The organism is Nocardioides convexus (assembly GCF_011090295.1).
Genome location: NZ_JAAMYA010000001.1, coordinates 3,877,081 through 4,317,128, shown reverse-complemented (window position 1 = coordinate 4,317,128; position 440,048 = coordinate 3,877,081). Strand labels below are relative to the sequence as shown.

Annotated in this window: 431 protein-coding genes, 2 tRNA genes, 185 pseudogenes and 1 riboswitch (2 of these 619 only partly in view); of the genes and pseudogenes, 231 read left to right on the top strand and 387 right to left on the bottom strand. The window is 72.4% G+C overall.

What is annotated here, in order from left to right; genetic code table 11:
* The 6 genes and pseudogenes from gatA to ligA form a co-directional block, all read right to left on the bottom strand.
* Window positions 1-1,492: pseudogene (gene gatA / locus G5V59_RS31930) on the bottom strand (Asp-tRNA(Asn)/Glu-tRNA(Gln) amidotransferase subunit GatA) (it extends 33 nt beyond the left edge of the window).
* Between the two features lie 9 nt (window positions 1,493-1,501).
* Window positions 1,502-1,803: pseudogene (gatC, locus tag G5V59_RS31925) on the bottom strand (Asp-tRNA(Asn)/Glu-tRNA(Gln) amidotransferase subunit GatC).
* 10 nt (window positions 1,804-1,813) lie between these two features.
* Window positions 1,814-4,087, bottom strand: a complete 2,274-nt coding sequence (locus tag G5V59_RS31920) for a glycosyltransferase (RefSeq protein ID WP_278259131.1) — start codon at window positions 4,085-4,087, stop codon at window positions 1,814-1,816.
* Window positions 4,088-4,648: 561 nt separating this feature from the next.
* Entirely contained in the window at window positions 4,649-5,176 is a 528-nt protein-coding gene (locus G5V59_RS31915) for a prolyl oligopeptidase family serine peptidase (RefSeq protein WP_278260191.1), read from the bottom strand.
* A pseudogene (locus G5V59_RS31910) lies at window positions 5,088-5,705 on the bottom strand (CocE/NonD family hydrolase); the annotation flags it as partial. The gene G5V59_RS31915 and the pseudogene G5V59_RS31910, both read right to left, overlap by 89 nt.
* Window positions 5,702-7,795: pseudogene (gene ligA / locus G5V59_RS31905) on the bottom strand (NAD-dependent DNA ligase LigA). The pseudogenes G5V59_RS31910 and ligA, both read right to left, overlap by 4 nt.
* 203 nt (window positions 7,796-7,998) lie before the next feature.
* Between ligA and G5V59_RS31900 the strand changes: the two are divergent.
* From G5V59_RS31900 to G5V59_RS31890, 3 genes are read left to right on the top strand one after another with little or no spacing between them, the layout of a single operon-like run.
* Complete coding sequence (locus G5V59_RS31900) at window positions 7,999-8,754, top strand: TetR-like C-terminal domain-containing protein (RefSeq protein ID WP_278259130.1); 756 nt, start codon at window positions 7,999-8,001, stop codon at window positions 8,752-8,754.
* 5 nt (window positions 8,755-8,759) lie between these two features.
* A complete protein-coding gene (locus G5V59_RS31895) occupies window positions 8,760-10,007 on the top strand; it encodes an MDR family MFS transporter (protein WP_278259129.1) in 1,248 nt (415 codons plus the stop codon).
* Complete coding sequence (locus tag G5V59_RS31890; RefSeq protein ID WP_278259128.1) at window positions 9,968-10,204, top strand: hypothetical protein; 237 nt, start codon at window positions 9,968-9,970, stop codon at window positions 10,202-10,204. Before G5V59_RS31895 ends, G5V59_RS31890 begins: the two co-directional genes overlap by 40 nt.
* Before the next feature lie 242 nt (window positions 10,205-10,446).
* Here G5V59_RS31890 and G5V59_RS31885 read toward each other — a convergent pair.
* The 7 genes and pseudogenes from G5V59_RS31885 to G5V59_RS38155 form a co-directional block, all read right to left on the bottom strand.
* A pseudogene (locus G5V59_RS31885) lies at window positions 10,447-10,491 on the bottom strand (hypothetical protein); the annotation flags it as partial.
* An 85-nt stretch (window positions 10,492-10,576) separates the two neighbouring features.
* Window positions 10,577-10,795 (bottom strand): annotated as a pseudogene (locus tag G5V59_RS31880) (DJ-1/PfpI family protein); the annotation flags it as partial.
* A gap of 68 nt (window positions 10,796-10,863) precedes the next feature.
* Window positions 10,864-11,850, bottom strand: a complete 987-nt coding sequence (locus tag G5V59_RS31875; protein ID WP_278259127.1) for a hypothetical protein — start codon at window positions 11,848-11,850, stop codon at window positions 10,864-10,866.
* A 117-nt stretch (window positions 11,851-11,967) separates the two neighbouring features.
* A pseudogene (gene mnmA / locus G5V59_RS38170) lies at window positions 11,968-13,064 on the bottom strand (tRNA 2-thiouridine(34) synthase MnmA).
* Between the two features lie 27 nt (window positions 13,065-13,091).
* Window positions 13,092-13,481: an aminotransferase class V-fold PLP-dependent enzyme gene (locus G5V59_RS38165; protein ID WP_341351079.1), complete on the bottom strand. Its 390-nt coding sequence runs from the start codon at window positions 13,479-13,481 to the stop codon at window positions 13,092-13,094.
* Window positions 13,435-14,124 (bottom strand): aminotransferase class V-fold PLP-dependent enzyme, encoded by a 690-nt coding sequence (locus tag G5V59_RS38160; RefSeq protein ID WP_341351078.1) that lies wholly within the window; start codon window positions 14,122-14,124, stop codon window positions 13,435-13,437. The genes G5V59_RS38165 and G5V59_RS38160 overlap by 47 nt, the downstream gene beginning before the upstream one ends.
* A complete protein-coding gene (locus tag G5V59_RS38155) occupies window positions 14,072-14,269 on the bottom strand; it encodes a hypothetical protein (protein WP_341351077.1) in 198 nt (65 codons plus the stop codon). Before G5V59_RS38155 ends, G5V59_RS38160 begins: the two co-directional genes overlap by 53 nt.
* An 84-nt stretch (window positions 14,270-14,353) precedes the next feature.
* On the opposite strand from G5V59_RS38155, the pseudogene ppk2 reads away from it, so the two are divergent.
* Window positions 14,354-15,247 (top strand): annotated as a pseudogene (ppk2, locus tag G5V59_RS31850) (polyphosphate kinase 2).
* A gap of 86 nt (window positions 15,248-15,333) precedes the next feature.
* On the opposite strand, the pseudogene proB reads toward ppk2, so the two are convergent.
* From proB to G5V59_RS31800, 11 genes and pseudogenes are all read right to left on the bottom strand, one after another.
* Window positions 15,334-16,462: pseudogene (gene proB / locus G5V59_RS31845) on the bottom strand (glutamate 5-kinase).
* A pseudogene (obgE, locus tag G5V59_RS31840) lies at window positions 16,455-18,019 on the bottom strand (GTPase ObgE). The pseudogenes proB and obgE overlap by 8 nt, the downstream one beginning before the upstream one ends.
* Window positions 18,020-18,099: 80 nt before the next feature.
* Window positions 18,100-18,355: pseudogene (rpmA, locus tag G5V59_RS31835) on the bottom strand (50S ribosomal protein L27).
* Between the two features lie 33 nt (window positions 18,356-18,388).
* Window positions 18,389-18,691: a 50S ribosomal protein L21 gene (gene rplU / locus G5V59_RS31830; RefSeq protein ID WP_278260189.1), complete on the bottom strand. Its 303-nt coding sequence runs from the start codon at window positions 18,689-18,691 to the stop codon at window positions 18,389-18,391.
* Window positions 18,692-18,879: 188 nt separating this feature from the next.
* Window positions 18,880-19,782: a ribonuclease E/G gene (locus G5V59_RS31825; RefSeq protein WP_278260188.1), complete on the bottom strand. Its 903-nt coding sequence runs from the start codon at window positions 19,780-19,782 to the stop codon at window positions 18,880-18,882.
* Window positions 19,783-19,897: 115 nt separating this feature from the next.
* Window positions 19,898-20,179: pseudogene (locus tag G5V59_RS31820) on the bottom strand (ribonuclease E/G); the annotation flags it as partial.
* The gene (locus G5V59_RS31815; protein ID WP_278260187.1) at window positions 20,176-20,358 is read right to left on the bottom strand and encodes a ribonuclease E/G; all 183 of its coding nucleotides are present in this window, start codon (window positions 20,356-20,358) and stop codon (window positions 20,176-20,178) included. The gene G5V59_RS31815 and the pseudogene G5V59_RS31820, both read right to left, overlap by 4 nt.
* An 823-nt stretch (window positions 20,359-21,181) precedes the next feature.
* Window positions 21,182-21,820, bottom strand: a complete 639-nt coding sequence (locus G5V59_RS31810; protein WP_278259125.1) for a hypothetical protein — start codon at window positions 21,818-21,820, stop codon at window positions 21,182-21,184.
* Between the two features lie 287 nt (window positions 21,821-22,107).
* Entirely contained in the window at window positions 22,108-22,536 is a 429-nt protein-coding gene (locus G5V59_RS38150) for a DUF2344 domain-containing protein (RefSeq protein ID WP_341351347.1), read from the bottom strand.
* 115 nt (window positions 22,537-22,651) lie between these two features.
* Window positions 22,652-22,828, bottom strand: a pseudogene (locus G5V59_RS38145) (DUF2344 domain-containing protein); the annotation flags it as partial.
* Window positions 22,829-22,844: 16 nt separating this feature from the next.
* On the bottom strand, window positions 22,845-24,167 hold the full coding sequence (locus G5V59_RS31800; RefSeq protein ID WP_278259124.1) for a winged helix DNA-binding domain-containing protein: 1,323 nt from the start codon (window positions 24,165-24,167) through the stop codon (window positions 22,845-22,847).
* On the opposite strand from G5V59_RS31800, the gene G5V59_RS31795 reads away from it, so the two are divergent.
* A complete protein-coding gene (locus G5V59_RS31795; RefSeq protein ID WP_278259123.1) occupies window positions 24,071-25,423 on the top strand; it encodes a DUF4190 domain-containing protein in 1,353 nt (450 codons plus the stop codon). The genes G5V59_RS31800 and G5V59_RS31795 overlap by 97 nt on opposite strands.
* On the opposite strand, the gene G5V59_RS31790 is transcribed toward G5V59_RS31795, so the two are convergent.
* Entirely contained in the window at window positions 25,380-25,778 is a 399-nt protein-coding gene (locus G5V59_RS31790) for a GNAT family N-acetyltransferase (protein ID WP_278259122.1), read from the bottom strand. The two genes, G5V59_RS31795 and G5V59_RS31790, sit on opposite strands and share 44 nt — an antisense overlap.
* Before the next feature lie 506 nt (window positions 25,779-26,284).
* Here G5V59_RS31790 and G5V59_RS31785 point away from each other — a divergent pair.
* Entirely contained in the window at window positions 26,285-28,456 is a 2,172-nt protein-coding gene (locus G5V59_RS31785) for a zinc-dependent metalloprotease family protein (RefSeq protein WP_278259121.1), read from the top strand.
* Here G5V59_RS31785 and G5V59_RS31780 read toward each other — a convergent pair.
* A pseudogene (locus G5V59_RS31780) lies at window positions 28,369-30,328 on the bottom strand (TIGR03960 family B12-binding radical SAM protein). The gene G5V59_RS31785 and the pseudogene G5V59_RS31780 sit on opposite strands and share 88 nt — an antisense overlap.
* A 71-nt stretch (window positions 30,329-30,399) precedes the next feature.
* On the opposite strand from G5V59_RS31780, the gene G5V59_RS31775 reads away from it, so the two are divergent.
* Window positions 30,400-32,682 carry a calcium:proton antiporter gene (locus G5V59_RS31775; protein WP_278259120.1) on the top strand — a complete coding sequence of 761 codons (2,283 nt, stop codon included), beginning with the start codon at window positions 30,400-30,402 and terminating at the stop codon, window positions 32,680-32,682.
* A gap of 22 nt (window positions 32,683-32,704) precedes the next feature.
* A complete protein-coding gene (locus G5V59_RS31770) occupies window positions 32,705-33,250 on the top strand; it encodes a hypothetical protein (RefSeq protein ID WP_278259119.1) in 546 nt (181 codons plus the stop codon).
* Here the strand turns inward: G5V59_RS31770 and G5V59_RS31765 are convergent.
* From G5V59_RS31765 to G5V59_RS31680, 18 genes and pseudogenes are all read right to left on the bottom strand, one after another.
* Window positions 33,240-36,257 (bottom strand): DUF1775 domain-containing protein, encoded by a 3,018-nt coding sequence (locus G5V59_RS31765; RefSeq protein WP_278259118.1) that lies wholly within the window; start codon window positions 36,255-36,257, stop codon window positions 33,240-33,242. The two genes, G5V59_RS31770 and G5V59_RS31765, sit on opposite strands and share 11 nt — an antisense overlap.
* A gap of 25 nt (window positions 36,258-36,282) precedes the next feature.
* Window positions 36,283-36,648, bottom strand: coding sequence for a transporter associated domain-containing protein (locus tag G5V59_RS31760; protein ID WP_278259117.1), 366 nt, complete (start codon window positions 36,646-36,648; stop codon window positions 36,283-36,285).
* Window positions 36,609-36,893, bottom strand: a complete 285-nt coding sequence (locus G5V59_RS31755) for a CBS domain-containing protein (RefSeq protein WP_278259116.1) — start codon at window positions 36,891-36,893, stop codon at window positions 36,609-36,611. Before G5V59_RS31755 ends, G5V59_RS31760 begins: the two co-directional genes overlap by 40 nt.
* Entirely contained in the window at window positions 36,775-37,425 is a 651-nt protein-coding gene (locus tag G5V59_RS31750; RefSeq protein WP_278259115.1) for a CNNM domain-containing protein, read from the bottom strand. Before G5V59_RS31750 ends, G5V59_RS31755 begins: the two co-directional genes overlap by 119 nt.
* Before the next feature lie 26 nt (window positions 37,426-37,451).
* The gene (locus tag G5V59_RS31745) at window positions 37,452-37,577 is read right to left on the bottom strand and encodes a hypothetical protein (RefSeq protein ID WP_278259114.1); all 126 of its coding nucleotides are present in this window, start codon (window positions 37,575-37,577) and stop codon (window positions 37,452-37,454) included.
* Window positions 37,574-38,200, bottom strand: coding sequence for a hypothetical protein (locus G5V59_RS31740; protein ID WP_278259113.1), 627 nt, complete (start codon window positions 38,198-38,200; stop codon window positions 37,574-37,576). The genes G5V59_RS31745 and G5V59_RS31740 overlap by 4 nt, the downstream gene beginning before the upstream one ends.
* A 107-nt stretch (window positions 38,201-38,307) precedes the next feature.
* Window positions 38,308-39,102 (bottom strand): FtsW/RodA/SpoVE family cell cycle protein, encoded by a 795-nt coding sequence (locus G5V59_RS31735; protein ID WP_278259112.1) that lies wholly within the window; start codon window positions 39,100-39,102, stop codon window positions 38,308-38,310.
* Window positions 39,059-39,538 carry an FtsW/RodA/SpoVE family cell cycle protein gene (locus G5V59_RS31730; protein WP_278260186.1) on the bottom strand — a complete coding sequence of 160 codons (480 nt, stop codon included), beginning with the start codon at window positions 39,536-39,538 and terminating at the stop codon, window positions 39,059-39,061. The genes G5V59_RS31735 and G5V59_RS31730 overlap by 44 nt, the downstream gene beginning before the upstream one ends.
* Window positions 39,535-40,017, bottom strand: a complete 483-nt coding sequence (locus tag G5V59_RS31725; RefSeq protein WP_278260185.1) for a penicillin-binding transpeptidase domain-containing protein — start codon at window positions 40,015-40,017, stop codon at window positions 39,535-39,537. Before G5V59_RS31725 ends, G5V59_RS31730 begins: the two co-directional genes overlap by 4 nt.
* A gap of 204 nt (window positions 40,018-40,221) precedes the next feature.
* Window positions 40,222-40,629 carry a penicillin-binding transpeptidase domain-containing protein gene (locus tag G5V59_RS31715; RefSeq protein WP_278260184.1) on the bottom strand — a complete coding sequence of 136 codons (408 nt, stop codon included), beginning with the start codon at window positions 40,627-40,629 and terminating at the stop codon, window positions 40,222-40,224.
* Window positions 40,569-40,988 (bottom strand): hypothetical protein, encoded by a 420-nt coding sequence (locus G5V59_RS38140; protein ID WP_341351346.1) that lies wholly within the window; start codon window positions 40,986-40,988, stop codon window positions 40,569-40,571. The genes G5V59_RS31715 and G5V59_RS38140 overlap by 61 nt, the downstream gene beginning before the upstream one ends.
* Before the next feature lie 152 nt (window positions 40,989-41,140).
* Window positions 41,141-41,251 (bottom strand): annotated as a pseudogene (locus G5V59_RS31710) (hypothetical protein); the annotation flags it as partial.
* Between the two features lie 49 nt (window positions 41,252-41,300).
* Window positions 41,301-41,663, bottom strand: a complete 363-nt coding sequence (locus tag G5V59_RS31705) for a hypothetical protein (RefSeq protein ID WP_278259111.1) — start codon at window positions 41,661-41,663, stop codon at window positions 41,301-41,303.
* A pseudogene (gene mreD / locus G5V59_RS31700) lies at window positions 41,660-42,211 on the bottom strand (rod shape-determining protein MreD); the annotation flags it as partial. The gene G5V59_RS31705 and the pseudogene mreD, both read right to left, overlap by 4 nt.
* A 36-nt stretch (window positions 42,212-42,247) precedes the next feature.
* Complete coding sequence (gene mreC / locus G5V59_RS31695; RefSeq protein WP_278260183.1) at window positions 42,248-43,063, bottom strand: rod shape-determining protein MreC; 816 nt, start codon at window positions 43,061-43,063, stop codon at window positions 42,248-42,250.
* 151 nt (window positions 43,064-43,214) lie between these two features.
* Window positions 43,215-44,217, bottom strand: a pseudogene (locus G5V59_RS31690) (rod shape-determining protein).
* A 243-nt stretch (window positions 44,218-44,460) separates the two neighbouring features.
* A complete protein-coding gene (ndk, locus tag G5V59_RS31685) occupies window positions 44,461-44,871 on the bottom strand; it encodes a nucleoside-diphosphate kinase (RefSeq protein WP_278259110.1) in 411 nt (136 codons plus the stop codon).
* A gap of 45 nt (window positions 44,872-44,916) precedes the next feature.
* The gene (locus G5V59_RS31680) at window positions 44,917-45,573 is read right to left on the bottom strand and encodes a helix-turn-helix domain-containing protein (protein WP_278259109.1); all 657 of its coding nucleotides are present in this window, start codon (window positions 45,571-45,573) and stop codon (window positions 44,917-44,919) included.
* A gap of 520 nt (window positions 45,574-46,093) precedes the next feature.
* On the opposite strand from G5V59_RS31680, the gene G5V59_RS31675 reads away from it, so the two are divergent.
* The 14 genes and pseudogenes from G5V59_RS31675 (at window position 46,094) to G5V59_RS31610 (ending at window position 55,747) form a co-directional block, all read left to right on the top strand.
* Window positions 46,094-46,564, top strand: a complete 471-nt coding sequence (locus G5V59_RS31675; protein WP_341351076.1) for an ABC transporter permease — start codon at window positions 46,094-46,096, stop codon at window positions 46,562-46,564.
* A 99-nt stretch (window positions 46,565-46,663) separates the two neighbouring features.
* Complete coding sequence (locus tag G5V59_RS31670; RefSeq protein ID WP_278259107.1) at window positions 46,664-46,996, top strand: hypothetical protein; 333 nt, start codon at window positions 46,664-46,666, stop codon at window positions 46,994-46,996.
* The gene (locus G5V59_RS31665) at window positions 46,941-47,507 is read left to right on the top strand and encodes an ABC transporter permease (RefSeq protein WP_278259106.1); all 567 of its coding nucleotides are present in this window, start codon (window positions 46,941-46,943) and stop codon (window positions 47,505-47,507) included. The genes G5V59_RS31670 and G5V59_RS31665 overlap by 56 nt, the downstream gene beginning before the upstream one ends.
* A 3-nt stretch (window positions 47,508-47,510) precedes the next feature.
* Window positions 47,511-47,894, top strand: a pseudogene (locus G5V59_RS38135) (MlaD family protein); the annotation flags it as partial.
* 242 nt (window positions 47,895-48,136) lie between these two features.
* Window positions 48,137-48,622 carry an MCE family protein gene (locus G5V59_RS31655; RefSeq protein WP_278259105.1) on the top strand — a complete coding sequence of 162 codons (486 nt, stop codon included), beginning with the start codon at window positions 48,137-48,139 and terminating at the stop codon, window positions 48,620-48,622.
* A 29-nt stretch (window positions 48,623-48,651) separates the two neighbouring features.
* Window positions 48,652-49,353, top strand: a complete 702-nt coding sequence (locus G5V59_RS31650) for an MlaD family protein (RefSeq protein ID WP_278259104.1) — start codon at window positions 48,652-48,654, stop codon at window positions 49,351-49,353.
* Entirely contained in the window at window positions 49,287-49,631 is a 345-nt protein-coding gene (locus tag G5V59_RS31645; protein ID WP_278259103.1) for a hypothetical protein, read from the top strand. The genes G5V59_RS31650 and G5V59_RS31645 overlap by 67 nt, the downstream gene beginning before the upstream one ends.
* A gap of 64 nt (window positions 49,632-49,695) precedes the next feature.
* Window positions 49,696-50,178, top strand: a complete 483-nt coding sequence (locus G5V59_RS31640; protein WP_278260182.1) for an MCE family protein — start codon at window positions 49,696-49,698, stop codon at window positions 50,176-50,178.
* Window positions 50,118-51,803, top strand: a complete 1,686-nt coding sequence (locus G5V59_RS31635; RefSeq protein WP_278259102.1) for an MlaD family protein — start codon at window positions 50,118-50,120, stop codon at window positions 51,801-51,803. The genes G5V59_RS31640 and G5V59_RS31635 overlap by 61 nt, the downstream gene beginning before the upstream one ends.
* Window positions 51,800-52,102 carry a hypothetical protein gene (locus G5V59_RS31630; protein ID WP_278259101.1) on the top strand — a complete coding sequence of 101 codons (303 nt, stop codon included), beginning with the start codon at window positions 51,800-51,802 and terminating at the stop codon, window positions 52,100-52,102. Before G5V59_RS31635 ends, G5V59_RS31630 begins: the two co-directional genes overlap by 4 nt.
* A 54-nt stretch (window positions 52,103-52,156) precedes the next feature.
* On the top strand, window positions 52,157-53,908 hold the full coding sequence (locus G5V59_RS31625) for an MlaD family protein (protein WP_278259100.1): 1,752 nt from the start codon (window positions 52,157-52,159) through the stop codon (window positions 53,906-53,908).
* 22 nt (window positions 53,909-53,930) lie between these two features.
* Window positions 53,931-54,395 (top strand): annotated as a pseudogene (locus G5V59_RS31620) (AMP-binding protein); the annotation flags it as partial.
* 85 nt (window positions 54,396-54,480) lie between these two features.
* Window positions 54,481-54,804 (top strand): annotated as a pseudogene (locus G5V59_RS31615) (AMP-binding protein); the annotation flags it as partial.
* Window positions 54,805-55,033: 229 nt separating this feature from the next.
* Complete coding sequence (locus tag G5V59_RS31610) at window positions 55,034-55,747, top strand: AMP-binding protein (RefSeq protein ID WP_278259099.1); 714 nt, start codon at window positions 55,034-55,036, stop codon at window positions 55,745-55,747.
* Between the two features lie 15 nt (window positions 55,748-55,762).
* Here G5V59_RS31610 and G5V59_RS31605 read toward each other — a convergent pair whose 3' ends face one another.
* The 3 genes and pseudogenes from G5V59_RS31605 to G5V59_RS31595 form a co-directional block, all read right to left on the bottom strand.
* Window positions 55,763-56,374 carry a hypothetical protein gene (locus G5V59_RS31605; protein WP_341351374.1) on the bottom strand — a complete coding sequence of 204 codons (612 nt, stop codon included), beginning with the start codon at window positions 56,372-56,374 and terminating at the stop codon, window positions 55,763-55,765.
* A 3-nt stretch (window positions 56,375-56,377) separates the two neighbouring features.
* A pseudogene (locus tag G5V59_RS31600) lies at window positions 56,378-56,663 on the bottom strand (crosslink repair DNA glycosylase YcaQ family protein); the annotation flags it as partial.
* Window positions 56,660-57,091 carry a crosslink repair DNA glycosylase YcaQ family protein gene (locus G5V59_RS31595; protein ID WP_278259097.1) on the bottom strand — a complete coding sequence of 144 codons (432 nt, stop codon included), beginning with the start codon at window positions 57,089-57,091 and terminating at the stop codon, window positions 56,660-56,662. The pseudogene G5V59_RS31600 and the gene G5V59_RS31595, both read right to left, overlap by 4 nt.
* Before the next feature lie 133 nt (window positions 57,092-57,224).
* Between G5V59_RS31595 and G5V59_RS31590 the strand changes: the two genes are divergently transcribed.
* Window positions 57,225-57,794, top strand: coding sequence for a hypothetical protein (locus G5V59_RS31590; RefSeq protein WP_278259096.1), 570 nt, complete (start codon window positions 57,225-57,227; stop codon window positions 57,792-57,794).
* Between the two features lie 189 nt (window positions 57,795-57,983).
* Here G5V59_RS31590 and G5V59_RS31585 read toward each other — a convergent pair whose 3' ends face one another.
* The 9 genes from G5V59_RS31585 to G5V59_RS31545 all read right to left on the bottom strand — a co-directional run bounded on the left by G5V59_RS31585 (window position 57,984) and on the right by G5V59_RS31545 (window position 63,531).
* Entirely contained in the window at window positions 57,984-58,139 is a 156-nt protein-coding gene (locus G5V59_RS31585; RefSeq protein WP_278260180.1) for a hypothetical protein, read from the bottom strand.
* Window positions 58,140-58,169: 30 nt separating this feature from the next.
* Window positions 58,170-58,685: a response regulator transcription factor gene (locus tag G5V59_RS31580; protein WP_278259095.1), complete on the bottom strand. Its 516-nt coding sequence runs from the start codon at window positions 58,683-58,685 to the stop codon at window positions 58,170-58,172.
* Between the two features lie 153 nt (window positions 58,686-58,838).
* Window positions 58,839-59,246: a sigma 54 modulation/S30EA ribosomal C-terminal domain-containing protein gene (locus G5V59_RS38130; protein WP_341351075.1), complete on the bottom strand. Its 408-nt coding sequence runs from the start codon at window positions 59,244-59,246 to the stop codon at window positions 58,839-58,841.
* Window positions 59,247-60,023: 777 nt separating this feature from the next.
* Window positions 60,024-60,362: a phosphoribosyltransferase family protein gene (locus G5V59_RS31570; RefSeq protein WP_278259094.1), complete on the bottom strand. Its 339-nt coding sequence runs from the start codon at window positions 60,360-60,362 to the stop codon at window positions 60,024-60,026.
* Window positions 60,328-61,359: an LpqB family beta-propeller domain-containing protein gene (locus G5V59_RS31565; RefSeq protein WP_278259093.1), complete on the bottom strand. Its 1,032-nt coding sequence runs from the start codon at window positions 61,357-61,359 to the stop codon at window positions 60,328-60,330. Before G5V59_RS31565 ends, G5V59_RS31570 begins: the two co-directional genes overlap by 35 nt.
* On the bottom strand, window positions 61,278-62,084 hold the full coding sequence (locus G5V59_RS31560) for a hypothetical protein (RefSeq protein WP_278259092.1): 807 nt from the start codon (window positions 62,082-62,084) through the stop codon (window positions 61,278-61,280). Before G5V59_RS31560 ends, G5V59_RS31565 begins: the two co-directional genes overlap by 82 nt.
* A gap of 50 nt (window positions 62,085-62,134) precedes the next feature.
* Complete coding sequence (locus G5V59_RS31555) at window positions 62,135-62,554, bottom strand: hypothetical protein (protein ID WP_278259091.1); 420 nt, start codon at window positions 62,552-62,554, stop codon at window positions 62,135-62,137.
* 5 nt (window positions 62,555-62,559) lie between these two features.
* Window positions 62,560-63,354, bottom strand: a complete 795-nt coding sequence (locus G5V59_RS31550; protein WP_278259090.1) for a HAMP domain-containing sensor histidine kinase — start codon at window positions 63,352-63,354, stop codon at window positions 62,560-62,562.
* Window positions 63,355-63,360: 6 nt separating this feature from the next.
* Window positions 63,361-63,531, bottom strand: a complete 171-nt coding sequence (locus G5V59_RS31545) for a HAMP domain-containing protein (protein ID WP_278260179.1) — start codon at window positions 63,529-63,531, stop codon at window positions 63,361-63,363.
* Window positions 63,532-63,793: 262 nt separating this feature from the next.
* Between G5V59_RS31545 and G5V59_RS31540 the strand changes: the two genes are divergently transcribed.
* Complete coding sequence (locus G5V59_RS31540) at window positions 63,794-64,252, top strand: hypothetical protein (RefSeq protein ID WP_278259089.1); 459 nt, start codon at window positions 63,794-63,796, stop codon at window positions 64,250-64,252.
* Here the strand turns inward: G5V59_RS31540 and mtrA are convergent.
* From mtrA to G5V59_RS31415, 25 genes and pseudogenes are all read right to left on the bottom strand, one after another.
* Window positions 64,231-64,938, bottom strand: a pseudogene (mtrA, locus tag G5V59_RS31535) (MtrAB system response regulator MtrA). The gene G5V59_RS31540 and the pseudogene mtrA overlap by 22 nt on opposite strands.
* A gap of 129 nt (window positions 64,939-65,067) precedes the next feature.
* Window positions 65,068-66,509, bottom strand: a pseudogene (ahcY, locus tag G5V59_RS31530) (adenosylhomocysteinase).
* Window positions 66,510-67,498: 989 nt separating this feature from the next.
* The gene (locus G5V59_RS31525; protein WP_278259088.1) at window positions 67,499-68,035 is read right to left on the bottom strand and encodes a hypothetical protein; all 537 of its coding nucleotides are present in this window, start codon (window positions 68,033-68,035) and stop codon (window positions 67,499-67,501) included.
* Window positions 68,036-68,045: 10 nt separating this feature from the next.
* Entirely contained in the window at window positions 68,046-68,951 is a 906-nt protein-coding gene (locus tag G5V59_RS31520) for an RHS repeat-associated core domain-containing protein (protein WP_278259087.1), read from the bottom strand.
* A gap of 609 nt (window positions 68,952-69,560) precedes the next feature.
* A complete protein-coding gene (locus G5V59_RS31515) occupies window positions 69,561-70,367 on the bottom strand; it encodes an RHS repeat domain-containing protein (protein WP_278259086.1) in 807 nt (268 codons plus the stop codon).
* Complete coding sequence (locus G5V59_RS31510; RefSeq protein ID WP_278259085.1) at window positions 70,331-71,527, bottom strand: hypothetical protein; 1,197 nt, start codon at window positions 71,525-71,527, stop codon at window positions 70,331-70,333. The genes G5V59_RS31515 and G5V59_RS31510 overlap by 37 nt, the downstream gene beginning before the upstream one ends.
* Window positions 71,528-71,907: 380 nt before the next feature.
* Complete coding sequence (locus G5V59_RS31505) at window positions 71,908-72,606, bottom strand: hypothetical protein (RefSeq protein WP_278259084.1); 699 nt, start codon at window positions 72,604-72,606, stop codon at window positions 71,908-71,910.
* Window positions 72,607-72,616: 10 nt separating this feature from the next.
* The gene (locus G5V59_RS31500) at window positions 72,617-73,036 is read right to left on the bottom strand and encodes a hypothetical protein (protein ID WP_278259083.1); all 420 of its coding nucleotides are present in this window, start codon (window positions 73,034-73,036) and stop codon (window positions 72,617-72,619) included.
* Window positions 73,037-73,125: 89 nt separating this feature from the next.
* Window positions 73,126-73,704, bottom strand: a complete 579-nt coding sequence (locus G5V59_RS31495; protein WP_278259082.1) for a hypothetical protein — start codon at window positions 73,702-73,704, stop codon at window positions 73,126-73,128.
* 180 nt (window positions 73,705-73,884) lie between these two features.
* Complete coding sequence (locus tag G5V59_RS31490; RefSeq protein ID WP_278259081.1) at window positions 73,885-74,337, bottom strand: hypothetical protein; 453 nt, start codon at window positions 74,335-74,337, stop codon at window positions 73,885-73,887.
* 267 nt (window positions 74,338-74,604) lie between these two features.
* Window positions 74,605-76,026, bottom strand: coding sequence for a LamG-like jellyroll fold domain-containing protein (locus G5V59_RS31485; RefSeq protein WP_278259080.1), 1,422 nt, complete (start codon window positions 76,024-76,026; stop codon window positions 74,605-74,607).
* A gap of 25 nt (window positions 76,027-76,051) precedes the next feature.
* Window positions 76,052-76,738: a hypothetical protein gene (locus tag G5V59_RS31480; RefSeq protein WP_278259079.1), complete on the bottom strand. Its 687-nt coding sequence runs from the start codon at window positions 76,736-76,738 to the stop codon at window positions 76,052-76,054.
* A gap of 821 nt (window positions 76,739-77,559) precedes the next feature.
* On the bottom strand, window positions 77,560-78,015 hold the full coding sequence (locus G5V59_RS31475) for a DUF808 family protein (protein ID WP_278259078.1): 456 nt from the start codon (window positions 78,013-78,015) through the stop codon (window positions 77,560-77,562).
* A 94-nt stretch (window positions 78,016-78,109) separates the two neighbouring features.
* Window positions 78,110-78,250: pseudogene (locus G5V59_RS31470) on the bottom strand (DUF808 family protein); the annotation flags it as partial.
* 56 nt (window positions 78,251-78,306) lie between these two features.
* Window positions 78,307-78,540 carry a DUF808 family protein gene (locus G5V59_RS31465; RefSeq protein ID WP_278259077.1) on the bottom strand — a complete coding sequence of 78 codons (234 nt, stop codon included), beginning with the start codon at window positions 78,538-78,540 and terminating at the stop codon, window positions 78,307-78,309.
* Between the two features lie 10 nt (window positions 78,541-78,550).
* Entirely contained in the window at window positions 78,551-79,555 is a 1,005-nt protein-coding gene (locus G5V59_RS31460) for a hypothetical protein (protein WP_278259076.1), read from the bottom strand.
* 143 nt (window positions 79,556-79,698) lie between these two features.
* A complete protein-coding gene (locus tag G5V59_RS31455; RefSeq protein WP_278259075.1) occupies window positions 79,699-80,121 on the bottom strand; it encodes an SIS domain-containing protein in 423 nt (140 codons plus the stop codon).
* Window positions 80,085-80,726, bottom strand: a complete 642-nt coding sequence (locus tag G5V59_RS31450; protein ID WP_278259074.1) for a hypothetical protein — start codon at window positions 80,724-80,726, stop codon at window positions 80,085-80,087. Before G5V59_RS31450 ends, G5V59_RS31455 begins: the two co-directional genes overlap by 37 nt.
* A gap of 25 nt (window positions 80,727-80,751) precedes the next feature.
* Window positions 80,752-80,823, bottom strand: a pseudogene (locus G5V59_RS38125) (Trm112 family protein); the annotation flags it as partial.
* Window positions 80,824-80,938: 115 nt separating this feature from the next.
* Window positions 80,939-81,124 (bottom strand): hypothetical protein, encoded by a 186-nt coding sequence (locus G5V59_RS38120; RefSeq protein ID WP_341351074.1) that lies wholly within the window; start codon window positions 81,122-81,124, stop codon window positions 80,939-80,941.
* Window positions 81,125-81,279: 155 nt separating this feature from the next.
* A pseudogene (gene manB, locus G5V59_RS31435) lies at window positions 81,280-81,429 on the bottom strand (phosphomannomutase/phosphoglucomutase); the annotation flags it as partial.
* 23 nt (window positions 81,430-81,452) lie between these two features.
* On the bottom strand, window positions 81,453-81,842 hold the full coding sequence (locus tag G5V59_RS31430; RefSeq protein WP_278260177.1) for a hypothetical protein: 390 nt from the start codon (window positions 81,840-81,842) through the stop codon (window positions 81,453-81,455).
* A 124-nt stretch (window positions 81,843-81,966) separates the two neighbouring features.
* Window positions 81,967-82,023, bottom strand: a pseudogene (locus G5V59_RS31425) (hypothetical protein); the annotation flags it as partial.
* A 63-nt stretch (window positions 82,024-82,086) separates the two neighbouring features.
* Window positions 82,087-82,326 carry a hypothetical protein gene (locus G5V59_RS31420; RefSeq protein WP_278259072.1) on the bottom strand — a complete coding sequence of 80 codons (240 nt, stop codon included), beginning with the start codon at window positions 82,324-82,326 and terminating at the stop codon, window positions 82,087-82,089.
* A gap of 19 nt (window positions 82,327-82,345) precedes the next feature.
* The gene (locus tag G5V59_RS31415; protein WP_278260176.1) at window positions 82,346-82,714 is read right to left on the bottom strand and encodes a DUF3499 domain-containing protein; all 369 of its coding nucleotides are present in this window, start codon (window positions 82,712-82,714) and stop codon (window positions 82,346-82,348) included.
* Window positions 82,715-82,913: 199 nt separating this feature from the next.
* Between G5V59_RS31415 and G5V59_RS31410 the strand changes: the two genes are divergently transcribed.
* On the top strand, window positions 82,914-83,243 hold the full coding sequence (locus G5V59_RS31410) for a hypothetical protein (protein WP_278259071.1): 330 nt from the start codon (window positions 82,914-82,916) through the stop codon (window positions 83,241-83,243).
* Here the strand turns inward: G5V59_RS31410 and G5V59_RS31405 are convergent.
* From G5V59_RS31405 to G5V59_RS31385, 5 genes are all read right to left on the bottom strand, one after another.
* A complete protein-coding gene (locus G5V59_RS31405) occupies window positions 83,222-84,169 on the bottom strand; it encodes a DUF5719 family protein (RefSeq protein WP_278259070.1) in 948 nt (315 codons plus the stop codon). The genes G5V59_RS31410 and G5V59_RS31405 overlap by 22 nt on opposite strands.
* A complete protein-coding gene (locus G5V59_RS31400) occupies window positions 84,166-84,657 on the bottom strand; it encodes a hypothetical protein (protein WP_278259069.1) in 492 nt (163 codons plus the stop codon). Before G5V59_RS31400 ends, G5V59_RS31405 begins: the two co-directional genes overlap by 4 nt.
* Complete coding sequence (locus tag G5V59_RS31395; protein ID WP_278259068.1) at window positions 84,654-86,126, bottom strand: hypothetical protein; 1,473 nt, start codon at window positions 86,124-86,126, stop codon at window positions 84,654-84,656. The genes G5V59_RS31400 and G5V59_RS31395 overlap by 4 nt, the downstream gene beginning before the upstream one ends.
* Entirely contained in the window at window positions 86,093-87,547 is a 1,455-nt protein-coding gene (locus G5V59_RS31390) for a glycosyltransferase (RefSeq protein ID WP_278259067.1), read from the bottom strand. The genes G5V59_RS31395 and G5V59_RS31390 overlap by 34 nt, the downstream gene beginning before the upstream one ends.
* Before the next feature lie 94 nt (window positions 87,548-87,641).
* The gene (locus G5V59_RS31385) at window positions 87,642-87,842 is read right to left on the bottom strand and encodes a WhiB family transcriptional regulator (RefSeq protein ID WP_278260175.1); all 201 of its coding nucleotides are present in this window, start codon (window positions 87,840-87,842) and stop codon (window positions 87,642-87,644) included.
* A gap of 185 nt (window positions 87,843-88,027) precedes the next feature.
* Here G5V59_RS31385 and G5V59_RS31380 point away from each other — a divergent pair, with 185 nt between their 5' ends.
* The 5 genes and pseudogenes from G5V59_RS31380 to G5V59_RS38115 all read left to right on the top strand — a co-directional run.
* Window positions 88,028-88,504 (top strand): 2-phospho-L-lactate transferase CofD family protein, encoded by a 477-nt coding sequence (locus tag G5V59_RS31380; protein WP_278260174.1) that lies wholly within the window; start codon window positions 88,028-88,030, stop codon window positions 88,502-88,504.
* On the top strand, window positions 88,405-89,073 hold the full coding sequence (locus G5V59_RS31375; RefSeq protein ID WP_278260173.1) for a 2-phospho-L-lactate transferase CofD family protein: 669 nt from the start codon (window positions 88,405-88,407) through the stop codon (window positions 89,071-89,073). The genes G5V59_RS31380 and G5V59_RS31375 overlap by 100 nt, the downstream gene beginning before the upstream one ends.
* Window positions 89,073-89,735: a coenzyme F420-0:L-glutamate ligase gene (gene cofE / locus G5V59_RS31370; protein ID WP_278259066.1), complete on the top strand. Its 663-nt coding sequence runs from the start codon at window positions 89,073-89,075 to the stop codon at window positions 89,733-89,735. The genes G5V59_RS31375 and cofE overlap by 1 nt, the downstream gene beginning before the upstream one ends.
* On the top strand, window positions 89,669-90,337 hold the full coding sequence (locus G5V59_RS31365; protein ID WP_278259065.1) for a hypothetical protein: 669 nt from the start codon (window positions 89,669-89,671) through the stop codon (window positions 90,335-90,337). Before cofE ends, G5V59_RS31365 begins: the two co-directional genes overlap by 67 nt.
* Window positions 90,225-90,515, top strand: a pseudogene (locus G5V59_RS38115) (DUF3105 domain-containing protein); the annotation flags it as partial. The gene G5V59_RS31365 and the pseudogene G5V59_RS38115, both read left to right, overlap by 113 nt.
* Before the next feature lie 498 nt (window positions 90,516-91,013).
* Here G5V59_RS38115 and G5V59_RS31355 read toward each other — a convergent pair.
* From G5V59_RS31355 to G5V59_RS31345, 3 genes and pseudogenes are all read right to left on the bottom strand, one after another.
* The gene (locus G5V59_RS31355) at window positions 91,014-91,121 is read right to left on the bottom strand and encodes a hypothetical protein (protein WP_278260172.1); all 108 of its coding nucleotides are present in this window, start codon (window positions 91,119-91,121) and stop codon (window positions 91,014-91,016) included.
* Between the two features lie 343 nt (window positions 91,122-91,464).
* Window positions 91,465-91,815 (bottom strand): annotated as a pseudogene (locus tag G5V59_RS31350) (sugar phosphate nucleotidyltransferase); the annotation flags it as partial.
* Window positions 91,761-92,096 (bottom strand): sugar phosphate nucleotidyltransferase, encoded by a 336-nt coding sequence (locus G5V59_RS31345; protein WP_278259064.1) that lies wholly within the window; start codon window positions 92,094-92,096, stop codon window positions 91,761-91,763. The pseudogene G5V59_RS31350 and the gene G5V59_RS31345, both read right to left, overlap by 55 nt.
* Window positions 92,097-92,240: 144 nt before the next feature.
* Between G5V59_RS31345 and G5V59_RS31340 the strand changes: the two genes are divergently transcribed.
* Complete coding sequence (locus G5V59_RS31340; RefSeq protein WP_278259063.1) at window positions 92,241-92,852, top strand: TIGR03089 family protein; 612 nt, start codon at window positions 92,241-92,243, stop codon at window positions 92,850-92,852.
* On the opposite strand, the gene G5V59_RS31335 is transcribed toward G5V59_RS31340, so the two are convergent.
* The 10 genes and pseudogenes from G5V59_RS31335 to G5V59_RS31290 form a co-directional block, all read right to left on the bottom strand.
* Entirely contained in the window at window positions 92,813-94,147 is a 1,335-nt protein-coding gene (locus G5V59_RS31335) for an N-acetylmuramoyl-L-alanine amidase (RefSeq protein WP_278259062.1), read from the bottom strand. The two genes, G5V59_RS31340 and G5V59_RS31335, sit on opposite strands and share 40 nt — an antisense overlap.
* Complete coding sequence (locus G5V59_RS31330; protein WP_278259061.1) at window positions 94,117-94,983, bottom strand: hypothetical protein; 867 nt, start codon at window positions 94,981-94,983, stop codon at window positions 94,117-94,119. The genes G5V59_RS31335 and G5V59_RS31330 overlap by 31 nt, the downstream gene beginning before the upstream one ends.
* A 993-nt stretch (window positions 94,984-95,976) precedes the next feature.
* Window positions 95,977-96,750: an ABC transporter ATP-binding protein gene (locus G5V59_RS31325; RefSeq protein WP_278260171.1), complete on the bottom strand. Its 774-nt coding sequence runs from the start codon at window positions 96,748-96,750 to the stop codon at window positions 95,977-95,979.
* Window positions 96,750-97,661, bottom strand: coding sequence for an ABC transporter permease (locus G5V59_RS31320; protein ID WP_278259060.1), 912 nt, complete (start codon window positions 97,659-97,661; stop codon window positions 96,750-96,752). Before G5V59_RS31320 ends, G5V59_RS31325 begins: the two co-directional genes overlap by 1 nt.
* A 72-nt stretch (window positions 97,662-97,733) precedes the next feature.
* Entirely contained in the window at window positions 97,734-98,057 is a 324-nt protein-coding gene (locus G5V59_RS31315) for a hypothetical protein (RefSeq protein WP_278259059.1), read from the bottom strand.
* A gap of 88 nt (window positions 98,058-98,145) precedes the next feature.
* Window positions 98,146-98,556 (bottom strand): annotated as a pseudogene (locus tag G5V59_RS31310) (glycosyltransferase); the annotation flags it as partial.
* Window positions 98,557-99,172: 616 nt separating this feature from the next.
* A pseudogene (locus G5V59_RS31305) lies at window positions 99,173-99,400 on the bottom strand (glycosyltransferase family 2 protein); the annotation flags it as partial.
* The gene (locus tag G5V59_RS31300; RefSeq protein ID WP_278259058.1) at window positions 99,322-99,855 is read right to left on the bottom strand and encodes a hypothetical protein; all 534 of its coding nucleotides are present in this window, start codon (window positions 99,853-99,855) and stop codon (window positions 99,322-99,324) included. The pseudogene G5V59_RS31305 and the gene G5V59_RS31300, both read right to left, overlap by 79 nt.
* Window positions 99,852-100,325 (bottom strand): UDP-galactopyranose mutase, encoded by a 474-nt coding sequence (locus G5V59_RS31295; protein WP_278259057.1) that lies wholly within the window; start codon window positions 100,323-100,325, stop codon window positions 99,852-99,854. Before G5V59_RS31295 ends, G5V59_RS31300 begins: the two co-directional genes overlap by 4 nt.
* A gap of 209 nt (window positions 100,326-100,534) precedes the next feature.
* Window positions 100,535-100,873, bottom strand: a pseudogene (locus G5V59_RS31290) (NAD(P)-binding protein); the annotation flags it as partial.
* Between the two features lie 90 nt (window positions 100,874-100,963).
* Here G5V59_RS31290 and G5V59_RS31285 point away from each other — a divergent pair.
* Complete coding sequence (locus G5V59_RS31285; RefSeq protein WP_278259056.1) at window positions 100,964-101,860, top strand: hypothetical protein; 897 nt, start codon at window positions 100,964-100,966, stop codon at window positions 101,858-101,860.
* Here the strand turns inward: G5V59_RS31285 and G5V59_RS31280 are convergent.
* Both G5V59_RS31280 and G5V59_RS31275 read right to left on the bottom strand, forming a co-directional pair.
* Window positions 101,809-103,821, bottom strand: a complete 2,013-nt coding sequence (locus tag G5V59_RS31280) for a glycosyltransferase (protein ID WP_278259055.1) — start codon at window positions 103,819-103,821, stop codon at window positions 101,809-101,811. The genes G5V59_RS31285 and G5V59_RS31280 overlap by 52 nt on opposite strands.
* 10 nt (window positions 103,822-103,831) lie before the next feature.
* Window positions 103,832-104,647 carry a hypothetical protein gene (locus G5V59_RS31275; RefSeq protein ID WP_278259054.1) on the bottom strand — a complete coding sequence of 272 codons (816 nt, stop codon included), beginning with the start codon at window positions 104,645-104,647 and terminating at the stop codon, window positions 103,832-103,834.
* 166 nt (window positions 104,648-104,813) lie between these two features.
* On the opposite strand from G5V59_RS31275, the gene G5V59_RS31270 reads away from it, so the two are divergent.
* Window positions 104,814-105,035: an inositol monophosphatase family protein gene (locus G5V59_RS31270; RefSeq protein WP_278259053.1), complete on the top strand. Its 222-nt coding sequence runs from the start codon at window positions 104,814-104,816 to the stop codon at window positions 105,033-105,035.
* A gap of 16 nt (window positions 105,036-105,051) precedes the next feature.
* Here the strand turns inward: G5V59_RS31270 and G5V59_RS31265 are convergent, their stop codons facing one another.
* The 3 genes and pseudogenes from G5V59_RS31265 to G5V59_RS31255 form a co-directional block, all read right to left on the bottom strand.
* Window positions 105,052-105,561 carry an LCP family protein gene (locus tag G5V59_RS31265; RefSeq protein WP_278260170.1) on the bottom strand — a complete coding sequence of 170 codons (510 nt, stop codon included), beginning with the start codon at window positions 105,559-105,561 and terminating at the stop codon, window positions 105,052-105,054.
* Between the two features lie 67 nt (window positions 105,562-105,628).
* Window positions 105,629-105,865 (bottom strand): annotated as a pseudogene (locus G5V59_RS31260) (LytR family transcriptional regulator); the annotation flags it as partial.
* 614 nt (window positions 105,866-106,479) lie between these two features.
* Window positions 106,480-107,493, bottom strand: coding sequence for a pyridoxal-phosphate dependent enzyme (locus G5V59_RS31255; protein ID WP_278259052.1), 1,014 nt, complete (start codon window positions 107,491-107,493; stop codon window positions 106,480-106,482).
* Window positions 107,494-107,568: 75 nt separating this feature from the next.
* Here G5V59_RS31255 and G5V59_RS31250 point away from each other — a divergent pair, with 75 nt between their 5' ends.
* Window positions 107,569-108,699 carry a LysR substrate-binding domain-containing protein gene (locus tag G5V59_RS31250; RefSeq protein WP_278259051.1) on the top strand — a complete coding sequence of 377 codons (1,131 nt, stop codon included), beginning with the start codon at window positions 107,569-107,571 and terminating at the stop codon, window positions 108,697-108,699.
* A gap of 43 nt (window positions 108,700-108,742) precedes the next feature.
* On the opposite strand, the pseudogene G5V59_RS31245 reads toward G5V59_RS31250, so the two are convergent.
* Window positions 108,743-108,838 (bottom strand): annotated as a pseudogene (locus G5V59_RS31245) (acyl-CoA thioesterase); the annotation flags it as partial.
* A 182-nt stretch (window positions 108,839-109,020) separates the two neighbouring features.
* Entirely contained in the window at window positions 109,021-109,191 is a 171-nt protein-coding gene (locus G5V59_RS31240; protein ID WP_278259050.1) for a hypothetical protein, read from the bottom strand.
* Window positions 109,192-109,209: 18 nt separating this feature from the next.
* Between G5V59_RS31240 and G5V59_RS31235 the strand changes: the two genes are divergently transcribed.
* The 4 genes from G5V59_RS31235 to G5V59_RS31220 all read left to right on the top strand — a co-directional run bounded on the left by G5V59_RS31235 (window position 109,210) and on the right by G5V59_RS31220 (window position 111,063).
* On the top strand, window positions 109,210-109,479 hold the full coding sequence (locus tag G5V59_RS31235) for a hypothetical protein (RefSeq protein ID WP_278259049.1): 270 nt from the start codon (window positions 109,210-109,212) through the stop codon (window positions 109,477-109,479).
* Window positions 109,480-109,487: 8 nt separating this feature from the next.
* Window positions 109,488-110,180: an LCP family protein gene (locus G5V59_RS31230; RefSeq protein WP_278259048.1), complete on the top strand. Its 693-nt coding sequence runs from the start codon at window positions 109,488-109,490 to the stop codon at window positions 110,178-110,180.
* Between the two features lie 171 nt (window positions 110,181-110,351).
* A complete protein-coding gene (locus tag G5V59_RS31225) occupies window positions 110,352-110,765 on the top strand; it encodes an enoyl-CoA hydratase-related protein (protein ID WP_278259047.1) in 414 nt (137 codons plus the stop codon).
* Window positions 110,710-111,063 carry an enoyl-CoA hydratase-related protein gene (locus G5V59_RS31220; RefSeq protein ID WP_278259046.1) on the top strand — a complete coding sequence of 118 codons (354 nt, stop codon included), beginning with the start codon at window positions 110,710-110,712 and terminating at the stop codon, window positions 111,061-111,063. Before G5V59_RS31225 ends, G5V59_RS31220 begins: the two co-directional genes overlap by 56 nt.
* Window positions 111,064-111,323: 260 nt before the next feature.
* On the opposite strand, the gene G5V59_RS31215 is transcribed toward G5V59_RS31220, so the two are convergent.
* The 4 genes and pseudogenes from G5V59_RS31215 to G5V59_RS31200 form a co-directional block, all read right to left on the bottom strand.
* On the bottom strand, window positions 111,324-111,800 hold the full coding sequence (locus tag G5V59_RS31215; RefSeq protein ID WP_278259045.1) for an LPXTG cell wall anchor domain-containing protein: 477 nt from the start codon (window positions 111,798-111,800) through the stop codon (window positions 111,324-111,326).
* Between the two features lie 189 nt (window positions 111,801-111,989).
* Complete coding sequence (locus tag G5V59_RS31210) at window positions 111,990-112,775, bottom strand: class E sortase (protein ID WP_278259044.1); 786 nt, start codon at window positions 112,773-112,775, stop codon at window positions 111,990-111,992.
* A 123-nt stretch (window positions 112,776-112,898) separates the two neighbouring features.
* Entirely contained in the window at window positions 112,899-113,270 is a 372-nt protein-coding gene (locus tag G5V59_RS31205) for an LPXTG cell wall anchor domain-containing protein (RefSeq protein ID WP_278259043.1), read from the bottom strand.
* A 413-nt stretch (window positions 113,271-113,683) separates the two neighbouring features.
* Window positions 113,684-114,841, bottom strand: a pseudogene (locus tag G5V59_RS31200) (acyl-CoA dehydrogenase family protein).
* An 86-nt stretch (window positions 114,842-114,927) separates the two neighbouring features.
* On the opposite strand from G5V59_RS31200, the pseudogene G5V59_RS31195 reads away from it, so the two are divergent.
* Both G5V59_RS31195 and G5V59_RS31190 read left to right on the top strand, forming a co-directional pair.
* Window positions 114,928-115,023: pseudogene (locus tag G5V59_RS31195) on the top strand (TetR family transcriptional regulator); the annotation flags it as partial.
* Between the two features lie 766 nt (window positions 115,024-115,789).
* On the top strand, window positions 115,790-116,059 hold the full coding sequence (locus tag G5V59_RS31190) for a CoA-binding protein (RefSeq protein ID WP_341351345.1): 270 nt from the start codon (window positions 115,790-115,792) through the stop codon (window positions 116,057-116,059).
* Window positions 116,060-116,085: 26 nt separating this feature from the next.
* Here the strand turns inward: G5V59_RS31190 and G5V59_RS31185 are convergent, their stop codons facing one another.
* The 9 genes and pseudogenes from G5V59_RS31185 to G5V59_RS31140 form a co-directional block, all read right to left on the bottom strand.
* Window positions 116,086-117,246 carry an acyltransferase family protein gene (locus tag G5V59_RS31185; protein ID WP_278259042.1) on the bottom strand — a complete coding sequence of 387 codons (1,161 nt, stop codon included), beginning with the start codon at window positions 117,244-117,246 and terminating at the stop codon, window positions 116,086-116,088.
* Window positions 117,247-117,302: 56 nt separating this feature from the next.
* Window positions 117,303-117,791 carry a 5-(carboxyamino)imidazole ribonucleotide mutase gene (gene purE, locus G5V59_RS31180; protein ID WP_278259041.1) on the bottom strand — a complete coding sequence of 163 codons (489 nt, stop codon included), beginning with the start codon at window positions 117,789-117,791 and terminating at the stop codon, window positions 117,303-117,305.
* Window positions 117,792-117,842: 51 nt separating this feature from the next.
* A pseudogene (locus tag G5V59_RS38110) lies at window positions 117,843-118,951 on the bottom strand (5-(carboxyamino)imidazole ribonucleotide synthase).
* 73 nt (window positions 118,952-119,024) lie between these two features.
* Complete coding sequence (locus G5V59_RS31165) at window positions 119,025-119,201, bottom strand: helix-turn-helix domain-containing protein (protein WP_278259040.1); 177 nt, start codon at window positions 119,199-119,201, stop codon at window positions 119,025-119,027.
* Between the two features lie 229 nt (window positions 119,202-119,430).
* Complete coding sequence (locus tag G5V59_RS31160; protein WP_278260168.1) at window positions 119,431-119,829, bottom strand: adenylate/guanylate cyclase domain-containing protein; 399 nt, start codon at window positions 119,827-119,829, stop codon at window positions 119,431-119,433.
* A complete protein-coding gene (locus G5V59_RS31155; RefSeq protein ID WP_278260375.1) occupies window positions 119,796-120,212 on the bottom strand; it encodes a hypothetical protein in 417 nt (138 codons plus the stop codon). The genes G5V59_RS31160 and G5V59_RS31155 overlap by 34 nt, the downstream gene beginning before the upstream one ends.
* A 298-nt stretch (window positions 120,213-120,510) precedes the next feature.
* Window positions 120,511-120,669, bottom strand: a pseudogene (locus G5V59_RS31150) (PH domain-containing protein); the annotation flags it as partial.
* A gap of 269 nt (window positions 120,670-120,938) precedes the next feature.
* Entirely contained in the window at window positions 120,939-121,037 is a 99-nt protein-coding gene (locus G5V59_RS31145) for a hypothetical protein (protein ID WP_278260167.1), read from the bottom strand.
* Between the two features lie 293 nt (window positions 121,038-121,330).
* Window positions 121,331-121,666: pseudogene (locus G5V59_RS31140) on the bottom strand (biotin--[acetyl-CoA-carboxylase] ligase); the annotation flags it as partial.
* A gap of 168 nt (window positions 121,667-121,834) precedes the next feature.
* Here G5V59_RS31140 and G5V59_RS31135 point away from each other — a divergent pair.
* Both G5V59_RS31135 and G5V59_RS31130 read left to right on the top strand, forming a co-directional pair.
* Window positions 121,835-123,446, top strand: a pseudogene (locus G5V59_RS31135) (acyl-CoA carboxylase subunit beta).
* Window positions 123,443-123,682, top strand: coding sequence for an acyl-CoA carboxylase subunit epsilon (locus tag G5V59_RS31130; RefSeq protein WP_278259039.1), 240 nt, complete (start codon window positions 123,443-123,445; stop codon window positions 123,680-123,682). Before G5V59_RS31135 ends, G5V59_RS31130 begins: the two are co-directional and overlap by 4 nt.
* 3 nt (window positions 123,683-123,685) lie before the next feature.
* On the opposite strand, the gene G5V59_RS31125 is transcribed toward G5V59_RS31130, so the two are convergent.
* The 4 genes and pseudogenes from G5V59_RS31125 to G5V59_RS31110 all read right to left on the bottom strand — a co-directional run.
* On the bottom strand, window positions 123,686-124,114 hold the full coding sequence (locus G5V59_RS31125; RefSeq protein WP_278259038.1) for a TA system VapC family ribonuclease toxin: 429 nt from the start codon (window positions 124,112-124,114) through the stop codon (window positions 123,686-123,688).
* Window positions 124,101-124,382 carry a CopG family transcriptional regulator gene (locus G5V59_RS31120; RefSeq protein WP_278259037.1) on the bottom strand — a complete coding sequence of 94 codons (282 nt, stop codon included), beginning with the start codon at window positions 124,380-124,382 and terminating at the stop codon, window positions 124,101-124,103. The genes G5V59_RS31125 and G5V59_RS31120 overlap by 14 nt, the downstream gene beginning before the upstream one ends.
* Before the next feature lie 38 nt (window positions 124,383-124,420).
* The gene (locus G5V59_RS31115; RefSeq protein WP_278259036.1) at window positions 124,421-125,107 is read right to left on the bottom strand and encodes a hypothetical protein; all 687 of its coding nucleotides are present in this window, start codon (window positions 125,105-125,107) and stop codon (window positions 124,421-124,423) included.
* Window positions 125,108-125,399: 292 nt separating this feature from the next.
* Window positions 125,400-125,543 (bottom strand): annotated as a pseudogene (locus G5V59_RS31110) (epoxide hydrolase N-terminal domain-containing protein); the annotation flags it as partial.
* Window positions 125,544-125,597: 54 nt separating this feature from the next.
* Between G5V59_RS31110 and G5V59_RS31105 the strand changes: the two are divergent.
* The 6 genes and pseudogenes from G5V59_RS31105 to G5V59_RS38105 all read left to right on the top strand — a co-directional run.
* A pseudogene (locus G5V59_RS31105) lies at window positions 125,598-126,200 on the top strand (HTH domain-containing protein); the annotation flags it as partial.
* A 91-nt stretch (window positions 126,201-126,291) separates the two neighbouring features.
* Window positions 126,292-126,576 carry a WYL domain-containing protein gene (locus tag G5V59_RS31100; protein WP_341351344.1) on the top strand — a complete coding sequence of 95 codons (285 nt, stop codon included), beginning with the start codon at window positions 126,292-126,294 and terminating at the stop codon, window positions 126,574-126,576.
* 182 nt (window positions 126,577-126,758) lie between these two features.
* A pseudogene (locus G5V59_RS31095) lies at window positions 126,759-127,304 on the top strand (DUF885 family protein); the annotation flags it as partial.
* Between the two features lie 64 nt (window positions 127,305-127,368).
* Window positions 127,369-127,722, top strand: a pseudogene (locus G5V59_RS31090) (DUF885 family protein); the annotation flags it as partial.
* Between the two features lie 61 nt (window positions 127,723-127,783).
* Window positions 127,784-128,260, top strand: coding sequence for a DUF885 domain-containing protein (locus tag G5V59_RS31085; RefSeq protein ID WP_278260165.1), 477 nt, complete (start codon window positions 127,784-127,786; stop codon window positions 128,258-128,260).
* Window positions 128,261-128,610: 350 nt separating this feature from the next.
* Window positions 128,611-129,117 (top strand): annotated as a pseudogene (locus G5V59_RS38105) (crosslink repair DNA glycosylase YcaQ family protein); the annotation flags it as partial.
* A gap of 195 nt (window positions 129,118-129,312) precedes the next feature.
* Here G5V59_RS38105 and G5V59_RS31075 read toward each other — a convergent pair.
* The 5 genes from G5V59_RS31075 to G5V59_RS31055 are packed head-to-tail and all read right to left on the bottom strand — an operon-like array spanning window position 129,313 to window position 131,987.
* Window positions 129,313-129,552, bottom strand: coding sequence for a hypothetical protein (locus G5V59_RS31075; protein ID WP_278259035.1), 240 nt, complete (start codon window positions 129,550-129,552; stop codon window positions 129,313-129,315).
* The gene (locus G5V59_RS31070) at window positions 129,549-129,731 is read right to left on the bottom strand and encodes a hypothetical protein (RefSeq protein ID WP_278259034.1); all 183 of its coding nucleotides are present in this window, start codon (window positions 129,729-129,731) and stop codon (window positions 129,549-129,551) included. Before G5V59_RS31070 ends, G5V59_RS31075 begins: the two co-directional genes overlap by 4 nt.
* Window positions 129,728-130,468 carry a hypothetical protein gene (locus tag G5V59_RS31065; RefSeq protein WP_278259033.1) on the bottom strand — a complete coding sequence of 247 codons (741 nt, stop codon included), beginning with the start codon at window positions 130,466-130,468 and terminating at the stop codon, window positions 129,728-129,730. Before G5V59_RS31065 ends, G5V59_RS31070 begins: the two co-directional genes overlap by 4 nt.
* The gene (locus tag G5V59_RS31060) at window positions 130,426-131,364 is read right to left on the bottom strand and encodes a hypothetical protein (protein ID WP_278259032.1); all 939 of its coding nucleotides are present in this window, start codon (window positions 131,362-131,364) and stop codon (window positions 130,426-130,428) included. The genes G5V59_RS31065 and G5V59_RS31060 overlap by 43 nt, the downstream gene beginning before the upstream one ends.
* Complete coding sequence (locus G5V59_RS31055; RefSeq protein ID WP_278259031.1) at window positions 131,295-131,987, bottom strand: hypothetical protein; 693 nt, start codon at window positions 131,985-131,987, stop codon at window positions 131,295-131,297. The genes G5V59_RS31060 and G5V59_RS31055 overlap by 70 nt, the downstream gene beginning before the upstream one ends.
* Window positions 131,988-132,117: 130 nt before the next feature.
* Between G5V59_RS31055 and G5V59_RS31050 the strand changes: the two genes are divergently transcribed.
* The 3 genes from G5V59_RS31050 to G5V59_RS31040 are packed head-to-tail and all read left to right on the top strand — an operon-like array spanning window position 132,118 to window position 133,392.
* Window positions 132,118-132,783 carry a class I SAM-dependent methyltransferase gene (locus G5V59_RS31050; protein ID WP_278259030.1) on the top strand — a complete coding sequence of 222 codons (666 nt, stop codon included), beginning with the start codon at window positions 132,118-132,120 and terminating at the stop codon, window positions 132,781-132,783.
* Window positions 132,743-133,138 (top strand): glycosyltransferase, encoded by a 396-nt coding sequence (locus G5V59_RS31045; protein ID WP_278259029.1) that lies wholly within the window; start codon window positions 132,743-132,745, stop codon window positions 133,136-133,138. Before G5V59_RS31050 ends, G5V59_RS31045 begins: the two co-directional genes overlap by 41 nt.
* Before the next feature lie 5 nt (window positions 133,139-133,143).
* Window positions 133,144-133,392 (top strand): hypothetical protein, encoded by a 249-nt coding sequence (locus G5V59_RS31040; protein WP_278259028.1) that lies wholly within the window; start codon window positions 133,144-133,146, stop codon window positions 133,390-133,392.
* Window positions 133,393-133,432: 40 nt separating this feature from the next.
* Here the strand turns inward: G5V59_RS31040 and G5V59_RS31035 are convergent, their stop codons facing one another.
* Window positions 133,433-133,855 (bottom strand): GtrA family protein, encoded by a 423-nt coding sequence (locus G5V59_RS31035; protein WP_278259027.1) that lies wholly within the window; start codon window positions 133,853-133,855, stop codon window positions 133,433-133,435.
* Window positions 133,856-134,018: 163 nt separating this feature from the next.
* On the opposite strand from G5V59_RS31035, the gene G5V59_RS31030 reads away from it, so the two are divergent.
* Together G5V59_RS31030 and G5V59_RS31025 are read left to right on the top strand one after the other, a co-directional pair.
* Window positions 134,019-135,242: a nucleoside triphosphate pyrophosphatase gene (locus G5V59_RS31030; protein ID WP_278259026.1), complete on the top strand. Its 1,224-nt coding sequence runs from the start codon at window positions 134,019-134,021 to the stop codon at window positions 135,240-135,242.
* A gap of 145 nt (window positions 135,243-135,387) precedes the next feature.
* On the top strand, window positions 135,388-135,954 hold the full coding sequence (locus tag G5V59_RS31025; RefSeq protein WP_278259025.1) for a hypothetical protein: 567 nt from the start codon (window positions 135,388-135,390) through the stop codon (window positions 135,952-135,954).
* Window positions 135,955-136,076: 122 nt separating this feature from the next.
* On the opposite strand, the gene G5V59_RS31020 is transcribed toward G5V59_RS31025, so the two are convergent.
* The 4 genes and pseudogenes from G5V59_RS31020 to G5V59_RS31005 form a co-directional block, all read right to left on the bottom strand.
* On the bottom strand, window positions 136,077-136,229 hold the full coding sequence (locus tag G5V59_RS31020) for an acyl-CoA dehydrogenase family protein (protein WP_278260164.1): 153 nt from the start codon (window positions 136,227-136,229) through the stop codon (window positions 136,077-136,079).
* A 100-nt stretch (window positions 136,230-136,329) separates the two neighbouring features.
* Window positions 136,330-136,578: pseudogene (locus G5V59_RS31015) on the bottom strand (acyl-CoA dehydrogenase family protein); the annotation flags it as partial.
* A 112-nt stretch (window positions 136,579-136,690) separates the two neighbouring features.
* Window positions 136,691-137,026: pseudogene (locus G5V59_RS31010) on the bottom strand (acyl-CoA dehydrogenase family protein); the annotation flags it as partial.
* Between the two features lie 58 nt (window positions 137,027-137,084).
* Window positions 137,085-137,159: pseudogene (locus tag G5V59_RS31005) on the bottom strand (acyl-CoA dehydrogenase family protein); the annotation flags it as partial.
* A gap of 303 nt (window positions 137,160-137,462) precedes the next feature.
* Here G5V59_RS31005 and G5V59_RS31000 point away from each other — a divergent pair.
* Together G5V59_RS31000 and G5V59_RS30995 are read left to right on the top strand one after the other, a co-directional pair.
* A pseudogene (locus G5V59_RS31000) lies at window positions 137,463-139,245 on the top strand (biotin carboxylase N-terminal domain-containing protein).
* A gap of 28 nt (window positions 139,246-139,273) precedes the next feature.
* Window positions 139,274-140,632, top strand: a complete 1,359-nt coding sequence (locus G5V59_RS30995; RefSeq protein ID WP_278259024.1) for an alpha/beta hydrolase — start codon at window positions 139,274-139,276, stop codon at window positions 140,630-140,632.
* A 108-nt stretch (window positions 140,633-140,740) separates the two neighbouring features.
* Here G5V59_RS30995 and G5V59_RS30990 read toward each other — a convergent pair whose 3' ends face one another.
* Window positions 140,741-141,349 carry a hypothetical protein gene (locus G5V59_RS30990; RefSeq protein ID WP_278259023.1) on the bottom strand — a complete coding sequence of 203 codons (609 nt, stop codon included), beginning with the start codon at window positions 141,347-141,349 and terminating at the stop codon, window positions 140,741-140,743.
* A gap of 248 nt (window positions 141,350-141,597) precedes the next feature.
* Between G5V59_RS30990 and G5V59_RS30985 the strand changes: the two genes are divergently transcribed.
* Genes G5V59_RS30985 through G5V59_RS30975 form a run of 3 tightly spaced genes read left to right on the top strand, consistent with a single transcriptional unit; the run spans window position 141,598 to window position 143,842 of the window.
* Complete coding sequence (locus G5V59_RS30985; protein ID WP_278259022.1) at window positions 141,598-142,296, top strand: PH domain-containing protein; 699 nt, start codon at window positions 141,598-141,600, stop codon at window positions 142,294-142,296.
* A complete protein-coding gene (locus G5V59_RS30980; RefSeq protein WP_278259021.1) occupies window positions 142,278-143,618 on the top strand; it encodes a hypothetical protein in 1,341 nt (446 codons plus the stop codon). Before G5V59_RS30985 ends, G5V59_RS30980 begins: the two co-directional genes overlap by 19 nt.
* The gene (locus tag G5V59_RS30975) at window positions 143,615-143,842 is read left to right on the top strand and encodes a hypothetical protein (RefSeq protein WP_278259020.1); all 228 of its coding nucleotides are present in this window, start codon (window positions 143,615-143,617) and stop codon (window positions 143,840-143,842) included. The genes G5V59_RS30980 and G5V59_RS30975 overlap by 4 nt, the downstream gene beginning before the upstream one ends.
* Here G5V59_RS30975 and G5V59_RS30970 read toward each other — a convergent pair.
* Window positions 143,800-144,294, bottom strand: coding sequence for a TetR-like C-terminal domain-containing protein (locus tag G5V59_RS30970; RefSeq protein WP_278259019.1), 495 nt, complete (start codon window positions 144,292-144,294; stop codon window positions 143,800-143,802). The two genes, G5V59_RS30975 and G5V59_RS30970, sit on opposite strands and share 43 nt — an antisense overlap.
* Window positions 144,295-144,658: 364 nt before the next feature.
* A complete protein-coding gene (locus G5V59_RS30960; RefSeq protein WP_278259018.1) occupies window positions 144,659-144,901 on the bottom strand; it encodes a hypothetical protein in 243 nt (80 codons plus the stop codon).
* Window positions 144,902-145,243: 342 nt separating this feature from the next.
* Between G5V59_RS30960 and G5V59_RS30955 the strand changes: the two genes are divergently transcribed.
* Window positions 145,244-145,510 (top strand): hypothetical protein, encoded by a 267-nt coding sequence (locus G5V59_RS30955; RefSeq protein ID WP_278259017.1) that lies wholly within the window; start codon window positions 145,244-145,246, stop codon window positions 145,508-145,510.
* Window positions 145,511-145,567: 57 nt separating this feature from the next.
* On the opposite strand, the gene G5V59_RS30950 is transcribed toward G5V59_RS30955, so the two are convergent.
* On the bottom strand, window positions 145,568-145,783 hold the full coding sequence (locus tag G5V59_RS30950) for a diiron oxygenase (RefSeq protein WP_278259016.1): 216 nt from the start codon (window positions 145,781-145,783) through the stop codon (window positions 145,568-145,570).
* A gap of 8 nt (window positions 145,784-145,791) precedes the next feature.
* Window positions 145,792-146,493 carry a diiron oxygenase gene (locus G5V59_RS30945; protein ID WP_278259015.1) on the bottom strand — a complete coding sequence of 234 codons (702 nt, stop codon included), beginning with the start codon at window positions 146,491-146,493 and terminating at the stop codon, window positions 145,792-145,794.
* A gap of 64 nt (window positions 146,494-146,557) precedes the next feature.
* Between G5V59_RS30945 and G5V59_RS30940 the strand changes: the two genes are divergently transcribed.
* Together G5V59_RS30940 and G5V59_RS30935 are read left to right on the top strand one after the other, a co-directional pair.
* A complete protein-coding gene (locus tag G5V59_RS30940; RefSeq protein WP_278259014.1) occupies window positions 146,558-146,836 on the top strand; it encodes a helix-turn-helix domain-containing protein in 279 nt (92 codons plus the stop codon).
* The gene (locus tag G5V59_RS30935; protein ID WP_278259013.1) at window positions 146,799-147,497 is read left to right on the top strand and encodes a hypothetical protein; all 699 of its coding nucleotides are present in this window, start codon (window positions 146,799-146,801) and stop codon (window positions 147,495-147,497) included. The genes G5V59_RS30940 and G5V59_RS30935 overlap by 38 nt, the downstream gene beginning before the upstream one ends.
* 36 nt (window positions 147,498-147,533) lie before the next feature.
* Here G5V59_RS30935 and G5V59_RS30930 read toward each other — a convergent pair whose 3' ends face one another.
* Window positions 147,534-148,049 carry an XRE family transcriptional regulator gene (locus G5V59_RS30930; protein WP_278259012.1) on the bottom strand — a complete coding sequence of 172 codons (516 nt, stop codon included), beginning with the start codon at window positions 148,047-148,049 and terminating at the stop codon, window positions 147,534-147,536.
* 147 nt (window positions 148,050-148,196) lie between these two features.
* Here G5V59_RS30930 and G5V59_RS30925 point away from each other — a divergent pair.
* Together G5V59_RS30925 and G5V59_RS30920 are read left to right on the top strand one after the other, a co-directional pair.
* Window positions 148,197-149,045, top strand: a pseudogene (locus tag G5V59_RS30925) (benzoate/H(+) symporter BenE family transporter); the annotation flags it as partial.
* Between the two features lie 67 nt (window positions 149,046-149,112).
* Window positions 149,113-149,190: pseudogene (locus G5V59_RS30920) on the top strand (hypothetical protein); the annotation flags it as partial.
* Here the strand turns inward: G5V59_RS30920 and G5V59_RS30915 are convergent.
* The gene (locus G5V59_RS30915) at window positions 149,186-150,460 is read right to left on the bottom strand and encodes a calcium-binding protein (RefSeq protein ID WP_278259011.1); all 1,275 of its coding nucleotides are present in this window, start codon (window positions 150,458-150,460) and stop codon (window positions 149,186-149,188) included. The pseudogene G5V59_RS30920 and the gene G5V59_RS30915 sit on opposite strands and share 5 nt — an antisense overlap.
* A 12-nt stretch (window positions 150,461-150,472) precedes the next feature.
* Window positions 150,473-151,654 (bottom strand): hypothetical protein, encoded by a 1,182-nt coding sequence (locus G5V59_RS30910; RefSeq protein WP_278259010.1) that lies wholly within the window; start codon window positions 151,652-151,654, stop codon window positions 150,473-150,475.
* Window positions 151,655-151,707: 53 nt separating this feature from the next.
* Here G5V59_RS30910 and G5V59_RS38100 point away from each other — a divergent pair.
* From G5V59_RS38100 to G5V59_RS30900, 6 genes and pseudogenes are all read left to right on the top strand, one after another.
* Window positions 151,708-152,004: pseudogene (locus G5V59_RS38100) on the top strand (class I tRNA ligase family protein); the annotation flags it as partial.
* A 175-nt stretch (window positions 152,005-152,179) separates the two neighbouring features.
* Window positions 152,180-153,079 (top strand): annotated as a pseudogene (locus tag G5V59_RS38095) (class I tRNA ligase family protein); the annotation flags it as partial.
* A 199-nt stretch (window positions 153,080-153,278) separates the two neighbouring features.
* A pseudogene (locus G5V59_RS38090) lies at window positions 153,279-153,893 on the top strand (class I tRNA ligase family protein); the annotation flags it as partial.
* A 70-nt stretch (window positions 153,894-153,963) separates the two neighbouring features.
* A pseudogene (locus G5V59_RS38085) lies at window positions 153,964-154,119 on the top strand (class I tRNA ligase family protein); the annotation flags it as partial.
* Between the two features lie 36 nt (window positions 154,120-154,155).
* Window positions 154,156-154,308: a hypothetical protein gene (locus tag G5V59_RS38080; RefSeq protein ID WP_341351373.1), complete on the top strand. Its 153-nt coding sequence runs from the start codon at window positions 154,156-154,158 to the stop codon at window positions 154,306-154,308.
* Window positions 154,280-154,546, top strand: a complete 267-nt coding sequence (locus G5V59_RS30900; protein WP_278260373.1) for a hypothetical protein — start codon at window positions 154,280-154,282, stop codon at window positions 154,544-154,546. The genes G5V59_RS38080 and G5V59_RS30900 overlap by 29 nt, the downstream gene beginning before the upstream one ends.
* Here the strand turns inward: G5V59_RS30900 and G5V59_RS30895 are convergent.
* From G5V59_RS30895 to G5V59_RS30875, 5 genes and pseudogenes are all read right to left on the bottom strand, one after another.
* Complete coding sequence (locus G5V59_RS30895) at window positions 154,539-155,720, bottom strand: PQQ-dependent sugar dehydrogenase (protein ID WP_278259009.1); 1,182 nt, start codon at window positions 155,718-155,720, stop codon at window positions 154,539-154,541. The two genes, G5V59_RS30900 and G5V59_RS30895, sit on opposite strands and share 8 nt — an antisense overlap.
* A 53-nt stretch (window positions 155,721-155,773) precedes the next feature.
* Window positions 155,774-157,059 (bottom strand): annotated as a pseudogene (gene clpX, locus G5V59_RS30890) (ATP-dependent Clp protease ATP-binding subunit ClpX).
* A 136-nt stretch (window positions 157,060-157,195) separates the two neighbouring features.
* Window positions 157,196-157,804 (bottom strand): annotated as a pseudogene (locus G5V59_RS30885) (ATP-dependent Clp protease proteolytic subunit).
* A gap of 11 nt (window positions 157,805-157,815) precedes the next feature.
* Window positions 157,816-158,384, bottom strand: a pseudogene (locus tag G5V59_RS30880) (ATP-dependent Clp protease proteolytic subunit).
* 168 nt (window positions 158,385-158,552) lie between these two features.
* Window positions 158,553-159,038, bottom strand: a complete 486-nt coding sequence (locus G5V59_RS30875; protein ID WP_278259008.1) for a hypothetical protein — start codon at window positions 159,036-159,038, stop codon at window positions 158,553-158,555.
* Window positions 159,039-159,103: 65 nt separating this feature from the next.
* Here G5V59_RS30875 and G5V59_RS30870 point away from each other — a divergent pair, with 65 nt between their 5' ends.
* Together G5V59_RS30870 and G5V59_RS30865 are read left to right on the top strand one after the other, a co-directional pair.
* Entirely contained in the window at window positions 159,104-160,795 is a 1,692-nt protein-coding gene (locus G5V59_RS30870) for a hypothetical protein (RefSeq protein WP_278259007.1), read from the top strand.
* Window positions 160,792-161,415 carry a hypothetical protein gene (locus G5V59_RS30865; protein ID WP_278259006.1) on the top strand — a complete coding sequence of 208 codons (624 nt, stop codon included), beginning with the start codon at window positions 160,792-160,794 and terminating at the stop codon, window positions 161,413-161,415. The genes G5V59_RS30870 and G5V59_RS30865 overlap by 4 nt, the downstream gene beginning before the upstream one ends.
* A gap of 3 nt (window positions 161,416-161,418) precedes the next feature.
* Here G5V59_RS30865 and G5V59_RS30860 read toward each other — a convergent pair whose 3' ends face one another.
* From G5V59_RS30860 to G5V59_RS30800, 13 genes and pseudogenes are all read right to left on the bottom strand, one after another.
* The gene (locus G5V59_RS30860) at window positions 161,419-162,393 is read right to left on the bottom strand and encodes a hypothetical protein (protein ID WP_278259005.1); all 975 of its coding nucleotides are present in this window, start codon (window positions 162,391-162,393) and stop codon (window positions 161,419-161,421) included.
* The gene (locus tag G5V59_RS30855) at window positions 162,374-162,661 is read right to left on the bottom strand and encodes a hypothetical protein (RefSeq protein WP_278259004.1); all 288 of its coding nucleotides are present in this window, start codon (window positions 162,659-162,661) and stop codon (window positions 162,374-162,376) included. Before G5V59_RS30855 ends, G5V59_RS30860 begins: the two co-directional genes overlap by 20 nt.
* A 255-nt stretch (window positions 162,662-162,916) precedes the next feature.
* A complete protein-coding gene (locus tag G5V59_RS30850; RefSeq protein WP_278259003.1) occupies window positions 162,917-163,090 on the bottom strand; it encodes a hypothetical protein in 174 nt (57 codons plus the stop codon).
* A pseudogene (locus G5V59_RS30845) lies at window positions 163,087-163,428 on the bottom strand (hypothetical protein). Before G5V59_RS30845 ends, G5V59_RS30850 begins: the two are co-directional and overlap by 4 nt.
* Window positions 163,429-163,535: 107 nt before the next feature.
* On the bottom strand, window positions 163,536-164,171 hold the full coding sequence (tig, locus tag G5V59_RS30840) for a trigger factor (protein ID WP_278259002.1): 636 nt from the start codon (window positions 164,169-164,171) through the stop codon (window positions 163,536-163,538).
* A gap of 123 nt (window positions 164,172-164,294) precedes the next feature.
* A tRNA-Pro gene (locus G5V59_RS30835) sits at window positions 164,295-164,367 on the bottom strand.
* A gap of 37 nt (window positions 164,368-164,404) precedes the next feature.
* A tRNA-Gly gene (locus G5V59_RS30830) sits at window positions 164,405-164,476 on the bottom strand.
* Window positions 164,477-164,597: 121 nt separating this feature from the next.
* Window positions 164,598-165,650 carry a PP2C family protein-serine/threonine phosphatase gene (locus tag G5V59_RS30825; RefSeq protein ID WP_278259001.1) on the bottom strand — a complete coding sequence of 351 codons (1,053 nt, stop codon included), beginning with the start codon at window positions 165,648-165,650 and terminating at the stop codon, window positions 164,598-164,600.
* Window positions 165,647-166,483 carry a DNA-formamidopyrimidine glycosylase family protein gene (locus G5V59_RS30820; RefSeq protein WP_278259000.1) on the bottom strand — a complete coding sequence of 279 codons (837 nt, stop codon included), beginning with the start codon at window positions 166,481-166,483 and terminating at the stop codon, window positions 165,647-165,649. Before G5V59_RS30820 ends, G5V59_RS30825 begins: the two co-directional genes overlap by 4 nt.
* On the bottom strand, window positions 166,476-166,997 hold the full coding sequence (locus G5V59_RS30815; RefSeq protein ID WP_278258999.1) for a ribose-5-phosphate isomerase: 522 nt from the start codon (window positions 166,995-166,997) through the stop codon (window positions 166,476-166,478). The genes G5V59_RS30820 and G5V59_RS30815 overlap by 8 nt, the downstream gene beginning before the upstream one ends.
* A 143-nt stretch (window positions 166,998-167,140) precedes the next feature.
* Window positions 167,141-167,296, bottom strand: coding sequence for a hypothetical protein (locus tag G5V59_RS30810; RefSeq protein ID WP_278260163.1), 156 nt, complete (start codon window positions 167,294-167,296; stop codon window positions 167,141-167,143).
* 100 nt (window positions 167,297-167,396) lie between these two features.
* A pseudogene (locus G5V59_RS30805) lies at window positions 167,397-167,972 on the bottom strand (FAD-dependent oxidoreductase); the annotation flags it as partial.
* Window positions 167,902-168,513, bottom strand: coding sequence for an FAD-dependent oxidoreductase (locus G5V59_RS30800; RefSeq protein ID WP_278258998.1), 612 nt, complete (start codon window positions 168,511-168,513; stop codon window positions 167,902-167,904). The gene G5V59_RS30800 and the pseudogene G5V59_RS30805, both read right to left, overlap by 71 nt.
* Before the next feature lie 122 nt (window positions 168,514-168,635).
* On the opposite strand from G5V59_RS30800, the gene G5V59_RS30795 reads away from it, so the two are divergent.
* The gene (locus G5V59_RS30795) at window positions 168,636-168,893 is read left to right on the top strand and encodes a hypothetical protein (RefSeq protein ID WP_278258997.1); all 258 of its coding nucleotides are present in this window, start codon (window positions 168,636-168,638) and stop codon (window positions 168,891-168,893) included.
* A 30-nt stretch (window positions 168,894-168,923) separates the two neighbouring features.
* On the opposite strand, the pseudogene lpdA reads toward G5V59_RS30795, so the two are convergent.
* A pseudogene (lpdA, locus tag G5V59_RS30790) lies at window positions 168,924-170,329 on the bottom strand (dihydrolipoyl dehydrogenase).
* Between the two features lie 127 nt (window positions 170,330-170,456).
* On the opposite strand from lpdA, the gene G5V59_RS30785 reads away from it, so the two are divergent.
* From G5V59_RS30785 to G5V59_RS30770, 5 genes and pseudogenes are all read left to right on the top strand, one after another.
* Window positions 170,457-172,136 (top strand): gamma-glutamylcyclotransferase, encoded by a 1,680-nt coding sequence (locus G5V59_RS30785; protein ID WP_278258996.1) that lies wholly within the window; start codon window positions 170,457-170,459, stop codon window positions 172,134-172,136.
* Window positions 172,137-173,794: 1,658 nt separating this feature from the next.
* Window positions 173,795-174,181, top strand: a pseudogene (locus G5V59_RS38075) (purine-nucleoside phosphorylase); the annotation flags it as partial.
* 103 nt (window positions 174,182-174,284) lie between these two features.
* Entirely contained in the window at window positions 174,285-174,551 is a 267-nt protein-coding gene (locus G5V59_RS38070) for a hypothetical protein (protein WP_341351073.1), read from the top strand.
* 16 nt (window positions 174,552-174,567) lie between these two features.
* Window positions 174,568-175,542 (top strand): DUF2332 domain-containing protein, encoded by a 975-nt coding sequence (locus G5V59_RS30775; protein WP_278258995.1) that lies wholly within the window; start codon window positions 174,568-174,570, stop codon window positions 175,540-175,542.
* A gap of 80 nt (window positions 175,543-175,622) precedes the next feature.
* Window positions 175,623-176,261, top strand: coding sequence for a Uma2 family endonuclease (locus tag G5V59_RS30770; protein ID WP_278258994.1), 639 nt, complete (start codon window positions 175,623-175,625; stop codon window positions 176,259-176,261).
* Here the strand turns inward: G5V59_RS30770 and G5V59_RS30765 are convergent.
* From G5V59_RS30765 to G5V59_RS30755, 3 genes and pseudogenes are all read right to left on the bottom strand, one after another.
* Window positions 176,213-176,872, bottom strand: a complete 660-nt coding sequence (locus G5V59_RS30765; RefSeq protein ID WP_278258993.1) for an ABC transporter permease — start codon at window positions 176,870-176,872, stop codon at window positions 176,213-176,215. The genes G5V59_RS30770 and G5V59_RS30765 overlap by 49 nt on opposite strands.
* Before the next feature lie 688 nt (window positions 176,873-177,560).
* A pseudogene (locus G5V59_RS30760) lies at window positions 177,561-177,662 on the bottom strand (hypothetical protein); the annotation flags it as partial.
* A gap of 97 nt (window positions 177,663-177,759) precedes the next feature.
* Window positions 177,760-178,029 (bottom strand): annotated as a pseudogene (locus G5V59_RS30755) (ATP-binding cassette domain-containing protein); the annotation flags it as partial.
* 265 nt (window positions 178,030-178,294) lie between these two features.
* Here G5V59_RS30755 and G5V59_RS30745 point away from each other — a divergent pair.
* The 14 genes from G5V59_RS30745 (at window position 178,295) to G5V59_RS30680 (ending at window position 189,709) form a co-directional block, all read left to right on the top strand.
* On the top strand, window positions 178,295-178,999 hold the full coding sequence (locus G5V59_RS30745) for a WYL domain-containing protein (RefSeq protein WP_278258992.1): 705 nt from the start codon (window positions 178,295-178,297) through the stop codon (window positions 178,997-178,999).
* A 201-nt stretch (window positions 179,000-179,200) separates the two neighbouring features.
* Window positions 179,201-179,935, top strand: coding sequence for a hypothetical protein (locus tag G5V59_RS30740; RefSeq protein ID WP_278258991.1), 735 nt, complete (start codon window positions 179,201-179,203; stop codon window positions 179,933-179,935).
* Window positions 179,932-181,419 (top strand): iron chelate uptake ABC transporter family permease subunit, encoded by a 1,488-nt coding sequence (locus G5V59_RS30735; protein WP_278258990.1) that lies wholly within the window; start codon window positions 179,932-179,934, stop codon window positions 181,417-181,419. The genes G5V59_RS30740 and G5V59_RS30735 overlap by 4 nt, the downstream gene beginning before the upstream one ends.
* The gene (locus G5V59_RS30730) at window positions 181,416-182,219 is read left to right on the top strand and encodes an ATP-binding cassette domain-containing protein (protein ID WP_278258989.1); all 804 of its coding nucleotides are present in this window, start codon (window positions 181,416-181,418) and stop codon (window positions 182,217-182,219) included. Before G5V59_RS30735 ends, G5V59_RS30730 begins: the two co-directional genes overlap by 4 nt.
* Window positions 182,216-182,716 carry a hypothetical protein gene (locus G5V59_RS30725; protein ID WP_278258988.1) on the top strand — a complete coding sequence of 167 codons (501 nt, stop codon included), beginning with the start codon at window positions 182,216-182,218 and terminating at the stop codon, window positions 182,714-182,716. The genes G5V59_RS30730 and G5V59_RS30725 overlap by 4 nt, the downstream gene beginning before the upstream one ends.
* Window positions 182,713-183,357 (top strand): hypothetical protein, encoded by a 645-nt coding sequence (locus G5V59_RS30720; RefSeq protein ID WP_278258987.1) that lies wholly within the window; start codon window positions 182,713-182,715, stop codon window positions 183,355-183,357. Before G5V59_RS30725 ends, G5V59_RS30720 begins: the two co-directional genes overlap by 4 nt.
* Entirely contained in the window at window positions 183,354-184,625 is a 1,272-nt protein-coding gene (locus tag G5V59_RS30715) for a hypothetical protein (RefSeq protein WP_278258986.1), read from the top strand. The genes G5V59_RS30720 and G5V59_RS30715 overlap by 4 nt, the downstream gene beginning before the upstream one ends.
* A gap of 19 nt (window positions 184,626-184,644) precedes the next feature.
* Window positions 184,645-186,933, top strand: coding sequence for a hypothetical protein (locus G5V59_RS30710; RefSeq protein ID WP_278258985.1), 2,289 nt, complete (start codon window positions 184,645-184,647; stop codon window positions 186,931-186,933).
* A gap of 123 nt (window positions 186,934-187,056) precedes the next feature.
* Window positions 187,057-187,569 carry a TetR/AcrR family transcriptional regulator gene (locus G5V59_RS30705; protein ID WP_278258984.1) on the top strand — a complete coding sequence of 171 codons (513 nt, stop codon included), beginning with the start codon at window positions 187,057-187,059 and terminating at the stop codon, window positions 187,567-187,569.
* Window positions 187,570-187,711: 142 nt separating this feature from the next.
* Entirely contained in the window at window positions 187,712-188,338 is a 627-nt protein-coding gene (locus tag G5V59_RS30700; protein ID WP_341351343.1) for a biliverdin-producing heme oxygenase, read from the top strand.
* A gap of 4 nt (window positions 188,339-188,342) precedes the next feature.
* Window positions 188,343-188,609, top strand: coding sequence for a hypothetical protein (locus tag G5V59_RS30695; RefSeq protein ID WP_278258983.1), 267 nt, complete (start codon window positions 188,343-188,345; stop codon window positions 188,607-188,609).
* Entirely contained in the window at window positions 188,578-188,790 is a 213-nt protein-coding gene (locus G5V59_RS30690) for a nucleotidyltransferase domain-containing protein (RefSeq protein WP_278258982.1), read from the top strand. The genes G5V59_RS30695 and G5V59_RS30690 overlap by 32 nt, the downstream gene beginning before the upstream one ends.
* Complete coding sequence (locus G5V59_RS30685) at window positions 188,787-189,164, top strand: HepT-like ribonuclease domain-containing protein (protein WP_278258981.1); 378 nt, start codon at window positions 188,787-188,789, stop codon at window positions 189,162-189,164. Before G5V59_RS30690 ends, G5V59_RS30685 begins: the two co-directional genes overlap by 4 nt.
* Window positions 189,165-189,241: 77 nt before the next feature.
* Complete coding sequence (locus G5V59_RS30680) at window positions 189,242-189,709, top strand: hypothetical protein (RefSeq protein WP_278258980.1); 468 nt, start codon at window positions 189,242-189,244, stop codon at window positions 189,707-189,709.
* Window positions 189,710-189,760: 51 nt separating this feature from the next.
* On the opposite strand, the gene G5V59_RS30675 is transcribed toward G5V59_RS30680, so the two are convergent.
* A complete protein-coding gene (locus G5V59_RS30675; protein ID WP_278258979.1) occupies window positions 189,761-190,198 on the bottom strand; it encodes a polyketide cyclase in 438 nt (145 codons plus the stop codon).
* Window positions 190,199-190,257: 59 nt separating this feature from the next.
* On the opposite strand from G5V59_RS30675, the gene G5V59_RS30670 reads away from it, so the two are divergent.
* The 8 genes and pseudogenes from G5V59_RS30670 to G5V59_RS30635 form a co-directional block, all read left to right on the top strand.
* Window positions 190,258-190,674, top strand: coding sequence for a MerR family transcriptional regulator (locus G5V59_RS30670; protein WP_278258978.1), 417 nt, complete (start codon window positions 190,258-190,260; stop codon window positions 190,672-190,674).
* A 21-nt stretch (window positions 190,675-190,695) separates the two neighbouring features.
* Complete coding sequence (locus G5V59_RS30665; RefSeq protein WP_278258977.1) at window positions 190,696-190,902, top strand: aldo/keto reductase; 207 nt, start codon at window positions 190,696-190,698, stop codon at window positions 190,900-190,902.
* A pseudogene (locus tag G5V59_RS30660) lies at window positions 190,899-191,045 on the top strand (aldo/keto reductase); the annotation flags it as partial. The gene G5V59_RS30665 and the pseudogene G5V59_RS30660, both read left to right, overlap by 4 nt.
* 79 nt (window positions 191,046-191,124) lie before the next feature.
* A pseudogene (locus G5V59_RS30655) lies at window positions 191,125-191,171 on the top strand (hypothetical protein); the annotation flags it as partial.
* Window positions 191,172-191,254: 83 nt separating this feature from the next.
* Entirely contained in the window at window positions 191,255-191,650 is a 396-nt protein-coding gene (locus tag G5V59_RS30650; RefSeq protein WP_341351342.1) for an aldo/keto reductase, read from the top strand.
* A 258-nt stretch (window positions 191,651-191,908) separates the two neighbouring features.
* A pseudogene (locus G5V59_RS30645) lies at window positions 191,909-192,076 on the top strand (phospho-sugar mutase); the annotation flags it as partial.
* Between the two features lie 76 nt (window positions 192,077-192,152).
* Window positions 192,153-192,932: pseudogene (locus tag G5V59_RS30640) on the top strand (phospho-sugar mutase); the annotation flags it as partial.
* Between the two features lie 142 nt (window positions 192,933-193,074).
* Window positions 193,075-193,185: pseudogene (locus tag G5V59_RS30635) on the top strand (hypothetical protein); the annotation flags it as partial.
* Window positions 193,186-193,251: 66 nt separating this feature from the next.
* Here the strand turns inward: G5V59_RS30635 and G5V59_RS30630 are convergent.
* Window positions 193,252-193,860, bottom strand: coding sequence for an FKBP-type peptidyl-prolyl cis-trans isomerase (locus G5V59_RS30630; protein WP_341351072.1), 609 nt, complete (start codon window positions 193,858-193,860; stop codon window positions 193,252-193,254).
* A gap of 91 nt (window positions 193,861-193,951) precedes the next feature.
* Entirely contained in the window at window positions 193,952-194,527 is a 576-nt protein-coding gene (locus G5V59_RS30625; protein WP_278258976.1) for a hypothetical protein, read from the bottom strand.
* A gap of 18 nt (window positions 194,528-194,545) precedes the next feature.
* Between G5V59_RS30625 and deoC the strand changes: the two are divergent.
* The 6 genes and pseudogenes from deoC to G5V59_RS30590 all read left to right on the top strand — a co-directional run bounded on the left by deoC (window position 194,546) and on the right by G5V59_RS30590 (window position 198,031).
* Window positions 194,546-195,531: pseudogene (gene deoC / locus G5V59_RS38065) on the top strand (deoxyribose-phosphate aldolase).
* Window positions 195,532-195,537: 6 nt separating this feature from the next.
* Window positions 195,538-196,026, top strand: coding sequence for an aldehyde dehydrogenase family protein (locus G5V59_RS30610; RefSeq protein WP_278258973.1), 489 nt, complete (start codon window positions 195,538-195,540; stop codon window positions 196,024-196,026).
* Window positions 196,026-196,726, top strand: a pseudogene (locus G5V59_RS30605) (aldehyde dehydrogenase family protein). Before G5V59_RS30610 ends, G5V59_RS30605 begins: the two are co-directional and overlap by 1 nt.
* A complete protein-coding gene (locus G5V59_RS30600; protein WP_278260160.1) occupies window positions 196,621-196,974 on the top strand; it encodes an aldehyde dehydrogenase family protein in 354 nt (117 codons plus the stop codon). The pseudogene G5V59_RS30605 and the gene G5V59_RS30600 overlap by 106 nt, the downstream one beginning before the upstream one ends.
* A 111-nt stretch (window positions 196,975-197,085) precedes the next feature.
* Window positions 197,086-197,292 (top strand): annotated as a pseudogene (locus G5V59_RS30595) (aldehyde dehydrogenase family protein); the annotation flags it as partial.
* Between the two features lie 64 nt (window positions 197,293-197,356).
* Entirely contained in the window at window positions 197,357-198,031 is a 675-nt protein-coding gene (locus tag G5V59_RS30590) for an aldehyde dehydrogenase family protein (protein ID WP_341351071.1), read from the top strand.
* 69 nt (window positions 198,032-198,100) lie between these two features.
* Here the strand turns inward: G5V59_RS30590 and G5V59_RS30585 are convergent, their stop codons facing one another.
* Together G5V59_RS30585 and G5V59_RS30580 are read right to left on the bottom strand one after the other, a co-directional pair.
* A complete protein-coding gene (locus tag G5V59_RS30585; RefSeq protein WP_278258971.1) occupies window positions 198,101-199,270 on the bottom strand; it encodes a hypothetical protein in 1,170 nt (389 codons plus the stop codon).
* 141 nt (window positions 199,271-199,411) lie between these two features.
* On the bottom strand, window positions 199,412-200,806 hold the full coding sequence (locus G5V59_RS30580) for a protein kinase (RefSeq protein ID WP_278258970.1): 1,395 nt from the start codon (window positions 200,804-200,806) through the stop codon (window positions 199,412-199,414).
* Window positions 200,807-200,885: 79 nt separating this feature from the next.
* Between G5V59_RS30580 and G5V59_RS30575 the strand changes: the two genes are divergently transcribed.
* Window positions 200,886-202,085: an AAA family ATPase gene (locus tag G5V59_RS30575; RefSeq protein WP_278258969.1), complete on the top strand. Its 1,200-nt coding sequence runs from the start codon at window positions 200,886-200,888 to the stop codon at window positions 202,083-202,085.
* Here G5V59_RS30575 and G5V59_RS30570 read toward each other — a convergent pair.
* The 3 pseudogenes from G5V59_RS30570 to G5V59_RS30560 all read right to left on the bottom strand — a co-directional run bounded on the left by G5V59_RS30570 (window position 202,019) and on the right by G5V59_RS30560 (window position 204,833).
* Window positions 202,019-203,094: pseudogene (locus tag G5V59_RS30570) on the bottom strand (adenosine deaminase). The gene G5V59_RS30575 and the pseudogene G5V59_RS30570 sit on opposite strands and share 67 nt — an antisense overlap.
* A gap of 32 nt (window positions 203,095-203,126) precedes the next feature.
* Window positions 203,127-204,426 (bottom strand): annotated as a pseudogene (locus tag G5V59_RS30565) (thymidine phosphorylase).
* Between the two features lie 33 nt (window positions 204,427-204,459).
* A pseudogene (locus tag G5V59_RS30560) lies at window positions 204,460-204,833 on the bottom strand (cytidine deaminase).
* 221 nt (window positions 204,834-205,054) lie between these two features.
* Here G5V59_RS30560 and G5V59_RS30555 point away from each other — a divergent pair.
* From G5V59_RS30555 to G5V59_RS30525, 7 genes and pseudogenes are all read left to right on the top strand, one after another.
* Entirely contained in the window at window positions 205,055-205,264 is a 210-nt protein-coding gene (locus tag G5V59_RS30555; RefSeq protein ID WP_278258968.1) for a hypothetical protein, read from the top strand.
* Window positions 205,237-205,578, top strand: a pseudogene (locus G5V59_RS30550) (BMP family ABC transporter substrate-binding protein); the annotation flags it as partial. The gene G5V59_RS30555 and the pseudogene G5V59_RS30550, both read left to right, overlap by 28 nt.
* A pseudogene (locus G5V59_RS30545) lies at window positions 205,556-205,996 on the top strand (BMP family ABC transporter substrate-binding protein); the annotation flags it as partial. The pseudogenes G5V59_RS30550 and G5V59_RS30545, both read left to right, overlap by 23 nt.
* A 295-nt stretch (window positions 205,997-206,291) precedes the next feature.
* Window positions 206,292-207,815: pseudogene (locus G5V59_RS30540) on the top strand (ABC transporter ATP-binding protein).
* Window positions 207,816-208,055: 240 nt separating this feature from the next.
* Entirely contained in the window at window positions 208,056-209,048 is a 993-nt protein-coding gene (locus tag G5V59_RS30535; RefSeq protein ID WP_278258967.1) for an ABC transporter permease, read from the top strand.
* Between the two features lie 517 nt (window positions 209,049-209,565).
* The gene (locus tag G5V59_RS30530) at window positions 209,566-209,946 is read left to right on the top strand and encodes a hypothetical protein (RefSeq protein ID WP_278258966.1); all 381 of its coding nucleotides are present in this window, start codon (window positions 209,566-209,568) and stop codon (window positions 209,944-209,946) included.
* On the top strand, window positions 209,837-210,337 hold the full coding sequence (locus G5V59_RS30525) for an ABC transporter permease (protein WP_278258965.1): 501 nt from the start codon (window positions 209,837-209,839) through the stop codon (window positions 210,335-210,337). Before G5V59_RS30530 ends, G5V59_RS30525 begins: the two co-directional genes overlap by 110 nt.
* Here G5V59_RS30525 and G5V59_RS30520 read toward each other — a convergent pair.
* The 4 genes and pseudogenes from G5V59_RS30520 to G5V59_RS30505 all read right to left on the bottom strand — a co-directional run bounded on the left by G5V59_RS30520 (window position 210,264) and on the right by G5V59_RS30505 (window position 211,572).
* A complete protein-coding gene (locus G5V59_RS30520) occupies window positions 210,264-210,875 on the bottom strand; it encodes a M20/M25/M40 family metallo-hydrolase (RefSeq protein ID WP_278258964.1) in 612 nt (203 codons plus the stop codon). The genes G5V59_RS30525 and G5V59_RS30520 overlap by 74 nt on opposite strands.
* A gap of 172 nt (window positions 210,876-211,047) precedes the next feature.
* Window positions 211,048-211,137 (bottom strand): annotated as a pseudogene (locus G5V59_RS30515) (hypothetical protein); the annotation flags it as partial.
* Window positions 211,138-211,258: 121 nt separating this feature from the next.
* Window positions 211,259-211,312: pseudogene (locus G5V59_RS30510) on the bottom strand (hypothetical protein); the annotation flags it as partial.
* A complete protein-coding gene (locus tag G5V59_RS30505) occupies window positions 211,300-211,572 on the bottom strand; it encodes a hypothetical protein (RefSeq protein ID WP_278258963.1) in 273 nt (90 codons plus the stop codon). The pseudogene G5V59_RS30510 and the gene G5V59_RS30505, both read right to left, overlap by 13 nt.
* A gap of 195 nt (window positions 211,573-211,767) precedes the next feature.
* On the opposite strand from G5V59_RS30505, the gene G5V59_RS30500 reads away from it, so the two are divergent.
* Both G5V59_RS30500 and G5V59_RS38060 read left to right on the top strand, forming a co-directional pair.
* Window positions 211,768-212,397: an SseB family protein gene (locus G5V59_RS30500; protein WP_278258962.1), complete on the top strand. Its 630-nt coding sequence runs from the start codon at window positions 211,768-211,770 to the stop codon at window positions 212,395-212,397.
* 56 nt (window positions 212,398-212,453) lie between these two features.
* A complete protein-coding gene (locus G5V59_RS38060) occupies window positions 212,454-212,792 on the top strand; it encodes a hypothetical protein (protein ID WP_341351070.1) in 339 nt (112 codons plus the stop codon).
* Here G5V59_RS38060 and G5V59_RS38055 read toward each other — a convergent pair.
* The 8 genes and pseudogenes from G5V59_RS38055 to G5V59_RS30465 all read right to left on the bottom strand — a co-directional run bounded on the left by G5V59_RS38055 (window position 212,768) and on the right by G5V59_RS30465 (window position 217,227).
* On the bottom strand, window positions 212,768-213,034 hold the full coding sequence (locus tag G5V59_RS38055) for a hypothetical protein (RefSeq protein ID WP_341351341.1): 267 nt from the start codon (window positions 213,032-213,034) through the stop codon (window positions 212,768-212,770). The two genes, G5V59_RS38060 and G5V59_RS38055, sit on opposite strands and share 25 nt — an antisense overlap.
* An 88-nt stretch (window positions 213,035-213,122) precedes the next feature.
* A pseudogene (locus tag G5V59_RS38050) lies at window positions 213,123-213,380 on the bottom strand (methylmalonyl Co-A mutase-associated GTPase MeaB); the annotation flags it as partial.
* Window positions 213,380-214,282: pseudogene (locus G5V59_RS30490) on the bottom strand (methylmalonyl-CoA mutase family protein); the annotation flags it as partial. The pseudogenes G5V59_RS38050 and G5V59_RS30490, both read right to left, overlap by 1 nt.
* A gap of 191 nt (window positions 214,283-214,473) precedes the next feature.
* Window positions 214,474-214,785: pseudogene (locus tag G5V59_RS30485) on the bottom strand (methylmalonyl-CoA mutase family protein); the annotation flags it as partial.
* Between the two features lie 118 nt (window positions 214,786-214,903).
* Window positions 214,904-214,963, bottom strand: a pseudogene (locus G5V59_RS30480) (hypothetical protein); the annotation flags it as partial.
* 109 nt (window positions 214,964-215,072) lie between these two features.
* A pseudogene (locus G5V59_RS30475) lies at window positions 215,073-215,441 on the bottom strand (methylmalonyl-CoA mutase family protein); the annotation flags it as partial.
* 424 nt (window positions 215,442-215,865) lie between these two features.
* Window positions 215,866-216,468: pseudogene (locus G5V59_RS30470) on the bottom strand (methylmalonyl-CoA mutase family protein); the annotation flags it as partial.
* 123 nt (window positions 216,469-216,591) lie between these two features.
* Window positions 216,592-217,227: a hypothetical protein gene (locus G5V59_RS30465; RefSeq protein ID WP_278258961.1), complete on the bottom strand. Its 636-nt coding sequence runs from the start codon at window positions 217,225-217,227 to the stop codon at window positions 216,592-216,594.
* 138 nt (window positions 217,228-217,365) lie between these two features.
* Here G5V59_RS30465 and G5V59_RS30460 point away from each other — a divergent pair, with 138 nt between their 5' ends.
* Entirely contained in the window at window positions 217,366-217,791 is a 426-nt protein-coding gene (locus G5V59_RS30460; protein WP_278258960.1) for a hypothetical protein, read from the top strand.
* Window positions 217,792-217,864: 73 nt separating this feature from the next.
* Window positions 217,865-218,947, top strand: coding sequence for a glycosyltransferase (locus G5V59_RS30455; protein ID WP_278258959.1), 1,083 nt, complete (start codon window positions 217,865-217,867; stop codon window positions 218,945-218,947).
* On the opposite strand, the gene G5V59_RS30450 is transcribed toward G5V59_RS30455, so the two are convergent.
* Complete coding sequence (locus G5V59_RS30450; RefSeq protein ID WP_278260158.1) at window positions 218,916-219,059, bottom strand: DUF1345 domain-containing protein; 144 nt, start codon at window positions 219,057-219,059, stop codon at window positions 218,916-218,918. The two genes, G5V59_RS30455 and G5V59_RS30450, sit on opposite strands and share 32 nt — an antisense overlap.
* Before the next feature lie 76 nt (window positions 219,060-219,135).
* Window positions 219,136-219,528: pseudogene (locus G5V59_RS30445) on the bottom strand (DUF1345 domain-containing protein); the annotation flags it as partial.
* Window positions 219,529-219,573: 45 nt separating this feature from the next.
* Here G5V59_RS30445 and G5V59_RS30440 point away from each other — a divergent pair.
* From G5V59_RS30440 to G5V59_RS30425, 4 genes are all read left to right on the top strand, one after another.
* Window positions 219,574-220,152, top strand: coding sequence for a LysR family transcriptional regulator (locus tag G5V59_RS30440; protein ID WP_278258958.1), 579 nt, complete (start codon window positions 219,574-219,576; stop codon window positions 220,150-220,152).
* Window positions 220,153-220,160: 8 nt separating this feature from the next.
* On the top strand, window positions 220,161-220,553 hold the full coding sequence (locus G5V59_RS30435; RefSeq protein ID WP_278258957.1) for a hypothetical protein: 393 nt from the start codon (window positions 220,161-220,163) through the stop codon (window positions 220,551-220,553).
* A gap of 63 nt (window positions 220,554-220,616) precedes the next feature.
* On the top strand, window positions 220,617-221,222 hold the full coding sequence (locus G5V59_RS30430) for an MFS transporter (RefSeq protein ID WP_278258956.1): 606 nt from the start codon (window positions 220,617-220,619) through the stop codon (window positions 221,220-221,222).
* The gene (locus G5V59_RS30425; protein WP_278258955.1) at window positions 221,219-222,091 is read left to right on the top strand and encodes an MFS transporter; all 873 of its coding nucleotides are present in this window, start codon (window positions 221,219-221,221) and stop codon (window positions 222,089-222,091) included. Before G5V59_RS30430 ends, G5V59_RS30425 begins: the two co-directional genes overlap by 4 nt.
* A gap of 144 nt (window positions 222,092-222,235) precedes the next feature.
* Here G5V59_RS30425 and G5V59_RS30420 read toward each other — a convergent pair whose 3' ends face one another.
* From G5V59_RS30420 to G5V59_RS38045, 4 genes are all read right to left on the bottom strand, one after another.
* Complete coding sequence (locus G5V59_RS30420; protein WP_278258954.1) at window positions 222,236-222,541, bottom strand: formate dehydrogenase accessory sulfurtransferase FdhD; 306 nt, start codon at window positions 222,539-222,541, stop codon at window positions 222,236-222,238.
* Window positions 222,531-223,070, bottom strand: coding sequence for a formate dehydrogenase accessory sulfurtransferase FdhD (locus G5V59_RS30415; RefSeq protein WP_278258953.1), 540 nt, complete (start codon window positions 223,068-223,070; stop codon window positions 222,531-222,533). Before G5V59_RS30415 ends, G5V59_RS30420 begins: the two co-directional genes overlap by 11 nt.
* Window positions 223,071-223,178: 108 nt before the next feature.
* Entirely contained in the window at window positions 223,179-223,961 is a 783-nt protein-coding gene (locus tag G5V59_RS30410) for a molybdopterin dinucleotide binding domain-containing protein (protein WP_278258952.1), read from the bottom strand.
* Window positions 223,940-225,004, bottom strand: a complete 1,065-nt coding sequence (locus G5V59_RS38045) for a hypothetical protein (protein ID WP_341351069.1) — start codon at window positions 225,002-225,004, stop codon at window positions 223,940-223,942. Before G5V59_RS38045 ends, G5V59_RS30410 begins: the two co-directional genes overlap by 22 nt.
* Before the next feature lie 624 nt (window positions 225,005-225,628).
* On the opposite strand from G5V59_RS38045, the pseudogene G5V59_RS30395 reads away from it, so the two are divergent.
* The 6 genes and pseudogenes from G5V59_RS30395 to G5V59_RS30370 form a co-directional block, all read left to right on the top strand.
* Window positions 225,629-226,213: pseudogene (locus G5V59_RS30395) on the top strand (Dyp-type peroxidase); the annotation flags it as partial.
* 67 nt (window positions 226,214-226,280) lie between these two features.
* Window positions 226,281-226,601 carry a Dyp-type peroxidase domain-containing protein gene (locus G5V59_RS30390; RefSeq protein ID WP_278260156.1) on the top strand — a complete coding sequence of 107 codons (321 nt, stop codon included), beginning with the start codon at window positions 226,281-226,283 and terminating at the stop codon, window positions 226,599-226,601.
* A 329-nt stretch (window positions 226,602-226,930) separates the two neighbouring features.
* Window positions 226,931-227,185: pseudogene (locus tag G5V59_RS30385) on the top strand (succinate dehydrogenase); the annotation flags it as partial.
* A 353-nt stretch (window positions 227,186-227,538) separates the two neighbouring features.
* Window positions 227,539-229,473, top strand: a pseudogene (locus tag G5V59_RS30380) (fumarate reductase/succinate dehydrogenase flavoprotein subunit); the annotation flags it as partial.
* Window positions 229,474-229,528: 55 nt separating this feature from the next.
* Window positions 229,529-230,222 (top strand): annotated as a pseudogene (locus tag G5V59_RS30375) (succinate dehydrogenase/fumarate reductase iron-sulfur subunit).
* A 307-nt stretch (window positions 230,223-230,529) separates the two neighbouring features.
* Complete coding sequence (locus G5V59_RS30370) at window positions 230,530-231,819, top strand: adenylate/guanylate cyclase domain-containing protein (protein ID WP_278258950.1); 1,290 nt, start codon at window positions 230,530-230,532, stop codon at window positions 231,817-231,819.
* A gap of 4 nt (window positions 231,820-231,823) precedes the next feature.
* Here the strand turns inward: G5V59_RS30370 and G5V59_RS30365 are convergent, their stop codons facing one another.
* The 7 genes and pseudogenes from G5V59_RS30365 to G5V59_RS30335 form a co-directional block, all read right to left on the bottom strand.
* Window positions 231,824-232,435 carry a hypothetical protein gene (locus G5V59_RS30365; protein WP_278258949.1) on the bottom strand — a complete coding sequence of 204 codons (612 nt, stop codon included), beginning with the start codon at window positions 232,433-232,435 and terminating at the stop codon, window positions 231,824-231,826.
* A gap of 47 nt (window positions 232,436-232,482) precedes the next feature.
* Window positions 232,483-232,719: a hypothetical protein gene (locus tag G5V59_RS30360; protein ID WP_278258948.1), complete on the bottom strand. Its 237-nt coding sequence runs from the start codon at window positions 232,717-232,719 to the stop codon at window positions 232,483-232,485.
* Window positions 232,716-233,351: a YhjD/YihY/BrkB family envelope integrity protein gene (locus tag G5V59_RS30355; RefSeq protein WP_278258947.1), complete on the bottom strand. Its 636-nt coding sequence runs from the start codon at window positions 233,349-233,351 to the stop codon at window positions 232,716-232,718. The genes G5V59_RS30360 and G5V59_RS30355 overlap by 4 nt, the downstream gene beginning before the upstream one ends.
* The gene (locus tag G5V59_RS30350; RefSeq protein WP_278258946.1) at window positions 233,279-233,719 is read right to left on the bottom strand and encodes a YhjD/YihY/BrkB family envelope integrity protein; all 441 of its coding nucleotides are present in this window, start codon (window positions 233,717-233,719) and stop codon (window positions 233,279-233,281) included. Before G5V59_RS30350 ends, G5V59_RS30355 begins: the two co-directional genes overlap by 73 nt.
* 157 nt (window positions 233,720-233,876) lie before the next feature.
* The gene (locus G5V59_RS38040) at window positions 233,877-234,113 is read right to left on the bottom strand and encodes a hypothetical protein (RefSeq protein WP_341351068.1); all 237 of its coding nucleotides are present in this window, start codon (window positions 234,111-234,113) and stop codon (window positions 233,877-233,879) included.
* 284 nt (window positions 234,114-234,397) lie between these two features.
* Window positions 234,398-234,712, bottom strand: coding sequence for a hypothetical protein (locus G5V59_RS30340; protein ID WP_278258944.1), 315 nt, complete (start codon window positions 234,710-234,712; stop codon window positions 234,398-234,400).
* Between the two features lie 94 nt (window positions 234,713-234,806).
* Window positions 234,807-235,409 (bottom strand): annotated as a pseudogene (locus G5V59_RS30335) (hypothetical protein); the annotation flags it as partial.
* A gap of 57 nt (window positions 235,410-235,466) precedes the next feature.
* Between G5V59_RS30335 and G5V59_RS30330 the strand changes: the two are divergent.
* Entirely contained in the window at window positions 235,467-236,129 is a 663-nt protein-coding gene (locus G5V59_RS30330) for a DUF4328 domain-containing protein (RefSeq protein WP_278258943.1), read from the top strand.
* Here G5V59_RS30330 and G5V59_RS30325 read toward each other — a convergent pair.
* From G5V59_RS30325 to G5V59_RS30295, 7 genes and pseudogenes are all read right to left on the bottom strand, one after another.
* Window positions 236,126-236,347, bottom strand: coding sequence for a hypothetical protein (locus G5V59_RS30325; RefSeq protein ID WP_278258942.1), 222 nt, complete (start codon window positions 236,345-236,347; stop codon window positions 236,126-236,128). The two genes, G5V59_RS30330 and G5V59_RS30325, sit on opposite strands and share 4 nt — an antisense overlap.
* Window positions 236,347-236,985 (bottom strand): MFS transporter, encoded by a 639-nt coding sequence (locus G5V59_RS30320; RefSeq protein WP_278258941.1) that lies wholly within the window; start codon window positions 236,983-236,985, stop codon window positions 236,347-236,349. Before G5V59_RS30320 ends, G5V59_RS30325 begins: the two co-directional genes overlap by 1 nt.
* A gap of 396 nt (window positions 236,986-237,381) precedes the next feature.
* Entirely contained in the window at window positions 237,382-238,224 is an 843-nt protein-coding gene (locus G5V59_RS30315) for an SDR family oxidoreductase (RefSeq protein ID WP_278258940.1), read from the bottom strand.
* Window positions 238,225-238,240: 16 nt separating this feature from the next.
* Window positions 238,241-238,372 (bottom strand): hypothetical protein, encoded by a 132-nt coding sequence (locus G5V59_RS30310; protein ID WP_278260371.1) that lies wholly within the window; start codon window positions 238,370-238,372, stop codon window positions 238,241-238,243.
* Window positions 238,373-238,375: 3 nt separating this feature from the next.
* Window positions 238,376-238,510: pseudogene (locus G5V59_RS30305) on the bottom strand (cytochrome P450); the annotation flags it as partial.
* A 73-nt stretch (window positions 238,511-238,583) separates the two neighbouring features.
* Window positions 238,584-238,652 (bottom strand): annotated as a pseudogene (locus G5V59_RS30300) (hypothetical protein); the annotation flags it as partial.
* A 112-nt stretch (window positions 238,653-238,764) separates the two neighbouring features.
* A pseudogene (locus G5V59_RS30295) lies at window positions 238,765-239,577 on the bottom strand (cytochrome P450); the annotation flags it as partial.
* 205 nt (window positions 239,578-239,782) lie between these two features.
* Between G5V59_RS30295 and G5V59_RS30290 the strand changes: the two are divergent.
* The 7 genes from G5V59_RS30290 to G5V59_RS30260 all read left to right on the top strand — a co-directional run bounded on the left by G5V59_RS30290 (window position 239,783) and on the right by G5V59_RS30260 (window position 245,796).
* A complete protein-coding gene (locus G5V59_RS30290; RefSeq protein ID WP_278258939.1) occupies window positions 239,783-239,923 on the top strand; it encodes a hypothetical protein in 141 nt (46 codons plus the stop codon).
* Window positions 239,924-240,034: 111 nt separating this feature from the next.
* Window positions 240,035-240,253, top strand: a complete 219-nt coding sequence (locus tag G5V59_RS30285; RefSeq protein ID WP_278258938.1) for a hypothetical protein — start codon at window positions 240,035-240,037, stop codon at window positions 240,251-240,253.
* Between the two features lie 803 nt (window positions 240,254-241,056).
* Window positions 241,057-242,259 carry a hypothetical protein gene (locus G5V59_RS30280; protein WP_278258937.1) on the top strand — a complete coding sequence of 401 codons (1,203 nt, stop codon included), beginning with the start codon at window positions 241,057-241,059 and terminating at the stop codon, window positions 242,257-242,259.
* Between the two features lie 299 nt (window positions 242,260-242,558).
* Window positions 242,559-243,683 (top strand): hypothetical protein, encoded by a 1,125-nt coding sequence (locus tag G5V59_RS30275; protein WP_278258936.1) that lies wholly within the window; start codon window positions 242,559-242,561, stop codon window positions 243,681-243,683.
* Window positions 243,684-243,820: 137 nt separating this feature from the next.
* Window positions 243,821-244,018: a hypothetical protein gene (locus G5V59_RS30270; protein ID WP_278258935.1), complete on the top strand. Its 198-nt coding sequence runs from the start codon at window positions 243,821-243,823 to the stop codon at window positions 244,016-244,018.
* Between the two features lie 1,186 nt (window positions 244,019-245,204).
* Window positions 245,205-245,450 carry a hypothetical protein gene (locus G5V59_RS30265; RefSeq protein ID WP_278258934.1) on the top strand — a complete coding sequence of 82 codons (246 nt, stop codon included), beginning with the start codon at window positions 245,205-245,207 and terminating at the stop codon, window positions 245,448-245,450.
* A gap of 13 nt (window positions 245,451-245,463) precedes the next feature.
* Window positions 245,464-245,796, top strand: coding sequence for a hypothetical protein (locus G5V59_RS30260; protein ID WP_278258933.1), 333 nt, complete (start codon window positions 245,464-245,466; stop codon window positions 245,794-245,796).
* A 267-nt stretch (window positions 245,797-246,063) separates the two neighbouring features.
* Here the strand turns inward: G5V59_RS30260 and G5V59_RS30255 are convergent, their stop codons facing one another.
* Window positions 246,064-246,429 carry a hypothetical protein gene (locus tag G5V59_RS30255; protein ID WP_278258932.1) on the bottom strand — a complete coding sequence of 122 codons (366 nt, stop codon included), beginning with the start codon at window positions 246,427-246,429 and terminating at the stop codon, window positions 246,064-246,066.
* 127 nt (window positions 246,430-246,556) lie between these two features.
* On the opposite strand from G5V59_RS30255, the gene G5V59_RS30250 reads away from it, so the two are divergent.
* From G5V59_RS30250 to G5V59_RS30230, 5 genes are all read left to right on the top strand, one after another.
* The gene (locus tag G5V59_RS30250; protein ID WP_278258931.1) at window positions 246,557-246,751 is read left to right on the top strand and encodes a hypothetical protein; all 195 of its coding nucleotides are present in this window, start codon (window positions 246,557-246,559) and stop codon (window positions 246,749-246,751) included.
* Window positions 246,752-246,854: 103 nt separating this feature from the next.
* Entirely contained in the window at window positions 246,855-247,289 is a 435-nt protein-coding gene (locus G5V59_RS30245) for a hypothetical protein (protein ID WP_278258930.1), read from the top strand.
* Window positions 247,198-247,518 (top strand): hypothetical protein, encoded by a 321-nt coding sequence (locus G5V59_RS30240; RefSeq protein ID WP_278258929.1) that lies wholly within the window; start codon window positions 247,198-247,200, stop codon window positions 247,516-247,518. Before G5V59_RS30245 ends, G5V59_RS30240 begins: the two co-directional genes overlap by 92 nt.
* Window positions 247,494-248,213: a hypothetical protein gene (locus G5V59_RS30235; RefSeq protein WP_278258928.1), complete on the top strand. Its 720-nt coding sequence runs from the start codon at window positions 247,494-247,496 to the stop codon at window positions 248,211-248,213. The genes G5V59_RS30240 and G5V59_RS30235 overlap by 25 nt, the downstream gene beginning before the upstream one ends.
* Before the next feature lie 14 nt (window positions 248,214-248,227).
* A complete protein-coding gene (locus G5V59_RS30230) occupies window positions 248,228-248,668 on the top strand; it encodes a CPCC family cysteine-rich protein (RefSeq protein WP_278258927.1) in 441 nt (146 codons plus the stop codon).
* Between the two features lie 87 nt (window positions 248,669-248,755).
* On the opposite strand, the gene G5V59_RS30225 is transcribed toward G5V59_RS30230, so the two are convergent.
* The 8 genes and pseudogenes from G5V59_RS30225 to G5V59_RS30190 form a co-directional block, all read right to left on the bottom strand.
* The gene (locus G5V59_RS30225; protein ID WP_278258926.1) at window positions 248,756-249,343 is read right to left on the bottom strand and encodes a hypothetical protein; all 588 of its coding nucleotides are present in this window, start codon (window positions 249,341-249,343) and stop codon (window positions 248,756-248,758) included.
* Between the two features lie 113 nt (window positions 249,344-249,456).
* Window positions 249,457-250,074, bottom strand: a complete 618-nt coding sequence (locus G5V59_RS30220; protein ID WP_278258925.1) for an ATP-binding cassette domain-containing protein — start codon at window positions 250,072-250,074, stop codon at window positions 249,457-249,459.
* Window positions 250,011-251,642, bottom strand: a complete 1,632-nt coding sequence (locus tag G5V59_RS30215) for a hypothetical protein (protein ID WP_278258924.1) — start codon at window positions 251,640-251,642, stop codon at window positions 250,011-250,013. Before G5V59_RS30215 ends, G5V59_RS30220 begins: the two co-directional genes overlap by 64 nt.
* Entirely contained in the window at window positions 251,542-252,024 is a 483-nt protein-coding gene (locus tag G5V59_RS30210; protein ID WP_278258923.1) for an ATP-binding cassette domain-containing protein, read from the bottom strand. The genes G5V59_RS30215 and G5V59_RS30210 overlap by 101 nt, the downstream gene beginning before the upstream one ends.
* A gap of 60 nt (window positions 252,025-252,084) precedes the next feature.
* On the bottom strand, window positions 252,085-252,471 hold the full coding sequence (locus G5V59_RS30205) for a hypothetical protein (RefSeq protein WP_278258922.1): 387 nt from the start codon (window positions 252,469-252,471) through the stop codon (window positions 252,085-252,087).
* Window positions 252,468-253,028 carry a hypothetical protein gene (locus G5V59_RS30200; RefSeq protein ID WP_278258921.1) on the bottom strand — a complete coding sequence of 187 codons (561 nt, stop codon included), beginning with the start codon at window positions 253,026-253,028 and terminating at the stop codon, window positions 252,468-252,470. Before G5V59_RS30200 ends, G5V59_RS30205 begins: the two co-directional genes overlap by 4 nt.
* A 651-nt stretch (window positions 253,029-253,679) precedes the next feature.
* Window positions 253,680-254,666, bottom strand: a pseudogene (locus G5V59_RS30195) (NADP-dependent isocitrate dehydrogenase); the annotation flags it as partial.
* Between the two features lie 100 nt (window positions 254,667-254,766).
* Window positions 254,767-255,360: pseudogene (locus G5V59_RS30190) on the bottom strand (NADP-dependent isocitrate dehydrogenase); the annotation flags it as partial.
* A gap of 209 nt (window positions 255,361-255,569) precedes the next feature.
* On the opposite strand from G5V59_RS30190, the gene G5V59_RS30185 reads away from it, so the two are divergent.
* Window positions 255,570-256,562, top strand: coding sequence for an aquaporin (locus G5V59_RS30185; RefSeq protein ID WP_278260155.1), 993 nt, complete (start codon window positions 255,570-255,572; stop codon window positions 256,560-256,562).
* Window positions 256,563-256,625: 63 nt separating this feature from the next.
* On the opposite strand, the gene G5V59_RS30180 is transcribed toward G5V59_RS30185, so the two are convergent.
* Window positions 256,626-257,285, bottom strand: coding sequence for a hypothetical protein (locus G5V59_RS30180; protein ID WP_278258920.1), 660 nt, complete (start codon window positions 257,283-257,285; stop codon window positions 256,626-256,628).
* Between the two features lie 95 nt (window positions 257,286-257,380).
* Between G5V59_RS30180 and G5V59_RS30175 the strand changes: the two are divergent.
* Window positions 257,381-258,370, top strand: a pseudogene (locus tag G5V59_RS30175) (malate dehydrogenase).
* A gap of 152 nt (window positions 258,371-258,522) precedes the next feature.
* Here the strand turns inward: G5V59_RS30175 and G5V59_RS30170 are convergent.
* From G5V59_RS30170 to purN, 5 genes and pseudogenes are all read right to left on the bottom strand, one after another.
* Window positions 258,523-258,744, bottom strand: a pseudogene (locus G5V59_RS30170) (DUF3017 domain-containing protein); the annotation flags it as partial.
* A 104-nt stretch (window positions 258,745-258,848) separates the two neighbouring features.
* A pseudogene (locus G5V59_RS30165) lies at window positions 258,849-259,717 on the bottom strand (bifunctional methylenetetrahydrofolate dehydrogenase/methenyltetrahydrofolate cyclohydrolase).
* Window positions 259,714-260,061 (bottom strand): hypothetical protein, encoded by a 348-nt coding sequence (locus G5V59_RS30160; protein ID WP_278258919.1) that lies wholly within the window; start codon window positions 260,059-260,061, stop codon window positions 259,714-259,716. Before G5V59_RS30160 ends, G5V59_RS30165 begins: the two are co-directional and overlap by 4 nt.
* A 3-nt stretch (window positions 260,062-260,064) precedes the next feature.
* Window positions 260,065-261,651: pseudogene (gene purH, locus G5V59_RS30155) on the bottom strand (bifunctional phosphoribosylaminoimidazolecarboxamide formyltransferase/IMP cyclohydrolase).
* A 125-nt stretch (window positions 261,652-261,776) separates the two neighbouring features.
* Window positions 261,777-262,386, bottom strand: a pseudogene (purN, locus tag G5V59_RS30150) (phosphoribosylglycinamide formyltransferase).
* Between the two features lie 92 nt (window positions 262,387-262,478).
* Here purN and G5V59_RS30145 point away from each other — a divergent pair.
* Complete coding sequence (locus G5V59_RS30145; protein WP_278258918.1) at window positions 262,479-263,495, top strand: acyltransferase; 1,017 nt, start codon at window positions 262,479-262,481, stop codon at window positions 263,493-263,495.
* Here the strand turns inward: G5V59_RS30145 and G5V59_RS30140 are convergent.
* Window positions 263,461-264,243 carry a DUF6350 family protein gene (locus tag G5V59_RS30140; protein WP_278258917.1) on the bottom strand — a complete coding sequence of 261 codons (783 nt, stop codon included), beginning with the start codon at window positions 264,241-264,243 and terminating at the stop codon, window positions 263,461-263,463. The two genes, G5V59_RS30145 and G5V59_RS30140, sit on opposite strands and share 35 nt — an antisense overlap.
* Between G5V59_RS30140 and G5V59_RS30135 the strand changes: the two genes are divergently transcribed.
* The 10 genes from G5V59_RS30135 (at window position 264,203) to G5V59_RS30090 (ending at window position 269,823) form a co-directional block, all read left to right on the top strand.
* The gene (locus G5V59_RS30135; protein ID WP_278258916.1) at window positions 264,203-264,856 is read left to right on the top strand and encodes a hypothetical protein; all 654 of its coding nucleotides are present in this window, start codon (window positions 264,203-264,205) and stop codon (window positions 264,854-264,856) included. The genes G5V59_RS30140 and G5V59_RS30135 overlap by 41 nt on opposite strands.
* A 77-nt stretch (window positions 264,857-264,933) precedes the next feature.
* Window positions 264,934-265,494, top strand: a complete 561-nt coding sequence (locus G5V59_RS30130; RefSeq protein WP_278258915.1) for a hypothetical protein — start codon at window positions 264,934-264,936, stop codon at window positions 265,492-265,494.
* A complete protein-coding gene (locus G5V59_RS30125; protein WP_278258914.1) occupies window positions 265,481-265,780 on the top strand; it encodes a hypothetical protein in 300 nt (99 codons plus the stop codon). The genes G5V59_RS30130 and G5V59_RS30125 overlap by 14 nt, the downstream gene beginning before the upstream one ends.
* Before the next feature lie 257 nt (window positions 265,781-266,037).
* The gene (locus G5V59_RS30120; protein WP_278258913.1) at window positions 266,038-266,865 is read left to right on the top strand and encodes a hypothetical protein; all 828 of its coding nucleotides are present in this window, start codon (window positions 266,038-266,040) and stop codon (window positions 266,863-266,865) included.
* Between the two features lie 323 nt (window positions 266,866-267,188).
* Window positions 267,189-267,524 (top strand): sigma factor-like helix-turn-helix DNA-binding protein, encoded by a 336-nt coding sequence (locus G5V59_RS30115; RefSeq protein ID WP_278258912.1) that lies wholly within the window; start codon window positions 267,189-267,191, stop codon window positions 267,522-267,524.
* Between the two features lie 71 nt (window positions 267,525-267,595).
* Window positions 267,596-268,036 carry a hypothetical protein gene (locus tag G5V59_RS30110; protein ID WP_278258911.1) on the top strand — a complete coding sequence of 147 codons (441 nt, stop codon included), beginning with the start codon at window positions 267,596-267,598 and terminating at the stop codon, window positions 268,034-268,036.
* Window positions 268,037-268,203: 167 nt separating this feature from the next.
* A complete protein-coding gene (locus G5V59_RS30105; RefSeq protein ID WP_278258910.1) occupies window positions 268,204-268,656 on the top strand; it encodes a hypothetical protein in 453 nt (150 codons plus the stop codon).
* Window positions 268,657-268,769: 113 nt separating this feature from the next.
* Window positions 268,770-269,018 (top strand): hypothetical protein, encoded by a 249-nt coding sequence (locus G5V59_RS30100; RefSeq protein ID WP_278258909.1) that lies wholly within the window; start codon window positions 268,770-268,772, stop codon window positions 269,016-269,018.
* 76 nt (window positions 269,019-269,094) lie between these two features.
* Window positions 269,095-269,586 (top strand): hypothetical protein, encoded by a 492-nt coding sequence (locus G5V59_RS30095; protein WP_278258908.1) that lies wholly within the window; start codon window positions 269,095-269,097, stop codon window positions 269,584-269,586.
* 78 nt (window positions 269,587-269,664) lie between these two features.
* Window positions 269,665-269,823: a hypothetical protein gene (locus G5V59_RS30090; protein WP_278258907.1), complete on the top strand. Its 159-nt coding sequence runs from the start codon at window positions 269,665-269,667 to the stop codon at window positions 269,821-269,823.
* Between the two features lie 59 nt (window positions 269,824-269,882).
* Here the strand turns inward: G5V59_RS30090 and sucD are convergent.
* Together sucD and sucC are read right to left on the bottom strand one after the other, a co-directional pair.
* Window positions 269,883-270,781: pseudogene (gene sucD / locus G5V59_RS30085) on the bottom strand (succinate--CoA ligase subunit alpha).
* A pseudogene (gene sucC / locus G5V59_RS30080) lies at window positions 270,778-271,970 on the bottom strand (ADP-forming succinate--CoA ligase subunit beta). The pseudogenes sucD and sucC overlap by 4 nt, the downstream one beginning before the upstream one ends.
* A 322-nt stretch (window positions 271,971-272,292) precedes the next feature.
* Between sucC and G5V59_RS30075 the strand changes: the two are divergent.
* The 3 genes from G5V59_RS30075 to G5V59_RS30065 all read left to right on the top strand — a co-directional run bounded on the left by G5V59_RS30075 (window position 272,293) and on the right by G5V59_RS30065 (window position 274,564).
* Complete coding sequence (locus G5V59_RS30075) at window positions 272,293-273,228, top strand: M23 family metallopeptidase (RefSeq protein ID WP_278258906.1); 936 nt, start codon at window positions 272,293-272,295, stop codon at window positions 273,226-273,228.
* Window positions 273,229-273,394: 166 nt separating this feature from the next.
* Window positions 273,395-274,105 (top strand): hypothetical protein, encoded by a 711-nt coding sequence (locus tag G5V59_RS30070; protein WP_278258905.1) that lies wholly within the window; start codon window positions 273,395-273,397, stop codon window positions 274,103-274,105.
* 210 nt (window positions 274,106-274,315) lie between these two features.
* Window positions 274,316-274,564, top strand: a complete 249-nt coding sequence (locus G5V59_RS30065) for a hypothetical protein (RefSeq protein ID WP_278258904.1) — start codon at window positions 274,316-274,318, stop codon at window positions 274,562-274,564.
* A 39-nt stretch (window positions 274,565-274,603) separates the two neighbouring features.
* On the opposite strand, the pseudogene pcrA reads toward G5V59_RS30065, so the two are convergent.
* The 7 genes and pseudogenes from pcrA to G5V59_RS30035 form a co-directional block, all read right to left on the bottom strand.
* A pseudogene (pcrA, locus tag G5V59_RS30060) lies at window positions 274,604-277,060 on the bottom strand (DNA helicase PcrA).
* A 12-nt stretch (window positions 277,061-277,072) separates the two neighbouring features.
* Window positions 277,073-277,468 (bottom strand): hypothetical protein, encoded by a 396-nt coding sequence (locus tag G5V59_RS30055; RefSeq protein ID WP_278258903.1) that lies wholly within the window; start codon window positions 277,466-277,468, stop codon window positions 277,073-277,075.
* Between the two features lie 21 nt (window positions 277,469-277,489).
* Window positions 277,490-278,386, bottom strand: a complete 897-nt coding sequence (locus G5V59_RS30050) for a hypothetical protein (protein WP_278258902.1) — start codon at window positions 278,384-278,386, stop codon at window positions 277,490-277,492.
* Between the two features lie 28 nt (window positions 278,387-278,414).
* On the bottom strand, window positions 278,415-278,477 hold the full coding sequence (locus G5V59_RS38035) for a hypothetical protein (protein WP_341351340.1): 63 nt from the start codon (window positions 278,475-278,477) through the stop codon (window positions 278,415-278,417).
* A gap of 34 nt (window positions 278,478-278,511) precedes the next feature.
* Window positions 278,512-279,045: pseudogene (locus tag G5V59_RS30045) on the bottom strand (response regulator transcription factor); the annotation flags it as partial.
* Window positions 279,038-279,370 (bottom strand): ATP-binding protein, encoded by a 333-nt coding sequence (locus G5V59_RS38030; RefSeq protein ID WP_341351339.1) that lies wholly within the window; start codon window positions 279,368-279,370, stop codon window positions 279,038-279,040. The gene G5V59_RS38030 and the pseudogene G5V59_RS30045, both read right to left, overlap by 8 nt.
* Window positions 279,371-280,166: 796 nt before the next feature.
* Window positions 280,167-280,334: pseudogene (locus G5V59_RS30035) on the bottom strand (PspC domain-containing protein); the annotation flags it as partial.
* A 201-nt stretch (window positions 280,335-280,535) separates the two neighbouring features.
* On the opposite strand from G5V59_RS30035, the gene G5V59_RS30030 reads away from it, so the two are divergent.
* Both G5V59_RS30030 and G5V59_RS30025 read left to right on the top strand, forming a co-directional pair.
* Window positions 280,536-281,177, top strand: a complete 642-nt coding sequence (locus tag G5V59_RS30030) for a PspC domain-containing protein (RefSeq protein ID WP_278258901.1) — start codon at window positions 280,536-280,538, stop codon at window positions 281,175-281,177.
* A gap of 761 nt (window positions 281,178-281,938) precedes the next feature.
* Window positions 281,939-282,468, top strand: a pseudogene (locus G5V59_RS30025) (YbaK/EbsC family protein).
* A 192-nt stretch (window positions 282,469-282,660) separates the two neighbouring features.
* Here G5V59_RS30025 and npdG read toward each other — a convergent pair.
* Window positions 282,661-283,191 (bottom strand): annotated as a pseudogene (gene npdG / locus G5V59_RS30020) (NADPH-dependent F420 reductase); the annotation flags it as partial.
* A 169-nt stretch (window positions 283,192-283,360) separates the two neighbouring features.
* Between npdG and G5V59_RS30015 the strand changes: the two are divergent.
* The 9 genes and pseudogenes from G5V59_RS30015 to G5V59_RS29975 all read left to right on the top strand — a co-directional run.
* A pseudogene (locus tag G5V59_RS30015) lies at window positions 283,361-283,714 on the top strand (LLM class flavin-dependent oxidoreductase); the annotation flags it as partial.
* Between the two features lie 166 nt (window positions 283,715-283,880).
* Window positions 283,881-284,120 (top strand): annotated as a pseudogene (locus tag G5V59_RS30010) (LLM class F420-dependent oxidoreductase); the annotation flags it as partial.
* A gap of 266 nt (window positions 284,121-284,386) precedes the next feature.
* Window positions 284,387-285,103: an acyl-CoA dehydrogenase family protein gene (locus G5V59_RS30005; RefSeq protein ID WP_278258900.1), complete on the top strand. Its 717-nt coding sequence runs from the start codon at window positions 284,387-284,389 to the stop codon at window positions 285,101-285,103.
* Window positions 285,052-285,666 carry an acyl-CoA dehydrogenase family protein gene (locus G5V59_RS30000; protein ID WP_278258899.1) on the top strand — a complete coding sequence of 205 codons (615 nt, stop codon included), beginning with the start codon at window positions 285,052-285,054 and terminating at the stop codon, window positions 285,664-285,666. The genes G5V59_RS30005 and G5V59_RS30000 overlap by 52 nt, the downstream gene beginning before the upstream one ends.
* Window positions 285,603-286,400, top strand: coding sequence for an MMPL family transporter (locus tag G5V59_RS29995; protein ID WP_278258898.1), 798 nt, complete (start codon window positions 285,603-285,605; stop codon window positions 286,398-286,400). Before G5V59_RS30000 ends, G5V59_RS29995 begins: the two co-directional genes overlap by 64 nt.
* Window positions 286,400-286,501: pseudogene (locus tag G5V59_RS29990) on the top strand (hypothetical protein); the annotation flags it as partial. The gene G5V59_RS29995 and the pseudogene G5V59_RS29990, both read left to right, overlap by 1 nt.
* A 67-nt stretch (window positions 286,502-286,568) precedes the next feature.
* Entirely contained in the window at window positions 286,569-287,627 is a 1,059-nt protein-coding gene (locus G5V59_RS29985) for a hypothetical protein (RefSeq protein WP_278260370.1), read from the top strand.
* Window positions 287,624-287,983 (top strand): hypothetical protein, encoded by a 360-nt coding sequence (locus G5V59_RS29980; RefSeq protein WP_278260369.1) that lies wholly within the window; start codon window positions 287,624-287,626, stop codon window positions 287,981-287,983. Before G5V59_RS29985 ends, G5V59_RS29980 begins: the two co-directional genes overlap by 4 nt.
* A gap of 207 nt (window positions 287,984-288,190) precedes the next feature.
* Window positions 288,191-290,734: pseudogene (locus G5V59_RS29975) on the top strand (bifunctional FO biosynthesis protein CofGH).
* On the opposite strand, the gene G5V59_RS29970 reads toward G5V59_RS29975, so the two are convergent.
* Together G5V59_RS29970 and G5V59_RS29965 are read right to left on the bottom strand one after the other, a co-directional pair.
* Complete coding sequence (locus tag G5V59_RS29970) at window positions 290,710-290,985, bottom strand: DUF4126 domain-containing protein (RefSeq protein WP_278258897.1); 276 nt, start codon at window positions 290,983-290,985, stop codon at window positions 290,710-290,712. The pseudogene G5V59_RS29975 and the gene G5V59_RS29970 sit on opposite strands and share 25 nt — an antisense overlap.
* On the bottom strand, window positions 290,912-291,268 hold the full coding sequence (locus tag G5V59_RS29965) for a DUF4126 domain-containing protein (protein ID WP_278258896.1): 357 nt from the start codon (window positions 291,266-291,268) through the stop codon (window positions 290,912-290,914). Before G5V59_RS29965 ends, G5V59_RS29970 begins: the two co-directional genes overlap by 74 nt.
* Before the next feature lie 195 nt (window positions 291,269-291,463).
* On the opposite strand from G5V59_RS29965, the gene G5V59_RS38025 reads away from it, so the two are divergent.
* On the top strand, window positions 291,464-291,829 hold the full coding sequence (locus tag G5V59_RS38025) for a DUF5709 domain-containing protein (protein ID WP_341351067.1): 366 nt from the start codon (window positions 291,464-291,466) through the stop codon (window positions 291,827-291,829).
* A gap of 67 nt (window positions 291,830-291,896) precedes the next feature.
* Here G5V59_RS38025 and G5V59_RS29955 read toward each other — a convergent pair whose 3' ends face one another.
* From G5V59_RS29955 to G5V59_RS29940, 4 genes are all read right to left on the bottom strand, one after another.
* A complete protein-coding gene (locus G5V59_RS29955; RefSeq protein WP_278258895.1) occupies window positions 291,897-292,133 on the bottom strand; it encodes an endonuclease/exonuclease/phosphatase family protein in 237 nt (78 codons plus the stop codon).
* A 1,099-nt stretch (window positions 292,134-293,232) separates the two neighbouring features.
* The gene (locus G5V59_RS29950; protein ID WP_278260151.1) at window positions 293,233-293,802 is read right to left on the bottom strand and encodes an ABC transporter permease; all 570 of its coding nucleotides are present in this window, start codon (window positions 293,800-293,802) and stop codon (window positions 293,233-293,235) included.
* On the bottom strand, window positions 293,685-295,388 hold the full coding sequence (locus tag G5V59_RS29945; protein ID WP_278258894.1) for an ATP-binding cassette domain-containing protein: 1,704 nt from the start codon (window positions 295,386-295,388) through the stop codon (window positions 293,685-293,687). The genes G5V59_RS29950 and G5V59_RS29945 overlap by 118 nt, the downstream gene beginning before the upstream one ends.
* Before the next feature lie 196 nt (window positions 295,389-295,584).
* On the bottom strand, window positions 295,585-296,781 hold the full coding sequence (locus G5V59_RS29940) for a substrate-binding domain-containing protein (RefSeq protein WP_278258893.1): 1,197 nt from the start codon (window positions 296,779-296,781) through the stop codon (window positions 295,585-295,587).
* Between the two features lie 134 nt (window positions 296,782-296,915).
* Between G5V59_RS29940 and G5V59_RS29935 the strand changes: the two genes are divergently transcribed.
* From G5V59_RS29935 to G5V59_RS38020, 3 genes are all read left to right on the top strand, one after another.
* Window positions 296,916-297,884 carry an ROK family protein gene (locus tag G5V59_RS29935; RefSeq protein WP_278258892.1) on the top strand — a complete coding sequence of 323 codons (969 nt, stop codon included), beginning with the start codon at window positions 296,916-296,918 and terminating at the stop codon, window positions 297,882-297,884.
* Window positions 297,885-297,908: 24 nt separating this feature from the next.
* Complete coding sequence (locus tag G5V59_RS29930) at window positions 297,909-298,091, top strand: hypothetical protein (RefSeq protein ID WP_278258891.1); 183 nt, start codon at window positions 297,909-297,911, stop codon at window positions 298,089-298,091.
* A 138-nt stretch (window positions 298,092-298,229) separates the two neighbouring features.
* Window positions 298,230-298,310 (top strand): GPGG-motif small membrane protein, encoded by an 81-nt coding sequence (locus tag G5V59_RS38020; RefSeq protein WP_341351338.1) that lies wholly within the window; start codon window positions 298,230-298,232, stop codon window positions 298,308-298,310.
* 58 nt (window positions 298,311-298,368) lie between these two features.
* On the opposite strand, the gene G5V59_RS29920 is transcribed toward G5V59_RS38020, so the two are convergent.
* From G5V59_RS29920 to G5V59_RS29865, 12 genes are all read right to left on the bottom strand, one after another.
* Window positions 298,369-298,641, bottom strand: coding sequence for a hypothetical protein (locus tag G5V59_RS29920; protein WP_278258890.1), 273 nt, complete (start codon window positions 298,639-298,641; stop codon window positions 298,369-298,371).
* Window position 298,642: 1 nt separating this feature from the next.
* On the bottom strand, window positions 298,643-298,963 hold the full coding sequence (locus tag G5V59_RS29915) for a hypothetical protein (protein WP_278258889.1): 321 nt from the start codon (window positions 298,961-298,963) through the stop codon (window positions 298,643-298,645).
* A complete protein-coding gene (locus G5V59_RS29910) occupies window positions 298,960-299,481 on the bottom strand; it encodes a hypothetical protein (RefSeq protein WP_278258888.1) in 522 nt (173 codons plus the stop codon). The genes G5V59_RS29915 and G5V59_RS29910 overlap by 4 nt, the downstream gene beginning before the upstream one ends.
* 7 nt (window positions 299,482-299,488) lie before the next feature.
* On the bottom strand, window positions 299,489-300,169 hold the full coding sequence (locus tag G5V59_RS29905) for a DUF1295 domain-containing protein (RefSeq protein ID WP_278258887.1): 681 nt from the start codon (window positions 300,167-300,169) through the stop codon (window positions 299,489-299,491).
* A 226-nt stretch (window positions 300,170-300,395) separates the two neighbouring features.
* Entirely contained in the window at window positions 300,396-300,815 is a 420-nt protein-coding gene (locus G5V59_RS29900) for a hypothetical protein (protein WP_278258886.1), read from the bottom strand.
* Between the two features lie 9 nt (window positions 300,816-300,824).
* Window positions 300,825-301,514, bottom strand: coding sequence for a hypothetical protein (locus tag G5V59_RS29895; RefSeq protein ID WP_278258885.1), 690 nt, complete (start codon window positions 301,512-301,514; stop codon window positions 300,825-300,827).
* Window positions 301,427-302,281, bottom strand: a complete 855-nt coding sequence (locus tag G5V59_RS29890; protein ID WP_278258884.1) for a lamin tail domain-containing protein — start codon at window positions 302,279-302,281, stop codon at window positions 301,427-301,429. Before G5V59_RS29890 ends, G5V59_RS29895 begins: the two co-directional genes overlap by 88 nt.
* Window positions 302,245-302,613 carry a pyridoxamine 5'-phosphate oxidase family protein gene (locus tag G5V59_RS29885; protein WP_278258883.1) on the bottom strand — a complete coding sequence of 123 codons (369 nt, stop codon included), beginning with the start codon at window positions 302,611-302,613 and terminating at the stop codon, window positions 302,245-302,247. Before G5V59_RS29885 ends, G5V59_RS29890 begins: the two co-directional genes overlap by 37 nt.
* Before the next feature lie 3 nt (window positions 302,614-302,616).
* Entirely contained in the window at window positions 302,617-302,841 is a 225-nt protein-coding gene (locus tag G5V59_RS29880) for a hypothetical protein (protein WP_278258882.1), read from the bottom strand.
* Window positions 302,842-302,914: 73 nt separating this feature from the next.
* On the bottom strand, window positions 302,915-303,289 hold the full coding sequence (locus tag G5V59_RS29875) for a hotdog fold thioesterase (protein ID WP_278258881.1): 375 nt from the start codon (window positions 303,287-303,289) through the stop codon (window positions 302,915-302,917).
* Window positions 303,286-303,600, bottom strand: coding sequence for a hypothetical protein (locus tag G5V59_RS29870; RefSeq protein ID WP_278258880.1), 315 nt, complete (start codon window positions 303,598-303,600; stop codon window positions 303,286-303,288). Before G5V59_RS29870 ends, G5V59_RS29875 begins: the two co-directional genes overlap by 4 nt.
* Before the next feature lie 125 nt (window positions 303,601-303,725).
* Window positions 303,726-304,127, bottom strand: coding sequence for an SDR family NAD(P)-dependent oxidoreductase (locus G5V59_RS29865; RefSeq protein WP_278258879.1), 402 nt, complete (start codon window positions 304,125-304,127; stop codon window positions 303,726-303,728).
* A gap of 102 nt (window positions 304,128-304,229) precedes the next feature.
* Here G5V59_RS29865 and G5V59_RS29860 point away from each other — a divergent pair, with 102 nt between their 5' ends.
* Complete coding sequence (locus G5V59_RS29860) at window positions 304,230-304,949, top strand: PaaX domain-containing protein, C- domain protein (RefSeq protein WP_278258878.1); 720 nt, start codon at window positions 304,230-304,232, stop codon at window positions 304,947-304,949.
* A 3-nt stretch (window positions 304,950-304,952) separates the two neighbouring features.
* Here G5V59_RS29860 and guaA read toward each other — a convergent pair.
* The 16 genes and pseudogenes from guaA to G5V59_RS29795 all read right to left on the bottom strand — a co-directional run.
* Window positions 304,953-306,545: pseudogene (guaA, locus tag G5V59_RS29855) on the bottom strand (glutamine-hydrolyzing GMP synthase).
* 1,576 nt (window positions 306,546-308,121) lie between these two features.
* Complete coding sequence (locus G5V59_RS29850; protein WP_278258877.1) at window positions 308,122-309,174, bottom strand: ATP-binding cassette domain-containing protein; 1,053 nt, start codon at window positions 309,172-309,174, stop codon at window positions 308,122-308,124.
* A gap of 1 nt (window position 309,175) precedes the next feature.
* On the bottom strand, window positions 309,176-309,658 hold the full coding sequence (locus G5V59_RS29845) for a hypothetical protein (protein WP_278258876.1): 483 nt from the start codon (window positions 309,656-309,658) through the stop codon (window positions 309,176-309,178).
* Window positions 309,659-309,882: 224 nt separating this feature from the next.
* A complete protein-coding gene (locus G5V59_RS38015; RefSeq protein ID WP_341351337.1) occupies window positions 309,883-310,326 on the bottom strand; it encodes a GMC oxidoreductase in 444 nt (147 codons plus the stop codon).
* Between the two features lie 573 nt (window positions 310,327-310,899).
* Entirely contained in the window at window positions 310,900-311,289 is a 390-nt protein-coding gene (locus G5V59_RS38010; RefSeq protein WP_341351066.1) for a hypothetical protein, read from the bottom strand.
* 304 nt (window positions 311,290-311,593) lie between these two features.
* Window positions 311,594-312,169: pseudogene (locus G5V59_RS38005) on the bottom strand (aldehyde dehydrogenase family protein); the annotation flags it as partial.
* Between the two features lie 115 nt (window positions 312,170-312,284).
* A pseudogene (locus G5V59_RS38000) lies at window positions 312,285-312,347 on the bottom strand (hypothetical protein); the annotation flags it as partial.
* 82 nt (window positions 312,348-312,429) lie between these two features.
* Window positions 312,430-312,897: pseudogene (locus G5V59_RS37995) on the bottom strand (aldehyde dehydrogenase family protein); the annotation flags it as partial.
* On the bottom strand, window positions 312,813-313,043 hold the full coding sequence (locus G5V59_RS37990; RefSeq protein ID WP_341351372.1) for a hypothetical protein: 231 nt from the start codon (window positions 313,041-313,043) through the stop codon (window positions 312,813-312,815). The pseudogene G5V59_RS37995 and the gene G5V59_RS37990, both read right to left, overlap by 85 nt.
* Window positions 313,007-313,303 (bottom strand): annotated as a pseudogene (locus G5V59_RS37985) (aldehyde dehydrogenase family protein); the annotation flags it as partial. The pseudogene G5V59_RS37985 and the gene G5V59_RS37990, both read right to left, overlap by 37 nt.
* A 123-nt stretch (window positions 313,304-313,426) precedes the next feature.
* Window positions 313,427-314,362 carry an aldehyde dehydrogenase family protein gene (locus tag G5V59_RS29830; protein WP_341351065.1) on the bottom strand — a complete coding sequence of 312 codons (936 nt, stop codon included), beginning with the start codon at window positions 314,360-314,362 and terminating at the stop codon, window positions 313,427-313,429.
* Window positions 314,353-315,252 carry a hypothetical protein gene (locus G5V59_RS37980; protein WP_341351064.1) on the bottom strand — a complete coding sequence of 300 codons (900 nt, stop codon included), beginning with the start codon at window positions 315,250-315,252 and terminating at the stop codon, window positions 314,353-314,355. Before G5V59_RS37980 ends, G5V59_RS29830 begins: the two co-directional genes overlap by 10 nt.
* Window positions 315,209-315,628, bottom strand: a complete 420-nt coding sequence (locus tag G5V59_RS29810) for a hypothetical protein (RefSeq protein ID WP_278258875.1) — start codon at window positions 315,626-315,628, stop codon at window positions 315,209-315,211. Before G5V59_RS29810 ends, G5V59_RS37980 begins: the two co-directional genes overlap by 44 nt.
* Before the next feature lie 278 nt (window positions 315,629-315,906).
* Entirely contained in the window at window positions 315,907-316,053 is a 147-nt protein-coding gene (locus tag G5V59_RS29805) for a hypothetical protein (protein ID WP_278258874.1), read from the bottom strand.
* A gap of 78 nt (window positions 316,054-316,131) precedes the next feature.
* Entirely contained in the window at window positions 316,132-316,614 is a 483-nt protein-coding gene (locus G5V59_RS29800; RefSeq protein WP_278260147.1) for a phosphotransferase, read from the bottom strand.
* Between the two features lie 112 nt (window positions 316,615-316,726).
* Window positions 316,727-317,044: pseudogene (locus G5V59_RS29795) on the bottom strand (phosphotransferase family protein); the annotation flags it as partial.
* A gap of 251 nt (window positions 317,045-317,295) precedes the next feature.
* Between G5V59_RS29795 and G5V59_RS29790 the strand changes: the two are divergent.
* Both G5V59_RS29790 and G5V59_RS29785 read left to right on the top strand, forming a co-directional pair.
* Window positions 317,296-317,577 (top strand): helix-turn-helix domain-containing protein, encoded by a 282-nt coding sequence (locus G5V59_RS29790; protein WP_278258873.1) that lies wholly within the window; start codon window positions 317,296-317,298, stop codon window positions 317,575-317,577.
* Between the two features lie 6 nt (window positions 317,578-317,583).
* Window positions 317,584-317,775 carry a hypothetical protein gene (locus G5V59_RS29785; RefSeq protein WP_278258872.1) on the top strand — a complete coding sequence of 64 codons (192 nt, stop codon included), beginning with the start codon at window positions 317,584-317,586 and terminating at the stop codon, window positions 317,773-317,775.
* A gap of 182 nt (window positions 317,776-317,957) precedes the next feature.
* Here the strand turns inward: G5V59_RS29785 and G5V59_RS29780 are convergent, their stop codons facing one another.
* Complete coding sequence (locus G5V59_RS29780; protein ID WP_278260146.1) at window positions 317,958-318,674, bottom strand: carbon-nitrogen hydrolase family protein; 717 nt, start codon at window positions 318,672-318,674, stop codon at window positions 317,958-317,960.
* Window positions 318,675-318,687: 13 nt separating this feature from the next.
* A pseudogene (locus G5V59_RS29775) lies at window positions 318,688-319,796 on the bottom strand (GuaB3 family IMP dehydrogenase-related protein).
* Window positions 319,797-319,901: 105 nt separating this feature from the next.
* Between G5V59_RS29775 and G5V59_RS29770 the strand changes: the two are divergent.
* Complete coding sequence (locus G5V59_RS29770; RefSeq protein ID WP_278258871.1) at window positions 319,902-320,690, top strand: hypothetical protein; 789 nt, start codon at window positions 319,902-319,904, stop codon at window positions 320,688-320,690.
* Between the two features lie 108 nt (window positions 320,691-320,798).
* Here G5V59_RS29770 and G5V59_RS29765 read toward each other — a convergent pair whose 3' ends face one another.
* Window positions 320,799-320,990 carry a hypothetical protein gene (locus G5V59_RS29765; protein WP_278258870.1) on the bottom strand — a complete coding sequence of 64 codons (192 nt, stop codon included), beginning with the start codon at window positions 320,988-320,990 and terminating at the stop codon, window positions 320,799-320,801.
* On the opposite strand from G5V59_RS29765, the gene G5V59_RS29760 reads away from it, so the two are divergent.
* Window positions 320,947-321,747: an LLM class flavin-dependent oxidoreductase gene (locus G5V59_RS29760; protein ID WP_341351336.1), complete on the top strand. Its 801-nt coding sequence runs from the start codon at window positions 320,947-320,949 to the stop codon at window positions 321,745-321,747. The two genes, G5V59_RS29765 and G5V59_RS29760, sit on opposite strands and share 44 nt — an antisense overlap.
* Before the next feature lie 70 nt (window positions 321,748-321,817).
* Here the strand turns inward: G5V59_RS29760 and guaB are convergent.
* Window positions 321,818-323,320, bottom strand: a pseudogene (gene guaB / locus G5V59_RS29755) (IMP dehydrogenase).
* Between the two features lie 16 nt (window positions 323,321-323,336).
* Between guaB and G5V59_RS29750 the strand changes: the two are divergent.
* Window positions 323,337-324,848: a hypothetical protein gene (locus G5V59_RS29750; protein ID WP_278258869.1), complete on the top strand. Its 1,512-nt coding sequence runs from the start codon at window positions 323,337-323,339 to the stop codon at window positions 324,846-324,848.
* Here G5V59_RS29750 and G5V59_RS29745 read toward each other — a convergent pair.
* The 8 genes and pseudogenes from G5V59_RS29745 to groES all read right to left on the bottom strand — a co-directional run bounded on the left by G5V59_RS29745 (window position 324,747) and on the right by groES (window position 330,384).
* On the bottom strand, window positions 324,747-325,514 hold the full coding sequence (locus G5V59_RS29745; protein ID WP_278260144.1) for a cytochrome d ubiquinol oxidase subunit II: 768 nt from the start codon (window positions 325,512-325,514) through the stop codon (window positions 324,747-324,749). The two genes, G5V59_RS29750 and G5V59_RS29745, sit on opposite strands and share 102 nt — an antisense overlap.
* 331 nt (window positions 325,515-325,845) lie before the next feature.
* On the bottom strand, window positions 325,846-326,637 hold the full coding sequence (locus G5V59_RS29740; protein WP_278260143.1) for a cytochrome ubiquinol oxidase subunit I: 792 nt from the start codon (window positions 326,635-326,637) through the stop codon (window positions 325,846-325,848).
* Window positions 326,543-326,944 (bottom strand): annotated as a pseudogene (locus G5V59_RS29735) (cytochrome ubiquinol oxidase subunit I); the annotation flags it as partial. The gene G5V59_RS29740 and the pseudogene G5V59_RS29735, both read right to left, overlap by 95 nt.
* A 91-nt stretch (window positions 326,945-327,035) precedes the next feature.
* A pseudogene (locus G5V59_RS29730) lies at window positions 327,036-327,164 on the bottom strand (cytochrome ubiquinol oxidase subunit I); the annotation flags it as partial.
* Between the two features lie 120 nt (window positions 327,165-327,284).
* Window positions 327,285-327,611 (bottom strand): GNAT family N-acetyltransferase, encoded by a 327-nt coding sequence (locus G5V59_RS29725; RefSeq protein WP_278258868.1) that lies wholly within the window; start codon window positions 327,609-327,611, stop codon window positions 327,285-327,287.
* A complete protein-coding gene (locus tag G5V59_RS29720) occupies window positions 327,608-328,144 on the bottom strand; it encodes a hypothetical protein (RefSeq protein WP_278258867.1) in 537 nt (178 codons plus the stop codon). The genes G5V59_RS29725 and G5V59_RS29720 overlap by 4 nt, the downstream gene beginning before the upstream one ends.
* A 243-nt stretch (window positions 328,145-328,387) precedes the next feature.
* A pseudogene (gene groL / locus G5V59_RS29715) lies at window positions 328,388-330,014 on the bottom strand (chaperonin GroEL).
* Between the two features lie 76 nt (window positions 330,015-330,090).
* A complete protein-coding gene (gene groES / locus G5V59_RS29710; protein WP_278258866.1) occupies window positions 330,091-330,384 on the bottom strand; it encodes a co-chaperone GroES in 294 nt (97 codons plus the stop codon).
* Window positions 330,385-330,593: 209 nt separating this feature from the next.
* Between groES and G5V59_RS29705 the strand changes: the two are divergent.
* The 4 genes and pseudogenes from G5V59_RS29705 to G5V59_RS29690 form a co-directional block, all read left to right on the top strand.
* Window positions 330,594-331,505: pseudogene (locus tag G5V59_RS29705) on the top strand (MMPL family transporter); the annotation flags it as partial.
* Window positions 331,506-331,584: 79 nt separating this feature from the next.
* Window positions 331,585-331,938, top strand: a complete 354-nt coding sequence (locus tag G5V59_RS29700) for a hypothetical protein (protein WP_278258865.1) — start codon at window positions 331,585-331,587, stop codon at window positions 331,936-331,938.
* Complete coding sequence (locus G5V59_RS29695; RefSeq protein WP_341351335.1) at window positions 331,935-332,747, top strand: MMPL family transporter; 813 nt, start codon at window positions 331,935-331,937, stop codon at window positions 332,745-332,747. The genes G5V59_RS29700 and G5V59_RS29695 overlap by 4 nt, the downstream gene beginning before the upstream one ends.
* A gap of 26 nt (window positions 332,748-332,773) precedes the next feature.
* Window positions 332,774-333,949, top strand: coding sequence for a class I SAM-dependent methyltransferase (locus G5V59_RS29690; RefSeq protein ID WP_278258864.1), 1,176 nt, complete (start codon window positions 332,774-332,776; stop codon window positions 333,947-333,949).
* On the opposite strand, the gene G5V59_RS29685 is transcribed toward G5V59_RS29690, so the two are convergent.
* The 4 genes and pseudogenes from G5V59_RS29685 to G5V59_RS29670 form a co-directional block, all read right to left on the bottom strand.
* Window positions 333,946-334,563, bottom strand: coding sequence for an MBL fold metallo-hydrolase (locus G5V59_RS29685; protein WP_278258863.1), 618 nt, complete (start codon window positions 334,561-334,563; stop codon window positions 333,946-333,948). The two genes, G5V59_RS29690 and G5V59_RS29685, sit on opposite strands and share 4 nt — an antisense overlap.
* Entirely contained in the window at window positions 334,463-335,176 is a 714-nt protein-coding gene (locus tag G5V59_RS29680; RefSeq protein WP_278260141.1) for a zinc-binding dehydrogenase, read from the bottom strand. The genes G5V59_RS29685 and G5V59_RS29680 overlap by 101 nt, the downstream gene beginning before the upstream one ends.
* A 214-nt stretch (window positions 335,177-335,390) precedes the next feature.
* Window positions 335,391-335,564, bottom strand: a pseudogene (locus G5V59_RS29675) (alcohol dehydrogenase catalytic domain-containing protein); the annotation flags it as partial.
* 249 nt (window positions 335,565-335,813) lie between these two features.
* Entirely contained in the window at window positions 335,814-336,428 is a 615-nt protein-coding gene (locus tag G5V59_RS29670; protein ID WP_278258862.1) for a hypothetical protein, read from the bottom strand.
* A 145-nt stretch (window positions 336,429-336,573) separates the two neighbouring features.
* Between G5V59_RS29670 and G5V59_RS29665 the strand changes: the two genes are divergently transcribed.
* Window positions 336,574-337,224, top strand: coding sequence for a hypothetical protein (locus G5V59_RS29665; RefSeq protein WP_278258861.1), 651 nt, complete (start codon window positions 336,574-336,576; stop codon window positions 337,222-337,224).
* A 358-nt stretch (window positions 337,225-337,582) separates the two neighbouring features.
* Here G5V59_RS29665 and G5V59_RS29660 read toward each other — a convergent pair whose 3' ends face one another.
* The 19 genes and pseudogenes from G5V59_RS29660 to glmS all read right to left on the bottom strand — a co-directional run bounded on the left by G5V59_RS29660 (window position 337,583) and on the right by glmS (window position 351,655).
* Window positions 337,583-337,969, bottom strand: coding sequence for a hypothetical protein (locus G5V59_RS29660; protein WP_278258860.1), 387 nt, complete (start codon window positions 337,967-337,969; stop codon window positions 337,583-337,585).
* Window positions 337,970-338,353: 384 nt separating this feature from the next.
* Window positions 338,354-339,417, bottom strand: a pseudogene (tsaD, locus tag G5V59_RS29655) (tRNA (adenosine(37)-N6)-threonylcarbamoyltransferase complex transferase subunit TsaD).
* A 126-nt stretch (window positions 339,418-339,543) separates the two neighbouring features.
* Window positions 339,544-339,693 (bottom strand): annotated as a pseudogene (locus G5V59_RS29650) (ribosomal-protein-alanine acetyltransferase); the annotation flags it as partial.
* A 173-nt stretch (window positions 339,694-339,866) separates the two neighbouring features.
* Window positions 339,867-340,391, bottom strand: coding sequence for a tRNA (adenosine(37)-N6)-threonylcarbamoyltransferase complex dimerization subunit type 1 TsaB (gene tsaB, locus G5V59_RS29645; protein ID WP_341351334.1), 525 nt, complete (start codon window positions 340,389-340,391; stop codon window positions 339,867-339,869).
* 145 nt (window positions 340,392-340,536) lie between these two features.
* On the bottom strand, window positions 340,537-340,659 hold the full coding sequence (locus tag G5V59_RS29640) for a hypothetical protein (protein ID WP_278258859.1): 123 nt from the start codon (window positions 340,657-340,659) through the stop codon (window positions 340,537-340,539).
* On the bottom strand, window positions 340,656-341,393 hold the full coding sequence (locus tag G5V59_RS29635; protein WP_278258858.1) for a family 16 glycosylhydrolase: 738 nt from the start codon (window positions 341,391-341,393) through the stop codon (window positions 340,656-340,658). Before G5V59_RS29635 ends, G5V59_RS29640 begins: the two co-directional genes overlap by 4 nt.
* A 126-nt stretch (window positions 341,394-341,519) precedes the next feature.
* Window positions 341,520-342,422: a family 16 glycosylhydrolase gene (locus G5V59_RS29630; RefSeq protein WP_278258857.1), complete on the bottom strand. Its 903-nt coding sequence runs from the start codon at window positions 342,420-342,422 to the stop codon at window positions 341,520-341,522.
* 156 nt (window positions 342,423-342,578) lie between these two features.
* Complete coding sequence (locus tag G5V59_RS29625) at window positions 342,579-343,442, bottom strand: glycoside hydrolase family 16 protein (protein WP_278258856.1); 864 nt, start codon at window positions 343,440-343,442, stop codon at window positions 342,579-342,581.
* Between the two features lie 16 nt (window positions 343,443-343,458).
* Entirely contained in the window at window positions 343,459-344,628 is a 1,170-nt protein-coding gene (locus G5V59_RS29620) for a glycoside hydrolase family 16 protein (RefSeq protein WP_278258855.1), read from the bottom strand.
* Window positions 344,629-344,787: 159 nt separating this feature from the next.
* Window positions 344,788-345,135, bottom strand: a pseudogene (locus G5V59_RS29615) (tRNA (adenosine(37)-N6)-threonylcarbamoyltransferase complex ATPase subunit type 1 TsaE); the annotation flags it as partial.
* A 356-nt stretch (window positions 345,136-345,491) separates the two neighbouring features.
* Window positions 345,492-345,584: pseudogene (locus tag G5V59_RS29610) on the bottom strand (hypothetical protein); the annotation flags it as partial.
* Between the two features lie 207 nt (window positions 345,585-345,791).
* Window positions 345,792-346,373, bottom strand: a complete 582-nt coding sequence (locus G5V59_RS29605) for an alpha/beta hydrolase (protein WP_278260139.1) — start codon at window positions 346,371-346,373, stop codon at window positions 345,792-345,794.
* 501 nt (window positions 346,374-346,874) lie between these two features.
* Window positions 346,875-347,420 (bottom strand): annotated as a pseudogene (locus tag G5V59_RS29600) (alanine racemase C-terminal domain-containing protein); the annotation flags it as partial.
* Window positions 347,421-347,493: 73 nt separating this feature from the next.
* Window positions 347,494-347,649: pseudogene (locus tag G5V59_RS29595) on the bottom strand (alanine racemase); the annotation flags it as partial.
* A 71-nt stretch (window positions 347,650-347,720) separates the two neighbouring features.
* Window positions 347,721-348,035, bottom strand: a pseudogene (locus tag G5V59_RS29590) (alanine racemase); the annotation flags it as partial.
* 16 nt (window positions 348,036-348,051) lie between these two features.
* Window positions 348,052-348,405 carry an NAD(P)H-hydrate dehydratase gene (locus G5V59_RS29585; protein ID WP_278258854.1) on the bottom strand — a complete coding sequence of 118 codons (354 nt, stop codon included), beginning with the start codon at window positions 348,403-348,405 and terminating at the stop codon, window positions 348,052-348,054.
* 79 nt (window positions 348,406-348,484) lie between these two features.
* Window positions 348,485-349,360 (bottom strand): annotated as a pseudogene (locus tag G5V59_RS29580) (bifunctional ADP-dependent NAD(P)H-hydrate dehydratase/NAD(P)H-hydrate epimerase); the annotation flags it as partial.
* A gap of 77 nt (window positions 349,361-349,437) precedes the next feature.
* Window positions 349,438-349,792, bottom strand: a pseudogene (locus tag G5V59_RS29575) (holo-ACP synthase).
* 7 nt (window positions 349,793-349,799) lie between these two features.
* Window positions 349,800-351,655: pseudogene (glmS, locus tag G5V59_RS29570) on the bottom strand (glutamine--fructose-6-phosphate transaminase (isomerizing)).
* Between the two features lie 73 nt (window positions 351,656-351,728).
* Here glmS and G5V59_RS29565 point away from each other — a divergent pair.
* Both G5V59_RS29565 and coaA read left to right on the top strand, forming a co-directional pair.
* Window positions 351,729-351,953 carry a hypothetical protein gene (locus tag G5V59_RS29565; protein WP_278258853.1) on the top strand — a complete coding sequence of 75 codons (225 nt, stop codon included), beginning with the start codon at window positions 351,729-351,731 and terminating at the stop codon, window positions 351,951-351,953.
* 60 nt (window positions 351,954-352,013) lie between these two features.
* Window positions 352,014-352,713: pseudogene (gene coaA, locus G5V59_RS29560) on the top strand (type I pantothenate kinase); the annotation flags it as partial.
* A gap of 2 nt (window positions 352,714-352,715) precedes the next feature.
* On the opposite strand, the pseudogene glmM reads toward coaA, so the two are convergent.
* From glmM to rplM, 3 pseudogenes are all read right to left on the bottom strand, one after another.
* Window positions 352,716-354,069, bottom strand: a pseudogene (glmM, locus tag G5V59_RS29555) (phosphoglucosamine mutase).
* Between the two features lie 91 nt (window positions 354,070-354,160).
* Window positions 354,161-354,663, bottom strand: a pseudogene (gene rpsI, locus G5V59_RS29550) (30S ribosomal protein S9).
* Window positions 354,664-354,684: 21 nt separating this feature from the next.
* Window positions 354,685-355,129: pseudogene (rplM, locus tag G5V59_RS29545) on the bottom strand (50S ribosomal protein L13).
* Window positions 355,130-355,396: 267 nt separating this feature from the next.
* Here rplM and G5V59_RS29540 point away from each other — a divergent pair.
* The 5 genes and pseudogenes from G5V59_RS29540 (at window position 355,397) to G5V59_RS29520 (ending at window position 357,665) form a co-directional block, all read left to right on the top strand.
* Window positions 355,397-355,591, top strand: coding sequence for a hypothetical protein (locus G5V59_RS29540; protein ID WP_278258852.1), 195 nt, complete (start codon window positions 355,397-355,399; stop codon window positions 355,589-355,591).
* Window positions 355,588-355,914, top strand: a pseudogene (locus G5V59_RS29535) (citrate/2-methylcitrate synthase); the annotation flags it as partial. The gene G5V59_RS29540 and the pseudogene G5V59_RS29535, both read left to right, overlap by 4 nt.
* Before the next feature lie 91 nt (window positions 355,915-356,005).
* The gene (locus G5V59_RS29530) at window positions 356,006-356,503 is read left to right on the top strand and encodes a citrate/2-methylcitrate synthase (RefSeq protein WP_278260137.1); all 498 of its coding nucleotides are present in this window, start codon (window positions 356,006-356,008) and stop codon (window positions 356,501-356,503) included.
* The gene (locus G5V59_RS29525) at window positions 356,500-356,691 is read left to right on the top strand and encodes a citrate/2-methylcitrate synthase (RefSeq protein ID WP_278260136.1); all 192 of its coding nucleotides are present in this window, start codon (window positions 356,500-356,502) and stop codon (window positions 356,689-356,691) included. Before G5V59_RS29530 ends, G5V59_RS29525 begins: the two co-directional genes overlap by 4 nt.
* A 17-nt stretch (window positions 356,692-356,708) precedes the next feature.
* Window positions 356,709-357,665 (top strand): FAD-dependent monooxygenase, encoded by a 957-nt coding sequence (locus G5V59_RS29520; protein ID WP_278258851.1) that lies wholly within the window; start codon window positions 356,709-356,711, stop codon window positions 357,663-357,665.
* A gap of 241 nt (window positions 357,666-357,906) precedes the next feature.
* Here the strand turns inward: G5V59_RS29520 and G5V59_RS29515 are convergent, their stop codons facing one another.
* From G5V59_RS29515 to G5V59_RS29475, 9 genes and pseudogenes are all read right to left on the bottom strand, one after another.
* Complete coding sequence (locus G5V59_RS29515; protein ID WP_278260135.1) at window positions 357,907-358,515, bottom strand: M1 family aminopeptidase; 609 nt, start codon at window positions 358,513-358,515, stop codon at window positions 357,907-357,909.
* On the bottom strand, window positions 358,515-358,829 hold the full coding sequence (locus tag G5V59_RS29510; RefSeq protein WP_278260134.1) for a hypothetical protein: 315 nt from the start codon (window positions 358,827-358,829) through the stop codon (window positions 358,515-358,517). The genes G5V59_RS29515 and G5V59_RS29510 overlap by 1 nt, the downstream gene beginning before the upstream one ends.
* A gap of 11 nt (window positions 358,830-358,840) precedes the next feature.
* Complete coding sequence (locus G5V59_RS29505; protein ID WP_278258850.1) at window positions 358,841-359,215, bottom strand: hypothetical protein; 375 nt, start codon at window positions 359,213-359,215, stop codon at window positions 358,841-358,843.
* 4 nt (window positions 359,216-359,219) lie between these two features.
* Window positions 359,220-359,606 carry a hypothetical protein gene (locus G5V59_RS29500; RefSeq protein WP_278258849.1) on the bottom strand — a complete coding sequence of 129 codons (387 nt, stop codon included), beginning with the start codon at window positions 359,604-359,606 and terminating at the stop codon, window positions 359,220-359,222.
* Complete coding sequence (locus G5V59_RS29495; protein WP_278258848.1) at window positions 359,558-360,106, bottom strand: hypothetical protein; 549 nt, start codon at window positions 360,104-360,106, stop codon at window positions 359,558-359,560. Before G5V59_RS29495 ends, G5V59_RS29500 begins: the two co-directional genes overlap by 49 nt.
* Window positions 360,103-360,345, bottom strand: coding sequence for a hypothetical protein (locus G5V59_RS29490; RefSeq protein WP_278258847.1), 243 nt, complete (start codon window positions 360,343-360,345; stop codon window positions 360,103-360,105). Before G5V59_RS29490 ends, G5V59_RS29495 begins: the two co-directional genes overlap by 4 nt.
* The gene (locus G5V59_RS29485) at window positions 360,275-361,714 is read right to left on the bottom strand and encodes a phosphopantetheine-binding protein (RefSeq protein ID WP_278260133.1); all 1,440 of its coding nucleotides are present in this window, start codon (window positions 361,712-361,714) and stop codon (window positions 360,275-360,277) included. Before G5V59_RS29485 ends, G5V59_RS29490 begins: the two co-directional genes overlap by 71 nt.
* A gap of 429 nt (window positions 361,715-362,143) precedes the next feature.
* A pseudogene (locus tag G5V59_RS29480) lies at window positions 362,144-362,245 on the bottom strand (hypothetical protein); the annotation flags it as partial.
* A gap of 299 nt (window positions 362,246-362,544) precedes the next feature.
* Window positions 362,545-363,000: pseudogene (locus G5V59_RS29475) on the bottom strand (AMP-binding protein); the annotation flags it as partial.
* 191 nt (window positions 363,001-363,191) lie between these two features.
* Here G5V59_RS29475 and G5V59_RS29470 point away from each other — a divergent pair.
* Window positions 363,192-364,523, top strand: a complete 1,332-nt coding sequence (locus G5V59_RS29470) for an AMP-binding protein (RefSeq protein ID WP_278258846.1) — start codon at window positions 363,192-363,194, stop codon at window positions 364,521-364,523.
* A gap of 101 nt (window positions 364,524-364,624) precedes the next feature.
* Here the strand turns inward: G5V59_RS29470 and G5V59_RS37975 are convergent, their stop codons facing one another.
* The 7 genes and pseudogenes from G5V59_RS37975 to G5V59_RS29440 form a co-directional block, all read right to left on the bottom strand.
* Complete coding sequence (locus G5V59_RS37975) at window positions 364,625-365,230, bottom strand: ATP-binding cassette domain-containing protein (protein ID WP_341351333.1); 606 nt, start codon at window positions 365,228-365,230, stop codon at window positions 364,625-364,627.
* 104 nt (window positions 365,231-365,334) lie between these two features.
* Window positions 365,335-365,451: pseudogene (locus G5V59_RS37970) on the bottom strand (ABC transporter ATP-binding protein); the annotation flags it as partial.
* Between the two features lie 155 nt (window positions 365,452-365,606).
* On the bottom strand, window positions 365,607-366,008 hold the full coding sequence (locus tag G5V59_RS29460) for a hypothetical protein (RefSeq protein ID WP_278258844.1): 402 nt from the start codon (window positions 366,006-366,008) through the stop codon (window positions 365,607-365,609).
* 17 nt (window positions 366,009-366,025) lie between these two features.
* Window positions 366,026-366,646 carry a hypothetical protein gene (locus G5V59_RS29455; protein WP_278258843.1) on the bottom strand — a complete coding sequence of 207 codons (621 nt, stop codon included), beginning with the start codon at window positions 366,644-366,646 and terminating at the stop codon, window positions 366,026-366,028.
* Between the two features lie 9 nt (window positions 366,647-366,655).
* Window positions 366,656-366,910: an ABC transporter permease subunit gene (locus G5V59_RS29450; protein ID WP_278260132.1), complete on the bottom strand. Its 255-nt coding sequence runs from the start codon at window positions 366,908-366,910 to the stop codon at window positions 366,656-366,658.
* 11 nt (window positions 366,911-366,921) lie between these two features.
* Window positions 366,922-367,293, bottom strand: a complete 372-nt coding sequence (locus G5V59_RS29445; protein ID WP_278258842.1) for an ABC transporter permease subunit — start codon at window positions 367,291-367,293, stop codon at window positions 366,922-366,924.
* Window positions 367,271-367,489: a hypothetical protein gene (locus G5V59_RS29440; RefSeq protein WP_278258841.1), complete on the bottom strand. Its 219-nt coding sequence runs from the start codon at window positions 367,487-367,489 to the stop codon at window positions 367,271-367,273. The genes G5V59_RS29445 and G5V59_RS29440 overlap by 23 nt, the downstream gene beginning before the upstream one ends.
* Before the next feature lie 201 nt (window positions 367,490-367,690).
* Here G5V59_RS29440 and G5V59_RS29435 point away from each other — a divergent pair, with 201 nt between their 5' ends.
* From G5V59_RS29435 to G5V59_RS29425, 3 genes and pseudogenes are all read left to right on the top strand, one after another.
* Window positions 367,691-367,960 carry a hypothetical protein gene (locus G5V59_RS29435; protein ID WP_278258840.1) on the top strand — a complete coding sequence of 90 codons (270 nt, stop codon included), beginning with the start codon at window positions 367,691-367,693 and terminating at the stop codon, window positions 367,958-367,960.
* 162 nt (window positions 367,961-368,122) lie between these two features.
* Complete coding sequence (locus G5V59_RS29430) at window positions 368,123-370,390, top strand: hypothetical protein (protein ID WP_278258839.1); 2,268 nt, start codon at window positions 368,123-368,125, stop codon at window positions 370,388-370,390.
* Window positions 370,378-371,583, top strand: a pseudogene (locus tag G5V59_RS29425) (trypsin-like peptidase domain-containing protein); the annotation flags it as partial. The gene G5V59_RS29430 and the pseudogene G5V59_RS29425, both read left to right, overlap by 13 nt.
* 24 nt (window positions 371,584-371,607) lie before the next feature.
* Here G5V59_RS29425 and G5V59_RS29420 read toward each other — a convergent pair.
* The 4 genes and pseudogenes from G5V59_RS29420 to G5V59_RS37955 all read right to left on the bottom strand — a co-directional run bounded on the left by G5V59_RS29420 (window position 371,608) and on the right by G5V59_RS37955 (window position 373,544).
* Window positions 371,608-371,751 carry a DUF5302 family protein gene (locus tag G5V59_RS29420; protein WP_278260131.1) on the bottom strand — a complete coding sequence of 48 codons (144 nt, stop codon included), beginning with the start codon at window positions 371,749-371,751 and terminating at the stop codon, window positions 371,608-371,610.
* A 105-nt stretch (window positions 371,752-371,856) separates the two neighbouring features.
* On the bottom strand, window positions 371,857-372,129 hold the full coding sequence (locus G5V59_RS37965) for a hypothetical protein (RefSeq protein WP_341351371.1): 273 nt from the start codon (window positions 372,127-372,129) through the stop codon (window positions 371,857-371,859).
* Between the two features lie 615 nt (window positions 372,130-372,744).
* Window positions 372,745-373,049: pseudogene (locus G5V59_RS37960) on the bottom strand (ABC transporter ATP-binding protein); the annotation flags it as partial.
* Between the two features lie 96 nt (window positions 373,050-373,145).
* Window positions 373,146-373,544 (bottom strand): ATP-binding cassette domain-containing protein, encoded by a 399-nt coding sequence (locus G5V59_RS37955; protein ID WP_341351063.1) that lies wholly within the window; start codon window positions 373,542-373,544, stop codon window positions 373,146-373,148.
* 90 nt (window positions 373,545-373,634) lie between these two features.
* Here G5V59_RS37955 and G5V59_RS29410 point away from each other — a divergent pair, with 90 nt between their 5' ends.
* Window positions 373,635-374,621, top strand: a complete 987-nt coding sequence (locus tag G5V59_RS29410) for a maleylpyruvate isomerase N-terminal domain-containing protein (RefSeq protein WP_278258838.1) — start codon at window positions 373,635-373,637, stop codon at window positions 374,619-374,621.
* A gap of 80 nt (window positions 374,622-374,701) precedes the next feature.
* Here G5V59_RS29410 and G5V59_RS29405 read toward each other — a convergent pair whose 3' ends face one another.
* From G5V59_RS29405 to G5V59_RS29390, 4 genes and pseudogenes are all read right to left on the bottom strand, one after another.
* The gene (locus tag G5V59_RS29405; protein ID WP_278258837.1) at window positions 374,702-374,995 is read right to left on the bottom strand and encodes an SIMPL domain-containing protein; all 294 of its coding nucleotides are present in this window, start codon (window positions 374,993-374,995) and stop codon (window positions 374,702-374,704) included.
* Window positions 374,996-375,004: 9 nt separating this feature from the next.
* Window positions 375,005-375,605, bottom strand: a pseudogene (locus G5V59_RS29400) (methyltransferase).
* 129 nt (window positions 375,606-375,734) lie between these two features.
* Window positions 375,735-375,992, bottom strand: a pseudogene (locus tag G5V59_RS29395) (tRNA pseudouridine(38-40) synthase TruA); the annotation flags it as partial.
* A 143-nt stretch (window positions 375,993-376,135) separates the two neighbouring features.
* Window positions 376,136-376,444, bottom strand: coding sequence for a hypothetical protein (locus G5V59_RS29390; RefSeq protein ID WP_278258836.1), 309 nt, complete (start codon window positions 376,442-376,444; stop codon window positions 376,136-376,138).
* A 50-nt stretch (window positions 376,445-376,494) separates the two neighbouring features.
* Between G5V59_RS29390 and G5V59_RS37950 the strand changes: the two are divergent.
* From G5V59_RS37950 to G5V59_RS29380, 4 genes and pseudogenes are all read left to right on the top strand, one after another.
* Window positions 376,495-376,755 (top strand): annotated as a pseudogene (locus tag G5V59_RS37950) (exodeoxyribonuclease VII large subunit); the annotation flags it as partial.
* A pseudogene (locus G5V59_RS37945) lies at window positions 376,686-377,228 on the top strand (exodeoxyribonuclease VII large subunit); the annotation flags it as partial. The pseudogenes G5V59_RS37950 and G5V59_RS37945, both read left to right, overlap by 70 nt.
* Before the next feature lie 188 nt (window positions 377,229-377,416).
* Window positions 377,417-377,728 (top strand): exodeoxyribonuclease VII large subunit, encoded by a 312-nt coding sequence (locus tag G5V59_RS37940; RefSeq protein WP_341351062.1) that lies wholly within the window; start codon window positions 377,417-377,419, stop codon window positions 377,726-377,728.
* A pseudogene (locus G5V59_RS29380) lies at window positions 377,721-377,932 on the top strand (exodeoxyribonuclease VII small subunit). Before G5V59_RS37940 ends, G5V59_RS29380 begins: the two are co-directional and overlap by 8 nt.
* 2 nt (window positions 377,933-377,934) lie before the next feature.
* On the opposite strand, the gene G5V59_RS29375 reads toward G5V59_RS29380, so the two are convergent.
* Window positions 377,935-378,531, bottom strand: coding sequence for a DUF4245 family protein (locus G5V59_RS29375; protein ID WP_278258835.1), 597 nt, complete (start codon window positions 378,529-378,531; stop codon window positions 377,935-377,937).
* A gap of 110 nt (window positions 378,532-378,641) precedes the next feature.
* Between G5V59_RS29375 and G5V59_RS29370 the strand changes: the two are divergent.
* The 4 genes and pseudogenes from G5V59_RS29370 to G5V59_RS37925 all read left to right on the top strand — a co-directional run bounded on the left by G5V59_RS29370 (window position 378,642) and on the right by G5V59_RS37925 (window position 379,846).
* A pseudogene (locus G5V59_RS29370) lies at window positions 378,642-379,054 on the top strand (helix-turn-helix domain-containing protein).
* A pseudogene (locus G5V59_RS37935) lies at window positions 379,014-379,316 on the top strand (hypothetical protein); the annotation flags it as partial. The pseudogenes G5V59_RS29370 and G5V59_RS37935, both read left to right, overlap by 41 nt.
* Window positions 379,198-379,530, top strand: a pseudogene (locus G5V59_RS37930) (substrate-binding domain-containing protein); the annotation flags it as partial. The pseudogenes G5V59_RS37935 and G5V59_RS37930, both read left to right, overlap by 119 nt.
* 109 nt (window positions 379,531-379,639) lie before the next feature.
* Entirely contained in the window at window positions 379,640-379,846 is a 207-nt protein-coding gene (locus G5V59_RS37925) for a substrate-binding domain-containing protein (protein ID WP_341351332.1), read from the top strand.
* Between the two features lie 34 nt (window positions 379,847-379,880).
* Here the strand turns inward: G5V59_RS37925 and G5V59_RS37920 are convergent, their stop codons facing one another.
* A complete protein-coding gene (locus G5V59_RS37920; RefSeq protein WP_341351061.1) occupies window positions 379,881-380,159 on the bottom strand; it encodes a hypothetical protein in 279 nt (92 codons plus the stop codon).
* 62 nt (window positions 380,160-380,221) lie between these two features.
* Here G5V59_RS37920 and G5V59_RS37915 point away from each other — a divergent pair, with 62 nt between their 5' ends.
* The 3 genes and pseudogenes from G5V59_RS37915 (at window position 380,222) to glpX (ending at window position 382,762) form a co-directional block, all read left to right on the top strand.
* The gene (locus tag G5V59_RS37915; protein ID WP_341351060.1) at window positions 380,222-380,629 is read left to right on the top strand and encodes an ABC transporter permease subunit; all 408 of its coding nucleotides are present in this window, start codon (window positions 380,222-380,224) and stop codon (window positions 380,627-380,629) included.
* Window positions 380,626-381,639: an ATP-binding cassette domain-containing protein gene (locus G5V59_RS29355; protein WP_278258834.1), complete on the top strand. Its 1,014-nt coding sequence runs from the start codon at window positions 380,626-380,628 to the stop codon at window positions 381,637-381,639. The genes G5V59_RS37915 and G5V59_RS29355 overlap by 4 nt, the downstream gene beginning before the upstream one ends.
* A 69-nt stretch (window positions 381,640-381,708) precedes the next feature.
* Window positions 381,709-382,762: pseudogene (glpX, locus tag G5V59_RS29350) on the top strand (class II fructose-bisphosphatase).
* 39 nt (window positions 382,763-382,801) lie between these two features.
* Here the strand turns inward: glpX and G5V59_RS29345 are convergent.
* Window positions 382,802-383,656, bottom strand: a complete 855-nt coding sequence (locus G5V59_RS29345) for an alpha/beta hydrolase (protein WP_278258833.1) — start codon at window positions 383,654-383,656, stop codon at window positions 382,802-382,804.
* Window positions 383,657-383,713: 57 nt separating this feature from the next.
* On the opposite strand from G5V59_RS29345, the gene G5V59_RS29340 reads away from it, so the two are divergent.
* Both G5V59_RS29340 and G5V59_RS29335 read left to right on the top strand, forming a co-directional pair.
* A complete protein-coding gene (locus G5V59_RS29340) occupies window positions 383,714-384,658 on the top strand; it encodes an alpha/beta fold hydrolase (RefSeq protein ID WP_278258832.1) in 945 nt (314 codons plus the stop codon).
* A 151-nt stretch (window positions 384,659-384,809) separates the two neighbouring features.
* Entirely contained in the window at window positions 384,810-385,172 is a 363-nt protein-coding gene (locus G5V59_RS29335; RefSeq protein ID WP_278258831.1) for a hypothetical protein, read from the top strand.
* A 3-nt stretch (window positions 385,173-385,175) separates the two neighbouring features.
* Here the strand turns inward: G5V59_RS29335 and ugpC are convergent.
* The 6 genes and pseudogenes from ugpC to G5V59_RS29305 form a co-directional block, all read right to left on the bottom strand.
* A pseudogene (gene ugpC / locus G5V59_RS29330) lies at window positions 385,176-386,384 on the bottom strand (sn-glycerol-3-phosphate ABC transporter ATP-binding protein UgpC).
* A gap of 7 nt (window positions 386,385-386,391) precedes the next feature.
* Entirely contained in the window at window positions 386,392-387,225 is an 834-nt protein-coding gene (locus tag G5V59_RS29325; RefSeq protein WP_278258830.1) for a carbohydrate ABC transporter permease, read from the bottom strand.
* Between the two features lie 67 nt (window positions 387,226-387,292).
* Window positions 387,293-387,823 carry a sugar ABC transporter permease gene (locus G5V59_RS29320; RefSeq protein ID WP_278258829.1) on the bottom strand — a complete coding sequence of 177 codons (531 nt, stop codon included), beginning with the start codon at window positions 387,821-387,823 and terminating at the stop codon, window positions 387,293-387,295.
* A gap of 8 nt (window positions 387,824-387,831) precedes the next feature.
* Window positions 387,832-388,158, bottom strand: coding sequence for a hypothetical protein (locus tag G5V59_RS29315; protein WP_278258828.1), 327 nt, complete (start codon window positions 388,156-388,158; stop codon window positions 387,832-387,834).
* Window positions 388,155-388,400, bottom strand: a complete 246-nt coding sequence (locus G5V59_RS29310; RefSeq protein WP_278258827.1) for a hypothetical protein — start codon at window positions 388,398-388,400, stop codon at window positions 388,155-388,157. Before G5V59_RS29310 ends, G5V59_RS29315 begins: the two co-directional genes overlap by 4 nt.
* Window positions 388,400-389,365: an extracellular solute-binding protein gene (locus G5V59_RS29305; RefSeq protein ID WP_278258826.1), complete on the bottom strand. Its 966-nt coding sequence runs from the start codon at window positions 389,363-389,365 to the stop codon at window positions 388,400-388,402. Before G5V59_RS29305 ends, G5V59_RS29310 begins: the two co-directional genes overlap by 1 nt.
* A 249-nt stretch (window positions 389,366-389,614) precedes the next feature.
* On the opposite strand from G5V59_RS29305, the gene G5V59_RS29300 reads away from it, so the two are divergent.
* Together G5V59_RS29300 and G5V59_RS29295 are read left to right on the top strand one after the other, a co-directional pair.
* Window positions 389,615-390,217, top strand: coding sequence for a hypothetical protein (locus tag G5V59_RS29300; RefSeq protein ID WP_278258825.1), 603 nt, complete (start codon window positions 389,615-389,617; stop codon window positions 390,215-390,217).
* Window positions 390,217-390,822 (top strand): DUF4032 domain-containing protein, encoded by a 606-nt coding sequence (locus G5V59_RS29295; RefSeq protein WP_278258824.1) that lies wholly within the window; start codon window positions 390,217-390,219, stop codon window positions 390,820-390,822. The genes G5V59_RS29300 and G5V59_RS29295 overlap by 1 nt, the downstream gene beginning before the upstream one ends.
* On the opposite strand, the gene G5V59_RS29290 is transcribed toward G5V59_RS29295, so the two are convergent.
* Window positions 390,746-391,831, bottom strand: a complete 1,086-nt coding sequence (locus G5V59_RS29290) for an asparaginase (protein WP_278258823.1) — start codon at window positions 391,829-391,831, stop codon at window positions 390,746-390,748. The genes G5V59_RS29295 and G5V59_RS29290 overlap by 77 nt on opposite strands.
* On the opposite strand from G5V59_RS29290, the gene G5V59_RS29285 reads away from it, so the two are divergent.
* Together G5V59_RS29285 and G5V59_RS29280 are read left to right on the top strand one after the other, a co-directional pair.
* Window positions 391,737-392,054: a hypothetical protein gene (locus G5V59_RS29285; protein ID WP_278260368.1), complete on the top strand. Its 318-nt coding sequence runs from the start codon at window positions 391,737-391,739 to the stop codon at window positions 392,052-392,054. The two genes, G5V59_RS29290 and G5V59_RS29285, sit on opposite strands and share 95 nt — an antisense overlap.
* Complete coding sequence (locus G5V59_RS29280; protein WP_278258822.1) at window positions 392,015-392,488, top strand: YdeI/OmpD-associated family protein; 474 nt, start codon at window positions 392,015-392,017, stop codon at window positions 392,486-392,488. The genes G5V59_RS29285 and G5V59_RS29280 overlap by 40 nt, the downstream gene beginning before the upstream one ends.
* Window positions 392,489-392,576: 88 nt before the next feature.
* On the opposite strand, the gene G5V59_RS29275 is transcribed toward G5V59_RS29280, so the two are convergent.
* The 16 genes and pseudogenes from G5V59_RS29275 to G5V59_RS29205 all read right to left on the bottom strand — a co-directional run bounded on the left by G5V59_RS29275 (window position 392,577) and on the right by G5V59_RS29205 (window position 399,907).
* Entirely contained in the window at window positions 392,577-392,807 is a 231-nt protein-coding gene (locus G5V59_RS29275; RefSeq protein WP_278258821.1) for a hypothetical protein, read from the bottom strand.
* Window positions 392,794-393,993: a phosphomethylpyrimidine synthase ThiC gene (locus G5V59_RS29270; protein ID WP_278258820.1), complete on the bottom strand. Its 1,200-nt coding sequence runs from the start codon at window positions 393,991-393,993 to the stop codon at window positions 392,794-392,796. Before G5V59_RS29270 ends, G5V59_RS29275 begins: the two co-directional genes overlap by 14 nt.
* Window positions 393,994-394,084: 91 nt before the next feature.
* Window positions 394,085-394,198, bottom strand: a pseudogene (locus G5V59_RS29265) (phosphomethylpyrimidine synthase ThiC); the annotation flags it as partial.
* Between the two features lie 106 nt (window positions 394,199-394,304).
* Window positions 394,305-394,355 (bottom strand): annotated as a pseudogene (locus G5V59_RS29260) (hypothetical protein); the annotation flags it as partial.
* Window positions 394,356-394,458: 103 nt separating this feature from the next.
* Window positions 394,459-394,518: pseudogene (locus tag G5V59_RS29255) on the bottom strand (hypothetical protein); the annotation flags it as partial.
* Window positions 394,503-395,423, bottom strand: coding sequence for a bifunctional hydroxymethylpyrimidine kinase/phosphomethylpyrimidine kinase (locus tag G5V59_RS29250; RefSeq protein ID WP_278258819.1), 921 nt, complete (start codon window positions 395,421-395,423; stop codon window positions 394,503-394,505). The gene G5V59_RS29250 and the pseudogene G5V59_RS29255, both read right to left, overlap by 16 nt.
* A gap of 73 nt (window positions 395,424-395,496) precedes the next feature.
* Window positions 395,497-395,622: pseudogene (locus G5V59_RS29245) on the bottom strand (bifunctional hydroxymethylpyrimidine kinase/phosphomethylpyrimidine kinase); the annotation flags it as partial.
* A gap of 52 nt (window positions 395,623-395,674) precedes the next feature.
* Window positions 395,675-396,142: pseudogene (locus G5V59_RS29240) on the bottom strand (thiamine phosphate synthase); the annotation flags it as partial.
* A 29-nt stretch (window positions 396,143-396,171) separates the two neighbouring features.
* Entirely contained in the window at window positions 396,172-396,294 is a 123-nt protein-coding gene (locus G5V59_RS29235; RefSeq protein ID WP_278260129.1) for a hypothetical protein, read from the bottom strand.
* A 118-nt stretch (window positions 396,295-396,412) separates the two neighbouring features.
* A pseudogene (thiG, locus tag G5V59_RS29230) lies at window positions 396,413-396,742 on the bottom strand (thiazole synthase); the annotation flags it as partial.
* On the bottom strand, window positions 396,642-396,941 hold the full coding sequence (locus G5V59_RS29225; RefSeq protein WP_278258818.1) for a hypothetical protein: 300 nt from the start codon (window positions 396,939-396,941) through the stop codon (window positions 396,642-396,644). The gene G5V59_RS29225 and the pseudogene thiG, both read right to left, overlap by 101 nt.
* Window positions 396,938-397,141, bottom strand: a complete 204-nt coding sequence (gene thiS / locus G5V59_RS29220) for a sulfur carrier protein ThiS (RefSeq protein ID WP_278258817.1) — start codon at window positions 397,139-397,141, stop codon at window positions 396,938-396,940. Before thiS ends, G5V59_RS29225 begins: the two co-directional genes overlap by 4 nt.
* Window positions 397,138-398,124, bottom strand: coding sequence for an FAD-dependent oxidoreductase (locus G5V59_RS29215; protein WP_278258816.1), 987 nt, complete (start codon window positions 398,122-398,124; stop codon window positions 397,138-397,140). The genes thiS and G5V59_RS29215 overlap by 4 nt, the downstream gene beginning before the upstream one ends.
* Window positions 398,125-398,135: 11 nt before the next feature.
* Window positions 398,136-398,597: a thiamine phosphate synthase gene (locus G5V59_RS29210; protein WP_278258815.1), complete on the bottom strand. Its 462-nt coding sequence runs from the start codon at window positions 398,595-398,597 to the stop codon at window positions 398,136-398,138.
* A 121-nt stretch (window positions 398,598-398,718) separates the two neighbouring features.
* A riboswitch (TPP riboswitch) is annotated at window positions 398,719-398,830 on the bottom strand.
* The gene (locus G5V59_RS37910; protein ID WP_341351059.1) at window positions 398,796-399,098 is read right to left on the bottom strand and encodes a hypothetical protein; all 303 of its coding nucleotides are present in this window, start codon (window positions 399,096-399,098) and stop codon (window positions 398,796-398,798) included. (Overlaps the previous riboswitch by 35 nt.)
* Entirely contained in the window at window positions 399,089-399,907 is an 819-nt protein-coding gene (locus G5V59_RS29205) for an NAD(P)-binding protein (protein ID WP_341351058.1), read from the bottom strand. Before G5V59_RS29205 ends, G5V59_RS37910 begins: the two co-directional genes overlap by 10 nt.
* Before the next feature lie 279 nt (window positions 399,908-400,186).
* On the opposite strand from G5V59_RS29205, the pseudogene G5V59_RS29200 reads away from it, so the two are divergent.
* From G5V59_RS29200 to G5V59_RS29175, 7 genes and pseudogenes are all read left to right on the top strand, one after another.
* Window positions 400,187-400,693, top strand: a pseudogene (locus G5V59_RS29200) (choice-of-anchor P family protein); the annotation flags it as partial.
* 187 nt (window positions 400,694-400,880) lie between these two features.
* A pseudogene (locus tag G5V59_RS29195) lies at window positions 400,881-401,885 on the top strand (choice-of-anchor P family protein); the annotation flags it as partial.
* A 67-nt stretch (window positions 401,886-401,952) separates the two neighbouring features.
* Entirely contained in the window at window positions 401,953-402,375 is a 423-nt protein-coding gene (locus G5V59_RS29190) for a fumarate hydratase (protein WP_341351331.1), read from the top strand.
* Window positions 402,372-402,449: pseudogene (locus tag G5V59_RS29185) on the top strand (hypothetical protein); the annotation flags it as partial. The gene G5V59_RS29190 and the pseudogene G5V59_RS29185, both read left to right, overlap by 4 nt.
* Before the next feature lie 263 nt (window positions 402,450-402,712).
* Window positions 402,713-403,213 (top strand): FumA C-terminus/TtdB family hydratase beta subunit, encoded by a 501-nt coding sequence (locus tag G5V59_RS29180; protein ID WP_341351330.1) that lies wholly within the window; start codon window positions 402,713-402,715, stop codon window positions 403,211-403,213.
* Window positions 403,214-403,389: 176 nt separating this feature from the next.
* A pseudogene (locus G5V59_RS37905) lies at window positions 403,390-403,446 on the top strand (hypothetical protein); the annotation flags it as partial.
* Window positions 403,447-403,758: 312 nt separating this feature from the next.
* Window positions 403,759-405,116: pseudogene (locus G5V59_RS29175) on the top strand (class II fumarate hydratase).
* Between the two features lie 3 nt (window positions 405,117-405,119).
* Here G5V59_RS29175 and G5V59_RS29170 read toward each other — a convergent pair.
* The 15 genes and pseudogenes from G5V59_RS29170 to G5V59_RS29100 form a co-directional block, all read right to left on the bottom strand.
* Window positions 405,120-405,431: a hypothetical protein gene (locus G5V59_RS29170; RefSeq protein WP_278258814.1), complete on the bottom strand. Its 312-nt coding sequence runs from the start codon at window positions 405,429-405,431 to the stop codon at window positions 405,120-405,122.
* A gap of 586 nt (window positions 405,432-406,017) precedes the next feature.
* On the bottom strand, window positions 406,018-406,581 hold the full coding sequence (locus tag G5V59_RS29165) for a lytic transglycosylase domain-containing protein (protein WP_278258813.1): 564 nt from the start codon (window positions 406,579-406,581) through the stop codon (window positions 406,018-406,020).
* A gap of 337 nt (window positions 406,582-406,918) precedes the next feature.
* Window positions 406,919-408,251 (bottom strand): annotated as a pseudogene (locus G5V59_RS29160) (PhoH family protein).
* 189 nt (window positions 408,252-408,440) lie between these two features.
* Window positions 408,441-408,785: a hypothetical protein gene (locus G5V59_RS29155; protein ID WP_278260126.1), complete on the bottom strand. Its 345-nt coding sequence runs from the start codon at window positions 408,783-408,785 to the stop codon at window positions 408,441-408,443.
* Window positions 408,786-408,798: 13 nt separating this feature from the next.
* Window positions 408,799-408,951, bottom strand: a pseudogene (locus G5V59_RS29150) (tRNA (guanine-N7)-methyltransferase); the annotation flags it as partial.
* Window positions 408,952-409,263: 312 nt separating this feature from the next.
* A pseudogene (tuf, locus tag G5V59_RS29145) lies at window positions 409,264-410,462 on the bottom strand (elongation factor Tu).
* Window positions 410,463-410,532: 70 nt separating this feature from the next.
* A pseudogene (gene fusA, locus G5V59_RS29140) lies at window positions 410,533-412,614 on the bottom strand (elongation factor G).
* Window positions 412,615-412,739: 125 nt separating this feature from the next.
* Window positions 412,740-413,212, bottom strand: a pseudogene (rpsG, locus tag G5V59_RS29135) (30S ribosomal protein S7).
* Window positions 413,213-413,219: 7 nt separating this feature from the next.
* Window positions 413,220-413,588: pseudogene (rpsL, locus tag G5V59_RS29130) on the bottom strand (30S ribosomal protein S12); the annotation flags it as partial.
* 166 nt (window positions 413,589-413,754) lie between these two features.
* A complete protein-coding gene (locus tag G5V59_RS29125) occupies window positions 413,755-414,672 on the bottom strand; it encodes an NCS2 family permease (protein WP_278258810.1) in 918 nt (305 codons plus the stop codon).
* Window positions 414,673-414,790: 118 nt separating this feature from the next.
* Window positions 414,791-415,156, bottom strand: a pseudogene (locus G5V59_RS29120) (solute carrier family 23 protein); the annotation flags it as partial.
* 114 nt (window positions 415,157-415,270) lie between these two features.
* Window positions 415,271-415,780 (bottom strand): MFS transporter, encoded by a 510-nt coding sequence (locus tag G5V59_RS29115; protein WP_278258809.1) that lies wholly within the window; start codon window positions 415,778-415,780, stop codon window positions 415,271-415,273.
* Window positions 415,781-415,804: 24 nt separating this feature from the next.
* Window positions 415,805-416,506: pseudogene (locus tag G5V59_RS29110) on the bottom strand (MFS transporter); the annotation flags it as partial.
* Window positions 416,507-416,548: 42 nt separating this feature from the next.
* A complete protein-coding gene (locus G5V59_RS29105) occupies window positions 416,549-416,671 on the bottom strand; it encodes a hypothetical protein (RefSeq protein ID WP_278260367.1) in 123 nt (40 codons plus the stop codon).
* Between the two features lie 97 nt (window positions 416,672-416,768).
* Window positions 416,769-416,870, bottom strand: a pseudogene (locus G5V59_RS29100) (MarR family transcriptional regulator); the annotation flags it as partial.
* A 210-nt stretch (window positions 416,871-417,080) separates the two neighbouring features.
* On the opposite strand from G5V59_RS29100, the gene G5V59_RS29095 reads away from it, so the two are divergent.
* Window positions 417,081-417,368 (top strand): DUF2530 domain-containing protein, encoded by a 288-nt coding sequence (locus tag G5V59_RS29095; RefSeq protein ID WP_278258808.1) that lies wholly within the window; start codon window positions 417,081-417,083, stop codon window positions 417,366-417,368.
* A gap of 46 nt (window positions 417,369-417,414) precedes the next feature.
* Here the strand turns inward: G5V59_RS29095 and G5V59_RS29090 are convergent, their stop codons facing one another.
* On the bottom strand, window positions 417,415-418,761 hold the full coding sequence (locus tag G5V59_RS29090) for a DUF3027 domain-containing protein (RefSeq protein ID WP_278258807.1): 1,347 nt from the start codon (window positions 418,759-418,761) through the stop codon (window positions 417,415-417,417).
* Here G5V59_RS29090 and G5V59_RS37900 point away from each other — a divergent pair.
* Window positions 418,712-420,034, top strand: a pseudogene (locus G5V59_RS37900) (MFS transporter); the annotation flags it as partial. The gene G5V59_RS29090 and the pseudogene G5V59_RS37900 overlap by 50 nt on opposite strands.
* 203 nt (window positions 420,035-420,237) lie before the next feature.
* Here the strand turns inward: G5V59_RS37900 and G5V59_RS29085 are convergent.
* Window positions 420,238-420,661, bottom strand: a pseudogene (locus tag G5V59_RS29085) (cold-shock protein).
* Between the two features lie 115 nt (window positions 420,662-420,776).
* Here G5V59_RS29085 and G5V59_RS29080 point away from each other — a divergent pair.
* Both G5V59_RS29080 and G5V59_RS29075 read left to right on the top strand, forming a co-directional pair.
* On the top strand, window positions 420,777-421,091 hold the full coding sequence (locus tag G5V59_RS29080) for a GNAT family N-acetyltransferase (protein WP_278258806.1): 315 nt from the start codon (window positions 420,777-420,779) through the stop codon (window positions 421,089-421,091).
* Window positions 421,039-421,260: a hypothetical protein gene (locus G5V59_RS29075; RefSeq protein ID WP_278258805.1), complete on the top strand. Its 222-nt coding sequence runs from the start codon at window positions 421,039-421,041 to the stop codon at window positions 421,258-421,260. The genes G5V59_RS29080 and G5V59_RS29075 overlap by 53 nt, the downstream gene beginning before the upstream one ends.
* 106 nt (window positions 421,261-421,366) lie before the next feature.
* Here the strand turns inward: G5V59_RS29075 and G5V59_RS29070 are convergent, their stop codons facing one another.
* The 5 genes from G5V59_RS29070 to G5V59_RS29050 are packed head-to-tail and all read right to left on the bottom strand — an operon-like array spanning window position 421,367 to window position 424,993.
* Window positions 421,367-422,731, bottom strand: a complete 1,365-nt coding sequence (locus tag G5V59_RS29070) for an RDD family protein (RefSeq protein ID WP_278258804.1) — start codon at window positions 422,729-422,731, stop codon at window positions 421,367-421,369.
* Window positions 422,649-423,341, bottom strand: a complete 693-nt coding sequence (locus G5V59_RS29065) for a hypothetical protein (RefSeq protein ID WP_278258803.1) — start codon at window positions 423,339-423,341, stop codon at window positions 422,649-422,651. Before G5V59_RS29065 ends, G5V59_RS29070 begins: the two co-directional genes overlap by 83 nt.
* Window positions 423,274-424,203: a hypothetical protein gene (locus G5V59_RS29060; protein ID WP_278258802.1), complete on the bottom strand. Its 930-nt coding sequence runs from the start codon at window positions 424,201-424,203 to the stop codon at window positions 423,274-423,276. The genes G5V59_RS29065 and G5V59_RS29060 overlap by 68 nt, the downstream gene beginning before the upstream one ends.
* A complete protein-coding gene (locus G5V59_RS29055; RefSeq protein WP_278258801.1) occupies window positions 424,200-424,535 on the bottom strand; it encodes a hypothetical protein in 336 nt (111 codons plus the stop codon). The genes G5V59_RS29060 and G5V59_RS29055 overlap by 4 nt, the downstream gene beginning before the upstream one ends.
* Window positions 424,532-424,993, bottom strand: a complete 462-nt coding sequence (locus G5V59_RS29050; RefSeq protein ID WP_278258800.1) for a protein phosphatase 2C domain-containing protein — start codon at window positions 424,991-424,993, stop codon at window positions 424,532-424,534. Before G5V59_RS29050 ends, G5V59_RS29055 begins: the two co-directional genes overlap by 4 nt.
* 369 nt (window positions 424,994-425,362) lie before the next feature.
* Between G5V59_RS29050 and G5V59_RS29045 the strand changes: the two genes are divergently transcribed.
* The 5 genes and pseudogenes from G5V59_RS29045 to G5V59_RS29025 all read left to right on the top strand — a co-directional run bounded on the left by G5V59_RS29045 (window position 425,363) and on the right by G5V59_RS29025 (window position 429,172).
* On the top strand, window positions 425,363-425,719 hold the full coding sequence (locus G5V59_RS29045) for a hypothetical protein (RefSeq protein ID WP_278258799.1): 357 nt from the start codon (window positions 425,363-425,365) through the stop codon (window positions 425,717-425,719).
* A 2-nt stretch (window positions 425,720-425,721) separates the two neighbouring features.
* Complete coding sequence (locus G5V59_RS29040) at window positions 425,722-425,979, top strand: hypothetical protein (RefSeq protein WP_278258798.1); 258 nt, start codon at window positions 425,722-425,724, stop codon at window positions 425,977-425,979.
* A 254-nt stretch (window positions 425,980-426,233) separates the two neighbouring features.
* Window positions 426,234-426,776 (top strand): annotated as a pseudogene (locus G5V59_RS29035) (helicase-associated domain-containing protein); the annotation flags it as partial.
* A 115-nt stretch (window positions 426,777-426,891) separates the two neighbouring features.
* A complete protein-coding gene (locus G5V59_RS29030; RefSeq protein ID WP_278258797.1) occupies window positions 426,892-427,500 on the top strand; it encodes a hypothetical protein in 609 nt (202 codons plus the stop codon).
* 9 nt (window positions 427,501-427,509) lie between these two features.
* A pseudogene (locus G5V59_RS29025) lies at window positions 427,510-429,172 on the top strand (DNA repair helicase XPB).
* Window positions 429,173-429,389: 217 nt separating this feature from the next.
* On the opposite strand, the gene G5V59_RS29020 reads toward G5V59_RS29025, so the two are convergent.
* The 5 genes from G5V59_RS29020 to G5V59_RS29000 form a co-directional block, all read right to left on the bottom strand.
* A complete protein-coding gene (locus G5V59_RS29020) occupies window positions 429,390-429,740 on the bottom strand; it encodes a S16 family serine protease (RefSeq protein ID WP_278258796.1) in 351 nt (116 codons plus the stop codon).
* 98 nt (window positions 429,741-429,838) lie between these two features.
* Entirely contained in the window at window positions 429,839-431,137 is a 1,299-nt protein-coding gene (locus G5V59_RS29015; protein WP_278258795.1) for an AAA family ATPase, read from the bottom strand.
* Window positions 431,082-431,297 carry a hypothetical protein gene (locus G5V59_RS29010; RefSeq protein ID WP_278258794.1) on the bottom strand — a complete coding sequence of 72 codons (216 nt, stop codon included), beginning with the start codon at window positions 431,295-431,297 and terminating at the stop codon, window positions 431,082-431,084. Before G5V59_RS29010 ends, G5V59_RS29015 begins: the two co-directional genes overlap by 56 nt.
* A complete protein-coding gene (locus G5V59_RS29005; RefSeq protein WP_278258793.1) occupies window positions 431,294-431,737 on the bottom strand; it encodes a hypothetical protein in 444 nt (147 codons plus the stop codon). The genes G5V59_RS29010 and G5V59_RS29005 overlap by 4 nt, the downstream gene beginning before the upstream one ends.
* 6 nt (window positions 431,738-431,743) lie before the next feature.
* The gene (locus G5V59_RS29000) at window positions 431,744-432,124 is read right to left on the bottom strand and encodes a hypothetical protein (RefSeq protein ID WP_278258792.1); all 381 of its coding nucleotides are present in this window, start codon (window positions 432,122-432,124) and stop codon (window positions 431,744-431,746) included.
* A gap of 34 nt (window positions 432,125-432,158) precedes the next feature.
* Between G5V59_RS29000 and G5V59_RS28995 the strand changes: the two genes are divergently transcribed.
* Window positions 432,159-433,034, top strand: coding sequence for a hypothetical protein (locus G5V59_RS28995; RefSeq protein WP_278258791.1), 876 nt, complete (start codon window positions 432,159-432,161; stop codon window positions 433,032-433,034).
* 110 nt (window positions 433,035-433,144) lie between these two features.
* Here G5V59_RS28995 and G5V59_RS28990 read toward each other — a convergent pair whose 3' ends face one another.
* The 7 genes and pseudogenes from G5V59_RS28990 to G5V59_RS28960 all read right to left on the bottom strand — a co-directional run.
* Complete coding sequence (locus G5V59_RS28990) at window positions 433,145-433,417, bottom strand: DUF2087 domain-containing protein (protein ID WP_278258790.1); 273 nt, start codon at window positions 433,415-433,417, stop codon at window positions 433,145-433,147.
* A complete protein-coding gene (locus tag G5V59_RS28985; protein ID WP_278258789.1) occupies window positions 433,410-434,393 on the bottom strand; it encodes a CoA-transferase in 984 nt (327 codons plus the stop codon). The genes G5V59_RS28990 and G5V59_RS28985 overlap by 8 nt, the downstream gene beginning before the upstream one ends.
* Window positions 434,394-434,502: 109 nt before the next feature.
* Window positions 434,503-434,601: pseudogene (locus tag G5V59_RS28980) on the bottom strand (3-oxoadipate CoA-transferase); the annotation flags it as partial.
* Window positions 434,602-434,812: 211 nt separating this feature from the next.
* Window positions 434,813-435,094: pseudogene (locus G5V59_RS28975) on the bottom strand (3-oxoacid CoA-transferase subunit A); the annotation flags it as partial.
* A gap of 97 nt (window positions 435,095-435,191) precedes the next feature.
* Window positions 435,192-435,383, bottom strand: a pseudogene (locus G5V59_RS28970) (CoA-transferase); the annotation flags it as partial.
* Window positions 435,383-436,045: a thiolase family protein gene (locus G5V59_RS28965; protein WP_278260125.1), complete on the bottom strand. Its 663-nt coding sequence runs from the start codon at window positions 436,043-436,045 to the stop codon at window positions 435,383-435,385. The gene G5V59_RS28965 and the pseudogene G5V59_RS28970, both read right to left, overlap by 1 nt.
* Window positions 436,046-436,247: 202 nt before the next feature.
* Window positions 436,248-436,502: pseudogene (locus tag G5V59_RS28960) on the bottom strand (3-oxoadipyl-CoA thiolase); the annotation flags it as partial.
* Window positions 436,503-436,641: 139 nt separating this feature from the next.
* On the opposite strand from G5V59_RS28960, the pseudogene G5V59_RS28955 reads away from it, so the two are divergent.
* The 3 genes and pseudogenes from G5V59_RS28955 to G5V59_RS28945 form a co-directional block, all read left to right on the top strand.
* Window positions 436,642-436,722, top strand: a pseudogene (locus G5V59_RS28955) (LysR family transcriptional regulator); the annotation flags it as partial.
* Between the two features lie 85 nt (window positions 436,723-436,807).
* Window positions 436,808-437,563, top strand: a complete 756-nt coding sequence (locus tag G5V59_RS28950) for a LysR family substrate-binding domain-containing protein (RefSeq protein ID WP_278258788.1) — start codon at window positions 436,808-436,810, stop codon at window positions 437,561-437,563.
* A gap of 26 nt (window positions 437,564-437,589) precedes the next feature.
* Complete coding sequence (locus G5V59_RS28945; protein WP_278260366.1) at window positions 437,590-438,096, top strand: hypothetical protein; 507 nt, start codon at window positions 437,590-437,592, stop codon at window positions 438,094-438,096.
* Window positions 438,097-438,248: 152 nt separating this feature from the next.
* On the opposite strand, the gene G5V59_RS28940 is transcribed toward G5V59_RS28945, so the two are convergent.
* Both G5V59_RS28940 and G5V59_RS28935 read right to left on the bottom strand, forming a co-directional pair.
* On the bottom strand, window positions 438,249-439,757 hold the full coding sequence (locus tag G5V59_RS28940; RefSeq protein ID WP_278258787.1) for a hypothetical protein: 1,509 nt from the start codon (window positions 439,755-439,757) through the stop codon (window positions 438,249-438,251).
* Window positions 439,754-440,048: the 3' end of a hypothetical protein gene (locus G5V59_RS28935; RefSeq protein WP_278258786.1), read on the bottom strand. Its footprint extends 665 nt past the window's final position; the window shows 295 of its 960 coding nt (coding positions 666-960); the start codon falls outside the window, past its right edge; its stop codon occupies window positions 439,754-439,756. The genes G5V59_RS28940 and G5V59_RS28935 overlap by 4 nt, the downstream gene beginning before the upstream one ends.

Genomic DNA, 440,048 nt, shown 5'->3' with positions numbered 1-440,048 from the left:
AAGGATGGGGCCGCCCCAGCGGGCGGTCAGCGCGGTCTCGACGGCCGCGCCCACCCGGTAGAGCCGGTCGTCTGCGAGCGCCGGAGCCAGCACCTGGAAGCCGACGGGCAGGCCGTCCTCGTCGGCGAGCCCGGCCGGGACCGAGATGCCGGGGACGCCGGCCAGGTTGGCCGGGATGGTGGCCAGGTCCTGCAGGTACATCGCCAGCGGGTCGTCCAGGCTTTGTCGCCCAGCGCGAAGGCCGTGGTCGGCGAGGTCGGCGAGACGAGCACGTCGACCTGCTCGAAGGCCGCGGCGAAGTCGCGGGAGATGAGCGTGCGGACCTTCTGCGCCTGGCCGTAGTAGGCGTCGTAGTAGCCGCTGGACAGGGCGTAGGTGCCGATCATGATCCGGCGCTTGACCTCGTCGCCGAACCCGGCGTCACGGGTGGCCTTCATGACCGCCTCCGCGCTCGGGTCGCCGTCGGGCACGACGCGCAGGCCGTAGCGCATGGCGTCGAACTTCGCGAGGTTCGAGGAGCACTCGGCCGGCAGGATCAGGTAGTAGGTCGCCATCGCGTGCACGAAGGTCGGGCAGGAGATCTCGGTGACCTCCGCGCCCAGGCTCCTTCAGCAGGTCCACGGTCTCGGCGAAGCGGGCCATCACCCCGGGCTGCCAGCCGTCGCCGGCCAGGCTCCTTGATGACGCCGACCTTGAGGCCGGCGAGGTCACCGGTCGCGCCCTGCTGGGCGGCCTGCACGTAGGCGCCGACCGGTACGTCGACCGAGGTCGAGTCGAGCGGGTCGTGCCCGCCGATCAGGCTCGTGCAGCAGCGCCGAGTCGAGGACGGTGCGGGTCACCGGACCGACCTGGTCGAGGCTGTTGGCGAGCGCGACCAGGCCGTAGCGGGAGACCCCGCCGTAGGTCGGCTTGACGCCCACGGTGCCGGTCACCGCGCCGGGCTGGCGGATCGAGCCGCCGGTGTCGGTGCCCAGGGCCAGCGGCGCCTCGAAGGCCGCCACCGCCGCGGCCGAGCCGCCGCCGGACCCGCCGGGGATCCGGGTCTGGTCCCACGGGTTGCGGGTCGGGCCGTAGGCGGAGTGCTCGGTGGAGGAGCCCATCGCGAACTCGTCCATGTTGGTCTTGCCGAGGATCGGCAGGCCGGCGGCCTTGACCTTGCGGACCACCGTGGCGTCGTACGGCGGCACCCAGCCCTGGAGGATCTTGGACCCGCACGTCGTGGGCAGGCCCTCGGTGGCCAGCACGTCCTTGACCGCGATCGGCACGCCGTCGAGCAGGTGCCGGGTCTCACCCGCGGCCCGGCGCGCGTCGGACGCGGCCGCCTGCGCGAGCGCACCCTCGGCGTCGACGTGGAGGAAGGCGTGCACGCCGGACTCGGCGGAGCCGTCGACGGCCGCGATGCGGTCGAGGTGGACCTGGGTCAGGCTCGACCGAGGTCGTCTCCCCGGACGCCAGCGCGTCGGCCAGGCTCGGCGGCGGTCTTGGTGATCAGGCTCGTCGCTCACTGCTCCTCCCCCAGGATCCGCGGCACCCGGAAGCGCTGCTCCTCGGCCTCCGGGGCACCGGCGAGCGCCTGCTCGGCGGTCAGCCCGGGCACCACGACGTCCTCACGGAAGACGTTGGTGAGCGGGATCGGGTGCGAGGTCGGCGGTACGTCGTCGCCGGCCACGCCGCTGATCGAAGCGACCGCCTCGAGGATCACGTTGGTACTGCGGAGCCAGGTGGTCCAGACTCGGCGTCGTCGAGGTCGATCCGGGCGAGGTCGGCCAGGTGGGCCACCTCGTCGCGGGAGATCTGAGCCATGCCGATCATCTTAGGGTTCGGGACACTCCCTAGAATCCGGCGGGTGCACGCCCCTGACTCCTCGCCATCGCGGATCCCGCAGCGCGCGCTGGTCGCGGGCGGCCCCGCCACCCTGCTCGACGACGTCGCCGCCCGGCTCGCCGCGACGCTCGACGTGCCTCTCGTGCCCGCCGACGGGCTCGCCGACCACACCGAGGTGCAGGCCCTCGCCGACTTCGACGGCTGGGTGAGCACCGCCGAGCAGCACGCCGACCGGGCCGCGCTGCTCCCCCGGACCGAGGTGGTCGTGGTGGTCCTGGCCGAGGAGCCCGGCACGCTTCGCAGCCTGGTGCGTCGTACCGTCCGGCGGATCCGGGCCGAGGACGCCACCGTGCCGGACCTGGCCTGGGTGGACCTGGTGGCGGCGACCTACCCGGACGCCGAGGTGGTCCGCCTGGTCGGTGCCGAGGCGATCGAGGCCTGGCTCTCGCGGCTGGTCTGACCTCAAGGGCTCAGGGGCGCCCGCCGCTACGGGTCGGACTGGGCTTGGCGGTGGGCTTGCCCGTGGCCGCCTGGGACGGCTTGGCCGTCGGCCTGCCCGTGGCGGGCGCTGTCGGCGTGGCCCGAGTCGTCGGTGTCGTCCGGACGGTCGGCGTGGACCGCGGGGAGGCGGTCGGGGCCGCCGTGCCCGGCCGGACGGTGGTCGCGGTGGTCGGCCGGGCGGCCGGTGGGCTCGACGGGGCGCCCGCGGCGGCGCTCGCCGTGACCGCGGGAGCCTCCGTCGAGGCCGACGACGGGCCGGTGGTCGCCTGCGTGGTCCCGGTCGTGGGCGTCGCGGGGACCTCGTCGGCGACCCGGTCGCCGGGGCGGGTGACATCCTCGATCGGGTTGCCGATCTCCGGGAGCCGCGGCCCCTGGACCGGCGCGGCGAAGCAGACCAGGGCCACCAGCACCGCGCCGGTCGCGACGAGGACGAGCCCGCCGCGCCGGGCACTGCGCCCGCCCCACGAGGCGACCGCCTCGCGCCGCCGGCGGCGCAGGCTCCTCGGGCAGGTCCGAACGAATCGCGGCGAGGCTGTTGACCGGGGCCGACAGGTAGCCGGCGGCATGCACGAGGAGCAGGACCGCCACCGCGGCCGCCGCGGCCTGTGCGCGAGCCGCCACCGCACCGGCGACGACCAGGCAGACCAGGCCCAGGCCGAGCTCGAACCGGTTGCCACGCAACGCGTCGCGCCAGCCCAGGCTCGCCCTTCACCTTCGGCGTGCGCAGGAAGACTCCCTCGCGCGCCGTCAAGCCCCGGAACGACGCCAGGGCCACGGTCCGGCTCAGCGCCAGCCAGATGCCGAAGGCACCCAGCGACTCGCCCCACCCCGCCCCGCTGGTACGGCGCACCAGGGCCAGCGAGCGCAACGCACCGAGCACCACCAGCACCAGCACGCAGGCGACGAGCAGGCCCGACATGCGGCGAACCACCAGCCCACTGCCGAGCACCAGGTCCGCCGCGCCCACGAGCAGGAAGCCGGTGAACAACACCGATGCCAAGTCGCCGAACCACTGCAGACCACCCACGAAGTAGGCCCAGCGCTGGCCGAGGTCGAGCCGGTTCCCCGTCGTACGAGGGCCGGGAAGCAGGGAGCGCCAGTGCATCCGCAGGATCTGCACCCCGCCGAAGCACCACCGGAAGCGCTGCCGCTTGAGCGCCTCGAAGGTCAGCGGCATCAACCCGCGACCGAACGAGCGGTCGACGTGCAACCCGCGGCCGCCGTCGCGCAGCAGGCGCAGGGAGAGCTCGGCGTCCTCGGTGATGCACCACTCGTCCCAGCCGCCCGCAGCCTCCATCGCAGAGCGCCGGATCAAGCCCATGGTGCCCCCGAAGATGGCACCGTTGCGCTCCGCGCGGGAGCGCTGCGAGACGTCGAAGAAGTAGGCGTAGGAGCGGTAGAGCCGCCGGAAGTAGGGTGCGACGTCCCAGTCCCGGTAGTCCTGCGGGGTCTGCACGAAGGCGACCTCGGGATCTGCGAACAACGGCGCGCAGCGGGCCAGGAAGTCGGGGTCGACCACGTAGTCGGCGTCGACGATGCCGATCACCTCAGCGCGCGGATCGCTGACGCGCAACGCCTCGTTGAGCGCGCCACTCTTGAAACCCGGCCAGTCGGCCAGGTGCAGGAAGCGCACCCGGTCCCGGCCGCGGCACCACGCCTCGACCGGGCCCCACAGGAGCGGGTCGTCGGTGTTGTTGTCGACCACGAGCACCTCGTAGTCGTCGTACTCCAGGCGGAGGAGGGCTTCGAGGGTCGCGATCACCAGGTCCGGCGGCTCGTTGTGGGTCGGCACGTGCAGGGACACGAAGGGCCGGTGACTGCCGGGAACGGCATCGGCGGAGACGTCCGCCGACGACCAGGTACGACGAGCGAGGACGTCCACCAGGCTCCCAGACGTAGCCGGCGCCGATCAGCAGCATGAAGGCCTCGAGCAGCAGCAGGACGATGCTGGCACCCGTCCCGGCGACGCCGAGGTCCGTCGTGGCCGTCCAGTGCACGACGTAGGCCAGGTAGGCGATCGCGACGTCGATCGTGAGCGTCCACGCGACCAGCCCGCGCGTGGCCCAGTGTCCCGCGACCGGCACCCAGAGCAGCACGGTGGCGCCCAGGAGCACCGCGAACACCGTCGCCGTCACGGGCTCGAGACCCACCAGGGCAGCAGAACCGAGGCCGGCGACGGCGACCACGCTCGCCGCCAGTGCTCCCCGGCCCCAGGTCGTGGCGGCTCGCCTCTGACGCGTGCCGCGCACGGTGAACAGACCGATCGTGGCCGGCACCAGCAACGCGACTGACGCGAGCAGGACCCCCTCCAGCACTTCAGAGATCACCGCAGAAGAGTACGCCGGATCAGCCCAGGCTGCCGCCGCAGGAACCGGCCCGTCTCCTCCATCGCAGCGCCGAACTGCGGGCCGAAGGCGTGGCCCTCGCCGGCGTAGGTCCGCAGGGTCACGTCCACGCCCGCCCGCCGCATCAGCCGCACGGTCGTCCGGCTCCAGGCGATCGGGCAGGTGTCGTCGGCGGTGCCGTGCAGCACGAGAACGGGTTCGGTGATGTCGCCGAAGTAGGTCCGGGCGCTGATCCCCGCCCAGAACGCCGGCTCCTTGGCCGGATCGCCGTGCGCGGCCAGGACCGCGCGGGTCGCGACGCCTCGGCTGTCGTCGCTGCGGATGAAGTGCTCGAAGTTCTCGGCGGCGTCGGAGCCTGACCGAGGCGAAGACCACTCCCGCGCGCACCAGACCGGGCTGCGCGGCCAGGGCGTTCTGGACGACGCCGCCGCCCATCGAGCGGCCCACCAGCGCGACCCGCCCGTCGGCGACGGGGCCGTCCCAGGCGCGCAGCGCGAGCACCGCATTGATGACGTCCTCGGTGTAGCCCATCCGCATGTCCAGGCCGCCGCTGCGGTCCGGGCTCGACCCCGCGTGGCCGCGGTAGTCGACGTGCAGGGCGACGTACCCGTGCTCGCCGAACCACGCGCGCTCCCGGGTCATCCCCTGGCCGTTGACGTAGACCGCGGGGTCGATGTAGCCGTGCGCCAGCACCACCGCCGGGAAGGGGCCCTTGCCCTCGGGCACCGCGAGCCGGCCGGACAGGGTGAGCCCACCGCCGCGGTAGGTCACCTCGTACTCCCGGTGCCGGGGGCCGCGCAGCACCTCCTCGCCCAGCCGCAGACCGCGGCCGTCGTAGGTCTTGCGGGCGAGGGCGGGCAGCGACACCGGGTCCGGTACGGCGGACGGATTCGTCGAAATGCTCGTCGAGGGGCTCGGAGACGGGGCGCGGGCGGTGGTCGCGGAGGCGCGCGGCGCGGGCGGGTCCGCCTCCGGCGCACCGCTGCAGCCGCTGACCAGCAGCGCCACGACGACCGCTCCGAGCGCCCGCCTCATGCCGGCCCGTTCTCCAGCAGGGCCTTGAACCCGTCCTCGTCGAGCACCGGGACGCCGAGTCTGCTCGGCCTTGTCGGCCTTGGAGCCGGCGTTCTCCCCGACCACGACGTAGTCGGTCTTCTTCGACACCGAGCCCGCCGCCTTGCCGCCGCGCGACAGGATCGCCTCCTTCGCGGAGTCGCGGGAGAAGTCCTCCAGCGAGCCGGTGACCACCACGGTCAGGCCCTCCAGCGTGCGGGCGATCGAGGTGTCCCGCTCGTCCTCCATCGACACCCCGGCGGCGGTCCACCGGTCCACGATCGCGACGTGCCAGTCGATCTCGAACCACTCGATGACCGCCCGCGCGATGGTCGGCCCGACGCCCTCGGCGGCGGCCAGCCTGCTCCTCGGTCGCCGCCCGGATCGCCGCCATCGAGCCGAACTCCTGCGCCAGCGCGCGTGAGGCGCTCGGGCCGGTGTGCCGGATCGAGAGCGCGACGATCACCCGCCACAGCGGGACGTCCTTGCGGGCGTCGAGGTTTGCGAGCAGGCTTCTCGCCGTTGGCGCTGAGCCTGCGGGCCCTCCTCGCCCTTCTTCGGCGCCCGGGTGAACAGCGGCGCCGAGCGCAGGCTTGTCGGCGTCGAGGTCGAACACGTCGCCCTCGTTGGTGATCGCCCCCGCGTCGAGGAGGGCGACCGCGGCCTCGTAGCCCAGGCCCTCGATGTCGAAGGCGTTGCGGCTCGCGACGAAGAAGACCCGCTCGCGGACCTGGCCGGGGCACTTCTCGTGGTTGGGGCAGCGGCGGTCCTTGTCGCCCTCCTTCTGCTCGACGGTCTCGGTCCCGCACGCGGGGCAGGTCGTCGGGGGCACCCACGGCTCCAGCCCGTCCGGTCGCAGCGGCAGCACCGGCCCGACGATCTCCGGGATCACGTCGCCGGCCTTGCGCAACACGACGGTGTCACCGGGGCGGACGTCCTTGCGCTCGACCTCGTGGAAGTTGTGCAGGGTGGCGTTCTCGACGGTCGAGCCCGCCACCTTGACCGGCTCCATCACGCCGTACGGCGTCACCCGGCCGGTGCGGCCCACGTTGACCGCGATGTCGAGGAGCCGGGTGTTGACCTCCTCGGGCGGGTACTTGTAGGCGATCGCCCAGCGCGGCGCCCGGCTCGTCGAGCCGAGCCGGCGCTGCAGGGCGACGTCGTCGACCTTCACCACCACGCCGTCGATCTCGTAGGGCACGATCGTGTGCCGGTTCTCGCCGGCGTTCGCGATGTAGGCCTCCACCTCGGCCAGGGTCGGCACCACCCGCACCTGCTCGGAGATGGGCAGCCCCCACGCGGCCAGCGCCTCGTAGGCCTGGGACTGCGCGGTCGGCTCGAAGCCCTCGCGCGCCCCGATACCGTGGCACACCATCCCGAGCGCGCGGGTCGCGGTCACCCGCGGGTCCTTCTGGCGCAGCGACCCGGCGGCGGCGTTGCGCGGGTTGGCGAAGGCCGGTTTGCCGGCCTCGGTCATCGCCACGTTGAGCGCCTCGAACGCTTCCGCGGGCAGGAACACCTCGCCGCGCACCTCGACCAGGTCCGGTACGGCGTACTCGTCGGTGGGGGTCAGCCGGTGCGGGATCGCCGCGATCGTCTTGACGTTGGGCGTCACGTCCTCGCCGGTGCGCCCGTCCCCACGGGTCAGCGCGCGGACGAGGCGGCCCTTCTCGTAGAGCAGGTTGATCGCCAGGCCGTCGACCTTGAGACTCGCACAGCAGGGGCGGCTCGCCGACCCCCTCGCGGGCCAGCCGGGAGTACCACGCCGCCAGGCTCCTCGCCCGAGAAGGCGTTGTCCAGGCTCTCCATCCGCTGCAGGTGGTCCACGGCGGTGAAGTCGGTGGACACGGCGCCGCCGACCTTCTGGGTGGGCGAGTCCGGCGTCCGCAGACTCGGGGAACTCCTCCTCCAGGCTCCTCCAGGCGCCGCATCCGGGCGTCGAAGTCGGCGTCGGAGAGGGTCGGCTGGTCGAGCACGTAGTAGCGCCACCGCGCCTCCTCGACCTCGTCGGCGAGGGTCGCGTGCTCGTCCCGGGCCTCGGGGGGTACGACGGGGAGGTCGGCCTGGCTCATGGAGGACATCTTGCCGGTCACCACCGACCGTGCGCTGCCCGGCGCGGCGCGATGTCGGTGGTCACCGGCAGGCTCGTCACAGCGGGTGGGACTGCTGGCCGGGAATGAAGGGCACCGCCCCCCACTTGACAGAACGAAACCGTTCCGTACTATCTATGTGGAACGAAACCGTTCCGTTCCATCCAAGACGTCAGGAGGTGCCCGTGGTCCCCCGCATCAGCCGCCGTGAGGCGCCCGCCCGCCCCCGCATCGAGGGCGACCGCGAGCAGGAGATCTTCGACGCGACCATCGCGGTCCTCGTCGACGTGGGCTACGACCGGCTCACGATGGACGCCGTCGCGGCCAAGGCGAAGGCGTCGAAGGCGACGCTGTACCGCAAGTGGGACGGCAAGGCCGCGCTGGTGATCGACGCGCTCATGTCGCAGAAGTCGCCGGTCGAGGTGCCGCCCGACACCGGCAGCCTGCGCGGCGACCTGCTCGCGATGTTCTGCGGGCACGGTGGCCTGACCGACCGCCACCAGACCGCGCTGCTCGGCAGCGTGGTCACCGCGATCGGCAGGGACCCGGAGTTCGCCGCGGCGTTCCGGGAGCGGTTCATCGCCCCGAAGGTCGCCGTCGGCCGCGAGGTCTACGAGCGGGCCCAGCAGCGCGGCGAGCCTGCGTCCCGACATCGACCTCGACATCCTCACCGCGGCGCTGCCCGGCATCGTGCTGCACCGCGGCTTCCTCCTCGGCGACCCGCCGACCCCCGACCTGATCGCCCGTGTCGTCGACCAGGTCATCCTCCCCGCCGCCACCCGCGGCTGACCCGCACCCCCTCTCCACCACCCGAAGGAAACCGCCATGACCGACGTCGAATCACTCGACCCTGCGGGGACGACCTCGCCCGCAGAGCCCGAGGTGAAGCCCAGCAAGCACGCCGGCCTCGCGCTCGTGCTGATCCTCACCGCCCAGGCTGATGGTGGTGCTCGACTCCACCATCGCCAACATCGCGCTGCCCTACATCGGCACCGACCTGCACATCTCCCAGGCCAACCTGACCTGGATCGTGACGGGCTACGCCCTCGCGTTCGGCGGCCTGCTCCTGCTCGGCGGCCGGCTCGGTGACCTCTACGGCCGCCGCCGCCTGTTCACCATCGGCCTGACGACCTTCGCGATCGCCTCGCTGCTCGGTGGCCTCGCGGCCAACGAGGCCATGCTGCTCGGCTCCCGGGCCCTGCAGGGCGTCGGTGCTGCGATGGCCGCGCCCGCCGCGCTGGCGCTGATCACCACCACCTTCCCGGCCGGCCCGGCGCGCAACCGCGCCATGGCGGCGTACGCCACCATGTCCGGCGTCGGCGCCGCGATCGGCCTGATCCTCGGCGGCTGGCTCACCGGCCTGGACTCCTTCGTGGGCCTCGACGTCGAGGGCTGGCGGATGACCTTCCTCATCAACGTCCCGATCGGCCTGATCGCCGCGGCCGCCGTCCCGCGCGTGCTCGCCGAGTCCGAGTCGCACCCCGGCGAGATGGACGTCCCCGGCGCCATCACCGGCACCCTGGGCCTGCTCGGCATCGTCTTCGGCCTGTCCCGTGCGGGCGAGGAGGCCTACGGCTGGGACCACCCGCAGACCATCGTCGCGCTGGTCGCCGGCCTGATCCTCCTGGTGACCTTCGCGGTCATCGAGTCCCGCGTCGCCCACCCGTTGCTGCCGGTGCGGATCTTCGCCAACCGGACCCGGGCCACCAGACTTCGCGGCCATGATGATCGCCCCCGCGGCGATGTTCGCGATGTTCTACTTCCTGAGCCTGTTCATCCAGCAGATCATGGGCTTCAGCCCGCTCCAGGCCGGCTTCGCGTTCCTGCCGTTCTCGTTCGGCATCGTCATCGGTGCGGGCCTGGCGTCCAACCTGGTCGCCCGGATCGACGCGCGCTTCCTGGCCGGAACCGGCACCCTGCTCGCGGCTACCGCGCTCTTCATGTTCTCGCGGATCCCCGTCGACGAGTCGCCGAAGGCCGTGCTCACGGCCCTGCAGGACGGCGGCGCGGACATCAACTACTGGACCCACCTGTTCCCGTACATCGTCCTGATGGCGATCGGCATGGGCCTGGTCTTCGTCCCGATGACCCTCACCGCGGTGCACCACGTCCGCGCGGGAGGACTCCGGCATCGGCTCCGGCGTGCTCAACACCATGCAGCAGGTCGGCGGCGCACTGGGCCTGGCGACGCTGAGCACGGTCGCGCTGCACTTCACCAACAGCCAGGCCGACAAGATCGCCAAGCCGATGGCCGACGCGATCGTCGCCGGCGGCGGCGACCCCACCGCACCGGTTCCCGGCACCGACCTGACCTTCCTGGAGGGCGCGATCTTCGGATCCAGGCTTTCCCGGAGGGTGCGGTGCACGCCTTCCTGGTGGCCTCGATGCTGATGCTGGCGGCCTCGGCGGTGATCTGGACGTTCCTCAACGTCAAGCACACCGAGCCTGGCCACGGACGCCCCGGAGGGCATCCACGTCGGCTGATCCACCCGAACGACGAGCAGGGCCCGCCGGGGCGATCCTCCGGCGGGCCCTGTCCCGTTCGGGGGGCTCAGCCCGCGAGCAAGCTGCTCGATCGCCTCCACGAAGGCCGGCACGTCGTCCGGCTTGCGGCTGGTGACCAGGTTGCGGTCGACGACGACCTCGGCGTCGACCCAGTCCCCGCCCGCGTTGCGGATGTCGTCCTGCAGGCTGGGCCAGGCTCGTCAACCGGCGGCCCTCGACCAGCCCGGCCGAGACCAGCAGCCAGGGTCCGTGGCAGATGACGGCGAGGGGCTTGTTCGCCGCGGCCACCTTGCGAACCAGGGTCTGCGCCCGCTGGTCGGTGCGCAGGTGGTCGGCGTTCACCGTCCCGCCCGGGACGACGAGCGCGTCGATGGTGTCGACGTCGAGATCGGCGTACGACCCGTCCGCCTCGATCTTCTGGGTGGGGTTCACGTCGCCCTCGGCGGCTTGGATCGGCGAGCCGTCGCGGGAGAGCACGCGCACCTCGGCACCGGCCTCGCGCAGGCGGTCGCGGGGTCCGACGAGTCTCGGGCTCCTCGACGTAGTCACCGGCGATGATGGCGACGACCTTGCCGCTCAGGTCGGGCATGACACAGGCTCCTCGTGGTGGGGGAACCATCCGTTACCCAGCGGCATCGCCGGCAGTCGGTCAGCCCAGCGAGCGCGCGACCGAGCGCACCAGCGCGGTGGTGCGGCGGGCGTCGGCGGACCCGGCGAGACCGCAGGCCGGGGTGATCACGACGTGCTCCCCCACCGTGGCCGGGTCGAGGCCGAGGAGGTCGAGCCAGCGCAGCACCCGCTCCACGACGGTCTTGTCGGTGGGCAGGCTCCCCCGACGTCGGTACGACGCCCATCGCCAGGGTCTCGCCGGCCTCCAGCGCCTCGGCGGCGGCGTCCATGCCCGCCGGTCCCAGCAGGTCCAGGTCGAGCATCACCCCGCGCGCACCGGCCCCGCGCAGCAGGCCGATCGGCACGTCCGGGGCGCAGCAGTGCACCCAGGGCGTGGCGCCGGCGGCGGCAGCGGCGCCGAGCACCGCCTCCAGCGCCTCGCTGGCCTCCGGTGGGTGGATGGTGCGGTGCCGGCCGAAGCCGGAGGCGGTGGGCACCGCGGCGGCGAGCACCGCGGGCAGGGCAGGCTCGTCGACCTGCAGCACCAGGCTCGGTGGCGCCGGGCAGCCGCCGGCGCAGGTCCGCGAGGTGGTCGGTGACCGCGAGGGCGAGCGCCTGGGCAAGGTCGCGGCGGGCGCCGTGGTCGGCCAGCGACTTTGTCGCCGCGCGGCCGCTCGACCGTGGCGGCCAGCGTCCACGGCCCGGTGACCTGCACCTTGAACGGGCCGGCGTAGTCGGCCGCCCGCTCCTCCAGGGCGTCGAGGTCCTGGGCCAGCAGGCTGCGCGCCCGGCGCTGGTCCAGCGGCATCGCGCCGGACGTGCCGGTGAGCCGCCAGCCGGAGGGCTGCAGGTCCGCGTCGAGTCTCGCCGACGAGGCCGAGGGTGCGCCCGGTCATCGCGGCGATCGCGCCGCGCCCCGGCACCTCGGGGAGGTACGGCAGTCCGGAACCGTCGACGGCGAGCTCCCCCCAGCACGACGGCCAGCGCCTCGTCGTACGCCTGCTGGGTGGTGCCGGGGAAGGAGCCGATCCCGGACGCCCTCACGCGGGCACCCGCTCGGCGACGGTGATGGTGGCCGAGCCGACGACGCGCGTGCCGTCGTAGACGACGACGGCCTGGCCGGGCGCGATGCCCTCGGCGCGGTCGATCAGGTCCACCTCGAGGATGCCGTCCCCCACGCGGACCACCGCGCGGTGCTCCGCGCCGTGCGCGCGCACTGCACGGTGACGTCCGGGCCTTCGAGCACGGCACCGGCAGGCAGCGCCGCGCCGCACCAGCGCAGGCGGTCGCCGGTGATCCGCTCGACCGCCAGGCGCTCGCGCGGACCGACGGTGATCGTGCCGCTGACCGGCTCGATGTCGAGCACGAAGCGCGGGCGGCCGTCGGGCGCGGGATGTCCCAAGCGGAGCCCCCGGCGCTGGCCGATCGTGTACGCGTAGGTCCCCTCGTGGTGGCCGAGCACCGTGCCGGTCGCCTCGTCGCGGATCTCACCGCCCTGGTTGGGCGCGCGGTCGCCGAGCTTCTCCCGCAGCCAGCCGGCGTTGTCGCCGTCGGCGACGAAGCAGATGTCGTGGCTGTCCGGCTTGTCGGCCACGAGCAGCCCGCGCGCGGCGGCCTCCTCCCGCACCTGCGGCTTCGGGGTGTCGCCGAGCGGGAAGAGCGAGTGCCGCAGCCTGCTGGTCGTCGAGCACACCGAGCACGTAGGACTGGTCCTTCGCCCCGTCCGCCGCCCGGTGCAGGCTCGACCCCGGCCGGCCCGTGCACCACGGTGGCGTAGTGGCCGGTGGCGACCGCGTCGAAGCCGAGCGCCAGCGCCCGGTCGAGCACGGCCGCGAACTTGATCTTCTCGTTGCAGCGCAGGCACGGGTTGGGCGTCTCGCCCGCGGCGTAGTCTGTCCATGAAGTCCTCGACCACGTCGGCGTGGAAGCGCTCGGAGAGGTCCCAGACGTAGAACGGGATGCCGATCACGTCGGCCGCCCGGCGGGCGTCGTTGGCGTCCTCGATCGTGCAGCAGCCGCGGGCCCCCGAGCGGTAGGACTTCGGGTTGCGCGAGAGCGCCAGGTGGATGCCGGTCACCTCGTGGCCGGCCTCGTGGGCGCGCGCGGCGGCGACGGCGGAGTCCACTCCCCCGGACATGGCGGCGACGACCTTCACGAGGGCACCTCAGGCGCGGGCCGCGCGGGCCCGCTCGACACACGGCGCGATGGCGGCGACGACGGCGTCGACGTCCGCCTCCGTGCTGGTGTGGCCGAGGCTGAAGCGCAGCGAGCTGCGCGCCTCCGCGGCCGAGCGCCCCATCGCGAGCAGCACGTGCGAGGGCTGCGGGACGCCGGCCGAGCAGGCCGATCCCGTCGAGCACTCGATGCCACGGGCGTCGAGCAGCATCAGCAGCGAGTCGCCCTCGCAGCCCGGGAGGCTCAGGTGCACGTTGCCGGGGAGCCGGTCGACGGGGTCGCCGTTGAGGACCACGCCCGGCACCTCGCGTCGTACGCCGGACACCAGGCGATCACGCAGCACGCTGAGCCGCGCGGCCAGGTCGGCCTGCTGCTTCACGGCCAGGCTCGACCGCGGCCGCGAAGCCCGCGATGGCGGGCACGTCCAGCGTGCCGCTGCGCACGTCGCGCTCCTGGCCACCACCGTGCAGCAGCGCGGTCAGGTCCACCTCGCGTCGTACGACGAGCGCTCCGACGCCCTGCGGGCCGCCCACCTTGTGCCCGGAGACCGACAGCGCGTCCACGCCGCTCGCGGCGAAGTCCACCGGCACCGCGCCGATCGCCTGCACGGCGTCGGTGTGCACCGGGATGCCGTGCGCGGCGGCGAGCCGGACGACCTCCTCGATCGGCTGCACGGTCCCGACCTCGTTGTTCGCCCACATCACGGTGATCGCGGCGACGGAGACCGGCTCGGTCTCGATCGCCGCGCGCAGGCCCTCGGGCGAGAGCCTCCCGTGGCGGTCCACCGGCAGCAGGTTGATGCCCGCGCCCTCGTGCTCCTCCAGCCACTCCAGCGGGTCGAGCACGGCGTGGTGCTCCACCGCAGAGGCGAGGATCCGCAGCCGGCGCGGGTCACCCGCGCGGCGCGACCAGTACAGGCCCTTGATCGCCAGGTTGTCGGCCTCGGTGCCGCCGGAGGTGAAGACCACCTCACCGGGCCGGCAGTTGAGCGCCTGGGCCAGCGTCTCGCGGGACTCCTCCACCACCCGGCGCGCGCGCCGGCCGGACGCGTGCAGCGAGCCTGGCGTTGCCCACCGCGCCGAGGTGCGCTGTCATCGCCTCGAGCGCCGCGGGGACCATCGGGGTGGTCGCGGCGTGGTCGAGGTAGACCGTCGGCACAGCGTTCATGGCGTCTCCCAGCGTACGGCGCCGCCGGGCGTCGTACCCAATGCGGCCACCTGCCGTTCACGCCGCTCTCCTAGCGTCCGGCGCATGTTGCAGGACGTGCCTGCGTACATCGACCGGCTCGGTGTCGACGGCCACCGCATCGGCGAGGACCACGACGACGACCCGGTGCTGATCGACCCCTTCGGCAAGGCCGTGGACACCTGGCGGGAGAACTACCCCTACGCCGAGCGGATGCCCCGCGAGGAGTACGACGAGCAGAAGTACCTGCTCCAGGTCGAGCCTGCTGAAGTTCCAGGCCTGGGCGCAGGCCAACGGCTCGCGGCACGTGCTGATCTTCGAGGGTCGCGACGCCGCCGGGAAGGGCGGCACCATCAAGCGCTTCATGGAGCACCTCAACCCCCGCTACGCCCGGGTCGTCGCCCTCACCAAGCCCAGCGACCGCGAGGCCGGGCAGTGGTACTTCCAGCGCTACGTCCAGCACCTGCCCACCGCCGGCGAGATGGCCCTGTTCGACCGCAGCCTGGTACAACCGCGCCGTCGTGGAGCGGGTGATGGGCTTCTGCTCCGAGGCCGAGTACGACACCTTCGTGCGACACGTCCCCTACTTCGAGGAGATGCTCGTCGAGTCCGGGATCACGCTCACCAAGTTCTGGTTCTCGGTCACCCAGGCCGAGCAGCGCACCCGCTTCATCATCCGCCAGGTGGACCCGGTCCGGCAGTGGAAGGCTCTCCCCGATGGACCTGGAGTCGCTGGACAAGTGGGCGGCGTACACCGAGGCGAAGGAGGCGATGATCCGTCGTACCGACACCGAGGTGGTGCCGTGGACGACCATCAAGTCCAACGACAAGAAGCGCGCGCGGATCAACGCGATGCGCCACTTCCTCTCCCGGTTCGAGTACGACGGCAAGGACGCCGGGGTCGTCGGGCAGCCCGACCCGCTGATCGTGCAGCGCGGGATCGACGCCGTCGGCGACTAGCCAGAGGGCTCCTGGGCGCCCGCGCAACTACCGAATTTGTCGTGAAGGGCGCGCCCGAACGACGAATCCGGTCGTTGCGTGGCGCGTCAGGAGCCCTGGAGGACGACGAGCGCGTCGCGGTGGATGACCTCGCGCTCGTAGCCCGCACCCAGGCTCACGCCGGAGGCTCCTTCGAGGAGCGGCCCAGCAGGGCGGGGACCTCGGCGGCGTCGAAGTTCACCAGGCCGCGGCCGACCAGTCCCCCGTCGGGGTCGAGCAGGTCGACCGGGTCGCCCGCCGCGAACTCCCCCTGCACGCCGGTGATCCCGGCAGCCAGGAGCGAGGCCCGGCGCTCGACGACGGCGCGCACGGCGCCCGGGTCGAGGATCAGCGCGCCCTTGCCCTCGGTCGCGTGGCGCAGCCACAGCAGCCGGGTGGGGCGGCGCTTGCCGGTGGTGTGGAACAGGGTGCCGACCGGCTCCCCCGCGAGCGCGGCGCCGGCCCGCTCGGCGGAGGTGAGCACGACCGGGATGCCGGAGCCGGTGGCGATGGCGGCGGCCTCGACCTTGGTGACCATCCCGCCGGTGCCGACTCCGGCGGCTCCGGCCGAGCCGATGGTGACGGCGTCCAGGTCCCCCGGGCCGCGTACGTCGGTGAGGAGCCGCGTCCCGGAGCGGGAGGGCGGGCCGTCGTACAGGCCGTCGACGTCGGAGAGCAGGACCAGCAGGTCGGCATGGACCAGGTGGGCGACGAGGGCCGCCAGCCGGTCGTTGTCGCCGAAGCGGATCTCGGTGGTGGCCACCGTGTCGTTCTCGTTGACGATCGGGATCACGCCGAGCTCGAGCAAACTTGGTGAAGGTCTGGTGGGCGTTGCGGTAGTGCGAGCGCCGGGTGACGTCGTCCAGGGTGAGCAGCACCTGACCGGCGGTCAGCCCGTGCCGGGCCAGGCTCCTCGGTGTAGCGGTGCACCAGCAGACCCTGGCCCACCGACGCCGCGGCCTGCTGCGCGGCGAGCCCGCGCGGCCGCTTCGGCAGCCCGAGCGGGGCCAGGCCGGCGGCGATCGCACCGGAGGAGACCAGCACGACCTCGGCCCCGCGCGCCCGCGCGGCGGCCAGGACGTCGACGAGCGCGCTCACCCGCTCGGGGTCGATGCCGCCGGTCGCCGTCGTCAGCGAGGACGAGCCGACCTTGACCACGATGCGGCGGGCGCCGGTGACGGCCCCCCGCTCACTCACCGGGGTCGTCCTCGGCCCAGTCGTCCTCGTCGGTGGCCGGCCGCACGTCCGGGTCCTCCTCCGAGCCGATCTCGTAGGACTGCGGGCCGTACTCGTCGGGCCGGTCGATCCGGCGGGCCACGTCCGCGCGGGTCTCGGTCTCGCTCCGCTCGCCCATGTGCTCCTGGATGTCGCGGCGGCGTGAGGCGGCCGGACGCTGCTCGTGGAAGCGGTCGTCCTCGCCCCGGCGCGAGAGGTTCTCCGCGCCCGCGTCGATGCCGGGCTTGAAGTCGAAGACCACGGAGTTGTCGGTGGGCCCGATGAGCACGGCGTCACCCTCCTCGGCACCCAGCCTGCAGCAGCCGGGCCTCGACGCCGAGCCGGTTGAGCCGGTCGGCGAGGTAGCCGACGGCCTCGTCGTTGCTGAAGTCGGTCTGGCGCACCCAGCGCTCCGGCTTGGTGCCGCGCACCCGCCAGCCCGCACCCGTGCGCTTGACGGTGAAGCCGTCGTCGTCGACCGCCTTGGGGCGGACCACGATCCGGGCCGGGATCTCCGAGGCCTTCGCGCGCCGGGCCTCGGCGACGATCTCGGCCATCGCGTAGATCAGGCTCGCGGGTGCCCTCGCCGGAGACCGCGGAGATCTCGAAGACCCGCAGGCCGCGCTCGCGCAGACTCGTCGAGGACCAAACCGGCGATGCCGCGGCCGTCGGGGACGTCGACCTTGTTGAGGGCCACCAGCCGCGGCCGGTCCTCCAGGCCGCCGTAGCGGCGCAGACTCGTCCTCGATCACGTCGAGGTCGTCGGCCGGGTTGCGGCCGGGCTCCAGGGTGGCGGTGTCGAGCACGTGCACCAGCGCGGCGCAGCGCTCGATGTGCCGCAGGAAGTCGTGCCCCAGGCCGCGGCCCTCGGCGGCGCCCTCGATCAGGCCGGGGACGTCGGCGACGGTGAAGGTGATGTCGCCCGCGGTGACCACGCCGAGGTTGGGGACCAGGGTGGTGAACGGGTAGTCGGCGATCTTGGGCCGGGCCCGCGAGATCGCCGCGATCAGGCTCGACTTGCCCGCGCTGGGGAAACCGACGAGACCGATGTCGGCGACGACCTTGAGCTCCAGGACGACGTCCAGGCTCGTCACCGGGCTCGCCGAGCAGCGCGAAGCCGGGCGCCTTGCGGCTCTTGGAGGCCAGCGCGGCGTTGCCGAGACCTCCGCGGCCGCCCTGGGCGACCACGATCTCGGTGCCGGGCACCACCAGGTCGGCGATCACCTCGCCGTTGCGCTGCTTGACCACGGTGCCGGCCGGCACGGCGAGGACCAGGTCCGCCCCGTGCGCGCCGTTGCGGCGGTCGCCCGCCCCGTGCCCGCCGTGCTCGGCCTTGCGCTGCGGGCTGTGGTGGTAGTCCAGCAGCGTGGTGACGTCGGGGTCGACGCGCAGGATGATCGAGCCACCGGGACCGCCGTTGCCGCCGTCGGGGCCGCCGAGCGGCTTGAACTTCTCGCGGTGCACCGAGGCCACGCCGTTGCCGCCGCGACCGGCAGCCACGGAGAGGGTCACGCGGTCGACGAAGGTGGGCACGGCCATGGGATCAGTCTTTCAGGAGAAATGGACGAAGGGCGTCCCGAACGGGACGCCCTTCGATGTCAGGTCGGGTGAGCGTCAGCTCACTCGCCCGGGACGATGTTGACGACCTTGCGGCCGCGCTTCTTGCCGAACTCGACGTTGCCCGCGACGAGCGCGAACAGGGTGTCGTCGCCACCGCGACCGACGCCCGAGCCCGGGTGGAAGTGGGTGCCACGCTGGCGGACGATGATCTCGCCGGCGTTGACCAGGCTGGCCGCCGAAGCGCTTCACGCCGAGGCGCTGGGCGTTGGAGTCGCGGCCGTTCTTGGTGGACGCCGCGCCCTTCTTGTGTGCCATGTTTCAGTCCTTCGGAGAGTGCTGAGCCGGGGCTCAGAGCGAGATGTCGGTGACCTTGACCTGGGTGTACTTCTGGCGGTGACCCTGGCGCTTCTTGTAGCCGGTCTTGTTCTTGTACTTCTGGATGACGATCTTCGGGCCCTTGGTGGCGCCGAGGACCTCGACCGTCACCGTCGCCTTGTCCAGGCCGGTGGCGGTGACGGACTCGCCGTCGACGGCCAGCACGACCGGCAGGGTCAGGGTGTCACCGACCGGCGTGGAGACCTTGTCGATCTCGATGACGTCGCCGACAGCGACCTTCTCCTGCTTCGCGCCTGCGCGCACGATCGCGTACACCACCGCGGGCTCCTTACTCGTCAACGTCTGTCCGAAAGTCTCGGCTGCGGCACACACAGCTTGTTCGGTCGGGGGTCCGGCCGGTTTGCCGGGTGCCAGCAGAACGGCGCGCCTCCGCAGCGCACCGACCGTCAATACTACGGGTGGCACCGGAATCCGCCAAAACGCAGGCTCCGGTGCCCGTCCGGCTAGCGCTTGCGGGCGCCACCCTTCTTCTTCACCGGCACGTGCTCGACGTGCGGCTCGGTCTCGCCGTCCGCGCTCTCCTCGGTGGGAGCCTCCGTGGTGGCCGCCTCGTCGGAGGCCTCCTCGGTCGCGGGCGGGGTGGTCCGGGTGCTCGAGCGGCGCCGGGTCTGCTTCACCACGGGGGCGGTGACGACCGGCTCCGGGGTGGGCTCCGCGGCCGTCTGCTCCGGCTCGGGGGCGGGCTCCGGGACGGGCGCGGGGTCCGGAGCAGGCGCGGACACGGGAGTGACCGGGCCGGTGCTCGCCCGGCGCCGGGTCCGGGTGACCACGGTGGTCTTGGCGACCGGCTCCGCCGGGGCCTCCTCGGCCTCGGGCTCCTCGGCCTTCGGCTCCGGCGCCTTGGGCGCCTCGACGGGGGTCTGCTCGGCCTTCGGGTCCTCGACGGGGGTCTGCTCGGCCTTCGGGTCCTCGACCGGGGCCTGCTCGCTCGTCGGCTCCTCGACCGGGGTCTCCTCGACGGGCTCGTCCTCGTGGTGCTTGGCCATCGCGGCGACGTCCTTCGGCGAGGGCACCGGCTTCGGCGCGGCCTCGGCCTGCTCGCCACCCTGGCTCCGGCCCTTGCGGCGGCGGTTGCCGCGGCGGGGCTCGTCGCCGCCGTTCTGCTCGCCGCCGTTGCCGCCGCCGCGCTTGGGCTCGACGGGCAGGTCGTGGACCACGATGCCGCGACCCTGGCAGTGCGAGCAGTTCTCGCTGAACGCCTCCAGCAGGCCGGTGCCGATCCGCTTGCGGGTCATCTGCACCAGGCCCAGCGAGGTCACCTCGGCGACCTGGTGGCGGGTGCGGTCGCGGCCCAGGCACTCGACGAGGCGACGCAGCACCAGGTCGCGGTTGGCCTCCAGGACCATGTCGATGAAGTCGACGACGATGATGCCGCCGATGTCGCGCAGCCGGAGCCTGGCGCACGATCTCCTCGGCCGCCTCGAGGTTGTTCTTGGTGACCGTCTCCTCCAGGTTGCCCCCGGAGCCGGTGAACTTGCCGGTGTTGACGTCGACGACGGTCATCGCCTCGGTGCGGTCGATGACCAGCGAGCCGCCCGAGGGCAGCCAGACCTTGCGGTCGAGGCCCTTGGCGATCTGCTCGTCGATCCGGTACGTCGCGAACAGGTCACCGTCGGAGGGCTCGTGGTGCTCGAGCCGGTCGGCGAGGTCGGGAGCGATCTGGTCGACGTACTCCTTGACCGAGGACCAGGCCTCGTCGCCCTGGACGACGAGCCTTGGCGAAGTCCTCGGTGAACAGGTCACGGACGACCTTGAGGGTCAGGTCGGGCTCGCCGTGCAGCAGGCTGCGGGGCGTTGCCCTTGGCGACCTTGGCCTCGATCGCCTCCCACTTGGCCTTGAGCCGCTCGATGTCGCGGGTGAGCTCGTCCTCCGAGGCGCCCTCGGCCGCGGTGCGGACGATGACGCCGGCCGAGGCGGGCACGGCCTCCTTGAGCAGCGCCTTGAGGCGGGCCCGCTCGGTGTCGGGCAGGCTTTGCGGGAGATGCCGGAGGTGGTGCCGTCGGGCACGTAGACGAGGAAGCGGCCGGCCAGGCTGACCTGGCTGGTGAGGCGGGCGCCCTTGTGGCCGATCGGGTCCTTGCTGACCTGGACCAGGACGGTCTGGCCCGACTGGAGCACCGACTCGATCTTGCGGGGCTGCCCGTCCTTGTGGCCCAGCGCGGACCAGTTGACCTCGCCGGCGTACAGCACGGCGTTGCGGCCCTTGCCGATGTCGATGAAGGCGGCCTCCATCGACGGCAGCACGTTCTGCACGCGGCCGAGGTAGACGTTGCCGATGAGCGAGGTCTGCGACTCGCGGGCGACGTAGTGCTCGACCAGCACCTTGTCCTCGAGGACGGCGATCTGGGTGAGGTCCTTGCGCTGGCGCACGACCATGACCCGCTCGACCGACTCGCGGCGGGCCAGGAACTCGGCCTCGCTCACGATCGGCGCGCGGCGGCGGCCGGCCTCGCGGCCCTCGCGGCGGCGCTGCTTCTTGGCCTCCAGGCGGGTGGAACCGGAGATCGAGGTGATCTCGTCCTCGGACGAGCGCGGCTTGCGGACCCGGGTGACGGTGTTCTCCGGGTCGTCGCCACCGTCGTCGGAGCCCTCGCCGGCACGGCGACGGCGGCGACGGCGGCGCGAGGAGCCTGCTGCCCCCGCCCTGGCCTCCGGACTCACCCGACTCGCCCTCGGCGTCGTCCGACTCCGCCTCGGTGGCAGCGGCCTCGGCGGCCTCGCCCTCGGCGGGCTGCTCGGCGTCCTCACCGGACTCCTCGTTGCCCTGGCCGGCGCCCGAGGGCTTGCGACGACGACGGCCGCCCCGGCGGCGACGGCGACGGGCCGGGCCGTTGGTGCCGTCGGACTCCTCGTCGTCGTCCTCGTCGTCGGACTGCTCGACGTCCTCGGCGGGCTTCTCCGGCTCCTCGGCCGGGGACTGCTCCGCGGCGGGAGCCTCCTCCTCGACCGCCTCTTCCTCGACCGGCTCGGCGGGCTCGACGGCCTCGGCCGGGGTGGGCGCGGGCGCCTGGAAGAGCACGGCGGCCGAGGAGGTGCTCTCCTCGGCGGGCGGCTCCTCGAGCGTCAGCCTGCTCGGAGGCGGCGGCCTTCTTGGCGGTGGTCTTCTTCGCCGCCGTCTTCTTGGCGGTGGTCTTCTTCGCCGCGGTCTTCTTGGCGGCGGCCTTCTTGGCCGGCTTCGCCGGAGCCTCCTCGCCCTCGGGCGCGGCGGCGGCCTTCTTCGCGGCGGTCTTCTTCGCCGCCGTCTTCTTCGCCGCGGCCTTCTTGGCGGGCGCCTTCTTCGCAGCGGCCTTCTTGGCCGGCTTCGCGGGGGGCTCCGGTGGCGTCTCCGGAGCCACGGCGGCCTCGGGAGTCTCGGACGGGGTCTCGATGGGCGCGTCAGTCATGCGCTTCTCCTCCACCCGGCCGCGAGGCGACCGGGGTGTCATCGGCACACGCGGTGCCGTAAGCCTTCGTGGGACGACACCCTCCGCGGAGCGTCACTGGAGCCCGGGCCCTCGCCTGCCGCGGTCGCCGTGTGCGTCGCGTCTAGCGGGTGTCCGACCTCCACCGTGCCGTCCGGTCAGTCTCCTGCCGGGCGGCGAGAACGTCGTCAGATCGTCGGGCGCAGTCCGGTGGGACGCGCCGGGTTGATCTGTGGCGAGTATCGCACACCCGGCTCACCGGGTGGGTATCAGCGCGTCGCCAGCGGGTCGCCGAGGGTCCCCGCCGCGCGGTCCAGGACACCCTGGGCGACCCGGGTCAGCAGCACCGTCGCCGGTACGGCGAGCCCGCCGGCCTCGCGCAGACCGGTGAGCACGTCGTCGGGCCGCACCGCCGGAACCGCGTGCTCGAGCAGCAGGTCCAGGGCACCGTCGCCGGTGACCTCCAGCCGCACGACCGCCGCCCGGCAGTCGAAGGAGCGCAGCCCCTTCTTGGTCATCCGCTCCACCACGACCGAGTCGGTCGCGAGGAAGGCCGCGACCCCCGCCTCGACCTCCTCCCGCGGCGTGTCGCCGAGGGCGATCAGCCAGTGGCTGGCGGTGAGGAGGTCCGAGAGGGATCCGGGGAGGGACTCCGCGGCGTCGACGGTGGCGACGACGTCCAGGCCCTCCGGCAGCACCGCGTCGAGCTCGGCGGCCACGGCGGCGGGGTCGCGGACCTCGGCGAGACCCAGGCTCGACGTACTCCGACTCGCTGGCGGCCCCGGTCGGCGACGCGCCGGCGTAGGAGATCCGGGGATGCGGGTGGAAGCCCGAGGAGTAGGCCATCGGGATCCGGGCCCGGACGACCGCGCGCTCGATGGCGCGGCTGACGTCGCGGTGGCTGGTGAAGCGCAGCCGGCCGCGCTTGGCGTACCGGATCCGCAGCCGCTGGACCGGGGGTGCCTGCTGCTCGGGCTGCTGACGACTCACGGGCCCTGATGCTAGGTCAGGGCAGCCGGGCGCCGCGCATCTGCGGCGAGGCGTACACGTTGGTCACCCGGGTGCCGTCGAGCCACGCCGTCAGCCGCTCCGCCTCCTCCGCGAGGGCCTTCCGGCCCGCGGCCGGGACGTCCTCGCGCAGCACCAGGTGCACCCGCGCCGCGTCGTCCTGCACCCAGCAGCCGACGATCCGCCCGTCCCACCAGGCGGTGTTGCCGGCGTTGCCGTTGCTGTCGAAGAGGTACGGCGCGTCGGTGGCGTCCAGGTAGAAGCCACGCTCCTTCCAGCCCATCACCGTCGGGTCCAGGGTCGGCAGCAGCGCCGCCCAGGGCGCGACCTCCTCGGGCGCCTCGGTGTCACCGGGCAGCACCCAGCCGGTGCCGCCGTCGTCGAGCGCCACCTGCTCGGCGTCGATGTCGGCGAGCGCGCGCCGGACGACGGTCTTGGTGGCGCCGAGCCACCACACGATGTCCGCCTCGGTGCCCGGGCCGAAGGTCGCCAGCCAGCGGGCCACCAGGACGGCGTAGCCCTCGGCCTCGGGCAGCGGCGCGGGCTCCTCGCCCAGCCACCGCGCGGTCGTGGTCCAGGCCGGCTTGTTGAGCCGCCAGTGCCCGGCGTTGGCCGCGCGCACGATCCGCCCCTCGGCTCCCAGGGCGGTCAGCACCCGCGAACCGATGGGGACCTCACCTCCCCACTTGCGCTCCGCTCCCCCGCCGACGCTGATCCGTCCGTCGAGCGCCGGGACCAGGTCGCGGACCTCGCGAGTGGTGCGCGCGGTCCCGTCGGCGAGCACGTCGAGCACCGCCCGCTGGGCGTCCGCGATCCACGCCTCGACCGCAGGGCCGCCCTCGGCGAGCCCGGCGGCGGCGACGTGCTTGGCGAGCCTGGGCCCGCTGCTGGGCCGCCACCCGGCGCGACGCGCTCCCCCACGCGGCGGACAGGAGGTCGCGCGGGAAGACGAAGAGGGTACGGCGCATCGCGAGCTTGCTTGACGATGCTCCGCTCGTCGTACAGGGCCTGGTCGACGTCGGCCACGGTCACGTCCGCGACCCGCGCCGCCAGCGACAGGTGGACGGTCGCCGCCTCCGTGGCGTGCAGCACGGTCATCGCCCGGGTGGCGTCGGTGACGGAGTCGTGGCGTCGTACCAGGCCGTGGCGGGCGGCGAGCCGTTGCCGCCTGACCAGGTCCGATAGCCGACGCACGTGTCCATCCTCGCCCATTAGGGTGACCGCGTGAGCGATCCCTACGGCAACAATCCCTACGGCGGCCAGAACCCTCCGCCGCCCCCGCAGCCCAACCCCTACGGCGCCGGTGGCGGCTACGGCGCACCGCAGGGCGGCTACACCGGCGGGCCCGAGAGCCTGCCCCCGAAGACCGACGGCGTCTCCGTCGCCTCCCTCGTGCTCAGCCTCCTGTGCTGCACGGGCCTGATCGGCCTGATCCTCGGCTTCGTGGGCCTGTCCCGCACCAAGGGCGGCAAGCGCAAGGGCCGTGGCTTCGCGATCGCCGGCATCGTGATCGGCGCGCTCGCCGTGATCGGCGCGGTCGTCGGCGGTGTGTTCCTGACCGTCTTCGTCAAGAGCGTCGTGACGCCCGACAACGCCGAGGCCGGCCAGTGCATCAACATCACCGACGAGGACGACACCCTCTTCCTGCGGGAGAAGGACTGCTCGGAGGAGCACGACGGCGAGGTCGTCTACGTCGGCACGTGGAGGGACGTCACCTCGGCACCCCCGTCGGTCACGACCGACGAGGAGGCCCAGAAGGCCGTCTGCAGCAAGGCTCGTGGGCGCCAAGGCCGCCTCCTTCCCGGCCGACCTGACCTGGACCGTCGCGTTCAACGACGGCGACCAGGACGACCCGCAGCCCGACGACCCCTTCCTGTGCTACGTCGAGAGCGACACCAAGGCTCGACAAGTCCCTGCTCTGACGTCGTGACCCAGGGTCCGCCCGGCCCGCCGAACCCCTACGGCGGCCGCTACGTCCCGTACGGCGCCGCACCACCCCCGACCGACGGGGTGTCCCTGGCGGCGTTGATCTGCTCGTTCACCTGCTGCGCTGCCCCGGTGGGCATCGGGCTCGGCATCGCCGGCCTGGTCCGCACCCGCGAGGGGCAGCGCGGCGGTCGGTGGGCGGCGGTCGTCGGGCTGGTCCTGGGCACCGTGCTGACGCTGATCGGCATCGGGTTCGCCGTCCTGGTCGGGATCTCCTACCAGCGCACGATCTGGGAGGACCAGGCCTCGGTCGGCCAGTGCCTCGACATCGACGTCATCGACGAGGAGGTGAAGGCCGACTGCGACGAGCCGCACGACGGGGAGATCGTCGCGGTCGGCTCGTTCGACGAGCGGCTGCTGACCGCCTACGACGACCTCGACGTCGCCGACTTCTGCGCGCGACTCGACGGCCTCGACCCGGCGTACCGGTCGGCGTTGGACGACGACCGCTACGAGGCGGGGATCTCGCTCGACGCCTTCGAGGAGGACGACCCGGGCGAGGGCGACCGCTTCTTCTGCTACGTCGTAGGCGCCGACGGCGAGAAGCTCACCGGATCGCTCCGCGACGGCGGGACCACCGACCGCGCCTGAACGAGTCCTGGGTCACCGCACCCCGACCCACTGCTCCGCGCCGAAGTCGTCGTACCGCTCCAGGCTCGGTGAACCCGAGCCGCGCCGCGAGCCGCATCGAGCGCTCGTTGGCGCTCTGCGTGGTCGCCAGCACCCGCCCGCCGGGACGGACCAGCGCGAGCCAGTCGAGCACCGCGGCGGCCGCCTCGGCGGCGTACCCCTGCCCCCAGTGGGCGGGCAGGAAGAGGTAACCGAGGTCGAGCGCGTCGGCGTACGGGCGATCCGCGGCGCGCGCGTCGAGGGTCAGCACCCCGATCGTGGTGCCCTCGCGCTCGACGGCGAAGAAGCCCGGACGCTGGCCAGGCGCCTGCGGCACGACCTGTTCCAGGCTCCGCGCGGGGCCGCGCCCCGCCGACGTACCGCCCGACCTCCTCGGAAGCGAACAGACTCGATCACCGCGGCCCGGTCGCCGGCACGGGCGGAGCGAAGAAGCAGGCGGTCGGTGCGGATCGGCGCCGGCGGCCAGACGGTCCCGAGATCGTTCATCCGGCCAACCTGCCAGACCGCTGGGCATCGTGCGCGGCGACGGCGACTTCGGCAAAGCACTGCGCGGCGACGACTGACGAGACAGACTCGTGCGATGCTCCCCGTGCGGCTCGTCGCCGCTGCATCGCTGCCCTTCCTCCTTCTCGGTGCGATCACCGCCGGCACGCCGGCCGGGGCGAGCGCAGCACCCTCACCGCGGTCGGACGACGGGCCCGGCCTGCGCGGGAGGGCGGCAATCGAGCGGCTCGGCGACGAGCCTCCCGCAGATCGCGGCACGCTCCGGGCTGAGCGCGCGCGAGCCTGCGCCGGGTCCTGGCGACCGACGAGACCGCGCACGTGGCGTCGGGCGGCCGGCTCGTGTACGCCGACACCTTCCCGGACGCGTCCACGAGCGCCCGCGCCGCGGGCACGCAGGCCGCCCCCTCGCTCCCCCCGGAAGCGACCTTCACGCTGCACAGCCGGCCGGGCTCGAGGCACACGATCTTCCTCGACTTCGACGGCGCCGAGGTCAGCGACACCTACTGGAACCACGCGTCCGGCATCCCGGACGGTCAGTACGACGGCTTCACCCTCGACGGGGACCTGTCCACCTTCAACAGCGACGAGCACGCCTACGTCCAGGAGACCTGGCGGATCGTCGCCGAGGTCTTCGCGGCGTACGACGTCGACGTCACCACCGAGGACCCCGGCCCGGCGGCGTACGACCGTGGCGGTGTCGCGGACGACACCTACGGCGACCACGTGCTCTTCAGCAACGACCCGGACTCGGGCCCGATCTGCGCGGGCTGCGCCGGGATCGCCGTCTTCGGCGCGTTCGCCGACCCGACCGAGGAGGGCACGAACAGCCTCGAGCCGGTCTGGGTGCGCCGGCAGCCGAACGCCTTCCTCGCGGCAACCGTCACCGCCCACGAGGTCGGTCACACGCTCGGCCTGAACCACGACGGCGTCACCACCGCCACCAGCGCGCAGGAGCGGGAGTACTACTCCGGCCAGGGCGCGTGGAACCCCATCATGGGCTCAGGCCTGCACGGCATCGTCCAGTTCAGCAACGGCGACTATGCCAACGCCACCAACAAGCAGGACGACTTCGCCACCATGGCCGCCACCGGCCTCCCGCTGCTGCCCGACGACGCCGGCAGCACCGCCGCCACCGCGACCAGCCTGGGAGCCCGGACGAGCTCCACCGTCGAGGGCGTCATCACCAGCCGCGACGTCGACTACTACAAGGTCGGCCCGTGCACGGCCGCTCCCTCCGTCGAGGCCCTCGGCAACGGCGACGGCAGCGCCCTCGACCTGCGGGCCGAGGTGCGCAGGGCCGACGACAGCCTCCTCGCCTTCTCCGACCCCGCCTCGGCGGAGGTGATCCCCGGCGGCTTCGCCCACCGGACCGCGACCGGCATGGACGCGCCCAGGATCTCGCCGGCAGGCGGAGCGGGGACCTACTACGTCACGGTCCGCGGCGTCGGCAACGGCAACCCGCTCACCACCGGCTACTCCGCCTACGGCAGTGTCGGCACCTACACCCTGTCGGTCGACGGCTGCGCCGCCTCGAACGGCGCCGCCCCGGACGCCCCCGCCTCGATCGACCTGACCACGAGCAAGGGCAGCGGCACCCTCACCTGGTCGGCCCCGGCGAGCGGCCCGGTTCCCACGGGCTACCGGATCAGCGGGATCGCGGGCGGTCCGGTCGAGGTCGCCGCCGGAACCACCACGCGCGCGATCACCGTCCCCGGCGGGTACGACGTCCACGTGGCCGTCGCCGCGCTGAACGGCTCCGGCGCCGGCGCACCCGCCACCCTGACCCGGCACATCGCGTCCTGGGTGCCGACCACGGCCCCTGCTGTCTCGGTGACCACCAGCGGCCTGAAGGCGACCATCCGGTGGACGCCCGCCGCGAACCCGGGCAACGCCTACCTGAGCCACTGGCTGCTGACCGTCGACGGCCGGCTCCTCCCCCAGACCGGCCCCACCCGCAGCGCCACGGTGACGTTCTCGTCGTACGGCACCCACACGGTCACGCTGGCGCCGGAGATGGAGGCGGAGCCTGCCCGGGACGGCGCCGGCGCGCACGCTCAAGGTCCTGGTCGCCGTTCCGCCCTCGGCGCCGAGGATCGGCACCGCCTCCTCCGGCACCGCCGGAGGCCCGGTCACCGCGACCGCGCGGTGGGCGGCTCCGGTGAGCAGCGGCGGCGCCGCCGTCACGTCGTACCGGGTGGTCGCGGCGCGGATCGTGGGCGGCAAGGTGGTCGGCACGAAGGCTGTCCGGCGCCCTGCCCGCCAGCGCCCGTTCCTACGCCTTCCGGCTGGCCAAGGGCTCCTACCGGTTCCGCGTGGTCGCCGCCAACGTCAAGGGATCCTCGCCGGCCTCGGCGTACTCCCGGACCGTCGTCGCGCGGTAGCGCTCGGCCGGGCCGGGCGGCTCAGACCACCGACAGCGGAAGCGGCTTCTGCCCGGTCGGGCCGACCTGGATCTCGGTGCCCATCTCCGGGCACACGCCGCAGTCGTAGCAGGGCGTCCAGCGGCAGTCCTCGACCTCGACGTCGGACTCCCCGGAGGCCACGGCGAGCGCGTCCTCCCAGTCCGACCACAGCCAGTCCTTGTCGAGACCGGAGTCGAGGTGGTCCCAGGGCAGGACCTCGTCGTACTCCCGGTCGCGGGTGGTGAACCAGTCGACGTCGACGCCGGTGCCGGCGAGGCCACGCTCCGCTGCGCTCATCCAGCGCTCGTAGGAGAAGTGCTCGCTCCAGCCGTCGAAGCGGCCGCCGTCGCGCCAGACCTCCTCGATGACCCGCCCGACGCGGCGGTCACCGCGGGAGAGCAGGCCCTCGACGATGCCGGGCTGGCCGTCGTGGTAGCGGAAGCCGATGGCGCGGCCGAACTTCTTGTCGGCGCGCACCGTGTCCCGCAGCTTGCGCAGGCGCTCGTCGGTCGTCTCGCTGTCGAGCCTGGGCGGCCCACTGGAAGGGGGTGTGCGGCTTGGGCACGAAGCCGCCGATGGAGACCGTGCAGCGGATGTCGTTGCGCCCGGAGACCTCACGGCCGGTCGCGATCACCCGCTTGGCGAGACTCGGCGATCTGCAGCACGTCCTCGTCGGTCTCGGTGGGCAGGCCGCACATGAAGTAGAGCCTTCACCTGCCGCCACCCGTGGGAGTACGCCGTCGCGACGGTCCGGATCAGGTCGTCCTCGGTGACCATCTTGTTGATCACCTTGCGCATCCGCTCGCTGCCGCCCTCGGGCGCGAAGGTCAGCCCCGAGCGACGGCCGTTGCGGGAGAACTCGTTGGCGAGGGTGATGTTGAACGCGTCGACCCGGGTCGAGGGCAGCGAGAGCGAGACGTTCGAGCCCTCGTAGCGGTCGGCGAGACCGGTGGCGACGTCGCCGATCTCGGTGTGGTCGGCCGAGCTCAGCGAGAGCAGCCCGACCTCCTCGAAGCCGGTCTTGCGCACGCCGTTCTCGACCATCGCGCCGATCGTCTCGATCGAGCGCTCGCGCACCGGGCGGGTGATCATCCCGGCCTGGCAGAACCGGCAGCCGCGCGTGCAGCCGCGGAAGATCTCGACCGAGAACCGCTCGTGGACGGTCTCGGCCAGCGGCACCAGCGGGTTGCGCGGGTAGGGCCACTGGTCGAGGTCCATCAGCGTGTGCTTGCGCACGCGGTCCGGCGCCTCCGGGTGGTTCGGTACGACGGCGGCGATGCGCCCCGCCTCGTCGTAGGACACGTCGTAGAAGCGCGGCACGTAGACCGCACCGGACACGGCGAGCCGCCGCAGCAGACTCCAGGCGCCCGCCGGGGCGTCCCTCGCCCTTCCACTCCCGGACCGAACTCGGAGATCTTGAGCACGACCTCCTCGCCGTCGCCGAGGACCGCCGCGTCGACGAAGTCCGCGATCGGCTCGGGGTTGAAGGCGGCGTGACCGCCGGCGATCACGACGGGGTGGCTCTCGTCGCGGTCGACGGCGTGCAGCGGGACGCCCGCGAGGTCGAGCGCGGTGAGCAGGTTGGTGTAGCCGGGCTCGGTGGAGAAGCTCACACCGAACAGGTCGAAGGCGCCGACGGGGCGGTGGCTGTCGACGGTGAACTGCGGGATGTCCTGCTCGCGCAGCAGCTTTCTCCATGTCGGGCCACACGGCGTAGGTGCGCTCGGCGACGATCCAGTCGCGCTCGTTGAGCACCTCGTAGAGGATCTGGACGCCCTGGTTGGGCAGGCCGACCTCGTAGGCGTCGGGGTACATCAGGGCCCAGCGGACCGTCGGTCCGTCGGGGGCGGCGTCCCAGTCCTTGGCGACCATGTTGAGTTTCGCCGCCGACGTACTGGATCGGCTTGGAGACCGACAGCAGGTGCGGCTCCAGCCGGGGGAAGACGGACTCGACGGACATGACCCCGATTCTACGAGCGGTGCCGGGTCCGGGCGGCATCCTCGCAACCGCTCCCCCGTAGGATCAGCCTCATGAGTGCCTCCACCTCGGGACGACTGGGGTGGACGGTGTTCACGCCGCCGATCGCCGCTGTCGTGCTCGCGATCGCCTGGGGATCGCACCCCGGACCGCTCGCCGCGAGCCTGATCGGCGTGGCCCTGATCGGGGCCGTGCTGGCGGGCGTCCACCACGCCGAGGTCGTCGCCCACAAGGTCGGCGAGCCCTTCGGCTCGCTGCTGCTCGCCGTCGCCGTGACGGTGATCGAGGTCGGCCTGATCGTGATGCTGATGGTCTCCGGCAGCGGCGAGACCGCCACCCTGGCGCGGGACACGGTGTTCGCAGCAGTGATGATCACCGTCAACGGCATCGCCGGGATCGCCCTCGCCGTGGGCGCGTTGCGCCACCACCTGGCGAACTTCAACCCCGAGGGCACCGGCTCCGCGCTCGCCACCGTGATCACCCTGGCGGGCCTGACCCTGGTCGTGCCGACCTTCACCACCAGCGAGGCCGGCCCGGTGCTCAGCGGCAGCCAGCTGACCTTCGCCGCGCTCGCCTCGCTCGCGCTCTACGGCTCCTTCGTCTTCACCCAGACCGTGCGCCACCGCGACTTCTTCCTCCCCGGCACGACCTCGGTGCCCGGTGGCTGGACCTCCGAGAGCGACGCCGACGGCGACACCCACGCCGACCCGCCGACGGTGCGCGAGACCTGGATCAGCCTCGGCCTGCTCGTGCTCTCCCTGCTCACGGTGGTGGGCCTGGCGAAGGTGGAGTCGTACTCCATCGAGGACGTCGTCGCCTGGGCCGGCGCCCCGCACGCCGTGGTCGGTGTCGTCATCGCCATGCTCGTCCTGCTGCCCGAGACCATCGCCGCGGTCCGCGCGGCCCTGCTCGACAACGTGCAGATCAGCCTCAACCTGGCCTACGGCTCGGCGATGGCCTCGATCGGCCTCACGATCCCGGCGATCGCGATCGCCTCGATCTGGCTCGAGGGTGACCTCGCGCTGGGGCTGGAGCCACTGCAGACTCGTGCTGCTGGCGCTCTCCGCCGTGGTGAGCGTGCTGACCGTCGTACCGGGACGGGCGAAGCCGCTCAACGGCATCGTGCACCTCATCCTGCTCGCGGCCTTCCTGCTGCTGACGGTCGCGCCGTGAGCCTGCGGCGTCGTACGACGGCCGCGCTGGTCGCCGGAGCCCTGGCGCTGGCGCTCGCGGCCTGCTCGGCGGAGAAGCCGAAGGACGACGACCGGATCGTCCTCACGCCGGCCGCCGACGGCACCCAGGCCACGCGCACCCCCGCCGGCGACGGCACGCAGCCCTCCGTCGCGGGATGGACGATGGGCGCGGTCCGGCTCCCGGCCGCCGACGGGCCCGGCGAGGTGTCCTTCCGGATCACCGACCGGACCGGGAAGCCGCTGCGGGACTACCTCCCCGAGCAGACCAAGCCTCCTGCACCTCTACGTCGTGCGCGACGACCTCGCCCAGTTCCGCCACGTGCACCCCGAGCTCGGCGCCGACGGCACCTGGCGCGGCCGGGTCGACCTCGGCAGCGGCGGCCGCTGGCGGGTGGTGGCGGAGTTCATCCCGAAGACGAGCGACCGGCCGGTGGTGCTGGGCGCGGTGCTCCCCGTCGCGGGCACGCAGACGCCCTCCACGATCGCCGACGCGGCCGAGAGCGCCGACGACGGCGTGGTCCGGGTGCGGCTGCTCGACCAGGGCACGATCGGCCCGAACGGCCGGCTGCGGATCGCCGTCAGCACGCCCGACGGGAGGCCGCTGCAGACTCGGCAGCCTACCTGGGCGCCACCGCCCACCTCACCGGCTTCGCCGTCGGCACCCGCGGCTTCGTGCACGTGCACCCGCTCGGAGCGCCCGAGATCGAGGACGACGCCACCGTGCTCACCTTCCACACCGCATTCACCCGGGCCGGGCAGTACCGCATGTTTGTCCAGGTCCGGGTCGACGGAATGCTCCACCAGGCTCGCCGTGACGACCGACGTCACGCCCGCCGAATGAGGAGACCCATGAACCGCACCTCGACCCGCGCCTCCCTCGCCGCCCTGCTGGCCGCCTCGCTGCTGCTGGCCGGCTGCAACGGCGACGACAAGGGGGACGACGAGCCGACCAAGGCCGCGTCCGAGACCACCACGTCCGCGTCCACCGATGCCTCCCCCTCCGCCTCCTCCGGTACGACGAGCGACGGCTCCGGCCTCGACAAGGCCGACTTCTACGAGAAGATCTCCGCCGCCCAGCAGGACGCGGGCGACTTACCGCGCCAAGGCCACGACCACCGCCGCCGGCAGGCTCGACCGTCATGAACGCCGAGATCAGCCTACCAGGGTGACCAGGTCCTCGGGCACATCCAGAGCGGCGCCGGCAGCGCCCAGCAGGCTGGAGGGCGTGCTCGCCGGTGGCGTGCTCTACCTCAAGGGCTCCGGCCTCGGCGTCCCGGCCGGCAAGTGGCTGAAGTTCGACCCCAAGGACCCTGCCAACGCCAACAGCCCTTTCGCCGGCCTGGTCGGCGCGACCGACCCGAGCGCGGCGCTGCGCGCCCTGGGCGACCCGAAGCAGACTCGACCTGGTCGGCACCGAGGACGTCGACGGCGTGAAGGCCGACCACTACAAGGCCGTGATGAGCACGAAGAGCCTACGCCGAGAACCTCAAGCCTGCCGGCCGAGGTCGCCAAGACGCTGCCCGCCGAGTCGCCTGTCGAGATCTGGGTCGACGAGCAGAACCGCCCGGTCAAGACCACCACGACCTTCACGATCGCGGGCGCCACGTCCACCACGGAGCAGAAGTACTTCGACTACGGCACCAAGGTCTCGGTCACCGTGCCGAAGGACAGCGAGACGGTCACCCCCGCCGACATCGGCCTCAAGGGCTGACGTCGAGGTCCACCGTCGTCACCGGGCTGGTGAACGCGTCCACCCGGACGCTCACCTGCGCCTTCCACCGGCCGGCGGTCGGGAACACCACGTCCGCGACGTAGGTTCCCGCGCCGTCCGGCACCACGGGGATCTCGCCGAGGTCGACGTCGTCGTTGCGCAGCGCGACGGCGGGGGCGTCGTACAGGTCGAGGGGGTCACCTGCGAGGTTCTGCACCTGGACGATCAGCCGCCGCTGCAGGCCCGGGCCGGGATCGAGGACGGCGAGCACCTTGAGGTCGTCGCCGGCCAGGCCGGTCGCGACCCCGGTGTCGGCGGTGGCAGGCGTCGCAGGGGCCTCGCCGCCGGGCGGCTTCTGGGTGAGGAAGCCGGTGACGCCGAGGACGGCCACGAGCAGGGCCGCCTCCGCCACGACGGTACGACGCACCAGGCCGGTCCCCCGGCGGCGGTCGTCGTGGCCGACCCCCTCGGTCACCCGGGGCACCAGCCGGAAGCGGTTCCAGGCGGCGATGGCGACCACGACGAGCACCAGCGCCACCTTGACGAGCAGCAGCCGTCCGTAGGTCTCGCCGAACAGGCGTGACCACGAGCCGACGATCCGCCAGCCCATCAGCACACCGGTCAGGGCGAGCGCCGCGAGCAGGCCACCGGCCAGGGTGGAGAAGCGGGTCAGCAGCAGGGCGCCGTCGCGCGGGCGCCCGGCCACCGCGGGCAGGGTGAGCACCAGACCGACCAGGCCGCCGAGCCAGACCGCGCCGGCGGAGAGGTGCACCGCGTCGGTGACGACGAGCAGCGCGCTCGGCTCGTAGGCGCGGGTGTGGCCCACCAGCGCGGGCGACCAGACCGCGAGCGCGGTGACCAGGTCGACGACGAGCGAGGAGAGCTGCAAGCCGGCGGCCCAGGCCGCGACGGCGAGCCCGGCGGCCTGCAGGGCGAGTACCTGCAGGTCCTGGCCCACCAGCGACGGGTCGAGCGCGTCGAGGTCGAGGATCCCGGAGGCGCCGGTGCCGAGCCTGGTAGGCCCCGGCGAGCGGGACGGCGAGAGCGGCTGCGAGCACCGCCACGAGCGCGGAGGCCCGCAGCACGCGGACCACGCGGCGTCGTACCGGATCGGGGAGGCGGACGCCGCGGCTGGTCCAGGCGAGGAAGATCGCGAGCCCGCCGGCGAGCAGCAGGGCGGCGTAGTCGACGCCGTGGACGATCGCCTGGATGGTCGGTACGGCGCCCGCGTCGGCCGGCTCGAGCTTGGGTGGCTCGACCTTCGGGCTCGGGGCGCCGATGTGGAAGGTGAGCGAGCCGGCGATCGGGTGGCCGTCGGCGGAGACCACCCGCCAGGTGATGACGTAGGTGCCGTTGTCGAGGTCGCCGGGCGACTTGCCCCGGACCTGCGTGCCACTGGCGGAGGCGTCGATGTCGACCTGGTCACCGGAGGCGTCGAAGGCGAGCAGGCCCTTCGGCACCAGGCTGGACCGGCTCGTCGAAGGTGAAGGTGACCTGGCCCGGCGCGCTCGGCACGACCGCGCCCTCGGCCGGGTCGGTGGAGACGAGCGTGGCGTGTGCCGACGCCGGGGACGCCAGCCCGACCACGGCCGCCACGGCGACCAGGAGGGCGGCGAGCAGCGCCGGCACACGCCTCGTCATCGAGGGCCCTCAGGCCTTCTTGCCGGAGCGGGCCAGGGCGAGACCGCCCAGGGCCAGGCCGCCGACACCGGCGACGAGGCCGCCGATGGCGAGGCCCTTGCTGCCGTCGGAGTCGTCGTCGGACTTCGCCTCGGTCTTGTCCGTGGCGGCCTCGCCGTCCTCCTCGGCCGCGGCGCCGTGGTGGCCCCCGGCCTCGGCGGCCGTGACGGTGAACGACGGCGCCGGGTGCTCCAGGCTCCTCCTCGTCCTGGCCGTCGGCGGGCGTCTCGTTCCAGGCGGTCTGGCCCTTCGCGCAGGTCTGGATCACCGGGAAGGTGAGCGTCTCGCCCTCCTTCTCCGGCACCTGCACGGAGAGCGCGAGGGTGTCGCGGTAGCCGTCCTGGAGCGGGGTCCTGGCCGTGTAGACCACCTGGGCGACCCGGTCGGTGATCTCGTTGCCGTGCGCGTCCTTCAACGGGGTGGCGAGCTTCTGGGTGACCTTCGCGACCGTCCAGTTCGGGTTCACCGTCGGGGTGACCTGCGGGATCTCCTCGGGCATCTGGATGGCGATCTTGGTCGTCGGCGAGCCCTCGCAGCCGTGCGGCACGCTGAAGGTCAGCACGGCGTACGAGCCGGCACCGGTGGTGCTGGGCTCGACGTCGACGTGCGCGCTCGCGACGCCCGCGGTGACCGCGACGATGCCGAGCGCGGCGATGCCGGCACCGGCGACGCGGACGGGGGTGGGCAGGGTGGTACGACGGATCTGCATGGAGGCTCTCTTCTCTGCTGGTGGAGTGGGGGCGGGCAGCAGCGACCCACCCGGCGCTCCGGCAGGGAGGCTCAGGCGGTCGCCGGCAGGGCCACCGGCGGCCCGCGCACGGGCGCGAGCGTGATCCGCGGCCGGCCGTGCGGTACGACGCGACGCGCGTGCCCGCGCGTCGGGGTGCGCCGCGGCAGCGGCGCGAGCGCGAGGTCCGACCAGGCGAGCAGCACCTGCGCCGCACGCCGGCGCAGCGCCCACATCACGCCGGTGACCACACCTGCCACTGCGTGCGCGCCGAGCATCGCCGGGCTCAGCCCGAGCAGGCTCCGCACCACCGTGGGTGTGCCCGGAGTGCATCCCCGGCGACAGCGCGACCAGCCAGGCGTGGCCGAGCACCTGCGCCGCGACGAGCAGCGGCAGGACCACCCGGATCCCGGCCCGGCGGCGCAGCACCGGCCGCCCGGCGGCGTACGCGAGGGCGGCGAAGGCCGCCAGCCACAGCGGCTGGGGCACGTCTCCCCCGGCCGCCACGTGGGCCAGCACGAGGGCCGTGACGCTCTCGATGCTGCCGAGGGTCGCCGGCAGCGCCACGCTGGCGCGCGGGGCTCGGCGGACGGTCAGCACGGGCACCATCTTGCCCGAACGCCTCTCATGCCCCGGAAGGGGGCGGGACCGCCTCGACCTCCGTCAGCCGCCGGCCCTCGACCACCACCACGCGCAGCACGGCGCCGTCGAGGGCGACCTCGTCGCCGACCTCCGCGACCCGGCCGAGCCGGGCGAGCACGTAGCCCGCGACAGTCTCGTAGTCGCCGTCGGGCAGCACGATGCCGGTCTCCTCGGCGAAGTCCTCGATCGTCAGGCCGGCGTTGAGGACGACGGCGCCGCTCAGCCCGGACCCGGCCTGGACGGCGCCCGGCTCGACGTCGTGCTCGTCGCGGATGTCGCCGACGATCTCCTCGACCAGGTCCTCCAGGGTCACGATGCCGTCCGTGCCGCCGAACTCGTCGACGACCACGGCCGGTGGACGCCCTCCTCGCGCATCCGCACGATCGTCGGCAGCAGGTGGTTCGTCCCGGGCAGGTGCGGCACCTCGCGTCGTACGTCGGCCACGGTGCGGTCCGTCGCACCGGGCACCAGCAGGTCACGCACGTGCACGAAGCCGATCACGTCGTCGAAGTCGTCGCCGATGACCGGGTAGCGGGAGTACGGCTGCTCCGCGACCCACGCCGCCGCCTCGGCCAGCGGCAGGTCGCCGCGCACGAAGGTCACGTCGGCACGCGGGCGCATGACCTCCTTGAGGTTGCTCCGGGTCGCGGAGAACACGTCGCCCAGGATCCGCCGCTCCTCGTCGGCCAGCCCCTCGTGGCTGGTGACGATGTCCCGCAGGCTCCTCGGTCGAGACCTCCTCCGAGGTCGCGTTCGGGTCCCCGCCCAGCAGCCGGACGACCGCGTCGGTGGACCTCGAGAGCAACCAGATCACCGGCCGCATGAGCGTCGCGAACCGGTCCAGCACCGGACCGGTCGTCATCGCCACGCCCGCAGTCCGCTGGAGCGCGAGCCGCTTGGGCACCAGCTCGCCGAGCACGAGCGAGAGATAGGCGATGAGCAGGGTCATCACGATCAGCGCCGCGGTGTCCGCCGCCTCCGCGCCCAGGCCGAGGTCCACGAGGTACGGCGCCACGTCGGGCGCCAGGGTCGATCCGCCGTACGCCGCCGAGAGGAAGCCCGCCACGGTCACGCCGATCTGCACCGCCGACAGGAAGCGGTTCGGGTCGCGGGCGATGGCCGCCACCCGCTCTCCGCGCCCACCGCGCCGTGCTAGGCTGGTTGACCTGGGTCTCCCGCAGCGAGACCAGCGCCAGGCTCCGTCGCGGCGAAGACTCCGCCCACGAGCACGAAGACCAGCACCAGGCCGAGGTTGAGGAAGGTCTGCGTGTCGATCACGCCCGTCCACCCCCCTGCGCACTCAGCGCGCGCGAGGGTGGACGGATCGGACTTCGGGGGTCATCCATGACCTGAATGGTAGGGATTCGATCAACCCGGTGGGTTCGCGCGCTCCCGGTCGATGGCCGCGACCAGGCTCCGACCGCAGGTCGTCGTGCTGCGGGCCGAGCCCGTGCCGCGCCGGGTCGACACGGTCCTCCCAGTGGTGCAGCGCGGCGGGCCAGCCGACGAGCTCCGGCGGCTCCCAGGTGTAGCGCGGGGTCACGTGGGCGTGCAGGAAGGCGTCGGTGTTGCCCTGGATCTCCAGGTTGATCCGGCGGAAGGCCGGGTCCCGGCGGGCGCAGACGGCGGCGACCGCACGCCCCAGCAGGGCCAGGTCGGCGAGGAAGGCGAGCTGCCCCTCGACCGGCAGGTCGGTCAGGCTGGTCGGCGTGCGGGTCGTCGGTGATCAGCACGCAGTAGCCCGGGAGGTGCTGGACGTCGCCGATCACCGCGAAGCCCGCGTCCAGGCGCCGGAGCACGGTCGGGTTCGTCCCGGCGAGTGCGGAGCCGACCCGGTCGAGCCGGAAGTCGTCCATGCTCACGTCGGCACGAGCACCCGCGTCTGCGGCGCGAGCCGGCACAGGGGCGGGGTTCTTGACGTTTTCTCGCGGTTCTTGACCGTTGCAACGGTCAAGAACCGTAGGAATCCCCGGTTAACCGGGGATTCCTGCAGCCTTCCTCGCCGCCCTCATGCCCGGACCAGCACCCGCTTCTGCGGCGCCAGCCGGGAAGCCGGCGAGGACAGCGTGCGCAGGTGGATGTTCTGCAGCAGGCCCACGGCGAGCATGCCGGCGAACATCGAGGAGCCGCCGTACGACACGAACGGCAGCGGTACGCCGGTGACGGGCATGATGCCCAGGCACATGCCGATGTTCTGGAACGCCTGGAAGCCGAACCAGCAGGCGATCCCGGCCGCCGCCATCCGGCCGAACACGTCGTCGGTGCGGGTCGCGATCACCAGCGCCCGCCACAGGATCACGCCGAGCAGCGCGACGATCACCGCAGCGCCGACCAGGCCGAGCTCCTCGCCGGCGACGGTGAACACGAAGTCGGTGTGCTGCTCGGGCACGAAGCCGGACTGGGTCTGCGAGCCGTGGAAGAGGTGCTGGCCGAACGTCCCGCCGTTGCCGACCGCGATCCGGGCCTGCTCGACGTTGTAGCCGGCGCCCTTGGGGTCGAGGTCGGGGTTGGTGAAGGCGAGGAAGCGGTCGACCTGGTACTCCTTGAGGAAGCCGCTCACCACCGCGAGGACCGCGACGGCGACCCCGCCCGCGGCCAGGCCGCCCAGCCAGCGCCGGTCCGCCCCGGAGGCGGCGATCACGCCGAAGACGGTGGCGGTCAGCACCAGCATCGTGCCGAGGTCGGGCTGGGCGAGGATCAAGGTGGCGGGCACGCCGGCGACGACGAGCATGAGGAGCACGTCCGTCGTACCGACCCGGTCACGCCAGCGGCCCTCGCTGCGCTCGGCGACGACCAGCGCCATGCCGACGACGACGGCGAGCTGCCGGCTCGGAGGGCTGGAAGGACATCCCGCCGATGATCAGCCAGGAGCGGGAGCCGTTGATCGTGGAGCCCATGACGAGCACGAGCAGCAGGCCCACGATCGCGAAGAGATAGGCGATCGGCGCCAGGATCCGCACCCAGCGGTGGTCGGTGAGCACGACGAGCGCCATCAGGCCGAGCCCGATGACCAGGTTGACGGCCTGCTTGACGAGGAAGGCGCGCGAGTCGCCGCCGGTGAGGTCGTCCCGCTCGAGCGTGGCCGACCAGATCAGCACGCAACCGATCAGCGAGAGCAGGACGACGGCGCCGAGCAGGATGCGGTCGATGTCGCCCCACAGCGGGAAGGACACCCGGCGCGAGGAGGTCTTCCGGGTCGGCCGGGACGCGGCCCGCGAGACCTGGATCCGGTTGCTCATCGCTCCTCCTTGCGCGCCGGCGGCAGGATCGAGCCGTCCGCGTCGAAGATCGGCAGCGATGCCGGCGGGGTGACGCCGGGGATCACGGCCTTGTCGTCGCGGACGTCGGCGTCCTTGACGCCGTAGAGCGCCTCCCAGATCTTCCGCACGCCGACGCCGTTGGCGCCCGAGCCGGTGCCGCCCTGGGTCATCATCATCACCACGACGTAGTCCTTGGTGTACGACGCCACCCAGCCGGTCGACTGCTTGCCGTAGACCTCCGCGGAGCCGGTCTTGGCACGGATCTTGACCTTGTCGAGCGGGAAGCCGCCGAGCTTCCACGCCATCGTGCCGCGGGACGCGACGCCCTGCAGGGCGTCGTCGAGGTAGCGCAGCACGAACTTGGGGATCTTGAGGTCGCGCTCCTTCTTCGGCGCGATCTCGCGGATGGTCTTGCCGTCCGGCGAGACGATCGCCTTGCCGACGCGCGGCTGCCACAGCGTGCCGCCGTTGGAGATCGCGGCGTAGGCCCGGGCCAGCCTGCAGCGGGGTGACGATGGTGTCGCCCTGTCCGATCGCGAAGTTCGCGGCGTCGGTGATCTTGTACTTCCAGCCCTCGACGCAGAACTCGCGCGCGAACTTGTAGACGAAGTCCGAGGTCTTCTCGGTCTGCGGCTTGTCGGCGATGCCGCAGTAGTAGGACTTCATCGAGTCGTAGTACGACTTCTTCCACTTGCGGTCGGCGACCCGGCCGGACGCCTCGCCGGGCAGGTCGACGCCGCTGCGCTCGCCGAAGCCGAACTTCTCCGCCTGGGACACGAGCGGGTCCTTGGCGTTGACGTCGTCCGGGTCGGAGCCGTACTTCTGCCACGAGCTTCATGCCGACCTGGAAGAAGAAGGTGTTGCAGGAGACCTCGAGCGCGCGGGCGAAGGCTGATCGGGCCGTACGCCGCCGACTCGTGGTTGTGGAACGCACGGTTGCCGATCTGCACCGCAGAGGAGCAGTTCAGCGTGGTGTCGGGCGAGAACCCGTGGGTCAGCGCGCCGACCGTCATGACCGGCTTCCACGTCGAGCCGGGCGCGAACTGGCCCTGGAAGGCCCGCGAGAGCAGCGGCGTGCCCGCGGCCTCGGAGTAGAGCCGGCTGAGTCTGCTTGTCGGTGATGCCGCCCACCCACACCGAGGGGTCGTACGTCGGCTGGCTGGCCATCGCGATGATCCGGCCGGTCTTGGCCTCCATCACCACCGCGGCGCCGGAGTCCGCCTCGAAGTTGCGCTTGGTCACCGGGTCCAGGGTCGCGCGCTGGGTCTGGATCATCTCGTGGAGCCTGCTCCTCGACGACCTTCTGCACCTTCGCGTCGATCGAGGTGACGAGGGTGTCGCCGGGCTGTGCGTCGAGGTCGGAGACGTCCTGGCGGACCCGGCCCTTGGAGTCGACCGCGACCTGCTGGTAGCCGGGCTGGCCACGCAGGTACTCGTCGTACTCCTTCTCGACACCGGCGCGGCCGACGACCGAGGCACCGTTGACGGAGTCTGTCGCCGTCGTCCTCGGCGTCCTCCAGGCTCCTCCTTGGTGATCGGGCTGAGGTAGCCCAGGACGTGCGCGGCGTTGATGCCGTACGGCGCGGGGTACTGGCGCAGGCTCTGCCGGTCCACCACGACGCCCGGGAAGTCCTCGGGCTGCTCCAGGATCCGCAGCGCGGCGGTCTCCTTGACGTCCTTCGCGACCGGCACCGGCTGGTAGGGCGATCCGTTCCAGCACTGCCCCGCGACCGCGCCGTCGTCACCGCAGAGCAGCAGGTTCGCCTCGATCGCGGAGACCTTCACCCCGATCGCGCGGGCGGTGCGCTGCAGCAGACTCGGCGCGGTCGTCCGCGGACATGCGGCCGATCAGGGTGCGGTCGAGGGAGACCACCCAGGTCAGCCGGTTCGAGACCAACGGACGGCCCATCGCGTCGACGATCAGCCCGCGCTGGGGCTGGACGACGATCTCGCGCACCGACTGCGAGGCGGCCTGGCCCTGGTACTCCTCGCCGGAGACGACCTGCAGGTAGTACAGCCGGGCGCCGAGGGTGGCGAGCAGCGAGAAGACGAGCGTCTGGATGACGATCAGCCGGAGCCGGCTGCGGTGCGAGGCGGCGCTCACGTCTGCGCCCAGACGCCCTGCGGGGCGCGGCCGCGGCCCAGTCGGCGAAACAGCCAGTACGTCGCGGGCACGACCAGCAGCGCCGCGACCGTGTCGAGCACGAGGGCCACGAGGGCGACTTGGAGCAGGCCACCCACCGAGGCGGAGGAGTCACCCAGGAACAGCCCGCTGAGCGCGAAGACCGAGGTGCCGAGGAAGGATCCGCCCGCGGCGGCGGCCAGCACCAGCGAGAGCGGCGGGCGCCGGGCGCCGTCGAGCTCCATCCGCCCCACGTCGGAGGTGTGGTCGTGGGCGAGCCGCCCGACGACGTAGCCGACCACCATCAGGGCCAGCGCCCACCGCCCGGCGACGTGGTCGGCGGGCGGGGCGAGGTCGATGAGCAGGCCGCCGAAGAAGCCGGCGAGGGTGCCGTAGCGGGTGTCCGTGGCGAGCGCAGTGGCGACGACGACCAGCAGCACGACGTCCGGTACGACGCCGAGCCCGCCCACCTTCCAGGCGAAGGGCGGCAGCACGGTCACCTGCACGAGCAGGGCCGCCAGCAGGGCGAGGGAGACGGCGACGAGCCGCCCGGTCGAGCCTGGTCCTCACTGGGGCACGCTCCCGTCGGCCTCGATGCCGGCATGGCTGCTGCCCGAGGGCACCACGACGCCGACCAGGTCGAGCGCGGTGAAGTCGACGGCCGGCTCGATCACCGCGCGGTAGGACGTCTCGCGCAGCGACTCGAAGACCTGGGCGACCTTGCCGATCGGGACGCCGGAGACGTAGGGCGCGCCGCCCTTGCTGCCCCAGGTGACGATCTCCTGGCTGACCTTGGGCACCACGTTGCGGTCGGCGAGCTCCATCTCGAGCCGGTCGTCGGTGCCGAGCGTGCCGTTGCCACGCACGAAGCCGAGCTCCATGTTGTCGCCGATCCGCCCGCCCACGTTGGAGGTGTCGTCGACGATGAGCAGCACGGTCGCGGTGTGGCTGGTGACGGCGGTGATCCGGCCGACGAGGCCCTGCGCGGCGACGACGGTCATGTCCGGGTGCAGCCCGGCGTCGGTGCCCGCGTCGATGGTGACGGTGCTGGAGAAGTTCTGCGCGGGGCCGATCGCGATCACCCGGGCCGGGACCAGGGCGTAGCCGGTGTCGCGGGCCAGCGAGCGCAGCCCCTGGAGCTCGCGGAGCCGGTTGTCGTCGTACCCGGCCTTGTCGGCCTGGGTGCGCAGCTGCGCGTTCTCGGCCTCGAGGTCCTTGACGTGGCTGCGCAGGTTGTCATTGGTCCGGAAGACGCCGGGCAGCCCCGAGACGGGCCGCACGACGGTCGCCACGCCCGCCTGGACGGGGCCGACGACCTCGCCGACGGCGTGCCGCACGGATGCGACGGGTGAGTCCTCGCCACCCGCCTTGTCGACGACCATCAGGGTCGCGCAGGCGAGCAGCAGGGCGACGACGAGCGAGCGCGGCGGCCGGCCGCGGTCGTCGTTCGGGTCGCGCTGCGGCGTCGGGCGGCGGGCGGGACCGCTGCTCGACGTGGAGCGGATCGGGCGGGTGTCGATGGCCATGGCGTCCTCAGAACCGCCGCGGGTTCGTGACCAGGACCTGCTGCAGCGCCTCGAACTCCTCGACGCATCGGCCGGCACCCATCGCGACCGAGACCAGCGGGTCCTCGGCGACGTGCACGGGCATCCCGGTCTCGTGGCGGATCCGCTCGTCGAGGCCGCGCAGCAGCGCTCCCCCACCGGTCAGCACGATGCCGCGGTCCATGATGTCGCCCGCGAGACTCGGGCGGGGTCTGGTCCAGGGTCACCCGGACCGCGTCGACGATCGCGTGCAGCGGCTCCTCCAGCGCGTGCCGGACGTCGGCGCTGGTGACCAGCACCGTGCGGGGCAGGCCGGTGACCATGTCACGGCCGCGGACCTCGCCCTCCGGTTCGCCGGGGCGCGGGAACGCCGAGCCGAGCGTGATCTTGACGTCCTCGGCCGTGCGCTCGCCGAGCATCACGCCGTGCTCCTTCTTCATCCACGCGATGATCGCGGCGTCCAGGTCGTCGCCGGCGGTGCGGATGGACAGCGAGGTGACGATGCCGCCGAGCGAGATCACCGCGACCTCGGTGGTGCCGCCGCCGACGTCGACGATCATGTTGCCCGTGGCCTCGTGGACCGGCAGCCCGGCACCGATGGCCGCGGCCATGGGCTCCTCCACGACGTAGACGCGCCGGGCGCCGGCCTGGTAGCCCGCCTCCTTGACCGCGCGCTGCTCGACCGGCGTGATCGAGCTCGGCACGCAGATCACCATCCGCGGCTTGGCGAAGTAGCGACGGCGGTGCACGCGGGCGATGAAGTGCCGCAGCATCTGCTCGGTCGCCTCGAAGTCGGCGATCACCCCGTCGCGCAGCGGGCGCAGGGCGGTGATGTTGTCGGGCGTGCGGCCCAGCATCTGCTTGGCCTGGTGCCCCACGGCGATGACCTCGCCGGTGCTGTCGTTGAGCGCCACGACACTCGGCTCGTCCAGCAGAACGCCACGACGGCGGACGTAGACGAGGGTGTTGGCGGTGCCGAGATCGACGGCCATGTCCCGGCCGATGATGGAGTTCGCCCTCACGCTTCCTCGCAAGACGTCGCCGGACCCGGCCGACGTCGGCCGAACCCTCGTGCGCGTTCTGGGGAAGCCGCCGTCCGTCCGTGGTGTCGTCCGTGCGCCGGGGGCGACGGCCGGGCGCACGCACCGACCGCCTCCGATTGCGAGGGTAGGCACCGCGGTGCGCGATGCCGGGGAGCCACGCCGGTACGGCGTGGCGCGAGACTCAGCGCTCTGTCAGGCCAGGCCCGGGAACCAGAGCGCGATCTCGCGCTCCGCCGACTCCGGGGAGTCGGAGCCGTGCACCAGGTTCTCCCGGTTCGACAGCGACAGGTCGCCACGGATGGTGCCCGGAGCGGCCTTGCGGCCGTCGGTGGCGCCGTTGAGCGCGCGCACGACCTCGATCGCCTCGTCGCCCTCGAGGACGGCCGCGACGAGCGGGCCGCTGGTCACGAAGTCGCGCAGCGGCGGGTAGAAGTCGCGCTCGACGTGCTCGGCGTAGTGGGCGTCGGCCTGCGCGGCGTCGATGTGGCGCTGCTCCAGGGCGACGATGCTCAGGCCCTTGGCCTCGAAGCGGGCGAGCACGTTGCCGACCAGGCCGCGCCGTACGGCATCGGGCTTGAGGAGGACGAGAGTGCGTTGGGTCACGCCGGTGACCCTAGCGGGCTCAGCCGCGGTCGAGCGAACGGGTGATCACCTTGTTGGCCGAGCGCTGGAAGCCGCGCACGATCGCCTCCAGGGTGAGCCGGCGCAGGGTGCCGATGGTGTTCTCCAGGCTGCGCGGCGTCCTCGCGGGAGTGGGAGGAGTGGCTGCGCTCGCGGCGCCAGGGCTCGACGACCTCGTGGTGCAGGACGGAGGTCAGGCTCCTCGGCGAGGGCCGACATGTGCCGCTCGATGGCCTCGCCGGCCGCGCGCATCCCGGCGAACGGGATGTCGACCTGGAGGAGGCTCGACGGCGACGTCGAAGCCGTGGACCGGGCTGAACCGAGGCTCCGCCGCGCTCGTCGACCACCCGGCGCAGCAGGCCGAACTCCTCGATCAGGGTGACCTCCTCGTCGGTCAGCCTGCGACCGGCGTGCTGGTCGAGCCTGGCGGCGGGTGAGCTCGAGCGGCTCGCCCACCGTCCAGGAGGTCAGCATGGCGCGCTGGACGGCGAGGTCCTCGACGCCGGCGTCGGCGGGCAGCGAGGCGAGGTACTTCTCGATCGCCTGCAGGGTGAATCCGTGGCCCTGCAGCGCGCGGATCATCTCCAGGCGGGCGAGGTGGTTGTCGTCGTACCACGCCATCCGGCCGCGGCGCGCCGGCGGCGGGAGCAGGCCGAGACTGGCGTAGTAGCGAGTGGTCCGCACGGTCAGCCCGGCCGCCGCGGCGAAGCTCGTCGACGGTGCGCAGGGCGCCGCCCTCGTCGGACTCCGGGCCGGGCTCGAACCCTGCTGCTGCGCTCATGACTGTCACAGTACGACTGTCAAACCCTTCTCGCAATGCAGACACGCGACGCCCGATCAGGCGTACCTGAGCGGGTTTCAGGATCTTCAACGAACGGGGTTGACGTAGGTCACACGAGCGGGGACAGTTCGGGTGTGACAGTTCTACTGTCATTCTCAGTGAGCCCTCGACCCGCAGGAGCACCATGTCGGCCACCAGCCCGCCGCGCGCCGTCGTCGCCCTCGGCAAGCCGTTGGCCGAGTTCGCTGGCCCTGCTCCGCTTCACCCGGCGGGTCTTCGGCGCGGTCCTGAGCACGATCACCGGGCGGCGCTTCCCGCTGGCGGAGACCGTGGTCCAGACCTGGTACGCCGTCCGGGTCTGCACGCTCCCGGCGCTCGCCGTCTCGGTCCCCCTTCGGGATCATCCTGGCCCTGCAGGTCGGGGTGCTCGCCCAGGAGGTCGGCGCGGTGGCGTTCACCGGCGCCGGCAACACCCTCGCCGTCGTACGGCAGGCGTCACCGCTGATCACCGCACTGATGCTCAGCGGGGTCGCGGGCTCCGCGATCTGCGCCGACCTCGGCTCGCGCAGGATCCGTGAGGAGATCGACGCGATGGAGGTGATGGGCCTGTCGGTGATGGAGCGGCTCGTCGTCCCGCGGATGTTCGCGATCGTCGCCGTGGCGGTGCTCCTCAACGGCGTGGTCATGTTCTTCACGATCCTCACCACGCTCTCGATCAGCGTGGTCGTCCAGGACCTGCCGCCGGGCAGCCTACCTGGCCTCGGTCACCACGCTCGCGCAGATCTCCGACCTGTGGCTGTCCCTGGCAAAGGCCGCGATCTTCGCGGTGATCTGCGCGATCGTCGCGTCCTACAAGGGGCTCGGCGCCAGCCGCGGCCCGACCGGCGTCGGTGAGGCGGTCACCAGCGCGGTCGTCACCAACTTCGTGCTGCTCTTCGCGGCGAACTTCGTGATCTCCCAGGTCTACAGCACCTTCGCCGGCGGTCCGATCGGATGAGCACCGCACGGGTCGACCCCGTCGAGGTCGTCGACAAGGCCGTCGTCGGCCCGCTGGCCGGCATCGGGCTGCAGGCTCGTCCTGTCGTGGCGCGCGATCCGGGCGCTGCCGGTGGCGCTCACCCGCTACCGCGGCGAGATCGCGCGGGTGCTCGCCGAGGTGACCCTGGGCTCGGGCATCTTCCTGGTCGGCGGCGGAGTCGTCGGCGTCGTCCTGCTGCTCTCGACGCTGACCGGCACCGAGGTCGGCCTGGAGGGCTACCAGGGTCTCGACGTGATCGGCCTGGCGCCGCTGACCGGCTTCATCTCCGGCTACGCCAACACCCGTGAGCTGGCGCCGATGGTCGCGGCGCTCGGATTCGCCGCGCGGATCGGCTGCGGGTTCACCTCCCGGATCGGCGCGATGCGCATCAGCGAGGAGATCGACGCCCTGGAGGCGATGGCGATCCGCCCGGTCCCCTACCTGATCAGCACCCGCCTGGTCGCGGCCTGGATCGTGGTGCTGCCGCTCTACCTGATCGGCCTCGTCGGGACCTACGTCGCCACGGACTTCATGGTGACGACGTTCTACCACCAGTCGGCCGGCACCTACGACCACTACTTCCAGACCTTCGTCGCGCCCGTGGACGTCCTCTACTCCGCCATCAAGGTGGTCGTCCTGACCACCGTGGTGACGCTCATCCACTGCTACCACGGCTTCACCGCCAGCGGCGGGCCCGAGGGCGTCGGCCGCGCGACCGGGCGCGCCATCCGCGCGAGCATCATCTCCCTGACCGTCGTCGACATCCTGCTGACGCTGCTGCTGTGGGGCGCGGACCAGCAGGTGCAGATCTCGGGGTAGCCGGTGAGCGAGTACCTCTTCCCGCACGCGCGCGCCGGCCACGGCACGTTGCGCCTGCGGCTGGCCCTGGCCGGGCTGGCCGGCTTCGCCGCGCTCGGCCTGCTCGCCGGAGTGCTCGCTCTGCAGACCCTCGGCGTCATCAGCGGCGACGTACGGGTCACGGTGCGGCTCGCGACCGTCGGCGACACCCTCGGCATCAACTCCGACGTGAAGTACAACGGTCTCCGGGTCGGTCGCGTCGTCGAGGTCGACCCGGTGGCCCGCAAGGCCGAGACCGGGTGGGACGGTCCGACCGCGATCGTCCTGGTGGCGCCCGAGCACGCCGGCCTCATCCCGGCCGCCGTCCGGGCGCGGGTGCTCCCGGGCACCCTCTTCGGCAACGAGTACGTCGACCTGGTGGCCTCCCCCGCCGGGGGGCACCGCCGGGGCCACCGCCGTCACGACCGCCCGCGCGCACCTGGCCGACGGCGACGTCGTACCGGCCGACACCTCGCGGGCGACGCTGCGGCTGATGGACACCTTCTCCGCGACCCAGCGACTGCTGGCCGCCGTCGACCCCGCGCAGTGGGACCTCGCCCTCTCCCAGGCTCGCCGACTCCCTCGACGGGCGCGGGGCACGCCTTGCGCAGATGGTCCGCGACGGCGACGCCTTCCTCGGGCGGTGGGCCGCCCTCCACCCCCAGGTACGACGGGACCTGGACCTGCTCGCCCAGGACAGCGACCTGGTGGCCGACGTCGAGCCGCCGCTGGTCGCCGCGCTGCGCGACTCGCGCCCGCTGGCCCGCACCCTGGTGGCGCAGCGGCAGGCGACCACCACGCTGCTGCAGGGCGTGTCCCGGCTGCTCGACGGCAAGGACGGCGTGACCACCTTCCTGCGCGCACACGGCGGGGAGACCGCGCGCCTGCTCAACGCGAGCGCGGCGAACCTGGAGGTCTTCGCCCAGCGCTACCCCGCCTTCGCCTCCCTGCTGCGCAAGGTGCCCCAGGCTGCTCCGCAACGGCGCCGCGGCGGTCAAGAACGGCCGGATCCAGATGGAGGGCGTGCTCGCGCCGCAGGCTCCTCGACCCGTACGACGCGAGCGATCCCGCCGACTGCCCGGCCTACCGCGGCCTGAGGGGGCCGTGCCGGTGAGCCGCCGAACCAGTGAGTCTCGCCCGCCACAAGGGCGCGACCCTCGGCGTCGCACTCTTCACGCTGCTCGCCGTGGTCCTGACGGCGATGGTCGCCGGCACCCTGTCGCGCGCACAGCACGGTGACGCGATCACGATCACCGCGGTGTTCCGGGACGCGACCGGGCTGCGGGCCGGGGACGACGTACGGGTCGCGGGGGTGCGGGTCGGCCGGGTGACCGGCACCAGGGTCGGCACCGGCGAGGAGACCGGGCTCGCCGTCGTCACGATGAGCGTCGGCGCGGACCAGGTGCTGCACGACGACGTCACGGCGACCATCGACTACCTCAACCTGATGGGCCAGCGGTACGTCGCCCTGGCCCGGCCCGACGCCGCGGACGACGCGCGGCGCCTGCGCGACGGCGCCCGGATCCCGCTCGCGCGGACCCGGCCGGCGCTGGACCTGACCGCGATGTTCAACGCCTTCAAGCCGGTCTTCGACCTGCTCCAGCCCGGCGACCTCAACCAGGCTCGCGACGAACATCGTGCAGGTCCTGCAGGGCCAGGGCCCCACGATCCAGCACCTGCTGGAGCAGACGGCCGAGTCTCACCTCCGGCATCACCGACCGCGAGGACACCCTCGCCCGGGTCGTCGACAACGTCACCCTCGTGCTGCGCACGACCGATGCGCACCGCACCGAGATCACCGGCCTGGTGCGGGGCCTGGACTCGCTGACCGCCGGCCTCGCGCAGGACCGCGACCGGATCTCGACCAGCCTGGAGGGGATCGCGCGCCTGTCGGCGACAGCCGCCGGCGTGGTCGAGGAGGCGGGCGGTCCGCTGGTCGACGTCGCGAGCCTGAGCCGGCCGTGGATCGCCTACCTCGCCAGCCGCCGCGACCTGCTCGCCCGCACCGGGGCCGCCGTGCCGCAGCGAACTCGAGACCTACCTGCGCACGCTGGGGTACGGCAAGCTACCTCAACGTCTACGTCTGCACCCTCGCCGCGGGGTTGAAGGGTGTGCCGACGACGCTCGACCTCGGCGTCACCGGCGACCGGCACTCGAGGAGGTGCCGCTGATGGCGCGGCTCGGCTGGCCGCTGCGCGTCGTCGCGGCGGCCCTCGTGCTCGGGCTGGTGCTGCTGGGCGTGCGCACCCTGGGCGGTGCGCCGGAGTACCACGTGCGACTGCGCCATGCCGCCGGCCTGAAGCCCGGGGACGACGTACGGGTGGCGGGGTTGAGGGTCGGCAAGGTCGCCACGGTCACGGCCGACCGCGACCAGGTGGACGTCGGCTTCTCCCTCGACAAGGCCCCCGCCGACCTCGGCATCACCGACGACAGCGCAGTGGAGGTGAAGGCTGCTCTCGATCCTCGGCCAGCGCTTCCTCGCGCTCTCGCCCGGCAAGGGGCGGGCGCTCGCCGACGGCGGCACGATCGCCGTCGAGCACGCGGTGGACAAGCTACACGATCGAGCGGTTCTGGCTGGAGTCCACGCCCCAGGTGGAGTCCCTGGACCTGCAGCGCATCCAACGGGCCGTGGACGTGCTCGCGACCGACCTGAAGGTCACCCCGGACGCGCTGCGCGACGCCGTCGACGGCATCGCCGGGGTCTCGGCGATGGTGACCGGGCGCGAGCAGCAGATCGACGACCTCCTCTCCTCGACCCGGGCGGTCACCTCGCTGGTGCTGCGGCAGACCGACGCCCTGGACCGGGTGATGACCAACGGCACCGCGGTGATGCTGATGGTCCAGCAGCGCAAGGAGACGTTGCGCGTGCTGCTGCGCGACGCGCACCGCTTCGTGACCGGCCTGACGACCGTCGTACGACGCAGCGCGCCGCAGGCTCGCCCCGGCACTGCGCGACCTGCAGAGCGTGCTGAAGGTGCTGCAGCAGCACCGCAAGGACCTCGACCGCACGATGACCCTCGCCGGGCCGACGATGCGGGTCTTCACCAACGCCACCGGCGACGGTCCGTGGCTCGGCGTCAACGCGCCCTGGGCGATCGTCCCGGACGACCTGGTCTGCTCGATCACGCCGGAGGACTGCAAGTGAGGCGCCGGACCGTCCTCGCCGCCCTCGGCGGCGTGCTCGTGCTCGCCCTCGCCCTCTCCGGTGCGCGACTCGCGGGCTGGCTGGGCGGCGAGGATCCCGGCGACCTCGTCGTGACCGCCGACTTCGCCGACACCACCGGGGTCTACGTCGGCAACGACGTCACCTACCTCGGCGTACGGATCGGCGAGATCGTGGAGGTCCGGCCGCGCGGCACGACGATGCGGGTCGTCATGCACCTGGCACCCGGCTCCCGCGTCCCCCGCGACGCAGGTGCGGAGATCCTCCAGGGCTCGCTCGTGACGGACCGCTTCATCGAGGCTCGGGCCGGCCTGGGACGGCGGCCCCACGCTCGCCACCGGCGCCCACATCGCCGCCGACCACACCCGCTCCCCCGCGACCGTGGACGAGATCGCGAAGGCCATCGACGACCTCGTGCTGGCGCTCGACTCCGGGCTCGGCAAGGGCAGGGGCGGGGCCGGTCTCGGCGACCTGCTCGCCACCACCGCGAGTGCCTTGAAGGGCAACGGCGCCCACCTGCGCCGGGCGCTGGCCGAGAGCCGCGACGCGCTCGGCGTGGTGAGCTCCAAGGACGCCGACCTGACCGCGGTCTCGAGGAACCTGGTCCGGCTCGTCACCGAGTCTGTCCCGCCGTGACCGCAGCATCCGCGACTTCACCCGCGCCACCGCCGGCACGACCCGGGTCCTCGCCGGCCAGCGCCAGGAGCCTGGTCGCCACCCTCGGCAGCCTCGACCGCCTGACCCGCCTGACCACGGACTTCCTGCGGAGGAACGGCAGTGTGCTGGGCGCCGACCTCGCCGGCCTGGCGGACGTGGTCGACGTCGTACGCGACCACCAGGACTCGCTCAGCGAGGCCTTCGACGTGATGCCGACGATGGCGGAGAACTTCTCCCGCGCCTACGACTGGGACCTCGGCCGGCTGCGCGTGCAGTTCGCGTTCAGCGCCGGCCCGTTCTCCGCGGCCTTCCGCAGCCACACCTGCCTGACCTTCGCCGGCACCCTCGGGCCGGCGGGCAGCAGGCTGTGCGGCCTGCTCTTCACCTCGGACGGCACCGGCGCCCTGGACCCCCTCCTCGACGGCCTGTACGACGGCCTCCCGGGAGGCATCCCGTGACCCGCGTGCGCGGCGCGCTCGCCGCACTGCTGCTGGCCCTCGCCGCGACGACCGCCGGGTGCGGGCTGAGCCTGGAGGACGTGCCGCTGCCGAAGGCTGGTGGACGGCCCGACGTACCCGGTGACGGTGGAGTTCACCGACGCCCTCAACCTGCCCGTGGACGCGCCGGTCAGGCTCGACGGCGCCACGGTCGGCCAGGTGACCTCCGTCGAGGCGGGCGAGTACGTCGCGGAGGTGGAGGCTCGCGCTGTCCACCTCGGTGCGGCTGCGGGCCGGCTCGCGGGCGGAGATCCGGCTGACCTCCCCGATGGGAACGGCGTTCGTGCAGGCTCTTCCCCGGCACCCAGGGCCGGGTGCTCGCGGCCGGCGAGACGCTGCCGGCCAGTGCGACCAGGCTCCGCGCCGGACGTCACCGACCTGCTCTCGTCGCTCTCCACGGTCGTGACCGGCGGCGAACTTCACCGACATCTCCACGATCATCACCCAGGCTCAACACCGCGCTGACCGGCAACGCGGGCGACGTACGACGACTGCTGGCGAGGCTCGACGTCGCCGTGACCGACCTCAACGCGGACCTCCCGCGGGTCGACCGGCTCACCGCGTCCCTGGACCGGCTGACGAAGCGGCTGGCCGGCGACCTGCCGGAGATCACCCGCTCGCTGACGGACCTGACCGCCCTGGTGACCTCCTTCGACGTCCAGCGCGCGGACCTGGTGCTCGCGATGGAGTCGCTGAACCGCTTCGACGCGGTCGCCACCCCGCTGACCGCGGCCGTGCGCCGCGACCTGGTCGCTCAGGCTGAGGGACATGAGGCCGGTGCTCACCACGCTGCTGCGTGGACGGGCCGACATCGACGGCGTGATGAAGGGGCTGATCGCCTTCGCGAGCGGCAGCGACAGGGCCGCACCCGGCGACTTCGCGAACTTCGACCTGACCTTCGTGCTCGACCCCGGTGCCCTGCTCGACACGGGGGGACGATGACCGACGCCGAGCTCCACAGCAGTGCGCGCCGGTGGCGGCGCCGGAGCCACCTCGCCCAGACGCTGATCCTGGTGATCCTCGTCGCCGGCGTCCTGTACGTCGCCGACACGGTCGTCGGCGGTTCGCTCTTCCGCAACCCGTACCACCTCACCGTCGAGCTTCCCCAGGCCGCCGGGCTGCACGAGGGCTCCGTCGTCACCTACCGCGGTCAGCGCATCGGCGAGGTGACCGAGGTCCGGCTCGGTGACTCCCCCGGCGTCGGCGCGGTCGCGGAGCCTGGAGATCGATTCCGACGTCGAGATCCCCACCGACAGCGCGATGGAGGTGCGCAACCTGTCGGCGGTCGGCGAGCAGTACCTCGACGTGCGACCGCGCACCGGCGAGGGTCCCTTCCTCGCCGACGGCGGCCGGGTTCCGGTCGCGGCCACGAGCGTGCCCGTGAGCGTGCCCGAGGTGCTCGCCCACGCCGAGGGCCTGATGGCGCACCTCGACGTCGGCGACATCCGCACCATCGCGACCGAGACGCAGGCGATCTTCGGCGGCGGCGAGGACGACGTGGACCTGCGTGCGCTCGCCATCGAGATGGAGACCGCCTTCGCGCTGCTGCGCCGGCTCGAGCCCGACCTGACCACGCTGGCGCGGCGCGCGGAGCGGCCGCTGGCCACCGCCGCGGAGCTCTCCCCGAGATCCGCCGGATGTCCGCGGACCTGGAGGCCATCGCGCGATCGCTGGCCGCGGCGACACCGTCGGTGCGTCGTACCGTCGTGTCGTCGCTGGACCTGCTGCCCCGGCTCGAGCGCTGGTGGCAGCAGGCCTCGCCCGAGCTGCGGCGGATGCTGCGCTCCGGCGTGCCGCTCACGGAGATGGCGGCGCGGCACCTGCGCGGCCTGCAGCACTGGCTGGACTGGGCGCCGGCGCAGGCCGACGTGATGGCGGGCAGCACGCGCGGTGGCAGCGGCCGCGTGGTGCTGGTGCCGCGGATCCTCAAGAACTGCGTCTACGACCGCTCCGTGCAGCGCGACGTGCAGGACACCACCCGCCGCGCACCGGTCACCGGCGTGCGCTGCACGGACCCGCCGCCCGGCACCCAGGGCCGCGGCTCCACCAACGTCCCCCGGCAATGACCCCCACCCGAGAGGAACCCCGATGAGCAACGACACCCAGGCCGCCACGCTGGCCGTGCGCGCCGAGATCGAGGCGGAGATCGCCGGTCTCACCCTGCCGGTCGCCCTCGCCCGGACCGTGGCCGCGGAGGGCGACCGACCGGCGTACTCCGACAAGGTCGGCATCGACCTGTCCGGTGGCTACGCACCGGGCTGGCGCACGCTGTCCTGGAACGACCTGCGCGAGCAGGCGCTCGACGCCGCCGGCGCACTGCTGGCCGCAGGGGTCGGGGCCGGCGACCGGGTGGCGCTGATGGCCGGCAACCGGATCGAGCACGTCGTCGCCGACCTCGGTGCCGTGCACGCCGCCGCGATCTCGATGTCGGTCTACAACACGCTCTCGCCCGAGCAGGTCGCGTACGTCGCCGGGCACGCCGAGCCCACGGTCGTGGTCCTCGAGACCGCCGACCACCTGGCCCGCTGGGCGAGGGCGCTCGAGGAGAGCACCTCGATCCGCCGGGTCGTCGTGATCGACGCCGAGCCGCCCGCGGACGACGAGCGCTTCGTCACCTGGGAGGCCTTCCTCGCCGCCGGTGCGGCGTGGCGGGCCGAGCACGCCGCAGAGCCTGGAGGCACGCACCGCGGAGGTGAGCGCCGAGGACCCGCTGACGATCCTCTACACCTCCGGAACCACAGGGAACCCCAAGGGCGTCGTCCTGACGCACCACGCGGTGCTCTACGAGTGCGCCTGCTCGCTGCGGGTCGCCGCGCCGACCCAGCACAACGACTTCATCTCCTACCTGCCGTTCGCCCACATCGCCGAGCGCACGCTGGGGATGTACATCCCGCAGGTCAACGGCGCGCACGTCCACCTGGTCGCCGACCCCGCGCTGCTGGTGGGCGCGCTCGGCGAGGTGCACCCGACGCGCTTCTTCGGAGTCCCGCGGGTGTGGGAGAAGATCAAGACCGGCCTCTCCGCCAAGGCTCGCCGCGGAGACCGACCCGGAGCGGAGGGCCCAGGTGGAGGGCGCGCTCGCCACCGGCCTGGAGCACGTCGAGGCGCTGCAGTCCGGCAGCACCGTCTCCCCGAGCCTGGAGGCCCGCTACCAGGCGGCGGACGCCGGCCTGCTGGCCTTCCTGCGTGCGATGCTCGGCCTCGACCGCTGCGAGTGGGCCGCCTCCGCGGCGGCACCGATGCCGCTGGAGGTGGCCCGCTTCTTCGCCGGCCTCGGGATGCGGATCTACGACGTCTACGGCATGACCGAGACCTGTGCCGCCGTCACGGCGTGCGGTCCCGACCAGTTCCGGCTCGGCACGGTCGGCCGGGCGCTGCCCGGCATCGAGATCTCGCTCGCCGAGGACGGCGAGATCCTCGCCCGCGGGCCGGTCGCCTCGCAGGGCTACTACCGGCAGGAGTCCGCGACCGCCGGACTCATCGACGCCGACGGGTGGGTGCACACCGGCGACATCGGCGAGACTCGACGACGACGGCTTCCTCAAGGTGGTCGACCGCAAGAAGGAGATCATCGTGACCTCCTCCGGCAAGAACATCGCGCCCTCCAACATCGAGAACTACCTCAAGGAGAGCCCGGTCGTGGGGCACGCCCCGGTCTTCGGCGAGGGCCGGCCCTACGTCGTCGCCGTGCTCACCCTCGACGCCGAGATCGCGCCCCTGGTGGCCGCCCAGGCTCGGCATCCCCGCCGGGGCCTCGCTCGCCGAGTCTCGCCCAGCACCCGGCCCTGCTCGCCGTCGCGCAGCAGGCCGTGGACGCCGCGAACGCGCGGCTCTCGCGGCCCGAGCAGGTGAAGGCCTGGGAGCCTGCTGCCGGTCGAGTGGAGCGCGGAGTCGGAGGAGCCTGACCCCGACGCTCAGGCTCAAGCGCCGCGTCGTCCACGCCAAGTACGCCGACGTGCTGGAGCGCCTCTACTCCTGACCCGGCCCCGCGTCGTACCTGACCTCTGGGCCTGATCGCCCCCGATCCGCCGCGGATCGTCAGGTACGGCGCACCTCGGCCAGCAGCGCCGGCGCCAGGTCGCCTCGCGGCGCCACCACGATCTCGCCCAGGCCGAGCCAGTCCGCGAGCCGGGTCGGACCGGCGGCCAGGCTCGCCCGCCGTCTCGGCGGGTGCGTGCGGCTCGGCCCAGGCCGACTGCACCAGCAGCCGTCCCGTCGGCCGGTCCGCCTTGAGGTCCACCCGGCCCACGATCCGCTCGCCCAGCAGGAACGGCAGCACGTAGTAGCCGTGCACCCGCTGGGCCGCCGGCACGTAGATCTCGATCCGGTAGAAGAAGTCGAACAGCGCCAGTGCCCGGTCCCGCTCCCACACCACCGGGTCGAACGGGCTCAGCAGCGCGCGCGCTCCCACCCGGCGCGGCAGTCGGGCCCCGGTGTGCAGGTACGCCGGGCGCTTCCACCCCGCCACGCTCACCGGCTCCAGGCTCACCCGCCGCGACCAGCGCGTCGATCGCGGGCCGGGCCTCGCCCACCTTGAGCCGGTAGTAGTCGGCCAGGCACTGCGCACTCGCGACCCCGTGGGAACGGGCGGCACGGCGGACCAGGCTCGACGTGGGCCTCGGCGGCGGGCAGGGCGGGGGCGTCGACGTACCGGGCGGGGAGGACGCGCTCGGGCAGGTCGTAGCGGATCTCGAACTGGCTGTTGCGCCCGGCGATCGCCAGGTCGCCGACCGTGAAGAGGTAGTCGAGGACCCGCCGGGTGCGCGACCAGTTCCACCCCCAGTGGTCCTTGCTGCGTGGCAGGCCGTCGTCGAGTCTCACGCGCGGTGCTGGCACCCCGCTCGGCGATCTCCGCGAGCAGCGCGGCCTCCAGCGCGTCGTCCTCCGCCACGAAGGACCACTTGCCGCGCCGGGCCCGGTAGTGGTCCATGCGGTGCCTCATCACCGGCCACAGGCTCGACCGGCATGTAGGCCTGCACGTGCGCCCAGTACTCCACCACCCGCCGCTGCCGCCCGCTCGACGCCCGGCGGAGCAGGTCGACGTCGTAGGGCCCCATCCGGGAGTACAGCGGCATCAGGTGCGCGCGCTGCAGCACGTTGACGCTGTCGACCTGGAGCACGCCGGTGCGTGCGAGGGTGCGGTCGAAGGTCCGCAGGGTCGGTACGGCGTGTGGCGGGTCGAGGAAGCCCTGCGCGGCCAGTGCGACCCGCCGCGCCTGCGCGCGCGAGAGGGACTGCGTGCTGCTCACGCGGTGAGCCTACGGAGGTCCGCCGACAGCGCCGCCGCGATATCAGTTGCGGTGGTGGGAGATCGCCAACCTGCTGATCGCTCCGCCTACCGTCGGCTCTTCATCGCTCCCGCGCCCGACGAACGGATCCGCCATGTCGCAGCAGCCCTATGACCCGAGTCCGCCGCCGTACGGACCGCCGCCGCCCAAGGGCAAGGGCCCCCTCGTCGCCGGCAGCGCCACGGTGCTCGTGCTCCTCGTCGTCGTGGCGGGACTCGTCATCGTGCTGCTGACCCGCGACGGCGACGACGACCCCGGCCCCGTCGCCGAACCAACGACCCGGACGCCGAGCGAGAAGCCGAGCCCGGACTCGGAGGACCCCACGGACGCGCCGAGCACGGGCTCGGGCGGCTCGGGCGGCTCGGGCGACCTGACGCCGCCGGGGACCACCCTGGCACTCGGCGAGAGCGCGACCGTGCCGGTGACCAACGGCCCGGGTGCCAACGGCGTGGTCAAGGCCGACCGTCACCGACATCCGCCAGGGCACGAGCGAGGACCTGGCGAACGTCAAGATCGACGACTTCGACGCCTCGGAGCACACCCCGTTCTACGTCGAGGTCCAGGTGGAGGTCGTCTCGCAGGACGGCAACGGGCTGGCCTCGTTCACTCCCGGCGCCATGCTCCAGGGCGTCATCGACGGCTCCAGGACGGCGGCGCAGGCTGACGGCGTTCGGCGACTTCCCGGTCTGCGAGGTCGCCTTCTTCGCCAGCGACGTCCAGCCGGGAGCGACGCTGAAGTCCTGCCTGCCCCTGATCGCCGACAAGGGCGACGTCGTCGACCGCGTGGTCTTCGCCTCCTCCGGGGGCGACTACGACCTGGACGAAGGCGAGCCCGTCACCTGGAGGTGACCCTTCAGCCGGGTGGGGCGAAAGGTCGCCCCTGCCGGCCGTCAGTCGAGCTCGACGAGCTTGGCACGCACGGCGTACATGACCGCCTCCATGCGCGAGTGCAGTGCGCAAGCTTCTCCAAGATGTTGCGGACGTGGTTCTTGACGGTGTTCTCGCTGATCGCCAGGCTGGTGCGCCACGTCGCGGTTGCTCAGGCCCTTCGCGACCAGGCGCAGCACCTCGAGTCTCGCGCTCGGTGAGCTTGAGGGCCGGGCCAGCCGCACGCTCCGGCTTCGCCATCGTCTTGAACTCGTCGATCAGGCTTGGCCGCCATCGACGGGCTGATCAGGGACTGGCCGTCGGCGACGACCCGGATGCCCTGGGCGACCTCCTCGATGGAGGAGTCCTTGAGCAGGTAGCCCGAGGCGCCGCTCTTGACCGCCTCGTACAGGTCGGCCTCGTCGTCGGACATCGTCAGCATGATGATCTTGGTGGTCGGCACCGCTTCCTTGATCGCGACGCACGCCTCGATCCCGGACTGCTTGGGCATTCGTACGTCGAGGAGCACCACGTCGGGCACGGCGCCCACGACCAGCGCCACGCCCTCGGCACCGCTGCTCGCCTCACCGACGACGTCGATGCCCTGCTCGATGCCCAGGAGCATGGTCAGGCCGCGCCGGAACGGCTCCTGGTCGTCGACCACGACCACACGGACCGGTTCGCTCACCGGGTTCCCCAGACCCACGGCTCCGGACGGATTCCCACTCGCCACAGCGGCATCATGGCACGTCTGGGCGGCAGGGGTGGGCAGGGACCACTTCCGCCGCGCCCGGCCGGGCGCCCGTCCGGACACCCGACCGGTCCTCGCGCCATCTGCTGGTCACTCTCCTCGGGCGTCCACCTCGAGCGAGATGACACCGTAGTCGTAGCCGCGCCTGCGGTAGACCACCGCCGGTCGCTCGCTCTCCTTGTCGACGTACAGGTAGAAGTCGTGCCCGACGAGCTCCATCTCATACAGGGCCTGGTCGAGGGTCATCGGGCTGGCGGGGTGGGTCTTCTCCCGGACGACGAGCGGACCGTCGCCGGTGACCGTGATCGGGCCGACCTGGCGCTCGATGGCGACGTTGTCCTCCTCGGCCACCGTGTCGGCGTACCCGTCCACGGGGACGTCGGACAGGGCCTTGCCCACCGACACCGGCGTACGACGGCCGCGGTGCACCCGCCGCCGGTCCGCCGCCCGGCGCATCTGGGCCGCCATCTTGTCCAGCGCGAGGTCGAGCGCCGCCATCTTGTCGTCGGCAGCCGCCTCGGCCCGGATGACGGGCCCCTTGGAGTAGGCGGTGAGACTCCACGTGGATGGAGGAGTCGTGCTGACGGGGGTTCGGCTCGCAATCGACCTCGACGTGCACCCGGATGATCCGGTGGTCGTGCTTCTCCAGGCTTCGCGAGCTTCTCGGTGGCGTGCTCTCGGAACCGGTCAGAGATCTCGCAGTGCCTTCCGGTGACCACAACGTCCATCAGTTACCTCCAAGGGATTCGGTGATGGGTTCTCCCGCCGACTCTGGACGGGACGTGTGAACAAACTCGTGGTGACGGGCGCAGGAAACGCAGGCTGCGGCAACGCGTTGCTCGAGGCTTGCCGCCAGGCGGGCCCGGCCATCTCTCCAAGCCAACTGCGGCGCGGCAGCGCGGCGAGAGCCGCGCGCCCAGCGAGCCTTGCTGCCGACCGCCGCGGCGAAGCCGCGCTCGCGCCATAGGAGGAGTCCGCCCGGCCGACCTGGTCTTCGTCCCCACACCCGCCTGCTGAGGCTTCCGCAGCCTTGGTGCCACTACCGGCCTTCTCCCGGGGGCGGACGTGTCTGACGTCCGTTCCGAGGCAGGACTTACGACTAAGCCGCACCGTGATCACCGGCCCGGAGGCCGGCTTACGTGGACCGTTTCGCCTGCGACTGGCATCGGCTAGCCACACCCGGCCGAGCGCGTGCTCCGCCGGTGCGGCGCAACCACGGACCCGGACGGACTCCATGCAGAGACGTTAGTCCGTCGAGATGGCCGACGAAAGGCTTCACCCGAAGTTGGCCGTGGCGACCTTGCGCCGGGTCGCCGCGACGAGCGCCGCGGCCCGCACCGGCAGGCCCGATGCCTCCAGCGCGCGCTGGGCCTCGCGCAGCGTCGCTCCGGTGGTCACGACGTCGTCGCACAGCACCAGGTGGGCACGGGGCACCCGCCGCGCCAGCCGTCGTACGGCGGCCGAGGAGACCGCCATCGACCCGGCGAGGTTCCGCGCCCGCTCCCCGGCGTCGAGGCCGGCCTGGTCGCGGACACCAGGACGCACCCGCAGCAGCCGGGCGACGACGACCGGGACGTCGTCACCGGCGAGCACGTGCGCGGCCGCGCGGGTCATCGCGAGGGTGGGGTCGTGCCCGCGCTGCCGCACCGCCCGCGGTCGCGAGGGCACGGGGACGAGCACGAGGGGCCGGCCGGGTCCGGCCCGGGCCGCGACCACGGAGCCCGCCAGCAGGTCGCCGAGCGGGCGGGCGAGGGTGAGCACCCGGTGCTCCTTGTGGGCGAGCACGAGGGCACGCAGGAGGTCGTCGTAGTCCCCCACGGCGTACGGCGGCACCAGGCCCGCCGGTGTCGGCGAGGGCCACCGCGGCACGGCCACGTCGGGCAGCCGGGCGGCGCAGGACCGGCACAGCGCGCGCCCAGGCCGGCCGCAGCCGACGCAGGCGACGCCGAGGACCAGGTCGCCGAACCCGTCGGCGAGGTCGTGGGAGGCGGCCATGTGCCCACTCCACCAAGCCCGGCGGGCCCCGCCAAGGGCCGTGGCCCGATCTGTGGACGAACCGGGCCGGGAAGTGGCTCAGCCGGCGAAGTCGAGTCTGGGTGAGGGGTGTCGCGCCGGTCGGGTACTCGTGCTGGTCGACCATGTTGACGTACCGGTCGCCGTAGACCGCGAGCATCGCCGAGCCCTCGGCGGGGGCTGCCGCGAGGCCCACGAGGCGGCCGGAGACGATGGTCGAGATGACGTCGACGCCGACCGAGGCGCCGTCGGCGGCGACCACGTCGACCTCGTAGAGCACGCCAGGTGCCGTCGTCGTCAGCAGGCCGACGCGGATCGGCGTGGTCCAGGCGAGGTCGTCGATCTGGGTCCCCTGCGCGGCGCGGACCAGGCCGGGCGCGCGGATCCCGGCGACCCGGCCACGGCCGTTGACGAGGACGCGTGCGCCGCGCACCTCGTCGCCCCCGGCGGTCCGGACCACGCCGACGAGCCGGGTGCCGTCGCGGGACACGATGAGGGAGCGCGCGGCCCGTCCGCTCACCCCGGGGACGACGACCTGCCGCACCTGGTCGCCCTCGACCAGCCAGACCCGCGCACCCCCGCGCCTGCGGTCGAGCACCCACAACCGGCCGGCGAAGTCCCACGACGGGCGGGCATAAGCTGCCGCCGGTGAGCACGGTGCGCGGCGCGGCCGAGGCTCTCGTCGCCGCGGACCGGGGCCAGCCGGACGCGGCTCCCGCCGGCGTCCACCCCGGCCGCCTCGCTCGCGTCGGGTCGCACGGCCACGGCGACCAGACCGGCGTCGGTACGCCCGAACGGGCCGGTCGCGACGCTCAGGTCCCCCGCTGTACCGGAGACGAGCCTGCCCCCGGCTGATGCCGAAGAGCCTGACCGGTGGCCTTGTCGCCCGCGGGGTCGAAGGCCTGGCCCCCGTCCACCGGGAACTGCGAGGCCCCACCCGGGATCGGCAGGTCCTCCCCACCCATCGTCACGCGCAGCGCCTTGATGCTGGGGTCCTGGCGCAGGGTCCACGCGAGCTGGGCCAGCATCGACTCGGACTCCTCGGCGGTCAGCCGCGGCGCGTCGCCCACCAGGTTGATGTCGGCGACCCCGCGGTCGTCGACCGGCACGGACAGCCCCACCGCGAGGCCGCGCGGCACGAACGAGCGCACCACCTGGCGCGCCCGCGGCGGCGGACCCTCGAGCAGCCCGGCCACCAGGCTGGTCGCGAGCCTGGTCGCCCTGCGGCACGAACACCGGCTCCGGGACCAGGATCTGCGCGATCGGGTCGAAGTAGTAGAGCGAGACCTGGCGGTAGCGCTGCTGGAACCAGGTGGCCGGCACGACGAGCGCGTCGATCGGGTCGACGATGCGGTACTCGCCCTTCTCGACCGTCAGCCGGAAGGCTCAGCCTGGAGGTCCGTGCCGGACAGCGCGCCGGTCCAGGCCCCCGCCTCGTCGAGCGCGTCCGCGGCGGTGAGCCGGACCTGGACCGCACCGCCGGACTCGCGGACCGGCTGCACGTCGGTGTACACGATGGTGCGCTGCTCGGGGTTCCAGCCGGCGGCCGCCTCCTCGGTGAGGTACTTCTTCGCCACGTTGATCTGCACCGGCCACGCGGTCATCGCGTCCAGGAAGCCGCCGACGATGTCCGAGCGCGAGGCCCCCTCCCCCGGCGGTCGCGCGTCGATGTCGCTGGCGCGGCGGGTGTCGGCGCCACCGATCACCGGGCTGTCCACGACCGGACCCTTGCTCGGCATCGACACGCAGCCGGCCAGCAGCAGCGCGACGACGGCGAGGACCGCCGGGAGCACTCGTCTCATCGTTCCCCCTCCGGAGCCGGTACGACGGCGCCCAGCGCCGCGTCCGAGGACACCGCGTCCTCGGGGATCAGCGGCAGCGGGCTGTGCCGCAGGCCGACCCCTGCGCGCCGCGGCAGGGTGAGCCGGAACTGCGCGCCCTGCCCGGAGCGCCCCCACGCCTGCAGCCAACCGCCGTGCAGGTGCGCGTCCTCCTGGGCGATCGCCAGCCCGAGGCCGGTGCCGCCGCTGACCCTGGCCCGGGCGGGGTCCGAGCGCCAGAACCGGTTGAACACCATCGCCGCCTCCCCCGGCGCGAGCCCGACGCCGTGGTCGCGCACGGTGATCGCGACCGCCTCCTCGTCGGAGGCGAGCCGGACCAGGACCGCCTCGGTGGGGTCGTCGGCCAGGGCGTGGTCGATCGCGTTGGTGACCAGGTTGCGCAGGATCCGCTCGACGCGGCGGGAGTCCACCTCCGCGCGTACGTCCTGCGCCGGGTGCTCCACCACCACCCGCACGCCGCGCTGGTCGGCCAGCGGCTGGGCGGCCGCGACGACCCGCTCGACGACCTCGCCGAGGTCCACGTCCTCGGGGGCGAGCACGGCGGCGCCCGCGTCGAAGCGGCTGATCTCGAGCAGGTCGACGAGCAGGTTCTCGAACCGGTCCAGGCTCGGCCTGCAGCAGGCTCGGCGGCCCGCGCGGTGGCGGGGTCGAAGTCCTCGCGCGCGTCGTGGAGCACGTACGACGCCATCCGCACCGTCGTCAGCGGGGTGCGTAGGCTCGTGGGAGACGTCGGAGACGAACCGCCGCTGCACCCAGGCTCAGGCTCCTCCAGGCTGGCGGATCTGGCGTTGCAGGCTGGTCGCCATCTGGTTGAAGGAGTACGCCAGGCGAGCGATGTCGTCCTCGCCGGTGACCTGCAGCCGCTCCTGCAGGCGCCCGGCCGCGAGCCGCTCGGCGACCCGGCGGGCGAGCCGGATCGGGGTGACCACCTGCCGGGTGACCAGCCAGGTCAGGCCCGCGACCAGCACGATGAGCAGCCCGGCGGCGGTGAGCAGGGCGTTGGTCACCAGGCCCAGGGTCTCCTGGTCCTCGGTCAGGGGGAAGAGGAAGTAGAGCGTGTAGGTCTTGCCGTCCGAGGGCAGCTTGCACCTGCGAGCCGACGATCAGCCCGGGGACCGATTCCTCCTCGCCGTCGCGCTTGGTGACGATGTCGGTGTAGGTCCAGGCGGCCGTGCGGTTGGCGCCGTCGAAGTGCGCCTCCAGGGACTCCGGGACGCTGACCAGGTCCAGGCCGCCGGTGTACTCGCCGCCGCCCTCGCGCAGCGGGATGTCCTCGCCCTCGGGGCCTGCCAGCACCACGCTGTAGCCGCGGCTGTCGCCGCGCTCGATGATCGGGTCCACCAGGTCGCGCTGCTGGCGGCTGACGTTGACCTCACGGCCCGACGCGGCCTCCAGGCGGTCGGTCGCGTCCGACACCTCGGCGTCCACCTCGCCGAGGACCACGTCCACCCGGTGGTCGAGCAGGCCCTGCCGGGTCTGCTGCAGCAGGATCCAGCCGACGGCACTGACCACCACCGCGGACAGCACCACGGTGCTGACCACCACGCGCGCCTGGATCGACCGGCGCCAGAAGGTCAGCGCTCGTCGTACCGCGGGGGCGACGCGGGTCCACAGGCTCGCGCAGCACGCTACGCCGAGCCGGCCTTGTAGCCGACCCCCGGACGGTCAGCACGATCTCGGGGTGCTCGGGGTCGTGCTCCACCTTGGAGCGCAGCCGCTGCACGTGCACGTTGACCAGGCGCGTGTCCGCCGCGTGGTGGTAGCCCCAGACCTCCTCCAGCAGCACCTGCCGGCTCAGCACCTGGCCGGGCCGGCGCGCCAGGCACAGCAGCAGGTCGAACTCCAGCGGCGTCAGCGAGATCTCCTGGCCGTCGCGGGACACTGAGTGCCCGGCCACGTCGATCTGGAGGTCGCGGATCGCGAGGGTCTCCGGCGGGACCGGCTCGGTGCGTCGTACCCGCGCCCGGATGCGGGCCACCAGGCTCCTTGGGCTTGAACGGCTTGACGACGTAGTCGTCGGCGCCCGACTCCAGACCCACCACCACGTCGACGGTGTCGCCCTTGGCGGTGAGCATGACGATCGGTACGCCGGACTCGGCCCGGATCTCCTTGCACACGTCGATGCCGTCCTTGCCCGGCAGCATCAGGTCGAGCAGGACGAGGTCGGGCCGGTAGTCGCGGAACTCCGCGAGCGCACTGTCGCCGCGCGGGCAGACCCGGCTCTCGAAGCCCTCCTGGCCCAGCACGATGCTCAGCATCTCCGCCAGCGGGGCGTCGTCGTCGACGACGAGCACGCGCCCCCGGGTGGGGTACGGCGCGCCGGCGACGGATGTCATGTCCACCATCTTAGGGGCGCAGACGACGCAGCCCCCGCACCCGAGTGGGTGCGAGGGCTGCGGGAGCGCGGCAGCGTGGCGCCGCCGTGGAGGCGGCGACCAGCGGCGACACGCTCGCGCCGAACAGACTCAGTAGCGGTAGTGGTCCGACTTGTAGGGGCCCTCGACGGGGACGCCCAGGTAGTCGGCCTGCGCCTGGTTGAGACTCGGTCAGGCTCCACGCCGATGGCGTCGAGGTGCAGGCGGGCAACCTCCTCGTCCAGGTGCTTCGGGAGCACGTAGACGCCGATCGGGTACTCCTCGAGCTTGGTGAAGATCTCGATCTGCGCGAGCACCTGGTTGGTGAAGGAGTTCGACATGACGAACGACGGGTGACCGGTCGCGTTGCCGAGGTTGAGCAGGCGGCCTTCGGACAGCACGATGATCTTCTTGCCGTCGGGGAAGATCCACTGGTGGACCTGGGGCTTGATCTCGTCCTTGACGATGCCCGGGATCTTCGCGAGACCGGCCATGTCGATCTCGTTGTCGAAGTGACCGATGTTGCCCACGATGGCCTGGTTCTTCATCCGCTCGAAGTGCTCGACGCGGATGATGTCGAAGTTGCCCGTGGTGGTGATGAAGATGTCGGCGAAGTCGACGACCGACTCCAGGCGCTTGACCTCGTAGCCGTCCATCGCCGCCTGCAGCGCGCAGATCGGGTCGATCTCGGTGATGATGACGCGGGCGCCCTGGCCTCGCAGCGACTCCGCGGAGCCCTTGCCCACGTCGCCGTAGCCGCAGACGACCGCGGTCTTGCCGGCGATCATCACGTCGGTGCCGCGGTTGATGCCGTCGATGAGCGAGTGGCGGCAGCCGTACTTGTTGTCGAACTTCGACTTGGTCACCGAGTCGTTGACGTTGATCGCCGGGAACAGCAGCGAGCCGTCCTTGAACCGGTCGTAGAGGCGGAGCACGCCGGTGGTGGTCTCCTCGGTGACGCCCTTGATGCCGGCACCGATGTTGGTCCAGTACGTCGGGTCGTTGTCGAGCGAGCGCGCGAGGACCCGGAGGACCTCCTTGTACTCCTCGTTGTCGGTGGAGTCCTGGCCCGGGACGGCGCCGGCCTTCTCGAACTCGGTGCCCTTGTGGACGAGCAGCGTGATGTCGCCGCCGTCGTCGAGGATCATGTTCGGGCCGATGGCGTTGCCCTCGGCGTCCTTGAACTGGAAGACCTTCTCGGCCTCGTCCCAGTACTCCGCCAGGGTCTCGCCCTTCCAGGCGAAGACGGGCGTGCCCTGCGGGTCCTCGACGGTGCCCTTGCCGACGACGACCGCGGCGGCGGCGTGGTCCTGGGTCGAGAAGATGTTGCAGGTGGCCCAGCGGACGTCGGCGCCGAGCGCGGTCAGCGTCTCGATCAGCACGCCGGTCTGGATCGTCATGTGCAGCGAGCCGGCGATGCGGGCGCCCTTGAGGGGCTGCGACGCGGCGTACCGACGACGCATCTCCATCAGGCCCGGCATCTCGTGCTCGGCGAGGGTGAGCTCCTTGCGACCGAACTCGGCCAGGCTCAGGTCAGCAACCTTGTAGTCCATGAAAGTGATCCTCGAGTTTCGAGTGTCGTCCGTCCTGCGGCGCATCTGCGCATCGTTGGGATCTCCCGCGCATGACATCGAACACCTTACAAGCGGGGTCCGACGCGCGGGCAATCACGGCGAAAGCCGCCACTTTCGCTCCACAGGCCCTGTTCCGGCGGCAGTTCTCCACAGCCTCGGACCTCGCGCCGGGCCGATCTCGGACTTCGGTGCTGGACTGCCGCCATGGCCTAGGATCCTTCTCAGCAGGACGTCCCACCGTCGGTACCCCTCATGACGACGAGTGTGTTTCGAGCCGCTGTGACCCGCCACCTCGCCGGCGGTAGTTCCTCAGGTCGATCACACCGCGACTTACCTTGAACACCTCAGGGCCTCAGAGATCGGCGGCGACACCGGCCAGACCAGCCGTTACGAGTGCGGTCCCATCACGCCCGGCGTCGACGTCACCGTCCGGCTCACGTTGAGGCTTCGACGCCATCACGGGGGCTTACTCAGGCTGCGAGCATCTCGCCACCCACTCCAAGGCTCAGCAAGGTAGACCTCGCCCTCGTCATGAGCCCTGATCGACGCCCTCGTCACCAAAGCGACATCACGGTCCTCGCCGACGCCGGCGGCTAGTTAGTCAGCGAACGAGTGCCACCACGACTCGTCCCGGCTGGCCGACTCGAATGCGTCGATTGACGCCATCACGTGGGAAACGAAGGGCTCCGGCAGCCGGACTGCGTGGTTGCGGACGTAATGCTCCAAGCCCTCGGGCCAGACATAGACGCCATCGCTCAACTCAAGGTTCCCGTTCGTCTCCAGATCGCAGAGCCTGCACGGCGAATAACCCATGCACGCTCGGACAACGAAGCCGCGGCCGAGGTACTCGGCGACCGAATCTCGCTCGTCGACATCCCAAAAGGGGTCGACGAACGCGGCGGGCGATGGCCAGCGGTCGTCATCCGGCCGCCCAGCGCCCGCCTCTCTACGCCAGTATCCAATAAGCGTCAGTTCGGGTCGAACCATCGCCACTGACCTCCGTACATGTCCAGCGTCTTTCCGCTCCCACTCGCGCCAATGTCAGTCGTCGGGGCCATCACCCGCACCCTGAGCCTATTCGACAAATCCTGAGCAAATGTTCCACTTGGACAACCAGTCTGACACGACAGCAGGCGGATGTTCTGCCCACCCGAACTCGACGCAATCTTGGCCGCCAACTCTTCAGCCGACATCCCGGAAAGGCCGTCGGGTGACCCATGGCCGATGACGTCGTAGTAACCCGCCTCCGGATTGCGCTTAGAGAACCTAAGCATTCTCGTCGTCGCCGCATCCGTCGATCCGAACTTCGCGAATCCACCCATCCTCGGTGCGCGGTTTGCGGCATTTGCTGGCGAGGGGTGGAGTCGCGCGAGCCATCGAACGAGGAGGGGGAGGCTTCGGTCTATTGTGGCGGCGGCCCCCCCGGGGATCGGAATCCCGAGAATGTATCCGCTCTTGTAGGACGCCGACGACTGGTCGGCGCTGACGCCGGCGTCTTGGAGCACGTCGCTCGGCTTATCGACGGGCTGATCCAAACATCCCTGCATGCGACCGGGTTGGGCCGCGTAGGCATAGCAGGGAAGGCTTATGAACCGCCTCCATGATGTCTGAACCGGTGTCGACCGTGCCGTGAAGCGCGCCGACCCCGAAGTTCTTCAAACCTGACCCAACGGCCTTGAGACCATTGATGACGGGGTTATCGCCGCCCTTTGACTTCGATGACCCTCGGCTGGACGTGTCCATGTCGGGGGGCACATCGGGGTATTGCGGCTGTTTTCCGTCGTGCTGGTAGATACCGTGAACGTCGTAGTGGCCAATGCACGGCTCGCCGCCGCAGATGGGGCCAGCGCCGGAGGGGTCGGAGTAAGTGGTGGGGTTATTGTTACCGTAGCTGTAGCCCAGCATCTGTGCTGGGAAGTCGGTCATCAGCAGTGGGTCGACAGAGATGAATCGCCCAATGAGAGGGTCGTAGTCGCGGGCTCCGATGCCAGTGAGGCCGGTGTCCTTGTCGGCGGGCTTGCCGAGGAAGCCGCGCTCGTTTGGCCACGCCGCGGGGGCTAGGCCGCGGTCCTCGCCGTAGGGCATCTGGCGCCGGTAGACCGGCGCCAGCGTGGTGGCGTCGAGGGCGATCTGTGCGGTTCCCTGGCCATCGGCGACCTGGAAGGTGATGTCCGCAGGATCGTCGCCGTGACGTACGGCGAGGATGCCGAGTCCGGTGTCGTAGTTCCTCTTCGCACTGGTTGCGCTGGCCGCCTTGTCGTAGGTGACCTCGGTGTCGCCGGCGTAGAGAACCTTCTGCTTGTCGTTCTCCTTCAGCAGCAGGCTGCCGTCGACGTCGTAGGTGTAAGTGGTGTCGCCGCTGGTGTCGGTGAGACTTGGTGAGGTTGCCCTCGGCGTCCCACTGCAGTGCCTGGTCCGCACCGGTCGGGCCGGGGCGAGCGGTGGTGTTGCCGGCGTCGTCGGGCTGGTACGCCAGCATCGAGGTCGACCCGCCTGCGGTGCGGGCGATGCTGGTGGCGAAGTTGGGGTGGGCCGCGCCCGTGACCGGGTAGGTGTAGGTATCGGTGGTCTCGCCCGCCGGGGTGGTGGTGGTCTGGGTGCTGCGAAGGCCGGTGGCGGTGAAGGCCCAGGCTTGGCGGTACGGCGCCGGGCCGCCCAGCGTTGCCGAGGCCGGTGCCGTGGCGCAGTTGGCGTCGCCCGGGGTCCAAGCGTCGCTGAGACGACGATGGTCGTCGTAACGGAAGCACTGCGTGTCGCCAGTCGCGGTGTCGGAAACCTTGGTCGGGTTGCCAGCAGGGTCGTAGGCTGTAGTGCGGGTCGGCGATGACGGTGTCGGACAGGTTGCTGGTGACGAGCGCACGGGTCAGGCGGTTGGTGCCCTCGTCGTACTCACGCGTCGAGAACAGACTGGTAGACTCGACCCTCGTCCGGCGGTGACCTGCAGGGGCTGGCGCAAGCTGGTTGTAGACAACATTTTGGATGATCCCAACCTGGCCAACGACCTGCTTCAGGAGGCCCAGCGGGGTGTACTCATAGCCGACGGGCTCGGTGCTCAGGATCGTCTTGCCGCTTACCGAAACGCGCGGGAGGTAGTTCGCGGCGGCGGTCTTGTCGACGTTCCAGACTTGCGTGCGCGACAGGCTCGTCGGAAGCCCTTGAAACCGCGTCGAGCCCGCTGCGGCGGTGAGGGCCAGCCTGGAGTCGGTCGGCTGGTAGCCCTCCGTGTAGGAGGACACCCTGGTCTCGATCTTGTCGCCCGCCAGGCCGCCGAGGTAGCGGGTCTGCGTGTAGGGAAGGCCCTTGGCGATGGTGTCGTAGGTCCAGGTCTTGAGCAGGCTTGGTGTCGTCGACGGATCCGCCCTCGTAGAGGGCTGTGGTCCGGTCGAGGTTGTCGTAGATCGTCAGGAGGGTCTTGTCGCGCGCGTCGGTCGTGGTGGCGACCGCGTCGGACTCGGTGTAGGTGGTCGTGCTGGTGCCGGAGTCAGGGTCATGGGCCTCGGTCTTGCGGCCCCGGAGGTCGTAGTCGTAAGTCCAGGTACCGCCGGGTGAGGTGACTTCGCGGAGATTGTCGCGGAGGTCGTACTGGTACGTACTGATCAGGTCGGGGGTGCCATGCTCGACCGACTTCACCTTCCGGCCACGGATGTCGGTCGTGGTCGTGACTGACGGCGCCCCGTCAGGCGGCGTCAGCGTGGTGATGTCCGAGCCGTCATAGGTCGTGGTGGTGGACCACCGCGGGGCGTTGTAGGTGAACAGCGTGCTCTTGGTGGTGCGCCCCATGCCGTCGATGTTGTTCTTCGTCAGCGCGGGGACGGCGCCCTCGGAGAACTGAGCCAACGTGCCGGACGGTGCTCCGGTGGCGTAAACGTCGGCGAAGGTCTGGTACGCCTGGCCGCGGGAGTCGTAGTTGGTGCCGGCAAGGATCCGTTCGCCGCTCGGCGTCGGCACCTGGGTCTGACGAGGCCGCAGCAGGGGAGTCGTAGATCGCGACGGAGTCGATGTAGCCCGAACCGTCGCGGTTCAACGTGCTGGTGCGCACCGATGCTGATGTCTTCGACAGTGTGTAGGCGTACTTGATGTTCGGCGTGGCCGTCCGCGCACGGTTGGTGTCCCACACCGAGACGACGCGGCCGAGAGCGTCGTACGCGGCCTCGGTCGGCCTGTTGTTGGGATCGACGATCTTGGTGGGGACGCCCCACTCGGGAAGCATCGTGGTCGTGGTGACGAAGTTCTTGCCGCCGGCGTCCTGCGTGCTGGTCGTGCTCGCGAGCGTGCCGTCCGTCGACATCGTGTACGCCGTGGTGTCGGTGGAGGTGGAGGTCGAGTCTCTGGGCGCTGGGGCTCGTGGTCGAGGTGGTCCGGCCGTAGGCGTCGTAGGCCGTCGTCATCACCTGCTGGTACACGGGGGCGCCGCCGGAGTAGGCCTTAAGCCGATCGGTCGCGGTGACCAGGCCCCGCGTCGGCGCGACGCCTTGGGCCAGGTTGTCGTAGCGCGTACGGGAATCGGCGAGAACGTCCGACTCCGAAGGAGTCAGCGCGTCGGTGCCGCAGATCCCGCGGCTGCTGACTACACGTGATGGGTAGCCGACGAACCAGGCGCCGGTCGCGGTCTGGGTGTCGGCGTAGTCGGTGGCGGTGCAGGTCTCGTCGCCCGAGACGGCGGTGTCGCCGGAGTCGGAGACACGGGTGACCTGGCCGGTGTTGTCGTCGTAGTCCTGGTCGACGGTCCGCCGGCGCCACTGGCCGTTGGCCAGGATCGAGCGGGACCGCGTCTCGGCGGTGCCGACGAAGGACGCCGCCTTGAGACCACTGCCGGCCGTGACCACCGACCACGGCGTGTAGATCGCACCGGAGAACGGTGTCCCGCCGGCCTTGTCGTAGGTGATGGACTCCCGCGCCCGGCCCGCGTAGGCGCGCTTGTCGGCGATGACGCTGCCGTCGGATGCCTCGACGGTGACCGACCGGGGGGTGCCGGAGGACTGCTTGTCGCCGTCCATGCCACGAAAGTAGGTCGTGGTGGTCTGCGAGCGCTCGCCCCCGTCGCTTGGGTTGCCGATGGTCTGGGTGACCTGGCCGAACCCGCGCCACTGTGACCAGGTGCGGTAGTCGTCCGCGACCAGACTTATTGTCGTCGTAGGCCCACGCGGCACCCCCGCCGTAGGTGTAGTAGGTCTGCACGGCATTGGCGAGGCCGGTGGTGTCGGCCTCGGAAACACTTGTGACGACATACTTGTTGAACCAATCGGTGCGCGGGCTGGTGCTCCCGTCCGGGGTCCACTTCTGCGGGAAGCACCGCTGCGTGTTGCTGTCCGGGGTCGGCAGATTGCTCGCCGAGCACTGCTGATCGCTGTAGTTGACCGTGGTCACCCCACCCGACTCACTCGTGATGGTCCGCAACCGGAAGCGCGGCAGCGACGAGACCCCATCGGACGTGGTGTTGACGCGGTTGGTGAGCCTGGATGCCGTCGAAGGTGATCGGCGGCTCCGTCACGGTGCCGCCGACGAGCCCGGAGTGGGTGATCGACTTCAGCCACAGTGACCCGTCGGAGACATCGCCGGAGTTGAGGAACTCGTGGGCGAAGGTCCAGGAGTCGACGTTGGCGTACGCGCCGGCCTTGCGGATCTTCGTGGTGATGTTGCTCAGCCGGTAGCGGGTGAAGAACGTCGGCGCGAACTTCCCCGTGCAGGTGGCCGTGCTGGCACAGATCTGGTCGTACGGCGTGTCCGGCCACTTGGCCTTGGAGTAGGTGTCACAACCGGTGGCCGCCAGACAGCGCACCGCACCCATGAAGGCGACCTGGAACGGCGCCGCAGCCGTGGACCCGGCCCGCAGGCCGTAGTCGATGCGCGTCAAACGGCCACCGCGGATGTACTCCGTGCCCGGCGAGGCGACCTGGTTCTTGGCGTAGTAGTTGTTCTCGCTCGTGTACCAGTACGACATGGCGTTGCCGCTCGGGTCCACGACGTAGTCGAGGTTCCACCGCCACGCCTGCTTGCAGAACCGGGTCGCATACGTCGTACCTGCGCTGTAGCACGGCTCGCCGGAGTCGTTGCCGTTGACCGGCACCCACCACACCGACTGCGGATCACCCGTCTGGTCCGGGATCGCGGTCCGGCCGAAGTAATACCTCGTGCCGTCGGAGGTGGTGACCTCCCAGTACTCCTTGTCGTTGTCCTGGTTGCCCGCCGCCGTGCTGGTCAGGCGGCGTACCCGCGACCCGTCGTCGGTGCTCAGCCGCCAGGTGCCGTCGGCGCGCTTGATGAGACTCCGCACTCGAACCGTTGAGGACCAGGTGGGCGTTGTCGGTCTTCCAGCACAGGTCGTACTTGCCCGCGACACCGTCGTCCTTGCACGTGGCGTAGCCGCGCTCGATGTAGGCGTCACCGGCGTCCCAGCCCTCGCCGAGATGGGAGGACTGGTTGTTGCTCGCAGCCGTACGGCCGTCGACCGACTGCGAGGAGTAGGACAGGTCGACCGACGGTGCCGGACCGTTGTTCCCCGGCACGACACCGATCGGGTACGACCACCCGAAACCACCCGACGACCCGCCGCCGGTCCACGACGAGTCTCGCCGCCATCGGCGTCGCGCTGAAGTCACCCGTTCCCGACGACGACGCGGCGACAGCGGCCAGCGCCACCACCGTGCTCGTGCTGCGCAGGCTGGGTGGCCGAGGCCGTACCGGTCACGGTCTGCGTCGCCGGGTCCACCTTAGACGCGATCGGCGTCGCCACCTGGCAGGCGGCCAACTTGGGCGTGGTCAGCAAACAACCTGGGTAGGCGAACATCCGCAGCCGGCTGGGCCAGTTCGCGCCGTAGGCATGCCCGAAACCGCTGTAGTCCACCGAGATCCGCTGAGGGGACGTGCCGGACGGCCCAGCCGCCATCGAGGCGATCTCGACCAGCACACCGCGCACGCCGGTGCGGTCTGTCGACGCGCGGTCCAGCACACGGACCCGGCGCGCACTCGACGACGACGCCGTCACGGCGACCGGCCCAAGGGACAGGGAACGCGGACCCGCGCCGCCGACGACCCCGTCAGCGGCGGCGGGCCAGCGCACAGCCTTGTCGGCGAGAGCCGACGCCCGCTGCGCAGCAGCGGCATGCTGAGCGGAGCGGCCCGGCAGCCTTCGCGGCGCAGCGTTCTTCACGTCCTTGGGCCGGTCGCGGTGCACCCTGGGCCGGTCGTTGTCGTCACGCGCTGCGGCCGGATTCGTCAGGAATTATGGTCCCCAGCATCGTCAGTGAGAGAGCGACCATCACGAGCACAGCCACGAATCGACGCATGAGGACTTCCCGAGGATTGTTGGTCATTGGTCCAGTCCCGACTTCCGTGGCGTCACGCTTTGGCGGCTTCAAGGCTTCGTCGCATCGTTATAGGCAGAGGCGAGGTTCCGGTCGGCAGCACCGGCGAAGGCATCGACGCGTTCGATCTCCCCGGCGAAGGGTGCAGCAACGCCGTTGAGCATGCCGCTCCCGACGAGCAGGTCACCCCGCGCAGCCCACGGCGTGGTGAACGCCGCTTGGTGCACAGCCCCGGTCGTCGGATCGGACTCCTGGGTGGATTCCGCTCCGTTGACGAACAACGCGATGCGATCGTTGCGACGGTCGTAGGTAGCCACCAACGTGGTCAACTCACCGACGAGCAGGTCCTCGACCGTGACCTTCGAACGAACCTCGAGCACCGTGGCGCCGCTCGCATCGCTGGTCGTCCGCTGGAAGACCCACCGGCCCTGGTTCTCCCCTGCCTGTTCCAGTGCGAGGGTCCACGACTCACGATTCACACCACGCTGCTGCACGATGACCATCGATTCGGCCTTGGACGGCCTGACATCTACCGCGATGGCGAAGGAGCCCGTCGAGTCCACCACCGGACGGTTGAGCTGACCTGCTGGTCCGCAGCGGCAGGGATCAACAACGCCCGGTTCCACTGGTCCGCGGCAAGCCCGAACCTCGGCGAAGGGAGCCCGCTCGTCGCAAGATCCGCACCGAAGCACGAATCCGCCGCTACCGCGGAGTCATCGGCATCATTCATCGACCACGACGCAGCCTGCGCGGTGATCGGGTGGAACTCCTCACCCGACGTCGGGTCGGCGAGGTTGCGGATCTCGTCTGCGCTGAGGATCGAGTCTGTAGAGGTTGACCTCGTCGATCATGCCCGTGCCGCAGGACGACGGGTTGCCGTCGACGCGACCACAGCCGATCCGCCAGCCGGTCCTGTTGAGCCACGCTGCCGTCGGGTACACCAGCGACTTGGCGAAGCGCCCGTTGATGTAGAGCGACAGCGTCTTCGAAGCCGGGTCGAAGGTCGCAGCGAGATGGGTCCAGACATGGAGAGGCTGCCGTTCCCCAGCCGACCTGCGAGACGGTCGTCGCCGCACGGCGCCCCGCAGTCCAAGCTTGTTCGTGGAGGGCTCGTACCCGAACTCGAACACGTTGCCCGTCGAGTCGGTCGCCGACAGCAGGGTCGTCGTCGTGCCCTGAGCCGGGGTGTCGAGACGGACCCAGGCACCGACCGTGAAAGCGGTCGTCGCCGACACACCGGTGCTAGCGGTCGTCTCCGCGGGCGCTCCCGCCCCACTGGTGAAGCGCAGTCCCTTTCCCACCCGGCCAAGATCAGATGCTGTCGCCGAACCCACGTCGAGCGGCGTGTCCTGCTCTCGCCCGGTGTCGGCACCCGGGTCATCTGAGTCGAAGGACCACTGAACATCCGGACTGCGCGGGTTGACCTTGAAGACGAAGGTCGTCTTGAGGCTCAGGTTGCCCGCACCGTCCGCGGACCACACGCTGAGAGTGTTCATGACTCCCGATGGCGTCACCGAGATCGTCCGTGCCGCTCCTCCTGAGGTCGCGACCGTGACAGCAGCACTGCCGTTCAGGCTCCACCGGTAGGACACCGCGTCGGTGGCGGGGGTACTGACCGCGAACGTCCCCGCTGTCCCGGACTCGCCCATCGCCGTGCAGACGTCCGGATCCTCGGCACTGGCGCACTCCTCGAACGCCGTGGTCGTGACCTTCGGTGGCGGTGGGGCGGTGATGTCGGCCTTGAAGTAGCACCAGGTCGGGCTGTAACCAGACTCCACGTAGTCCGTCACCCCGTCGTAGGTGTAGACCGACCACACCTTCGCTCGGAAGCGGATGACATGGCCGTTCGCGACCGTCCAGGTCAAGGTCGACGTCCCGCCGTTGGCGACATTGGTCGTTCCCGAAGTATCAGGGTAGGTCTTCGACGCCGAGGCGTCGGCGCGAGCGAACACGCCACGCAGCGAAGCCGACGCACCATCAGCGCTGCTGACCCGCACACCCAACGTCACTGTCGTCGACGGGATCAACGTCGGCGCCGAGACGCTCCCGCAGGGGTAGTAGGCGTTCGCGGTCTTCAACGTCACGCCGGTGGGTGTTGCGGGGTAGGCGACGTAGGTGACCTGGATGTTGGCCTCGTTGTCGTCGAACTGCTTCCACGCGATCTTGTCGCCCTCGTCCCGCGCACGGATCATGAACGTGCCGGTCGCAGCGTTCGCGTCAGCGAGAGCCGTTGCGCCCTGTTTGATGTCCCAGCCGACCATGTCCGTGCCGGAGCCGCAGCCGGCCGTGGAGCCTGCTCGAACTTTGCAGGGTGTAGCGCGCGGGTTGGTTGTTCCACGTCGTGCCCGTTCCGATCGAACCGGTCCGGTAGACGTCAGTCGGCCGTGCCTGGCAGGAAGCCTGGTGGATCTGACGCACGTTCATCTCCGCGCCCAAGATCTTCTTCCCACGGATGGCGGCGGTGTCGAACCGGAAGTACGACCGCACCACCTTGAACTGCTCGAAACCCTCATAGCCCGCACCAAGGGAGTGCTCGGTCTGCCAGAACGACTTGCTGGGGAAGTTGTTCCACACTGCGGTCCACCCGTTGCGGCCCCTGTTGAACGGCGGGTCGATCACCACCGGGAACACCACGTCGGGCGCGTCCAACAACTTCGCATCCGGAGTCAGAGTCAAGTCGCCGCCCGATACGGTGGCCCCGACGGCGGTGACACGATCCGCCACGTCCGGGCCGTCGTCGACCGCCGACAACGAGGTCTCTGCCGAGCTTCCTGTCGACGGATCGGCACTTGGGGCACCCGAGGAGTCCCACATCGTCGGCGTAGGGCTCCACAACTGCTGGCGGCCCGAGTCGTCGACGAACGAGAGTCCGCCGTGCTCGGACCGGGCCGTGAGGCCGTCCATCTCGACCGGGATGACCGAGCTTCCGCACTCGCGGGTCCTCGGCAGCCTCGCGCGACTTGACCACCCAGTTGAACGAGAACCCGGTAGCGCTAGCGGTTGTTACCAGGTCGAGGTCCGGCAGGACATCGGCATACACCGCCGTATCCTCATGCAGCGTCGGGGCCGGCAGCGCGAACGGCGCTTGCACCTCGTACGAACCGCTTTCCACGCTCATCCTCGCCAGCGTCGAGCCCGCATCTCCACCACCCGACAGCACGACATCGCCCACGGCGACCTTCGGCTCGAGCATCCCGTCAGCACGCTTGCGCAGACTGAGATCGACGTCCGCCCACGCGTCGCCCTGCTTGACCCGCGCCGTATCCGCGGAGATCGTGGCCTTGAACTGCCCCGAGGGCAGCGCCTCGACCTCGGAGGTCTCCGTCGTCCAGTCCTCCACGACGACCGCGTCACCCGTCCGCGCCGCCTCCGCCAACTCGGCCGAGCCGTCTGACGGCTCCGCCGTGGACGGGGCTGCGGTCAGGGCCGCCGCCACGACCGGTGCCGACTGAGGCGTGAGCACGAGAGCCGACGAGACCAAGGCCGCCAGCGCCCACCGCGTAGCCCATGCGGACGACCGAGTCCCCGAGAAACCCATCCCACTGCCCCTTGCGCGAACCGCAGTGAGTCTGCGGTTGAGTTCAGCAATGTCGATCAGACATCATCTGACACACCGAGAGGCATGCGGCCGAAACCTAACTTCCCGGAAACGCGGCCGTCAAGAGCGATATCGGAACCGGTACGGAGCCGTGGTGGCGACCCCGGGTGTCGGGTCGGACCGGCCCTCAGGTCGCAGTCTCGTCGGCGTCGTACCGCTCGATGGGGTCCTTGTCGCCGGTGAACGGCAGGAGCCGCACGACCAGCACGACCACCGAGCCGACGACCAGGCCGACGACCGCGGAGATGCCGGTGTTGGCCAGCCAGGCGAGCACGCTGCCGAGGAAGCCGTGGACGGCGTGCTTCACGTGGTGCTCCACGTCGTGCACCCAGCCGTACGGCGCGTGCCACCAGCCCGCCTCGTCGAGGTTGGCGAGCAGGATGTGGCCGCCGACCCAGAGCATGGCGACGGTGCCGACGACGGAGATGATCGCGAGCAGGCGGGGCATGGCGGCGACCGGGGCGCGGCCGACCTTCTGCGCGGCGGCGGAGTCGCGCTGGGCGAGCAGGAGGCCCGTGTCGTCCATCTTCACGATGAGCGCGACCACGCCGTAGACCGCGATGGTGATGACGATCGCGACCACGACGAGGATCGCGAGCCGGGCGAGGAAGGCTCTCGTCCTCGACGGAGGCGAGCGAGATCACCATGATCTCGGCGGAGAGGATGAGGTCGGTGCGGATCGCGCCGGCGATCATCGTCTTCTCGGCCTCGGGCCCGACCTCGGCGACCGGGGTCTCGTGGTGCTCGCCACGGGAGAAGAGGTGCCAGACCTTGTGCGCGCCCTCGTAGGCGAGGAAGGTGCCACCCGCCATCAGGATGATGGGCAGCAGGAAGTCCGCGAACTCGCTGAGCAGCAGGGCCGCGGGCAGGATGATCAGCGAACTTGTTGCGGATCGAGCCGATCGCGATCTGCTTGACGATCGGCAGACTCGCGCTCGGCGGCGACACCCTGGACGTACTGCGGGGTGACCGCGGTGTCGTCGATGACCACACCGGCGGCCTTGGTGGTCGCCTTGCCGGCGGCGGCGCCGACGTCGTCGATCGAGGCGGCGGCCATCTTCGCGATGGCAGCGACGTCGTCGAGGAGTCCGAAGAGGCCAGCGCTCATGGCCCGAAGGCTACCGGGCGGCCAGGCTCGGGCTGAGTCTGCGTGCTCCGCCTCCTCGCCCTCGCGTACGACGACCGCCAGGTCCACCGCGGCCCGGACCCGGCGCTCGGCGATGCCGAAGGGGTCGACCACGTGGTTCAGCAGCCGCTGCACCGGAGGCGCCGCCAGGCCCAGAGCCACGACGAGCGCGAAGGCCGTCGCGGCGAGCAGGCCGAGCCCGGGGTGAGCGTCGGCCCACTCCGGGAAGCCGGCGTACTGCAGGCCCTTCACGGCGAAGCCGTGGAACAGGTAGACGGTCATCGTGGCGGCGCCCATCGCGGCGAACCAGCCACCGACGCGCGGGGTGACGGCGAGCCAGGCGTAGGTGCCGGCGAGGCCGACCGCGAGGACCAGCAGCCGGGTCACGATGGCGGTCGAGTCCGTGACGTCCATCAGGCTCGTAGGGGCGCTGGTAGAGGTAGGAGGTGTCGGCCCAGCGATCGATGTTGACGGCGAGGACGGCGATCACGCCGAAGGTGACGACGCCGAGCAACGCCGGGAAGCGGCCGCGCAGCCACTCCAGGCCCTCGGGCGAGGTCTTGAGGCCGAGCACGAAGAACGGCAGGAAGCCGAGGATCCGGGGCAGGTCCATCCAGGCCATCCACTCACCGGTGAGGAATCCGCTCCCGACGGCGATGCCGACGGCGACCAGGAAGGCGCCCGGCAGCGGGCGGAACACCGGGGTCAGCAGGCGCCACACGACCAGCGCGAGGAGGTACCACATCGGGAAGTGCGGATCGAGCCACAGGTCCTGCAGCTGCTCGCCGCCGAACTGCAGGCGGAACCAGGCGAGCGCGCCCTCGAAGAGGACGTACGGCACGAGCAGGGTGCTGACCAGGCTGCCACATCTTGACCGGGCTGTAGCGCCAGCCTGCGCGAGAGGTAGCCCGACAGGAACACGAAGGCCGGCATGTGCCACAGGTAGACGAAGTCGTAGAGGTGTCCCGCGGTCGCGTCGGAGGGCAGCAGTGCCCACGTGTGTCCGAGGACCACGAGGACGATGAGTCCCATCTTCGCGTTGTCGAGCCAGGGGTCGCGGGAAACGGCCATCCCCCGTTGGTACCCCGCCAACCTGAGGAGAGACCCAGAATCCCCCGCGAACGCGGCGTGAGGAGCGTCTCAGTCGGCGACGAGGCCCAGGCGCAGGTACTCCGCGGCGTAGGTGCCGTGCAGCAGCAGCGAGGCGTAGCGGCCCACGTCCTCGGCCGCCTCGCTGGCGACGTGCTCGACGCGCACGTCGTGCCCGCGGGCCGCCTCCTCGAGGCGGAGCCGCTGGTGGTGCACGACGGGGTCGTCGGCACCGTCGTCCAGCAGCACCAGGACCGGGCGCCGCTCCCCCGCGTCGTCGGCGAAGGGGTCGGCGAACACGTTGCGCGGACGGGCCGCCTCGATGACGGGCAGCAGGTGCTCGGCGTCGCCGGCGAGCGCCGTCCGTCCGGAGGTACGACGGATCGACTCCGCCACCCTCCGGGCCGCCCGCGCGGCGAGCACCGAGCCGCCCCAGATCAGCGGGCTGGCGTCGGCCAGGGAGATGGCCAGCATCTTGGCCGGGTTGATCGAGATGTCGCGGTGCGGGGAGCAGGCGATGGCGACGGCGTCCAGCGCCTCCGCGACGGCGTCCGGCTCGGCGCTGGGGCCGAGCCTGGACCTGGTCGAGGAACGAGAGCATGGCGACCGCGGTGGCGAGTCTGGTCGCCGGTGCTGATCGGCAGCAGCGTGGTCCACCGGCCGGTGGCGTGCTCGGCGACGACGGACTCGCGCGGGGTGGCGACGACGAGCTGGCAACCGCGGCGGGCGGCCTCGGCGACCGCGAGCGCGGTGCCGGCGTCCCCACCCTCGGGGGCGAGCACCACGACCAGGTCGAGGCTGCCGGCCCAGCCGGGCAGGGCCGGTGAGGGCCACGCGACGAAGGGCACCGGGCAGAACGGCTCCAGCACCGCGCGCAGCAGCCGGGAGTCGGGGCCGGCGGCGATGACGGCGCGCGGGCGGCTCTCGCCGACGCGGGACACCGCCTCGGCGATCGCGGACGCGGCGGCATCGACCTCGCGTCGTACCCGTGCCCCGGACTCGGCCAGGGTGCGCAGCCGCAGGTCGGCCGACCCGAGGGCCGCCTCGTCGTCCAGACGTGACTCGTCGAACCAGACCATCGCGCGCTCCCTCGTCCCGCCCGGCTCAGGCGGGCTTGCGGGCTTCGTCGACGAGCAGCACCGGGATGCCGTCGCGCACGGGGTAGGCCAGGCCGCAGGCTGCCGCAGACCGAACTCGTCGCCCTCGCCGGCGGGGGTGAGCGTGAGACTCGCCACGGTCGTTCGGGCACACGATGATCGCCAGCAGGCTCCGGCGAGAAGCTCGGGGGCGCTCACTGCTCGCCCCGGATGGTGGCGAGGACCTCGTCGCGGACTCGGGCCATGGTGGGTTCGTCCTTCCCTTCGGCGTTGAGCCGCAGCAGCGGCTCGGTGTTGGAAGCGCGCACGTTGAACGCCCAGTCGGCGTGGCTGACGCTGAGCCCGTCGAGGCTTGTCGATGCTGACGCCCTCGCGCGCACCCCAGCCGGACTCGAGCGCAGCGAGCACGGCGTCCTGGTCGGCGACGGTGCTGTTGATCTCGCCGCTGAGCGGATAGCGCTCGTAGGCCGCCAGCAGGCTCCGAGAGCGGTACGTCGGCCTCGGCCAGCGCCGCCATCGCGTGCAGGGCCGCGAGCATCCCGGAGTCGGCGCGCCAGAAGTCGCGGAAGTAGAAGTGCCCGCTGTGCTCGCCGCCGAAGATCGCGTCGGTCTCGGCCATCCGGGCCTTGATGAAGGAGTGCCCCACCCGGGTGCGGACCGGGGTCCCGCCGAGCTCGGTGACGATCTCGGGGACAGCGCGGGAGGTGATCAGGTTGTAGATGATCGTGGAGCCCGGCTCCTTGGCGAGTCTCGCGGGCCGCGATGAGCGCGGTCAGCGTGGAGGGCGAGACCAGGCTCGCCCCGCTCGTCGACGAGGAAGCAGCGGTCGGCGTCGCCGTCGAAGGCCAGGCCGATGTCCGCCCCCTCGGCCAGGACTCGCTTCTGCAGGTCGACCAGGTTGGCGGGCTCGATCGGGTTGGCCTCGTGGTTCGGGAAGGTGCCGTCCAGACTCGAAGTACATCGGGACCATCTCGACCCGGTCGGCCAGCCGGTCGAAGACGGCGGGCGCGGTGTGCCCGGCCATCCCGTTGCCGGCGTCGACGACGACCTTGATCCTGCGGCCCTCGACCGGCGCGAGCGCCAGCAGGTGCGCGGCATAGGCCTGCAGCACGTCGTGGGAGGTGATCGAGCCGACCCGGCCGGCCGCGGCAGCGGGCGCACCGGAGGCGACCCGGTCGCGGATCTCGGCGAGACCGCTCTCCATGCCGACCGGCTGGGCGTGGGAGCGGCACATCTTGATGCCGTTGTACTGCGCGGGGTTGTGGCTCGCGGTGAACATCGCGCCGGGCAGGCCGAGGTGGCCGGAGGCGAAGTAGAGCCTGGTCGGTGGAGGCGAGACCGATCATCGTGACGTCCGCGCCCGCGCTGGTCGCGCCGTCGGCGAAGGCACCGGCGAGGGTCGGCGAGCCTGGGCCGCATGTCGTAGCCGATGACGAGGGACTCGACGCCGAGCACCTCGACGTACGCCGCGCCGGTGGCCCGGGCGAGGTCCTCGTCGAGTCTGTTCCCCGACGATGCCGCGGACGTCGTAGGCCTTGAAGACCTTGCTCAGGTTGTCCGGTGAGGTCGTGGCGCTGGCCATGACCGGGACACTAGTGCACTCAATCGGTCGTCAACATACGCAGGTGGCCCTTGCGGGCGACCTCGCGGCCGCTCTCGCGCTGCGGCTCGGGCGCCCGCGGCGGGACCGGGCGGGCGGCCTCGCGGACCGCGTCGGCGAGGGCGAGCAGGTCGTCACCGCTGGGCCCGGACTGCTGGGTGCCGAGCGCGAGCCGCACCACCTCCCAGCCCCGGGGCGCGGACAGCCGCTCGCTGTGCTGGTCGCACAGGTCGTAGGCGTGCGGCTCGGCGAAGGTGGCGAGCGGGCCCAGCACGGCCGTGGAGTCGGCGTACACGTAGGTCAAGGTGGCCACCGCGCGGCGGGAGCACGCCGTGCGCGAGCAGGTCCGCAGGCCGTGCGGTGCCGGAATCGCGCTCACGGCGCCGACGGTACCGGTCCGGGCGCCCGGACCTGGATAGGCTCGCTGATCATGACTGCAGACGACGGAGCCGCGGCGGCCCGCCCCCGGCGCGACCGGCGCGGGCGCGGCATGCGCGGGCCGGCGGTGCTCCCGCTGAGCCTGGCCGTCGCTGGACCACCGCCCGCCGCGGCCGCGCGCGCGGCGCGAGGTGTTCGACCGGATCCTGCTCGACGTCGTCACCGAGGTCGACGAGCGGTGGTCGAGCCACCTGGGCCTGGTGGAGTACGCCGTCGAGGACATCCCGCAGGCTGCCCGACGACTGGGACGCGGCGCGGGTGCCGCTGTCCTCCTTGGTCCGGGGCTCGGGCGGCACCCCGACCCGGCTGGTGGTCTTCCGCCGTCCCCTCGAGCACCGCGCCCAGGACCGCGCCGAGCCTGGAGGCGATCATCCTCACCGTCGTGGTGGAGCAGGTCGCCGAGTCTGCTCGGCATCGAGCCCTCCGAGGTCGATCCCCGCTACCCGACCGACGACGACTGAGACGTCGGCGAGAGCGCGCGGCTAGTCGGGCCGGACGGCCGGGATCTCCGCCTGCAGGCTCCGCCGGGCGCAGCCGCAGCGTCGCCAGCCCGCCCTTCCCGCCGGAGGCCGGGACCGACACGACGCCCCGGATCGAGGTGTTGCGGGGCTCGACGGTGACCTCGACCGCCGCGGCGGGAAGGCTTGACGCTCACCGCGCGGTCCGGGCCGATCTCGACCTGCAGGTCGCCGAGCGCCTTCCCCGCGGCGTCGTACGCCGTCACGTGGATGACGCCCGTGCGCTCGGCCCCGCCGAGGACCATCGTCTTCTCCCCCACCGGTACGACGACCGCCCCGGGCCGGCGCAGCGGCGGCACGGGCGCGAGCAGCACCAGGTCGTCGTCGACGAGCGCCTGCACCGAGGAGGCGACCGGCGCGCTGGACTCCAGCGCGATCCCGACCACGCCCTGGGCGGCAGCGCCCCTGAGCAGGCGGGACAGGTCGACGGCGCGGTAGGACTGCGGCGCGACCCTGATGTCGGGGGCGCCGGTCGGGGTGAAGACGGCGTCCTTGGTGACGAAGCGGACGCTCACCCGGGCCTCGTCCTCGCCGGGGTTGGCGAGGTGCAGCGTGGGCTGCGCCGGCTTGGCGGGCAGCCCGAGCAGCAGGCTCGCGGTCGCGGGCTCGGCGTCGGCGGGCAGGAAGTCGGTGGTGACCCGGCCGCGGCCCAGCGGGTCCCAGGTGTTGCGCGCGGTGGCCGTGATCCGGCCGCGCACGACCGTCAGGTGGGCGGCGGTGACCTGGGCGTTGGGGGCGGTCCGGGCGAGGTCGATGCGGCGCACGCCGTTGGGCGGCACCTCGATGCCGCGCAGGGCCGGCGCGTCGACCGGCCCGGTCGCACCCTGGAGGACCAGGTCCACGACCGCGTCGCCGTCGTCGGGGTTCACCAGGCTCGACGGTGGTGGCGTAGCGGGCCGAGGCGCCGACGCCGACGAACCACTCGTCGTACCCGGGCGCGCGGCACTCGGGCAGCGCGAGCCGCCCCTCGCGGCCGGCGGCGATGCCGGGCGCCGCGGCGCCCTTGCCGGAGACGACGGTCGCCGCCTCGCTGCCCGGTACGACGACGCTGCGCCCCGGCGCGACGGTGACCGTCTGCTCGCCGGCGGTGAGACTCGCCGCCCGCGACGCCGGGGACCCGGGCGAGCCGGACCGCACCGTCGGCGCCGCTGAGCCCGGCGGGGCACACGACGGTGGAGGAGGTGAGCGCGGAGGTGGTCGGCGGCTGCGGCCCGGCGAGCGGGTTCTCCTCGCCGCCGATCGTGGCGATGCTGATCGCGACGACGGCCGGGGCGGCGATGGCGAGCGCGACGAGCAGGTCGATCCGGCGCTGCGGGGTGATCGAGGCGCGCCGGCCGCCCTTCGGGGTGTCAGTCATTCCGGCTCCTTCGCAGGGGCGGCAGGGCGAGCACGACGAGCACCGGGATGGCCAGGCCCTGGACGACCAGGGAGCAGCAGCCGCACCCACGAGGAGTGCTCGGGGAGCGGTCCGGGCTGCGGGTCGACCTGCCAGGCCCGGGTGCCGCGGCTGGAGTCGGCCTGGTCCAGGCCGCTGGTCGCGTCGAGGCTGGCGGACACGGTGCCGTCGGCGGGCTCGGCCTGCACGACGTAGAGGATGCCGCGCCGCGACAAACCGGCGACGGCGTCCGGGTCGGGGGCGGTGACGAGGCTGCGGATGGTGGCGGTGACGTCGGCGTCCTCCGGCGTGAGGCCGGCGATCTCGTCCTCGCCGAGGGTGACCCCGTCACCGCGGTGCACCTCGTAGCGCAGTCCGTCGGCGACGCTGCCGCGCAGCACCAGGATGCCGTCCTGGTCGCCGCGCTCGGCGCGCTGCGCCATGTAGACGGGGACATCGGAGGGCGGGTCGCCGCTCAGGTCCTCCCCGCCCCAGCCGGCGAACCACACCAGGCCGACCACGGGGGCGACGAGGCCGGCGATCCCGGCGACGGCGAGCCCGGCCTGGACCCGACGCCGCTGGTCGCCGAGGTGGTGCAGGGCGAGCCCGCCGAGGACGGTCGCGGTGAGCCAGGCGCCCTGGAGCACGAGCAGCACGGCGCCCAGGCCCGGCTGCTGGCCGTGGCCACCGGCGACACCGATCGACGTCATCGCGAGCGGTACGCCGACCACGGCCGTCACGGCGGCCACGATCCAGCACACGACGACCGGGATCCGGGTCGCCCGCGGCACGAGCGAGAGCAGGGCGAGGGCCGGCAGCACGAAGCCGACGGCGGTTGGGGCACCGAGGTCGCCGAAGCGCCCGGCGAGCAGGTCCCAGCCGGAGCTCGCGGCGGTCGGCCAGCGGCCCACGTCGAGCAGCAGCCCGCGACCTGCGCCCTGGACGAGCGCCGGCAGCCACCACGGCACGAGCACCAGGAGCGGCACCACGAGCGCGGCCACCGGCGGGCCCCACACCGAGCGCTCGCGCACCTCGCCGGGCACCAGCCGGACCGCGAAGCCCAGCAGCACCGCGATCAGCACGGCCAGCAGCAGCCAGGCCGGCGGCGCGACGGCGGTCAGCAGCGCGAGCAGCAGCCCGGTGCGCCACCCGGCGCGCCAGCGGTGCGCGGCGTCGGGGTCGGCGAAGCCCAGGGCGGCGTGCGCCATCCACGGCAGCACGGCCGAGGCGACCACGATCCCCCAGCGGCCGCCACCCCACGCGCCCGAGGCGAGCGGGACGAGCGCCCACGTGACCGAGCCCCACAGCAGGAGCCAGCGCGGGGCGCCGTACGGCGTGACGAGGCGGCCGACCACGCGCAGGAAGCGCCACGCGCCCCACAGCGCGACCGGTGCGGACAGCGCCATCAGCAGGCTGATCAGGGTGCCCGGGCCGAACGGCAGGCCGAGCACCGCGAGGGCCGAGGACGTACGGCGGCGCGGGCACCTCGGAGCCGAAGCCGATCGGGTGCCAGGACTCGGTGTGCAGGCGCCACCAGTCGCCGGCCGAGCCGGGCGCGGGCGAGAGCGCGCCGCCGCTGAACCCGCCGTAGACGTCGCGCACGCCGATGAGCAGGGCGATCACCACGAGGGCCGTGACGACGGCGTAGGGGTTGGTGAGGAAGCGGACCACCCAGCCGGTGTCGGCGTAGTCGTCGTCCTCGTCGCGGTGGCGGGCAGCGGGCGGCGCGGTGCCGGCGTCCCGCTCGGCGGCGGCCGCACGGCGCCGCTCGGCGACGTCGGCGGCCTGGTTGGTCGCGGCGGCGACCAGGTCGCCGAGCAGGTCCAGGCCGTGCCGGTAGGGCAGCCACCACGGGGCCAGCAGGCGTCGTACCCGTGCCCGGTCGGGTCCCTGGCTGCCCCGCAGCGCGGCGACCGCGTCCTTGCGGGTCCGGCGTGCGGCGCGCACCCGGCCGGGGTGACGCAGCACCGCGACCAGCGCGGCAGCCTCGTCGAGCGCCTCGCCGACCGCACGCACGCAGAGCAGGCCGACCATCCGCAGCGCGGTGCCGAGCACCAGCCGCACGACGCGGAACGGCAGCGCCGCGCCGCGGGCGTTGGCGAGCAGGGTGAACAGCGCCGCCTGGCGCTCCTGGAAGTGGGTGTGACGACCGGTCAGCGGGGTGCGTCGTACGCCGCGGTGGGCCGCCTCGGCGTGGAAGACCACCGCCTGCGGGACGATCAGGGTGGTCCGGCCGGCGGCCGCGGCCCGCCAGCCCAGGTCCACGTCGTTGCCGAAGATGGGGAGCTCGGGGTCGAGACCGCCCAGGCTCCTCCAGCACGGTACGGCGCACGAGCATCCCCGCGGTGTTGACCGCGAGCACCTCGCGCACCTCGTCGTGCTGGCCCTGGTCGTACTCCCCGCGCTCCAGGCCGGTCTCGCGCCGGCCGGTGCCACTGATCGTGACGCCCAGGCTCGAGAAGACGCCGCAGCGAGGGCCACTCGCGCAGGCTTGGGGCCGAGGATGTCGGCCTCCGGGCGCTGAGCGGCCGCGGCGAGCAGGCTCCTGCAGCGCGGTCGGCGCGGGGTTCGCGTCGTCGTGGAGGATCCAGATCCAGTCCGGGGTGCGCCCGGCCTCGGCGAGGGCGCCCAGGCCGTCGGCGACGGCGTCGGGGAAGCCGGTGCTGCCCGGGACCCGGCGCACGGCGAGCGGCACGTGGCTCTCGAGGGCGTCGCGGATCGACTCCGGACTGCCGTCCTTGCTGCCGGTGTCGACGGCCACCACCGCGTCGAGCGCGGCGGTCTGGGCCTTGATGCCGTCGAGGACGGCCGGCAGCCACGAGGCGCCGTCGTGGCTCACGAGGAGGACGGCGACCCGAACTTCTTGCGACACGAGGTCAGACCCTACGTGGGACGGTCCGAAGGGGGCGAACCGTCAGACGTGGGCCTGACCCCGGTGCCGGGGGTACCTCAGACGGCCCGCTTCTTCAGGCTTTGCGGCGCTCACGCTCCGACAGTCCGCCCCAGATACCGAACCTCTCGTCATTGCCCAACGCAGCCTCGAGGCACTCCAGACGCACCTCGCACGTCAGGCAGACCTTCTTGGCCTCTCGCGTCGATCCCCCCTTCTCCGGGAAGAACGCCTCGGGGTCGGTCTGCGCGCACAGTGCGCGCTCCTGCCACCCCAGGCTCGTCGGTCTCTGCCTCGACCAGGAAGAGTTCTCTCACGATTCCGCCCCTTACAGACTCGACCCCGTGCCCGAACGACACACTTGGAATTACATATGTGTCATACCCCAGGAGTCAAGGCCAGGTCTGCTATACGCGGCCCCGCAGGACGATCGTCCCTGCGTACAGGGCACAGTTGGCTCTCGTGGAATCGAGCACGACGACACCGGATCCGAGCATCCGGGAGATCACGGTCCTGTCCGGCGGCATGGGTGGGGCCAAGTTCCTGCAGGGCCTCCTGCACGGCATCACCGCCGGTTCACTGCCCGGTGTCGCGTCCGACGCGCGGGTGACGGTGATCGCCAACACGTGCGACGACTGGTACGTCCACGGCCTCAAGGTCTGCCCCGACCTCGACACCGTGATGTACACCCTCGGCGACGGCATCGACCTGGAGCGCGGGTGGGGCCGCCGCGAGGAGACCTGGAGCGCCAAGGAGGAGCCTGGCCAGGTACGGCGTGGAGCCGACCTGGTTCGGCCTCGGCGACCGCGACATCGCCACCCACCTGGTGCGCACCCAGGCTGCTCGACGCGGGCTACCCGCTCTCCCAGGTCACCCAGGCGCTGTGCGACCGCTGGCTGCGGCCGGCGTACGGCGACACGCTCACCCTGCTGCCCATGACCGACGACCGCGCGGAGACCCACGTCGCGATCGCCGACGCCGCGGAGCCCAGCGGCCGGCGGGTCGTGCACTTCCAGGAGTACTGGGTCCGGCTGCGCGCCGAGGTGCCCGCCGAGACGGTGGTCTTCGTCGGTCTCGACCAGGCGACGCCCGCGCCGGGCGTGCTGGAGGCGATCTCCGGGGCGGACCTGGTCGTGCTGCCACCGTCGAACCCTGTGGTGTCGGTGGGCACCATCCTCGGCGTGCCCGGGCTGCGCGACGCGGTGCGCGCCACCGACGCCCGCGTCGTCGGCCTCTCCCCCATCGTCGGCTCCTCCCACGTGCGCGGGATGGCCGCGCAGATGCTGACCTCGATCGGGGTGGAGGTGAGCGCGGCCGGCGTCGGGCTCAACTACGGCGCCCGGGCGCAGGGCGGCGTCCTCGACGGCTGGCTGGTCGACACCCGCGACGCCGATCAGGTCTCCCGGCTGCAGGCGGCCGGGATCGCCACCGCCGCCGTCCCGCTCATGATGACCGACCACGACGCGACCGCGGCGATGGCGGCGGCCGCCGTCGACCTGGTCCGCTGATGCCCGGCACGCTCACGGTCCTCGCGCCCGACGGCGTCCCCGAGATCACCGCCGGCACCGACCTGGCCGCCGTGCTGCTGCCGCTGCTCGACCTGACCGACGGCGATGTCCTCGTCGTCACCAGCAAGGTCGTGAGCAAGGCCGAGGGGCGGGTCGTCGCCGGCGAGCGCGACGACTGGATCGAGGCCGAGACGGTCCGCCTGGTCGCCCTGCGTGGGCTCACCCGGATCGTGCGCAACCGGCTCGGGCTGACCATGGCGGCGGCCGGGATCGACGCCTCGAACGTCGCCACCGGGTCCGTCGTGCTGCTGCCGGAGGACCCGGACGCCTCGGCCCGTGCCCTGCGCTGCGCCATCGCCGAGCGCACCGGCGCCAACGTCGCCGTCGTCGTCACCGACACCGCCGGCCGGGCCTGGCGCGAGGGCCAGACCGACATCGCGATCGGGGCCGCCGGGCTGCGGGTGCTGGAGTCCTTCGCGGGCCGCGTCGACGCGCACGGCAACGAGCTCGCCGTCACCGCCCCCGCCGTCGCCGACGAGATCGCCGGTGCCGTCGAGCTTCGCCCAGGGCAAGGCTCGGCGCCCGCCCCTGCGCCGTGGTCCGCGGCCGCGCCGACCTCGTCCTGCCCGCCGGCGAGGACGGGCCCGGCGCCGTCGCGCTGATCCGCGCCGAGGGCGCCGACCTGTTCGGGTACGGCGCCCGCGAGGCCGTCGTCCGCGCCGTCGGCGGTGCACCGGAGGACCGTGCGCCCTTCGGCTCCCCCGTCACCGCCGAGGAGAGCTCGCCGCCGCGCTGCGCCGCGCCGGGCTCGACGCGCACACGGAGGCGGTGGACGACGTACGGTGTGGCTCCGAACGGCGCGCCGCGATCGACATCGTCGCCTTCGCCCACGGCTGGTCCGTGGCCGAAGACGGTGCCGACCTGCGACTTCGCCCACTCAGTACGTAGACTTCCCGCGTTCCGCGCACCCACCAAGACGAGGTACCCGACCCGTGGCCAAGTCCAGCAAGTCCGAGAAGTCGGACCGCCGTCAAGTCATCGACGAGATCCGGCGCAAGCAGAAGAGCGCCGAGAAGCGTCAGGGCAGGGCCATCGTCGGGGTGTGCGTGCTCGTCGCCCTGCTCATCGTGGGCGCCGCGGCGTACAGCCCGGTGAAGACCGCGATCGAGAAGGCGCGCTACTCCGGCAAGGACCTCGCCGACATCGGCGCGCCCGCCAGCGCGTGCGGCAAGATCACGGAGAAGGAGGCCACCGGCAGCGGTGAGCACGTCCCCTCCACCCAGCAGGTGAAGTACGACGACGCGCCGCCGGCCTTCGGCAAGCACTGGAATGAGGCGGGCCTGGCGCCTGCGCCGATCACGGACCGCTACTACACCGCGAGCAGCCGCCCCGAGCTCGAGTCGCTCGTGCACAACCTGGAGCACGGCTACACCATCCTCTGGTACGACGAGACCGCCGCCAAGGACTCCAGCGAGATCGCCGCGATCAAGGCGATGGCCGCCACCCTTGACGCCAACGACACCAACCAGCGGCTCAAGTTCAAGGCCGCCCCGTGGACGAAGGCCGACTCCAAGGAGACCGGCAAGAGCCTTCCCCAAGGGTCAGCACATCGCGTTCACGCACTGGCGCAACGACGCCGCCGCCAGCAAGTCCTACGGCATCTGGCAGTACTGCTCCGAGGCCAGCGGCAAGGCGCTCAAGGACTTCATGCTGAAGTACCCCTTCACCGACGCCCCCGAGCCCTTCGTCTACTGAGTTTGGACTGCGCGAGCGCGTCGTCGCTCCGCTCCGCCGCGCTGCCGCGCGCGGTTGGCTTCCGTAGGTCCTGCCTCCACCTGGCGGCAAGCCGGCCGGCGCTCGGAACCGCGCCTCCCTGCGCCTCCGGTCGCTCGTGCCTCGCTTCCTCCGGCTCCGGGCCGGCGCCGTTCCGAGTTCGCCGGCTACGTGAGGTCGTGGCGACCCTGGTCCTTCAGGGCCGCGACGACGGCCTTGACCTCCTGCGCGCGGGCGCGGGTGGTGACCAGGAGGGCGTCCGGGGTGTCGACCACGACGACGTCGTCGAGGCCGATGACCGCGACCACCCGCCCGGAGCCTGGCACGACGATGCCGCTCGCGCCGCGGACCTGGGCCAGGGTCTCGTCCCCCAGCACGGTGAGCGCCTCCTGCTCGCCGAGCAGGCTCGCGAGGGAGTCGAAGTCGCCGATGTCGTCCCAGCCGAAGGCGCCCGGAACGGTGGCGACCTTGCCGGCGGCGGCCGCGGGCTCGGCGATGGCGTGGTCGATGGCGATCCGCGGCAGCCTCTCCCACAGGCTCCTCGAGACGCTCCGGCGCGGCAGCGATCGCGCGCAGGTTCGCGGCGAACTCCGGGTCCTGCTCGGCGAGCAGGTCGAGCAGGACGGTGGGGCGGACCACGAACATGCCGGCGTTCCAGCGGTAGCTGCCGGTCGCGAGGTACTCCTCGGCGACCGGCACCGACGGCTTCTCCACGAACTCCACCACCCGGCGCACCTCCGGGTGGGCGTCGAGCGGCTCGCCCTGGTGGATGTAGCCGAAGGCGGAGGAGGCGAACGCCGGCTCGATCCCGATCGTCACCAGCCAGCCGTCGCGCGCGGCGGCCACCGCGTCGGCGACCGCGGCACCGAAGCGCTCGGTCTCGGCGATCACGTGGTCGGCGGCGAAGGAGCCCATCACCTCGGCACCGCGCTGCTCGAGCACCGCGGCGGCCGGGCCGATCGCGGCCATGGAGTCGCGCGCCGAGGGCTCGGCGAGGACGGCGTCCTCCGGCAGGCTCGTGCAGGCTGGCGTCGTACCGCCTCGCGGTGGGCGGTGCCCGTGACGACGAGGACCCGGTCGCCGACGTACGGCGCCAGGCGGTCGCAGGTCTGCTGCAGCAGCGTCCGGCCGGAGCCGGTCAGGTCGTGGAGGAACTTCGGGGAGCCGGAGCGGGACAGCGGCCAGAGCCGGGTGCCGGCTCCACCGGCGGGGACCACGGCCCAGAAGCCGGGGATCTCGTCAGCGACCATGGGGCGCACCCTATCTTTGGGACGTGACCACCGGGGTGCAGACCACATTTCCCGACGTCCTCGCCCAGCGGCTGCGCCAGGACCCCGGCCAGCCGCTGGTGACCTTCTACGACCACGCCACCGGAGAGCGGGTCGAGTCTGTCGGTGACGACCTGGGCCAACTGGGTGGCCAAGGCCGGCTCCCTGCTCGTCGACGAGCTCGGCACGGAGCGCGGCGACCGGGTCGGGATCGACCTGCCGCCACACTGGCTGGGCACCGTCTTCCTGGGTGCGGCGTGGAGCGCGGGCCTCGTCGTCGTACCGTCGCCGCAGCCGGGTGCCGACCTGCACGCCGTCGTCTGCGGCCCGGACACGGTCGCGGACTGGGCCGCGCAGGCCGCCGACACCGCGGTGCTGGCCTGCGCGCTGCTGCCACTGGGCGTGCGCTTCGCCGAGCCGCTGCCCGCCGGGGTGCACGACGTCGGCGTGGAGATCTGGTCGCAGCCCGACGCGTTCGTCGCCTACGACCCGCCGGCCGGGGACGACCTCGCCCTCGACCCCGGGCCCTCCCAGGCCACGCTGTGGAGAGAGGCAGCCGCCGGCACGCTGGTCGGCGGCGGCCGCCTCCTCTCGGTCGCGAACCCCGTCACGGAGCCCGCCACCTTCTGCGAGCCGCTCACCCAGGGCGGCTCGCTCGTCCTGGTCGCCCGGGCCGAGCAGGGCCCGCTCGAGGCGGCCTACGCCGCCGAGCGTGCCACTGCCCGCTTCCCCGCCTGAGCGACCAGGACGAGCCTGGACCGGACTAGCCGGCCAGGTCGTAACCGGCCTGGCGGCCGATCAGCCTGTCCCTCCTGGAGCCCGGCCGACGTACCGCGCATCCAGTAGACGTTGTCCGTCGTCGCGTTGCGGCCCAGGAAGTCGGTGTGCCCGTCGCTGTCGACGCTGGACACCCCGAGCAGCCAGTCGAAGCCGGCGACGCTCTGCGGGACCGCCTTGCTCGACGTCCAGCCGCCCGGGCCGTTGCCGTAGTAGACGGTCAGGCTTTGCCTCCGCGGCGGATCATGCTGTCCGGCGCGCCGTCGCCGCCGTCCCAGCGGCCGACGCCGATGTGGGTGCCGGTGGCCACCGCGGAGTACGCCGGGTAGGCTGGTCTTGAAGCCCGCCAGGGACCACCCCGGGTAGATCCGCATGGTGCCGCCCGGCGGCTGGCCCATCATGTCCGGCCACCCGTCACCGGTGACGTCGCCGACCGGCGCCAGCAGGGCGAGCTTTGCCCGCACTGGCCACCAGGTTCCGCGGCGCGGCGAGCCTTGCCGCCACCGAGACCGCGGTAGAGCACCAGCATGTTGTCGCTCGAACGGATGCCGAGGACGTCGACCTTGCCGTCGCGGTCCCAGTCGCCCGCCTTCCAGATCTTCTTCAGGCCCTTGAAGGCTCTGGCCGGTGTCGATCGGGTTGGAGAAGACGTACCTGGTGCCGCTCTGCCGGATCGGGAGCACGATGCCGCGACCGTCGGAGGTGCGTCGCGCGACGATGTCGGGTTGGACGACGCCGACGAAGTTCGACTCCAGGTTGCGCCCGACCCAGGCTGGCCTGCAGCGCCGCGGCTCGCTTGCGGATGTTCGGTATCTGGGCGTAGAGGTACTTGCCCGGACAGGCGGTCTGCCCCGCGTCGCGGTGGCCGTTGATGGCCTGGAAGTTGCGGCTGCCCACGCGCTGCACGGTGCTCGCGGCATTGATGCCGTGGAGCGAGAGCCTTCCACGCGAAGAGCCTGGGCGTAGGCCGTGATCATCGCGCTGCTCGGGGCCGCGACGTCGTAGTTGCCGATGGCCGACATGGCGAAGGAGTACTGGTTGTAGCCCTGGGTGTGCGCGCCGACGACGGGGCGGTCCACGCCGCCGTACCGGCCCTCCCAGATGCGGCCGAACTTGTCGACCAGGAAGTTGTAGCCGATGTCGCTCCAGCCCCGGGTCTTGACGTGGTAGTTGTAGATGCCCCGGATGATGCCGGGCACCTGCGCCGCGGTGTAGTTGTTGGCGTTCACCGTGTGGTGGACGAAGCCGGCGTGCACCTCGTAGTAGGCTCAGCGAGGGCTTGTCCCGGATCCGCTCGTCGGCGCCCCACTGGGCGCGGGAGTAGATCTTCGGCCGCGGCGTGTAGACGCCGGCCTGCAGCGAGAGGTCGCCACCGTCGGTCCCGGGCTGCTCGCTCGGGTCGGTCGCCGGCGTGGCGGGTGTGCTCGGGTCGGCGGCGGGCGTGCTGAGGTCCGTGCTCGGCGGCGTGCTCGCGCCGGTGGCCGAGGGCAGCCGGGCGGTGTCGATCGCCGGCGCCTCCTTGGCCGTGCTGGCCGCGTTGCCCGGGTCGATGACCGCGAGCACTCATGTCGGCCGGTGCGGCGTCCTCGCTGGTCACCTTGACCTGGACCGCGTCGACCTCGCCGACCAGCAGCGCGTCGGTGCCGGGACGGGCCTTCTTGCCCTCCTCGGTGCGCGGGTCGGGGCCGTGCTCGTCGTGGTACTCCGCGTCGGTCCAGCCCGACCAGGTGTCGCCGGTCTTGGTGCGCACCTTGACGTCGATGGCGTCGTCGGCGACCTTCGTGCCCGGCGCCCAGGTGACGCCCACGGTGCCGTACCCCTCGACCGGGACGACGTCGCTGTTGACGACCTCCTCGCCGCTGCCCGCCGTCCACTGCCGGGCAACGCGCAGGGACTTCTCGGCCCTCACCGAGGTCTCCTTGCCGTGCGGCGTCGTGAGCGGGTACTGGTTCACCTCGCCGTCGACGGGCTTGGTCGGCACCTCGATCGGCGCCGCCTGCAGCGCGACCCGGCCGGGGATCACGTTCGCCGGCTCGACAGGGCGCACGTCCATGGTGACCGTGCGCGCGGCCGGGGTCAGCACCGCGACCACGACAGCCAGCGCCAACAGTCTGCTGGCTGAGCGTGATGAACCTCAGCCGATGACCCTTCTCAGGGCGCTCCGGGGTGTACGTCGACATGCTCTGCTCCAGACGTGTGTGCGGGGAAGTTGTCACACGAGTAGCAACTTTCACATGCGTCACACGGCCCTGGGAAGGGATCGTGAGTAACTACAAGGCTGTAATTTCCACTCGACACGCCGAGCACGCACAGATTTCTCGATCGACCGCGAGCGCACCCACCTGAGGCAGGAAATCACCGGCAGCGCGGCTGAGCGCAACCAACGACAGCCGGCAGCGCGCAGCGCTGCCGGCCCGGAGCCGGAGGAAGCGAGGAACGAGCGCCCGCAGGCGCAGGGAGGCACCGCTGCGCGCGCCGGCAGTCTTGCCGCCACACGGACGGAAGCCCTACGAAAGCCAACCGCGAGGCCGGCAGCACGGCTGAGCGCAACCAACGACAGCCGGCAGCGCGCAGCGCTGCCGGCCCGGAGCCGGAGGAAGCGAGGAACGAGCGCCCGCAGGCGCAGGGAGGCACCGCTGCGCGCGCCGGCAGTCTTGCCGCCACACGGACGGAAGCCCTACGAAAGCCAACCGCGAGGCCGGCAGCGCGGCTGAGCGCAACCAACGACAGCCGGCAGCGCGCAGCGCTGCCGGCCCGGAGCCGGAGGAAGCGAGGAACGAGCGCCCGCAGGCGCAGGGAGGCACCGCTGCGCGCGCCGGCAGTCTTGCCGCCACACGGACGGAAGCCCTACGAAAGCCAACCGCGAGGCCGGCAGCACGGCTGAGCGCAACCAACGACAGCCGGCAGCGCGCAGCGCTGCCGGCCCGGAGCCGGAGGAAGCGAGGAACGAGCGCCCGCAGGCGCAGGGAGGCACCGCTGCGCGCGCCGGCAGTCTTGCCGCCACACGGACGGAAGCCCTACGAAAGCCAACCGCGAGCGCGGCAGCGCGGCTGAGCGCAGCGAAGACGCGCTCGCGCCATCCAACTCAGATGTCGTTGCCCATCTCGTCGTCGCTGAGCTCTTGGTCGTCGTCCGGCTTGTCGTACTCGAGGTAGTGGATCGCGGCCTTCGTCTCGCCGTCGAACCCGAGCTTGCCCTTCTCCAGCACGATGGTGCGGCTGCACATCCGCTCGACGGAGGCCGGCGAGTGGCTGACGTAGACGAGGGTGCGTCCGGAGTCGCGGATCTCGAGCATCCGCTTCATGCACTTGCTGCGGAAGGGCTTGTCACCGACGGCGAGCACCTCGTCGGCGAGGAAGATGTCGGACTCGACATGGATCGCGACGGCGAAGCCGAGGCGGGCACGCTGGCCGGAGGAGAAGTGGCCGACGGGGGCCTCGATGGTCCGGCCGAGGTCGGCGAAGTCGACGATGGAGTCGTACTTGCGCTTGAGCTCCTTCTCCCCCATGCCGAGGATGGCGGCGTTGAGGACGAGGTTCTCGGTGCCGCTGAGCTGGGGGTGGAAGCCCGCGCCCGTGGCGATCAGCCCGGCGATCCGGCCCCGGGTGAGCACCTGCCCCTTGTCGGGGCGCATCACGCCGTTGATGAGCTTGAGCAGGGTCGACTTGCCGGAGCCGTTGAGGCCCATCAGGCCGATCGACTCCCCCGCCTCGACCTTGAAGGAGACGTCCTCGAGGGCGTTGAACTTGTCGCTGGTCTTCACCCCGCGCGCCTTGGCGACCGTGACCTCCTTGAAGGTCCGGTGGTAGCGGAGGGTGAACTCCTTGGTGATGTTGTCGACGACGATGGAGGTGGACATCAGAGGCGCTCCGGGATCTTGTTCTCGAGGCGGCTGAACACCCACTGGGAGAAGGCCAGCAGGACCAGGCTGCCCAGGAGGGCGAGGACACCGTGCATGAGCAGGTGGTCGGGCATGACCACCCGGCCGTGGCGGTCGAGCTTGTCGAGGTCGGCCTGGGTGAGGGTGGGGTACCAGAAGGCCCGCTGGAAGATGACCACGGCGTCGGCGAGCGGGTTGAGCAGGTAGTAGTCGGCGAACCGGCCGAAGCGCTCGTGCACGAGGGCGTAGGGATACATCATCGGCACGCCGAAGCGGACGAAGTTCGTCAGCACGTTGACGATGTTGCCGAAGTCGCTGAAGAAGACGTTGGCCGCGCTGAACAGCAGCGCGCCGGAGAGCCCGATCGCGGCGATGATCGCGATCGCGAGCAGCAGGCAGACCACGCTGGTGAGGTCGGGCGAGAAGCCGGTGATCAGGCAGGCGACGAGGAGCACGATGACCTGCGGCACCACGTGGTAGAGCGAGACCAGCATGGTCGCCACCGGGAACATCTCCCGGGGCATCGCCATCTTCTGCACCAGCGCCTTGTTGCGCATGATCGAGCGCGTGCCGGCGTTGAAGGTCTCGTTGAAGAAGTGGACCAGGATCAGCCCGGCGAAGAGGTGGATCGGGAAGTTCGGTGTGTCCTTGTGGGCGCCGAAGAGGAAGCCCATCACGAACCAGTAGATGAAGAACTGGCTCAGCGGGTTGATGTAGGACCAGATCAGCCCGAGGAAGGAGCCCTGGTAGCGGGCACTGATCTCCCGCTGCACCAGCAGGCGCAGCAGGTAGCGCTGCTTGAAGACGGCGATCAGGCCGCTGGGCGGCGACGGCGGGCTGAGCGGCTGCTCCTCCCGCGGCGTCGACGGGTTGGCCAGGGTGTCGGTCACTCGGCACTTCCTTCGGTCCACGGTGCGAAGGTCTTGTCCCAAGCCTCCGGTGAGGTGATCTCCCCGAGGGCATCACGGTACTGCCGGGCCAGCCTGCGGCCACTGCTGGGCGAAGCGGGCGTGCAGGTCGAGGGTGCGCTTGAGCAGCGACCGGTAGAGCTCGGGGTCGCGTCGGTAGAGCGCGGCCGACGTGCCGTCGTTCATCGAGACGATGGCGGAGTCGAAGCCGGCGAGGCGGTACCACTTGGCGTCGATCGCCGGGATGACCGCCTCGGGGTTGGTCCGCGACAGCGCGCGCGGCGCCTTGAGCTGGCGCAGCGGCGCCAGGCCGGCGCTGATGATCTGCGAGCGGCGGCTCGGGACCTGGGTGAGGTCCTTCTTGAGCGGCTTCTCCATCCGCGGGGGCGGCAGGGTGTCGACGTCGGCGACGAGTCTGGGCGTCGCTGAACTCCTTGCGCGTGGCGTTGATCTCCCCGAGCCGGGTGGCGAGCATCTCGTGCAGTGCCTGCGGGCCGCGCAGCACGTCCTCCATCGCCTGCAGCCGCAGACTCGGCGGTGGAGTACTGCATGGCCACCAGGTGCGCGAGACTGGTTGTTGAAGAGGCTCGCGCATCACCCGGCCACCGCGCGGGAAGGTCGAGTGCAGCAGGGCCGCGACCATCCGGTTGCGCAGGTGGAAGTAGGACTGCCAGTCGAGGGCGTCGTTCTTGTCGGTCCACGGCACGTGCCACACCGCCGCACCGGGCAGGGTGACGGTCGGGAAGCCGTGCTCGCGCGCACGCAGGCCGTACTCCGCGTCGTCCCACTTGATGAACAGCGGCAGCGACAGGCCGATCCGCTCGATGACCTCGCGCGGGATGAGGCAGGAGAACCAGCCGTTGAAGTCGACGTCCACCCGCTTGTGCAGCCAGCGCGCGGAGCGGATGTTGCGGGTCGCGAAGTCCCACTGCTGGTAGCCGTCCTCGGGCGTCTTCCACCAGAAGCGCCAGGGGTGCACGATCTCGCCGAAGTTTGTGCAGCCGCGAGCGGGAGTAGAGGCTGAACATGTGCGCGCCGACGATCGTGGGACGCCGGGCGAGGTCGCCGAACACGACCTGGCGGATGATGCCCTCGGGCTCGCAGACGACGTCGTCGTCCATCATCAGGGCGTACGTCGCCGTGCCCTTGCGCAGCGACTCGAGTCTGTCCGCGGGCGTAGCCGCCCGAGCCGCCCAGGTTGCCCTGCTCGATGATCCGCAGACTTCTCCCCCAGCCCGGCCTGCGCGGCGGGGAACGCCTCGGCGTCCGCGACCTTCTGGGTGCCCTGCTCCATCACGAAGACGGTGTCGAGGTAGGGAGCGAGGTCCTCGGACCCGAACTGCACGAGCAAACTCGGAGCAGAACTCCGGGCGGTTCATCGTGGTGATCGCGACGTCGACCGTGCCGTGCTCGGCCCGGTCGGCGGGGACCTCGGCGGTCCACTCGGCCGAGACCACGACCGGCTCCTCGCCGGCCTGGACGTCGTACCAGTACCAGCCGCCGTCGATGAAGGGCCGCAGGGTGAGGTCGAAGACGAAGGTCTGCGTGCCGTCCTCGGTCGAGTGCGCGGACTCGACCCGCTGGCTGTTGCCGTTGGCGAGCGACTTGTTGACGATCACGGTCGCGCCGGCGCCCTCGATCGTCACCGCGAGACGGACCTCGTCGACGATGGTCCAGCGGCGCCAGTAACTGGCCGGGAAGGCATTGAAGTACGACGCCAGGCTGATCCCCTGGCCCGCGTCGACCCGCAGCCGGGTCCGGTCGAGCAGCCTGCTCGGCACGCAGCCTTCTCCCCGCCCGTCGTGCCCTGACGGATCTTGGTGTTGTTGATCTCCTGGGCAGCGCGGGACCCGCCGACGACGTACTTGTCCTCGTCGAGGTCGGGCTCGCTCAGGTCGGCGTAGAGCGCGAAGACCTCGGGGTCGCGGTCGATCGGCAGGATCTGGCGCTGCAGCAGCCGGCGCACCGTGGCGTTGGTCGAGCCTGTCGAGACCGTCATGCGTCCACCCCACCGCTCTTGAGCTCCACACCGTCGGCGAAGTGCGGCTTGAGCCTTGTTGTCGTACATCGACAGCGCCGATGCGATCGCCATGTGCATGTCGAGGTACTTGTAGGTGCCGAGGCGGCCGCCGAAGAGCACCATCGGCTCGCGCTCGGCGAGGTCGCGGTACTTCAACAGGCTTCTCCCGGTCCTCGGCCGTGTTGACCGGGTAGTACGGCTCGTCGGTCTCCTCGGCGAAGCGGCTGTACTCCCGGACGATGACGGTCTTGCCCTCGGGGTAGTTTGCGCTCGGGGTGGAAGTGCTTGAACTCGTGGATCCGGGTGAAGTCGACGTCGGGGTCCGGGTAGTTCATCACCGAGCAGCCCTGGAAGTCGTCGACGTCGAGCACCTCGGGCACCAGGTCGACGGTGCGCCAGGACAGGCGTCCCTCGCTGTTGTGGAAGTACTCGTCGACCGGGCCGGTGTAGACGATCGGGACCTTGCCCTTGAACTGCTCCGCGACCCCGTCGGCGAGGAAGTCGGTGTCCAGGACCACCTCGATGTTCGGGTGGTCGGCCATCTTGGCCAGCCAGGCGGCGTACCCGTCGGTGGGCAGGCCCTCGTACTTGTCGTTGAAGTAGCGGTTGTCGTAGGTGTAGCGCACCGGGAGGCGGCTGATGATGTCGGCCGACAGGCTCCTCGGGCGCGGTCTGCCACTGCTTGGCGGTGTAGTGCGCGATGAAGGCCTCGTAGAGCGGGCGGCCGATGAGCGAGACGCCCTTCTCGACGAAGTTCTCCGGCTCCTTGTCGCCCAGGCTCGGCGGCCTGCTCCTTGATCAGGGCCCGGGCCTCGGCGGGCGAGTACGCCGCGTCGAAGAACTGGTTGATCGTGCCGAGGTTGATCGGCAGCGGGTAGACCTGCTCGTCGTGGGTGGAGTAGACGCGGTGCTGGTAGCCGGTGAAGGAGGTGAACCGGTTGACGTACTCCCAGACCCGCTCGTTGCTCGTGTGGAACAGGTGCGCGCCGTACTTGTGGACCTCGATGCCGGTCTCCGGCTCGGGCTCGCTGTAGGCGTTGCCCCCCAGGTGGGAGCGCCGCTCGATGACGAGCACCCGCAGGCCCAGGTCGACGGCGCAGCGCTCGGCGACGGTGAGGCCGAAGAAGCCCGAGCCGACGACGACGAGATCGGGTTTCGACGAGGTGAGGGTCACGGAGGGTGAGTTTACGGATCAGTAGCCGCGCAGACACATCTGGCACGCGCCGTCGCTTCGGCGAACGTGACGAATATCCTGTTCTGGTGAATGACCACCAGGACGGACGCCGAGGAGCGCCGTCGTTCGCCCTGGCCTGGGTCGCCGGCCTCGGGCTCGCGGCGCTCACGGTCCTCTTCTCCCAGGCTCGAGGACATCCCGATCAAGGACCCGGACAGCCTGATCCCCGGCTACATCCGTTTCCCCGCGATCGTGCTCGGCGCGATCGCCATCGACGTCGTCCCCCGGATCCTGTACGCCGCCGGGCGCCCCGCCAGCGGCTGGGGCTCCCGGCTGCGCACGTCCGCCCGCACGGTGATGCGCGAGCGCTGGCCCGCCTCGCACTGGAAGTTCGCGCTCAACGGCGTCGCGGCCTGGTACCTCTGCTACGCCGCCTTCCGCAACGTCAAGAGCATGGCGCCCTTCGTCCACGAGAAGATCTACGACGCCCAGGCTCGCCGACATCGACCGGTTCCTCTTCGCCGGCCACGACCCGGCGTCCACCCTGCACGCGTGGTTCGGCACCGGCCTCGCGGCGCACTTCTTCTCCTCCGTCTACATCGTGTGGATCGCGCTGGTGCCGGTCTCCATCGCGATCGCGCTGGTGTGGACCCGGCACACCCGCGCCGGCGAGTGGTACGTCACCGCGGTGGCCCTCGACTGGGCGCTCGGCGCCGTGCTCTACGTCGTGCTGCCGACCGTCGGCCCGATCTACTCCGACCGCGGCACCTTCGCGGACCTGCCCGAGACCTACGTCAGCCGGCTCGCCGCCTCGATGTGGGACGACCGGGTCAGCACGATGGCCAGCCACGGCGAGTCCGGCCTGCAGACGATCGCGGCCTTCGCCTCGCTCCACGTCGGCATCATGATGACGATCTGCCTGGTCGTGCAGGCGATCAAGGCTGGCCCGGTGGATCCGGTTCGCCGCGTGGACCTTCTTCGTGCTGACCGTGCTCGCCACCGTCTACCTGGGCTGGCACTTCTTCGTCGACGTCCTCGCCGGCGCCGCGCTGGGTGCCTTCGCGGTCTACCTCGCCGGGGTCGCGACGGGCAACCGGATCGGCTGGCGGGTCCAGGCTGGTCCCGGACCCGGTCAGCGTGCCGGCAGGGCTCGCATCCCCCGGGCATCCCGAAGCGCTCGCCACACGTTCCGCGCCTCTGCCCGACCACCCCGCAGCGGACTGAGCAGGACGACCGCCAACGCGACCAGCCACGGCTTGAGCCGGACCGCGGCGTTCTCGCCGTACCGGAAGTGGACGACGAAGAGGTTGCGGTACATGTAGTAGCCCTTCCACCCGGCCAGGTCGTGCTGCTGGTCGAAGGAGAAGCTGCCGCACGAGCACCGCGTCGCGTACGGCGTGGATGGCGAAGCCCGCCCGGCGGGCGCGGATCGCGTAGTCCACGTCGTCGTAGAAGATGAAGTACGACGGGTCCGGCAGCCCGATCGCGTCCACGACCTCGCGGCGGACCAGGAAGCCCTCGAAGGCAACGTTCTCGACCGCCACCGTCGCCGGCATCTCCGCCCGGGAGGAGTACGCCGAGTCGATGCTCGCCGTCTTCGGCCTGATCGCCAGCGGGTTGCGCAGGTCGAAGCGCAGCGCGGCCTTCTCCACCAGCGCGCCGGTGAGGTCCTCGCGGACCGCGATCAGGCAGGAGCCCTCGGCGCCCAGCAGCCGGGTGAGGCAGTCGGGCGCGGGGACGACGTCGTCGTCCATCAGCCACATGACGTCGTAGCCCTGCTCGTAGGCGGTCTTGAGGCCGAGGTGGAAGCCGCCGGCGCCGCCGAGGTTGTCGCTCGCGTGGATCGCCACGAGGCCGGGCAGGGTGCTGCCCTCGAGCACGTCCCGGGTGTGGTCGGTGCTCGCGTTGTTCACCACCAGCACCGCGTCCGGCGCGCGGTCGAGCGCGGCCAGGCCGGCCAGCATCCGCTCCAGCAGGTCGGCCCGGTTGTAGGTGACCACGACGACGGCGACCTTCTCCGCCGTCCGCTCGGGCGCGCTCATCGCAGGTACCGCCGGTGGCCGGTGAAGTCGCCGCGCAGGCCGGCGACCGCGGCCCGCGCGCTGAGCGGGACCCGCGCCGGTTGCGGCTTGGTGAGCAGGTAGAACCACACGGTCTTGAGCCAGAACAGCAGCACGTGCACCCACCCGCGGTACTCCCGCAGGTTCAGGGTGTTGTTGCGGGCCATGCAGTAGTGCTTGAGGTCGCTCGCCGTGTGGTTGTACGTCGTGCGGCCGAACATCATCGGCGTGCCGAGGTCGTCGGTGGCCGGGTGCAGGAAGTGGGCGTCGACGACCGTGGCGATCCGGGCGCCGGCCCGCTCCGCGCGCCAGAGGTACTCCACGTCGTCGCCCCAGATGAAGAACTCCTCGCGCACCAGGCCGATCCGCTCGACCAGGTCGCGGGTGACCAGCACCCCGTTGAAGGGGATGACCACCCCGTCGATGAGCCCATCCTTCGCGGCGGCCTCGACCGCGGCCATCTCGTGCACGACCGTCGTGCCGCCGGGCAGGCGGATCGGGAAGCACAGCCGTGAGGGGTCCTGCTCGGCGAGCACCGCCGGGCCGCAGAACTCCAGGCCGTCGCGCTCGACGCGCGCCAGCAGCAGACTCCAGGCAGTCGGGATCCGGCAGGCCGTCGTCGTCCATCAGCCACACGAGGTCCGCGCCCTCCTCGACCGCCCAGCCCAGCCCGTCGTGGAAGCCGCCCGCGCCGCCGGTGTTGGCCGGCAGCGTCCGGTGCCGCACCAGCGGGTCGTCGAGGCCGGCCAGCCACTCCCCCGTGCCGTCGGTCGAGGCGTTGTCGACGACCAGGACCCGCTCCAGGCCGGGGGTCTCGCGCAACCGCGGGACGAGGCGCTGCAGCATCGCCAGCCGGTTGAAGGTGACCACGACCGCCTGCACACGCACGGCGGCCACCCTACTGGTCGGTGATCAGGGCGTCGGGGTCCAGGCGCGGCGGCACGGCGGCCAGCGCGGCCTGCACCAGCGCCGTGCGGGCCCGCACCTCGATCGTGCGCCGCACCCGGCCGAGGCCGTCGCCGACGAGGCCCTCGACCGTGGCGGCGATCGTCTTGTCGTCGTACGACGGCCGGGTGCCGGGCTCGACGTCCACGTCGGGCAGCGCGACCAGCACGGGCAGCACCTGGTCGCCGACGGCGTCGAGGACCTGGAAGCGCGCGAAGCGGTCCATCTCGGCCCAGGTGGTCTCGGCGTCGACGCCTTTGCGGCGCCGCTTGCGGTCGGTGGCGAGGACGAGCTTCGCCGCCCCCGTGACCGCGGCCGTCAGGCTCGTGCTCGGTGAAGCGCATGGACCCAGCATGACGGACCGGCGGCCGGCACCACTAACGTGGAGGCCGTGGACACCACCGCCGTGCTGACCCTCCTGCAGGACGTCGCCGCGGAGGTGATCAACCCCCGCTTCCGCGCGCTCTCCGACGAGCAGGTCTCCGAGAAGAGCCCGGGCGACCTGGTCACCGTGGCCGACCACGAGTCGGAGACGCTGATCACCGCGGCGCTGCTGGCGGCGTACCCGGACGCCGTGGTGCTGGGCGAGGAGGCGATGGCCGCCGACGCCGCGCTGCTCGACCGCTTCGCCACCGCCGAGCACGCCTTCACCGTCGACCCGGTCGACGGCACCAAGAACTTCGTCCACGGCTCGCCCGACCACGCCGTCATGGTCGCCGAGGTCGTCGCCGGCGAGGTGACCCGCGGCTGGATCTGGCAGCCCCAGCACGAGCGGTCCTACGTCGCCGAGCGGGGCGCCGGCGCCTGGCTCAACGGCGAGCGGCTGGACGTGACGAGCGGCTCGCCCGCGCCGTACCGCACCGCGCGCCGGCAGTGGGTCGGCCGCGACCTCGGGACGCTGGGCACCCTGGAGTCTGACCTGGGCCTGTTGCGGGGTGGACTACCCGCACCTGATCGGCGGGGACGCCGCGGCACTCGTCTACAGCCGCTCGATGCCGTGGGACCACCTGCCCGGCGCGCTGATCCTCACCGAGGCCGGTGGCGTGATCGGTCGTCACGACGGCGGTCCGCTCGTGCCCCGCAGGCTCGAGGGCGGGATCGTCGCGGCACCCGACCAGGACACCTACGACGCCGTCGTGGCGGCGCTGCCGGTCTGAGGCCCCTCGGCCGGGATCAACACGCGGCGGCGACGTCGTCGGTCTCGTTGGCGACGTACCCGTCGTTGCGGGAGCCGATCGAGCCGCCGGTGACCTTGCCGGGCTTCTTCTTCGCCTGGGTGGGCGCGGGCGCCTTGCCCTCGGCCCGGTCGATCGCGGCCTTGACCATGGCGTGGACCTTGTCGAGGTCTGGGTTGGCGGTGTTGACCTGCGGCGGGACCAGGGAGACCGTCGAGACCTTCTGGTCGCGGGCGCGCATCGCGAGCTGGGCGAAGTCGCCGAGCGCACCTCCCGGCACGTCGGTCTTGATCATCGCGCTGGACGCCTCGGCGATCTCCTGGAAGTTGGTGAGCGCCTGCTTGGGGCTGACCTGGGTGAGCAGCGCGGTCATCACGCACTTCTGGCGGGCCATCCGGGAGTAGTCGTCGCTGCCCTCGCGGGAGCGGGCGAACCACAGCGCCTGGTAGCCGGTGAGCTTTGCGCTTGCCCGGCTCGATGTAGCCGGTGACGTCCTTGCCGAGACCACCGACCGGGATCCGCTGCCGGACGTTGAGGGTGACCCCGCCGAAGGCGTCGACGAGGCGCCGGAAGCCCTTCATGTTGACCATCACCCAGTAGTTGATCTTCAGGTCGGTGATGCCCTCGATCGCCGAGACCGTGGCGTCGATGCCCGGGGTGTCGGAGTCGAAGAGGTCGGTGTGGTCCTCGGCCCAGGTGCTGACCCCGTTGAGGTAGCGGCCCTCGCCGCCGAAGCCCTTCGGGAACTGCTTGTCCATCACCGAGCCGTCGCGGAAGTGGAAGTTCTGCATGTTGCGCGGCAGCCCGATCATCACCGTCTTGCCGGTGGTGGCGTCGATCGAGGCGACCGTCATCGAGTCCGGGCGCAGGCCCCACCGGTCCGCGCCGGAGTCGCCGCCGAGCAGCAGGATGTTGTAGCGGCCGTCGTGGGCCGAGCCGAGCTCGCCGTCGGCGAACATCGTCAGCCAGTCCCGCTGCACGCCGGCGAGGTGCGCGCCGAACAGCAGGGTGCCGGCGACGGAGAAGCACAGCACGCCGTTGACGCCGACCACGGCACGACGGTGCGGCAGGCGCAGGCTGAGCGGCTGACCGATCCGCCAGGCGTCCACGAAGAGCGCGGCCCAGGCGATGGCGCCGGTGATGAGGTAGAGCCGCAGCACCAGCAGGAAGGTCGGGTTGAGCGCGAGGCCCAGCGCGAAGGACTTGTCGAGCAGGAGCCGGGCGCCGAGGAAGGCCAGCACGGCGAGCGTCGCCACCCAGACCCGTACGGCGATGCGGCCGACCCGGCGGTTGCCCGCCACCAGCCTGCGCCGAGCCCGGCACCACCAGGGTGAACGCCATCAGGGTCAACGCCCGGCGGAACCGCACCTGGGCGGCCCGCTGGTCGATGGCGATCCGGTCCGGAGCCTCAGGCACCCGCCCAGTATCACCAGTCACACGCGTCCCACGGCGCGCGACGCGCCGCGTCAGGCGGCCGCGAGCCGCGCGATCTCGTCCGCGGAGGCGTTCGCGCCGGTGCACATGACCGCGACCGGCCCGGCGGACCGCCCCGGCCGGCCCTCGCTCTGGGGGTGAGCAGGCCGGCCAGGGCGGCGGCTCCGGCACCCTCGGCGAGGGTGTGCGCGCGGGTGGCGAGCAGCCGCGCGGCAGCGTCGATGGCGTCGTCGAGCACCAGCACGAAGTCGTCGAGACGCCCGCGCAGGATCCGCTGGGGCAACGGGTAGCCGGTCGTCGTCGCCAGCCCCGAGGCCCGGGTGGCCGCCGGTGCGGTCTCGATGGCGCCGCTGCGCCAGGAGCGCCAGCCCGCGGGCGCCGCGGCCGACTGCACGCCGATCACCTGGCAGTCCGGTGCAAGCACGTCGCGCACCAGGCAGGCCCCGGCCGCGCCGGTGCCGCTGCCGACCGGCACGTAGACCGCCCCGAGCCGGCCTGCCCGAACAGACCGAGGTACGCCGTGGCGTGGCCCAGCACGATCCGCGGGTCGGTGGGGCAGATGAACGACGCACCCGAGTTCGCCGCCAGCGCGCGGGCCGCCTCGCCGGCCTCCCCCAGCGTGGCGCCGCGGACGAGCACGTCCGCACCGAGCGCCGCGACCGCGTCCTGCTTCACCGCGGGGGCGCTCGCCGGCATCACGATCGTGGCGCGCACGCCGGCCAACCGGGCGCCGTACGCGACGGACTGGGCGTGGTTGCCGGTCGAGCAGGTGACCAGGCCGTGACGGCGCTCGTCGTCGGTGAGGGTCGCGGCCAGGTGCACCCCGCCGCGGACCTTGAAGGATCCCGTCGGCAGCACGTGCTCGTGCTTGACGAGCACCGTCGTGCCGACCGCGGCGTCGAGCAGCGGGTGGGACTGCAGCGGGGTCGGCGGCAGGCTCACGGGCCACCAGCGCGGCAGCGCGCACCACGTCGTCGTACGTCGGGTCGGGCACCGTGGAGGACATGGCTCCATCGTCGCGGCCGGAGCACTCATCGGTCCAATAGTTCCTGTCGCGCAGATCAATCGATACGATCGATCAATGATCGACCTGCGCCGCCTCGAGGCCCTCGTCGCGCTGCACCGGACCGGCTCGGTGTCGGCCGCGGCCGCCGTCCTGCACTACGGCCAGCCGACCATCTCCCACCACCTGCGCCGGCTGGAGGCCGAGACCGGCGCCGTGCTGCTGCAGCGGGTCGGCCGCGGGATCCGGCTCACCCCGGAGGGGGTGCTGCTGGCGCGCCGTGGGGAGGAGATCCTCGGCCTGCTCGCACGCGCCGAGGCCGAGCTCCGCCGCCGCCACCAGCCTGCAGGCCGGCCGGGTCCGCCTCGCGGCCTTCCCCTCCGGCGCGGCGACCCTGGTTCCCGACGCGCTCGCACTGCTCGCCACCCGCCACCCGGGCATCGAGTCCGGAGCTCACCGAGGCGGAGCCGCCCGAGGCGCACGAGCCTGCTGCGCGCCGGCACCGTCGACCTCGCGCTCACCTTCGCCTATCCCGATCAGCCCGAGCCCGACCAGATCACCTCGGTGCCCGTGCTCGAGGACCCGCTGCACCTGGTGGTCCGCACGGGCGCCGACGGGCCCTCCCCCGACGATCTCGGCGCCTTCGCCGGGCACGAGTGGATCACCGGCTGCGAGCGCTGCCGCCGTGGTTTGCTGGCGCTGTGCGCGGACGCCGGGTTCACCCCGGCGATCGCCTTCGCCAGCGACGACTACGTCGCGGTCCAGTCGCTCGTGGCCGCCGGGCTCGGCGTGACCGTGCTGCCCGGGCTGGTGCTGCGCGCGCACCGGCACCCGGGCGTCGTCGCGCACCGGTTGGCCGCGCACCGCCGGATCCAGGCTCTCGACGTACGGCGCGCCACCGCGCCCTGCCGCCGTGGACGCGGTCGCCGCGGCGCTCGGCGAGGTGGCCCTCAGGCCAGCCTGACCGCCTCGATCTCCTGCCGCTTGGCGAGCCGGTGCGCCCGGCGGATCTCCGCCTCCCGCATCCGCCGGCGGTCCTCCTCGGTCTCGGCCTCCAGCGCGGGCACCGGCCGGGCCGCGCCCGCGCCGTCGATCGCGACGAAGACGAAGTACGCCGAGCCGACGTGCCGCAGGCTCCGTGGTCGCGTCCCACGGCTGGGTCTCGATCCGCACGCCGATCTCCATCGAGGAGCCTGCCGACCCAGTTGATCTGGCCGAAGGTGCGCACGATGTCGCCCACCCGCACCGGCTCCAGGAAGGCCATCTCGTCCAGCGCGGCCGTCACGGCCGGACCCCCGCTGTGCCGCTGCGCGACGACGCCCGCGGTCGAGTCGGCGAGCTTGATCACCTCACCGCCGTGGATGTTGCCCAAGAGGTTGGCCTGGGCGCGCGAGGTCACCGACGCCAGGCTCGATCCGGGAGTACGACGGCGTGCGTGCCGCAACGATCTCGCTCACCCCCTGACGGTAGCGTCCCTCCCATGGCTGGCAAGGACGGCACCGGGGACGACGGCCCGGACTACGACTGGATCTACGGCTCCGGCTCGGGCACCGGCTCCTCCTCCTCGCGCTCCCCGCGGGGCGACGACCCCGAGCCGACCCGCCGGATCCCGGTGCAGCCGCGCCCCGGCGCGACACCGCCGCGGCGGCCCGACCGGCTCCCGCCGGCGCAGCAGTACGGCGCCACGCCCGAGCCCGCCAACCGGGCCGCACCGTCGTCGTGGGAGCCGCCGCGCTCCAGCCGCTGGCGGCGCCCGCGCACCTACGTGCGCCTGTTCTTCCTGGTCCTGGTGATCTGGCTGGCCTTCCTGGTCGCCGTCCCGCTGTTCACCTGGAGCAAGGTGGACAAGGTGGCCTTCGAGCCCAAGGGCGACCGGCCCGCGGACCAGCCCGGGACGACGTACCTGCTGGTGGGCAGCGACTCGCGCGCCGGCCTCTCCCCGGCCGAGCGCCGGCGCCTGCACACGGGCAACGCGGCCAGGCTCGCTGACCGACACGATGATGCTGCTGCACACCGGCGACGGCCCGACCACGCTCGTCTCGATCCCCCGCGACTCACCGCTGGAGATCCCCGGGCACGGCGTGGGGAAGGTCAACTCGGCGTTCAGCAAGGGGGGCATCCCACTGCTCGTGCAGACCCTGGAGAAGGCCACCGGCGTGCGCATCGACGGCTACGTCGAGATCGGCTTCGGCGGGCTGGTCGGGGTGGTCGACGCGGTCGGCGGCATCGAGATCTGCCCGAAGCGGAACATCCGCGACAAGCCCTCGGGCCTGAACGTGAAGAAGGGTTGCCAGGAGGTGGACGGCGCGACCGCGCTGGCCTACGCCCGGGCCCGCAAGTACAGCCCGATCTCCGACCTGGCCCGCGTGCAGCAGCAGCGCGAGGTGGTCGCCGCGGTCGGCAAGAAGGTGCTCTCGCCCTGGTCGGTGATCAACCCGGTCCGGTACTGGCAGACCAACGCCGCCGTGCCGGACTTCTTCCGCTTCGGCGAGGGCATGGGCCCCTGGGACGCCTCGCAGTGGGCGCTGGCGATGACCGACACCCCGAAGTCGTGCACGGTGCCGCTCGCCGGGGCGGACGCCAGCCTGGGACCGCAAGCGCGCCGGCCAGGCTCTTCGACATCATCGCCGAGGACCGCACCGACGACATCACCGCCAAGGCTCTGCACCGCCACCGGCCTCGCCGGCTGAGACCCCAAGGAAGTCCCGTGTACGACACCCTCACCTGGGAGGTCGACGCCGACGGCGTCGCCCTGCTGACCCTGCACCGACCCGACGCGCTCAACGCCTTCGACCTGACGATGGCCCGCGAGCCTGGAGCAGGTCTTCCTCACCGACGCCCGCGACGACGCGGTCAAGGCCGTGGTCGTCACCGGCTCCGGGCGGGCCTTCTGCGCCGGCATGGACCTCAGCGCCGAGGGCAACGTCTTCGGGCTGGACGAGACGCTGTCGCCGACGCCCGCGGACTTCCGGGCGTCGTACGACGCGGCGCCGTTCGACTCCGGGGTCCGCGACACCGGCGGCAAGGTCACCCTGGCCATCCACGCCCTGCCCAAGCCGGTGATCGCCGCGATCAACGGCCCGGCGGTCGGCATCGGTGCCACGATGACCCTGGCCATGGACATCCGGCTGGCCTCGGAGAAGGCCCGGATCGGCTTCGTCTTCGGGCGCCTGGGCATCGTGCCGGAGGCGTGCTCCAGCCTGGTTCCTGCCGCGGATCGTGGGCATCCAGCAGGCCCTGGAGTGGGTCTACTCCGCCGAGATCCTCACCGCTGAGCAGGCGCTCGCCGGCCGGCTGGTGCGCAGCGTGCACGCGCCCGACGACCTGCTCCCGACGGCCCTGGAGCTGGCTCGCTCCTTCGTCGTGGACCGCTCTCCCGTCGCGCTCGGCCTCGCCAAGCGGATGCTCTACCGCAACGGCGCCGCCGCCGACCCGCTCGAGGCGCACCTGACCGACTCGCTGGCGATGTACTGGACCTCGATCGGCGACGGCAAGGAGGGCGTGGCCGCCTTCCTGGAGAAGCGCGCCCCGCAGTTCACGGGCAAGGCCTCCGAGCTCCCGCCCATCGAGTGACCCCGGCGCTCACAGCGCCATGAACAGGATCTCCTCGCGGCTGTACTCCCGGCCCGGGTGCTCGGCCGCGAGGTGCGCCTGCGCCTTCTCGACCAGGCTCGTCGTCGGTGTCAGCACGCAGCGTGGTGTCGCAGGGGCAGCGCAGTGAGGGCATCAGAACCTCCGGGGTCGTCGGTGACGTCCCCACTCTAGAACCTGTTCCTCATCCGAAAAAGACCACCGGCCGCCCGTGGGCGGCCGGTGGGAGAAACGGGGTGCGCTCAGGCGGGCAGGCCCACCTGGCGACGGCGGCTGTAGCCGACGCCGGCCGCGCCCGCGCCGACCAGACCGGCGCCGAGGACCAGCCACCACACGTCGGGACCACCGGTGTTGGGGAGACCGCCGTTGGCGCCGTCCTCCTGGCCACCGGTCTCGCCGGCCACGCCGACGCGGAACGCGGTGCGCGCGTCGGAGGGCAGGAAGAACGCGCCGTCGTCGGGCGTCAGGGCCGCCGTGGCGAGGTAGCGACCACGCGGCACGACCGGGCCGGTGACGCGCACCGGCTGGTCGACGAAGTGCACGGTCGTGCTGAACAGCGGCGCGGCCACGACGGCGCGCGCAGCGCGGGCGGTGCCGGACGCGGCGGACAGCGAGACCGCGATGTCACCCTCGGGCGGGGTCTTGTAGTTCGCGCTCGCGCTCACCTCGAGCACGACCGGCTTCCCGGGGACCGCGGTGACCACCTTGATGTGGGTCACGGTCGGCAGGCTGCGGCGAGTACGGGTCGGCCTGGGCCGCCGTCGCCGGAGTCACGACCACGGCCACCGAGAGCGCGGCCAGCGCAGCAAGCCTTCCTCAGCACAATTTCCTCCTAGAGCCTCTCCCCATGCAGCGCCCGGCTCGTCAACAGTGACGGGAGAGGTGCCTTGGGACATGACTGTAGTGGGTCACTGCGCTTTCGCGGGAGTCCTCTCCACCAGGTGGCCGAAAACGATCGAGCGGTTGTCGGTGTGGAAGATCTCCGAGCAGGTCAGCAGCGTGAGGATGTGGTCGTTCGGCAGGCCGCCGATCGAGGCCGGCGGCTGGACCCCGCCCTGCTTCGGGTTCACCGGCTTGGGCTCCAGCGGCCAGGTCTGGGTGAACGGGATGACCAGGTCCTCCCCGCCCGTGTCGAGGACGTACTCGTAGGTCGCGGAGCGGGTCAGCACGAAGACCTTGTCACCGGCCCGCAGGCTCGGGAACTCGGCGAACGGCTCCCCGTGGGTCACCCGGTGCCCGGCGAGGGCGTAGTTGCCCGCGGCGCCGGCCTCGGCGGTGTCCTCCATGTGGCCGACCCCCGCCGCGAGCACGTCGGGCGTGGAGCCCTCCAGCACCGGGATCTCGTAGTCCTTGCCGAACCTCGGGATGCGCAGCAGCGCGCTGGCGTTGCCGAAGTCGGTGCGCACGACGTCCTGGCCGTCGGACCAGCCGTCCTGCAGCGCGCTGCGGACCTCGTTCTGCTTGCGCTCGGACTGCCAGTTGGTGCCCCAGAACTGCCAGGCGACCCACGCCAGGATCGCCAGGCCCGCGGCGATCAGGCCGCAGCCGATCCAGAACGAGATGCGGCGCTTCCTCGACGGCGCCTCGGCCGGCGTGCCGCCACCGGGGCGGCGGCGCTTGCGGCGCACCCGCTCCGTCTGCACGGCGCCGTCCTCCGGGCCGTCGTACGACGGGTCGTCGTGGTCCTCGGCCATGGCTGTCCCTCCTCGACCGGCCTCAGGGCGACCGGCAGCCCCCATCCAACGCCATGACGCCCAGCGGCGTCACGCGAACGCGCGGGCCGGCTCGATCAGGCCGATCAGCCTGGATCTGCTGGATCAAGCAGTAGCGCCCAGGCGGCGGCTGCCACCCACGAGGCCGCTGCCGCCGAGAACCAGGGTCAGTCCGGCGAGCAGGATCCACAGGTGCGGGCCACCGGTGTTGGGCAGGCCGCCCGAGCCGTTGCCGTCCTCCTCGCCACCGACGTCGCCGCCGGCGCCGACCCGGAAGGCGGCGGAGTTGCGGCAGCCGACGAGCGCGCCACCGTCGGGCGTGAAGGCCATCGCCACGGCGTAGCGGCCACGAGGCGGCTTCGGGCCGACCACCTCGAGCGGGGTGCCGGCGTAGCGCACGGTCTTGGTCCAGACCACGCCACGGGCGGCGAGCCGGGCAGCCTTGCGGGCCGCGGCGGTGGAGATCGTGAGCTTCACCGACCCGACCTCGGGCGAGTTGCTGTTGGAGGAGACCTCGATCGTGAGCCGGACGCGCTGGCCGACCTCGATCCGCGGCGCGCCGACGTGGCGGACTCGTCGGGATGGGAGGCGAGTAGCTCGTCGTCGGCGTGCGCCGGCGCGACAGGCACGACCAGCAGTCCCGCGAGGAACAGCGCTGTGAGGATGCGGCGCATCAAGGCCCCCAACTCCCGATTTCGGTGAAACAAGGTCCCCGTCCGCCCCCGATGGCGGACCGGATACCCAAGACAACCACGCCGGAGGGGTCCGAGTTACGCAGAACGCGCAAGTTGAGGGGTCGAAAAGTTTTCAGATCCGACGACATTCGTGATCGAGGACACAGCGGCGTCCCCGGACCGTCGCCGCCCGGGCCCGCGCCGGCTCCGGAGGACTCAGATGTCGCTCTGGACCCCCGCCAGCAGGCTGGCGCGCCATCACGATGCGCTGGACCTGGTTGGTGCCCTCGTAGATCTGGGTGATCTTGGCGTCGCGCATCATCCGCTCGACCGGGTAGTCGCGGGTGTAGCCGTAGCCCCCGAGCACCTGGACGGCATTGGTGGTGACCTCCATCGCCACGTCGGAGGCGAAGCACTTGGCAGCGGCGCCGAAGAACGTCAGGTCGCTGTCACCGCGCTCGGAGCGGCCGGCAGCGGCGTAGGTCAGCCTGGCGGGCGGCCTCGACCTTCATGCCCATCTCGGCGAGCAGGAACTGCAGGCCCTGGAAGTCGGCGATGGCCTTGCCGAACTGCTGGCGCTCCTTGGCGTAGCCCAGCGCGTAGTCGAGCGCGCCCTGGGCGACGCCCACGGCCTGGGCGGCGATGGTGATCCGGGTGTGGTCGAGGGTCTTCATGGCGTACTCGAAGCCCTTGCCCTCCTCGCCGATGATCCGGTCGCCGGGGATGCGGACGTTGTCGAAGTAGACCTCGCGGGTGGGCGAGCCCTTGATGCCGAGCTTCTTCTCGGGGGCGCCGAAGGAGACGCCCGCGTCGGACTTCTCCACCACGAAGGCGGAGATGCCCTTGGTCCGGGCGTCGGGGTCGGTGGTGGCCAGGACGGTGTAGAACTCCGACTCCCCCGCGTTGGAGATCCAGCGCTTGGTGCCGTTGAGGATCCAGTCGTCGCCGTCGCGCACGGCGCGGGTCTTCTGGTTCGCGGCGTCGGAGCCGGCATCGGGCTCGGAGAGGCAGTACGAGAAGCCGCCCTCGCCGGCCGCGAGCTTGGTGAGGTACTTCTTCTTGATCTCCTCACCGCCACCGATCATGACGGGCAGGGAGCCGAGCTTTGTTGACCGCAGGGATGAGCGACGCGGAGACGTCGGCCCGGGCGACCTCCTCGATCACGAGGACGGTGGCGAGCGCGTCGGCACCAGCGCCGCCGTACTCCTCGGGCACGTGGGGCGCGTGGAAGTCGGCCGCCACGAGTGCGTCGTGCGCCTCCTGCGGGTAGCGGGCCTCCTCGTCGACGGCCGCGGCGAAGGGCGCGACCTTGGCGTCGCAGATCGCACGGACGGCCTCGCGGATGGCCTGGTGCTCCTCGGAGAGGGCGTACATCGGGTGGTCGCTCACAGCGGGCTCCTTCGGCGTTGGTACTCAGTATCGTAACTATGAGACTCAGTTCCGTCGAGTTAGCCTGAGGCGTGCCCACCACCGCCCGCGACCGCCTCGTCGCCGCCGCCTTCGAGCTCTTCGAGGGCCAGGGGTACGACGCCACCACGGTCGAGGAGATCGCCTCGCGAGCGGGCACCGGCCGGAGCACCTTCTTCCGCCACTTCCGCGGCAAGGAGGACGTCGTGCTCCCCGACCACGACGCCCTGCTGGGCCGCGTCGCGGACCGGCTCGCGACGGCGGGCGCCGGCGGCCGGGAGGTCGCGCTGCGCGAGGCGGCGGGGCTGGTGCTGGCCCACTACCTCGCCGAGGGCGCCACCGCCCGTGCCCGCTACCGGCTGGCGAGCAGCGTCCCGGCGATCCGGGACCGCGAGGTCGCCAGCGTGCAGCGCTACGTGCGGCTGTTCTCCCAGCACATCCACACCTGGCTCGACACCGAGCCGGACGGGCCGCTGCGCGCCGAGCCTGGTGGCGGCCTCGGTGGTCATCGCCCACAACCACGTGCTGCGCCGGTGGCTGCGCGGGGAGACCGACGCGCCGGAGGAGCTCCTGGACCAGGCGCTGGCGCTCGCCCTGCCGCTGCTGCGCGGACCGGGCGGACCGGGCGGACCGGGCAGCGCGGCGCCCACCATCGTGATCACCGGCGGGGGTGCCGACGTCGAGCAGGTGGTGGCCCAGGTGCGCGAGGCACTGGCGAAGGACGCACCGGGGAAGAACGTCGGCCGCCGGAGCCTTGGACCTGCATGACCTCCGCGCCCGCGCACCTGTCCCCCGAGGCGATCGACTTCATGCTCGACGACGCCGAGACCTGGGCCGTCGTCGGCCTGTCGGGCAACCCCGACCGCACGGCGTACCGGATCGCCGAGTCTGCTCCAGCAGCGCGGCAAGCGGATCGTGCCGATCCATCCCGCGGCGCCCACGGTGCTCGGCGAGCAGGGCTACGCCTCCCTGGCCGACGTGCCCTTCCCGATCGACGTGGTCGACGTCTTCCGCCGCTCCGAGGACGCCGGGCAGTTCGCCGACGAGGCGGTCGCGATCGGCGCCAAGGGCGTGTGGTTCCAGGCCGGCGTCGTCGACCAGGCGGCCTTCGAGCGGACCCGTGCGGCCGGCGTGCCGATGGTCATGGACACCTGCCCCGCCATCGAGTGGCGCCGGCGCGGATGAGCCTCAGGCCGCGGGCTTGCGCGGCTTCAGGAACCGGTCGGCGATCTTGAGGAGCCGCTCGCGCGCCGGCAAACTCGACGTAGCGGTGCGCACCCTCGGCGAGGGCAAGTGCGAGCGCGATGACGACCACGACGGCGACGTACCCCCACCGCCCCGGTGCGCTGGTGACGTACTCCTTGCCGAAGGCGCCGAGCAGGCCGCGGTGGGTGATGTAGAGGGCGTACGACGCGGTGCCCAGCATCACCATGGCCCGGACCGAGAGGAACCGGGAGAAGAAGCCGCGGTCGGACGCCAGCGAGATGATCAGCACCGCGAACGGGACCGTCCACAACGTGCCGAAGAAGGCCGCGCCGAGCGGGCCGCTGGTCAGGTCGCGGGTCCCGCACATGACCAGCACGAAGACGATCACCGCGGCCTGGCTCAGGTGCGCGAGCACCCGCGGCATCCGGAACCCGCGGGCCAGCAGGAACGCCAGGCACATGCCGACCACGAACTCCGGCAGCCGGGTCAGCGGGTTGCGGTAGAGCCAGCGGTGGGCCGAGTCCGGGTCCACGGCCGGAAGGTCCGCGTTGCCGTTGATGACGAAGATCGCCCACAGCGTGAGCCTGGACGGCGAAGGCCAGGCCGGCGAGGGCGAGCAGGCCGCGCGCACCGAAGCGTCGTGCCGCCATCGCGACGACCGGGACCAGGAACGGGAAGAGCGCGTAGAGGAAGAGCTCCACGCAGATCGACCAGCCCGGCGCGTTGTACATCTGCGCGCCGACGCTGAGGTCGCCGGACCAGGTCTGCAGGCCCAGGAAGTGCAGCGGGAGGCTGGAGTCCTGCGGGATGCCGCGGAACTCACGCATGCAGATGGCCCAGATCAGCACCACCCAGTACAGGGGCATCACCCGGGCGATGCGGGCCACCCAGAACCGGACCACCTTGCGCCAGCCGCTGCGCGGGCTCAGCGTCGGGTAGTTGTAGGCCAGCACGAAGCCGGACAGCATGAAGAACAGCGGTACGCCGATGAAGCCGCACTGCGCGATCTTGGCCGCCCACTCCGGCGCCGACGGCGGCAGGCCGGTGTGGTGGACGACGACCGCGAGCGCGGCGACCGCCCGCAGACCGGTCAGGGAGAGGATCTCCCCCTTCGGCGGGGCGTGCTCGGTCGTCGTGGGTGCTACGGCAGCGGTGGCGGGCGGCATGCGTCCTCGGTCGTCGCGGTGGGCGTCTCGGGCGGGCGTCAGGCTATCCGATGGGATCAGCCGCCCCGGACGACGGCGCCCTTCGCCTCGGCGGCGGCCTTGAGGTCGGCCTGGAAGGCGGTCATCCGCTCCTGCAGCGTGGGGTCCGTCGCACCCAGCACCCGTACGGCGAGCAGGCCGGCGTTGCGCGCGCCGCCGATCGCGACCGTCGCCACCGGCACCCCGGCCGGCATCTGCACGATCGAGAGCAGCGAGTCCATCCCGTCGAGGTACTTCAACGGCACCGGCACACCGATGACCGGCAGCGGGGTGACCGCCGCCAGCATCCCGGGCAGGTGCGCCGCCCCGCCGGCGCCGGCGATGATCACCGACAGCCCGCGCTCGGCCGCCTCCTTGCCGTAGGCCAGCATCTCCTCCGGCATCCGGTGCGCGGAGACGACGTCGGCCTCGTAGGCGATGCCGAACTCCTCGAGCGCCTCGGCGGCCAGCCTCATCACCGGCCAGTCGGAGTCCGAGCCCATCACGATGCCCACACGCGCAGTCATGGACAGGGAGCCTAGAGCGTGACGTCCCGGGGCTCGCCACCCGGCGCCGGGCTACTCGCTGTGGTTGCCGAGGTCCCCCCGGAACCACGCGGCAGCGTGCCGGGCCCGCTCCAGGCAGTCCTCGAGGTCGTCGCCGAAGGTGTTGACGTGCCCCACCTTGCGGCCCGGGCGCAGGTCCTTGCCGTACAGGTGCACCCGCAGCCGGGGGTCGCGGGCGAGCGCGTGCGGGTAGCCGTCGTAGAGGCGGCCGACGTCGGGGTTGTCGCCGCCGAGGATGTTGACCATCACCGTCCAGCGGGCCCGCGGCTCGGGCGAGCCGAGCGGCAGGTCGAGGGCCGCGCGCAGGTGGTTCTCGAACTGGCTGGTGACCGCGCCGTCCTGGGTCCAGTGGCCGGTGTTGTGCGGGCGCATGGCGAGGCTCGTTGATCAGGATCCCTTCCGCGGTCTCGAACAGGCTCCACGGCGAGGATGCCCGTCACGCCCAGGCTCGCCGGCGATCCGCAGCGCCAGGCTCCTGCGCGGACGTGGCGAGCGCGGGGTCGAGGCCCGGCGCGGGGGCGACCACCTCGCTGCAGACGCCGTCGACCTGCAGCGTCGCCACGACGGGATACGCCGCGGCCTGGCCGCTCGGCGAGCGCGCGACCAGCGCGGAGAGCTCGCGGCGGAAGTCCACCAGGCTCCTCGGCCAGCAGCCGGACCCCCGCCTGCTCGGCGGCGGCCAGCGCCTCGGCCGCGTCCTCGGGTGTGCGGGCGAACCAGACGCCCTTGCCGTCGTACCCGCCCCGGGAGGTCTTGAGCACGCACGGCAGGCCGAACTCCTCGACCTGCGCCGCCGAGGCGACGACGGCCCAGCGCGGCTGCGGGGCGCCGAGGCGGGCCATCGCCTCCCGCATCACGACCTTGTCCTGCGCGTGCACGAGGGCCTCGGGACCGGGGTGCGCGACCACGCCGTCGTCGGCGAGGGCGCGCAGGTGCTCGGTCGGCACGTGCTCGTGGTCGAAGGTGACGACCGAGCAGCCCGCGGTCACCGCGCGCAGGGTGTCCAGGTCGCGGTAGTCCCCCACCTGCTGGTCCGGGATCACCTGCGCCGCGGAGACGCCCTCGGCCTCGGCGAGCAGCCGCAGCGGCACGCCGAGCGCGATCGCGGGCTGGGCCATCATCCGGGCGAGCTGGCCGCCGCCGATGACGGCGATGCGGGGGGAGCGTTCGGTCACGGGCCGAACTCTAAGAGACTCAGGCGGTGCCGGTCAGGTCGGCCTCGGTGGCCTCGAAGCGCAGGCCCTGCCCGCGGATGGTGGTGATCAGCCGCGGCTGGCGCGTGTCGTCGCCGAGCTTGCGGCGTACCCAGCCCAGGTGCACGTCGATCGTCTTCGAGGAGGTCCAGAAGGTCACGCCCCAGACGTCGCGCATCAGGCTCCTCGCGGGTGACCACGGACCCGGCGCGGGCGATCAGCGCGTGGACGAGGTCGAACTCCTTGCGCGACAGCAGGATCTCGCGGTCACCCCGCCACGCGCGTCGGGTCGAGGGATCGACCCGTACGTCCTGCACCTCGATCACGAGGTCAAGGTAAGGACGCCAGCCGCCCGCCCGGGGCGAAATGCCGAGAATTTTGCCTAGCGACGCCTCAGGGGTGGCAGGTCAGGCGCGTCGTACGGCGACCGGCTCGACCACGCCGAAGCCGCGCACCGGGCGCGGCGGCAGCGGGCGGGACTCGATCTGGTCCGCCGGGAGCAGGTCCGCGGTGGCGTGGTCGACGATGATCCGGTTGCGCCGGGCGACCTGGGTCAGCCGCGCGGCGAGGTTCACCGGCGGCCCGAAGACGTCGCCCAGCCGGAGGACGACGCCGCCGCTGGCCAGGCCCACCCGGACGTCGGGCATCCGGGGGTCGCGACCGATCACGTTGATGATCCCCTCGGCGGTGGTGAAGGCGGCGAGCGGGTCGTCGTTCACGTAGAGCACGGCGTCGCCCATGCTCTTGATCAGCCGGCCGCCGTCGCGGGCGATCACGTCGCCGCAGCGGGCCTCGAAGACCTCCACCAGGCTCGCCGATCCGCTCCCGGCTGACCTCGTTGGACAGCGCGGTGAAGCCCACGATGTCGGCGAACCCGACGCTGAGGTCGGTGGTGTGCGGGTCGGAGTCGACCGCCCGGACCGCCTGCATCCGGGCCACGGCGGCGGCCAGGTGGCGACGCCAGGAGTAGACGAGCAGGTCCTCGAAGCGGCCGCCGAAGCGGTCCAGCACCCAGGCGGTGGGGTCCCCGTCCTCGGGGCCACCCTGCTCGACGAAGGCGTCGTCGACGTGGTGGACCAGGCTCGCCGACCTCCCAGTCCGCGAGCCGGGCCATCGACAGGCCCACGCCCCGGGCCACGTTGAGCGCGACGTCGAAGCCGATGACCTTCTCGCCCAGCAGGTCGGCCATCAGCCGCAGCGCCTCGACGTCGGTCTCGGTGTAGGCGCGCGCGTCCCCGCGCTCGGGGAAGCCGAGGGTGCGCCACAGCCGGCGCGCCTTCTCGACCGGCAGTCCGGCCCGCTCGGCGACCTCGTCCGCGGTGAGCCTGCGGGTCCTCCCCGAGGAAGGTCAGGCTCGGGGTCCGGGTCAGACACCTTCGTCGCGGCGCGAGCCGGGGCCCTGGTGCAGGTCGTGCAGCAGGCTCGTTGAGCTGGCGCTGGGTGGCCTCCACGTGGGGGATGTCGTTGAGCCGGACCGTCCCGAAGGTCGAGGCGTCCGCGATGACCAGGCTGCCGCAGCCGAAGGGGCGGTCCATCAGGTTGATCTCGATGGAGACGTCGCTGACCCGGGCCAGCGGGATGTCGTGGCCGCGGCGGGTGATGATGCCGTTGCGGGTGATCAGCCGGCGGTCGGTGAACGCGTGCACCGTCGTCAGCCAGACCAGGAACGGGCGCACGGTGAACCACAGGATCCCGATGAGGGCGAGCACCCACACGATGTAGGTCAGCGTCTGCTGGAACCCGTCGTCGTCGAGCCTTGACCTGGGCGAACACGGCGACGGCGAGGAGCAGGACCAGCACCAGGATCGGCCCGAACAGCGCCTTGGGGTGCTGGCGGGTGCTGATGATCAGGCGCTCACCGGGGTTGAGCAGGCTTCTTGGAGATGGCCACGGCGCGATCATCCCACCTCGGAGGTCAGTCCGTCGCCCGTACGTGCACGACGTCGCCCGCACCGACCCGCTCGGTGCCGTTCGCGGTCTCCACCACCAGGCGCCCGTCGGGGTCCACGTCCACCGCCCGTCCGGACAGCGCGCCGCCGCCCGGCAGGTCCACGCGGACGTCGCGGCCCAGGGTCGCGCAGTGCGAGCGGTACGACGTGGCGAGGCGCGCCGTGCCGAGTCTCGCCGCCGGCCTGCCACAGGTCGTAGCCCTCGCGGATCGCAGCCACCACCTCGAGCAGCACCTGGGTGCGGTCGGGGGCGCCGGGTGCGGAGATCGCCAGGCTGGTGGCCGTCTCGACCGGCAGGCTCCTCGGCGGTCATCGTGACGTTGATCCCGACGCCGATGATCGCGGCCGGGCCCTCCGGGGTGTCCACCCGCTCGACGAGGATGCCGGCGACCTTGCGGTCGCCGTCCAGGAGCACGTCGTTGGGCCACTTCACCCGGGCGTCGTAGCCCAGCGCGGTGAGGGCCTTGGCCACGGTGTGCCCCACGAGCAGCGGCAGCCACGGCCACGACGCCGCGGGCACGCTCGGGCGCAGCACCAGCGAGAAGGTCACCGCCGTGCCGGGCGGGGTCTCCCAGGTCCGGTCGAGGCGGCCGCGGCCGGCGGCCTGGTGGTCGGCCGCGACCACGAGTCCCTCCGCCGCACCGGCCCGAGCGCGCTCGCGAGCGACCTCGTTGGTGGACGGAGCGACCGGCAGCAGGCTCGAGGGCGAGGCCGGGGGTCAGGGCGAAGGCCGCGGTGATCCGTTCCCCGTCGAGGGGTCCACGGTCCGGGTGCTGGGTCGAGCCGAGAGTCACGGGCACTACCCTGGCGCAGCAGGCGCTCCGAGGAAACCCCGGGGTGTCCGGAGAACGAGGAGGCCCCCTTGACCGCCCAGCCGCAGCCGGCAGAGATCGACCTTCACACCACGGCCGGAAAGATCGCCGACCTGGACCGTCGTACCGACGAGGCGGTGCACGCTCCCGCCGCCAAGGCGCAGGAGAAGCAGCACGCGAAGGGACGCAAGACCGCGCGCGAGCGCATCGAGTCTGCTCTTCGACGAGGGCAGCCTTCGTCGAGTCTCGACGAGTTCGCGCGCCACCGCTCCACCGCCTTCGGGCTGGAGAAGAACCGCCCCTACGGCGACGGCGTGATCACCGGCTACGGCACCGTCGAGGGCCGCCAGGTCTGCGTGTTCTCCCAGGACTTCACTGTCTTCGGCGGCTCGCTGGGCGAGGTCTACGGCGAGAAGATCACCAAGGTCATGGACCTGGCGATCAAGACCGGCTCCCCGATCATCGGGATCAACGAGGGCGCCGGCGCCCGGATCCAGGAGGGCGTGGTCTCCCTCGGCCTGTACGGCGAGATCTTCCGCCGCAACGTCCACGCCTCGGGCGTCATCCCGCAGATCAGCCTGATCATGGGCAACTGCGCCGGCGGGCACGTCTACTCCCCCGCCGTCACCGACTTCACCGTGATGGTCGACCAGACCTCGGCGATGTTCATCACCGGCCCCGACGTGATCAAGACCGTCACCGGCGAGGACGTCACGATGGAGGAGCTCGGCGGCGCCCGGGCCCACAACACCAAGTCCGGCAACGCGCACTACATGGCCTCCGACGAGGAGGACGCCATCGAGTACGTCAAGGCGCTGCTGTCGTTCCTGCCGCAGAACAACCTCGACGAGGCCCCGGCCTACGACGAGGAGGCGGACCTGTCGGCGTCCGAGACCGACCTGGCGCTCGACACGCTGATCCCGGACTCGCCGAACCAGCCCTACGACATGCACGACGTCATCGGCGCCGTCGTCGACGAGGGCGACTTCCTCGAGGTCCAGCAGACTCTTCGCCCCGAACATCATCACCGGCTACGGCCGCGTCGAGGGCCGCCCCGTCGGCATCGTGGCCAACCAGCCGATGCAGTTCGCCGGCACCCTCGACATCGACGCCTCGGAGAAGGCCGCGCGCTTCGTGCGCTTCTGCGATGCCTTCAACATCCCGGTGCTGACCTTCGTCGACGTGCCCGGCTTCCTGCCCGGCGTCGACCAGGAGCACCTCGGCATCATCCGCCGCGGCGCGAAAGCCTGATCTACGCCTACGCCGAGGCCACCGTCCCGCTGGTCACGATCATCACCCGCAAGGCCTACGGCGGCGCGTACGACGTGATGGGCTCCAAGCACCTCGGTGCCGACATCAACCTCGCCTGGCCCACGGCGCAGATCGCGGTGATGGGCGCGCAGGGCGCGGCCAACATCGTGCACCGACGGACCCTCGCGGCGGTGGAGGCCGAGGGCGGCGACGTCGAGGCTCGCCGTGCCGAGTCTCATCGACGAGTACGAGACCACGCTGGCGAACCCCTACATCGCCGCCGAGCGCGGGTACGTCGACGGCGTGATCATGCCGTCCGAGACCCGCGCCGAGGTCGTCAAGGCGCTGCGCCTCCTGCGCACCAAGCGCGAGTCGCTGCCCCCGAAGAAGCACGGGAACATCCCGCTGTGAGCGAGCAGAGCACGGCGCCGGAGCAGGCTCCCCTGCTCCGCATCGTCACGCCCGCGACCACCCCGGAGGAGGTCGCCGCGATCGTCGCGGTGCTCTCCGCCCTGGGCGGTGGGGAGGCCGCGCCCGAGCCACCGCGCTCGGAGTGGGCCTCGCCGGAGCGCGCGGTGCGCTCCTCCCCCGGCCGCGGCCTGCACGCCGGCCGGGGCGCCTGGCGGGCCAGCGGCCTGCCGCGCTGACCCTCAGGCGCTGAGCTCGCGCACGCGGAGCCCGTCGAACCTGCGGTAGTCGCGGTCGAAGGTGACCACCGTGCCGCCGTACGTCGCGGCGCAGGCCGCGATGTAGGCGTCGGTCACCAGGTTGCCGCGGGCCGAGGCCTCCGCCCCGATCCGGGCGAACTCCTCGAGGGTGCGCGGGTGGGCGACCCAGGTGGAGTGCGTCGGCTGGGCGACGACGGCGCCCACGAAGCCCTGGGCCTGCGCGAAGGAGGCCGGCTCCTCGAAGATGCGCCCGTTGGTGACGACCCGGGTGAAGCCCGACCACACCACGTCCGGCACCGTGAACGGCTCGCCGCGGTCCACGGACTCCGCCCACCAGGCGGTGGCCGCGCGGCTGAGGCCGTGGTCGGGCCGGAAGAGCGCGACCAGGACGTTGACGTCAGGGATGTTCACGGACGACCTGCGCGGCGACCGCCGCGTCCTCCTCGGCGTACGTCGCGTCGTGCAGCCCGGCGTTGGTCGTCAGGTCGACCCCGGGACGCAGACCACCCCTCCCCCGGAACACGGGGAGGGGTGGGCCGGCCGGCACCGGGTCGTCGGCGGCGACGAGGTAGCGGCGCAGGGACTCCTCGACCAGGTCGCCGAGGGTGATCCCGCGCTCCTGGGCGCGACGCTTCGCGGTCTCCGGGAGCCCGTCGTGCAGGTTGACCGTCGTCCGCATGTGATGACGCTAGCATCACCGCGGACGCATCACCTGCATCAAGCGGTCGCGAAGAACACCCGGAGGTCCGCGACCACGTCCTCGGGGACCTCCATCGCCGCGAAGTGACCCCCGCGGGGGTGCTCCGACCAGTGCGTGATTCCGGCGTTGTCGCGCTCGGCCAGCGAGCGGATCGTCTGGAAGTCGTCCTTGAACACCGCGACCCCGATCCGGCCGGTGCTGACGACCGGCTCGGCACCGGCGTGCTGCTCCTCGTAGTGGTAGCGGGCCGCGGAGCCGTAGGTGTTGGTCAGCCAGTAGAGCGTGGCCTGGGCCAGCACCTGCTCGGGCGTGACCAGGCTGGTGCCGTTGCCGAAGGCTCTCGAACAGGCTCGCTGTAGGCCAGCACCGCGACCGGGGAGTCGGCCAGACCGGCGGCCACGGTCTGGGGACGGGTGCCGTTCATGGAGTTGTAGCCGCCGACCGACTGGAACCACTGCATGTGCTCCAGCGCGGCGTACTCCTTCGGCCCGAAGCCCTCGAACTCGGCCGGGTCGCCCGACGGGAACGAGAACAGGTGCAGCACGTGCGCGCCGCGGAAGCCCTCCGGGTCCGCCACCGCGAGACTCACGGCCGACCATCGCGCCGCCGTCGCTGCCGTGGACGCCGTAGGAGTCGTAGCCGAGGCGGCGCATCAGCACGTCGTACGCCGAGGCGACCCGCTTCATCGTCCAGCCGGTCTCCACGACGGGGGTCGACCAGCCGAAGCCCGGCATCGAGGGGATCACCAGGTGGAAGGCCTGCTCGGCGGTGCCGCCGTGCGCCTCGGGGTCGACGAGCGGGTCGATCATGTCGAGGAAGTCGAGCACCGAGCCCGGGTAGGTGTGCGCGAGCAGCAACGGGGTGGCGTCCGCGTGCTTCGAGCGGACGTGCAGGAAGTGGATGCGCTGGCCGTCGATCTCGGTGACGAAGTCTGTCGTAGGCGTTGAGCCGGGCCTCGACCGCGCGCCAGTCGAAGGACTTCCAGCGCTCGACCATGTCGCGCAGGTAGGACTCCGGGGTGCCGTACTCCCAGGAGTCGCCGGGCACGGCGGGAGCGAAGCGGGTGCGGTCGAGACGGTCGCGGAGGTCGGTGAGGTCGGCGTCGGCGATGTCGATGGTGAAGGGCGTGATCTGGTTCATGGCACGGACGTTAGGAGCGATACCGGAACGGTTCTTTCCTGTTAGAACGGCCTCGTGCAGAAAACTTCCGGACGGGTCCTGGCGCTCCTCGGGCTGCTCCAGTCGCGGGTCGAGTGGACCGCTCCCGAGCTCGCCGAGCGACTGGCCGTGACCGAGCGGACGGTGCGCAACGACGTCGCCCGGCTGCGCGACCTCGGCTATCCGGTCGAGGCCGCGCGCGGGCGGGCCGGGCACTACCGGCTGGGCGTCGGTGCGCAGCTGCCACCGCTGCTGCTCGACGACGAGGAGGCCGTCGCGGTCGCCGTCGGGCTGCGCACCGTCACCGGCGTCGCGGGTTTCGAGGAGAGCGGCGCCCGGGCGCTGACCAGGCTGGAGCACGTGCTGCCGGACCGGCTGCGCCGCCACCTGGCCTCGCTGCGCGAGGCGACCGAGGCCGGTCCGGTCAACACCGACTCCAACGTCGAGGACCCCGAGGTCGACGCGGGCGTGCTCACCGAGATCGCCGCCGCGATCCGCGACCACCGCGGACTGCGGGCGTTCTACGGCGCCGGCCCCGACGACGAGCGCGAGCGGATCGAGGTCGAGCCCTACCGGCTGGTGGCCTGGCAGCGGCGGTGGTTCGTGGTGGGCCGCTCGCCCGAGACGAGAGCCTGGGCGCCGTACCGGGTGGACTGGATGACCCTGCGCCTGCCCGGCGGCCGCGCGTTCACGCCCGCCGCGCTGCCGGGCGACCTCACCGAGTCTGGTCGTGCGCGAGGTGGCCCGGACCGGCTGGTCGGTGCACGCCCGGCTGGTGATCGACGCGCCCGCCGAGGAGGTGCTGGCCCGGATCAACCCGGCCGTCGGCGTCGTCGAGACCCGTCCCGACGGGCGCAGCGTGCTGGTCACCGGCGGCGACAGCCTGGAGGTGGTCGCGGTGTGGATCGGGATGCTCGGCCTGGACTTCACCGTGGAGTCGCCGGCCGCCCTGGTCGACCACCTGCGGGTGCTGGCGCAGCGATATGCCGGTGCGGTGGTCGGTTCCGCCCCCTAGGGTCGGCAGCATGACGCGACTCGTGGACGCCCGGACCGACCAGTTCGTCGAGGACCTCGCCGCCCTCGACCCGATCACGGCCACCTACGCCGGGATCCCCGGGCACGACGGCGACCTGCCCGACCTCTCCCCCGACGGCTTCGCCGCCCGGGAGGAGCCTGCACCGCACTGCTCTGGCCGAGGTGGCCGCGCTCGACGTCGCCGACGAGCGCGAGCAGGTCGCCAAGGACGCCTTCCTCGAGCGCGTCGGGCTCAGCGTCGAGCGCGCCGACGCGGGCGTGGAGCGCAGCGAGTTCTCGGTGATCAGCAGCGCCGTGCACGCGGTGCGCGAGGTCTTCGACCTGATGCCCACCGAGACCGCGGAGGACTGGGACGCGATCGGCTCGCGGCTGGCCGCCATCCCCGCCGCCCTCGACGGCTACCGCACGACCCTGCTGGAGGAGGCGGACAAGGGACACCTCGCCGCCCGCCGCCAGTACGCCGAGGTGGCGAGCCAGGTCCGCGGGTGGACCGGCCAGGAGGGCACCGCGGGCGACTACTTCCTGCGCGCGGTCGCCGCCGCTCCGGAGCCGGTCCGCGACGGGCTGACCAAGGCCGCGGAGGCCGCCTCGTCGGCGTACGCCTCCTTCGGCCGGTTCGTGGAGACCGACCTGCAGCCGCGCGGCCGGGAGACCGACGGGGTCGGTCGCGAGGCCTACGCCCTGGCCTCGCGCTACTTCCTCGGCGCGAGCGTCGACCTGGAGGAGACCTACGCCTGGGGCTGGGAGGAGGCTCAAGCGGATCGAGGACGACATGGCCGCCACCGCGCAGCGGATCGTGCCCGGCGGCACCGTCGCCGACGCGGTCGCCGCGCTGGACGCCGACCCGGCCCGCGACTGCGGCAGCCGCGAGGCCTTCCAGGAGTGGATGCAGGCCCGCTCCGACGAGATCCTGCGCGCCTTCGACGGCGTGCACTTCGACATCGCCGAGCCGATCCGCACCCTGCAGTGCAAGGTCGCGCCGGTCAACGACGGCGGCGCCTGGTACTCCCCGCCCGCGGAGGGCTTCACCCGCCCCGGGACCATGTGGTTCTCCTTCACCGACGACAACAAGTACTTCTCCACCTGGCGCGAGACCACGACCGTCTTCCACGAGGGCGTGCCCGGCCACCACCTCCAGTGCGCCCAGGTCGTGCACCGGGCCGAGTCTCCTCAACCGGTGGCAGCGGCTGCTGTGCTGGGTCAGCGGTCACGGCGAGGGCTGGGCGCTGTACGCCGAGCGGCTGATGGACGAGCTCGGCTACTTCGCCGACCCCGGCGAGCGGCTCGGCTTCCTCGACATGCAGGGCTTCCGGGCCGCGCGGGTGATCGTCGACATCGGCGTCCACCTCGGCCTGCAGGTCCCGCAGGACAACCCCTTCGGCTTCCGGCCGGGCGAGGTGTGGGACGCCGACAAGGTCTTCGAGTTCATGCGCGCCCACTCGCGGATGGACGACGGGTCGCTGCGCTTCGAGGTCAACCGCTACCTCGGCTGGCCGGGCCAGGCGCCGTCGTACAAGGTCGGCGAGCGGATCTGGCTGGACGCCCGTGCCGACGCCCAGGCCCGCCACGGCGACGCCTTCGACCTCAAGGCCTTCCACACGGCCGCGCTCGACCTCGGCTCGCTCGGGCTGGACCCCCTCAAGGCCGCGCTCGCCCGGCTGTGACCACGCTGGGGGTGGAGCAGGCGCGGCGGATCGCGGTCCGCGCGCAGGCTCCTCGACGCCCACCGCGGCCGATCGGTCGCCGAGGTCGTCGAGGAGCCTGACCCTGCTCCAGGTCGACCCGACGGCAGCGGTCGCGCCGAGCGTGGACCTGGTCCTGTGGTCGCGGCTCGGGTCGGACTACGAGCACTCCGACCTCACCTTCGCGCTGGAGACCGAGCGCTCGCTGGTCGAGCACTCCTCCTTCGTCCGCCCCGCCGACGACATCGGGCTGGTGCTCGCCACCCTCCCCGCCGAGCCTGCACCCCCGACTGCACGAGTGGCTGGCCGCCAACGCCGGCTTCCGCGCCGACGTGCTGGCCCGGCTCGACGCCGAGGGCCCCGCCACCGCCGCCGAGGTCCCCGACACCTGCCAGGTGCCGTGGGCCTCGAGCGGCTGGAACAACGACAAGAACGTCAACCGGCTCCTGGAGATGCTCACCCTGGTCGGCGACGTCGCGATCAGCGGGCGCCGTGGCCGCCTGCGGGTCTACGACCTCGCCGAGCGGGTCTACCCGTCGGACCTCACCGTCCCGTCGTACGACGACGCACGGGCCGCGCTCGACCGTCGTGCCCTCGCGGCACTGGGGATCTCCCGGCCCTTCGCCTCCGGCGTGGGCATCCCGGTCACGGTCGCCGGCACCGAGGGCACCTGGTGCGCCGACCCGGACGCCCTCGACGCGGCGGACGACCCCCTCGCGGGTCGCTGCGCGCTGCTCTCCCCCTTCGACCGCCTCGTCCACGACCGCGACCGCGCGCTGGACCTGTTCGGCTTCGAGTACGTCCTGGAGATGTACAAGCCCGCCGCCGCGCGCCGGTGGGGCTACTTCGCGCTCCCCGTCCTCCACGACGACCGGCTGGTCGGCAAAGCTCGACGCCAAGGCGGACCGCAAGGCCGGGGTGCTGCGGGTCCACGCGGTGCACGAGGACGGGGCCTGGCCTCCGGAGACCGGGGAGGCGGTGGCCGCCGAGATCGACGCCCTGGCGGCCTGGCTGGGCCTGGAGGTCGTGCGCGGCTAGCGCCCGCCGGCGTACTGCTCGGCGGTGTAGGTGATGCTCGCCCCGGTCTCCGGGTCCCGCACCACGATGCGCTCGGCGAGGGCCGACCAGTCGACCTCGAGCGGGTCGCCGGCCGAGCCGTCGGAGAAGGGGTACGCCGCGACGAAGCGGTAGTCGTCGGGCTTGCCGTCCCGCACCGGGGCGATCTCCAGGTAGGTGCGCCGCGAGTGGACGGGCGTGGCGGGATAGCGGCTCACCACGACGCAGTAGCCCTGCGGACCGGACAGCGTGGCGTCGGTGGCGCAGTCCTGCCACAGGCTCCTCGCGACCCCACCCGTCGGCGAGCTTCAACCCGGCCCAGGCCGTGCCGACGAGCAGCAGGACCGCGCAGGCTGGTCACCGCTGCGACGAGCGACACGAGCCGGATGCGCGTCATGACGGTGCCGGCCGGCTCAGCCGCGCAGACTCGTAGACGTCGACCCCGCGGAACGCCATCCGCTTGCCGGTGTAGGGCGCGAAGGCCGACGGTCCCGCGTGCGGGAGCCTGCGGTCGACGAACACCCAGCGCACGCCGTACTTGTCGTGGAGGACACGAGCCTCGGCGGCTGTCGGCGAGGCGATGAAGCCGTCGTTGAGCGCCGGGAGACCGGGGTCCCAGTAGGCGATGGTGATCGAGTCGCGGCCGTGCGGGCCCTCCTTCGCCGAGCGCGGCGTCGCGGTCCAGCCCTCGAGGAGCATCTGGCGCTCGGAGTACGCAGCGACCACGAACCAGCGGCTGTCGCAGCCGTCGCGCGCGGGGTCCTGCCAGATGTAGCAGTGCCGGTTGGACATCACGACGTCGTCGCGCTCGGAGTGGTCCCGGATCCAGCGCGCGGCGTTGACCGCCGAGCGGCTGATGACCCCGAAGTCATCCGCCTTCAGCGGCTTCGCCGCCTCGGGAGACTGGGGACGGGGCTGCAGCGCCTGGTAGTTGCCCGCGACACCGCCCGCGATCACGGCGAGCCCCAGGCCGGCGAGGGCGGCGATCCGGCGCTGGTCACGTGCGACGAGGAAGGCGGCCGTCATCCCGGCCCCCAGCACGGCTGTCGTGAGAACGACGCGGACCAGCGCATCGACCTCGTCCCCGCTGCTCATCTCGCCCAGCAGGACGACCGGGCCACGCGCGGCGAGCACGCCGGCGAGCGCGGCGATGCCGAGGACGGTGAACAGGCTGGCGACGCGACCACTGGTCCTCCAGGCCCGAGATGCCGAGGACCGCCAGCAGCATGAGGACCGGCCCCGCCTGGATGGCGAAGTAGCCCTGGCTGGCGCCGGGGTGACCGAACACGGCGATCGCGCCGGCTCCGGCGAGCCCGCAGCCCAGCAGGAACCACGGCTCGGGGTCGTCGCGCCAGCGCTTGTAGGCGAACAGGCACAGCCCCACCACGGCCGGCGTGAGCACGCCGAGGAGGGCCATCGTGGCGGAGAGACTCGCGGTGCACGAAGGTGTCGGTGCCGAGGAAGTGCGAGGCCCAGGTGGCGTCCGCCGCGTCGGCCAGGCTCAGGTGGAGACCGGCGCCCGAACCGCGGAAGACCGTGACCACCACCACGACGAGCGCCGCGACCACGAGGCAGCCGTCGACGAAGATCCGCAGGACCCGTGCGCGGTTGAGCACGATCATCGCGAGCCCGGCGACACCGAGACCGGCGACGACCAGGGGCGTCGCAGAGCCCTTCGTCCCTGATGCGCCCACCGCGAGCAGGACCATCACCACCCATGCGCCGGGCAGTGCGGTGCCGCGCCATCGGGTCACGAGCAGGACGACCAGGCCCATCAGCATGGGCACCGACAGGCCGAGGGTGGGCGACTCGGGCACGATCGGCCGGACCACGAGGGCCGCACCCAGTGCGTTCATCTGCCCGCAGCCGACGGCCAGGAACGCCGCGGCCGGCCCGGCCCAGGTCTTGCCGGTCAGCCGCATGCCTGCGGCGGCGATCGCGACCGGCACGACGATCAACATCAGTGCCGGCATGAGGCGGAGCACGACGCCGTCGAGCTCCGCGCCGGAGGTGACGCCGACCTGGGCCATCCAGGCGTGGCTGAGCCAGTGGTAGCCCAGGCTCCTCGCTCTGCACCCAGGGGAACGTGGTCGGCCCCCGTTCGGCCAGCCTGGCTGGTCAGCGCGATGTGGAGCGGCGAGTCGATGTGCGGGCGAGCCAGGCCGGTCCAGTCGACGGGGTTGGAGCGGAAGTACTCCCGCTGCTGGGGGACGAGGAGCAGCATGCACGCCGAGACGAGGGGCCACCACCACAGAGGCACCCGCGTCGTCTCGGCCGTGCGGATCCGCTCACGCGTGACGGGTACGGCGAGGAGGACGGCAGCGAAGGCCCAGGGCAGAGCGACCGCGATCCAGGCCTGACCGAGCAGACCTGCGGGGATCTGGGACAGCAGCGCGACGACGGAGCCGATGCCGAAGCCCAGCCCGAGGTCCTCGGCCCACCAGCCGGCACGGGGCCGGACGGCACGCCACGCCAGGACACCGGGGAGCAGCGTGGTCAGCAGGACCGACACCGTCGCGCGGAGCAGGTCCCACCAGGGCATGCCGGCCACGCCCGCCCAGGCCCACAGTCCCAGCACCAGCAGGGCCGTGACGCCTCCCACGAGCCTGCCCGTCCAGCGCGGCAGCGCCCTCCCACCCACGGCAGACTCCACTGCGGTCCCCTCTTCTCCGGCTGCTACGTTCGCTCCTGTGTCTGACAGCCAGGAGTCATCGCCCGACAACGCTACCTACCGCCCGGGATACTTCGAGACACGACTCGCGGCCAACGCCAGCCGCGGTCAGGTGTGGGCCCACATCTGTGCCTACCTCGCTCGCTGGATCCCTGCCGACGCCGCCGTGCTGGAGCTCGGCGCGGGATGGTGCGACTTCGCCAACCAGGTGACCGCTCGCCGCGTGGTGGCGCTCGACCTGGACGCCACGGTGCGCTCCGCGGCCGCCGAGCACGTGGAGGCCGTGGTCGGTGACTGCACGGACCTCAGCGACTTCGGCGCCGGCGACTTCGACGTGGTCTTCGCCTCCAACCTGCTCGAGCACCTCGAGCGGGCGGACGCGACGAAGGCTCCTCGCCGAGGCGCACCGGGTGCTCAAGCCGGGTGGCCGGCTCATCCTCATGCAGCCGAACTTCCGGCTCAACCCGGGCCGCTACTTCGACGACTTCACCCACGTCGCGGTGTTCACCGACCAGTCGCTGCACGACTACCTGGTCTCCGAGGGCTGGGAGATCGAGACGGTCCAGGCGCGGTTCCTGCCCCTCACGATGAAGTCCCGCGGCTCCGGCCTGACCTTCCTGGTGCCGTGGTACCTTCGCTCGCCGATCAAGCCGCTGGCCGGCCAGATGCTCGCTGTCGCGCGGCGTCCCGGTCACAATTAAGGGGATTCTCGGATGTGGAACGGCAAGACGCTCTCGGTGGTCCTTCCGACGTACAACGAGAAGGACAGCATCGCTGACATCGCGGCGCGGTTCGAGGCGCTGGACGTCGTCGACGAGGTCATCGTCGTCAACAACAACGCCGCCGAGGGAACCTCCGAGGAGGTCGCCCGCACCGGCGCCCGCGAGGTCGTCGAGACGACCCAGGGATACGGCGCGGCGATCAAGCGCGGGCTGCGCGAGGCCGACACCGACCTGGTGGCGATCTGCGAGCCGGACGGCACCTTCGACCCCGCCGACCTGCACAAGTCTGCTGGCGTTCATGCCCGAGTGCGACTACGTCGTCGGCTCGCGCACGGTGTCGAACTTCATCTGGCGCGGGGCCAACATGGGCTGGTTCCTGCAGTGGGGGAACTGGGCGGTCGCCAAGGCTGATCGAGGTGCTCTACAACACCAGCTTACCTCAGCGACGTGGGCTGCACCTTCCGGGTGATGACCCGGGAGCAGGCCCAGGTGGTGCTGTCGCGCTCGCGGCTCGACGGCTCGGCCTACGGCCTGGAGATGCTCCTGATCGCGGTGATCATGCGGATCCGGCTGGTGCAGGTTCCGGTCAACTACCACCCCCGGGTCGGTGTGTCCTCGGTCACCGGCGACTTCGGCAAGACCCTGCAGGCTCGGGTTCGAGATGATCTTCCTCGTCCTCCGGATGCGGCTGCGGAGGCTTCTCGATCAGGCGCGGACGCTGACCGACGCCTCAGCCCGCCGCTCCTCGGTGTGGCTGAACACCACGGACCGGTAGGCCCACCAGCGAAAGGCCGTGCCGAGGCCGAGCCCGACGACGTTGGCGGCGATGTTGTCGCTGAGCGCGGACTGGAGGCCCAGCACGTAGTGGGACAGCCACAGGCACCCCACCGCGATGGCGGTGCCGATGGTGCACATCACGACGAAGAGCAGGAACTCGTGGTGGACGGTGTCGCGCCGGCCATGGCTGAAGGTCCAGTACCGGTGTCCCAGCCAGGAGACGATGGTCGCCAGGGCGGAGGACACGATCTTCGCCGTCAGCGGGGCGTCGTGCAGCGGCCCCTCCCCACCCGCGAAGCGGAGCAGGTTGAATCCGCCGGCGTCGACGACCAGGCCGACGATGCCGACCACGCCGAACTTGCCCAGGCTCGGGCAGCAGGGCGAGGCCAGCGTTGTAGAGACGGCGCAGGGTGTTCATCCAAGACCTCTGGAGGTGGTGGTGGGTCGCCGTCACCGTACCCCTCGGCCCCCGTCGGGCACGAAGCGACGCGACGGCCGCCGCTAGGGTGTCGCCGTGCCGCACCTCGTCCTGGCCTCCGCCTCTCCTGCCCGGCTCGCCACCCTGCGCAGCGCGGGCATCGAGCCCACGGTGATCGTCTCGGGGGTCGACGAGTCGCAGGTCGTCGGTGTCCCGCCCGCCGAGTCGGCGCTGCGCCCGGCCGAGCTCAAGTGCACGGCGGTGGCCGGACGCGAGGAGGTCCCGTCGGGCGCGCTGGTGCTCGGCTGCGACTCGGTGCTGGAGCTGGACGGCGAGGCACTGGGCAAGCCGGGCGACCCCGAGGAGGCGGTACGACGCTGGCACGCCCTGCGCGGGCGCTCGGGCGTGCTCCACAGCGGGCACTGCCTGCACGACGTCGCGACCGGCCGCCAGGCGGCCGCCACGGCGTCCACGGTGGTGCACTTCGCCGACGTGACGGACGCGGAGATCGCGGCGTACGTCGCCACCGGTGAGCCGCTGCACGTCGCCGGCGCCTTCACCGTGGACGGCCTCGGCGGCGGCTTCGTCACCGGCATCGAGGGTGACCACCACAACGTCGTGGGGGTCAGCCTGCCCCTGCTGCGCGGGCTGGTCAGGGGCTCGGTCACCAGTGGACCGACCTCTGGGCGCGCTGACCCGGCTCGCCGCCGCCCTCGCGGCCCTCGCCAGCCTCGCCGCGTCGCCTCCGGCCGTCGCCGACGACCCGGGCCCAACGCTGGCCGGCACCGCGGTGCGCGGCACGCCGACGGCCGCGCACGCCCCGGCTCTCGCCACCGGCCGCTACCTCGACCGGCTGCCCGCGCGGGGCAGCCTGCACTACCGGCTCCCCCGCAGCGCCACCGGCAGCACCTTCCACGTCGCGGTGATGTTCGTGGGCGCCGGCGACTCGGTCGGCGAGGGCATCCGGATCCAGGCCGGTACGACGCCCGGCGACCAGGGCTGCGGCAGCGGCGGCGTGTTCCGCCCCACCCTCGGCGAGCCGGCGCCGGTGCTCTTCACCAACCTGACCACGTGGACCGACGTCAGCGACCACCCGTGCGCGACCGCGCGGGAGCTCCACCTCACCGTCGGCGAGCCCGACGAGAGCGCCGACGCGGGGCGGGAGGTGGAGCCTGCTGGTCTACGAGGAGCCGCCGCTCTCCGACTTCGGCCTCGACCTGCTGCCGACCCCGGCGCCGGTGCCGTGGACCACGCTGCGCCCGGCGGTCGAGCCCCGGCGGGTGCCGGCCGGCACCACGCCGACGAACGCGCCGGTGGTGAGCGACGGCAGGCTACGCGCTGAGCCTGCGCCCGGGCCGGACCCGGGTGCTCGCCGTGCCGCTCGACTGGGACCAGACGCTGCAGGTGCAGGCTCGACGCGCGGTTGCCGGCCGGCGTACCGGCGCCGGCGGGGATCACGGCCGACGTGGTCTCGCCCCTGCTCGGCACCAGCGAGCGGCCCTTCAGCCGGGACCGGCCGGCGGACTGGAGGGTGCCCGGCGCGGCGGGCGGCCGGCTCCGGACGGGGGCGCAGTCGCAGGTGGTGTCGTACGCGAACCGCAACTCCTACGACGCGAGCCTCACCACCGAGGCGCTGGCGGGGATCCACTACGTGCTGGTGCGCTGGAGCGGCACCGGGGACGCGAGCGGGCCGCAGGTACGGGCGACACTCACCGTGCGCGTCAGCGGTGAGGCCGGCGACGGCGTGCCGGCGTACACGCCGGTGGACGGGCTGGTCGGGCCACAGGCCGCCTCCCGGCTGGTCGACGGCACCCTGGAGGCGCCGCCGCCGGCGGTCGAGCCCGCGGCCGCTCCGCACGAGGAGTCGCCCGCGGTGAGCCGGCGGATGCTGGCCCTCGGCGGCGGGGTCGCGGCGCTGCTGCTCGGCACGGTCCTGCTCGCCCGGCTGCGCCGGCACCGCCGGAGCCACCCGCACGCCGGCGCCGGGCGGCCGCTCGGGCACCACGAGCGCGGCGGTCGCCACCGCGGGTGACGACCGACTCGAGCCGGGACGACCCGGCGGGGTGCCCCACACACACCCACCGGGCCTGGGATCGTCCCACCACCCACCCTGCACCTTGTGGCAGAAGGTGGCAAGCCTGCGTCAGGAGACAGTCACTCCACGGGCAGGCCGAGCCCCCGCGCGATGAGCATCCGCTGGACCTCCGAGGTGCCCTCACCGATCTCGAGGATCTTGGCGTCGCGGTAGAAGCGCGCCACGGCGTACTCCTCCATGAAGCCGTAGCCGCCGAAGACCTGGGTGGCGATCCGGGTGGCGGTGACGGCCGACTCCGAGGTGTAGAGGCTTGGCGACCGAGGCCGCCTGCTTGAACTCCTTCATCGAGGGCCCGCGCCCGCCGAGCATGGCGTCCTTCATTGCGGCGGCACGGTAGGTCAGCAGCCGCGAGGCGTGCAGCATCACCTCGAGGTCGGCGATCTGGAAGGCGACCCCCTGCTTGCGCCCGATCGGGCCGCCCATGGTCTGCCGGTCGAGGGAGTACTCCACGCACAGGTCCACGCAGGCCTGGATCAGGCCCACGGCGAGCGCCGCGATGGCGACCCGGCCGTCGTCGAGGACGCCGAGGAACTGGGCGTAGCCGCGGCCGCGCTCCCCCACCAGGTTCGCCTCGGGCACCCGGACGTCGGTGAAGGTCAGCGGGTGCGTGTCGGAGATGTTCCAGCCGAGCTTTGTCGTACGGCGGCTCGGCGACGAAGCCGGGCGTGCCCGCGGGCACCAGGATCGCGGAGATCTCCGGACGGCCGCTCTCCGACACCCCGGTGCGGGCGGTCACGGTGACCAGCGAGGTGATCGCGGAGCCGGAGTTGGTGATGAACTGCTTGGACCCGTTGATCACCCACTCGCCGTTGTCGACCTCGGCGCGGGTCTTGGTCGCCCCGGCGTCGGAGCCCGCGCCCGGCTCGGTCAGGCCGAAGCCGGCCAGGCGCTGGCCCGCGACGAGGTCGGGCAGCCACTGCTGCTTCTGCTCCTCGGTGCCGTAGGTCAGGATCGGGTTGATGCCGAGGCCGACGCCGGCCTCCAGGGTGATGCCGATCGACTGGTCCACCCGGCCGAGGCTCCTCGATGGCCAGGCAGAGCGAGGTGAAGGGGCCGTCGGCGGCGTCGAGCCCGGCCCCGCCGTACTCCTCGGGGGCGGTCAGGCCGAACAGGCCGAGACTCGCCCATCTTCTGCACGACATCGGTCGGGAAGTGGTGGTCCCTGTCCCAGGCGGCGACGTGCGGCCGGATCGTCGCGTCGGCGAAGTCCCGCACCGTGCGGCGGAACTCCTCGTGCTCACGGGACGAACTCGAAGGAGGTCATGACGGCATCCTAGGCGCTGAGGTTAACGCTTGTTAACCCCCTTGGGGGGTGTGGGGTGCGGCGGCGCTGCCCGGTGGGCGGGACGCGGTCAGGGCCCGGTCCGGCGCACGTCCTAGACTCCGCTGTTGGCGTGCGATCCGTCGCCACCGACCGCCTGACAGGAGTAACCGTGACCCAGTCCGTGCAGCCGTTGCAGAAGGTGCTCATCGCCAACCGAGGCGAGATCGCCGTCCGGGTGATCCGTGCCGCGAAGGACGCCGGCATCGGCAGTGTCGCGATCTACGCCGAGCCCGACGCGAACGCGCTGTTCGTGCGGCTCGCGGACGAGGCCTACTCCCTGGGCGGCTCCACCCCGGGCGACTCCTACCTGGTGATCGAGAAGATCATCGACGTCGCGAAGAGGTCCGGCGCCGACTCGGTGCACCCCGGCTACGGCTTCCTCGCCGAGAACGCCGACTTCGCCCAGGCCGTCATCGACGCCGGGCTGACCTGGATCGGTCCCCCGCCCTCGGCCATCGAGGGCCTCGGTGACAAGGCCAAGGCCAAGCAGATCGCGCTGGCCGCCGGCGCCCCGCTGGCGCCCGGTCTCAAGGACGCGGTCAAGGACGCCGACGAGATCGTCGCCTTCGCCAAGGAGCACGGCCTGCCGGTCGCGATCAAGGCCGTCTTCGGCGGCGGCGGACGTGGCCTCAAGGTCGCGCGCACCCTGGAGGAGATCCCCGAGCCTCTACGAGTCCGCGACCCGCGAGGCCGTCGCGGCCTTCGGCCGTGGCGAGTGCCTGGTCGAGAAGTTCCTCGACAAGCCGCGCCACGTCGAGACCCAGTGCCTGGCCGACTCCCACGGCAACGTCGTGGTCGTCTCCACCCGCGACTGCTCGCTGCAGCGCCGCCACCAGAAGGCTGGTCGAGGAGGCCCCCGCGCCGTTCCTCACCGAGGAGCAGAACACCCGTCTGTACGAGTCCTCCAAGGCCATCCTCAAGGAGGCCGGCTACGTCGGCGCCGGGACCTGTGAGTTCCTCGTCGCCGCCGACGGCACCATCTCCTTCCTCGAGGTCAACACCCGCCTCCAGGTCGAGCACTGCGTCTCCGAGGAGGTCACCGGGATCGACCTGGTCCGCGAGATGTTCCGCATCGCGGCCGGCGAGGAGCCTCGGCTACGACGACCCGGAGATCCGCGGCCACTCCATCGAGTACCGCATCAACGCCGAGGACGGCGGCAACAACTTCATGCCCGCCCCGGGCACCCTCACCAAGTGGAACCCGCCGCAGGGCCCGGGCATCCGCGTCGACGGCGGCTACGTCAACGGCGAGACCATCCCCGGTGCGTTCGACTCGCTCATCGCCAAGCCTGATCGTCACCGGCCGCGACCGCACCCAGGCCATCGAGCGCTCCCGGCGCGCGATCGCGGAGTTCGAGGTCGACGGCATGCCGACCGCGCTGACCTTCGACGAGGTCATCGTCAACGACCCCGCGTGGGTCGCGGCCTCCAACCCGAGCGGCGAGGGCTCCTTCGACGTCTACACGACGTGGATCGAGACCGAGTTCGACAACCAGATCCAGCCCTACCAGGGCACCGCCGGCGAGGCGGAGGAGGCCGGCGAGAAGCAGGCCGTCGTCGTCGAGGTCGGCGGTAAGCGGATCGAGGTCGTCCTGCCCGCCGGGCTCGGTGGGATCGCTGCCGGTCCGGCCGCGGGCGCCAAGAAGCCCAAGCGCGCGGGCGGCAAGAAGGCCGGCGCCGCCGCGTCCGGCGACTCGGTCACCAGCCCGATGCAGGGCACCATCGTCAAGGTCGCCGTCGAGGAGGGCCAGAGCGTCGCCGAGGGCGACGTCGTGGTGGTCCTGGAGGCGATGAAGATGGAGCAGCCGCTCAAGGCCCACAAGGCCGGCACGATCACCGGCCTGACCGCCGAGGTCGGCGCCACGGTCGGCAACGGCGAAGTCGTCGCCGAGATCAAGGACTGACCCGCGCCGCGATCCCTAGGGTGAGGTCATGACGCGCAGCGACGTGACCTTCCCCTCCGGCGACGGCACCTGCGCCGGCTGGCTCTACGAGCCGGCCGGCGCGGCCACGCCGGGACCGGTCGTCGTCCTGGCCCACGGCCTCGGCGGCGTCAAGGAGATGCGCCTGGACGCCTTCGCCGAGCGCTTCTGCGCGGCGGGGTACCGCTGCCTGGTCTTCGACTACCGCCACTTCGGTGCCAGCAGCGGCGAGCCGCGCCAGGCTCCTCGACATCGAGCGGCAGGCTGGCGGACTGGCGCAGCGCCGTCGCCCACGCCCGCTCCCTCGACGGCGCCGACCCGGAGCGGGTGGTCCTGTGGGGGACCTCCTTCGGCGGCGGGCACGTGCTGCGGACGGCGTCACGCGATCCACGCGTCGCGGCGGTCATCGCCCAGTGCCCGTTCACCGACGGGCTCGCCTCCTCCCTCGCCATCGCCCCGCTCACCTCTGCCAAGGTCACCGCGCGCGCCGTGCGCGACGCCGTCGGCGCCCGACGCGGCAGGGGAGCCGCTCATGATCCCGACGTACGGCCCGCCCGGCTCGACCGCACTGATGACCTCGCCGGACTCCGCCGCGGGGGTCGAGGCGCTCGTCCCCGCGGGCATGGAGGTGCGCTCCGACGTCGCGGCACGCTTCGCCCTCGACATCATCCGGTACTTCCCGGGCCGCGACGCCCGCAGGATCACGGTGCCGGTCCACTTCGCGGTCTGCGAGGACGACGCCGTCGCCCCGACGAGGGCGACCCTGCGGCACGCAGCCAGGGCGCCCCGTGGCGAGGTCCGGATGCAGCCCGGCGGCCACTTCGACATCTACGTCGGCGCCGACTTCGAGCACAACATCGCTCAGCAGGCTCGCCTTCCTCGCCGCCCACGTGCCCGTCGGCGGGTGACCGCGCCCCCTCAGGCCGTACGACGCCGCGGGTCCAGGCTGCTCCCACCGGACCGCGCGGGCCCGCCCGTGCGCCTTGGCCTGGTAGAGCGCGGCATCGGCGCGCGCGATGGCGTCCTCGATGTCGTCGCGGGGCCGGACCGGGCCGATGCCGAGACTGACGGTGGTCCCCGAGCCGGCGTACCGCTGGCCGATGGCAGCAGCGATGTCGTCGGAGTCGGCGGCGGGCGCGAGCAGGACGAACTCGTCCCCGCCGAGCCGGCCCACCAGGCCGCGCGCGCCGAGGACGGACTCGCAGACCTCCCCGAAGTGGCGCAGCGCCTCGTCCCCGGCGGCGTGGCCGTGGCCGTCGTTGAGCGCCTTGAAGTCGTCGAGGTCGGCGACGATCACCGACATCGGCTCGCTGTGCCAGCCGCGGTCGATCTCCCGCTGGGCGGTGCGCAGGAGGCTCCGCGCGGTTGAGGACGCCGGTCAGGCCGTCCCGGGTGGCGCGCACCCGCAGGTCGGAGGTCTGCTGGGCGTGACCGAGGGTCGCCATGCTGAACGTCACCACGACCAGCAGCAGCAGGGTCAGCAGGGTGGTCGGCTGCGGGCCGAAGCCGACCACGAAGAGCGCGTGGTCGGGGCCGACCGCCATGAAGACCAAGGCGCGCAGCAGGTAGAAGGCACCGACCGCGCCCGAGGCCAGGCGCATCGCGGCGACGGCGAAGTCGACCGGCGCCTGCCCGGGCTCGGGGTCGGCCCGGCGCTCGCGCAGCACGCCGTGCAGGCTCCCAGGAGGAGCAGCCCACGAGCCCCGCCATCCCCAGCAGGTACGCCGCCCCACCCGACCACACGTCGTGCGCGGGGTCCTCGAGCGCGGAGAGCACCAGCACGACCACCGGCACCGGCAGCAGCTCGTCGCCAGGGCACCGACCGGCCGCTGAGCGAGCGCGCGGCCGCCCACACGCCGGCGGCGCCGAGCACGCCGATGGTGTTGCCGAGCGGGTTGGCGACGACCTGGACCGGCGTGCCGTTGCACAGGTAGAGCATCGCCCCGGTGACGAAGCAGCCCAGCGAGACGCACCACCAGCCGCTGTAGGCCGAGCGGGTGGTGCGGTAGGTCGCGAAGTAGAAGAGCACGAGCACGCACGCAGCCACGAGCCCGAAGGCGACGCGGAGGGTGAACGTGTCGAGCACCCGTCCAGACTAGGCACGCGGCTCAGCGCACCACGGACGAATCCGCCAGGCATACCCGGATGTGGTCAGCCCCACCGGAAGAACTAGCCGGGACCATCCACCCTGGTGACCACCGGCCCGGGACCAAGGTCCCCGGATGTCCCGGGCCGTAGGCTCGGCGCCGTGAACCAGGCTGCGCGACCCCGCCCACCGGGTCAGTCCCCGCGCCCGCACCCTGTGGCAGGCTCGAGGCCGCCGCCGAGGCGGTCGTGGTGATCGTCGCCGGCGTCGTGGCGGCCCTGCTCTGGGCGCCGGACGCGCTGCGCTGGGTGCTCGTCGCGCTCGTGGTCGTGCTCGCGGGCGGTGCGGCGGTCGTCGTACCGCTGTGGCGCTTCCGGGTGCACCGCTGGGAGGTGTCGGCCACGGCGGTCTACACCCAGCGCGGCTGGTGGGCGCGGGAGCGGCGGATCGCGCCGATGTCGCGGGTGCAGACGGTGGACTTCGCGCAGGGCCCGCTGGCCCGGGTCTTCGGGCTGGCGACGGTGACCGTGACCACCGCGTCCGCGGCGGGACCGCTGCAGATCGAGGGCCTGGACCGCGACGTGGCCCTGCGCCCGGTCGACGAGCCTGACCCGCAAGGCCGACCTCGTCGAGGGCGACGCCACGTGAGCGCGCCCGCCCCGGAGGCACCCTGGCAGCGGCTGGACCCCCGGATGCTGCTGGTGCACCCGATCACCGAGCCTGGTGAAGTTCCTGCCGGTCCTCGTCGGCCTGCTCATCGCCGGCGGGGCCTCGGGCAGCGGTCCGTGGGCGCTGCTCGGTGTGGGCATCCCCGTCTCGCTGGGTGTGGTGCGGTACCTCACGACGACCTTCCGGGTGACCGGCGCCCGGGTGGAGCCTGCGCCGCGGGCTGCTGCAGCGGCACACCCTGTCCACACCGCTGGACCGGGTGCGCACCGTCGACCTGACCGCCTCCCCCATCCACCGGGTGCTCGGGCTGGCGACGGTCGTCATCGGCACCGGCAGCGCGGTGGCGGACGACGACGACCGGCTGGCACTCGACGCGCTGCCCCGCCCCGACGCCGACGCGCTGCGCCACCACCTGCTCTCCGCGCTGTCCGCGACCTCGGCCACGCCCGGCGTGCCCCCGCCGCCGGAGGCGGTCGTGGCGCGGTTCAGCCCGCGCTGGCTCTGGTACGCGCCGTTCAGCGGCACCGTGCTCGTCGCCGCCGGTGCCCTGCTCGGCACGGCCGCGCCCCTCTTCGACTCGCTCCACATCCGGGTCTCCGAGGAGGACCTCGCGTTCTTCTCCCCCGCCGTCGTCGCCGGCCTGGCTGTCGCGGCGCTGCTGCTGGTCGCGACCCTGGCCGTGCTCGGCTACCTCGTCGTCAACGGTGGCTTCGTGGTCGCCCGCCAGGGCGCCGCGTGGCACGTACGGCGCGGTCTGCTCACCCAGCGCGAGACGAGCATCGACGTCGCCCGGCTGGCCGGTGCGACGATCGGCGAGCCGGCGGTGCTCCGCCTGGCGCGGGGCCGCCGGGTCAACGCGATCGTCACCGGTCTGGGCGGGGACCAGGAGAGGCTCCACCGTGCTGCTGCCTCCCGCGCCCCAGGCCACGGCGGTCGCGACCGCCACCGCCGTGCTGGGGCACCCCGAGCCGGTGACGGGCGGGCTGCGCCGCCACGGCCGCGCGGCGATCACGCGGCGCTACAGCAGGGCGCTGCTCGGTGCCGCGCCGGTGACCCTCGCGAGCGTGGTGGCGGTGCTCGCCGGAGCGCCGGCCGCCCTGCTCGGGCTCGCCGTGCTGGCGGTCCTGGTGGCCCTCGCGCTCGCCGCGGACCGGGCGCGGGCGCTCGGGCACGCCCACCTGGCCGGGCACGTGGTGGCGCGCTCCGGGTCGGTGCTGCGCCGCAGGGAGGCCCTCGCCGACGCCCACGTGATCGGCTGGAACCTGCGCGCCACCTGGTTCCAGCGCCGGGCCGGGCTGGTCACCCTCGCCGCGACGACGGCTGGGGGCAGCGGCCGGGTCGAGGCGCTCGACGTACCCGTGCCGGACGCGGTCGGGCTCGCCCTCGCGGCGAGCCCCGGCCTGCTCGAGGAGTTCCTGGAGGCCCGATGAGCGCACCCGACGGCAGCCTACGCGCCCGTGCCCGACGGCCGGCCCGACCCGGGCGAGGTCGTGTGGGCGTGGGTGCCCTACGAGGACGACCCGCAGCAGGGCAAGGACCGACCGGTGCTCGTGATCGGCACCCTCGACGGGCCCGAAGAGTCTGCTGCACTGCCTGGTGATGACCAGCAAGGACCACGATCGCGACGCGGAGCAGGAGGCGCGCGCGGGGCGGTACTGGATGGACGTCGGCACCGGCGGGTGGGACCCGCGCGGGCGGCCCAGCGAGGTGCGGCTCAACCGGCTCCTGGTGATCCCGGCGAGCACCGTCCGCCGCGAGGGAGCCGCCCTGGCACCCGACGTCTACGCCGCGGTGATCCGCGAGCGAGAGCGCTTCGCGGGCTGACTCACACCCCCAGGCTCGGCCGCCAGCACCGCGAGGTGCCGCTCGAAGAGCGCGTCCGGGTCGCCGAGCCCGTCGGGGCCGTACTGGCCGAAGACCTCGAAGTCGACGCACCCGAACAGCGCGGCCCACACGAGCACGCCCCGGGTGAGCACCGCATCGGGCAGGGCGATGCCGAACTGGGTGCGGATGCCCTCCAGGCCGGCCGCCAGCGGCGGCGCCGGGGCGGGTTCGTCGGGCACGACCAGGGTGCCCGCGGCGTGGGCCTGTGCCGCGACGTCCAGCAGCAGGCGCACCACCCGCGTCCCCGGCCCCGTCGTCCGCTCGGCCGGGGCCTGGTAGCCCGGCACCGGCGCGCCGTAGAGCAGTGCGTAGGTCGCGGGCTCGGCCCGTGCCCAGGAGCGCAGCGCGCGGCCGAGCGCCGCGAAGCGCTCCGCCGGTGCGGCGTCCGGCACCGCGGCGAGCGCGGCCTCGACGGCATCGGCCGGTCGTCGTACCCGTCGACGAGGAGCAGGGTGAGCAGGTCGTCGCGGCTGGCGACGTAGCGGTAGACGGCCGAGGAGACGACGCCGAGGTCGCGGGCCACGGCGCGCAGGGAGAGCGCCGCCGCGCCGTACCGGGCCAGGTGCTCGCGCCCGATCCGGGTGATGTCGGCCAGCATCCGGGCCCGGGCCTGCTCACGAGGGGTCATGGGATCATCCTGCCAGAAAAGAGAGCAGTGCTCTTGCATTGTGGTCGCGCCGGCCCTATCGTCGTTTCGAGAGCACTGCTCTCGTTTCCCTCGACACCAGGAGAGTCCCATGAACCAGCACCACGTCGTCACCGGCGCCGGCCCCGTCGGCAGCACCGTCGCCCTCCAGGCTCGCGGACGCCGGCCACCGCGTCCTCCTGCTCACCCGCTCCGGCAGCGGCCCCGAGCACCCGTCGATCGAGCGGCGGGCCGGGGACGCCGGCCGCGCCGAGGTCCTCGACGCGGCCCTGGACGGCGCCGTCGCCCTGCACCACTGCGTCCACGCCTCCCGGTACGACGCCGCGACCTGGCGTCGCGAGCTTGCCGGCCACCGAGCAGGTGGTCCTCGCCGCGGCCGGGCGGGCCGGCGCCGTGGCCGTCTTCCCCGAGAGCCTCTACGCCTACGGCGCGGTGACCGGCCCGATCACCGAGGACACGCCCCGGACCGCGGGGCGCGGCAAGCCCGGGGTGCGCACCGCCCTGCTCGCGGCGCGTGCCGCGTCGGCCACCCCGACGGTCAGCGTCGCGGCCGCCGACTTCTACGGCCCCCGAGTGCTCACCTCGCACGCGGGCGAGCGGATGGTGCCGACGATCCTCGCCGGGCGCACCCTGCGGGTGGTCGGCAGCCTGGACCAGCCGCACTCGTTCACCTACGTGCCCGACCGGCCGCCGCCATGGTCCGCGCGGCGCAGAGCCCGGAGTCGTGGGACAGCGTGCTGCACGCGCCGACCGCGCCGGCGCTCACCCAGCGCGAGGCGATCGGCGCGTTCGCGGCGGCGGGCGACGTACCGGCGCCGAAGGTGGGGGCGATCCCCGCCGGCCTGCTGCGCGCGATCGGCCTCGTCCACCGCGACACCCGCGAGCTCGCGGAGCCTGGCCTTCCAGTTCGCGGCGCCCTTCGAGGTCGACTCCCGGCGCAGCGAGGAGCCTGCTCGGGCTGAAGCCGACGAGCATCGAGGACGGCGTGCGAGCGACGGTGGCCTGGTGGCGGGCGCGCCTCAGCGCATGAGGAAGGAGGCCCGCCAGATCTTGCGGTCCCGCTCGGAGACCATGCGGTGCTCCTCCAGCACGGGCATGACCTTCTCGCCCATCCAGGCGATCGTCTCGCGGTAGGCCTCGTTGCCCAGCGCCTGCCGTCGCGCCTCGCGCGGGTCGAGGCCCACGGCGGCGTACACGTCGGGGTGGACGAGGGAGCGCATGGTCACGTAGGCCACCCGGGCGGTCAGGGTCTGGTGCCAGCGCAGGCTGGGCGCGGCCCAGCCCGCGCGCCGACCTCGCGAGCTCGTCGCGGGCGAAGGTGACGTGACGGGCCTCCTCGGTGACGTGGATCCGCGCGACCATCCGGGCCAGCGGCTGGATCCGCTCGTCGCGCATCAGGCTCGCGCTGCCAGCGGTCGACCGGCTCCTCACCGATCAGGATGCCGGCGTAGGCGCTCGCACCGCGCAGCGCCAGCGGGCCCAGGCTTTGCCCAGCCGTCGCGACGTCTCCCGGGGCCCGTACGCCGGCACGCCCATCGCCGCGATGGCGCGGCCGAACATCACCGTGTGCCGGGTCTCGTCGCCGACCTCGGTCAGCGCGAACTGGGTCCGCGCCGAGCGCGGGTCGGCGGCGTAGGCGTCGCGCAGCAGGATCTGCATGAGCACGATCTCGAACCAGATGCCGACGCTGGCGATGCTCGCGAGGCTCGTGGGCCGACAGGGTGATCCGCTGCTCCTCGCTGAGCCGCTCCCACAGCGGCGTGCCGTAGAGGGACATCCGCTCCGGCTGCATCCACCACAGGCCGGGCACGGGGGGTGCGTCCCAGTCGAGGTCGACCTCGGGGTCGTAGGACTGGCGGGCCGCGGAGCGCAGCAGGCGCTGCGCCAGGGCCTCGGCGGAGGCGTCCGACGGCGCGTCGGGGACCGCCGGGTCGAGCAGCGTCATGGAGGGGGACCTCTCTGAAACTAGATGCAACCATCAGTAACGGTTAAACGGTACTCTGGGCGCCATGGCCAACGTCAAGAGCGACGGACGCACCACCCGCTGGGACGACCACCGCGCCACCCGGCGCACGGAGTTCGTCCAGGCAGCCGTGCGCGCCATCGACGCGCTCGGCCCGGACGCCTCCGTCGCGGACATCGCGGCTGAGGCCGGGGTGAGCAAGCCCGTCCTCTACCGCTACTTCTCCGACAAGGCCGAGTCTGCACGCCGCGGTCGGCGCGTGGGGCTCCGAGTCGGTCCTGGACCGGGTGCTCACCGCGCTGCTCGAGCCCGCGCCGGCCCGTGAGCGGATCACCGCCGGGGTCGAGGCCTACCTGTCCACGATCGCCGAGCACCCGCAGGCCTTCCTGCTGCTCACCCGCCAGCACGCCGGCGGCGACCCGCTCGCCGCGGGCAAGGACCTGATCGCGTCCAAGGCTCTCCCGGCTGCTCGGCGACACGTTGCGCCACCTCGGCGGCGACACCGGCGCCGCCGAGCCGTGGGCGCAGGCCGTCGTCGGCCTCGGCAGACTCCGTCGGTCAGTGGTGGCTGGAGCGTCGTACCCTCTCCCGGGCCGCGGCCGCGGGCTACCTCGGCGAGTTCGTCTGGCACGCCCTCTCCGGCGCCGCCGCCGAGCACGGCGTCGACCTCAGCGCGCTCGACCCGGGCGTCGGCATGGCGACCGTCCACCCGCTGCACGAGGAGGCCGAGGAGTGAGCCACCACCCCCAGGAGGCGTACGACGGCCCGGCGAGCGTGCTCGCCGGCGACACCGAGCATCCGGTGACCGTCACCCTGCGCGGCGCCTTCCAGCCGGTCGACGGGCTCTTCCACTGGTACGGCCGGATCACCGACCCGGCCCCGCTCGCCGGGATCCGCAGCGGCTCCGCGGTGACCCTGCGCACCCCCGTCGGCGAGGCGCCGGCGAAGGCTGTCGGACGAGGACCCGTGGGGTCGCCTCCGGGTGACCGGGACCGGCCGCCCGCCCTTCTGACCGGCCCCGCTCAGGCCGGGGTGACGATCACGTCGATCGCCTCGAAGCCCTCGGCCCCGGCGCGGTAGGCGTGCGGCCGGTCGGCCGCGAAGTGCACGTGCTCGCCGGCCGCGAAGGCCTGCACCCTGCCGTCGTGCTCGACCTCGCCGGAGCCGGTGAGCACGACCAGCCGCTCGGTGACGCCCGCGACGTGCGCCGGCGAGCGCCGCTCCACCCCGGCGGCGAGCCGGAGCAGGTACACCTCGGTCGTGCGCTCCGGCTCCCGGACCACGCGCAGCCGGACGGTGACGATGCCCTCGTCGAGCAGGACCGCGCCGTCGTGGTCGTCCATCAGCGCGGCCATCGGCACGCCGAGGGGCGTCGCGACGGCGTACAGGGTCTCCAGGGTGGGGTTGCGCTGCCCGGTCTCGAGCTCGGAGAGCGTGCCCTTGCCGATGCCGGCCTCCCCGGCGAGCGCGGAGAGGGAGAGCCCGCGGGCCTCGCGCAGGGCGCGGATCCGCGCGCCGACCCCGGCTGCTCGCGTCATCGGCGCTTCCTCACCTAGAGTGTTCTGTATACAGAACGCCGCCCGCGCGTTCGGCAGGAGGCGACGTGTCCGAGGAGAGTACCCACGGCCCGGTGCTGGCCGGCGTGGTCACGGCCGTGGTCGGGTTCAGCAGGCTCGTTCGTCGTCGTGCTCGCCGGGCTCGTCGCGGTCGGCGCCACCCCGGCGCAGGCGGCGTCCGGCCTGCTCACCCTGCTCGTCACGACGGCACTGGGGATGCTCTGGCTCTCCGTGCGCCACCGCACGCCCGTCGTGCTGGCCTGGTCGACGCCCGGCGCCGCGCTGCTCGCCTCCTCCGCCGGGATCGCCGGCGGCTGGCCCGCGGCGGTGGGCGCCTTCGTGGTGACCGGCGTCCTCATCGTGCTCACCGGCTTGATCCCCCGCCTCGGCGACCTGGTCGCGGCGATCCCGCAGAGCCTGGCCCGGGCGATGCTGGCCGGCGTCCTGCTCCCGCTGTGCATCGCCCCGGTCACCGCGCTCGTCGACGCACCCGCCGCCGTCGCACCCGTGGTCCTCACCTGGCTGGTGCTGCTCCGGCTCGCGCCGCGCTGGGCGGTCCCCGCCGCCCTGGCCGTCGCGCTGGTCACCGTGCTCGCCACCGCGCACGTGCCCGCGGACGCGCTCGCACCGACCCTCGCCTGGACCACCCCCGGCTGGACCGTGTCCGCCCTGGTCGGCCTCGCCCTGCCCCTGTACGTCGTCACGATGGCCTCGCAGAACGTGCCCGGCGTCGCCGTGCTGGGCACCTTCGGCTACCGCGTCCCGTGGCGCGAGTCGCTGACCGTCACCGGGCTCGGCACCATCGCGGGTGCGCCGACCGGCGGGCACGCGATCAACCTCGCCGCGATCAGCGCGGCCCTCGCCGCCGGTCCGGCCGCCGGACCGGACCGGGAGCGCCGCTGGGTGGCCGCGGTCAGCGCTTCGGTGACCTACCTGGTGCTCGCCGTCGCCAGCAGCGCCCTGGCCGCGATGGTGGCCGCCGCGCAGGACGGCCTGATGCAGGCCGCCGCGGGCCTGGCCCTGCTCGGCACGCTCGGCAGGCTCGCTGGCCGAGGCGCTCGCCGACCCGCGCGAGCGGGAGTCCGCCGCCGCGACCCTCGTCGTGGCCGCCTCCGGCGTCACCGTGCTCGGCATCGGCGCCGCCTTCTGGGCACTCGTGGTCGGGCTCGCCTGCCGGGCGGTGCTGCGCCGGCCGGCGGCGCGGGCCGCCTAGACCTCGCAGGCTGCGGCGGACCTCGGTCGAGCAGATGTCGCTGCCCCGGCCGCCGTTGCCGTAGTCGCGGGCCTTGCCGCCGTCGAGGATGTCGGTGCCGCCCAGACCGTAGAGCGCGTCCCGCCCGCCGTTGCCGGACAGGTAGTCGTTGCCCGAGTCTGCCCCGGATCGTGTCGCCGAAGCGCGTGCCGTAGGCGATGTTGATCGAGCGCAGGCTGCGCCTTGCCGGTGCGCGCCCAGGTCGCCAGGCCGCGACCGAGCGCGATCCGCACCGCGCGGTCGAAGGTCGCGAAGGCTCACCTGGTCGTCGTCCGCGCCGCCGTTGAGGTACGGCACGGCCCGCGGCGTCTGCACCAGGAAGGAGTCCAGGCCCGCCTCGCCGTACGCCGACGACGCGCCGATCCCCGACCGGAAGGCGTCGTCGCCGTCCCCGCCGTAGCCCCGGGCGCCGAGGGAGAGGCTGGAGCACGTCGCGCCCGGCATCGCCGCGGGCGACGCCATGGGTGACGATGAGCAGGTCGTCGCCGGGCCCGCCGGACGTCGTACCGCCGGCGGCCTCGAGGATGTCCGCGCCGCCGCCCCCGCTGATCCGGTCCGCGCCGGCCGCACCGACGAAGTGGTCGTTGCCCGGTCCGCCGACCATCACGTCGGCGTCCGCGGTGCCCTGCACGGTCTCGACCTGGGCGTAGGCGTCGTGACCCTCGCCGTCGATCGTGCCCGCGGCGCCGTCGACCGTGATCGGGTGCAGCGAGGTGAGGTAGGTCAGCAGGTCCCGGTCACGGCCACCGTTGATCCGGTCGTCGCCCTGCCCACCGGCGAAGGCGTCGGCACCGGTGCCACCCGACAGCGAGTCGTCACCCGGACCGCCCGCCAGCCGGTCCGCGCCGCTCTCGCCGAGGACGATGTCGTTGCCGTACTCGCCGTTGATCGAGTCCCGGCCCGCGCCGCCGCAGATGATGTCGTTGCCGCTGTCGCCCCGGAACGTGTCGTTGCCCGGGCCGAGCCAGACCACGTCGGCGAGCGGGGTGCCCACCAGGTCGTCGTTGCCGGCCGTGCCGACGATCGTCGCGGTCAGCCCGCGGCAGGTAGGCGTGGCCGCGGCCTGCGCCGGGGCGAGCGCCCCGAGCACACCGACGACCAAGGACGCCCCGGACAGCAGGGCCAGCAACCTCGCGCTCATGACCGGTACCTGTCACGGGACCGGCCCGGCGTTACACCGACGGCTCAGCCGACGAAGAAGTAGGTGGACTTGAGGCCGAGGTAGGAGCGGAAGGTGTCGCCCGCGACGTCGATGCTGCGCTTGCTCCCGACGACCCGGATGGTCACCACGCGACCGCCCCCGGCGCCGTGCCCGTCGCGCTTGACCACCTGCAGGCCGGTGGCCGTGCCGAGCGAGGGCCAGGCCCGCTCCAGGCTCCGCCGAGGTGACGCTGTCGGTCCAGGTACGCACCGGGTCGTAGGGGTCGGCCCTCGCCACGAGGTAGGGCATCGACCCCTGGGTCGTCCAACCGCCGTTGCTGGAGGAGAACTGGGTGAAGGCGGGCTTGCCGCCGTAGGACCGGACCTCGGTCCTGGTCGCCGTCACGGCGGCGTTGGTGGCCGTGGTCTCCGCGGCGAGGCCGCCGTAGACCTGCGAGCGGGTGGTGTCGTCCACGTCGTAGCGCGCACCCGAGCGCGAGGCGCGCTCGAAGGCGGCGTAGGCTGCGCGCCGCGACCGCCTGCGCCCGCAGCGCCTGGGCCCGCCACGACGCCGGCATCTCACGGGCGATGACACCGCGCACGTAGTACTCCAGCGGCACCACGTTGACCACGTCGCGATGGGCGCCGTCGACCGACGAGCGCAGCGAGCCGCGGTAGAGCGCCGAGCCCGACGGCGTGTAGAGGCGCAGCGAGGGGGCCACGAACTCCGCCTGCCCCTTGGTCGGCGCACCAGGGTCCACTTCCCCTTGACCGCCACCCACACGCGGCTGGTGCCGTTGTCCGGCGTCGGCGCGATCATCCAGTGCGTCGCGCCCGCCCGCGCCAAGGGGTACGACGTCGCGCTGCCCACCGCGCGCACGCTCAGCCCGCTCTGCGCGCCCACCACGAGCACGTCGCGGGTCTCCTTGGTGAGCAGCACCCGGATCGCGCCGGTCGCCGTGCCGACCTTGGTGCCCGGGTAGTAGAAGTTCACGATCTGCCGGAAGGTCAGCCCGCGGGTGGCGGCGCCCTGCGCGCCGTACTGGGACATCCCGTGGGCGTGACCCCAGCCCCGCCCGCTGAGCGAGAAGGTGGTGGCGGCCGTGGCCGGGGAGGAGTCGACGGCGGCGGGCACGACGACCAGTCCGACGGCGGCCGCGAGCGCGGTGACGAGGGTCCGAGACAGCAGGCGCATCGTCTGAGACTAACCCGGGTTTCAAGCCTTGACAGGCGTCCGAACTAGGATTGATGACCATGACCGACCTCGAGAGCCAGCCCACCCCGGACCCGACGAGCGCCGAGTCCCGCGCCGTCGTCGTACCGGACAAGCCGGCCCTGGAAGGCCTCGAGCCCAAGTGGGCCGAGCGCTGGAAGAACGACGACACCTACGGCTTCGACCGCTCCCAGCCGCGGGAGAACGTCTACTCCATCGACACCCCGCCGCCGACGGTCAGCGGCAGCCTGCACGTGGGCCACGTCTTCTCCTACACCCACACCGACCTGATCGCCCGCTTCCAGCGGATGCGGGGCAAGTCGGTCTTCTACCCGATGGGCTGGGACGACAACGGCCTGCCCACCGAGCGCCGGGTCCAGAACTACTTCGGCGTGCGCTGCGACCCGTCCCTGCCCTTCGACCCGGACTTCACCCCGCCGGAGAAGCCGGACCCCAAGCGCCAGGTCCCGATCAGCCGGCCGAACTTCATCGCGCTGTGCGAGCAAACTGGTCGAGGAGGACGAGAAGGTCTTCGAGTCGCTGTGGCGCACGCTCGGCCTCAGCGTCGACTGGAAGATCACCTACACCACGATCGGCAAGCACGCGCAGACCGTCAGCCAGCGCGCCTTCCTGCGCAACCTGGCCCGCGGCGAGGCCTACCTGCAGGAGGCGCCGACGCTGTGGGACGTCACCTTCCAGACCGCGGTCGCCCAGGCCGAGCTGGAGGCGCGCGACTACGCCGGCGCCTACCACCGGGTCGCCTTCCACAAGCCGGACGGCTCGCCGGTGCACATCGAGACCACCCGGCCCGAGCCTGATCCCGTCGGTCGTCGCGCTGATCGCCCACCCCGACGACGAGCGGTACGCCGACCTGTTCGGCACGACCGTGACCTCGCCGGTCTTCGGCGTGGAGATCCCCGTCCTGGCCCACCCGGCCGCGGAGAAGGACAAGGGCGCGGGCATCGCGATGTGCTGCACCTTCGGCGACCTCACCGACGTCACCTGGTGGCGCGAGTCGCAGGCTCCCGGTCCGCACCGTCATCGGCCGCGACGGCCGGTTCAGCCGCGAGACGCCGGAGTGGCTCTCGGGCGAGAGCGCCGCCGCGGCGTACGAGGACCTCAAGGGCAAGACCGTGCACTCGGCCCGCGAGGCCGTCGTCGCGAAGGCTCAAGGAGACCGGCGACCTCGACGGCGACCCGAAGCCGACCCAGCGGATGGCGAACTTCTACGAGAAGGGCGACAAGCCGCTCGAGATCGTCTCCACCCGCCAGTGGTACCTCCGCAACGGCGGGCGGGACGCGGCGATCCGCAACCGGATGCTGGAGCGCGGCGCCGAGGTCCAGTGGCTGCCCGCGCACATGAAGCACCGCTTCGACAACTGGGTCGGCGGCCTCAACGGTGACTGGCTGATCTCGCGCCAGCGCTTCTTCGGCATCCCGTTCCCGGTCTGGTACCCCCTCGACGCCGAGGGCGAGCCCGACTACGGCCGGCTGCTGCTGCCGACCGAGGCCGAGCCTGCCGATCGACCCCTCGACCCAGGCGCCGGCGGGCTACACCGAGGACCAGCGCGGCAAGCCGGGCGGCTTCATCGGCGACCCGGACGTCATGGACACCTGGGCCACCTCCTCGCTCACCCCGCAGATCGCGGGCGGCTGGGAGTCCGACCCCGACCTGTGGTCGCGGGTCTTCCCGATGGACCTGGCCACCCAGGCGCACGACATCATCCGCACCTGGCTGTTCTCCCGCGTGGTCCGCGCGCACTTCGAGAACGACGCCGCGCCGTGGTCGCACGCAATGATCTCCGGCTTCATCGTCGACCCGGACCGCAAGAAGATGTCCAAGTCCAAGGGCAACGTCGTGGTCCCCAACGAGATCCTCGACAAGTACGGCGCCGACGCGGTCCGCTGGCGCACCGCCATCGCCCGCCCCGGCCTGGACTCGCCTTTCGACGAGACCCAGATGAAGGTCGGGCGCCGGCTGGCGATGAAGGTCCTCAACGCCTCCAAGTTCGTCCTCGGCAGCGTCGGGGCCACCGAGTTCAGCGCCGCCCGGGTCAGCCAGCCGGTCGACACCCACCTGCTCGGCCGCCTCGCCGGGGTGGTCCGCAAGGCCACCGAGGCGTTCGAGGCCTACGACTACACCACCGCGCTCGAGGTCACCGAGAAGTTCTTCTGGGAGTTCTGCGACGACTACCTGGAGCTGGTCAAGGAGCGCGCGTACGCCGGCGAGGGCGACGCCTCGGACTCGGCCCGCTCCACCCTGGCCGCCGCCCTCCAGGTCCAGGCTCCGGCTGCTGGCGCCCTTCCTGCCGTACGTCACCGAGGAGGTCTGGTCCTGGTGGCAGGACGGCTCGGTGCACCGCTCGGCCTGGCCGACCGTCACCGAGCTCGGCTCCCCCGCTGCCTCCGACGGCACCGCGATCGACGCGGTCGCCGCCGCGCTCGGTGGCATCCGCGGCGCGAAGTCGCAGGCCAAGGTCAACATGAAGACCCCGCTCGCGCGGGTCGAGGTCAGCGGCCCGGAGAAGGCTGGTCCGCGACGCCGAGTCCGCCTCCGCGGACCTGGTCGCGGCCGGCAAGATCACCGGGGACCTGGTCTTCACCGTCGTGCCCGAGGCCACCGAGTTCGTCGGTGACTGCCGAGATCGCCGAGCAGCCCGCGGAGTGAGGCGGTCAGGGGTGGCGGCCGCCCTCGCGGCCGTCCCGGTGCTCGGCGCCGGCTGCGCGGCGACCGAGTGGCCCTCGGACGCGGACCCGAAGCAGTTCTGCGAGGACATGACCGGCCTGCAGACTCAGCGAGGACGGGATCGACCAGGCTCATCCGTGAGCGCGGTACGCCGGCGAACCTGCCCTTCGAGGCACGGCGCTACCTGATCCACCTCGACGAGGGCAAGGACCCGGTCCCCGGGGACCAACAGGTCCTCCAGGACTTCGTCGCCGACAACTGCTGAGCGAGGCTCAGGGCACCAGGCGCAGGACCAGGTCGCCGTCGGCGTCCTTGCGGTCGTTGGTGAGCACCCACAGCGAGCCGTCGGGCGCCTCGGTGACCAGGCGCAGCCGGCCGTAGTCGTGGGTGAGCAGGCTGCTCGGCGGAGTCCGCCGAGCCGTCCGGGTCGATCCGGTAGAGCCGCTCGCCGCGCAGGCAGGCGATCCAGATCTTGCCGTCGTGGAAGGTCATCCCGCTCGGCGAGGCGTCCTCGGGCCGCCAGGTCGCGATCGGGTCGGTGAGCGCGTCGTCGTCCGCCGGGCCCTCGGCCTCGGGCCAGCCGTAGTCCTTGCCGGCCTCGACCACGTTGAGACTCGTCCAGACTTGTTGAACCCGAACTCGGTGGCGAAGAGGCGGCCCTGGTCGTCCCAGGCCAGGCCCTGGGGGTCGCGCCAGCCCCAGGCGTAGACCGGCGAGGCGGGGTCCGGGTTGCCCGGCGCCGGCTCGCCCTCGGGGGTCACCCGCAGGATCTTGCCGCCGAGGTCGCCGCGGTCCTGGGCAGGGGCCCGACGATCCGCCTCCCCCGTGGTGACGTAGAGCATCCCGTCCGGGCCGAACCGGATCCGGCCGCCGTTGTGGATGTTGCCCGCCGGGATCCCGGTCAGCACCGGCTCCGGCGCCGCGGTCGAGCCGAGCCTGAAGCGCACGACCCGGCTGTCCTCGCGCCCGGTGTAGTAGACGTAGACCCAGCCGTCCTCGGCGTACGACGGGGAGAGGGCCAGCCCCTGCAGGCCGCCCATCGAGGCGCTGTCGGGGTCGATCTCGTCGAAGGTGCGGACCTCCGAGACCTGCCCGGTGGAGCCTGATCCGGCGCAGCCGGCCGGTGATCCGCTCGGTCACCAGGGCCGAGCCGTCGGGCAGGAAGGCCAGGTCCCAGGGCACGGCGAGGCCCTTGGCGACCGTCTCCACCGATGCCGGCTCCGCCTCGGGGGCGTCCTCGACGCTCGGGTGGACCCACCAGCCGGCGTCGTCGCCGTACCGGTAGCCGGCCACGCCCCCGGCCACGAGGAGGGCACCGAGGATGCCGAGGACAGGCCACTTCCACCGCACGAGCCAGCGCACGCACTCGACCCTAGGGGCGCCTCCGCGCCGGGTCGATGCTCGTCACCGAAGCGTCAGGCAGACTTCTTCTTCGGTTTCGCCTCGCGCAGCACCAGGGTCGGCGGGACGTCGTCCTCGACGGTCTCCTTGGTCACCACGACCTGGGCCACGTCGCCACGGCTCGGCACGTCGTACATCACGTAGAGGAGGACCTCCTCGATGATGGCGCGCAGGCCCCGGGCGCCGGTGCCGCGCTCGAGCGCCTTGTCGGCGATCGCGGCGATCGCGTCCTCGGTGAACTCCGAACTCGACGCCGTCGAGGTCGAAGAGCCTTCTTGTACTGCTTGACCAGGGCGTTGCGCGGCTCGGTGAGGATCTGGACCAGCGCGTCCTGGTCCAGCGGGCTGACGCTCGCGATGAGCGGCAGACGGCCGATGAACTCGGGGATCAGGCCGAACTTGGTCAGGTCCTCGGGCCGGACCTGGCCGAGCAGGTCGTCCGCGGCCCGCTCCGCCTCGCCGCGCGGCTCGGCGGTGAAGCCCAGGGACTTCTTGCCGACCCGCTGCTCGATGATGTGCTCCAGGCCGGCGAACGCGCCGCCCACCACGAAGAGGATGTTCGTGGTGTCGATCTGGATGAACTCCTGGTGCGGGTGCTTGCGCCCGCCCTGCGGGGGCACCGAGGCGGTGGTGCCCTCGATGATCTTGAGCAGCGCCTGCTGCACGCCCTCACCGGAGACGTCGCGCGTGATCGAGGGGTTCTCCGCCTTGCGGGCCACCTTGTCGATCTCGTCGATGTAGATGATCCCGGTCTCGGCCTTCTTGACGTCGTAGTCGGCGGCCTGGATCAGGCTTGAGGAGGATGTTCTCGACGTCCTCACCGACGTAGCCCGCCTCGGTGAGGGCGGTCGCGTCGGCGATGGCGAACGGGACGTTGAGCATCCGGGCCAGGGTCTGGGCGAGGTAGGTCTTGCCGCAGCCGGTCGGGCCGATGACGAGGATGTTCGACTTCGCGACCTCGACGACCTCGTCCTTGCTGTGCTTGCCCGAGACGGGCTGCACGCCGGCCTGGACCCGCTTGTAGTGGTTGTAGACCGCCACCGCGAGGGACTTCTTCGCCTGCTCCTGGCCGATGACGTAGGAGTTGAGGAACTCGAAGATCTCCTTCGGCTTCGGCAGGCTCCGCGAGATCGACGTCGGTGCCCTCGGCGAGCTCCTCCTCGATGATCTCGTTGCACAGGTCGATGCACTCGTCACAGATGTAGACACCCGGACCAGCGATGAGTCTGCTTGACCTGCTTCTGGCTCTTTCCACAGAACGAGCACTTCAACAGGTCGCCACCGTCACCGATGCGTGCCACGGGTCCTCCTCAAGTCCGAACCCCCCGACGGTACCCCCTGCCACGCCCCAAGGGGAGCGTGACACGAGGGAGACCGGCTCGGTATCGGGGAGGCTCATTCGTCGTACGTCGTTCTCTTCGGCTGCCTGGGCCCGGATCAGACCAGTGCGGGGGTCTTCAGCGACTCGAGGACCGAGTCGATGAGGCCGTACTCGATCGCGCCCTGGGCGGTGAGGATCTTGTCGCGCTCGATGTCGCGGCTGACCTCGTCGATGTCCTTGCCCGAGTGGTCGCTGATCATCTTCTCCAGCAGGCTCGCGCATCCGGAGGATCTCGTTGGCCTGGATCTCGATGTCCGAGGTCTGGCCGAAGGTGCCCTCGGTGTAGGGCTGGTGGATCAGGATCCGGCTGTTGGGCAGCGCCAGGCGCTTGCCCTTGGCACCCGCGGCGAGCAGGATCGCCGCCGCCGAGGCCGCCTGGCCGATGCACACGGTCTGCACGTCCGGCTTGATGAACTGGATCGTGTCGTAGATCGCGGTCAGCGCGGTGAACGAGCCACCGGGGCTGTTGATGTAGATGCTGATGTCCTGGTCGGGGTTCATCGACTGCAGGCACAGCAGGCTGGGCGATCACGGCGTTGGCCACGTCGTCGGAGATCGGCGTGCCGAGGTAGATGATGCGGTCCTCGAACAGACTTGGCGTAGGGGTCGATCCGGCGGAAGCCGTAGGACGTGCGCTCTTCCCACTGGGGGATGTAGTAGTTCATGTCTGGATCACTCAGTCCTTCTTGTGGGCCGGACGACCCTCGTCGACGGCTTCCTTGGCGCTCTTGACCACCTTGTCGACCAGGCCGTAGTCCAGCGCCTCCTGGGCGGTGAACCAGCGGTCGCGGTCGGCATCCTCGGTGACCTGCTCGACGCTCTGGCCGGTGTGCTCGGAGATCAGGCTCGAGCAGCACCTTCTTGATGTGCAGCGACTGCTGGGCCTGGATCTTGATGTCGGAGGCCGAGCCGCCCATGCCGGACGACGGCTGGTGCATCATGATCCGCGCGTGCGGCAGGGCGTAGCGCTTGCCCTTGGCGCCCGCGCACAGCAGGAACTGCCCCATCGAGGCGGCCAGGCCCATGCCGACCGTGGCGACGTCGTTGGGGATGTAGTTCATCGTGTCGTAGATCGCCATGCCGGCGTCGACGGAACCGCCGGGGCTGTTGATGTGCAGGAAGATGTCGGCCTCGGGGTCCTCCGCCGACAGCAGCAGCAGGCTGGGCGCAGATCGCGTTGGCGTTCTGGTCGCGCACCTCGGAGCCGAGGAAGACGATCCGCTCGCGGAGCAACCGGCTGTAGATGTTGTCGTCGAGGAAGCCTGATCCCCGCGCCGCCGTTCATCTCATGGCCACGCTCGTGGCCACCGGGAAGAGTCTGAGTCACGCAAGCGACACTAGCCGTCCACCGCGGTCAATCCACGCGTCGCACGCCGCTGTTCGCCGACAGCGGAAGCCCGGACGGACGCACGCTCAGCCCTCCGCCGCCGCCTTGAGCCCGGCCACGGTGGCGGCCATGCCCCGCTCGAGACTCGTCGGCGTGCCCCTCGGTGCCGCCGAGCAGCAGCGGCGCCATGACCCGGCTGCCGAGGCTGAGCCGCCGCGGCACCGGTCGGCGGTGCACGACCCGGGTCCGGCCGGCCTCCCCCGCCACCGGCTCCAGGCTCCCACACCCACTGCGCGCCGCTCGACGGGGTGTCCCACACCAGCCTGCCGCCCCGGTACGACGGCCGCCACCACCGAGCGCGTGGGCCAGACCGCGGCCTTGCGCCGGTTGATGCCGAGGTACCACTGCCCCACCCGGAGCCCGCCGGGCTTGAGCGGCACCATCCGCACCGTCTCCGGGCTCCAGGCTCGCCAGGCTGCCCGAAGTCGGTCAGCAGCGCCCACACGTGCTCGGCCGGGGCCGCGATCTCGGTCTCCGCGCGGAGGCTCGCGCGCTGCGTTCGTGGTCGCCATGAGCACATCTTGGCAACTGCCCCCGCCCGAGGGGAACCCGCGATAGCGTCGCCCGCGTCGTCGCGGTGGGGGTCCGGGTCCGCCTCCGCCGGTTCTCGCCCTGGAGGTCCCGTGCCCGGCATCCCGCCCCCGCCGCCCCCGCCGCCCCCGCCGCCTCCCCCGGGCTTCGCGCCTCCCCCACCACCGCCTGCGCCTCCGACGCCCCCGCCCCCGTCCGGTCCGCCGGGCGCTCCGCGCCGTCGTACCGGGCTGCTGGTGGGGGTCGGCCTGCTCGTCCTGGCCCTCGCCGGGGGTGGCCTCACCGCCTGGCTGGTGACCCGCGACGGCACGGACGACGGCCCGACGGCCCGTCGCTCCGGCGGGCTCGAGGTCGTGCCGGCCGCCATCGACCGCGGGGTCTCCGTGCTCGGCGAGCCGGGCCGGGTGTGGGACTTCGACCCGAGCACGGTCGAGCCGACGGCGACGCTGAGCCCGATGAGCCCCGTCTCCTACCAGCAGATGGACGACGTGCTCCGCTTCGGCGACCTGCTCCTCGTCCAGGTGACGCCCGAGGAGGGCGCGAGCCGCCTGGTCGCGGTCGACACCGGGTCCGAGAAGGTCGCCTGGACCTTCGAGCTCGCGGAGTACGGCTCCGACTGCCACCTGCCCGACCCGCGGCACCTCTACTGCAACGACGGCAAGGACCGGCTGGTCCACCTCGACCCCGCCGACGGCTCCGTCCTCGGCGCGCACGCCGCCGACGCCTGGGTCTCCCTGCAGGCTGCGGGGCAAGGTGCTCTACGCACTCTCCGCCGGCGGGCCCGGCAAGGGCCGGCACCCCGCCCTCCTCACGGCGTACGACGCCGAGAGCCTCGACCAGCAGTGGACGCTCCCGCTCGACGACTCCCTCGGCATCGGCGACGACGGCCAGAACGACTTCGACGGCGGCGTCGTGCTCAGCACCGACGGCGGCGAGGCTGGTCGCGGGCTACGGGCCGCTGCAGTGGCGGGTCGACCCCGCGGCGCGGAAGATGCTGGGCCAGTCCGAGGACCGCGGCGAGGACGGGGACGCCGAGGAGGACGGCTACCGCGTCGAGTGGAGCGATGAGCACACCACCGTGCGCGACGCGTCCGGCCGCACCGTGCTCGACGTCGACGGCGACCCCTGGTTCGGCGACGGTGCCGGCGGCTACATCCGCGACGGGCAGATCGGCGCCGGGTCCGGGGTCTACGACCTCGACACCGGCGAGGCGGTGTGGACGCGCCCGGACCTGGCGGGCTACGACGAGTACGGCACGGCCTACGACTGGTCGTGGGCGCTGGACCGGCGCAACGTCGTGGTCGAGGGCAGCCAGCAGGACGCCAGCACCGGGACGAGCGACGGCACCCTGCTCGACGGCCGCACCGGGCGGACCGTGCTCGCCCTCTCCGACAAGAGCGCGCCGATGCTGCGCACCGACGACGCGGTGGTCGTGGTCAGCGACGGCGAGGTGTCGGCGTACGACGCCACGACCGGCGAGGCTCGCCTGGAGCCGCCCGGCGCCGGGCGAGTTCTCCTCCGTCCTCGCGCTCGGCGACGCGCTCGTGGTCGAGGGCAGGCTCCGGCCTGGTCGTGCTCAGCGACTTCCCTGCGGTCGGCGGGCCGGGCAAGGGCGCGACCGAGCAGGCGGGCGACGAGGGTGGGACGGCGTACCGCACGGCCTGCGGCAAGCCGCCCACCTTCGTGCCGACAGCGTCGCGGGCGGCCAACGGCGGGATCACCATCACCTACCGGGTGACCGCGACCTGCGGTGGCGGGCAGTGGCTCAACGACAGCCAGGCTGAGCGTGCCGTTCACCGTCGCGGGCACGGCCCTGGCGTCGGGCTGGTTCGACTTCAGCGAGGACCCCTACTGGATCCCCGACGACGGGACCGACCTGCAGGCTGGTCTACCCGTTCGAGAACACCCAGGCGCCCGAGTCCGACATCGCCGAGGCGATCGAGCAGGACGGAGGCACCGGCAAGGTCGTCACCGTGCCCTGCGAGCCCGGCCCGGACAGTGTCGGCGGCGCGGTCCCCTCGGACCCGCGCTTCGGCGGGGACCCGGACGAGGCGACCGTCGCGGACGGTACCCCGGAGGAGGACTCCGCCGCCGACCGGGACGAGAGCGCGCTGGAGGCGCTGCAGCGGATCGCGCGGGAGGACCGGGCGGCCGTCGAGGCGCTGGGCACGAGCCTGGACCGCGCAAGCTGTCGTCGAAGAAGCCGGGCACGGCCGACGACGGCATCGTCTACGACTCCTACGACGACATCCTCGCCCTGCACCTGCGGCACCGCGCGCGCTACCCCGACGCGCTGCTGGTCTTCAGCACCGACTGGCCGGGCAGGCTTCGGCCCGTCGAGCCGGGGCTACTGGGTGACGCTCAGCGGGCAGTCGGAGGCGAGCACCGCGCCGGTGCTGCGCTGGTGCACCGACGAGGGCTGGGGCCCGGGCGACTGCTGGGCCAAGCGGCTCGCGACGAGCGGCGACCCGGACGCCAACACCGACCGGGGCGCACCCGACGAGCGCAACAACTGACGAGGCAACCGGTCAGGCCTCGTCGAGCCAGCGCACCAGCGCGACGTGAACGTCGGGGTGGTTGAGCAGGCCGAAGTGGTCGGTGCGGGGCAGGTGCAGCACCTCCGCGCCGGGGAACAGACTCGGTCCCGCGACGGTCGCGGCCCACGGCGGAGCGCGGGGTCACCAGCAGGTCCCCGATCGCACTGGCGACCGGGTGCCGCGGCGAGCGGGTCAGGGTCGCGGAGACCAGGCGGTAGCGGGCGTGCGGCAGCGGGGGCACGTCGTGCGCGAGCCCCTCGATCAGGTCGTGGATGCCCGGCGCCCGGCGGTCGATGATCTTGCCGAACGCCGCCACCTCGGGCACCCGGGCCAGGGTCCGGCTCGCGTGGTCCGCGCCCACCGCGAACCACGAGCCGAGGTGCGGGGTGCCGAGGGTGACCACGTCGGTGACCAGCCGGGTCCAGGCGGCGGGGGCGTCGTGCTCGGCGGTGACGGCGGAGGAGGCGCGGATGATCAGCCCGCCCAGGGAGTGCCCGACCAGCGCGATCCGGGTGACCTCGGTCGGCCAGGCGTCGACCAGGCGCTGCACCAGCGAGGCCAGCACCACGCCGTTCTCGCGTAGCGGCAGCCCGGTGTTGGCGCGCAGGTAGACCGGGGTCCACCCGCGGGCGGCCAGCGTCTCGCCGTACGTCGCGCCGAGCCGGTCGCGGTGGCGGCGCCAGTAGTCCTCGGTCTCGCACAGCCCGTGCAGGAAGACCACGAGTCGCCCGGTGGCCCCGGGGAAGGCGCCGGCGACGCCGCCGGGGGTGAGCACGACGTCACGACCCTCGCGGCGCACGCCCATCTCGATCGCCAGGTGCGGCCGCTCGCGGCGCAGACTCCTCGCCGATCAGGCCGTTGACGGCCGAGTCTGACGAAGCGACCGCGCGGGCCGTCCTCCAGGCCCGGCCCCCCGACGCCGGCCTCGGCGAGCCGCGACAGGCCGGCGCTCGCGCCGCGCAGGGAGAGCCCGAGGGCGCCGTACACGGTGGTGGCGATGCCGTGGTGCAGGGCCTCGGCGGGCCGCGAGACCGGGCCGAGGCCGAGCCGGGCCAGGCCGTGGGCACGCCGGGAGATGGCCGTGTGGGTCTCGCGGGCGGTGGCGACCACGAGGTCGTCGAGCACGGAGGTCGCGAGCGCCGCGGCGTCGACGAAGGTGGCTTCCTGCCTCATGGAAAACGAGGCTACCCCGTTGAGTGCACACTCGTACACTCAACGGGGTAGGTGAGACAGGACTCAGTCCTCGGTGGTCTCCTCGGCCTCGGCGGGCTCCTCGCCCTCCGCGGCCGGCTCACCGATGCTGCCGTCGGCCTGCAGGTTCTTCAGGCTCCAGGACGTTGCCGGAGCCGTCCTTGACCTCGGCACCCTCGACCAGGATCTGCAGCGCCTTGCCGCGGCGGATCTCCTGGACCAGGCTCGGGCACGTGGTTGTGCTCGAACATGTGGTTGACGAACTCCTGCGGGTCCTGGCCGGACTGCTGGGCGCGGCGGATCATGTGCTGGGTGAGACTCGGCCTGGTCGATGCCCAGGCTCCTCCTTGTCCGCGATCTCGTCGAGCAGGAACTGCGCGGCGACCGCGTCGCGGACCCGGCGCTCGAGGTCGGCCTCGAACTCCTCCTGGGTCTGCTTCTCGTCCTCGAGGTACTTCTCCAGCGTCATGCCGGCGTACTGCAGTCTGCTGCTCCAGGTTCGCGCGGCGCGCGTTCAGGCTCCCTCGGTGACCATGGTCTCCGGCAGCGGGATCTCGATCTTCTCCAGCAGCGCCTCCAGGACGGCGTCGCGGGCGGCGGCGGCCTGCTCGAGGCGCTTGCCCCGGGTCAGCCGCTCGCGCACGTCGGCGCGCAGGCTCCTCGAGGGTGTCGAACTCCGAGGCCTCCTGGGCGAACTCGTCGTCCAGGCTCGGGGAGGCTCCTGCTCCTGGACCTGGGTGACCTTGACCTTCACCTCGACGTCCTGGCCGACCAGGCTCGCCGCTGACCAGGCTGGGTGGTGAACGTCTTCTCCTCGTCGACGTTGACACCCACGAGGGCCTCGTCGAGGCCGTCGATCATGCCGCCGTTGCCGACCTTGTAGGAGAAGCCGGCGATCTCCGCGCCGTCGACGACCTCGCCGTCCTGGGTGGCGACCAGGTCGATGACCACGAAGTCGCCCTCCTGGGCGGGACGCTCGACGTCGATGAGGGTGCCGAAGCGCTCACGCAGCGCGTCGACCTGCTCGGCGACGTCCTCGTCGGTGACCGCCAGGTCCTCGACCGAGGCGCTCAGGCCGTCGTACGACGGCAGGGTGATCTCGGGCTTGACGTCCACCTCGGCGGTGAACTCCAGCGGGCCCTCGTCGTCGTACTTGAGCACCTCGACCTCGGGCTGGGCCAGCGGGGTGAGGTTGTTCTCCTCGAGGGCCTCGACGTACTTGGCGCCGAGGATGTCGTTGAGAGCCTCGTCGCGCGCGGCGCCGGGGAACTGGCGCTCGATGACCGCGGGCGGGACCTTGCCGCGGCGGAAGCCGGGGACGTTGATCTGCTTCGCGATCTTCTGGTACGCCGCGTCGAGGCTCGGCTTGAGCTCCTCGAAGGGCACCTCGACGGTCAGGCTTGGCCCGGGTCGGGCTCAAGGTCTCGACGGCGCTCTTCACAGGTGATCTCCTACTGGTTCTGAGAAATGGTCGCGGGCCGGGGCCCACTGGTTCGATCGGGTGATCTGTCGGGGCGACAGGACTCGAACCTGCGGTCTCCTGCTCCCAAAGCAGGCGCGCTAGCCACTACGCTACGCCCCGTCGAGCGGTCCGCCGGCGGGCGGTGGACCGCACTTCGAGGGGATGACGGGAATCGAACCCGCGTAATCAGTTTGGAAGACTGAGGCTCTACCATTGAGTCTACATCCCCGATGCTCGCGGCGCGCTCGCGCACGCCGAAAGGCACGGGCAATCGTGCCACACCGGCACTGCCCCGCCGTAACCGAGGGCGGGCCCCGGGCCGCCGCTCAGGCCGACGGTCGAGCCGACGGTCAGGGACGCCGGTGGACCAGCAGCAGCGCGCGGTCGTCGTCGGGCGAGCCGACGGCGCCGACCAGGCGGTCCGCGAGACCGTCCCAGGAGTCGCGCAGCAGGGCCTCCGCGGTGCCCATCATCTCGTCGATCCCGAGACCGATGTCGCGCCGCGGCTCCTCGACCATCCCGTCGGTGTAGAGCAGCAGGCTGTCGCCGGGCGCGAGCCGGCCCCGGTAGGCGTCGTACGCGACGTCCTCGACGATGCCGAGCACGGGACCCTCGGCGCGCAGCACCTGCCAGCGCCCGGAGCCGGCGTGGCGCTGCACGGCCGGTGGGTGCCCGGCGCTGCGCAGACTCGAAGGCTCCGGTCGCGAGGTCCACCGAGACGTGGACGGCCGTGGCGAAGCCCTCCTCCCACGCACGCTGGAGGAGGTAGTCGTTGGCCGCCGGCAGGAAGCGGTCCGCCGGCAGCGCGCCGACCAGGCCGCCCATCGCGCCGGAGAGCCTGGAGAGCCCGGGTGCCGGCGCCCTCGCCCTTGCCGGACACGTCGACCACGACCAGACTCGATCCGGCCGCCGCGCTCGCTGCCCGTCGCGACGAAGAAGTCCCCGGCGAAGGCGGAGCCGCCGGCCGAGGCGAGGGCGGACTGGACGAGCCACTGCGGGGGCAGGGCGGGGATCTCGCCCTGGGCCAGGATCCGGTCGCGCAGGTCGACGAGCATCGACTCCCCGCGCATCCGGGCCACGCTGAGCCCGCGGCGGCTGCGCGCGATCGCGATCACGGCGAGGGTGATGACGTACATGAGGACGACCGAGATCGCCGTACGGGCCGTCCAGGAGTCCTGCAGGGCGGAGGCGACGCTGAGCACGAGCACCATGTAGGCCGCGAACCACGGCAGCGCGCGGCTGCTGAGCATCAGCACCGCGATCACCAGGGGCAGGAACGCCAGCGTGATCGGCACGTCGTCGGGGCACATCGCGATCCCGACGAGCACGCCGGCGGAGAACACCGCGAGCAGCACGGCGATCCCGCGGTCACTGGTGAACCAGCGGCGCGACACGGTGATCATCGGGCCGCCCGGCTACGGAACACCGGCTGGCAGCGCGCGCACCAGAACAGGTTGCGGCCGCCGAGGACCTGGGTGCGCACCGGGCGCGCGCAGACGTGGCAGGGCTGACCGGTACGGCGGTAGACGTAGACCTCGCCGCCGTGGTCGTCCACCCGCGGCGCACGCCCCATCGCCTCGGGCAGGTGCTCGGGGCGGACGGTGTCGATCCGTCCGCTCAGCACGCCCTCCCCCATCAGCACCACCAGATCGTCCCAGATCGCGCGCCACTGTGAGGGCCGAAGTGAGCGACCGGGGCGAAGTGGGTGGATCCGGTGCCGGAAGAGCACCTCGGCCCGGTAGACGTTGCCGACCCCGGCGAGCACCGACTGGTCCATCAGCAGGGTGCCGATCGGGGCGCTGCTGGTGCTGATCCGCGCCCAGGCCCGGTCCGGGTCGGCGTCCGCGCGCAGCGGGTCCGGGCCGATGCGGGCCAGGACCGCGTCCCGCTCGGCCGCGGTGACCAGCGCGCAGCGGTTGGCGCCACGCAGGTCGGCGTAGGCCCCCGGACGGACCAGGCGCAGGCGCACCTGCCCCACCGGGTCCGGTACGTCGGCCACGTCGTCGTGCACGTCGAAGGTGCCGTACAGGCCCAGGTGCACGTGCACGAAGAGCTCGTTCTCGAAGCGGACGAACAGTTGCTTGCCCCACGCGTCCGCGTCGAGCAGCCGGGTGCCGTCGACCCGCGCCGCACCGTCGGCGAAGCGGCCCTGCGGGCTGCCGGCCCGGACCCGGTGACCGCCGAAGACGGAGGTCAGTGCGCCCGCGAGGCGGTGGAGGGTGTGCCCCTCAGGCATCGCCGTGCCCGAGATGCCCCTCTCGACGAGCAGAGGCGGGCAGGGGCGGGAGCTCGCCGGTGGTCTCGTAGGAGGACATCTGGGCGATCCGGCGCACGTGCCGCTCGTCGCCGGAGAAGGGCGTGGTGAGGAAGACCTCGACCAGGTGGGTCATCTCGTCCAGGGTGTGCATCCGGCCACCGACCGCGACCACCCAGGCGTCGTTGTGCTCGCGGGCCAGTGAGGCGGTCTGCTCCGACCAGGCCAGCGCGGCGCGGATGCCCTCGACCTTGTTGGCCGCTATCTGCTCGCCGTTGCCCGACCCGCCGATCACCACGCCGAGGCTGTCGAGCCCGTCGGCCCGGTCCTCGGCCACCCCGGCCGCCGCACGGATGCAGAAGACGGGGTAGTCGTCGACCGCGTCGTAGACGAACGGGCCGTGGTCGACCGGCTCGTAGCCGTGGTCGGTCAGCCAGCCGATGAGGTGGGACTTGAGACCGAGGCCGGCGTGGTCGCAGCCGAGGTGGACGCGCATGGGACCGATTGTCTCAGGCGGGGCGCGGCGGGGTGGCGGGGGCTGCAGGAATCCCCGCTGAAGCGGGGATTCCTACGGTTACTGACCGTTGCAACGGTCAGTAACCGTAGGAAGAGGTCAAGAAGCAGGAGCGCCGGGGCGGGTCAGGCCCGGTGCAGGCGCCGGGCCGCCTCGGCGATCGAGCCGCTGATGGAGGGGTAGACCGTGAACGTCTGCGCCACCTGGTCCGCGGTCAGCCGCTCGGTCACCGCGAGCGCGACCGGGTGGATCGGCTCCGAGGCGCGCGGGCCGACGACCACGCCGCCGAGCACGCTGCGCGAGCCGGGGGCGACGAAGAGCCTTCACGAAGCCGTCGACGATGCCCTGCATCTTGGCCCGGGCGTTGGTCGCGAGCGGCTGGACGACGACCTCGGCCAGCACCTCGCCGGCGTCGACCTGCTGCTGGGTGACCCCGACGGTGGCGATCTCGGGCGAGGTGAAGACGTTGGAGGCGACGACGGACAGGTCCAACGGGATCACCGCGTCGCCGAGCACGTGGGCCATCGCGATCCGGCCCTGCATGGCGGCGACGGAGGCGAGCATGAAGACGCCGGTGCAGTCCCCGGCGGCGTACACGCCGGTGGCGGAGGTGCGCGAGACCCGGTCGACCTTCACGAAGCCGCCCTCGTCGAGGACGACCCCGGCCTCCTCCAGGCCCAGGCCCGCGGTGTTCGGGACCGAGCCGAGGGCCAGGATGCAGTGCGAGCCGGTGACCTCGCGGCCGTCCTGCAGGGTGACGGTGACGGTGTCGCCGTCGCGGGTGACCGACTGCATCCGCGAGCGGGAGAGGACGGTCATCCCGCGCCGGGTGGACACGTCCTCCAGGACCTGCGCGGCGTCCTGGTCCTCGCCGGGCAGCACCCGGTCACGGGAGGAGACGAGGGTGACCGGGACGCCGAGCACCTGGTAGGCGCTCGCGAACTCCGCGCCGGTCACACCGGAGCCGACCACGATCACGTGCTCGGGCAGACTCGTCGAGGTCGTAGACCTGCTCCCAGGTCAGGATCCGCTCGCCGTCCGGCAGCGCGCTGGGGAGCACCCGCGGCGCGGCACCGGTCGCGACGAGCACCGCGTCGGCGTCGTACGTCGCCTCGGAGCCGTCGCCCAGGGTGGCGACCACCCGCGCCGGACCGTCCAGCCGGCCGCGGCCGTGGACGACGGTCACGCCCTCGCGGGCCAGCCGGCTCTCGATGTCGGCGGACTGGGCCAGGGCGAGGCTCCTTGACGCGCTGGTTGACCCGGGCCAGGTCCACCCGCGGCGGCGCCACCTCGATGCCGAGTCTCGCCGGCCTCGCCGAGGTCGCTCATCACCTCGGCCGTCGCGATCAGGGTCTTGCTGGGCACGCAGTCGGTGAGCACCGCCGAGCCGCCCACCCCGTCGGAGTCGACGACGACGACCTCCGCGCCGAGTCTGCGCGGCGACCAGCGCCGACTCGTAGCCACCGGGTCCGCCACCGAGGATCACGACACGGGTCATGGGCTCATTCTTGCAGCCGGTGGCACCGCACCCGCGGCCAGCATGCGCTCCGATGAGCGAGCGCCGGCGTCCGGGTCTCCTCGTGCAGGGACGGATCCCCACCTCCCACGGCCGCCGGCAAGGTGCTCTGGCACTTCACCGTGTCGTTGGACGGCTTCGTCGCCGGTCCCGGGCACGACATGAGCCTGGCTGACCGGCTTCGAGATCCGCCCCGGGCTGATCGAGGCCCTACGACGGCACGACGGGGACGATCGTCGCGGGGCGGGTCGACCTCCACGTCGTACCCGTCCTGCTGGACGAGGGGATCCGCCTGCTCGCCGACGCGGGCGGTCCTCCCGTGCGGATGGAGCGGGTCGTCGGGGACCGCGCGGACCCGGTAGCGGCCGACGTCCGCTACCGGCCGCTGCCGCTCAGAGGTTGATCATGTGGCCGGCGATCCCGTGGATCGCCTCCTTCACGGCCTCCGACAGCGTCGGGTGGGCGAACACGTTGCGGCCGACCTCGTCCGCGGTCAGGTCCCACTTCTGCGCCAGGGTCAGCGCCGGGAGCAGACTCGGTGACGTCCGGGCCGATCAGGTGCGCGCCGAGGATCTCGTTGTGCTCGGCGTCCGCGACGATCTTGACGAAGCCGACGCCCTCACCGAGGCCCTGGGCCTTGCCGTTGGCGGAGAAGGGGAAGGAGGCCGTCTTGACGTCGTACCCCTTGTCCTTGGCCTGCTGCTCGCTGTAGCCGAAGGACCCGATCTGCGGCTGGCAGTACGTCGCCCGGGGGACGAAGTCGTACTCGACCGGCATCGTCTCGGCACCCGCGATGGTCTCGGCCGCCACGATGCCCTGTGCCTCCGCGACGTGGGCGAGCATCAGGCTTCGCGGTCACGTCGCCGATGGCGTAGACGCCCTCGACGTTGGTGCGGCAGTACTCGTCGATCGCGATCGCGCCGCGGTCGGTGGTCTGGACGCCGGTGGCTTCCAGGCCGTAGCCCTCGGTGCGCGGGGCGAAGCCGAAGGCCGCGAGGAACTTGTCGGCCTCGAGCACCTGCTCCTCGCCGCCGCCGGCGGGCGCGACGGTGACTTTCACGCCGGAACCGGTGTCCTCGACGCCCTTGACGGCGGTCGAGGTGAGCACCTTCACGCCGAGCTTCTTGTAGTGCTTGGCGAGCCTCCTTGGACACGTCGGCGTCCTCGGTCGGCACCATCCGGTCGAGGAACTCCACGATCGTGACGTCCACGCCGAAGTTCTTCAGCACGTAGGCGAACTCGACGCCGATCGCACCGGAGCCGCCGATGATGATCGAGGAGGGGACGGTCTCATCGAGGATCTGCTCCTCGTAGGAAACGATGTTCTTGCCGTTGACCTCCACGCCGGGCACGGTGCGCACGGTGGCGCCGGCGGCGATGATGAGGTTGTCGCAGGTGTACTCCGCGGTGGAGCCGTCCTCGGCCTTCACCGAGACCGTCTTCGGGCCGGTGAGCGTGCCCCAGCCGTCGACCTCGGTGATCTTGTTCTTCTTCATCAGGTAGTGGACGCCCTTGACGATGCCGGCGCTGACCTGGCGCGAGCGCTTGTGCGTCGGGGCGAAGGCCATCGTCGCGTCACCCTCGATGCCGTACTTGGCCTTCTCGTGGGTGAGCGTGTGGGCGAGACTCGGCGTTCTTCAGCAGCGCCTTCGACGGGATGCAGCCGACGTTGAGACAGACGCCGCCCCAGTACTTCTTCTCGATCACGGCAACCGACTTGCCGAGTCTGGGAGGCGCGGATCGCGGCGACGTACCCACCGGGGCCGGCACCGAGGACGAGGACATCGAAGTGGGTCACGCGACCAGCCTAGTCCGCCGCTCACGGCGAGGTCCGAAGGGTGCCGGGCGTCACGTTCGGCGTCCCGCCGCGTTGATCCCCGGGGGGTACGACGGGGGGTCGGCCCGGCAGAGGAGATGGTCGTCGGATGATGCGCATCGGCAGCGTGGTGCTCGCGAGCGTGCTCGCCCTGGGCGGGCAGGCGCTGGTCGCGCCCGCCCCGGCGCCGGCGAGCCCGCCGGCTGTGACAGCCGCCTCGGCGGGCCTGCTCGACGTGGTCGTGACCCTGCGGCCCGGGACCGACCCGGCCACCGCGGCGCGCTCCCTGGTGAGCGCCCGGGGCGGCACGGTGACGGCGCTGTTCTCCAGCGCGCTCCACGGCTTCGCCGCGACCCTGACCGGCACCCTGCTCGCCACGCTGCGCGGGGACGCGCGGGTGCGCTCGGTCGAGCTCGAGCAGACCTTCCGCGCCTCGGCCACCCAGACCCCGACGCCGAGCCTGGGGCCTCGACCGGATCGACCAGCGGGCACTGCCCCTCAACCGGGCCTACACGTTCACCCGGATGGGCCTCGGCGTGGACGTCTACGTCGTCGACACCGGCATCTACACCCGGCATCCCGACTTCGGCGGCCGGGCCGTCCCCGGGTGGGACTACGTCGACAAGGACAGCACCCCGCAGGACTGCAACGGCCACGGGACGCACGTCGCCGGGACGGCCAGCGCGGGCCGCTACGGCGTGGCGAAGCGGGCTCGCCTGATCGCCGTACGGGTGCTGGGGTGCGACGGCGCGGGCGAGACCTCGACCGTCGTCGCCGGCCTGGACTGGGTGACCCGCCACCACCGCGCGGGCAAGCCCGCCGTGGTCAACCTGAGCCTCGGCGGCCCGGTGTCGGCCGCGCTCGACACCGCCGTGCGCAACGTCCTCGCCGACGGGGTCAGCGTCGTGGTCGCTGCCGGCAACGACAACGCCGACGCCTGCGCCTCCTCCCCCGGCCGGGTCCCCGGCGTGCTCACCGTCGGCGCCAGCGACCGCAACGACGCGCGGGCGAGCTTCTCCAACATCGGCTCCTGCGTCGACCTCTTCGCTCCCGGCGTCGGCATCGCCTCGACCTGGAACGACGGGCGGGCCAAGGTGCTCAGCGGCACCTCGATGGCCGCCCCGCACGTCGCCGGCGCGGTCGCGCTCTACCTGCAGAGCCACCCGAGCGCGTCACCCGCGACCGTCCACGCCGCGATCGTCGGCAGCGCGACCCCGGGCCGGGTCAGCGGCACGGCCCCGCAGTGCCTGCTCTTCCTGTGCTCGGCCGGCACGCCGGGCAACGGTCTGCTCTACGTGCGCTGACCCGCATCACCCCACGCACTAGCCTGACTCCCGTGACGTCGTACGCCGCCTACGGCACCAACCTCGACCCGCTCCGCATGGGTGAGCGCTGCCCGCACTCGCCGCTACAGACGACCGGCTGGCTCAGCGGGTGGCGGCTGACCTTCGGCGGCGAGGAGCACGGCTGGGACGGCGCCCTGGCGACGATCGTGCAGGATCCCTTCGAGCAGGTCTTCGTCGCGATCTACGACGTCAGCCCGCTCGACGAGCCCAACCTGGACCAGTGGGAGTCCGCCGACTCCGGGCTCTACCGGCGCACCAAGGTGCGGATCTCCACGATGGTCGGGGAGACGGTGGCGTGGACCTACGTGCTGGACGCCTACGAGGGCGGGTTGCCCTCGGCGTCGTACCTCGGGGTGATCGCGGACGCCGCCGAGGCCGCCGACGCACCGGCCGACTACGTCGCGGCGCTGCGCCGCCGCGACTGCCGCTCGACCGGCCTCTGACCCCCGCGCGCCCCGGCGTGACCCCGGGAAATGTGAACCGTTGTCACGTTGTGCGCACGTCCTTCCGGCTCCGCCGTGCCCTGACGACCACCGCCGGCGCCCTCGCGGTCGCCGCTCTCGCCGCGTGCGGGACCGCGGTCCCCGACGACACCCGGACCGAGGAGGACGGGACCCGCGGGCTGCCGGTCGCGATCCGCCCCGCCGCGTCCGGGCTGCGCTCGGTGATGTGGGTCGGCAACAACTGGGAGGGCACCGCGAGCATCGTGGACGCGCACTCGCTCGAGGTGCTCAAGCGCGGCGTGAACCTGGTCCCGGACAAGGCCGAGGAGACCCAGCGGATCCTCAAGGACCCCGTCGCCACCGTGTTCTACCTCGCGATCAACGCCGGCCCCGGCCAGGGCCACGACCAGTACGTCGACGACATGTTCACCACCATGGACGGCAAGTACCTCGCGGTCTCCCGGCCCAGGCCTTCGCCGACGTGGTCTGGATCGACATCGCCAAGGCGACCGCCGGGCGCACCGACTCGATCGTGCGCGAGCAGCAGATGGACGGCTACCGCACCGACCACATGCAGATCTCCAACGACGGCTCGCGGCTGCTGGTCTCCGACTCCACGGCCCGCCAGGTCATCGAGTACTCCATGGTCGACCGCACCCTGCCCGACGGCAGCCGGATCAAGGTCGGCGACCGGCTGCGCACCTTCGTCTCCGGCGAGACCCCGCACGAGAGCAACTACACCGAGGACGGCAGCAAGATCCTGCACGCCTCGATCGGGCGGGTCTACACCCCGCTCGACGACCTCGACCCCGCCGACGGCAGTCTGCTCGGGCTCCCCCTCGGTGGCCTGGGCCGGCTGCTGGGGCTGGACAGGCTGATCGCCGCGCTGCCCTGGTCCGCGCTCGACGGCGCGGTGAAGTCCGACCGCTGGCTGCAGTACGTCGACGCCACGACCTTCGAGGTCCTGGACCGCTGGGACATGGGCAAGGAGCTCGCCGAGGCCGGCTACCCCGGGATGAGCAGCGCGGTCCGGCCCGTCGCGGTGCACCCCGACGGCCGGTTGCTCTACCTGCAGGTCTCCTTCCTGCACGGCTACGTCGTCTTCGACACCGAGGCGCCCGACCTGAACGGCCGCACCGACTACACCCTGGGCGGGGAGTCGGAGCCGGCGAAGGGCGCGGTCACCGGCGTCGTGCAGGCTGGAGAACCGGGTGCCGGCGATGCCGCGCGAGGCCTACGTCAACGACTCCGCCCACCACGGCATCGCGACCAGCGCGGACGGCCGCACGCTGTGCGTCGCCGGCACGATGGACGACTACGCCGCGCTCGTGGACGCGCGGACCGGCGCGGCGACGTACTTCGACGCGCGGACGACCGGGCACGACTACGGCAAGCCGTACTGGTCGACCGAGGGCCTCGACGAGACCTGCTGGGTCTCCCTGTCCGACGACGACGCCGTCGCGGTGCTCTCCACCCGGACCGGCAAGGAGCCTGGCGTACCTGCCGGTCGGCAAGCACCCGCAGCGGGTCCGCCACGGCTACGTCCCCGAGGCCGTCGTCGCCTCCTGGTGACGGGTACTCTCGCCGCGTGACCGAGACCCCCACGCCGTACGACCTGGCCGAGCAGGCCGCCGCCCGTCTCGCCGAGCCTGACCGGCGTGGAGCGCCACGACGTCGCGCTGGTGCTCGGCTCCGGCTGGCTGCCCGCGGCGGAGGCACTCGACCCGACAGGCGAGAACACCACCGAGATCTCGGTGACCGACCTGCCCGGGTTCAACGCCTCCGCGGTCGCCGGGCACTCCGGCAAGATCCGCTCGATCCGGGTCTCCGGCGAGGACGGCGACCGGCACCTGCTGGCGTTCCTCAGCCGCACGCACTACTACGAGGGCAAGGGCGTCGCGGCCGTCGTGCACGGCGTGCGCACCGCCGCCGCCGCCGGCTGCCGCGCGATCGTGCTCACCAACGGCTGCGGCGGGCTCAAGGAGACCTGGACGCCCGGCACGCCGGTGCTGATCAGCGACCACATCAACCTCACCGGCCAGTCGCCGATCGTCGGCGCGAACTTCGTCGACCTCACCGACCTCTACTCCACCCGCCTGCGCGAGCCTGTGCCGCACCATCGCCCCCGACCTGGACGAGGGCGTCTACGTGCAGTTCACCGGCCCGCACTACGAGACCCCGGCCGAGGTGCGGATGGCCGGCATCCTCGGCGGCCACCTGGTCGGGATGAGCACCACCCTGGAGGCGATCGCGGCGCGCGAGGCCGGGATGGAGATCCTCGGCATCAGCCTGGTCACCAACCTGGCCGCCGGCCTGAGCGGCGAGCCGCTCAACCACGAGGAGGTCCTCGAGGCCGGCCGCGCCGCGGCCACCCGGATGGGCGACCTGCTCGGGCGGATCGTGCCCCGCATCTGAGGGGAACGCACTCGGGATGGAACCGTACGACGAGGTCGAGGCCTCCTACACCCGATTCGCCGTCGAGGCCGCGGACTCCGCGACCTTCGTGGACTGGGCGACCGGCGTCGCCGGCGACCCGGAGGTGCGGGCCTGGATCGCCGCCCTGCCCGAGGTCAAGCAGCAGCCGAACCTCGTCTTCGCCGCGGCCCGCCACCACGGCGTACGGGCGCCGGGGTCCTACGACGCGCTGCGCGAAGCCCTGCTCGGCGACGACGGCACGATCCGCGCGACGATCCTCGACCGCTCCACGCAGACCAACGAGGTCGGCCGGCTGGCCACGCTGGTCCCGGCCTTCGCCTCCTTCGACGGACCGCTCGCCCTGCTGGAGGTCGGCGCCTCGGCCGGCCTGTGCCTCTACCCGGACCGGTGGGGCTACCGGTGGTCGACGGACGCCGGGGAGGTGGTCCTCGGCGAGGAGCCCCGGCTGTCCTGCGCGGTCCGCGGGTCCGCTCCCCTGCCGCGCACGCTGCCCCAGGTCGCCTGGCGCGGCGGGATCGACCTCAACCCGCTCGACGTCACCGACCGCGACGCCACGGACTGGCTGGAGACCCTGGTCTGGCCGGAGCAGGACGAGCGTCGTGCCCGGCTGCGGCAGGCTGTCGAGATCGCCCGCCGCGAGCCGCCGGCCCTGGTCCGCGGCGACCTGCTCACCACGCTGCCCGCGCTGGTCGAGGAGGCCTCCGCGCACGGCACCGTGGTGGTCTTCCACAGCGCCGTCATCGCCTACCTGCCCCCGCCCCTGCGGCAGGAGTACGACGCCCTGATCCGCGGCCTCGTCACCGACGGCCGGTGCCACTGGGTCAGCAACGAGGCGCCCCAGGTGCTCCCCTCGATCACCGGGACCGGGCCCGCCGCGACGAACGACGAGCCCGGCTTCGTGCTCGGCGTCGACGGCCGGATGGTGGCCCGGACCCACGGTCACGGGCGCTGGCTGGAGTGGGTCGGCTGAGGCCTGTGGATGACGGGAGCGAGTGAGCGCCCGGTCATGCAGGGTGGTCGCCATGGACCACAGGAGGCACCATGGGAGTCATGACGATCGTCCGACCGCCGGTGCTGGAGCGCGGGGACGTGATCGTGCGCGAGGGACCGTTCACGATCGCCGAGCGCGACGCGATCCCCGAGAACGGCTACCGGCATGAGCCTGCTCGACGGGGTGCTGGTGATGTCGCCGTCACCGCGTGCCCGCCACCAGTCGGTCGTCGGCGAAGCCTGTACGTCCTGCTGAAGGCCGCGGTCCCGCGCGACCTGCAGGTGTTCCTGGCCCCCTTCGACCTGCGTCTGGGCGAACGCACGGCCATCCAGCCGGACATCGTGGTCGTCCGTCGTGCCGACGTCACCGAGGAGGGCGTGCTCGTCGCCCCGCTCCTCGCCGTCGAGGTGCACTCCCCCTCGACCCGGACCTTCGACCTCGGGCCGAAGAAGGAGCCTGCTGGCGGCGGCCGGCTGCCCGGCGTACTGGACGATCGACCCGGCCGGCCCGGAGTCGACGGCGTGGTCGCTCGACGGCGACGCCTACGCCCGCACGACGACCGTGACCGCCCAGGAGACCTGGACGGCCACGGTGCCGTTCGCGGTGACGGTCACGCCCCGCGACCTGCTGGACGACTAGCTGGCGCGGCTCATCCGCCGTACTCCGGCCCACAGCCCGAGCACGCCCACGACCAGTGACGCGGCGAAGCCGGAGGCCAGGGTGCCGAGGTCGTAGGACCCGGCGAAGAGCGCCCGCTCGGTCTCGACGAGGTAGATCTCAGCGGGTTGAGGTCGGAGAGGAAGCGCAGCCAGGCGGGAGCGCCGTCGAGCGGGAGCAGGACGCCGGCGAGCAGCAGGAGCGGGAAGATCACCGTCTGCTGCACGGTCCAGAAGATCCAGGCCTGCTCCTTGGCGGCGATGGCGAGCGCCAGGCTGAGCGCGCCCAGGCCGACGCTGAACGGCACCAGGACGAGGATCCCGAGCAGCACGCCGCCGGCGTGCAGGTCGAAGGCGAAGGGCGTCGCCACGGCCACGATGAGCAGCGTCTGCAGCACCAGCGGCACCATCTCGCGCAGCGCCTTGCCGATCATCAGCGACGAGCGCCGCACCGGCGAGACGAGCAGCCGCTCCAAGGAGCCGCTGACGATCTCCTCCGAGAGGTTCGCGCCCGTGAAGGAGGCACTCATCAGGGCCGTCATCGCGACGATGCCGGGCACGAACCACTGCAACGCCGAGCCGTCCTCGGTCGCGGGCAGCAGCGGTGCGAACAGGCCGAGGAAGACGAGCGGCTGCACCATCGCGAAGAGCACCGACGCGGGCTGGCGCAGCACCGGCTGGAGTCTCTCGGAGCAGCACGTTGGCGATGTCGGCGAGCACGCCGACGGGACGCCCCTGGACCGCCGTACGACGGGCGAGGGTGGGCGTGGTGGTCACGGGAAGGTCGATCTCGACGGTCATGCCGCTGCTCCTTCGGTGGGGGTGGACGGCGCCTCGCGCAGGCTGCGTCCGGTGAGGTTGAGGAAGACGTCGTCGAGGGTGGGCCCGACGACCTCGATCCGGGTGGCCGGCGTGCCGGCGGCGGCCAGGTCGGCGACCAGGCCGGGCGCGGCGTCGCGGCCGAAGGCCGCACGCAGACTCGACGTGCGTCCCGGTGACGACGACCTGTGCGCCGGCGACCCGGTCGGCCCGCTCGGCCGCGGCCCGGGCGGCGTCGGCGGAGGCGAAGTCCAGCGCGACGAGGTCGCCGAGCGCGGACTTCAGTGCGGAGGCGGAGTCGTCGGCGATGACCTGGCCGTGGTCGATCACGATCACCCGGCCGGCGAGCGCGTCGGCCTCCTCCAGGTAGTGGGTGGTCAGCACGATGGTCGTGCCGAGGTCGGCGTTGAGCCGTCGTACCTGCTCCTGGAGGTTGACCCGGTTCTGCGGGTCGAGCCCGGTCGAGGGCTCGTCGAGGAAGAGGACCGGCGGCTCCTGGACGAGCCCGATCGCGACGTCGAGGCGCCGGCGCTGACCGCCGGAGAGCCCGGCGACCGGACGGTCGGCGTGCTCGGTCAGGTCGAAGGCCCCCAGCAGGCTCCTCGGTGCGGGCCCGGGCGTCACGGCGGGACAGCCCGTGCGCGCGGGCCTGGGCCATCACCTCGTCACGGCCGCGGAACTGGTGGCCGGCGGCGTTGCCCTGGCCGACGTACCCGATCGAGCGGCGCACCGCCGCCCGCTCGCGCACCACGTCGTGCCCCGCGACGCTCGCGGTTCCCGAGGTCGGCTCGAGGAGGGTGGTGAGCATCCGCAGCGTCGTGGACTTGCCGGCGCCGTTGGGGCCGAGGAAGGCGACCAGCTCGCCGGCGCCCACCTCCAGGTCGAGGCCGCGCACGGCCTCGATCGTCTGCTTGTTGCGGGTGAAGTGGCGGGTGAGCCCGGCGGTGCGGATCACCGGCCCCTCGGTCGATGTGGGCTTCTTGATCTCCATGGCTCCTACGCTAGGAACCATTGAGGTCAGTTTCTGTCCTGATTCTGAACTAATCTGGGATCCATGAGCACGAGCGCCCGGATGCTGCGCCTCCTGTCCCTGCTGCAGACCCACCGGTTCTGGTCCGGCGGCGACCTGGCCGGCCGGCTGGAGGTCAGCGAGCGCACCCTGCGCCGCGACGTCGAGCGCCTGCGCGACCTGGGCTACGACGTCGACGCGGTCCGCGGCGCGGCCGGGGGCTACCAGGCTGCGAGCGGGCGGGGCGATGGCCCCGCTGCTGCTGGAGGAGGACGAGGCGGTCGCCGTCGCGGTCGGCCTGCGCGCGGCGGCGAACGGCGGCGTGCCCGGCTTCGAGGACACCACGCTCCGGGCGCTCACGAAGGTGATCGCGCTGATGCCGCCACGGCTGCGCCGCCGGATGGGCGCCCTGCAGACCCAGACCGAGGGGATGCCGTGGAGCGGCGGGCCCGTCCTCGACCCCGCCGTGCTCACCACCCTGGCCCAGGCCTGCCGCGACGACGAGGTCGTCTCCTTCGGCTACACCGCCGCCGACGGGAGCGGTACGACGCGCCGGGTCGAGCCGCACCGCCTGGTCAACCTCGGCCGCCGCTGGTACCTCGCGGCCTGGGACCGCGACCGCGGCGACTGGCGCTCGTTCCGCGTCGACCGGATCGCCGAGCCGCCGGCCACGAGCGGCCAGCGCTTCCGCCCGCGCGAGATCCCGGGCGGCGACGCGGCGGCGTACGTCAGCCGGGGTCTGCGCAACCGGCCGCGCAAGCACCGCGTCGTCGTCGAGTCTCGCCGTGCCGGCCGAGACCGCCGAGGCGGCGGTGGGCCGGTGGGCGGAGGTCACCGCGCTCGGCGCGGACCGGTGCCGGATGACGATGGACACCGACACCCTGGACTGGCCGGTGCTGGTGCTCGCCGGGCTGGACTGCAGGTTCACCGTCGAGGGCCCGGCCGAGCCTGACGGACCTGCTGACGCGGCTGGGCAACCGGTTCCTCGGCGCCGTGGGCTGACGTTCTGTCAGAAACTGGTCCCGATCGCCCTGGACACATCTGCGCAGGTCAGCGTCACTGTGAGACGCCTAGATTAGGCTGACCTAAGTGCCATGTTAGGGTTCCCTTGCTTCGCCTTTCCTGACACTCTGACAGCAAAGAGCACTCCTTCGTGTCCCCTCGCACCCTCCTGCTGCGCGCCGCCCTCCCGGTCGCCCTCCTCCTGCTCGCCACCGCCTGCGGCCCCCTCCTCGACGGCGCCGAGGGGCGCGGCAGCGAGGGCCCGGACACCGACGTCCCCTCGATCGCGGACGTGACGCCGCTGGCGGACCCGCGCACCTGGCGGGGCGAGGTCGACATCAACCTCCCCGAGCCCGACATCCGTCCGGTCGAGGACGACCCGGCCCCGACCCTCCCGGTGACGGTGACCGACGCGCAGGGCACGAGGGTGCGGGTCACCGACGCCAGCCGGATCCTCGCGCTCGACATCTACGGCACCCTGTCCCAGACCGTCTTCGAGTCTCGGCCTCGGCGACCGGATCGTGGGCCGCGACGTCTCCTCGGCGTACGACGAGATCGAGGACCGCCCGCTGGTCACCCAGAACGGCCACGAGCTCAATGCCGAGGCGATCCTGGAGCTCGACCCGACGGTGGTCGTCACCGACACCTCGCTCGGGCCGTGGGACGTGCTGCTCCAGGTCCGCGACGCGGGCATCCCGGTCGTGGTCGTCGACAGCGAGCGCAACCTCGACAACCTCGCGCCGCTGACCCAGCAGGTGGCGAACGCGCTCGGCGTCCCGGCCCAGGGCGAGGCGCTCGGCCGGCGGATCGTGCGGGAGGCGACCGCCGTGCGCGCCGAGATCGCGAAGGTCGCTCCCGCCGACGTGACCGGCAAGCCTGCGGATGATCTTCCTGTACGTGCGCGGCCAGGCGAACGTCTACTACATGTTCGGCCGCGGGTCGGGGGCGGACGCGCTGATCACCGCCGCCGGCGGGTACGACGTCAGCAGCGAGATCGGCTGGGACGGCATGAAGCCCGTCAACGACGAGGGCCTCATCAAGGCCCAGCCCGACGCGATCCTGATGATGGACAAGGGCCTGGAGTCCGTCGGCGGGATCGACGGCCTGCTCGACCAGTTCCCCGCGCTCGCCCAGACTCCGGCCGGGGAGAACCAGCGGGTCATCGCGATGGACGACGCGCAGGTGCTCAGCCTACGGCCCGCGCACCGCGGACGTGCTCAACGCCCTCGCCGTCGCGCTCTACGCGCCGGACAGCCTGCCGAAGCAGGAGGAGAGGTGAGCCTCGCGCTGCCCGCGGCGACCGCCACTCCCACGGCTGCCGTGCCGGACCGGAGGCGGCGCCGTCGTACCGCGCTGTTGTACGCCGCCCCGGCGCTCGGCCTGCTCGCGATGACGCTCGTGGCGGCCGGCTCGGGCCAGCTGCAGATCCCCGTGCAGGAGATCCTCGGCTCGATCGCGCACCGGCTCGGCCTCGACGTCGGCCCGCTGCCCACGCACCCGCGCGGCGAGTACACGCTCTGGAACGTCCGCTTCTCCCGGATCGCGATGGCCGTCGTCGTCGGCGCCTCGCTCGCGGTCGCGGGCGCCGCGATGCAGGGCGTCTTCGGCAACCCGCTCGCCGAGCCGAGCGTCGTCGGCGTCTCCTCCGGCGCGGCGGTCGCCGCGGGCGCCGCGATCGTCCTCGGCCTGCGCTTCGCCGGCGACTGGTCGATCCCGGTCTGCGCCTTCGCCGGCGGCCTGGCGACCACCCTGCTCGTCTACGCACTCTCCCGCTCCGAGGGCCGCACCGAGGTCGTCACCCTCGTCCTCACCGGGATCGCGGTCAACGCCGCGGCGGGCGCGCTGCTGGCGCTGCTCATGTTCGTCGGCGACACCCAGGCCCGCGAGTCCATCGTGTTCTGGCGACTCGGCAGCCTCAACGGCAGCCGGTGGTCCTACGTCGTGGTGGTCGCCCCGCTCGCGCTCGTCGGCGTCGCGGTCGCGCTCGCCTGCGCGCGCAGCCTCGACCTGCTTGCCCTCGGCGAGCGCTCCGCGCGGCACCTCGGCGTCAACGTCGAGGGCCTGCGGATCCTGCTCATCGTCGTGGTGGCCCTGCTGACGGCGGCGGCGGTGAGCTTCTGCGGGATCGTCGCCTTCGTCGGGCTCGTCGTCCCGCACCTGGTCCGGATGGTCACCGGGCCCGGCCACCGCACCCTGCTCGTCGCCTCCGCGCTGGCCGGTGCGCTGGTGCTGATCTGCGCCGACACCGTCGCCCGCACCGCCGTCGCCTACACCGACCTGCCGCTCGGCATGCTCACCTCGCTGGTCGGCGGCCCGTTCTTCTTCTGGCTGCTGCGCCGCACTCGTCGGACCGCCGGAGGCTGGGCATGAGCGCCGCCCTCGCCGCCCGCGGGATCACGCTGTCCTACGGCCACCGTCCGGTCCTCGACGCCGTCGACCTCGACGTACGACGCCGGGAGGTGCTGGCCCTCGTCGGCCCCAACGGCGCCGGCAAGTCCACCCTGCTCGCCGTGCTCGCCGGCGACGTCACCCCCGACGACGGCGTGGTCGAGTCTGGAAGGCCGGCCGCTCGCGCAGTGGCGGCTGCGCGCGATGGCGCGCGAGCGGGCGGTGCTCACCCAGGAGCACCGGATCTCCTTCCCGTTCCCTGCCGCGGACGTGGTCCGGATGGGCCGCGCGCCCTGGCGCGGGCTGCCCGAGGAGGACGAGGACGACCGCGTGGTGGCCGAGGCGATGGCCACGACCGACGTCGAGCGGCTCGCCGCCCAGCCGTTCAGCCTGCTCTCGGGCGGGGAGAAGGGACGCACCTCCTTCGCCCGCACGCTCGCGCAGCGCACCGGCATCCTGCTGCTCGACGAGCCCACCGCGGCGCTCGACATCGGCCACCAGGGAGGCCGTCCTGGCCCGGGCCCGCGAGGAGGCGATGTCCGGCGCGGCCGTGGTCGTCGTGCTGCACGACCTGTCCCTGGCCGCGGCCTGGGCAGACCGGGTCGCGCTGCTGCACCGCGGCCGGGTCTCCGCCGAGGGCACGCCCGCCGCGGTGCTCACCGCGCCCCTGCTCAGCCTCGTCTACGACCACCCGATCGACGTGCTCACCCATCCGGCCACCGGCGAGCCTGCTGGTGCTGCCGGACCGTCGTACGTCCCTGTCGCGGGAGGAGACCGCATGACCCACCGCATCCTGACCCTGGCCCTGCTCGCCGGGCTGCTCACCGCCGGCGTCGCCACCGCGTCGCCCGCCTCCGCCACTCCGCGGATCACGGTCGTCAACGACCGCGGCACGGCCGCCGCCGACCTGCGGTACCGCACGAGGCTCACCGTCACCGGCCGCGGCTTCCAGACCGTCAAGGGCGGCTTCGGCGGGGTGTACCTGATGTTCGGCTGGGTCGACGACCCCCGCGGCGGCTCGTGGAAGCCGTCGCGCGGCGGGGTCACCGGCGCCGACTACCGCTACATCCCGGACGCCGAGAGCGCCGCCGCCAACCAGGGCTACCTGAAGTTCATCGCCTTCCCGGGCAGGCTCGACCGCCGCCGAGGCGAACGCCGTGCTGTCGGCGTCGGGCGCCTTCTCGGTCTCCCCTCACCGTGCCCGGCCCGACGTTCCAGAGCGTCGACCGCAACGGCAAGGTCGTCTCCGTCGACTGCCGCCAGGTCACCTGCGGCGTGATCACCATCGGTGCCCACGGCGTCAAGAGCCCCGCCAACGAGTCCTTCACCCCCGTCCGCTTCACCCGCGTGTACGACGCCGCGCCCGCCGGTGAGGCCCAGGACTCCGCCCCCACCGACACCACCGCCGGCGCTCCCGCGGACACCCCCGCGGACACCTCGGCCGGCACCCCGGCGACGCCCGCCACCCGCAAGAAGGCAGCCACCGCCGGGGTCCCCACGGTGCGCACCGACCGGCTCACCGCCAAGGTCGGCAACACCCTCGCCTTCACCGCCACCGGCTTCACCGCCGGCGAGCAGGTGATCGGCGTGCTCGACGACGGTGCGGCCGGCATCGGCCCCCTGGTCGCCGGGCCCTCGGGGGAGGTCGCCGGCATCCTGCCGCTGCCGGCGACCCTCCCGGCCGGCACCCACGAGTCGCGGCTCACCGGCGCCGCGTCGGGTGGCCGGGCGAGCGAGCGGTTCGCGGTCCGCGCGGCCGACCGGCCGGCGACCACGGCCGCCGTCGCGACGAGCGAGGAGGACCCGAGCGCGGCGCGGACCTTCCTGGTCGTGGCGGGTGCGCTGTTCGTCCTGGCCGTGCTCGGCGCCGGCACCCGCCTGCTGCTGCGCCGCCGCCGTCCGGCGGGAGCGCTCGCATGACCCGCCGGCTGCCCGCCCTGCTCGCGCTGCTGGCCCTCGCCGCCGTGCCCCTCTCGCTGCCGCACGCCGCCGCATCGGCGGAGGACGGAGCGGAGGCCTTCACCGTCAGCGACGCGGTGTTCCGCTGGGGCATCAACGACGAGAGCAACAACAACGCCTTCGCGCCGGGCACCTACAACTTCCCCGGGGCGGGCAAGGCACCCGACCCCGGCCGGGGCGGCCAGGTCCTCGACGGCCGGGCCCGCTGGCCGAGCACGGGCGCGCTCGCGTGGCGGGCCAGTGACGGGAAGGTCCGGATCGAGAAGGTCACCTCCTCGGGCCCGGTCCTCGCGACCTACGCCGGCCTGCGCACCGGACCCGACGGGCAGCCGCTCGGCGGCCCCACGGTCGAGGTCTTCAGCGGCCACCAGGTCGTCATCGCCGGGGGCACCGGGACGGTCGACCCCGCGGCCGGCACCGCGACGATCCGCTGGAAGGGCTCGTTCACCGTCTTCTACTACTCCGGGATGACCTTCTTCTCGGTGACCGACCCGGTGCTGGAGGTCACCCCCACCTCCGCCCGCATCACCGCCACCGGCTCGGGCCATGCCTCCTCCATGGAGGACATGACCAAGTGGTCACCGATCCCCGCCACCACGGTCACCCTGGCCGAGACTCGACGGCGTCGACGCCGAGGACCTCCGCGCCGAGAAGGGCTTCACCGCACCGACCCGCTACCTCGGCGTGCGCTACGACGCCCCCGCCTCCGGCACCCCGCAGGTCCGCACGGGCCCCGCCTGGGGCGCCGTCCCGGCCGGCCTGCTCGCCTTCCTGGAGAAGATCGGCATGGCGTCCTACTGGTACTCCTCCGGTGGCAGCGGCGACCGCTTCAAGGTCACCAAGCCGGTGAGCATCAGGCTGGGACGCGAGGACCGCCCTCGAGCCGGGGAAGCCGCCGCCGACCCCGGCGACACCGGCTCCGCAACCCACGAACCCCGCCGGCGCGGAGCCCCCGCCGGCGAGCCAGCCGACCGCGCCGCCCACTCGGGCCGCGCCGTCCACCCCCGTCCAGCCCGCCGCACCGGCCCTGCCGGTCCAGCAGCCCCTGGACGCGGCCGCGCCCGTCGCGGCCGGCCCTCCGGCGTCGTACCAGCCGCCGGTGGCGTACGCCCTCGCCTCCTCCACCGCACCCGGCCGGCCCGACCCGGCCGACCGCTGGTGGGAGTGGGCGCTCGGATTCCTCCTGCTGCTCGGGGCGGTCGGAATCACCTTGCTCCACCCCGTCATGAACCGCCTGAAAGGAACCCGATGACCACCGCACGTCGCAGCGTCGCCGGCCTCGCCGCCGTCGCGCTCACCACCACAGGGCTCAGCGTCCTGGGCGTGGCCTCCGCGCCGCACGCCTCGGCCGACCCGGCCGCCATCCCCGTCTCCGCGGCGACCCTCACCTGGGGTCTCAACGGCTACGCCCAGAAGGGCATCTTCGGCCCCTGGACCTACAAGGACCTGACCGGCAACGTCAGCCAGGCTCACCGGCTCGGTGTCCGGCGGCTCGCAGACCGAGTACGTCGTGGACCCGGTCCCCGCCACCTCGATGCCCGCCTCGACCCCGCAGAAGTCGGCCAACGCCGTGAAGTTCACCGGCGGCACCGGCACCAAGGACGCCAGCGGCGCGATCGACGTCACCTGGGACGGCTCCTACACCGTCAACGCCTACCCGGCCGGCTTCAACGCCCCCAACGAGGTCTACTCCGACCCCGAGACTCACCCTCGACGCCGCCGGCAACGGCGAGCCTGACGATGAACTTCGAGCTCGGCGCCGGCGTGGACGTCAACGGCAACCCGACCCAGGCGCACGACTACGGCCGGCTGCCGCTGCTGGAGTTCAGCAACGGCAGCATCACCCCGCGGAGCCTCGGCTCCTTCCGGGCGACGCCCGACTACCGCGGCGTCGAGGTCTCGGTCCCCGAGGGCGGCACCCAGACCCGCGGCTGCACGACCGACAACGGCGCCACCGGCTGGTGGGGCTCGTGGCCGCAGGAGTTCATCGACGCGATCCCCGGCAGCGTCCGGCCGCACTTCTACTCCACCGGCTGCGGCGGCATGCAGGACAACAAGCCCGCCCTGCCGATCGACGTCGACCTGGGCATCGCGCCGAAGGTGAGCGTCTCCGACGTTGCGCTGCTGCCCGGCGGCGCGCAGGAGATCACCGTCACCGGCTCCGGCTTCGACCCGGCGCTGGCCGTCGGCACCCGGCAGCCGATCAGCGGCCGTCCCGCCGGTGCCTACGTCGTGCTCGGCAAGTTCGCCGACACCTGGCGTCCCTCGCAGGGTGCCGCGAGCAGCGCCCGCAAGGTCGTCGTGCAGAAGTGGGCCGTGCCCGCTGCGGAGCTCAGCCAGCCCGCGATCGCCAACGGCGGTGGCTTCGAGCTGAAGGCGGACGGCACCTTCACCACCACGTTCTCCGTCGACAAGGCCACCATCGACGCCGCCGTCGCGGCCACCGCGAACCCCGCGGCGCTCACCACCTACGGCGTCTTCACCTATCCCGGCTCGGGCGCCACCGAGGCGTCCTTCGAGACCGCCACCCCGCTGACCTTCGCCGCCGCCCCCGGTACGGCGAGCGCCACCGTGGGCACGGCCCCGACCCAGGTCGCGGACGGCGCGGCGACGGTCACCGTCGCGGACGCCGACGGCACCCCCGCCACCGGCTCGGTCGACTGGACCGTCACCGACGGCAGCGCCACCGAGGTCGCCTCCGGCACCGCCCCGCTCACCGGGGGCTCCGCCGCGATCACCCTGCCCCGGGGTGCTGCGGGCGCCTACACCCTCACCGCGTCGTACGACGGTGCGGCCAACGCCAACCTCAACATCACCACGGCCAGCGCCACCGCGGGTTACTCGGTGGGCGCCACCACGTCCACCACCACCGTGCAGGTCACCCGCACCCCCACCCCGACGGCGGCGGGCGCCGCCCGGGTCACCGTCGCGCCGGCAGCCTCGGGCGTCGTACCGAGCGGTGACGTGCAGGTGCAGGCTGAAGTCCAGCACCGGCGCGGTGTTCACCACCTCCGCCGCACTCGTCAAGGGGATCGCCACGGTGCCCCTGCCGAAGCGGGCGCCGGGCGGCTACGCGCTGACCGCGCGCTTCGCCGGCGACGGCAACGTCGGCGGCTCGGTGCGCACGGTCGCGGTCACGGTCGCCAAGGTCGCCGCGACCGTTCGTGCGGCGTGGACCCGCAAGCCGACCGGCGCCCGGGCCGGTGGCGTCCGGATCACCGTGTCCGCGCTGGGCGTGAAGCCGACCGGCATCGTCACGGTGCAGGTCAAGAACGCCAAGGACCGCACCGTGCGGTCGGTCCGGGTGCGGCTGAGCGCCGCCGGCACCGCGGTGGCAGCCCTGCCGCGGCTGGCGAAGGGGCGCTACACCCTGACCGCGACGTACGCCGGCAGCGCCCAGGTCGGCCCCCAGAAGTACACCCTGAAGTTCGCGACCGCGCGTCGCTGACCCGAGGGAGCGGAGTGCGCGGCCGGTGGTCCACCCAGGCCCCGGCCGCGCGCGCCGCGCCCCCTGTCCCCCCCGTCCCCCGCGCCTAGAATCGACACCGTGCCGAAGATCGCCGCCGAGACCCTCCCCGCCCACCGCGACCAGGTGCGGCGACGGATCTTCGACGCCTTCGCACAGGCTGATGGACGAGCGCAGCCTTCGACGCGATCACGATGGCCCAGATCGCCGCCCGTGCCGAGATCGGCCGGACCGCGATCTACCACCACTTCAAGGACAAGGAAGCCGTCGTCGTCGCGTTCGCGACCGAGGAGACCCAGCACTACCTGGCCGACCTGCGCCGGGACCTCGACCTGGTCCCGGACCCGGTCGCGAAGATCCGGGTCTACCTGCGTCACCAGGCTCCGCGCCGGCCAGCAGTTCCACACCGGCATGGGCGGGATCCTCTACCACCTCCTCTCCGAGGAGGCGATGGGGAAGATCCACGACCACGTCGCCGCGGTGGAGGAGGTGCTGGAGCAGATCCTCGACGAGGGCATCGCCTCCGGCGCCTTCCAGGTCAGCGACCGCAAGGCCGCGATGTCCCTGCTGCACGCCGCGCTCGCGACCCGTCAGCCTGCCGGTCCCGGCCGTGGAGGAGTTCGTCCTTCGCGGTCTCGGCCACATGGCCTAGGCGCCCTCTCCGATCCTTCGCGCGGTCGCTTGACACCGCCATCCCCATTTACTGACACTTTGTCAGAAACCTGTCCTCCAAGGAGTCCCCATGTCCGTCGACACCACCGCAGCCGCCCCCACCCTGTCCGCCGCGATGCGTGAGGGGATCCCGCGCCGAGCACGAGGCCGCCGAGGGGTCGAGCTTCATGGCCGAGTCTGCTCGAGGGCCGTCTCAACGCCTCCGCCTACGCCGACCTGCTGCTCCGCCTGCGCCGCGTCTACGCCGCGCTCGAGGCGGCCGTCGGCGCCCGGTCCGCCGACCCGATCGTCGCCGCCGTCCACGACACCGCGCTCGAGCGGCGGGGCGCCATCGACGCCGACCTCGCCCACTGGGCGCCCGGCGTGGATCCCGAGAGCATCGAGTCCCCCGCGGCCTCGGCGTACGTCGACCGGATCCACGCGGGCACGGACTGGGGCGGCCTGCTGCTGGCCCACCACTACACCCGCTACCTCGGCGACCTCTCCGGCGGCCAGGTGATCGGCCGTGCGCTGCAGCGCACCTTCGACCTGCCCGAGGACACCGGCGTCGCGTTCTACGACTTCCCGCTGATCCCGAAGCCGAAGCCCTACAAGGACGCCTACCGCGCCCGCATCGACGGCCTCGGGCTCTCGCCGGCCGACGTCGACCGGGTGGTCGAGGAGGTCAAGGTCGTCTTCGGGCTCAACCAGGCGCTCTTCGACGAGCCTCGGCGGACAGACTCGACCGCTACCGCGCCGCCTGAGCGCGCCTGCCTTCGCACGAACTGTCATATCATTGATATGACAGTTCGCGTGGAGAGGTGAGCAGATGACGACGGATGTGCGCACGCTGCGCGAGCGCGCGGGCCTGACGCAGCAGCAGACTGGCCGACCTGTCCGGGGTCGCGCAGCCGAACATCGCGGCGTACGAGAACGGCACGCGTCGTCCGTCCCCGAAGATGCTGGCGCGGCTCGCCGCCGCGGCGCGTCCGCGACCCTCGCGCGTGCTCAGGGAGCACCGGGGAGCCATCTCCGACATCGCGACCCGCCACCACGCCCTCGCGGTGAAGGTGTTCGGCTCGGCGGCCCGTGGTGACGATCGTCCGGGCAGCGACATCGACCTGCTGGTCACCTTCGCCCCGGGCGCCTCGCTGCTCGACCAGGCCGACCTGAAGCACCACCTCGAGGACCTGCTCGGCGTGAGCGTCGACATCGTGAGCGACGGCGGCCTGCGCGGGAACCACGCCCGCATCCTGGAGGAGGCGCGACCGCTGTGACGGCCGACCACCGAGCGTTCGACCGGACGGCGCAGACCCTCGCGGAGTTCCTCGACTTCGCCGACACGGCCGAGCGCCTCGTCGCGCGAGGCAAGCCGGCCTACGACGGGGACGAGATGCTCCGCCCGGCCGCGGAGGCCCTCCTGCACAGGATCGGCGAGACCGTGGCCCGGCTGGAACGGGACGCCCCTGACCTGGTCGCCGCCCATCCCGAGGTCCGCTGGCGAGCGATGAAGGGCATCAGGAACCTGGTGGCACACGACGACGGAGCGGTCGACCCCGAGATCGTCTGGACTTCGATCGAGGCGGCGCTGCCCGCGGAGGCCGATCTGGTCCGGGCGATCCTCGCGGACCACCGGCGCCGGACGGGCTGATCACGCCCGACGGCGTTCACCACCCGGCAGCGCGCCCGGGCCGCCGCCGTTGGGCTCGGTCGATAGCCTCTTGCACCATGGTGGACTTCGGCGGCACCGGGGCCATGCTGCTCGTGATCGGCGTCGCCGGGCTGTTCTGCGCGGCCCTGGCGCTGCTGCTCGCCCGTCCGCTCGGCTGGGTCTCCGCGCTCTCGATCGCGGGCTTCGTGTGGTCGCTCGCGGTGATCGGGGCGGTCACCCTGGTGCCGACCTCCGCCCACACCGGCATCGTCGCCGCGGAAGGCCGGATGAGCACCTGCTCGTGGGACATCGGCGGCCCCGCCCCGGACGGCTTCTGGATCTTCGAGTCCGGTCAGCGCACCCTCAACACCGTGCTCTTCGTGCCCGCGGGCGCCCTGCTCGTGCTCGCGGTCGCCCGGTGGCGCGCCGGCTGGATCCTCGCCCCGCTGGGCATCCTGGCCCTCGGCGGCTACTCCGCGCTGATCGAGAAGACCCAGGCTGGAGCCTGGCCCGGATCGACCGCGCGTGCGACGTCACCGACGTGATCGACAACGTCACCGGCGCGGTCGTCGGGGCGGCGATCGGCATCGGGCTGGTCATCGTGCTGCGGCCATGGCGGCACCGAGCCCGGACCGGCAGCCGGCCATCATCCGGGCGTGGTTCCAGGTGAGCACCCCCGGCCGACGTACGACGCGGCGGCGAGCCACCCGCGCACGCTCACCCGCTGCGCGAAGTCCAGCCGGGTGCCGCCCTCCACCGCGGTCAGCGTGAAGCGGGCGTAGCCCTCCAGGTCCCCGCTCAGGGCCACCTCCACGACCGGCGGCGTGCGGGACACGGCGTCGAGCACCAGGTCCAGCGTGTAGGGCAGCACCGAGCGGCAGCACACCCAGGCGGTGTCCGGGCCGAGCCTTGGCGACCGCGCGCACCTGGGGCCACCAGCGCGGGTAGCGCTCCAGGTCCACGAGCACCGCCGCGACCTCCTCGGGCGGCGCCGGGACCTCCCAGCGGTCGACGAACTCGAAGACGCGGCGCACCCCTCCATCCTGCCCTCCCCACTTGACCTGGAGTGCACTCCAAGGGGGAAGATCGCGAGATGACCGGAGTGACGATCGCCGAGGCGTCCGACGCGCTCGGACTGAGCGCCGACACCCTGCGCTACTACGAGAAGGACGGGCTGCTGCTGCGCCCGGTGCCGCGCACCACCAGCGGCCACCGCCAGTACGACGAGCGGGACATCACCTGGATCCGCCTGGTCACCCGCCTGCGCGCGACCGGCATGCCGATCCGCGACGTCCGCCGCTACGCCGCGCTGGTCCGCGCCGGCCAGGGCAACGAGGAGGAACGACTGGCCCTCCTGCAGGCCCACCGCGAGCAGGTGCTGCGCGAGCCTGGCCGAGGTCACCGGCCACCTGGCGGCGATCGACCACAAGATCGCGCTCTACACCGACTGCGTCCTCGAGCGCACGGCTTGACCTGGAGCGCACTCCAAGGGGTTTGCTGGAGGACATGACGATCCCCACCCGCACCCTCGGTGTCAGGCTCGCCCCTCACGGTCTCGGCCCTCGGCCTCGGCTGCATGGGCATGTCGGAGTTCTACGGCAGCCCGGACGAGGCCGGTGGCATCGCGACCATCCACCGGGCCCTGGACCTCGGCGTCACCTTCCTCGACACCGCGGACATGTACGGCCCCTTCACCAACGAGCAGGCTCGTCGGCAAGGCCCTCGCCGGCCGGCGTGACGAGGCCCAGGCTCGCGACCAAGTTCGGCAACGAGCGGGCGGCCGACGGCACCCGCATCGGCATCAACGGCACGCCGGAGTACGTCCGCAAGGCCGCCGACGCCTCGCTGCAGCGCCTCGGCGTCGACCACATCGACCTCTACTACCAGCACCGCGTGGACAAGACGGTCCCGATCGAGGAGACGGTCGGTGCGATGAAGGAGCCTGGTCGAGGCCGGCAAGGTGCGCCACCTCGGCCTGTCGGAGGCATCCCCGGAGACCATCCGGCGGGCGCACGAGGTGCACCCGATCACCGCTCTGCAGACGGAGTACTCCCTGTTCAGCCGGGAGCCTGGAGGACGACATCCTGCCCGTGCTGCGCGAGCTCGGCATCGGCCTGGTGCCCTACTCCCCGCTCGGCCGCGGCCTGCTCACCGGCGGGATCACCGCGACTCCCGGCGAGGGCGACAGCCGCGCCACGGCGTACTTCCCGCGGTTCCAGGGCGACAACCTCGCCACCAACCTGGCCCTCGTCGAGGAGGTCAAGGCGATCGCCGGCGCCAAGGGCGTCACGCCCGGCCAGGCTCGCGCTGGCCTGGGTGCTCGCCCAGGGCGGCGACGTGGTGCCGATCCCCGGCACCAAGCGGGTGAAGTACCTCGAGGAGAACGCCGCCGCGCTCGACGTCGAGTCTCACCGAGGACGACCTGGCGGCACTGGAGGCCGCGGTGCCGAAGGGCGCCGTGGCCGGGGAGCGGTACGGCGACATGAGCACCATCGACGCCTGAGCGGGGTACTACGGTGGTCCGGTGACGACCCCCGACATCGACGTGCTCATCTCCCGCGCCCGGGCCTGGCGCAAGGAGGACCCCGACGAGCGGACCCGCGAGGAGACTCAGCGGGATCATCTCCGCCGTCGAGGACGGGCTCGACGAGGAGGCCGCGGCAGACCTCGCCGACCGGTTCCGGGGCACCCTGGAGTTCGGTACGGCGGGGCTGCGCGGCGCCCTCGGCGCGGGCCCGAACCGGATGAACCGGGTCGTCGTGATCCGCGCGGCGGCCGGCCTGGCGGCGTACCTCCTCGCGGAGGGCACCGAGCCCGGCGCCCCCGTCGTCATCGGGTACGACGCGCGGCACAACTCCGACGTCTTCGCCCGCGACACCGCGGAGGTGATGGCCGGTGCCGGTCTCAAGCCGCTGCTGCTCCCCCGCCCGCTGCCCACGCCCCTGCTGGCGTTCGCGATCCGCGAGTCTGGGCTGCGCGGCCGGGGTGATGGTCACCGCGAGCCACAACCCGCCGCAGGACAACGGCTACAAGGTCTACCTCGGCGACGGCAGCCAGATCGTGCCACCCGCCGATACCGGGATCGCGGCGCGGATCGACGCCGTCGGGACGCTCGCCTCGGTGCCCCGGGTCCCCCTGGGGAGCACCGGCGGCCGGGTGCTCGACGAGGGCATCGTCGACGCCTACCTCGACACCGTCGCCGGCATCGCGGGCGACGGGCCGCGGGACCTCGCGATCGTCTACACCCCGCTGCACGGCGTCGGCGCCAGCGCCCTGCCCGCGGTGCTGGAGACCGCCGGCTTCGACGCGCCGTCGATCGTCACCGAGCAGGAGCAGCCCGACCCGGACTTCCCGACCGTGGCCTTCCCCAACCCCGAGGAGCCGGGCGCGATCGACCGCGCGATCGCCCTCGCCGAGGCGACCGGTGCGGACCTCGTCGTCGCCAACGACCCGGACGCGGACCGGTGCGCGCTCGCCGTACCCGGTCCGCAGGGATGGCGGATGCTGCGCGGTGACGAGGTGGGCGCGCTGCTCGCCGACCACCTGCTGCGGGCCGGCCGCGCGGGCGTCTACGCCACCTCGATCGTGTCCTCCTCGCTGCTGGGCACCATGGCGAGGGCCGCCGGGCAGCCGTACGCCGAGACGCTCACCGGCTTCAAGTGGATCGGGCGCCTGCCGGACCTGGTGTTCGGCTACGAGGAGGCGCTGGGCTACTGCGTCGACCCCGAGCACGTGGCCGACAAGGACGGCGTCTCCGCCGCGCTGCTGCTGTGCGAGATCGCCGCGGAGGCCAAGGCCGCCGGGCGCACCCTGCTCGACCTGCTCGACGACATCGCGCTCGCCCACGGCGTGCACGCGACCGACCAGGCTCTCCGTGCGGGTCACCGACCTCGCCGTGATCGCGCAGGCCATGGAGCGGCTGCGCAACTCTCCTCCGGCCACCCTCGGCGGCTCCGAGGTCACCGCCGCGGAGGACCTCGGCCAGGGCTCGGCCGACCTGCCGCCCACCGACGGCCTGCGCTACCGCACCGCCGACGGCAGCCGGGTCATCGTGCGCCCCAGCGGCACCGAGCCGAAGGCTGAAGTGCTACCTGGAGGCCGTCGTACCGGTCGGCGACGGGGGGCTCGCCGATGCCCGCGCGACGGCCGCCGACCGCCTGGCCGGGCTGCGGGCGGACATCGCCGCGGCGGCGGGGATCAGCCTGACGTTCACCGCGTCGATCACGAAGACCAGGGTCTCGTTCGGCGCGACGCCCTGGCCGCCCTCGCCGTAGCCGAGGTCCGGCGGGACGACGAGCAGCCGGCGGGTGCCCTTCTGCATCCCGACCAGCCCCTGGTTCCAGCCGGCGATGACCTGGGCCTGGCCCAGCGGCTCGACGGTGAAGGTCTGGCCTCGGTCGAACGAGTCTGTCCAGCACCTGCTTGTCGGACCAGGTGACCAGGTGGTAGTTCGACTCCACCGAGCCGCCCTGCGCGGCCTTCGGCCCGCTGCCGGTGACCAGGTCCTTGGTGAGCAGGGTGGTCGGCGGCGAGCAGTCGTCGGGGATGGTGATCGTCGGCTTCTCGCCGAAGCCGCCCGTGACCTCGATGTCGTCGGCCGTGCACGCGGCGCCGGACGCCTGGCTCGTGCCCTCCGTGCTCGGCGAGGTGGAGGTGGAGTCGGAGGCCTTGTCGTCGCCGGAGTCCCCGCAGGCACTCGTGGCCAGCACGGCCAGCGACAGGACGGAGGCGGCGAGGAGCCGGGCGCGGGTCTGCATGGCGAGCAGCCTACGAGCGGCCGGCAAGCGCTACGCGACCAGTGCGGTCACGAGCGCGGTGAGGGCGAGCACGCCGATCGCGGCGAGCTCCACCCGCGCCCAGGTACGACGCACCGGGCCCGGCTCGGCGAAGACCTCGGCGTTCATCCTGCGCCGGATCTTGTCCTCGACCAGGGCACCGAGCGAGACCCGGCCGCGGGTGACGTCCTGGTCGGGCTCCTGCAGCGCACGGGCGTCCCGGTGGAGCGTGCGGCGGCTGCGGCCGAACCCGCTCCCGACGTAGCGGTCGTCGCCGACCTGCGCGACCGTCACCTGGGTGATCGCCAGCCCGGTGATCCGCGCGTAGGGCAGCCACCGGCTGTGCAGCACGTTGCGCAGACCCGAACCGTGGGGGTGCAGGACCACCGCGGGCCGGATCAGCACGGCCCAGGCGAGGACCCCCGCGAGCAGCAGCAGCGGATAGGCCCACAGGGCCAGGCCGTCGTTGTCCACGACCAGCCCGAAGACGATCACCCCCACGGCCAGCACGATCCCGGTCACGCCCGTGACCAGGCCACCGGACCGGTACCGCTCCGCCTTCTCGGCGCCTTCGCTCTGCACGGTCACCAACCCTATGCTGAGCCAATGCCGACCACCGCCCCCACCGATCCCGTGCCGGGACTCGCGGCGTACGCCGAGGTGACCGCGAGCGACGCCGCCCTGCGCCGCTTCCTGCACGGACTGCCCGGCGTCGACCAGGTCGGAGCCGAGGCGCGTGCCGCCGGGCTCGGGACCCGCTCGATCAAGACCACCGCCAAGGCCTGGGCGCTCGACCTGGCCATCCGCATGGTCGACCTGACCACGCTGGAGGGCCAGGACACCCCGGGCAAGGTGCGCGCGCTGGCAGCCAAGGCGCTGCGCCCCGACCCGGCCGACCCGTCGTGCCCCTCGGTCGCCGCGGTCTGCGTCTACGGCGACCTGGTCGGCGAGGTGAAGGCGATCGTCGGGAACGAGGTCAACGTCGCCGCCGTCGCGACCGCCTTCCCCAGCGGCCGGGCCTCGATGGAGGTCAAGGCTGGCCGACACCCGCGACGCGGTCGCCAACGGCGCCGACGAGATCGACATGGTCATCGACCGGGGGGCCTTCCTGGCCGGTCGCTACCTGCAGGTCTTCGAGGAGATCGTCGCGACCCGTGAGGCCTGTGTGCGCCCCGACGGCACGCACGCCCACCTCAAGGTCATCTTCGAGACCGGCGAGCCTGCAGACCTACGACAACGTGCGCCGCGCGTCCTGGCTGGCGATGCTCGCCGGCACCGACTTCATCAAGACCTCCACCGGCAAGGTGCAGCCGGCCGCGACCCTGCCGGTCACCCTGGTGATGCTGGAGGCGGTCCGCGACTTCCGCGAGGCCACCGGCGTGCAGATCGGCGTGAAGCCGGCCGGCGGGATCCGCACCGCCAAGGACGCGATCAAGTACCTCGTCATGGTCAACGAGATCGCCGGCGACGACTGGCTGGACCCGGACTGGTTCCGCTTCGGCGCCTCGACGCTGCTGAACGACCTGCTCATGCAGCGCACGAAGATGACCACCGGCCGCTACAGCGGTCCCGACTACTTCACCCTGGACTGATCTGACATGGCGTTCGAGTACGCACCGGCTCCGGAGTCGCGGAGCATCGTCGACATCAAGCCGTCCTACGGCCTCTTCATCGACGGGGAGTTCGTCGACGGCCGCGGCACGTCGTTCAAGACGATCAACCCCGCCACCGAGGAGACCCTCGCCGAGGTGGCCGAGGCCTCCGACGCCGACGTCGACCTGGCCGTGAAGGCCGCGCGCCGTGCGTTCCGCGGCTGGTCGCGGACCTCCGGCAAGGAGCGGGCCAAGTACCTCTTCCGGATCGCCCGGATCATCCAGGAGCGCGGGCGCGAGCCTGGCCGTGCTGGAGTCGATCGACAACGGCAAGCCGATCAAGGAGAGCCGCGACGTCGACGTACCGGTCGTGGCGGCGCACTTCTTCTACTACGCCGGCTGGGCCGACAAGCCTGGACTACGCCGGCCTCGGCCCGAACCCGCAGCCGCTCGGCGTCGCGGGCCAGGTCATCCCGTGGAACTTCCCGCTGCTGATGCTGGCGTGGAAGGTCGCCCCGGCCCTGGCGTGCGGCAACACGGTCGTGCTCAAGCCGGCCGAGACCACGCCCCTGACCGCGCTGCTCTTCGCGGAGATCTGCCAGCAGGCCGACCTCCCGCCGGGCGTCGTCAACATCGTCACCGGTGCGGGCGGCACCGGCCAGGCCGTGGTGTCCCACCCGGACGTCGACAAGGTCGCCTTCACCGGCTCGACCGCCGTCGGCAAGGCGATCGCCCGCGCGATCGCCGGCACGGACAAGAAGGCCACCCTGGAGCCGGCGGCAAGGCCGCCAACATCGTCTTCGACGACGCTCCCATCGACCAGGCGGTCGAGGGCATCGTCAGCGGCATCTTCTTCAACCAGGGCCACGTGTGCTGCGCCGGCTCCCGCCTGCTGGTGCAGGAGTCGGTCGCCGACGAGGTGCTCGCCAGGCTCAAGCGCCGGATGGGCACGCTGCGCGTCGGCGACCCGCTCGACAAGAACACCGACATCGGCGCGATCAACTCCCGCGAGCAGGCTCGACCGCATCCGCGAGGCTCTCCGACATCGGCGAGGCGGAGGGCGCCGAGCGCTGGGCGCCGGCCTGCGACCTGCCCTCGTCCGGCTTCTGGTTCCCGCCGACGATCTTCACCGGCGTCACCCAGGCGCACCGGATCGCACGCGAGGAGGTCTTCGGCCCCGTGCTCTCGGTGCTGACCTTCCGCACGCCCGGTGAGGCCATCGAGAAGGCCAACAACACGCCGTACGGCCTCTCGGCGGGGGTGTGGACCGAGAAGGGCTCCCGCATCCTGCACATGGCCTCGGCGCTGCGTGCCGGCGTGGTGTGGGCCAACACGTTCAACAAGTTCGACCCGGCCAGCCCGTTCGGTGGCTACAAGGAGTCGGGCTACGGCCGCGAGGGCGGGCGCCAGGGCCTCGCCGCGTACCTGAAGGGTGACATCTGATGGCCGCGCGCATCGACGTCCGCAAGACCTACAAGGCTCTACATCGGCGGCGCCTTCCCGCGCTCGGAGTCGGGCTACTCCTACGAGGTCGCCGACAGCAAAGGGAAGTTCGTGGCCAACGCCGCCCTCGCCTCGCGCAAGGACGTCCGCGACGCGGTCGTCGCCGCCCGCAAGGCCTTCGGCTCGTGGTCGGGGCGCACCGCCTACAACCGCGGCCAGATCCTCTACCGGATCGCCGAGGTGATGGAGGACCGCCGTCCGCAGTTCGAGGAGGCCGTGCGCCAGTCCGAGGGCGCCTCGGCCGCCGCCGCCCGGGCCCAGGTGGACGCCGCCGTCGACCGCCTCGTCTGGTACGCCGGCTGGGCCGACAAGGCTCGCCCAGGTGGTCGGCAACGCCAACCCGGTCTCCGGCCCGTTCTTCAACCACTCCGCGCCCGAGCCGACCGGTGTGGTGGGCGTGCTCGCGCCGCAGTCGTCCTCGCTGCTGGGACTGGTCTCCGTGATCGCTCCCGTCATCGTGACCGGCAACGTCGTGGTGGCCGTGTCGTCGTACGCCCGGCCGCTGCCGGCGGTGACCTTCGCCGAGGTGCTCGCCACCTCCGACGTCCCCGGCGGGGTGGTCAACCTCCTCACCGGTGACGCCGCCGTGCTCGGGCCCTGGCTGGCCGCGCACATGGACGTCAACGCGATCGACCTGGCCGGCGTCGCCGGATCCCCCGAGCTCGCCACCGAGCCTGGAGGTCGCCGCGGCCGACAACCTCAAGCGGGTACGACGCGCGCCGGATGCCGAGCCGGACTGGACCGCCGAGCCCGGGCTCTCGCCGATGACCGCGTTCGTGGAGACGAAGACGGTGTGGCACCCGACCGGGATCTGAGCCACCGCCGGCGCACCTACGTCTGGCTGATGGGGACCTGCCTGGTCCTCATCGTGCTGGCGTGGAACGTGGTCCGGCTGTTCTCCGTGCCCCTCGCGGTCGGGATGAGCGTGGTCGCAGCGGTCATCCCGCCGGTCGCGGTGATCCTCGCCAACCGGGGGTCGCGCGGCGGCGACGGCTGAGTCGGGTCGCGGGGTACCAGATCGAGCCGAGCCCGGCGACCAGCACGGCGGGGAGAGCGACCCGGGCGCTCATCGCGGCAGCACGGCCCGCAGCACCCGGATCGTGTTGCCGCCCATGATCGCCGCGACCTCCGCGTCGTCGTACCCCCGGTCGCGGAGCCTCCTGGGTGATCGCAGCGAGCCTCCGTGGTGTCCCAGCCGGTGGTGGTCGCGCCGTCGAAGTCGCTGCCGAGCGCGGCGGCCCGGAGGCCGCCCACCTGCACCACGTGGTCGATCGCGTCGACGACGGCCTTGGTGGTGAGGTCGCACACGGCCGCGTCCCAGTAGCCGACGCCGACGACCCCGCCGGTGGCGGCGACGCCGCGGATCTCCTCGTCGGTGAGGTTGCGGTTGACGTCGCAGGTGGCCTGCACGCCGCCGTGGGAGAGGACGAGCGGCTTGGTCGCCAGGCCGAGCATGTCGGCGACGGCGCGGTGGCTGGCGTGGGCGATGTCGACGACGATGCCGCGCCGCTCCATCTCGGTGAAGACGCGGCGGCCGAGGTCGGTCAGCCCGCCCTTCTTCTCGCCGTGCATCGAGCCCGCGACCTCGTTGTCGAAGAAGTGGGTGAAGCCGGCCATCCGCATCCCGGCGTCGTAGAGCCGGTCGAGGTTGTCGAAGTCGCCCTCGAGGTTCTGCAGCCCCTCGACCGAGAAGAGCGCACCGGTGACGCGCAGGCCGGCCTTGCGGTCGGTGAGGAGGCCGTCGAGGTCGGCCACGGAGCGGATCAGCCGCAGCCTCCCTTCGGAGTCCTTCGCCGCGCTCTCGAGCTTCTCGGCGTGGTAGAGCGAGCGCTCCAGCAGGGAGCGCCAGGTGCGAGGCGGCTGGAGCCTGGGCGATGGTGAGCAGGGTGATGTTGTCACCGGCGTCGGTCGGGTTGCTGTCGTAGTTCTGGCCCTTCGGCGACTTCGACACCGACGAGAACACCTGCAGGGCGACGTTGCCGTCCTCCAGGCGCGGCAGGTCCAGGTGACCCCGGCCCGAGCGGTCGAGGATGTCGCGGTCCCACATCAGGGTGTCGGCGTGCATGTCCACGATCGCCAGCGAGTCGTGCAGGCGCTGGGTCTCCGCCGTGACCGAGGGCAGGTCGGCGGGCTCGACCCGGTTGCGCATCGACTCGATCTTCGCCGGGGCGAAGGAGAAGAAGCCGACCGCGAGCACCAGCACCAGGCCGAGGAAGGACACCAGGGTGATCCGCACCCGGCGGCGGTTGATCCAGGCTCATCCGCGGACCGTACCGCGCCGCTCAGCCGCCGCGGCGAACCCTCACCAGCACGGCACGGCACAGGTCGGCGATCCGGTCGGCCAACGCGGCGGAGCCGGCCGCCTCCGCCGGGGTCGTCAGCCGCCGGTTGCCGCCGCAGACCAGCGCCTGGTCGCGGGCCGTCGCGACGCCCACCACCCGGACCGAGCCGGGGTCGGCCGCTCGCTCGGGGAGCGGCATGACCGGCTCGAGGCAGGAGAAGGCGGTGTCGTACCCAGGGGTGGGCAGCGCCGTGCACCGGGTGCCGTACGACGGCTGCCAGCGCCCCTTCGCGGCCGCGAGCACCCGCTGGTTGGCCCCGTCGAGCAGGGCCGCGGTGCGCTCCGCGGAGTCGGTGCCGGCGGCGTCGACGTCGGCCCGGGCGCCGACGGTGACGCTGACGACGACCCCGGAGGCGCCACCACCCCAGTAGCAGGACACGGTGGCCCGGCCACCGCTCGCCCCCTCGGCACCGCGGGCACCGGAGGAGTCAGCCCGGCTGGTGGCGTCGCTGCCGGCGAGGGCCGTGGCCGCGTCGTCCAGGCTCGCCGCAGAAGAGGTCGGTCCGGAAGGACACCGGCTCGGGAGCGGGGTCCTCGTGCAGGAGCAGCACGGCGGCGGTGATCCCGCCGGCGACGACGGCGAGGGCCGCGACGGTGGCAGCCACCCGTCGTACCCGGCGGCGGGTGCGGCCCGGCGGAGCGGGCTCCTCGGCGGGCGGTGGGGTGAGCGGTACCAGGCGGGGCAGCGCGGGCCCGACCACCGCGGCGAGCCCGGCCTCGGTCCACCAGGCTCGCGCCGTAGGCCCGGCGGGCGGCCCTGCCGAGCCCGGCGAGCAGGGCGGCCGCGTCGGCCGGCCGCTCGCCAGGGTCGACGGCGAGCGCCCGCAGCAGGACGGGGCGCAGGGCAGCGTCGACCCGGCGCAGTCGGCGCTTGTCGACGGCCGTGCCCGGCGGCACCGGCTGACCGGTGAGGAGCAGCACGAGCAGCGCCGCGGCGTCGCGTACGTCGCCCACGAGGCTCGCGTCCGCCACGACCCCGGTGTCCATCAGCCGGGCCCGTCCGTCGCTGTCGAGCAGCACCCGGGTCGGCCCGACGCCGCCGTGGGCGAGCCCGTGCTCGTGGACGTGGGCGAGCCCGATGAGCACGCCGCGGACGATGCCGAGCATCTGCCCCACGACCATCCGCTCCCCCGAGCCCATCACCTCGGCCAGGGTCGCCGCCTCCACCCACTCCGTGACCAGGTACGCCGCCGACGGCTCCCGTACCAGGCCCCGCACCGCGACGACGTGCTCCTCCTCCAGGTGCACCAGATCGGCCAGCCGGCTCGCGACGGACGCGCCCTCGGCGCGACTCATCCGGCGCAGCGCGACGACCTGGCCGGTCGCGATCTCCCGCGCCCGCAGCACCGGGCCGGACGGGTCCGCGCCGACCCGGGCGAGCACCTCGAACCCGGTGACCCGGGGGGCCACGTCATCGGTCGCGCGCTCCACGCCTCCGAGGGTCCCGCAGCCGGCGCCGGCGCGGGGCACAATGCCGCAAATCGCGAGGGCTGCGGCAGACTTGATGCCCATGACCGCCCGTGTGATCGTCCTCGCCGGCCCCTCGGGATCGGGGAAGTCGAGGCTCGCGGAGCGGCTGCACCGGGCGCACGGCTGGCCCACCCTGCGCCTCGACGACTTCTACCGCGACGGCGACGAGCCGGGTCTGCCGAGGATCGCCGAGGGCGCCAACGCCGGCCTCGTCGACTGGGACCACCCGGGCACCTGGCACCGTGAGGACGCGCTCGCCGCGCTGCGCTCGCTGTGCCGCACCGGTGCCGCGGACATCCCGGTCTACTCGATCTCCGAGAGCCGCCGCACCGGCTCGCAGCACCTCGACCTCGGCGGCGCACGGCGCTTCGCCGCGGAGGGCATCTTCGCCGCGGAGGTCGTCGAGGAGGCCCGGGCGCAGGGGCTGCTCGCGGCGGCGTACTGCATCACCCAGCATCCCGTCGTCACCTTCTGGCGCCGCCTCGCCCGCGACCTGCGCGAGCACCGCAAGCCCCCGCTCGTGCTGGTACGACGCGGCCTGGCCCTCGCCCGCGCCCAGCGCCAGGTGGTGCGCCGCGCGGTCGCCGTCGGTTGCCGGGTCGCGACCGGCGACCGGGCCTTCCGCGAGTCTCGCGACGGAGGACGACCATGCGGTGGCCCGCTGACCTCACCCCCGCCGCGCTGCGCCAGCCCGACCAGGCTGAGTCTGCGGCGCCGCGGCGGTCGTCGCCGCCCGGGTGCTGCTCACCGAGTGGCGGCCGGCGGACGCCGAGGACGAGATCCGCGAGGAGCACCGGCTGCTGACCTCCAGCCACAGCCCGCGCGACCGCTTCCAGATGCCCTGGCCGCGCCGGTTCGGCACGCCGCCGTGGGCGGTGGCCAACGCTCTGCGCGCCCTCACCGGCGAGCGGATCGCTGCCGTGCACGTGCGCCCGCGCGCCGAGATCGGCTACGACGTCCTGCGCGAGAACCTCGCCACCCGGCCGGTCGCGGTCTACGTCGGCACCCGCTGGCTGCCGCGCCACGTGGTGCTCGCCACGGGCACGGCCGGCGAGGCGATCGAGGTCTTCGACCCCGCCGCCGGGGCGGTGCTGACGATCGGCCGGGCCCGCTGGAGCGAGCACCGGCTCGGGCTCTCCGGCTGGGACTACGCCTGGTTCGTGGTCTGAGGGCTCAGGCCTGGCGCTCGGCGTACCACGGCTTGATGGTCTCGGTGATCAGCCGGTACCGCTCGTCGTAGGGCAGGAAGGCGGACTTCATCGCGTTGACGGTCAGCCACTCCATCTCCGCCCAGCCGTAGCCGACGTGCTCGTGGAGCAGGGCAAAGCTCCTTGCTCAGCGAGGTCCCGCTCATCAGCCGGTTGTCGGTGTTGACGGTGACCCGGAAGCGCAGCGACGCGAGCAGACTTGATCGGGTGCTCCTCGATGGAGTCGGCGGCGCCGGTCTGGACGTTGGACGAGGGGCACATCTCCAGTGGGATCCGCTTGTCCCGCACGTACGACGCGAGCCGGCCCAGGTGCGCCGTACCGCTCTCGTCGACCTCGATGTCGTCCACGATCCGCACGCCGTGGCCGAGCCGGTCCGCGCCGCAGAACTGCACCGCCTCCCAGATCGACGGCAGGCCGAAGCCCTCACCGGCGTGGATGGTGAAGTGCGAGTTCTCGCGCTGGAGGTACTCGAAGGCGTCGAGGAAGCGGGTGGGCGGGAAGCCCGCCTCCGGTCCGGCGATGTCGAAGCCGACCACCCCGCGGTCGCGCCACTCCATGGCCAGGCTCGGCGATCTCCATCGCCCGTGCGGCCTGGCGCATCGCCGTCAGCAGGTGGCGTACGACGATGCGGCCGCCGGAGGCCGCCATGCCCTCCTCGAAGCCCTGCTGGACGGCGGCGACGACGTCGGCCGAGTCCAACCCGCGCTCGACGTGCAGGCTCGGGCGCGTAGCGGATCTCGGCGTAGACCACCCCGTCGGCCGCCAGGTCCTCCGCGCACTCCCGGGCGACCCGGGTCAGCGCGGAGGGGGTCTGCATCACGCCGACCGTGTGCGCGAAGGTCTCCAGGTAGCGCTCGAGGGAGCCCGAGTCGGCCGCCTCCGTGAACCAGGTGCCGAGCGCGTCGGGATCCGTCGTGGGCGACTCGTGGTCCACCTCGGCCGCCAGGCTCCACGATCGTCGCCGGGCGCAGCCCGCCGTCGAGGTGGTCGTGCAGCAGGACCTTGGGGGCGGCCTTGATGTCGGCGAGAGTGAGCTCCATGCAGCAATCTTGCCGCAGGGAGACCAGCAGGCTCAGCCGACCCGGTCGAGCACCAGCGGACGGGGCTCGAACGCGGTGCCGGCCGGCTCCACGTCGTAGCCGCCCTCGAGGGAGGCGAGCGCACGGTCGAAGCGCTCCGGGGTGTCGGTGAGCAGCGTGAACAGCGGCTCCCCCGCCCGCACCTCGTCCCCCGGACGGGCGTGCCACACGACGCCGGCACCGGCCTGCACCGGGTCCTCCTTGCGCTCGCGGCCCGCGCCGAGGCGCCAGGCGGCGATGCCGACCGAGAGCGCGTCGAGCCGGGTCAGCACGCCGTCGCTCGGCGCGGCCACCACGTGGCTCTCCCTCGCGCCCGGCAGGCTCCGCGTCCGGGTCGCCGCCCTGGGCGCGGATCATCGCCTTCCACACGTCCATCGCCGAGCCGTCGGCGAGACTTCTCCGCGGGGTCCACGTCGTCGCGCCCGGCCGCGGCGAGCATCTCGCGGGCCAGGGCGAGGGTCAGACTCGACCACGTCGGCGGGACCGCCACCGGCCAGCACGTCGACCGACTCCTGGACCTCGATCGCGTTGCCCGCCGTACGGCCCAGCGGGGTCGCCATGTCGGTGAGCAGGGCGACCGTGCGCACGCCGGCGTCGGTGCCGAGCGCGACCATCACCTCGGCCAGGCTCACGCGCCTTGTCGATGTCCTTCATGAAGGCGCCGCTGCCGACCTTGACGTCCAGCACCAGCGCGCCGGTGCCCTCGGCGATCTTCTTGCTCATGATCGACGACGCGATGAGCGGGATCGCCTCCACCGTGCCGGTCACGTCGCGCAGGGCGTAGAGCCTTCTTGTCGGCCGGCGCGAGCCCGTCGCCCGCCGCGCAGATCACCGCGCCGACGCTCTCCAGGCTGCGCGAGCATCTCCTCGTTCGACAGCTTGCGCCCGCCAGCCGGGGATCGACTCCAGGCTTTGTCCAGCGTCCCGCCGGTGTGGCCCAGGCCGCGTCCGGACAGCCTGCGGCACCGCCACCCCGCAGGCCGCGACGAGCGGCGCCAGCGGCAGCGTGATCTTGTCGCCCACGCCGCCCGTGGAGTGCTTGTCGCTGGTCACCCGGGAGAGCCCGGAGAAGTCCATCCGCTCCCCCGAGGCGATCATCGCGGCGGTCCAGTCGGCGATCTCGCGCCGGTCCATCCCGTTGAGCAGGATCGCCATCGCGAGGGAGGACATCTGCTCGTCCGCCACCACCCCGCGGGTGTAGGCGCCGACCATCCAGTCGATCTGGCTCGTGGACAGGGTGCCGCGGTCCCGCTTGGCGAGGATGACCTCGACGGCGTCGTGGAGTTCAGCCATGCACGAACCCTAGGGCGTCGGGTCAACGCCTCCTCAGGCGCGGTCGAGGTCCCCGGCGCCGAACGCCTGCGGCAGCACCTCGTCCATCGTGCGCACGCCCAGCGGGGTGAGCACCTGCAGCGTGGGGCCGCCGTTCTCCCACAGCAGGCTGGCGGCAGCGCCCGCACGGCATGATCACCGCGCCGGAGCCGTTGACGCACACGAAGTGGGTCAGCCGGCCGCCGCCGGTGGCGTGCAGGCTGGGAGACCAGCCCGCACTCGGCGCAGAGCGTGACGCCGTACGCCGCGTTCTCGACGTTGCACCCCACGACCAGCCGGCCGTCGTCGGCGAGAGCGGCGGCGCCCACCCGGTAGGAGGAGTACGGCGCATAGGCCCGCTCCGCGATCTCGATCGCCGCACGCTGCAGGGACTCCCAGTCGGCCACCCGGTCAACCTAGGGCATCGCGGCAACTCTCCGCGAGGCGCGAGGATCGTCGGCGAACGGTGGCCGCGGGAAGAAATGTCCCAAGTTGGTAACCGTTTCTCCGAAGGTGCTTCCCGTCGAGCGGGCTGTGGGTGAGGATGCACCGAGCACCACCGCCATCCCCCTGCCCTGCTCGACGCCGGGCGCTGATCTGGAGGACATTAGTGAAGACTTGGAAGAGGACGTCCGCGGCGATCGCCGTTGCCCTGACGGCGAGCGCGAGCCTGGCGGCTTGCGGCGACGCACCTGACGAGAAGAGCGCGAAGAAGATCGACTTCCTGCCCTGCATCGTCTCCGACGCCGGCGGGTTCGACGACAAGTCGTTCAACCAAACTCACCTACGAGGGTGTCATCGAGGCGGCGAAGGAGCCTGAACTCCGACTACAAGTCGGTCCAGTCCAAGACCGACCAGGACTACGCCCCCAACCTCGAGGGCCTCGTCAGCGCCGGCTGCGACCTCATCGTGACGGTCGGCTTCGCGCTGTCCGCCGCGACCGTCGCCTCGGCGAAGGCGAACCCGGACATCGAGTACGTCCTGATCGACGACGCCGCCGACAACGACTTCGACGGCAAGAAGGACGCCGACAACATCAAGCCGATCCTCTACGACACGGCCCAGGCCGCGTTCCTGGCCGGCTACGCCGCGGCGGACTACACCAAGACCAATGTCGTCGGCACCTACGGCGGCCAGCCCTTCCCGACCGTCACCATCTTCATGGACGGCTTCAAGCAGGGCGTGGACTACTACGCCAAGGAGAAGGGCAAGAAGGTCAAGGCTCGTCGGCTGGGAGGGCAACGACAAGGGCGTCTTCACCGGTGGCTTCGACGCCAACGAGAAGGCGACCAACACCGCCAAGCAGATCCTCGACCAGAACGCCGACGTGATCCTGCCGGTCGGTGGCCCGATCTACCAGGGCGCGCTGACCGCCATCGCCGACTCCGGCAAGGACGTCGCGATGGTCGGTGTGGACGCGGACTTCTTCGAGACGGACCCGAAGACCAAGGACCTCGTCCTGACCTCGATCCTGAAGAACATGAAGACCTCCACCATCGAGGCCGTCAAGGCCGCCGGTGAGGACAAGTTCGACGCCGAGGCCTACATCGGCACCCTGGAGAACGACGGTGTCGGCCTGGCGCCGTTCCACAACTTCCAGAGCAAGGTGTCCCCGTCGCTGCAGGGCGAGACTCGACAAGGTGAAGGCCGGCATCATCGACGGCTCGATCCCGGTGAGCCTCCTACCTCAACAAGAAGTAGCACCCGGCGCACGCATCCGGGGGAGGTCGGCCTCGCGCCGACCTCCCCCGGACTGTGTTTCCCGGACCCGTACGACGCGGGTGCCCGGCCGTGTTCACGGCACGTTCACTGGCATCCGCCCACCCCGCTCGGAGAGGATCGCCTCCATGACGCTCGAACTCAGGGGCATCACCAAGCGCTTCGGCACGCTGGTCGCCAACGACCGGATCTCGCTCACCGTCAACGAGGGCGAGATCCTCGCCCTCCTGGGCGAGAACGGCGCCGGCAAGTCCACGCTGATGAACGTGCTCTACGGCCTGTACCAGGCCGACGAGGGCGAGATCCTCCTCGACGGCGCGGAGCCTGAAGATGTCCGGCCCCGGCGACGCGATGGCCGCCGGCATCGGCATGGTGCACCAGCACTTCATGCTCATCCCCGTCTTCACCGTCGCCGAGAACGTCATGCTCGGCAACGAGGCCACCGGCTTCGCCGGCACCCTCGACATCGACGCGGCCCGCGAGCGGGTCCGCGAGATCTCCGCGCGCTTCGGCTTCGACGTCGACCCGGACGCGGTCGTGGAGACCCTCCCCGTCGGCGTGCAGCAGCGGGTCGAGATCATCAAGGCGCTCTCCCGGGACGCCCGCGTCCTGGTCTTCGACGAGCCCACCGCGGTGCTGACGCCGCAGGAGACCGACGAGTCTCATGGAGATCATGCGCCGGCTCCGTGCGTCGGGCACCGCCATCGTCTTCATCAGCCACAAGGCTGCGCGAGGTCCGCGCGATCGCCGACCGGATCACCGTGATCCGCCGCGGTGCGGTCGTGGGCGAGGCCTCCCCCACCGCGACCAACGCCGAGCCTGGCCGCGCTCATGGTCGGCCGTCCGGTCGAGTCGACGGTCCACAAGGACCCCGCGAAGCCGGGGGCCGACGCGCTCGTCGTCCGTGACCTGCGGGTGCTCGATGACACGGGGCACGTCCACCTCGACGGCATCAGGCTTCAGCATCGCCGCGGGCGAGGTGCTCGGCGTGGCGGGCGTGCAGGGCAACGGCCAGACCGAGACTCACCGAGGCCGTCCTCGGCCTGCAGTCGCACGTCAAGGGCACCATCGAGCTCGACGGCCACGAGCCTGGTCGGCAGGTCGGTGCGCAAGGTGCTCGACGCGGGCGTCGGCTTCGTCCCTGAGGACCGCCAGGTCGACGGCCTGGTCAGCAACTTCACCATCGCCGAGAACCTCATGCTCAACCGCAGCCACGGCGCGCCGTTCGTCGGCCTCGGCACGGTGCGCACGGGCGTGCTGGAGAGGTTCGCGGAGGAGAAGCTCGTCGAGTACGACGTACGCGCCTCAGGCATCCAGGCCACCGCCGGCCAGCCTCTCCGGCGGCAACCAGCAGAAGGTCGTCGTCGCCCGCGAGCTCTCCCGCGACCTGCGCCTGCTCGTCGCGGCGCAGCCCACCCGCGGCGTGGACGTGGGCTCCATCGAGTTCATCCACAAGCAGATCGTGGCGACCCGCGACAGCGGTGTCCCAGTGCTGCTGGTCTCGACCGAGCCTGGACGAGATCGTCGCCCTGTCCGACCGGATCATGGTGCTCTACCGAGGAGAGGTGGTCGGCATCGTGCCCGCGGACACGCCCCGGGAGACCCTGGGCCTGATGATGGCCGGCGAGCGGCCGGAAGGAGTCGTGGCGTGAGCGAGGAGACGCAGACCGTGCCCGAGCCGGGGAGCCCGGAGACGCCCGAGGACCAGCGCCGCGATCCCGCCGCCTGGCGCGGGGTGATGCGGGAGATCGCCGCGGGCAACGCGATGGTGTCGCTGCTCTCGGTGCTGCTGGCCTTCCTGGTCGGCTCGATCATGATCCTGGCGACCGACGAGAACGTCCGCTCCGCGGCCAGCCTACATCGGCGCCCGGCCCAGCGACTTCTTCTCGGCGGTGCAGGAGTCGATCAGCGGTGCCTACTCCGCACTTTTCCGGGGCGCGATCTACAACACCCAGGTCGATGCCTTCGAGACCCGGATCCGGCCGCTGACCGAGACCCTGAAGTTCTCCGGCCCGCTCATCCTGGCCGGCCTCGGGGTCGGCCTGGCCTTCCGCGCCGGGCTGTTCAACATCGGTGGCCGCGGCCAGATGCTCCTCGCCGGCGCAGCCGCCGGCTGGGTCGGGGTCTCGGTCGACCTGCCGACGGTCCTGCACCTGCCCCTGGCGATCCTCGCCGGTGCCGTTGCCGGTGCCCTGTGGGCCGGCATCGCCGGCCTGCTCAAGGCCCGCACCGGCGCGCACGAGGTGATCGTCACGATCATGCTCAACTACGTCGGCTACTACCTCGTCTTCTACGCCCTGTCCCGGCAGGGCTGGCTGCAGGCGCCCGGGTCGGCCAACCCGAAGTCCGAGGCGATGCCGGACTCCGCGATCCTGCCGAGCCTGCTCGGCGACAAGTTCAACCTGCACTTCGGGTTCGTGCTGGCGCTGGTCGCGGTGGGCTTCACCTGGTGGCTGCTCAACAAGTCCGCGATGGGCTTCCGGTTCCGGGCCGTCGGTGAGAACCCCGACGCCGCGCGGGCCTCCGGCATCGACGTGGGCCGCACCTACACCCTGGTGATGATCATCGCGGGCGCGCTCGTCGGTCTCGCCGGCGTCAACCAGGTGCTCGGCACCGTCACCAGCGGCGTCACCGTCGACGTCGACGCCGGCATCGGCTTCGACGCGATCACCGTCGCCCTGCTCGGCCGCTCGCGGCCGCTCGGCATCCTGGCCGCCGGTCTGCTGTTCGGCGCGCTCAAGGCCGGCGGCTTCGCGATGGCCGCCTCCGAGGGCATCCCGGTCGAGATCGTGCTCGTCGTGCAGTCCCTCATCGTCCTGTTCATCGCCGCGCCACCCCTGGTCCGAGCGATCTTCCACCTTCCCAAGAAGGAGGCGACGGCGTGACCACCCTGACCGAGAAGACCCCGATGGTCCCGGCGCCCGACGCCCCGGCCGCGACCAACCGCGGCGCGCTCAAGGCGCCGATCGTGCTCGGGGTGGTGACCGTCCTGGTCGCGCTCCTGGCCGGCTTCAAGGGTCGCTCCGGCGACACCACCTTCCGCCTGGCGACCGACTCCGACTTCTTCGAGGCTCCCCGCGGTGACCGTCCCCTCCACCGCCGGGATCGCCTCGATGGTCGTGCTGCTGGCGATCTGCACCGCGGCCGCCGCCTTCCTCGTCAGCCGCGGGCGTCGTACGCCGGTGTGGCTGGTCGGGCTCTTCGCGGTGCTCGCGATGATCGGCTTCCTGTGCTGGGCCGCGGCCGGCGAGACCGTGCCGGTCATCGGCCTGCTCGGCGGCTCGATCGCGCTCGCCGTGCCCCTCGTCTTCGGGGCGCTCGGCGGCGTCCTCGGCGAGCGGGCGGGCGTCGTCAACATCGCCATCGACGGCCAGCCTGCTCTTCGGCGCCTTCGCCGCGGCCATGTTCGGCACGATCATCGGCTCGCCGTGGGGCGGCCTGGTCGCGGCGATGTGCGCCGGCGCCCTGGTCGCGCTGGTGCTCGGCTTCTTCGCGATCACCTACTTCGTCGACCAGGTCATCGTCGGCGTCGTGCTCAACGTGCTGGTGATCGGGCTGACGAGCCTTCCTCTTCGGCCAGGTGCTCACCGAGAACCCCGAGGGTCTCAACTCCCCGCCGCACTTCGAGCGGATCCCGATCCCGGTGCTCGGCGACATCCCGGTCATCGGTCCGGTGCTGTTCCGCCAGACCATCCTGGTCTACATCATGTACGCCGCCGTGGTGCTCGTCGCCTGGGCGCTCTACCGCACCAAGTGGGGCCTGCGCGTGCGCGCCGTCGGTGAGCACCCCAAGGCCGCCGACACGGTCGGCATCAAGGTCAACCGGACCCGCTACACCACCCTGCTCATCGCCGGCCTCATCGCGGGCGCGGGCGGTGCGACGTACACCCTGGTGTCGGTGCCGCAGTTCGGCGAGGAGATGACCGACGGTGCGGGCTACATCGCGCTCGCGGCCGTCATCTTCGGCCGCTGGGACCCGGTCCGGGCGACCCTGGCCGCCCTGCTCTTCGGCTTCGCGACGAACCTGTCCGGCGTGCTGTCGGTGCTCGGCTCCCCCGTGCCCAGCCAGTTCATGCTGATGCTGCCCTACGTCGTCACGATCATCGCCGTCGCCGGCCTGGTGGGGGCCTCGAGGGCGCCCGCGGCAGACGGGGTGCCGTACAAGAAGGGCTGACCCGCTCGGGGGCTCCGGTCCGTCGCGCCGCGGTGCAGATCAGCCGGCCGCGATCGCGGTCACCGCGACCCCGGCGAGCATCTTCGCGCCGAACCCGATCGCCAGGCTCGTCGACCTCGAAGTCGCCCTGGTGCAGGTCGAAGCGCGCGCCGCCGGGGGTGCGGGTGCCGAGCCGGAACATCGAGCCGGGGACGATGCCGAGGTACCAGCCGAAGTCCTCCCCGCCGAGGCTCTGCTCCACCTCGGTGCGGTGGTGCGGGCCGAGCAGGTGGTCGGCGGTGGAGGCGACCATCGCGGTGCAGCGGGCGTCGTTCACGACCGGCGGGACACCCTGCAGGTAGTCCACGGTGGCGGTCACGCCGTAGGGCCGCACGATGTCGAGGACGGCCTCACGCACCACCGGCTCGCAGGCGGTCCAGGCGCCGGCCTCCAGGATCCGCACGGTGCCGCTCGCGACGCCGCGGTCGGGGATGACGTTGGCGGCCGAGCCGGCCTGGAGCATCCCCCACACCACGCTGACGCCGGCGCGGGGGTCCATCCGGCGGCTCAGCACCGCGGGCGACTTCGCTGGCGACCTTGGCGAGGGCGAAGGTCAGGTCGCCGGTCAGGTGGGGGCGCGAGGTGTGCCCCCCGTTGCCCTCCAGCCGTACGTCGATCCGGTCGGCCGCGCTCGTGATCGGCCCGGTGCGCAGGCCCACCGCCCCGACGTCGACGGACGGGTCGCAGTGCAGCGCGAAGATCCGGTCCACGCCCTCCAGGGCGCCGTGGCTGATCAGGTGCTGCGCGCCGCCGGGCATCACCTCCTCGGCGGGCTGGAAGAGCAGCCGGACCCGGCCGTGCAGCCGCCCCTGGCGGTGCAGACTCGTCGAGCGCGAGCGCCGCGCCCACCAGGGCGGAGACGTGCACGTCGTGGCCGCAGGAGTGCGCGACGCCGTCGTCCTGGCTGCGCCACTCGTCGGTCGTCAGGTCCTGCACGGGCAGTGCGTCCAGGTCCGCACGCAGCGCGATCCGCGGGCCGGCGTCGCCGAGGTCGGCGACCAGGCCGCTGCGCGGGGTGCGGGTGAGCCTCCAGCCGGTCCCGTCGAGACGCTCGACGACCCGCTCGATGGTGCCCTGCTCGTGCCAGGACAGACTCCGGGTGCTGGTGGAGCGTTCGACGCAGGCCGACCGAACTCGTCGTCGTACTTGTCGACGACGGAGGCGACGATCGCCAGCAGGTCGGGAGTGTCGGTCACGACTCCCAACCTACTCGCCGCCGGACGCCGCGCGGAGCCGGTCCGCCGCGGTGACGCCCGGTTAGGTTGGCATCGTGACGGAGAACGCACCCGCCCTGGTCGAGGAGCTCGACCGCCGCAAGGCGGCGATGGCCGCCGCTCCCGGTGACGCCGACGTCGAGCGGTCGTTCTGGCAGGCCGCGGCGCAGTCTGCGCGTGTGGTACCTCGTCAACCGCGGCACCCCCGACGCTCCCCTGCCGAGCGGCTTCGCCCAGCCCGGGATCGGCAACCTGCTCGGGGTCTACAGCACGCCCGAGCGGGCGGGCGCGGTCGCCGGGCCGGGCAGCACCTTCCTCGGCATGCCGATGCCGGAGGCGCTGGGCTGGCTGGCGTCCTTCGGCGAGCAGGGCGTCGCCGGGGTCGTGATGGACCACCCCGGCCCGTGGCTCGCGCTGGGCACGCTGTCCTACCTGGAGCGGTGGGTGCCCGCGGGCGGGGTCCAGGACGCCACCGACGCCTACCTCGCCGCGCCCGACGACGGCACCTACGCCGAGGTGGTCCGGCAGATCGCCGGCAGCCGGCTGTTCGTGGTGCTCGACCCGCAGGGCGACGGCAGCACGCCCACCAGCATCGTCAACCACCGCGACGAGCGCCTGCTGCTGGCCTTCTCCGACGCCGCCCGGCTCACCGCGTTCTACGACGGCAAGGCGGTCACCGCGCAGCAGCGGGCCGGTGCGGACCTGCTCCGGCTGGTCGGCGGCGGCTTCGACGTGCTGATCCTCGACCCGCAGCACCCGGCGTCGTTCGCCGCGACACCGGAGAGCATCCGGGCCGCGCTCGGCTGAGCGCGACCGGTCAGGCGTCGTAGGCCGCGAGGATGCGGTCCGCCGCGAGCGGGGCGGTGAGACTCGCCGTCCAGCACCGCGGCGCGGACCTCGTCCTGCACCGACCGCACGCCGGGGTGGTGGCGCAGCCGCTCGGCGAGCTCGTCGCGCACCAGGGCCCAGGTGAAGTCCAGGCTGCTGCTCGGCCCGCTTGCGCGCCAGCCCGGTCTCGCCGAGGTGCTCGCGGTGGGCCAGCACCGGTCCCAGACCTCGTCCACGCGCGTGCCGGTGAGCCCGGAGCAGGTCACCACGGGGGTGGCCCACTCGGCGTGCCCGCGGACCAGGCGCAGGGCGCCGGCCAGGCTCCCGGGCGGCGCCGCGCGCCTCCTGCTCACGGTCGCCGTCGGCCTTGTTGACCGCGATCACGTCGGCGAGCTCGAGGATGCCCTTCTTGATGCCCTGCAGCCTGGTCGCCGGTGCGGGCCAGGGTGAGGAAGAGGAAGGTGTCGACCATGCCGGCGACGGTGACCTCGGACTGGCCGACGCCGACGGTCTCGACCAGCACCACGTCGTACCCGGCCGCCTCGAGGACGTTCATCGCCTGGGTGGTCGCGCGGGCCACTCCCCCGAGCGTGCCGGCCGACGGCGAGGGCCGGATGAAGGCGTTCGGATCGGTGGAGAGCCTGGGCCATCCGGGTCTTGTCGCCGAGCACCGAGCCGCCGGTGCGCACCGACGACGGGTCCACGGCGAGCACGCCGACCTTGTGCCCGGCGGCGGTGAGTCGCCCGCCGAGCCCCTCGATGAAGGTGGACTTCCCGACCCCGGGCACGCCGGAGATCCCGACCCGCACCGCGGTCGGCCCGTCGTCGCCGGCGAGCGCGGTGAGGAGCTCGCGGGCGGCCGCCCGGTGGCGGGGTGCCGTCGACTCCACGAGGGTGATGGCGCGCGCCACCTGCGCGCGCCTCCCCTCGCGGATCCCGTCCAGCAGCCCCGCGACGTCCATCAGCGACCCATCAGTGGTCGAGGGCGGCGCGCAGGCTTGGCGAGGAGGTCGAGAGCCGACTCGGCGATGACCGTGCCCGGCAGGAAGACGGACGCGGCGCCCATCTCCTTCAGGGTCGGTACGTCGTCGGGCGGGATCACACCCCCGATGACGACCATGATGTCGTCACGCCCCTGCTCGGCCAGCGCGTTCTTCAGCGCCGGGAGCAGGGCGAGGTGACCGGCGGCCAGCGAGTCGACACCGACGATGTGCACGTCGGCGTCGATCGCCTGCTGCGCGACCTCCTCGGGGGTGGAGAACAGCGGGCCCACGTCGACGTCGAAGCCCATGTCGGCGAAGGCCGAGACGACGACCTTCTGGCCGCGGTCGTGACCGTCCTGGCCCATCTTGGCGACCAGGATGCGCGGGCGGCGGCCCTCGGCCTCGGCGAACTCGTCGGTGGCCTGGCGCACCTGGCGGAGCAGGGTGTCACCGGCCTCGTTGGCCTCGTCGCGGTACACCCCGCTGATCGTACGGATCACCGCCTGGTGGCGGCCGTAGACCTTCTCCAGGGCGTCGGAGATCTCGCCGACGGTGGCCTTGGAGCGGGCGGCGGCGACGGCCGGGTCGAGCAGGTTGCCCTCGCCGGAGTCGGCGGAGCGGGTCAGCGCGTGCAGCGCGTCCTCGACGTCCGCGCTGTCGCGCTCGGCGCGCAGGCGCTCCAGGCTTGGCCACCTGCTGGCGGTAGACGTCGTCGTTGTCGACCTTGAGGACGTCCAGACTTTGTCCTCGACGGCCAGCCGGTAGGTGTTGACGCCGATGACCTTCTGCGCGCCGGAGTCGATCCGCGCCTGCGTGCGGGCAGCGGCCTCCTCGATGCGCATCTTCGGGATGCCCTGCTCGATCGCGGCGGCCATGCCGCCGGCGGCCTCGGCCTCCTGGATGTGCGCCCAGGCACGCTGCGCGAGGTCGTGGGTGAGCCTTCTCGACGTAGTAGGAGCCGGCCCAGGGGTCGATGGAGTACGTCGTGCCGCTCTCCTGCTGCAGCAGCAAGCTGGGTGTTGCGCGCGATCCGGGCGGAGAAGTCCGTCGGCAGCGCGATCGCCTCGTCGAGGGCGTTGGTGTGCAGCGACTGGGTGTGGCCCTGGGTCGCGGCCATCGCCTCGATCGCGGTGCGCCCGACGTTGTTGAACACGTCCTGCGCGGTGAGTGACCAGCCGGAGGTCTGCGAGTGCGTGCGCAGCGAGAGCGACTTGGGGTTCTGCGGGTCGAACTGGCGCACCAGGCGCGACCACAGCGCCCGGGCCGCGCGCATCTTCGCGACCTCCATGTAGAAGTTCATGCCGATCGCCCAGAAGAAGGACAGCCGCGGCGCGAACTGGTCGATGGTCAGCCCCGACTCGAGCCCGGCGCGGATGTACTCCACGCCGTCGGCCAGCGTGTAGGCCAGGCTCGAGGTCGGCGGTCGCCCCGGCCTCCTGCATGTGGTAGCCGGAGATCGAGATCGAGTTGAAGCGCGGCATCCGCTGGCTGGTGAAGGCGAAGATGTCGGAGATGATCCGCATCGACGGCGCCGGCGGGTAGATGTAGGTGTTGCGGACCATGAACTCCTTGAGGATGTCGTTCTGGATGGTCCCCGAGAGCCTGCTCCGGCTTCACCCCCTGCTCCTCGGCCGCGGCGATGTAGAGCGCGAGGACGGGCAGCACAGCGCCGTTCATCGTCATCGACACCGACATCTGGTCCAGCGGGATGCCGTCGAAGAGGGTCCGGGTGTCGTAGATCGAGTCGATCGCCACGCCCGCCATGCCGACGTCGCCGCGCACCCGCGGGTGGTCGGAGTCGTAGCCGCGGTGGGTCGCCAGGTCGAAGGCGACCGAGAGGCCCTTCTGCCCGGCCGCGAGGTTGCGGCGGTAGAAGGCGTTCGACTCCTCGGCGGTGGAGAAGCCGGCGTACTGCCGGATGGTCCACGGCTGGGTGGTGTACATCGTCGGGTAGGGCCCGCGCAGGAACGGGCTCAGCCCCGGGTAGGTGTCGAGCGCGTCGAGGCCCTCGAGGTCCTCGGGGCCGTACGACGCCTTGATGTCGATGCCCTCGGGGCTCTTCCACGGCTCGGCCTCCGCAGGCGCGGCGGCCGGCGCCGGGGCGGAGCCGGCGAGCGGGAGACCCGCGAAGCCTGTCGGGGATCGTCATGCCAGAGCCTCCCGGGTCCGGTTGAGGAAGGACAGGGCGTCCACGCCCATCGCGGCACTGTCGTCGGCGTAGTCGGTCCCCTTGCCGGCGATGACCACGTGCGTGGCGCCCGCCTCGCGGAGCGCGGCCGCGGCGTCCGCGCCCCACTCCTCGTAGGCCGCGTCGGTGCCGGCGAGGCACACGACCGGCTGGCCGGCGTACGCCGCGACCAGGCTCGTCCACGCCCGCGGTCGGTCCGGCGATCTCCACGCCGATGCCACCGGCGGCGAACAGGTTGCTCACGAAGGTCGCCCGGGCGGTGTGCTGGGCGATCGTGCCCAGCGTGGCCAGGAAGACCGGCTGGGCGGCCGGCTCGTCGCGCAGCGCCTCGAAGGAGGCGCCGTAGCGTCGTACCCGGTCGTTGAGGGGGTCGGGCGCGCGCTCGGGCAGCGTCTCGGCGAGGTTCGGGAACTCGCTCACGCCGGTCAGCGGCCGCTTGCGGCGGGCGATGTCGGTCTCCCGCTGCGCGACGACGGCGTCGATCCGGGCGCGGAAGGCGTCGAAGTCGTGCCCGCTCTCCCACTCCTGCTCCAGGCGCTGGAACTCCGCCCACCCGGCCTCGGCGAGGTCGGCGGTGAGCTTCTCGACGGCGTACGCGCCGCCGGCCGGGTCGGCCACCGCGGCGACGTGGGACTCGTCGATGAGCAGGTGGTTGACGTTGCGCGCGATCCGGCGGCCGAAGCCCTCGGGCAGGCCGTTGGCGCTGTCGAAGGGCAGCACCGTGACCGCGTCCGCGCCGCCGACGCCGGCGGCGAAGGCTGCGACGGTGCCGCGCAGCATGTTGACGTAGGGGTCGTACTTGCTGAGCATCGGCCGGCTGGTGGCCGCGTGCTGGCGCTGGGTGCCGGTCGCGCCCGCCGAGGCGCCGCTGAGCTCCAGGACGCGGGCCCACAGGATGCGGGCGGCGCGCAGGCTTGGCGATCGTCGGGAACTGCTCGTCGGTGGCGGCGTAGCGGAAGTCCACCTGGGCGGCGGCCTCGTCCACGGACAGCCCGTGGTCGGTCAGCCAGCGCAGGTACGCCGTGCCGACGGCGATCGACCAGCCCAGGCTCCTGGGCGTCGCTGGCCCCGAGGTCGTGCGCGGCCGTGGCGTCCACGACGATCGCGCGCAGGTCGTGCTGACGGGCCTTGCGCACCAGGGTCTGCAGGCTCCGCGACGGCGTCGTCGACGGCCAGCGGGATCTCGCGCAGCATCGCGCCGAGCGGGTCGACGCCGAGGTTGCAGTCGGGGTGCTTGTCACCGGGCAGCGCGAGGAAGGCCTCGGCCACCGCGGTCGTGGCCGACGGCGCGTCGAGGACGACCGGCGCCAGGTCGAGCAGCACGTCCTTGAGCGTGGTGGCGACGTCGGTGCTCTCGTCCGCGGCGAGCCACAGGCTCGTCACCCCACCGTCGAGGTCGACCAGCGCCGCCTCGTTGGCGAGCTTCGCGTCCGGGCCGCTCACCAGGCTGCGCACGTCCCACGCCCCCTGGCGGTTCGGCCGCACCGGCGTGGCCGGGCCGCCCGGCTCGCCGAGCGGGGTGATGCCGATGCCGTCGAGCGTCGTCCGGGTCAGCCTTGTCCCACACGGCGCTGTCGGGGTCGTTGTCGCCGAGCTTTGCGCGTCTTGCGCAGCACGGCGGCGGTGGCGGCCTCCCATTCGGCGCGCGAATGCGCGTCCTCGGGCTGCGCCAGCGTCAGGGGCGAGTCAGTCACGAGGGTCGACTTTATCTGCGACCGCGCCGGTTGCCGCGAGGTGTGACCAATCTCCGGGCTACCGCCAGGTAGGTTCCGCTCCGTGAAGGTGCGCGATCCGGGCGGGCAGACGTGGCGGGTGACCCGTCGGTGGGTGCCCTGGCGGCGTCGGCTCAAGGGCATCGACAGCGGCCCGCTCGACCTGGCCACGGGTCTCGGGGACGATCCGATCAGCGCGATCATCGCGATCGTCCTGCTGATCCTCGCGCTGCCCTTCATCGCCTTCTCGCTGGTCGTCGCGGCCGGTTCGCTGCTGCTCCTGCTGCTCCTGCCCTTCGCCGTGCTCGCCCGGGTGCTGCTCGGCCGCCACTGGACCATCGAGGCCCGCCGCGGCTTCACCATCTGGTGGGACGCGCCGTCCGGCGACTGGCGGGCCAGCGGCGAGCGGATCCGCGCGGTGGCGGGCGCGATCGCGCGGGGGGACACGCCGCCACGCACGGTCGGCGGGGAGCCGGACCCGGAGGGCTGACCGCCTCCCGGCATTCACCCGCCGGACACCGCCACCTCCGACTCCGGCAAGGTACGGCGCCCACGGTGGTCCCATGAGGATCGTCCTGGCCACCGAGACCTTCTACCCCGCGGTCGACAGCACGACGACCACGCTCAAGGCGACCGTCGACCGGCTGGTCGACCTGGGCCACGCGGTGCGGATCGTCGCGCCGGGGCCGGGGCTGGCGAGCCTACCGCGGCTGCGACGTGGTCCGGGTGCGTCCGCTGGAGCCGACCGGCGCGCAGGTGCGCGACGCGATCGAGTCCTTCGAGGCCGACGTGGTCCAGGTCCACTCCCCCGCAACGTCGGCCGCAAGGCGCTCAAGCACGCCGCCCGGCTCGGGGTGCCGACCCTCGCCGTGGAGCAGTCCGCGGTCCTCGACCTGGCCGCGGACTACTGGCGGGCCAAGATCGCCGAGCGGGCCGACCGGGTGCTCGTCACCTCGCCGTGGATGGTCGAGCGGGCCGCGGAGCCCGGCGTCGCCGCGCACCTGTGGGAGCCGGGCGTCGACACCCGTGCGTTCAACCCGACCCTGCGCGACCCGTGGCTGCACGCGTCCTGGTCGAAGGCCAAGTCCCGGGAGGGCGGCCGCATCGTCGTCGGCTACGTCGGGGGCCTCCACAAGGCCGCCGGGGTACGCCGCTTGGCGGACCTCGCCAAGGTCCCCGGCACCCGCCTGGTGGTGATCGGCGACGGACCCGAGCGCGAGTGGTTGGCCCGCCGGCTGCCGAGCGCCCGCTTCACGGGCCCGCTGTCGATCGGCGACCTGACCGTCGCCGTACCCACCCTCGACGTGCTGGTGCACCCGGGCGAGCACGAGACGGACTGCCACGCGGTGCGCGAGGCGGCCGCGTCCGGCGTACCGGTGGTGGCTCCGCGGGCCGGCGGTGCGCGCAGCGTCGTGTCCCACCTCGAGACCGGTGTCCTGTACGACGCGAGCGACCCGCGCGACCTGGTCCGCGCCGTCGCGGCGGTGGCCGCGGACCCGCACCGTCACCTGATGGGCGCCGCGGCCCGCACGCGCATGACGGCGCGCACCTGGACCGACGCGGTCGACGAGCCTGGTCGCGCAGCACCTCCCGGTGCCGGCGACCGCCTGAGGCTCAGCCCGAGACGATCCCCACCACGAGGTTGATCGCGGTCGCCAGGATCGCGGCGCCGAAGAGGTACGAGAGCAGGCAGTGCCGCAGCACCACGGCCCGCACGGCGGCGCTCTGCACCGCGGTGTCGGAGACCTGGTAGGTCATCCCCAGGTTGTAGGCTGAAGTAGAAGAAGTCCCGGAACGACGGCGGCTCGGTGCCGTTGAAGTCGATCCCGCCGGGTGTGTCGGAGTAGTAGAGGTGGGCGTAGCGCGCGGCGTACATCAGGTGCAGCGAGGCCCACGACAGCAGCACGGCCGCCAGCCCGACGGCGGCGTCCAGCCGGCTCGCGTCGTGGCGCCCGTCGAGCAGGAGCGCGACGACGGCGCCGAGGCCACCGAGCGCCGCGGCGGCGACGACCAGCTCGTCGACGGCCGGGCGCAGGTCCTCGCGGGTCGCCCGGGCGCGGGTCGCGTCGGCGTCCATCGGCCACAGCACGCTCCACCCGAGCACGACGAAGACCGCGGCGGCGGCCGCGATGCCGACGAGGGGCCCGGCGAGCCCGGCGAGCGCGCCGGCCACGACCGCGGCGAGCAGCCGCGGCCAGGCGGAGGGGACGAGGGTGGGGCGCTTCATCGCGCTCACCCTACGGCGGACGCGTGGTATTCATGCCCGGTGGACATGCGGCGGCTGGAGTACCTCACCGCGCTCGCCCGTGAGGAGCACTTCGGACGGGCCGCGGAGGCCTGCCACGTGACGCAGCCGGCCCTGTCCGCCGGCGTCCGCAAGGCTGGAGCAGGAGACCGGCGTCCACATCGTCAAGCGCGGCCAGCGGTTCGAGGGCTTCACCCCCGAGGGCGTGCAGGTGCTGCACTGGGCGCAGCGCACGCTCGCCGAGCGGGCGATGCTGGAGCAGGGCCTCGCCGAGATGCAGGGCGGGCTCTCGGGCACGCTGCGCATCGGCGCGATCCCGACGGCCCTGAGCGTCTCCTCGCTGCTGACCACCCCGCTGCGCCGGCGCCACCCCAACGTCGGCTTCCACCTCGCGTCGATGTCCTCGCGCGAGATCGTGCGCCGCCTCAACGACTTCGACATCGACGTCGGCATGACCTACGTCGACGGCGAGCCCCTCGGCCGGGTGCGGGTGGTGCCGCTCTACCGCGAGCGCTACCTCTTCCTCACGCCGCTCGACGGCGAGCACGGGGAGAGGGAGGCGGTGTCGTGGGCCGACGCCGCGCGCGCCGAGCCTGTGCCTGCTGACCACCGACATGCAAAACCGGCGGATCGTCGACGGCCACCTGGCGGAGACCGGCGTCGAGAGCCACGTCGTGGTCGAGACGGACACCATCTCCGCGATCTACGCGCACGTGTCGTCGATGGGGATCTCCAGCGTCGTACCGCACACCTGGCTGCCCGCCTTCGGCGTCCCCCACGGGATCCGGGTGATCGAGTTCGCCGGAGCCGCGCCGCACCTACCAGGTGGGGCTCGTGCTCGCCGGGCACGGCCCGGAGTCGCTGCTGGCGCAGGCCCTGGTCGACACCGCGCGCGGGGTCGACCTCACCCGGGTGCTGGACGAGATCCCCGACGCGCGGGCGCGATAGCCGTTGGCTATCGGCGGATGAACAGACGCACTTTGACGTGCGTCACATCTCCTTCGTAGACTGACGGGTGGTCCGGGCCGCCTCGTCCCGGCACGTCCCGAGTCGTGGAAGGCAGGTGCGCCGTGGCTGCGCTCTCGTTCCTGGATCGCGCCCACACCGTCGCGCCGCCCGGCTACAGCCGCTGGCTGATCCCGCCGGCGGCGCTCGCGATCCACCTGTGCATCGGTCAGGCCTACGCGACCAGCGTCTACAAGGCCCAGCTCGAGCACCACTTCGGCGCGAGCCACACGCGGATCGGCTTCATCTTCTCGATCGCGATCGTGATGCTCGGGATCTCCGCGGCCCTCTTCGGGACCTGGGTCGACCGCAACGGCCCGCGCAAGACGATGTTCGTCGCGGCCTGCTGCTGGGCGGCCGGCTTCGTCGTCGCGGCGGGCGGCATCGCGATCGGCGGCTCCCTCGGCCTGTGGGTCGTCTACCTCGGGTACGGCGTGATCGGCGGCATCGGGCTCGGCCTCGGCTACATCTCGCCGGTCTCCACGCTGATCAAGTGGTTCCCGGACCGGCCGGGCCTCGCGACCGGCATGGCCATCATGGGCTTCGGCGGCGGTGCCATGATCGCCTCGCCGCTGTCCACGAAGTCTGCTGGAGACCTACGGCGGCACCGACGGCGACAAGGTGATGAAGGCTCTTCCTCACCCTCGGCGTCGCCTACTTCTGCTTCATGATGATCGGCGTCTTCCTGGTCCGGGTCCCGGCGCCGGGCTGGGCGCCCGACGGCTACGACCCGTCGAGCCTCACCCAGAAGGCGCTGGTCACCAGCAACCACGTCTCGGCGGCGAACGCCATCAGGACCCCGCAGTTCTGGCTGCTCTGGACGGTCCTGCTCTGCAACGTCACGGCCGGCATCGGGCTGCCGGAGAACGCCAAGCCGACCATCCAGGACTTCTTCCGGGAGAAGTCCGCCGACGGCCTGTGGGTCTCCACCCTGGCCGACGACGCGGCCGGCGCCGCGGTCGTGGCCGGTGGCTTCGTCGCGCTGCTCTCGGTCGCCAACATGGCCGGCCGCTTCGGCTGGTCGACCGCCTCGGACTACCTGGGCCGCAAGACCACCTACGTGCTGTTCCTCGGCGCCGGCATGGTCCTCTACCTGGCGCTGGCCTCCGGGCTCGCCGGGACCTCCACCGCCCTCTTCGTGCTCGTGTGCATGGTCATCGTGTCCTTCTACGGCGGCGGGTTCGCCACCGTGCCGTCGTACCTGCGCGATCTCTTCGGGACCTTCCAGGTCGGCGCGATCCACGGCCGGCTGCTGACCGCCTGGTCCACGGCGGGAGTCCTGGGGCCGCTCATCATCAACGGCGTGCTCGACTCCCGCGAGCCCGTCCAGGGGCCGAACCCGCTCGCCGGGCAGACCGTCGACGGCGTCGTGCAGCCCGACACGATCGAGGTGCTGACGGCGACGGACTACTCCCTCGGCCTCTTCATCATGGTCGGCATCCTCGCGATCGGCTTCGCCGCCAACCTGCTCATCAAGCCGGTCGCGGAGCGCTTCCACGAGCAGGACGCCGTCACCGACGCCGTCGACGCCGGGCACTGACCCTCCACCGAAAGGACTCCGCACATGGCCAGCGAGCACGCAGCAGGCAGCCAGCGCACCCGGATCGCGGTCACCTGGACCGTGGTCTGCCTCCCGCTCGCCTACGGGATCTTCAGGCTCCGTCAAGGCCGCCCTCAAGGCTCTTCACGGGCTGACGGGCGTCTCCAGCAGCAGGCGGTCGGCGCCGGCGTAGACGTTCATCGACGCACCGCGCAGGAAGCCGACCAGGGTGAGGCCGTTCTCCTCGGCGAGGTCGGCGGCGAGCGAGGACGGCGCGGAGACGGCGGCGAGCATCGGGATGCCCGCCATCACCGCCTTCTGGACGAGCTCGAAGGACGCGCGGCCACTCACCATGAGGATCGTCTCGCGCAGCGGCAGCAGGCCACCGCGGACCGCGTGCCCGATCACCTTGTCGACCGCGTTGTGGCGGCCGACGTCCTCACGGAGCACGAGGAGGCTCTCCCTCAGCCGAGAACAGTGCGGCCGCGTGGAGCCCGCCGGTGCGGTCGAAGACGCTCTGCGAGGCCCGCAGCCGCTCGGGCAGCAGCGCGAGCGTCGACGGCGCGACCCGCAACGGGTCCTCGGCGACCGACCACGTGCTCGCCGTGCGCACGGCGTCGAGGCTCGCCTTGCCGCACAGCCCGCACGAGGAGGTGGTGTAGAAGTTGCGCTCCAGCGAGAGGTCCAGCGGCGGCAGGGCCGGGTCGAGTGCCACGTCCACCACGTTGTAGGTGTTGCTGCCGTCGTCGGTGGCGCCGGCGCAGTAGCGCGCGGTCAGCACGTCGGAGGCGGAGCGTACGACGCCCTCGCTCACCAGGAACCCGACGGCGAGGTCGAAGTCGTCCCCCGGCGTACGCATCGTGATCGTCAGCGCCCGTCCGCCGACGCGGATCTCCATCGGCTCCTCGGCGGCGAGCGTGTCCGGACGCTGGTCGAGGACCCCGTCCCTGATCCGCAGCACCCGGCGCCGGCTGGTCACCCGTCCCATCGCAGTCCTCTCTCCGTGTCGACGACTCCTCGTCCGCGCACCAGCGCCGCGGCGGCGACGCCCGCCCCGACCCCGCGGCGCGTCACGGCGGTGTCGAGGTCAGCCTGCAGCGCCAACGGGCTCCAACCGCACGATCACGCCCTTGGAGGTCGGGGTATTGCTCACCGCGGCCACGCTGTCGAGGGGCACCAGCACGTTCGTCTCGGGGTAGTACGACGCCGCGGAGCCCCGCGCCGCCGGGTAGGCCACCACGCGGAAGCCGTCCGCACGGCGCTCGGAGCCGTCGGTCCAGACGCTGACGATGTCGACGAGGTCGCGGTCTGCGAGCCCGAGGTCGGTGAGGTCGTCGGGGTTGACCAGCACCACCCGGCGCGCGTCGTGAATGCCGCGGTAGCGGTCGTTCGGGGCGTAGGGAATGGTGTTCCACTGGTCGTGCGAGCGCAGGCTCTGCAGCACCAGGTGGCCCGGCGGCGGGTCGAGCATGTCGAGGTCGTTGGGCACGAAGACGGCCTTGCCGCTGGGCGTCCGGAAGGTCATCGAGTTCACCGGGTTCGGCAGCCGGAAGCCGCCGGGGACGGCGACCCGGGCGTTGAAGTCCTCGAAGTCCGGTACGACGCGCGCGATCCGGTCCCGGATCAGGGCGTAGTCGGCCTCGAAGTCCTCCCACGGGATCGGGTTGCCCGCACCGAGCACCCGCCGCGCCAGCCGGCACAGGATCGCCACCTCGCTGAGCAGGTGGGGGGACGCCGGCTCCAGGCGGCCACGGGACTGGTGCACCTCGCTCATCGAGTCCTCGACGGTGACGAACTGCTCGCCGCTCGCCTGCACGTCGCGGTCGCTGCGGCCCAGCGTCGGCAGGATCAGCGCGGTCTCGCCGACCACGGTGTGGGAGCGGTTGAGCCTTGGTGGAGATCTGCACCGTCATCGAGCAGGCTCCGCAGTGCGGCCTCGGTGACCAGGCTGTCGGACATCGCCCGCACGAAGTTCCCCGCGACGCCGACGAAGACCTTCGCCCGGCCGTCGCGCATCGCACGCACCCCGGCGACCGAGTCGACCCCGTGCGCCCGCGGCGGGTCGAAGCCGAACTCCGCGCCGAGGCGGTCGAGGAAGGAGTCCGGCATCTGCTCCCAGATCCCCATCGTCCGGTCGCCCTGCACGTTGCTGTGCCCGCGCACCGGGCACACGCCCGCGCCCGGCTTGCCGATGCTGCCGCGCAGCAGGAGGATGCTCACGATCTCGCGGATGGTGGGCACGCCGTGGCGGTGCTGGGTCAGGCCCATCGCCCAGCAGACGATGATCCGCTCGCTGTTCATCGCGCGCCGGGCGAGCTCCTCGATCTCGGAGCGGGACAGACCGGTCGCGGCGAGGACGTGCTCCCAGGTGAGCGTCCGGACGTGGGCGGCGAACTCGTCGTACCCGGTCGTGTGGCGGGCGATGAACTCCTGGTCCAGCACCGTGCCGGGCGCGGCCTCATCGGCCTCGATGAGCGAACTTTGTTGAGCATCTGGAACAGGGCCAGGTCGCCGCCGGGGCGGATCTTGAGGAACTGGTCGGCGATGACGGTGCCGCGGCCGACCACACCGCGTGGCTTCTGCGGGTTCTTGAACCTCTTCAGCCCGGCCTCGGGCAGCGGGTTGATCGCCACGACCTTGCCGCCGTTGCGCTTGGTCTCCTCCAGCGCGCTCAGCATCCGCGGGTGGTTGGTGCCCGGGTTCTGGCCGACCACGAGCACCAGGTCGGAGGAGTGGATGTCGTCGAGGGAGACGCTGCCCTTGCCGATGCCGAGGGTCTCCCCCAGCCCCGACCCGCTCGACTCGTGGCACATGTTCGAGCAGTCCGGCAGGTTGTTGGTGCCGAAGGAGCGGGCGAAGAGCCTGCAGCAGGAAGGCGGCCTCGTTGTTGAGGCGTCCGGAGGTGTAGAACATCGCCTCGTCCGGGGAGGCCAGGCCGTTCAGGCTCGTCGGCGAGCAGCCCGATCGCCTCGTCCCAGCCGATCGGCTCGTAGTGCGTGCCGCCGGGGCGCTTGACCATCGGCTCGGTGAGCCGGCCCTGGTGGTTGAGCCACATGTCGGAGGCCTGGTCGAGGTCGGCGATCGAGTGCTCGGCGAAGAACTCGCGCGTCACCCGCTTCGTGGTCGCCTCGTCCGCGACGTGCTTGGCGCCGTTCTCGCAGTACTCGTTGGTGTGCCGGTGCTTCGGGTCCGGCCATGCGCAGCCCGGGCAGTCGATGCCCTCGGCCTGGTTGAGGTTCAGCAGCGTCAGGGCCGTACGACGGGGCCCGGCCTGGGCCAGGGCGTACTCCATCGCGTGCGCCACGGCCGGCACGCCGGCGGCCCAGTCCTTCGGAGGGGTGACCTTCAGGTCGTCCTGGGGATCCTCGTTCGACCGCATCCTCGCCTCGCACCTCTCCTGGTCCCGGCTCCCGGCCGCCCGCACCGCGCGCGACCGCCCTCTCCAGCGTGCCCCCCGGACCCTGAGGCGTCAAAGACCGATCACGCATCGGCCGATAACGAGCATCGATCGCCGCGTGCCTGGTGCGCGGCGCGGCGATGACCGATCATCGAGGCGTGCCCGCCCCCACGCCCCAGGCCGTGCTCGCCCCGCTGACCGAGTCGGCGATCTTCCTGACCTACCGGCTCGTCGAGGGCGAGGACACCGACGGCCGGGTCCGTGACCTGCTGGCCGACCTCGGCGGCCTGCGCCGCTCGGTCGGCTTCCGCATCCCCGAGGGCGACCTCACCTGTGTCGCAGGCATCGGCGCGCAGGCGTGGGAGCGGCTCTTCGACCGGCCCCGCCCGGCCGGGCTGCACCCGTTCCAGGAGGTCGCCGGTGCGATCCACCGGGCACCCGCCACCCCCGGCGACCTGTTGCTGCACATCCGGGCGCACCGGCTCGACCTGTGCTTCGGTCGGCGCAGCCTGGTCACCGGGAGGCTCGACGGCGCCGCGGTCGTCGAGGACGAGGTCCACGGATTCCGCTCCTTCGACCAGCGCGACCTGCTCGGCTTCGTCGACGGCACCGAGAACCCCGAGGGCGAGGAGCGCCGGGCGGCGGTGCTCGTCGGGGACGAGGACGCGTCGTACGCCGGCGGGAGCTATGTGATCACCCAGAAGTACCTCCACGACCTCACCGCCTGGAAGGCGCTGAGCGTGGAGCAGCAGGAGACTCGCCATCGGCCGCAGCAAGGCCGACGACATCGAGATGCCGGACGACCGCAAGCCGAGCAACTCCCACGTCGCCCTCACGACGCTGGTCGACCCGGACGGCACCGAGCACGTCATCGTCCGCGACAACATGCCGTTCGGCCGGGTGGGTGCGGGCGAGTACGGCACCTACTTCATCGGCTACGCCCGGGACCCCGCAGTGACCGAGCGGATGCTGCGACGGATGTTCGTGGGCGAGCCCGCGGGCAACCACGACCGGGTGCTCGACTTCTCGACCGCGGTCACGGGCAACCTCTACTTCGTCCCGCCGGCGGGCTTCCTCGACGCGGCGGCCGACGCGAGCCTGAGTCGCGGGTAAGGCTTGCCTTACGTGCATATCTCACATGATCCGGGTCACCTACCGGTCGGTAGCGGGAGTAGCGTGGCCCCCCGTGGCAACGACGACGCGACCTGAATTGGTCAAGGGCTCTCGAGCAGCCCGCACGACCATCGCCTTGAAGATCCTGATGGCCCTGAGCGGCCTGCTGTTCATCGCCTTCGTGCTGGGGCACATGTACGGCAACCTCAAGGCGTTCGCCGGGGAGGAGAAGTTCAACGAGTACGCGCACCACCTGCGCGAGCTCGGGACGCCGATGCTCCCCTACGAGGGCTTCCTCTGGATCCTGCGCGTCGGCCTCATCGTCGCCACTGGTCGTCCACGTCGCCTGCGCGGTCGCGCTGTGGCGCCGTGCCGCCAAGGCCCGCCCGGTGCAGTACGCCGTGAAGCGGAACCGCGGCTCCTCGCTCTCCTCGCGCACGATGCGCTGGGGTGGGCTGACGCTGCTGCTGTTCATCGTGTGGCACCTGCTCAACTTCACCATCGTCAAGATCAACCCGAGCAACGGCGACACCGGCGGTGAGAACCCGTACGCGCTGGTCGTCGACACCTTCGACACGTGGTGGATGACGATCATCTACCTGGTCGCGATGGTCGCGCTCGGTCTCCACCTCCACCACGGCACGTTCAGGTTCTCTGCAGACCCTCGGCTTCACGAACTCCGCCACCTCCCGCGCCCGGGCGCGCGCGGCTGGCTGGGTCGTCGCCATCGTGGTCGCCGGCGGGTTCTCGCTGGTTCCGCTGTCCGTCCTCGTCGGCATCATCGAGAAGTAAGGGGCCAACGACATGGCTGCAGGAACCCACTACCTCCCCGGTCTGACCCCGACCAACGAGCCGTCGGTGCAGACCTCCGACGACGCCGCGGGCTACTACGAGCTCGGCGACAAAGCTCGTCGACCAGCACGCTCCCACCGGTCCCATCGCGGAGCGCTGGACCACCCGCAAGTTCGAGAACCGCCTGGTCAACCCGGCCAACCGCCGCAAAGCTCGACATCATCATCGTCGGCACCGGCCTGGCCGGTGGCGCCGCCGCCGCCACGCTCGGCGAGGCCGGCTACAACGTGAAGTCCTTCTGCTACCAGGATTCCCCGCGCCGGGCGCACTCGATCGCCGCCCAGGGCGGCATCAACGCGGCCAAGAACTACCGCGAGGACGGCGACTCGACGTACCGCCTCTTCTACGACACGGTCAAGGGCGGCGACTACCGCTCGCGCGAGTCGAACGTCTTCCGCCCGGCCGAGGTCTCGGCCAACATCATCGACCAGTGCGTCGCCCAGGGCGTCCCCTTCGCCCGTGAGTACGGCGGTCTGCTCGACAACCGCTCGTTCGGTGGCGTGCAGGTCTCCCGCACCTTCTACGCGCGCGGCCAGACCGGCCAGCAGGCTGCTGATCGGCGCCTACCAGGCCATGGAGCGCCAGGTCGCGGCCGGCACCGTCGAGCAGTTCACCCGCCACGAGATGCTCGACCTCATCGTCGTCGACGGCAAGGCCCGCGGCATCGTCGCCCGCGACATGGTCACCGGCGCGATCGAGACCCACCTCGCCGACGTCGTCGTGCTCGCCTCCGGCGGCTACGGCAACGTCTTCTACCTCTCGACCAACGCCATGGGCTCCAACGTGATGGCGGCCTGGCGGGCGCACCGCAAGGGCGCCTACATGGCGAACCCCTGCTACACGCAGATCCACCCGACCTGCATCCCGATCTCGGGCGCGCACCAGTCGAAGGCTGACCCTGATGTCGGAGTCGCTGCGCAACGACGGCCGGATCTGGGTGCCGAAGAAGGTCGAGGACTGCGAGAAGGACCCGCGCGAGATCCCGGAGGAGGACCGCGACTACTACCTGGAGCGGATCTACCCCTCCTTCGGCAACCTGGTCCCCCGTGACATCGCCTCCCGCGCGGCCAAGTACATGTGCGACGAGGGTCGCGGCGTCGGGCCCGCCATCGAGGAGGTCCAGGCCGACGGCACCAAGAAGATGGTCCGTCGCGGCGTCTACCTCGACTTCGCCGACGCGATCAAGCGCCTCGGCAAGGACGGCGTGGAGGAGAAGTACGACAACCTCCTCGACATGTACGAGCGGATCACGGGCGAGAACCCGTACGAGGTGCCGATGCGCATCTACCCCGCCGTGCACTACGTGATGGGCGGCCTGTGGGTCGACTACGAGCTCCGCTCCAACATCGACGGCCTCTTCGTGACCGGTGAGGCCAACTTCTCCGACCACGGCGCCAACCGCCTCGGTGCCTCGGCGCTGATGCAGGGCCTGGCCGACGGCTACTTCGTGCTCCCGAACACCATCCGTGAGTACCTCGCGGACGGCCCGTTCGAGAAGATCGACGAGAGCCACCCCGAGGTGCAGGCCACGCTGGGCGCGGTCAACGAGCGCGTCGCCAAGGCTGATGTCGATCAACGGCACCCGCTCGGTCGAGTCGATCCACAAGGAGTCTCGGCTCGATCATGTGGGAGTACTGCGGCATGGAGCGCACCGAGGAGGGCCTCAAGCTCGCGATCGAGAAGATCAAGGAGGCTTCGCAAGGAGTTCTGGACCAACGTCCGCGTGCTCGGCTCCGCCGACTCGCTCAACCAGGACCTCGAGAAGGCCAACCGGGTCGCCGACTTCATCGGTACCGGCGAGTCGATGTGCATCGACGCCCTCAACCGGCGCGAGTCCTGCGGTGGCCACTTCCGTGCCGAGTCGCAGACCGAGGACGGCGAGGCGCTGCGCCACGACGACGAGTTCGCCTACGTCGCGGCGTGGGAGTGGGGCGGCGACTCCAACGAGGGTGGCAAGCCGGTCCTGCACAAGGAAGACCTGATCTACACCGCTATCGAGCTCAAGCAGAGGAGGCTACAAGTGAAGGCTCACCCTCAAGATCTGGCGCCAGGAGAATGCCGCGGCGCAGGGTGCGATGCACACCTACGAGACTCGACGGTGTCTCCTCCGACATGTCGTTCCTGGAGATGCTCGACCTGCTCAACGAGCAGGCTCGTCACCAGCGGCGAGGAGCCGGTCGCGTTCGACTCCGACTGTCGCGAGGGCATCTGCGGCATGTGCTCGCTGATGATCAACGGCGAGGCGCACGGCCCCGAGGTCACCACGACCTGCCAGCCTGCACATGCGCTCGTTCAAGGACGGCGACACGATCACCATCGAGCCGTGGCGCGCCGAGCCCTTCCCGGTCATCAAGGACCTGATCGTGGACCGGTCGGCCTTCGACCGGATCATCCAGTCCGGCGGCTACATCTCGGCCAACACCGGCTCGGCGCCGGAGGCCAACTCGGTGCCGGCGCCGCGCGACAAGGCGATGCGCGCGTTCAACGTGGCGACCTGCATCGGCTGCGGTGCGTGCGTGGCGGCCTGCCCCAACGGCTCGGCCTCACTGTTCATGGGTGCCAAGATCACCCACCTCGGCGAGCCTGCCGCAGGGCCAGCCGGAGCGCTGGTCGCGCGTGGTCGACATGGTCGGCCAGCACGACCACGAGGGCTTCGGCGGCTGCACCAACATCGGTGAGTGCGCGGCCGCGTGCCCCAAGGAGATCCCGCTCGACGTGATCTCCCAGGCCAACAAGGACCTGCGTACCGCGCTCAAGAGCGGTCACTGACCCCCGGGTCGAGTTGGGGTTTTCCACCCGCGAGTTGGGGTTTTCCACCCGCGAGTTGTCAGTTCGCCACGGCCTCGGCCGTGGCGGACTGGTTTTCCGCCGGCGCCGGCCCGTCCTCGAGCGCGTGGTCGACGCCCGTCGGTGGTGAACCCACAGACTCGAGGGTGGGAAGTGCCGACTCGCGGCGGGGAAGTGCCGACTCGAGGGTGGGAAGTGCCGACTCGCGGCGGGGAAGTGCCGACTCGCGGGTGGGGAGTGCCGACTCAAAGGGGGAAACCCCCCACTCGAGTTGTGCCACGATGCGGGCGTGGGCTCCCTCTCGATCCGTGCGTGGGTGCAGGAGCGTCATGCGCAGCTGCACATGGCGCGCTGGATGCTGGAGTTCGACGACGAGGACGCCGAGGACGAGTTCGTCGTCTACGACGACATGCGCGGGCTCAACGAGGCCCGCTTCCCGCTGGCGATCGGCACCGTCTTCACCCTGGTGTACGGCGTGGTGGACGTCCTCATCCTCGACGAGGTCCCGCTCGGGCTGGTCCTGATCCGGGTCGCCGGGGCGATCACCTTCCTGGCCGCCGGCATCGTCATCACCCGCTCGATCTGGGTCGGCCGGCACCTGCAGACTGGCCTCCGTCGGCCTGCTCACCGTGATGCTGGTGGCCCTGGGGACGCTGATGGCCCGTTCGGCGGACTTCCCGCCGGAGTACCTGCGCACCTCCTGCACGGTCACCCTGCTGGGCGCGGTCGGCCTGCTGCGGCTGCGGATGCACGCCGCGATCGCGATGACGGCCGTGTACGTCGCGGTGTGCCTCACCCTCCCCGGTGTGCTGGGCGGCGTGGACACCCTCGCCCGCAACGTCGCGCCCACGGTCGGCCTGGCGGCGATCGCCCTCCTCATCGCCTACGCCCTGGAGAAAGCCTGCGCCGCACCGACTACCTGCGCCAGCGCGAGGTGGAGATCGAGCAGGCCCGCTCCGAGGAGCCTGCTGCACAACGTCCTGCCGGCCACCATCGCCCGCCGGCTGCGCACCGAGCAGGGCGCGATCGCCGACTCCGCACCCAGCGTCAGCGTGCTCTTCTCCGACATCGTCGGCTTCACCCCGGTCTCCGAGGCGCTCAGCCCGGAGGAGCCTGGTGCAACTGCTCGACACGATGTTCCGCGAGTTCGACGTGCTGTGCGAGCAGCGCGGGATCGAGAAGATCAAGACCGTCGGGGACGCCTACATGGCAGTCGCCGGCCTGCCGGTCGCTGACCCGGACCACGCCGCCTCGCTCGCCGAGCCTGGCCCTGGACATGCAGCGCACGCTGAACCGGCTCTCACCGTCGTGGCCCAGCCCGGTGGCGATGCGGATCGGGATCGCGTCCGGGCCGGTGGTCGCCGGCGTGATCGGGCGGCGCAAGTTCACCTACGACCTGTGGGGCGACACGGTGAACACCGCCAGCCGGATGGAGTCGCACGGGCGGCCGCACCGGATCCAGGTGGCCGAGGCGACGTACGCCCTGCTCGCGGACCGGTACGCGTTCAGCGACCCGCAGACGGTCGACATCAAGGGCAAGGGCCCGATGACGACCTACTTCCTGCTGGGCGCGTCCTGACGGCTCAGCCGCCCGGCGGGTTCGTGCCGTAGGGGTCGATCGGCGCACCGTCGCCGGTCGTCGGCAGGTCGCCGCGGGAGACCGGCGACGACGGTGTCGCCGGTGTGAGGTCGCCACCGTCCTGGCGGCGGGCGCCGAGCGCCGCCGCGACCAGGTCCGCCCGGTCGACGGCACCCACCGGAGCGCTGAGCGCCAGGACGTGGCCGTCGGACGCGACGACGTACTCCTGCCAGCCGCCGCCGGTGCGGTACCAGCCGGTGGCGTCGGGCACGCACGACGCGACAACGCCCTCCGGCAGTGGGTCGCGCCCGCAGCGCGCGGTGTGGTAGGTGCCCCTGCTGACCCGGAGGTGGGCCTGGCCGGTGGGGTCGTCCTGCGCAGGCACGTACGTCGCGCCGTAGTCCGCATCGCCCAGCACGCCCGCCGACTGCTCGGCCAGGCTCGAACCCGGGAGCTCGACGGCGTACACCAGGCCGGGGTCGACCCCCTGGCCGAGCACCCGCTGGAAGGTGGCGTCGGGCAGGGGCACGGGGCCGTCGTCGGCGGCGTCCTCGGTGCCGCACCCGGCGGCCGGGAGGAGCGCCAGGACGGAAAGGCCGGCGAGCACACGAGGCATGCGACGACCGTAGGACGTCCGCACGGGGACCTCCTGAGCCCGGAGGCTCAGACCGAGGCGTCGGCCTTCGACGCCTTGAGTGCCTTCCAGCCCAGCGAGCCGAGGACGGCCGCGATCGCGAAGTTCACCACGATCAGCACGGTGTGGGCGATCCAGTAGCCCGCCGCACGGTCCTCGCCCGTGTCGTAGGCGTGGTAGAGGTTCTTGGCGAAGTTGCCGAAGGTGATGACGTTCCAGGCCGCGACGGCCAGGAGCAGGAGGGCGTGCTTGCGCTCGAACTTCACGCGCCCATCCTCCCAGACTCCCCCAGGCCCGCCGCCCTCAGGTACGACGCCCCCGGCCGATCCTCGCGCCGACCACCGTGCCCAGCGCGGCACCGACGGCCAGCGGCTTGGCCCAGCCCGGCCCCTCGGCTTCGGCCCCGGTGTCCGGGGAGGCGACCGTCGCCACCGAGACGGGTACGGCGCGGCGGGCGTCCCGCTCGGCTCGGGCCAGCGGGTGCGTGAACGACCACGCGGCGGCGTAGAGCACGACGCGGGAGAAGTAGTTGATCCAGACCAGCAGGATCAGCGCGATGCCGAAGGCCTGGAAGGCCGGCTGGCCGCGGGTGCTGACCAGCAGCACGCCGGAGAGCCTGCTTGAGGACCTCGAAGCCGATCGCGCCGAGCCAGGCACCCGACCAGAGCGCCTTCGACGGCACCGGGGGCTTGGCGAGGATCCGGAACATCAGGAAGAACAGCAGCGCCGAGGCGGCGAGGCCGAAGACCAGCGCCAGGATCGTCACCAGCCAGCCCAGGCCCTCGCCCAGGTGCAGCCAGTCGAGGACCTGCTTCGACATCCGGGTCAGCACACTGGACGCGCTGACGCTGACCATGAGCACGACGCCGAGCACGACGAGTGAGACGAGGTCGCGCAAACTTGCCGATGACGAAGTTCGGCTGGAGGCTTCTCGGGCATCTCGAAGAGCACGATCAGCGCGGTCTGCAGCGAGGAGAGCCAGCCCAGACCGGCGTAGAGCACACCGGCGAGACCGATCAGCCCGACCGCGCCCGCCGCGCTCTGGATGTCGTCGAGGGGGACCTGGCCCTCGCCGTTGCCGACGAGGCCGGGCAGCACCTGCTCGAGCGCCTTGAGGAGGGCGTCCTGGGCGTCGGGGAACACCTTGGCGACGTAGCCGACGGCGAAGAAGGCGAGCGCCAGCACCGGGAAGACGGACAGGAAGCCGAAGTAGGTGACCCCACCGGCCTGCTGGCTGCCCTTGACCTCCCCGAAGTGCTCCTGCATGCGCAGGACGTGATCGACGAACGACGAGCGAGCACGCAGACTCAGCCAGACGCTCCTTGGCGCGGTCGACCGCCTTCATGTGAGCCTCATGTCAGGGGGAAGGTGCGGGTCGCCCTCCAGCCCTCCTCGTCGTGGTGGACGTACAGATGGAACTCAGTTACCCCGAATCGGCACTCGAAACCCGCCAGGCTCCTCGAACGCACGGTCCAGGGTGGGGTCGTCGAGGTGGTGGGCGACGGTGACGTGCGGGTGGTACGGGTAGTCCAGGTCGACGGCGAGCGGCCCGCGTCGTACCTCGCCGGCGAGCCTGCTCGCACTGCGAGATCCCCTCGGCCAGGCTGACGAAGACCACCGGCGAGACGGGCCGGAAGGTGGCCGTGCCGCGCAGGTGCACCTCGAAGGGCGCGACCTGGGCGGCCGCGTGGGCGAGCCTGCTCCTCGATCGCGCTCAGGTCCCCCTCGACCGAGGTCGGCGGGATCAGCGTGATGTGGCTCGGTACGCCGGCCGCGGTGGGGTCGCCGATCCGCAGCCGGTAGTCGTAGAGACTCGGTGGCCCAGGGCTCCGGGATGGCGATCGCGACGCCGATCACCGGCATCAGGACTCCGTGGCCCGCAGCGCCGTGGGGGCGACGAATCCGACGCGCTGGTAGACGTCGCGAAGGGTGGCCTCGGCGACCTCACCGGCGGTCTCCGCGCCCTGCGCGAGCACCTGCTGGAGGTGGTCCTGGTGGTCGAGCAGACTCGAGGGTCTTGTCGCGGAACGGGGTGACGAAGTCGACCACCACGTCGGCGACCTCCTTCTTCAGGTCGCCGTACATGCGGCCGGCGAACTGCTCCTCCAGCGCCGGGATCGCCTCGCCGGTGAGCGCCGAGTAGATCGTCAGCAGGTTGCTGACGCCGGGCTTCTCCTCGACGTCGAAGCGGACCTCGGTGCCGGAGTCGGTGACGGCCGAGCGGATCTTCTTCGCGGTCACCTTGGGGTCGTCGAGCATGTCGATGATGCCGGCGGGCGAGGAGCCTGGACTTCGACATCTTCTTGGTCGGGTCCTGCAGGTCGTAGAGCCTTCGCGGTGGCCTTGAGGATGTAGGGCTCGGGCAGCCGGAAGGTCTTCTTGAACCGGCTGTTGAAGCGCTGCGCGAGGTCGCGGGTCGACCCAGGTGCTGGCGCTGGTCCTCGCCCACCGGGACGTAGTGCGGGCGGTAGAGCAGGATGTCGGCCGCCATCAGCACCGGATAGGCGAACAGCCCGACGCTCGCCGCGCCCTCGCCGCCCTTGGCCGTCTTGTCCTTGAACTGGGTCATCCGGCGGGCCTCGCCGAAGCCGGTGATGCCGTTGAGCACCCACGCGAGCCTGGGCGTGGGCGGGCACGTGGCTCTGCACGAAGATCGCCGACCTCGCCGGGTCGACGCCCGCCGCGATCAGGCTGGGCGGCGCCGCGCAGGGTGCGCTCGCGCAGCAGCCTTGGGGTCCCACTCGACGGTGAGCGCGTGCAGGTCGGCGATGAAGAAGAAGGGCTGGTGGTCACGCTGCAGGTCCACCCACTGCCGCACCGCGCCCACGTAGTTGCCGAGGTGGAAGGAGTCCGACGTCGGCTGGATCCCGGACAGCACGCGCGGACGCGCGCCTGACTGGGCGGCGGCCGGCTGCGCGGTCTCCGGCACGGGCGGGTGCTCGGTGGTGGCAGACATGCGACCGATTGTGGCAGGAACCGCGGTACGAGCGGGAGCCGGTCCTATGCTCCCGCCATGACGCATCACGCCTGGGAAGGGGCACCGCCGCCGGCAGCGCCGGGTCCGCCCGGACGGCTCGGGCGGGAGGCGCCCGTCGCGCTCGCCGTGGTGGCCGGAGTCCTGGCCGTCGTCGTCGCGCTGCTGCAGGTCGCGACGGCGGTGGCCGCGGTCCCGGCGGCCCGTGACCTCCGCGACGTCCTCGAGAACGGCGGCTCGACGGGCCTGTTCGGCTGGTACACCGCTCTGGCCGTCCTGATCCTCCCGGTCCTCGTCGCGTCGTACGTCGTGACGTGCCTGTGGCTCCAGCAGGCCCGCGCCAACACTGAGGTGATCCGCCCCGGCGTCCGGCACCAGCGCGGCTCGATCTGGGTCTGGCTGGCCTGGTGGGTGCCGATCGTGTCGCTGTGGTTCCCGCTGCAGGTGGTGCGCGGCGTCGCCGAGGGCAGTGCGACCACGGGGCGCCGGCCGGGCCTCGGGCTGTGGTGGACCGGCTGGCTGGTCTGGCTGTTCTCCAACCGCGCCAGCGCCCAGGTCGTGGGGTCGAGCGACCCTGAGGTCGTCGGGACGCTGCCGGTCGTCGAGGGGATCGGGACGCTCGCCCTCGTCGTCGCCTGCGTGCAGTGGTGCCGTCTGGTCCGCTGGATCACCACGGAGCAGCAGGCGGCGCTCGGCTCCTAGGCCGCGGCAGCCACGTCGCGACGGTGCACGGTCGCGGAGACGAGCAGGATCACCACGCCGACGGCGGCCAGGCCGGCCCCGACGAGCGCGGGGGCGCGGTAGCCGTGGCCGGCGGCGATGACGACGCCGCCGAGCCAGGCGCCGAGGGCGTTGGCGACGTTGAGCGCGGCGTGGTTCATCGCGGCCCCCAGGGTGACCGCTCCCCCGGCGACGTCCATCAGGCGCAGGCTGGAGGTTGACCACGAGCACCGAGCCGGTGGCGGTCACCAGGAAGGCGACGGGCAGCAGCAGCCAGCCGTGCGGCGCCGCGAGCCAGTAGACGAGCATCAGCACGATGCCGGTGGCGCCCGACAGGATCAGGCTGCGGTAGACCGACCACGCGGCCAGGCTCACCGGCGAGCCAGGTGCCGGCGACCATGCCGAGACCGAGCGCGAGCACGAAGAAGGGCACGGTGCCGCGCTCGAGGCCGCCCACCTCGGTGACGGTCTTGGCGATGTAGGAGTACACCGCGAACATGCCGCCGAAGCCGACCGCGCCGACGGCCATCGTCAGCCACACCTGCAGGCTGCCGAAGAACTCCCGCGCCTCCTTGCGGCCGCTCGCCTCCGGGTCACCCGGCAGCGACGGTACGACGGCCAGCACGCCCACCACGGTGACGAGCGCCAGCACCCCACCGAGCAGGTACGTCGTGCGCCAGCCGACCTGCTGGCCGAGGAAGGTGGCCAGCGGGACGCCGACGACGTTGGCCACCGACAGCCCGAGCATCACCGCGGCGACCGCCCGTCCGCGGCGCTCCGGCACGACCAGGCTGGCGGCGACGAGGCTCGCGACGCCGAAGTACGCGCCGTGCGGCAAGCCGTCGAGGAAGCGCGCCACGGTGAGCACCTCGTAGGCTCGGTGCGGCGGCGCTGAGGAGGTTGAAGGCGGCGTACGCCCCCATCAGGCCGACGAGCATCCCGCGCCGCGGCAGGGCGGCGCCGAAGAAGGCGAGGATCGGCACGCCGACGACGACGCCGAGCGCGTACGCCGAGATGATGTGCCCCGCCGTCGGCACCGACACCTTCACGCCGTCCGCGACCTCGGGCAGCACACCCATGGTCATGAACTCGGTGGTGCCGATGGTGAACCCGCCGACCGCGAGCGCCAGGATCGCCAGCGCGGGTCGGGAGTGGTGCACCGCCGGGCGGCCTTCGGTCGAGGTCGTCGTCGGCGAGGAGGTCACGGAGGATGGTAACCGGCCTCCGACGGTCACTATTCCGAGAGGTCGGATGTCTCCGCGGCCCGGCGGGCGCGCTCCTCGTAGGCCGCGCGGGCGGCCGGGTCGGCCGAGTCGAGCACGTCTCCGGCCTTGGTGGCACGCGACATGGCGTCCTGCACGAAGCGCGGCAGCGCGAGGGTCGGCTTGCTGAGCCCCTGGGTCCAGCGCGGCACCCACATCTCGGCCTTGGGCTTGCGGACCGCGCGCTCGATCACCTCCGCCACGTCCTCGGCGGTGACCGGCTTGATGCCCCGCGCGGCCGGCACGCCGGCGGCGAGCTCGGTCTGCACCACGGTCGGCAGCACGACCGTCACCTCGATGCCCTCGGGCGCGAGCTCCTGGCGGATCGCCTCGCTGAAGCCGACCACCGCGAACTTCGAGGCGGAGTACGTCGCACCGTGCGGCACCGCGATCCGCCCCACCGCCGAGGCGACGTTGACGATGTGCCCCCGGCCGCGGTCCACCATCCCGGGCGCGACCGCCTTGGTGCCGTTGATGACGCCGTGCACGTTGACGTCCATGATCGTGCGCGCCACGCTCTCGGGCTCCTTGAGCACCGAGCCGAGCGGCATGATGCCGGCGTTGTTGACGAGGACGTCCCACGGGCCGAGGTGGCCGACCTCGGCGAGGAAGGCGGTCCAGGACTCGGCGTCGGTGACGTCGAGGCGTGCGGCGGCGACCTTGTCGTCGTGCTGCTCGGCGACCTGGTGGGCCAGCGCGAGGTCGAGGTCGCCGATCGCGACCTTGGCGCCCTGGCGGGCGAAGCGGTCGACGGTGGCGCGGCCGATGCCGCGGGCGCCGCCGGTGACGATGACGGACAGGTGGGACAGGTTCACGGGTGCCTCCGGTGGCTCAGCGTCGGGCGAGGTCGATCGGCTGGCCGTCCTTCGGGAACGGCAGCGAGTGGTTGTCGAGCGGTGCGACGTACGACGGGTCGACGCGCCACTCGTGGGTGCGCAGCAGGCGGTGCATGATCGCCTTCACCTCCGCGCCGGCGAAGTAGAGGCCGATGCACTTGTGCACGCCGCCGCCGAACGGCGACCAGGCGTAGCGGTGCGCCTTGTCCTCGCGGCGCTCCGGCCCGAAGCGCTCGGGGTCGAAGCGCTCGGGATCGGTCCACAGGCTCGGGCATCACGTGGGAGTACTGCACCCCCACGGCGACCGTGCTGCCCGTCGGCACCCGCACACCCTGGACGGTGGTGTCCTTGACGGTCTTGCGCGCCAGCATCGGCACCGGCGCCCGCAGGCGCAGGCTCTCCTTCATCACCAGGTCCAGTGAGGTGAGCCCGTCGAGGCTCGGCCAGGGTCGGGGCGTCGCCGAGCGCCAGCGACTCCGCGCGGCAGCGGTCCTGCCACTCGGGGTGCTGGCCGAGGTGCTGCAGCATCGTGGAGGTGGTGATGGTCGAGGTGTCGTGCGCGGCCATCATCAGGAAGATCATGTGGTCGACCACGTCGTCGTCGGTGAACCGCTCCCCCTCCGCTGTCTCGATGTGGCAGAGCACGGAGAACAGGTCGCCGGTGCGCTCGGCCCGCTTCGCCGGCAGGTAGTGCCGCAGGAACTCCTCCAGCACCTTCCGCCCCTTGTACGCCCGGCCCCACCGCGTCCCCGGCACGTCCGCCCGCACCACCCCCGCGGCCGCCTGGACGCAGGCGATGAACGCCGCGTTCACGCGGTCCATCTCCTCCCGCGAGGTGTCCGCCGCGCCGCCCATGAAGATGTCGGCGGCGATGTCGAGGGTGAGCTGCTTGAGCGCCGGGTAGCAGCGGAAGTCGGTGCTCGGCTGCCACGACGCCACGCCGCGGGCGATCGCGGGGTGCATCGCGTCGACGTACGACGCCAGGCGGTCGCGGGTGAACGCCTCCTGCATGATCCGGCGGTGCACGTGGTGCTCCTCGCCGTCGAGCAGCATCAGCCCCCGGTGGAAGAACGGCCCCACCATCGCGCCCCACGCCGGGCCGTTGACGAACGCCTTGTCGGCGTTGCGGAACGCCTCCTCGACCGCGTCCGGCCCGAGCAGCATCACGTAGGTCTGACCGAGGAAGGGGAACGGCGAGACCGGGCCGTAGGTCTCGTACTGGTGGCGCATCAGCGCCACCGGGTCCTTCGCGTACGCCGTCAGCCGGCCCAGGAACGGCAGTCCCCGGTCACCCGGGCGGACGGTGGGGAGCAGCACCGGCGCGGTCGTCATGGTGCCCAGCGTCATTCAGGAAGAGCATCCTGTCAACCTTCTCTTCGGCAGGTCCGCGTGGCAGGGTTGACGACATGGCGGTGCAGTCGGGGGTCTACAAGGGCGTGAGCGCGGCCGACCGCGCCGCCGACCGCCGCCGCCGTCTGCTCGACGCGACACTGTCGGTCTGGGCCGACCCGTCGGCGCGGACCACCATGACCGCGGTGTGCGGCGCGGCCGGGCTCACCGAGCGGTACTTCTACGAGTCCTTCACCGGCCTCGACGACGCCCTCACCGCGGTGATGGAGGCGGTCGCCTCGGAGATCGAGACGGTCACCCTGGCTGCCGCCGAGGCCGCCGGTGCTGATCCCGCCGCGCGGATCCACGCCGCCGTGGGTGCCTTCGTGGAGCCTGCTCCTCGCCGACCCACGGAAGGGGCGGGTGGCCATCATCGAGGCGGCTGCCCTGCCGGGGTTGCGTGGGCGTCGTACCGAGTCTGTTGCGGCACTTCGCCCACCTCGCCGCAGAAGAGGCGCACTCCTCGTCGCCCGCGCGACACGAGGACGAGCTCGCGGGTCTGCTGTTCATCGGGGGGATGGCGGAGGTGGTCACCGCGTGGCTGGACGGGGCGCTCGACGTGTCGCCGGACGAGGTGGTCGCGACCGCCAGCCGGGCGTTCCTGGGGCTGTACGCCTGAGCCGCGTCCTTCCACTCGGAATAAGGAAATCAGCCGGAACGACGCTGGGGGCGCCCGAATCTCGGACTTCTCAGGCAGCATGGGGCCGACAGCGAAGGAGCGTCATGCTAGATCCGATCAGCGCGGCAGCCGCCGCAGCCACCGGTGCGTCGAAGGGCATCGGGGGTGTCGCCGGCAGGCAGATCATCGCTGTCCTAGCGAAGCGGACCCAGCGCATTCGGGTCGCCCGAGTCTGTCGCGAAGAAGGCGAAGCCCGAAGGAATCGAGGTCGGTTGGCGAACGCTGACCTCGTGGCTGAAAGTCGAGGACGTACGTGGGGCTGTCGCGACGGGCGACGCTGATGAGCTCCGCAGTGCGCTCAAGTCGTTGGAGTTTTCGGTCGTGGCTGGCGCCGCCTTGGACCGACACGCAGCGGCCTCGAGGATCGTCGAGTTGGTTCGTGACGAGTCTCTGCGACGCGAGACCAAGAATGACGGCCGAGTTGCACAAACGCTTCGACTCGAACAGACGATCAAGAACACGGCTGTCGAACAACGAGCGCTACTCACTTCGGGCGGTGACGAGGTCGCGTTCGCCAGCGCTCTACAAAACTTCATCCGTGGCGAGCAGCAGCGGCCCGCGATGTCGCAGCCCAATGGACGCCCTTCAGAGGACTCGTGATCAGTGTTGGGGGTGAGCGAGAGCGACGGGCGCTCTTTGAGCAGTGGGCGACGACTCCCCCGGCCGTCATGACAGACGCTCCCGCTGCGGCGTGGTGCTGGCTTGCCTCTGTTGCCGGCGACTACGGGGCCGACGCTGCTGTCGTGGAGTTCGTGACGAAGGGAGTCGCCGCAGGTGCATCTGCTTCCTACTGGTGGGCTCGAGCCGGTTTGACGATCGGAACCGGCACGCAGCACGACGCCGCGATTGCAAGAGAGTTGTGGTCGCGTTCGGTGCCGAAGCACCCGCTCGCTGCGGCGGGCGAAGCGATCGAGGAAGGCGACTACGCGGCCGCCGAGAAGAGCCTTGAGTCATGGAGTTCCGAGGACCCAAATGACCAGTCAATCAAGTCCATCCTGCAGACCGCGGCAGCAACCGGTCGCGGCGACTTCAACCGGGCCATTAAGATTGGAATCGAAGGCGCAGCCGACCATCCTGAGGGCAGCGGCAACACGCTGCGCACGGCCGAGGCGCTCATCTCGCGTGGCCATCACGGGCTGAGCGAACACCCGCTCAGCGATTTCGCCCGCGCCTTCGAGTTGGCGATTCAAGCTCGCGACTCTCGTCGAGCATGGCTCGGCGACAGTGTCGCTCCGATCTTGACAGCAGTAAGGGCGTCCGCGCTGGCAACCGATATCGACCAGGCGTGGCGCCTTACACAGGCACCGCCAGAGGGAACTGCCCTTCCACACGAAGCGCGCGACATCCGGCTTCGAAGAGAGTCGGCGATCCTCGCGGCCACCATGGGGAGGTTTGAGAACGCGCATTCAGTCGCCAAGTCTCTTGATGATCCGTTTGTGACTCACACAATCGAGGGTTGGGAGGCTTTCACAGACAACCGTGTCCAAGACGCCGAGGAGGCCTGGCTCCAAGCCTGGAACCACGCACCCAATGACACCTCGCGGCTCCAGACCGCCTCTGCTCTAGCGCCCCTCGGCAAGCGCCTCCCGGACCTAGACACGCTGCCTGGCGAGTACAGCCTGGCCGTGGACAACATCAAGACCATTCATGAGGTGATGAGCAGCGACGACGAGATGTCACTGCTCCGTGTCCGAGCCAGCGAGTCTGAACAGACTCACGGTCCTGCTCGCCGAAAGGCTCGTTGCGCAGGGACAGGTTGCAGAGGCGGCAGCCCTCCTCGAGGTCGGCGGCACCCGTTGGAATCACCCGCTGTTGATGCGTATGGCTGCCGCCAGATACGAGATCGTCGGGAACTACGAGAAGGCGTTCGACGCGGCCGCCACTGCACTCTCGCTCGGCGGCCCGGCCTGGGCAGGACGCTTAGAGACCCTGATGATTCAGTTTGACTCGCTGGAGTCACGAGGTGAATTCGACCGGTCGTTGGCAGTCGTGCGTGAAATGGCCACCATCGCCCCGGTAAACCTCACCGTGCGGTGGGCGCTGGTGCACAGGCTTGGTTCGGGCGGGAAATCTCCATGACGCTTGGCGTGCTCTCACCCACCAGGGCAGACCAGTCAACCCGCGCGATGCTAGCGACGCCCGTACATGGATTGGCCTGGCGGCCGAGTGCGACGACAGCCCCGAGTTCGTTCAACGCTCTCTCGAGATGATGGGCTCCTGGGTCCACGAGCCGGACGTTGTCGGCGTGTTCCTCATCGAGATCTATCGCGGACTCACTCGCCACGCCCGCGACGTGGCGGACTCCGACATCGCCGAACTTCACAAGGCGACTGCCGACTTCACAGTGACGCATCCAGAGAACCATGTCTTTCGGTCGTTCAAGTTGGACGAGAACGATGTCGTCGGCTCGCTGACCGCCATACTTAGGGATCAGACGAGAGAAGACCCGGCAGTCAAAGATCTTCGCGAACGCGTCGCACGCGGCGAACTGCCGCTGGGCTTTGTTGTCGAACTGACGAGCCGTACCTACGCTGAAGTCTGCATCAAGAACGGTGCCGGCCTCGTGTTCAGCCACATGCCGTCAACCTCCGAAGCCGGACAGGCGGCCGCTACGGCTGCACTGGGTTCTCGCGTTGTTATCGACGCCACGGCGGCATCAACGCTCTCCCTCCTCGACTCGGCGATCGTCGACAAGTTGATCGGCGCGTTCCTGGCCTTGGAGACCACAGACTCCACTTACCGCGACGCGCTCGGAGCGCAGCAGAGCCTCGGCCTGCGTTCGACCATGACCCTTGGTTGGGACGACAAGCACGAGCGTCCGTTAGTTGCTGAGATCAGCGAAGAGGAGGCCGATACCTTCGCGCGCCGCGCCGACCGTGTCGTTGAACTGTTGGCCCGGTCTGCGCGTAGAGGCTGGCCCGGCCTCAAGCGGTTCGCTGACTTCTCTGGCGAAGGGATCTGGCTGAGTTCGCTTGACCTAGCCATGTCAGAACAGCGGGCATTCTGGTGCGACGATCGGTCCCTTCGGCAAATGGCTGCATCTGAAGGCGCACAAACATTCGGTACCGTCGACCTTCTCGCGGCCCCGGAGGCCGGCGGCTTGCTTGACCACGACCTCGGGAACGCTGCTCGTGCCTGCTTGATAGTTTGGATATCACGTAGATCTGGACTTCGATGCGGACGTCCTCATGCTCGCTGCAGAAGTCGACGGCTGGATGCCGAAGGGCGCTGCCGCCGCTGTCGCTCGCCCCCATTCCTGGCTCGACGCAGCCGCATGTGTCCGATTCGCCAGCATTGCCATGACTCACATCGCGGCCGCCTCCCCGGCAGGCATCGCCCAATGGACGAGCTGCCGTCGCACTCGGCCTAGTCCGAATCACCGGCGGGAACGTCGAAGGTGCGTCGAACAATCTCAAGATCCTTCTAACGCACCAGTTCGCCCAGCCCTGGCTGCGTCCCGACACCCTGCCATTCGTAATGCAAGGCATCCGAACGGCCCTGGACGAGTTGCCCGGCACCGCCGACCCGCTGCCCTCGGTTCTGGCCCACGCGTACGCCGAGATCGCCGAGAAGCATGGTGCGCCCCGGGCGGCTCAATTTCTGCTGATGCTCGTGGCCGGTATGGGTGAAGAGGACAGGACTATCGCCGCTCGAACCATCCTCATGAGCGGGCCGCAGGCGCGCGCGCAAACAAGCAAGAAGTGAGTCGATTTGCCGCTACTCGGCGACTTCCAGAAACTTCAACGCCGAATATTTGGCGCGGTCACACGTCGACGCAGATCAAGATATCGATTATCGGTGCAGCAAACCCTACTGGTGCTTGGAGGCGAACCGTGGCAGGCCATGATCTGATCGGTTCCACCATGGGCTCGCCCGAGCCACGATTCTGCGGGCTGTGTGGAGACTTTCGGAAGCTCACGAAGGCGCACGTCCCTCCTCAGGTAGGCTGGTAATACGGGTCCCGTCGAGCGAGCCTCTGATCTCGTCGACGAGAACCGTGTACGGCGCCCGGGGAGATGGTCCCCGGGTGGCATGTGGGTTCGGGGACTGTGTGAGACCTGCAACAACCTTGCCGGTACCACCTATGACCGTGCGTATGCCGACTTCGCTCATCAGGTCGCGCGGCTAACCACTGACACGGCGTTACGAATCGCGGTCATTCCTGGCGAGGCGCCCGGCGCGCGTTTCGCGCCCGGGCTCGTAGCGCGCTGCGTCCTGTTCGGGATGTTCGCGATCAACCCTCGCCTGAGGATTCTGTTTCCCGATCTTGCCAACGACCTTCTTAACGAGCAGCCCGGGGAAGGGCCGGTGCGATGGCCAGGCTCGGCTCGCGCTGAAGGTCGGTCGCACGCACCCCCTCTTCGAGCGGCAAGGGCTGCTGGTGAGCGGTGTTTGGTCGATGCGGGTTCTCGTGGAGCGAGTGCGGCACTCAAGCCTTCGCCGACATCGTGTTCCGGCCGCTGGTGTGGTGCCTTGTGCCCGTCGACGGCTCGCACGAGCCGCAGGCTTTGGCCCGGAGATGACTAGGCCGCTCGCCGACGCCAGCGACTGGGTCCAATACGGACCGGACCGGACGTCGGTGGACCTACGGCACTTGACAAGAACCCTCCCGACCATGGCCCACCCAATGCACACGAAGCAGGACGACTGGGCCGAGTCTGCTCGCCGACAGCAACACCGATGGTGGCCCCGTCGTCCTATTCGGGCGCCTCCCATGACACTTCACATCGCTGCGGACGGCGCACCGCCTGCCCGACGACGGCTACCCTCCAACTATGAGCAACGCGGCGAAATCCCAGGCAAGCCGGGAGGAGGAGATCGCGTTCCTTGCGATGGAGGAAGTGCTAGGCGTCGAGATCCAGGCTTTGCGGATGCCGGCGCCGGCAACAAGATGCCCGACGGCGCCTGGATCTACCCCGAGGGTGGAACCCGGCGCGGCATCGTCGAGATCACCTCACCCCCGGCCGCGAGCCTGATGAGCCAATGGGCCGCCGCGAAGCGGGAAGGGCGGCCGCAAACCGAGAGCGGATCGGTCCCGGCGAGGCTCGGCGAGCTCGCGCAGGTGTGTACCGAGATGCTTGAAGAGGACTGGGCGCAAGAGAATCTCGACAAAGCTCCTGGCGCAACCCGCAGATGAGCGGCATCTCTTCTTGTTTGCACGCGGTCACGACGTTGGCGGCTACTTCTACCGGCTCTCCGACACCTACGAAGGCGCGCCGGCGGAGCACGTCGAGGATCTCGTCCTTCCGCCGGGGATCTCGGACGTCTGGTTCCGTGGCCGAGCATCGCGTGACCGTGAGGACCGACAGGGCCTGTCGAGCGTCTGGCTCGCTCGGTTCCAGGCCGGCGTCGGGTGGCACCGCTACGTGGTGAGCATGGAAGAGCAGCAACTGCCGTCCCCCAGCCGGGGGATCGCCGACGACTCGGCGCCCGAAGGGTGGCGACAGCCGAAGGGCCGATCGGACACGTCCGCCGGCAACTGAGGAACTCATTGCCACCCGCCCCACCTTTGGTGGCGGATCGCCCAGACTGGCCGCGATCCGCGCGGCTCAGGAGGTGCGTCTAACCGCGGCAAAGGGCTACCGCGTCAGGCAGGTGAGGGCCCGCGGGGGGCGTCGCGCGCCCTATGCTGGGCCAACGCTGGGGCGATGTGAGGACGCGGGTGGGTCAGTGAGCGAGCCGCATGCCCAACGACTTCGGCGCCGTCTCCACGAATCCCATCGACTCGTACAGGCTGGCGGCCGGGTGCGTCAGCCATCAGGGTCACGTACGGCTCTGCTGGGGCGGCCTCGGCGATCTGTGCCAGGAGGTCGGCGAGCACGCGGCGCCCGAGTCCGCGGCCTTGGTGTTCTGGGAGGGTGGCCATGTCGCCGATGTGGAAGTACCAGCCGCCGTCGCCGATCACACGGCCCATCGCGACGGCGCGTCCGTCGTGCTGGACCACGCTCCAGCACCAGCCTGCCGGTCAGTGCGCCCTCGCCCTGTGCAGCGGACTTCGGCGACAGGCCGGAGGCCGACCTCAGGTGGAGATAGTCCTTGAGAGGCGGAGGCGTGCGGATCAGGCCTGGTCCTCGATGTCTCCCACCGGTCGAGGGTAGGTGACGGATCAGCGGCACCCGGCCGGAGGTTCGGCTCTCCTTGGCGAGCCCCAGCGGAGGATCGGCCGGTCACCGGTAGCGTCGCGGGGTGGCACGTTCTCGTCGTTCCAGCGGTCGCCGAGGCGGCACGCGACAGCCCCGCCCGTTGCCGGTCGCGGGGCCGGGTGAGCGGGTGTGGGTGCTCGACGTCCCGTACGGCGTGCAGGCCGACCAGGCGACGTGGCACTCGGCGGTCAAGACCCACCTGTACGTAGGAGCCCGGCTCCCCCAGCACCTCCAGCCCTACGCGCCCGGTCCGTACACGCTCGGCAGGTTCATCGAGAACGAGACTCAACCCTGACGCCCCGGCACCCAACCCCGAGCCGACCGATGGCCTGGAGCCGCGCAGGATCCAGTTCGAGGCGGCCGACGCGATCGCCGCTCGGGCCCAGGCGGGTGGGCGGATGTTCCTGCTGGCGGACGAGCCGGGGGTCGGGAAGACGGTCTCGGCCGTCCTCGGCGCGACGGCGGTGGGCGACCTGCGGGGTGCGCGGCGGGTGCTGGTGGTGGCGGACCGGCCGGCGGCGATCACGATCGGGCACTGGTGCCGGACGATCGCGGCGCTCGGTGACGGCGGCATGGAGTGGGTCGTCATCACGTGGGACCGGCTGGAGAAGGTCAAGGACCACACGTGGGACGTGATCATCGCGGACGAGGCGCACGCACTCCGTCGTACGACGACGAAGCGGTGGAAGGCTCTGGGCGCGGATCTCGGGGCACGGGAAGCCGCACGACAAGGCGCCGTTCGTGATCGCGACGACCGCGACGCCGGGGCACACGCCGCTGGAGTCTGCCGTACCTCGCGCCGGCGTACGCGCAGGTGCTCAGCGAGCCGATGAAGGAGTGGACCGCGGCGACCCAGCCGGGCGCGATGTTCGCCGACGCGCTGGAGCGGCACGGGGTGGGGGTCGAGCAGGGCCGGTACGGCGCCGCGTGGACCAGCGACCCCGGACGGCGGGCCGCGGACCTCAAGGCTCGTGCGGGGCTGGCTGGCCGACGTACGACCGGCCGCGATGCTGCACCGCGCGGCGCCGTGGGGTCCGGTGCCGATCTCGGGCATGCCGGTGACGCTGACGCCGGCGGAGCGGAGCGCGTACGAGGCGGAGTGGGGCGAGTTCTGCCGGGAGATGGACATCGCCCGGCGTGGGCGCAACGTCGCGAAGGGGCGGGCCGCGCTGCTGCGCTTCCGGCAGAAGGCCGGGCTGATCCGGGTCGACTCGACGGTCGACTGGATCGCGCAGCAGGTGCGGGCGGAGCGGCAGGTGGCGTGCTCGGTCGAGTTCGTCGCGACCGCCGCCGACCCGATCACCGAGCGATTGCGGGAGTCCGGCATCGAGGTGGCGACGATCTACGGCCGCGACCGGTTCGACGCCGAGGCCGAGCGGCTCCGGTTCCAGACCGGGGAGGCGAAGGTGTGCGTCTTCACCACCGTCGCCTCGATCAGCCTGCACGCGGGCGAGACCCTCGCCGACGGCCGCCAGGCGAGCACCGAGCCGCGGGTCGGGGTGTTCCACCAGGCCCGCTTCTCCGGCATCGCCGGACGGCAGGTCACCGGCCGCACGCACCGCGACCACCAGGTGTCCCCGTGGCACATCGCCTACGCCGAGGGCACGGTCGAGGAGCAGGTCGGCAAGGTCATGGTCGAGCGGATCGCGGCCGCGTCCGACACGGTCGGGAGCGACACCACCGGCCTCGCGGACCTCGCCGCGCTGCTCGGTGCGGACTGGCTGCCGCCGGCCTCGCTGACCGAGCAAGGCGCCTGACGCAGAATGCTCCCGTGCGCCTCCCCTGCCCCTGCTGCGGCCACCTGACTCTCGGCGACGGCCCGGACGACGACCTCTGCCCGGTCTGCTTCTGGGAGGACGACGGCCACCAGCCTGCGCTACCCGATGAGCCCGGAGGGTCCCAACGGCGTCAGCCTCATGGAGGCGCAGCAGGCGTACGCCGGATCGGGCGCGATGCACCCGGGCTTCCGCGGCAAGGTCCGCAAGCCGCGCCGCAACGAGCCGCTCGACGACGGCTGGCGGCCCTTCGATCCCGCGCTGGACTGGACGAACGCGGTCCTGGACGGCGACCAGTGGCCGGTTACTTACGAGGCGCTGTACTACTGGCGGCCGACGTACTGGAACGGCGACCAGCACGCACTCCCCCGGCCTCCGGCCGAGCCGACGAACGAGGACCGGTTCCTCGACCACCTGCGGCAGGTTCCCGATCTTGAGGCCGCGATCGCCGAGTCCGAGCGGCGCTGGGGCGCCGCCCACGCCTTCGACGTCTGCCGCTCGGCGGCCGGTTCGGCGCTCCGGGCCTACCGCGACGGCGACGACGCGACGGGGCTGCGGATCGTGACCGCGATGCTTCCCGCGCTGGAGGAGGGCTCGTCGACGTACGCCCCGAACTGCGTGGCGATCGCCTTCCTGGAGGACGAGTCCTGGCACGAGGCCTCGGTCCAGCCGTACGTCGACCGCTGGCCCGCGCCCGTGCGCGACGAGCCTGCGCGAGCAGCAGGCCCACGTTCAGCCTGCGCCGCCCGCCCCTCTCGGGCTGAGCCGGCGCGCTCAGCCGTTGCGCAGGCTCCTCGGCGAGCATCACGATGATGCCGCTCGGCCCGCGCACGTAGGTCAGCCGGTAGATGTCCTCGTAGGTCCCCACGCCCCGCAGCGGGGTGCAGCCGTGCTTCGCGGCGATCTCCAGGGCGGCGTCGAGGTCGTCGACGGAGAAGGCGACGCGGTGCATGCCGATCTCGTTGGGCAGCGTCGGCTCGGTCTCGATGGCATCGGGGTGGATGTACTCGAAGAGCCTCCAGCCGGCCGAGGCCGTCCGGGGTCTGCAGCATGGCGATCTTGGCGTGGTTGCCGTCGAGCCCGACCGCGGTGTCCGTCCACTCGCCGCTCACCTCGTCGCGACCCAGGACCGTGAGGCCGAGGTCGGTGAAGAAGGCGATGGTCGCCTCGAGGTCCCGGACGGCGATGGCGACGTTCTCGAGCCTTGATGGGCATGCCCGCGACGCTACCCCGCCGACGGGCGTGGCAACACCGTCAGCCGGCGAGGTGTCCCCACTCGGCCGACAAGCTCCGACCACGGGCCGGCCGCCGCGACCGCGCCATCCTCCAGCACGACCACCCGGTCCGCGCGGGCGAGGGCCGCGCGCTTGGAGGTGGCTCCGATGACCGTGGCGTTGCGCTCGCGCAGCGCCGTCCAGAAGCTCGATCTCGGTGCTCGCGTCGAGCGCGCTGGAGACGTCGTCGGCGAGCAGCAGACTCGGCGTCGGCAGCCAGCGCGCGGGCGAGCGCGAGGCGCTGCACCTGCCCACCGGAGAGCCGTACGCCGCGGTGCCCGACCAGTGCGTCCCGGCCACCGGCCTCGACCACGTCGGGGCCGAGCCGCGCCGCGGCCACGGGCTCGTCGAAGCGCCGCTCGTGGCCCAGCCGGACGTTGTCGGCGAAGGCTGCCCGACAGCACCCGCGGCACCTGCGCCACGTGCGCCACCTGCCCTGGCCGCAGGAACACCTGCGGATCGGCGACCTCCTCGCCGTTCCACCGGATGGAGCCCTCGTGCTCGATCAGGCCCGCCAGCGCGGCCAGCAGGCTGGACTTGCCCGCACCGACCTGGCCGACGAGCAGCACCAGGCTCCCCGGCACGGACGGTGAGGTCCACGTCGTGCACGCCGATCGTCCCGTCGTCGTGGATCGCCGCGAAGTCGCCCAGGTCGAGCGCTGCCAGCGGCACCCGGGGCACCACGTCCGGCTCCGGCGCCGCTCCCGAGACCAGGTCCACGCCCGGCGCCACGTCCATCAGGTCCACGCCGCCGGCGAACCGGCTGGTCTCGCGCTGCCACGCCCGCGTGCCCGGTGCCTCGGTGACGACCATGCCGGCGACCCGGCCGAACCAGTCGAAGCCCGCCACCGCGTTGGCCACCAGCAGGGTCGTGCCGAGGCCCCAGCCGTCGGCGAAGTAGACCGCCCAGGCCGCCACGACTCCGCCCTGCACCATCAGCATGGGGACGCCGTCGAGCACCGCCTGCACCCGGTGCTCGCGCACCGCGGCGTCCACCCGGCCACCGTCGACCTCGCGCAGGTGCGCCCGCACCTGCGGGGTGGCCGCGGCCAGGCTTGACCGTGCGCGCCGCCTCGAGCGTCGAGACCACCGCGCGTCCGAACCGGGCCCGCGCCGCCGACGCGGCCGCCGCCGAGCGACCGGCGATCGGGCGGCCCAGCGCGGAGGCCAGCGCCGAGACCACCAGCACGGCCATCAGCACCGCACCGGCCAGCACGGTGCCGGCCAGCAGGGCGGTGACGGCCGCGATCACGATGCCGTTGACGAAGTCGACCCAGCGGTCGGCGTAGCGCGCGTAGCGGTCGGCATCCATCGAGCGCGCCACCACCTCGCCCGGAGGGGTGCGCGGCAGCCGGCGCTGGTCGGTCTGGCCGCGCAGCACCGCCATCCGGGTGCGGAGCAGGACCTCGACCCACCAGCGCGGGTAGCGCCAGAACGCATCGGCCAGCATCAGCGGCGAGGCCAGCAGGCAGACCACCAGCGCACCGACCAGCGGCCAGGGCACGCCGTCGTCGAGGTCGACCACGATCGAGCCCCAGAGCAGGCCGGTCACCGCGCCCTGCGCGCCGGTGAGCGAGGCGGCCAGGAAGAGCGCGGCACCCGCGACGCCCCACGCCGGGCGCACGGAGAGCGCGTGCACGATGCCGCGGGCCAGGCTCGGGCCAGTGCCGACCTCGGGCACCTCGGGCGGCGGTCCGGTACGGCGTCGCCCACCCACGCCCGCGGCGTGCTCCTCGACCGGCAGGCTCGCCGGCCACCGCGATGGCCGGACCCGGGTCCACCCGGCTCGCTTCGAGCAGGTCGCGGAAGGGCCCCTCGGCGCGGGCCAGGCTCCGCGCGCACGCCCTGCTGGACGACCTGCCCGTGGTCGAGCACGGCCACCAGCGGCGCCCGCTGGATGGTGCTGAGCCGGTGCGCGATGAGCACCCCGGTGCGGCCGCTGAGCAGCCGGTCGGCGGCCGCGACCACACGCCGCTCGGTGTGCGGGTCCATCCGCGCGGTGGCCTCGTCGAGGACGACCACCCGCACGTCGCGGATCAGCAACCGCGCGAAGGCGACCAGACTGCTCCTCCCCCGCCGAGAGCCGGGTGCCGCCCGCCCCGAGCAGGGTGTCGAGCCCGTCGGGCAGGCCGGCCACCCACCCGGTGAGGCCGAGTCTGGGCGAGCGCCGCCTCGACCTCGGCGCGCGGCTGGTCGCCGAAGAGGGTGATGTTCTCCTCCAGCGTGCCGGAGAGGATCTCGGTGCGCTGGGTGACCACGCCGACCGCGGCGCGTAGCCCCTGCAGGTCGAGGTCGCGCACGTCGACGCCACCGAGGAAGACCGTGCCGCGCGGCGGCTCGACGGCGCGCGAGAGCAGCGAGGCCAGCGTCGACTTGCCGGAGCCGGATCGCCCGACCAGGGCGATGGTCTGGCCGGCGGGGACGTGCAGGTCGACGTCGCGCAGCGCGAAGCCTGCCCTCGGCGTAGGCGAAGTCGAGGCCGCGGATGTCCAGGTCCAGCCCCTCCCCCGACGACGCATCCGGTACGGCGGCGCCGCCCGCGGGCTCGGGCTCGACCGCGAGCATCTGGCGCAGCCGGATCACCGCGCCGAGCCCGGCCTGCAGGTCGGGCAGGTGGTTGGCGAGCATCGCGACCTGGCCGACGAAGGTCGAGGTGACCAGGAACAGGGTGACCAGGCGGGCCACCGAGATGGTGCCGCCGGACGCGAGCAGCACGCCGGCCACCGCGACCGCGACGAGCAGCGCGTAGAGCAGCAACCCCGCGCGCCGGCCGAGCCGGCTCTCGACGAGCACCACCGCGCGGAAGCGCTCGTGCACCTGCGCGGACAGCCGGGCGACCCGCTGGACGACGTGCGCCTGGCCGAGGCTGGTGCGCAGGTCGTCGCGCCCGGCGATGCCCTCCTCCAGCGCCGCGGCGTGGTCGGTCCAGGCCATCTCCTCGACGACCTTGAGCCGGGAGATCTCACCGAGCAGCGAGCGGATCGCCGTGAAGGTCACCACGGCGAGCAGCGGGAACAGCAGCCACGCGGGCCACCACGTGAAGCCCGCGACGAGCCACAGCGGCACCGCCCCGAACAGGGTGCGCGAGAGCATCCACAAGCTGCCAGCGGACCAGGTTGCCGACCTCGTGGGTGTCGTCGTCGACCCGGTCCAGGATCTCGCCGACGGCCTGCTCCCCCAGCGCGGCGAGCGGCTGGCGCAGGGCCGCGTCGAGCAGGTCCTCGCGCAGCCGGCCCTCGACCCGGTCGGAGTTGCCGACCCACATCACCTTGCCGACGGTGTCGATCAGCGAGGCACCGATCACGCACGTCGCGAGCAGCCCGACCAGACCCCGGCTCGGCTCCTCGGCGAGGTGCCCGGCGACGACGGTGCCGAGCGTCGTGCCGATCGCGGCCAGGGCTGAGCACGCGAGCGCGACCGCGGCCAGCGGGGTGCTCAGCCGGCGCCAGTCGACGCGTCGGGACGGGTCGTCGACAGCGCCGGTCGGGGTGGGAGCGGCGGTGCGGGTCAGCGTCTCGGTCATCGGTCCCCACCGTAGTTTCCCGGTCCGACACTTCGCCTCCGAATATCTTCCGGCCGCCGGGCCCGAACAGGCCCGAAAACGACCGGACTCCCCGGGCCGGCGGCCCGGGGAGTCCGGTGGTGGTGCGGGACGGATCAGAAGGCGGCGAGCGCCTCGTTGAGCGTCGCGCTCGGCCGCATCACGGTCGAGGTCTTCTCGCCGTCGGGGCGGTAGTAGCCGCCGATGTCGGCCGGGCTGCCCTGGACCGCGATCAGGCTCGCCGGCGATCTTCTCCTCGTTGGCGCGCAGGCTCTCCGCGAGCGGCTTGAAGGCCGCGGCCAGGTCGGCGTCCTCGGTCTGCTGCGCCAGGCTCCTCGGCCCAGTAGAGCGCGAGGTAGAAGTGCGAGCCGCGGTTGTCGGTCGTGCCGAGCTTTGCGGCCCGGCGAGCGGTCCTCGTTGAGGAAGGTGCCGGTCGCGCGGTCGAGGGCGTCGGCGAGCACCTGCGCGGCCGGGGCGCCGGCCTGCTCGGCGTACTTCTCCAGGGACGGCACCAGCGCGAAGAACTCGCCCAGGCTGTCCCAGCGCAGGTAGTTCTCCTCGACGAGTCTGCTGCACGTGCTTCGGCGCCGAGCCGCCGGCGCCGGTCTCGAAGAGGCCGCCGCCCGCGATGAGCGGTACGACGGAGAGCATCTTCGCCGACGTACCGAGCTCGAGGATCGGGAACAGGTCGGTGTTGTAGTCGCGCAGCACGTTGCCGGTCACCGAGATGGTGTCCTCGCCCTTGCGCATCCGCTCCAGGGTGTACGACGTCGCCAGGGACGGCGCGAGGACCTGGATCTCCAGCCCCTCGGTGTCGTGCTCGGGCAGGTAGGCGTTGATCTTCTTGATCGGCTCGGCGTCGTGGGCACGCGCCTCGTCGAGCCAGAAGATCGCCGGCGTCTGCGACGCGCGGGCGCGGGTGACGGCGAGCTTGACCCAGTCCTGGACGGGGATGTCCTTGGTCTGGCAGGCACGCCAGATGTCGCCGGCCTCGACGTCGTGCTCGATGAGCACGTCGCCGTTGGAGGCCAGGACCCGCACGGTGCCGGCGGCCGGGATCTCGAAGGTCTTGTCGTGCGAGCCGTACTCCTCGGCCGCCTGGGCCATCAGGCCGACGTTCGGGACGGTGCCGATGGTGGCCGGGTCGAGCGGGCCGTGGGCCTTCACGTCGTCGAAGACGGCCTTGTAGACCCCGGCGTACGACGAGTCGGGGATCACCGCGAGGGTGTCGTCCTCCCCGCCGTCGGCACCCCACGACTTGCCGCCGTTGCGGACCAGGGCGGGGATGGAGGCGTCGATGATGACGTCGCTGGGGACGTGCAGGTTGGTGATGCCCTTGTCGGAGTTGACGTAGGACAGCCGCGGGCCGTCGGCGAGACCGGCCTCGAAGGCGGCCTTGATCTCCGCGCCGTTGGGCAGCGCGTCGAGACCGGAGAGGATCGCGCCGAGACCGTCGTTGGCCGACAGGCCGGCGGCGGCGAGGTCGGCGCCGTACTTCTCGAAGACGTCGGCGAAGTAGGCCTGCACGACGTGGCCGAAGATGATCGGGTCGGAGACCTTCATCATCGTCGCCTTGAGGTGCACCGAGAACAGCACGTCCTCGGCCTTGGCCTTCGCCAGCGCGTTGCGCAGGAAGGCGTGCAGGTGGGCGACCTCGAGCCTTGGTGGCGTCGACGATCTCGCCGGCGAGCACCTTGAGGCCGTCCTTGAGGACGACGCTCTCGCCGTCGGCCTTCTCCAGCACGATCGACAGGGTGTCGTCGGCGGCGAGGGTCACGGACTTCTCGTTGCTGGCGAAGTCGTGCGCGCCCATGGTGGCGATGTCGGTCTTGGAACCCTCACCGAACGCCTTGTTGCGGTGCGGGTGGGTCTTCGCGTAGTTCTTCACCGACGCCGGCGCGCGGCGGTCGGAGTTGCCCTCGCGCAGCACCGGGTTGACCGCGGAGCCCTTGACCTTGTCGTACTTCGTCCGGATCTCCTGCTCCTCCGGGGTGGAGGGCGACTCGGGGTAGTCCGGCAGGTCGAAGCCCTGCGCCTGCAGGCTCCTTGATCGCGGCCTTGAGCCTGCGGGATGGAGGCGGAGATGTTGGGGAGGCTTGATGATGTTCGCCTCGGGCGTCTTCGCGAGCTCACCGAGCTCGGTCAGCGCGTCGTCGGCGAGGCCGAACTGCGCGAGGATGCGCGCCGCGACGGAGATGTCGCGCGTCTCGAACGCGACGCCGGCCTTGGCCGCGAAGGCCTCGACGATCGGCAGGAAGGAGTACGTCGCGAGCAGCGGCGCCTCGTCGGTGTGGGTGTAGATGATGCTCGACATGTTCGGGCGTCACTCCTGAGCCGTTGGGGATTCTTGACGTCAAGATACCTGATGGAGGGCCAGGGGTCCCCCTTCACGGCCACCCTAATGACTAGGGTGGTCGCTGTAACCCGGCTGGTTTCGGGCCGGACCGAGGAGAGAGACCGACATGACGCAAGAAGTGACGGCCGCCGAGACGGCCGAGACCCCGCCCACCCTCACCCAGAAGGCTGCTCGCCGAGTTCCTCGGCACCTTCGTCCTGGTCTTCATCGGCTGCGGCGCAGCGTTCACCACCGGCGCGGACGTCGCGGCGACGGGCCTCGCGTTCGGCATCGCGATCGTGATCATGGCCTACTCGTTCGGCCGGATCTCCGGTGGCCACTTCAACCCGGCCGTCTCCGTCGGCGCGGCCCTCGCCGGCCGGATCTCGTGGAAGGACACCGGCCTGTACGCCGCGGCGCAGACCGCCGGCGCCCTGGTCGGCGGCTTCGTCCTCGCCATCACCATCCTGGCCAGCGACGTCGGCTGGGGCTTCGGCGACCCGCTCGGCAACAACGGGTTCGGGGAGGCCGGCACGGTCGAGTGGGGCGGCGCCCTGCTCATCGAGATCTTCCTGACCTTCATCTTCCTGATCGTGATCCTCGGCGTCACCGACGACCGCAACCGCGCGATCGCCGCCCAGGCGCCGCTCGCGATCGGCCCGGCGCTCGCCGCGATCCACTTCGTCGGCATCAACGCGACCGGCACCTCGGTCAACCCGGCCCGCTCGATCGGTGTCGCCTTCTTCTCCGGTGGCGACGCGATCCAGGACCTGTGGCTGTTCATCGTCGCCCCGCTCATCGGCGCCGCGCTCGCCGGCGTGCTCTACCCGGTCCTCTTCGGCCGCGACAAGGACCCGGTCGTCGGCTCCGGCCTCAGGCTCCGGCAGCGGCGGCTCCTCCGACCCGGGCTTCACCCAGCAGTGGAACCAGCAGCAGGGTGGCTACGGCCAGCCGCAGCAGCAGCCGGGCCAGCCGATCATCCAGGACGGCTGGCAGTGGGACCCCGCCGCGCAGCAGTGGATCCCGGCCCAGCAGCAGCCGGCCTACCCCTCCGCCCCGGACCCGGCCGCCGCTCCGGCGCCGGACCCGAACCAGGGTGGCGGCTGGGCGCCCCCGCCGGGCGACCAGACCCAGGTCCGCCCCCCGCAGTGACACTGGTCGAGCGCGTCTCCGGCGTGTAGGACGGCAGCAAGGCTTGCTGGTCGCACGCCTCCCGCCGCGCTGCCGACTGGAGAACACCAGGCTCAGGAACCGGGCTCGTCGTACGCGGCGAGCCCGGTTTCGTCTGTCCGGACCAGGCCGATCCCCCGCGCGTACACCTCGCGCCGGGTGCCCTGCTCCGTGCGGACCTCCAGCACCACGGTCCTCTCGTACTCCCCCAGCGGTACGACGACCGAGACGTCCCGCGCGCCGACCGAGGCCACCTCCGGTGTCGTGGCGCCGGGCACCTGCGCCGTCAGGAAGCCGTCGCCGATCCGCGGGCGGGCCGGCATCACCAGGCCGGCCTCGGCGCCGCCGGTGCCGGCCTCCCAGGAGCCCTCGCGGCCGAACCACCACACGTTGCCGGCGGTGTCCTGCGCGTAGTGGTCGCGCACCGGGGCGCGGCCGGTGACGGTGCGCACCAGCACGGTGGTCGGCACGCCGTCGATCTCGCCGCCGGGCTCGGCGCGGGCGGTCAGCCGCGCGGAGGTGGCCATCGGGCCGTCGTACCGCCAGGTGGTGCCGGGGGTCAGCGGGAACCACGGGTTGTCGACCCGGTCCACGAAGTCGCCGGGGTCCGGGTCCGGTGTCGGCACGACGAGACCGTCGACGCCGGTGGGCGCGCTCGGCGCGGAGGCGGATCCGCAACCGGCCAGCGCGAGCACGGCGAGGGCCGCGAGCAGGGCGCGGGCGCGGGACGGCATGGCGCCATCGTCTCGCACCGCCGCCCGGCTCCCGGCACGCGGTCCGACGCTGCTAGCGTCCAGAGCGTCCGCCAGACCCACTGAGGAGTGACCCTGTGAGCACCAGCCCGCTCAAGGTGGCCGTGACCGGCGCAGCCGGCCAGATCGGCTACAGCCTTCTGTTCCGCATCGCCAGCGGCGCCATCGCCGGCGACCGTCCCGTCGAGCCTGCGCCTGCTCGAGATCGAGCCGGCCCTCAAGGCCCTCGAGGGCGTCGTCATGGAGCTCGACGACTGCGCGTTCCCGAACCTCGCCGGTGTCGAGATCGGTGCCGACCCGGAGAAGATCTTCGACGGCGTCAACCTCGCCCTGCTCGTCGGCGCCCGCCCGCGTGGCCCGGGCATGGAGCGCGGCGACCTGCTCTCGGCCAACGGCGCGATCTTCACCGCCCAGGGCAAGGCGCTCAACAAGGTGGCGGCGGACGACGTACGCGTCGGCGTGACCGGCAACCCGGCCAACACCAACGCGCTGATCGCCGCGAGCAACGCCCCCGACATCCCCAAGGAGCGGTTCTCGGCGCTGACCCGCCTCGACCACAACCGGGCGATCTCGCAGGCTGGCCGCGAAGACCGGCTCGGCCGTGACCGACATCAAGAAGATCACCATCTGGGGCAACCACTCCGCGACCCAGTACCCCGACATCTTCCACGCCGAGATCGCCGGCAAGAACGCCGCCGAGGTCGTGAACGACCAGGCCTGGATCGCCGACACCTTCATCCCGACCGTCGCCAAGCGCGGCGCGGCGATCATCGACGCCCGCGGCGCCTCCTCGGCTGCCTCGGCCGCGTCCGCGACCTGCGACGCCGCCCGCGACTGGCTGAACGGCACGCCTGCCGACGACTGGGTCTCGATGGCCGTCGTCTCCGACGGTTCCTACGGCGTGCCGGAGGGCCTCGTCTCGTCCTTCCCCGTCACCACCGCCAACGGTGACTGGGAGATCGTCCAGGGCCTGGAGATCGACGAGTTCTCGCGCGGCCGGATCGACGCCTCCGTCGCCGAGTCTCGCCGAGGAGAAGAGCGCGGTCACCGAGCTCGGCCTCATCTGACCTCGCGACTTGGGTTGCACCCGCACCCGCGGTCCTCAGGGGCCGCGGGTGCGGCGCTTTTCGGGGCGAACCCACAACTCATGGGTGGAAAGCCCCAACTCATGGGCGGAAAGCCCCAAGTCGCGGGTGGGAACCCACAACTCGCGGGGGGATCAGACGGGCTGGTCGGGGATGGTCGCGACGAGCACGAAGAGGACCACGGCCAGGACGACCAGCAGGCCGACGTCGAGCACCCGGTGGCGTACGGCGAGCATCCCCGCGTCCCGGTCGGGCAGGACCAGCCGCAGCGCCGCCGCCAGGCCGAGCCCGGCGGAGACGATGCGCAGCCCGGCCCGCCACTCGGACAGGCTGGCGACCACCAGGCCGCCGAGGATGATCAGCAGGATGCCGATGTAGAAGGCTCCGCCGATCGTGGAGGGGTACCGGCGCGGGCCGAGGGGCTGCTCGCCGTCCTCCTCCGGGACCGGTGCCTGCTCGTTCAGTGCGCTGCCTTCCGGGCCGCGTTCTTCTCCGCCATCGAGACCACGTTGGCGAGCAGCATCGCGCGCGTCATCGGACCGACCCCGCCCGGGTTGGGCGAGACCCAGCCCGCCACGTCCCACACGTCGGGGGCCACGTCGCCCGCGATCTTGCCGTCGACCCGGCTGACGCCCACGTCGAGCACGGCCGCGCCGGGCTTGACCATGTCGCCGGTGACGATGCCGGGAACGCCCGCGGCGGCGACCACGATGTCGGCCTTGCGCACGTGCGCGGCCAGGTCGACGGTGCCGGTGTGGCACAGGGTCACCGTCGCGTTCTCCGAGCGGCGCGTGAGCAGCAGCCCGAGCGGGCGGCCCACGGTGATGCCGCGGCCGACCACGACGACCTCGGCCCCCGCGATCGGTACGTCGTGGCGGCGCAGCAGCTCCACGATGCCGTACGGCGTGCACGGCAGCGGCGCCTCGTTGCCGAGCACCAGCCAGCCCAGGTTGGTGGGGTGCAGCCCGTCGGCGTCCTTGGCCGGGTCGATCAGCCCGAGCACGCGGTTCTCGTCGCGCCCGCGCGGGAGCGGCAGCCTGGACGATGTAGCCGGTGCAGGCGGGGTCCGCGTTGAGCGTGGCCACCGCCTCCTCGATCTCCTCCTGGGTGGCGACCTCGGGCAGGTCCACCCGGAGCGAGGCGATGCCGACCTCGGCGCAGTCCTTGTGCTTGCCGTTGACGTACCACCGCGAGCCCGGGTCGTCCCCGACCAGCACGGTGCCCAGGCCGGGGGTGATCCCCTGCTCCTTCAGCGCGGCGATGCGGACCTTGAGACTCGTCCTTGATCGCGGCGGCGGTCGCGTTGCCGTCGAGCTTCTGTGCAGTCACGTGCTCATCCTCTCAGTGCGGTCCATCAGTAGACGAACCGGAATTCCTTGGCTCCCATGCCGGCCCGGACGGCGGCCAGCAGGCGACCCACCTCGGCGTCGCCCACGCCGTGCTCCGCGAGCAGCCTGCACGAGCCAGCGGTAGTCCTCGGGGCGCTGCCAGAGCCCCACGCGCCGGGTCGGGTCGATCGGAGCCCGGGCCCGGACCAGGAAACGCTCGGCGCGGGAGTAGCCGTAGGTCCCGTCCGGGACCTCGGCGACGTCGAAGGCGATCTCGCGCCCCTCGGCTTCGACCTGCACCCTGGTGCGGTGCTCGTGCTCGTCGTGCAGACCGGTGACGACCACGGCTCAGTGGAAGAAGTGACGGGTGCCGGTGAAGTACATGGTCACGCCGGCGGCCTCGCACGCCTTGACCGTCTCCTCGTCGCGCACCGAGCCGCCCGGCTGCACGATCGCCTTGACGCCCGCGTCGATGAGGATCTGCGGCCCGTCGGCGAACGGGAAGAAGGCGTCGGACGCCGCGACCGAGCCACGGGCCCGCTCCTCCCCCGCGACCAGGGTGTTGGCGCGCTCGACGGCCAGCCTTTGCAGGAGTCGACCCGGTTGACCTGGCCCATGCCGATGCCGACGGCGGCACCGTCGGAGGCAAGCAGGATCGCGTTCGACTTGGCCGCGCGCACCGCGCGCCAGGCGAAGGCCAGGTCGGCGAGGGTCTGCTCGTCGGCGGCCTCGCCGGTCGCCAGCGTCCACTGCGCCGGGTCGTCGCCCTCGGCCTGGAACCGGTCGGCGTGCTGGACGAGCAGCCCGCCGCTGATCGGCCGCGTCTCCACCCCGCCGGCCGCGAGGGGCTCGGCGACGAGGATGCGGATGTTCTTCTTGGCCTGCAGCAGGCTCGACCGCACCGTCGTCGTACGCCGGGGCGACGATGACCTCGGTGAAGATCTCCGCGACCTGGGCGGCCATCTCCTTCGAGACCGGGACGTTGGTGGCGATCACGCCGCCGAACGCCGAGACCGGGTCGCACTCGTGGGCGCGGCGGTGCGCCTCGGCGACGTCCGCGCCGACCGCGATGCCGCACGGGTTGGCGTGCTTGATGATCGCCACCGTCGGCGCGTCCCCGTGGTCGTACGCCGCGCGGCGGGCCGCGTCGGTGTCGACGTAGTTGTTGTAGGACATCTCCTTGCCGTGCAGGCTGCTCGGCGGCCGCGAGCCCGCCGGGGCCGTGGCCGGAGCGGTAGAGCGCGGCGGGCTGGTGCGGGTTCTCGCCGTAGCGCAGCACCGCGGACTTGTCCCAGGTGGCGCCGATCCAGGCCGGGAAGCCGGTGCCCTCGGAGGAGTCGGTGAGGACCGAGCCCATCCACGAGGCGACCTGGACGTCGTACGTCGCGGTGTGGACGAACGCCTTGGCGGCCAGCGCCTTGCGCTCGTCGTAGGTGAAGCCACCGGCACGCACCGCCTCCAGGGTGCGGGCGTAGTCGCCGCCGTCGGTGACGATCGCGACGGAGGGGTGGTTCTTGGCGGCGGCGCGGACCATCGAGGGCCCGCCGATGTCGATCTTCTCGATGCAGTCGTCGATGCCGGCGCCGGAGGCGACGGTCGCGGCGAAGGGGTAGAGGTTGACCACGACGAGGTCGAAGGGCGCGACCTCCAGGCTCCTCGAGCCTGGGCGACGTGCTCGGGCAGGCGGCGGTCGGCGAGGATCCCGGCGTGCACCCGCGGGTGCAGCGTCTTGACCCGGCCGTCGAGGCACTCGGGGAACCCGGTCAGGTCCTCGACCTGGGTGACCGGCAGGCCGAGGCCGTCGATCAGGGCGGCCGAGCCGCCGGTCGAGACCAGCTCGACGCCGGCCTCGTGCAGGCCGCGGACGAGGTCCTCGAGGCCGGTCTTGTCGAAGACGGAGACAAGCGCGCGCTTGATCTGGATGCGGTCGGTCACGGCGGGGTCACTTCCTCATCGGTCGGTACAGGCTTCGATGAGGGCACCCAGGCGGTCGATGCCGGCTCGTCACTCCCCGGTGGTCCCCCACCTGCGCCAGTCGTGTGCCGCCATCGTAGCGGCGATCAGCCGCCCAGCCGAACCCGTCGGCCGTCCACCGTGAAGCCCTCGCGAGCCATCCGGCCGACCGAGTCCACGAGCATCGTCCGCTCGGCGACCTTGATCCGCTCGTGGAGGCTCTCGACGGTGTCCTCGTCCTCCACCGGTACGACGGTCTGCGCGACGATCGCACCCGTGTCCACCCCGGCATCGACGACGAACAGGGTGGCGCCGGTGACCTTCACGCCGTAGGCGAGGGCGTCGGCGGGGCCGTGCATCCCCGGGAACGACGGGGAGAGCGCCGGGTGGGTGTTCACGGTGCGGCCGCCGAAGGTGTCGAGGAAGGACTCCCCCACCAGGCTTCATGAAGCCGGCGAGCACCACCAGGTCCGGCTCGAACGCGGCGACCCGGTCGGCCAGCGCGCGGTCCCAGTGCTCGCGCGGTTCGTAGTCGCCGACCTTGGCGACGAAGGTGGGCACCCCGGCGCGCTCAGCCCGGGCGAGGCCCTCGATCCCGTCCCGGTCGGCGCCGACCGCGACCACCCGGGCGCCGTACGACGGATCGGCGGCGGCGTCGAGGATCGCCTGCAGGTTGGTGCCGGAGCCCGACACCAGGACGACGAGACGAGCGGGCACGGCCGTCACTGTAGTGCCCCTCCGCCGCAGGTACCGCGGGCCGGGACCTGAGGTGGACGCGCCGGGCGCGGTCGCGTCCGTACGGTCGGGCGGTGCGCACCCCGACCCCTGCCCGGCTGGCCGGTCTCGACCTCCTGCGCGGCATCGCGGTGCTGCTGGTGATGCTGCGGCACGCGCTGCCCGGCGCCTTCCCGGGCGCAGGCGTGGTGGGCGTGGTCATGTTCTTCACCCTCAGCGGCTACCTGATCACCGGGGTGCTCGCGCGCGGGACCGGGTTGCGCCGCTTCTACGCACGGCGGGCGCTCCGGCTGGTGCCCGCGCTGGTGGTCCTGGTCGTCGTGGTCGTCGTGGTGACCCTCGTCCTCGACCCGCTCGGCGAGGGCGACCTGCTCGGGGTGACCGTCCTGGTGGCGCTGACCTGGACCGCGAACCTGCCGGGGGTGCACACCAGCGCCGCGACCTTTCACCTGTGGACGCTGGCGACCGAGGAGCAGTTCTACCTCGTGTGGCCCTGGGCCCTGCTGCTCGCCGTACGACGCCGCGCCGGTCCGGTGCTCGCCGGCGCCGCCGTGCTCTGCCTGCTCGCCTGCGTGGCGACCGTGGTCTGGCTGCGCGAGGACCCGGACCTGGCCTACGCGCTGCCCACCTCGTGGGCGGTCTGCTTCGTCGTCGGCGGTGCGACCTGGTGGTACCGGGACCGGCTCCGGCCGTGGGTGGCCGGCTGGCCGGCACCGGCCCTGGCCGGGCTGCTCGTGCTCGGCACGCTGAGCCTGCGCGGGAGCGCGCTCACCTACCTGCTCGCCGGGCCGGCCGTCGCGGGGCTGACCGCGGTCCTGCTGCTCACCTGGGGCAGCCGCGCCCGGCTCGGCGGGACGGCCCTGCGGCCCCTGGTCTGGCTGGGGACGGTGTCCTACGCGGCGTACCTGTGGAACTACCCGCTCACCTTGTGGCTGCGGCCCTCGCTCGACAGCGCGGCCGGGCCGGTCGCCGCGGTGCTGACGGTGCTCGCCGCCGCCGCGTCCTGGTACGCCGTGGAGCAGCCGGTCGCCGCCTGGTGGGCCCGGCGCGAGGAGCTCAGTCGCGACGCCGTGGCAGCCGGATCGCGCTGAGCCGGGTCCGCACCCAGCCGTCGCCGTCGCGCTGCCACCAGCACACGGCGAGCGCGCCGAGGACGCCGCCGATCCCGAACGAGGTGATCGCGTGCAGCAGCACCTCGAAGGTGTACGGCCCGACGCTCGCCATCCGGCCCGGGCCGACGGCACCACCCGCGAGGACGGTCAGCGCGGCGAGGCCCACTCCGGCGGTGATCCCGCCCGCGCAGCCGCGGATCGCGGCCTGGTCCCAGGCGAGGACCGGGCGGTCGCGCTGGACCCGCCCGGCGACGTACGCCGCGAGGAGGACCGGGGTCAGCATCAACCACTCGGTCCACCACGGCTGGGCGCCCTGGTCGGGCAGGGCCGCGAGCAGCGGGAACATCGGCAGCGGGCCGAGCACCACCGCGCTCGTCGAGACGGTGGTGCCGGTGCCGACGGTGAAGCCGGGGCCGAGCAGGTAGGCGCTGGAGAAGAGCGTGGCGTTCGGCAGCACGCCGACCGTCAGCAGGATCATCAGCAGCACCGCACCGGCGTCGGCGTGCGACTGCGAGACCACGTTGGCGGCGGTGGAGAAGTCCAGGACGAAGGCGACCGCGAGGGCGGCCAGGCTGATCACGGCCCAGAGCCGCAGGATGCGGGCGGCGACGAGGACGGCGTCCCGCACACCGGCAGGTACGACGGGCAGCCAGATCGCCGCGCGACCGGACCCGAACGCGATGCCGGTGCCGCCGACCAGTCCCCCGAGCAGGACCGACCAGAGCACCACCCGGGCCGAGACTCGGCGAGGAGGCCGCGGTCGCGGCGACCGCGCAGGTCACGACGCCCACGACGGCGTACCCGGTGGCGAAGAGGGCGGCCGCCAGCGGCACCGTCCAGTCCCGGGCACCGTCGGCGATCCGGTCCGCGTCCGGGCCGTGCCCGGAGACCGACTCACCGACTCGGTGACCGACCCGCCAGGAGACCCAGCCGCAGAGCGCGGTGAGGCCGAGCGGGATCGCGGTGATCCGGATCCCCTCGACGGCGACGGTCGAGCCGTGCGCGAGCAGCCACCCGTGGGCGCCGACGCGCAGCGCGCCGCTCGGGCTGCCCGCGCCGCCGGCGTCGGTGAGGAACCAGCCGACGACCGCGACCGCCAGGCAGACCAGGAGCGGGCCGCCCGCGGCGATCGCGCCGCCGGCGGTGGCGGTCGGCACCAGCGGGCGGCTGGTGGCCAGCGCGCGCCGCAGGTCGGCGTCGGTACGGCCCGTGCCCTTGCCGGATCGTCCGGCGGCACGGCGCACCGGCGGGGACTGGAGCGACGTCATGGTCCACCCATCTTCACGCCGGGACCTTCCCGGACCGGGCCGCCACGCCGACGGGTGGCGGTTCGGGGCTGAGAATCCCCTGAACGGACGGGCTTTCGGGCCGTGCGGGTTGGAGCGGGATCGCCTCGGCGTCGTACGGTGGGGCGGTCATGACCCGCTCCACCACCGCTCCCCCGGACGAGACGTACGTCGGCTCCGGCGACCTCGCCGCCGGCTTCGACGACTTCTACAAGGACGCGCGGGACCGGCTGCTGCTGCAGACCTTCGCCCTCACCGGCGACCTCGCCGTGGCCCGGAGCGCGGTCCGCGAGGCGTTCGTCGTGGCGTGGCACCACTGGCGCAAGACCTCGCGACTGGCGGACCCGGAGATGTCGGTGCGCCCCCACGCCTGGCGCAAGGCGCTGCGCCGCGCCTCCACCCGGCCCTGGCACCGCAAGAAGGACCTCGACGGGGAGGTCCGCGCGGTCCTCGACGCGCTCGGCTCCCTGACGCTCAACCAGCGCAAGGCGCTGCTGCTGACCCAGCTCGCGGCCGTCAGCATGGAGGAGATGGCCCACGAGGTGGGCCTCCCGCTCAAGGCCGCCGAGCGCGAGTGCGCACTCGGCGCCGCGCACCTGGCCACCCAGGCCTGGAGATCCCGACGTCGGCGATCCCGCTCGCGCTCAACGTCCTCTCCGACGCCACCGGCGGCGTCACGTGGCCCCGGGTGACGATCCTGCGCCGGGCGGGCAGCGCGCGGCGCCGGGCGCACACCGTCGTCGGCGCGACCGCCGCCGTGGTCGCCCTCGTCGCGGGCGGCGCGGTCGCCACCGACTCCACCGGCGTCCGGCCGTCGCTCGACCGCGAGGCACCACCGACCGCTGCCGCGCCGCACTCCGCGGGTGCCGCCGTCAACGCCCTCCCCGACACCGCGCTGCTCCCGGTCGACCAGGTGCAGAGCGTCCTCGGCGGCCGGGCCTGGCGCCAGGGCGCGACCTCCGACAACTCCGCGGGTAACGGCCGGGTGCTGCCCTGCCAGCCCGACCGGTACGCCGACCCGCGGGGCACCGCCGCCTGGGTCCGCACCTTCCGCAGCACCAGCCCGAAGGCCGACCGCACCCTCGTGCAGTTCGCCGAGGCCTCCCTCACCGAGAAGCACGCGGAGCGCACCTACCGCCGGACCCTCGGCTGGTTCACCGGCTGCCCCACCCCCGCCGACGACGCCTCCGCCGTGCCGCGCATCCAGACTCATCAGCACCGCCGACGTGCCGGGCGTGGGCGACGAGGCCACGCTGGTCGTGCTCCGCTCCCGCGCCGACCGGACCGTGCACGTCGTCGGGCTGGCCCGCACCGGCATGCTCACCACCAGCGCCGCCCTCTCCGCGCGGATCCCCGTCGGCGCGGCCGACCGCAAGCGGGTGGCCCGGCTGCTGGCCACCTCGGTCGCCCGGCTGTGCACGCTCGAGGACGGCGGGACCTGCGCGAGCACCGCGCCGAAGGCGACCGACCGCGCGCCGTACCCGGTCGGGACGGTGCCGTGGATGCTCTCCGAGGTCGACCTGCCGCCACTCAGCACCGACCAGGGCCCGTGGGTCGGCACCCCCGCCGCCGCGCTCACCAAGGACCGGGTGGACTCCGGAGCCGTCGGCTGCGGCACCGTGCACCTGTTCGGCGCCTTCCGCGGGCAGAAGGTGGTCGACAACCGCTTCCGCACGTTCGTCCTCAGCGCCGCGACCCTGCCGCCCGAGGTCGGGCTCACCCAGACGGTCGGCACCCTGCCGCTCGCCTCCGCACGGGCCTTCGTCGACCGCTTCCGGGCGCAGGTCGCGGCCTGCCCGGACACCGACGCCACCGCCGGCACCGAGGTGGACGAGCTCGCCTCCAGCGGCGACGCCGTCACGGCACTGTCCGCCTGGCACCTCAAGACCGCGCTGCCCGGCGACAAGACCGTCGAGTACGACGTCGCGGTGATCCGCCGTGGCGGCGCGCTCGCGGTGGTCGTCTACGTCGCCGCGCCCAAGGCCCGGATCGCCGACGAGGACTTCGTCGCGCTCGCCCGCCGCTCGCTCGACCGGTTGCGCTTCATCCCCCCGGCCTCCTAGCCTCCCCGGCGGGACCGGACACCCGAGACCCGTCACCGGACCGGTCGACGAAAATTCCTGGATCCGGTGCAACCCTGCTGCCCACCCCGGCGTAGATCCCACGACAGCCCCGCACCGGGGCCCAGGATCGGTCCGAGAGGAGGTCGCCGTGGAGGCCAGTGAGTTCGACGAGTTCTACACGACGTCGTTCCGCCGGGTGACCGGCCAGGTCTACGCGATGATCGGAGACCTCGACGAGGCGACCGAGTGCACCCAGGAGGCGTTCGCACGGGCCTGGGCGCACCGTCGCAAGCCTGGACCGGGCGGCGTACCCCGAGGCGTGGGTGCGCACCACGGCGTACCGGCTCGCCGTCAGCCGGTGGCGCCGCCGCAAGCGCGGGGAGCGCTCCCCCGACCGCGCCCTGCAGGGCAACGGCACGGTCGCGGCCCTCGACGAGTCGCACGTGGCGCTCGTCGCGGCCCTGCGCCGCTTGCCCGAGGCCCAGCGCCAGGCGCTGGTCCTGCACCACATCGCCGACCTCCCCGTGCACCAGGTGGCGGCCGAGGTCGGCGTGCCCGAGGGAACCATCAAGGCCCGCCTCAGTCGCGGTCGCACGGCACTCGCCGCGCTGCTCGCCGACGAGTCCGGCCTGGCCGGAGGAGGGGTCACCCATGCCTGAGCAGCACGACCCGATCGACGAGTCTCACCCGCTTCGGGGCGAGGCTGGGCTCCGCCACCCCAGGAGGAGACATGCCGCGCTCCGCCGCCGACGTACGACGCCGGGGGGACCAGATCCGTCGCCGCCGCAGCGCCCTCGCGGCGGGCGGCGCGGCGCTGGCCGTCGCCGCCGTGGCCGTCCCGGTCTTCGCCCTCGCCGGCAACGACCACCCGAAGAGCGACCGGAACCCCATCGCCAAGGACAAGCCGGTGCTCGCCGTGAGCGACCTGCTCCGCGACGCCGACACCGAGTACTTCCCGGGGCAGAAGGGCGCCTTCACCACGGCGAGCACCGAGCAGGGCGACGCCCAGGCGAGCCTTCCATCCCTGCCAGCGCGAGGCCCTGAGCGCACTCGGGGCGCGAGCGAGCCTCACCCGCTCCTACGACCAGGTCGTCGACCTCGAGCCCGGCATGACGGCCCCGCCGGACGTGCCCGGCGACGGGCTGGTGGAGACCATCGCCGAGTTCCCTGACGCCGCCGCGGCGCGCGCGGCCTACGACGAGATCACCGACTGGATCGTGAGCTCGTGAGGGGCACATCTCCGGCGCCGACACCATCAAGGTCACGCCCCAGGCCCGCTCGGTCGAGGTCGGCAAGGGTGACGCCGTCGTCTACGACCTCACCTGGCGCCCGGCACCGGTGGAGATCGACCCGACCGGCGACGCGGCCTACATCAACGAGACCGGCCTGCTGCTGCAGGACGACCGGATCGCGGTCCTCGCCGTGACCATCGTCGGGCAGGACTACGACTTCGCCCCGGACGCCGGCGGCACCCCCGTGGAGCGGATGCTCCCGACCGCCGCCGAGCGCCTGCTCCCCGGTGCCGGCCCGGACGACGACACCACCCCGACCACCCCCGAGGCCACCGCGACCGCGACGGACGCGCCCGACCCGGCCATCCCGGACGACTTCCCGCTCACCGCGAGACTGGCCGAAGGAGGCCGCGGACGGCGAGGGGCTGAAGGGCCCGTCCCGCAACGCCGCCGCGCTGGGCCTGGAGGCGTGCGGCACCACGTTGCCCGACCCGCGGCACGCGGACCGCCTCGCGGCGTCGTACAGCAACGCCGAGGACTACCGCACCCGTCAGGCTGACGACCTACGCCAGCGCCGACGAGGCGGTCGCCGCGGTCGCGGCCATCCGCGCCCTGTACGACGCCTGCCCCACCGGTCCGAAGCGGGACGACGGCTACACGCCGCACTGGGCGGTGCGCGAGACCCAGGTCGGCGGGCAGTCGTTCGCGGTCCTCGGCTGGGACACGATGGACGGGCAGGCCACGCCCTACGGCGACACCCTGCTCGTCGTCCGGGTCGGCAGCGCGGTGCTCGTCGTCGTCCACTCGGGAGAGGGTGGCGCCCCGAGCGGCGGCGCGGACCAGCGGGCGATCGACCAGATCACCCAGGAGTCGGACGCGGTCGTCGCCCGGATGTGCGCCTGGACCGTCGCCGGCTGCTGAGCCGCAACTTTCTCGCCGCACCTGGCGTCACACACCTACGAACGGCCCGCTCCCGGGCCCCGGGAAAGGAAGAACCATGCGGTACCGCATCGCCCTCGCTGTGAGCGCACTCGCCGCTACCGGCCTGCTCGCCGGCTGCGGCGAGGACAAGGCGGCCGACGCCGGCGACAACCCCACCGAGACGCCGGCGAGCACGCCGGCCGACGCGCCCGAGCCTGACCACGGCCGCCGTGCTCACCGACGACGACACCGTCTACAGCGACGGCGCCGACTGGTTCCGCACCAGTGCCGCCGACGGCGACGGTCAGGACGTCTTCAACCCTTGCGCACGGGAGAGCCTGAAGGGCACCGGCGCCACCCGGGTGGTCCGCGGCGACTTCGAGTCTGCGCAGCAGCGCGGCCGAGGCGCCCGAGGTCAACGGCGACTTCCTGGTCGAGGTCGTCGGCGACTACCCCGACGAGGCCGCCGCCACCGCGGCGTACGACGACGTCACCGGCTGGCTCGCACACTGCTCGCCGCGGCCCCAGGGGATGGCGGAGTACCGCGCGCAGAAGCCGCGGCCGGTGACGGTCGAGGGCGCCACCGCGCAGATCGTGGACGCGACCTACGGGCCGGTGCCGAAGGAGACTCGACCCGACCGGCGACATGGCCTACATCATGGAGACCGGCCTGGTCCGGGTCGGCAACCGGCTCGCGGTGCTGACCTCGGTGATCGTCGGCCAGGACTACAACTTCCTCGACGAGGACGGCGGCACGCCCGTCAACCGGATGCTGCCGAAGGCCGCCGCCCGGATGACCTCCTAGCGACAGCACGAAGGCCCGCCACCCCTGCGGGTGGCGGGCCTTCGGCGTTGCTCAGCGTGTCAGAGCGACTGCAGGATCTCGCGCGCGAGCGCCGCGGTCGCGGACGGCGTCTTGCCGACCTTGACGCCGACGGCCTCGAGGGCCTCCTGCTTGGCGGCCGCGGTGCCGGCGGAGCCCGACACGATGGCGCCGGCGTGGCCCATGGTCTTGCCCTCCGGGGCGGTGAAGCCCGCGACGTAGCCGACGACCGGCTTGGTGATGTTCTCCTTGATGTACGCCGCGGCACGCTCCTCGGCGTCGCCACCGATCTCGCCGATCATGACGATGACCTTGGTCTCCGGGTCGTCCTCGAAGGCCTGCAGGGCGTCGATGTGCGTGGTGCCGACGATCGGGTCGCCGCCGATGCCGATGGCGGTCGAGAAGCCGAAGTCCCGCAGGCTCGTACATCATCTGGTAGGTCAGCGTGCCCGACTTGGAGACGAGACCGACCGGGCCCTTGCCCGCGATGGTGTGCGGCGTGATGCCGGCCAGCGACTCGCCCGGGGTGATGATGCCGGGGCAGTTCGGGCCGATCATGCGGGTCTTCTTGCCCTGCAGGTACGACCACACCTCGGCCGTGTCCTGGACCGGGACGCCCTCGGTGATCACGACGATCAGCGGGATCTCGGCGTCGATGGCCTCGATCGCGGCGTCCTTGGTGAACGCCGGCGGGACGAAGAGGACCGACACGTCGGCGCCGGTCTCCTTGATCGCCTCTGCGACCGTGCCGAAGACCGGCAGACTCGACGTCGGCGCCCTGGGCGTCCTTGTGGGTGACGGTGGTGCCGGCCTTGCGGGCGTTGACACCGCCGACGATCGTCGCGCCGGAGTCGAGCATCAGGGCGGTGTGCTTGGCACCCATGCCGCCGGTGATGCCCTGGACGATGATCTTGCTGTCCTTGTTGAGGTAGATGCTCATGTTCTTCTCTCCCGGCTCAGGCGTTCGCCAGGCTCGGCGGCCTTGTCGGCCGCGCCGTCCATGGTGTCGACCTGCGTCACGAGCGGGTGGTTCAGACTCGTTGAGGATCGCGCGGCCCTGGTCGACGTTGTTGCCGTCGAGACGTACGACGAGCGGCTTGGTCGCCTTGTCGCCGAGCAGACTCGAGCGCGCCCTTGATGCCGTTGGCGACCTCGTCGCAGGCGGTGATGCCACCGAAGACGTTGACGAAGACCGACTTGACCTGCTCGTCGTTCAGGATGACGTCGAGGCCGTTGGCCATCACCTGGGCGTTGGCGCCGCCGCCGATGTCGAGGAAGTTGGCGGGCTTGACGCCGCCGTGCTTCTCGCCGGCGTAGGCGACGACGTCGAGGGTGCTCATCACGAGACCCGCGCCGTTGCCGATGATGCCGACCTGGCCGTCGAGCCTTGACGTAGTTGAGACCGAGGTCCTTGGCCTTCGCCTCGAGCGGGTCGGCCTCCTCGCGGATCTCGAACGCCTCGTGGTCGGGGTGGCGGACCTCGGAGGCGTTGTCGTCGAGCGACACCTTGCCGTCCAGGGCCTCCAGGCTTTGTCGCCGGCGAGGCGAGCGAGCGGGTTGACCTCGACGAGGGTCGCGTCCTCCTCGACGAAGACCTTGTAGAGGGCCTCGATCATCTCGACGGCCTGCTCGAAGACGGCCTCGGGGAAGCCGGCCTCCGTGGCGATCTCACGCGCCTTGGCGCTGTCGACGCCCGCGCCCGGGTCGATGGCGATCTGCTTGACGGCGTCGGGGTTGGTCTTCGCGACCTCCTCGATCTCGACACCACCCTCGACGGAGGCGATGCAGAGGTACTGCCGGTTCGACCGGTCCAGCAGGAAGGAGAAGTAGTACTCCTCCTCCGGCGGGGTGGCCGGGGTGACGAGGACCCGGTTGACCGGGAGGTCCTTGATCGTCAGGTTCAGGATGTCCGTGGCGTACTGGAAGGCCTCGTCAGGGGTCTTCGCGAGCTTGACGCCGCCCGCCTTGCCGCGGCCGCCGGCCTTGACCTGCGCCTTGACGACGGTGACGCCGCCGATCTGCTCGGCCGCCGCCTTCGCCTCCTCGGCGGTCTCGACGACCACTCCGAGGGTCGTGGCCACACCGTGCTTCGCGAAGAGCTCCTTCGCTTGGTACTCCATCAGGTCCACTGATACGTCCTCACATCTGGGTCAGAGGTTGGGTGCGCACACCTTCCGCGCCCCCGGGCACACTAGTCCTGACCCACGAGTAGGACGAGTCCGGGCCGTGGTACGTGACACGGGTCACGGCACTTCCCCACTTCGGCGGCCCCGTAAGGTGCCCCGGACGTACGATTTCAAGCCTGTGCCGCTATCGGATATGGTCGGCACGCATGTTTCACCCGGCTGTCATCCGACAGCCACCTCGGTCAGAGCCACTCGGGTTTCTCGGACGAGAAGGTGCGGGTCGAAACGGGCCTGCACGATCGTCCCCCAAGGAGTCAGCAGTCGAATGGGTAGCCACCGAGCGGATCACCGCGCGCCGCGACCCGGCTCCTCGACCCCCTACGCGGGCAAGCGAGTCGCCCAGCGCACGGAGTCCGAGGCGCCCTCGTCGTACGTCGGCAAGCGGGCGGCACGTCCCGTCGCCGCCGAGCCGGTGCGCAGCGAGGTCGCCGAGCCCGTCGTACGCCCGGCCGAGCGGACCCCCACGGTCGAGCCTCCCGGCGCTGCGCGACATCGCGATGTTCGACCCGCTGACCGACTCCTCGACCACGCAGACTCAAGGCCGTCGAGCCCGCCGGGAAGCGCCGCGCCGTCAAGCACGCCGGCTCCCGCGGCCCGCTCTTCAAGACCCTCCCCAGCATCCCCGTCGCGGTCGGCGTCGCGACGATCGCCGTCGCGATCGGCGGCGCCGTCGTCTCCGCGGACCCGCAGACTCGCCTCCGCCGGCGACCGGGTCACCGCCGCCAACGCGGTCACCGGCTCCTTCGGCAACGGCTCGGTCACCGAGCGGGTCGCCACGGTCAGCCGCGACTCCGAGCGCGACACCCTCGCCCAGGCCTCCGGCACCGACCTGGTCGCCGAGGCCGAGCGGTCCGCGCAGGAGCGCAACACCGCCCTCGACGACCTCGCCAAGGCCGCCGAGAAGGAGGCGGCCGAGATCGCCCTCAACCGGTGGGTGCTCCCGCTGCACGCCTACCGGCTGACCGCGAAGTTCGGCGAGTACGGCCTGTGGTCGAACTACCACACCGGCCTGGACTTCGCCGCCCCCGTCGGCACCCCGATCTACGCCGTCACCAACGGCACCGTCTCCTCTGCGGGCTTCGACGGCGCCTACGGCAACAAGACCGTGATCACCCTCGACGACGGCACCGAGTTCGTGGTTCTGCCACCAGTCGGCCTTCAACGTGTCGGCGGGCCAGAAGGTCCGCGCCGGCCAGCCTGATCGGCTACGTCGGCGCCACCGGCCACGTCACCGGCCCGCACATGCACCTCGAGGTGCGCCCCGGCGGCGGCGACCCGGTCGACCCGGACGCCGCGCTGCGCCAGCACGGCGTCACTCCCTGACGCATTCCGGCCCCTGAGGCCGGACCCTGGTGCCAGGGTGAGGCATGGCCGTCGACAGCCCTGCCGAACGTGACGACTTCCAGCGGGAGGTCGACGAGGCGCTGCGCCACAAGCGCACCTTCGCGAACGTTCTCGCCCTCGTCACGCCCCTGGTGGCACTTGCCCTGAGCGTGCTGGGCTACGTGGCCATCACCGGGAGCCGCGGCACCAGCCCGTGGACCCGCGACCTCGGCGCCGACTGGGCGGACTGGGCGCACGGATGGGCGTCCCCGACCCAGGTCAACGCCACCGTGGTCGGCTTGCTGACGGCCGCGCTCACCCTCTACGTCGCCACGGCCCTGCAGTCCATCGGCCCGGACATCAGTCCCTCCGGTGCGGCCTCCCGCATCCTGCTCGACGACATCACCCTCCTGACCTGCGTGGCCGGCGCCGTGATCGCCTGGGTCCTGGCGGCCGGCGCCGGTTGGCACGCGGACACCGCGCTGGCCTGGGGGCCGGCGGTCGCCACCGCGCTGCTGCTGTCGGTCCTGGCCGCCAGCACGGAGTCGCGTGCGCTGACTCGTCGGCAGGACCACTACGCGCTGCTCCGAGCACGCCGCCACCTGCAGGACGCCGTGGGGTCCGCGCCGCAGGCTCAGCCTGGACCCGCGCCTTCCCCTGGCTGTGGGCTGCGGGGCTCACCGTCGTCGCCACCACCCCTGCAGCCATCGGGCTGGGCATCGCTTTCTCAGCGCCGTCCACGGTGGCCGTGCTGACCCTGCTGGTGGCGGCGGTCTGGCTCGTGCTGATCGCGACCCTCTGGGACAGTGTTGCCCGAATCCGCTCCTACCAGGTCCGGTACGACCAACGGATCTCGAGCGAGATGACCATGACCGGCGGGTGCGACGCTGCGCTCCTCGCCCTGCTGATCCTCGTCACGTCCGGGACCAACGCCTGGGGCGTGGCCAGCCTCGCGGTGGCTCTCCTTGCCGGTCTCGTCCCGGTGCGGTTCCCGATCGCCGAGCGACTGCGCGACCGTCAGCCTGCACCGCCACCTGGCCCAGGTCGAGAAGGAGCTCGACCGCGCGCGCACCCGGCTCGCCGCGCTACCCGACCCGCCCACGCCACCGACCAGCGGCGCCCCCGCCTGGCTGTCCGACGACGACCTCGCCTGGGTGATCCAGATCGGCGGACTGCGGATCCTCCGCTTCAGGGCCGGGCCGGGCTCTGGGTAGGCCGCGCGCCGTACCCGCCCGGACGGGATCGCCTTTGCCCTAGAGCTTCTCGACCGGCGCGTAGCGCAGCAGCAGTCGCTTCACCCCGTCCGAGCCGAAGTCGATCGAGGCGACGGACTTCTCCCCCGCGCCCTCGACGGACACGACCGTGCCCATGCCGAAGGAGTCGTGGGTGACCTTGTCGCCGGGCGCGAGCACGGGGACCGGGCGCGACGACTTGGACTTCGAGGCGGCGTCGGCGCGGGCCGCGGCGGAGCCTGAAGTTGCGCCGGCCGGCGGCGGTGGGGGCGCCGAGGCGGTTGCCGGAGGGGCCGTCGTCGTACCGGCCACCCGAGGAGCCGTACGACGAGGGCCGGTTCCACCGCGTCTGGTCGGCTTCCGTACGACGCCAGTCGACCAGGTCGACGGGGAGCTCGTTGAGGAAGCGGGAGCCGGGGTTCATCGAGGGCGCGCCCCAGGCGGAGCGGACCATCGCGCGGGAGACGTAGAGCCGCTGGCGGGCGCGGGTGATGCCGACGTAGGCGAGCCGGCGCTCCTCCTCCAGGCTCCGGGCGATCACCGAGGGCACGCGAGTGCGGGAAGACGCCGTCCTCCATGCCGGTCAGGAAGACGACCGGGAACTCCAGGCCCTTGGCGGTGTGCAGGGTCATCAGGGTGACCACCCCGGTGTCCTCGGGCGCGTCCGGGTCGTCAGGGTCGGGCGCGTCGGGGATGGAGTCGGCGTCGGCGACGAGGGCGACCCGTTCGAGGAAGTCCCCGAGGCCCACCTCCACCACACCGGCGTCGACGTCGGCGGGGTCGGCGGAGGGCCCGGCGACCGGGTCCTCGGCGAACTCCCGGGCGACGGCGACGAGTCTCGCCGAGGTTCTCGATCCGGGTCGCGTCCTGCGGGTCGTCGGAGTCCTCCAGGCTGGCGAGGTAGCCGGAGCGGTCGAGCGCGGTCTCCAGGATCACGTCGGGCCGCTCGTCGGCCTCGACCATCTGCTGCAGGCTCGGTGAGCATCTTGACGAACGCCTCGATGTTCGTCTGGCTGCGGGTGGCGAGCCCGGGCGCCTCACCGGCCCGCTGCAGCGCCTCCCAGAAGGTGATCCGCTCGCGGTCGGCGAAGCCTGGTGATGGCGAGCACGGCGCGGTCGCCGATCCCGCGCTTGGGGGTGTTCAGGATCCGTCGCAGCGAGACCTGGTCGTCGGGGTTGACCAGCGTGCGCAGGTAGGCGAGCGCGTCACGGACCTCGCGCCGCTCGTAGAAGCGCACCCCGCCGACGACCTTGTAGGGCATCCCGGTGCGGATGAAGATCTCCTCGAACACCCGCGACTGCGCGTTGGTCCTGTAGAACACCGCGACGTCGGAGGGCTTCAGCCCGGTGTCGGTGAGCTTTGTCGATCTCCCCGGAGACGAAACGGGCCTCGTCGTGCTCGTCGTCGGCGACGTACCCGACGATCTTCTCGCCGTCGCCCGCGTCCGACCACAGCCGCTTGGGCTTGCGGCTCTCGTTGCGCTCGATGACGGCGTTCGCGGCGGTCAGGATCGTCTGCGTCGAGCGGTAGTTCTGCTCCAGCAGCACCGTCCGCGCGTCGGGGAAGTCCTTCTCGAAGTCCATGATGTTGCGGATGTCGGCGCCCCGGAAGGCGTAGATCGACTGGTCCGCGTCGCCGACGACCATCGACTCGGCCGGCGGCACCCGGTCGGCGGGTACGCCGTCGAGCGTGTCCGGGTCGTGCTCCTCCAGGTCCTGCCCGCAGAGCCTGGTGGATGAGGGCGTACTGCGCGTGGTTGGTGTCCTGGTACTCGTCGACCAGCAGGTGCCGGAACCGCCGCCGGTAGGTCTCGCGCACCTCCGGCTTGAGTCTGGAACAGCCGGACCGTCTCCATGATCAGGTCGTCGAAGTCCATCGCGTTGGCCTCGCGCAGCCGCCGCTGATAGATCTTGTACGCCGCGGCGTAGGTCTCGTCGATGCTGTTGCGGGCCTCCGCGGCCACCTCGTCGGGGTCGCGCAGGCTCGTTCTTGTGGTTGCTGATCCAGTGCAGCACCGGGCCCGGCTGGTAGCGCCGGGGGTCGAGCTCGAGGTCGTTGCAGACCAGGGTGATCAGCCGCTTCTGGTCCTGGGCGTCGTAGATCGAGAAGTTCGACTTCAAGCGCTCGTAGCCGAGGTGCTCGACCTCCTTGCGCAGGATCCGCACGCACGCGGAGTGGAAGGTGCTCACCCACATGATCCGGGCGCGGTTGCCGACGAGACCGGCGACCCGCTCCTTCATCTCCGCCGCGGCCTTGTTGGTGAAGGTGATCGCGAGGATCGAGCCCGGGTGCGCCTTGCGGACGGCGATCAGCCAGGCGATCCGCCGGGTGAGCACGCGGGTCTTGCCCGAGCCGGCACCGGCGACGACGAGCAGGGGGCTGCCCTCGTGCCGGACCGCCTGGCGCTGGGGGTCGTTCAGGCCGTCGAGGAGCGAGTCGGCGGTGAGGGCGGGCGGCGCGGCGGTGGTCTCAGACATGCTGCGACCAGCCTACGGCGCCGTACCGACTGCCGGTGCGGGCCGGTTGCTCAGCGGTGGACGGGCGACCAGAGCACCGCGATGCAGACCTCGGCGACGGCCAGCACGAGCAGCCCGGCCCACAGGCCCTGCGGGATCCGCGCCTTGCGCATGTTGGCCATCACCAGGACCAGCAGGACCAGCCCGATGACCAGACTTCACGCCCACCTTGGCGTGGTTCACCGGGTCGTCGCCGCCCTCGAGCACCCCGACGAGCAGCAGGCCGGCCAGGAACGCCGTGCCGATGCCGTCGCGCATCACGCCGGTGACCTTCTTCTCCCCGGGCCCCACCTGCGCCAGCAGACCGCCGATCAGTGCCGAGAATCCGAGGATGTGGACGATGAGCAGGATCAGGCGCAGGGTCTCCATGGCCGAACTCTAGTGTCCGGGTCAGCGGCCCGTCGCACTGAAGTGCTGGTAGTCCTTGAGCGAGACTCCACGACCCGCCCCAGGACCAGCCGATCCGGGCGAACTCGCGCACGACCAGGTCGCCCGCGTGGATGATGCCGGGCTGCGTGCGGCTCCGGTCGAGGTACGCCGAGGCGCGCTCGGGAAGCACCACATCGCCCTTGCTGTAGGGGTTGAGGAACGGGTTGACGTCGACCGCCAGCCCGTAGGCGTGCGCCGACCGAACTCGTCGCGCCGCGCGTCGCGCGGCACACCAGCGCGGCGGTGTCGTTGCCGTCGCCGGTCGGCTCCGCCTCGAGGTCGGCGGTCGTCGGCAGCCGCATCTCCTCGATCGGGTAGCCCGCCGCGAAGAGCGCCCGGAAGACCGAGACCACGCCCTGCGCCTCCTTCGCCGCCAGCACCAGGCTCCCCCGTGTGCGCCTTCTGGTCGAAGCCGCGGAAGGAGACGGTGAGGTAGCGCAACCCGGACAGGGCGACCGGGCACGCGGGCGACCAGGTCTCCCCCATCCGCTGACGGATCGCATCGGTCACCGGCCCGATCGTCGCGTGGAACCTCCCGTCTGCGGGCGGCGGCAGGAGGTCCTTCGTCGGGAACAGCCGGTTGCGCAGCGCCTTGGGCGTGGGCCGGATCTCGCCGAAGCCCGCGGCGGTGCGGGGCAGGACGTGGACCCCCAGCTCCCAGTCGGAGTACGCCGGGCCGGGGGCCGCGCCGGCCGTCGGGGACGCCGTGCGGGTGGGCGTCGCGCTGCTGGCCGGCGGGCTCGGCGTACGGCTGGACGAGGCGCTCGGGGACCCCGAGGGCTCCGCGACCGGGTCCTGCGCGTCCGAGCACCCCGCGAGCAGCACCGCCGCGGCGAGCACCGCGACGAGCCGCCTCACAGCAGCCGCCGGTCCGAGGCCCAGCGGGTCAGGCTCGTGCCGCGAGGAGAGCCTGCAGCTTGCGCAGCACCGAGGACATGTGGGTCTCCACGGTCTTGATGGAGATGAACAGGCTCCTTGGCGACCTCCTTGTAGGAGTAGCCGCGCGCGATCAGCCGCATCACCTCCCGCTCCCGCTCGGTGAGCCGGTCGAGGTCCTCGTCCACGCTCGCCAGGTCCGCGGAGAGCCCGGCGCCGGCGAAGGCGTCGAGCACGAAGCCCGCCAGCCGCGGGGAGAAGACCGCGTCCCCGTCGGCCACCCGGGCGATCGCGTCCACGAGCTCGGGGCCGGTGATCGTCTTGGTGACGTAGCCGCGGGCCCCGCCGCGGATGGTGCCGATGACGTCCTCGGCGGCGTCGGAGACCGACAGCGCGAGGAAGCGCACCTCGGAGTCGTTGACCCGGCGGATCACCTCGACGCCACCGCCGCCGGGCAGGTGCACGTCGAGCAGCACGACCGCCGGCCGGTGCTGCTTCACGGCGGCGACAGCCTCGTCGACGTCGGCAGCCTCGGCCACCACCTCGACCCGGCCGGCGCCGGTGGCACCGAGACCGGCGCTGACGCCGCGGCGGAACATGGCGTGGTCGTCGACGACCACCACGCGCACCGGCTCACTCATCGGACTCCTTCGCTCGTCGGTCCAGGTGCAGCCGGACCTCGGTTCCCTCGCCCGGTGCGGAGCGGATCTCCGCCCGGCCGCCGTGCCGCTCCATGCGGTCGATGATGCTGCGTCGTACGCCGAGCCGGTCCTCGGGGGTCGCGTCCGGGTCGAAGCCGGCGCCCCGGTCGCGCACGAAGACGTCGACGGCGACGGGGGTGATCTCGGCGTAGACGTCCACCCGCGGGACGCCCGCGTGCTTGGCGGCGTTGGTGGTGGCCTCGCGTGCGGCCATCACGACCGGGCGGGCCTGCTCGTCGTAGTCGCAGTCGCCGACGGCGACCACGTCGACGGTGATGCCGTAGGCGTCCTCGATCTCGGCCGCGGCGGCGCGCAGGGCGCTGGCGACCGTGGCCTCGTCGAGGGACTCCCCGGCGTAGAGCCAGGCCCGCAGGTCGCGCTCCTGCGAGCGGGCCAGCCGGGCGGCGTCGGCGGGGTTCTTCTGGATCAGCGCGAGGGTCTGCAGCACCGAGTCGTGCAGGTGCGCCGCCACGTCCGCGCGCTCCTGGGTGCGCACCCGCTCCTCGCGCTCCTCGCTCAGGCTCGGTCATCAGCCGGTAGACGAAGGGCCCGACGACGATGCCGATGCCGCCGATGCCCAGCAGGATCGCCAGCGTCGCGTCCCGTGCCACGGACAGCGAGCCGTCGCGCAGCGCGAAGAGCAGCATCGCCACGACGACCAGCGCCAGACCCGCCGCGATCCGGGCCCAGGCGGCCCAGCCGCCGCCGCCGAGCACGACCCGGGCCGGGTCCACCTTGCCGGTGGCGTCCAGCCAGCGCTCGCGCTGCGCCTCGTCGGCCTGGCGCCACAGCAGCGCGACGCCGACCACGGCGATCGCGACCGGCCACAGCCACCAGCCGGTGCCGAGCAGCGCGCCCACCGCGAAGATCGCGCCCACGCCGAGGACCGCGAGGATGACGACCGGACCGATGTCGGAGAACCGCCGGCCGCGCCGGCCCGGCCGGCGCCCGTCCCGGCTCGCGCTCTCCAGCCCGGGCGCGAGCACCGAGGGCGGAGGGCCGGCGGGGAGCATGACCCACAGGACGGCGTACGCCGCCACCCCGGAGCCACCGAGGAAGGTCATCACGACGAAGGCGGCCCGCACCCACAGCACCGGTACGGCGAGGTGCGCGGCCAGTCCCGCCGCCACCCCGCCGAGCACGGGCGAGCGCAGGTCGCGCCAGGCGCGCCGGGTCTCCCGGGGCGCCGGCGCGGCGGCAGGGGCGCTCGCGGTCGCAGTGCTCGTCATGATGGCTCCATCGTCACACAGCGGATGGCACCGGAGCAGGGGGAACGACCCTGGTCCGACCCTGAGCCGCGACCCCGGCGGATACGGCAGGATCAGGGCTTCCCCCGATGGCGCACGGCGCCCGACGACAGCAGGCTTGAGGGCATGACTTCACCGCACGACACCGAGACAGGTCCCGAGGCGCCCCCCGAGGGCCCCCGGGTGACCCGTGACGAGATCAAGGACCTCAGCCGGCTGCGCCGCAGCCGTGCCGATCGCAAGATCTCCGGTGTCGCAGGCGGCATCGCCCGCCACTTCGACGTCGACCCGCTGCTCGTGCGGGTGGCGTTCGTGATCCTCACCTTCTTCGGTGGAGGCGGCATCCTGCTGTACGGCGTCGCCTGGGTCCTCGTCCCCGAGGAGGACACCGGCGACACGGTGATCCGCACCGACGACAACGTGCGCAACGTCGCGCTGATCATCACCGGCATCGTCGCGATCGCCTCCGTGGTCGGCGACTCCTTCGGTGGCCTCGACCTGCCCTGGCCGCTGCTCGTGGCCGGCCTGGTCCTGCTGGTGGTCTTCGGCGGCAAGCAGGCCAAGGAGAACCGCGCCGCCGGGCTCGGCAACGGGACGAGTACGCCGCCGCCTCCGCCGGGCGCGCCGACGTACTCCAGCCTACCGGCCGGGCCCGGTCGCCGCGCCCCGGCAGCGCGACCCGCGCAAGCGCGGCCCCCTGCTCTTCCCCTTCACCTTCGGCCTCGCCGCACTCGGCGTCGGCGTGGTGGCGACGCTCCAGGCTCGCCGGCGTGGAGGTGGTGCCGTCGGCGTACCCGGCCACGGTGCTCGGCGTGGTCGGCGTGATGCTCCTCGTCGGCGCGTTCTACGGCCGGGCCGGCGGGCTGATCCTGATCGGGCTGGTGGCAGCCGTCGCGACGGCCTCCACCGCGGCGGTCGACAACCTCAGCGCCGGGCAGGAGACGCCGACCCCGCGGACCGCGGCGGCGCTGAAGGACAGTCTACGACCTCGGCGTCGGCGAGATCGTCCTCGACCTGACCAAGATGGACCCCACCGAGTCGGCGGCGCTGGACGGCCGGACGGTCGGCATCGACCTCAACGTCGGTCACATCCGGGTGATCGTCCCCGACGACGGCCTCCGGGTGGACGTGGACGCCTCGATCGAGGCCGGCGAGGTCGTGCTCTTCGGCGAGAAGACCGACCGCTCCACCAAGAAGCCGTACGGCGACACCACCGACCCGCACCTCACCATCGACGCCGACATGTACCTCGGCCAGATCGAGGTCATGACCGAGAAGGAAGCGGCATGAGCACCTACGACCACATCGAGCCCGAGCGTCCCCGCGAGGAGCCCCAGCCGGTCAGCGGCTGGCACCCCGTCAACGTCGGCCACCTGGTGATGGGCGTGGCGTTCGTCGGCCTGGTCGTGGTGTGGGCGCTGGTCCGCAGCGACACCGTGCAGGCTCGAGGAAGCCGGCTGGATCCTCGGCCTGCCGTGGTTGGCGGCGGGTGCCGCCGGCCTGCTCGCCACCGTCCTGCGCCGGCGTCCGCCGCTCGACCACCACACGTCGGGCACCATGCAGGGGTGGCAGTAGCGATCCCCCACCTGGCCGGCCTGACCTCGCTCCGCGCACGCGAGCACCCCGAGCTCCCTCGCCCCGCCCGTGGCCGCGGCCCTGGCCGCGTGGCCGGAGGCCGACGGCGTCGCGGTCGTCGAGATCGATCCCGACCTCGCGGACACGGCAGCGATGAGCGCGGCGTACGACGTCCCGATGGAGGCCGGCGCCAACTGCGTCCTGGTGGCGGGCAAGCGGGAGGGCGAGGAGCGCATCGCGGCCTGCCTGGTGCGCGCGGACACCCGGGCGGACGTGAACCACACAGTGAAGCGCCTGCTCGACGTCCGCAAGCCGTCCTTCCTGCCGCTGGAGCGGGCGGTCGCCGAGTCCGCGATGGAGTACGGCGGTATCACCCCGGTCGGTCTCCCGACCGGCTGGCGGCTGCTGGTCGACACGCGCGTCGCCGACATCGAGGTCGCCGTGATCGGCTCGGGGCTGCGCCGCTCGAAGGCTCCTCGTGCCGGGCAGCCTGCTGGTGCGGCTGCCCGGCGCCGAGGTCGTGGAGGGCCTGGCGGGCTAGCGCCGGGACACGTAGCCGGTGGCTCAGTGCTCGCCGAGCCCGGTGACCCGGATGCCCGAGTGCACCTTGTACTTCCGGTTGATCGAGATCAGCACGGCGGTGAAGGGCTCGAGCACCCGCGCGAGGCGGAGCCTTGCCACCGTCGACGCCCGGCCGGCCGGTGACGGCGGCGGCGAGCTCGATCGCGACCTGCTTGCCCTCGGCCGTGTCGCCGACGACGATCACGTCCTCGTCCAGGAACTCGTCCTCGCCCCAGAGCCCGACGGCCGAGACGTTGTGGAAGGCGCCGACCACGGTCGCCTCGGGCGCGAGGCGCGCCGCGGACTCCGCTGCCGACCCCTCGCCGCCGTCGATGACCTGACCGTGCGCGCCGCGCTTGTCGAAGGCCAGCGGGTTGACGCAGGAGATGACGGTCTTGCCCGCGAGCGCGTCGGCGAGGGAGGCGACGAGGTCGTCGTGGCCGTCGTAGGGGACGGCGAGGAGGACGACGTCCGCGGCGGCGATCGCGTCGGCGTTGGCCGCGCCGCGGGCGGTCCCGGCACCTGGTACGCCGGCCGGGCGCTCGGTCACCTCGGCGGCGACGGTCTCGGCCTTCTCGGCGGCGCGGGAGCCGAGCACGACGTCGTGGCCATGCCGGGCGAACCGGTAGCCCAGGCCCTTGCCCTGGGGGCCGGTGCCGCCGATGACGGCGACGGTGAAGCGGGCGGTGGTCTCAGTAGTCACGCTTTCCTCCTATCACGGCCGCGCCCGGCGTACCGGGCGGAGGTCTCGCCCAGGGAGACCATGGACATTGTGACAGTATTACTGTCACAGTTGTGCTGGCGGGCCCGATCCGCTCTCTCAGTCGTCGATCTCGGCCACCGGCCGGAAGGGAACTCCATGAAGGCTCTCGATGCCCCTCGTCTACGCGGGCAACCCGCGCGAGTCGGCCGACCAGGTCGTCGCGCTGGAGAAGGCCGGCCTGGACACGATCTGGGTGGCCGAGCCCTACGGCTTCGACGCGCCCACGCTCATGGGCTACCTCGCCGCCAAGACCGAGACGGTCGAGATCGGCGCCGGCATCCTCAACGTCTACTCCCGCACGCCGGGCGCCCTGCTGCAGACCGCGGCCGGGCTCGACAACGTCTCCGGCGGCCGCGCGGTGATCGGCCTCGGCGCCTCGGGACCCCAGGTCATCGAGGGCTTCCACGGCCTGCCGTACGACCGCCCGCTGACCCGCACCCGCGAGGTGATCGAGGTGCTCCGCGCCGGTCTGCGCGGAGAGCGCCTGGACTTCCAGGGCAAGACGATCCAGGTCCCCCTCCCCGAGGGCCAGGGCCTCGGCCTGGGCAAGCCGCTGAAGGCTGCTCAACAAGCCCGAGCGCGCGGACCTGCCGCTGTGGGTCGCGGCGCTCGGCGACAAGAACGTCGCGATGACCGCGGAGGTCGCCGACGGCTGGCTGCCGTTCCTCTACTACCCCGAGAAGGCCAAGGACGTGTGGGGCGAGGCACTGGCTCGCGGCGCGGCCAAGCGCTCGGCGGACCTGAAGCCGCTGGAGATCTCCGCCGGCGGCATGGTCGCCATCGGCGAGGGTCCCGAGACCAAGGCCCTGCTCGACTTCATGCGCCCGCTCTACGCGCTGTACGTCGGCGGCATGGGCGCGCGCGACAAGAACTTCTACAACCAGGCTGGCCTGCGAGTACGGCTTCGAGAAGGAGGCCAAGGAGATCCAGGACCTCTACCTCTCCGGCAAGAAGAAGGAGGCCGAGGCACTGGTCCCGCTCGAGTGGCTGGAGGCCGGCAACCTGGTCGGCCCCGCGTCGTACGTCAAGGAGCGGATCGCGGCCTTCCGGGAGTCCGGCGTGACCAACCTGTCCGTCGCGCCGGCGTCCGACGACCCGGCCGGCACCATCGCACAGATCAAGGAGTGGGTGGTCGATGCCCGAGCGTCCCAGCATCTACGAGACCGAGCACGAGGACTTCCGCACGACGGTGCGCGCCTTCATGGAGCGCGAGGTCATGCCGTACCACGACCAGTGGGAGAAGGACGGCGTCGTCGACCGCGAGGTCTGGCGCAAGGCCGGTGCGGCCGGCCTGCTGTCCTTCGAGGTCCCCGAGGAGTACGACGGACCCGGCATCAAGGACTTCCGCTACAACGCGATCGTGGCCGAGGAGACCGCCCGGGCCGGCGCGAGCGGCCCCGGCTTCGCCGTCCACACCGACATCATCGTGCCGTACCTCGTCGCGATCGGGAACGAGGAGCAGAAGAAGCGCTGGCTCCCCGGCACCGTCTCCGGCGACATCATCACCGCCATCGCGATGACCGAGCCCGGCGCGGGCTCGGACCTGCAGGGCATCCGCACCACGGCCGTCGACAAGGGCGACCACTACGTCCTCAACGGCTCGAAGACCTTCATCAGCAACGGCATCCTGTCCGACCTGGTGATCGTCGTCGCGCGGACCAACCCCGACGCCGGCGCCCACGGGATCAGCCTGCTGGTCGTCGAGCGCGGCATGGAGGGCTTCACCCGCGGCCGCAACCTGGAGAAGGCTCGGCCTCAAGGCGCAGGACACCGCCGGGTCGAGCCTTCGACAACGTCGTCGTGCCGAAGGAGAACCTGCTCGGCGAGGAGGGCCAGGGCTTCATCTACCTGATGCAGAACCTGCCCCAGGAGCGGATCTCGATCGCCACCATCGCCGTGGCCGCGATCGAGCACGTGCTGGACCTGACGCTCGACTACGCCAAGACCCGCGAGGCCTTCGGCAAGCCGATCGGCAAGTTCCAGAACACCCGCTTCGAGATCGCCGAGATGGCCACCGAGGCCTACATCGCGCGGGTCTTCGTCAACCACTGCATCGAGCGGCTCAACGCCGGCGACGTCGACACCGCCCTGGCCTCGATGGCGAAGTGGTGGACCACCGAGCCTGCAGAAGAAGATCGTGGACCAGGGCCTGCAGGCTGCACGGCGGCTACGGCTACATGCTGGAGTACCCCATCGCCAAGGCCTACGCCGACACCCGGATCCAGACGATCTACGGCGGCACGACCGAGATCCAGAAGGAGATCATCGGCCGGTTCCTCGGCCTCTGAGGCTCCTGCTCGATCCACCAGCAGCGCCCCGGGACGTCACGTCCCGGGGCGCTGCGGTGTCTGGTGGGGTGCGGGACGGCCAAGAACGCCAGCCTCACCGTCAACGGCCAGACCCAGTTCATCTTGACGGTGCTGGTGATCGGAGCCGGCACGGACTACGCCCTCCTGCTCGTCGCGCGCTACCGCGAGGAGCTCAGGCGCCACGAGAACCGGCACGAGGCGATGGCCTTCGCCCTGCACCGGGCGGCGCCCGCGATCCTCGCCAGCGCCGCCACCGTCGTCGTCGGCCTACTCTGCCTGATGTTCGCCGACCTGAACTCCACCGCCGGCATGGGCCCCGCCAACGCCGTCGGCGTCGCGGTCACCTTCGTGGTGATGGTGACCCTGCTCCCCGCCCTGCTCGTCATCTGCGGCCGGTGGGTGTTCTGGCCCTTCGTGCCGCGCTTCGGCAGCGAGGAGCCCACCGCCTCGGGCCTGTGGGCCCGGGTGGGCCGCGGGATCGCCCCTCGCCCCCGCATCGTCTGGGTCGGTACGGCGGCCGCACTCGCCGTCGTGTGCCTGGGCTTCCTGCGCCTCGACACCAGCGGCATCCCGAGCGACGAGCAGTACACCACCACGCAGGACTCGGTGACCGGCCAGAAGATCCTCGTCGAGCACGGGCTCGTCGACGCGAGCACGCCGGTCCAGGTCGTGGCGAACGCCGACGAGGCCGGCGCCGTCGTCACCGCCATGTCGAGGGTGAAGGGCATCTCCGGGCTGGTCTTCGACCTGCTCTACGGACGCGAGCACACCGATCCCGGGTCCCGCTGTTCGCCTTCGTGTTCCTGGTCGCCCTGGGCATCGACTACAACATCTTCCTGATGACCCGGGTGCGGGAGGAGGCCGCGGTCCACGGCACCCGCAGGGGCTCGCTCATCGCGCTCTCCTCGACCGGTGGTGTGATCACCTCGGCGGGGCTGGTGCTGGCCGCGACCTTCGCCATGCTGGGCACGATGCCGATGACCTTCACCCTGCAGTCTGGGAACGACGGTGGCGCTGGGCGTCCTGCTCGACACGATCATCGTCCGATCCGTCCTGGTCACCGCGCTGAACCTCGACCTGGGCAGCAAGATCTGGTGGCCGAGCAAAGCTCGACTCCGGGACCGCGGTGGTCGAGCCGCCGGCCACGGAGCAGGACAAGGTCCCGGCAGGGGTCTGAACGCCGCCTACCATGCTCCCACGGGTCGTACGGGCGGCCCGTGGGAGCAAGGGGACACGATGAGCGACGGAAACGGGCCGATCTGGCCGGCGGACCAGCCCACCAACCCCGGCGGACGGCCGACCGGGCCGCCGCCGTCGGGCCCGCCGCGGATGCAGCCGCCGACCGCGCTCCCGCCGCAGCAGTGGGGCGGCCCGCCCCAGGGCCCGCCGCAGGGCCCGCCGCAGGGCCCGCCCGCGCCGCCGTACGGCGGACCTCCTCCCGGCTACCCCGGTCACGGCGGCTGGGGTGGCCCGCCGCAGCCCCGCAAGAGCCGGGTGGGCCTGATCGTCGGGGGCGTGCTCGCCCTGGTCCTGGTGATCGGGCTGGGCGTGAGCGGCTTCCTCTACTTCACGGGCAAGGCTCGGCTTCGGGCCGCTCAGCGCCAGCGACAAGGCCGCCGCGAAGTCGATCTCCGACGGCATCGAGAAGCCCGCGTGGGCCAGCGACAGCGACGTCGAGTGCGCGGTCGACGACCTCGTCCACCAGCACCGCGCGGGCGGCCCGGAGGAGCGCGGCCTGGTGAGCGGCGGCGGCGAGGACTGGAAGTACACCGGCGAGTGGAAGCGTGCCGACGCCACGGCGTTCTACGACGAGTTCGCTCGACTGCACCGACGACTGGGCCGAGCAGGTCGGCAAGGAGTGGAAGGCTCGACGACACCGACTGCCTCGACGAGATCGGCTCCTCCACGATGGCCGCGTACTTCGCCCAGGACGGGCTGAAGGCTCACCGACGGCGGCGACGCCGCCGAGGAGGACCGCAAGCAGGCCGTCGAGAAGGCTCGACAAGTGCTACGCCAAGGCGCCCGCGGCTCCGCAGGCCACGGCCACTCCCGGCTACCGCTCGGTGACCTTCACCTTCACCCAGGCGGCGCCCGAGGGCGGCACGGTCGTGCTCAAGACCGGCGGCGAGGGCAAACTGGTCCCCGCTGAGCGGTACGACGACCGGCGTCGACACCGAGGAGGGCGGCGCCCGGGCCTGTGTCCAGGCGCAGGCCGAGGCGTCGTACCCGTGGGGCTCGACGATCGCCACCGAGAAGCAGTTCTGCGGGACGGCGAAGCCGAAGCGGATCTACTGGACCAAGGCGGCGAAGTGCACCGCGGGGCCGGGCTGCTACGCGTTCAGGCTGCAGTACGAGGGCTTCAAGGACTTCGCCCAGGTCACCGCGCGCTACACCAGCAACGGCGGCAGCTTGCATGGCCGTGAGCGGCAGCTGCACCGACACCGTGCCGGCCCTGCCGGGCGGTCGGGGGACCGTGACGACCTGGAGCCTTCCCGGGGTCGTACCGTGGGAGGCTTCGTGGCCCGGGTGGGTGGCCTGAAGGCCAAGCTCGCCCAACTGAGGTGGCACCCCGCCCCGCAGGGTGGAACACGTTCTAGTTTGGGGAGGGATCCAGTACCGTGAGCACTGTCATGACCGATGGCCCGACTCCCCAGCAGATCCGCCGGGCGCTCGCACGCGCCGAGCGCGGAGCGGCCCTCGACGTGACGGAGGCGGAGGTCCTGCTGGCCGCGACCGGCGCCGACCTCGACCGGCTCGCGGCCGCTGCCGCGAAGGTCCGCGACGCCGGGCTGGCCGCCGCCGGGCGTCCCGGCGTGGTGACCTACTCCCCCAAGGTGTTCATCCCGGTCACCAAGGCTGTGCCGGGACCGGTGCCACTACTGCACGTTCGTGGAGACGCCGGCACAGGCCGCCCGGGAGGGCCGTGCGCCGTACCTCTCGCCCGACGAGATCCTCGACATCGCCCGCCAGGGCGCGGAGCCTGGGCTGCCTGGAGGCGCTGTTCACCCTCGGGGACCGGCCCGAGGAGCGCTGGCCCGAGGCCCAGGCGTGGCTCGACGAGCAGGGCTACGACTCGACGCTGGCCTACATCCGGGCGATGGCGATCCGGGTGCTGGAGGAGACCGGCCTGCTGCCGCACCTCAACCCCGGCGTGATGTCGTGGGAGGAGCCTGAACCGGCTCAAGCCGGTCTCGCCCTCGATGGGGATGATGCTCGAGACCACCTCACGTCGGCTCTTCGAGACCAAGGGCCTGGCCCACTTCGGCTCCCCCGACAAGGACCCCGAGGTCCGGCTGCGGGTGCTGGAGGACGCCGGCCGGCACGGCATCCCGTTCACCACCGGCCTGCTCGTCGGGATCGGCGAGACGCTGGCCGAGCGCGCGGAGACGATCTTCGCGCTGCGCGCCAACGCCCGGGCCTACGGCGCGGTGCAGGAGGTCATCGTCCAGAACTTCCGCGCCAAGCCGGACACCGCGATGCGCCACGTCGACGACCTCGACCTGGCCGAGTACCGCGCCGCCATCGCCGTCACCCGGCTCGTCCTCGGCCCCAAGGCGCGGATCCAGGCGCCACCCAACCTCGTCGACCTCGCGGAGTGCCGCGCGCTGCTCGAGGCCGGAGTCGACGACTGGGGCGGCGTCTCCCCGCTCACGCCCGACCACGTCAACCCCGAGCGGCCGTGGCCCTCGCTCGACCGGCTCCGCTCGATCACCGCGACCTGCGGCTTCGACCTGCGCGCACGGCTCACCGTCCACCCCGAGTACGTCGTCGGCGCGCTCCGCGACGGTCAGGCCTGGATCGACCCCCGGCTGCACGCCCACGTGCGCGCCCTGGCCGGACCGGACGGCCTGGCCGTCCCCGGCGTGAAGCCGGCCGGGCTGCCCTGGCAGGAGCCGGACGTGGTCCTGGAGTCCGCCGGCCGGACCGACCTCTTCGCCGCCGTCGACACCGAGGGCCGCACCGAGGACCGGCGCAGCGACTTCGGCTCCGTCTACGGCGACTGGGGCGCCGTCGGCGAGGCCGCTGCCGTCACCGGCGCCCCCGCCGTGCTGCACGCCGAGGGCGGCGACGCCCTGCGCGCGGCGGAGGCCGACCCCGGCAACCTGTCCGACGAGCACGCGCTGACCCTGATGACCGCCGAGGGCGACCTGCTCCGCTCCGTCGTACGGCTGGCCGACGAGCCTGCGCCGCGAGGCGGTCGGCGACGACGTCACCTACGTCGTCAACCGGAACATCAACTTCACCAACGTCTGCTACGTCGGCTGCCGCTTCTGCGCCTTCGCCCAGCGCAAGACCGACGCCGACGCCTACTCGCTGTCCTACGACGAGGTCGCCGACCGCGCCCAGGAGGCGTGGGACCTCGGTGCCACCGAGGTCTGCATGCAGGGTGGCATCGACCCGGAGCCTGCCCGCGTCGGCGTACTTCGACATCGCCGCCGCGGTGAAGAAGCGCGTCCCCGGCATGCACGTGCACGCCTTCTCGCCGATGGAGGTCGTCAACGGCACCGCCCGCACGGGGCTGTCCATCGAGGACTTCCTGATCAAGGCGCGCGAGGCCGGACTCGGCTCGCTGCCCGGCACCGCGGCCGAGATCCTCGACGACGAGGTCCGCTGGGTGCTCACCAAGGGCAAGCCTGCCGACCCGCACCTGGGTCGAGATCGTCTCCACCGCGCACCGGATCGGGCTGCCGACGACGAGCACGATGATGTACGGCCACGTCGACAACCCCCGGCACTGGGTCGGCCACCTCAACGTCCTCAAGGGCATCCAGGACCGAGCCCTGGACAACGGCGGCACCGGGTTCACCGAGTTCGTGCCGCTGCCCTTCGTGCACACCAGCGCGCCGATCTACCTCGCCGGTGTCGCCCGGCCCGGGCCGAGCCTGCGCGACAACCTCGCCGTGCACGCGATGGCGCGGATCCTGCTGCACGGACGGATCGCGAACATCCAGACCAGTCTGGGTCAAGGCTCGGCGTCGAGGGCACCCGGGCGATGCTGAGCGCCGGCGCCAACGACCTCGGCGGCACGCTGATGGAGGAGACCATCTCGCGGATGGCCGGCTCCGAGCACGGCTCGGCCAAGACCGTCGCCGAGCCTGGTCGAGATCGGCGCGGGCATCGACCGCCCGGTGCGCGAGCGGACGACGCTCTACGGGCTGCCCGCGCGGGACTGACCCGCGGCGGCGGTACGACGCGCGCGCCACGCCTGCAGGCGGGCCCAGCCGCGCCGTACCAGTCGCCAGGCGAGCCACAGCACCGCCAGCCCCGCCACGAGCAGGACCAGCGCCACCCCGGCGGCCGCGACCGGGTGCTCCACCGCGAACCACACCACCGCGAGCACGGCGGCGTCCTCACCGAGACTGATCCCGATGTTGGTGAACGGCTCCGGCACGGTGTTGACCGCCATCCGGGTGCCGGTCTTCACCGAGTGCGACGCGAAGGCGCTGCCCCCGCCGACGACCCCGCCCACCAGGCTCGTTCAGCGAGGTGGAGTCGCCTGCGATGAGCACGCCGACCACCCCGCCGACGACCGGCCGGATCGCGGTGGACACGACGTCCCACACGGAGTCGACGTACGGGATCTTGTCGGCGACGAACTCGAAGGCGTAGAGGACTGCGGCCACGGCCAGCACCTCCCACCGGCCGAGCACGTCAGGGACCTGGGGGAAGGTGCCGACACGGTCGGCCAGACCCAGGACGAGGACCACGAGATAGGCTGTTGATCCCGCTGGCCCAGCCCGAGGAGAAGGCGAGGGCGAGTGACTCCACGCCGACAGCGTAGGACGAACGCACCTTCGGGTACTGCAGGCGCATGACCAACAACGATCCCGAGACCTACGAGGGCTACAGCGTCGACGACGAGGACCAGGCTCCAGCCGGAGGACACCCTGGTCGGTGACGACGTGGAGGACGAGCTCGACCGCGGCTACTCCCCGCCGGAGAAGTACTCCCCCGCGCAGAAGTACGGCACCACGCACTGGGAGCAGACCCATGACCGCCCGCTCGACGACCGGCTCGCCGAGGAGGTCCCCGAGCCCGACCCGTTGGCGGAGGAGCTCGACGAGGACGGGCTCCCGCACGACGCCGAGGAGGAGGGCGTGGACGTCGGCGACGACCGCGCCGGACGCCTGGTCGCGCCGGACGAGGGTCTGGGCGAGGACACCGAGAAGAGCCTGGTCGCCGAGGACGTCGGGATCGACGGCGCCGGGGCCAGCGCGGAGGAGGCGGCCATGCACGTCGTCCCCGAGGACGGGACCGGGGCCGACTGAGCCCGTCCGGGCCCTGACGGACACTGCGGGGCGGGTGTGCGGAGATCCGCGCACCCGCCCTCTCGCGTCAGCGCACGTCGAGCCACACCATCCGGTGGTCGGAGGTCGGGAACGGGTAGGCCCCGGTGAGCCGGTAGAGCGGGTCGGTGGTCGCCGGCCAGAACACCCCGCCCCCGACGGGCCGGAGCCGGCGCGAGGGCAGGACGTAGTCGACCCGGAGGTTGCCGGGCGTGCTGTCGGCGAAGTCGGCGGTGTCGAGACGGGGGTCGCCGGTCTGGGCGAGGTTCGCGCCGCCCTGCAGCACGGCGGCCTCGGGCGCGCCGGCCGAGGACGGGGGCAGCCGGCTGTCGATCTGCGGGCTGTCGAGCAGGCTGGCGCGCGGCGTGGTCGACGGAGTCGCCGTCGTTCGGGTCGGCGTTCATGTCGCCGGCGATCACGAAGCCGGCCCCGGGGCGCAGGCCGCCTCGGCGGCCGGCGTCGTCGTAGATGTAGCGGCTGCGGGCCGGCCCGGCGACGTAGTCGGCCCAGAACCGGATCTCGTCGTGGTTGCGGGTGCCGTTGCGGTCCTCCGGGCCGTCGAAGGTCGGCGGCGTCGGGTGCGAGACGAGGAAGTGCACGGTGCGCCCGGGCAGCCGGATCGGCAGGTCCCAGTGCGACTTGGAGGAGAGCCGGAGGACCGCCTGCTCGGCGGGTGAGTACCAGTCGCGGGGCGCGGAGGTGGCCGGGTCGTCGGGCAGCAGGGCACCGGGCATGTCCTTCCAGCGGAAGGTCTGGAAGGTCCGCGCGGCGCGGGTGTCGATGGGGTACTTGGAGTAGACGACCAGGCCGTACTGCCCCGGGAACAGCCCGAAGCCGAAGGCGTCGTCCCCACCGGCGACCTTGCCGTCGTTGTTGAGGTCGAAGCCGCTGGGCACACCGGTGTTGGACGGCGCGACGAAGGCGTAGGGGTAGCGCACCGGCGCCGCGCCGTGGTGGCCGACCTCGAGGTAGTTGCGCCGGAAGAGGTCGACCGCGCGCGGGTCGTAGTCGAACTCGTTGATCAGCACCACGTCCGGGTCGACCCGCTGGATGGTCTCGGCGACATTGCTCGCCTGCGGGTCGCCGGGGGTGGACAGGTCGGCGACCAGGCTCCCCTTGCGCGCCGCGGTTGAGCGAGGCGTTGAAGGTCGCGAACCGGACCGGCTCGCGGTGGCCGTGCCCACCGGGCGGGTGCGCGTCGGCCGGCGCCAGCAGCGCGCCGAGCGGAGCCAGGACGGCCAGGGTGAGCAGGACGGTCAGCAGACGTCGCACGAGCGTTCCTCCGAGCAGGGATGCGGGACCCGACCGACCCTAGGCGCAGGGTCCGACGCAATGCACCCCGTGCGGCGGTGAAGACTCGGTGAACGCCGTCAGCGCGACGCCCGTCAGCGGGTCCGGGCCCGCCTCCGCGAGATGGCGTCCACCGCCGCCGCGAGCAGCAGGACGACGCCGGTCGCCACCTGCTGCCACTGCGGGTCCAGGCTCGGGCGCAGCAGCAGCCCGTTCGGGATGATCACGATCACCAGCGCGCCGATCACGGCGTCGCGCGGCTTGCCGCGGCCACCGAAGAGGGACGTGCCGCCGATCACCGCCGCCGCGACCGAGAACAGCAGCGTGTTGCCGCCACCGAGGTCGAGCGAGGCCGAGGACTGGAAGGACACCAGCATGATCACGCCGAAGGCGCCGAAGGCCGAGCACAGGATGAAGGCGGTGACCTTCATGTGCACCACGTCGATGCCGGCGCGGCGCGCAGCCTCCTCGTTGCCGCCGGTGGCGTACAGGTGGCGTCCCCAGGTGGTCTTCGACAGCAGCAGGGTGCAGGCGATCATCAAGGTGATCACCACGACGGCGGCGATCGGGATGCCCTGGATGGTGCGGTACGGGTTGAGGCTCCGGTTGCCGCTGGCGAGCGCGGTGATGACGAGGCCGGCGAGCGCGAGCGCGCCGCCGCGCAGCAGCACCAGGCTGAGCGCGTCACGGGCCAGGCCGGCCCGCTTGGCCCGCAGCGACTCCAGCACGGTGTAGGCGACGTAGCCCGCGACGACGACGATGACGAAGACCCAGGCTCCACGTCACGCTGAGCGTGCCGTAGGTGAGGTCGTGCCACAGCCTGGAACTGCGAGACGTTGATCGGCTGGCCCTGCAGCGCGAACTGGACGACGCCCTGCCAGGCGAGGAAGAGCGCCAGGGTGACCACGAGGCTCGGGATGCCGACCTTCGCGACGAGGTAGCCGTTGAGGGTGCCGACCGCGGCGCCGATGCAGACCGCCGCGATCAGGCCGGGCACGAGGTGCTGGGTCAGGTTGGTGACCACCAGCACGAAGCCGAGCGCGACGACCACCGCCCCGGTCCAGGCCTTGAGCCAGGCGGCGAGCGCGGTGGCGAGCGCGAGGCCGACCACGAGCGACCAGTACATGAAGTCGGGGAGCCTGGCCGTGCAGACTGGCCGTGGAAGATCCCGACAGCGGCGATGCCGGCCGCCGCTCCGCCCGCCGTACCGGCGGACAGGTCGATCTCGCCGAGCAGGAGCACGAACACCAGCCCCATCGCGATCACGGCGATGTAGGCGCCCTGCCCGGGCAGGTTGCCGATGTTGTAGCGGCCGAGGAACTTGTCGCTGACCTGCATGAAGATCAGCGTCAGCACGACGAGGCCGAGCACGCTCGGCAGCGCACCCGGGTCGCCCGAGCGCAGCCGCCCGATCCAGTCCCGGAAGGCGTTGCCGATGGAGCGCTCCTCGACGTCGAGGGAGAAGCCGCCGCGCTGCTGGGTCGCGGGGCCGGTGGTGGGCGAGGTGGTCATCTCGGCTCCTCAGATGCTCTCGTTCGCGACGGCCGGCGCGAGCCCGATGTCGCCGCTGCGGCCGGCGGTGATCAGGCTCGACGATCTGGGTGGTGCTGCTCTCGCTGGTCTTGACCTCCGCGGCGACCTGCCCGAGGTAGAGGGCCACCACCCGGTCGGCGACCTCCATGACGTCGTTCATGTTGTGCGAGATGAGGACGACGCCGCGGCCCTGGTCGGCGAGGCGGCGGACCAGGTCGAGCACCTGGCGGGTCTGGGCGACGCCGAGCGCCGCGGTCGGCTCGTCGAGGACGACGACCTTGCTGTTCCACAGCACGGCCTTGGCGATGGCGACCGTCTGGCGCTGGCCGCCGGAGAGGCTGGCGACCTTCTGACGGACCGAGGAGACGGTCCGCACGGACAGGCCCTCCAGGGTCTCGCGGGCCTTCTTCTCCATCTCCCCGTCGGCGAGGAAGGCGCCGAGGCGGCGGATCTCGCGGCCGAGGAACATGTTCTGGGTGATGTCGAGGTTGTCGGCCAGCGCGAGGTCCTGGTAGACGAACTCGATGCCGAGCCCGGTCGCGACCCGCGGGTCGTCGAGGCTGACCGGGACGCCCTCGAAGGTGACCTCGCCCGAGTCGATGCCGTGGATGCCGGCGATGCACTTCACCAGCGTCGACTTGCCGGCGCCGTTGTCGCCGACGAGGGCGGTGACCTCGCCGGGATAGACGGCCAGATCCACGTCGCGCAGGACGTGCACGGGGCCGAAGCTCTTGTTCAGGCTTTGCTGATCTGCAGGATCGGTGAGGTCACGAGGGTCCGTTCGGGTCTACGAGGTGCGGGCGAGCAGCGCCGTGGCGGTGGCCGGTCGAGCCGGCCACCGCCACGGACGGGATCAGGACAGGCCGAGCCTTGGCGCAGGCGTCCTCGATGTTCTTGCAGAGGCTCCGCCGTGGTCAGGGCGCCGGCGTCGACGACGTCCTTGACGTTGGCCTGGGTGATGACCTGGGCCGGCAGGAGCAGCGCCTGGATCTTGTGAGCCGGGCTCTCCGGGTCGGCGAAGTCGGACGAGCTTCAGGCCGACCGACGACGGGTCCTTGCCCTGGATCAGTGCGATCGCGAGTCTGGGCGGCGGCCTGCGCCTCCAGGCTGACGTCCTTGAAGATCGTCATGCTCTGCTTGCCGGTGATGACGTTCTGCAGGCCCTCGACGGAGGCGTCCTGACCGGTGATCACGACGTGGCCGGCGAGACCGTTGTCCGTCAGCGGGCCGCCGATGATCGCGTTCGCGATGCCGTCGTTGGCCGCGACCACGCCCTCGACCACGCCGTCGGCGGAGGTCAGCGTCTGGGCGAACGGCTGCGGGGCGTTCTCGTTCTTCCAGCCGAGGACGGTCTGCTCGCCGACGATGTCGACCTTGCCGTCCTTCTTCAGCGGGTCGAGCACGGTGTGCGCGCCCTTGGAGAAGAGCACGGCGTTGTTGTCGACGTCCGTGCCGCCGTTCATGATGATGACCTTCGGGTTCTTCACGTCCTGCTGGTCCAGGCAGTCCAGCATCGTCTGCGCCTGGAGCTTGCCGACGTCCTCGTTGTCGAAGGACACGTAGTACGGCGCCGAGCCGCCGAGGTTGACCCGGTCGTAGTCGATGACCTTCACGCCCGCGGCCGCGGCCTGCTTCTCCACGCTCGCACCGGAGGCGGCGTCGATGGAGTCGATGATGAGGACGTCGACACCGTCGCCGATCATGTTCTGCGCGATCGAGGCGAACTTCTGCACCGAGCCCTGGGCGTTCTGGATGTCGGCCTGGATGCCGGCCTCCTTGAGGGCCTTGCCGAGCAGCGGCTTGTCGTAGAGCTCGTAGCGCGTCGACGAGGTCGTGTCGGGCAGGATCACGCCGACCTTGCCGGAGGCCTTGCCCAGGTTCAGGTCGGTCGGGGCGGCCGCACCGCTCTGCGGCGGGTTGTCCAGGCTTTGCAGGCGGCGGTCACCTTGGCGGAGCCCGAACCGCCGTCGTTGCTGCTGTCGTCGTTGCCCCCACACGCGGCGAGGCTGGCGGCGGCCGTCAGGGCCGCGATCAGGCTGACCGCGGGACGGCGGATCTGGATGGACATGTTCCTCCTCGGCGAGGCATTTCAGGAGCTCGAAGGCGAGCATCGTTGCGACTCCGAGTGTCGTGGCTCACACGTTAATGGTCAAGACTTGAACACAAAATCGCTCGATCTCGGTTCTGACAGCGATTAATGGATGGCACTTGACCATTCTTAGGTACGACGGGCAGGGTGCTCCCCATGAGCGACCCCGATGCGCAGCCCGCCCGGTCCGCCGGCGCGCTGCGGTCGGCGAACGAGCAGCGCGTCCTCGACGTGCTGCGGCAGCCGGGCGACGCCGACGGGGACGGCCACGTGCCGCACACGCAGGCCGACATCGCCCGGGCGACCGGCCTGGCCCGGGCCACCGTCTCCAACATCGTGCGCGACCTCTCCGCCCGCGGTCTGGTCGACGCGACCGCCGGTGCCGGGCGCCGTGGCTCCTCCGTGCGACTCTCCGGGAGCGTGGGGGTCGTGCTCGGCATCGACTTCGGCCACTCGCACCTCTCGGTCGCCGTCGGCGACCTGACCGGCAACGTGATCACCGAGGAGCGCCTCCCGGTGCGGACCCCGCTGCCGCCTCCCGACGCCCTGCGGAAGGCACGCGAGGTCGCCGAGCGGCTGCACCCCGACCTCACCGAGGTGCGCACCGTCGGGCTCGGCCTGCCGGCGCCGGTCATCCACGACACCATCGGGACGCCGGCGATCTTCCCCGGCTGGGACGACACCGATGCCCGCTCGCTGGCGACCAGCGTGTTCGGCGTACCCGCCCTGGTCGAGAACGACGCCAACCTCGGCGCTCTCGCCGAGCACCGCGCCGGGGTCGCCCGGGGCGCGCGGCACGCCGTGTTCGTCAAGGTTTCCTCCGGCGTCGGCGCCGGGCTGATCCTCGACGACCGGGTGTTCCACGGCGCGCACGGCACGGCCGGCGAGATCGGCCACCTGACCCTCGACGACCAGGGCCCGCTGTGCCGGTGCGGCAGCCGTGGCTGCCTGGAGGCCTACGAACTCGACCACCGTCGTCACCGAGATGCTCGCCGACCAGGCTGCCCGGCGCGACCTTCGACGAGGTCGTCGAGGCGGCGGCGAGCGGCAACGGCGCCGCACGGCGTGCGCTCGAGGACGCCGGTCTGCACCTGGGCTGGGCGATCGCGACGATCGTCAACCTGATCAACCCCGAGATCGTGATCATCGGTGGCGAGCCTCGCCAAGGCCGGCGACCACCTCCTGGAGCCGGCCCGGGTGGGCCTGCGCCGCCACGCCCTGGACTCGGCCACGAGCACGCCGCTGCGCGCGAGCGAGTTCGGCGAGCGGGCGAGCCTGGTCGGTGCGGTGCTGCTCGCCTCCGACGGCACCGACCTGCGTACGCCGGCCTGACCCCCGTCTACGCCGCGGATGCCGGGGTACCAGTGATCCGGGCCGGAGGGCCCGAACGAATCTGGAGGGAAACAATGTCACTCATCTTGTGGATCCTGGCCGTCATCCTCGTCGTGTCGGGGATCGTGAGCCTCGTTCGTGGCGAGCCTCCTGTGGGGGATCGTGCTCATCGTGGTGGGCCTGCTGGTCGGCCCGGGCGGCGTCAGCCTCTTCACCTGACGCACCCTGTCCACCTCGCGGCGTGCCCCTCGCGCAGGGGCACGCCGCGTCGTGGTTCTCAGCCTCGGCGAACGCCGCGGTAGATCCCGCGCCGCACGACCCACGGCTGCAGCACCCGTCGTACCGACCACGCGGGGAAGCGGAACGGGTGACCCGAGGGCGCGAACACCCGCAGCCCGTCCTGCTCCGGGCCGAGCACCGAGCCCCACCGCGTCTCCCGCCCCCGGTACGACGCCAGCGGCCGCCCCGCGAGGTGGGCGATGACGTTGCGGGCGAGCAGCCCGTCGGCCCGGTTGCGCGCCGAGGTGCGCAGCGGGTCGGTGGCGGCCACGTCACCGATCGCGAAGACGCCGGGCGCCCCGGGCACCTCGAGCGTGGGGCCGACCCGGACGAAGCCGTCCGCGTCGAGCAGCCTGCGGGGGCAGCCAGCCGGTGTTCGGCCGGACCCGCCCGATCGCCCACACCACCGCGTCCGCGGGCGTCGCCGGCTCGCCGGAGGACCACTCCACCGGGCCGGTGGTGATCGCGTCGGGGACGAAGCCCGGCGCGAGGCGCGCACGGTGGCCGGGCAACAGACTCGACACCCGCCCGGAGCAGTCTGCGACGGGCGACCGACCACACCCGGGGGTGGTGCCGCGGCAGCGCCCGCTCACCCGGGAACGCCAGCGTCACGGCCCGGTCGGGCCACCGGGTCGCGACCTGCAGGGCGGTGCTCACCGCCGCCGCACCCCCGCCGACGACCAGCACGGAGTCCGCCGCGGCGAGCCGCGCGTGGTCGCTCGCGAGCGCGGTCGAGACATCCGCGTCGGTCTGGAAGGCCGGACGGCGCCAGAAGCCGTTGCTGACGCCGGTGGCGATCACCAGGACGTCGTAGGGGATGTCCTGAGGATCGGGCGTGGTGGTGACGATCTTGCGCGCCTGGAGGTCCAGACCGGTCAGGCTCGGCGTGCACCACGCGAGCGGCGTCGAGGCGGCGGAAGCGGTCGAAGCCGATCCGGTAGTCGCGCGACCAGTCGTCGGGCCGGGCCAGCCGCAGGCCGGTCTCCTGGCCACTGACCAGGCCGGGCTTGCTGGACACGCCGACCACCTCGACGTCGGCACGGGCCAGGCGGATCGCGGTCAGCAGACCGCTGTCGCCGAGCCCGGCGACCACGACGCGGGGACGGCTCACGGCCGCCTCACGCCCGGCGGGGAGGACGCGGGACCAGCCGCGGCACCCGGTCGATCACGTCCTGGTACGCCGGGCGCCGCTCCAGGCTGCGCTTCTCCATCATCGGGATGCTGGCGCCCTGGAACATCGCCGTCATCGCGACCCCGCCGACGACCAGCCACCACCAGTCCTCCGGTGCGCCCGCGATGCCGAACAGCGCGAGCGACCACCAGAAGGCGATCTCGCCGAAGTAGTTCGGGTGCCGCGACCACGACCACAGCCCGCTCTCCATGGCCTGCCCGGGCTGACGCACCTTGATGAAGGCCCGCATCTGCGCGTCGGCGACGTACTGCAGGACGGGGGCACCGATGCCGACGACCGTCGCGACCACGTCGAGCCAGCCGAGCGGTTCGCCGGGGCGCGCCAGCACGGCGTACGCCGGCACGAGGCCGAGGAAGACGATGAGCGTCGGCACCAGGTGGATCGCCACGAGGTCGGCGACGATGCCGAACCGGCCCGCACCCTCGCGCAAGGGTGCGTAGCGGAAGTCCTCGTGGTGCAGGCCGGGCCAGTCGTGCAGCCAGTTGCCGGTGAGCCGGACGGCCCACACGAGCACGACGATCATCAGCAGCACCGCGCGGCCGTCGTCGACGCCGTCGAGGCCGCGCCCGGCGAGGAGCCAGAACACCACCAGGAACGGCGGGAGCACGCTCCAGTACGGGTCGTAGCAGGCTGGAGTTGCGCAGCGTGCGGCTACCGGCGAACACCACGAACGTCGCGAGGAGGTCGGCGAGGAGCCCGTCCAGCCAGAGGTGACCGGTGTCGGGACCGGCGAGGAGGTACGCCGTGGCGGCACCGAACGCGATCAGGTACACCAGCCCGACCCGGGCCAGGGACGCGGTCTTGCTCATCCCGGGAGCGTACTGGAACGTGTTCTAGTTTGGGGAGCCTTCGCGACTACTTGGCCGCGAGCACCACCACCACCGCCTCAGCCGTCCCGGCGGTGCGCACCGCCGGTGCCGTCGGGGTCGATCCGCTCGGCCTCGCGCAGCCGGTCCTCGCGCTGGGCCGCCTGCTGGAGGTAGCCCGTCTCGGCCTCCGTGGCACGCTCCTGCGCCCGCTCGGCCTCGACCCGCAGGCGCTCGGCCTCCAGCCGCTGCTCCCGGGCTGCGATCTCGGCGTCCGGCAGGGACCGGGCGTGCTGCTCCGCCTCGACGCGCAGGCTCGGCGGCCCGCACCCGCCGGTGCTCCTCGTCGCGCTTGCGCCTGCGGCTCAACAGGCTCGCGGCGAGCGCGAGCACCGCGAGGACGACCACGACCGCGACGACGAGCCAGATGACTTGTTCGGTGTCCATCACCGGGCGTTACCCCGGCACGGTCCTCTCACTCGCCGCCGCGGCCAGGCGATTCAGCGCCCCGAGCAGGACACCGTGCCGGTGCGCAGCGCGTGGCTGCCGTCGTTGCCGTCGTCGGCCCACACCACCGGCTTGCGGTCGCTCGCGCAGGTGCTCTGCGGCGCGATCGCGAAGCCCTCGTTGTTGTAGTTCGGCATCCCGCTCGGGCGGTCGTAGACCGCGGCCGCGGTGAAGGCTCCGGTGGGGGCGACCTTGAAGGTGGCTGCCTTGCCCGAGCAGGTGTCGTCGCAGACCGCCCACAGGGTGCCCAGCGCAGGCTCCCACTCCAGGTCCATCACCCCCGCGAGGCCGCTCGCGAAGGAGGTGAGCCTGGTGAAGCCGCCCGCCTCGTTCAGCACGTAGCCGTGCACCGCTCCGCCGGTCTCGATGCCGACGAGGAAGATCCCGCCGAAGTGCGCCGGATAGGCTCGCCGGGTCGTACGTCGCCCCCGTGCTCGTCCGGAACCCGGCCGCCGTCAGGGCCGCGTCCGGCACGAAGGTCAGCGCCTCGATGCCGCCGTTGGCGGAGACCGCCGGGAGGTCCGCGGTGAGGTTCCACTCGCGGGTGGCGCTCAGGCTCGTGGCGGAGCCGCTGACGTCGTACCGCAGGACGGAGAGGCGGCTGGTGCCGCTGGCCGAGCCGTCGCGCTCGCTCCCCACGAACACCCCCGCCGACGCGCCGGCACCGGTGACCGCGACCGCCTCCGCGTCGGGGCTGCCGCTGCCGCCCGGGAACCGCACGCTCTTGCCGCTGGTCCAGCCCGAGGTGGTGTCCGGCTTCCAGCCTCCGGAGCCGTTCGGCACCAGGCGCCACAAGCTTGCCGCTGTTCTGCGCACCCCACAGGGTGCCGGTGCCGTCGTAGGCCAGCCCGCTCAGGTCGCTGCCGAAGACGTTGGTCCCGTCGGCCGTCGCGACGCTGCCGCCACCCGGCCACGCCTGGGTGGCGACGGCGCACTGGTTGGCGCCACCCTTGGTCGCCGCCTGCGTGGTGGCGAAGGCGCCGGTGCCGTTGGGGCAGCGGCCCCAGGTCGTGCTCGCGTGCGCGCTCCAGGCTGGTGGAGTCGACCACCGTGCCCGCGCCGGTCAGCAGCCGCGCCTGGTCGGCCGCACCGAGCCCGAAGCCGGGCTCCACGGTCACCACGTAGTAGGCGCCCGGCTGCAGCACCGTCCCACTCGGGATCCGCGCCGGCGTGTGCGAGGAGTCGTCGTCGAGGACGCCCCAGCCGGAGACGTCCACGGCGGTCGTGCCGGTGTTGAGGATCTCGACCCAGTCCCCGGCGCTGTCGCCGTTCGACTCGACCTCGTTGATGTGGACCTCGCTCGCGGCGGCGCTCGCCGGCGCGGTGAGCAGCGGCAGGCCGAGGGCGGCGGTGAGTGCGGGCAGGGCGGTCAGCGCCGCGAGGCGCGCCCGAGAGTGAAGTGACATGGCCGGGAGCGTCCTGGCCCTCGGCGAACGGCAGGTGAAGGACGGGTCCGCGGGTCGCTGACGCGCGGGTGTCGGGTCAGGGCGTCACGGTGCCGTGGTCGGCGTCGTAGGTCTCGCCGGTGAGCCTTGGTCTTGGCGAGGCTGATCAGCGAGGCGACCTTGCCGCCCGGGGTGTCCCAGTACTCCCCCGCCTCGACGTCCACGCGCAGCAGGACGGCGTTCGGGTCCTCGGGGCCCTCGGGCATCCACGCCTCGGCGAAGGTGGTCCACAGGCTCCTCCAGCCTTCGCCTGGTCCTCCACCACGGACGCCCGTCCGCGCAGCGCCACCCACGAGTCACGCGCCGAGAACGTCAGCGCGACCGTCGGCTCCGACTCCAGCGCACGCACGTGCGCGGTGTCGCGAGCCGTGATGAACCACAGGCTCCGCGCTCGGGTCGACCTCCTGGCGCGCCATCGGCACGCTGCGCGGACCGTCCGGCCCGAAGGTCGTGAGCATGCCGATCGGCATGTCCCTCATCAGGCTCGACCAGACTTTGTCCTGCTCGGCGTCGGCGGTCATGGGTCTCCCTCGTCGTCGGTCGGTGCCGACCTCCGGGGTACCCCTGCGCCGGGCGCGGATACGGCGCGCGACGTCAGCGCTTGCGGCGGTTGGCCCGTCCCCCGGCGCGGGCGACGACCTCCTCGCCGCGGCAGACCCGCACCACGAAGAGGTCCTCCTTCGGCATCCGCTCGGCGACCTCCGCGGTCGCGACCAGGTCGTCGCCGGCCCGCGCCGGGCTCAGGTAGTCGATGTGCACCGCGCTGACGACCCCCGAGTGCTCGTCGTCGTTGGCGGCCGCGGCGAGCGCGACGCCGGCCAGGGAGAACAGGAACGAGCCGTGCGCCGTCCCGTGCGGGTTCAGGTGGTCCTCGCTCACCCGGACCCGGGCGGTGGCCCGGCCTCCACCGTTCCCGGTGACGTCGATGCCCAGCAGGGCGGCGTACGCGTCGGGGCGCGGCGCGCTCATCGCGGGTCCACGAAGATGTCGAGCTCCAGGTCGTCCCCGTCGCCGTACGACGACAGGTCGCTCACGCCCGCCTGGCGCAGCACGTCCACGTCCAGCAGGGCCTCGCCGGTCTGCTCGCGCGAGGGACGGGTGAGGATCTCGATCGCCGCGTCGGCGACGATCTCGGGGGTGCGCGCCCGGGCGACCGCCTCGTCGCCGCCGAGCAGGTTCTGGACCGCGGCGGTGGCGATGAGCGTCTCGGGCCACAGGCAGTTGGCAGCGACGCCGTCCTCGGCGTACTCCGCCGCCCAGCCCAGGGTGAGCAGGGACATGCCGTACTTCGCCAGGGTGTACGCCGGGTGCTTGCCCAGCCACTCGGGCGAGAGGTTGAGCGGCGGGCTGAGCGAGAGGATGTGCGGGTTCGTGCCGACGCGCAGGTGCGGCAGGCAGGCGCGGGTCAGCAGGTAGGTCCCGCGGAGCCTGGATCTGGGTCATCAGGTCGAAGCGTTTGACCGGCAGGCTCCGCGGTGGGGGCGAGCGCGATGGCCGAGGCGTTGTTGACGCAGATGTCGATGCCACCGAAGCGCTCGACGGCCCGCGCCACGGCCTCCTCGACCGACGCCTCGTCGCGGACGTCGCCGACGACCGCGAGCGCCCGGCCGCCCGCGGCCTCGATCTCGGCCGCGGCCGTGTGCACCGTGCCGGGCAGCCGCGGGTCGGGGGCGTCGGTCTTGGCGAGCAGGACGACGTTGGCGCCCTCCCGTGCAGCGGCCAGCCCGATGGCCAGGCCGATGCCCCGGCTGCCGCCGGACATCATCAGGGTGCGCCCGGCGAGGCGGGCGGTGGGGGTCGTCGTCATGCCCGCACTATTACGCAAGTCGGACGACCGAACCAAGAGTGTTAGACATAGGTCACAACACTTTTTCTCCAGCCGTCCGATCGTCGTAACATGCGCGGTGCCATGCCCGTCCTGAAGCCCGTCACGACCCGCTCGGCCCTGCTCACCCTGATGCTGGCCGCGGAGGTCCCGAGCCTGTCCACCCGCGAGATGGTCGCGGCGGCCGCCGTCGTCGGCTTCGCCGAGCCCACCGTCCGCGTTGCCCTCTCCCGGATGAGCACGGCGGGTGACGTGGTCCGCGACGAGGACGGGCGCTTCCGGCTCGCCGACCGGCTGCTCGAGCGCCAGCGCCGCCAGGAGCAGGCGGCCCACCCGCGGCGCCACGCGTGGGGCGGCGAGTGGGAGCTCGTGGTGGTCACCACGGCCGGGCGGACCGCCGCCGAGCGCGCCGACCTGCGCGCCACCCTCACCGGGCTGCGCCTCGCCGAGCCTGCGCGAGGGCGTGTGGACCCGGCCGGCCAACCTGGACCTCACCTGGCCCGCCGCGGTCGAGGAGGTGTGCGAGCGGTTCACCGGCGGCCCCCAGGCCGAGCCGGCGCAGGCTCGCGGCCCGGCTGTGGGACCTCGACGGCTGGGCGCGCACGGCGCGGGACCTGCTCGACGCCACGCACACCGACGACCCCGTGCTGCGCTTCACCGCCTGCGCGACCTCGGGCCGCCACCTGCTCACCGACCCCGTGCTCCCCGCCGCGCTGCTGCCCGACGACTGGCCCGGCGAGGAGCCTCCGTGCCGAGCACGTGGCCTACAAGGCGTGGATCAACCAGGTGCGGCGCGGCTGTTGAGGCTCACTCCCACTCGATGGTGCCCGGCGGCTTGCTGGTGATGTCGACGGTGACCCGGTTGACCTCGGCCACCTCGTTGGTGATCCGGGTCGAGATCCGCTCCAGCACGTCGTAGGGCAGCCGGGCCCAGTCGGCGGTCATCGCGTCCTCGGAGGTGACCGGGCGGAGGACGACGGGGTGGCCGTAGGTGCGGCCGTCGCCCTGCACCCCCACGCTTCGTACGTCGGCGAGGAGCACCACCGGGAACTGCCAGATGTCGCGGTCCAGGCCCGCCGCGGTCAGGCTCGGCGCGGGCGATCGCATCCGCGGCGCGCAGGATGTCGAGACGCTCGCGGGTGACCTCGCCGATGATCCGGATGCCGAGCCCGGGGCCGGGGAACGGGTGGCGCCAGACGATCTCGGGCGGCAGGCCGAGCCTGCTCGCCGACGAGGCGGACCTCGTCCTTGAACAGGGTGCGCAGCGGCTCGACGAGCCTGGAACTCGAGGTCCTCGGGCAGGCCGCCGACGTTGTGGTGGGACTTGATGTTGGAGGTGCCCGCTCCCCCACCGGACTCGACGACGTCGGGGTAGAGGGTGCCTTGGACCAGGAAGCCGACCTTGGTGCCCTCGGGGGCGTCCTTGATGATGTCGAGTCTCGGCGGCCTCGAAGGTGCGGATGAACTCGCGGCCGATGATCTTGCGCTTGGTCTCGGGGTCGGAGACCCCGGCGAGAGCGTCGAGGAACTGCTTCTCGGCGTCGACGACCACCAGGCTTGGCGCCGGTGGAGGCGACGAAGTCGCGCTCGATCTGCTCGGTCTCACCCTGGCGCATAAGGCCGTGGTCGACGTAGACACAGGTGAGGCGGTCGCCGATGGCCTTCTGCACGATGGCAGCGGCGACCGCGGAGTCGACGCCACCGGACAGGCCGCAGATGGCGCGGCCGTCGGGGCCGACCTGCTCGCGGATCCGCTCGATCTGCTCCTCGGCGATGTTGCCGATGGTCCAGGTCTGGCGGCAGCCGGCGATGTCCCACAGGAAGTGCTCGAGCACCTTCTGGCCGTGCTCGGAGTGCAGCACCTCGGGGTGCCACTGGACGCCGGCGAAGCCGCGGTCGACGTTCTCGAAGGCGGCGACGGGGGTGCCGGCGGTGGAGGCGAGCACCTCGAAGCCAGCAGGGGCCGCGGTGACGGAATCGCCGTGCGACATCCACACCTTGTGCTCGGTCGGGATGCCGCCGAGCAGGGTGCCGGCCCGGCCGACGTGCACCTGGGTGCGGCCGTACTCGCGGGCACCGGTGGCCGAGACCGTGCCGCCGAGGCCCTGGGCCATCGGCTGGAAGCCGTAGCACATGCCGAAGACCGGGGTGCCGGCGTCGAAGAGCGCCGGGTCGATGCCGGGCGCACCGTCCGCGTAGACCGAGGACGGGCCGCCGGAGAGGATGATCGCCTTGGGCCCGCGGGCGACCATGTCGGCGATCGGCATCGTGTGCGGGACGATCTCGGAGTACACCCGCGCCTCGCGCACCCTGCGGGCGATCAGCCTGCGCGTACTGCGCCCCGAAGTCCACCACCAGGACCAGGTCGTGCTCGGCATGGGTCTCCTGGGGCACCGTCATGGGCGAATCGTATCGAGCGCACGGACCTCGCGGCGCACCCGCCGGGCCTCCACCACGACGTAGCCGGCGCCCCCGGCGAGGAGCAGCCCCAGCGAGCCGCCGAGCCACGCCGGTCCCGCCGACGACACCAGGTACGCCGGGCGGAGCCTGCACCCACGCCACGAGCACCCCGAACATGGGCACCCAGTACCACAGCCCCAGCGCCGCGACCGCCAGCGCCGCGACGCCGACCAGGCCGAGCACGACGGCGGCGGCCGAGGCCCGCCAGCCGGCGGCGACCAGGGCCAGCCTGGACCGGCACGGACACCACGACCACGGCCGCCAGGCGCAGGGCGGGCAGGCGCAGCAGCGACCGCCCGGCCACCGTGGTCGGCTCGGGCCACCGGTCCACCATCGGGTAGCCCAGCGCCATCGCGGCGAGCACGGGCAGCGCGTTGAGCACGGTGGTGCGGTTCTCGAAGACCGGCAGACTCGACGTAGGCGTCCCCGGCGACGAGGGCCACCCCGGCCAGCGCCAGGGAGACCGCCAGCGCCGCCCCCAGGCCCCACGCCCGGGCGACCGCCCCGCCCCGCCCCGCCGACCGGGCCGCGCTCGCCGAGCCTAGCCGGTCTAGCCGGCCTAGCCGACCTAGCCGACACCGTCGGGCATCCGGATCGCCGCGAAGTCGCAGGTCGCGAGCCTGGTCGTAGGTCCGGCGTACCCACGCCGCCTGGAGCGCCGGATCGCCGCTCAGCCACCGGAAGTCGGCGTCGCGTGGGCCCGGCTCCAGGTCACCGACCTGCACGGAGATCCACCGGCTGATCAGGTGGCGCTCGTCGAAGGGTGGCGGCGTCGCGCTCTCGGTGAAGTCCGGCGCGCACCGCGCAGGCGTGAGCAGGGTCCAGAACACCGAGCGCTCGCTGACGCTCGTGCGCGACTCCTCCTCGGCCATCAGCCCCACCCAGCCCTCCCCCGGCCGGCCGTCACCACCGGCGGTCTGGGAGAAGCGCGCCGGGAGCCGCGCCCCGATCGCGATCAGCGGCTTGGCCAGCCGCTGTGCCTGCGCGCTGAGGTCGGCCAGCGGGCGGGGGATCTCGCGGTAGACGCAGACCTCCGGCGCCCGTCCGGCGCAGGTCACGGCCGGGTGCGCGACGGGGCCGTAGTGCCCGTCGCTGTCGTCGGGCGTCCACACCCAGCCGAGGCCGAGCAGGACCAGCGCGGCGAGGCCCACCGCCCACCGGGTCCGGGTCGCGACGGCCAGCCCGCGGTGTGCCAGGGCCAGCACGGCCCAGGCGAGGCCGATCGCGAGCACCCCGCGCCCGAGGGTGGGCAACGGCCGGAACGTCGCTCCGGTGAGCGAGCCCGCGCCGCCGGTGCTGAACAGCGCGGGCATCGGCCCGACGACGGTCCACAGGAAGAGCAGGAAGACCAGCACCGCGGCGGCGGGCGCCGCCCACGGACGGCCGCTCGCCCACCCGATCGCGGCGCCGATCGCGCTCTGGCAGCCGAGCACCAGCCAGGCCGGCACGAGGATCCACACGTACCGCGGGTAGGCCGGCACGCCGGCCAGGCTCGCCGCGGTCGTGGTCGACACGGTCAGCAGCAGCATCGCGGTGCAGCCCAGGGCCCAGACGGCGAGGAAGGGCTGCAACCAGCGCAGTGCGTCCCACCGGCTCTGCAGGAGCACCTCGTGCATCGCCGAGGAGCGCAGCCGGGCGTAGGCCAGGCAGGCGCAGCCCGCCGCCACCGGCCCGACCAGGGCCACGCTGCCCGCACCCCAGTCGAGCGCCTGCTTCCACGAGCCGATCCACTCCGTGCGGCCCAGCGCGTACGCCGCGGCGGCGCCGAGCAGCGCGAGCACCGGAGCGCGAGCACCCGCTCGCCCCCGAGCCAGGTGCGCCAGCGGCTCACGAACGGGCCCGCGCGATCGTCACGAGGAACGCCTGCTCCGCGGAGTGCTCCGGGCCGCCGTGGGCGTCGACGAAGGCCGCGGTCGGGCCGACGTGGAGCAGCCGGCCCGCCTCGAGCACGGCCAGCCTGCTCGGCCATCATCACCACGTCCTCCATCACGTGACTGCTGAGCACCGTCACGGCGCTCGAACCGAGGGCGGCCAGGATGCCGCGCAGGCCGGCCCGCTGCTCGGGGTCGAGGCCGGTCGTGGGCTCGTCGAGGAGCAGCACGTCCGGCTCGGTCACCAGGGCCACGGCCAGCGCGAGCCGGCGCTGCATGCCGCCGGACAGGTGCCGCACCCGGTCCCGGCCCCGCGTGGCCAGGCCGACCCGCTCGAGGATCGCCGGGTTCCTGGCCCCCGCCACCCTGGCCGGGACGTCACGCACCCAGACTCGCGTAGGCCAGGGCATCGGCCACCCGCAGGCTCGCCGGGCAGGTCCAGCCTGCTGCGGCATGTAGCCGATCCGGTCCAGGACCGTGCGACGGCGCCGACCATAGAGGTCGACGCCGTCGACGGTGACCCGACCCCCGACGGGTCGACGGCACCCGGCCAGGGTGCGGAGCAGGGTGGACTTCCCCGCTCCGTTGACCCCGACCAGGCCACACACCCCGTCCTCGACCCCGAAGGAGTCGATGTCCACGACGGGGCTCGCCCCGCGCCCGTAGGCGCAGCGCAAGTCACTGACGGCGATGCTCACCTCAGATGACGAAGGTGAAGTACGGCTTCCGGCTGCACGGGTCGGGGCTGAGGTACTGGTCCTCGCAGGTCTTCACGTGCACCCGGCCCTGGCTCGCGCTCCGGCTGGAGTAGTCGTCGGCGTCGTACTGGTCGACCCAGGAGTTGGTGGTGTTGCGCGCGCTCTGGTCCTTGCCGGTCTCGATCCCCCACTGCTCGCCGTAGGGGCCGCCGGTCTTGTAGGAGTAGGTCGTCTCCGTGTAGGCGCCGCGGTTGTAGCCGTGCGGGTCGCGGTAGAACGTGTGGTTCTTGAGCATGCCGTCCTTGGTGTACGCCGTGCCGTAGGCCTTGGCGCGGATGGTGCCGTCCTCGCTCGCCGTCAGCGGCGAGGACGAGGAGTACCAGTTCTGCGAGGCCGCGAAGGCCGCCGGCCCCCAGGCCAGGAAGAGCAGCGCGATGACCGCCGAACCGAGTGCCGTGGCGATCGAACGGGTCGAACGAAGCATGAGAAATCCCCCCGAGATGAGTGCCGGCGGATGTCACCGGCAGCACCCATACTGGTGTGGCAATCTCAGTGTGTCAAGGGTTGACGGACCAGCGGGGGAAAACGCACCAGGACCCGGCCGGGGAGGGAGGGTGGCCGGGTCCTGATTGTCCACGCAGCCTGATGGACAGTGCCTGGACCGAGCCCGGGCTTCGGGAGGGAGCGTGATTCCCGGGCTCGTGGAGTTCAACGAGGGCGCCAACAGCGGGTTACGCCGCGACGGAACAAGTTCTGCGCAAAAGTCCTCGGGCTCAGCCTGACGCCCACGATGGGCAGCCGCAGCGCCGCCGGGGCGTCCGCGGGGACCACCGGCGCCTTGGGCGCGATCGGCTCGATCCGGGCGTAGGACTCCCCCAGCGCCGGACGAGCGTCCTCCTCGCCCTTGTTGGGCCAGTACGCCATCGCCCGCTCCGCCTGCGCGGTGATCGTGAGCGACGGGTTCACGCCCAGGTTGGCCGAGATCGCCGAGCCGTCCACGATGTGCAGACCGGGGTGTCCGTACATCCGCTGGTAGGCGTCGACCACGCCGGTCTCCGGGCTGTCGCCGATCGTGCAGCCGCCGATGAAGTGCGCGGTGAGCGGCCGGTTGAACGGCTCGCCGATGGTGCCACCGGCGGTGCCGCCGCCCATCGCGGCCGCCATGCGCCGCACGGCGTCGTTGGCGGCGGGGATCCAGGTCGGGTTCGGCTCGCCGTGCCCCTGCTTGGAGGACAGCACCCACTTCCCGGCGACCTTCTTCGGGAAGGTGGTGATCGAGTTGTCCACCGACTGCATGACCAGCGCGATGACCACGCGCTCGGACCAGTGCTTGACGTCGTAGAGGTCGCGGACCCGCCGGCGCTCCTTCCACAGGCTCCTTGAGCCACACCCGCCAGCGCGGCTGGTCGCCGTCGCCGTCGGTGAGCACGGTCTGCATGAGCGACATCGCGTTGCTGCCCTTGCCGTAGCGCACCGGCTCGATGTGGGTGTGCTCGTCGGGGTGCCAGGAGGAGGTGATGGCGACACCGTCGGTGTAGTCCACGTCCGCGCCCTGCGGGGCGATCGCACCGAGGATCGACTCCGAGTTGGTCCGGGTCAGGTGGCCCAGCCGGTCCGAGACGTTCGGGAGGTCGCCCTCGGACTTGAGCCGGTGCAGCAGCCTTCTGGGTGCCGAGTGCGGCGGCCGAGAAGACGACCTGCTCGGCGGTGAACGTCTTGGTGGCGCTACGTCGCGACAGGCTTCGCCTTCGTCCACCGGGTGTCGACCTGGTAGCCCCCGCCGGCGAGCGGGCGGACCCGGGTCACCGTGGTGAGCGGGTGCACCTGTGCGCCGTTCTGCTCGGCGAGGTAGAGGTAGTTCTTGACCAGGGTGTTCTTCGCGTTGTGCCGGCAGCCGGTCATGCACTCGCCGCAGTCGCGACAGGTGTTGCGCGTCGGCCCGACACCGCCGAAGTAGGGGTCCTGGACCGACGTGCCGGGCTCCTGGGCGGGACCGCCGTAGAAGACGCCGACCGGGGTCGCGTGGAAGGTGTCGCCCACGCCCATCTCGTCGGCGACCTTCTTCATCACGTGGTCGGACGGGGTCATCCGCGGGTACTCGATCACGCCGAGCATCCGCTTGGCCTGGTCGTAGTAGGGCGCCAGGCTCGGCCTTCCAGTCGGTGATGTGCGCCCAGGAGGGGTCCTTGTAGAAGGGCTCCAGCGGCTCGTAGAGCGTGTTGGCGTAGACCAGCGAGCCGCCGCCCACCCCGGCACCGGCCAGGATCAGGCAGTCCTTGACCATGTCGATGCGCTGGATGCCGTAGCAGCCGGCGGACGGGGCGTAGAGGTACTTCTTGAGGTCCCAGGAGTTGTCCGCGAAGTCGCTGTCCTCGAAGCGCGCGCCGGCCTCCAGGACGCCGACCCGGTAGCCCTTCTCGGTCAGCCGAAGCGCGGTGACGGAGCCACCGAAGCCGGAGCCGACCACCAGGACGTCGTAGTCGAAGTCGCTCATCGTCAGGCCCTCCCGAGCCTTGTCCATGATCCGCACCGAGGCGGTCATCACCTTCGCGTAGGTCTCGTCGGACATGCCGAGCACCGGCCCGAAGCGGAGCAGGCGCTGGGTGGCGACGGACTGGGTCTCGGTGTAGCGGTGGATGCCCTCGGCACCCTGGCGCCGGCCCATCCCGGACTCGCGCATGCCGCCCATCGGGGCGTCGATGCTGGCGAACGTCGCCCCGAATGCTTCGTTGACGTTGACCGTGCCGCACTTGATCTGGCGGGCGATGGCCCGGCCGCGCTCGGTGTCGCGGGTGTAGACCGAGCCGTTGAGGCCGTACTCGCCGTCGTTGGCCCGGGCGATCGCGTCGGCCTCGTCGTGGAAGCGGTAGATCGAGATGACGGGACCGAAGGTCTCGTTCGCGAAGCAGGTCATCTCCGGGGTGACGCCCTCGAGGATGGTCGGCTCGTAGTAGTACGGCGCGAGGTCGGGCCGTGCCTTGCCGCCCGCCAGCACGCGAGCACCCTTCGCGACGGCGTCGTCGACGTGCGCGGTGACGGTCTCCAGGCTGGTCGGCGGAGATCAACGTGCCCATGTCGGCGTCCCAGTCCAGGGTCGCGCCGAGGCTCATCGCCTTGGTGCGCGCGACGAAGCGCTCCACGAAGCGGTCGTAGACGGCGTCGGCGACGAACATCCGCTCGGTCGAGACGCACAGGCTGGCCGGCGTTGGAGAAGCAGGCGCGGACGGCGCCCTCGGCCGCACGCTCGATGTCGGCGTCGCGCAGCACCAGGATCGGGTTCTTGCCGCCGAGCTCCAGCGAGCAGCCGATCAGCCGCTCGGCCGCCTGCTTGGCGATGATCTTGCCCGTGGCGGTAGAGCCGGTGAAGCAGATGTAGTCGGCGCGCTGGATGATCGGCGTGCCGAGCACGCGGCCGGGGCCGGCCACGACCTGCCAGAGGTCGCGCGGGAAGCCCGCCTCCTCCAGCAGCTGCGCGCCGAGCAGTGCCGAGAGCATGGTCTGCGCGTCCGGCTTGGTCACCACGGCGTTGCCGGCGAGCAGGGCAGGCAGCCCGTCGCACAGCGCCATCGTGAACGGGTAGTTCCACGGCGAGATGATCCCGACCACGCCCTTGGGCACGCGGTTGGTCTCGACCTTCGTCAGCACCGGCACGACACCCGGACGACGCTGGGTGTCGAGGTGCTGGTGGGCGGTGCGGGCGTAGTAGCGCGCGGTGAGCGCGATGTGCAGCGGCTCGTCGAAGGCGTGCTTGCGGGCCTTGCCGGACTCGAGCCTGGATCAGGTCCATGATCTCGGCCCGGCGGTCGAGCACGATGTCGTGCAGCCGGTGCAGGATCCGCGCCCGCTCGTCGATCGAGACCCGGGCCCACGCGGCCTGCGCCCGCCGCGCCCGGCGGAACGCCTCGGCGACGTCCTCCTCGCTCGACTGCGGGATGTTGGCGACCGGCGCGCCGTCGACCGGCGAGAACACCTGGGTGGTGGCACCGGTCGTGGACAGGATCCGCTCGGTGAGCCGGGCGACGTGCTCCGGCTCGAGTGCGTACGCCGCGCGGGGGTCGTGCTCGGGGTCGTGCGGCCCCTCCACCACGGGTCCCTCAGAGGCGCCGGAACCGGAGATCGCTTCGCTCATGGACACGAGCGTAGGTGACCGCCGTCACCGAATCTACCGATCGGTAGCAGATGTGCTGCTTTACACATGCCTTTCTCGTGTCAAGAGCGCGTCCGCGGAGTGACCCTCGGGTCACTTCGGCGCTCACAGCGGCGGCGCGGAGAGGTACACCGACTTGGCTTCGGTGTACTGCGCCAGCCCCTCGGGCCCGAACTCCCGGCCCACCCCCGAGGCCTTGAAGCCGCCGAAGGGAGCGGCGAAGTCCATCGTGTAGGTGTTGATGCCGTAGGTCCCCGTGCGCACCCCGCGGGCCACCTCGAGACCGGCCTCCGGGTCGGCGGTCCAGACCGTGCCGGCGAGGCCGTAGTCCGAGTCGTTCGCGATCCGCACGGCGTCCGCCACGTCGTCGTACGGGGTGACGGAGAGGACGGGACCGAAGATCTCCTCCTGCGCGATCCGCATCCGGTTGTCGACGCCGGCGAAGACGGTCGGCCGGACGTACCAGCCGCGGTCCAGGCCGTCGGGGCGGCCGTTGCCGCCGGTGAGCAGCCGGGCACCCTCCTCCTGGCCGAGCGCGATGTACTTCTCCACCCGCTCCTGCTGGCGCTGCGCGACCATCGGGCCGATCTCGGTGGCCGGGTCGAGCGGGTCGCCGACCTTCATCGCACCGATCGCGGCGGCCAGCGAGGCGGCGAAGGCGTCGTGCCGCTCGCGGCTGACGAGGACGCGGGTCTGCGCGACGCAGGCCTGGCCGGAGTTCATCACGCCGAGGAACTTCAGGCCCTCGATCGCGGTGGCCTCGTCGGCGTCGTCGAGGATGATCGCGGCCGACTTGCCGCCCAGACTCCAGCGAGACACGCTTGAGTCTGCTGACCGCAGATCGCGCCGATCGTGCGACCGGCCGCGGTGGAGCCGGTGAAGGCGACCTTGTCGACGCCCGGGTGACGCACCAGGTGCTCGCCCGTCTCGCGGCCGCCGGCGACGATCGACACGACGCCCTCGGGTACACCGGCCTCGACGAGCAGACTCGGCCAGCAAGTAGCAGTCCAGCGGGCTCTCCGGCGCCGGCTTCACCACCACCGTGCAGCCGGCGAGCAGCGCCGGGACCAGACTTCGACAGCACTGTGAACTGCGGGACGTTCCACGGCGGGATGGCGGCGACGACCCCGACCGGCTCGTGCCGTACGACGACGTCCGCACCGAGCGCGCCCGGGCGGGTCGACTCCCAGGGGAACTCCCGGGCGATGGCCAGGAAGGCCTCGATCTGCATCCACGGCGCGGGCGCCTGGGCCAGGTTGCTGAAGGAGATCGGCGAGCCCATCTCGGTGGAGATGATCGTCGCCATCTCCTCCAGGCGGGCGGCGTACAGGCCGGAGAGGGCCTGCACGACCTCGATCCGCTCGGCGGGGCTCGTCCGCGGCCACGGGCCCTCGTCGAAGGCCCTCCGGGCAGCGGCGACCGCCGCGTCGATGTCGGCGGGCATGCCCTCGGGGACCCGCGCGACGACCTCCTCGGAGTGCGGCGAGACCACCTCCAGCACCGCGTCGGTGGCGGGCCTGGTCCAGGTCCCGCCGATGAACAGGGCGTCGCGGTCGAGGGTCATGAGTCTCTCCTTCGCAAGGTCGAACCAGTCGGCGAAGCCGCTGGGGTCGTGACGGCCGAGGGCACCGTGCTCGAACAGGCCCCACCCCTCCGCACCGTCCGGTACGCCGGCCCCTGGCCCGTGCACGGTGGCCCGGCCGACGTGGTCGATCACGCCGAACATGACCCGTCCGGCGACGGCCGGGTCGGCGAGGTCGTAGGTCAGGCGCTCGGTGAAGCCGGCGCCCCTCCACGTGCCGTGGGTCCAGTCCGAGTCGCCGCCGTAGCCGCCGCCGACGTGGATCGGCACCGCCAGCCGCGACTCGACCTCCAGCACCAGGCTCCTCACCGGCGGGAGTCGTGCAGACGATGGTCGCGCCGGTGGGCACGCGGGTGCCCGGCGTGTAGTGGATGGTGACGCGCGGCCAGCCGAGTCTGCTCCACCCGGCCCTCGCGCCACACGCGGGTGCAGTCGTTGAGCGTGCGGAAGCCGTCCGGCGTCTCCTGGATGATCAGCACGACGCAGAACTCCTCGAAGCGCATCGGCACGTAGAGCCACCACATGCCCTTGAACGCCGGGTCCGCGGGCTTGCCCGGCGGCGCCGCCTCACCGACCGGCCGGATGCCCCAGGACCGGTCGCGGCTGCCCACCCAGCGGTCCGGGGTGACGGCGAGGTCGGTGCCGTCGACGCTGATCGTCCCCTCCCAGGTGCCGACCTGGGCGAAGCGCTGCGCGTCGAGGGTGGTGCCGCTGCCCTGGCGCATCACGTGCGGCAGGCTCCTGGACGACGTCGAAGGAGCCCTCCCAGGACAGGTCGAGGGCGATCCCCTCGGTCTCCTCCAGCACGATCCGCAGCCGCCGCAGCGGCTCGGTCACCTCGATCCGGTACGCCCCCACCTGTTGCGCCATCCGGTCCGCCCCCCGCGGGTCGGCGGCGTCGCCCAGGTGCACGGCGGTCTGCTCCTCGCCCCGGCGCAGGAGCACGAACGCGTCCTTGGTGCCGAGGTTGGGGTAGAACCCGAGCCCGGTGATCAGGAAGATCTCACCGGTGCGGTCGTGGGCGTTGAGGTAGCAGCGGTCGTAGAAGTTGCGGTCGCTGCTGCCGGCCCAGGCGACGGGGCGCGGCAGCCTGGTGGATCGGGAACTCGTCGAGGGGGCCGAGGCCGACGTACTCGTCGTGGAGGCTCATGCGCCGACCTGGTCCAGCAGCCGCTCGAAGAGCGGACGGTGGTGGAAGACCGACTCGGGGTCCGCGGGCACCTCGATCTCACCGAAGTGGATCTGCCGCGCGCTGGTGCGCAGGAAGACGCAGCCCCAGCCTGACCGCCGCGTGCACGAGGTACCAGGTCAGGTCCCCGGGCCGCACCCCACTCACCTCGGCGTACGTCGCCACGACGTCGTCGGCCGCCAGGAAGTCCGGCATCCCGGGCAGCCCGAGCATGGTCGCGATCTCCTGGAAGACCTGGTGGGCGAACACCATCCAGGCGATGTCGAGCTCGCGCGGGCCGAGCGTGGCCATCTCCCAGTCGAGCACGGCGACCGGTGCGAAGTCGCGGTACATCATGTTGCCGATCCGGGCATCGCCCCAGACCAGGACCGGGTCACCCTCGTCGGCGGGCAGGTTCGCCTCCAGCCAGGCCAGCCCGCGCTCGATGAGTGGTGACCTCGGGCTTGCTTCGCTGGTGGTGGTCGCATAGTCGTACCAGTGGCGCGTCTTGGCGAGGTTGCGGGCGAGCGCCGTGTCCCCCAGGTGGCCGGTGACGCCGGGATCGAGGAAGCCGAAGGTGCTCTCCGGGTCGGGGACGGCGTGCAGGCTTGGCCAGCACCTCGACGCTGGCGCGCTGAAGCCGGGCCTGCTGCTCCGGCGAGGCGTCGTAGAGCCAGTTGTCGCCGAACGGGTAGGGCAGCACGTCGGGCGGCACCGCGCCGTCCAGGCGCTCCATGAGGAAGAACGGCGTGCCGAGCACCTCCCCCGTGGGCTCGTTGTGGCCGACCGGCGGGACCGGGACACCGGCGAGCCGGCCGGCGAGGCGCATCGCGTCGTACTGGTCGGTGAGGCGGTACTCCGGGAACACCGGGAGGTCCCCGGCCGCGGGGGCGACCCGCGCGACGTACTCCCGGGTGGTGCGGGTGCCGTCCGCGGTGCTGGTGACCGCGAGGAGCACGGTCTCGCTCGACATGCCGTTGGTCTGGATGCCCTCGTGGACGGCGACCGTGGGCTGGGCTCCCTCGGGCAGCAGCCGGGTCAGCCAGCCGGTGAGCCGGGCACGCAGGTCCTCGGCATCGCGGCTGGACCGCTGCAGGGTCATGTCGGCGGGTGGGGGCGGCTGCGTCACGGGGGTCCTCCTGGAGGCTCCAGCCTGTTAGAACGTGTTCTACTTTGTCAACGGATGATTACGGTACCGTCGGTATCGAAAGAGGGGAAGAGGTCATGGCGAACCAACGCGCGACGGGCCGTCCGCGGGACCCGCGGATCGAGGCCGAGGCGTGCGCCGCCGTCCGTGCCCTGCTGACCGAGGGCGGGTACGCCGCCGTGACCGGGTCCGCCGTCGCCACCCGCGCCGGTACGACGAAGGCCGCGCTCTACCGCCGCTGGCCCGCGCTCCCCCACCTCGTCCACGAGGCCGTCTTCCCCGGCGAGTCTCGCCCTCGACCTGAGCCTCGGCGCGGACCTGCCGACCGACCTCGCCGGCGTCGTCCGCGGCGCCCGTGACGCGCTGTGCACGCCCGTCGCCGCGGCCGCGCTGCCCGGCCTGATCGCCGAGATCGGCACCTTCCCCGACCTGCACGCCGCCATGCTCCAGCGCTTCGCCGGCGTCTTCGGCGCCCTCGACGAACGGCTCCGGGTCGCCGTGGAGGCCGGCGAGGCGCACCCCGGCGCCCGCGCCGACGACCTGCTGCAGCCTGGTGATCGGTGCGGTGATCGCGGGCCTGCTGATCACCCCCGGCGCCCTCGACGACGCCTGGGTGGACCGGCTGACGGGCACCCTGCTCCGCAGCCTCCGCCCCTGAGCCGACTTGGGGTTTCCCACCCGCGACTTGGGGTTTCCCACCCGCGAGTTGGGAGTTCCCCACCCCGGCGGTGTCGGAAAGTCACAACTCGCGGGTGGGAAACCCCAACTCGACCTCCGCGACCGCCACGCCCTCCTCGGCGCCCAGCCGGGCGAGGGGCGTGGCGTCGGGCCCGTAGACCGCAGAGCCGCCGATGAAGCCCGGGCCGGTGAGCCCGGCGACGACGACCGGGAAGCGGTGGTCGAGGGCACGGGCGGCGTAGGTGACGTCCATCCGGCGCTCTCCGCCGGGGAAGTACGCGGCCGAGCAGAGGTAGCCCACCGCGCCGGCGGCGGCGGCCTGCGCCGCGTGCGCGGGGACGCTGCCGTCGCGGCAGATCGACAGCGCCAGCGAGTGGCCGTCGACGTCGAGGAGCACCGCTCCGGGTGCGCCCGGGACGAACCAGGCCGGCTCGTCCCCGTCGAGGTGCTGCTTGTCGTAGGGCACGTCCACCTCGCCGCCCGGCGAGACGACCACCGAGGACAGCGTGCGTCCGTGCGGGCGGAGCACCGCGGCGGAGGCGACCACGGTGGTCCCCGCATCGGCAGCCGCGGCGCGCAGGGGGTCGAGAACGCCTCCGGCGAGGTCGCCGGGGGTGGGCAGCGTGCCGGCGAACGCGCGCGCGTCGTACCCGGTCAGGAAGGCCTCGGGCAGCGCCACCACCCGCGCCCGCGCCCGGCGGACCAGCCGCGCGGCGGTCGCGACGTTGTGGGTGAGGTCGCCCGGTCGGGCCTCGGCCTGCGCCGCAGCCAGGCGCATCGCGGTCACCGGGTCAGTGGGCGACGATCTCGATGCGCTGGAACTCCTTGAGCTCGGTGTAGCCCGTGGTGGCCATCGAGCGCTTGAGCGCACCGACCAGGTTCATCGTGCCGTCGGCGACGCGGGAGGGCCCGAACAGGATCTCCTCGATCGTGCCGACCTGCTCGAACTGCACCCGCTGGCCGCGCGGCAGGTCCGCGTGGTGCGCCTCGGCACCCCAGTGGAAGCCGCGCCCCGGCGCGTCCGTCGCACGGGCGAACGGCGAGCCGACCATCACCGCGTCCGCGCCGCAGGCGATCGCCTTGGCGAGGTCGCCGGAGGTGCCGATCGAGCCGTCGGCGATGACGTGGACGTAGCGCCCGCCCGACTCGTCGAGGTAGTCGCGGCGGGCGGCGGCGACATCGGCCACCGCACTCGCCATCGGTACGGCGACGCCGAGCACCGTGCGCGTGGTGTGCGCCGCGCCGCCGCCGAAGCCGACGAGGACGCCCGCCGCGCCGGTGCGCATCAGGTGCAGCGCGGCCTGGTGGGTCGCGCAACCGCCGACGATCACCGGGACGTCGAGACTCGTAGATGAACTCCTTGAGGTTCAGCGGCTCGGCCTGGCTGGAGACGTGCTCGGCGGAGACCGTGGTGCCCCGGATGACGAACACGTCCACGCCCGCGTCGGTCACCGTCTTGGCGAACTCCTTGGTCCGCTGCGGCGACAGCGAGCCCGCGACGGTCACCCCGGCGTCGCGCATCTCGCGCAGGCGCTCGGTGATGAGACTCGGCCTTGATCGGCTCGTCGTAGATCTCCTGCAGCCGGCGGGTGGCCTCGACCCCCTGCAGCCCGGCGACCTCCTCGAGCAGCGGCTCCGGGTCGTCGTACCGGGTCCAGAGGCCCTCGAGGTTGAGGACGCCGAGGCCGCCGTGCTGGCCGAACTCGATCGCGGTCCGGGGCGACATGACCGAGTCCATCGGCGCCGCCAGGATCGGCAGCGTGAAGCGGTAGGCGTCGATCTGCCAGTCGACGCTGACCTCCTCCGGGTCGCGCGTGCGCCGGGAGGGCACGATCGCGATGTCGTCGAAGGAGTACGCGCGGCGGGCCCGCTTCGCGCGGCCGATCTCGATGTCGCTCACCGGAGCAGGTTACCGAGAACCCGCCCGTGGGCAGAGACGAGGCGTGTCCCCTCGCGCTCTCCCCCTGCTCACCCTGCTCGCCGTCACCGCCCCCGGCCTGGTGGCGTGCTCGGGCGACGAGACCGCCGAGCAGGCCGGTCCCACCCTCGACACGCACTGCCCCCGGGCGCCGAGCGCGGCCACCGAGGCACCGTTGCGGAACGTCGTGCGCGTCGACGGCGTCCTCTACGGCGCCGGCGAACTCGGGCATCGAACGCCTCGACGGCACCGAGCGCACCGAGATCTACGACGAGGGCGCTGATCTCGACCTCGAGTCTGCTGACCGGGTACGACGGTGACCTCGTCGTCTCCGCGAACGCGGGCCGGAGCGACCCGGCGCCGCACCTGATCCGGCTCACCACCGACGGCGCCGTCGTGTGGGACGTGCAGGTCCCCGAGGGCGGCACCCGCCCCGTGCTCAAGGCACCCGACCCGATCGTCAGCCTCGGCTCGGACACCTACGTCGACCTGGACACCGGCCGGACGACCGACTGGCCCGATCCGATCGGGCTGCCGGAGGTCACGCTCAGCCGCGACGGCCGGGACTACGCGCTCGGCGACCACAGCAGCAGTGCGTTCGTCTACCACGACCTGGCCGATCACACCGTGGTGACGACGCCCGACGACGACCAGGAGGTCGTCGGCGAGATCTCCGGCAGCGCCGCCGTCTGCGGCGACCGGGTCTACGCGCTGTCGGCCGACCGGGGGACGCTGACGACGTACCGGATCGGGGACGAGCTCGAGCAGGTCGGCCAGGTCCGGCTGCCGGCGCAGGCGACCCAGACCGCCGTCGGGACGACGGAGGGCGCGGTGCTGCTCGAGATCGGCGGGCGGACCTGGCTCGTGACCGACTGAGGCACGATGGCGTCATGACAACGCGTCCCCTGCGTCGCCTCGGCTTCCTCACCATCGGCCTGTTCGACCCTGCCGACCCCCGGCCCGGCCACGAGAGCACGTTGCGGCTCATCGAGCTCGGAGAGCAAACTCGGCATGGACTCGGCCTGGCTGCGGCACCGCCACCTGCAGCACGGCATCTCCTCGCCCGTCGCCGTGCTCGCCGCCGTGAGCCAGCGCACCCGCCGCATCGAGACTCGGCACGGCGGTCACCCCGCTGGGCTGGGAGAACCCGCTGCGCGTCGCCGAGGACTGGGCCACCGTCGACGTGCTCTCCGGCGGCCGGCTCAACCCGGGCTTCAGCGTGGGCCCGCCGATGCAGTGGGAGCACGTGCACGGCGCGCTCTACCCCGACACCGCCGAGGCCGAGGACTTCACCTACACCCGCGTCGAGCGCCTGCTCGCCCTGCTCCGGGGCGAGCGCGCGTCGTCGTTCGCCGGCACCCAGGGCATCGAGACCTTCTCCGAGCGCGTCCAGCCGCACTCCCCCGGGCTCCTCTCCCGGTGCTGGTACGGCGGCGCGTCGCTCGCCTCCGCCCGCTGGGCCGGTGGCCAGGGGCTCAACCTGCTCACCAGCAGCGTGGTGAAGGCCGAGGACCACGAGCTCACCGGCGAGGGCGACTTCGGCCGCATCCAGCGCGCGCACATCGACACTTTCCGCGCCGCCCACCCCGAGGCCGGGCAGGCCCGGGTCTCCCAGGGCCTGGTCGTGATCCCGACCGACTCCGCGACCCCGGACCAGCGCGACCGCTACGCCGCCTACGCCGCCTCCCGCCTGGAGCGCACCAGGACCCCGCAGGGCCCCGGCCGTCTGCTCTTCGCCCCGGACCTGGTCGGTCCCAGCGACGAGTCTCGCCGAGCGGCTGCAGGCTCACCCGGGCTTCCAGGCCGTCGACGAGGTGGCCTTCGCCCTGCCCTTCACCTTCGGCGAGGACGACTACGTCCAGATCCTCACCGACCTCGCCACCCGGCTCGGCCCGGCGCTGGGCTGGAGCCCGGCGGCCTGAGCCGGCGGTGAAGGCGCCGGGCACGGTGCCGATGATCGCGGAGCCGAGGCTCCGCCGCGGGCTACGCCCGAATCACCGCGCTCACCGGTGGTAGTTCGGCGCCTCGACGGTCATCTCGATGTCGTGCGGGTGGCTCTCCTTGAGCGAGGCCGAGGTGATCCGCACGAAGCGGCCCTTCTCCTGCAGACTCGGGGATGGTCTGCGCGCCGACGTAGAACATCGACTGCGAGAGGCCGCCGAGCAAGCTGGTGGGCGACGCCCGCCAGCGGGCCCTTGTAGGCGACCCGGCCCTCGATGCCCTCGGGGACGATCTTGTCGTCGCTGGTGACCTCGGCCTGGAAGTAGCGGTCCTTGGAGTAGGACTTCTTCCCCCGCGAGGACATCGCGCCGAGCGAGCCCATGCCGCGGTAGGCCTTGTACTGCTTGCCCTGGTGGAAGACGACCTCGCCGGGCGACTCCTCGCAACCGGCGAGCATGGAGCCGATCATCACCGACTCGGCGCCCGCGACGATCGCCTTGGCGATGTCGCCGGACTGCTGGAGACCGCCGTCGGCGATCACCGGCACGCCGGCCGGGCCGGCGGCCAAGGAGGCCTCGTAGACGGCCGTGACCTGGGGGACGCCGCAGCCGGTGACCACGCGCGTCGTGCAGATGCTGCCGGGGCCGAAGCCCACCTTGACCGCGTCGGCGCCGGCGTCGACGAAGGCCTGGGCGCCCTCGCGGGTGGCGACGTTGCCGCCGATGACCTGGACGTGCTTGGTGGCGGGGTCGGACTTGAGTCGGCGGACCATGTCGAGCAGCAGGGTCACGTGTCCGTGCGCGGTGTCGGCGACGAGCACGTCGACGCCCGCCTCGATCAGCCCGGTCGCCCGCTCCCAGGCGTCACCGAAGTAGCCGATGGCCGCACCGACCATGAGCCGGCCGTCGGCGTCCTTGGAGGCGAGCGGGAACTGCTCGGACTTCACGAAGTCCTTGACGGTGATGAGCCCGCCGAGGCGACCCTCGGCGTCGATCAGCGGGAGCCGCTCGCGCTTGTGCTTGCGCAGCAGCGCGGTGGCGTCGTCGCGGCTGATGCCGACGTCGCCGGTGAACAGCGGCATCGGGGTCATCACCTCGTCGACCTTGGTGGTCGCCCACTCCGCGACCGGGGTGAACCGCAGGTCGCGGTTGGTGCAGATGCCGAGCAGGTGGTTGTCGGCGTCGACGACGGGCAGGCCGGAGACGCGGTACTCACCGCAGATGCGGTCCAGGCTCCTCCAGCGTCGCGTCCGGGCCGATGGTGACCGGGTTGGAGATGATCCCGGTCTGGGTCCGCTTGACGAGGTCGACCTGGTAGGCCTGCTCCTCGGCGGACAGGTTGCGGTGCAGGATGCCGATGCCACCCTGGCGCGCCATCGCGATGGCCATCCGCGACTCGGTCACGGTGTCCATGGCGGCGCTGATCAGCGGCGACTTCAACGAGATCTCGCGGGTCAGCCGCGAGGTGGTGTCGATGTCGTCCGGCGCGAGGTCGGAATGACCCGGCAGCAGGAGGACGTCGTCGTAGGTGAGACCCAGGGCTGCGAACTTGTCCGGTACCTCCACTCGACCATCGTAGTGCGTGTCCGGGGTCACGCCCTTGACGGGCCGGGCAGGCTGGTGGTGTGAGCCCGAGCCTGCCTCCGCACGTCCTCGTCCTCTTCGGCGCGACCGGCGACCTCGCCGCCCGCAAAGCCTGTTCCCCGGCCTGTACCGGCTCTCCGCGGCCGGGCGGCTGCCGGACCACTTCGCGGTGATCGGCAGCGGCCGGCACTCCCCCGGCACGGACGATGAGTTCCGTGACGCCGTGCGCAAGGCGCTGGAGGAGTTCGTCGGCGACGACGTCGACGCCGAGGTGGCCGACCACCTCCTGGAGCGGATCCGTTTCGTGACCTCCTCCGCCGACGACGGCAGCGAGACCGGCGAGGCGGTGCGTCAGGCCGAGGACCGGCTGCTGGAGGACGCGGGCTGCCTGCTGGGCGACGTACGACGCCTGCTGTACCTCTCCGTCCCACCCGGCGCCGTCAAGGGCATGGTCGGCATGCTCGACCGCGAGGACCTGGTGACCCGATCGCGGCTGGTCACCGAGAAGCCCTTCGGCGTGGACCTGGCCACCGCCCGCGACCTGCAGGCCGTGCTCGGCTCGGCGTTCGACGACGACCAGGTGTTCCGGATCGACCACTTCCTCGGCAAGGAGGCGGCGCAGAACATCCTCGCGCTGCGCTTCGCCAACGGTCTCTTCGAGCCCGCCTGGAACCGCCACTCCATCGAGTCGGTCCAGATCGACGTGCCGGAGAAGCTCACCGTCGAGGGCCGTGGCAGGCTTCTACGAGGGCACCGGCTGCCTGCGCGACATGGTGACCACCCACCTCGCCCAGCCTGCTCGGCTTCGTCGCACTCGAGGACCCGCACGCCTTCCGCGCCTCCGCGATCCGCGCCGCCAAGGCCGCGGCCTTCTCCGCGCTCCGACCGATCGACCCCGAGCGCGTCGTCTTCGGCCAGTACGACGGCTACCGCGAGGAGCCCGACGTCGCGGAGGACTCCTCCGTGGAGACCTTCGTCGCCGCCGAGATGTGGATCGACAACGACCGCTGGCGCGACGTCCCGTTCTACCTGCGCACCGGCAAGGCGCTCGCCGAGGGCCGGCGCACGATCACGGTCCGCTTCCGCGATCCGCGGCACCGCTGGCTCAAGCCCGAGGACGGCAGCGTGCCGGAGCCCAACGAGCCTGGTGATCGAGTCTCGCCGACGAGCCGCGGATCGCGATCGACGTGCGCGCCAAGCGGCCGGGGCCGGACATGGCGCTCGTGGAGGGGGTGTTCCGGCTGGACCTCGCGTGCGACGTACCGGGGGCCGATCCGCTGGAGGCCTACGAGCGGCTGCTGCTCGACGTGATGCGCGGCGACCGGACGCTGTTCATCAGCGCGGAGGAGGTCGAGCGGCTGTGGGAGATCTTCCAGCCGGTGCTGGACCGCCGCCCGCCGACGCTGCCCTACGAGCGGGGCACCTGGGGTCCCGCCGCCGCGCTCGACCTGCCGCTGGGCGGCTGGCGGCTGGGCAACCACCCGCCCGATCGGGAGGCCCGACAGACTAGTGGCGGGTCCACTCCTCCGACTGGGTGAGCCTTGAAGAGATAGGCCAGCGGAGGTACGACGACCACGGCCGCCAGCCCCACCGCCACCAGCAGTCCCTGCAGGGTCGCGGTGGCACCGGCGGCGTCGGTGATGGTGACCTCGTCCACGAGGAGCCACGGGTACTGACCGACGCCCCAGCCGGAGACCACGGCGGCGACGGCGAGCACGGCGGTGAGCCGCGCGACGGCGTACCGGCGGCGCCAGAGCAGGTACATCGTCGCTGCTCCCGCGAGCGCCGAGACCACGACCAGCGGGGCGGCCCGGCCCTCCAGCCCGTCGGACAGGGTCGGCGCGTCGTGCTCCAGCGGCAGCAGTGCCGCGAACACGAGGGCACCGGTGATCGCACCGACCGCGAGCGCGCGGACCCGGATCTCCCCCGCGAGCCGGTGCTGCCCGCTGCGCTCGGCGTCGGCGACGAGGAAGGTGCCGGCCAGGAACGCGCAGGTGCCGACCGCGATCAGGCCCCCGAAGACCGAGGTCGGGTTGAGCCAGGAGGACCACCGGTCGCCGGTGCCGTCGAGCGGCACCCGGCCCGAGGCGATGGCGCCGGCGACGGTGCCGAGGAAGAACGGCGTGATGATGCTGGAGGCGGCGAAGACGGAGCCGAAGAGCCGCGCCTGGCCGATCGTCTCGGCGTACTTGCGGAACGCGAAGCCTGGCCCCGCGCAGCACGATCCCCAGCAACGCGAGGAGCAGCGGCAGCACCAGCGTGGACATCGCCGCGGCGAAAGCCTCGGGGAAGCCGGTCCACCAGATCACCAGCACGTAGATCAGCCAGACGTGGTTGGCCTCCCACACCGGGCCGATGCTGTGGTCGACCAGCGTGCGCAGGCTCGGCACCGCGGCGAGCGCTGCCCGCGGTGAGGTCGAAGAAGCCGGACCCGAAGTCGGCGCCGCCGAGCACGGCGTAGGCGATGACGCCGACGAAGAGGGCGGCCGCGACGGCCAGCTCGAGGCTCACCGCTGGCCCTCCGCCGTGGCCGGGGCGTAGGGACTCGGCAGGTCCACCGCACCCTCGCGCCAGCGCCGGGCCATCGACCTCAGGACGACGACCGCGCCCACCGTCATCCCGGTGTAGACCACGGTGCTGATGCCGAGCAGCCACCACAGGCTGGCGGTGTAGTCGCCGACCGCGTCGGTGGTGCGCATGACGTCGTAGACGATCCAGGGCTGACGGCCCACCTCGGTCGCGATCCACCCCGCCTCCAGCGCGATCACGGCGAGCGGTCCGGCCACGGCGGCGAAGCGCAGGAACCAGCGCTTCTCCAGCAGGTCCCTGCCGCGGCGGCGCTGCACCCAGAAGAGCACGACCGCGGCGGCCAGCAGGGTGCCGATGCCGACCATGGTCTGGAAGGCCAGGTGGGTCATGTTGACCGGTGGGTGGTCCTCCTCGGGGATGGTGTCGAGGCCGGGCACCGGCTTGTCGGGCGAGTTCATCGCGATCAGCGAGCCGAGGTAGGGGATGTCGATCGAGTACTTCACCTCGCCGTCGACCATGATCCCGCCCAGCCGCAGCGGTGACGGGCTCTCGGTGGTGTCGGCGAGCTCGAAGGCCGCGAGCCTTGGCGGGCTGCCGCTCGTCGAGGCCGAAGCCGAGCACGTGGCCCACGAAGGGCTGGGTGACGGCGGCGACCGAGGCGAAGACGAACGGGACGAGGAAGCCCAGCCGGTGGTGGGCGTCGCGGCGACCCCGGAGCATGCCGACGGCGTACACGCCGGCGATGGAGAAGCCGACCAGCATGTAGGCACCGACCCACATGTGCGCGAACTGCAGGAAGGCGTGGCCGTTGAAGAGCACCTTCCACGGTTGTACGTCGGTCACCTGGCCGTCGACCATCCGGAAGCCCGTCGGCACGTTCATCCAGGCGTTGACCGCGAGCACGCAGTACGCCCCGATGATCCCGGTGATCGCCATCGGCAGCACCATCAGCACGTGCCGCTTCGGGGGCATCCGGTTCCAGCCGTAGAGGTAGATCCCGAGGAAGATCGCCTCCAGGAAGAACGCCAGGCCCTCGAAGGCGAAGGGCAGGCCGAGGACGTCGCCGTAGGTGCCCATCAACCCCGGCCACAGCACGCCCATCTCGAAGCCTGAGGACGGTGCCGGAGACCGCTCCGATCGCGAAGAGCACGGCCGAGACCTTGGCCCAGCGCTGCGCGAGGCCGAGGGCCACCGGGTCGTTGCGGCGGATCCCGCGCAGGTGCATCACGAAGATCATGGCCGGGAAGGCGACGCCGAAGCACGCCAGGATGATGTGCCATCCCAGTGAGAGCGCCATCTGCTCGCGGGCGGGCAGCAGTCCCGCGGGCTCGGAGGCGGCAAGGGCGAGGACGTCGGCGCTCAGCACGCCTCGAACGTACGCCCCCTCAGACCCCGATCGCGAACTTTGTGAATCTTTTCACGAGCCCCGAAGATCGGTGATCGCGATCCGCACGGTGAGGGTGTCGCCGGCCATCCGGATCCGGCCCCGCATGCCCGCCGCGAGGACCATCGGCAGCACTGCCTTCGTGTCCGAGGGCGCGGTCAGCACGATCTCGTCGGCGCCCGCCGACCGGGCCGCGCGGGCGACGTCGGTGAGCAGCCGGGTGCCGACGCCGCGGCGGTGCCACGCGGGGTCCACCCACAGGTCCACCGGCCACGGGTCCTCGCCCTCGGCGGGGGTGAACTCCGCCCGCCCGGCGACCTTGCCACCCGCCAGCGCCGAGACGACCGCACCGGAGGTCACGAAGTCGGGATCGCCCGCGCCCGGCAGGTGCGGCGCGGGCGGCGCCTGCGCACCCAGCACCTCGCCCACCAGGCTCGGCCAGGGCACCGGCCCGGGCCCGCTCGGTCGGCGTGAAGGGGGTCTCGCGCCGGATCTGGATCGTCGCGGAGCCGCCGACCGTCATCTCCAGCACGTCCTCCTCCCCCGCCTGCGGCGCCACGTCGGCGTCGAAGAGGTGGGCGGCGACCTCCGGGAACCGGGCCGGCTGCGCGATGATCGCGCGCACCGCCTGGACGTAGCGCGTGGGCTGGTCCTCCAGCGCCGCCGTCGTCACCGGTACGGCGGCCACGACCGTTCCGCCCGCCCCCGTCACCAGCCGGCCCAGGCTGCTCGCGGGTCCAGTCCGCGGGCACCTGCAGCACGAGCTCGTCGGTGACCGACGTGGCGTCCGGGAAGACCTGGACGGTCTGGATGTTGACCCCGGCGCGGCCGCACGCGGCCGCCGACCGGCGAGCGCTCCCGGTCGATCGGCCAGCCCGGCGCGCACTCTCCACAACATGAGTCCACTATGCCGGAGTCGGGTCACGTCCCGCGATCATCAATGTTTCGGCCGAGGTCGTCGCTCGCTCGGCGCCGCTCCACCCGCGGGGGTTCCTGACGTCCTCCCTCGGTTCCTGGCCGTTGCAACGGTCAAGAACCGACGGAATCCCCGGTGAACCGGGGATTCCTGCAGGCTCGGCAAAACAGACGCCGGCCCGCCACGCGGAGCGTGACGGGCCGGCGAGAGGTACGACGGCTCAGTGGCCGTGCCCGTGGCCGTGGCCGGCCGCGGCCTCCGGCTCCTCCTCCTCGGGCTTCTCCACGACGAGGACCTCCGTCGTGAGCAGCATCCCGGCGACCGAGATCGCGTTGGCGAGCGCCGAGCGGGTCACCTTGACCGGGTCGATGACGCCCTGGGCGACCAGGTCGCCGAACTCGCCGGTGGCGGCGTTGTAGCCGTTGCCGACGCCGAGCTCGCGCACCTTGTGCGTCACGACGTAGCCGTTCTCGCCACCGTTCTCAGCGATCCAGCGCAGCGGCTCGTCGACGGCCTTGCGGACGATGCGGACACCGGTCGCCTCGTCGCCGCTCAGGCCGAGGTCGCCCTCGAGCACGGAGGAGGCGTGGATGATCGCGGAGCCACCGCCGGAGACGATGCCCTCCTCGATCGCGGCGCGGGTCGCGGAGACCGCGTCCTCGATCCGGTGCTTCTTCTCCTTGAGACCGACCTCGGTGTGGGCGCCGACCTTGATCACCACGACGCCGCCGGAGAGGCTTCGCGAGCCGCTCCTGGAGCTTCTCGGTGTCCCAGTCGGAGTCCGAGGCCTCGATCTCGCGCTTGATCTGCTCGACGCGGCCCGTGACCGCGCTCTCCTCGCCCGCGCCGTCGACGATCGTGGTGTTGTCCTTGGTGACCACGATGCGCCGGGCCCGGCCGAGCTCCTCGAGCCCGATCTGGTCGAGCTTGAGGCCGACCTCCGGGGAGATCACCTGACCGCCGGTGAGGATCGCGATGTCCTGCAGGATCGCCTTGCGGCGGTCGCCGAAGCCGGGGGCCTTGCCCGCGACGGCGGTGAAGGTGCCGCGGATCTTGTTGACCACCAGCGTGGAGAGCGCCTCGCCCTCGACGTCCTCGGCGAGGATGAAGAGCGGCTTGCCGGTCTGGATGACCTTCTCCAGCAGCGGCAGGAGCCGGCGATCGCGGAGATCTTGCCCTGGTTGATGAGGATGTAGGGGTCGTCGAGGACGGCCTCCTGGCGCTCCGCGTCGGTGACGAAGTACGCCGAGTTGAAGCCCTTGTCGAACTGCATGCCCTCGGTGAACTCGAGACTCGGTCGAGGGGGTGTTGGACTCCTCGACCGTGATCACGCCGTCCTTGCCGACCTTGCTGAAGGCCTCGGCGAGCAAACTCGCCGATGTGGCTGTCGCGCGAGGAGACGGTCGCCACGGAGGCGATGTCCTTCTCGTCGTCGACCTCGCGGGCGGCGGCCTTCAGGGCGTCGCTCACGGCAGCGGCCGCGGCGTCGAGGCCGCGCTTGAGACCGAGCGGGTTGGCGCCGGCCGCGACGGCGCGCAGGCCCTCGTGGACCAGCGCCTGGGCGAGCACGGTCGCGGTCGTCGTACCGTCACCCGCGACGTCGTTGGTCTTGGTGGCGACCTCCTTGGTGAGCCTGCGCACCGAGGTTCTCGTACGGGTCGTCCAGGCTCGACCTCACGGGCGACGGTCACGCCGTCGTTGGTGATGGTCGGGGCGCCCCACTTCTTGTCGAGGACGACGTAGCGGCCCTTGGGGCCGAGGGTCACCTTGACGGTGTTGGCGAGGGCGTCGACGCCGCGCTCCAGCGCGCGCCGGGCGTTCTCGTCGAACTCCAGGATCTTGGGCACTGCTTGCTCCTTGGGGTGGAAAGGCGTCCGCCCGGGGCGTCAACGGGGACGGCCCGGGCGGACGGCGAGTCGAAGATCAGGCCAGGACCGCGAGCACGTCGCGGGCCGAGAGGATGAGGTACTCCTCGCCGGCGTACTTGACCTCGGTGCCGCCGTACTTGCTGTAGATGACCTTGTCACCCACGGCCACGTCCAGCGGGACGCGGTTGCCGTTGTCGTCGATGCGGCCGGGGCCGATCGCGAGGACCTCACCCTCCTGGGGCTTCTCCTTGGCGGTGTCGGGGATGACCAGGCCGGAAGCGGTGGTCTGCTCCGCCTCGACGGCCTTGACGACGATCCGGTCCTCGAGCGGCTTGATGTTGACCGACACGATGTCGACCTCCACTTTCTAGGGCTGACGTTGAGTACTGCTGTTCGCGGGCCGGCCCGGAGGCCGGCTGGCACACTCGGTCCGAGAGTGCCAATGACGAAACTAGCACTCACTGCAAGGGAGTGCCAGAGCACCCCGTTCTCCGGGCTGGACAGGTCCCTACCAAAGTCGGTTGCAGGCACAGGCCCCGGACCGGCAGCGTTCTGCTCATGTTCGCTGCCCTGGGTCGGTTCGTGACCCGTTTCCGTTGGTTCATCATCGCTGCGTGGATCGTGCTCGCCGGGGTCGTCGCGACCTTGGCGCCCGCCCTGCAGTCCACCCAGGACAACTCCGAGTTCCTGCCCGACCACTACGAGTCGATCCAGGCCGCCAAGGCTCCAGGACGCGAAGTTCTCCGATGCCTTCTCGCCCGGCGCGATCCTTGTGATCGAGCGCAAGGACGGCGGCAAGATCACCGCCGCGGACCAGACCGAGGTCGCCACGCTGGCGAAGGAGCCTGGCGCCCAAGGCCGGCAAGAAGACCTTCCAGCAGACTCGTCGTCGCGCAGGGAGAGGACGGCAAGCCGAACCTGTCCGACGACGGCACCGTGATGTTCGCGGTGATCCCGCTCGCGGAGGACGCGACGGGTTACGACACCACCGCCATCGACGACGGCAAGGACCTCCGCTCCGACGTCAAGGAGTCGACCAAGGGCAGCGACCCGGAGGTGAAGTCGACCGGTGCGGTGCCGCAGAGCCTGGACTCCCAGGAGTCCGGTGAGGACACGCTCACGATCGTCGCCATCGCCACGGTCGTCCTCATCGTCGGCCTGCTCGCCCTCATCTTCCGCAGCGTGCTGATCTGCCTGCTCCCGCTCGTCGTGGTCGGCGTCGTGTCGACCATCGCCACCGGCGCGATCGCCTGGGCGAACGACCTGTTCGGCCTCAAGGCCGACGCCTCGGTCCAGCAGATCCTGGTCGTCGTCCTCTACGGCGTCGGCACCGACTACATCCTGTTCTTCCTCTTCCGCCATCGGGAGCGGCTGCGTCAGGGCGCGCCGGTGAAGGACTCGGTCGTCTACAGCCTCGACCGTGCAGGCGAGGCCATCGCCTCCGCGGGCGGCGCGGTGATCGTCGCCTTCATGGCGCTCATCCTCAGGCTCGCTGAGCATCTTCCGCGCGATCGGTCCGGCGCTCGCGATCGCGGTCTTCGTGACCCTCGTGGCTGCACTCACCCTGGTCCCGGCCATCGTCTCCCTCCTCGGCAAGGCGCTGTTCTGGCCGTCGAAGTCGTGGAAGAAGGAGCCCAAGCACGGCACCTTCATCAAGGCTCGGCAAGACCGTCGGCAACCGTCCCGGCCTGACCGCGCTGGTCTCCGGTGGCGCGATGGCCGTGCTCGCCGTCTTCGCGCTGAGCTCCAACCCGTCCTTCGACTTCAACTCCAGCCTGCCCAAGGGCGTGGAGTCGACCGAGGCGATGAACACCTTCCAGGAGCACTTCTCCGCGGGCGCGGCCGAGCCGGTGCCGGTGCTGGTCGACGCCAAGGACGCCACGCCGACCCAGGACCAGGCTGACGGCGTTCAAGGACGCACTGGGCAAGGCCAAGGGCGTCGACGCCGTCGCGGGCCCGGTCCCGTCGAAGGACGGGAAGGCCTACCAGTACTACCTGACGCTGGCCGACAACCCGACCTCCGACGCCGCGCAGGACAACGTCGCCGGCCCGATCCGCGACGCCGCCCACGAGGCGGCACCCGAGGGCACGGAGGCATACGTCGGCGGCACACCCGGCATCTTCGCCGACATGTCGGCGGCGATGGCCCGCGACTACAAGGTCGTCTTCCCCGTGGCGGCCGTCGTGATCCTGCTGATCCTCGCGCTGCTGCTGCGCAGCCTGGTCGCACCGTGGTTCCTCATGGCGGCCGTCGGCCTCGGCTTCGCCGCCACGCTCGGGATCACGGTCATCGCCTTCCAGCACATCGGGGGCGAGTCGGGGCTGATCTTCATGCTGCCGATCTACATCTACCTGTTCGTCACGGCGCTCGGCACGGACTACAACATCCTGATGATCGCCCGGCTCCGGGAGGAGGCCCGCGAGGGACGCGACCCGCACACGGCGGCGTCGCAGGCCGTCACCCACGCGGGTCCCACCATCGCGGCGGCCGGCGTGATCCTCGCCGGCACCTTCGGCTCGCTCATGCTCGGCGGCAACACGCTGATCGTCTCGATGGGCTTCGCGCTGGCCGTGGGCATCCTCATCGTGTCCTTCGTGATGTCGATGTTCTTCACCCCCGCACTGACCTCGCTGCTCGGGCACGCCGCCTGGTGGCCGGGCCACGGGGACGAGGCGAAGGACGAGCACGACCGGGTGGCCGCCACGCACTGAGGTACGTCGCCTGACAGGATCGGGGCGTGGACCTCGAGACCTTCCGGTGGCTGCTGACCGACGACGGGCAGGCGCTGCTGGGTGAGGCCACGGCGCTCGTCGAGGGCGGGGCCGACGCGTTGAGCGCCGGCTCCGCCCTTCGTCGTACGACGAGCGGGGACCGGGCCGCGGCGGCGCTCACGCAGGTGGACCTCCGCTCCCGGGCAGTGTCGAAGCTCGGGGCGGACGCGGCGCGGATGTACTTCACGCCCGACGCGCTGGAGCAGGCCACCCGGCTGCGGGTGGCGACGCACCGTGCGGGTCGTGCGGCGGCGTTCGGGGCGCGCACGCTGGTGGACCTCGGGTGCGGGATCGGTGGCGACCTCGTGGCCGCGGCGCGCGCCGGGATCGTGTGCGCGGGGGTCGACCTGGACCCGGTGCGGGTGGCGATGGCGGAGGCGAACCTGGCGGCACTCGGGCTCCCGGGCGCGGTCCAGGTGGCGGATGCGACCACCGTCGACCACGCCGGCTTCGACCTCGCGTTCGCCGACCCGGCCCGGCGCGGCGGAGCGGGCCGCACCTTCCGCGTCGAGGACTGGAGCCCGCCCTGGTCGTGGGTCGAGGGCCTGCTGACCCGGGACGCGTGCGTCAAGGTCGCCCCCGGCATCCCGCACGACCTCGTGCCCACGGGGGTGGAGGCCGAGTGGGTCAGCGACGAGGGCGAGGTCAAGGAGGCCGCGCTGTGGTCCGGGCGCACCGCCACCGTCGCGCGCCGGGCGACCGTGATCGGTGCGGGCGGACTGGCCACGCTGACCGACGAGGACGACCCCGGCCTCGGCGCGGTGGGGATCCGCCCGGTCGGCGGCTACCTCTACGAGCCCGACGGGGCGGTGATCCGGGCCGGCCTGGTGACGGCGGTCGCCGCGGGGGTCGGCGGAGCACTGGTCGACCCGAAGATCGCCTACGTCACCGCGGACCGGGCCTTCCGCAGCCCGTTCGCGCGGGGGTACCGCGTGCTGGAGCCGCTCCCCTACCGCGAGAAGCCGCTCAAGGCGGCCTTGCGGGAGCGGAACGTCGGCCGGCTCACCATCAAGAAGCGGGGCGTGGACGTCGTACCGGAGGCGTTGCGCAAGCGGCTCGCGCTACAGGGCGATGCCGAGGCCACGATCGTGCTGACCCGGGTGGCCGGCGAGGGCACCGCCCTGCTCGTCGAGCCCCTCTAGCGGCCGAGCGCGGCGGCCTCGGCGCCGATCGTGGTGTCGTCGCCGTGCCCGGTGTGCACCACCGTGTCCTCCGGCAGGTCGAACAGCCGGGCCCGGATCGAGGCCTCCAGCGTCGGCCGGTCGCTGAACGAGCGCCCGGTGGCGCCCGGGCCGCCCTGGAAGAGGGTGTCGCCGGTGAAGACGCAGCCCAGGTCGGGGGCGTAGAGGCAGACCGCGCCGGGCGCGTGGCCCGGCGTGTGGATCGCGGTCAGCACGGTGCCCGCCACCGGGATCTCGCTGCCGTCGGCGAGGTCGAGGTCCCAGAGGTGGTCGGTGTGGGTGAGCTCCCACAGCGGCTTGTCGTCGGGGTGCAGCAGGATCGGTGCGACGACCGCCTCGCGCAGGGCGGGCGCGACCCGGACGTGGTCGTCGTGGGCGTGCGTGCACACGATCGCCTTCACGCGTCGCTCCCCCACGACGGCGAGGATGTCCTCGACCGAGTGCGGCGCGTCGATGACGACGCACTCGTCGTCGTCACCGAGCACCCAGACGTTGTTGTCGACGTCGAAGGTCTCCCCGTCGAGGGAGAAGGTGCCGCTGGTGACGGCGTGGTCCACGCGCAGCGGGCCGGCCATCAGAGGACCACGACCGAGCGCAGGACGTCGCCGCCGTGCATCCGCTCGAACGCCGCCTCCACGTCACCCAGGCCGACCTCCTCGGTGACGAAGGCGTCCAGGTCGAGCTTCCCCTGGCGGTACAAGTCGACGAGCATCGGGAAGTCGCGGCTGGGCAGGCAGTCGCCGTACCAGGCCTGGACTTGAGGGCGCCACCACGGCCGAAGACGTCGATGAGCGGGAGGTCGGGGACCTTCATGTCGGGTGTGGGTACGCCGACGAGGACCACCGTGCCGGCGAGGTCGCGCGCGTAGAACGCCTGCTTCCAGGTCTCCGGCCGGCCGACCGCCTCGACGACCACGTCCGCGCCCTCGGCGCCGTCGTAGGTCTCGGCGCAGATCCGCTTGATCTCCTCGACGGGGTCGGTCGCCGAGGAGTCCACCGTGTGCGTCGCGCCGAGGGCGGTGGCCTTCTCGAGCTTCTTCGCGTCGATGTCGACGGCGATGATCGGGTGCGCGCCGGCGAGGGCCGCTCCCGCGATCGCGGCCACCCCGACACCGCCGCAGCCGATCACGGCGATCGACTTGCCGCGGGTGATCGCGCCGGTGTTGATCGCGGCGCCGATGCCGGCCATCACGCCACAACCGAGCAGGCCGACGGCGGCCGGGCGGGCCTCGGGGTCGACCTTGGTGCACTGGCCGGCCGCGACCAGGGTCTTCTCCGCGAAGGCGCCGATGCCCAGGGCCGGGGACGAACTCGGTGCCGTCCTCGAGGGTCATCTTCTGGGTGGCGTTGTGGGTGTTGAAGCAGTAGTGCAGGTCGCCGCGCTTGCAGGACCGGCACTCGCCGCAGACCGCGCGCCAGTTGAGGACGACGAAGTCACCGGGCGCGACGCCGGTGACGTCGGGGCCTACCGCCTCGACGATGCCGGAGGCCTCGTGGCCGAGCAGGAAGGGGAACTCGTCGTTGATCCCGCCCTCGCGGTAGTGCAGGTCGGTGTGGCAGACCCCGCAGGTCAGCACCTTGACGACGGCCTCACCCGGGCCCGGGTCGGGGACGTTGATGGTGACCAGGCTCGACGGGCGCTCCCTCGGAGCGGGCGATGACGGCCTTGACCTGCTGCACGGTGCCTCCTGAGACGGTGTTCTCCCGGACGACGTCAATCTAGTCGGCGGCCCGAGACGGCCGTCACCGCCACCGCAGGCCCGCCAGCACCGGTTCGACCCGGTCCTCCACCTCGCCCGGGCACCCGCTCGGCCGAGGCCTCCGGGCTACTGCCACTGCAGGCTGGCGAGGACCGGCTCGACCCAGTCCGCGACGTCCAGGCCGTCCGGGACGATGAAGCACACGGTGGTGAGGACGTTCTTGGCGTTCAGGGCGCCCCACTCGTAGTACTGCCCCTTCGCGCTCCTGCCCTCCAGCACGAAGCCCCTCACGCCGCCGATCGTCCGGTAGCCGGTGGTCTTCAACGGGATCTGGCGGCGCTTGCCCTGGCTGGTGCGCTCCGACTCGGCCATCGCGGCCAGGTCGTCGTCGATCCGCGGGAACTCCGTCGCGTCGACGTGCACGTAGTCCTCGGCGCCGTCCGGCACGTCCGTCGTCTCGGCGACCACCGACAGGGACTTGTCGCCGTAGGTCGCCCACTCGACCGTGTCGGGCAGGTGGAAGGAGACGGTGCTGTGCAGCGTGATCAGCCTGTCCGGTGGCCGGCTCGACGGACGGTGCGGAGGATCCGGCCGAGCCGGCTCGGCACTCGTGCTCGCGCTGGACGAGGCCTCGGACGTCGGCGAGGTCTTGGGGTCCTCCTCGCCCTTGTCCGAGCAGCCGCTGAGGGCCGCGAGCACGCTCGCTGCGGCGAGCAGCGCCATCATCCGGCGAGTGTGCATCGCTCCGTCGTCCTTCCGCCCGAGATCTCGACCGCGCCCACCCTAGACGACGGGCGAGAACTTCCGATCTCGTCCGTTTCGGCCCCGCCACGACGGGGCAAGGAACGGACGTCCACCCACCACGTCTCTCGGGAAGGTTCCCACGATGATTCCGGAGCTCGCCGGGTACACCCCCGCCGCGCTGGCCAATGCCACGCCGAAGGGCCTGGCCCTCGTCGAGGAGCGCATCAGCCAGGTCATCACGGCGATCGACCTGCAGGCCGACCTCCTCGACGAGGTCGACTTCCCCACCAAGGGGCACATCGCCAAGGGCTCGTTCGGAGGTGGCGGCCGGTCCGCGACCCTCGCGCTGCACCACGCACGGGCGCACGGCGTCGTCACGACGACGCTCAAGGACCTCCGCACCGACCTGGTCAAGTTCCGCACGGCCATCCGGGAGGCGCAGAAGGCTCCTCAAGGACAAGGACGAGCAGGCACGGACCGACGCGCTGACCCTGCTGCAGGGCACCGAGAACATCGACCTGGGCACCCAGGCCCGGCCCGAGGCCCAGATCCAGCACGCCCACGACGTCGCCACCGACGAGCCCGTTCCGGCGGGCACCGGCGGCACCGGAACCGAGGAGCAGCACTGATGGCCGGACAGCACCTCGCCGAGTCTCACCCAGTGGGTCGAGGGCATGAACGAGGAGGACGTGACGACGTCCGAGATGGCCTGGAGCCAGGTCGCGAACGCCCTGCACTCCGTGTCGCAGGCTCTCATCGACGCCGCGCCGGGGCTCAAGGAGGGCTTCGGTGACTCCGACATCGGCTCGAAGGCTCCAGCCGCCTTCCACCAGGCCGCGAAGACCCTCGAGGACCAGCAGAAGCCGCTGCTCGACGCCTCGGACGCGCTGGGCGAGGTCCGGCTCGCGATGAGCAAGGCGAGCAAGACGCACGGCAACCCCGTCACGGTCCCCGGTCCGGCACCGCAGCAGGAGAACTACCCCGGCATCCCGCTCGTCGCCGACATCCAGTTCGCGATGGACAAGGCCAAGCACAACGCCGACGTCGCGGCCTACAACAAGTCCGACGAGGAGGCGGCCAAGCGCATCGCGGAGCCTCAACACGTCCTACGCCGCGGCCATCACCGTGTTCACCAAGATCCACGGCGACCCCTACATCCCGGTCGACCCCGACGACACCACGGGCGGCGGCAACGGGCCGACCGGCAACCGGCCCACGCCGGGCACCGGCGCGAAGCCGGTGCGGCCGATCGGCACGGTGATCGGCGACGACGACACCCCGGGCAAGGACGACCACCCGGACCGGCCGGACCCCGTCGACCCGCCGAGGCCCCCGATCCGCGACATCGACAACGGGGTCGACGAGAACTGGCCGACCTTCGACCCGGACCCGATCGGCGGCGACCCGTCGCCCACCGGCCCGGGTGGCGGCACGATCAGCGCCCCGCCCGGCGGCGGCGGGGGGATCAGCCCCGGCCTGCTCGGCGGCGGGCTGGCCGCGGGCGCGGCCCTGTCGGCGCCCGGAGCGATCAAGGGCATCAGCGGCATGCTCTCCCGCGCCGGTCTGAGCGGCGGCGGCACCATCGGCGCCAGGCTCGCGGGCGGGCGGCCCGGGTGCGCTGGGTCGCAGCGGCGCCGGTACGCCGGGCTCGCCGACCGCTCGTGGCGGCGCCGGCGCCGGTGGGCGTGGCGCCGGTGGGCGCGCGGGAGCCCCGGGCTCGCAGGGCGGGCGCGGTGGCCGAGGCGGTGCCGGTGGACGCGGTGGTCGCGGCACGGGCGCCGGTGGCGGACGCGGACGCGGCAAGAAGGACGCGGAGAGCGGCCAGGACCAGGAGTTCTACGACGACGGCCAGGACTGGATCGACGACGAGGGCGCCGGCCCGAGCGTGCTCGGCTGACCCACCGCCGGCTGGGGCAGCCGCCTCAGCCGGCGAGCACGTCGGTCACCGGCAGGCTGGAGTCGGCCGGCAGGTCGAGCGAGGACGGCGTACGGCCGCGCGCCACCATGGTCGAGCCGAGCGCCGCGACCATCGCACCGTTGTCGGTGCACAGGCCCGGGCGCGGCACGCGCACCCGGATGCCGAGTTCTGCCGGCGCGATCCTCGGCCATCGCCCGCAGCCGGGAGTTGGCGGCGACCCCGCCGCCGATCATGAGGTCCTCGATGCCCTCGGCCGCGGCGGCGTCCAGCGCCTTGCGGACCAGTACGTCGCACACGGCCTCCTGGAAGGACGCGGCGACGTCGGCGACCGGCACCGGCTCACCGGAGCGCTCGCGCGCCTCGACCCAGCGCGCGACAGCGGTCTTGAGCCCGGAGAAGGAGAAGTCGAAGCGGTGTCGCTCGAGGTCGCGACGGCTGGTGAGCCCGCGCGGGAAGTCGATCGCCACCGCGTCGCCCTCGCGCGCGACCCGGTCGATGTGCGGGCCGCCGGGGAAGGGCAGCCCGAGCAGCCGGGCGACCTTGTCGAAGGCCTCCCCCGCGGCGTCGTCGATGGTCGCGCCCATCGGGTCCACACCCGAGTCGGTGCCGGTGATGTCGGTGACCCGGAGCAGGCTGGAGTGGCCGCCGGAGACCAGCAGCGCGAGGCTCGGCTCCGGGAGGGGGCCGTGCTCGAGTCTGGTCCACGGCGACGTGCGCGGCGAGGTGGTTGACGCCGTAGATCGGCTTGCCGAGGGAGAGCGCGAGCGCCTTCGCGGACGCCACGCCGACGAGCAGGGCGCCGGCGAGTCCGGGGCCGTGGGTGACCGCGATCGCGTCCACGTCGGACAGCGCGACACCCGCGGTGTCGCAGGCGCGCTGGATGGTGGGGACCATCGCCTCCAGGTGCGCCCGGCTCGCCACCTCCGGCACGACGCCGCCGAAGCGCGCGTGCTGCTCGACGCTGCTCGCGACGGCGTCGGCGAGCAGGGTGTGCCCGCGCACGATGCCGACGCCGGTCTCGTCGCAGGACGTCTCGATGCCGAGGACGAGCGGTTCGTCGCGAGTCATGGGTCCATTGTGACGGGTGTGCTGAGGACGAGCGCGGTGGCACCGTCGCGGTAGTACCGCGCGCGCCGGCCCAGGCTCCTCGAACCCGCGCCGGGCGTAGAACGCCCGCGCCGACAAGTTGTCCTCGCGCACCTCCAGCAGCAGCCGCCGCGCGCCCAGGCTCGCCGCGTGCACGTGCACCGCGGCGAGCAGCACCCCCGCCACGCCGGTACGGCGCAGGTCCTCCGGCACCGCGATCCGCTGCGGCTCGGCGTCCACGTCGACCACGCTGACCACGGCGTAGCCGGCGAAGCCGGCGTCCCGCTCGGCGACCAGGATCCCGATGGTGGGCACCGTGCCGTCCACGGCCTGCTCCAGCAGGGTGGGCGACCACGGGTCGAGCGGGAAGGCGAGCGACTCCAGCGCGGCGATGTCGGCCACGTCCGCGGCGAGCGCGGCGCGCACCAGCGTCACGGGGTCGGCGTCACGTCGGGCAGCACGGCCTTGGGTGCGTGCGGGATCTCCGCGTCGGGCCGGCGCAGGTACAGCGGCTCCGGGGCCACCAGCACCACCCGCTGCCCGGCCACCGCCCGGGCCAGCCAGGCGGCATCGGGACGCAGCGGGGTCCGTCCGTCGGGGAAGGCCTCGGGGTAGAGCGTGGCGCCCTCCCCCACCACCGGACGCTCGCTCGCCAGCGCGGCGGGCCGGTCGACGACCGGCTCGGAGGTGCGCACCCCCCGCCCGTCGTACGACGCGAGGTAGACCTCCTTGCGCCGCGCGTCCGTCGCGACCAAGAAGTCGCCCTCGACGGCCCCGCTCTCGAGTGCCTCGATCGCCAGCGCGTCCAGCGAGCAGACGCCGTGGACCGGGACGTCGAGGACGTGCCCCATGGTGCGCGCGGTGACCAGGCCGACCCGCAGCCCGGTGAACGGCCCCGGGCCGACGCCGACCGCGATCGCGGTCAGGTCGCCCGGGCGAGCAGCGGCGCTCGCCAGTACCTGCTCGATGAGCGGCGCGAGTTCGCTCGCCGTGCCGCATGGCCACCGACGCGGTCGCGGCCGCCACCACGTCGGTGCCGTCGTGCAGGGCGACGGTCACCGTCGGGGACGCGGTGTCGAGGGCGAGCAGCACGGTGCGAGGTTACTCGGCGGGCCTCACTGCCAGGCCTTCACGTAGTCCACCTCGGTCGTCGAGGGCAGCGAGACCCGGCCGTCGTAGGCGTTGTTGCCGACCCCGAGGTACTGGGTGAAGTCTGACGATCATCCGCTTGCGGAAGGCTCGGCGCCGCGTCGGTGCTCACCAGGCAGGTCCGGCCGTCGACGACGATCGCGATCCGCGAGGCGGTCCACTCCAGGGTGTAGGTGTGCCAGAGCCCCCGCGGGGCCCGGCAAACTCCACGAGGTGTTGAAGCCGTCGACCGGGCCCAGGCTGTCCGCGGAGTAGTGCAGGAACGGGACGGAGAGGTTCGGCAGCACCGAGTAGGTCTCCATGATGTCCATCTCGCCCGACGCCGGCCACGGGGCGTCGGCGCCGTAGCGGACGTCCGGCCAGAGCCAGAAGGCCTCGTGCAGCCCGGGGAGCGAGGTGCCGCGGACCCGGATCCGGGCCTCCAGCCGGCCGTACTGCTGGCTCCAGCGGCCGTAGCTGGACACGGTCGCTCCGGCGTACTTCCCGCGGGTGCCGTCGGCGCGCAGCGGGCACGGCGTGCTGGTGCCCTGGGCGCGGACGACGGAGAGCCGCAGGCTGCCATAGGCGACCTGCACCGTGCGCGGGTTGTTGAGCACGCAGAGGTCCCCGCCGCCGTACTGGTCGAGTCCGATCCACTTCGTGCGGTCGAGGCTCGAGCCGCCGAAGTTGTCGACGAAGGTGCAGGTCCAGTAGCCGCCCGTGGCGCGGTAGACCCGTGCTCCGCAGGCGTCGGCGGTGACGGCGCTCGCGGGAGCGCTCGGTGCCACGGGACTCAGTGGCGCCACGAGGGCGGCGGTCAGGAGGAACACCGTCGCCAGGGCAGACTTCACAGAACGCATGGGACCCCCATGTCCGGTGCGAGAGGTCGGAGAGGGGAGTCCCCCCGAGGCCTCTCAACCTAGCGATCCGCGGCGCGGAGTGGAACAGGTATCAGTTCACAGACTTGCCCCAGGCTCGTCACAGGTTCGCGCCGACGTCAGCGCCAGACCTTCACGTAGTCGACCTCGGTCGTCGCGGGCAGCGGGACCGAGCCGTCGTACTGGTTGGATCCGCCGCCGAGGACCTGCGAGAAGGCGATGATGAAGCGCTTCTGGAAGCCTGCTCGCCCCGGCCGTGTTGACCAGGCAGGTCTTGCCGTCGACGAGGATGGTGACCTTCGACGAGGTCCACTCCAGGGTGTAGGTGTGCCACAGCCCTCGCGGGGCGTAGCAGTCCCAGGCGGTGTTGAGCCCGTCGACCGGGCCCTTCTCGTCGTCGCTGTAGTGCAGGAACGGGATGGCGAGGTCGGGCGCGGAGGAGTAGGTCTCGGCGATGTCGATCTCACCGGAGTAGGGCCAGTCGGCGTCCGAGCCTGTAGCGGGTGTCGGGCCACAGCCAGAACGCCTCGTGCAGTCCCGGGCCGTCGACGTCGGTGACCCGCATCCGAGCCTCGAAGCGGCCGTACTGCTGGCTGAACCGGTAGTAGGAGCCTGACCCAGGCGCCGGCGTAGCTGCCGCGGGTACCGTCCTCCCGGGTCGGGCAGGTCAGGCTCGCATCGGTCGGCAGCGCGGTCAGCCGCAGGGCACCGCCCGAGACCGACACGGTGCGCGGGGTGTTGCGCACGCACTGGTCGCCGGCGCCGTAGAGGTCCATGCCGACCCAGTACCGGTTGTCCAGGGTGGTGCCGGAGAAGTAGTCGGCCAGCGTGCAGGACCAGGCTCCCGCCGCCGGGCTTGGCGATCCGCGAGCCGCAGTCGGGCCCCGCCGGTGCGGCCGAGCCGGCCGGTGCGAGCGGTACGACGAGCGCCGCGGCGAGCAGGCCGGCGGCGAGGATCACGGCGTGACGGATCGGACGCATGGATTCCCCCTGAACGATGCGAGATCCCGAGAGTTGGCTCCCTGTGGCCGCACCGTAGCGCCCCACGGGCCGCCTGGGACAGGGTCCCGAGGTGAACATGCCCGGACGATCACTCCGCAATAGCCCGATCTGACCATGCCTCGGCGACGGGGAGCCTCACCGCCAGGCGCGCACCCAGTCCACCTCCATGGTGGCGGGCAGCGGGACCCGGGCCGGGTCGCGCAGGTTGTCGCCGGTCCCCATGAACTGGGTGAGGGCGACGATGAACGGCTTGCGGAAGGTCGCCGCCAGGTCGGCGCTGTCCAGGCAGCGCTCGCCGTCCACCGCGACCCGCAACCGGTCCGCGGTCCACTCCAGCGTGTAGGTGTGCCACTGCCCGCGCTCGGCGACGCAGTCGGTGGAGGTGTTGAGCCCCTCGACCGGGCCGCCGGCGTCGGCGCTCGAGTGCAGGAACGGGATCGCCCGGTCGGGCCGCACCGAGTAGGTCTCGGCGACGTCGATCTCGCCGGTCTGGGGCCAGGGCTGGTCGGCGCCGTACCGGACGTCGGGCCAGAGCCAGAACGCCTCGTGCAGGCCCGGGCCGTCCGCCCGCTGCACGCGGACCCGGGCCTCGAACCGGCCGTACTGCTGGCTCCAGCGGCCGTAGGTGCTCACCTGACCGCCGGCGTACAGCGCCCGGGTGCCGTCGGCGCGCAGCGGGCACGGGGTGCTGGCATCGGCGGTGATGAGGGAGAGCCGCAGCCGGCCGCCGGAGACGGCGACCGTGCGGGGGCTGTCGATCAGGCAGAGGTCCTGGCTGCCGACCTGCTCGGCGGCGGTCCAGGTCTTCTCGTCGAGCCGGTCACCGGTGAAGTCCTCGGCCAGGGTGCACGTCCAGTCCCCGCCCCCGGACTTCGCCAACCGCTCACCGCAGCGGTCACGCTCCGGCTCGCTCTGCGCCCACCAGAACGCGAGCACGACCACCGAGACCAGGGCCAGCAGGCCGGCGCCGAGGACGACACCCGTGCGGGAGAGACGCATGATCCGCCCAAGGTAGTCATCCCGGCGCCGGGCCGAGGCATTTTCGGACCGCCCGGCGGCCTACTGCCAGGCCTTGACCCAGTCGACCTGCATCGTGGCGGGCAGCGGGACCCGGCCGTCGTAGTCGTTGGTGTTGGAGCCGAGCAAGCTGGGTGAAGGCGATGATGAAGCGCTTGCGGAAGCTCGGCGCCCCGGCGGTGTTGACCAGGCAGGTCTTGCCGTCGACGAAGATCTCCAGGCGGTCCGCGGTCCACTCCAGGGCGTAGTTGTGCCACGCGCCGCGCGAGGTGATGCAGTTCCAGGCGGTGTTGAGCCCGTTGACCGGGCCCTTGGCGTCGTCGCTGTAGTGCAGGAACGGCACGGCGAGGTGCGGCTTCTCCGAGTAGGTCTCCGCGATGTCGATCTCGCCGGTGTTGGGCCAGTCGGCGTCCGAGCCGAAGCGGGTGTCCGGCCACAGCCAGAAGCCCTCGTGCAGACCCGGCGACTTGGTGGCCTGGACCTTCATCCGGGCCTCGAAGCGTCCGTACTGCTGGCTCCAGGCGCCGAAGGTCGAGACCCAGCCGGAGGCATAGGCGCCGCGCGTGCCGTCCTCGCGGACCGGGCAGGCGTTGGCGCCGGTGGCCTTGACCGCGCTCAGCCGCAGGCTGCCGCCGGAGACCGCGACCGTGTCGCTGTTGTCGAGCACGCACCGGTTGCCGGCGCCGAGGAACTGGTGGCCGGCCCAGCGGGTGCGGTCGAGGCTGGTGCCGTCGAAGTTGTCGATGAAGGTGCAGGAGTACCAACCACCGCTCCGCTTGGCGGGCCGGGTGCCACAGGCGTCGGCGGCGGGCGGCTTGGGCTTGGCGACCGGCGCCTGCACGAGCGGGTGGACCACCCGGGCCACGCTGGCACGGCCGCCGGAGACGACCCGGAACGAGCGCGCCGCACTCGCGGCCGGCACGACCGAGCGGTAGCGCCCGGACTTCGTCGCCCGGACCTTGCGGACGGTGACCCAGCGGCTGGTCCGCACCTGCACGGCGACGATCGAGCGGGCCTTGGCCTTGCCGGTCAGCACGACGAGGCGCGAGACCGACGTCGGCCGGTCGAGGACGGGGGCGGGGGCCCGCTTCGCCTCCGCGGCGGGTACCCCGGCGAACAGCAGGACCGCCGCCACGACCACCGCGAGAAGACACTTGAGCGAACGCATCCGAAAGACCCCCTCCAGGCCCGATTTCCTTGCCCTTCGAGGCTAGGAATCGGCGGGGGCACGACGGGACCTGCTCGCGGCCGGACCTCGCGCACGAGAGGACCACGAACGCGGGGACGGGGGTCCGTGGGACGGGGGTCCGCGGGACGGGGGTCCCGGTCAGGCGAGCAGGTCGACGCCGAGCCAGCGCAGGCCCACCGGGTCGATCTCGACCAGGCGGGGGTCCGCCTCCGGGTCCACGTCGGTGGCGGCGGTGGCGCGCACGATGCGGACCTCGAGCCGGGAGTCGGCCAGGCTCTCGGCCACCCCGCTGCCCCACTCCACGACGGTCACCGCCGCGTCGAGGTCGGCGTCGAGGTCGAGGTCGTCGAGCTCGGCCTGCCCCCCGAGCCGGTAGGCGTCGACGTGCACCAGCGCCGGGCCGTCGCCGAGCGAGGGGTGCACCCGGGCGATGACGAACGTCGGCGAGGTGATCCCGCCGCGCACGCCCAGGCCCGCACCGAGGCCCTGGGTGAAGGTGGTCTTGCCCGCGCCGAGCCTCCCCGGTGAGGACCAGCACGTCCCCCGCCCGCAGGTACGACGCGAGCCGCTCCCCCAGCGCCCGCATGTCCTCGGCCGCCGGCACCTCCGCGGTGAGCGGCACGGGGCGGGCCATCTCGACGTACGGAGTGTGGCGGGCGGTCTCCACGAAGCCCATCTCGCGCCAGAACCGGATGGTGCGCGGGAGCTCCTGACGGGCCAGGATCACCGCGCGTCGTACGCCGGGGCGGCGGGCGGCCTCGGCGAGCGCGGCCCGGACCAGGCTCGCGCGCCAGCCCGCGGCCCTGCGCGGCGGGGTCGATCCCGAAGCGGCGCAGGTAGAGCGCGTCGTCCACCGGGTCCAGCACGACGGCGCCGACGGGCCGGCCGTCGTCGGTGGCGAGCAGGCCGCCACCCGGGGCGAGCAGGGCGGCCACCGACTCCTCCGACTCGGCCAGCGCGTCGGCGGGCGGGTCGAGGACGGGACGCGCGGCGAAGGCGGCGCGGACGACGGCGAGCACGTCGGCGGCGTGCTCGGGGCCGACGGGGCGGATCTCGGCACTCACGACGTGGTGGTCCTCGCCGTCGCTGCGGTGATCAGCCTGGTCCAGGCTCGGCGTTGACGAGCTCGTGGCGCTCCATGATCACCATGTGCCCGGCTCCCTCGCACTCCAGCAGCCGGGCGCCGGGGATCCGGGACTGCAGGCTTTGCGGGAGTGCCCGATCGAGGTCGGCTTGTCGGCGGTGCCGCAGATGACCGAGACCGGTACTGCGCCGAGGGCACCCACCGTGTCGAACTTGTCGAGGCTCGCGAAGTTCGGGAAGAAGTCGGCGACCACCTCGAAGGGGGTGGCCGCGAGCATCCGGTCCACGAACTCGACGTACCCCTGCGGGACCGCCTCGCCGAAGGCGAACCGGTCGGTCGCCACGGTCGCGACCACCGATCCCGCCCGGCGCACGACGTCGATCGCCCGGTGCCCGACGTGCAGGGTGCGCATCGCGCGACCGGCCAGCGGGCCGGTGAGCCGCGCGGGCAGCATCGGCAGCAGCATCCGGCCCGGGTCGAGCCCGCCGGCGGTGGTGGAGATCAGGCCGATGCCGACGACGCGGGTGCCGATCGACTCGGGGAAGAACTCGGCGAACGCGATGATCGACATGCCGCCCATCGAGTGCCCCACCAGCACGACCGGGCCCTCGGGAGCCGCGGCGTCGAGGACCGCGCGCAGGTCGTGGCCGAGCCTGCTCGATCGTCGAGTGCGCCCGATCGGAGTCTGCCCGAGCGCCCGTGCGAGCGCTGGTCGTAGTAGACCGTGCGCACCAGGCCGCGGTACGCCGCGCGCTGGAAGTGCCAGCAGTCCAGGTTGAGGCAGTAGCCGTGCACGAAGACGACCGTCACCCGGGGAGCACCCTGGTGCGTGCGGCGCAGCAGCCGGTCGACGGCGCCCGCGGGCTCCGGGGTCTCCAGGTCGTCGACCTCGACGTGCAGGCGCACCCCGTCGTCGGCGACCACGCTCAGCGGCTCCGAGCGCAGCGACCCGAAGGCGATGGTCTCCCCCGCCCGGCGGCTGATCTGCCGCTGCTGGCGCAGGATGCCGATCGCAGCGGTGCCGGCCGCGAGACCGAGCGCGCCGACGAGCGAGCCCGCGAGACGACGGCTGCGGCTCATCGGGGTCCCCGCGAGGTTGTTCGGGGGAGCGAAGCGGAGGAGAAGAACCTCGTGGGGTGATTCATCGTGCGACCTCCGTGTCGACGTACCTCCGGGTCATCCGGCCCCCGATCCTCGTCACGATCTCGTAGTTGATGGTGCCGCAGGCCTCGGCCCAGTCCTGGGCCGTCGGCACGCCGGGCGCGGGCGGCCCGAGCACGACCACCTCGGCGCCGACGGGCGGCCGGTCCCCGCCCAGGTCCACGACCACCTGGTCCATGCACACGGTGCCTCGGATCGGCCGGAGCACACCGTCGATCCCGACCCGGGCGGCGGCGTCGGGCGCCTCGCCCCGGAACGCGTGGCGCGGGATCCCCTCGCCGTAGCCCACGGGGACGACGCCGACCGTGGTCGGCGCGGTCGCGGTCCAGCGGTGGCCGTAGGACACGGAGTCACCGGGCGCGAGGTCCTTGACCAGGACGAGCGGGGCGCGCACGGTCATCGCCGGGACCAGCCCGATGTCGGTCGCCTCCCCGGGCGCCGGGTCGAGGCCGTAGACCGCGATGCCGCAGCGCACCGCGTCGAAGCGGGACGACGGCCGCAGGATCGCGGCCGCGGAGTTGGCCAGGTGGCGCAGGCTCCGGGTGCAGGCCGGCCTCCTCGGCGAGCGCGATCGCGTCGCGGAAGGCGGCCTCCTGCGCGTCGTTGGCGGGGTGCGCGGGCTCGTCGGCGCAGGCGAAGTGCGACCACAGCCCGGTGATCCGCCAGGTGCCCGCCTCCTCGCCGGCGCGTGCCCGGGCGAAGACGTCGGCCCAGTCCGCGCGCGGGGCGCCGCCCCGGGAGAGCCCGGTGTCCACCTTGAGCCTGGACGCGGGCCGGCTCGGCGCGGCCCTGGAGCGCGGCCGCGATCTCGTCGAGTCTCGGCGACGGAGTAGGCGCTGACGTCGATGCCGGCGTCCACCGCGGCGGCGTACGGCGCCCCGGGAGCGGTGATCCAGCACAGCAACGGCCCCTCGACGCCCGCCGCGCGCAGCGCGAGGGCCTCCTCGACGGTCGCCGTCGCGAGCCACTCCGCGCCGCCCTGCTGCGCGGCCCGGGCGCTCTCGGCCATCCCGTGGCCGTAGCCGTCGGCCTTGACCACCGCGATCAGCGGCACCCCGGCGGTGGCACGGAGCAGGCGGGCGTTCGACCGGATCGCGGCGAGGTCGACGACGATCTCGGCGGGGCCGAGCGGGTGGATCATGCGAGCCATCGTCCCATCACGGGCGGGTCAGGGTGGCGAGCAGGTCCGGCAGGGCGGCGGCGACGTCGGTGGCCACGATCGGCCCGTCCTGCGCGGCCAGGGTCGCGGCGGCACCGTGCAGCCAGGCCCCGGCCGAGGCGGCGTCGAACGGGTCGAGGCCGGTCGCGAGCAGCGCACCGACCAGCCCGCCGAGCACGTCACCGGCACCGGCCGTGGCCAGCCAGGGCGTGCCCGTCGTGTTGGCCCGGACGGTGCCGTCGGGGCGGGCGACGACCGTGTGCCGGCCCTTGAGCAGGACGACGGCCGCGAAGCGCTCGGCCGCCGCGCGGGCGTGCGCCAGCGGCTCCGCCTCGATGCTCTCCCGGTCCACGCCGATCAGTCGGGACAGGCTCACCAGCGTGCGGCGTGAGCACCGCGGTCCGGCCGCGGACGAGGTCGGCGAAGGCGAGCGCGTCGGCGTCCACCACCACCGGTACGTCGTCCGCGAGCGCCCCGCGCAAGGCTTCCTCCGCGGCGTCGTCGCTGCCTGATCCCACCACCCAGGCCTGCACCCGCCCCGGGCCGACCACCTCGGGGTGCTGGGCGCGGACCAGGTCGCGGACGGCATCGTCGCCGTCGTAGCGGACCATCCCGGCCAGGCCGCAGGAGGCACCGGCGACGCTGAGCAGACCCGCGCCGGGGTAGGTGGCGGAGCCGGCGCGGATCCCGACGACCCCGCGGGTGTACTTGTGCGCGTCCGGTGCGGGACGGCGCACCAGCGCGGTCACGTCGGCGGGCTGGAGCGCCTCGATCGGCGCCGCCGGCAGGTGGGGGTCGAGGCCGATGTCGACCAGGGTGACGGTGCCGCAGGCACCGGCCGCCGGGTCCACGAGGTGGCAGGCCTTGTGGGTCCCGAAGGTGACCGTGACGTCCGCGCGCACGTGCGGACCGTCGAGCCCGCCGGTGTCGACGCCGACCCCGGACGGGACGTCCACGGCGACGATCGCGACTCCGGGGACCAGGGCCAGTGCGGCCTCCGCCTCGGGGCGCAGCCCGGGCCGGCCGCCGATCCCCACGATGCCGTCGAGCACGACGTCGAAGGCGGCCCGTCGCGGCGTGCGCACCCGGCCACCGGCGGCGCGCAGCGCCGCCAACCCGCCCTCGTGGGCCGCGTCGGAGAGCAGCCACGCCTCGACGAGCGCGCCGCGACGGGCGAGCACCGCGCCGGCGTGCAGGGCGTCGCCGCCGTTGTCGCCGGACCCGACGAGCAGCAGCACCCGGCGCCCGTAGCCGCCCCCGAGCAGGTCGAGCACCGCGTTCGCCAACCCGTACGACGCCCGCTGCATCAGCGTGCCCGCGGGCACCCTCGCCATCAGCGCCGCCTCCGCGGCACGGACCTGCTCGACGGTGTGGGCGCGCAGCATCAGTCCTCCAGGACCACGACCGCCGAGGCGATCCCGCCGTCGTGGGTGAGCGAGAGGTGCACCGAGCGCACCCCGAGCCGGTCGGCCTCGGCGAGCACGGTGCCGCGGATCACGAAACGCGGCCGGCCGGTCTCCTCCGAGACCACCTCCGCGTCGTGCCACGACATCCCCTGCGGGGCGCCCAGCGCCTTGGCGAGCGCCTCCTTGGCGGCGAAGCGCGCGGCCAGCGAACTCACCGGCCTGGACCGCTCGGCCTCGACGAAGAGCCTTCTCCACCAGCGCGGGCGTACGACGGCAGGACTGCTCGAACCGAGCGATCTCGCACACGTCGATCCCGACGCCGACCACCGCCACGACCGGACTACTCCACCGTGACGGACTTGGCGAGGTTCCGCGGCTGGTCGACGTCGTGACCCAGCGCCGTGGCGAGCTCGCAGGCGAACAAGCTTGCAGCGGCAGGATCGCGACCAGCGGCTGCAGCAGCACGGGGACCTTGGGCAGCCGGATCGACTCGTCGGCGTACGGCTCGATGGAGGTGTCGCCGGCCTCGGCCAGGCAGATCGTCCGGGCACCGCGCGCGCGGACCTCCTGGATGCCGCTCAGCATCTTGCCGTGCAGCCTGGTCGCGGCCCTTGGGCGGCACCACGCAGAGAACCGGCAGGCCCTCCTCGATCAGCGCGATCGGGCCGTGCTTGAGCTCACCGGCAGCGAAGCCCTCGGCGTGGAGGTAGGCCAGGCTCCTTGAGCCTTGAGTGCGCCCTCCAGCGCCACCGGGTAGCCCGCGTGGCGGCCGAGGAAGAGCACCGAGCGGGTGCCGGCGTGGGCGCGGGCCAGGCTCGTAGATCGCGTCCGCGTCGCCGAGCACGGTCTCGATGTGCTCGGGCATCGCCTCGAGCCTGCTCCATGATCTCGTCGATCTCGTCGCCGAAGCGGGTGCCCTTGACCTGCGCGATGTAGAGCGCGAGGAGGTAGCAGGCGACCAGCCTGCGTCAGGAAACCCTTGGTCGAGGCGACGCCGATCTCGGGACCCGCGTGGGTGTAGATCACCGCGTCCGACTCCCGCGGGATCGAGGAGCCGTTGGTGTTGCAGATCGCCAGCACCTTCGCGCGCTGTGCGCGGGCGTGGCGGATGGCCTGCAGGGTGTCGGCGGTCTCCCCCGACTGGCTGATCGCCACGATCAGGGTCGTGGAGTCGATGATCGGGTCGCGGTAGCGGAACTCCGAGGCCAGGCTCGACCTCCACCGGCGTGCGGGTCCAGTGCTCGATGGCGTACTTGGCAACCATGCCGGCGTAGAAGGACGTGCCGCACGCGATGATGATGATCTTGTCGACGTCGCGCAGGCTCCTCGTCGGCCAGCCGCATCTCGTCGAGTCTGGTTCGCCCGCCCGCCGTACGACGGCCCAGCAGGGAGTCTGCGACGGCCCGGGGCTGCTCGAAGATCTCCTTGCGCATGAACCAGTCGTGGCCGTCCTTCTCCGCCGCGGAGAGGTCCCAGTCCACGTGGAACTGCTTGGCCTCGACCGGCCGGCCGGCGAAGTCGGTGACCCGGACCTCGTCGCGGGTCATGATCACGATCTGGTCCTGGCCGGGCTCGAGTGCCTCGCGGGTGAACTCGATGAAGGCGGCGACGTCGGAGCCGAGGAAGTTCTCGCCCTCGCCCAGGCCCACCACGAGCGGGGAGTTGCGCCGCGCCGCGACCACGGTCTCCGGGTCGTCGGCGTCGATGGCGACCAGGGTGAAGGCGCCCTCGAGGTGCTGGCAGACCCGCTGCATCGCCGTGGTCAGGTCCACGCCGGACTGCACCTGCGACTCGACGAGGTGGGCGACGATCTCGGTGTCGGTGTCGGAGAGCAGGACGTGGTCGTCGGCCTCCGGGCGCTGCCGCAGGTCCGCGAAGTTCTCGATGATGCCGTTGTGCACGAGCGCCACGCGTCGTACGCCGCCGGTGTGGGGGTGGGCATTGACGTCGTTGGGCGGGCCGTGGGTCGCCCAACGGGTGTGCCCGATGCCGATGTTGACCACCGGAAGCGGGGTCTCGTCGAGCACCTTCTCCAGGTTGGCCAGCTTTGCCGGCCCGCTTCTGCACCGCGATCGAGCCGCGGTCCACGACGGCGACCCCGGCCGAGTCGTAGCCGCGGTACTCCAGGCGCCGCAGGCCGTCGATGACCGTGTCCGTGGCCGACCTGGGCCCGACATATCCGACGATCCCGCACATAGCGAATGAGTCTAGTTCGGACGCACCTCATGACCGACTCGGCGCGACTGGAAGAATCCGGAACATGGTGACGGTGCCCGAGGGGACCCACGGCGCTCACGGCGAGGAGACGCCGCGGGAGTCCTCCCCGTACGTCGAGCCTGGACCGTGCCACCTGGGCGATGCTCGCCTCGGAGACCGAGAGCCCGTTGACCAACGACGAGGTGCTGCGCCTGCGCGGCATCGGCGACCAGGCTCGACCTCGCCGAGATCCGCGACGTCTACCTCCCGCTCTCCCGCCTGCTCAGCCTGCGGGTGAGCGCGGCCTCGCAGCCTGCACCGTGCGCAGCAGGAGTTCCTGCACGGGCGTACCCCACCCCGCACGCCCTTCGTCATCGGCCTCGCCGGCTCCGTCGCGGTCGGCAAGTCCACCGCGGCGCGCGTGCTGCAGCAGATGCTGGCCCGCTGGCCCGAGCACCCCAACGTCTCGCTGGTCACCACCGACGGCTTCCTCTACCCGAACGCCGAGCCTGGAGAAGCGCGGCCTGCTGCAGCGCAAGGGCTTCCCGGAGTCCTACGACCGCCGCGCCCTGCAGCGCTTCGTCATCGACATCAAGTCCGGCAAGGACGAGGTCGAGGCGCCGGTCTACTCCCACCTCGTCTACGACGTGGTGCCCGACGACAGGGTCGTCATCAAGCATCCCGACATCGTCATCGTCGAGGGCCTCAACGTCCTCCAGCCGGCCCGGGCACGCGGCGACGGCCGCACCGGGCTGGGCCTCTCGGACTTCTTCGACTTCTCGATCTACGTCGACGCCAACACCAACCACATCCGGGAGTGGTACGTCGACCGGTTCCTCCGGCTGCGCGAGACCGCCTTCCGCGACCCCAACTCCTACTTCGCCAAGTACGCCGCGCTCAGCCACGACTCCGCGGTCGACGAGGCGCGCCGGATCTGGGACTCGATCAACGGCCCGAACCTGCAGGAGAACGTCCTGCCGACCCGCTCCCGGGCGACCCTGGTGCTGCGCAAGTCCGCCGACCACTCGGTCGAGTGGGTCCGGCTGCGCAAGATCTAGGCCTAGACCGCCAGCCGCTCCCGCACGACGTCGGCGAGCCGCTGCGCGACGGCCTCCGCCTGCTCGGCGGTCGGCGCCTCCACCATCACCCGGACCAGGGGCTCGGTGCCTGAGGGACGCAGCAGCACCCGCCCGGTGCCGGCCGGCTCCTCCTCCGCCTCCGCGACGGCCGCGACGAGGGCGACGTCGTCGGTGCGGGTGCGGTCGACACCCGGCACGTTGACGAGAACCTGCGGCAGGCGGGTCATCACGCCGGCCAGGTCGCGCAGGGACTTCTGCGTGCGGACCATCCGGCGCAGCACGTGCAGCGTGGTGAGCAGGCCGTCACCGGTGGTGGCGTGCCGGCTGAGGATGACGTGCCCGGACTGCTCGCCGCCGAGCACGAAACCGTGGGTGTTCATCTGCTCCAGGACGTAGCGGTCGCCGACCGCCGCCCGGCGCACGGTGATCCCGGCCGCCTCGAGCGCCTGGATCAGCCCGAGGTTGCTCATCACGGTCGCGACCAGGGTGTCGTCCTCGAGTCTCGCCCGCCTCGTGCAGCGCCAGGGCCAGGATCGCCATGATCTGGTCGCCGTCGACGGGCGTGCCGGTGTGGTCGACCGCGAGGCAGCGGTCGGCGTCTCCGTCGACCGCGAAGCCCGCGTCGGCACCGTGGGCGAGCACCGCCTCGCGCAGCGGGCCGAGGTGGGTCGAGCCCACCCCGTCGTTGATGTTGAGCCCGTCCGGCTCGGCGCCGATGGTGACGACCGTGGCACCCGCCGCCTCGAGCACCTTCGGGCCGACGGTGCTGGCCGCGCCGTGGGCGCAGTCGAGCACGATCCGCAAGCCGGCGAGCGGCTTGCCGTCGGGGTCGTCGAGGGTGCGGAGCAGGTGGGCGGCGTACTCGTCGTCGGTGGCGTCGTACGTCGCCACCCGGCCCACCGCGGCGCCGGTCGGGCGCTCCCACTCCTGGCCGAGCGCGGCCTCGATGAGGTTCTCGTGGTGGTCGTCGAGCCTTGACGCCCCCGCGGGCGAGGAACTTGATGCCGTTGTCGGGCATCGGGTTGTGCGAGGCGCTCAGCACCACGCCGAGGTCGGCGTCGAGGGCGTCGGTGAGGTAGGCCACCCCCGGGGTCGGTACGACGCCGAGCAGCAGCACGTCCACGCCGGCCGAGGCCAGGCCGGCCACCACGGCGCCCTCCAGGAAGTGCCCCGAGACGCGGGTGTCGCGGCCGACCACGGCCAGCGGCCGGTGGTCCTCGATCTCCCGGCGCAGGACGCGTGCGGCGGCGACGCCGAGGTCCAGGGCCAGCCTGGGCGGTCAGGCTCGGCGTTCGCGAGACCGCGGACGCCGTCGGTGCCGAAGATGCGGGGCACGTTCACTCCCTCGTGTGCTGGAAAACGGGCGACGGGACCACGGACCGCGGCAGCGGTGCGTGGCCCCGTCGACGACTCGCCTGGGGCGCGATCAGCGCTTGCTGTACTGCGGCGCCTTGCGGGCCTTCTTGAGACCGGCCTTCTTGCGCTCGGTCGCGCGAGCGTCGCGGGTCAGCAGACCCGCCTTCTTCAGCGTCGGGCGGTTGGCGTCGAGGTCGATCGCGTTGAGCGAGCGGGCCACACCCAGGCGCAGCGCGCCGGCCTGGCCGGTGATGCCGCCGCCGTGGATGCGCGCGATCACGTCGAAGCGGCCCTCGAGGCCGAGCGCCGCGAACGGCTCGTTGACGACCTGCTGGTGCAGACTTTGTTCGGGAAGTAGTCCTCGATCGTGCGGCCGTTGATCGTCCAGGTGCCGGTGCCGGGCACGATGCGCACGCGGGCGACCGCCTCCTTGCGGCGGCCGGTGGCGGCACCGGGGGCGATCGTCGCCGGGCGGGCGTCGACAGCAGCGGACGGGGAGGTCTCGCTGGTGTAGGCGACACCCTGCTCGTCGGACTCGAAGGTCTCCTCGACCTCAGTGGTGTTCTCAGTCATCTTCAGGATCCTCGAAGTCGATTACTGGGAGATCTGCTTGATCTCGAACGGAACGGCCTGCTGGGCCTCGTGCGGGTGAGCCGGGCCGTTGTAGACCTTGAGCCTTCTTGATGATCTGGCGGCCGAGGCGGTTCTTCGGCAGCATGCCCCACACGGCCTTCTCGACGGCCTTGCGGGCGTCCTTGTCGATGACCTCGCCGATCGGCGTCGCGGTCAGCCCACCCGGGAAGCCGGAGTGGCGGTAGACCATCTTGTCGGCACGCTTGTTGCCGGACAGGGCCACCTTCTCGGCGTTGATGACGATGACGTAGTCACCGGTGTCGGCGTTCGGCGCGAAGATCGGCTTGTGCTTGCCGCGCAGCAGGTTGGCCGCGGTCACCGCGAGCCGGCCGAGGACGACGTCGGTCGCGTCGATCACGAGCCACTGGCGCTCGATGTCGCCCGGCTTCGGAGCATAGGTACGCATGGAAGGATCCATTCGTTCGTGTCGGACTCCGCCCAGTGCTCTGCGCGGAGGCATCTTCTGACGAACACTGCACCCACCTTCGGGCGGGTGGCTGCCCTCGCGAGGAGAGCGGCAGGAGACGCAGCGAGCAGCGTACGACGCCCCGCGCCGGCCGGCCAAATCACGAGCCCCGCGGACGGCGGGCCGCCCGGGCGTCGTACCGGGGCGGAAACCACGGTTCGGGACACCGCCTACCGGCGATGTGACCCGGGCGACTAGGTTGCAAGGGTGACTGAATCTCTGACCGTACGCGACAACCGCACCGGCGCGGAGTACGAGATCCCGATCGTCGACGGCACCATCAAGGCCGCGGACCTCGGGCAGATCAAGGCTCAACGACGACGAGCCGGGCCTGGCGACCTACGACCCCGGCTTCGTCAACACGGCCTCGTGCCGCAGCGCCATCACCTTCATCGACGGTGACAAGGGCATCCTCGAGTACCGCGGCTACCCGATCGAGCAGACTCGCGGAGAAGTCGAACTTCCTCGAGGTCGCCTATCTCCTGATCCACGGCGACCTGCCCTCCAAGGAGCAGTACGACGCGTGGGTCCACGAGATCACGTTCCACACCTTCGTGCACGAGAACGTCAAGGGCTTCATGGAGGGCTTCCGCTACGACGCGCACCCGATGGGGATGCTGATGGCGTCGGTGGGGGCCCTCTCGACGTTCTACCCCGAGTCGAGCAAGATCGCGGACCCCGACAACCGCCACATCCAGATCGTCCGGATGATCGCGAAGATGCCGACGCTCGGCGCCTGGGCGTTCCGCCACGCGCAGGGCAAGCCCTACGTCTACCCGGACAACGAGCCTGTCCTACGCCGAGAACTTCCTCTCGATGCTCTTCAAGATGAGCGAGACGAAGTACGCCGGCGACCCGCGCATCGTCAAGGCGCTCGACACCCTGTTCATCCTGCACGCCGACCACGAGCAGAACTGCTCGACCAACGCCGTGCGCTCGGTCGGCTCCTCCCAGGTCGACCCGTACTCCGCGGTCGCGGCCGGCATCGGCGCCCTGTTCGGCCCGCTGCACGGTGGTGCCAACGAGGCGGTGCTCAAGATGCTGCGCCGGATCGGCACCGTCGAGAACATCCCGTCCTTCATCGAGGGCGTCAAGAACGGCGAAGAGCGCCTGATGGGCTTCGGCCACCGGGTCTACAAGAACTTCGACCCGCGCGCCAAGATCATCAAGAAGGCCTGCGACGACGTCTTCGAGGTCACCGGGGTCAACCCGCTGCTCGCCGTCGCCAAGGAGCCTGGAGAAGATCGCGCTGGAGGACGAGTACTTCGTCAAGCGCAAGGCTCTACCCCAACGTCGACTTCTACTCCGGCCTGATCTACGAGGCGCTGGAGTTCCCGCCCGAGATGTTCACCGTCCTCTTCGCGATCGGCCGGGCTCCCGGCTGGCTCGCGCAGTGGCTGGAGCTCGTGCAGGACAAGGAGCAGAAGATCGCGCGCCCGAAGCAGATCTACACCGGTCCGCGCACGCTCGACTTCGTTCCCGCGGAGGAGCGCTGGGCGTGAGCCCGGTGCGCTGAACCATGCGGGTGGCCGTGGTCGGCCTCGGCACTGCCGGGGCGGCCACGGCCGCCCTGCTTTCGACCGGGGCCATGACGTCACGCTGCTGGAGCAGTCCGAGGACCCGCGTCCGGTCGGTGCGGGCATCTGGCTGCAGTCGCTGGGTCAGCAGGTGCTCGACCGGCTCGGGCTGCTGGAGGACCTGCGGGCCACCGCGCGGGTGGTCTCCCGGGTGCGGATGGAGGGCCGGGGCGGGCGTCCCCTCCTGGAGCCTGGGCTACGACGCCCGGCCGGCCTCGACACCCGCGCTGGGCGTGCACCGCGGCGACCTCTTCCGGCTGCTCTTCGGCGCGGTCCGCGCCCGCGGCATCGCGCTGGGGCTCGGGGCCCGGGTCACCGCCGTCGAGCCGCGCACCGGCGGCCTCGCCCTCACCGCGGGCGGGCTCGACCTGGGCCGCTTCGACCTCGTCGTCGGCGCCGACGGCACCCGTTCCCGGGTCCGCGACGCGCTCGGCCTCGGCCACACCGACCGGGCCTACCGCTACGGCGCGCTGTGGGCGATCGTGCCCGACCCGGACGGGCTGACCACCGACACCCTCCACCAGCGCTTCGAGGGCACCCGGCGCACCCTGGGCGTGCTGCCCACCGGCACCGACCGGGCCTCGATCTTCTGGTCCCTGCGCACCGACCGGCACGCCGCCGCGCTGGCCGCCGGCGTGGCGCGCTGGCAGGAGCAGGCGCGGCCGATGGCCGGGCCCTACGCCGCACTGGTCGAGGCGGTGGACGAGCCTGCTCCCGGCGTCGTACCGGTCGGTGAGCGTGCGCTCGTCGTACCGGATCGGGGAGGGCGGACGCGGCGCGGGCGTGCTCGTCGGCGACGCCGCGCACGCGATGAGCCCCCAGGCTCGGGGCCGGGAGCTCGCTGGCGCTGGCCGACGCGTGGACCCTGGCGGTCGCGCTGGAGCGGCGCGGAAGCCTGACCGAGCGCCTGGAGTGGTACGACGACCAGCGCCGCGCGCACGTGCGCTGGTACCGCTGGTGGACCCGCGCGATGATGCCGCTCTTCCAGAGCGACCTGACCCCGCTGGCCCTCCCCCGCGACGCACTGATGCCCGTGGCCGGCCGGGTGCCGGGGGCGCCCCGGCTGCTGGCCGGCACGCTGAGCGGCGACCGGCGCTCGTTGCGGCGGACCTGGCAGCCTGCCGTGAGCGGCAGCGGCGCTCAGGCCTGTGGGAAAGGGGGCAGGTCCGTCTCCTGCAGCCAGGGCCGCAGCAGCCCCGCGACGTCCGCGCCCGTCTGCTCGGAGGCGAACGCGAGGAAGTCCTCGGTCGTCACCGAGCCGCCCGCGTGCTCGGCGACCCAGGCACGCAGCAGGCCGAAGAAGGCGTCGTCGCCGACGGCGACACGCAGCGCGTGCAGGGTCAGCGCGCCCCGCTTGTAGAGCCGGTCGTCGAACATCGGCTCCGGGCCGGGGTCGGACAGGAGCAGGTCCTGGTCCGCGTCGGCCAGCCGCTCGTGGTGGTGGCGCGCCCAGCCGTCGCAGGAGCGTGGACCGCCGGACTCCTCCGACCACAGCCACTCGGCGTAGCAGGCGAAGCCCTCGTGCAGCCAGATGTCCTGCCAGCGCCGCAGGGTCACCGCGTTGCCGAACCACTGGTGCGCCATCTCGTGCGCGACCAGGCGCACCTGCTCCCAGTCCGGGCTGCAGAAGTTGCGCCCGAAGGTCGACAGGCTCTGGCTCTCCAGCGGGATCTCCAGGTCGTCGTCGGTGATGACGGCGGCGTAGGCGTCGAAGGGGTAGGTCCCGAAGGCCTCCTCGAAGTAGGCCATCATCGCGGCCTGCTGGTCGAAGGACCCGTCGAGGTCGGCGTCGGCGGGCGCGACGGTCGTGACCGTCGGACCGTGCTTCGTGGTGGTGTAGCGGCCGATCTGCACCGTGGCGAGGTACGTCGCCATCGGCCGGTCCATGCGGTAGTCCCAGGCTCTCCACGCTGGCCCGGCGCTGGTGCGCGACGAGACTCGCCGTTGGACACCACGACGTAGCCGGCCGGCGCCGCCACCGCGATCCGGTACGTCGCCTTGTCGTCGGGCCGGTCGTTGCAGGGGAACCAGGTGGGGGCGCCGTGCGGCTGCGCGGCGACGATGACGCCGTCGGTCAGGCTCCTCCCAGCCCGCGTCGCCGTGGTGCTTGTCGATCACGGGCTGCGGCTGCCCGCCGTAGGCGACGGCGAGGGTGGTCTCGGTGCCCGGCGCGACGTCGCCGTCGAGCCTGCAGCACGAGGCGGTGGTGGCGCTGGGACCACTTCTTGAGCCCGGCGCCGGTGATGCGGACCTTGTCGGCCTGCAGGTGGGCGAGGTCGAGCACCAGACGACCGGTCTCCTCCAGCACCTCGGCCGTCAGCGTCGCGGTGCCGCGCAGGCGGTTGCCCTCGAGCGTGTAGGTCAGGTCGAGGTCGTAGTGCCGCACGGCGTACGACGGGTCGCCGTGACCGGACAGGTACGGGTCGGCGGTGGGGAGATGACGGATCACGACCTCACTCCGCCCACGGGCCGATCGGGTTGCCGATCCACCGGGTCTTGTCCGGAACGGACTCGCCTCTCATCACCAGGGACACCGGCCCGACGGTAGCGTGCTTGCCCAGCGTGGCCGCAGGCAGCACCACCGAGTTGGGCCCGAGGGTCGCGCCCCGGCGCAGCCGGACCGCGTCGGTGGCGAGCAGCCGGTCGTGGAAGAGGTGGGTCTGCACGACGCTGCCCTGGTTGACGGTCGCGCCGTCACCGAGCTCGACGAGGTCGGCCTCGGGCAGCCAGTAGGACTCGCACCACACGCCGCGGCCGACCTTGGCGCCCATCGCCTTGAACCAGGTGGTGATCAGCGGCGATCCGGTGGCGAGGCCCGCGAACCACGGTGTCGCGACCACCTCGATGAAGGTGTCGGCCAGGCTCGTTGCGCCACACGAAGGAGCCTCCACAGGGGGTGCGAGCCGGCCCTGACCCGGCCGACGAGCAGCCACTTGGCCGCCACCGCGACGACCGCGGCGACCAGGCCCGCCACCCAGAGCAGCACCGGCGCCGCGAGCACCCCGGCCCAGGTGCCGCGCTCGCTCGCGACGGCGAGGGTCCCGGCGACGACGCCGAGGTGCAGGCAGACCGCCAGCGTCAGCGGCACCAGCCGGGCCACCTCCCAGCAGGCGCGGGCCACCTTGAGCCGGGTCGGCGGGGCGTAGGTGCGCTCGTCGGCGGAGCCCTGCGCGGACCGGCGCAGCGGCGCGGGCGGGCTGCCGAGCCAGGACTCCCCCGCCTTGACGGTGCCACGGGCGGGTGCGGCGGAGAGCACCGCGACCAGCGAGCGCTTGGGCACCTTGCGCCCGGGCGCGGCCATCGCGGAGTTGCCGACGAAGGCGCGCTTGCCGACCTTCACCCGCTCCGCGCGCAGCCAGCCGCCGCCCAGACTCGTAGCCGCCGATGAGGGTGTCGTCGGCGAGGAAGGCCTGGTCGCTGACCGTGGTGAGCGAGGGGATCATCAGCACCGTGGACGCCTCGACGTCCTGCCCGATCCGGGCGCCCAGCAGGCGCAGCCAGACGGGCGTCAGCCTGCGAGGAGTAGAGCGGGAACAGCCAGGTCCGGGCCTCGTCGAGGACCCGGATGGTGGCCCACACGCACAGCGCCGGCCGGCTCTGCAGCGGGTGCGCGCCGGCCGCGACCCCGCGCCCGAGCAGTCGTACGACGAGCAGCACCAGCGCCGCGAGGGCCACCACGCCGACCAGCACGCCCGGCACGACCCACGGCAGCAGCGCACGGACCGCGTCGCCCGGGCCGTCGGTGGCACCGAGGTCGGCGAGCAGCAGGGCCGGCACGAGCCCGAGCAGGATCGCGAGGCCGGGGAGCAGGGCGAGCCCGGCCGCCACGGCGGCGTACCGGACGGCCCAGGTGCGCAGCGTGCGCGGCGTGGCCGCGGGCCGCTCCGCCCACGGGCCGCGGGCGGCGGAGCCTGGCCCGGGTCGCCGGCGCGCCCGACCAGAACTCCCCGGTCGGCACCTCGCCGAAGACCGCTGAGCCCGGCGCCACCTCGGCGTCGTCGCCGATCACGGCGTCCGGCGCGAGCATCGAGCGGGTGCCGACCCGGGCGCGCCGCCCGACCCGGATCCCGCCCACGTGCAGGGTGTCGCCGTCGATCCAGTAGCCGGTGAGGTCGACCTCGGGCTCCACCGAGGCGCCCTTGCCGACGGTGAGCAGCCCGGTGACGGGCGGCAGGGAGTGCAGGTCGGCGCCCTTGGCGACCTTCGCGCCGAGCAGCCGCGCGTACCAGGTCATGTACGGCGCCCCGGCCAGCCGCGTCGCGCCCAGGCTCGTCCGCGATCCGCTCGGCCATCCAGATCCGCAGGTGGACCTTGCCGCCGCGGGGGTACTGGCCCGGGCGCACCCCCGCGCGGACCGCCTGCACGAGCCTTGGCCGCGAGCAGCATCCGCCCCGGCGGGGTGGTGAAGAGCAGCAGCAGCGGCACCAGCACCCACCACGAGACCGCCGGCAGCCAGGCGACGCCGAGGAGGTCGTGGACCACCCGGGAGAAGGTCAGCGTGCCGGCCAGCCAGCGCGGCGCGGCCAGCGCCCGCAGCAGCGGGACGGCGACGACCTGGCCGAGCCTGGGTCTTGCGCGGGATCGGCAGCACCTTGCGGCTCTGCTCCGCCAGCAGGCTCGGCTCCAGGGAGTCCAGGAAGGCCGTCAGCGCGCCGACCGTGGAGTGCTCGTAGAGGTCGGCGACCGTCGACTCCGCGTGCTCCGAGCGGAGCAGGGTGACCACCTGCGCGGCGGTGAGGCTGCCGCCGCCGAGGTCGAAGAAGTCCGCGTCCGGCCCGTCCGGCGCCGCGCCGATCACCTTCTGCCAGACCTCCGCGATGACGGCGGCCGTGCCGTGCAGGCCCGCGTCGGCGGGGTCGGCGCCCGCGAGCGGCCACGGCAGCGCGTCCCGGTCGACCTTGCCCGAGGTGCGGGTCGGGATGTCGTCGACGACCGCGAGGCGGGGCACCAGGGCGGCCGGCATGGTGGCCCGCAGGTGCGCGGTCGCGGCCGCGCCGTCGTACGCCGCGGTGGTGCTGAGGTAGCCGACGAGCAGCCTGGTTCCCCGTGTCGGTACGACGCACGGCGGCCGCCGCGGCGGAGACCCCCGGCAGCGCGAGCAGCGCCGAGTCGATCTCGCCGAGCTCGATGCGGCGCCCGCCGAGCCTTGACCTGGTCGTCCGCGCGGCCCGCGAACAGCAGCCCCGCCGGGTCGTTCACGACGATGTCGCCGCTGCGGTAGGCCCGGTCCCAGCCGAGGGTGGGCATCGGCGCGTACTTCTCGGCGTCCTTGGCCGGGTCGAGGTAGCGGGCCAGCCCGACGCCGCCGATGATCAGGCTCGCCGCGCTCGCCCTCGCCGACCGGCTCCCCCGTCGCGGGGTCGACCACGACGAGGTCCCAGCCCGCGAGCGGCAGCCCGATCCGGACCGGCCCCTCGGCGTCGACCAGGGCGCCGCACGCCACGACCGTCGCCTCGGTGGGTCCGTAGGTGTTCCACACCTCGCGGCCCGGGCGCACCAGCCGGGCGGCCAGGCTCGGGCGGCAGCGCCTCGCCGCCGAGGATGAGCAGCCGGACCCGCTCCAGTGCGTCGTCCGGCCACAGGCTGACCAGGGTGGGCACGGTGGAGACGACGGTGATGTCGTTGGCCGTCAGCCACGGCCCCACGTCGACGCCGCTGCGCACCAGCGCGCGGGGGGCGGGGACCAGGCAGGCGCCGTACCGCCAGGCGAGCCACATCTCCTCGCAGGCTCGCGTCGAAGGCCACACTCAGGCCCGCCATCACCCGGTCCTCCGGGCCGACCGGCGCGTCCTGCAGGAACATCCCGGCCTCGGCGTCGACGAAGGCGGCCGCGTTGCGGTGGGTGACCGCGACGCCCTTGGGCGTGCCGGTCGAGCCGGAGGTGAAGATCACCCACGCGTCGTCCTCGACCCCCGGGTCCTGCCGCTGCCGCGGCGGCGCCTCGCGGCGGGACTCGATGACCAGCCCGGTGCCGATCAGGGCCGCCACGTCGGCCTCGCCGAAGACCGGGCGGGCGCGCTCCTCCGGGTCGTCGGCGTCGACCGGGACGTAGGCCGCGCCGGCGAAGAGCACGCCCATGATCGCGACGTACAGGTCCGTGGTGCCCGAGGGCAGCCGCACCCCCACCTTGTCGCCGGGCCCGACGCCGAGGTCGGCCAGGTCGGCGGCGACGGTCTCCGCGGCCTCCGCGAACTCGGCGTAGGTGACCGTGTCGTTGCCGCTGTCGAGTGCCATCGCGTCCGGGTTCTCGGCCGCCGTACGGCGGAACACGTCGACGAGGGTCCGGGGCGAGGGTGCCTCGTCACCGCGGAGCAGGGGCGAGGCGGGATTCACCTCTCCATCCAACCGAGTCCAGGTGAACGCGCGGTGTCGCCACCGCGCCGGGTCCGTTGTGCGGCCTAGTGATGTGAGCCACAATCGGGGCCGTGAGCGCGACGACGGAGTCCCCCGCCCCCGACCAGCACCGGGCCTGGCCGCCCGCCAACCCGCCGGAGCCGACGTACGTCGACGACCGGCTCAACTACTGGGCGGAGGCCACCCCCGACGCGGAGGCGATGACCTACCTCGGGCGCACCTGGACCTGGAGGGAGTGGCACGAGCGGGTCCACCGCGCCGCCGGCGGGCTGCGCGACCTCGGCATCGCGCGCGGGGACGTCGTCTCCTTCCTCGACAAGAACCACCCGGCGTGCGTGGAGATCAGCCTCGCCGCCGGCTCGATCGGGGCCGCCAACGCGATCATCAACTGGCGCTCGGCGGGCGACGAGATCGACTACGCCGTCAACGACTCCGGCGCGAAGGTGCTCTTCGTGGGACGCGAGTCGATGCCCACCATCGAGGCGATCCGCGACCGGCTGCCGAACGTCGAGCGGATCATCGAGGTCACTCCCGAGGGCGGCGAGGACGACGCCTACGAGCAGTTCCTCGCCGCATCCACCGCGTGCGCCGACGGCCCCGACGTGCTCGAGGACGACGTCTGCCTCGTCATGTACTCCTCCGGCACCACCGGCCGGCCCAAGGGCGTCATGCTCACCCACCGCAACATGGTCAAGCACACCGTGAACTCCCACGACGGCTGGGTCTTCGAGCCCGGCGACAAGTCGATGGTGGCCATGCCGCTCTTCCACGTGGGCGGCTCGTCGTACGTCCTGATGGGGATCCACGACGGCGTCCCGAGCGTGATGACCCGCGAGCCGGACGCCGCCTCGCTGGCCGGCGCGATCCTCGCCGGCGCCAACCGCACCTTCCTCGTGCCCGCCGTGCTCGCCCAGGTGCTGCAGGCCGGCCCGGACGCGGTGAAGCCTGTTCGGCCTGCTCAAGACCTACACCTACGGCGCCGCGCCGATGCCGCCGCCGCTGCTGCGCGCTGCGATGGAGGCCTGGCCGGACACCGACTTCATCCAGGTCTACGGCCTCACCGAGGTGGCCGGCGTCGCGACCCACCTGATGCCCGAGGACCACCGCACCGCCGAGGCCGACGGCCACCCCGAGCGGCTGGTCTCCGCCGGCAAGCCGATCCCCGAGGTCGAGGTGCGCATCGTCGACCCCGCGACCCTCACCGACGTGGGCGTCGGCGAGCACGGCGAGATCTGGCTGAAGACCCCGCAGGCGATGAAGGGCTTCCTCAACAAGCCCGAGGAGACCGCCGCGGTCGTCACCGAGGACGGCTGGTTCCGCACCGGCGACATGGGCCACGTCGACGAGGGCGGCTACGTCTTCGTCTCCGACCGGCTCAAGGACATGATCATCACCGGCGGTGAGAACGTGTACTCCCCCGAGGTCGAGCGAGTCCTCTCCGAGCACCCCGGTGTGCTCGAGGTCGCCGTCATCGGCGTACCGGACGAGAAGTGGGGCGAGTCGGTCAAGGCGGTCGTCGCGCTCCGCGAGGGCTCCGACGCCTCCGAGACCGAGCCTGATCGAGTGGACCCGCGAGCGGCTGGCCCACTTCAAGGCGCCGAAGTCCGTCGACATCATCACCGCGCTCCCCCGCAACCCCACGGGCAAGATCCTGAAGCGCGAGTCGCGCAAGCCCTACTGGGACGAGAACGCCCGGCAGGTCTAGCGCGCTCAGTGCGCGATCGCGGCCCGCACCCGGGCGGCGGTAGCGGCGAACTCCGGCAGCGCCCGCACCCGGTCCGGCGACAGGGAGGCGTCGGCGGAGAAGGGCACCTGCTCGTCGAGCACGATCCGTCCCGGCCGCGGGCTCATCACCAGCACCCGCGAGCCGAGGAAGACGGCCTCGTCGACGCTGTGGGTGATGAAGACGATGGTCTTGCCGGTCTCCCGCCACAGCGTGAGCAGGCTCGTTCTGCAACCGCTCGCGGGTGAGGGCGTCCAGTGCGCCGTACGGCTCGTCCATGAGCACGATCTCGGGGTCGCCGGCGAGCACCCGCGCGATCTGGGCGCGCTGCTGCATGCCGCCGGAGAGCTCGTAGGGCCGGCGGTCCGCGGCGTCGGCCAGGCCCACCAGCGACAGGTAGCGATCGGCCGTCGCGAGCCGCTCTGCCTTGCCGACCCCGCGCAGGCTTTGGGGCCGAGCGCGACATTGCGGCGTACGTCGAGCCAGGGGTAGAGCGCCGGCTGCTGGAACACCACGCCGCGGTCCACGCCGGGCCGGGTGACGGGCCGGCCGCCGACGCTGATCGCACCGGTGGAGGGCTGGACGAAACCGGCGATCATCCGCAGCAGGGTCGTCTTGCCGCAGCCGGACGGACCGGCGAGCGTGACCAGGCTCCCCCGGCGCGATGTCGAGGTCGATCCGGTCGAGCGCGGCGACCTCGCCGCCGCGGGACCGGAAGACGTGCTCCAGCCCCGCGACGGCGATGTCCTTGCTCATCGGGCGCTCACTTCACCGAGGCGGCGACGTCGGCATCGACCCCGTCGCGGTACGTCGCGGCCGGCGCCACCGCCGAGATGCCGTCCTGCGCGAGCAGGAACTTCGCGGTGGCGAGCAGGTCGGTGCCGAGCTTCTCGCCCAGCCACTCCGCCTTGGCCTGGTCGGCGGCGCGCAGGTAGGTCAGCCCGGCGAACTGCTTCTTCGCCTCCTCCGTGCTCACCCCGACCTCCACGGCGACGCTCTCGGCGGCCTTGTCGGGGTCGGTCAGGATCTGCTCGACGGCGTGGTCCTGGGCCTTGGCCCAGGCATCCAGGACGGCCGGGTTCTTCTCGACGAAGGCAGCCGACGCCAGGCCGAGGTCGTAGGTCGGCTTGCCTGCCTCCGCGGTGTCCTTGCTGGACAGGATCACGGTGCCGCCCTGCTTCTTCAGGCTCCGAGAGGGTCGGGTCCCACACCCAGGCGGCATCGATGTCGCCCTTGGCCCAGGCGGGCGCGATCTGCTCGGGCTCGCTGTTGACCAGGCTTGTAGTCGGCCGGGTCCTCGCCGGCGTCGGCGATGGCCTGGAGCAGGGAGTAGTGCGCGGTGGAGCCGAAGGGCGTGGCGACGGTCTTGCCCTTGAGGCCCTTGATGTCGGTGGCGACACCGTCGCGGACGACCAGCGACTCGGCCTCGCCGATGACGTCGTGGATCCAGATCACCTTCACCGGCAGGCTGAGCGGCGCGGAGAGCGCCTTGGTCGACGGCGAGGAGCCGGCCAGCCCGATGTCGATGCTGCCGGCACCGAAGGCCTGCACGACGTCGCCGCCCGAGGCGAAGTTGTTCCACTCGATCGTGGCCTTGGGCAGGCAGTTCTCGAGGATCTTCTGGTCCTTCACCACGACGTCACCGTTCGGGATCTTCTGGTAGCCGATCCGCACGGTGCCGGTGACCGACTCGTCGGCCTTCCAGGGGCAGTCGCTGGCCGTGGCCTGCTCGTCCTCGCCCAGGCTGCAGGCCGAGAGCGGGAGCACGGCGGCCAGCACGGTGGCAGCGGTCAGTCGGGACAACTTCATGGTCTAGGCCTTTCCTCGCCACGGGACGACGAGCTTCTCGATGGTGCGGATGACGGCGTCAAGGGCGATGGCGGTGAGGCCGATGACGAGGATGCAGGCGACCGACAGGGCGATCTTGTTCTGCGTTCCCGAGAGATAGGCCAGGCCCCCGATGCCCGGCAGACCGTTGACGAGCTCCGCGGCCACGACCGTGGTCCACGCGAAGCCGACCGCGACGCGCAGGCCGGACAGGATGTCCGGCAGCGTCGCGGGGAGGATGACCTGGGTGGTCAGGCTGCAGGCCGGAGGCGCCCAGGCTGCGCGCGGCGTCGAGCCTGGTCCTGGCGCACCCCGCGCACGCCGTTGAGGGTGGCGAGGGTGATCGGCGGGAAGGCCGCCAGCACGAGCAGCCACACCTTCGAGGCGTCGTAGATGCCGAACCAGGCGACGAGGAAGCCGATGTAGGCCAGCGGCGGGAGCGAGCGGAGGAAGTCGACGTACGGCCCGGCGAGGTCTCCGACCCAGCGCACGGTGCCCATCAGCAGCCCGAGCGGTACGCCGACGGCCGCGCCGAGCACCAGCCCGAGCCCGATCCGGCGCAGGCTCACCACGAGGTGCTCCCACAGGAAGTAGTGCTCCTCACCGCGGACTACCCGGTCCACCCCGCCACCGATCGGGTGGTAGACTGTTCGCGCGCACGAACGCGTCCCACACCTCGCGGGGGCTCGGCGTCAGGTAGTGCGGCTCGACCAGGTCGGCACCGGCGACCAGCGACCAGACCGCGAGCAGCACGACCAGGCTCAGGGCGAGACCGATCCAGCGGCGCGGCGCACGGACCAGGGAGCGGGAGGAGGGCACGAGGACGGAATGTACAGTGTTTCAGGCGACATTGTTCACTTGGTCCACGTGAGCACCGCTTGCCGGATCCGGGACCGAGCGCTTGCCATGGATCGACACGCCCGGGCAGGGTTCGGGGCGCCCGGTTCCAGCGGCTACGGTGGTCCGGTCCAGGTCTCGGAACGCACGCGAGCGTGCACGGAAAAAGGGGGGAGCGCACGGATGGCGAGCAGGCCACGGGAGGCTGGTGCGCCGCGTCGCCCGGAAGGTGCGCGACACCGTCCAGCCACCGCACGAGCCGACGCCCGTGCCCGAGACGCTGGACCTGGTCAAGAGCCTGCGCGAGCACCGCGAGTGGGACGAGGCCGCCGCGGTCCTGGACGCCGCACTCCGCGAGCGCCCCCAGGCCATCCGGCTCTACGTCGCCCGGGCGCAGGCTCCTCGCCGCCCGCGGTCACTGGGCCGACGCCCGCGCGGTCTGGGAGGAGCTGATCGCGCTGCGCGGCCCCGACCTCAGCGGCCAGCACTGGGCCCAGGCCGTCGCGTCGAACCGGATGATCGGCGACGTCGACGGCGCGCGGGCGGTCCTCGCCCGGGTTCCCGAGGTCCGGCGCGCCAACCCGGCGCTGATCCGCCAGCGCGCGGAGCCTGGCCATGGCCGGTGCCGAGTGGGACGAGGCGACCGACCTCTGGGCCCGCTACTACGACGAGCGGCACGCCGCCTTCCCCGGCCTCCGCTTCCCGCGCCGCCCCTCGACCAGCGACTGGTTCGAGGCCGCCTGGCACGAGGTCGCGCTCTCGTTGGGCCGCCGCGGCTACCCGCACGAGCGCCCCTTCACGCCGGCGTTCTACCTCACCGTCGCCCAGGTCCTCGACGACGCCGGCCTGGCGCACGACGCGATCGCGCTGCTCGCCGGCCTGGACGCGGTGCTGCCCGAGCACGCGGACGACGACCAGCTTCGCCGTACGCCACCGGCTGCGGGCACTGCGCTCCATCACCCGCGAGACCCTGCCCGTCGCGATCGACCCCGAGCACGCCGCGGTCCTCGGCGCGCTGCCGGCCCTGACCGTCGTCCCCGACGGCCTCGGCCCGCTGCGGGTGCTCCGGGTCCCCGCCGGGTCGACCGTCGAGACCGCGCTGCGCTCGACCCGCTACCTCAACCAGAGCCTGCCTGGACCGCTTCGTCGAGCGCACTGGAGGCCGCCGACGGCTGGCCGGACGCCGCCCTGGGCCGCGACCCGCTCGTCGACGCCGCGCGCGAGTGGTCCGACCGCTACGGCGAGCGGTACGCCGTGGAGCCGCACCTGCCGGCCTCCACGCTCTCCGACGCGATCTTCCTCAGCGTCTACCACGAGGCCAGCCAGCTTGCGCCCGATGCGGCGCCTGGCCGACGACCTCGCGGCGGCCTCGACCGAGACGCCCGTGATCATCGAGATCCCCTCGATGATGGTCAACTACCTCGTCGACCCCTCGGCGGCGGCGTTCAGCCTCTACTACCTCTACTTCGCGCTGATCGAGCGGGGGGTCAACGCCTTCCTCTGCTTCTACGAGCGGGAGGCCATCGAGGAGGAAGCACAGACCGTCGCCTTCCAGTCGCGCTGGCGGATGGCCCAGAAGGGCACCCGCCTGGAGCCGCGTCCGGCCCGCCCGGGCGCGCCCGGCGCCGAGGTGGCGCTGGTGCCGGCCGGCATCCGCTCGTTCCCGCTGCTCGTCGAGCAGCACCCCGGTGCGACCGTCTACGAGTCCGGGTCGGTCGTCGGCGAGCCTCGCCTACGACCGCCGCCACTCGCGTACCCAGGTCGTCGAGGCGCACGCCGCCCTGCACCCCAAGGCCTACCAGTCTGCCGACCTTCGAGTTCCCCCTGACCCGGGTGGCGGTGCTCCCCGGCACGGACTCGCTCTCGACCGCGGCGCAGCCCCTCGACGCCGTGCTGGAGGTGAGCGAGCCGATCGGCGACAGGCTGGGCGGCCTGGCTGCACCGCGCGACGTCGCCCTTCCTGGAGCACCTGGCCTGGACCGCCCACAAGGACGTCGCCCGGCGCGGCATCCGCGAGGCGCACGTGGCCGACTACCTGCTGCCCGAGGGCGTGATCGTCGGCGACGCCGTACGACGCGCCGGCGGCCGGGTCGTCCTGCACCCGCACTCCAGCAACCCGGTGCACCTCCAGGCCCGGCGGGCCGAGACCTTCGACGAGGTCGAGGCGGTCACCGCGACCGGCGTCGAGATGTGGCGCGAGGCCTTCCCCGGTCGCGTGGTCCGCCACGTCCCGGGCTCGGTCATCACCCCCGCTCCGGCGCGGCCCTTCGTCCCCGACGCCCCGCTGTCGGTGGTGATCTTCGGCGGCATGGCCACGATGGGCCGCACGCCGTGGATCGACCTCGACCGGCACGCGCAGAGCCTACCGCGACCTGTTCGCCGGCTTCGAGGAGCCTGCAGCACGAGCAGGCGATCGACGTCTACTTCAAGCCGCGCGGCCCCGCGGGGGACACCGAGCACTGGCTCTTCCGCACCGTCGGCCGCACGGCGCATTGGCAGCCGGTCTACATCCACGGTCGCCGGCTCGACCTGCCCAACCAGGTGTTCGTCTCGGTCTCGGTCGGCACCACCGCTCTGCTGGAGGGCATCGCGGGCGGCACCCCCGGCTTCGTGGTCCGCGACTTCCCGGTCCGCGACTACACCACCCTGGACGCGGACGCCTTCCCGACGCTCACCGTGCCCGGCGCGCTCGACCTGCTGCGCGGCCTCGCCACCCGCGAGGGCTACGACGGGCTGCTCCAGCGGGAGCGCGCGTGGGCCCGGACCGAGACTCGACCTGGACTGAGTCCTGGACTGGGCACCTGGGCCGGACGAAGGTCTGAGCGAACCCTCAACGCGGTCTCAGCGCCTTCACAGCCGCGCCGCCCACGATGGACGGCATGACCCAGGCCCCGCCCCCGGCACCGTCCTCGCCGCCGCCGACCCCACCGGCACCGCCGTACTTCCTGTCGGGGCCGCCGCCGCAGCCTGCGCGCCCGCGCAGGTCCGGCTTCGCGGCCCTGGTGCTGACCGGCGCGCTGCTCGTCGGGGGCGGGGCCGGGATCGGCGGGGCGGCGTTCTACGAGGCGGTCAACGGTGACTCCGGCAGCGGTGGCAGCGGCTCCGCGGCTCCTCTGCAGGTCGCCGACAGTGGCGACAAGCCGGCCGCGACCGGCAGCGTGGAGTCGGTGGCCGCGAAGGTGCTGCCCTCCGTGGTGGCCCTCGACGTGAGCGGCGGCGGCTCGGCCGGCAGCGGCTCGGGCGTCGTGCTCGACAGCGACGGGACGATCCTCACCAACGACCACGTGGTGACCCTGGGCGGGCAGATCGACGCCAAGCAGGCCGAGATCACCGCGTCGTTCAGCGACGGCACCAAGGCCCGCGCCACCGTCATCGGCGTCGACCCGCTGACCGACACGGCGCTGGTCAAGGTCGAGAAGGTCGACAACCTCACCCCGATCACGATCGGCAAGTCCGACAACCTGGACGTGGGCGAGCAGGTCGTGGCGATCGGCTCGCCGTTCGGCCTCGACGCCACGGTCACCAGCGGCATCGTGAGCGCGCTGGACCGCCCGGTCGAGGTGGCTCGCGACCAGCAGGGCAACGTCACGGCGTACCCCGCCATCCAGACCGACGCCGCCATCAACCCGGGCAACAGCGGTGGCCCGCTGGTCAACATGGACGGCCAGGCTGGTCGGCATCAACGCCTCGATCCGCTCCACCGGCTCGGGCTCGGGCGCCGGCGCGGAGTCCGGCTCGATCGGCCTCGGCTTCGCGATCCCGATCGACGAGGTGCTGCCGATCATCGAGCAGGCTGCGCAACGGCGACACCGCCACGCACGCCCGGCTGGGCATCCAGGTGCGCGACGTCACCGGTACGGCGGGCTCCAGCGACACCACGCTCTCCGGCGCCCGCATCGCCGAGACTCGAGAAGGGCTCGGCCGCGGCCGACGCCGGGCTCAAGAGCGGCGACGTGATCACCGGCATCGACGACCACCGCATCGACGACAGCGAGTCGCTGATCGCGACCGTGCGCGCCTACCGGCCCGGTGACACCGTGAAGGTGACCTACCTGCGTGGGAGCAAGAAGGCCACCACGGACCTCAAGGCTCGGCTCGGACTAGGAGCCGCCGCCTCCGGCCTTGCGGCGGTGCATCTTCGGGGCACCGCCGACCACCTCGGACCCGTGCGCCTTCTCCGGCACCGGTCCGTCCTCGTGGACGCCCTTCTCCTTGCGGTTCTTGCGGTCCAGGGCCTCGCGCATCTTGGCCTTGAGATCGTCGTTGGCGGAGTCAGCCATGGGGCGGTCCTTCCCTCGCGGTGGTGAGCCCCTCCACCGTCGCACGCCGGTGACCTGGAGCCAAGCGGATTAGCGCGCCCGCGCCACCCGGCCCTCGTCCCAGACCGGTACGTCGGACTCGTAGACCGAGCCGTCGGCGCCGAAGACGCAGAACCGGTCGAAGCCGCGCGCGAACCACCGGTCGTGGGTCACCGCGACGACGGTGCCCTCGAAGGCCGCGAGCCCCTCCTCCAGCGCCTCGGCGGACTGCACGTCGAGGTTGTCGGTCGGCTCGTCGAGCAGGAGCAGCGTGGCGCCGGACAGACTCCAGCAACAGGATCTGGAAGCGGGCCTGCTGTCCACCCGAGAGCGACTCGAAGGCCTGCTCGGAGTCGGCCGCGAGCTCGTAGCGGTCGAGCACCCGCGCGGCCTGCTCGCGGCCCATCCCCTTGCGCCCGTTCGGGTCGCCGTCACCGCGGTGCAGGATCTCCAGCAGCGTGCGGCCGACCAGACTCGGGGTGCTCGTGGGTCTGCACGAACCAGCCCGGGCGCACCCGCGCGCCGAGCCGGGCCCGCCCGGTGTGACGCACCGGCGCGATCTCCGCCTCGCCCACCGGGCGGTGCTCCACGTCCGGGTCGCTCCCGCCGGCGGCGAGCAGCCGCAGGAAGTGCGACTTGCCGGAGCCGTTGGAGCCGAGCACGGCCAACCGGTCGCCGTACCAGACCTCGAGGTCGAAGGCCTTCATCAGCCCGGTCGACTCCAGGTCCTCGCAGACCACCGCCCGCTTGCCGGTGCGGGAGCCGGAGAGCCGCATCGTCACCTGCTGCTCGCGGGGCTGCTCGGTGGGCGGGCCGGCCTCCTCGAACTTGCGCAGCCGGGTCTGCGCGGCGCGGTACTGCGAGGACATGCCGTCGTTGTACTCCGCCTTGATCTTCAGCCGCAGCACCAGCGCCTTGAGCCTTGGCGTGCTCCTCGTCCCAGCGCCGGCGCAGGCTCGGCGAAGCGGGCGAAGCGGTCCTTCCTCGCCTCGTGGTACGACGCGAAGCCGCCCACGTGCGTCCAGGCGCTGTTGCCGCCGCCCCCCGCGCCGAGCTCGACGGTCACCACGTGGGTCGCGCAGTTGGCCAGCAGACTCGCGGTCGTGGCTGATGAACAGGATCGTCTTGTCCGAGGCGGCGATCCGCTGCTCCAGCCAGACCTTGCCCGGCACGTCGAGGAAGTTGTCCGGCTCGTCGAGCAGGAGCACCTCCTCGGGCCCGGCGAGCAGGTACTCCAGCACCACCCGCTTCTGCTCACCGCCGCTGAGCGTCGACAGACTCGCGGTACTTGGCCCGGTCGTAGGGCAGCGCGAGCGCCTTGACCGTGCACACGTCCCAGGTCACCTCGACGTCGTAGCCGCCGGCGTCGGCGTACTCGGCCAGGGCGGTGGCGTAGGCCAGGCTGGGTGGCCTCGTCGTCGGTGTCCATCAGGGCCAGGCTCCCAGCGGTCCACCTCCGCCGCCGCGGCGCGCACCCGGGCCGGGGCCAGGGCGAGCAGCAGGTCCGCCACCGTCGGCGCCTCGCCGAGCCCGCGGTCGACCATCTGGCTCATGATCCCCAAGCCGCCCGAGCGGACCACGGTGCCCGCGTGCGGGGCGAGCTCGCCGGTGATGATCCGGAAGAGCGTCGTCTTGCCCGCGCCGTTGGCTCCGACGAGCGCGACCTTCGCGCCCTCGCCGACCCGGAACGAGACGTCGTCCAGCAGGACCCGCCCGTCGGGCAGACTCGTACCGGACACCGGCGACCTCTACGTGACCCACGGTCGAGGATTCTCCCCCGCCGGGGGCGCCGAGGCGAGTCGATTACCCGCTGCTGGGAGGATGCGCCCATGGAGTGGATCGACCTGCTGGAGGACACCACCGGCCGTTTCGCCGAGGTGCTGGAGACCGCGGACCTGACGGCGCCCGTCCCGACCTGTCCGGGCTGGAGCCTCGCGGACCTCGGCGAGCACCTGCGCTGGACGCACGCCTGGGCGAGCCACGCCGTCACCGCCGGTACGCCGGACGGCGACTCCCCCGCGCCCGGCAGCGAGCGCACGGCGCTGGTCGCGGGCTACCGCACGGCCGCGGCGGAGCCTGCTCGACGTGCTGCGGGCGACCGACCCGGAGGCACCGGCGTGGACGTTCGGCGACGAGAAGATGGCCGGGTTCTGGCGGCGCCGCCAGGTGCACGAGGCCACGCTGCACCTGTACGACGCCCTCGCCGCCCAGCAGGCGACCGGCTCCTGGGACGTCTCCGCCGACCTGGCCTGGGACGGCGTGGCCGAGGTGGCGACGCTGTTCTACCCGCGCCAGGTGCGGCTCGGGCGGAGCGCACCGCTGGCGGCGCCGCTCCGGCTGCGCGCGAGCGACACGGGCGGGGAGACGATGCTGGCCAACGACGTCGTGGCGCCGGAGGTGGTGCTCGAGGGCACCGCCCGCGAGCCTGCTGCTCGTGCTGTGGGGACGCCTCCCCGCGACCGGCCCGGCGGCGGACCTGCTGGCCGCGGCGACCGCGACCCCCTGAGGGATCAGTCGACGACGAAGCGCGCGTCGACCAGCGCGCTGACCTCGATGTCCTCGGGCGAGAGCCGAGGCTCCGCGCCGCCGGAGTCCTTCGCCGCGGCCATGCGGGCGAAACCCCCGCCCCCGCCGCCACCGGAGGGGTGCAGGCCGGCGGTGAGCATCCCGGCGTCCGCGACCGCGACCGGCCGGACCGGTCCGAGGCCGAGCGCGTCGGCGTACTGCTGCGCGCGGCGGACCGCGTCCTGCACGGCACTGGTGCGCACGGCGCGCTCGAGACTCGATGCGGTGCGTCTCGGTCAGCGCCCAGGTGACACCGTCGAGGTGGAAGCCCTGCGCCGAGCCTGACCAGGCGGCCCACCCAGGCTGGTGAGGCGGGTGAAGTCGCGGAACTTCACCTGCACCCCGACGCTGGCGTGGTGCACGAGCGGCAGCCTGCTTGCCGTCCTGGTTCCAGGGGCGCTCGGCCCAGGTGCGCACGTGGCCGGTGGACCACCAGGTGACCGGTCCCTGGGCGGGGTCGTGGAGGCTCCTGCACCGACGCCTTCACGGCCTCGAGGTCGGCCACGACCCGGTCGTAGACCGGCTGCAGGGCAGGGCCCTGGAAGGACAGCGTGACCTGCGCGGTGGCGCGCTCGGGCGGCTGGAAGGCGGAGTGCGAGCCCCGCACGGTGAACTCGGTCGGCATGCGGCCACTCTAGGAGCGGTGCGTCTGCAGCACCCGGAAGCCCTTCGCGCTGGCGATCCGCTCGGTCGGGAAGCCCTGCTCCCCCAGCCAGCGCTGCAGCGAGTCGGCGCCGAGGTTCTTGCCGACGACCAGCACCGCCCGGCCCTCCGGCGTCAGCCGCGGCAGCCAGGTCAGCAGCAGACTCGTGCAACGCCGCCTTGCCGATCCGGATCGGCGGGTTCGACCAGATCTCGTCGAACACGGCGTCCGGTGCGACCTCGTCCGGCCCGAGCGCCCGGAACCGGTCCGTCACCCCGAGCGCCGCGGCGTTCTCGTTCGCGAGGAGCACGGCACGCTGGTTGACGTCCACGGCGGTCACCACCGCCTCCGGGGCCGCGACCGCGCAGGCGAGACCGATCACGCCGTACCCGCAGCCGAGGTCGAGGATCCGCCGGCCGGACGGCGCCTCGGTCTCGCGGAACAGGACCGACGTCCCGATGTCGAGACGGCCCTGGGCGAACACCCCGGACCCACTGACCAGGCTCAGCCGGTGGCCCCAGACCTCGGTCTCGACGGGCGCACGCTGGAAGGCGACCGACGGGTCGGCGGAGAAGTAGTGCTCGTCGCTCATCCCTCGACCTCCGTGCCGGTACGACGCGCCGAGGTCAGGCTCCACCCGGGCCGCCAGCGCGGCGTCCTCGGGGTAGGCGACCTCCTCCAGGGTCAGCCCGTGCGCGGGCACCACGACGACGTTGGGGTCGCGGCGGCGCCCGGTGAGGATCTCGATCGCCCAGCCGGGCTCCTTGCGGCCCTCGCCGACCGCGATCATGCAGCCCACCAGGGCCCGCACCATCGAGTGGCAGAAGGCGTCGGCGCGCACGTGCCCGACCAGGAGCCCGTCGGCCTCGCGGGTCCAGCCGAAGTCGAGCAGGGTGCGGATCGTGGTCGCGCCCTCGCGCTTCTTGCAGAAGGCCGCGAAGTCGTGCAGGCCCACCAGCGAGCCGGCGGCCTCGTCCATCGCGGCGACGTCCAGCGGCCGGCCCCAGGCCAGCACGTGGTTGCGGGTCAGCGGGTCCACCCGGGCCGGGTCGTCCACGATCCGGTAGGCGTAGCGCCGCCACAGGGCCGCGAACCGGGCGTCGAAGCCCGCGGGGGCCTCGCTCACGCGTCGTACCCGCACGTCACGGGGCAGGAAGCCGTTGAGCCGCCGCGCCAGCACGTCGAGCTCGGGTCACCTGCCGCGCGGCGGTCTTCGAGACCTCCGGGTCGAGGTCGAGGTGGACCACCTGGCCGCGCGCGTGCACGCCGGCGTCGGTGCGCCCGGCGCAGGTCACCTGCGCCTCCTCGGGCAGCCGGAGGACCGTCGTCAGCGCGGTCGTCAGGCTCGCCCTGCACGGTCCGCAGGCTCGGCTGGGCCGCCCAGCCGCGGAAGTCTCCGCCGTCGTAGGCGAGGTCGATCCGCAGGCGCACCCGAGCAGCCTAGGAGCATTGCGTCGGAGGGATGAAATAGGCTCGCGACCGTGGCCCTGGAGACCTCCGTCGAGAAGCCGGCTCCGGTCCGGGCGATCGCCAACGCGATCTCCGGCTGGATCGACCGGCTCGGACCGGTGTGGGTCGAGGGCCAGGTCACCCAGATCAGCCGGCGGCCCGGCCTGGCCACGGTGTTCCTCACCCTGCGCGACTCGGTCGCCGACATCTCGGTGCCGGTGACCTGCTCGCGGGTGCTCTTCGACGGCCTGCCGGCGCCGCTGCAGGAGGGCGCGAGCGTGGTGATCCACGCCCGGCCGTCGTACTACGCCAACCGGGGGACGCTCTCGCTGCAGGCCCGCGACATCCGGATGGTGGGTCTCGGCGAGGCTCCTGGCCCGGCTGGAGCAGCGCCGTCAGGCTGCTGGCCGCGGAGGGCCTGTTCGCCCAGGAGCGCAAGCGTCCGCTGCCGACCCTCCCCCGGCGGGTCGGCCTGGTCACCGCGCCGAAGTCGGCGGCCGAGCGCGACGTCGTCGAGAACGCCACCCGCCGCTGGCCCGCCGTGGCCTTCGAGGTCGCCTACGCCGCCATGCAGGGCCACCGCTCGGCCGCCGAGGTGATCGAGGCGGTCCGCCGCCTCGACGCCCACCCCGACGTCGAGGTCATCGTGGTCGCCCGCGGCGGCGGCTCCGTCGAGGACCTGCTGCCCTTCTCCGACGAGGGCCTGATCCGCGCGGTGTCCGCGGTGCGCACGCCGGTCGTCTCGGCGATCGGGCACGAGCCCGACAGCCCGCTGCTCGACCTGGTGGCCGACGTCCGCGCCTCGACCCCGACCGACGCCGCCAAGCCTGGTCGTGCCGGACATGGCCCAGGAGCGCGGCCGGGTCGCGGAGGCCCGGGCCCGGCTCCGGCAGGCGGTCCGGGCCCGGCTCGACCGCGAGCAGGCCCAGGCTCGACGCGCTCCGCTCGCGCCCGGTGCTCGCGGAGCCGACCACCCTGCTCGACGCCCGGGCCGAGGAGACTCGACGACTGGCGCTCGCGGATCCGCCGGCAGCCTGGAGTGGCAGGCTGGACCGGGCCGCCGACGACGTGCACCACCACCGCGCGCGGGTGCAGGCCCTGTCCCCGCTCGCCACCCTCCAGCGCGGCTACGCCGTGCTCCAGGACGCCGAGGGCCACGTCGTCACCAGCGTCTCCGGCGTCGCCCCGGGCGCCGCCCTGACCGTCCGGGTCGCCGACGGCCGCATCCACACCGAGGCGAGAGCCACCGAGGAGAGCCATGACTGAGCAGACCGAGACGCCGTCCTACGAGGAGGCCCGCGCCGAGCCTGGTCGAGGTGGTCCGCCAGGCTCGAGACCGGGGGTACGACGCTCGAGGAGTCCCTCGCACTGTGGGAGCGCGGCGAGCGGCTGGCCGGCGTGTGCCAGGAGTGGATCGACGGCGCCCGGGAGCGGCTGGAGGCCGTGCTCGGGGCCGACGACGAGGAGTAGGGCTACTTCTTCGCGGGCTTCGGAACGGGCGTGGTGACCAGGCTGTCCACGATGGTGCGCAGGTCGCCGGCCGGCGCCGAGCCGAACACCAGCACGGTGCCGCCGTCCACCTCGGCGGCGTACGCCGTGTCGCCACCGTCGTCGGTGTAGCCCTTCCAGGTCCTCGCGACCGGGCTCTTCACGCTCGCCGGCACGGTGTAGGCGTCGGCTGTCGCGGTGTCCTCGTCCACCCAGGCCGCGAGCAGCGCCCCGACAGATGCCTTCTCCAGGCGCACGGCCGCGAAGCGGTCGTCGTCGGTGAGCATGCGCAGCATGAAGACCTGCGGCTCCTCGACGGTGACGTCCACGCCGGTCGCGATCCAGCCCTTCGGCAGGCTCGGCGGATAGGCCGGGTGCAGGCCGGCCTGCTGCGCCGACTGCACCGTCTCCAGGTAGTCGATCGCCTCCGGCTTCGCCTCGAAGTCGGGCCGGAAGGCGCCCATGAAGTAGAGCAGCCCGGCGATGGCGAGCACGGTGACGACGAGGGAGGTGATCAGCCCGGCGGCCGAGCGCTGGTAGCGCCCGGGCTTGCCGGCGGGCTCGACGGGCTGGCTGCTCATGACCGTTCCATTCTCCCAGGGCCGAGGCCGCGAGCCCCACCCAGGGCCGTCCAAGTCGCAGATGCGGCGCAATTCGTGCAATTCTCGCGCAGATGCGCCAGAGTGACGCCATGACCGACTACCGCGTCGCGGAGGCCGCCGAGCTGCTCGGCGTCAGCACGGACACCGTGCGGCGGTGGATCGACAGCGGCCGGGTCGCCGCCCGCAGCGTCGAGGGGCGCACCGTCGTCCCGGGCACCGACCTGGCGGCGCTCGCCGCCTCGCTGGTCGACGACGCCGAGAAGGAGCGCACCCGCTCCGGTGACGTCAGCGCCCGCAACCGGATGACCGGGATCGTCACCCGCGTCCTCGCCGACACGGTGATGGCGCAGGTCGAGATGGTCTGCGGTCCCTACCGCGTCGTGTCCCTGATGAGCGCCGAGGCGGCCGCCGGTTCGGGCTCGAGCCCGGTGCGCGGGCGATCGCGTCGGTCAAGTCCACCAATGTCGTCGTCGAACGACCCGTCCCGAGGAAGCACGCATGACGAAGAAGACCTGGGCCCTCGCCGGAGCGGTCGCGCTCCTGTCCCTCCCCCTCGCCGCCTGTGGCGACGACGGCGACGGCGACGGCGACAAGGCCGACGGCTCGAAGGACAAGACCACGCTCACCGTGTTCGCGGCGGCGTCGCTGAAGAAGTCCTTCGAGGAGCCTGGAGAAGACCTACGAGGACGCCCACCCCGACGTGGACGTCAAGGCTCTCCTTCGGCGGCTCCTCCGACCTGGTCGCGCAGATCACCGACGGCGCCGAGGCCGACGTGTTCGCCTCCGCCGACACCAAGAACATGGACAAAGCTGACCTCCGCGGATCTCGCCGGGGGAACGCCGAAGGAGTTCGCCACCAACACGCTCACCATCGCGGTCCCGCCCGGCAACCCCGCCAAGGTCACCGGCCTCGCCGACCTCGCGAAGAAGGACCTCGACATCGTCGTCTGCGCACCCGAGGTGCCCTGCGGCAGCGCGGCCGAGCAGGTCGCGGAGAAGGCCGGCGTGACGCTCGCGCCCGACAGCGAGGAGCAGTCGGTCACCGACGTCCTCGGCAAGATCGAGGCCGGCGAGGGGGGACGCGGGCCTGGTCTACGTCACCGACGTCGAGGCCGCCGGCGACAAGGTCGAGGCGGTGACCTTCCCCGAGGCCGACGAGGTCGTCAACCACTACCCGATCGTCGCGGTGAAGGACTCCTCGCACGCCGACCTCGCCCAGCAGTGGATCGACCTCGTCCTCGGTGACGGGCAGAAGGTGCTCGCCGACGCGGGGTTCGGGCCGCCGGCCTCGTGAGCCGCACCCGTCACGTCGGCCTGCCGCGCTGGGTCTACGTCCCGGCGCTGCTGGCCGGCGTGTTCGTGGTGCTCCCGGTCGCCTCGCTCGCGACCCGGATCGCCTGGGCGGACTTCCCCGGCCTGGTCACCTCCGAGGCGGCCCGCTCCGCGCTGGGGCTGAGCCTGCGCACCTCGGCGGCCAGCACCACGCTCTGCCTGGTGCTGGGGATCCCGCTGGCCGTCGTCCTCGCGCGCAGCGAGGCCCGCTGGCTCGGCGTGGTCCGCTCGCTCGTCCTGCTGCCACTGGTGCTCCCGCCCGTCGTCGGCGGCATCGCGCTGCTCGCGGCCTTCGGCCGCCGGGGCCTGCTCGGCGAGCAGGCTGGAGGCGTGGGGCGTGCAGATCGCCTTCTCGACGATCGCGGTGGTGCTGGCCCAGACCTTCGTCTCGCTGCCCTTCCTGGTGGTCAGCCTGGAGGGCGCGCTCCGCACCGCCGGCGAGCGGTACGACGTGGTGGCCGCCTCGCTCGGTGCCGCACCGACCACGGTGCTGCGCCGGGTCACGCTCCCCCTGGTCCTGCCCGGCCTGGCCTCCGGCGCCGTGCTCGCCTTCGCCCGCTCGCTCGGGGAGTTCGGCGCGACGGTCACCTTCGCGGGCAGCCTGGAGGGCACGACCCGCACCCTGCCGCTGCTGATCTACAACCTCCGCGCCACCGACTCCGACGCCGCCGTGGCGATGTCGCTGCTGCTCGTGGTCGTGGCGATCCTCGTCATCGGCCTGGTCCGCCCGCGAGGTGCGTCATGAGCCTGCTCGTGGACGTGCGGGTCGCCGCGCGCGACGTCGAGGTCGCCTTCGAGGTGGCCGACGGGGAGACCGTCGCCCTGCTCGGGCCCAACGGGGCCGGCAAGTCGACCACCCTCGACGTGCTCGGCGGCCTGCTGCGCCCCGATGCCGGCCGGGTGGTGCTCGACGGGGAGGTGCTCACCGGGGACGGGCGGTGGCGGGCCCCGCACCGCCGTCGTACCGCGCTGCTGGCGCAGGACCCCCTGCTCTTCCCGCACCTCAGCGTCCTGGAGAACGTCGCCTTCGGCCCGCGCAGTCGCGGCACCGGCCGGTCGGCATCCCGGGCCGCCGCCGAGCAGTGGCTCGCCGAGGTCGGTGCCGGCGACCTGGCCGGCCGCCGCCCGGCCCAGGCTCTCCGGCGGCCAGGCGCAGCGGGTCGCGGTCGCCCGTGCCCTCGCCGCCGACCCCCGGCTGCTGCTGCTCGACGAGCCGATGGCCGCCCTCGACATCGCCGTCGCGCCCGCGCTGCGCCAGCTGCTGCGCACCGTGCTCGCCGACCGGACCGCCGTCGTCGTCACCCACCACGTCCTCGACGCGCTCCTGCTGGCCGACCGGGTCGTGGTGCTCGACGGCGGGCGGGTGGTCGAGGACGGGCCGGCCGCCGCGGTGCTCTCCCGGCCGCGCAGCGCCTTCGCGGCACGCTTCGCCGGGCTCAACCTGGTCGGCGGGACCGCCACCCCCGACGGCGTACGACGCCGGGACGGGTCGGTCCTGCACGGCACCCACGACGATCCCGCCCCCGCGGCCGGCAGCGACGCCGTCGCGGTCTTCCGCCCCTCCGCTGTCGCCGTGCACCGCGAGCCGCCGGGCGGCAGCCCGCGCAACGTCCTCCCGGCGCGGATCGAGGAGCCTGGAGCCGCTCGGCGACGTGGTCCGCGTGCGTGCCGGCGAGCCTGGCCGCGGACGTCACGATCGCCGCCGCCGCGGAGACTCGGGCTGGCGCCCGGACAGGCGGTCAGCCTTCGTCGTGAAGGCGACGGAGGTGTCTGTCTACGCGCGCTGATCACCGCCGGCGCCGTGGGACCGATAAAGTTCGCACCATGAACGACGCCCTCGCCGTGGAGCCGACCGCCCCCGACCGCAACCTCGCCCTCGAGCTGGTGCGCGTCACCGAGGCCGCGGCCATGGCAGCAGGGCGGTGGGTCGGCCGGGGCGACAAGAACGGCGCCGACGGCGTCGCGGTCCAGGCGATGCGGGTGATGATCTCCAGCGTCAGCATGAACGGCACCGTGGTCATCGGTGAGGGCGAGAAGGACAACGCCCCGATGCTCTACAACGGCGAGACCGTCGGCGACGGCACCGGCCCGGAGTGCGACGTCGCCGTGGACCCGATCGACGGCACCACCCTGACCGCGAAGGGCATGGCCAACGCCGTGGCCGTGCTGGCGGTCGCGCCGCGCGGGACGATGTACGACCCGTCGGCGGTGTTCTACATGGAGAAGCTCGTCACCGGTCCCGAGGCCGCCGACGTCGTCGACATCCGCTACCCCGTCGCCGAGAACATCGCCCAGGTCGCCAAGGCCAAGGGCTCCAACCCCTCCGACGTCACCGTCGTCCTGCTCGACCGCCCGCGCCACCAGCAAACTCGTCGACGACATCCGCGCCACCGGCGCCCGGATCAAGTTCATCACCGACGGCGACGTCGCCGGCGCGATCATGGCCGCCCGCGCCGACACCGGCATCGACCTGCTCCTCGGCATCGGCGGCACCCCGGAGGGCATCATCGCCGCCTGCGCGATGAAGGCCATGGGCGGCACCATCCAGGGCCGGCTCTGGCCGACCGACGACGAGGAGCGCCAGCGCGCCATCGACGCGGGCCACGACCTGGACCCCGACCACATCCTGACCACCGACACCCTGGTCACCGGTGACGACTGCTTCTTCGTCGCCACCGGCATCACCGACGGCGAGCTGGTGCGCGGTGTGCGCTACCGCGGCGGCGGCGCGGTCACCCAGTCGCTGGTCATGCGCTCGCGCACGGGCACGATCCGCACGATCACCTCCGAGCACCAGGCTCTCGAAGTGCGCGCAGACTTTCTCCGCGATCGACTTCGACTGAGCGGCTTCGAGGTTCCGGGCACGCGTCGTACCTGACGTATCTGTCGCGAATCACGTCGATCCGCGACAGGCACGTCAGGTGCGAGCGCGGCTCAGGCGGTCTCGACCACGCTCAACGGGGCCGCGAGCGCTGCGCTCTGGCGCAGCAGCGCCGCCGCCACCAGGTCGCTGACCCGCGGGTCCACGGCCATCCCGATGTGCGAGGCGCGCACCTCGACGGCCTCGCCCTGCGGGTCGATGCACGCCCTCCAGTCGACGATGCCGTCGCGGCGGGAGTAGATGTTGGTCATCCCGACGTCGGCGCGCAGCGGCTCCTGGGACTCGGTGAAGGCTCAGGTGCGCGCACTCCCCCGCCACGCAGTCCTCCGACATCAGCGTCGAGAAGCCCACGTCGGAGAGCCGGTTGAGGACGCGGACGCCGCGGGTCAGCAGCGCGTGGTGCGCGGCGGGCGCACGCATCGGGCTGCCCATCGTCACGATCCCGGCGACCAGGTCGGGCCGGCGCGCGGCCAGCCCGCGGGAGATCATCCCGCCGAGGCTGTGCCCGACGAGTCTGCACCCGCGCCTCGCGCCGCTCGGCGATCTCCTCGATCCGCGCCTCCAGGGTGAGTGCCGAGTCTCAGCGTGCAGCCGATGTTGGCGCTGATCTGCGAGCGGTAGGTCCGGAACCCGCGCCCGCGCAGGCTCGGCCGCCATCGCGGTGAGCGTCCAGTCGCCGGCCAGGAAGCCGGGGATGAGCAGCACCGGCTCGGAGACCCGGGCGGCCTGCCGGGCGGCGTACGGCGTGCGGTGGCGCTCGCGGCGACTCGCCCCCCGTCGTACAGCGAACCGGCCGGCCTCGGTCACCAGACTGCCCTCGCGCAGCAGCGCGGCCAGTGCCGGGCGGCCGTAGCCGTCGGGCAGCAGCCAGGGCGCCAACGTGTTGCTCACGTCACAGACGGTACCCAGTTGAAACGGCAACTACACGGGATTGGGCACACTTGAGGCATGTCGTCGCGTCCCCTGAGCCCCGAATTGCCGGATGTGGAAATCTCCGACGAGCCTGCTCGCGCCGGTCTGCTCGGGGATGGAGATCTGCTACCAGACCTTCGGCAGCCCCGACGGCGAGCCGCTCCTGCTCGTGATGGGGCTCGGCGGCCCGATGACGTGGTGGGACACCGAGCCTGTGCGCCCAGGCTCGCCGGCGCCGGCTTCTACGTCATCCGCTACGACAACCGCGACACCGGCCGCTCGACCCGCTCGCCGGGCCGGGTCCGCCGCGACCACGTCGTCCGTGCCTTCCTCGGCACGCCGACCCGCGCGCCGTACTCCATCTCCGACCTGGCCGCCGACGCCTTCGGCCTGCTCGACCACCTCGGCATCGAGGCCGCGCACGTCGCGGGCATCTCGATGGGCGGCATGATCGCGCAGACCATGGCGATCGAGGCGCCCGCGCGGGTGCTCAGCCTCGCCAGCATCATGTCGACCACCGGGCGCCGCAGCGTGGGCGGCCAGCACCCCGCCCTGCTCCCGACGCTGATCGCGACCCGCGGGCCCTCGCGCGAGGACTACATCCGCGGCGGAGTCTCCGTCTGGAAGGCCATCGGCTCCCCGCGGTTCCCGCAGCCCGACGACAGGCTGCGCACCCGCGCCGGCGACACCTGGGACCGTGGGGTCTCCCGCGCCGGGGTGCTGCGCCAGATGATGGCGGTGCTCACCCAGCCGGACCGGACCCGGGCGCTGGCCGCGCTCGCGGTGCCGACGCTGGTCATGCACGGGCTGGCGGACCGGATGGTGCACATCTCCGGCGGGCGCGCGACCGCGGCCGCCGTACCGGGGGCGCGGGTGGTGTTCATCGACGGCTGGGGCCACGACCTGCCCGCACCGCTGTTCCCGACCTTCGTGCGCGCGATCCGCGTCAACGCCGACCGGGCCGCCGCACCCGCCTCCTGAGTCCCGAGGACGGCCAGCAGCCGTCCACAGGGGCGGGCCCGGGTCGCTCTCTCCACAGGCCCGGCCTCGCCGAGGCCCCGCCGTCACCTGCCGCTCCTAGCGTGCGTCACCTCCGCCGGACCTGCCGGCGAACGACACACAGGAGACCCCGATGAAGATCAGAGCCCTCTGCCTGCTGCTCCTCGCCCTGCTGGCGTCCGCGCTGGCCGGCACGGCGAGTGCCGAGGCCGGCGAGCAACCTCGTGCACCACGCTGGGAGCCGGCACCGGACACCATCGTCGCGGTCGACGGGAGCGCCGGGCTGGGCTTCACCATCCACCGCTACGACGGCACCACGCTGTCCCCGCCCACGCTCTCGGAGACCACCGCCGAGTGCGCGGAGTACGACACGCCCCTGCGCGTCGCCACCTGCCGGACCGAGGCCGAGACCTGGTTCCGCGACCTCGCCGACCTGCAGGCGGCCCTCGCCTGGGCGCGGTACGACGCCGCGCACCCACGCCCCGGCCCCCGCTGAGGCTCAGCCGGCGCTGACCTCGGCGCCCGGGATCCGCCCGGCCCGCTCGCGGTCCACGGTGAGGTTCTCGCCCGTCGAGGGATCGAAGAGGTGGATCCGGCTGCCGTCGACCCAGATCTCGGCCTCCTCACCCTCGCGGATCCGGCTGGCTCCGTCGAGGGAGACGACGAGCCTGGGTGCGCATCGCCTCGCCGTCGAGGTCCTTCTCCAGGCTGGTGCAGGCTGGGCCGAGACCTCGTCCGGCGACTCGAAGGGCAGGTAGGCGTAGGTCTCGTTGCCGAGCCACTCCACGACGTCCACCTGGGCCCGGAAGGTCGAGCCGCTGCGGCCCTCGGCCGAGGCGAGCGATGCGTCCTCGAAGTGCTCGGGCCGGATGCCGGCGATCAGCAGGCCGCGACCCTCGGCACGGGAGGCCTTGTCGGCGGGGATCTCGACGCTGCCGAAGGGCGAGCTTCACCTTTCCGCCCTCGACCGTCGCGGGGAGGAAGTTCATCGGCGGGGAGCCGATGAAGCCCGCGACGAAGAGGTTGCCCGGGTTCTCGTAGAGTCTCGCGCGGCGTGGCCAGCTGCTGCAGGACACCCCGCTTCAGCACCGCCACTCGGTCGCCCAGGGTCATCGCCTCGGTCTGGTCGTGGGTGACGTAGACGGTGGTGATGCCCAGGCGCTTCTGCAGCCGCGCGATCTCGGTGCGCATCTGCCCGCGCAGGCTTGGCGTCCAGGTTGGACAGCGGCTCGTCGAAGAGGAAGGCGTCGGCCTGACGGACGATCGCGCGCCCCATGGCGACCCGCTGACGCTGGCCGCCGGAGAGGTTGCCCGGCTTGCGGTCGAGGTGCTCGGTGAGCTCGAGGGTGCTGGCCGCGTCGCGGACCAGCCTGTCGACCTCGGCGTCCGAGGTCTTGGCGAGCCGGAGCGGGAAGGCGATGTTCTCGAAGACGGTCAGGTGCGGGTAGAGCGCGTAGTTCTGGAACACCATCGCCAGGTTGCGCTCGCGCGGGGCCAGGTCGTTGACACGGCGCTCGCCGATGATCATGTCGCCGGAGGTGATGTCCTCCAGACCCACGATCATCCGCAGCAGCGTGGACTTCCCACAGCCGGAGGGCCCGACGAGGATCATGAACTCCCCGTCGGCGACGTCGATGGAGACGTCGTTCACGGCCGGGAAGCCGTCGCCGTACTTCTTGACGATGTTGTTCATCGTGATGGCGGCCATGAACCCTTCACCCCTTCACTGCGCCGGAGGTGAGACCGGCGACGATCTTGCGCTGGAAAATCAGGACGATGACGATGATCGGGATGGTCGCGATGACCGCTCCCGCGGCGAGCAGGGACGCCGGCCGGTTGAACGGGTCGGCCCCGACGAAGAACGACAGCGATGCCGGGATCGGCCGAGCGTTCTCGGTCGAGGTGAGCGAGATGCCGAAGACAAAGTCGTTCCAGGCGAAGAAGAAGGTCAGGATCGCCGCGGTGAAGACACCGGGGGCGGCGAGCGGGACGATCACCTTGCGGAAGGCCTGCCACGACGTGGCTCCGTCCACCTGGGCAGCCTGCTCCATCTCCCACGGGATCTCCCGGAAGAACGCCGACAGCGTCCAGATCGCGAGCGGGAGGGTGAAGGACATGTAGGGGATGATCAGGCCGGGCCAGGTGTCGTAGAGCCCGATCGCCCGCCACATGTCGAAGAGCGGGCCGACCAGCGAGACCACGGGGAACATCGCGATCGCCAGGGCGATGGAGAGCACCGCCTTCTTGCCACGGAACTCCAGCCGGGCGATGGCGTACGCCGCCAGGGTGGCCACGACGACCGAGAGCAGCGTCGCGATGAGGCTGATCCCGATGGAGTTGAAGATCGCGCGGCGGAACTGCTCGTTCTCCCACACGGCCTTGTAGTTGTCGAAGCCGACGCTCGTGCCCTCGCTGGGCAGGAAACCCGGGTTGCCGGCGGTGATCGAGGCCTCGGACTTGAAGGACAACGAGATGATCCAGGCCACCGGGAGCAGGCACCAGATCAGGATGAGGAGGCAGCCGACGACGGTGCCGATGCGGTTCTTCATGTCACGACTCCTGCCGGGCCTGCGCCAGGTCGACGCGGAAGAGCCTTCACGATGCCGAAGGCCACGATCAGCACCGAGAGGAAGAGCAGCACCGAGAGTGCGGACCCCATCCCGAGCCTGGAACTGCTCGATCGTCTGGCGGTAGGTGAGGAAGGCTGATCGACTCCGTGTTCTGCGCGCCGTTGGTCATCACGAAGATGTTGTCGAAGATCCGGTAGGCGTCGAGCGCCCGGAACAGCACCGCCACCATGATCGCGGCCCGCATGTTCGGGAGGATCACCATCGTCAGTCGCTGGGTCCAGGTGGCGCCGTCGACCTTGGCCGCCTCGATCATGTCCTCGCTGACCTGGGCCAGCCCCGCGAGCAGCAGCAGGGACATGAAGGGCGTGGTCTTCCAGATCTCGGAGACCATGATCGCGATGACCGCCGAGGGGGTCTGGCCGAACCAGTTGAAGTCGTCGCCGACGAAGGGCAGCCAGCCGTTGACGAAGCCGTTCTGGTACGAGAAGGCGAACTGCCAGGCGAAGCCGGAGACGACGGTGATGATGCCGTAGGGAACCAGGATCGAGGTACGGATGACGCCGCGAGCGAAGATCACCCGGTGCATCACCATCGCGAAGACGAAGCCGATGACGAGGCTCCACCGCGACGGTCACCACCATGTAGAGGATGGTGACCCCGGTCGTCTTCCAGAACAGCGGATCGCTCAGCGCGGTGAGGTAGTTGCTCAACCCGATGAACTTGCGGTCGTCGGGCGCCGTGAGCGCGTAGTCGAAGGTGGAGAGGTAGAGCGCCCGGAGCATCGGGAAGGCGGTCACCAGCAGCATCAGGATGATCGCCGGGGCGACCAGACTTCTGCCCGAGCCGGGTCTCCGCTTTGGCGCGGTCGCTCACCGCGGGCTTGCCCTGTGGCGGTGCGGTCGTGGTGCTCATAGCAGCGACTTCCCTTCCAGCACGTCCTTCAGGTACTTCGCCGACTCCTCGGGCGTGCTGCTCGGGTCGACCGAGGTCGGCGAGTGCCAACGGGCCTGGATGGCGCCGGAGATCATCGCGTAGAACGCACTCTTCGGCCGGGGTCCGCCCTCGTCGACGCTGGTGCGGAAGAGCTCGATGAGGTCCTTCGGGTAGTCGCCGCTGGCGGCGACCTCGTCGTAGGCCCCGTTCGTCGACGGCATCAGTCCGGCCTTGAGCGCGAGGTCGACCTGCGCCTTCTGCGAGGTGATGCACCGAGCCGCTTCCTGGGCCCAGTCGGCGTGCTTGGTGTAGGCCCCGATGCCGATGTCGATGCCGCCGACCGGCGGCTTGGATGCCGTGCCCGCGACCGTCTGGGGGTAGCGCGCCCAGCCGAGGTCGGCCAGCCTGCTCCTTGGTGATGCCGTCGGGCTTGCCGGCGGTCCCGGCGTAGTTCTGGTAGACGAAGGTCCAGTTGGTCATGAACTCGCCCGGCCCCTCCTTGGGGAACATCTGACCCAGGCTGGTGCCCTCGTTCGAGACGGTCAGGTCCGGCTGGGCGGCGTTGTCGGCCAGCCTTCTGGATGATCGCGGCCGCCTTGCGCCCTGCGTCGGAGTCGATGTCGACCTTCGCGTCCCGTCGGGCCTCGGTGTCGGAGACGATGTCGCCACCGGCACCCTGGACGAGGGCGTTGATCCACACGACGTAGGCCTCGTACTTGTTCGCCTGGACGCCGACCGTGCCGCCCTCCTTCTTCGCCGCGTCGATGACCTGGTCCCACGTGACCGGCTTGGTCATGTCGAGCCCGGCGGCCTTGGCGAGCGACTTGCGGTACCAGAGCACCTGGGTGTTCGCCCAGAGCGGGATCGCGTAGACCTTGTCGTTCCAGGTGACCGTGTCGGCGGCGCCCGAGAGGTAGTTCCCGTTGCCCTCGACGCTCTTCTCGACCTCGTCGGCCACCTCCCCGGTGACCTCCTTCAGCCACCCCGCGTTGGCGAACTCGGCGACGAACACCGGGTCGAGGTTCATCAGGTCGGTGGAGGAGTCCTCGGCCGCGAGCCGCCGCGCCAGCCTGGGTGCGCTGGTCGGTCGCCGAGTCCGGGCAGCCTGCTGGACCTCGAGGTCGTACTTGTCGGTGCTGCACTGCTTCGCGTACGTCATGAAGACGTCCACCCCGTCGGGGTTCACGTACCAGTTCAGCGTCGGCTTGCCGGAGCCTGCCGCACGCCGCGAGCGCGCCCGCGGCCAGCGCTCCGACCGCCACTGCTGCGACCGCCCTTCGGCGGCCGGATCGTCTCGACGTCATTGTCAGCCTTCACCCCTCCCGAGTGTGGCCTGCGTCACCCAGTGCTACCCCACCGATGGGGTGCTTGTCCACGACCTCGTGCGCGCGCCGGTACCCGTGACGCCTTCGTTCAGACCCCGTAGGTTGCCGTCATGGCGCTTCACGTCGTCGCCGCGCGCACCGACCCGGCCCTCTTCCGGCTGCCGTGGTCGAAGCCGCTCGCCGAGTGGGAGGACTGGTACGTCGTACCGCTGCCCCTCGGCCTGTCCCGGCACGTCGTGCGGGTAGTCCAGGTCAACCGCCAGTTCCTCGCCGTGAAGGAGACCGAGGAGGCGATCGCTCTGCGGGAGTACGACCTGCTGCGCGACCTGCAGCGTCTCGACCAGCCGTGCGTCGTACCGCGCGGCGTGGTGACGGGCCGGGTCGCCGAGGACGGCTCGCCGCTGCCGGCGGCGCTGCTCACCGAGCACCTGCACTACTCGCTGTCCTACCGCACGGTCTTCCAGCACGGCCTGCGCGCCGAGCAGGTCCCGGCGCTGGTCGACGCGCTCGTGGTGCTCCTCGTCCGGCTGCACCTGGCGGGCTTCTTCTGGGGCGACGTGTCGCTGTCGAACGCCCTCTTCCGCCGCAACGCCGGGGGCTTCGCGGCCTTCCTCGTCGACGCCGAGACCGGCGAGCCTGCGCGAGAGCGTGTCCGAGGCGATGCGCGAGCACGACGTGACCGTCGGGGTGGAGAACATCTTCGCCGAGCCTGATGGACCTCCAGGCCAGCGGCGACACCGACATCGAGGTCGACGCCCAGGAGGTCGTGGCGCACCTGAGCGAGCAGTACCACTCCCTGTGGGAGGAGCTCACCGCCGCGGAGGAGTTCGGCGCCGACGAGTGGTTCCGCGTGGAGCAGCGGATCAGCCGGCTCAACGACCTCGGCTTCGACGTCGACGAGTCTGGACGTGCAGACCGACTCCGACCGGGTGCGGATCCAGCCCAAGGTGGTCGAGGCAGGCCACCACCGCCGCGAGCCTGCGCGACCTCACCGGTCTCGTCGCCGAGGACAGCCAGGCCCGCAAAGCTGCTCAACGACCTGGCGGCCTACACCGCCCACTTCGGGTACGACGACGAGGACCGCGAGGTCGTCGCCCGCCGCTGGCTGAGCACGATCTACACCCCGATCGTCGCGCTGCTGCCGGACGACCAGCGAGCCAAGATCGCCCCGGCGGAGTACTTCCACGAGGTGATGGAGCACCGCTGGGCGCTCTCCGACGCGGCCGGCCACGAGGTCGACATCATCGAGTCGGCGCGGGACTACGTCGCCAACGTCCTCCCGGACCGGCCGCCGGACTCGCCCTCAGGCCTGCGCTGAGAGGCTCCCCCCGCACCGCCAGGCTCCGCGACCAGGCTCCTCCCGGCGCACCGGCCCACGCGACGCCAGCGCCCACAGCAGGAGCCGCGCCTTGAGGGGCGCCAGCCAGCCGGCACCGACGGCACCGCGGGCGGCGAGGTCCACCTCGGAGCCCGGGTAGCCGTAGATCGCCCGGCCGGTGGGCCCGGCGCCCGTGCGGGAGGCGAACACGACCGGGACCTGCGCCGCGGCCCGGCCGACCGCGACGGCCATCGTCGCGGAGACGTGGCCGGCGCCGAAGCCGGCGATCACGACCCCGTCCACGCCTCCGGCCACGACGAGGTCCGAGGACCGCGCCGTCGTCGCCGAGGTAGGTGGTCAGGAGCGGCACCCGGGGATTGCCGGGCTCGCCGGGCGGGGTCAGCGGTGCGAGCCGGGCGGGCGGGGCGGCGTAGCGGACCTCGCCCTCGACGCAGCGCCCCACCGGCCCGAACGACGGGGAGCGGAAGGCGCCGGTGGACAGGGAGTCCGTCTTCGCGACCCAGCGTGCCTGGTGGACCTCGTCGGCGAAGGCGACCAGCACCCCGCGCTCGCGCGAGCCGGGGGCGAGCGCCGTCCGCACGGCCGCGAGCAGGTTCGCCGGGCCGTCCGCCCCAGGCGCCTGCGCCGAGCGCATCGCCCCGGTGACGACGAGCGGCTCCGGGCGGTCCCAGAACAGGTCGAGCAGGTACGACGACTCCTCGAGGGTGTCCGTGCCCTGGGTGACCACGACGCCGGTCGCGCCCGCCGCGACCGCCTCGTCCGCCCAGCGCAGCGTGCGCAGCACGACGGCCTCGTCGAGCGACGGGCTGGGCAGGGACGCCAGGGTCTCGGCGCGCACGTCGGCGAGCGCCGCCAGCCCCGGTACGGCGGCCGCCAGCGAGTCCGCCGTCAGGGTGGGCACGATCTCGCTGCCGTCGCCGGCGCTGGACGTGGACGCGATGGTGCCGCCGAGCGCGCCGATCGCCACCGTGGGCCTCGCGGAGTTCATGCGGCCATCTTGTCCGATCCTCGCCGGGTGTCGGCGCACGGTGACAGGCTGGCGTCATGGTGAAGCAGCAGGTGCCCGGACGGAGGGGCGGCAGCGCCGAGCGACCGGCCCGCTTCTTCGCCGACGCGGACGAGTTCGACGCCTGGCTGGCCGCCCACCACGACACCGAGACCGAGTCTGTGGATGGGCCTGCTCAAGAAGCACGTCCCCGAGCGCGGGCTGACCTGGGAGCAGGCCGTCCCGGTCGCCCTGTGCTGGGGCTGGATCGACTCGGTCGCCCAGCGCATCGACGAGGACGCCACCCGCCAGCGCTGGACCCCGCGCAAGAGGACCAGCAACTGGAGCAAGGTCAACCTCGAGCTCGTCGAGCAGGCTGCGGGCCGCCGGCCGCATGCGGCCCAGCGGGATCGCCATCTGGGAGGCCCGCCGCCAGGAGCCCGCGCCCTACACCCACGAGGTCGATGGCGAGTCTCGTGCTCCCCGACGCATACGCCGCCCAGGCTGGCCGCCGACGCCGCGGCGACCGCCTTCTGGCGGGCCGCCACCCGCACCTACCGCCGGATCTGCGTCAACTGGGTCGTGACCGCCAAGCAGGAGGCGACCCGTGACCGGCGGATGACCCAGGCTCGTCGAGTGCTCCGCCGCGGGCGAGCCTGATCCCGAGCCAGCGCTACGGCGAGCCTCCCGAGGTGGGTCGAGCGTGCAGCCGCCGTCGCTCGGGACGCCTCCGGCTCGACGGAGTAGTCTATTCCCGCTCCTTCTCAGGTCCCCGGTCCTCATACCCCAGGTCCTGCCTCATCGCGGCGAGAAGGGCGAGCCGCAGGGTGCCGTCGACCAATCGGTGCTCTCCGCTCCACACCGTCTGGTAGAGCGCGTCGATCAGGTCGCTTCGGACCGGGTAGACGGCTTCCAACACCTCATCACCACCACAGAGCAGGGCGTCCTGAAACACCTTGTCGAACTCACGCAGGCTCACCGAACAAGCGCTCTGTGATCGCGTCGTAGCCGGCGCGCACGTCCGGCTCCATCACGTCGATGCACGAGTGGGCGTACGAGGACCAGGCGAGGGTCGACGACGGGTCTCCCGGCTCGTCCCCACCGGCTCCCACCTCACTCGGCTGTTCCGGCGGGTCGAGCCCGGCCGACTTGATGGCGGCGTCGAGCCCGGCCGCCTCGGTCTGCAGGAGAGCCTCGACGGCGTCCAGGGCGTTCAACAACGCTGCGTAGCACTCCCTGCGCTCGTGTCGTAGGCTCGCGCGACATCTCCTGCCGGTGCCCGGTCCGGATGAGGCTCGAGCCTGAGTCCTCCCGGTGTTCCGGCTGGTGAGCCAGGCGAAGGCCACCCCGGCGACACCGGTCACCGCGGTCGCCACTGGCGCGATCCACTCGTTGGCCATGACGCATCCTCGCAGACGGGCCGGCGCGGCCGCCGCCGTCAGGACGCCTCCGGCTCGACGTAGACCGTCCCGCCCAGACTCGACGAACTCCGCCGACTTCTGGGCCATCCCGTCCTCGGCGAAGCGCTCCCGGACGTCCTGGCTGATCCGCATCGAGCAGAACTTCGGTCCGCACATCGAGCAGAAGTGCGCGGTCTTGGCGTTCTCCGCGGGCAGGGTCTCGTCGTGGAACTCCTCGGCGGTGACCGGGTCGAGCGAGAGCGCGAACTGGTCGCGCCAGCGGAACTCGAAGCGCGCCCTCGACAGCGCATCGTCCCAGTCGCGGGCGCCGGGGTGGCCCTTGGCGATGTCGGCGGCGTGCGCGGCCAGCTTGTAGGTGATGACGCCGGTCTTCACGTCGTCGCGGTTCGGCAGGCCGAGGTGCTCCTTGGGCGTGACGTAGCAGAGCATGGCGGTGCCGTGCATCGCGATGGTGGCGGCGCCGATCGCGGAGGTGATGTGGTCGTAGCCGGGCGCGATGTCGGTCGCGAGCGGCCCGAGCGTGTAGAACGGCGCGCCGTGGCACCACTCCTGCTGGAGCCGGACGTTCTCCTCGACCAGGTCGAGCGGGACGTGACCGGGGCCCTCGACCATCACCTGCACGTCGTGCTCCCAGGCGCGCGCGGTGAGACTCGGCGAGGGTGCGCAGACTCGGAGAGCCTGGGCCTCGTCGTTGGCGTCGGCGGTGCAGCCGGGGCGCAGCCCGTCTCCCAGCGAGAACGCCACGTCGTACGACGCGAAGAGCTCGCACAGACTCGTCGAAGTGCGTGTAGAGGAAGTTCTCCTCGTGGTGGGCCAGGCACCACCCGGCCATGATCGAGCCGCCCCGGCTGACGATCCCGGTGACCCGCCGCGCGGTCAGCGGGACGTAGCGCAGCAGCACCCCCGCGTGGATCGTCATGTAGTCGACGCCCTGCTCGCACTGCTCGATGACGGTGTCGCGGAAGACCTCCCAGGTGAGCTTTGTCCGCCTCGCCGTCGACCTTCTCCAGCGCCTGGTAGATCGGCACCGTGCCGATCGGGACCGGTGAGTTGCGGATGATCCACTCCCGCGTGGTGTGGATGTCGTCGCCGGTGCTGAGGTCCATGACGGTGTCCGCGCCCCAGGTGATCGCGTGGGTGAGCCTTGTCGACCTCCTCCGCGATCGAGGAGGTGACCGCGGAGTTGCCGATGTTGGCGTTGATCTTCACCAGGAAGCGCCGTCCGATGATCATCGGCTCGGACTCCGGGTGGTTCACGTTGACGGGGATGATCGCCCGCCCGGCGGCGACCTCCGAGCGCACCAGGCTCGACGTCGCACTGCTCGCGCGCGGCGACGTAGTGCATCTCCTCGGTGACGATCCCGGCGCGGGCGTAGGCCATCTGGGTCACCTTCGTGCCCCGCAGCGGGCGCCGGCGCGCACCGCGCCACTCCCCCTGCGCCGCACCGCGGCGCAGCGCACCGCGGCCGTTGTCGACGAGCCTGCGTCTCCCGGCCGTCGTACGGCGTGGTGTCGGCGCGCGCCGCGATCCACTCCGCGCGCCGGGGCGGCAGGCCGGCCTCGGGTTCGGAGCCGGGCCCGGAGGTGCAGTAGCGGTCGAACGTCTCGCCGTTGGTCAGCGCGACCCGGGTGAACGGCACGCGCAGGTCGCCGGCCTCGATCCGGGTGTGGGCGGGGTGCACAGTCATCTGGTTCCTCCTGTGGGGTGGGTGGTGGAGAGGTGCGCGACCGGCCCGCGGCCGCGGCCGAGGGTCCAGTCCTTGCCGAGGTGGAGCCTGCCGGGCGACGTACGCGTCGGCACGGGTGGCGGCATCGGCGAGCGGTACGCCGTGCGCCAGGTAGGCGGCGAGTGCGGCGCTGTGCGTGCACCCGGTGCCGTGGTCGTTGGTGGTCGGGATGTCGCCGCCGCGGGTGACGAGGACGTGGTCTCCGGTGGGCCGGCCGAGCGCCTCGAGCTCGTCCTCGTTCGGTGTCGCCACGGTCGCGACGGGCAGCAGGACGTCGCGGTAGGCCGCGACGACGTCCGCGTCCCCGAGCACCGCGCCGGAGGTCGCGACCAGGACCGGGTCGACGACGAGGATCCGGTCGGCGCAGCGTTCCGCGACGAGCCGGACCACCGCGGCCGAGGCGAGCATGCCGGTCTTCACCGCGACCGGGTCGAGGTCCTCCAGCACCGCGTCCAGGCTGCGCAGCGACCACGTCGAGCGGCACCGGGTGCACCGCCCGGACGCCGAGGGTGTCCTGCGCGGTGACGGCGGTGACGACGCACGCGCCGTGCACGCCGAGGGCCGCGAAGGTGGTGAGGTCGGCGGCGATCCCAGCGGCCCCGCCGGAGTCGGTCCCGGCGATGGTGACGACGACGGGCGGGTTCATGCGACCTCCCGCAGCAGCGCGGCCACGACGGCGGCCGGATCCGCCGCCCGCATCACCGCACCCAGCACGGCCACCCCGTGGGCGCCGGCGGCGCGCGCGGCCGCGGCGTTGGCGGGCGTGATCCCCCGAGCGCGTACGACGGCAGGGGCAGTCCGTCGAATGCCGATGCCGGCAGCGGCGGGCCGTAGCCCGGCTTGCTGCCCGTTGCCGCGAAGGGCGACAGCGTCGCCCATGCCGCGCCCTCGGACGCGGCCCGGGCGATCTCCGCGCGGTCGTGGCAGGAGCGCCCCCAGGTGCCCGCCGACGGCGCCGGGTCCGCTGCTCGGACGTGCACTCCCCGGCAGCCGGGGACCGCACGGTGCGCGGCGACGACGTCCAGCCCGGCGGCCCGTGCCGACGCGGCCAGCGCCGCCCGCTGCTCGTCGGGCAGGTCGGCCTCGCGCAGCAGCACGGTGCCCAGCCCGGCAGCGGCGAGCGCCGGGAACACGTCGCCGAGCGACCGGCCCGGCGGCAGCAGCCGGCGGTCGGTCAGCACGAGCAGGCGCGGGATCACCCGACCCGCCCTCCGACCGGGCTGGACGCGCGGGCGACGGCCTGGCGCGGGATCCTCCCGGCGGCATGGGCCATCCGGCCGGCCAGCACCGCGAGTCGGAGCGCCCCTGCCATCGCCACTGGGTCGTCCGCGCGGGTGACGGCGGTGGCGGCGAGGACGGCGTCGCAGCCCAGGCTCCATGGCGAGGGCGGCGTCGCTCGCCGTACCGACGCCGGCGTCCAGCACCACCGGCACGTCCACCGCCGCCCGGACGGCCGCGATCGCGTGCGGGTTGAGCACACCCAGCCCGGAGCCGATCGGCGAGCCGAGCGGCATCACCGCAGCACAGCCCGCGTCCACGAGACGCCGCGCCACGACCGGGTCGTCGGTGGCGTAGGGCAGCACGGTGAAGCCGCGCCGGACCAGCCTGCTCGGCGGCGTCCAGCAGACTCGATCACGTCGGGCAGCAGCGAGTGCTCGTCGCCGATCACCTCCAGAGCTGACCCAGTGCGTGCCGAGCGCCTCGCGAGCGAGCTCCGCGGTGAGCACGGCCTCGCGCGCGGAGCGACATCCGGCCGTGTTCGGCAGCAGCCGTACGCCGTGCGCCCGCAGGCTCCGCCAGCAGCCCGCCGTCCGCGAGCGAGGAGGCCCGCCGCATCGAGACCGTGACCAGCGCCGGCTCCGCCGCCTCCAGCACCGGGCCGAGCAGGGAGACGCGCGGCAACCCGCCGGTGCCGAGGAAGAGCCGCGAGCCGAGACCGACGCCGTCGATCGCCAAAGCGCTCATCCGCCCTGCACCGCCGTCACGATGTCCACGACCGCGCCCTCGGCGAGCAGCGGCGCCGACCAGACCGAGCGCGGCACCACCTCCCCGTCGATCGCGACCGCGACCCCGTCCGGACTCGTCCGGCCGAGCCGCTCGCCCAGCAGGTCGCCGACCGTCCGGGCCTTGGTGTGCAGCGGCTCGCCGTTGCAGGTGATCGTCATCGTGCTCCTTCCATCGCACGGCGGGGATCGAGGACGGGGTCCACCCGCCCGGTCTCGAGGTGGTCGGCCACCAGGCGCGCGGTCAGCGGCGCGAGCAGGACGCCGTGCCGCCCGTGCCCCGCCGCCAGCACGACGCCCGCGACCCCGCTCGGACCGACGAGCGGCAGCCCGTCTGCCGTCGCGGGCCGGTCCCGGGCGGTGCCCTCGACGAGCTCGGCGCGGTCCAGTGCCGGCCAGAGCCGGCGACCGGCGTCGAGCAGGCGCAACGTGCCGCCCGCGGTGAGCACCGGCGGCGCGTCGTGCCGCTCGGTCGTCGCGCCGAGCACGACCCGCCCGTCCCCGCGCGGCACGAGGTACAGCGGCTCGCCGGCCACCCAGCCGCGCACCGTGCGCAACGGCGGGTCGTCGGTGCGCAGCCGCAGGATCTCCCCCGCACGCCGGACACCAGGCCGGTCCACGGCTCGGGCAGGCGCGCGCCGGTCGCCACGACGGTGACGTCGGCACCGCCCGGCCCCGCCACCATCCGCACCCGCTCCAGCAGCGCGGCACACACCGCCCGCGGGTCGACGCTCGCCTCCCCGGGCAGCAGCACGCCACCGGCCACCCGAGCCAGGGACGGCTCCGCCTCCCGCACGCCGGCGCGGTCCAGCGCCACGACCTCCCGGCCGTGCCGGCTCAGCAGCGCGGCCTGCCGCTCGACCTGCTGGAGGTCGCCCGCGTCGTGGCCCACCAGGAGGGTGCCCTCGCTCCACAGCGCCACCCCGAGCCGCCCGGCCAGGCTCCGGCCACAGGCTCCAGCGAGGCGAGCCCGAGGCGGAGCAGGCTCCTCCTCGCCGTACCAGACCTCGGCGGCGGGGCTCAGCATCCCCGCCGCGGCGTACGACGCCCCGCGGGCCGGGCGTGGGTCGACCACCGACACGGTGTGCCCACGGCGGAGCAGGCTCCTCGGCGACCGTCAGCCCGACGATCCCGGCCCCGAGCACCTCCACTCGCATCAGCCGACCGCCGTCACGGGCTCCTTCGCTGCGGCCACGGGATCGGGTTCTCGCCAGATCGCGCCGATCACGGCCACACCGTGCGCCCCCGCGGCCCGCGCCTCGGCGGCCGTCGCGGCCGTGAGCCCGCCGATCGCGACGAGCGGCAGCACGCCCGCAGCGGCCGTGACGGCCCGCAGGCCCAGCGGCTCCGGCAGGCCGGGCTTGGAGCCGGTCGGGAAGAGCGGCCCGAAGCCGGCGTAGTCCGCGCCGCTCGCGGCGGCGGCGAGCACACCGGCGCGGTCGCGGCAGGTCGCGCCGACGATCAGCCCGGGCGCGATCCGGCGCGCGTCGGCGACAGCGAGGTCGTCGGCACCGAGGTGGACGCCGTCCGCGCCGGCCGCGAGGGCGACGTCGAGCCGGTCGTTCACGAGCACCCGCGCGCCGTACGGCCGGACGGCGTCGAGGACCAGGGTCGTCAACGCGACGAGCTTCGCGGGTGGTCAGGTCCTTGGCGCGGACCTGGAAGCCGTCGACCCCGGCCCCGGCCAGGGCGGGCAGGAGGGCGAGGTCGTCCCATTCGGACACCAGGCAGAGCACACGTGCAGTCATCGTCATCCGTTCCTTCGCCGGCATGACCCGGATCAGGTGTGACGGTCGGAGCGGCTCCAGGCTCCCTCTCAGCCCGCTGCCGCGGACTCCCGTGGGTTGTCGAGACTCACGCTAGCGCACGGCTGTGCGCGGCCAGGTAGCGGCGCACGGCCAGCGCCGCCGCGCGCCCGGCGCGGTTGCCGCCGATGGTGCTCGCCGAGGGCCCGTATCCCACGAGCCTGGACCCGGGGGTCACGCTCGGCCGTGGTCGCGGTCTGCACGTCGGTGCCGCTCTGCAGCAGCGCGATCCCGCCGTGCTCGCTGCGCAGGTGCAGCGGAGCGAGGTGCCCGACGGCGGGCCGGAAGCCCGTCGCCCACAGGATCACGTCCACCGGCTCGAAGGCTGCCGTCGGCCCAGCGCACCCCGTCCGGCTCGATCCGCTCGAACATCGGGCGGCGCCGCTCGTAGGCGCCCAGCCTTGCGGCCTCCTGCTCCTGCGGGCGCAGGGCCAGCCCCGTCACGCTGACCACGCTCGCGGGCGGCAGCCCGGCACGGACCCGCTCCTGCACCAGGCTCGATGGCGTGCCGGCCGACGCTCTCGTCGAAGTGCTCACGCCACACCGGCGGGCGGCGGGTCACCCACAGCACGTCGGTGCGCGGCGCCAGGCTCGCCGATGAACTGCACCGCGGAGGCGCCGCCGCCGACCACGAGCACCCGCTTGCCGTCGAAGTACGGCGCACCCGGGTAGTCGGCGGTGTGCAGCTTGCTCGCCGCGGAACTCCCCCGACCCCGGGTACGACGGCGCGAACGGCCGCGTCCAGGTCCCCGTCGCGTTCACCAGGGTCCGCGTCGTCCACTCCCGCGCGCCGGCGTGCACCACCAGCAGACTCGCCCTGCGAGGTCACCCGGTCCACCCGCACCGGGCGCACCACGGGCAGGTCGTGCACGGCCTCGTAGCGGGCGAACCACTCGGCGAGCACGACGTTCGCGCGCGCTCCCGAGCCGCCCGGAGCGGGCGCGTCGGGGAGGTCGGCCACGCCGTGGACGTCGTTCATGGTCAGCGAGTCCCAGCGGTGCTGCCAGGCGCCACCCGGACGCTCGTTCGCGTCGAGGAGCACGTGGCTGATCCCCAGCCGCCGCAGGTGGTACGACGCGGAGAGCCCGGCCTGACCGGCTCCGACCACCACGGCGTCGTACACGTCCACGGGAGCCGAACGCCCCCGGATGACCTGTCGAGTCCCGGGCACCACTGCGACATTGGTCACGCATTCGCAGCAGCCGCGTCGCAACCGATAACGTTCGCCCCAGAGCGTGACCACCGGAGTGGGAGTTCGTTAAATCTCCGGGGGGATGCTCGGCTTTCCGGCCTCGACGGCGGAGAGTGGGGGTTCCAGGGGGAACCGACCAACCAACAAACTGAATGGGAATGGGGTCCCAAGCCGTGCGCAAGGCTCGTCTCTCTCGCCGCCTTCGTCCTGATGGGCGTCGGCCTCGTCGCCGTGCCGTCACCGGCACACGCCGCGACGACGGAGTGGTACTTCTCGGCCAACACCGGTGCCACCTACGTCAAGGCCCTCGGCGGAACCGTCTCCTCCGACCTGACCGCGGCCAGCGGCATCAGCGGCGGCCCGGACACCTCGTCGAAGAACAGCACGCTGTCCGCCAACGCCGCTGGCCTGCTGAGCGCCGGTGCCGCTGAGACGCGGACCACCGCCACGCGCAACAACGCGCGGGACCTGACCGTCAACTCCTACGCCCGGGTCGCCGGTGTCAACCTGCTCAACGGCCTGATCAAGATCGACGCCGTCGAGACCGACATCAACACCATCGCCAAGGCCGACGGCACGCACACCGTCAACGGTGGCACCAAGTTCCTCGGCATCAAGATCGCCGGCGTCAACCTGCCGGCCACCATCCCGCTCAACTACGGCGTGAGCATCCCGAACGTCGCGGCGATCAGCCTCAACAACGTCACCCACGCCTCCAAGGACGGCCTCACCGCCACCCTCGGCTGGGGTCTCGCCGTGCAGGCTCCTCGGCGAGTACGGCGGCTACGACGCGGGCACCACGATCGTCCTCAACCCGGTCAACCACTACCTGACCGAGGTCATCCCGGCCACCGACGGCCCGCGGCTGGGCGGCTTCGCCTACGCCACCAAGGTCCAGGCGAACGTGACCAACCAGGTGAAGGTCCTCAGCGACCCGACCGCCATCGTCTACACCCCCTACGGCGGCAGCCAGGGCAAGGAGCCGACCAACAGCACCGCCTCGGTCAACCTCCCGGGCCTGCTGACGGTCGGCGCGATCAAGTCCACGAGCACCTCCTCGAAGGACAACGCCACCGGTGACGCGACGATCCGCAACAGCAACGCCACGGCCAAGGTCAACGTCCTCAACGGACTGATCAAGGCCGATGCGATCGAGGTGGTCGCGACCGGCAAGCGGACCAACGGCGTGTGGTCGCACACCGAGGAGATGAACCTCGTCAACCTCGTCATCGCCGGCAACGCCATCCCGATCAACGTCTCCCCCAACACGGTGATCGACGTGGCCGGCCTCGGCAAGGTGGAGATCAACGTGCGCGCCGCCGTCCCGAGCTCGATGCTCAACGGCATCGTGGGCCTGCGGATCACGCTCGACACCGCGAAGGCGGGCCTGCCGGCCGGCGCGGTCGTGGAGCCTGGCCTTCGCCGCCACGCAGATGAGCCTCAGGCTGATCGCCTGAGCAGGCTGAGCACAGCACCGAGAGGGCCGGGTCGCGATGCGACCCGGCCCTCTGTGCGTCCCCGGTCGGCGATATCCTCGGTAGCCGTGGCTGAAGCAGAGTTCCGGTACTCCGACCTCCTCCCCGCGTCGCACGACGACACGCCCTACCGCCTGATCACGACCGAGGGCGTCGAGACGGTCGAGGGACCGGGCGGCGAGAGGTTCCTCAAGGTCGATCCCGCCGCCATCCAGCGGCTCACGGCCGAGGCGATGCACGACATCAGCCACTACCTGCGGCCCGCGCACCTCGCGCAGCTGCGCAAGATCATCGACGACCCGGAGGCCTCCGGGAACGACCGCTTCGTCGCGCTCGACCTGCTCAAGAACGTCAACATCTCCGCGGGCGGCGTGCTGCCGATGTGCCAGGACACCGGCACCGCGATCGTGATGGGCAAGAAGTCCGAGGGCGTGCTCACCGGCGCCGAGGACGGCGAGTGGATCAGCAAGGGCGTCTACGACGCGTACACGAAGCTCGAACCTGCGCTACTCGCAGCTGGCCCCGCTGACGACGTACGAGGAGAAGAACACCGGCAGCAACCTGCCGGCCCAGGTCGAGATCTACTCCACCGCGCAGGGGCCGAAGGGGCCGGAGTACAAGTTCCTCTTCATGGCCAAGGGCGGCGGCTCGGCCAACAAGTCCTTCCTGTTCCAGGAGACCAAGGCGATCCTCAACCCGAAGCGGATGCTGGAGTTCCTCGACGAGAAGATCCGCTCGCTCGGCACGGCCGCCTGTCCGCCGTACCACCTGGCGGTGGTGATCGGCGGCACCAGCGCGGAGTTCGCGCTCAAGACCGCGAAGTACGCCTCCGCGCACTACCTCGACAACCTGCCCACCGAGGGCTCGATGAACGCCCACGGCTTCCGCGACCTGGAGCCTGGAGGAGGAGGTCTTCAAGGCTGACCCAGTCCTTCGGGATCGGCGCGCAGTTCGGCGGCAAGTACTTCTGCCACGACGTCCGCGTGGTCCGCCTGCCCCGCCACGGCGCCTCGTGCCCGGTCGCGATCGCGGTGTCCTGCTCGGCCGACCGCCGGGCGCTCGGCAAGATCACCGCCGACGGCGTCTTCCTCGAGCAGGCTCGAGACCGACCCCGCGCAGTACATGCCCGACGCAGGCGTGGCCGAGGACATCTCCGGCGGCGAGGTCGTCAAGGTCGACCTCAACCGGCCGATGAGCGAGATCCTGGCCCAGCCTGTCGTCGTACCCGGTCAAGACCCGGCTCTCGCTCACCGGCCCGCTCGTGGTGGCGCGCGACATCGCGCACGCCAAGATCCAGGAGCGCCTGGACGCCGGCGAGGAGATGCCGGAGTACCTCAAGAACCACCCCGTCTACTACGCCGGCCCGGCCAAGACCCCCGAGGGGATGGCCTCCGGCTCCTTCGGCCCGACGACCGCCGGCCGGATGGACTCCTACGTCAAGTCCTTCCAGGCCGCGGGCGGCTCGATGGTCATGCTCGCCAAGGGCAACCGCTCCCAGCAGGTCACCGAGGCCTGCGACACCTACGGCGGCTTCTACCTGGGCTCCATCGGCGGCCCTGCCGCGCGGTTGGCGCAGGACTGCATCAAGAGCCAGGAGGTCATCGAGTACCCCGAGCTCGGCATGGAGGCGGTCTGGAAGATCGAGGTCGAGGACTTCCCCGCCTTCATCGTCGTCGACGACAAGGGCAACGACTTCTTCACCGACCCCGGCGGCGCGGTCACCGTCCCGATCTCGGGGATCCGGGTCCGCTCGGCCGAGTAGCGCCACGGGGCCCGGGTACCACCGGGCATGGCCGTCACCGCGTTCCAGGACCTCCCGCTCGCCGAGCGCGACCGGGTGCGCAGCCACCTGGCGAAGTACTACCGCAAGATGGGCGACACCCCGCCCTGGGAGGACTGACCCGGGAACCGTGCGCCGGCGCGGGCCGTTGACCAGGCATGCGCTGCCCCGTTGACGAGACCACGCTGGTGATGAGCGAGCGGAACGGCATCGAGATCGACTACTGCCCGCAGTGCCGCGGTGTGTGGCTGGACCGCGGCGAGCCTGGACAAGATCATCGACCGCTCCGTGGGCCAGACCGCGCCCGCGCCGCAGCAGCCCCCGCAGCCCCAGCAGTACGAGCGGTACGACGACGACCGGCGCCGTCACGACGACCGCGGCTACCAGCAGGGCTACGCCAAGAAGCGCAAGCGGGAGAGCCTGGCTCTCCGAGTTCTTCGACTGAGCGGGAGGCGGTTGGCTACGGTGCGGCTGGCTACTGTGGAGAGGTGAACGACGCCCCGCAGTACCGCATCGAGCACGACTCCATGGGCGAGGTCCGGGTCCCGGCCGCCGCCCTCTGGCAGGCCCAGACCCAGCGTGCGGTCGAGAACTTCCCGATCAGCGGCACCCCGATCGAGCCGGCCCTCGTGCACGCGCTCGGCGAGGTCAAGGCCGCGGCGGCCCGGGCCAACGCCGATCTCGGCGTGCTGCCGCCCGAGCCTGGCCGAGGCGATCGCCGCCGCAGCCCGGGCGGTGGCCGACGGCGAGCACGACGGCGAGTTCCCGATCGACGTCTTCCAGACCGGCTCGGGCACCAGACCCAACATGAACGCCAACGAGGTGATCGCTACTCTCGCCGGGCGCTCGGGCGTGAGCGTGCACCCCAACGACCACGTCAACGCCAGCCAGTCGAGCAACGACACCTTCCCGACCGCGCTGCACGTGGCGGCGACCCTCGCCGTCGTACGCCAGGCTGCTGCCGGCGCTCGAGGTGCTCGCCACGTCGCTGGAGTCGAAGGCGACGGAGTTCGGCGACCTGGTGAAGTCGGGGCGCACCCACCTGATGGACGCGACCCCCGTGACCCTCGGCCAGGAGTTCGGCGGGTACGCCGCGACGGTGCGCTACGGCGTCGAGCGGCTGGAGTCGGTGCTGCCGCGGGTGCGAGAGCCTGCCGTTGGGCGGCACGGCCGTCGGGACCGGCATCAACACCCCGCCCGGATTCGCGCAGGCCGCGATCGCGGCACTCGGGGAGGCCACCGGCCAGCCGTTCAGCGAGGCCCGCAACCACTTCGAGGCACAGGGCACCCGGGACTCACTGGTCGAGCCTGAGCGGCGTGCTGCGCACCGTCGCCGTCGGGCTGACCAAGATCTGCAACGACCTGCGCTGGATGGGCTCCGGACCGACCACAGGCCTCGCCGAGATCCACCTGCCCGACCTGCAGCCTGGCTCCTCGATCATGCCGGGCAAGGTGAACCCGGTCCTGCCCGAGGCCACCTTGATGGTCTGCATGCAGGTCATCGGCAACGACGCGACGGTCACCGCGGCGGGCGCGAGCGGCGCCTTCGAGCTCAACGTCGCGATGCCGGTCATCGCCCGCAACCTGCTGGAGTCGGTGCGCCTGCTGTCGACAGCCTCGACCACGCTCGCGCGCCGGTGCATCGACGGCATCACCGCCGACGCCGAGCGGATGGCGCGCTACGCCGCGTCCTCCCCGTCGGTGGTGACGCCGCTCAACCGGCACATCGGCTACGAGGCCGCCGCCAAGGTCGCCAAGCAGGCGCTCGCGAGCGGCAGCACCATCCGCGAGACCGTGCTGGAGCTGGGGTACGTCGAGCGCGGCGACCTCACCCTGGAAGAGCCTGGACGCCGCGCTCGACCTGATGTCGATGACCCGGCCGTAGTCCTCAGGCCCGCTGCCGGCCGGTGAGCGCCGCCGCGGCGATCACCGCGACCGCGGCCACCGCGATCTGCCACAGGTGGCGCAGCCAGTCGATGCCGTTGGTGGCGTTGTCCCACGTGGCCTCGTGGCCGTCGAAGGGCTTGTTGTTGTGCCCGAACAGCACCCAGTAGAGCAGGCTGCCGACGAGCATGCCGACGATGCCGCACACGATCGTCAGCCAGAGCGGGAACTTGGTGCGGTCCCCCGGCGCCACCGCCTTGCCGATGAGGCCGATGATCGTTCCGCCGACGATGGTGACGATGATGGTCCACAACATGGCGTGCTCCTTCCGTCGTGCGGGGCACCCGCGCCCCGTCCCGAGCATCATCCACCCGCACCCCGTCCATGGCGAGGCTCACCACGCCCGGGCGTGGCGCCCAGTGCCGTCCGGCGGCTTGGGTGGTGCGGTGACCGCCCTGCTCCGCGCCCTCGTCGACGGCGCCGGGCGACCGGTCACGATCGACGGCACGAGCCTCGGTGCCGCGGACCTGCTCGGTGTGCGCTTCACCGACTCCCTCCCCCGCAACGAGTCTCGGCAAGGTCCAGAAGAACCTGCTGCGCTAGCGGCCGGGGCGGGGTGCGGGAATACCCGCTTCAGCGGGGATTCCTACGGTTCTTGGCCGTTGCAACGGTCAAGAACCGCAAGAAGACGTCAAGAACCCCCCGCGCGGGATGGCCGCCGGACGGGCTCCGCTCGCGCCATTAGCCGGCAGCACGGGACGAAGCCAGGCCCGGAGCCGGAGGAAGCGAGGAACGAGCGACCGCAGGCGCAGGGAGCGCCGTTCCCAGCGCCGGCAGGTACGCCGCCAGGCGGGCTCCACCTCTACCCAAGCCAACCGCGGCGCGGCTCGCGCCATCGAGGCTCAGTACCAGTTGTGGCTCTCCGAGTGGCCCCAGGCGCTGCAGGGCGAGCCGTAGCGGCTCTGGATGTAGCCCAGGCCCCAGCGGATCTGCGTGGCGGGGTTGGTGGCCCAGTCGGGGCCGGCCGAGGACATCTTCGAGCCGGGCAGGGCCTGCGGGATGCCGTAGGCGCTGGAGCCTGGGGTTGTCGGCGTTGACGCGCCACCCGGACTCGCGGGTCCACAGCGAGTCGAGGCAGCCTGAACTGGTCGGCGGAGAAGCCGAACTCGCTCAGCAGCGCCCGGGCGATGTCGCGCGGGTCGGAGTCGGACGACTTTGCGCTCGTCGGTCATCGCGGAGCCGGTGGCGTCGGCCAGGCTCGCGGTCTTCGCGGGGTCGGCCTCGGGGCGGCGGTCCGAGCGGGAGACGACGGGGTCGCGGCGCTCGGTGCTGGCCGCGGTCGGCAGGGACTGGCCGGCGGCGCCGACGGCGTCGATCTCAGCGCTGGCCGCTGGCGCCGCGGTGCCGTTGCCGAGGACTCCGGCGGTCACCGAGACCCCCGTGACGGCGACGGCGACCGACGACATGACGACCACGTTGCGGGCTGCCTTGCGAGGGGCTTCGGCGAGATGGGCATGCTTCGGCGCTCCGCGGTGCTTGGGCGCGGGCTTGGCGTGCTTCGTCAAAATTCTCGACTTCGGGCTCGACTGCAGGACTCAGGTCACCGCCCGATCGGGCCCGACTTCATCGTCGTCACCGCCGGCGACCAGCGTCCACCATGCCTGACCCCTCTGCGAGGTGCAAACCGAACCGCGCGATCTCTCCCCGCCATGTGGCCTCGTTCGTCACACGCGTCACATCCGCCCCGGAACGGTACGACGCCCCGGCGGACCAGGCCCGCCGGGGCGTCGTACCGCAGCCTCGTCAGACGACGACGTTCTCCAGCATCTCGGTGACCAGCGCGGCGATCGGGGACCGCTCGGACCGGGTCAGCGTGACGTGGGCGAACAGCGGGTGACCCTTGAGCTTCTCCACCACGGCGACGATGCCGTCGTGCCGCCCCACTCGCAGGTTGTCGCGCTGGGCGACGTCGTGGGTGAGCACCACCTTGGAGTTGGCGCCGATCCGGGAGAGCACGGTGAGCAGCACGTTGCGCTCCAGTGACTGCGCCTCGTCGACGATCACGAAGGAGTCGTGCAGCGAGCGGCCGCGGATGTGGGTCAGCGGCAGCACCTCGAGCATCCCTCGGTCCAGGATCTCCTCGACCACGTCGCGCGAGGTGAGCGCGCCGAGGGTGTCGAAGACGGCCTGGCCCCAGGGCGACATCTTCTCCGACTCCGAGCCCGGCAGGTAGCCCAGGCTCCTGGCCGCCGACGGCGAAGAGCGGGCGGAAGACCACGACCTTCTTGTGCTGCTGGCGCTCCATGACCGCCTCCAGGCCGGCACACAGGGCCAGCGCCGACTTGCCCGTGCCCGCACGACCGCCGAGGGAGACGATGCCCACCTCGGGGTCGAGCAGCGACTCCAGCGCGATCCGCTGCTCGGCGCTGCGGCCGTGGATGCCGAAGGCCTCGCGGTCGCCGCGGACCAGGTGCACCTGCTTGTCCGGGCCGACCCGTCCGAGCGCGGTGCCGCGCTCGGACAGCATCACCAGGCCGGTGTGGCACGGCGAACTCGCGGGCCTCGGCGAGGTCGAGCGTGCCGTCGTCGTACAAGCTCGTCGAGGTCGTCGGCGGACACCTCCACCTCGGTCATGCCGGAGTAGCCCGTGTCGGAGTCGCTGACCGCCTCGCCGCGGTACTCCTCCGCGTCCAGGCCGACCGCGGACGCCTTGATCCGCATGGGGAGGTCCTTGGAGACCAGGGTGACCTGGTGCCCCTCGTCGGCCAGGTTGCGGGCGACGGCGAGGATCCGCGTGTCGTTGTCGCCGAGGCGGAAGCCGGACGGCAACGAGGCCGCGTTGGTGTGGTTGAGCTCGACGCGCACCGAGCCACCGTCCTCACCCACGGGGACAGGCGTGTCGAGGCGGCCGTGGCTGACCCGCATCTCGTCCAGTGCCCGCAGGGCGCTGCGCGCGAAGTACCCGAGCTCCGGGTGGTGCCGTTTGGCCTCCAGACTCGGTGATCACCACCACCGGGAGGACGACCTCGTGCTCCTCGAAGCGCCGCAGCGCGGCGGGGTCGGCCAGCAGCACGCTGGTGTCGAGGACGTAGGTACGGCGCTGTGCGCTGGCCTGGGCCTTCGTGTTCGCCACGATTCACCTCACCGGACCGCGCGCCCGTCAGGGCCGCCCGGCCCTATCCCTTGAAGACGGACCGGGTTGCGCAGTCGTGATGGTTCACGTCGGGCCTCCCGATGTGGCCGGCTTCCCCACCTGCCACTGCATCGGAAGGTACGCCCGAGACCTCACCAGAACGGGCGCCACGCCGCACCGGGGAAGTTAATGTCAGGTGACGCGTCGGTACGCCAGGTCGGTGATGGCGCGCTCCTTCGCACGCCCCTTGCGCTCGAACTTGGTGACCGGCCGCTCGTCCCAGCGCTCCACAACACCGCCCTCCAGCAGCGGCTCCGCGTCGAGCACCTCGACCATCTGCTCGGCGTAGTCCGCCCAGTCCGTCGCCAGGCGCCACAGCCCGCCGACCGCCAGCCGGGAGGCGATCAACCGGGAGTTCTCCGCGTTGACCAGGCGGCGCTTGTGGTGCCGCGTCTTGTGCCACGGGTCGGGGAAGAAGGTCCACAGGCTCCGCGATCTCCTGCTCGGCGAACAGGTGCTCCAGGGTCCACACCGCATCCACGCTGCAGAACCGCACGTTGCGCGCCCCGGCCTCACCGACGCGCCACATGCTCTCCGCGACGCCCGGGACCCAGACCTCCAGCGACAAGATGTCGTACGACGGCCGAGCGGCCGCCAGCGCTGCCGTGGCCTCGCCCACGCCGCCCCCGATCTCGACGATCATCGGCGCCTCGCGGCCGAAGTACGTCGACCAGGCGAAGCCGTCCGCCTCGACCGCCTCGTCCGGGATCACCCACTGCTCGGCGTACTGCTCCCAGCCGCGCTGCTGGCGCGGCGAGGTGAGCCGGCTGCCGCGCCGGGCGTAAGCCAGCACCTCGCGCACCGCGCGGCCGTCCTCGGTCGGCCTTGTGGTGCGGCCGGGCGGGGCGTACTCCGTCGTTCACCCGCCCATTCTCCCGGCTTCCCGGCGCGACCCGGAAATGCGGGAGAGCCCCACCGCCCGAAGGCGGCGGGGCTCTCCCCGAAGCAGGTCAGATCACTTGGTGATCTTCGTGACCCGGCCGGCGCCGACGGTGCGGCCACCCTCGCGGATCGCGAACTTCAGACCCTCGTCCATCACGATCGGCTGGATGAGACCCGACCGACATGTCCGTGTTGTCGCCCGGCATGACCATCTCCGTGCCCTCGGGGAGGGTCACGACGCCGGTCACGTCGGTGGTCCGGAAGTAGAACTGCGGACGGTAGTTGTTGAAGAACGGCGTGTGACGGCCGCCCTCCTCCTTCGAGAGGATGTAGACGCTCGCCTCGAAGTTGGTGTGCGGGGTCGACGTGCCCGGCTTCACCACGACCATGCCGCGCTCGACGTCCTCGCGCTTGGTGCCGCGCAGGAGCAGACCGACGTTCTCACCGGCCTGGCCCTCGTCGAGCAAGCTTTGCGGAACATCTCGACACCGGTGACGGTCGTCTTGATGGGGGTCTCCCGGATGCCCGAGATCTCGACCTCCTCGTTGACCTTGACGATGCCGCGCTCGATGCGACCGGTGATGACGGTGCCACGACCGGTGATCGTGAAGACGTCCTCGACCGGCATGAGGAAGGGCTTGTCGACCTCACGCTCGGGCTGGGGGATGTACTCGTCGACGGCCGACATGAGACTCGGCAACCGACTCGCCCCACTTGGCGTCGCCGTTGAGGGCCGGGAAGGCCGCCACGCGCACGACCGGAACGTCGTCGCCCGGGAACTCGTACTCGGAGAGGAGCTCGCGCACCTCCATCTCGACGAGTCTCGATGAGACCCTCGTCGTCGACCATGTCGCACTTGTTGAGCGCGACGACGATCGCCGGCACGCCGACCTGGCGGGCGAGCAGCACGTGCTCACGCGTCTGGGGCATCGGGCCGTCGGTCGCGGCAACCACCAGGATCGCGCCGTCCATCTGCGCGGCACCGGTGATCATGTTCTTGATGTAGTCCGCGTGACCGGGGCAGTCGACGTGCGCGTAGTGGCGCGCCTCGGTCTGGTACTCGATGTGCGCGATCGAGATCGTGATGCCGCGCTGGCGCTCCTCGGGAGCCTTGTCGATCTGGTCGAACGGCGAGGCCTCGTTGAGGTCCGGGTACTTGTCGTGCAGAACCTTCGAGATCGCCGCGGTCAGCGTCGTCTTGCCGTGGTCGATGTGACCGATCGTCCCGATGTTCACGTGCGGCTTGGTCCGCTCGAACTTCGCCTTAGCCACTGGGGGCTCCTCCTGGTGTGGTTGTTACTTGACTCGTACTAAAGGGGTGGTGCCGAGGGCCTGCGGGAGATTACTCGCCGCGCGCCTTCTTGATGATCTCGTCGGCGATGTTCGTGGGAACCTCGGCGTACGAGTCAAACTCCATCGAGTACGACGCCTGACCAGAGGTCTTGGACCTCAGGTCGCCAACGTACCCGAACATCTCGGACAGCGGCACGAGGGCGGACACGACGATGTCGCCGTGACGCTCCTCCTGCGCGCGGATCTGGCCGCGACGGCTGTTGATGTCGCCGATGACCGTGCCGAGGAAGTCCTCGGGGGTGGTCACCTCGACGGCGAACATCGGCTCGAGGAGGCACGGGTTCGCCTTGCGGGCGGCCTCCTTGAACGACTGGATGCCGGCGATCTTGAACGCCAGGCTCCGAGGAGTCGACGTCGTGGTAGGCGCCGTCCTCGAGGCTGAACTTGACGTCGACCATCGGGTAGCCGGCGAGGATGCCGAACTCCATGGCCTCCTGGCCGCCGTTGTCGACCGACGGGATGTACTCGCGCGGCACGCGGCCACCCGAGACGTTGTTGACGAACTCGTAGCCCGCACCGAGACCGGTCTCGGGGTCGATGTTCGGCTCGAGGGAGATCACGACCTTGGCGAACTGGCCCGAACCACCGGTCTGCTTCTTGTGCGTGTAGGCTTGTGGTTCGACACCGTGCCGCGGATGGTCTCGCGGTAGGCGACCTGCGGCTTGCCGACGGTGGCCTCGACCTTGAACTCCCGCTTCATGCGGTCGACCAGGATCTCCAGGTGGAGTCTCGCCCATGCCGGAGATGATGGTCTGGCCGGTCTCCTCGTCGGTCTTGACGACGAAGGTCGGGTCCTCCTCGGCGAGACGCCCGATGGCGACACCGAGCTTCTCCTGGTCGGCCTTGGTCTTCGGCTCGATGGCCACCGAGATCACCGGCGCCGGGAACGTCATCGACTCGAGCACGACCTGCTTGCTCGGGTCCGACAGCGTGTGACCGGTGCGGGTGTCCTTGAGGCCCATCACGGCGACGATCTGGCCCGCGCCGACCGAGGCGATCTCCTCACGCTTGTTGGCGTGCATCTGGTAGACCTTGCCGATCCGCTCCTTGCGGCCGTTGCTCGCGTTGAGCACGGTCGCGCCGGCCTCGAGCTTTGCCCGAGTAGACGCGGACGAAGGTCAGGCTTTGCCCAGGTGCGGGTCGGCCGCGATCTTGAACGCGAGCGCGGCCAGCGGCTCCTCGCTGGAGGGCTTGCGGACGATCTCGTTCTCCTCGGTCTCCTCCGCACCCGGCTTGTGGCCGACGATGGCGTCCACGTCGAGCGGGGAGGGGAGGTAGTCGACGATCGCGTCGAGCAGGGGCTGGACGCCCTTGTTCTTGAACGCGGTGCCGGTGAGGATCGGGTTGACCTTGTCGGCCAGCGTCGCGCGACGGATGGCGGCCTTGAGGGTCGGCACGTCGAACGTGTCGCCGTCCTCGAGGTAGACCTCCATGATGTCGTCGTCGACCTCGGCGAGCGTCTCGATGAACTTCTCGCGGTACTCGGCGGCCTTGTCGGCCGGGTCCTCGGGGATCTCCTCGACGACGTAGTCCTCGCCCTGGGCGGTCTCGCCGCGCCAGACCTTGGCGTTCATCTCGACCAGGTCGACGACACCGATGAAGTCGCCCTCGGCGCCGATCGGGATCTGCAGGATCAGCGGGGTGGAGTTCAGGCTTCTGCACGATCGAGTCGACGACGCGGTAGAAGTCCGCACCGGTCCGGTCGAGCTTTGTTGACGAAGCACATCCGCGGGACGGAGTACTTGTTGGCCTGACGCCACACCGTCTGCGACTGGGGCTCCACACCGGCGACACCGTCGAACACCGCGACGGCACCGTCGAGGACGCGCAGCGAGCGCTCCACCTCGACCGTGAAGTCGACGTGCCCGGGGGTGTCGATGATGTTGATCTGGTGCTTCTTCCACCAGCAGGTCGTCGCGGCCGACGTGATCGTGATGCCGCGCTCCTGCTCCTGCTCCATCCAGTCCATCGTGGCGCCGCCGTCGTGGACCTCACCGATCTTGTAGGTGATGCCGGTGTAGAACAGGATGCGCTCGGTGGTGGTGGTCTTGCCGGCGTCGATGTGCGCCATGATGCCGATGTTGCGGACGACGTTGAGGTCCGTCGTGATGTCGACTGCCACGTGAGTCAGCGTTCCTTAGGTTTGGGATGAGGTGACGGGACGGGCGCCGCGAGCAGCGGGCCCGCCCCGGGAGGTCACCAGCGGTAGTGGGCGAATGCCTTGTTGGACTCGGCCATCTTGTGCGTGTCCTCGCGCTTCTTCACCGCGGCACCGAGGCCGTTGGCGGCGTCGAGGATCTCGTTCTGCAGGCGCTCGGCCATGGTCTTCTCGCGGCGCTCCTGGGCGTAGCCGACGAGCCAGCGCAGCGACAGCGTGGTGCCGCGGTTGCCCTTGACCTCGACCGGGACCTGGTACGTCGCACCGCCGACGCGGCGGGACTTGACCTCGAGCGCGGGGCGCACGTTGTCGAGCGCGCGCTTGAGGGTGATGACCGGGTCGGTGCCGGTCTTCTCGCGGGTGCCCTCGAGAGCGGCGTACACGATCCGCTGAGCAACCTGCTTCTTGCCGTCCTGGAGCACCTTCGAGACCAGGCTGGCTCACCAGCCTGCGACCCGTAGACCGGGTCGACGTCGATGGGGCGCTTCGGCGCGGGGCCCTTGCGCGGCATGTCGGCTCTTCTCCTTCTTGGCGCCGTAGCGGCTGCGAGCCTGCTTACGGTTCTTCACGGCCTGCGTGTCGAGCGCGCCGCGGATGACCTTGTAGCGAACACCGGGCAGGTCCTTCACACGACCGCCGCGGACGAGCACGATCGAGTGCTCCTGCAGGTTGTGACCCTCACCCGGGATGTAGGCGGTGACCTCGACGCCGCTGCTCAGGCGCACACGGGCGACCTTGCGCAGGGCGGAGTTCGGCTTCTTCGGGGTGGTGGTGTAGACGCGGGTGCACACACCGCGCCGCTGGGGCGAACCCTTCAGGGCAGGCGTCTTGTTCTTGGACACCTTGTCCTGGCGGCCCTTGCGGACCAACTGCTGAATGGTGGGCACCTGGTGGTTCCCTTTCGATTTCTCTGCACGGCTCGGCGACCTGCCGGGCTCGGGATGATGCTTGCTGCGTGCCGGATGTTGATCCCCTTCGCCAGGCTCCCGGACCGGGCTCTGAGCCTGAGGGCATGCTCGACGTGCCGGGTCACCCCAGACACGAGAATCGAGATTACCGGCCGCCCAAAGGAGGGTCAAAATGCCGGAGGAGGGCGCCGGAGCGGCGAGGGCTCAGGTCAGCCACCGGGTGATCGGGTCGATCGCGAAGTACACGACGAACAGCGCCGCCACGATCCACAGCAACGGGTGCAGGCTCACGGGCCTTGCCGCGCACCACCTTGAGGAAGACGTAGGCCACGAAGCCCGCGCCGATGCCCACGCTGATGGAGTAGGTGAACGGCATCAGCACGATGGTCAGGAACGCCGGGATCGCGATCTCCAGGTCGGTCCAGTCGATGCCGGTGATCTGCTGCATCATCAAGAAGCCGACCAGCACCAGCGCCGGGACGGCCGCCTCGGAGGGGATCATCGCAACCAGCGGCGCGAGGAAGATCGTCACCAGGAAGAGCGCGCCGGTCACGACCGAGGCCAGCCCGGTCCGGGCGCCCTCCCCCACCCCGGACGCGGACTCGATGTAGGAGGTGTTGGACGAGACGCCCGCGGCGCCGCCGGCCACGGCGGCGATCGAGTCGACGACCAGGATCCGCTCGGCGTGGGGCGGCATGCCCTCGTCGTCGAGCAGGTCCGCCTCGGCGCCGATGGCCGTCATCGTGCCCATGGTGTCGAAGAAGTCGGCGAGCAGCAGCGAGAAGACGAGCAGCAGGACACTGACGACGCCGATCTTGTCCCAGGAGCCGAGCAGGTTGAACTCCCCCAGGGTGCCGAAGTCGGGCGCATGGAACTTCTCGGGCCACGTCGGCACGGTCAGCGCCCAGCCACCGGAGCGCTCCGCGGCCCGGCCGAGGTCGCCGATCGCTTCGACGACGACGGCCACGATCGTCATCGTCACGATGGAGATGAGGATCGCGCCGCGCACCTTGCGCACCCACAGGGCGAGCATGAGCAGCAGGCCGACGATGAAGACCAGCACCGGCCAGCCGTTGAGGTTGCCGTCGGCGCCGAGCCTGCACGGGCACGGTGGTCTGCGCCGCGTCCGGGATCCGCTTCACGATGCCCGCGTCGACGAACCCGATCAGCGCGATGAACAGGCCGATGCCGACCGAGATGGCCACCTTGAGCTGCGCGGGCACGGCGCGGAAGACCGCCGTCCGGAAGCCGGTGAGCACCAGGACGAGGATGACGAGGCCCTCGATCACGATCAGGCCCATCGCGTCGGCCCAGGTCATCTGGCTGGCCACGGAGAAGGCGAGGAAGGCGTTGAGGCCGAGCCCGGTCGCCAGCGCGAGCGGGTAGTTGGCCACCACGCCCATCAAGATGGTCAGCACGCCCGCGACCAGCGCCGTCCCGGCCGCGATCGCGGCCAGGTCGGGCTTGTCGCCGCCGCCGAGGAACTTCCCGTCGACGTCGGTCGCGTAGCCGAGGATCAGCGGGTTGAGGACCACGATGTAGGCCATCGTGAAGAAGGTGACCAGCCCGCCGCGCAGGCTCGCGGCCCACCGTGGAGCCGCGCTCGGAGATGCGGAAGTAGCGGTCGAGGGGGCTGCCCTGAGGGGTGATTTCGGCCGTGCTCACGAGGGAAGCATGGCAGGCTCGCGGACCGGGCGAGCCGGGGCGTCCCGACCTGCGAGCCGCCGCACGAGCACGGCCAGCCCGACCCCGGCGAGCACCAGGACGCCACCCACGACCAGGGTCCAGCGGGCGCCGTAGTGCTGGCCGATCCAGCCGATGAACGGCGAGCCGAGCGGGGTGCCGCCCATCACGATCGTCATGTAGATCGCCATCACCCGGCCGCGCAGCGCCGGCTCGGACTCGGTCTGCAGCAGCGCGTTGCAGGAGTTGAGCACGGTGATCACCGACAGGCCGAGGAAGGGGCACAGCAGCACGAAGAGCAGGTACGACGGCGCGAAGCCCGCCGCGATCTCCAGCACCCCGAAGGCCACCGCGGCCCCCATCAGCAGTCGCACCCGGACCCGAGCCCGGCCGGCGGCCAGCAGCGCGCCGCTGAGCGAGCCGATCGCCAGGACCGAGCCGAGGATGCCGTACTCCTCGGCGCCCTTGCCGAAGACCTCGGTCGCCATCAGCGCGGAGGTGAGCCTGGAAGTTCATCCCGAAGGCTGCCGACGAAGAAGACGAGCACCAGGATCATCAGCATCTTCGGTTGGCCGCGCAGGTAGCGCATTCCGGCACGCAGCATCCCGGGCTCGCGGCCGACCGGCCGCGGCGAGTGCAGGGTCGCGGGGTCCATCCGGCGCAGGCTGGTAGATCACGGCGGCGTAGGACAGGGCGTTGACGAGGATCACCCACCCGGTCGCGCGCATCCCGCCGCCGAAGGCGCCGATCAGCAGGCCGGCGATGCCGGGGCCGATCATGCGGGCGGTGTTGAAGGCCGCGGAGTTGAGGCTGACCGCGTTCGCCACGTCGTCGGTGCCGACCATCTCCGAGACGAACGCCTGGCGGGCGGGGGCGTCGAAGGCGGCGCCGATGCCGAAGACGAACGCGATGACGTAGACGTGCCAGGTCTCGGCCGCGCCGAAGGCGGCGACCAGGCCCAGCAGCAGCGAGGCGAGGGCCATCAGCGCCTGCGTGACCTGGAGCATGAGTCGCTTGGGGAAGCGGTCGGCGATCACGCCGGCGTACGGCGAGAGGAGCAGCACCGGCAGGAACTGCAGGCCCGTGGTGATGCCGAGCGCCGCGCCGCCGTTGCCGGGGATGGTCAGGACCAGCCAGTCCTGGGCGACACGCTGCATCCAGGTGCCGACGTTGGAGACCAGGCTGCCGGCGAAGTAGAGGCGGTAGTTCGGGTGGGCGAGGGATCGGAAGCGGGGGCTCGTGGTGGCTCCTTCGGGTCAGTCGGCGGCGGCGATGCGCTGCAGGATCGGGGCGGCCTGGCGCAGCACGTCGCGCTCGGCCGGGCTGAGGCTCCTCGAGGCGGCGCGAGAGCCAGCGGTCGCGGCGGGCGGCGTCGGCATGGACCACCGCGCGCCCCTCGTCGGTGAGCCGCACGACGACCTGGCGGCCGTCGGTCGGGTGCGGTTGCCGCTCGACGAGGCCGCTGTCGGCCAGGCAGTTCACGGTGCGGGTCATGCTCGGTGGCCGGACCTGCTCGCGGGTGGCGAGGGCACCGACCGTGAGGTCGCCGAACCGGTTCAGTCCCCACAGCACGGCCATCGCGGAGAGGCTGAGGTCGTTGTCGGGATGGCGCTCGCGCACCAGCCGGCGGCGCAGGCGCATGACGGAGAAGCGGAGCTCGGTCGCGAGCCCCACCGTCGTGCGCACGTGCTTGTCCTGGGTCGGCATGTCCTTAGCCTAACTCATTACCTTCGGCAACTATTCCGGTCGCGCTCGCCGGGCACCCGGCGCGCGCCGTACGATCGGGGTGTGGAGCTCCGCGACGAACAGCCGACCCAGCACGAGATCGGCAGCCGGACCTACCTCATCGCGCCCGTCGAGCCGCTCGACGTAGACGGCGTGCGCACCGTCCAGGTCGGCACCGCGCTCTTCGCGCTCGCCTTCCTCGCGCTGCTGCCGTTCTACGGCCGCCTCGAGGAGGACGACCGCACCTGGCTGCTGTGGATGTGCCTCACCGGCGTCGGCCTCGGCCTGCTCGGCATGGAGTACTGCAAGCGCCGCCGGCTGGTCCGGGCCGAGCGCGAGCACGATGAGTGAGCTCCCCCCCGACCCGCTGGGCACTGGGCGGGGCGAAGAACGTCGGCTACGGCGAGCGCTTCGCCCAGGCCTGATCGAGCGTGGCGAGGACGTCGACGGCGAGGCCCGCCCGGCCGACGTGCTCGTGCCGCGGGGCGCGGCGATCCTCGACGCCGGAGCCGGCATGGGCCGGGTCGGCGCCTACCTGGACGGCCGGGGGCACCGGGTCGTCGCGGCCGAGCCGGACCCGGCGCTGGTCGACCAGGCACGGCGTACCTACCCGGGGCTGGTGGTGCTCCCCCACGAGATCCTCGCGCTGACGCCGGCGGTGCTCGCCGAGGCGGGTGCGCCGGAGTCGTTCGACCTGGTCGTGGCCGTCGGCAACGTGCTCACCTTCCTCGCCGAGGGCACCGAGGTCGCCGTGCTGACCCGGCTGGGCGCACTGCTCGCCCCGGGCGGGCGGATCCTCGCCGGCTTCCACCTGCGCGGCGGGCCGGCGTCGGCGCGGTCCTACCCACCGGAGGAGTTCGCCGCCGATGCCGAGGCCGCCGGGCTGACGGTCCAGCAGCGGTTCGGCGGCTACGACCTGCGTCCGGTGGACGAGGACTACGCGGTGTGGGTCCTCACAACGTCTCCAGGCTCGTCGGAGCCTGACGGTGTCGAGCACCGGGGGCGCCGGCGGCAGCGGCTGCTGACGCTTGCTCAGCCGGACCTCGGAGTGCGCACCACAGCCGTGGTTGTAGGACACGACCCGGCCGTCGTCGTTGGCGTCGCCGTTGGCGCAGACGCCGAACATCTCCGACAGCGGGCCGTTGAGCCGGACCAGGAAGCCGCAGGAGTGGCAGTGGTCCGGAGCGGACCTGGCGATCGGCGCGTCGGGACCGGCCTCGCCGTCGTACCAGCGCTCGGCGGCGGCGTCGCGGCCCTCGGGCGAGAGCACCCGCACGCGGCCCAGACCGAGGTCCTTGGCGACCTCGCGGACCTGTGCCTTGTCGTCGGTGTCGAGCGGGTCGTCGCCGAAGGAGTACGTCGGGACCAGGCGCGGGTCCTCGTCGTCGACGGGCAGCAGGTCGCCGGGCGACATGTCGCCGGGCTGGAGCCGCTCGCGGTAGGGCACCCACGCCGGGGCCACGATCGCGTCCGGGCCGGGCAGCAGCACGACCTCGACCACGGTGACCTTGCGCTGGCGCGAGGCGCGGGTGAGCGTGACGGCCCACTGCCAGCCGACGTAGCCCTTGCGGCGGCACTCGAAGAGATGGGTGACGACGCGCAGCCCGTCGACCTGGTGGCCGAGGTGCTCGCCGACGTCGGCGGCGTCGACCTCGTCGAGCAGCGCCGCGCGGGCGGCGTCGACCGCGTCAGCGGTGGCGGCGTCGGTCGACCTTGCGCTCGAGGGTGGACACGGGCACAGCATTCCTCATCAGGGCGCGGCTCGTCACGCCGGGGCTCGCGGGTCGGGCAAGATAGGAGGGGTGAGCACCGACGGACCCGACCCGCGCCCGCCCGGCGCCGACGTGCCCGGTGGCGCCCGGACGGAGACCCCGGCCGAGGCCGGCTCACTGCGCGCCGCGAAGGCGACCGCACGCGGGGTCAAGGGATTCGCCCGGGTGACCGGCCGCGCCAGCGCGGCCACGGTGCGCACCGCACGCAAGGCCGCCGGCGCGCAGGGCGCCGAGCGCTCCGGCCTCAACCGGCTGATCGAGTCTGCACGCCGCGAACTCCGCTGGCGACTCGGCGTTCGCGATCGCCCTGGCCGGGACGGTGTTCTTCGCCGGTGCGACCAGCGGCCAGCGCGGCCCGGTGCTGCTCTTCCTCGGCCTGACGATGGTCCCCTTCGCGATCGTGGCTCCGCTCATCGGGCCCTTCCTCGACCGGTTCAGCCACGGCCGGCGCTGGGCGATCGGTGCGACCTTCGCGCTGCGCGCCTTCCTGTGCTGGGTGCTGGCCGGCACGCTCAGCGACGGCTCGCCGTGGTTCTACGTCGCCGCGCTCGGCGTGCTCGTCTCCTCCAGGCCTACGGCGTCGCCAAGGCCGCCGCGGTCCCGCGCCTGGTCCCGCAGGAGATCACCCTCGTGAAGGCCAACGGTCGGGTCGCGCTCGCCGGCGTGGTCGGGGCGTGCGTGTCCGGACCGCTCGCGGGAGCGGCGTACTGGATCGGGCCGGAGTGGGCCTGCCGCTACGCGTTCCTGGTGTTCACCGTCGGCACCGTCGCCGCGATCCTGCTGCCGAACCAGGTCGACGCCTCGAGCGGTGAGGAGTCGATCGACGGCCCGCGCAACGGCGTACGACGCAACGGGCTCCCGCCGCGCGTGGCCTTCGCCCTGCGCGCCAACTGCGGGCCTCGCCTGCTCTCGGGCTTCCTGACGATGTTCATGACCTTCGTGCTGATGACCGAGCCGCTCGACGGTTGGGAGACCAAGACCAAGGCCACCTTGACGGTCGGCCTCGTCGTCGGCGCCGCCGGTCTCGGCAACACCGTCGGCATCGTGGTCGCCTCGCTGGCGCGCAAGATCAATCCGGCCGTGATGGTCGTCGTGGCGCTGCTCGCCGACATCGCGGCGCTCGTCTTCGCCACGCTCTTCTACGGCCTGGTGCCGCTGATCGTGCTGGGCCTGACCGTGGGCCTGATGCAGTACCTCGCCAAGGTCTCGCTCGACTCGAGCATCCAGTCCTGGGTGCCGGTGCGCGCGCACGCCAGTGCCTTCGCCAAGGGCGACACCACGCTGCAGACTCGCCTGGGTCGTCGGCGGCTTCCTCGGCGTGATGCTGTCCTACCCGGCCGTCAACGGCATCGGGCTCGGCTTCGCCGCGGTGCTGCTGGGCGTGTGGGCGGTGTTCGTGCTGCGCACGCGGCCCGCCAAGCGCCTCCAGGAGCGCGCCGAGCGGACCGTCACCGTCGGCTGAGGCGCCAGGCGCTCAGGACTCCAGGCTCGTCGGCGAGGGCGCGCAGCAGGCTTGGCCACCGGCTGCGACGTACGACGGTCGGGGTGGCGTCCGTGCCGGTAGGCCTCGCCGACACCGTCGAGCACGCGGATCAGGTCCTCGACGATCGGGACCATCTCCTCGGGCTTCTTGCGGCGCGCGTCCTTCTGGTTGCGCGTGACCGACGCGGGCGCGTCGAGCACCTGGACCTGCAGCGCCCGGTCGCCGCGGCGGCCCTGGGCGATGCCGAACTCGACCCGGGTGCCGGCCTTCAACGTGGTCACGCCCTCGGGCAGCGCGTCGGAGCGGACGTAGACGTCCGGCCCGTCGGTCTGGGAGAGGAAGCCGAAGCCCTTCTCCGCGTCGTACCACTTCACCTTGCCAGTCGGCACGGTCTCGACCTTCCTCGTCGTCAGCCGCACGCCGGTCGGACGCGCGACGGCACATCGTAGGACATCGGATCGGCACGCTGGAAACACGTTTGCGCCCACCACTAGGTTCGGCTGCGTGGGAGTCCCCGTCGTCACGCCGCCTCTGCCCCTGCGCACCGAACGGCTGGTGCTGCGCACGGTGCTGCCGAGCGACCGCGCGGCGATCGGCGCCTACTGCGCGGACCCCGAGGTGACCCGGTACCTGCCGTTCCCCGTGCTCGACGAGAAGGGCCTGGACGGGCGGATGGAACGGATGCTCGGCGGCACCCGGCCGAGCGAGGTCGGCGAGCCTGCTCTCGCTGGCGGTCGAGCACGAGGGAGTGCTCGTCGGCGACCTCATGCTCCGCTTCACCGCTGCCCACGGGCCGGACCTGCCGCCGTCGATCGGTGAGCCTGGGCTGGGTCTTCGCACCGTCGTACGCCGGCCGGGGGTTCGCGACCGAAGCGGCCCGCGCGCTGGTGGACCTGGCGTTCACGTCGTACCCGCTGCACCGGCTGATGGCCCAGGCTCGACCCGCGCAACACCCCCTCGGCGCGGCTGTGCGAGCGGCTCGGGATGACGCACGAGGCGCACACCCGCGAGGACTACCCGGACCGCGAGGGCGGGTGGAGCGACACAGCCGTCTACGGGCTGCTGCGCCGCGAGTGGGAGGCGGCGCGGGCCGGCTAGCCCTCGCGCTCGACGGTCATGGTGCGGTCGCCGAAGCGGACCTCGTCGCCCGCGAGCAGGGTGCTCGGGCGACCGGCGGTCAGCGCCTTGGACATGCCGCGGCGCACGACGTAGGAGCCGTTGGTCGAGCCGCGGTCCATCACCACGAGGGCGCCGTCGGGTGCCACCTGGAACTGGGCGTGCGTCTTGGACAGTGACATGTCCGAGGAGCGCAGCGGGACGACGTGGCGCACCGGTTCGCCCGGGCGGGGCTCCGGGCGGCGCCCGACCAGGGCGAGGCCCTCGACGACGAACTCTTCGCCCGTGTCGAAGGCGACCTTCCAGCGCACGGCCGGGCCGGTCGCGGGCGGCGCGGCGGACGGCGGCTCGGCCGACGGGCGGATCCGGGTCTGCTCGGCGGGCGGCTGGGGTGCGGCCGGGGCGGGGGCGCGGTGCGCGCCGGGCGCGGGCGCGGGCGCAGGCGCGGGAGCGGGCGCAGGGGTCGGCGCCGGGGCAGGGGTCGGGGCAGGGGTCGGGGCAGGGGTCGGCGCCGGGGCCGGCGGGGTCGGTGCAGGCGGCGCGGGAGCGGGCGCCGGGACCGAGGCGCGGACCGGGGTGGGCGCCGGCTGCGGGGTCGGCGTCGGGATCGAGATGACCTGCTCCGGGGGCGCGACCGGCATCAGCCGCATCGCGGTGAGGTTCACGATCTGCTGCGGCCGGTCGTCGGCGACCTCGTCGATGAGCGGCTGCGGACGGACGTCGACGACCGAGGCGTCACCGATCCGGTCGTGCAGGCCCCGGCGCTGCCGGGTCGGGTCGGCCGCGACCGTCCAGGCCAGGGTGGCCAGGCCCATGCCGATCGTGGGCAGGCCCGCGATGCCGAGGACGACGTACCGGGCGATGGCCGGGCCGACCCCGATCGGCCGGCCGTCGGAGCGGCGGACCACGCGCAGCCCGGCCACGGCCTTGCCCGGCGTGACACCGGTGGTGCCGACGAGCACCGCGAGCACCAGTCCGATCAGCACGTCGCAGCCGAGGGCGACGAGGATCGCGACCGCCGCGCCGGTGCCGGCGAGCTCCCAGACGGCGTACCCGATCGCGGCGGAGATGCCCCACGCCGCCAGCCGGTCGACGACGAACGCCGAGAACCGGCGATCGAGCTCGGCGGCCGGGAAGAGCACCGGCTCGGCGGCGGACGGCAGGACGTGGGACATGGGCAGCGCTCCGAGTAGCAGCCCGGTCAGGGCCGGGTGACCTGGATCGTGATCCCGTCGCCGAGGTTGATGATGGCGCCGGGGATCAGGCTGGACGGCGATGCCCGGCTTGAGGTCCTCGGGACCGAGACCGGGCTGGACCAGGACGGTGCCGTTGGTGGAGCCCATGTCGGTCACGACCGCGGTGCCGTGATCGGCGCCGGTGCCCGGACGGATCTCGATGTGCGTCGAGGAGATCTCGTGCAGGCGGCTGGGAACGGTGACCAGCGTCGGCTGCTCCGAGGAGGTGAACCGGCGGGCCTCGGGGGCCCGGCCGACGAGCACCGCCCGGTCCACCACGATCGTCTGGCCGTCGGAGACGAGCAGACTTCGCGACCGGCTGGGTGATCGCGGGCGCCGGCGGCTGGCCGGGGATGCCCGGCGTCGTGGGCGCGGGTACGCCGGGGCCGGCACCGGTGATCGTCTGGCCGTCGTGGTCGGGGTCGAAGGCGGCCGGCTCCGCGGGCGCGGCCGGAGCGCCGCCACTCCCCACGGGCTCCCAGGAGCCGACGGGCAGCGGCGGCGCGTCCGGGACACCCGGCGCGAACGGCGCCGGCGGCGGGGGCGGCACCCAGCCGGCGGCGGGCGGGACCTCGGTCTCCCCGGCCGGCGGCAGCGACGGCACCGCGGGGGTGTCCCGCTCGGCCTCCGGCTCCTCGGTGACGTCGGGCTCAGGCTCGGCATCGGCCGCGGCGGGCTGGTCGCTCGGCTGGTCGGCGGGGCTGTCCCACGGCGTCACCCACCCGTCGGGGGCAGGGGCCGGCGGAACTGGCGGAACCGGCGGGACCGGCGGGACCGGCGGGAGCGGCGGGGCGGGCGGGATCGGGTCGCTCAGCGGGTCGCCGACGACCTCCATCACCTCGGTCTCCGGGCTGTCGTCGAGCGGCGACGCCTCCTCGACGGGCTCCTCGACGGGCTCCTCGACGGGCTCCTCGACGGGCTCCTCGACGGGCTCCTCGACGGGCTCCGCCACGACCGGCGGGACGGTCGGCTCGTCGAGCAGGCTCGGCGGCCGGCTCCTCGGCCGGTTCCTCGGGCACGACCTCCTCGGCCAGCACGTCGATCGCCTCCACCGGCTCCGCGGCGAGCCCGGCGGTCTCCACGGCGGTCTCCACGACGGGTGCAGCGGCGGGCGCGAGCGCCGGACGGTCCACCCGGGTGACCCGGACCAGGCCGGTGGCGATGGGGAAGTCGGCGGGCTCCTCCGCGGCGTCCTCGGCCGCGGGCAGGTGCACGCTGAGCGCGGTCACGCCCTCGACGGAGCGCTCCACCCAGGTGTGGCTGGCGGACCCGTCGAGCGCGACCTCCTCGTCGGCGGTGCTGAGCGCGGCGGTGACGCCCTGCCCGCGCAGCAGCACCCGGGTGGGGCCCTCGTCGGTGCTGACCAGCACGAAGCCGGGGATCCGGCTCAGGCCCGAGGCGAGCAGGCCGTCGAGCACCTCGTCGAAGGCCGCGCCGCCGTCGACCAAGGCCCACAGGGCGACGACCTGGTCCTTCTGGGAGGCCGGCAGCAGCACCGTGGCGTTCGTGCCGAACACGGCGAACCAGTCACCGGTGCGGTAGGACCAGGCGCCGGACGTGCCGGTGGCGGTCTCGCTCATGGCAGGGCTCCCAACTTCTGCTCGAGGCTCAGCCGTTGCGCGTCGGCGTCGTACGGCTCGGTGTGCACCAATCCCACCACATCCACCACCACGGCCGTCGCGTTGTCGTGCCCACCGGCCGCGACGGCGGCCGCCACGACCTTCTCGGCGGCGTCACGCGGGTCCTCGTGGTCGGCGAGGATGGCGCCGATCTGCTCGTCGTCGAGCATGCCGCTCACGCCGTCGGAGCACAGCAGCAGCCGCTCCGCCGCGGCGAGCGGCAGCAGGAAGTAGTCGGCCTCACCGCTCACCCCGCCCGGCAGCGCCGATCCGCCGAGGGCCCGGGTGATCACGTTGCGGTTGGGGTGGACGGCCGCCGCGGCCTGGCTGATCTCGCCCGCGTCGACGAGTCTCCTGGACCAGGCTGTGGTCGACGCTGACCTGCTCCAGGCTCGCCCTCGTTGAAGCGGTAGATCCGCGAGTCGCCCACGTTGGCCAGCAGCCAGACCGGGCCGGACACCGAGTCGACGAGGAGGGCGATGACGGCGGTCGTCCCGGCGGAGAAGTCGGCGTCGGCGCCGTTGGCCCGCTGCTCGACGTCGAAGGCGAGGATCCGCTCCTGGACGGCGTGTAGCGTGGTGGCGACGACCTCGGCGCCGTGCTCGGCGTCGTAACCCTCACTGGCGAGACGGGCGAACTCCTCCACCACGATCGCGCTGGCGACATCGCCCCGGTCGTGGCCGCCCATGCCGTCGGCGACGACGAAGACCGGCGGGTCGGCGAGGTAGGAGTCCTCGTTGGCCGCCCGCACCCGGCCCACGTCCGTGGCGGCGCCGTGGTGCAGGCTCGACCTTGCGCACCTCGGTCATGCGGAGGGGTCCCCCGGTACCTTGTGCTGCGTGGGAGCAGGACCGAACGGGCACCGGTCGTTGGCCGACCAGCCTGCGGTCGTGGCCCGACGAGCGGCTCCGACGCCTGCTCACTGATCGTCCGGACCTGGCCACTCCCGCCCCTCACGACTTCGGTCAACTCGCCTCCCGCGCCGCGGTGAGGAATTCGGTGGCACGCGCACTCGATGCCCTCACCCGAGGCGAGTCTCTTCGTGCTTGATGCCCTGGTCGTGGCCGGCCAAACCAACGAATCCGAACTGGTCTCGCTGGTCGACGCCGACCCCGCTTTCGTGGTCGAGACCGTACGCCGTCTGGTCGACCTGGCGCTCGCCTGGGAGTCCCCCGAGGGCCTGCGCGCGCTCAGCGTGGTCGGCGACAGCCTGACCGGAGGCCCGGAGACGGGGGTCAGCGGGCTGCGGCCGCGCTCGGCCCAGCCGCGCCCCGCGGCGGAGCCTGCTCGCGGTCATCGAGTCGCTGCCGCCCGCCGCCCGGGCCCTGCTCGACCACGTCGTCGACGGAGGAAGCACCGCGAAGTCCGGCGCCGCCCGGATCGGGCTGCGTCCCGAGGACGCGGAGTCCCCCGCCGAGCCTGCTCCTCGCGCACCGGCTCCTCGTGCCCGCGGGCTCGCTGTCGCCCGGACTGCTGAGCGTGCCGGGCGAGGTGGGCCTCGCCCTCCGCGGCGGCCGGACGACGACCGAGCCGGTCGACCGGCCACCCCTCGTCGCCAGCGAGGCGCGCTCGGCCCGGCTCGCCGGGAGTGCCGCCGTGGGTGCGGCCACGGACGTCGTACGACGGGTCGAGATGCTGCTCGAGTGGTGGTCCACCCGCCCCGCCGCGGCACTGCGGACCACCGGCCTCGGCGTCCGCGAGGCTCCGCGCGACCGCCGCCCACCTCCAGGTCGCTGAGCCGGAGGCGGCGCTCGTGGTCGAGGTCGCCGCGGAGGCGGGTCTGGTCGGGAGCCGCGCGGACGCGGACGGCAACACGGTGTGGGTGCCGACCGACGAGTTCGACCGCTGGCGCGACCTGCCGACCGCCGAGCAGTGGTCGGTGCTGGCGCGCGCCTGGCTCGCCAGCCCACGGCTGCCGTCGCTGGTCGGCGAGCGTGGACCGGACCAGAAGCCGTGGAACGCGCTGAGCCCCGAGGCTCTCCGCGGCCGGGATGCCGGAGGCGAAGGCGATGGTGCTCGCCGCGCTCGCGGCGCTGCCCGAGGGCGAGGGCCCGGCCGCCGGCACCGGGCTGCCCTCGCTCGAGGCCCGGATCGCCTGGGAGCGTCCGCGCCGGCCCCGCACCCGTCCGGACCTGGTCGCGTGGGCGGTCGGCGAAGCGGCGGTGCTGGGGCTGACCGGCGCGGACGTGCTGGCGCCGTACGCCCGGCTGCTGGCGGCGGAGGCCGACCCCACCCCGGTGCTGGCCGACCTGCTGCCCCCTCCGGTGGACCACGTGCTGGTGCAGGCCGACCTGACCGCCGTCGCGCCCGGCCCGCTGCAGCCGGAGCTCGCGCGCCGCCTCCAGCAGGTCGCCGACGTGGAGTCCCACGGCGCGGCGACGGTCTACCGCTTCACCCCCGACTCGGTACGGCGAGCGCTGGACGCGGGCTGGACCACCGCCGAGGTGCACGCCTTCGTCACCGCGGCCTCGCGCACGCCGGTCCCCCAGCCGTTGACCTATCTCGTCGAGGACGTCGCGCGCGGCTTCGGGCGGCTCCGGGTCGGCGCCGCCACGTCGTTCATCCGCTCCGAGGACGACGTGGCTCTGGCCGAGCCTGGCCAACCACCCGCGTGCCGGGGGCCTCGGCCTCCAGCGCCTGGCGCCGACGGTGCTGATCTCCTCGCTCCCGCTCGACGTGCTGCTCCCCCGGATGCGAGAGCCCGGCATGGCGCCGGTCGTCGAGGGTCCGGACGGCGTCGTGCGGGTCGGTGCGGCCGAGGGCCTGCGCGCCCGGACCCCGCGCTCTCGCGAGCCCGCCGGCGGCGCCCGCGGTGTGGCTCGCCAGGCGGCCCACGTCGCGACGGCCGTGCGCACGATCCGGCAGGGCGACGAAGACGCCCGCAACCGCCCCGCCTCCGCCTCGGCCCCCGGTGGCGGCGTGCTCTCCGCCCTGCGGGACGCGGTCGAGCGGCGCGGCGCGGTGCTCATCGGCTTCACCGACAACCAGGGCGTCGTCAGCGAGCGTGCCGTCCGTCCGCTCGTGGTCGACGGCGGCCAGGCTCACCGCGCGCGACGTGGACGCGGACGACGACGACCCGGACGCCGAGCGGCGCTACGCCGTGCACCGGATCACCCGGGTGGTCCCGGTCGGCTCCTGACCCACGAACTGTGGGAGATGGCACCTCGAGATGCGGCTGGTGGTCGCCATCAGCCGCACCTCGCGGTGCCATTTCCCGCAGTTCGTGGTGCCATTTCCCGCACTTCGTGGTGCACGTAGACTCGTGCGGTGCCAGACGGACCCCTGATCGTGCAGTCCGACAAGTCGCTGCTGCTGGAGGTCGACCACGAGCAGGCGGCCGAGTGCCGCAAGGCGATCGCCCCGTTCGCGGAGCCTGGAGCGCTCGCCGGAGCACATCCACACCTACCGGCTGACCCCGCTCGGGCTGTGGAACGCCCGCGCCGCCGGCCACGACGCCGAGCAGGTCGTCGACACCCTGCTGATTTACTCCCGCTACGCCGTACCGCACGCCCTGCTCGTGGACGTCGCCGAGACGATGTCGCGCTACGGTCGGCTGCGCCTGGAGAAGCACCCGACGCACGGGCTCGTGCTCGCCTCCAACGACCGGCCGGTGCTGGAGGAGGTGCTGCGCGCCAAGAAGGTCGCCGGCATGCTCGGTGCCCGCCTCGACGACGACACCGTGGCGGTGCACCCCTCCGAGCGCGGCAACCTCAAGCAGGCGCTGCTCAAGGCTCGGCTGGCCGGCCGAGGACTACGCCGGGTACGTCGACGGGGAGGCCCACCCGATCGAGTCTCGCCCAGGACGGCTGGGCCCTGCGCGCCTACCAGGCCGAGGCGGCGGAGTCCTTCTGGCACGGCGGCTCCGGGGTCGTCGTGCTGCCCTGCGGTGCCGGCAAGACGATCGTCGGCGCGGCCGCGATGGCCGAGGCCGGCGCGACCACGCTGATCCTGGTGACCAACACCGTCAGCGCGCGGCAGTGGAAGGACGAGTCTGGTGCGCCGTACCTCGCTGACGGCCGACGAGATCGGCGAGTACTCCGGCACGGTCAAGGAGATCCGCCCGGTCACCATCGCGACGTACCAGGTCGTGACAACGAAGCGGAAGGGCGTCTACCCGCACCTGGAGCTCTTCGACGCCCGCGACTGGGGGCTCATCGTCTACGACGAGGTGCACCTGTTGCCGGCCCCGATCTTCCGGATGACCGCCGACCTGCAGGCCCGCCGCAGGCTCGGCCTGACCGCGACACTGGTCCGCGAGGACGGGCGCGAGGGCGACGTCTTCTCCCTCATCGGCCCCAAGCGGTACGACGCGCCGTGGAAGGACATCGAGGCGCAGGGCTGGATCGCGCCCGCCGACTGCATCGAGGTGCGGGTCTCGCTGCCGGACGCCTCCCGGATGGCGTACGCGACCTCCGAGCCCGAGGAGCGCTACCGCCCGGCCGCCTGCACCCCGGAGAAGGTGGCGGTGGTGCGCGAGCCTGGTCGACCGGCACCGCGGGCAGCCGACCCTGGTGATCGGGCAGTACCTCGAGCAGGCTCGACGAGCCTGGCCACGGCGCTGGACGCTCCGGTGATCACCGGGCAGACGCCGGTCAAGGAGCGGCAGCGGCTCTTCGACGCCTTCCGCTCCGGCGAGGTGGGCCTGCTCGTGGTCTCCAAGGTCGCGAACTTCTCCATCGACCTGCCCTCCGCCGAGGTTGCGATCCAGGTCTCGGGGTCGTTCGGCTCCCGCCAGGAGGAGGCGCAACGCCTCGGCCGGCTGCTGCGGCCCGGGGACCCCGGGCCCGACGGCGAGCGCAAGGTCGCCCACTTCTACACGATCGTCTCCCGCGACACCGTGGACGCGGAGTTCGCTCAGAACCGGCAGCGGTTCCTGGCCGAGCAGGGCTACGCCTACCGGATCATCGACGCGGAGGACGTGGGCGCCTGAGGCGCCCGGATCGATCACCCAGTACGACGCCGCGCCGGTGCGCTCGAGGAGCCGCTTCTTGCACCAGGGCGAGGCCGCGGGTGCTGGGCGTGAGGATCTCCACCGCGGCCGTGGAGCCGCACTGCGCGGGTCGACAGAAGGTCCGTGCCGGCGATCCTCCGCACAGAGTGCGGAGTCCGCCAGCACGGACCTTCGAGCTCGTGGGCAGAGCGGGCTCTCAGGCGGCCTGCTCCGCCGCACCCGTCCCCTCAAGGGCCCTGTCGAGGATCTCGGTGACCGCTCCGACCGGGGTGACGGTCAGCGCGGCGAGGATCTCCTCGGGCACGTCGTCGAGGTCGGGACGGTTGCGCTCGGGGATGAACACCTCGGCCACCCCGGCCCGCTGGGCGGCGAGCAGCTTCTGCTTCACCCCGCCGATCGGGAGCACCCGGCCCGACAGGGTGACCTCGCCGGTCATCGCGATGTCCGAGCGCACCGGGCGGCCGGTGAGCAGCGAGACCAGGGCGGTGACCATGGTGACGCCGGCCGACGGCCCGTCCTTGGGCACGGCGCCCGCCGGGAAGTGCACGTGGATCGACTGCTCGAACGCTTCGGCCGGGACGCCCAGACTCGGTGGCGTGCGAGCGCACCCAGGACAGCGCGATCCGCGCCGACTCCTTCATCACGTCACCGAGCCTGACCGGTGACGGTCAGGCCCGCCTCCCCCGCGGCGGCGGACGTCTCGACGTACAGCACGTCGCCGCCCATGCCGGTCACCGCCAGGCCCGTGGCCACGCCGGGGACCGAGGTCCGCTCTTCGACGTCCGGGGTGAACCGCGGGCGCCCGATCAGGTCGGCGAGCCCGTCGACGTCGATGTCGACCCGCTCCACCGAGCCGGACGCCAGGCGAGCGGTCGCCTTGCGGAAGGCCTTGGCGAGCAGCCGCTCGACCTGGCGGACTCCGGCCTCGCGGGTGTAGTTGGCCGCGATCTCCCGCAGCGCCTCGTCGCTGATGCTCACCTCGTCGGCGGACAGCGCGGCACGCTCCAGCCTGCCGCGGGACCAGGAAGTCGCGGGCGATCGCGACCTTGTCCTCCTCGGTGTAGCCGTCGATCGAGACCAGGCTCCATCCGGTCCAGCAGCGCCGGCGGGATCGAGCCGATGTCGTTGGCCGTGGCGATGAAGAGCACGTCGGACAGGTCCAGGTCGAGTCTCGAGGTAGTGGTCGCGGAAGGTGTGGTTCTGCGCGGGGTCCAGCACCTCCAGCAGCGCCGCCGCGGGGTCGCCGCGGTAGTCGGAGCCGACCTTGTCGACCTCGTCGAGCAGCACGACCGGGTTCATCGATCCGGCCTCCTTGATGGCGCGGACGACGCGACCCGGCAGCGCGCCGACGTAGGTCCGCCGGTGGCCGCGGACCTCCGCCTCGTCCCGCACGCCACCGAGGGCGACCCGGACGAACTTCCGGCCCAGGGCACGGGCGACGGACTCGCCGAGCGAGGTCTTGCCGACGCCCGGAGGCCCCGCCAGCAGCACGACGGCGCCGGAGCCGCGGCCGCCGACGACCTCCAGGCCGCGCTCGGCGCGGCGGGCCCGCACGGCGAGGTACTCCGTGATCCGGTCCTTCACCTCGTCCAGCCCGTGGTGGTCGGCGTCGAGCACCGCACGCGCGGCCACGACATCGGTGTCGTCCTGGGTCGTGACGTTCCACGGCAGGTCGAGGACGGTGTCGAGCCAGGTCCGGATCCAGCCGGCCTCGGGGTTCTGCTCGCTGGAGCGCTCCAGGCTTGTCGACCTCGCGCAGCAGCGCCTCCCGCACCGCATCGGGCACGTCGGCCGCCTCCACCCGGGCGCGGTAGTCGTCACTGCCCTCGGGGTCGCCCTCGCCGAGCCTCCTTGCGGATCGCGGCGAGTCTGCTGGCGCAGCAGGAACTCACGCTGGTTCTTCTCCAGCGACTCGCGCACGTCGGCGTCGATCTTGTCGCTCACCTCGGACTCGGCGACGAAGTCGCGGGTCCACTCGACGAGCAGCCGCAGCCGCTCGGCGACGAGCGGGGTCTCCAGCAGCCTGGCGCTTGCGGTCCTCCGAGAGGTACGGCGCGTAGCCGGCCGTGTCCGCCAGTGCCGCCGGCTCCTCGATGCGGGTCACCTGGTCGGCGACCTGCCACGCCTCACGGCGCTGCAGCAGCCCGACGACGAGCCTTGCGGTACTCCTCGGCGAGGGCGCGCACGTCGTCGTCCACGACGCCGCCGTCGGCCTCCTCGACCTCGACCCACAAGGCCGCGCCGGGGCCGCTCACGCCGCTGCCGATGCGGGCCCGGGCGCCCGCCTTGAGGACCGCGGCCGGCTCCCCGCCGGCGAAGCGGCCCACCTTCTCGACGTTCGCCACGACGCCGTACGACGCGTAGCGGTCCTCGAGCCGCGGCGCGACCAGGACACGGGCACTCTCGCCGGTGTCGCGGGTGGCGAGCCTGGGCGGCGTCGATGGCGGCTCGGGCGGGCTCGTCGAGCTCGACCCGCACCACCATCCCGGGCAGCACCACCACGTCGGAGAGGAACAGCACAGGGAGGTTGATCGGGTTCGTCATGCCCGCTCAAATGCATCGCCGGTCGGCGATGTTCCGCCGTTCGCCGACGGCGAACCCGGGAACTTCTCGGCGTCGGGCCAGCCCGACCCGGGTTCGGGTGCCGGCACCCTCGTGCGAGACCGGCCGCTCCGGTGGGCTGGAGCCATGACCACTCCACGGATCTCCCGGGCCGCCGTCACCCTCGCCGCGGCCGCAGTCCTCCTCGCCCCGGCCGCCTCCGCGCACTCGCCCGGCCCGGCGCACGCCACGACGACCGCCACGAGCCACGCCGCGAGCCGCGCCACGGCCCTTGCGCCCGGCTCGCTCGTGTCCGCCACCGAGGTGGTCCGGCTCGGTCCCGCGCAGGCTCGACGCAGCCGTCGCGGAGGCCGGCATCCGCGACGCCACGCCCGCCCGCTACGGCGTCACGGCGTACCGGCTGGTGTACCGCACCCGCGACCACCAGGGCCGCCCGACGACGGCCAGTGGGCTGGTGGTGCTTCCCGACGGCCGGCGTGGCGCGCTGAGGGTGGCGGCGTACCTGCACGGGACGAACGCGACGAGGTCCGCGGCCGCCACGGTGAGCGCGGACAGCACGGATCGGCTGATCGCCGCGATGTTCGCCGGTGCCGGGATGGCCGCGGTGGCGCCGGACTACCTGGGCCTGGGGCTGGGCCCCGGCAGCCCGCCGTACCTCGACCTGGCGACGGAGGTCGGCTCCACGACCGACCTGCTGGAGGCGGCCCGCGCATTCGTGCGCACCCGCGGCGTGGTCCTGCGGCGCGAGGTCATGGTCACCGGGTTCTCCCAGGGCGGGCGCACCTCCCTCGCCGTCGGCCGGGCGCTCCAGCAGGGCGAGGCCGGCTGGTTCCGCCTCGGCGGCGTCTCGGCCGTCGCCGGCCCGTACGACGTCCTGGGCACCGAGCTCCCCGCCGTCTTCCGCGGCGAGGTCCCGGCCGAGACGGCCGTCTACTACCTGGCCTACCTGGTGACCGCGTGGGACCGGACCGTCGGCCTCTACGACGACCCCCGCGACGCCTTCCAGCCGGCCTACGCCGAGGTGGTCGAGGGCTGGTTCGACGGCAGCCACACCTACGAGGGAGCTCGAGCGGCTGCTGCCGCACCGGCTCACCGACCTCTTCACCCCAGCGTTCCTGGACGAGCCTGCGGCACCCGACCGGGGTCTTCCGCCGGGCACTGGCCGAGGGTGACCGGATCTGCCGCGACTGGACGCCCCGGGTCCCCGTCACCCTCTACACCGGCACCGCCGACACCGATGTCGTGCCGGCCAACGCCACGGCCTGCGCTCGCGACCTGACCCGCCGCGGCGCCAGCGTCACCGTCCGCTCGATGGGCGCGGTCGACCACAGCGACACCGCCCGCGCGGCGTACCCGCTGATCGTCCGCGAGACTCGCAGCGGGCGCGGCTCACACCTCGAACGTTCCGCCGCTGCGCCAGTAGACGTCGTCCTGGCGGGTGAGGAAGCCGTCGTCCACCAGGTAGCGCCGCAGCGCCGCGTGGTCGGGGTGGATCTCCTTCAGGATCGCGTCGACCTCGCGCCAGTCGTAGCGACGGCCCGGCTCGAAGCGCTGGGCGATCCGGTCGAGCACGACCCGCCGCTTGAGGTGCCGGGTGGGCAGGTCGCGCAGCCGGCCCTCGGGGGTGAAGAACCGCCGCAGCGTCTGCTCCTCATCACTCATGCGGCCACCTCCGCCCACACCGGCGGCGGGCCGTCGGCCTCCAGCACGTCCAGGCTCCTGCCAGGAGCCCGCCCGGCCACCCTCGGGCAGGCACCGGGTGACGACGCCGGTCCGCACGTCGAGGGCCACGTCGTACCAGGCCGCAGCGCGCCAGAGCAGGTCGCAGCAGTCCGGGCAGCGCGCCTCGTAGCCCTCCTCCGGCGCCAGGTCGGCACGCCAGACCTCGCGGCCCGCGAGGGTGTCGACGCGCAGCCGCTCCACGCGGACGTCGTGGCTCAGGCTCCTCGGGGTCGAGCATCGCGACCCAGGAGTAGTTGCGCCACATCGGGTCGTCGTAGCGGACCTCGAAGAAGGTCGCGGGCCGCCGCGCCACGAGCCCGTCCGCCCGCAGCGGCGGGCTCACCTCGTGCGGCAGCGGGACGGCGTCGCGGCGCTCCTCGACCACCCGCTCGACCGTCCCGTCGGCGTGCCGGAGACTCAACCGGCCGGGTCGCTCGACGTACGCCTCGACCTCGTCCCGACTCGACGACCGCGTGCCGAAGTGCAGGCTCCGCCAGCGCCAGGGCGCGCTGCGCGCCAGGGCGTGGAAGGTGTCGACGTCCGGGGTCACGCCTCCCTTGCTACCAGCGCGATGCCGAGCCGGCCACCGAGTTCCTCGACCGAGGCGCCCCACGTGCGTCGTACGACGACCTCCGGACCGCCCACCTCGAAGACACCGTGGTCGGTGTAGACCCGGCTCACGCAGGCGACGCCGGTGAGGGGGTAGGTGCACGACGGCACCAGGCTTGGGCGTGCCGTCCTTGCCGAAGAGGGTCATCATCACCAGCACCTCCTTGGCGCCGATGGCGAGGTCCATGGCCCCGCCGACCGCGGGGATCGCGCCGGGCCGGCCGGTGTGCCAGTTGGCGAGGTCGCCGCCGGCGCTGACCTGGTAGGCGCCGAGCACGCAGACGTCGAGGTGGCCGCCGCGCATCATGGCGAAGGAGTCCGCGTGGTGGAAGTACGACGCCCCGGGCAGACTCGGTGACCGGCACCTTGCCCGCGTTGGTGAGGTCCGCGTCCACGTCGTCGCCGTGCGCGGCGGGCCCCATCCCGAGCATGCCGTTCTCGGTGTGCAGCACCACGCCGCGCTCCGCAGGCAGGTGGTCGGCGATCTTCGTGGGCTGGCCGATGCCGAGGTTCACGAAGGAGCCCTCGGGGATGTCGGCGGCGATCACGGCAGCGAGACTCGTCAGTGCTCAGCGGCCCGCGGCCGAGGTCCTCGATGCTCATCGTGCCCCCTGGACGGTGTAGTGGCGGGCCTTCACGGGGACCACGCGGTCGACGTAGATGGACGGGGTGACGACCTCCTCGGGGTCGAGCCTCCCCGGTCTCGACCACGGTGTCCACCTGGACGATCGTGGTCGCGGCGGCGGTCGCCATGACCGGCCCGAAGTTCCGGGCGGTCTTGCGGTAGACGAGGTTGCCGAGCCGGTCGGCCACGTGCGCGGACACCAGGGCGTAGTCGCCCTTGATCGGGTGCTCCAGCAGGTAGGTGCGCCCGTCGATCACCCGCGACTCCTTGCCCTCGGCCAGCGGGGTGCCGACGCCCGTCGGGCAGTAGAACGCCCCGATCCCGGCGCCGGCGGCTCGCATCCGCTCGGCGAGGTTGCCCTGCGGGACGACCTCCGACTCGATGCGGCCGGCGAGGTAGAGACTCGTCGAAGACGTAGGAGTCGGCCTGTCGGGGGAAGGAGCAGACCACCTTGCGGACCCGGCCGGCCGCGAGCAGGGCGGCCAGGCCGACCTCGCCGTTGCCGGCGTTGTTGGACACGATGGTGAGGTCCTTCGCGCCCTGCCGGATCAGCGCGTCGATCAGGTCGAAGGGCATCCCGGCGAGGCCGAAGCCGCCTACCAGGACAGTGGATCCGTCCTCGATGCCAGCGACGGCCCCGTCCACGTCGGCGGGGAACTGCGTACGCGCCATCAGCGCGCCTCCTCGTTCTCCAGGACCACGGCGAGGCCCCGGCCGACACCGATGCAGATCGCCGCGACGCCCCAGCGCTGGTTCGACTCGCGCAGCACCTTCGCCAGCGTGCCGACGAGGCGTCCGCCGGACGCGCCGAGCGGGTGGCCGAGGGCGATCGCGCCGCCGCGCTGGTTGACGATCTCGGGATCGATCGGCCAGGCGTCGACGCAGGCGAGCGACTGGACGGCGAAGGCCTCGTTGAGCTCGACCGCACCGACCTGGTCCCAGGTGATCCCGGCCCGGGCGAGCGCCCGGTTGGCCGCCTCGACGGGGGCGTAGCCGAACGCCTGCGGCTCCAGGGCGTGCGCGGCCCGGCCGGCGACGCGGGCGATCGGCGTCGTACCGATCCGGTCGGCGGCGGCCTCCGAGCCGAGCAGCACGGCGGAGGCGCCGTCGGACAGCGGGGAGGCGTTGCCCGCGGTGATCGTGCCGTCCTTGCGGAAGACCGGCTTGAGCCCGGCGAGCGCGTCGGCCGTGCTGCCCGGGCGGATGCCCTCGTCGCGGACCAGGTCCGTGCCCTCGACCGGGACGACCAGGTCGTCGTAGAAGCCGTCGGCCCAGGCCCGGTCGGCGCGCTGGTGGGAGAGCGCGGCGAAGGCGTCCTGGCGCTCGCGGGAGATGCCGAAGCGCTCCTGCAGGCTGCTCGTTGGCCTCGCCCAGGCTGACCGTCCACTCCTCCGGCATCCGCGGGTTCACCAGCCGCCAGCCGAGCGCGGTGGAGACCGCGGTGACGTCCCCGACCGGGAACGCCCGGTCCGGCTTGGGCAGCACCCAGGGCGCGCGGGTCATCGACTCGACACCACCGGTGAGCACCACGTCCGCGTCGCCGCTCTCGATGGTGCGGGAGCCGGCCATGACCGCGTCGAGGCTGGAGCCGCACAGCCGGTTGACGGTGGTCCCGGGCACGCTGACCGGTACGCCGGCCAGCAGGGCCGCCATCCGGCCCACGTTGCGGTTGTCCTCCCCCGCGCCGTTGGCGTTGCCCCAGACGACGTCGCCGATCGCGGCGGGGTCGAGCCCCGGCGTGCGGGCCAGGGCGGCGGAGACGGCTGCCGCGCCGAGGTCGTCGGTGCGCACGCCGGCGAGCGCGCCGTTGAACCGGCCGAAGGGGGTGCGGACCGCTGCGTAGACGAAGGAGACTCACGCGATCGACGGTAGGTCGCGGCGTTGATATTGTGAAGGATCAGTATGTGACCTATTTGAGTCGGATGACGATATGGATCTGCTGCGCCACCTCCGGTACTTCGTGACCGTCGCCGAGGAGCGTCACTTCGGCCGCGCCGCCGAGCGGCTGCACATGGCCCAGCCGCCGCTGTCCCAGCAGATCCGCCGTCTCGAGGCCGATCTCGGCGTCGAGTCCGTTCAGCCGCACCACGCGGCGGGTGGACCTCACCGCCGCCGGAGAGGCCTACCTCGAGCGGGCCCGGGCGATCCTCGACTCGGTCGACATCGCCGCCGACGAGGTCCGCCGCGTCGCCGCCGGCACGGTCGGTCACGTCGCGATCGGCTGCGTCGGGTCGGCGACCTACAGCCTGCTGCCCGCGCTGTCCCGGCGGCTGGCCGCGGACCTGCCGGGCGTGGACTTCTCCTTCCGCGGCGAGATGCTCGTCGCCGACCAGGTCGACGCGCTGCGCGCCGGCACCATCGACGTCGCCCTGCTCCGCCCGCCCGTCGCGGAGGGCACGCTCACCGTGACCACGCTGCGCGAGGAGCGGCTGGTGGTCGCCGTACCGGCCGGGCACGCATTGGCCGAGCGCCGGCGACTCCGGGTCGCCGACCTGGCCGAGGAAGGCCTGATCGTGCACTCGGCCGGCCGCCGCTCCACCATGTACGACGTCGTGCGGCGCCTCTTCGCCGATGCCGGCCTGGCTCCGCGGATCCGGCACGAGGTCGGCGAGACCTCGACCCTGGTGACCCTGGTCGCGGGCGGGCTCGGCGTCGCCGTCGTACCGGAGCCGGTGCGGGCGCTCGCCCTGGCCGGGGTGGAGTTCCGGCCGCTGGTGCGCCCGGTCACCCGGGTCGCGCTGGCCGTCGCCCACCGCACCGGGCGGACCGAGCCGCACCTGCTGCGGACCGTCGAGGCGGTCCGGGCCGTCGGGCGCGACGCTGGCCCCCGGGCCCGGGACGTGCCAGTCTGACGCGAAGTGCCACGTACCCCCTCGGAGTGACCATGGCCCTCGATGAACGCCTCGACGTGGAGTTCGCCTGCCTGCTGCGGCACGCGATCGCCGACAGCGACCTCACCCTGCGCGACCTGCGCGACCGGCTCGCGGCGCGCGGGGCACCGGTCAGCCTGAGACTCGCTGAGCACCTGGCAGTCCGGGACCAGCCGTCCCGAGCGCCAGGCGTCCCTGCACGTGATCGCGCAGGCTCGAGCAGGTCCTCGGCCTGCCGGCCGGGCGGCTGCGGCAAGCCCTCGGCCCGCGCTCCGCGCGGACCCGGCCCACCCGCGGCGAGCCGCTGCTCGGAGCCGACAGGCCGGCCGATGCCGCAACGCGTCGCCCGCCTGCTGCACGCGCTCGACTCCTCGCCGGTCGACCCACGGCAGCCCGACCGGCTGACGCACCGGCTGACCCAGCACGTCGGGGCGGACCTCAACCCGGTGCGGGCCGACCACTCGCTCGTCGTGACCGCCGGGACCCAGGGGGCGTGCCGCTTCTTCAAGGCCTGAGCCGCTACGACCCCTGGTGCCGCCCGCCCCGGGTCACCGACACCCACGGCATGCGCGTCCACCGCTTCCGCGGCGAGCCGACGACCGGCCTCGCGGCCTTCGAGATGAGGCTGGCGCCGGACTCGGCGCCCACGAGGCCGGACTGCTGGAGTTCAGCGAGCACGAGCCGCCGGGGTCACGGGAGCGCAACATCGACACCCGCGTCCAGCCCGGTCTCCAGCACCTGGTGCTGGAGACCTGCTTCCAGCCGGAGCGACGCCCCGCCGAGGTGGTGGCCTACTTCCGGGCCACCCTGCGCTCGCCGATCCGCTACCTGGCGCGCGTTCAGGGGGACCAGGTCCCCGCCCGGTGGAGCCTCGTGCGTGTCCGCCCGGAAGCGGGCATCTACGGCATGAGGTGGCGGTGACCCGGTCCCCCTGACCGGTACGACGGGTCAGTGGTCGTGCCGGTGACCGCGCTCGATCGCCGCGCGCAGACTCGACCCACTGCTGCTTCGTCACCTCGCGCGGTCCCTGCTCCGGGGCTGCGGCACGGAGGGCGCCGGTGCTGCCGCCGCCGCCGACCGCTCCCCCACCGAAGACCAGGTTGGCCCAGTTGTTCTGCGCCGAGAGCACGCTGCGGGTGTTGTCGGCGTTGATGTTCCAGGCACCCGCGTCGGCGGTGTCACCGTCGCAGTTCCAGTCCAGGCCCTGGCTCGCGGCGCCCGAGCCTGGTGCGGATGGTCTTGCCGTCGGGGCAGTACCAGGCTGGTGCGCCAGCCGCTGACGGCCGTCGTACCGAGACCGCTGGACTCGGTCAGCCGCGACTCGTCGAGGCTCGGCGGAGCGACGTTGCTGTAACCGAAGTACCCGCCGCCGGAGGTGCGCGGGACGCCGTCGAACTGGAAGAGGTAGTTCATCACCGACAGGTAGTTCGGCTTGTTGTTCACGTGGTCGGTGCCGCCGTGCTTGAGCCCCAGGGCGTGGCCGAACTCGTGCACGAAGGTGCCCACGTTCATGTTCTCCGTCGGGCTCCAGCCGCAGCGCGGGCCCATGGTGACGATGAAGGTGTCGCCGGGGATCTGGAACGAGTAGCCGCTGCTGCAGTCTGCTGTCGTAGTCGTCGGCCCAGAGCATGTAGTAGAAGACGCCTGCACGGTCGCTGTCGAAGTTGGCGTTCTTGATGTCGCTCGTCTGGCGCAGCGACGGCGAGAGGTTGGAGTCGTAGGTGACCTGGTTGCCGCCACCGAGGTTGTACGCCGCACCGCGCGCGGAGCCGGCGTCGAGGTGGAGGGTGATGCCGGTCGAGCCGTCGGGGTTGCCGACCGGCGCGCCGGCGTAGACCGCCACGATCCGGTCCAGGGCGGCGGTGCTGGCGAGCCGGCCGCTCATGTAGTCCATCTCGACGAACAGGTCCTTGCGGGTGGGCGAGGCGCCCAGGGCGGGCAGGTCGACGTCGACGACGCCGTCGCCGTTCGCGTCGTACCCGTTGGTCTCCCAGGCTTGTCGGGGAGGCCGTCCCCGTCGCTGTCGGTGGCGAGTGCGCCCGGCCGCGGCTTGGCGGCCGGCCCGGGCGGCGCCGCCTGCGCGTCCGAGGTGGTGGCACCCACCGCGGCGAGCAGGCCACCGGTGAGGGCGAGGGCGGCGAGGGTGCGCGCCGCGCGGGCTGAGGTGAGCCTTCATCCGTACTCCTTCGGTTCCGGCCCGAGTGCCGTTCCGGGGACGCTAGGGCGCAGGACGCCCCGGGACCGAGGACGGCCTTCCGAACACGACCGAACAGACTCAGTGCGTACGACGGGCCGCCAGGCTCCGCGCGCGAGCGGACGCCGACCTTCGCGTAGATCCGGGTGAGGTGGTACTGCACGGTCTTCACCGACAAGAAGAACCCGGCGGCGACCTCCTTGTTGCTCCGCCCCTGCGCGACCAGTCCGGCGACCGCCTCCTCCTGCGGCGTGAGGTCGTCGAGGTCGCGCT

What these genes read in the sequence shown, in the direction of transcription:
- G5V59_RS29075 (WP_278258805.1), top strand. Translation starts at nt 421,039, where the DNA reads ATGCTCCGCTTCACCGCTGCCCACGGGCCGGACCTGCCGCCGTCGATC.
- G5V59_RS31485 (WP_278259080.1), bottom strand. Translation starts at nt 76,026, where the DNA reads ATGATCCGTGCGCGGGACGAGGGCGACAAGATCGCGTGGAAGCAGTTC.
- G5V59_RS29620 (WP_278258855.1), bottom strand. Translation starts at nt 344,628, where the DNA reads ATGCGTTCGCTCAAGTGTCTTCTCGCGGTGGTCGTGGCGGCGGTCCTG.
- G5V59_RS29870 (WP_278258880.1), bottom strand. Translation starts at nt 303,600, where the DNA reads ATGTCCCTGCTCACCCTGGGCTGGGCGGCGGAGTACGCCGAGGACGGC.
- G5V59_RS31165 (WP_278259040.1), bottom strand. Translation starts at nt 119,201, where the DNA reads ATGCGCGACGTCTGGGGCGTGACCTTCTGGACCTCCTCGAAGACGATC.
- G5V59_RS29165 (WP_278258813.1), bottom strand. Translation starts at nt 406,581, where the DNA reads ATGTCGTCGGTCGCCGTCGCCGTCACGGGGGTCTCGGTGACCGCCGGA.
- G5V59_RS29420 (WP_278260131.1), bottom strand. Translation starts at nt 371,751, where the DNA reads ATGCGCGAGGCCCTGGACCGCAAGAACCGCAAGGAGAAGGGCGTCCAC.
- G5V59_RS30110 (WP_278258911.1), top strand. Translation starts at nt 267,596, where the DNA reads ATGCCGCGCTCCGCCGCCGACGTACGACGCCGGGGGGACCAGATCCGT.
- G5V59_RS30850 (WP_278259003.1), bottom strand. Translation starts at nt 163,090, where the DNA reads ATGATCCGCCGCGCCCAGCAGTCCGGCCAGGACCCGCAGGAGTTCGTC.
- G5V59_RS30210 (WP_278258923.1), bottom strand. Translation starts at nt 252,024, where the DNA reads ATGCGTCGTCGGGGGAGGGGCTGGACCTGGACATCCGCGGCCTCGACT.
- G5V59_RS37920 (WP_341351061.1), bottom strand. Translation starts at nt 380,159, where the DNA reads ATGCCGCCGACGACGGGCGGGAGCACCAGTGGCAGCAGGACGAGCGAG.
- G5V59_RS29375 (WP_278258835.1), bottom strand. Translation starts at nt 378,531, where the DNA reads ATGAGCAGCCAGCCCGTCGAGCCCGCCGGCAAGCCCGGGCGCTACCAG.
- G5V59_RS29860 (WP_278258878.1), top strand. Translation starts at nt 304,230, where the DNA reads ATGCCCGTCCTGAAGCCCGTCACGACCCGCTCGGCCCTGCTCACCCTG.
- G5V59_RS30075 (WP_278258906.1), top strand. Translation starts at nt 272,293, where the DNA reads ATGGGTAGCCACCGAGCGGATCACCGCGCGCCGCGACCCGGCTCCTCG.
- G5V59_RS30390 (WP_278260156.1), top strand. Translation starts at nt 226,281, where the DNA reads ATGCCGGACGACCGCAAGCCGAGCAACTCCCACGTCGCCCTCACGACG.
- thiS (WP_278258817.1), bottom strand. Translation starts at nt 397,141, where the DNA reads ATGACGATCACCTGCAACGGCGAGCCGCTGCACACCAAGGCCCGGACG.
- G5V59_RS29660 (WP_278258860.1), bottom strand. Translation starts at nt 337,969, where the DNA reads ATGCCCTTGATCGCTCCGGGCGCCGACAGGGCCGCGCCCGCGGCCAGC.
- G5V59_RS29670 (WP_278258862.1), bottom strand. Translation starts at nt 336,428, where the DNA reads ATGCACACTCGCCGGATGATGGCGCTGCTCGCCGCAGCGAGCGTGCTC.
- G5V59_RS31480 (WP_278259079.1), bottom strand. Translation starts at nt 76,738, where the DNA reads ATGGACGGCCTCACGGCCCGGTCCGAGCACGGCGGACTCTCGTTCGTC.
- G5V59_RS30815 (WP_278258999.1), bottom strand. Translation starts at nt 166,997, where the DNA reads ATGCGCGTCCACCTCGGCTGCGACCACGCCGGCCTCGGTCTCAAGTCC.
- G5V59_RS30325 (WP_278258942.1), bottom strand. Translation starts at nt 236,347, where the DNA reads ATGGACGTCGCCGGGGGAGCGGTCACCCTGGGGGCCGCGATGAACCAC.
- G5V59_RS30680 (WP_278258980.1), top strand. Translation starts at nt 189,242, where the DNA reads ATGGTGGACTTCGGCGGCACCGGGGCCATGCTGCTCGTGATCGGCGTC.
- G5V59_RS31450 (WP_278259074.1), bottom strand. Translation starts at nt 80,726, where the DNA reads ATGGTCTGGTTCGACGAGTCACGTCTGGACGACGAGGCGGCCCTCGGG.
- G5V59_RS30695 (WP_278258983.1), top strand. Translation starts at nt 188,343, where the DNA reads ATGACGACGGATGTGCGCACGCTGCGCGAGCGCGCGGGCCTGACGCAG.
- G5V59_RS30705 (WP_278258984.1), top strand. Translation starts at nt 187,057, where the DNA reads ATGGCCCAGATCGCCGCCCGTGCCGAGATCGGCCGGACCGCGATCTAC.
- G5V59_RS31775 (WP_278259120.1), top strand. Translation starts at nt 30,400, where the DNA reads ATGAGTGCCTCCACCTCGGGACGACTGGGGTGGACGGTGTTCACGCCG.
- G5V59_RS30070 (WP_278258905.1), top strand. Translation starts at nt 273,395, where the DNA reads ATGGCCGTCGACAGCCCTGCCGAACGTGACGACTTCCAGCGGGAGGTC.
- G5V59_RS30005 (WP_278258900.1), top strand. Translation starts at nt 284,387, where the DNA reads ATGCCCGAGCGTCCCAGCATCTACGAGACCGAGCACGAGGACTTCCGC.
- G5V59_RS31230 (WP_278259048.1), top strand. Translation starts at nt 109,488, where the DNA reads ATGATGCTGCTGCACACCGGCGACGGCCCGACCACGCTCGTCTCGATC.
- G5V59_RS29115 (WP_278258809.1), bottom strand. Translation starts at nt 415,780, where the DNA reads ATGGCGACCGAGGTCTTCGGCAAGGGCGCCGAGGAGTACGGCATCCTC.
- G5V59_RS30800 (WP_278258998.1), bottom strand. Translation starts at nt 168,513, where the DNA reads ATGACCCGTGTCGTGATCCTCGGTGGCGGACCCGGTGGCTACGAGTCG.
- G5V59_RS31825 (WP_278260188.1), bottom strand. Translation starts at nt 19,782, where the DNA reads ATGGTCCTGGAGGCCAACCGCGACCTGGTGCTGCGTCGCCTCGTCGAG.
- G5V59_RS31590 (WP_278259096.1), top strand. Translation starts at nt 57,225, where the DNA reads ATGTCGCAGCAGCCCTATGACCCGAGTCCGCCGCCGTACGGACCGCCG.
- G5V59_RS30945 (WP_278259015.1), bottom strand. Translation starts at nt 146,493, where the DNA reads ATGACGCTGCTCGACCCGGCGGTCCCCGACGCGCCGTCGGACGCCTCC.
- G5V59_RS29865 (WP_278258879.1), bottom strand. Translation starts at nt 304,127, where the DNA reads ATGACGACGACCCCCACCGCCCGCCTCGCCGGGCGCACCCTGATGATG.
- G5V59_RS29405 (WP_278258837.1), bottom strand. Translation starts at nt 374,995, where the DNA reads ATGCCGACCGAGTTCACCGTGCGGGGCTCGCACTCCGCCTTCCAGCCG.
- G5V59_RS30725 (WP_278258988.1), top strand. Translation starts at nt 182,216, where the DNA reads ATGACCCACCGCATCCTGACCCTGGCCCTGCTCGCCGGGCTGCTCACC.
- G5V59_RS30745 (WP_278258992.1), top strand. Translation starts at nt 178,295, where the DNA reads ATGGCCCCGCTGCTGCTGGAGGAGGACGAGGCGGTCGCCGTCGCGGTC.
- G5V59_RS31325 (WP_278260171.1), bottom strand. Translation starts at nt 96,750, where the DNA reads ATGTCCACCTCCATCGTCGTCGACAACATCACCAAGGAGTTCACCCTC.
- G5V59_RS30940 (WP_278259014.1), top strand. Translation starts at nt 146,558, where the DNA reads ATGGCCAACGTCAAGAGCGACGGACGCACCACCCGCTGGGACGACCAC.
- G5V59_RS30130 (WP_278258915.1), top strand. Translation starts at nt 264,934, where the DNA reads ATGACCCGCTCCACCACCGCTCCCCCGGACGAGACGTACGTCGGCTCC.
- G5V59_RS31490 (WP_278259081.1), bottom strand. Translation starts at nt 74,337, where the DNA reads ATGGTCATCGTGCAGCAGCGTGGTGTGAATCGTGAGTCGTGGACCCTC.
- G5V59_RS29435 (WP_278258840.1), top strand. Translation starts at nt 367,691, where the DNA reads ATGGCGAGCAGGCCACGGGAGGCTGGTGCGCCGCGTCGCCCGGAAGGT.
- G5V59_RS29685 (WP_278258863.1), bottom strand. Translation starts at nt 334,563, where the DNA reads ATGGCCGGCCCGCTGCGCGTGGACCACGCCGTCACCAGCGGCACCTTC.
- G5V59_RS30365 (WP_278258949.1), bottom strand. Translation starts at nt 232,435, where the DNA reads ATGCCTCGTGTGCTCGCCGGCCTTTCCGTCCTGGCGCTCCTCCCGGCC.
- G5V59_RS29090 (WP_278258807.1), bottom strand. Translation starts at nt 418,761, where the DNA reads ATGCTGTGCCCGTGTCCACCCTCGAGCGCAAGGTCGACCGACGCCGCC.
- G5V59_RS29940 (WP_278258893.1), bottom strand. Translation starts at nt 296,781, where the DNA reads ATGCTCGCCTTCGAGCTCCTGAAATGCCTCGCCGAGGAGGAACATGTC.
- G5V59_RS31890 (WP_278259128.1), top strand. Translation starts at nt 9,968, where the DNA reads ATGCAGCAGGTCGGCGGCGCACTGGGCCTGGCGACGCTGAGCACGGTC.
- G5V59_RS31400 (WP_278259069.1), bottom strand. Translation starts at nt 84,657, where the DNA reads ATGACTGACACCCCGAAGGGCGGCCGGCGCGCCTCGATCACCCCGCAG.
- G5V59_RS29680 (WP_278260141.1), bottom strand. Translation starts at nt 335,176, where the DNA reads ATGGCCGGCATCGGCGCCGCGATCAACACCGGCGCGATCACCCGCGGC.
- cofE (WP_278259066.1), top strand. Translation starts at nt 89,073, where the DNA reads ATGCCCGGCACGCTCACGGTCCTCGCGCCCGACGGCGTCCCCGAGATC.
- G5V59_RS31210 (WP_278259044.1), bottom strand. Translation starts at nt 112,775, where the DNA reads ATGGCCGAGGACCACGACGACCCGTCGTACGACGGCCCGGAGGACGGC.
- G5V59_RS30465 (WP_278258961.1), bottom strand. Translation starts at nt 217,227, where the DNA reads ATGGGAGGCCGCCACCGCCGCCGTGCTGCGCAAGACGCGCAAAGCTCG.
- G5V59_RS31730 (WP_278260186.1), bottom strand. Translation starts at nt 39,538, where the DNA reads ATGAGCAACCGGATCCAGGTCTCGCGGGCCGCGTCCCGGCCGACCCGG.
- G5V59_RS29310 (WP_278258827.1), bottom strand. Translation starts at nt 388,400, where the DNA reads ATGCCGTCGACGAACGGGGCCTACGACGAGGTCGCCGCCAGCGGCGAC.
- G5V59_RS29355 (WP_278258834.1), top strand. Translation starts at nt 380,626, where the DNA reads ATGAGCCTGCTCGTGGACGTGCGGGTCGCCGCGCGCGACGTCGAGGTC.
- G5V59_RS29325 (WP_278258830.1), bottom strand. Translation starts at nt 387,225, where the DNA reads ATGAAGAACCGCATCGGCACCGTCGTCGGCTGCCTCCTCATCCTGATC.
- G5V59_RS29155 (WP_278260126.1), bottom strand. Translation starts at nt 408,785, where the DNA reads ATGCGGTGTGGACCCTGGAGCACCTGTTCGCCGAGCAGGAGATCGCGG.
- G5V59_RS31420 (WP_278259072.1), bottom strand. Translation starts at nt 82,326, where the DNA reads ATGGCCAGCGCCACGACCTCACCGGACAACCTGAGCAAGGTCTTCAAG.
- G5V59_RS30450 (WP_278260158.1), bottom strand. Translation starts at nt 219,059, where the DNA reads ATGACCTACCAGGTCTCCGACACCGCGGTGCAGAGCGCCGCCGTGCGG.
- mreC (WP_278260183.1), bottom strand. Translation starts at nt 43,063, where the DNA reads ATGGTCGTCGACAAGGCGGGTGGCGAGGACTCACCCGTCGCATCCGTG.
- G5V59_RS29295 (WP_278258824.1), top strand. Translation starts at nt 390,217, where the DNA reads ATGGACCTCCAGGCCAGCGGCGACACCGACATCGAGGTCGACGCCCAG.
- G5V59_RS38130 (WP_341351075.1), bottom strand. Translation starts at nt 59,246, where the DNA reads ATGGCGGCGCTCGACCTCGCGCTGGACAAGATGGCGGCCCAGATGCGC.
- G5V59_RS38010 (WP_341351066.1), bottom strand. Translation starts at nt 311,289, where the DNA reads ATGCTCGGCGTGATCGAGTACCCGCGGATGACCCCGTCCGACCACGTG.
- G5V59_RS31070 (WP_278259034.1), bottom strand. Translation starts at nt 129,731, where the DNA reads ATGACGCGCATCCGGCTCGTGTCGCTCGTCGCAGCGGTGACCAGCCTG.
- G5V59_RS30930 (WP_278259012.1), bottom strand. Translation starts at nt 148,049, where the DNA reads ATGACGCGAGCAGCCGGGGTCGGCGCGCGGATCCGCGCCCTGCGCGAG.
- G5V59_RS30820 (WP_278259000.1), bottom strand. Translation starts at nt 166,483, where the DNA reads ATGCCTGAGGGGCACACCCTCCACCGCCTCGCGGGCGCACTGACCTCC.
- G5V59_RS30825 (WP_278259001.1), bottom strand. Translation starts at nt 165,650, where the DNA reads ATGATCACCGTGTCGCGCCGCTGGTTCACCAGTGACCGCGGGATCGCC.
- G5V59_RS29335 (WP_278258831.1), top strand. Translation starts at nt 384,810, where the DNA reads ATGAAGATCAGAGCCCTCTGCCTGCTGCTCCTCGCCCTGCTGGCGTCC.
- G5V59_RS31430 (WP_278260177.1), bottom strand. Translation starts at nt 81,842, where the DNA reads ATGCCGCGCACCTGCTGGCGCTCGCGCCGGTCGAGGGCCGCAGGATCA.
- G5V59_RS31060 (WP_278259032.1), bottom strand. Translation starts at nt 131,364, where the DNA reads ATGGCCCAGGTCGGCGTCACCTCCGGCGCGGAGCTCGACGGCGTCGTG.
- G5V59_RS31185 (WP_278259042.1), bottom strand. Translation starts at nt 117,246, where the DNA reads ATGCCGCCCGCCACCGCTGCCGTAGCACCCACGACGACCGAGCACGCC.
- G5V59_RS30915 (WP_278259011.1), bottom strand. Translation starts at nt 150,460, where the DNA reads ATGAGCGCGAGGTTGCTGGCCCTGCTGTCCGGGGCGTCCTTGGTCGTC.
- G5V59_RS30350 (WP_278258946.1), bottom strand. Translation starts at nt 233,719, where the DNA reads ATGCAGGAGCACTTCGGGGAGGTCAAGGGCAGCCAGCAGGCCGGTGGG.
- G5V59_RS31465 (WP_278259077.1), bottom strand. Translation starts at nt 78,540, where the DNA reads ATGAGCGCTGGCCTCTTCGGACTCCTCGACGACGTCGCTGCCATCGCG.
- G5V59_RS31345 (WP_278259064.1), bottom strand. Translation starts at nt 92,096, where the DNA reads ATGGTCGCTGACGAGATCCCCGGCTTCTGGGCCGTGGTCCCCGCCGGT.
- G5V59_RS38015 (WP_341351337.1), bottom strand. Translation starts at nt 310,326, where the DNA reads ATGGGCGGCGGCACCGCCGGTGGCACCATCGGCGAGCCGTTCAACCGG.
- G5V59_RS30200 (WP_278258921.1), bottom strand. Translation starts at nt 253,028, where the DNA reads ATGACCGAGACGCTGACCCGCACCGCCGCTCCCACCCCGACCGGCGCT.
- G5V59_RS30955 (WP_278259017.1), top strand. Translation starts at nt 145,244, where the DNA reads ATGGTCCGCGCGGCGCAGAGCCCGGAGTCGTGGGACAGCGTGCTGCAC.
- G5V59_RS29790 (WP_278258873.1), top strand. Translation starts at nt 317,296, where the DNA reads ATGGCGAACCAACGCGCGACGGGCCGTCCGCGGGACCCGCGGATCGAG.
- purE (WP_278259041.1), bottom strand. Translation starts at nt 117,791, where the DNA reads ATGACTGCGCGTGTGGGCATCGTGATGGGCTCGGACTCCGACTGGCCG.
- G5V59_RS30785 (WP_278258996.1), top strand. Translation starts at nt 170,457, where the DNA reads ATGATGCGCATCGGCAGCGTGGTGCTCGCGAGCGTGCTCGCCCTGGGC.
- G5V59_RS29225 (WP_278258818.1), bottom strand. Translation starts at nt 396,941, where the DNA reads ATGAGCGCTTTGGCGATCGACGGCGTCGGTCTCGGCTCGCGGCTCTTC.
- G5V59_RS31155 (WP_278260375.1), bottom strand. Translation starts at nt 120,212, where the DNA reads ATGGCCGACCTGCTGGGCGAGAAGGTCATCGGCTTCGACGTCGCGCTC.
- G5V59_RS29430 (WP_278258839.1), top strand. Translation starts at nt 368,123, where the DNA reads ATGGCCGGTGCCGAGTGGGACGAGGCGACCGACCTCTGGGCCCGCTAC.
- G5V59_RS30425 (WP_278258955.1), top strand. Translation starts at nt 221,219, where the DNA reads ATGATGATCGGCGTCTTCCTGGTCCGGGTCCCGGCGCCGGGCTGGGCG.
- G5V59_RS28940 (WP_278258787.1), bottom strand. Translation starts at nt 439,757, where the DNA reads ATGAAGGCTCACCTCAGCCCGCGCGGCGCGCACCCTCGCCGCCCTCGC.
- G5V59_RS29280 (WP_278258822.1), top strand. Translation starts at nt 392,015, where the DNA reads ATGGGCCTGCTCAAGAAGCACGTCCCCGAGCGCGGGCTGACCTGGGAG.
- G5V59_RS30715 (WP_278258986.1), top strand. Translation starts at nt 183,354, where the DNA reads ATGACCCGCCGGCTGCCCGCCCTGCTCGCGCTGCTGGCCCTCGCCGCC.
- G5V59_RS30180 (WP_278258920.1), bottom strand. Translation starts at nt 257,285, where the DNA reads ATGCCGTCCCGCGCCCGCGCCCTGCTCGCGGCCCTCGCCGTGCTCGCG.
- G5V59_RS29520 (WP_278258851.1), top strand. Translation starts at nt 356,709, where the DNA reads ATGCGGGTGGCCGTGGTCGGCCTCGGCACTGCCGGGGCGGCCACGGCC.
- G5V59_RS38155 (WP_341351077.1), bottom strand. Translation starts at nt 14,269, where the DNA reads ATGAACGCTGTGCCGACGGTCTACCTCGACCACGCCGCGACCACCCCG.
- G5V59_RS29935 (WP_278258892.1), top strand. Translation starts at nt 296,916, where the DNA reads ATGAGCGACCCCGATGCGCAGCCCGCCCGGTCCGCCGGCGCGCTGCGG.
- G5V59_RS29810 (WP_278258875.1), bottom strand. Translation starts at nt 315,628, where the DNA reads ATGCGCCAGGGCAGCGGCACCACCCTCGACGCGCAGCGCTTCGCCCAG.
- G5V59_RS30530 (WP_278258966.1), top strand. Translation starts at nt 209,566, where the DNA reads ATGTTCGGCACGATCATCGGCTCGCCGTGGGGCGGCCTGGTCGCGGCG.
- G5V59_RS29290 (WP_278258823.1), bottom strand. Translation starts at nt 391,831, where the DNA reads ATGAACTCCGCGAGGCCCACGGTGGCGATCGGCGCGCTCGGCGGCACC.
- G5V59_RS29630 (WP_278258857.1), bottom strand. Translation starts at nt 342,422, where the DNA reads ATGCGTCCGATCCGTCACGCCGTGATCCTCGCCGCCGGCCTGCTCGCC.
- G5V59_RS31640 (WP_278260182.1), top strand. Translation starts at nt 49,696, where the DNA reads ATGGCGCGGCTCGGCTGGCCGCTGCGCGTCGTCGCGGCGGCCCTCGTG.
- G5V59_RS29070 (WP_278258804.1), bottom strand. Translation starts at nt 422,731, where the DNA reads ATGGGCTCCACCAACGGCACCGTCCTGGTCCAGCCCGGTCTCGGTCCC.
- G5V59_RS31570 (WP_278259094.1), bottom strand. Translation starts at nt 60,362, where the DNA reads ATGACCCGCGCGGCCGCGCACGTGCTCGCCGGTGACGACGTCCCGGTC.
- G5V59_RS38045 (WP_341351069.1), bottom strand. Translation starts at nt 225,004, where the DNA reads ATGTTCTACACCTCCGGACGCCTCAACAACGAGGCCGCCTTCCTGCTG.
- G5V59_RS29005 (WP_278258793.1), bottom strand. Translation starts at nt 431,737, where the DNA reads ATGACGAACCCGATCAACCTCCCTGTGCTGTTCCTCTCCGACGTGGTG.
- G5V59_RS30090 (WP_278258907.1), top strand. Translation starts at nt 269,665, where the DNA reads ATGGCCTACATCATGGAGACCGGCCTGGTCCGGGTCGGCAACCGGCTC.
- G5V59_RS30770 (WP_278258994.1), top strand. Translation starts at nt 175,623, where the DNA reads ATGACGATCGTCCGACCGCCGGTGCTGGAGCGCGGGGACGTGATCGTG.
- G5V59_RS29105 (WP_278260367.1), bottom strand. Translation starts at nt 416,671, where the DNA reads ATGCCGACGCCGCCCGCCGCGACCGCTGGCTCTCGCGCCGCCTCGAGG.
- G5V59_RS29875 (WP_278258881.1), bottom strand. Translation starts at nt 303,289, where the DNA reads ATGAGCGCGCCGCGCCCCGACGCGTACGCCGCCCTGCTGGGCATCGAC.
- G5V59_RS29060 (WP_278258802.1), bottom strand. Translation starts at nt 424,203, where the DNA reads ATGAGCGAGACCGCCACCGGCACGTCCGGCGCCTGGTCCTACCGCACC.
- G5V59_RS28985 (WP_278258789.1), bottom strand. Translation starts at nt 434,393, where the DNA reads ATGATGCGCGGCGGCCACCTCGACGTCTGCGTGCTCGGCGCCTACCAG.
- G5V59_RS29625 (WP_278258856.1), bottom strand. Translation starts at nt 343,442, where the DNA reads ATGCGTCTCTCCCGCACGGGTGTCGTCCTCGGCGCCGGCCTGCTGGCC.
- G5V59_RS31810 (WP_278259125.1), bottom strand. Translation starts at nt 21,820, where the DNA reads ATGACTGACGCGCCCATCGAGACCCCGTCCGAGACTCCCGAGGCCGCC.
- G5V59_RS29780 (WP_278260146.1), bottom strand. Translation starts at nt 318,674, where the DNA reads ATGCGCCTGGCTGCGGCGCAGGCCGAGGCCCGACCGGGCGACCTCACC.
- G5V59_RS29845 (WP_278258876.1), bottom strand. Translation starts at nt 309,658, where the DNA reads ATGCTTCGTTCGACCCGTTCGATCGCCACGGCACTCGGTTCGGCGGTC.
- G5V59_RS29880 (WP_278258882.1), bottom strand. Translation starts at nt 302,841, where the DNA reads ATGACCGCCGACGCCGAGCAGGACAAAGTCTGGTCGAGCCTGATGAGG.
- G5V59_RS28990 (WP_278258790.1), bottom strand. Translation starts at nt 433,417, where the DNA reads ATGAGTGATGAGGAGCAGACGCTGCGGCGGTTCTTCACCCCCGAGGGC.
- G5V59_RS31120 (WP_278259037.1), bottom strand. Translation starts at nt 124,382, where the DNA reads ATGCGGACGACGGTCAACCTGCACGACGGGCTCCCGGAGACCGCGAAG.
- G5V59_RS30710 (WP_278258985.1), top strand. Translation starts at nt 184,645, where the DNA reads ATGACCACCGCACGTCGCAGCGTCGCCGGCCTCGCCGCCGTCGCGCTC.
- G5V59_RS31610 (WP_278259099.1), top strand. Translation starts at nt 55,034, where the DNA reads ATGCTCGGCCTCGACCGCTGCGAGTGGGCCGCCTCCGCGGCGGCACCG.
- G5V59_RS30610 (WP_278258973.1), top strand. Translation starts at nt 195,538, where the DNA reads ATGGCGTTCGAGTACGCACCGGCTCCGGAGTCGCGGAGCATCGTCGAC.
- G5V59_RS30730 (WP_278258989.1), top strand. Translation starts at nt 181,416, where the DNA reads ATGAGCGCCGCCCTCGCCGCCCGCGGGATCACGCTGTCCTACGGCCAC.
- G5V59_RS30435 (WP_278258957.1), top strand. Translation starts at nt 220,161, where the DNA reads ATGCAAAACCGGCGGATCGTCGACGGCCACCTGGCGGAGACCGGCGTC.
- G5V59_RS30340 (WP_278258944.1), bottom strand. Translation starts at nt 234,712, where the DNA reads ATGCTCGACGACCCCAAGGTGACCGCGAAGAAGATCCGCTCGGCCGTC.
- G5V59_RS29640 (WP_278258859.1), bottom strand. Translation starts at nt 340,659, where the DNA reads ATGATCGTCAGACTTCACCCAGTACCTCGGGGTCGGCAACAACGCCTA.
- G5V59_RS30440 (WP_278258958.1), top strand. Translation starts at nt 219,574, where the DNA reads ATGCGGCGGCTGGAGTACCTCACCGCGCTCGCCCGTGAGGAGCACTTC.
- G5V59_RS29890 (WP_278258884.1), bottom strand. Translation starts at nt 302,281, where the DNA reads ATGTCACTTCACTCTCGGGCGCGCCTCGCGGCGCTGACCGCCCTGCCC.
- G5V59_RS29900 (WP_278258886.1), bottom strand. Translation starts at nt 300,815, where the DNA reads ATGGACACCGAACAAGTCATCTGGCTCGTCGTCGCGGTCGTGGTCGTC.
- G5V59_RS29300 (WP_278258825.1), top strand. Translation starts at nt 389,615, where the DNA reads ATGGCGCTTCACGTCGTCGCCGCGCGCACCGACCCGGCCCTCTTCCGG.
- G5V59_RS29515 (WP_278260135.1), bottom strand. Translation starts at nt 358,515, where the DNA reads ATGGCCTACTTCGAGGAGGCCTTCGGGACCTACCCCTTCGACGCCTAC.
- G5V59_RS30520 (WP_278258964.1), bottom strand. Translation starts at nt 210,875, where the DNA reads ATGGACCCCCGCGCCGGCGTCAGCGTGGTGTGGGGGATGCTCCAGGCC.
- G5V59_RS31285 (WP_278259056.1), top strand. Translation starts at nt 100,964, where the DNA reads ATGACCACCAGGACGGACGCCGAGGAGCGCCGTCGTTCGCCCTGGCCT.
- G5V59_RS30735 (WP_278258990.1), top strand. Translation starts at nt 179,932, where the DNA reads ATGATCTTCCTGTACGTGCGCGGCCAGGCGAACGTCTACTACATGTTC.
- G5V59_RS30875 (WP_278259008.1), bottom strand. Translation starts at nt 159,038, where the DNA reads ATGGCGACCACGAACGCAGCGCGCGAGCCTCCGCGCGGAGACCGAGAT.
- G5V59_RS30455 (WP_278258959.1), top strand. Translation starts at nt 217,865, where the DNA reads ATGAGGATCGTCCTGGCCACCGAGACCTTCTACCCCGCGGTCGACAGC.
- G5V59_RS31250 (WP_278259051.1), top strand. Translation starts at nt 107,569, where the DNA reads ATGATCGACCTGCGCCGCCTCGAGGCCCTCGTCGCGCTGCACCGGACC.
- G5V59_RS30095 (WP_278258908.1), top strand. Translation starts at nt 269,095, where the DNA reads ATGCGGTACCGCATCGCCCTCGCTGTGAGCGCACTCGCCGCTACCGGC.
- G5V59_RS29170 (WP_278258814.1), bottom strand. Translation starts at nt 405,431, where the DNA reads ATGTTGTGGACCATCATCGTCACCATCGTCGGCGGAACGATCATCGGC.
- G5V59_RS31315 (WP_278259059.1), bottom strand. Translation starts at nt 98,057, where the DNA reads ATGGAGAAGCCGCTCAAGAAGGACCTCACCCAGGTCCCGAGCCGCCGC.
- G5V59_RS31655 (WP_278259105.1), top strand. Translation starts at nt 48,137, where the DNA reads ATGGTCCGCGACGGCGACGCCTTCCTCGGGCGGTGGGCCGCCCTCCAC.
- G5V59_RS29315 (WP_278258828.1), bottom strand. Translation starts at nt 388,158, where the DNA reads ATGAGCACCACGACCGCACCGCCACAGGGCAAGCCCGCGGTGAGCGAC.
- G5V59_RS29410 (WP_278258838.1), top strand. Translation starts at nt 373,635, where the DNA reads ATGGAGTGGATCGACCTGCTGGAGGACACCACCGGCCGTTTCGCCGAG.
- G5V59_RS30995 (WP_278259024.1), top strand. Translation starts at nt 139,274, where the DNA reads ATGACGCGCAGCGACGTGACCTTCCCCTCCGGCGACGGCACCTGCGCC.
- G5V59_RS31670 (WP_278259107.1), top strand. Translation starts at nt 46,664, where the DNA reads ATGAGCACCGCACGGGTCGACCCCGTCGAGGTCGTCGACAAGGCCGTC.
- G5V59_RS29530 (WP_278260137.1), top strand. Translation starts at nt 356,006, where the DNA reads ATGCTCTTCAAGATGAGCGAGACGAAGTACGCCGGCGACCCGCGCATC.
- G5V59_RS29805 (WP_278258874.1), bottom strand. Translation starts at nt 316,053, where the DNA reads ATGAGCCTCCACGACGAGTACGTCGGCCTCGGCCCCCTCGACGAGTTC.
- G5V59_RS30245 (WP_278258930.1), top strand. Translation starts at nt 246,855, where the DNA reads ATGTTCCTGCTGGCGGACGAGCCGGGGGTCGGGAAGACGGTCTCGGCC.
- G5V59_RS30330 (WP_278258943.1), top strand. Translation starts at nt 235,467, where the DNA reads ATGACGCATCACGCCTGGGAAGGGGCACCGCCGCCGGCAGCGCCGGGT.
- G5V59_RS30575 (WP_278258969.1), top strand. Translation starts at nt 200,886, where the DNA reads ATGACCGCCCGTGTGATCGTCCTCGCCGGCCCCTCGGGATCGGGGAAG.
- G5V59_RS30265 (WP_278258934.1), top strand. Translation starts at nt 245,205, where the DNA reads ATGCCCGACGGCGCCTGGATCTACCCCGAGGGTGGAACCCGGCGCGGC.
- G5V59_RS38080 (WP_341351373.1), top strand. Translation starts at nt 154,156, where the DNA reads ATGAAGACCCCGCTCGCGCGGGTCGAGGTCAGCGGCCCGGAGAAGGCT.
- G5V59_RS31455 (WP_278259075.1), bottom strand. Translation starts at nt 80,121, where the DNA reads ATGCTGGCCATCTCCCTGGCCGACGCCAGCCCGCTGATCTGGGGCGGC.
- G5V59_RS31510 (WP_278259085.1), bottom strand. Translation starts at nt 71,527, where the DNA reads ATGGACGGCGACAAGCAGTCCTCCGGCACCCCCCGGTCGGTCACCGTC.
- G5V59_RS31915 (WP_278260191.1), bottom strand. Translation starts at nt 5,176, where the DNA reads ATGCGGTGCTCGCGCTGCGCGCCTGGGACGGCCCCGTCGCCGACGGGC.
- G5V59_RS30910 (WP_278259010.1), bottom strand. Translation starts at nt 151,654, where the DNA reads ATGCGCCTGCTGTCTCGGACCCTCGTCACCGCGCTCGCGGCCGCCGTC.
- G5V59_RS30775 (WP_278258995.1), top strand. Translation starts at nt 174,568, where the DNA reads ATGGAACCGTACGACGAGGTCGAGGCCTCCTACACCCGATTCGCCGTC.
- G5V59_RS29665 (WP_278258861.1), top strand. Translation starts at nt 336,574, where the DNA reads ATGATTCCGGAGCTCGCCGGGTACACCCCCGCCGCGCTGGCCAATGCC.
- G5V59_RS29340 (WP_278258832.1), top strand. Translation starts at nt 383,714, where the DNA reads ATGTCGTCGCGTCCCCTGAGCCCCGAATTGCCGGATGTGGAAATCTCC.
- G5V59_RS30670 (WP_278258978.1), top strand. Translation starts at nt 190,258, where the DNA reads ATGACCGGAGTGACGATCGCCGAGGCGTCCGACGCGCTCGGACTGAGC.
- G5V59_RS31255 (WP_278259052.1), bottom strand. Translation starts at nt 107,493, where the DNA reads ATGTCCTCCACGGTGCCCGACCCGACGTACGACGACGTGGTGCGCGCT.
- G5V59_RS31735 (WP_278259112.1), bottom strand. Translation starts at nt 39,102, where the DNA reads ATGGCGCTGGTCGTCGCCGAGCGCAGCGAGGGCCGCTGGCGTGACCGG.
- G5V59_RS30055 (WP_278258903.1), bottom strand. Translation starts at nt 277,468, where the DNA reads ATGGAGACCCTGCGCCTGATCCTGCTCATCGTCCACATCCTCGGATTC.